Source organism: Mesorhizobium koreense, assembly GCF_031656215.1.
GTDB lineage: Bacteria > Pseudomonadota > Alphaproteobacteria > Rhizobiales > Rhizobiaceae > Mesorhizobium_L > Mesorhizobium_L koreense.
This window is the reverse complement of the sequence record NZ_CP134228.1, coordinates 57,672-517,961: the sequence shown is the minus strand read 5'-3', so window position 1 is coordinate 517,961 and position 460,290 is coordinate 57,672. Positions and strand designations below refer to the sequence as shown.

Annotated in this window: 423 protein-coding genes, 3 tRNA genes, 4 pseudogenes and 1 riboswitch (2 of these 431 running past the window's edge); of the genes and pseudogenes, 262 read left to right on the top strand and 168 right to left on the bottom strand. The window is 63.2% G+C overall.

Features of this window, described 5'->3' with window-relative positions; translation table 11 throughout:
- From ubiE to lepB, 7 genes are all read left to right on the top strand, one after another.
- A protein-coding gene (ubiE, locus tag RBH77_RS02405) for a bifunctional demethylmenaquinone methyltransferase/2-methoxy-6-polyprenyl-1,4-benzoquinol methylase UbiE (RefSeq protein ID WP_311030562.1) crosses the window boundary here: on the top strand, positions 1-384 show its final stretch. The gene continues 393 nt to the left of window position 1, outside the view; 384 of the gene's 777 nt are visible here — the last part of the coding sequence; its start codon lies beyond the left edge, outside the window; its stop codon occupies positions 382-384.
- Between the two features lie 13 nt (positions 385-397).
- A complete protein-coding gene (gene ubiB, locus RBH77_RS02400) occupies positions 398-1,972 on the top strand; it encodes a 2-polyprenylphenol 6-hydroxylase (protein WP_311030561.1) in 1,575 nt (524 codons plus the stop codon).
- A 77-nt stretch (positions 1,973-2,049) separates the two neighbouring features.
- Positions 2,050-3,267, top strand: coding sequence for a bifunctional phosphopantothenoylcysteine decarboxylase/phosphopantothenate--cysteine ligase CoaBC (coaBC, locus tag RBH77_RS02395; protein WP_311030560.1), 1,218 nt, complete (start codon positions 2,050-2,052; stop codon positions 3,265-3,267).
- Positions 3,268-3,314: 47 nt separating this feature from the next.
- A complete protein-coding gene (locus tag RBH77_RS02390) occupies positions 3,315-3,836 on the top strand; it encodes a GNAT family N-acetyltransferase (protein WP_311030559.1) in 522 nt (173 codons plus the stop codon).
- Positions 3,837-3,973: 137 nt separating this feature from the next.
- Complete coding sequence (locus RBH77_RS02385; RefSeq protein ID WP_311030558.1) at positions 3,974-4,318, top strand: YciI family protein; 345 nt, start codon at positions 3,974-3,976, stop codon at positions 4,316-4,318.
- A 13-nt stretch (positions 4,319-4,331) separates the two neighbouring features.
- Positions 4,332-5,576, top strand: a complete 1,245-nt coding sequence (locus tag RBH77_RS02380; RefSeq protein WP_311030557.1) for an RNA polymerase sigma factor — start codon at positions 4,332-4,334, stop codon at positions 5,574-5,576.
- A 61-nt stretch (positions 5,577-5,637) separates the two neighbouring features.
- On the top strand, positions 5,638-6,363 hold the full coding sequence (gene lepB / locus RBH77_RS02375; RefSeq protein WP_311030556.1) for a signal peptidase I: 726 nt from the start codon (positions 5,638-5,640) through the stop codon (positions 6,361-6,363).
- Positions 6,364-6,373: 10 nt separating this feature from the next.
- Here lepB and RBH77_RS02370 read toward each other — a convergent pair whose 3' ends face one another.
- The 4 genes from RBH77_RS02370 to RBH77_RS02355 all read right to left on the bottom strand — a co-directional run bounded on the left by RBH77_RS02370 (position 6,374) and on the right by RBH77_RS02355 (position 9,286).
- The gene (locus RBH77_RS02370) at positions 6,374-7,372 is read right to left on the bottom strand and encodes a proline racemase family protein (RefSeq protein WP_311030555.1); all 999 of its coding nucleotides are present in this window, start codon (positions 7,370-7,372) and stop codon (positions 6,374-6,376) included.
- Positions 7,373-7,382: 10 nt separating this feature from the next.
- A complete protein-coding gene (locus tag RBH77_RS02365) occupies positions 7,383-8,192 on the bottom strand; it encodes an isocitrate lyase/PEP mutase family protein (protein WP_311030554.1) in 810 nt (269 codons plus the stop codon).
- A 105-nt stretch (positions 8,193-8,297) separates the two neighbouring features.
- Positions 8,298-8,762, bottom strand: a complete 465-nt coding sequence (dut, locus tag RBH77_RS02360) for a dUTP diphosphatase (RefSeq protein ID WP_311030553.1) — start codon at positions 8,760-8,762, stop codon at positions 8,298-8,300.
- Positions 8,763-8,815: 53 nt separating this feature from the next.
- Entirely contained in the window at positions 8,816-9,286 is a 471-nt protein-coding gene (locus RBH77_RS02355) for an Lrp/AsnC family transcriptional regulator (RefSeq protein WP_311030552.1), read from the bottom strand.
- Between the two features lie 106 nt (positions 9,287-9,392).
- Between RBH77_RS02355 and RBH77_RS02350 the strand changes: the two genes are divergently transcribed.
- Positions 9,393-9,605, top strand: a complete 213-nt coding sequence (locus RBH77_RS02350) for a DUF6356 family protein (protein WP_311030551.1) — start codon at positions 9,393-9,395, stop codon at positions 9,603-9,605.
- A gap of 24 nt (positions 9,606-9,629) precedes the next feature.
- Here the strand turns inward: RBH77_RS02350 and RBH77_RS02345 are convergent, their stop codons facing one another.
- Positions 9,630-10,697, bottom strand: coding sequence for an NAD(P)/FAD-dependent oxidoreductase (locus tag RBH77_RS02345; RefSeq protein WP_311030550.1), 1,068 nt, complete (start codon positions 10,695-10,697; stop codon positions 9,630-9,632).
- Positions 10,698-10,829: 132 nt separating this feature from the next.
- Between RBH77_RS02345 and RBH77_RS02340 the strand changes: the two genes are divergently transcribed.
- Entirely contained in the window at positions 10,830-12,419 is a 1,590-nt protein-coding gene (locus RBH77_RS02340; protein ID WP_311030549.1) for a peptide chain release factor 3, read from the top strand.
- Positions 12,420-12,666: 247 nt separating this feature from the next.
- Here RBH77_RS02340 and RBH77_RS02335 read toward each other — a convergent pair whose 3' ends face one another.
- Together RBH77_RS02335 and RBH77_RS02330 are read right to left on the bottom strand one after the other, a co-directional pair.
- Positions 12,667-13,038 (bottom strand): hypothetical protein, encoded by a 372-nt coding sequence (locus tag RBH77_RS02335; RefSeq protein ID WP_311030548.1) that lies wholly within the window; start codon positions 13,036-13,038, stop codon positions 12,667-12,669.
- 132 nt (positions 13,039-13,170) lie between these two features.
- Positions 13,171-14,322, bottom strand: a complete 1,152-nt coding sequence (locus RBH77_RS02330; protein WP_311032399.1) for a fumarylacetoacetate hydrolase family protein — start codon at positions 14,320-14,322, stop codon at positions 13,171-13,173.
- Between the two features lie 211 nt (positions 14,323-14,533).
- On the opposite strand from RBH77_RS02330, the gene RBH77_RS02325 reads away from it, so the two are divergent.
- The 4 genes from RBH77_RS02325 (at position 14,534) to RBH77_RS02310 (ending at position 18,978) form a co-directional block, all read left to right on the top strand.
- Positions 14,534-15,193, top strand: coding sequence for a peroxiredoxin (locus tag RBH77_RS02325; protein ID WP_311030547.1), 660 nt, complete (start codon positions 14,534-14,536; stop codon positions 15,191-15,193).
- Between the two features lie 245 nt (positions 15,194-15,438).
- The gene (locus tag RBH77_RS02320; RefSeq protein ID WP_311030546.1) at positions 15,439-16,392 is read left to right on the top strand and encodes a TAXI family TRAP transporter solute-binding subunit; all 954 of its coding nucleotides are present in this window, start codon (positions 15,439-15,441) and stop codon (positions 16,390-16,392) included.
- A 109-nt stretch (positions 16,393-16,501) separates the two neighbouring features.
- On the top strand, positions 16,502-18,607 hold the full coding sequence (locus tag RBH77_RS02315; RefSeq protein WP_311030545.1) for a TRAP transporter permease: 2,106 nt from the start codon (positions 16,502-16,504) through the stop codon (positions 18,605-18,607).
- Positions 18,604-18,978: a DUF1850 domain-containing protein gene (locus tag RBH77_RS02310; protein ID WP_311030544.1), complete on the top strand. Its 375-nt coding sequence runs from the start codon at positions 18,604-18,606 to the stop codon at positions 18,976-18,978. Before RBH77_RS02315 ends, RBH77_RS02310 begins: the two co-directional genes overlap by 4 nt.
- Here RBH77_RS02310 and RBH77_RS02305 read toward each other — a convergent pair.
- Positions 18,960-19,127: a hypothetical protein gene (locus tag RBH77_RS02305; RefSeq protein WP_311030543.1), complete on the bottom strand. Its 168-nt coding sequence runs from the start codon at positions 19,125-19,127 to the stop codon at positions 18,960-18,962. The genes RBH77_RS02310 and RBH77_RS02305 overlap by 19 nt on opposite strands.
- Positions 19,128-19,324: 197 nt before the next feature.
- Positions 19,325-20,005 (bottom strand): ArsR/SmtB family transcription factor, encoded by a 681-nt coding sequence (locus RBH77_RS02300; RefSeq protein ID WP_311030542.1) that lies wholly within the window; start codon positions 20,003-20,005, stop codon positions 19,325-19,327.
- On the opposite strand from RBH77_RS02300, the gene RBH77_RS02295 reads away from it, so the two are divergent.
- The 6 genes and pseudogenes from RBH77_RS02295 (at position 20,000) to RBH77_RS02270 (ending at position 23,660) form a co-directional block, all read left to right on the top strand.
- The gene (locus tag RBH77_RS02295) at positions 20,000-20,296 is read left to right on the top strand and encodes a DUF1127 domain-containing protein (RefSeq protein ID WP_311030541.1); all 297 of its coding nucleotides are present in this window, start codon (positions 20,000-20,002) and stop codon (positions 20,294-20,296) included. The genes RBH77_RS02300 and RBH77_RS02295 overlap by 6 nt on opposite strands.
- Positions 20,297-20,385: 89 nt before the next feature.
- Positions 20,386-20,709: an NIPSNAP family protein gene (locus RBH77_RS02290; protein WP_311030540.1), complete on the top strand. Its 324-nt coding sequence runs from the start codon at positions 20,386-20,388 to the stop codon at positions 20,707-20,709.
- Positions 20,706-21,062, top strand: a complete 357-nt coding sequence (locus RBH77_RS02285; protein ID WP_311030539.1) for an antibiotic biosynthesis monooxygenase family protein — start codon at positions 20,706-20,708, stop codon at positions 21,060-21,062. The genes RBH77_RS02290 and RBH77_RS02285 overlap by 4 nt, the downstream gene beginning before the upstream one ends.
- Before the next feature lie 115 nt (positions 21,063-21,177).
- A pseudogene (locus RBH77_RS02280) lies at positions 21,178-21,680 on the top strand (YciE/YciF ferroxidase family protein).
- Positions 21,681-21,813: 133 nt separating this feature from the next.
- Positions 21,814-22,377 carry a TetR/AcrR family transcriptional regulator gene (locus tag RBH77_RS02275; protein WP_311030538.1) on the top strand — a complete coding sequence of 188 codons (564 nt, stop codon included), beginning with the start codon at positions 21,814-21,816 and terminating at the stop codon, positions 22,375-22,377.
- Entirely contained in the window at positions 22,374-23,660 is a 1,287-nt protein-coding gene (locus RBH77_RS02270; RefSeq protein WP_311030537.1) for an FAD-binding domain, read from the top strand. Before RBH77_RS02275 ends, RBH77_RS02270 begins: the two co-directional genes overlap by 4 nt.
- Here the strand turns inward: RBH77_RS02270 and mbfA are convergent.
- Entirely contained in the window at positions 23,567-24,550 is a 984-nt protein-coding gene (gene mbfA, locus RBH77_RS02265; protein WP_311030536.1) for an iron exporter MbfA, read from the bottom strand. The two genes, RBH77_RS02270 and mbfA, sit on opposite strands and share 94 nt — an antisense overlap.
- 152 nt (positions 24,551-24,702) lie before the next feature.
- Here mbfA and RBH77_RS02260 point away from each other — a divergent pair, with 152 nt between their 5' ends.
- Positions 24,703-25,704 carry a threonine ammonia-lyase gene (locus tag RBH77_RS02260; protein ID WP_311030535.1) on the top strand — a complete coding sequence of 334 codons (1,002 nt, stop codon included), beginning with the start codon at positions 24,703-24,705 and terminating at the stop codon, positions 25,702-25,704.
- A gap of 98 nt (positions 25,705-25,802) precedes the next feature.
- On the top strand, positions 25,803-26,117 hold the full coding sequence (locus RBH77_RS02255; RefSeq protein WP_311030534.1) for an RcnB family protein: 315 nt from the start codon (positions 25,803-25,805) through the stop codon (positions 26,115-26,117).
- A gap of 178 nt (positions 26,118-26,295) precedes the next feature.
- Here RBH77_RS02255 and RBH77_RS02250 read toward each other — a convergent pair whose 3' ends face one another.
- The 14 genes from RBH77_RS02250 to RBH77_RS02185 all read right to left on the bottom strand — a co-directional run bounded on the left by RBH77_RS02250 (position 26,296) and on the right by RBH77_RS02185 (position 39,913).
- On the bottom strand, positions 26,296-28,266 hold the full coding sequence (locus RBH77_RS02250) for a GtrA family protein (protein WP_311030533.1): 1,971 nt from the start codon (positions 28,264-28,266) through the stop codon (positions 26,296-26,298).
- A complete protein-coding gene (locus tag RBH77_RS02245) occupies positions 28,244-28,936 on the bottom strand; it encodes a class I SAM-dependent methyltransferase (protein ID WP_311030532.1) in 693 nt (230 codons plus the stop codon). Before RBH77_RS02245 ends, RBH77_RS02250 begins: the two co-directional genes overlap by 23 nt.
- 17 nt (positions 28,937-28,953) lie before the next feature.
- Positions 28,954-29,967, bottom strand: coding sequence for a glycosyltransferase family 2 protein (locus RBH77_RS02240; RefSeq protein WP_311030531.1), 1,014 nt, complete (start codon positions 29,965-29,967; stop codon positions 28,954-28,956).
- 73 nt (positions 29,968-30,040) lie between these two features.
- Positions 30,041-31,000: a type I pantothenate kinase gene (coaA, locus tag RBH77_RS02235; RefSeq protein WP_371832827.1), complete on the bottom strand. Its 960-nt coding sequence runs from the start codon at positions 30,998-31,000 to the stop codon at positions 30,041-30,043.
- Between the two features lie 23 nt (positions 31,001-31,023).
- The gene (locus tag RBH77_RS02230) at positions 31,024-31,344 is read right to left on the bottom strand and encodes a phosphoribosyl-ATP diphosphatase (RefSeq protein WP_311030529.1); all 321 of its coding nucleotides are present in this window, start codon (positions 31,342-31,344) and stop codon (positions 31,024-31,026) included.
- A gap of 19 nt (positions 31,345-31,363) precedes the next feature.
- Complete coding sequence (hisF, locus tag RBH77_RS02225; protein WP_311030528.1) at positions 31,364-32,149, bottom strand: imidazole glycerol phosphate synthase subunit HisF; 786 nt, start codon at positions 32,147-32,149, stop codon at positions 31,364-31,366.
- 127 nt (positions 32,150-32,276) lie between these two features.
- Complete coding sequence (locus RBH77_RS02220; RefSeq protein ID WP_311030527.1) at positions 32,277-32,651, bottom strand: YraN family protein; 375 nt, start codon at positions 32,649-32,651, stop codon at positions 32,277-32,279.
- Complete coding sequence (rsmI, locus tag RBH77_RS02215; RefSeq protein WP_311030526.1) at positions 32,641-33,537, bottom strand: 16S rRNA (cytidine(1402)-2'-O)-methyltransferase; 897 nt, start codon at positions 33,535-33,537, stop codon at positions 32,641-32,643. The genes RBH77_RS02220 and rsmI overlap by 11 nt, the downstream gene beginning before the upstream one ends.
- 68 nt (positions 33,538-33,605) lie before the next feature.
- Complete coding sequence (locus RBH77_RS02210; RefSeq protein ID WP_311030525.1) at positions 33,606-35,225, bottom strand: copper resistance CopC/CopD family protein; 1,620 nt, start codon at positions 35,223-35,225, stop codon at positions 33,606-33,608.
- 52 nt (positions 35,226-35,277) lie between these two features.
- Entirely contained in the window at positions 35,278-35,790 is a 513-nt protein-coding gene (locus RBH77_RS02205; protein ID WP_311030524.1) for a YcnI family copper-binding membrane protein, read from the bottom strand.
- A gap of 139 nt (positions 35,791-35,929) precedes the next feature.
- On the bottom strand, positions 35,930-36,310 hold the full coding sequence (locus RBH77_RS02200; protein WP_311030523.1) for a hypothetical protein: 381 nt from the start codon (positions 36,308-36,310) through the stop codon (positions 35,930-35,932).
- Positions 36,311-36,459: 149 nt separating this feature from the next.
- Positions 36,460-37,167, bottom strand: a complete 708-nt coding sequence (locus RBH77_RS02195; RefSeq protein ID WP_311030522.1) for a sulfite exporter TauE/SafE family protein — start codon at positions 37,165-37,167, stop codon at positions 36,460-36,462.
- Positions 37,164-38,561 carry an amidohydrolase family protein gene (locus RBH77_RS02190; protein ID WP_311030521.1) on the bottom strand — a complete coding sequence of 466 codons (1,398 nt, stop codon included), beginning with the start codon at positions 38,559-38,561 and terminating at the stop codon, positions 37,164-37,166. The genes RBH77_RS02195 and RBH77_RS02190 overlap by 4 nt, the downstream gene beginning before the upstream one ends.
- Entirely contained in the window at positions 38,558-39,913 is a 1,356-nt protein-coding gene (locus RBH77_RS02185; RefSeq protein WP_311030520.1) for a uracil-xanthine permease family protein, read from the bottom strand. Before RBH77_RS02185 ends, RBH77_RS02190 begins: the two co-directional genes overlap by 4 nt.
- Positions 39,914-40,074: 161 nt before the next feature.
- Here RBH77_RS02185 and RBH77_RS02180 point away from each other — a divergent pair, with 161 nt between their 5' ends.
- The gene (locus tag RBH77_RS02180) at positions 40,075-41,064 is read left to right on the top strand and encodes a LacI family DNA-binding transcriptional regulator (protein ID WP_311030519.1); all 990 of its coding nucleotides are present in this window, start codon (positions 40,075-40,077) and stop codon (positions 41,062-41,064) included.
- A 211-nt stretch (positions 41,065-41,275) separates the two neighbouring features.
- On the opposite strand, the gene RBH77_RS02175 is transcribed toward RBH77_RS02180, so the two are convergent.
- On the bottom strand, positions 41,276-41,782 hold the full coding sequence (locus RBH77_RS02175; RefSeq protein WP_311030518.1) for a MarR family winged helix-turn-helix transcriptional regulator: 507 nt from the start codon (positions 41,780-41,782) through the stop codon (positions 41,276-41,278).
- Positions 41,783-41,861: 79 nt separating this feature from the next.
- Here RBH77_RS02175 and RBH77_RS02170 point away from each other — a divergent pair, with 79 nt between their 5' ends.
- From RBH77_RS02170 to RBH77_RS02135, 8 genes are all read left to right on the top strand, one after another.
- The gene (locus tag RBH77_RS02170) at positions 41,862-42,758 is read left to right on the top strand and encodes an SMP-30/gluconolactonase/LRE family protein (RefSeq protein WP_311030517.1); all 897 of its coding nucleotides are present in this window, start codon (positions 41,862-41,864) and stop codon (positions 42,756-42,758) included.
- Between the two features lie 119 nt (positions 42,759-42,877).
- The gene (locus RBH77_RS02165; RefSeq protein WP_311030516.1) at positions 42,878-43,933 is read left to right on the top strand and encodes an ABC transporter substrate-binding protein; all 1,056 of its coding nucleotides are present in this window, start codon (positions 42,878-42,880) and stop codon (positions 43,931-43,933) included.
- An 11-nt stretch (positions 43,934-43,944) separates the two neighbouring features.
- Entirely contained in the window at positions 43,945-44,745 is an 801-nt protein-coding gene (locus RBH77_RS02160) for an ABC transporter ATP-binding protein (RefSeq protein ID WP_311030515.1), read from the top strand.
- The gene (locus RBH77_RS02155; RefSeq protein WP_311030514.1) at positions 44,742-45,572 is read left to right on the top strand and encodes an ABC transporter permease; all 831 of its coding nucleotides are present in this window, start codon (positions 44,742-44,744) and stop codon (positions 45,570-45,572) included. The genes RBH77_RS02160 and RBH77_RS02155 overlap by 4 nt, the downstream gene beginning before the upstream one ends.
- Before the next feature lie 160 nt (positions 45,573-45,732).
- Positions 45,733-46,767: an ABC transporter substrate-binding protein gene (locus tag RBH77_RS02150; RefSeq protein WP_311030513.1), complete on the top strand. Its 1,035-nt coding sequence runs from the start codon at positions 45,733-45,735 to the stop codon at positions 46,765-46,767.
- Positions 46,768-46,769: 2 nt separating this feature from the next.
- Positions 46,770-47,831 carry an ABC transporter ATP-binding protein gene (locus RBH77_RS02145; RefSeq protein WP_311030512.1) on the top strand — a complete coding sequence of 354 codons (1,062 nt, stop codon included), beginning with the start codon at positions 46,770-46,772 and terminating at the stop codon, positions 47,829-47,831.
- Complete coding sequence (locus RBH77_RS02140; RefSeq protein WP_311030511.1) at positions 47,831-49,555, top strand: ABC transporter permease; 1,725 nt, start codon at positions 47,831-47,833, stop codon at positions 49,553-49,555. The genes RBH77_RS02145 and RBH77_RS02140 overlap by 1 nt, the downstream gene beginning before the upstream one ends.
- A 53-nt stretch (positions 49,556-49,608) precedes the next feature.
- Positions 49,609-50,802 (top strand): CaiB/BaiF CoA transferase family protein, encoded by a 1,194-nt coding sequence (locus RBH77_RS02135; protein ID WP_311030510.1) that lies wholly within the window; start codon positions 49,609-49,611, stop codon positions 50,800-50,802.
- A 182-nt stretch (positions 50,803-50,984) separates the two neighbouring features.
- Here the strand turns inward: RBH77_RS02135 and RBH77_RS02130 are convergent, their stop codons facing one another.
- On the bottom strand, positions 50,985-51,644 hold the full coding sequence (locus tag RBH77_RS02130) for a GntR family transcriptional regulator (RefSeq protein WP_311030509.1): 660 nt from the start codon (positions 51,642-51,644) through the stop codon (positions 50,985-50,987).
- Positions 51,645-51,898: 254 nt separating this feature from the next.
- On the opposite strand from RBH77_RS02130, the gene RBH77_RS02125 reads away from it, so the two are divergent.
- The 11 genes from RBH77_RS02125 to RBH77_RS02075 are packed head-to-tail and all read left to right on the top strand — an operon-like array spanning position 51,899 to position 63,523.
- Positions 51,899-52,768, top strand: coding sequence for an isocitrate lyase/PEP mutase family protein (locus tag RBH77_RS02125; protein WP_311030508.1), 870 nt, complete (start codon positions 51,899-51,901; stop codon positions 52,766-52,768).
- A 12-nt stretch (positions 52,769-52,780) separates the two neighbouring features.
- Positions 52,781-53,461, top strand: coding sequence for an isochorismatase family protein (locus RBH77_RS02120; protein WP_311030507.1), 681 nt, complete (start codon positions 52,781-52,783; stop codon positions 53,459-53,461).
- Between the two features lie 25 nt (positions 53,462-53,486).
- A complete protein-coding gene (locus RBH77_RS02115) occupies positions 53,487-54,650 on the top strand; it encodes an ABC transporter substrate-binding protein (protein WP_311030506.1) in 1,164 nt (387 codons plus the stop codon).
- Between the two features lie 49 nt (positions 54,651-54,699).
- Entirely contained in the window at positions 54,700-55,638 is a 939-nt protein-coding gene (locus RBH77_RS02110; RefSeq protein ID WP_311030505.1) for a branched-chain amino acid ABC transporter permease, read from the top strand.
- Between the two features lie 2 nt (positions 55,639-55,640).
- Complete coding sequence (locus RBH77_RS02105; RefSeq protein ID WP_311030504.1) at positions 55,641-56,525, top strand: branched-chain amino acid ABC transporter permease; 885 nt, start codon at positions 55,641-55,643, stop codon at positions 56,523-56,525.
- Positions 56,518-57,276 carry an ABC transporter ATP-binding protein gene (locus RBH77_RS02100; protein WP_311030503.1) on the top strand — a complete coding sequence of 253 codons (759 nt, stop codon included), beginning with the start codon at positions 56,518-56,520 and terminating at the stop codon, positions 57,274-57,276. The genes RBH77_RS02105 and RBH77_RS02100 overlap by 8 nt, the downstream gene beginning before the upstream one ends.
- Before the next feature lie 4 nt (positions 57,277-57,280).
- On the top strand, positions 57,281-57,964 hold the full coding sequence (locus RBH77_RS02095; protein ID WP_311030502.1) for an ABC transporter ATP-binding protein: 684 nt from the start codon (positions 57,281-57,283) through the stop codon (positions 57,962-57,964).
- The gene (locus RBH77_RS02090; RefSeq protein ID WP_311030501.1) at positions 57,964-59,361 is read left to right on the top strand and encodes an MmgE/PrpD family protein; all 1,398 of its coding nucleotides are present in this window, start codon (positions 57,964-57,966) and stop codon (positions 59,359-59,361) included. Before RBH77_RS02095 ends, RBH77_RS02090 begins: the two co-directional genes overlap by 1 nt.
- A gap of 3 nt (positions 59,362-59,364) precedes the next feature.
- Complete coding sequence (locus RBH77_RS02085) at positions 59,365-60,738, top strand: FAD-dependent oxidoreductase (protein ID WP_311030500.1); 1,374 nt, start codon at positions 59,365-59,367, stop codon at positions 60,736-60,738.
- A complete protein-coding gene (locus tag RBH77_RS02080; RefSeq protein ID WP_311030499.1) occupies positions 60,735-62,129 on the top strand; it encodes an MmgE/PrpD family protein in 1,395 nt (464 codons plus the stop codon). Before RBH77_RS02085 ends, RBH77_RS02080 begins: the two co-directional genes overlap by 4 nt.
- Positions 62,126-63,523, top strand: coding sequence for a dihydroorotase (locus tag RBH77_RS02075; RefSeq protein WP_311030498.1), 1,398 nt, complete (start codon positions 62,126-62,128; stop codon positions 63,521-63,523). The genes RBH77_RS02080 and RBH77_RS02075 overlap by 4 nt, the downstream gene beginning before the upstream one ends.
- A gap of 133 nt (positions 63,524-63,656) precedes the next feature.
- On the opposite strand, the gene RBH77_RS02070 is transcribed toward RBH77_RS02075, so the two are convergent.
- The 4 genes from RBH77_RS02070 to RBH77_RS02055 all read right to left on the bottom strand — a co-directional run bounded on the left by RBH77_RS02070 (position 63,657) and on the right by RBH77_RS02055 (position 69,442).
- Entirely contained in the window at positions 63,657-64,451 is a 795-nt protein-coding gene (locus RBH77_RS02070) for a bestrophin-like domain (protein WP_311030497.1), read from the bottom strand.
- 166 nt (positions 64,452-64,617) lie between these two features.
- A complete protein-coding gene (locus RBH77_RS02065) occupies positions 64,618-67,761 on the bottom strand; it encodes an efflux RND transporter permease subunit (RefSeq protein ID WP_311030496.1) in 3,144 nt (1,047 codons plus the stop codon).
- Positions 67,758-68,927: an efflux RND transporter periplasmic adaptor subunit gene (locus tag RBH77_RS02060; protein ID WP_311030495.1), complete on the bottom strand. Its 1,170-nt coding sequence runs from the start codon at positions 68,925-68,927 to the stop codon at positions 67,758-67,760. The genes RBH77_RS02065 and RBH77_RS02060 overlap by 4 nt, the downstream gene beginning before the upstream one ends.
- Before the next feature lie 272 nt (positions 68,928-69,199).
- A complete protein-coding gene (locus RBH77_RS02055; protein ID WP_311030494.1) occupies positions 69,200-69,442 on the bottom strand; it encodes a cysteine rich repeat-containing protein in 243 nt (80 codons plus the stop codon).
- 377 nt (positions 69,443-69,819) lie between these two features.
- Here RBH77_RS02055 and RBH77_RS02050 point away from each other — a divergent pair, with 377 nt between their 5' ends.
- On the top strand, positions 69,820-69,981 hold the full coding sequence (locus tag RBH77_RS02050) for a cysteine rich repeat-containing protein (RefSeq protein WP_311030493.1): 162 nt from the start codon (positions 69,820-69,822) through the stop codon (positions 69,979-69,981).
- A gap of 351 nt (positions 69,982-70,332) precedes the next feature.
- Here RBH77_RS02050 and RBH77_RS02045 read toward each other — a convergent pair whose 3' ends face one another.
- From RBH77_RS02045 to RBH77_RS02030, 4 genes are read right to left on the bottom strand one after another with little or no spacing between them, the layout of a single operon-like run.
- Positions 70,333-71,070: an enoyl-CoA hydratase/isomerase family protein gene (locus RBH77_RS02045; RefSeq protein WP_311030492.1), complete on the bottom strand. Its 738-nt coding sequence runs from the start codon at positions 71,068-71,070 to the stop codon at positions 70,333-70,335.
- A gap of 17 nt (positions 71,071-71,087) precedes the next feature.
- Positions 71,088-73,226 carry an acetate--CoA ligase family protein gene (locus RBH77_RS02040; RefSeq protein ID WP_311030491.1) on the bottom strand — a complete coding sequence of 713 codons (2,139 nt, stop codon included), beginning with the start codon at positions 73,224-73,226 and terminating at the stop codon, positions 71,088-71,090.
- Positions 73,219-73,986 (bottom strand): enoyl-CoA hydratase/isomerase family protein, encoded by a 768-nt coding sequence (locus RBH77_RS02035; protein ID WP_311030490.1) that lies wholly within the window; start codon positions 73,984-73,986, stop codon positions 73,219-73,221. Before RBH77_RS02035 ends, RBH77_RS02040 begins: the two co-directional genes overlap by 8 nt.
- Entirely contained in the window at positions 73,986-74,570 is a 585-nt protein-coding gene (locus RBH77_RS02030) for a cysteine dioxygenase family protein (RefSeq protein WP_311030489.1), read from the bottom strand. Before RBH77_RS02030 ends, RBH77_RS02035 begins: the two co-directional genes overlap by 1 nt.
- A gap of 196 nt (positions 74,571-74,766) precedes the next feature.
- On the opposite strand from RBH77_RS02030, the gene RBH77_RS02025 reads away from it, so the two are divergent.
- From RBH77_RS02025 to RBH77_RS02015, 3 genes are all read left to right on the top strand, one after another.
- Positions 74,767-75,450: a cysteine hydrolase family protein gene (locus RBH77_RS02025; RefSeq protein WP_311030488.1), complete on the top strand. Its 684-nt coding sequence runs from the start codon at positions 74,767-74,769 to the stop codon at positions 75,448-75,450.
- 42 nt (positions 75,451-75,492) lie between these two features.
- Positions 75,493-77,838 carry a molybdopterin-dependent oxidoreductase gene (locus tag RBH77_RS02020; RefSeq protein WP_311030487.1) on the top strand — a complete coding sequence of 782 codons (2,346 nt, stop codon included), beginning with the start codon at positions 75,493-75,495 and terminating at the stop codon, positions 77,836-77,838.
- Between the two features lie 420 nt (positions 77,839-78,258).
- Positions 78,259-79,026: an IclR family transcriptional regulator gene (locus RBH77_RS02015; RefSeq protein WP_311030486.1), complete on the top strand. Its 768-nt coding sequence runs from the start codon at positions 78,259-78,261 to the stop codon at positions 79,024-79,026.
- A 60-nt stretch (positions 79,027-79,086) separates the two neighbouring features.
- Here RBH77_RS02015 and RBH77_RS02010 read toward each other — a convergent pair whose 3' ends face one another.
- The 4 genes from RBH77_RS02010 to RBH77_RS01995 form a co-directional block, all read right to left on the bottom strand.
- On the bottom strand, positions 79,087-79,908 hold the full coding sequence (locus RBH77_RS02010) for an ABC transporter permease (protein WP_311030485.1): 822 nt from the start codon (positions 79,906-79,908) through the stop codon (positions 79,087-79,089).
- Positions 79,909-79,910: 2 nt separating this feature from the next.
- Entirely contained in the window at positions 79,911-80,738 is an 828-nt protein-coding gene (locus tag RBH77_RS02005) for an ABC transporter ATP-binding protein (protein ID WP_311030484.1), read from the bottom strand.
- 89 nt (positions 80,739-80,827) lie between these two features.
- Positions 80,828-81,829, bottom strand: coding sequence for an ABC transporter substrate-binding protein (locus tag RBH77_RS02000; protein ID WP_311030483.1), 1,002 nt, complete (start codon positions 81,827-81,829; stop codon positions 80,828-80,830).
- A gap of 48 nt (positions 81,830-81,877) precedes the next feature.
- Complete coding sequence (locus RBH77_RS01995; RefSeq protein WP_311030482.1) at positions 81,878-83,191, bottom strand: ABC transporter substrate-binding protein; 1,314 nt, start codon at positions 83,189-83,191, stop codon at positions 81,878-81,880.
- On the opposite strand from RBH77_RS01995, the gene RBH77_RS01990 reads away from it, so the two are divergent.
- The 3 genes from RBH77_RS01990 (at position 83,143) to RBH77_RS01980 (ending at position 87,257) form a co-directional block, all read left to right on the top strand.
- Positions 83,143-84,510, top strand: coding sequence for an aminotransferase (locus tag RBH77_RS01990; protein ID WP_311030481.1), 1,368 nt, complete (start codon positions 83,143-83,145; stop codon positions 84,508-84,510). The genes RBH77_RS01995 and RBH77_RS01990 overlap by 49 nt on opposite strands.
- 75 nt (positions 84,511-84,585) lie before the next feature.
- Entirely contained in the window at positions 84,586-86,031 is a 1,446-nt protein-coding gene (locus RBH77_RS01985; RefSeq protein ID WP_371832826.1) for an NAD-dependent succinate-semialdehyde dehydrogenase, read from the top strand.
- Positions 86,028-87,257 (top strand): CaiB/BaiF CoA transferase family protein, encoded by a 1,230-nt coding sequence (locus RBH77_RS01980; RefSeq protein WP_311030480.1) that lies wholly within the window; start codon positions 86,028-86,030, stop codon positions 87,255-87,257. Before RBH77_RS01985 ends, RBH77_RS01980 begins: the two co-directional genes overlap by 4 nt.
- A 340-nt stretch (positions 87,258-87,597) precedes the next feature.
- Here RBH77_RS01980 and RBH77_RS01975 read toward each other — a convergent pair.
- The 5 genes from RBH77_RS01975 to RBH77_RS01955 form a co-directional block, all read right to left on the bottom strand.
- A tRNA-Arg gene (locus RBH77_RS01975) sits at positions 87,598-87,674 on the bottom strand.
- Between the two features lie 181 nt (positions 87,675-87,855).
- Positions 87,856-88,704: a DUF429 domain-containing protein gene (locus RBH77_RS01970; RefSeq protein ID WP_311030479.1), complete on the bottom strand. Its 849-nt coding sequence runs from the start codon at positions 88,702-88,704 to the stop codon at positions 87,856-87,858.
- Positions 88,705-91,619: 2,915 nt separating this feature from the next.
- Positions 91,620-92,606 carry an integrase gene (locus RBH77_RS01965; protein WP_311030478.1) on the bottom strand — a complete coding sequence of 329 codons (987 nt, stop codon included), beginning with the start codon at positions 92,604-92,606 and terminating at the stop codon, positions 91,620-91,622.
- Between the two features lie 195 nt (positions 92,607-92,801).
- Entirely contained in the window at positions 92,802-94,400 is a 1,599-nt protein-coding gene (locus RBH77_RS01960) for a P-loop ATPase, Sll1717 family (RefSeq protein ID WP_311030477.1), read from the bottom strand.
- An 893-nt stretch (positions 94,401-95,293) separates the two neighbouring features.
- Positions 95,294-96,415, bottom strand: coding sequence for a 5-methyltetrahydropteroyltriglutamate--homocysteine S-methyltransferase (locus tag RBH77_RS01955; protein WP_311030476.1), 1,122 nt, complete (start codon positions 96,413-96,415; stop codon positions 95,294-95,296).
- Between the two features lie 147 nt (positions 96,416-96,562).
- Between RBH77_RS01955 and RBH77_RS01950 the strand changes: the two genes are divergently transcribed.
- The 12 genes from RBH77_RS01950 (at position 96,563) to RBH77_RS01895 (ending at position 106,351) form a co-directional block, all read left to right on the top strand.
- Positions 96,563-97,249 (top strand): D-lyxose/D-mannose family sugar isomerase, encoded by a 687-nt coding sequence (locus tag RBH77_RS01950; protein ID WP_311030475.1) that lies wholly within the window; start codon positions 96,563-96,565, stop codon positions 97,247-97,249.
- A gap of 42 nt (positions 97,250-97,291) precedes the next feature.
- Positions 97,292-97,924, top strand: coding sequence for a nucleoside/nucleotide kinase family protein (locus RBH77_RS01945; protein ID WP_311030474.1), 633 nt, complete (start codon positions 97,292-97,294; stop codon positions 97,922-97,924).
- Positions 97,925-99,157: 1,233 nt separating this feature from the next.
- Complete coding sequence (gene hisB, locus RBH77_RS01940; protein ID WP_311030473.1) at positions 99,158-99,769, top strand: imidazoleglycerol-phosphate dehydratase HisB; 612 nt, start codon at positions 99,158-99,160, stop codon at positions 99,767-99,769.
- A gap of 4 nt (positions 99,770-99,773) precedes the next feature.
- Positions 99,774-100,253, top strand: coding sequence for a DUF2628 domain-containing protein (locus tag RBH77_RS01935; RefSeq protein WP_311030472.1), 480 nt, complete (start codon positions 99,774-99,776; stop codon positions 100,251-100,253).
- A 1-nt stretch (position 100,254) separates the two neighbouring features.
- Positions 100,255-100,905 (top strand): imidazole glycerol phosphate synthase subunit HisH, encoded by a 651-nt coding sequence (gene hisH / locus RBH77_RS01930; protein WP_311030471.1) that lies wholly within the window; start codon positions 100,255-100,257, stop codon positions 100,903-100,905.
- A complete protein-coding gene (locus tag RBH77_RS01925) occupies positions 100,902-101,189 on the top strand; it encodes a DUF1330 domain-containing protein (protein WP_311030470.1) in 288 nt (95 codons plus the stop codon). The genes hisH and RBH77_RS01925 overlap by 4 nt, the downstream gene beginning before the upstream one ends.
- Before the next feature lie 40 nt (positions 101,190-101,229).
- Entirely contained in the window at positions 101,230-101,961 is a 732-nt protein-coding gene (gene hisA / locus RBH77_RS01920; protein ID WP_311030469.1) for a 1-(5-phosphoribosyl)-5-[(5-phosphoribosylamino)methylideneamino]imidazole-4-carboxamide isomerase, read from the top strand.
- Positions 101,962-102,030: 69 nt separating this feature from the next.
- Positions 102,031-102,127, top strand: a riboswitch (TPP riboswitch).
- Between the two features lie 44 nt (positions 102,128-102,171).
- A complete protein-coding gene (gene thiM, locus RBH77_RS01915) occupies positions 102,172-102,999 on the top strand; it encodes a hydroxyethylthiazole kinase (RefSeq protein WP_311030468.1) in 828 nt (275 codons plus the stop codon).
- Positions 102,996-103,670, top strand: a complete 675-nt coding sequence (gene thiE, locus RBH77_RS01910; protein WP_311030467.1) for a thiamine phosphate synthase — start codon at positions 102,996-102,998, stop codon at positions 103,668-103,670. The genes thiM and thiE overlap by 4 nt, the downstream gene beginning before the upstream one ends.
- Positions 103,667-104,470: a bifunctional hydroxymethylpyrimidine kinase/phosphomethylpyrimidine kinase gene (gene thiD, locus RBH77_RS01905; RefSeq protein ID WP_311030466.1), complete on the top strand. Its 804-nt coding sequence runs from the start codon at positions 103,667-103,669 to the stop codon at positions 104,468-104,470. Before thiE ends, thiD begins: the two co-directional genes overlap by 4 nt.
- Before the next feature lie 163 nt (positions 104,471-104,633).
- A complete protein-coding gene (locus RBH77_RS01900; protein WP_311030465.1) occupies positions 104,634-105,401 on the top strand; it encodes an ABC transporter permease in 768 nt (255 codons plus the stop codon).
- Complete coding sequence (locus tag RBH77_RS01895) at positions 105,398-106,351, top strand: ABC transporter substrate-binding protein (RefSeq protein WP_311030464.1); 954 nt, start codon at positions 105,398-105,400, stop codon at positions 106,349-106,351. The genes RBH77_RS01900 and RBH77_RS01895 overlap by 4 nt, the downstream gene beginning before the upstream one ends.
- A 249-nt stretch (positions 106,352-106,600) precedes the next feature.
- Here RBH77_RS01895 and RBH77_RS01890 read toward each other — a convergent pair whose 3' ends face one another.
- Complete coding sequence (locus tag RBH77_RS01890; RefSeq protein WP_311030463.1) at positions 106,601-107,560, bottom strand: sugar-binding transcriptional regulator; 960 nt, start codon at positions 107,558-107,560, stop codon at positions 106,601-106,603.
- Between the two features lie 358 nt (positions 107,561-107,918).
- Here RBH77_RS01890 and RBH77_RS01885 point away from each other — a divergent pair, with 358 nt between their 5' ends.
- The 9 genes from RBH77_RS01885 (at position 107,919) to RBH77_RS01845 (ending at position 117,801) form a co-directional block, all read left to right on the top strand.
- Positions 107,919-109,235 carry an ABC transporter substrate-binding protein gene (locus RBH77_RS01885; protein ID WP_311030462.1) on the top strand — a complete coding sequence of 439 codons (1,317 nt, stop codon included), beginning with the start codon at positions 107,919-107,921 and terminating at the stop codon, positions 109,233-109,235.
- Positions 109,236-109,324: 89 nt separating this feature from the next.
- On the top strand, positions 109,325-110,197 hold the full coding sequence (locus tag RBH77_RS01880) for a carbohydrate ABC transporter permease (RefSeq protein ID WP_311030461.1): 873 nt from the start codon (positions 109,325-109,327) through the stop codon (positions 110,195-110,197).
- A 6-nt stretch (positions 110,198-110,203) separates the two neighbouring features.
- Complete coding sequence (locus tag RBH77_RS01875; RefSeq protein ID WP_311030460.1) at positions 110,204-111,034, top strand: carbohydrate ABC transporter permease; 831 nt, start codon at positions 110,204-110,206, stop codon at positions 111,032-111,034.
- Between the two features lie 31 nt (positions 111,035-111,065).
- The gene (locus tag RBH77_RS01870; protein WP_311030459.1) at positions 111,066-112,067 is read left to right on the top strand and encodes an ABC transporter ATP-binding protein; all 1,002 of its coding nucleotides are present in this window, start codon (positions 111,066-111,068) and stop codon (positions 112,065-112,067) included.
- Positions 112,064-112,834, top strand: a complete 771-nt coding sequence (locus RBH77_RS01865; RefSeq protein WP_311030458.1) for an L-iditol 2-dehydrogenase — start codon at positions 112,064-112,066, stop codon at positions 112,832-112,834. Before RBH77_RS01870 ends, RBH77_RS01865 begins: the two co-directional genes overlap by 4 nt.
- Positions 112,835-113,176: 342 nt before the next feature.
- Complete coding sequence (locus RBH77_RS01860) at positions 113,177-114,655, top strand: mannitol dehydrogenase family protein (protein ID WP_311030457.1); 1,479 nt, start codon at positions 113,177-113,179, stop codon at positions 114,653-114,655.
- Between the two features lie 68 nt (positions 114,656-114,723).
- Positions 114,724-115,515: an SDR family NAD(P)-dependent oxidoreductase gene (locus RBH77_RS01855; protein WP_311030456.1), complete on the top strand. Its 792-nt coding sequence runs from the start codon at positions 114,724-114,726 to the stop codon at positions 115,513-115,515.
- Between the two features lie 31 nt (positions 115,516-115,546).
- Entirely contained in the window at positions 115,547-116,224 is a 678-nt protein-coding gene (locus tag RBH77_RS01850; RefSeq protein ID WP_311030455.1) for an HAD family hydrolase, read from the top strand.
- Positions 116,224-117,801 (top strand): FGGY-family carbohydrate kinase, encoded by a 1,578-nt coding sequence (locus RBH77_RS01845; RefSeq protein ID WP_311030454.1) that lies wholly within the window; start codon positions 116,224-116,226, stop codon positions 117,799-117,801. The genes RBH77_RS01850 and RBH77_RS01845 overlap by 1 nt, the downstream gene beginning before the upstream one ends.
- Positions 117,802-117,809: 8 nt before the next feature.
- On the opposite strand, the gene hemW is transcribed toward RBH77_RS01845, so the two are convergent.
- The 4 genes from hemW to rph all read right to left on the bottom strand — a co-directional run bounded on the left by hemW (position 117,810) and on the right by rph (position 120,943).
- On the bottom strand, positions 117,810-118,958 hold the full coding sequence (gene hemW, locus RBH77_RS01840) for a radical SAM family heme chaperone HemW (RefSeq protein ID WP_311030453.1): 1,149 nt from the start codon (positions 118,956-118,958) through the stop codon (positions 117,810-117,812).
- 193 nt (positions 118,959-119,151) lie between these two features.
- On the bottom strand, positions 119,152-119,805 hold the full coding sequence (locus RBH77_RS01835) for a non-canonical purine NTP pyrophosphatase (RefSeq protein WP_311030452.1): 654 nt from the start codon (positions 119,803-119,805) through the stop codon (positions 119,152-119,154).
- The gene (locus RBH77_RS01830; RefSeq protein ID WP_311030451.1) at positions 119,806-120,216 is read right to left on the bottom strand and encodes a VOC family protein; all 411 of its coding nucleotides are present in this window, start codon (positions 120,214-120,216) and stop codon (positions 119,806-119,808) included.
- Positions 120,217-120,226: 10 nt separating this feature from the next.
- Positions 120,227-120,943: a ribonuclease PH gene (rph, locus tag RBH77_RS01825; protein ID WP_311030450.1), complete on the bottom strand. Its 717-nt coding sequence runs from the start codon at positions 120,941-120,943 to the stop codon at positions 120,227-120,229.
- 151 nt (positions 120,944-121,094) lie between these two features.
- On the opposite strand from rph, the gene hrcA reads away from it, so the two are divergent.
- The 5 genes from hrcA (at position 121,095) to RBH77_RS01800 (ending at position 124,659) form a co-directional block, all read left to right on the top strand.
- Positions 121,095-122,150, top strand: a complete 1,056-nt coding sequence (hrcA, locus tag RBH77_RS01820) for a heat-inducible transcriptional repressor HrcA (protein ID WP_311032720.1) — start codon at positions 121,095-121,097, stop codon at positions 122,148-122,150.
- 27 nt (positions 122,151-122,177) lie between these two features.
- Positions 122,178-122,480 carry a putative quinol monooxygenase gene (locus tag RBH77_RS01815; protein ID WP_311030449.1) on the top strand — a complete coding sequence of 101 codons (303 nt, stop codon included), beginning with the start codon at positions 122,178-122,180 and terminating at the stop codon, positions 122,478-122,480.
- Positions 122,481-122,618: 138 nt separating this feature from the next.
- Positions 122,619-123,218 (top strand): nucleotide exchange factor GrpE, encoded by a 600-nt coding sequence (gene grpE / locus RBH77_RS01810; protein WP_311032718.1) that lies wholly within the window; start codon positions 122,619-122,621, stop codon positions 123,216-123,218.
- 62 nt (positions 123,219-123,280) lie between these two features.
- Positions 123,281-123,913 carry a trimeric intracellular cation channel family protein gene (locus tag RBH77_RS01805; RefSeq protein WP_311030448.1) on the top strand — a complete coding sequence of 211 codons (633 nt, stop codon included), beginning with the start codon at positions 123,281-123,283 and terminating at the stop codon, positions 123,911-123,913.
- Between the two features lie 170 nt (positions 123,914-124,083).
- Complete coding sequence (locus RBH77_RS01800) at positions 124,084-124,659, top strand: outer membrane protein (RefSeq protein ID WP_311030447.1); 576 nt, start codon at positions 124,084-124,086, stop codon at positions 124,657-124,659.
- 51 nt (positions 124,660-124,710) lie between these two features.
- On the opposite strand, the gene RBH77_RS01795 is transcribed toward RBH77_RS01800, so the two are convergent.
- From RBH77_RS01795 to RBH77_RS01780, 4 genes are all read right to left on the bottom strand, one after another.
- Positions 124,711-125,193, bottom strand: coding sequence for a low affinity iron permease family protein (locus tag RBH77_RS01795; RefSeq protein ID WP_311030446.1), 483 nt, complete (start codon positions 125,191-125,193; stop codon positions 124,711-124,713).
- 30 nt (positions 125,194-125,223) lie between these two features.
- Positions 125,224-126,243 (bottom strand): adenosine kinase, encoded by a 1,020-nt coding sequence (locus RBH77_RS01790; protein ID WP_311030445.1) that lies wholly within the window; start codon positions 126,241-126,243, stop codon positions 125,224-125,226.
- A 111-nt stretch (positions 126,244-126,354) separates the two neighbouring features.
- A complete protein-coding gene (locus tag RBH77_RS01785; RefSeq protein ID WP_311030444.1) occupies positions 126,355-128,118 on the bottom strand; it encodes a hydantoinase B/oxoprolinase family protein in 1,764 nt (587 codons plus the stop codon).
- A gap of 2 nt (positions 128,119-128,120) precedes the next feature.
- A complete protein-coding gene (locus tag RBH77_RS01780) occupies positions 128,121-130,193 on the bottom strand; it encodes a hydantoinase/oxoprolinase family protein (protein WP_311030443.1) in 2,073 nt (690 codons plus the stop codon).
- Positions 130,194-130,377: 184 nt separating this feature from the next.
- Here RBH77_RS01780 and RBH77_RS01775 point away from each other — a divergent pair, with 184 nt between their 5' ends.
- Both RBH77_RS01775 and RBH77_RS01770 read left to right on the top strand, forming a co-directional pair.
- The gene (locus tag RBH77_RS01775; RefSeq protein ID WP_311030442.1) at positions 130,378-131,205 is read left to right on the top strand and encodes a ferredoxin--NADP reductase; all 828 of its coding nucleotides are present in this window, start codon (positions 130,378-130,380) and stop codon (positions 131,203-131,205) included.
- 63 nt (positions 131,206-131,268) lie between these two features.
- Positions 131,269-131,961: a response regulator gene (locus tag RBH77_RS01770; protein WP_311030441.1), complete on the top strand. Its 693-nt coding sequence runs from the start codon at positions 131,269-131,271 to the stop codon at positions 131,959-131,961.
- Between the two features lie 3 nt (positions 131,962-131,964).
- Here the strand turns inward: RBH77_RS01770 and RBH77_RS01765 are convergent, their stop codons facing one another.
- Positions 131,965-132,636: a 2-hydroxychromene-2-carboxylate isomerase gene (locus RBH77_RS01765; RefSeq protein ID WP_311030440.1), complete on the bottom strand. Its 672-nt coding sequence runs from the start codon at positions 132,634-132,636 to the stop codon at positions 131,965-131,967.
- A gap of 49 nt (positions 132,637-132,685) precedes the next feature.
- Positions 132,686-134,242, bottom strand: coding sequence for a 4-hydroxyphenylacetate 3-hydroxylase family protein (locus RBH77_RS01760; protein WP_311030439.1), 1,557 nt, complete (start codon positions 134,240-134,242; stop codon positions 132,686-132,688).
- An 88-nt stretch (positions 134,243-134,330) separates the two neighbouring features.
- Here RBH77_RS01760 and RBH77_RS01755 point away from each other — a divergent pair, with 88 nt between their 5' ends.
- From RBH77_RS01755 to mtnA, 5 genes are all read left to right on the top strand, one after another.
- On the top strand, positions 134,331-134,972 hold the full coding sequence (locus RBH77_RS01755; RefSeq protein WP_311030438.1) for a TetR/AcrR family transcriptional regulator: 642 nt from the start codon (positions 134,331-134,333) through the stop codon (positions 134,970-134,972).
- Positions 134,969-135,505 carry an isochorismatase family protein gene (locus RBH77_RS01750; protein ID WP_311030437.1) on the top strand — a complete coding sequence of 179 codons (537 nt, stop codon included), beginning with the start codon at positions 134,969-134,971 and terminating at the stop codon, positions 135,503-135,505. The genes RBH77_RS01755 and RBH77_RS01750 overlap by 4 nt, the downstream gene beginning before the upstream one ends.
- Positions 135,506-135,606: 101 nt before the next feature.
- Positions 135,607-137,658: a bifunctional aldolase/short-chain dehydrogenase gene (locus RBH77_RS01745; RefSeq protein ID WP_311030436.1), complete on the top strand. Its 2,052-nt coding sequence runs from the start codon at positions 135,607-135,609 to the stop codon at positions 137,656-137,658.
- 20 nt (positions 137,659-137,678) lie between these two features.
- Entirely contained in the window at positions 137,679-138,947 is a 1,269-nt protein-coding gene (gene mtnK / locus RBH77_RS01740; protein ID WP_311030435.1) for an S-methyl-5-thioribose kinase, read from the top strand.
- The gene (mtnA, locus tag RBH77_RS01735; protein WP_311030434.1) at positions 138,944-140,059 is read left to right on the top strand and encodes an S-methyl-5-thioribose-1-phosphate isomerase; all 1,116 of its coding nucleotides are present in this window, start codon (positions 138,944-138,946) and stop codon (positions 140,057-140,059) included. The genes mtnK and mtnA overlap by 4 nt, the downstream gene beginning before the upstream one ends.
- Before the next feature lie 246 nt (positions 140,060-140,305).
- On the opposite strand, the gene RBH77_RS01730 is transcribed toward mtnA, so the two are convergent.
- Entirely contained in the window at positions 140,306-140,887 is a 582-nt protein-coding gene (locus RBH77_RS01730) for an HdeD family acid-resistance protein (protein WP_311030433.1), read from the bottom strand.
- A 264-nt stretch (positions 140,888-141,151) separates the two neighbouring features.
- Between RBH77_RS01730 and RBH77_RS01725 the strand changes: the two genes are divergently transcribed.
- Entirely contained in the window at positions 141,152-141,379 is a 228-nt protein-coding gene (locus RBH77_RS01725) for a ribbon-helix-helix domain-containing protein (RefSeq protein ID WP_311030432.1), read from the top strand.
- 6 nt (positions 141,380-141,385) lie between these two features.
- On the opposite strand, the gene pncA is transcribed toward RBH77_RS01725, so the two are convergent.
- Complete coding sequence (pncA, locus tag RBH77_RS01720) at positions 141,386-141,982, bottom strand: bifunctional nicotinamidase/pyrazinamidase (RefSeq protein ID WP_311030431.1); 597 nt, start codon at positions 141,980-141,982, stop codon at positions 141,386-141,388.
- Between the two features lie 133 nt (positions 141,983-142,115).
- Here pncA and RBH77_RS01715 point away from each other — a divergent pair, with 133 nt between their 5' ends.
- From RBH77_RS01715 to RBH77_RS01685, 7 genes and pseudogenes are all read left to right on the top strand, one after another.
- Complete coding sequence (locus RBH77_RS01715) at positions 142,116-142,976, top strand: FAD binding domain-containing protein (protein WP_311030430.1); 861 nt, start codon at positions 142,116-142,118, stop codon at positions 142,974-142,976.
- Positions 142,973-145,948, top strand: a complete 2,976-nt coding sequence (locus RBH77_RS01710; RefSeq protein ID WP_311030429.1) for a molybdopterin-dependent oxidoreductase — start codon at positions 142,973-142,975, stop codon at positions 145,946-145,948. The genes RBH77_RS01715 and RBH77_RS01710 overlap by 4 nt, the downstream gene beginning before the upstream one ends.
- A gap of 214 nt (positions 145,949-146,162) precedes the next feature.
- Positions 146,163-147,701 carry a 6-hydroxynicotinate reductase gene (locus RBH77_RS01705; RefSeq protein WP_311030428.1) on the top strand — a complete coding sequence of 513 codons (1,539 nt, stop codon included), beginning with the start codon at positions 146,163-146,165 and terminating at the stop codon, positions 147,699-147,701.
- Positions 147,698-148,561 (top strand): annotated as a pseudogene (locus tag RBH77_RS01700) (UPF0280 family protein); the annotation flags it as partial. The gene RBH77_RS01705 and the pseudogene RBH77_RS01700, both read left to right, overlap by 4 nt.
- Positions 148,562-148,775: 214 nt before the next feature.
- Positions 148,776-149,360, top strand: a complete 585-nt coding sequence (locus tag RBH77_RS01695) for an amino acid synthesis family protein (protein ID WP_311030427.1) — start codon at positions 148,776-148,778, stop codon at positions 149,358-149,360.
- The gene (locus tag RBH77_RS01690) at positions 149,357-149,818 is read left to right on the top strand and encodes a MarR family winged helix-turn-helix transcriptional regulator (protein WP_311030426.1); all 462 of its coding nucleotides are present in this window, start codon (positions 149,357-149,359) and stop codon (positions 149,816-149,818) included. Before RBH77_RS01695 ends, RBH77_RS01690 begins: the two co-directional genes overlap by 4 nt.
- A 79-nt stretch (positions 149,819-149,897) precedes the next feature.
- Complete coding sequence (locus tag RBH77_RS01685) at positions 149,898-150,605, top strand: sulfate transporter family protein (protein ID WP_311030425.1); 708 nt, start codon at positions 149,898-149,900, stop codon at positions 150,603-150,605.
- Here RBH77_RS01685 and nth read toward each other — a convergent pair.
- Entirely contained in the window at positions 150,602-151,351 is a 750-nt protein-coding gene (gene nth, locus RBH77_RS01680; RefSeq protein ID WP_311030424.1) for an endonuclease III, read from the bottom strand. The genes RBH77_RS01685 and nth overlap by 4 nt on opposite strands.
- Positions 151,352-151,372: 21 nt before the next feature.
- Here nth and RBH77_RS01675 point away from each other — a divergent pair, with 21 nt between their 5' ends.
- The 4 genes from RBH77_RS01675 to RBH77_RS01660 all read left to right on the top strand — a co-directional run bounded on the left by RBH77_RS01675 (position 151,373) and on the right by RBH77_RS01660 (position 154,463).
- Positions 151,373-151,858, top strand: a complete 486-nt coding sequence (locus tag RBH77_RS01675) for a DUF2244 domain-containing protein (protein ID WP_311030423.1) — start codon at positions 151,373-151,375, stop codon at positions 151,856-151,858.
- A gap of 106 nt (positions 151,859-151,964) precedes the next feature.
- On the top strand, positions 151,965-152,861 hold the full coding sequence (locus RBH77_RS01670) for a methylated-DNA--[protein]-cysteine S-methyltransferase (RefSeq protein ID WP_311030422.1): 897 nt from the start codon (positions 151,965-151,967) through the stop codon (positions 152,859-152,861).
- Positions 152,862-152,931: 70 nt separating this feature from the next.
- A complete protein-coding gene (locus tag RBH77_RS01665; RefSeq protein ID WP_311030421.1) occupies positions 152,932-153,837 on the top strand; it encodes a ribokinase in 906 nt (301 codons plus the stop codon).
- Between the two features lie 11 nt (positions 153,838-153,848).
- On the top strand, positions 153,849-154,463 hold the full coding sequence (locus RBH77_RS01660) for a LysE family translocator (protein ID WP_311030420.1): 615 nt from the start codon (positions 153,849-153,851) through the stop codon (positions 154,461-154,463).
- Here RBH77_RS01660 and RBH77_RS01655 read toward each other — a convergent pair whose 3' ends face one another.
- On the bottom strand, positions 154,464-155,492 hold the full coding sequence (locus RBH77_RS01655; protein WP_311030419.1) for a LacI family DNA-binding transcriptional regulator: 1,029 nt from the start codon (positions 155,490-155,492) through the stop codon (positions 154,464-154,466).
- A gap of 284 nt (positions 155,493-155,776) precedes the next feature.
- Here RBH77_RS01655 and RBH77_RS01650 point away from each other — a divergent pair, with 284 nt between their 5' ends.
- The 8 genes from RBH77_RS01650 to ptsN all read left to right on the top strand — a co-directional run bounded on the left by RBH77_RS01650 (position 155,777) and on the right by ptsN (position 163,596).
- Complete coding sequence (locus RBH77_RS01650) at positions 155,777-156,949, top strand: ABC transporter ATP-binding protein (protein WP_311030418.1); 1,173 nt, start codon at positions 155,777-155,779, stop codon at positions 156,947-156,949.
- 55 nt (positions 156,950-157,004) lie between these two features.
- Complete coding sequence (locus tag RBH77_RS01645; protein WP_311030417.1) at positions 157,005-158,156, top strand: ABC transporter substrate-binding protein; 1,152 nt, start codon at positions 157,005-157,007, stop codon at positions 158,154-158,156.
- A gap of 56 nt (positions 158,157-158,212) precedes the next feature.
- Positions 158,213-159,040 carry an ABC transporter permease gene (locus tag RBH77_RS01640; RefSeq protein WP_311030416.1) on the top strand — a complete coding sequence of 276 codons (828 nt, stop codon included), beginning with the start codon at positions 158,213-158,215 and terminating at the stop codon, positions 159,038-159,040.
- The gene (locus tag RBH77_RS01635) at positions 159,037-159,876 is read left to right on the top strand and encodes an ABC transporter permease (protein WP_311030415.1); all 840 of its coding nucleotides are present in this window, start codon (positions 159,037-159,039) and stop codon (positions 159,874-159,876) included. Before RBH77_RS01640 ends, RBH77_RS01635 begins: the two co-directional genes overlap by 4 nt.
- A gap of 15 nt (positions 159,877-159,891) precedes the next feature.
- On the top strand, positions 159,892-160,416 hold the full coding sequence (locus RBH77_RS01630) for a 2'-5' RNA ligase family protein (protein ID WP_311030414.1): 525 nt from the start codon (positions 159,892-159,894) through the stop codon (positions 160,414-160,416).
- 195 nt (positions 160,417-160,611) lie between these two features.
- Positions 160,612-162,120: an RNA polymerase factor sigma-54 gene (gene rpoN, locus RBH77_RS01625; RefSeq protein WP_311030413.1), complete on the top strand. Its 1,509-nt coding sequence runs from the start codon at positions 160,612-160,614 to the stop codon at positions 162,118-162,120.
- A gap of 358 nt (positions 162,121-162,478) precedes the next feature.
- Positions 162,479-163,057, top strand: coding sequence for a ribosome hibernation-promoting factor, HPF/YfiA family (hpf, locus tag RBH77_RS01620; protein WP_311030412.1), 579 nt, complete (start codon positions 162,479-162,481; stop codon positions 163,055-163,057).
- Positions 163,058-163,131: 74 nt separating this feature from the next.
- Positions 163,132-163,596, top strand: a complete 465-nt coding sequence (gene ptsN, locus RBH77_RS01615; protein WP_311030411.1) for a PTS IIA-like nitrogen regulatory protein PtsN — start codon at positions 163,132-163,134, stop codon at positions 163,594-163,596.
- A gap of 70 nt (positions 163,597-163,666) precedes the next feature.
- On the opposite strand, the gene RBH77_RS01610 is transcribed toward ptsN, so the two are convergent.
- Both RBH77_RS01610 and RBH77_RS01605 read right to left on the bottom strand, forming a co-directional pair.
- Entirely contained in the window at positions 163,667-163,924 is a 258-nt protein-coding gene (locus tag RBH77_RS01610; RefSeq protein WP_311030410.1) for a BQ00720 family protein, read from the bottom strand.
- A 61-nt stretch (positions 163,925-163,985) separates the two neighbouring features.
- A complete protein-coding gene (locus RBH77_RS01605) occupies positions 163,986-164,411 on the bottom strand; it encodes an Hsp20 family protein (RefSeq protein ID WP_311030409.1) in 426 nt (141 codons plus the stop codon).
- Positions 164,412-164,528: 117 nt separating this feature from the next.
- Between RBH77_RS01605 and RBH77_RS01600 the strand changes: the two genes are divergently transcribed.
- From RBH77_RS01600 to RBH77_RS01590, 3 genes are all read left to right on the top strand, one after another.
- Positions 164,529-165,470: a nucleoside hydrolase gene (locus RBH77_RS01600; protein ID WP_311030408.1), complete on the top strand. Its 942-nt coding sequence runs from the start codon at positions 164,529-164,531 to the stop codon at positions 165,468-165,470.
- A gap of 166 nt (positions 165,471-165,636) precedes the next feature.
- Complete coding sequence (locus RBH77_RS01595; RefSeq protein WP_311030407.1) at positions 165,637-166,824, top strand: efflux RND transporter periplasmic adaptor subunit; 1,188 nt, start codon at positions 165,637-165,639, stop codon at positions 166,822-166,824.
- A gap of 7 nt (positions 166,825-166,831) precedes the next feature.
- A complete protein-coding gene (locus RBH77_RS01590; RefSeq protein ID WP_311030406.1) occupies positions 166,832-169,981 on the top strand; it encodes a multidrug efflux RND transporter permease subunit in 3,150 nt (1,049 codons plus the stop codon).
- Between the two features lie 269 nt (positions 169,982-170,250).
- Here the strand turns inward: RBH77_RS01590 and RBH77_RS01585 are convergent, their stop codons facing one another.
- The 9 genes from RBH77_RS01585 to RBH77_RS01545 form a co-directional block, all read right to left on the bottom strand.
- Complete coding sequence (locus RBH77_RS01585; protein ID WP_311030405.1) at positions 170,251-170,955, bottom strand: ABC transporter ATP-binding protein; 705 nt, start codon at positions 170,953-170,955, stop codon at positions 170,251-170,253.
- Complete coding sequence (locus RBH77_RS01580; protein ID WP_311030404.1) at positions 170,955-171,695, bottom strand: ABC transporter ATP-binding protein; 741 nt, start codon at positions 171,693-171,695, stop codon at positions 170,955-170,957. Before RBH77_RS01580 ends, RBH77_RS01585 begins: the two co-directional genes overlap by 1 nt.
- Positions 171,692-172,705, bottom strand: coding sequence for a branched-chain amino acid ABC transporter permease (locus RBH77_RS01575; RefSeq protein ID WP_311030403.1), 1,014 nt, complete (start codon positions 172,703-172,705; stop codon positions 171,692-171,694). Before RBH77_RS01575 ends, RBH77_RS01580 begins: the two co-directional genes overlap by 4 nt.
- Positions 172,702-173,574 carry a branched-chain amino acid ABC transporter permease gene (locus tag RBH77_RS01570; protein WP_311030402.1) on the bottom strand — a complete coding sequence of 291 codons (873 nt, stop codon included), beginning with the start codon at positions 173,572-173,574 and terminating at the stop codon, positions 172,702-172,704. Before RBH77_RS01570 ends, RBH77_RS01575 begins: the two co-directional genes overlap by 4 nt.
- A gap of 67 nt (positions 173,575-173,641) precedes the next feature.
- A complete protein-coding gene (locus RBH77_RS01565) occupies positions 173,642-174,901 on the bottom strand; it encodes an ABC transporter substrate-binding protein (protein WP_311030401.1) in 1,260 nt (419 codons plus the stop codon).
- Between the two features lie 205 nt (positions 174,902-175,106).
- Positions 175,107-175,889, bottom strand: a complete 783-nt coding sequence (gene lptB / locus RBH77_RS01560; protein WP_311032717.1) for an LPS export ABC transporter ATP-binding protein — start codon at positions 175,887-175,889, stop codon at positions 175,107-175,109.
- 19 nt (positions 175,890-175,908) lie between these two features.
- Positions 175,909-176,571 (bottom strand): LptA/OstA family protein, encoded by a 663-nt coding sequence (locus RBH77_RS01555; RefSeq protein ID WP_311030400.1) that lies wholly within the window; start codon positions 176,569-176,571, stop codon positions 175,909-175,911.
- On the bottom strand, positions 176,558-177,307 hold the full coding sequence (gene lptC / locus RBH77_RS01550; protein ID WP_311030399.1) for an LPS export ABC transporter periplasmic protein LptC: 750 nt from the start codon (positions 177,305-177,307) through the stop codon (positions 176,558-176,560). The genes RBH77_RS01555 and lptC overlap by 14 nt, the downstream gene beginning before the upstream one ends.
- A gap of 128 nt (positions 177,308-177,435) precedes the next feature.
- On the bottom strand, positions 177,436-177,558 hold the full coding sequence (locus RBH77_RS01545; RefSeq protein WP_311030398.1) for a hypothetical protein: 123 nt from the start codon (positions 177,556-177,558) through the stop codon (positions 177,436-177,438).
- A 24-nt stretch (positions 177,559-177,582) separates the two neighbouring features.
- On the opposite strand from RBH77_RS01545, the gene sppA reads away from it, so the two are divergent.
- From sppA to RBH77_RS01525, 4 genes are all read left to right on the top strand, one after another.
- On the top strand, positions 177,583-178,524 hold the full coding sequence (gene sppA, locus RBH77_RS01540) for a signal peptide peptidase SppA (RefSeq protein WP_311030397.1): 942 nt from the start codon (positions 177,583-177,585) through the stop codon (positions 178,522-178,524).
- Positions 178,525-178,605: 81 nt separating this feature from the next.
- Entirely contained in the window at positions 178,606-178,887 is a 282-nt protein-coding gene (locus RBH77_RS01535; protein ID WP_311030396.1) for an integration host factor subunit beta, read from the top strand.
- 179 nt (positions 178,888-179,066) lie between these two features.
- A complete protein-coding gene (locus RBH77_RS01530; RefSeq protein ID WP_311030395.1) occupies positions 179,067-179,408 on the top strand; it encodes a lipopolysaccharide assembly protein LapA domain-containing protein in 342 nt (113 codons plus the stop codon).
- A gap of 101 nt (positions 179,409-179,509) precedes the next feature.
- A complete protein-coding gene (locus tag RBH77_RS01525) occupies positions 179,510-180,055 on the top strand; it encodes a DUF1772 domain-containing protein (protein WP_311030394.1) in 546 nt (181 codons plus the stop codon).
- On the opposite strand, the gene RBH77_RS01520 is transcribed toward RBH77_RS01525, so the two are convergent.
- From RBH77_RS01520 to RBH77_RS01510, 3 genes are all read right to left on the bottom strand, one after another.
- Complete coding sequence (locus RBH77_RS01520; RefSeq protein ID WP_311032715.1) at positions 179,979-180,302, bottom strand: EVE domain-containing protein; 324 nt, start codon at positions 180,300-180,302, stop codon at positions 179,979-179,981. The genes RBH77_RS01525 and RBH77_RS01520 overlap by 77 nt on opposite strands.
- 120 nt (positions 180,303-180,422) lie before the next feature.
- Positions 180,423-180,800 carry a VOC family protein gene (locus tag RBH77_RS01515; protein WP_311030393.1) on the bottom strand — a complete coding sequence of 126 codons (378 nt, stop codon included), beginning with the start codon at positions 180,798-180,800 and terminating at the stop codon, positions 180,423-180,425.
- Positions 180,801-180,867: 67 nt separating this feature from the next.
- Positions 180,868-181,554, bottom strand: coding sequence for a helix-turn-helix transcriptional regulator (locus RBH77_RS01510; RefSeq protein WP_311030392.1), 687 nt, complete (start codon positions 181,552-181,554; stop codon positions 180,868-180,870).
- A gap of 128 nt (positions 181,555-181,682) precedes the next feature.
- Here RBH77_RS01510 and RBH77_RS01505 point away from each other — a divergent pair, with 128 nt between their 5' ends.
- The 9 genes from RBH77_RS01505 to RBH77_RS01465 all read left to right on the top strand — a co-directional run bounded on the left by RBH77_RS01505 (position 181,683) and on the right by RBH77_RS01465 (position 190,912).
- Positions 181,683-182,705: an RsmD family RNA methyltransferase gene (locus tag RBH77_RS01505; protein WP_311030391.1), complete on the top strand. Its 1,023-nt coding sequence runs from the start codon at positions 181,683-181,685 to the stop codon at positions 182,703-182,705.
- A gap of 43 nt (positions 182,706-182,748) precedes the next feature.
- Positions 182,749-183,606 (top strand): TrmH family RNA methyltransferase, encoded by an 858-nt coding sequence (locus RBH77_RS01500; RefSeq protein WP_311030390.1) that lies wholly within the window; start codon positions 182,749-182,751, stop codon positions 183,604-183,606.
- Positions 183,607-183,608: 2 nt separating this feature from the next.
- Entirely contained in the window at positions 183,609-184,109 is a 501-nt protein-coding gene (gene lspA / locus RBH77_RS01495; RefSeq protein WP_311032713.1) for a signal peptidase II, read from the top strand.
- A gap of 46 nt (positions 184,110-184,155) precedes the next feature.
- Positions 184,156-185,148: an acrylyl-CoA reductase (NADPH) gene (gene acuI, locus RBH77_RS01490; protein ID WP_311030389.1), complete on the top strand. Its 993-nt coding sequence runs from the start codon at positions 184,156-184,158 to the stop codon at positions 185,146-185,148.
- Positions 185,149-185,225: 77 nt separating this feature from the next.
- Positions 185,226-187,544 carry an ATP-binding protein gene (locus RBH77_RS01485; RefSeq protein ID WP_311030388.1) on the top strand — a complete coding sequence of 773 codons (2,319 nt, stop codon included), beginning with the start codon at positions 185,226-185,228 and terminating at the stop codon, positions 187,542-187,544.
- A 115-nt stretch (positions 187,545-187,659) separates the two neighbouring features.
- Positions 187,660-188,544: a l-ornithine N(alpha)-acyltransferase gene (gene olsB, locus RBH77_RS01480; RefSeq protein ID WP_311030387.1), complete on the top strand. Its 885-nt coding sequence runs from the start codon at positions 187,660-187,662 to the stop codon at positions 188,542-188,544.
- A gap of 172 nt (positions 188,545-188,716) precedes the next feature.
- Entirely contained in the window at positions 188,717-189,388 is a 672-nt protein-coding gene (locus RBH77_RS01475; protein WP_311030386.1) for an amino acid ABC transporter permease, read from the top strand.
- A 10-nt stretch (positions 189,389-189,398) separates the two neighbouring features.
- A complete protein-coding gene (locus RBH77_RS01470; protein WP_311030385.1) occupies positions 189,399-190,049 on the top strand; it encodes an amino acid ABC transporter permease in 651 nt (216 codons plus the stop codon).
- Positions 190,050-190,102: 53 nt separating this feature from the next.
- Positions 190,103-190,912, top strand: coding sequence for a transporter substrate-binding domain-containing protein (locus RBH77_RS01465; protein ID WP_371832906.1), 810 nt, complete (start codon positions 190,103-190,105; stop codon positions 190,910-190,912).
- Positions 190,913-191,180: 268 nt separating this feature from the next.
- Here RBH77_RS01465 and RBH77_RS01460 read toward each other — a convergent pair whose 3' ends face one another.
- On the bottom strand, positions 191,181-193,475 hold the full coding sequence (locus tag RBH77_RS01460) for an NADP-dependent malic enzyme (protein ID WP_311030383.1): 2,295 nt from the start codon (positions 193,473-193,475) through the stop codon (positions 191,181-191,183).
- Positions 193,476-193,631: 156 nt separating this feature from the next.
- Here RBH77_RS01460 and mutS point away from each other — a divergent pair, with 156 nt between their 5' ends.
- The 3 genes from mutS (at position 193,632) to murJ (ending at position 200,923) form a co-directional block, all read left to right on the top strand.
- Positions 193,632-196,388 carry a DNA mismatch repair protein MutS gene (gene mutS, locus RBH77_RS01455; RefSeq protein ID WP_311032711.1) on the top strand — a complete coding sequence of 919 codons (2,757 nt, stop codon included), beginning with the start codon at positions 193,632-193,634 and terminating at the stop codon, positions 196,386-196,388.
- A 97-nt stretch (positions 196,389-196,485) separates the two neighbouring features.
- Complete coding sequence (locus RBH77_RS01450) at positions 196,486-199,293, top strand: [protein-PII] uridylyltransferase (protein WP_311030382.1); 2,808 nt, start codon at positions 196,486-196,488, stop codon at positions 199,291-199,293.
- 82 nt (positions 199,294-199,375) lie between these two features.
- Positions 199,376-200,923 (top strand): murein biosynthesis integral membrane protein MurJ, encoded by a 1,548-nt coding sequence (gene murJ / locus RBH77_RS01445; RefSeq protein WP_311032710.1) that lies wholly within the window; start codon positions 199,376-199,378, stop codon positions 200,921-200,923.
- 15 nt (positions 200,924-200,938) lie between these two features.
- On the opposite strand, the gene RBH77_RS01440 is transcribed toward murJ, so the two are convergent.
- The 3 genes from RBH77_RS01440 to RBH77_RS01430 form a co-directional block, all read right to left on the bottom strand.
- The gene (locus tag RBH77_RS01440; protein WP_371832825.1) at positions 200,939-201,286 is read right to left on the bottom strand and encodes a cupredoxin domain-containing protein; all 348 of its coding nucleotides are present in this window, start codon (positions 201,284-201,286) and stop codon (positions 200,939-200,941) included.
- Positions 201,264-201,788: a DUF4142 domain-containing protein gene (locus RBH77_RS01435; protein WP_311030381.1), complete on the bottom strand. Its 525-nt coding sequence runs from the start codon at positions 201,786-201,788 to the stop codon at positions 201,264-201,266. The genes RBH77_RS01440 and RBH77_RS01435 overlap by 23 nt, the downstream gene beginning before the upstream one ends.
- Before the next feature lie 87 nt (positions 201,789-201,875).
- Positions 201,876-202,580: an RNA polymerase sigma factor gene (locus RBH77_RS01430; RefSeq protein ID WP_311030380.1), complete on the bottom strand. Its 705-nt coding sequence runs from the start codon at positions 202,578-202,580 to the stop codon at positions 201,876-201,878.
- A 197-nt stretch (positions 202,581-202,777) separates the two neighbouring features.
- On the opposite strand from RBH77_RS01430, the gene trpS reads away from it, so the two are divergent.
- The 3 genes from trpS to RBH77_RS01415 all read left to right on the top strand — a co-directional run bounded on the left by trpS (position 202,778) and on the right by RBH77_RS01415 (position 205,071).
- Positions 202,778-203,842 carry a tryptophan--tRNA ligase gene (gene trpS / locus RBH77_RS01425; RefSeq protein WP_311030379.1) on the top strand — a complete coding sequence of 355 codons (1,065 nt, stop codon included), beginning with the start codon at positions 202,778-202,780 and terminating at the stop codon, positions 203,840-203,842.
- A 75-nt stretch (positions 203,843-203,917) separates the two neighbouring features.
- Positions 203,918-204,409 (top strand): universal stress protein, encoded by a 492-nt coding sequence (locus RBH77_RS01420; RefSeq protein WP_311030378.1) that lies wholly within the window; start codon positions 203,918-203,920, stop codon positions 204,407-204,409.
- Positions 204,410-204,492: 83 nt separating this feature from the next.
- A complete protein-coding gene (locus RBH77_RS01415; RefSeq protein ID WP_311030377.1) occupies positions 204,493-205,071 on the top strand; it encodes a NifU family protein in 579 nt (192 codons plus the stop codon).
- A 161-nt stretch (positions 205,072-205,232) separates the two neighbouring features.
- On the opposite strand, the gene RBH77_RS01410 is transcribed toward RBH77_RS01415, so the two are convergent.
- Positions 205,233-205,847, bottom strand: coding sequence for a L,D-transpeptidase (locus tag RBH77_RS01410; protein WP_311030376.1), 615 nt, complete (start codon positions 205,845-205,847; stop codon positions 205,233-205,235).
- Between the two features lie 175 nt (positions 205,848-206,022).
- Here RBH77_RS01410 and cueR point away from each other — a divergent pair, with 175 nt between their 5' ends.
- The gene (gene cueR / locus RBH77_RS01405) at positions 206,023-206,439 is read left to right on the top strand and encodes a Cu(I)-responsive transcriptional regulator (protein WP_311030375.1); all 417 of its coding nucleotides are present in this window, start codon (positions 206,023-206,025) and stop codon (positions 206,437-206,439) included.
- Between the two features lie 41 nt (positions 206,440-206,480).
- Here the strand turns inward: cueR and RBH77_RS01400 are convergent, their stop codons facing one another.
- Complete coding sequence (locus RBH77_RS01400; protein ID WP_311030374.1) at positions 206,481-206,783, bottom strand: helix-turn-helix domain-containing protein; 303 nt, start codon at positions 206,781-206,783, stop codon at positions 206,481-206,483.
- 190 nt (positions 206,784-206,973) lie between these two features.
- On the opposite strand from RBH77_RS01400, the gene RBH77_RS01395 reads away from it, so the two are divergent.
- Both RBH77_RS01395 and RBH77_RS01390 read left to right on the top strand, forming a co-directional pair.
- Entirely contained in the window at positions 206,974-207,474 is a 501-nt protein-coding gene (locus RBH77_RS01395) for an MmcB family DNA repair protein (protein WP_311030373.1), read from the top strand.
- Positions 207,475-207,564: 90 nt separating this feature from the next.
- Positions 207,565-208,707 (top strand): AI-2E family transporter, encoded by a 1,143-nt coding sequence (locus RBH77_RS01390; RefSeq protein WP_311030372.1) that lies wholly within the window; start codon positions 207,565-207,567, stop codon positions 208,705-208,707.
- Here RBH77_RS01390 and RBH77_RS01385 read toward each other — a convergent pair whose 3' ends face one another.
- Both RBH77_RS01385 and RBH77_RS01380 read right to left on the bottom strand, forming a co-directional pair.
- Entirely contained in the window at positions 208,708-209,262 is a 555-nt protein-coding gene (locus tag RBH77_RS01385) for a gluconokinase (RefSeq protein WP_311030371.1), read from the bottom strand.
- A 39-nt stretch (positions 209,263-209,301) separates the two neighbouring features.
- Entirely contained in the window at positions 209,302-211,737 is a 2,436-nt protein-coding gene (locus RBH77_RS01380; RefSeq protein ID WP_311030370.1) for a glucan 1,4-alpha-glucosidase, read from the bottom strand.
- 135 nt (positions 211,738-211,872) lie between these two features.
- Here RBH77_RS01380 and RBH77_RS01375 point away from each other — a divergent pair, with 135 nt between their 5' ends.
- The 37 genes from RBH77_RS01375 (at position 211,873) to RBH77_RS01200 (ending at position 253,227) form a co-directional block, all read left to right on the top strand.
- Positions 211,873-213,948, top strand: coding sequence for a hydantoinase/oxoprolinase N-terminal domain-containing protein (locus tag RBH77_RS01375; protein WP_311030369.1), 2,076 nt, complete (start codon positions 211,873-211,875; stop codon positions 213,946-213,948).
- Between the two features lie 109 nt (positions 213,949-214,057).
- The gene (locus tag RBH77_RS01370; RefSeq protein ID WP_311030368.1) at positions 214,058-216,238 is read left to right on the top strand and encodes a malate synthase G; all 2,181 of its coding nucleotides are present in this window, start codon (positions 214,058-214,060) and stop codon (positions 216,236-216,238) included.
- A 202-nt stretch (positions 216,239-216,440) separates the two neighbouring features.
- Positions 216,441-217,127, top strand: a complete 687-nt coding sequence (tsaB, locus tag RBH77_RS01365) for a tRNA (adenosine(37)-N6)-threonylcarbamoyltransferase complex dimerization subunit type 1 TsaB (protein ID WP_311032706.1) — start codon at positions 216,441-216,443, stop codon at positions 217,125-217,127.
- A gap of 10 nt (positions 217,128-217,137) precedes the next feature.
- Positions 217,138-217,629, top strand: a complete 492-nt coding sequence (locus RBH77_RS01360) for a GNAT family N-acetyltransferase (RefSeq protein ID WP_311030367.1) — start codon at positions 217,138-217,140, stop codon at positions 217,627-217,629.
- 30 nt (positions 217,630-217,659) lie between these two features.
- Positions 217,660-218,508 carry a lyso-ornithine lipid O-acyltransferase gene (gene olsA, locus RBH77_RS01355; protein WP_311030366.1) on the top strand — a complete coding sequence of 283 codons (849 nt, stop codon included), beginning with the start codon at positions 217,660-217,662 and terminating at the stop codon, positions 218,506-218,508.
- Between the two features lie 9 nt (positions 218,509-218,517).
- On the top strand, positions 218,518-219,915 hold the full coding sequence (gene miaB / locus RBH77_RS01350; RefSeq protein ID WP_311030365.1) for a tRNA (N6-isopentenyl adenosine(37)-C2)-methylthiotransferase MiaB: 1,398 nt from the start codon (positions 218,518-218,520) through the stop codon (positions 219,913-219,915).
- 32 nt (positions 219,916-219,947) lie between these two features.
- Positions 219,948-220,988, top strand: coding sequence for a PhoH family protein (locus RBH77_RS01345; RefSeq protein ID WP_311030364.1), 1,041 nt, complete (start codon positions 219,948-219,950; stop codon positions 220,986-220,988).
- Entirely contained in the window at positions 220,975-221,490 is a 516-nt protein-coding gene (gene ybeY / locus RBH77_RS01340; protein WP_311030363.1) for an rRNA maturation RNase YbeY, read from the top strand. Before RBH77_RS01345 ends, ybeY begins: the two co-directional genes overlap by 14 nt.
- A 27-nt stretch (positions 221,491-221,517) precedes the next feature.
- Positions 221,518-222,579 carry a hemolysin family protein gene (locus tag RBH77_RS01335; RefSeq protein WP_311030362.1) on the top strand — a complete coding sequence of 354 codons (1,062 nt, stop codon included), beginning with the start codon at positions 221,518-221,520 and terminating at the stop codon, positions 222,577-222,579.
- A gap of 284 nt (positions 222,580-222,863) precedes the next feature.
- Positions 222,864-224,450, top strand: coding sequence for an apolipoprotein N-acyltransferase (gene lnt, locus RBH77_RS01330; RefSeq protein WP_311030361.1), 1,587 nt, complete (start codon positions 222,864-222,866; stop codon positions 224,448-224,450).
- 133 nt (positions 224,451-224,583) lie between these two features.
- The gene (locus RBH77_RS01325) at positions 224,584-224,997 is read left to right on the top strand and encodes a helix-turn-helix domain-containing protein (protein ID WP_311030360.1); all 414 of its coding nucleotides are present in this window, start codon (positions 224,584-224,586) and stop codon (positions 224,995-224,997) included.
- A gap of 163 nt (positions 224,998-225,160) precedes the next feature.
- Positions 225,161-226,411: a methionine adenosyltransferase gene (gene metK, locus RBH77_RS01320; RefSeq protein WP_311030359.1), complete on the top strand. Its 1,251-nt coding sequence runs from the start codon at positions 225,161-225,163 to the stop codon at positions 226,409-226,411.
- Between the two features lie 14 nt (positions 226,412-226,425).
- Positions 226,426-227,127, top strand: coding sequence for a tRNA (guanine(46)-N(7))-methyltransferase TrmB (gene trmB, locus RBH77_RS01315; protein WP_311030358.1), 702 nt, complete (start codon positions 226,426-226,428; stop codon positions 227,125-227,127).
- Between the two features lie 145 nt (positions 227,128-227,272).
- Positions 227,273-227,935: an FAD-binding oxidoreductase gene (locus RBH77_RS01310; protein ID WP_311030357.1), complete on the top strand. Its 663-nt coding sequence runs from the start codon at positions 227,273-227,275 to the stop codon at positions 227,933-227,935.
- A 147-nt stretch (positions 227,936-228,082) separates the two neighbouring features.
- Positions 228,083-228,715, top strand: coding sequence for a ribosome maturation factor RimP (rimP, locus tag RBH77_RS01305; RefSeq protein WP_311030356.1), 633 nt, complete (start codon positions 228,083-228,085; stop codon positions 228,713-228,715).
- A 42-nt stretch (positions 228,716-228,757) separates the two neighbouring features.
- Positions 228,758-230,371, top strand: coding sequence for a transcription termination factor NusA (nusA, locus tag RBH77_RS01300; protein WP_311030355.1), 1,614 nt, complete (start codon positions 228,758-228,760; stop codon positions 230,369-230,371).
- Positions 230,372-230,423: 52 nt separating this feature from the next.
- Positions 230,424-231,089 (top strand): RNA-binding protein, encoded by a 666-nt coding sequence (locus RBH77_RS01295; protein ID WP_311030354.1) that lies wholly within the window; start codon positions 230,424-230,426, stop codon positions 231,087-231,089.
- Positions 231,086-233,659 (top strand): translation initiation factor IF-2, encoded by a 2,574-nt coding sequence (gene infB / locus RBH77_RS01290; RefSeq protein WP_311030353.1) that lies wholly within the window; start codon positions 231,086-231,088, stop codon positions 233,657-233,659. The genes RBH77_RS01295 and infB overlap by 4 nt, the downstream gene beginning before the upstream one ends.
- 174 nt (positions 233,660-233,833) lie before the next feature.
- Complete coding sequence (locus RBH77_RS01285; protein WP_311030352.1) at positions 233,834-234,019, top strand: hypothetical protein; 186 nt, start codon at positions 233,834-233,836, stop codon at positions 234,017-234,019.
- Between the two features lie 257 nt (positions 234,020-234,276).
- On the top strand, positions 234,277-235,641 hold the full coding sequence (locus tag RBH77_RS01280; protein WP_311030351.1) for a substrate-binding protein: 1,365 nt from the start codon (positions 234,277-234,279) through the stop codon (positions 235,639-235,641).
- Positions 235,642-235,798: 157 nt separating this feature from the next.
- Complete coding sequence (locus tag RBH77_RS01275; protein ID WP_311030350.1) at positions 235,799-236,674, top strand: branched-chain amino acid ABC transporter permease; 876 nt, start codon at positions 235,799-235,801, stop codon at positions 236,672-236,674.
- Between the two features lie 13 nt (positions 236,675-236,687).
- On the top strand, positions 236,688-238,547 hold the full coding sequence (locus tag RBH77_RS01270) for a branched-chain amino acid ABC transporter ATP-binding protein/permease (protein ID WP_311030349.1): 1,860 nt from the start codon (positions 236,688-236,690) through the stop codon (positions 238,545-238,547).
- Positions 238,544-239,242, top strand: coding sequence for an ABC transporter ATP-binding protein (locus tag RBH77_RS01265; RefSeq protein WP_311030348.1), 699 nt, complete (start codon positions 238,544-238,546; stop codon positions 239,240-239,242). Before RBH77_RS01270 ends, RBH77_RS01265 begins: the two co-directional genes overlap by 4 nt.
- A gap of 969 nt (positions 239,243-240,211) precedes the next feature.
- Positions 240,212-240,409 (top strand): hypothetical protein, encoded by a 198-nt coding sequence (locus tag RBH77_RS01260; protein WP_311030347.1) that lies wholly within the window; start codon positions 240,212-240,214, stop codon positions 240,407-240,409.
- Positions 240,410-240,532: 123 nt separating this feature from the next.
- On the top strand, positions 240,533-241,822 hold the full coding sequence (murA, locus tag RBH77_RS01255; protein ID WP_311030346.1) for a UDP-N-acetylglucosamine 1-carboxyvinyltransferase: 1,290 nt from the start codon (positions 240,533-240,535) through the stop codon (positions 241,820-241,822).
- Positions 241,823-241,939: 117 nt separating this feature from the next.
- A complete protein-coding gene (locus RBH77_RS01250; RefSeq protein ID WP_311030345.1) occupies positions 241,940-242,374 on the top strand; it encodes a DUF2948 family protein in 435 nt (144 codons plus the stop codon).
- A gap of 14 nt (positions 242,375-242,388) precedes the next feature.
- Positions 242,389-243,681 (top strand): histidinol dehydrogenase, encoded by a 1,293-nt coding sequence (hisD, locus tag RBH77_RS01245; RefSeq protein WP_311030344.1) that lies wholly within the window; start codon positions 242,389-242,391, stop codon positions 243,679-243,681.
- Positions 243,682-243,693: 12 nt separating this feature from the next.
- The gene (locus tag RBH77_RS01240) at positions 243,694-244,179 is read left to right on the top strand and encodes a UPF0262 family protein (protein WP_311030343.1); all 486 of its coding nucleotides are present in this window, start codon (positions 243,694-243,696) and stop codon (positions 244,177-244,179) included.
- A 2-nt stretch (positions 244,180-244,181) separates the two neighbouring features.
- Positions 244,182-244,676 carry an arsenate-mycothiol transferase ArsC gene (locus RBH77_RS01235; protein WP_311030342.1) on the top strand — a complete coding sequence of 165 codons (495 nt, stop codon included), beginning with the start codon at positions 244,182-244,184 and terminating at the stop codon, positions 244,674-244,676.
- An 86-nt stretch (positions 244,677-244,762) separates the two neighbouring features.
- Positions 244,763-244,981, top strand: coding sequence for a translation initiation factor IF-1 (infA, locus tag RBH77_RS01230; RefSeq protein ID WP_006200926.1), 219 nt, complete (start codon positions 244,763-244,765; stop codon positions 244,979-244,981).
- A 36-nt stretch (positions 244,982-245,017) separates the two neighbouring features.
- Positions 245,018-245,647, top strand: coding sequence for a Maf-like protein (locus tag RBH77_RS01225; protein WP_311030305.1), 630 nt, complete (start codon positions 245,018-245,020; stop codon positions 245,645-245,647).
- A 150-nt stretch (positions 245,648-245,797) separates the two neighbouring features.
- Positions 245,798-246,001, top strand: coding sequence for a DNA gyrase inhibitor YacG (gene yacG / locus RBH77_RS01220; RefSeq protein ID WP_311030304.1), 204 nt, complete (start codon positions 245,798-245,800; stop codon positions 245,999-246,001).
- A gap of 263 nt (positions 246,002-246,264) precedes the next feature.
- Positions 246,265-246,340, top strand: a tRNA-Phe gene (locus RBH77_RS01215).
- A 515-nt stretch (positions 246,341-246,855) separates the two neighbouring features.
- Positions 246,856-247,242, top strand: coding sequence for a type II toxin-antitoxin system RelE/ParE family toxin (locus RBH77_RS01210; protein WP_311030303.1), 387 nt, complete (start codon positions 246,856-246,858; stop codon positions 247,240-247,242).
- A complete protein-coding gene (locus RBH77_RS23955) occupies positions 247,229-247,600 on the top strand; it encodes a helix-turn-helix domain-containing protein (protein WP_371832824.1) in 372 nt (123 codons plus the stop codon). Before RBH77_RS01210 ends, RBH77_RS23955 begins: the two co-directional genes overlap by 14 nt.
- A gap of 271 nt (positions 247,601-247,871) precedes the next feature.
- The gene (locus RBH77_RS01205) at positions 247,872-248,141 is read left to right on the top strand and encodes a hypothetical protein (protein WP_311030302.1); all 270 of its coding nucleotides are present in this window, start codon (positions 247,872-247,874) and stop codon (positions 248,139-248,141) included.
- Positions 248,142-248,643: 502 nt separating this feature from the next.
- Entirely contained in the window at positions 248,644-253,227 is a 4,584-nt protein-coding gene (locus RBH77_RS01200; protein WP_311030301.1) for an autotransporter domain-containing protein, read from the top strand.
- A gap of 55 nt (positions 253,228-253,282) precedes the next feature.
- Here RBH77_RS01200 and RBH77_RS01195 read toward each other — a convergent pair whose 3' ends face one another.
- Positions 253,283-253,918: an outer membrane protein gene (locus RBH77_RS01195; RefSeq protein WP_311030300.1), complete on the bottom strand. Its 636-nt coding sequence runs from the start codon at positions 253,916-253,918 to the stop codon at positions 253,283-253,285.
- A 310-nt stretch (positions 253,919-254,228) separates the two neighbouring features.
- Between RBH77_RS01195 and RBH77_RS01190 the strand changes: the two genes are divergently transcribed.
- The 4 genes from RBH77_RS01190 to RBH77_RS01175 are packed head-to-tail and all read left to right on the top strand — an operon-like array spanning position 254,229 to position 257,880.
- Positions 254,229-254,879 carry a CerR family C-terminal domain-containing protein gene (locus RBH77_RS01190; protein ID WP_311030298.1) on the top strand — a complete coding sequence of 217 codons (651 nt, stop codon included), beginning with the start codon at positions 254,229-254,231 and terminating at the stop codon, positions 254,877-254,879.
- A complete protein-coding gene (locus RBH77_RS01185) occupies positions 254,876-255,826 on the top strand; it encodes an HlyD family secretion protein (protein WP_311030297.1) in 951 nt (316 codons plus the stop codon). Before RBH77_RS01190 ends, RBH77_RS01185 begins: the two co-directional genes overlap by 4 nt.
- 6 nt (positions 255,827-255,832) lie before the next feature.
- Complete coding sequence (locus RBH77_RS01180; protein ID WP_311030296.1) at positions 255,833-256,753, top strand: ABC transporter ATP-binding protein; 921 nt, start codon at positions 255,833-255,835, stop codon at positions 256,751-256,753.
- A complete protein-coding gene (locus RBH77_RS01175) occupies positions 256,750-257,880 on the top strand; it encodes an ABC transporter permease (RefSeq protein WP_311030295.1) in 1,131 nt (376 codons plus the stop codon). Before RBH77_RS01180 ends, RBH77_RS01175 begins: the two co-directional genes overlap by 4 nt.
- A gap of 292 nt (positions 257,881-258,172) precedes the next feature.
- On the opposite strand, the gene RBH77_RS01170 is transcribed toward RBH77_RS01175, so the two are convergent.
- From RBH77_RS01170 to RBH77_RS01100, 16 genes are all read right to left on the bottom strand, one after another.
- The gene (locus RBH77_RS01170; RefSeq protein WP_311030294.1) at positions 258,173-258,868 is read right to left on the bottom strand and encodes an ABC transporter ATP-binding protein; all 696 of its coding nucleotides are present in this window, start codon (positions 258,866-258,868) and stop codon (positions 258,173-258,175) included.
- Complete coding sequence (locus tag RBH77_RS01165; protein ID WP_311030292.1) at positions 258,868-259,632, bottom strand: ABC transporter ATP-binding protein; 765 nt, start codon at positions 259,630-259,632, stop codon at positions 258,868-258,870. Before RBH77_RS01165 ends, RBH77_RS01170 begins: the two co-directional genes overlap by 1 nt.
- A 14-nt stretch (positions 259,633-259,646) precedes the next feature.
- Positions 259,647-260,915 (bottom strand): branched-chain amino acid ABC transporter permease, encoded by a 1,269-nt coding sequence (locus RBH77_RS01160; protein WP_311030291.1) that lies wholly within the window; start codon positions 260,913-260,915, stop codon positions 259,647-259,649.
- Positions 260,912-261,814, bottom strand: a complete 903-nt coding sequence (locus RBH77_RS01155) for a branched-chain amino acid ABC transporter permease (protein WP_371832905.1) — start codon at positions 261,812-261,814, stop codon at positions 260,912-260,914. The genes RBH77_RS01160 and RBH77_RS01155 overlap by 4 nt, the downstream gene beginning before the upstream one ends.
- A gap of 119 nt (positions 261,815-261,933) precedes the next feature.
- Entirely contained in the window at positions 261,934-263,184 is a 1,251-nt protein-coding gene (locus RBH77_RS01150; protein ID WP_311030289.1) for a branched-chain amino acid ABC transporter substrate-binding protein, read from the bottom strand.
- A gap of 126 nt (positions 263,185-263,310) precedes the next feature.
- Positions 263,311-264,252, bottom strand: coding sequence for an SDR family NAD(P)-dependent oxidoreductase (locus RBH77_RS01145; RefSeq protein ID WP_311030288.1), 942 nt, complete (start codon positions 264,250-264,252; stop codon positions 263,311-263,313).
- Positions 264,253-264,322: 70 nt separating this feature from the next.
- Positions 264,323-265,096, bottom strand: coding sequence for a TetR/AcrR family transcriptional regulator (locus RBH77_RS01140; RefSeq protein WP_311030287.1), 774 nt, complete (start codon positions 265,094-265,096; stop codon positions 264,323-264,325).
- Between the two features lie 397 nt (positions 265,097-265,493).
- Entirely contained in the window at positions 265,494-265,832 is a 339-nt protein-coding gene (locus RBH77_RS23950; RefSeq protein ID WP_371832823.1) for an SH3 domain-containing protein, read from the bottom strand.
- A 193-nt stretch (positions 265,833-266,025) separates the two neighbouring features.
- Positions 266,026-266,292: a YMGG-like glycine zipper-containing protein gene (locus RBH77_RS01135; RefSeq protein WP_311030286.1), complete on the bottom strand. Its 267-nt coding sequence runs from the start codon at positions 266,290-266,292 to the stop codon at positions 266,026-266,028.
- 89 nt (positions 266,293-266,381) lie between these two features.
- Positions 266,382-266,699 (bottom strand): hypothetical protein, encoded by a 318-nt coding sequence (locus RBH77_RS01130; RefSeq protein ID WP_311030285.1) that lies wholly within the window; start codon positions 266,697-266,699, stop codon positions 266,382-266,384.
- Between the two features lie 281 nt (positions 266,700-266,980).
- Entirely contained in the window at positions 266,981-270,151 is a 3,171-nt protein-coding gene (locus RBH77_RS01125) for an efflux RND transporter permease subunit (RefSeq protein ID WP_311030284.1), read from the bottom strand.
- The gene (locus RBH77_RS01120) at positions 270,148-271,323 is read right to left on the bottom strand and encodes an efflux RND transporter periplasmic adaptor subunit (protein WP_371832904.1); all 1,176 of its coding nucleotides are present in this window, start codon (positions 271,321-271,323) and stop codon (positions 270,148-270,150) included. Before RBH77_RS01120 ends, RBH77_RS01125 begins: the two co-directional genes overlap by 4 nt.
- Positions 271,323-271,844 carry an HdeD family acid-resistance protein gene (locus RBH77_RS01115; RefSeq protein WP_311030283.1) on the bottom strand — a complete coding sequence of 174 codons (522 nt, stop codon included), beginning with the start codon at positions 271,842-271,844 and terminating at the stop codon, positions 271,323-271,325. Before RBH77_RS01115 ends, RBH77_RS01120 begins: the two co-directional genes overlap by 1 nt.
- Before the next feature lie 218 nt (positions 271,845-272,062).
- Entirely contained in the window at positions 272,063-272,584 is a 522-nt protein-coding gene (locus RBH77_RS01110; RefSeq protein ID WP_311030282.1) for a DUF1269 domain-containing protein, read from the bottom strand.
- A gap of 245 nt (positions 272,585-272,829) precedes the next feature.
- Positions 272,830-273,426, bottom strand: coding sequence for a YbaY family lipoprotein (locus RBH77_RS01105; RefSeq protein ID WP_311030281.1), 597 nt, complete (start codon positions 273,424-273,426; stop codon positions 272,830-272,832).
- Between the two features lie 42 nt (positions 273,427-273,468).
- Positions 273,469-275,151 carry an alpha/beta hydrolase gene (locus RBH77_RS01100; protein WP_311030280.1) on the bottom strand — a complete coding sequence of 561 codons (1,683 nt, stop codon included), beginning with the start codon at positions 275,149-275,151 and terminating at the stop codon, positions 273,469-273,471.
- Positions 275,152-275,186: 35 nt separating this feature from the next.
- On the opposite strand from RBH77_RS01100, the gene RBH77_RS01095 reads away from it, so the two are divergent.
- From RBH77_RS01095 to RBH77_RS01055, 9 genes are all read left to right on the top strand, one after another.
- Positions 275,187-275,516 carry a hypothetical protein gene (locus tag RBH77_RS01095; RefSeq protein WP_311030279.1) on the top strand — a complete coding sequence of 110 codons (330 nt, stop codon included), beginning with the start codon at positions 275,187-275,189 and terminating at the stop codon, positions 275,514-275,516.
- Positions 275,517-275,776: 260 nt separating this feature from the next.
- Positions 275,777-277,348, top strand: coding sequence for an amidohydrolase (locus RBH77_RS01090; RefSeq protein ID WP_311030278.1), 1,572 nt, complete (start codon positions 275,777-275,779; stop codon positions 277,346-277,348).
- A gap of 213 nt (positions 277,349-277,561) precedes the next feature.
- Positions 277,562-278,764: a succinylglutamate desuccinylase/aspartoacylase domain-containing protein gene (locus RBH77_RS01085; RefSeq protein ID WP_311030277.1), complete on the top strand. Its 1,203-nt coding sequence runs from the start codon at positions 277,562-277,564 to the stop codon at positions 278,762-278,764.
- Between the two features lie 371 nt (positions 278,765-279,135).
- Positions 279,136-279,339, top strand: a complete 204-nt coding sequence (locus tag RBH77_RS01080; protein ID WP_311030276.1) for a hypothetical protein — start codon at positions 279,136-279,138, stop codon at positions 279,337-279,339.
- A 93-nt stretch (positions 279,340-279,432) separates the two neighbouring features.
- The gene (locus RBH77_RS01075; RefSeq protein ID WP_311030275.1) at positions 279,433-280,500 is read left to right on the top strand and encodes an AI-2E family transporter; all 1,068 of its coding nucleotides are present in this window, start codon (positions 279,433-279,435) and stop codon (positions 280,498-280,500) included.
- A gap of 47 nt (positions 280,501-280,547) precedes the next feature.
- On the top strand, positions 280,548-281,603 hold the full coding sequence (locus RBH77_RS01070) for a transporter substrate-binding domain-containing protein (RefSeq protein WP_311030274.1): 1,056 nt from the start codon (positions 280,548-280,550) through the stop codon (positions 281,601-281,603).
- A gap of 321 nt (positions 281,604-281,924) precedes the next feature.
- Entirely contained in the window at positions 281,925-283,358 is a 1,434-nt protein-coding gene (locus RBH77_RS01065) for a basic amino acid/polyamine antiporter (RefSeq protein WP_311030273.1), read from the top strand.
- Between the two features lie 13 nt (positions 283,359-283,371).
- Positions 283,372-284,631, top strand: coding sequence for an arginine deiminase (locus RBH77_RS01060; RefSeq protein ID WP_311030272.1), 1,260 nt, complete (start codon positions 283,372-283,374; stop codon positions 284,629-284,631).
- 106 nt (positions 284,632-284,737) lie between these two features.
- Positions 284,738-286,234 (top strand): Na+/H+ antiporter NhaC family protein, encoded by a 1,497-nt coding sequence (locus RBH77_RS01055; protein ID WP_311030271.1) that lies wholly within the window; start codon positions 284,738-284,740, stop codon positions 286,232-286,234.
- 151 nt (positions 286,235-286,385) lie between these two features.
- Here RBH77_RS01055 and RBH77_RS01050 read toward each other — a convergent pair whose 3' ends face one another.
- Together RBH77_RS01050 and RBH77_RS01045 are read right to left on the bottom strand one after the other, a co-directional pair.
- On the bottom strand, positions 286,386-286,706 hold the full coding sequence (locus tag RBH77_RS01050; RefSeq protein ID WP_311030270.1) for a hypothetical protein: 321 nt from the start codon (positions 286,704-286,706) through the stop codon (positions 286,386-286,388).
- A 201-nt stretch (positions 286,707-286,907) separates the two neighbouring features.
- Complete coding sequence (locus RBH77_RS01045) at positions 286,908-287,972, bottom strand: helix-turn-helix transcriptional regulator (protein WP_311030269.1); 1,065 nt, start codon at positions 287,970-287,972, stop codon at positions 286,908-286,910.
- 226 nt (positions 287,973-288,198) lie between these two features.
- On the opposite strand from RBH77_RS01045, the gene RBH77_RS01040 reads away from it, so the two are divergent.
- Positions 288,199-289,314 (top strand): helix-turn-helix transcriptional regulator, encoded by a 1,116-nt coding sequence (locus RBH77_RS01040; protein ID WP_311030268.1) that lies wholly within the window; start codon positions 288,199-288,201, stop codon positions 289,312-289,314.
- Positions 289,315-289,395: 81 nt separating this feature from the next.
- Here RBH77_RS01040 and RBH77_RS01035 read toward each other — a convergent pair whose 3' ends face one another.
- Complete coding sequence (locus RBH77_RS01035; RefSeq protein WP_311030267.1) at positions 289,396-290,172, bottom strand: SDR family NAD(P)-dependent oxidoreductase; 777 nt, start codon at positions 290,170-290,172, stop codon at positions 289,396-289,398.
- Positions 290,173-290,784: 612 nt separating this feature from the next.
- Here RBH77_RS01035 and urtA point away from each other — a divergent pair.
- The 14 genes from urtA (at position 290,785) to ureG (ending at position 302,376) form a co-directional block, all read left to right on the top strand.
- Positions 290,785-292,041 (top strand): urea ABC transporter substrate-binding protein, encoded by a 1,257-nt coding sequence (gene urtA, locus RBH77_RS01030; protein WP_311032704.1) that lies wholly within the window; start codon positions 290,785-290,787, stop codon positions 292,039-292,041.
- A gap of 100 nt (positions 292,042-292,141) precedes the next feature.
- Complete coding sequence (gene urtB / locus RBH77_RS01025; protein WP_311030266.1) at positions 292,142-293,758, top strand: urea ABC transporter permease subunit UrtB; 1,617 nt, start codon at positions 292,142-292,144, stop codon at positions 293,756-293,758.
- On the top strand, positions 293,755-294,939 hold the full coding sequence (urtC, locus tag RBH77_RS01020) for an urea ABC transporter permease subunit UrtC (protein WP_311030265.1): 1,185 nt from the start codon (positions 293,755-293,757) through the stop codon (positions 294,937-294,939). The genes urtB and urtC overlap by 4 nt, the downstream gene beginning before the upstream one ends.
- Positions 294,940-295,692 (top strand): urea ABC transporter ATP-binding protein UrtD, encoded by a 753-nt coding sequence (gene urtD, locus RBH77_RS01015; protein ID WP_311030264.1) that lies wholly within the window; start codon positions 294,940-294,942, stop codon positions 295,690-295,692. It begins immediately after the preceding gene.
- A gap of 125 nt (positions 295,693-295,817) precedes the next feature.
- Complete coding sequence (urtE, locus tag RBH77_RS01010) at positions 295,818-296,513, top strand: urea ABC transporter ATP-binding subunit UrtE (RefSeq protein WP_311030263.1); 696 nt, start codon at positions 295,818-295,820, stop codon at positions 296,511-296,513.
- The gene (locus RBH77_RS01005) at positions 296,488-297,330 is read left to right on the top strand and encodes an urease accessory protein UreD (RefSeq protein WP_311030262.1); all 843 of its coding nucleotides are present in this window, start codon (positions 296,488-296,490) and stop codon (positions 297,328-297,330) included. Before urtE ends, RBH77_RS01005 begins: the two co-directional genes overlap by 26 nt.
- A gap of 9 nt (positions 297,331-297,339) precedes the next feature.
- On the top strand, positions 297,340-297,642 hold the full coding sequence (locus RBH77_RS01000) for an urease subunit gamma (protein ID WP_311030261.1): 303 nt from the start codon (positions 297,340-297,342) through the stop codon (positions 297,640-297,642).
- A 19-nt stretch (positions 297,643-297,661) separates the two neighbouring features.
- Entirely contained in the window at positions 297,662-297,916 is a 255-nt protein-coding gene (locus RBH77_RS00995) for a DUF1272 domain-containing protein (RefSeq protein WP_311030260.1), read from the top strand.
- Positions 297,917-297,951: 35 nt separating this feature from the next.
- Positions 297,952-298,545: a HupE/UreJ family protein gene (locus RBH77_RS00990; RefSeq protein ID WP_311030259.1), complete on the top strand. Its 594-nt coding sequence runs from the start codon at positions 297,952-297,954 to the stop codon at positions 298,543-298,545.
- Between the two features lie 8 nt (positions 298,546-298,553).
- Complete coding sequence (locus tag RBH77_RS00985; protein ID WP_311030258.1) at positions 298,554-298,859, top strand: urease subunit beta; 306 nt, start codon at positions 298,554-298,556, stop codon at positions 298,857-298,859.
- Positions 298,859-300,571 carry an urease subunit alpha gene (gene ureC / locus RBH77_RS00980; protein WP_311030257.1) on the top strand — a complete coding sequence of 571 codons (1,713 nt, stop codon included), beginning with the start codon at positions 298,859-298,861 and terminating at the stop codon, positions 300,569-300,571. Before RBH77_RS00985 ends, ureC begins: the two co-directional genes overlap by 1 nt.
- A 2-nt stretch (positions 300,572-300,573) precedes the next feature.
- Complete coding sequence (locus RBH77_RS00975) at positions 300,574-301,050, top strand: urease accessory protein UreE (RefSeq protein ID WP_311030256.1); 477 nt, start codon at positions 300,574-300,576, stop codon at positions 301,048-301,050.
- Positions 301,028-301,759 carry an urease accessory protein UreF gene (locus RBH77_RS00970; protein WP_311032701.1) on the top strand — a complete coding sequence of 244 codons (732 nt, stop codon included), beginning with the start codon at positions 301,028-301,030 and terminating at the stop codon, positions 301,757-301,759. Before RBH77_RS00975 ends, RBH77_RS00970 begins: the two co-directional genes overlap by 23 nt.
- Positions 301,756-302,376 carry an urease accessory protein UreG gene (ureG, locus tag RBH77_RS00965; RefSeq protein WP_311030255.1) on the top strand — a complete coding sequence of 207 codons (621 nt, stop codon included), beginning with the start codon at positions 301,756-301,758 and terminating at the stop codon, positions 302,374-302,376. The genes RBH77_RS00970 and ureG overlap by 4 nt, the downstream gene beginning before the upstream one ends.
- Before the next feature lie 127 nt (positions 302,377-302,503).
- Here ureG and RBH77_RS00960 read toward each other — a convergent pair whose 3' ends face one another.
- The 4 genes from RBH77_RS00960 to RBH77_RS00945 all read right to left on the bottom strand — a co-directional run bounded on the left by RBH77_RS00960 (position 302,504) and on the right by RBH77_RS00945 (position 304,222).
- Positions 302,504-302,809 carry a hypothetical protein gene (locus tag RBH77_RS00960; RefSeq protein ID WP_311030254.1) on the bottom strand — a complete coding sequence of 102 codons (306 nt, stop codon included), beginning with the start codon at positions 302,807-302,809 and terminating at the stop codon, positions 302,504-302,506.
- Positions 302,810-302,917: 108 nt separating this feature from the next.
- Positions 302,918-303,085 (bottom strand): Thivi_2564 family membrane protein, encoded by a 168-nt coding sequence (locus RBH77_RS00955; protein WP_311030253.1) that lies wholly within the window; start codon positions 303,083-303,085, stop codon positions 302,918-302,920.
- A gap of 187 nt (positions 303,086-303,272) precedes the next feature.
- Complete coding sequence (locus tag RBH77_RS00950; protein ID WP_311030252.1) at positions 303,273-303,527, bottom strand: helix-turn-helix domain-containing protein; 255 nt, start codon at positions 303,525-303,527, stop codon at positions 303,273-303,275.
- A gap of 212 nt (positions 303,528-303,739) precedes the next feature.
- The gene (locus tag RBH77_RS00945) at positions 303,740-304,222 is read right to left on the bottom strand and encodes a hypothetical protein (protein ID WP_311030251.1); all 483 of its coding nucleotides are present in this window, start codon (positions 304,220-304,222) and stop codon (positions 303,740-303,742) included.
- 530 nt (positions 304,223-304,752) lie between these two features.
- On the opposite strand from RBH77_RS00945, the gene RBH77_RS00940 reads away from it, so the two are divergent.
- From RBH77_RS00940 to RBH77_RS00915, 6 genes are all read left to right on the top strand, one after another.
- Positions 304,753-306,636, top strand: coding sequence for a hypothetical protein (locus RBH77_RS00940; protein WP_311030250.1), 1,884 nt, complete (start codon positions 304,753-304,755; stop codon positions 306,634-306,636).
- Between the two features lie 109 nt (positions 306,637-306,745).
- Positions 306,746-308,863 carry a type I secretion protein gene (locus tag RBH77_RS00935; protein ID WP_311030249.1) on the top strand — a complete coding sequence of 706 codons (2,118 nt, stop codon included), beginning with the start codon at positions 306,746-306,748 and terminating at the stop codon, positions 308,861-308,863.
- A gap of 28 nt (positions 308,864-308,891) precedes the next feature.
- Positions 308,892-311,117, top strand: a complete 2,226-nt coding sequence (locus RBH77_RS00930) for a type I secretion system permease/ATPase (RefSeq protein ID WP_311030248.1) — start codon at positions 308,892-308,894, stop codon at positions 311,115-311,117.
- On the top strand, positions 311,117-312,454 hold the full coding sequence (locus RBH77_RS00925; RefSeq protein WP_311030247.1) for an HlyD family type I secretion periplasmic adaptor subunit: 1,338 nt from the start codon (positions 311,117-311,119) through the stop codon (positions 312,452-312,454). Before RBH77_RS00930 ends, RBH77_RS00925 begins: the two co-directional genes overlap by 1 nt.
- Before the next feature lie 210 nt (positions 312,455-312,664).
- Complete coding sequence (locus RBH77_RS00920; RefSeq protein WP_311030246.1) at positions 312,665-313,255, top strand: ankyrin repeat domain-containing protein; 591 nt, start codon at positions 312,665-312,667, stop codon at positions 313,253-313,255.
- A gap of 40 nt (positions 313,256-313,295) precedes the next feature.
- Positions 313,296-313,796: a YHS domain-containing (seleno)protein gene (locus RBH77_RS00915; protein ID WP_371832822.1), complete on the top strand. Its 501-nt coding sequence runs from the start codon at positions 313,296-313,298 to the stop codon at positions 313,794-313,796.
- Between the two features lie 10 nt (positions 313,797-313,806).
- On the opposite strand, the gene RBH77_RS00910 is transcribed toward RBH77_RS00915, so the two are convergent.
- A complete protein-coding gene (locus tag RBH77_RS00910) occupies positions 313,807-316,050 on the bottom strand; it encodes a tetratricopeptide repeat protein (protein WP_311032698.1) in 2,244 nt (747 codons plus the stop codon).
- A gap of 25 nt (positions 316,051-316,075) precedes the next feature.
- Positions 316,076-317,485 (bottom strand): adenylate/guanylate cyclase domain-containing protein, encoded by a 1,410-nt coding sequence (locus RBH77_RS00905; protein ID WP_311030245.1) that lies wholly within the window; start codon positions 317,483-317,485, stop codon positions 316,076-316,078.
- Between the two features lie 127 nt (positions 317,486-317,612).
- Between RBH77_RS00905 and RBH77_RS00900 the strand changes: the two genes are divergently transcribed.
- Positions 317,613-317,999: a DUF3307 domain-containing protein gene (locus RBH77_RS00900; protein WP_311030244.1), complete on the top strand. Its 387-nt coding sequence runs from the start codon at positions 317,613-317,615 to the stop codon at positions 317,997-317,999.
- 13 nt (positions 318,000-318,012) lie between these two features.
- On the opposite strand, the gene RBH77_RS00895 is transcribed toward RBH77_RS00900, so the two are convergent.
- The 3 genes from RBH77_RS00895 to RBH77_RS00885 all read right to left on the bottom strand — a co-directional run bounded on the left by RBH77_RS00895 (position 318,013) and on the right by RBH77_RS00885 (position 322,058).
- Positions 318,013-318,474 (bottom strand): cyclic nucleotide-binding domain-containing protein, encoded by a 462-nt coding sequence (locus tag RBH77_RS00895; protein ID WP_311030243.1) that lies wholly within the window; start codon positions 318,472-318,474, stop codon positions 318,013-318,015.
- A gap of 43 nt (positions 318,475-318,517) precedes the next feature.
- Entirely contained in the window at positions 318,518-321,166 is a 2,649-nt protein-coding gene (locus RBH77_RS00890; RefSeq protein ID WP_311030242.1) for an ABC transporter transmembrane domain-containing protein, read from the bottom strand.
- Positions 321,167-321,353: 187 nt separating this feature from the next.
- Positions 321,354-322,058 carry a hypothetical protein gene (locus RBH77_RS00885; RefSeq protein ID WP_311030241.1) on the bottom strand — a complete coding sequence of 235 codons (705 nt, stop codon included), beginning with the start codon at positions 322,056-322,058 and terminating at the stop codon, positions 321,354-321,356.
- A 921-nt stretch (positions 322,059-322,979) separates the two neighbouring features.
- On the opposite strand from RBH77_RS00885, the gene RBH77_RS00880 reads away from it, so the two are divergent.
- Both RBH77_RS00880 and RBH77_RS23945 read left to right on the top strand, forming a co-directional pair.
- The gene (locus RBH77_RS00880; RefSeq protein ID WP_311030240.1) at positions 322,980-325,154 is read left to right on the top strand and encodes a DEAD/DEAH box helicase; all 2,175 of its coding nucleotides are present in this window, start codon (positions 322,980-322,982) and stop codon (positions 325,152-325,154) included.
- Positions 325,132-325,782 (top strand): DUF2290 domain-containing protein, encoded by a 651-nt coding sequence (locus RBH77_RS23945; protein WP_371832821.1) that lies wholly within the window; start codon positions 325,132-325,134, stop codon positions 325,780-325,782. The genes RBH77_RS00880 and RBH77_RS23945 overlap by 23 nt, the downstream gene beginning before the upstream one ends.
- Positions 325,783-325,792: 10 nt before the next feature.
- On the opposite strand, the gene lepA is transcribed toward RBH77_RS23945, so the two are convergent.
- Positions 325,793-327,598 (bottom strand): translation elongation factor 4, encoded by a 1,806-nt coding sequence (lepA, locus tag RBH77_RS00875; protein WP_311030239.1) that lies wholly within the window; start codon positions 327,596-327,598, stop codon positions 325,793-325,795.
- A 433-nt stretch (positions 327,599-328,031) separates the two neighbouring features.
- Between lepA and rpsU the strand changes: the two genes are divergently transcribed.
- Positions 328,032-328,304 carry a 30S ribosomal protein S21 gene (gene rpsU / locus RBH77_RS00870; protein WP_311030238.1) on the top strand — a complete coding sequence of 91 codons (273 nt, stop codon included), beginning with the start codon at positions 328,032-328,034 and terminating at the stop codon, positions 328,302-328,304.
- Positions 328,305-328,337: 33 nt separating this feature from the next.
- Here the strand turns inward: rpsU and RBH77_RS00865 are convergent, their stop codons facing one another.
- The 8 genes from RBH77_RS00865 to RBH77_RS00830 form a co-directional block, all read right to left on the bottom strand.
- The gene (locus RBH77_RS00865) at positions 328,338-329,957 is read right to left on the bottom strand and encodes a glycoside hydrolase family 43 protein (protein WP_311030237.1); all 1,620 of its coding nucleotides are present in this window, start codon (positions 329,955-329,957) and stop codon (positions 328,338-328,340) included.
- A 281-nt stretch (positions 329,958-330,238) separates the two neighbouring features.
- Entirely contained in the window at positions 330,239-331,282 is a 1,044-nt protein-coding gene (gene mgrA, locus RBH77_RS00860) for an L-glyceraldehyde 3-phosphate reductase (RefSeq protein ID WP_311030236.1), read from the bottom strand.
- A 203-nt stretch (positions 331,283-331,485) separates the two neighbouring features.
- A complete protein-coding gene (locus RBH77_RS00855; RefSeq protein WP_311030235.1) occupies positions 331,486-332,625 on the bottom strand; it encodes a Gfo/Idh/MocA family protein in 1,140 nt (379 codons plus the stop codon).
- A 15-nt stretch (positions 332,626-332,640) separates the two neighbouring features.
- On the bottom strand, positions 332,641-333,387 hold the full coding sequence (locus RBH77_RS00850; RefSeq protein ID WP_311030234.1) for a sugar phosphate isomerase/epimerase family protein: 747 nt from the start codon (positions 333,385-333,387) through the stop codon (positions 332,641-332,643).
- A gap of 201 nt (positions 333,388-333,588) precedes the next feature.
- Positions 333,589-334,674: an ABC transporter ATP-binding protein gene (locus RBH77_RS00845; RefSeq protein ID WP_311030233.1), complete on the bottom strand. Its 1,086-nt coding sequence runs from the start codon at positions 334,672-334,674 to the stop codon at positions 333,589-333,591.
- Positions 334,675-334,685: 11 nt separating this feature from the next.
- Positions 334,686-335,600 carry a carbohydrate ABC transporter permease gene (locus RBH77_RS00840; RefSeq protein ID WP_311032696.1) on the bottom strand — a complete coding sequence of 305 codons (915 nt, stop codon included), beginning with the start codon at positions 335,598-335,600 and terminating at the stop codon, positions 334,686-334,688.
- 23 nt (positions 335,601-335,623) lie between these two features.
- Positions 335,624-336,517: a carbohydrate ABC transporter permease gene (locus tag RBH77_RS00835; RefSeq protein ID WP_311030232.1), complete on the bottom strand. Its 894-nt coding sequence runs from the start codon at positions 336,515-336,517 to the stop codon at positions 335,624-335,626.
- A 301-nt stretch (positions 336,518-336,818) separates the two neighbouring features.
- Positions 336,819-338,075 carry an ABC transporter substrate-binding protein gene (locus RBH77_RS00830; protein WP_311030231.1) on the bottom strand — a complete coding sequence of 419 codons (1,257 nt, stop codon included), beginning with the start codon at positions 338,073-338,075 and terminating at the stop codon, positions 336,819-336,821.
- A gap of 386 nt (positions 338,076-338,461) precedes the next feature.
- On the opposite strand from RBH77_RS00830, the gene RBH77_RS00825 reads away from it, so the two are divergent.
- Positions 338,462-339,475 carry a LacI family transcriptional regulator gene (locus tag RBH77_RS00825; protein ID WP_311030230.1) on the top strand — a complete coding sequence of 338 codons (1,014 nt, stop codon included), beginning with the start codon at positions 338,462-338,464 and terminating at the stop codon, positions 339,473-339,475.
- A 236-nt stretch (positions 339,476-339,711) separates the two neighbouring features.
- On the opposite strand, the gene gnd is transcribed toward RBH77_RS00825, so the two are convergent.
- The 4 genes from gnd to RBH77_RS00805 all read right to left on the bottom strand — a co-directional run bounded on the left by gnd (position 339,712) and on the right by RBH77_RS00805 (position 345,494).
- The gene (gnd, locus tag RBH77_RS00820; protein WP_311030229.1) at positions 339,712-341,124 is read right to left on the bottom strand and encodes an NADP-dependent phosphogluconate dehydrogenase; all 1,413 of its coding nucleotides are present in this window, start codon (positions 341,122-341,124) and stop codon (positions 339,712-339,714) included.
- 456 nt (positions 341,125-341,580) lie between these two features.
- Complete coding sequence (locus RBH77_RS00815; RefSeq protein WP_311030228.1) at positions 341,581-342,393, bottom strand: FAD binding domain-containing protein; 813 nt, start codon at positions 342,391-342,393, stop codon at positions 341,581-341,583.
- Between the two features lie 125 nt (positions 342,394-342,518).
- Positions 342,519-344,873 (bottom strand): xanthine dehydrogenase family protein molybdopterin-binding subunit, encoded by a 2,355-nt coding sequence (locus tag RBH77_RS00810; RefSeq protein ID WP_311030227.1) that lies wholly within the window; start codon positions 344,871-344,873, stop codon positions 342,519-342,521.
- A 120-nt stretch (positions 344,874-344,993) separates the two neighbouring features.
- Positions 344,994-345,494 carry a (2Fe-2S)-binding protein gene (locus tag RBH77_RS00805; RefSeq protein ID WP_311030226.1) on the bottom strand — a complete coding sequence of 167 codons (501 nt, stop codon included), beginning with the start codon at positions 345,492-345,494 and terminating at the stop codon, positions 344,994-344,996.
- 243 nt (positions 345,495-345,737) lie between these two features.
- On the opposite strand from RBH77_RS00805, the gene RBH77_RS00800 reads away from it, so the two are divergent.
- Together RBH77_RS00800 and RBH77_RS00795 are read left to right on the top strand one after the other, a co-directional pair.
- Positions 345,738-346,922, top strand: a complete 1,185-nt coding sequence (locus RBH77_RS00800; protein WP_311030225.1) for an FIST N-terminal domain-containing protein — start codon at positions 345,738-345,740, stop codon at positions 346,920-346,922.
- A 19-nt stretch (positions 346,923-346,941) separates the two neighbouring features.
- Entirely contained in the window at positions 346,942-348,282 is a 1,341-nt protein-coding gene (locus RBH77_RS00795; protein WP_311030224.1) for an ATP-binding response regulator, read from the top strand.
- 282 nt (positions 348,283-348,564) lie between these two features.
- Here the strand turns inward: RBH77_RS00795 and RBH77_RS00790 are convergent, their stop codons facing one another.
- The gene (locus RBH77_RS00790) at positions 348,565-349,404 is read right to left on the bottom strand and encodes a DUF2189 domain-containing protein (RefSeq protein ID WP_311030223.1); all 840 of its coding nucleotides are present in this window, start codon (positions 349,402-349,404) and stop codon (positions 348,565-348,567) included.
- 222 nt (positions 349,405-349,626) lie between these two features.
- Between RBH77_RS00790 and RBH77_RS00785 the strand changes: the two genes are divergently transcribed.
- Entirely contained in the window at positions 349,627-350,817 is a 1,191-nt protein-coding gene (locus RBH77_RS00785) for an MFS transporter (protein ID WP_311030222.1), read from the top strand.
- Between the two features lie 8 nt (positions 350,818-350,825).
- Here RBH77_RS00785 and RBH77_RS00780 read toward each other — a convergent pair whose 3' ends face one another.
- On the bottom strand, positions 350,826-352,553 hold the full coding sequence (locus RBH77_RS00780) for a SulP family inorganic anion transporter (protein ID WP_311030221.1): 1,728 nt from the start codon (positions 352,551-352,553) through the stop codon (positions 350,826-350,828).
- Between the two features lie 75 nt (positions 352,554-352,628).
- Positions 352,629-352,895: a helix-turn-helix domain-containing protein gene (locus RBH77_RS00775; RefSeq protein ID WP_311030220.1), complete on the bottom strand. Its 267-nt coding sequence runs from the start codon at positions 352,893-352,895 to the stop codon at positions 352,629-352,631.
- A gap of 722 nt (positions 352,896-353,617) precedes the next feature.
- Between RBH77_RS00775 and RBH77_RS00770 the strand changes: the two genes are divergently transcribed.
- A complete protein-coding gene (locus tag RBH77_RS00770) occupies positions 353,618-353,905 on the top strand; it encodes a hypothetical protein (RefSeq protein ID WP_311030219.1) in 288 nt (95 codons plus the stop codon).
- A 4-nt stretch (positions 353,906-353,909) separates the two neighbouring features.
- Here the strand turns inward: RBH77_RS00770 and hutU are convergent, their stop codons facing one another.
- The 4 genes from hutU to hutI all read right to left on the bottom strand — a co-directional run bounded on the left by hutU (position 353,910) and on the right by hutI (position 359,607).
- Positions 353,910-355,583, bottom strand: coding sequence for a urocanate hydratase (gene hutU / locus RBH77_RS00765; protein ID WP_311030218.1), 1,674 nt, complete (start codon positions 355,581-355,583; stop codon positions 353,910-353,912).
- The gene (gene hutG / locus RBH77_RS00760; protein ID WP_311030217.1) at positions 355,580-356,386 is read right to left on the bottom strand and encodes an N-formylglutamate deformylase; all 807 of its coding nucleotides are present in this window, start codon (positions 356,384-356,386) and stop codon (positions 355,580-355,582) included. The genes hutU and hutG overlap by 4 nt, the downstream gene beginning before the upstream one ends.
- A 232-nt stretch (positions 356,387-356,618) precedes the next feature.
- Complete coding sequence (gene hutH, locus RBH77_RS00755; RefSeq protein WP_311030216.1) at positions 356,619-358,154, bottom strand: histidine ammonia-lyase; 1,536 nt, start codon at positions 358,152-358,154, stop codon at positions 356,619-356,621.
- Between the two features lie 253 nt (positions 358,155-358,407).
- The gene (gene hutI / locus RBH77_RS00750; protein ID WP_311030215.1) at positions 358,408-359,607 is read right to left on the bottom strand and encodes an imidazolonepropionase; all 1,200 of its coding nucleotides are present in this window, start codon (positions 359,605-359,607) and stop codon (positions 358,408-358,410) included.
- A gap of 75 nt (positions 359,608-359,682) precedes the next feature.
- On the opposite strand from hutI, the gene RBH77_RS00745 reads away from it, so the two are divergent.
- Positions 359,683-361,050: a formimidoylglutamate deiminase gene (locus RBH77_RS00745; RefSeq protein ID WP_311030214.1), complete on the top strand. Its 1,368-nt coding sequence runs from the start codon at positions 359,683-359,685 to the stop codon at positions 361,048-361,050.
- Positions 361,020-361,748: a histidine utilization transcriptional repressor HutC gene (gene hutC, locus RBH77_RS00740; protein WP_311030213.1), complete on the top strand. Its 729-nt coding sequence runs from the start codon at positions 361,020-361,022 to the stop codon at positions 361,746-361,748. Before RBH77_RS00745 ends, hutC begins: the two co-directional genes overlap by 31 nt.
- Positions 361,749-361,763: 15 nt before the next feature.
- Here hutC and RBH77_RS00735 read toward each other — a convergent pair whose 3' ends face one another.
- The 4 genes from RBH77_RS00735 to RBH77_RS00720 all read right to left on the bottom strand — a co-directional run bounded on the left by RBH77_RS00735 (position 361,764) and on the right by RBH77_RS00720 (position 365,203).
- On the bottom strand, positions 361,764-362,378 hold the full coding sequence (locus tag RBH77_RS00735; RefSeq protein ID WP_311030212.1) for an alpha-ketoglutarate-dependent dioxygenase AlkB family protein: 615 nt from the start codon (positions 362,376-362,378) through the stop codon (positions 361,764-361,766).
- Between the two features lie 29 nt (positions 362,379-362,407).
- Complete coding sequence (gene arfB / locus RBH77_RS00730; RefSeq protein WP_311030211.1) at positions 362,408-362,845, bottom strand: alternative ribosome rescue aminoacyl-tRNA hydrolase ArfB; 438 nt, start codon at positions 362,843-362,845, stop codon at positions 362,408-362,410.
- The gene (locus RBH77_RS00725; protein ID WP_311030210.1) at positions 362,842-363,510 is read right to left on the bottom strand and encodes a nitroreductase family protein; all 669 of its coding nucleotides are present in this window, start codon (positions 363,508-363,510) and stop codon (positions 362,842-362,844) included. Before RBH77_RS00725 ends, arfB begins: the two co-directional genes overlap by 4 nt.
- Positions 363,511-363,592: 82 nt before the next feature.
- A complete protein-coding gene (locus RBH77_RS00720) occupies positions 363,593-365,203 on the bottom strand; it encodes a phosphoenolpyruvate carboxykinase (protein WP_371832820.1) in 1,611 nt (536 codons plus the stop codon).
- Between the two features lie 330 nt (positions 365,204-365,533).
- Between RBH77_RS00720 and RBH77_RS00715 the strand changes: the two genes are divergently transcribed.
- The 12 genes from RBH77_RS00715 to trxA all read left to right on the top strand — a co-directional run bounded on the left by RBH77_RS00715 (position 365,534) and on the right by trxA (position 383,132).
- Positions 365,534-366,235, top strand: a complete 702-nt coding sequence (locus RBH77_RS00715; protein WP_311030209.1) for a response regulator transcription factor — start codon at positions 365,534-365,536, stop codon at positions 366,233-366,235.
- 107 nt (positions 366,236-366,342) lie between these two features.
- Positions 366,343-368,121 (top strand): sensor histidine kinase, encoded by a 1,779-nt coding sequence (locus tag RBH77_RS00710; protein WP_311030208.1) that lies wholly within the window; start codon positions 366,343-366,345, stop codon positions 368,119-368,121.
- A 7-nt stretch (positions 368,122-368,128) separates the two neighbouring features.
- The gene (locus RBH77_RS00705; protein WP_311030207.1) at positions 368,129-368,557 is read left to right on the top strand and encodes an HPr kinase/phosphorylase; all 429 of its coding nucleotides are present in this window, start codon (positions 368,129-368,131) and stop codon (positions 368,555-368,557) included.
- A gap of 211 nt (positions 368,558-368,768) precedes the next feature.
- Complete coding sequence (locus tag RBH77_RS00700; RefSeq protein WP_311030206.1) at positions 368,769-369,170, top strand: PTS sugar transporter subunit IIA; 402 nt, start codon at positions 368,769-368,771, stop codon at positions 369,168-369,170.
- On the top strand, positions 369,167-369,469 hold the full coding sequence (locus RBH77_RS00695; RefSeq protein WP_311030205.1) for an HPr family phosphocarrier protein: 303 nt from the start codon (positions 369,167-369,169) through the stop codon (positions 369,467-369,469). The genes RBH77_RS00700 and RBH77_RS00695 overlap by 4 nt, the downstream gene beginning before the upstream one ends.
- A gap of 234 nt (positions 369,470-369,703) precedes the next feature.
- The gene (ahcY, locus tag RBH77_RS00690; RefSeq protein WP_311030204.1) at positions 369,704-371,104 is read left to right on the top strand and encodes an adenosylhomocysteinase; all 1,401 of its coding nucleotides are present in this window, start codon (positions 369,704-369,706) and stop codon (positions 371,102-371,104) included.
- A gap of 194 nt (positions 371,105-371,298) precedes the next feature.
- Positions 371,299-373,854 carry a sensor histidine kinase gene (locus RBH77_RS00685; protein WP_311030203.1) on the top strand — a complete coding sequence of 852 codons (2,556 nt, stop codon included), beginning with the start codon at positions 371,299-371,301 and terminating at the stop codon, positions 373,852-373,854.
- Between the two features lie 9 nt (positions 373,855-373,863).
- Complete coding sequence (tsaE, locus tag RBH77_RS00680; protein WP_311030202.1) at positions 373,864-375,372, top strand: tRNA (adenosine(37)-N6)-threonylcarbamoyltransferase complex ATPase subunit type 1 TsaE; 1,509 nt, start codon at positions 373,864-373,866, stop codon at positions 375,370-375,372.
- Positions 375,369-376,091 carry a nucleotidyltransferase family protein gene (locus RBH77_RS00675; protein ID WP_311030201.1) on the top strand — a complete coding sequence of 241 codons (723 nt, stop codon included), beginning with the start codon at positions 375,369-375,371 and terminating at the stop codon, positions 376,089-376,091. Before tsaE ends, RBH77_RS00675 begins: the two co-directional genes overlap by 4 nt.
- Positions 376,088-379,222: a double-strand break repair protein AddB gene (addB, locus tag RBH77_RS00670; protein WP_311030200.1), complete on the top strand. Its 3,135-nt coding sequence runs from the start codon at positions 376,088-376,090 to the stop codon at positions 379,220-379,222. The genes RBH77_RS00675 and addB overlap by 4 nt, the downstream gene beginning before the upstream one ends.
- Positions 379,219-382,740, top strand: a complete 3,522-nt coding sequence (addA, locus tag RBH77_RS00665) for a double-strand break repair helicase AddA (protein ID WP_311030199.1) — start codon at positions 379,219-379,221, stop codon at positions 382,738-382,740. Before addB ends, addA begins: the two co-directional genes overlap by 4 nt.
- 68 nt (positions 382,741-382,808) lie before the next feature.
- Positions 382,809-383,132, top strand: coding sequence for a thioredoxin (gene trxA, locus RBH77_RS00660; protein WP_311030198.1), 324 nt, complete (start codon positions 382,809-382,811; stop codon positions 383,130-383,132).
- Positions 383,133-383,201: 69 nt separating this feature from the next.
- Here trxA and RBH77_RS00655 read toward each other — a convergent pair whose 3' ends face one another.
- From RBH77_RS00655 to RBH77_RS00615, 9 genes are all read right to left on the bottom strand, one after another.
- A complete protein-coding gene (locus RBH77_RS00655) occupies positions 383,202-384,533 on the bottom strand; it encodes a bifunctional folylpolyglutamate synthase/dihydrofolate synthase (protein WP_311030197.1) in 1,332 nt (443 codons plus the stop codon).
- A gap of 41 nt (positions 384,534-384,574) precedes the next feature.
- Complete coding sequence (accD, locus tag RBH77_RS00650; protein ID WP_311030196.1) at positions 384,575-385,513, bottom strand: acetyl-CoA carboxylase, carboxyltransferase subunit beta; 939 nt, start codon at positions 385,511-385,513, stop codon at positions 384,575-384,577.
- 37 nt (positions 385,514-385,550) lie between these two features.
- Positions 385,551-386,390, bottom strand: coding sequence for a tryptophan synthase subunit alpha (trpA, locus tag RBH77_RS00645; protein ID WP_311030195.1), 840 nt, complete (start codon positions 386,388-386,390; stop codon positions 385,551-385,553).
- Positions 386,387-386,812: an arsenate reductase (glutaredoxin) gene (gene arsC / locus RBH77_RS00640; RefSeq protein WP_311030194.1), complete on the bottom strand. Its 426-nt coding sequence runs from the start codon at positions 386,810-386,812 to the stop codon at positions 386,387-386,389. Before arsC ends, trpA begins: the two co-directional genes overlap by 4 nt.
- Entirely contained in the window at positions 386,812-388,032 is a 1,221-nt protein-coding gene (gene trpB, locus RBH77_RS00635; RefSeq protein WP_311030193.1) for a tryptophan synthase subunit beta, read from the bottom strand. Before trpB ends, arsC begins: the two co-directional genes overlap by 1 nt.
- Before the next feature lie 201 nt (positions 388,033-388,233).
- Entirely contained in the window at positions 388,234-388,893 is a 660-nt protein-coding gene (locus tag RBH77_RS00630) for a phosphoribosylanthranilate isomerase (protein WP_311032693.1), read from the bottom strand.
- 45 nt (positions 388,894-388,938) lie between these two features.
- The gene (locus RBH77_RS00625) at positions 388,939-389,688 is read right to left on the bottom strand and encodes a M48 family metallopeptidase (RefSeq protein ID WP_311030192.1); all 750 of its coding nucleotides are present in this window, start codon (positions 389,686-389,688) and stop codon (positions 388,939-388,941) included.
- 100 nt (positions 389,689-389,788) lie between these two features.
- On the bottom strand, positions 389,789-390,232 hold the full coding sequence (locus tag RBH77_RS00620) for a DUF2852 domain-containing protein (protein WP_311030191.1): 444 nt from the start codon (positions 390,230-390,232) through the stop codon (positions 389,789-389,791).
- Between the two features lie 141 nt (positions 390,233-390,373).
- A complete protein-coding gene (locus RBH77_RS00615) occupies positions 390,374-391,387 on the bottom strand; it encodes a 1-aminocyclopropane-1-carboxylate deaminase (RefSeq protein WP_311030190.1) in 1,014 nt (337 codons plus the stop codon).
- A 146-nt stretch (positions 391,388-391,533) separates the two neighbouring features.
- On the opposite strand from RBH77_RS00615, the gene RBH77_RS00610 reads away from it, so the two are divergent.
- Positions 391,534-392,013: an Lrp/AsnC family transcriptional regulator gene (locus RBH77_RS00610; protein WP_311030189.1), complete on the top strand. Its 480-nt coding sequence runs from the start codon at positions 391,534-391,536 to the stop codon at positions 392,011-392,013.
- A gap of 23 nt (positions 392,014-392,036) precedes the next feature.
- Here the strand turns inward: RBH77_RS00610 and RBH77_RS00605 are convergent, their stop codons facing one another.
- Positions 392,037-392,810, bottom strand: a complete 774-nt coding sequence (locus RBH77_RS00605; protein WP_311030188.1) for an alpha/beta hydrolase — start codon at positions 392,808-392,810, stop codon at positions 392,037-392,039.
- Positions 392,811-392,964: 154 nt separating this feature from the next.
- On the opposite strand from RBH77_RS00605, the gene infC reads away from it, so the two are divergent.
- Positions 392,965-393,501: a translation initiation factor IF-3 gene (gene infC / locus RBH77_RS00600; RefSeq protein WP_311032692.1), complete on the top strand. Its 537-nt coding sequence runs from the start codon at positions 392,965-392,967 to the stop codon at positions 393,499-393,501.
- 115 nt (positions 393,502-393,616) lie between these two features.
- Positions 393,617-394,240 carry a methyltransferase family protein gene (locus RBH77_RS00595; RefSeq protein ID WP_311030187.1) on the top strand — a complete coding sequence of 208 codons (624 nt, stop codon included), beginning with the start codon at positions 393,617-393,619 and terminating at the stop codon, positions 394,238-394,240.
- Between the two features lie 57 nt (positions 394,241-394,297).
- On the opposite strand, the gene RBH77_RS00590 is transcribed toward RBH77_RS00595, so the two are convergent.
- A complete protein-coding gene (locus RBH77_RS00590; RefSeq protein ID WP_311030186.1) occupies positions 394,298-395,140 on the bottom strand; it encodes a DUF930 domain-containing protein in 843 nt (280 codons plus the stop codon).
- A gap of 327 nt (positions 395,141-395,467) precedes the next feature.
- Between RBH77_RS00590 and rpmI the strand changes: the two genes are divergently transcribed.
- The 10 genes from rpmI to RBH77_RS00540 all read left to right on the top strand — a co-directional run bounded on the left by rpmI (position 395,468) and on the right by RBH77_RS00540 (position 404,459).
- Complete coding sequence (gene rpmI / locus RBH77_RS00585; protein WP_311030185.1) at positions 395,468-395,677, top strand: 50S ribosomal protein L35; 210 nt, start codon at positions 395,468-395,470, stop codon at positions 395,675-395,677.
- A gap of 40 nt (positions 395,678-395,717) precedes the next feature.
- Positions 395,718-396,119 (top strand): 50S ribosomal protein L20, encoded by a 402-nt coding sequence (rplT, locus tag RBH77_RS00580; protein ID WP_311030184.1) that lies wholly within the window; start codon positions 395,718-395,720, stop codon positions 396,117-396,119.
- 136 nt (positions 396,120-396,255) lie between these two features.
- Complete coding sequence (gene pheS / locus RBH77_RS00575) at positions 396,256-397,353, top strand: phenylalanine--tRNA ligase subunit alpha (RefSeq protein WP_311030183.1); 1,098 nt, start codon at positions 396,256-396,258, stop codon at positions 397,351-397,353.
- A 1-nt stretch (position 397,354) separates the two neighbouring features.
- Positions 397,355-397,786, top strand: coding sequence for a GFA family protein (locus RBH77_RS00570; protein WP_311030182.1), 432 nt, complete (start codon positions 397,355-397,357; stop codon positions 397,784-397,786).
- Positions 397,783-400,188 (top strand): phenylalanine--tRNA ligase subunit beta, encoded by a 2,406-nt coding sequence (gene pheT / locus RBH77_RS00565; protein ID WP_311030181.1) that lies wholly within the window; start codon positions 397,783-397,785, stop codon positions 400,186-400,188. Before RBH77_RS00570 ends, pheT begins: the two co-directional genes overlap by 4 nt.
- Before the next feature lie 5 nt (positions 400,189-400,193).
- Positions 400,194-401,036: an aldo/keto reductase gene (locus RBH77_RS00560; RefSeq protein ID WP_311030180.1), complete on the top strand. Its 843-nt coding sequence runs from the start codon at positions 400,194-400,196 to the stop codon at positions 401,034-401,036.
- A 67-nt stretch (positions 401,037-401,103) separates the two neighbouring features.
- Complete coding sequence (locus RBH77_RS00555; RefSeq protein WP_311030179.1) at positions 401,104-401,673, top strand: cytochrome b; 570 nt, start codon at positions 401,104-401,106, stop codon at positions 401,671-401,673.
- A 100-nt stretch (positions 401,674-401,773) separates the two neighbouring features.
- Complete coding sequence (locus RBH77_RS00550) at positions 401,774-402,352, top strand: YceI family protein (RefSeq protein ID WP_311030178.1); 579 nt, start codon at positions 401,774-401,776, stop codon at positions 402,350-402,352.
- 95 nt (positions 402,353-402,447) lie between these two features.
- Positions 402,448-403,437 carry a Gfo/Idh/MocA family protein gene (locus RBH77_RS00545; protein WP_311030177.1) on the top strand — a complete coding sequence of 330 codons (990 nt, stop codon included), beginning with the start codon at positions 402,448-402,450 and terminating at the stop codon, positions 403,435-403,437.
- 107 nt (positions 403,438-403,544) lie between these two features.
- Positions 403,545-404,459: a lysylphosphatidylglycerol synthase domain-containing protein gene (locus tag RBH77_RS00540; protein WP_371832903.1), complete on the top strand. Its 915-nt coding sequence runs from the start codon at positions 403,545-403,547 to the stop codon at positions 404,457-404,459.
- A gap of 3 nt (positions 404,460-404,462) precedes the next feature.
- On the opposite strand, the gene RBH77_RS00535 is transcribed toward RBH77_RS00540, so the two are convergent.
- A complete protein-coding gene (locus tag RBH77_RS00535) occupies positions 404,463-404,816 on the bottom strand; it encodes a DUF423 domain-containing protein (protein WP_311030175.1) in 354 nt (117 codons plus the stop codon).
- Between the two features lie 260 nt (positions 404,817-405,076).
- On the opposite strand from RBH77_RS00535, the gene dnaK reads away from it, so the two are divergent.
- The 8 genes from dnaK to RBH77_RS00495 all read left to right on the top strand — a co-directional run bounded on the left by dnaK (position 405,077) and on the right by RBH77_RS00495 (position 413,081).
- Entirely contained in the window at positions 405,077-406,993 is a 1,917-nt protein-coding gene (gene dnaK, locus RBH77_RS00530; protein ID WP_311030174.1) for a molecular chaperone DnaK, read from the top strand.
- A 268-nt stretch (positions 406,994-407,261) separates the two neighbouring features.
- Complete coding sequence (gene dnaJ / locus RBH77_RS00525; RefSeq protein ID WP_311030173.1) at positions 407,262-408,392, top strand: molecular chaperone DnaJ; 1,131 nt, start codon at positions 407,262-407,264, stop codon at positions 408,390-408,392.
- Positions 408,393-408,474: 82 nt separating this feature from the next.
- A complete protein-coding gene (gene pmtA / locus RBH77_RS00520; RefSeq protein WP_311030172.1) occupies positions 408,475-409,134 on the top strand; it encodes a phospholipid N-methyltransferase PmtA in 660 nt (219 codons plus the stop codon).
- Positions 409,135-409,188: 54 nt separating this feature from the next.
- On the top strand, positions 409,189-409,779 hold the full coding sequence (locus tag RBH77_RS00515) for an NADPH-dependent FMN reductase (RefSeq protein ID WP_311030171.1): 591 nt from the start codon (positions 409,189-409,191) through the stop codon (positions 409,777-409,779).
- A complete protein-coding gene (pyrF, locus tag RBH77_RS00510; protein WP_311030170.1) occupies positions 409,776-410,480 on the top strand; it encodes an orotidine-5'-phosphate decarboxylase in 705 nt (234 codons plus the stop codon). The genes RBH77_RS00515 and pyrF overlap by 4 nt, the downstream gene beginning before the upstream one ends.
- 10 nt (positions 410,481-410,490) lie before the next feature.
- Positions 410,491-410,778 carry a DUF1330 domain-containing protein gene (locus tag RBH77_RS00505; RefSeq protein ID WP_311030169.1) on the top strand — a complete coding sequence of 96 codons (288 nt, stop codon included), beginning with the start codon at positions 410,491-410,493 and terminating at the stop codon, positions 410,776-410,778.
- Between the two features lie 218 nt (positions 410,779-410,996).
- Positions 410,997-412,271 carry a polyhydroxyalkanoate depolymerase gene (locus RBH77_RS00500; protein WP_311030168.1) on the top strand — a complete coding sequence of 425 codons (1,275 nt, stop codon included), beginning with the start codon at positions 410,997-410,999 and terminating at the stop codon, positions 412,269-412,271.
- A 186-nt stretch (positions 412,272-412,457) separates the two neighbouring features.
- Complete coding sequence (locus tag RBH77_RS00495; protein WP_311030167.1) at positions 412,458-413,081, top strand: transglutaminase-like cysteine peptidase; 624 nt, start codon at positions 412,458-412,460, stop codon at positions 413,079-413,081.
- A 103-nt stretch (positions 413,082-413,184) separates the two neighbouring features.
- Here the strand turns inward: RBH77_RS00495 and RBH77_RS00490 are convergent, their stop codons facing one another.
- From RBH77_RS00490 to gshB, 3 genes are all read right to left on the bottom strand, one after another.
- Positions 413,185-413,643, bottom strand: a complete 459-nt coding sequence (locus tag RBH77_RS00490) for a DMT family transporter (protein WP_311030166.1) — start codon at positions 413,641-413,643, stop codon at positions 413,185-413,187.
- A 161-nt stretch (positions 413,644-413,804) separates the two neighbouring features.
- Positions 413,805-415,337 (bottom strand): YifB family Mg chelatase-like AAA ATPase, encoded by a 1,533-nt coding sequence (locus RBH77_RS00485; protein WP_311030165.1) that lies wholly within the window; start codon positions 415,335-415,337, stop codon positions 413,805-413,807.
- Between the two features lie 143 nt (positions 415,338-415,480).
- A complete protein-coding gene (gene gshB, locus RBH77_RS00480; protein ID WP_311030164.1) occupies positions 415,481-416,428 on the bottom strand; it encodes a glutathione synthase in 948 nt (315 codons plus the stop codon).
- A gap of 206 nt (positions 416,429-416,634) precedes the next feature.
- Between gshB and RBH77_RS00475 the strand changes: the two genes are divergently transcribed.
- From RBH77_RS00475 to RBH77_RS00445, 7 genes are all read left to right on the top strand, one after another.
- Positions 416,635-417,879 (top strand): glycosyltransferase family 2 protein, encoded by a 1,245-nt coding sequence (locus RBH77_RS00475; protein WP_311030163.1) that lies wholly within the window; start codon positions 416,635-416,637, stop codon positions 417,877-417,879.
- Positions 417,876-418,283 carry a GtrA family protein gene (locus RBH77_RS00470; RefSeq protein ID WP_311030162.1) on the top strand — a complete coding sequence of 136 codons (408 nt, stop codon included), beginning with the start codon at positions 417,876-417,878 and terminating at the stop codon, positions 418,281-418,283. The genes RBH77_RS00475 and RBH77_RS00470 overlap by 4 nt, the downstream gene beginning before the upstream one ends.
- 87 nt (positions 418,284-418,370) lie before the next feature.
- Positions 418,371-420,185: a GtrA family protein gene (locus tag RBH77_RS00465; protein WP_311030161.1), complete on the top strand. Its 1,815-nt coding sequence runs from the start codon at positions 418,371-418,373 to the stop codon at positions 420,183-420,185.
- A gap of 143 nt (positions 420,186-420,328) precedes the next feature.
- Positions 420,329-421,669, top strand: a complete 1,341-nt coding sequence (locus RBH77_RS00460) for a putative bifunctional diguanylate cyclase/phosphodiesterase (RefSeq protein WP_311030160.1) — start codon at positions 420,329-420,331, stop codon at positions 421,667-421,669.
- A gap of 70 nt (positions 421,670-421,739) precedes the next feature.
- On the top strand, positions 421,740-422,513 hold the full coding sequence (locus RBH77_RS00455; protein WP_311030158.1) for an SDR family NAD(P)-dependent oxidoreductase: 774 nt from the start codon (positions 421,740-421,742) through the stop codon (positions 422,511-422,513).
- Positions 422,510-422,935 carry an MBL fold metallo-hydrolase gene (locus RBH77_RS00450; protein ID WP_311030157.1) on the top strand — a complete coding sequence of 142 codons (426 nt, stop codon included), beginning with the start codon at positions 422,510-422,512 and terminating at the stop codon, positions 422,933-422,935. The genes RBH77_RS00455 and RBH77_RS00450 overlap by 4 nt, the downstream gene beginning before the upstream one ends.
- A 168-nt stretch (positions 422,936-423,103) precedes the next feature.
- Entirely contained in the window at positions 423,104-424,213 is a 1,110-nt protein-coding gene (locus RBH77_RS00445; protein WP_311030156.1) for a D-alanine--D-alanine ligase family protein, read from the top strand.
- Here RBH77_RS00445 and RBH77_RS00440 read toward each other — a convergent pair.
- The 3 genes and pseudogenes from RBH77_RS00440 to RBH77_RS00430 all read right to left on the bottom strand — a co-directional run bounded on the left by RBH77_RS00440 (position 424,175) and on the right by RBH77_RS00430 (position 427,023).
- Positions 424,175-424,528, bottom strand: coding sequence for a septal ring lytic transglycosylase RlpA family protein (locus RBH77_RS00440; RefSeq protein ID WP_311030155.1), 354 nt, complete (start codon positions 424,526-424,528; stop codon positions 424,175-424,177). The genes RBH77_RS00445 and RBH77_RS00440 overlap by 39 nt on opposite strands.
- 220 nt (positions 424,529-424,748) lie before the next feature.
- Positions 424,749-425,567: pseudogene (locus RBH77_RS00435) on the bottom strand (tyrosine-type recombinase/integrase); the annotation flags it as partial.
- Positions 425,568-425,844: 277 nt separating this feature from the next.
- On the bottom strand, positions 425,845-427,023 hold the full coding sequence (locus RBH77_RS00430) for a porin (RefSeq protein ID WP_311030154.1): 1,179 nt from the start codon (positions 427,021-427,023) through the stop codon (positions 425,845-425,847).
- Between the two features lie 682 nt (positions 427,024-427,705).
- Between RBH77_RS00430 and RBH77_RS00425 the strand changes: the two genes are divergently transcribed.
- From RBH77_RS00425 to RBH77_RS00375, 11 genes are all read left to right on the top strand, one after another.
- Positions 427,706-428,002, top strand: a complete 297-nt coding sequence (locus tag RBH77_RS00425; protein ID WP_311030153.1) for a hypothetical protein — start codon at positions 427,706-427,708, stop codon at positions 428,000-428,002.
- 124 nt (positions 428,003-428,126) lie between these two features.
- Positions 428,127-429,311, top strand: coding sequence for a porin (locus RBH77_RS00420; protein ID WP_311030152.1), 1,185 nt, complete (start codon positions 428,127-428,129; stop codon positions 429,309-429,311).
- A gap of 174 nt (positions 429,312-429,485) precedes the next feature.
- Positions 429,486-430,343, top strand: coding sequence for a GntR family transcriptional regulator (locus RBH77_RS00415; protein WP_311030151.1), 858 nt, complete (start codon positions 429,486-429,488; stop codon positions 430,341-430,343).
- Positions 430,306-431,091 (top strand): ABC transporter permease, encoded by a 786-nt coding sequence (locus RBH77_RS00410; protein WP_311030150.1) that lies wholly within the window; start codon positions 430,306-430,308, stop codon positions 431,089-431,091. The genes RBH77_RS00415 and RBH77_RS00410 overlap by 38 nt, the downstream gene beginning before the upstream one ends.
- Positions 431,088-431,906, top strand: coding sequence for an ABC transporter ATP-binding protein (locus tag RBH77_RS00405; protein ID WP_311030149.1), 819 nt, complete (start codon positions 431,088-431,090; stop codon positions 431,904-431,906). Before RBH77_RS00410 ends, RBH77_RS00405 begins: the two co-directional genes overlap by 4 nt.
- Positions 431,907-431,933: 27 nt before the next feature.
- On the top strand, positions 431,934-432,926 hold the full coding sequence (locus RBH77_RS00400) for an ABC transporter substrate-binding protein (protein WP_311030148.1): 993 nt from the start codon (positions 431,934-431,936) through the stop codon (positions 432,924-432,926).
- Positions 432,927-432,954: 28 nt separating this feature from the next.
- Positions 432,955-434,604: a GMC family oxidoreductase gene (locus RBH77_RS00395; RefSeq protein WP_311030147.1), complete on the top strand. Its 1,650-nt coding sequence runs from the start codon at positions 432,955-432,957 to the stop codon at positions 434,602-434,604.
- Positions 434,605-434,607: 3 nt separating this feature from the next.
- On the top strand, positions 434,608-435,744 hold the full coding sequence (locus tag RBH77_RS00390; protein ID WP_311030146.1) for a mandelate racemase/muconate lactonizing enzyme family protein: 1,137 nt from the start codon (positions 434,608-434,610) through the stop codon (positions 435,742-435,744).
- A gap of 166 nt (positions 435,745-435,910) precedes the next feature.
- Entirely contained in the window at positions 435,911-436,819 is a 909-nt protein-coding gene (locus RBH77_RS00385) for a LysR family transcriptional regulator (protein WP_311030145.1), read from the top strand.
- A 123-nt stretch (positions 436,820-436,942) separates the two neighbouring features.
- Entirely contained in the window at positions 436,943-441,685 is a 4,743-nt protein-coding gene (locus RBH77_RS00380; RefSeq protein WP_311030144.1) for a beta strand repeat-containing protein, read from the top strand.
- A 173-nt stretch (positions 441,686-441,858) separates the two neighbouring features.
- Positions 441,859-442,128, top strand: coding sequence for a hypothetical protein (locus RBH77_RS00375; RefSeq protein ID WP_311030143.1), 270 nt, complete (start codon positions 441,859-441,861; stop codon positions 442,126-442,128).
- Positions 442,129-442,192: 64 nt separating this feature from the next.
- Here the strand turns inward: RBH77_RS00375 and RBH77_RS00370 are convergent, their stop codons facing one another.
- The 11 genes from RBH77_RS00370 to RBH77_RS00320 all read right to left on the bottom strand — a co-directional run bounded on the left by RBH77_RS00370 (position 442,193) and on the right by RBH77_RS00320 (position 451,692).
- A complete protein-coding gene (locus RBH77_RS00370) occupies positions 442,193-442,339 on the bottom strand; it encodes a hypothetical protein (RefSeq protein ID WP_311030142.1) in 147 nt (48 codons plus the stop codon).
- Between the two features lie 29 nt (positions 442,340-442,368).
- Positions 442,369-442,974, bottom strand: coding sequence for a glutathione S-transferase (locus RBH77_RS00365; RefSeq protein WP_311030141.1), 606 nt, complete (start codon positions 442,972-442,974; stop codon positions 442,369-442,371).
- Positions 442,971-444,707, bottom strand: coding sequence for an FAD-dependent oxidoreductase (locus RBH77_RS00360; protein ID WP_311030140.1), 1,737 nt, complete (start codon positions 444,705-444,707; stop codon positions 442,971-442,973). The genes RBH77_RS00365 and RBH77_RS00360 overlap by 4 nt, the downstream gene beginning before the upstream one ends.
- On the bottom strand, positions 444,707-445,450 hold the full coding sequence (locus RBH77_RS00355) for an SDR family NAD(P)-dependent oxidoreductase (RefSeq protein ID WP_311030139.1): 744 nt from the start codon (positions 445,448-445,450) through the stop codon (positions 444,707-444,709). Before RBH77_RS00355 ends, RBH77_RS00360 begins: the two co-directional genes overlap by 1 nt.
- On the bottom strand, positions 445,447-446,241 hold the full coding sequence (locus tag RBH77_RS00350; RefSeq protein ID WP_311030138.1) for an SDR family NAD(P)-dependent oxidoreductase: 795 nt from the start codon (positions 446,239-446,241) through the stop codon (positions 445,447-445,449). The genes RBH77_RS00355 and RBH77_RS00350 overlap by 4 nt, the downstream gene beginning before the upstream one ends.
- Positions 446,242-446,308: 67 nt before the next feature.
- Entirely contained in the window at positions 446,309-447,025 is a 717-nt protein-coding gene (locus tag RBH77_RS00345) for an ABC transporter ATP-binding protein (RefSeq protein WP_311030137.1), read from the bottom strand.
- Positions 447,009-447,779 carry an ABC transporter ATP-binding protein gene (locus RBH77_RS00340; RefSeq protein ID WP_311030136.1) on the bottom strand — a complete coding sequence of 257 codons (771 nt, stop codon included), beginning with the start codon at positions 447,777-447,779 and terminating at the stop codon, positions 447,009-447,011. Before RBH77_RS00340 ends, RBH77_RS00345 begins: the two co-directional genes overlap by 17 nt.
- The gene (locus RBH77_RS00335; protein WP_311030135.1) at positions 447,772-448,710 is read right to left on the bottom strand and encodes a branched-chain amino acid ABC transporter permease; all 939 of its coding nucleotides are present in this window, start codon (positions 448,708-448,710) and stop codon (positions 447,772-447,774) included. The genes RBH77_RS00340 and RBH77_RS00335 overlap by 8 nt, the downstream gene beginning before the upstream one ends.
- A 1-nt stretch (position 448,711) precedes the next feature.
- Complete coding sequence (locus RBH77_RS00330; protein WP_311030134.1) at positions 448,712-449,614, bottom strand: branched-chain amino acid ABC transporter permease; 903 nt, start codon at positions 449,612-449,614, stop codon at positions 448,712-448,714.
- A 65-nt stretch (positions 449,615-449,679) separates the two neighbouring features.
- Entirely contained in the window at positions 449,680-450,888 is a 1,209-nt protein-coding gene (locus RBH77_RS00325) for an ABC transporter substrate-binding protein (RefSeq protein WP_311030133.1), read from the bottom strand.
- 30 nt (positions 450,889-450,918) lie between these two features.
- Entirely contained in the window at positions 450,919-451,692 is a 774-nt protein-coding gene (locus RBH77_RS00320; RefSeq protein ID WP_311030132.1) for an SDR family NAD(P)-dependent oxidoreductase, read from the bottom strand.
- A gap of 152 nt (positions 451,693-451,844) precedes the next feature.
- On the opposite strand from RBH77_RS00320, the gene RBH77_RS00315 reads away from it, so the two are divergent.
- Both RBH77_RS00315 and RBH77_RS00310 read left to right on the top strand, forming a co-directional pair.
- Positions 451,845-452,567, top strand: coding sequence for a GntR family transcriptional regulator (locus RBH77_RS00315; RefSeq protein WP_311030131.1), 723 nt, complete (start codon positions 451,845-451,847; stop codon positions 452,565-452,567).
- Positions 452,568-453,078: 511 nt separating this feature from the next.
- Positions 453,079-453,711 carry a hypothetical protein gene (locus RBH77_RS00310; protein ID WP_311030130.1) on the top strand — a complete coding sequence of 211 codons (633 nt, stop codon included), beginning with the start codon at positions 453,079-453,081 and terminating at the stop codon, positions 453,709-453,711.
- 2,079 nt (positions 453,712-455,790) lie between these two features.
- Here the strand turns inward: RBH77_RS00310 and RBH77_RS00305 are convergent.
- Positions 455,791-455,866: transfer RNA gene (locus RBH77_RS00305), tRNA-Ala, on the bottom strand.
- Between the two features lie 250 nt (positions 455,867-456,116).
- Entirely contained in the window at positions 456,117-456,509 is a 393-nt protein-coding gene (locus RBH77_RS00300; RefSeq protein ID WP_311030129.1) for a TIGR02300 family protein, read from the bottom strand.
- Between the two features lie 274 nt (positions 456,510-456,783).
- On the opposite strand from RBH77_RS00300, the gene aroA reads away from it, so the two are divergent.
- Complete coding sequence (gene aroA / locus RBH77_RS00295; protein WP_311030128.1) at positions 456,784-458,136, top strand: 3-phosphoshikimate 1-carboxyvinyltransferase; 1,353 nt, start codon at positions 456,784-456,786, stop codon at positions 458,134-458,136.
- Between the two features lie 878 nt (positions 458,137-459,014).
- Here the strand turns inward: aroA and RBH77_RS00290 are convergent.
- The 4 genes and pseudogenes from RBH77_RS00290 to RBH77_RS00280 all read right to left on the bottom strand — a co-directional run.
- Positions 459,015-459,617, bottom strand: a complete 603-nt coding sequence (locus RBH77_RS00290; protein ID WP_311030127.1) for a nucleotidyltransferase family protein — start codon at positions 459,615-459,617, stop codon at positions 459,015-459,017.
- Positions 459,618-459,672: 55 nt separating this feature from the next.
- Positions 459,673-459,888, bottom strand: a complete 216-nt coding sequence (locus tag RBH77_RS00285) for a helix-turn-helix domain-containing protein (RefSeq protein ID WP_371832902.1) — start codon at positions 459,886-459,888, stop codon at positions 459,673-459,675.
- 24 nt (positions 459,889-459,912) lie between these two features.
- Positions 459,913-460,014 (bottom strand): annotated as a pseudogene (locus RBH77_RS23940) (type II toxin-antitoxin system RelE/ParE family toxin); the annotation flags it as partial.
- A gap of 155 nt (positions 460,015-460,169) precedes the next feature.
- Positions 460,170-460,290 carry the 3' end of a GNAT family acetyltransferase gene (locus tag RBH77_RS00280; protein ID WP_311030126.1) on the bottom strand. The gene runs 299 nt beyond the window's last position, so the window shows 121 of its 420 coding nt (coding positions 300-420); its start codon lies off the right edge, out of view — the gene reads right to left on this strand; it ends in the stop codon at positions 460,170-460,172.

Below are 460,290 nucleotides of genomic sequence, written 5' to 3'. Positions count from 1 at the left end.
GAGGAACTGCCTTTCGCAGACAATTCCTTCGACGCCTATACGATCGCCTTCGGCATCCGCAACGTGCCGAGGATCGACGCCGCGCTTGCCGAGGCCTACCGCGTGCTGAAGCCGGGCGGCCGCTTCCTCTGCCTCGAATTCTCCGAAGTCGAGATGCCCCTGCTCGACCGCGCCTATGAGGCATGGTCGTTCAACGCCATCCCGCGCATCGGCGGCATCGTGGCGGGCGACCCGGATTCCTATCGCTATCTGGTCGAGTCGATCCGAAAATTCCCCAATCAGGCGAATTTCGCCGCCATGATCCGCGCCGCCGGGTTCGATCGCGTCACCTGGCGCAACTATTCGGGCGGCATCGCGGCACTGCATTCGGGCTGGAAGCTTTGACGGATCGCGCCGCATGAGCACGATCGGCGCGTCGCTTCGCCTCATTCGCGCCGGCTGGGTGCTGGCGCGCGAGGGCGTGCTTGCCTCGTTGCCGGGCGACGAGCTTTCCGGCCCGCCGAAAGTCGCCTGGCGCGTGTCGAAGGCGCTGGCCCGCCGGCGCGCGACGCGCAAGCAGCGTTCGGAAAGGCTGGCCGGCGCCGTCGAGCGGCTCGGGCCGTCCTATGTCAAGCTCGGCCAGTTCCTCGCCACGCGTCCGGATGTGGTCGGCAAGGAGATGGCGCTGGATCTCGCCGGCCTGCAGGACCGCATGGCGACCTTTCCCCGCGCCGAGGCCGTCGCATCGATCGAGGCGTCGCTCGGCCGTCCCGTCGAGGATTTGTTCGAGCGCTTCGGCGAACCGGTCGCGGCGGCTTCCATCGCACAGGTTCATGAGGCCATGGTGACGAGCGGCCGCGTGCCGGGGCGCGTCGCCGTGAAGATCATCCGTCCGGGCGTGCGCCACCGCTTCCAGAACGATCTCGAAAGCTATTTCCTCGCCGCGCGCTTGCAAGAGCGCTTCATCGCTTCCTCTCGCCGGCTGCGGCCGGTCGAGGTGGCGGAGACGCTTGCCCAGACGACCCGAATGGAGATGGATTTGCGGCTGGAAGCAGCGGCCCTTTCGGAACTGGCGGAAAATACCAAGGACGATCCGGGCTTCCGCGTCCCTGCCGTCGACTGGGAGCGCACGGGACGCGACGTGCTGACGCTCGAATGGATCGACGGCGTCAAGATGTCGAATGTAGAGGTACTTGCAGCCGCCGGTCACGACCTGAAGACGTTGGCGGCGACGCTCATCCAGTCCTTCTTGCGCCATACGCTGCGCGACGGATTCTTCCATGCCGACATGCATCCGGGCAATCTGTTCGTCGAGGCGGACGGCACCATCGCCGCCGTCGATCTCGGCATCACCGGGCGGCTCGGCAAGAAGGAGCGGCGCTATCTGGCCGAGATCCTCTACGGCTTCATCGTGCGCGACTACCGCCGCGTTGCCGAAGTGCATTTCGAAGCCGGCTATGTACCCGCCAGGCATGATGTCGCTTCCTTCGCGCAGGCGATCCGCGCCATCGGCGAGCCGATACACGGCCAGTCGGCCGAAACCATCTCCATGGCGCGCCTGCTGACGCTGCTTTTCGAGGTAACCGAGCTTTTCGACATGCAGACGCGGCCGGAACTCCTGCTCCTCCAGAAGACGATGGTCGTGGTCGAGGGCGTGGCGCGCACGCTCGATCCCGCCTTCAATATGTGGAAGGCGTCGGAGCCGGTGGTCGGCGGCTGGATCCGCGACAATCTCGGCCCGAAGGCGCTCCTCATCGATGCACGCGACGGCGCCAACGCGCTCCTCTCGCTCGCCCGCCAGGCCCCCGACCTGGCCGCCCGCGCCGAGCGCCTGTCGCGCGAGATCGATGCGATGGCAGAGAACGGCCTGCGTTTCGACGCGGATACCGCCCGCGCCATCGGCAAGGCCGAGGCCCGACACACGCGCTGGGGTCGTGCCGCGCTATGGGTGATTGCGATTGTCGCCTTCGTCGCGCTTTGGCATTTCTGGTAGATCATCAGTTCCGTGCTCTGCCTTTCTTAAGCTATGAGGAGTACGCGTTCAGCGACTGAATGGAGATGAGGAAGCATATGGGCCTCTCCAGCAAGCGCATTCTGCTCATCATCGGCGGCGGCATCGCGGCCTACAAGGCGCTTGACCTGATCCGCCGGCTGTGTGAGCGCGGCGCTTCGGTGCGCGCGGTGATGACGGCGGGCGCACAGCATTTCGTCACACCGCTTTCGGTCGGCGCACTCACCGGCGGCAAGGTTTTCACCGAACTCTTCGATCGCGACGACGAGCACGATGTCGGCCATATCCGCCTGTCGCGCGAGGCTGATCTGATTGTCGTCGCACCGGCGACCGCCGATCTCATGGCGAAAATGGCAGGCGGCCATGCGGACGATCTCGCCTCGGCCGTCCTGATGGCGACCGACAAGCCCGTCCTGATCGCGCCGGCGATGAACCCTCGGATGTGGGATCATCCGGCGACGCGCCGCAACCGCGCCGTCCTTGCCGGCGACAGCATCCGTTTCGTCGGGCCGGAAAAGGGCGAGATGGCCGAAAGCGGCGAGGTCGGCGAAGGCCGCATGGCAGAGCCGCTGGCCATCGTTGCCGCGGTGGAAGAACTGCTCGACGGACGGCCGAAGCCGCTCGCGGGCAGGAAGATCGTTGTCACCTCGGGACCGACGCACGAGCCGATCGACCCGGTCCGCTATATCGCCAATCGTTCCTCCGGAAAGCAGGGCCATGCCATCGCCGCAGCACTCGCCGCGCTCGGCGCGGAGGTACGGCTCGTCTCCGGCCCGGTCTCGATCCCCGATCCGATCGGTGTCGATACGGTCCATGTGGAAAGCGCGCGCCAGATGCACGATGCGGTGATGGCAGCGCTTCCGGTGGACGCGGCTGTCATGGTCGCTGCCGTCGCCGACTGGCGCACTGCGGATACATGCGGCGAGAAGATCAAGAAGGCAGCGGGCACCGAACCGCCGACGCTGAAGATGATCGAGAATCCCGATATCCTTGCCGAGGTGGGACACTCAGCCAAGCGCCCGCGTCTTGTCGTTGGCTTTGCCGCCGAGACCCAGAACCTCCTGGAGAACGCTGGCGCTAAGCTGAAGAAGAAAGGCGCCGACCTCATCGTCGCCAACGATGTGTCGGCGGGCACCGGCGTCATGGGCGGGGATCTGAACCGCGTCCGGATCGTCTCCGCCACAGGCGTCGAGGAATGGCCGGAACTCGGCAAGACCGAGGTGGCCGAGAGGCTGGCGGCGATGGTCGCCGAACGCCTGCAGGCCGCAGGCCGTTGAGCCTTTCCGACCTTCGTTCCTGTCCATCGATTGAGACCGAGCGCCTTTTGCTGCGTACCCATCGGCTGCACGATTTCGAAATCTATGCTTCGATGTGGGCCGACGAGACGGTGACGCGTTACATCGGCGGCCAGCCGTTTTCGCGTGAAGTGGCATGGACACGCTTCCTGCGCTATGCTGGGCACTGGCCAGTGATGGGCTTCGGCTTCTGGGCGATCGAAGAGAAGGAAGCGGGCCGCTTCATTGGTGAGGCCGGTTTCCACGAATTGAGGCGCGAACTCGAGCCCGCGATCGAGGGCACGCCCGAGATGGGCTGGACGCTTGTTCCTGACGTACACGGCAAGGGCTATGCCAGCGAAGCCCTTGCCGCGATCATTCAATGGGGCGAGGACTATTTCGCTAGGCAGGACTTCGTCTGCCTGATCGACCACGGCAATCTCGCCTCGATCCGGCTGGCGCGGAAACTCGGTTTTAGCAAGGAAACCGACACCGCCTATCATGGTACGCCGCTCGGCATTTACCGGAGATTGGTAAACACGGAATCCGCTTCCTGCTTGCCGAGCCGGTAGTGTCTCCGCTTTTTTGTCAGCTTGCGCATCGGATCGGTAAATGCGCAAATTCCGATGGTTCTGTCGAAATCCGGAAGATTCGCACGTCATCGGTCTGGCTCGCGACATGACGGGCCGTGCCAACGATGGAGACGACGATGAAGTACATGCTGATGCTTTACATCGACGAAAAGGGTATGGCCGCCGCCGATGAGCCAGCCCAGACGAAGACGACCGCAGCCTACACCGCTTATACGGAGGCCATGAAAAAGGCCGGCGTCTGGCTTGGCGGTGGCCGTCTGCGACCGACCGAGACGGCGACCTTGGTGCGTCTCAAGGATGGCAGGCAGCAGGTGGTCGACGGACCCTATGCCGACACCAAGGAGCAGCTCGGCGGTTACTACATGATCGAGACGCCGGACATGGATTCGGCCCTTTCTTGGGCGGCACGCTGCCCTACGGCCGGCCACGGCACGGTCGAGGTAAGGCCGCTCTGGTATTGACCATCTGACGACAATGCGCGGCACCGAAGATGAGGCGCGAGCGACAGCCGAGGGCACTGCCCGGCGTAGCTACGGCAAGCTCGTCGCCTTTCTTTCAGCCCGCACCCGCGACGTGACCGCAGCCGAGGATGCTCTTGCCGATGCGTTTGCTTCGGCGCTCGCCCACTGGCCCGCTTCCGGTATCCCGGACAATCCGGAAGCGTGGCTTCTGGCGACGGCGCGGCGCAAGGTAATCGACGGCATTCGCAAAGAGAAGACCCGAATCAATGCGGACCCGCATCTGAAGCTGATCGCGGAGGAGGCGGGCGAAGGGGTTGAGGAGGGCGGCATTCCGGACGAGCGTTTGCGGTTGATGTTCGCCTGTGCGCATCCGGCGATCGACCCCGCCATCCGCGCGCCGCTTATCCTGCAGACCATACTCGGCTTCGATGCGGCAAGGATCGCATCGGCTTTCCTCGTCTCGCCCTCCACAATGGGACAGCGGCTGGTGCGTGCCAAGACACGCATCCGCGAGACGGGCATTCCCTTCGACATCCCCGACCGCCCCGAACTTCCCGAGCGGTTGGATGCGGTGCTTGCCGCGATCTATGCCGCATTCGCCGAGGGCTGGGCCGATCCGAACGGCACCGAGACGAGACGTCGCGAACTCGCCGGCGAGGCGATCTGGCTCGGCCGCCTGGTCGCCTCGCTGATGCCTGAAGAGCCGGAAGCGCTCGGGCTTGTTTCCCTCATGCTCTTCGCCGAGGCCCGCCGGGTTGCACGGCGCGATCCCGACGGCGGCTACGTTCCGCTGGCCGAGCAGGATGTGGCCAAATGGAACCAGGACCTGATCGGCGAGGCGGAGGAATTGTTGCTCAAGTCCTCCGTCATGCAGCGGCCGGGCCGCTATCAGGTCGAGGCGGCGATACAATCCGCTCATGTGGTCCGGCGCAGCACAGGGCAGGCGGACTGGAAGGCGATCGTCGACCTCTATGGAATACTCGCCTCGATGGTTCCCTCGCCCGTCGTGGCTGTGAATCGCGCCGTGGCGCTCGCGCAGGCAGGTCATGCCGATGGCGCGCTTGCCGTTCTGGATGAACTTGGCGACGATTCGCGCCTCGCCGACTATCAGCCCTATTGGGCCGCGCGCGCGGAAATCCTTGTCCGTGTCGGCAAAAAGATCGAGGCTGCGGCCGCTTACGATCGGGCGATCGGCCTTGAGCATGACCCTTCGGTTCGCGCTTTCCTGCAAAGAAAGCGGATGGGCATGAAACAGTAAGGGCCATCATGAAACGGCCGTATTGGGCCGCTTGTGTCGCTTTCGTTCAAGGAAGGTTTCCATGCGCCTGCTGAATCGGTTACCCGAGTGGCTCCGCTTCATACTCTCCACTGCCGTCATCATGCTGATCATGAAGACGGTGGCGTTCGGGTCGAATTTCATCCCCTCCGAAAGCATGGTGCCGACATTGCAAATCGGCGACAGGCTCGTCGTCGAGAAATGGGCCTATGGCTGGAGCCGTTACTCGCTGCCCATCGATCCGGGCTTCGACTTCCCGACGAAGAACGGCCGCATCTTCTCTCACCTGCCGAAGCGAGGCGACGTCGTCATCTTCACCAATCCGAAAACAGGGGAGACCTACATCAAGCGCGTCATCGGCCTGCCAGGCGACCGGGTCGCAATGTCGGGCGGACGCCTCGTGTTAAACGGCGTTGTGGCGCCACGCCGCGAAACCGGACACTATGCCTATCGCGATCCTTCCGGTGTCCCTGTCGCCGTAACCCGCTATGAAGAGACGATCCCCGGAGGCGGCAAGCATACGATCATCGAACGCACCGACCATGGCGTCGCCGACGACATGGCGGAAGTGACGGTGCCGCCGGACCGGCTGTTCATGATGGGCGACAACCGCGACGATTCGGCCGACAGCCGCTTTCCGGAACTCGGCTTCGTGCCGGTGGAGAACCTGCAGGGCAAAGCCGAACTCATCACCTGGTCGTTCTATGACTGTACCAAGGAGCCGGGCCTGACCTGCGCTTCACGACGCTTCTTTTCGCCGATTCGCTGAACTCTCCGGGCTACCGCACCAGAAAGCCGCGCCCCAGGACATCGTCCTCCTCCAGCGTGAACTCGGCCTTGCCGCTATAATGCGCCCGCCCGGAGACACGCGCCACGATTGCCTTATGCGAGCCGGCCGTTGTGACGCGCGAGACCGAGCCCTCGAAGCGCGAGCCGACGACACTCTCGAAAGTCCGGGTCTGTCCAGAGCCGATCTGGCCTTTCGCGTGCATGGCAGCGAGCCTGGCGGTCACGCCGGAGCCCGTCGGCGAACGGTCGACCTCGGCGTCGGCGAAGACGCAGATGTTGCGTGTGGGCTTGTCCGGCCCGCCTTCCATGCCGTCGGTCAGGATCGAGCCGTATAGGAAGGCCAGATCCTCGTGCTCGGGATGGGAAAGCGGGAACTCCGCCTTCAGCTTCTCTGTCAGAGCCGTCGCCGCCTTGACGAAGGCGGCCGCCCCGTGGCGGCCGAAGCGAAGGCCAAACTGCCTGCAATCAGCAAGTGCATAAAAGGCGCCACCATAGGCGATGTCGAATTTGATGCGGCCATAGTCCGGGAGCACGACCGACTGGTCGGTCGCGAAAAGGAAGGCCGGCACGCTCTCGAAGGAAACGGCGCCCGCCTTGCCGTTCGCCACCTCGACCGAAGCGACCACCATGCCGCAGGGACATTCGATGTTGACGGTAGTGAGCGGTTCCTCCGCCTCGACCAGCCCCTGGTCCACCGCGTAGCGGCCGAGCGCGATGACGGCATGGCCGCACATGGTGGAATAGCCCTCATTGTGCATGAAGAGCACGGCAAGGTCGGCGCCGGGCAGGTCCGGCTCGACCAGAAGCGCGCCATACATGTCGTGATGGCCGCGCGGCTCGAAGATCAGCATCTTGCGCAGATGATCGAGATTGTCCCGCACGAAGGCGCGCTTTTCGAGGATGGTGCCCTTCGGTATCGGCGGGTAGCCGTCGGTGACGATCCTGAGCGGTTCGCCGCCGGTGTGCATGTCGACGACATTGATCTTCATTCCTGTTGCCTCAGCCGCCCGGCGAAAACAGGTTCTGCAGCGTCGCGTAGGGTGTCGCGTCCCGGGCATAGTTGAACGTGCCGTGGTCGAGCATCTCGCGCGAGGCCCGTTCAATGCTGGCAAAGGCGTAGTTCGTCAGCTTCGATCCGAGAGAAATGCGGCGGGCGCCCGCCTCGTTCAATTGCGCCATGGTAAGCTGCGGAACGGCGAGCACGTTGACCGGCCGCGAAACCGACTGGCAGATCGTCCGGACCACCGTGATATCGGTAATGCCGGGCGCATAGAGCACATCCGCGCCCGCCTTCTCATAGGCTTGAAGGCGCTTGATCGTGTCGTCCAGATCGTCGCGCCCATGCAGGAAATTCTCGGCGCGCGCGGTGAAAACGAAGTCGCGCCGCAACGATTTCGCCGCCTCGGCGGCGGCCGCTACGCGTTCGACCGCCTGGTTGAAATCGTAGATGGGCTTGGTCTTGTCACCGGTCGCGTCTTCGATGGAGCAGCCGGCAAGGCCGGCCGCTTCCGCCGCGAAGATCGTTTCGGCGGCGCTATCGGCGCTATCGCCCTTGCCGTTTTCCAGATCGGCCGATACCGGTAGGTCGGTCGCGGCGACGAGCTCCCGGCAATGCGCCATCATCTGCTCGAAATCTATGCCGCCGTCGGGCAGTCCCCGCGAAAAGGCGAAGCCGGCGCTGGTCGTCGCCAGCGCCTTGAAACCGAGCGAGGCAAGAAACTTCGCCGTGCCTATATCCCAGGGATTGGGGATGATGAATGCTTCTGGGCCGCCATGCAGCTTACGGAAGAAACTGTCGTTTCTGGCCATTGGCACCTCCTTCGCCGACCCGCCTTGATTGTCGGTTCGGCTCAGTTCGGCGCGGACCCCGCCTCCTGTCAAGATGCTCCGCTTGGGCCAGGCCTGACGGCGCGGTTATTTGGTGCCGGTCGAGCCGAAACCGCCCGCTCCGCGCTCCGTCTTTGATGAAAGACTGTGTTCCTCGATCGTTGCGTGCACCACGGGTGCAATGACCATCTGCGCGATGCGCATGCCCCGGCTAATCTCGAAATCCTCGTCGCCGTGGTTGACGAGCAGCACCATCACCTCGCCGCGATAGTCGCTGTCGATGGTGCCGGGCGTGTTCAGACAGGTGATTCCGTGCTTGAGCGCCAACCCGGAGCGCGGTCTCACCTGCGCCTCGAAGCCGGCCGGAACCTCCATGATAAGCCCGGTGGGCACCAGCGCGCGCTTGGCTGGCAGGAGCAGGATCGGCCGGTCCTCGGGCACCGCTGCGCGCAGATCCATCCCCGCCGCGCCCTGCGTCTCGTAGGCGGGCAACGGCAGGCCCTCGGAGTGCGGAAGGCGGACAATGCCGAGAAGTGGAGCAAGGTCTGTCATGCGCCAGTCCTATCGCCATCGGCCGGCCGGCCGTCAATCGGCCCTGACAATTATCACCGCAATATTGCCGGCAGTTCCATCGTCTCCTTGATCTCCTCCATGACGAAAGAGGCGGAGACATCGGAAAGCGGCACCTTCGCGATCAGCCGCTGGTAAAGCCGGTCATAGGCCTTCACGTCCGGCACGCGAGCCCTGAGCACATAGTCGAGATCGCCCGACATCCGGTAGACGCCGATGATCTCGGGAATGGAGATGACGGCGTCGCGGAATTTCTTCAGCCATTCGGGCTCGTGATGCGTGGTTCGGATCAGTACGAAGACGGAGAGGCCGAATCCCAGCTTCTCGGCATCCACCAGCGCCACCCTTCCGGTGATGATGCCAGCCTCCTCCATCAATTTGACGCGTCGCCAGCAGGCATTGCGCGAAAGGTTCACCCGCTCCGAAAGCTGGTCGACGGAAAGCGTGCCGTCGCGCTGCAATTCCGCAAGGATCATGCGATCCATAGGGTCGATATCGAGCTTCATTTGGGATGTATGTCCCAAATATAAGCGTATTTCAAGGATAGTTTGGGACCCTCTCTGGCGGAGCCGGTGCTATCTTCTGTTCAACGCATTCAGGGGAACACAGAAGATGACGACGCTTGTCCGCCTCTTTCGCGACCATCCAGCTTCGGTCGATGAGACCTATCTCGAGCACATGGCCTTTGCCGGCCGCTTCTCCGGCAAGTTGTTCCTCGCCGGTTCGATGGCGCTGGTCCACGCTTTCCTGCCGTTTCTCTTCGAGCGGTCGGCGAGCGGGATCGTCCGCGAACTTTATGAGAAGACGCACGGGCGCGGCAAGTAAGCCGACTGAGGCCGGTTTCGGCCTTCAATCGAAGCGGTCGGCCCGATAGGGCGCGAGCAGCGGATCGCGGATGCTGTCGAGGATCTCCTGTGCCGCGAAGAGCCCGATCGCGGGCGCTAGAGTCACGCCCGAATGGGTGACGGCGACATACAGATTCTCAATGCCCTTCGGGCGACCGAGCGCGGGAAACCCGTCGAGCGGTGTGGGTCGAAAGCCGAGCGTATAGGAATCGTATTCCAGCGCGCCCGCTCCCTCGAGCATCGACCGCATGGTGTCGAAGAGCCTTCGTGCCGTGGCCTCCGCATTCGGGCCGGGGTCCGCGCCGCCATAGTCGGCGCCGGCAACGAGGCGGCCTTCCGCAGTCTGGCGCATATGCAGCCGATCCGCCATCACCAGCCCGTTCAAGAGCGGTGCATACGGGCGCGAATGAACGAGAAGGCCAGGTGGCGTTTTCATGGGCAGGCTAACGCCGCTGCTCGCGGCGAGATCGGCGCTTGCGCCACCGGCGGCCAGTACAATTTCGTCAGCTTCAAGGGTTCCGTCGTTTGTCTCGACGCGGGCGCGGCTTGTGCCACCCGCATGGAGGGCGATGGCTTCGCCACCGGCGATAAGCCGTGCGCCGTGCCTTTGCGCGTCGATAACGAGCATGCGTGCCGAAGCCTGCGGCTCGGCTGCGCCTTCCTCGGCGACGAGGAGTGCGAAGTCCGGGGGATCGGCAAGATTGGGCTCGATCCGTGCGACCTCGTCACGGCCCAGTTTGCGCACGCCGTAGCCCCAGGATGAATGTTCGGCCCCGAGAGTTTCGAGTTCGGAACGCGGCCGGTCCCAGCAAAGACCGCCTTGCCAGCGAACGGGCAGGTTCGGAACTTCCGCCGCCAGCCGCTTCCATTCGGCCATGGCGCGGATGCGCAGCCGGTAATAGGGCTCGGGATTGCCGAAGCTGGCATTGATCCAGCCGAAGGAACAGGGCGTCGCAACGCCGCCGGGCTCGGCCTTGTCGAGGATCGTCACCTTTGCCCCGGCCTTCGCCAGATGCCATGCAATGGACGCGCCGATGATGCCCGCGCCAATGACGATCACTTCCCTGGGCATGCCGTCTCTGCTCCGCTCCAGCCTTCCTCATGCCATCGCCGGATGCTCCTGCCAATATCCCGGCCGGATTTCTGTTCGACAGCCCTGCCCTGCGCTGGTAAAAGCCCGCGCGACAATACGGATTCCCGACACATGGCAGACGATATCCAGAAAGCGGTGGCCCGCCGTCGCACTTTCGCGATCATTTCGCACCCCGATGCCGGCAAGACGACGCTGACCGAAAAGCTATTGCTCTTCGGCGGCGCGATCCAGCTTGCCGGCGAGGTGAAAGCCAAGAAGGACCGCATGCAGACGCGCTCCGACTGGATGAAGATCGAGCGCGAGCGCGGCATTTCGGTCGTCACCTCGGTGATGACATTCGAATATGGCGAGCATGTCTTCAACCTGCTCGACACGCCCGGCCACGAGGACTTCTCCGACGACACCTACCGGACGCTGACTGCGGTCGATTCGGCCGTCATGGTCATCGATGCCGCCAAGGGCATCGAGCCGCGGACGTTGAAGCTGTTCGAGGTCTGCCGGCTGCGCGACATTCCGATCGTCACCTTCGTCAACAAGATGGACCGGGAGACGCGCGACCCCTTCGAAATCCTCGACGAGATCGAGGCCAAGCTCGCGCTCGACACGGCGCCCGTCACCTGGCCGATCGGACGCGGCAAGAGTTTTGCCGGCACTTACCACCTCGCTCAGAACGCGGTGCGCCGCGGCGACGAGGAGAAGGAGCGCACCAAGGTCAACGGACCGGATTCCAACCGCGTCGCCGGGCTTCTGCCCGAGTTCGAGCGGGAAGCCTTCATTGAGGAGTTGGAACTGGCGCGCGGGGCCTGCCGGCCCTTCGACCTGGCGTCCTTCCGCGAGGGGCATCTGACGCCGGTGTTCTTTGGATCGGCCCTGCGGAACTTCGGCGTGCGCGACCTGATCGAGGCGCTGGGCGACATCGGGCCAGCACCGCGCGACCAGGAGGCCGATACGCGCACCATACATGCCATCGAGCCTCAGATGAGCGCTTTCGTCTTCAAGATCCAGGCCAACATGGACCCGAACCACCGCGACCGCATCGCCTTCGTGCGCGTCTGCTCGGGGCGGTTGCAACGCGGCATGAAGGTCAAGCTCGTGCGCACCGGCAAGCCGATGAGCCTTTCAGCGCCGCAATTCTTCTTCGCGCGCACCCGTGTCACCGCCGACGAGGCCTATGCTGGCGATGTGGTCGGTGTACCAAACCATGGCACGCTCAGGATCGGCGACACACTGACCGAGGGGGAGGAGATCCTGTTCCGCGGCGTACCGAATTTCGCTCCGGAGATCCTGCGTCGCGTTCGCCTCGGTGACGCCATGAAGGCGAAGAAGCTGAAAGAGGCGCTGCAGCAGATGGCCGAGGAAGGCGTCGTCCAGCTCTTCTCGCCCGACGATGGTTCGCCGGCGATCGTCGGTGTCGTCGGCGCACTGCAGCTCGACGTGCTCAAGGAAAGACTTTCTGTCGAATATTCACTGCCCGTCGATTTCGAGATGGCGCGCTTCTCGGTCTGCCGTTGGATCAGCGCCGACAGCGCGGTGGAACTCGAGCGCTTCATTGACACGCACCGCGCCGATATTGCTCGCGACCTCGACGGCGACCCCGTCTTTCTCGCGCAACACGAATTCTCGCTGAACTACGAGGCCGAGCGCTGGAAGGCGATCCGTTTCGCCACCGTGAAGGACTATCAGGTGCGCGAGGCGGCTTGAGAGGATTGCAGTGCGTCCTTCGAGGCTCGCTTCGCGAGCACCTCAGGATGAGGGAGGTTGGCGCTAAGCCCTTTATCCTGAAATACAGCAAACCTCAAATAAGGCACGTCAATGGAAGCAAGACTATGAGGTTATCAACGAATACGGAGACGTAAGCATAAACCGTCCTCATCCTGAGGTGCGAGCGAAGCGAGCCTCGAAGGACGCACCGAAACACAGGCTGAACCTGCGCGGCATACACAAGCCCTTATGGCGTCAGGTCGATCGTCTCCATCGTGTGATTGACGCAGATCGAGCAGCAATTGTGGCAGATTCGGTCTTTGTCCGGGCCGACGCCAAAGGCGATGCGGTCATTGCCGTTGATCCAAGCGCCATAGCAGATGCGTTCGCCTGGTGTGCAGGAGATCGTCACTTCCTTGATGTCGCCAGGATCGAGCAAATAGACCTGATTGCCGCCCGGCCACGTCTTGTCCTCGCCATGCAACTCGATGGCGACGGACCGCGAATGTTCGTTTTGCAGCACGTAGCCCATCTCCGCCGCATATGCTGCGCCGGTTGTCAAAAGGCCAAGCACCACCGCCGGCCCGCAAAAGATGCGGGAAGCGTTGGGAATTAACATGCGATCGTCCTGTTCTTATCGTTATGTGACGCCTCTTCGGACGACGTCATCCAAAACGCAGAACGTTAAGAACATCTTTCAAGAGCTGGGCCCGCTCCAGGTCCAGCCTTCACGTCTATTCCCGACGGTCCTTCAGAGCAGGTCGCGCCTGGCTAGGTTCCTCATCAGCGCCGCAGTACCGAAATTCCAGGGCGGACATTCCGTCGCCAGCCGCACCGTATTCGTCAGCGTGCCGAGCGCGGGCGTCGATATCGACACGATATCGCCGGTCTTGTGTGTAAATCCCTCACCCGGCACGTCGCGATCCTCGACCGGCGCGAACAGCGTACCGAGATAGAGCATGAAGCCGTCGGGATATTGATGATGCCGGCCGATCGTCTGCTTAACGAGGTCGAGCGGATCGCGGCTGATCTCCTTCATCGAACTCTGGCCCTTCAGCACGAAGCTGTCCGTTCCCTCGACGGTCAGTTCAAGCTCCGCCTGGCGCACATCATCGATCCCGAAACCCTTGTCGAAGAGCCGGATGAACGGGCCGATGGCGGAAGAAGCGTTGTTGTCCTTGGCCTTGCCGAGAAGCAGCGCCGAACGGCCTTCAACGTCGCGCAGATTGACGTCGTTGCCGAGGGTGGCACCTTTCACTCGGCCCTTACTGTCGACGGCGAGCACGATCTCCGGCTCGGGATTGTTCCAGTGTGAAATCGGGTGCAGCCCGACCGGGGCGCCCCAGCCGACCGAGGACATGGGTTGTGCCTTGGAAAACACTTCGGCGTCGGGGCCGATGCCGACTTCGAGATATTGCGACCACAGCCCCTCCTCGATGAGCGCGGACTTGACCTTGACGGCCTCTTTTGACCCCGGAACCAGATTGCGCAGGCTGTCGCCGATGATTGCAGCGACGCGCTCGCGAATTTCCTGTGCCCGTGACGGGTCGCCGGCGGCGCGCTCCTCTATCACGCGCTCGATCATAGAGCGGGCGAAGGTGACGCCGCAGGCCTTGATCGCCTGCAGGTCGCATGGCGCCAGGAGCCGCAGCCTGCCATTCGTCGCCGGCTCGAGCGAGGCCGCCGCGATATCCTCGACCGACCCGAGATCTTCACCTTTTTGTCGCCGCACAAGCACCGCTGGATCGTCGGCCTCCAGAAGGTCGCGCATCGTCGGAAATTCGCGACTGGTGATGTCGACAACGCGGCCGCCGCGCACGGTCACGACCGCCGGTCCTTCCACGTCGGCTCGCCATACACGTCCAACCAGCGAGCCACCATCGGTTTTCGGCAATAGCCGCATTCCATTCATTCCCTAACTTCTCCCAAACCGGATCACTCTTCTACCGGGGACCGGAATTCGGCGAAAGACATTCCGCTTCGAGCGACGTTGTCGTGCGAATATCCTTTTCGACGGCTGCTTTTCGCTGCAAAATTCCTCGCCACAAGACTGCATTGCACTATCATGTCGGCCACGTCATATAAACCCGACCAACTTTCAGGGAGAAGCTGCCATGAGCGTCCGCATAAACGATACCGCCCCCGATTTCACCGCCGAGTCGACCGACGGCGAAATCCGTTTTCACGACTGGATCGGTGATGGCTATGCTGTACTGTTCAGCCATCCCAAGGATTTCACACCGATCTGCACGACAGAACTCGGCTACATGGCCGGGTTGAAGGATGAGTTCACCAAGCGCAACGCCAAGATCATTGGCATCTCGGTCGATCCGGTCGAAAGCCACAACAAGTGGAAATCGGACATCGAGACGGCGACCGGGCACAAGGTCAACTATCCGATGATCGGCGACAGGGACCTCAAGGTCGCCAAGCTCTACGATATGCTGCCCGCCTCCGCCGGTGACAGTTCCGAGGGCCGGACCCCAGCCGACAACCAGACGGTGCGTACCGTTTTCGTTGTCGGGCCGGACAAGAAGATCAAGCTGACACTCACTTATCCGATGACGACGGGCCGGAACTTCGAAGAGATCCTGCGCGCGCTCGATTCCATCCAGCTCACCGCCAAGTACAAGGTATCGACGCCGGCGAGTTGGAAGCCAGGCGAAGATGTGGCGCTGACAGGCGCCGTCTCCGACCAGGAAGCGAATGAGAAGTTCGGCGGCTTCAAAGCCGTCCTGCCCTATCTCCGGATGGTGAAAGCGCCGGCCGACTGAGTTTTTCCGGCATTGACTGTTTTGCCGGGCGCTTTGGCGCCCGGTTTTTTATCTCATCACCAGATCGAGAACTACGGCGGTGTCGATGGCGTCTGCGCCTTCGCATTGTAGGTTCCGCGATCGTGATTTGTGGCGACACCCGTATTGGCAGGAGCCACCCTTTTCATATAGTGGGGGTTTGGTTTCGATCGAAAAATTGCGATCTGCCATCTGAAACCAACGATTAAAGGGAGGAATCTTCAATCATGAAATTCACACATTTGCTTGCCGCAGGCGCGCTGGCGCTTTCGACCGGCTTTGCCGTCGCGCCGGCCCAGGCCGACGAATTCATCAATGTGCTGACCGGCGGCACCTCCGGCGTTTACTACCCGCTTGGCGCCGCGCTCGCCAAAATCTACGGCGAGAAGATCCCGGGTGCCCGCACGCAAGTGCAGTCAACCAAGGCTTCCGTCGAGAACCTGAACCTGCTCCAGCAGGGTCGGGGCGAGATCGCCTTCGCGCTCGGCGATTCGGTCAAGGACGCCTGGGCCGGTAACGAAGAAGCCGGATTTAAGAAGAAGCTCGACAAGCTCCGGGCAATTGCCGCCATATATCCGAACTATATCCAGATCGTCGCCTCGAAGACTTCCGGCGTCACCGATCTCGCCAGCCTCAAGGGCAAGCGTCTTTCCGTCGGCGCGCCGAAATCGGGTACGGAACTCAACGCACGCGCGATCTTCAAGGCCGCGGGCATGAGCTACGAGGATCTTGGCAAGACCGAATATCTGCCCTTCGGCGAATCCGTCGAGCTCATCAAGAACCGCCAGCTCGACGCTACGCTGCAATCGGCTGGGCTGGGTGTCGCTTCGATCAAGGACCTCTCGACCTCTATTCCGATCACGGTGGTTTCCGTGCCGAAGGAAATCGCCGAAAAGCTCGGCGCTCCGTTCCAGGCGGCCACAATTCCGGCCGGAACCTATGACGGTCAGGACAGCGACGTGCCGACGGTCGCCATTACTAACATCCTCGTCACACGTGCCGACATCTCTGACGAGGAGGCCTATCAGATGACGAAGCAACTCTTCGAGAATCTTCCCGAGATGGTGGCCGCGCACAAGGCCGCCAACGGCATCAAACTCGAGAACGCGGTCAAGGGCCTGCCGATCCCGCTCCATCCGGGCGCAGAGAAATACTATAGGGAAAAGGGTATCCTGAAATAGGAAGCCAGGGCTCCCTGAGTGAGGAGCGCGAACGATGGCCGGGGGCGACGTGAGGCGATAGCCACGTCGCCCCCGGCCCATTCAAGAAGAATATTCCAGGGGAGGAAGCATGACCGAGCCCGTCACGCCGACCGATAAGACGCCGCAGGGCGCGCCCGCAACCGTCCACGATCCGCTTGCCGAAACCTTTCCGGCAACGCGCGAGGGAAAGGTCCTGTTCGGCATCGCCATCGCGTTTTCCACATTCCAGCTCCTTACGGCGGCTGGCTTGCTCGGCCTACCGAGCCAGGTCGTTCGCTCCGTCCATGTCGGCTTCCTCATGCTGCTCGTCTTCCCGCTTTTGGCAACACTCCGCCAGGCGCGCCCGAGCATACGTGCCGCCGCCTGGGTGCTAGGCATCATCGGCATGGGGGTCGGTCTCTACCAGTTCATCGAATACGAACCGCTGATCCTGCGCGCAGGCGAGCCCTTGCCCATCGACACGGTGATCGGCGTCTTGTCGCTGGCGGTCCTTTTTATCGCCACCTATGCGCTGATGGGCCCGGCACTGCCGATTATTTGCGGCATCTTCCTCGCCTATTGCCTGTGGGGGCAATACCTGCCTTCCCCGTTCAACACGCGCGGCTATCCCTTCTGGCAGGTCATCGACCACATGAGCTTCGGCACGGAAGGCATTTACGGCATTCCGACGCTCGTCTCCGCGACTTACATCTTCCTTTTCATCCTGTTCGGCTCCTTCCTGGAGCGGGCCGGCATGATCCGGCTCTTCACCGACGTGTCGATGGGTCTGGTCGGCCACGCTCGCGGTGGCCCGGCCAAGGTGGCGGTCATCTCGTCCGGCTTCATGGGCATGATCTCAGGCTCGGGCGTTGCCAACGTCGTGACCGTTGGCCAGTTCACAATCCCGCTGATGAAACGCTTTGGCTATCGCGCCGCCTTCGCTGGCGGTGTCGAAGCGACTGCTTCGATGGGCGGGCAGATCATGCCGCCCGTCATGGGGGCGGTTGCCTTCATCATGGCCGAGACACTCGGTATCCAGTACAAGGAAGTCGTCGAGGCGGCGATTATCCCGGCCATCCTCTATTTTGCCTCCGCCTTCTGGGCAGTGCATCTGGAAGCAGGGCGCACCGGGTTGATGGGGCTTCCCCGCAACCAGCTTCCCTCGCCTCTCAATGCACTGAAGGAGCGCTGGTATCTCATCCTGCCGCTGGCGGCGCTCGTCTACCTCCTCTTTTCTGGTTTCACACCGCTCTTTGCCGGCACGATCGGCTTCGCCATGACGGCGTTGCTCATCCTCGGTGGCTCGGTGGCGCTCGGTCTGCCGAACTATGTGCTTCGGGTTATCTTCTGGGTCTTTCTGGGGCTGATCGCCGGGAGCTTCTTCAAATTCGGCATCTGGATTGTCATCGCAGCGGCGGCGGTGCTCGTGGCCGTCAACCTGTTCGTCAAGGGTGGCATGCAGACGCTACGCGACTGTCGTGATTCGCTCGCCGAGGGTGCTAAAACGGCGCTTCCAGTCGGCATCGCCTGCGCCATCGTCGGCATCATCGTCGGCACGATGACGCTCACCGGCGTAGCCAACACCTTCGGCGACTACATCGTCTCCATCGGTCGGTCGAGTCTGATCCTGTCGCTTATCCTGACGATGATCACCTGCTTGATCCTCGGCATGGGCATCCCCACGATCCCGAACTACATCATCACCTCGACCATTGCCGGCCCGGCGCTTCTCGCGCTCGGTATCCCGCTTCTGGTCAGCCATATGTTCGTCTTCTATTTCGGCATCATGGCGGATCTGACGCCGCCGGTGGCGCTGGCGTGCTTCGCCGCAGCACCTATCGCGCGCGAGAGCGGGCTGAAGATCGCTATGGAGGCGATCAAGGTCGCCGCCGCCGGCTTCGTCATCCCCTATATGGCGGTTTATACGCCGGCGCTGATGTTGCAGCCGGGCGGTGCACTCGCAGCCTCGATCGGCTTCTACCCGGCTGTTATCTATGTCGTCTTCAAGACGGCGCTCGCCATCGCACTCTGGGGCATCGCGGTGATCGGCTATTTCAAGACCCACCTCGCCTGGTGGGAGCGCATCCTCGCGACGATCGCCTCCTTCTCGCTCATCGCGGCTATCCCGATATCGGACCAGATCGGCTTCGCGCTTGCCGTGCTCTTCTTCGGCCAGCACCTCTATAGGGCACGGCAGGCGAGCCAGCCGGCATGAGCCTTTGCGTCCTCGCCGGCGGCAAGACGATTGTGCTTGCCGCCGCGGCCTTCACGCTGTCATGGACGCATTCGGTCGAGAAGATCCGGTGGACCGAGCACTGGCGGGTGACGCCGGCCGGGCTCGTCGTCGATATGGGGCGAGTCGAGGGTTCCGGTGCCGGCATGGACCCGCCGGAAGGCAGCGTGTTCAGGGATGACGGGTGGGAGTACCGGCCGAAGGTGCCGCCCTTGCCGAAGCTGGTCCTGGCGGCGTCGGGCGCGACCGTCGGCGGATGGTCGCTCTGCGTCGAGAGCCGGCCCTGCCTAACGCTTGGCGCGAAGGAAGGGCCGCCGATCTCAATCGAGCCCTGTCACGAAAAGACGGAGTGAAACGTCGCCCCGGCATCGGGCAGCAGACCGCCGCGGCGCGCGCAGGCGGGGCCGGGGCCGCGCATATAGTGGCGCTCCGGGCGATAGGTCGGAGCGATGAATTCGCGAATTGCGGCGCGGCAATGCGTCAGATGTGTCCAGAATGCCATTTCCCGTCTCCCGGTCATGTCTCGGATGTCCCGTCCGATTGAGGAAGACGATAACAGCCAAGAATGAATCAGCTGTGAACGGCATGTTAAGAACTTGCATGGATTGCGGCGATTCGACGGCAGGCCGGAGGCTTTTTCGAAGCGGCCTCGATGGGGCGCCTGTCCAAGCGTGATAAGTGACGTTCCGGAGCCGAATCTTATCCCCGCAGCAGCCGTTCGAAGCTTTGCTTTCCGGTCGGCGAGAACAGGATCGCGCGGCTTTGCGGATCGCGTCGCGCCCATCGCCGCTCCATCATCTTGTCGAGCATCGCCGCGCCGAGCGCACCGGCGAGATGCGAGCGGCGCACGCTCCAGTCGAGGCAGGCCCGGCACAGAGGCCGTCGCTGTCCGGAAAGAGAGGCGAGGTCAATGCCGAGCTCATCGAAGAACCCCCGCCCCGTCGGTCCGAGTTCGACATTATCATCTCGCAGTGCGAGGATGCGGCGCGACAGAAGGCTGTCATAAAGGGCGACTCCCTTCTCACCGGCCAGATGATCGTAGCAGATGCGTGCCTCGCGCATGACCGCGTCGCGCGGGCCGGGCCGCGCTCGTTTCGGGCCGACGCGCTCCGCGACTCCGGAGATCGTTTCCAGCATCGACGCGACGTGATGACCGGACAGCGAATAGTAGCGGTGACGACCCTGCTGCTGCAGCGTTAGCAGGCCACCCTCGACCAGTTTGGCAAGGTGCGAGCTTGCCGTCGGCATCGTCACTCCTGCCTCCAGCGCCAATTCGCTCGCCGTCAGCGCACCTCCATCCATCAGCGCCGTTAGCATGTTGGCGCGTGCGGGGTCGCCGACGAGGCTGGCGATACGGGCGATGTCCGGTTCTTCATGCATGGTTCGATCCTTATCGAAGCATTGATGTCATGCAAGTTTTATCTTCAGGGCATGAAGAGGAGTTCGAAGGCCATGGAAACCGCCGACCATCCGCGAGCCTTTGCCCGCCTGCCTCACGTTGCTTTTGTACGCCGCTACACATTGCATCGCGCAGTCCCGCTCCTCGCACTCTGGTATGAACGCCATCTACAGCGCCACGATCTTGCCTTGCTCGATGCAAGGATGCTTCGCGATCTCGGCCTTGATGCCGATGAGGCTCGCCGTGAATGCGCAAAGTCCTTCTGGAGATGATGCCTCGCTTGCGAGGCCTATTCCATCTTCACAGCTCAATGCTTCGGTCTTCATCGAAATGTCTGTGCCAACCACGAAAGGAAATGCCGATGATCACCTGTTTCATCCGCTACGAGATCGACCCGTTCCGTAAGGACGCCTTTATCGAATACGCCCGCAATTGGGGCCAGGTGATCCCGCGCTGCGGTGCCGACTTGATCGGCTATTTCACACCCCATGAGGGTTCAGCGACGACGGCCTACGGCGTCTACAATATCGGCAGCCTCGCGGAATATGAGGTCTATCGCGAGCGCCTTCTCGCCGATCCGCTCGGCCAGGAGAACTTCCGCTTCTCCCAGACGGAGAAATTCATCCGGCGCGAGGACCGGATTTTTCTCAAGCCTGTTTCGGCGCTCCACGGAGCCGATCGATGATCGCGGTCATCTTCGAGGTCGAGCCCACGGATGGCCGTGTCGACGACTATCTCGGCCGTGCCGCCGACCTGAAGCCGCTGTTGCAGACTGTGGACGGCTTTATCTCCGTCGAACGTTTCCAGAGCCTTTCCAATCCTGGAAAGCTGGTCTCGCTTTCCTTCTGGCGGGACGATGAGGCAGTTGCGGCATGGCGCAACACGGAAGAGCACCGACAAGCGCAGACGGCTGGCCGGGCGGGAATCCTTGCCGGCTATCGTTTGCGCATCGCTCATGTCGTCCGCGACTATGGCATGCGCGACCGCGCCGAGGCGCCGCGCGACAGCCGTTCCGTTCACGATCGCGGCCCCGCCTGAAATATTCGGAACAAGCACCTTGCAGAGCCGTTGGGCGCCCATGGAAGTGTAGCTTCGCGGGGCCGACTGGCCTCCATACGATCAACCCTGACGGACAAAAAGGAAGGCGACGACAATGGGACTCTTCTCCAAGGACATAAAAACCATGGATGACCTCTTCGTGCATCAGTTGCGCGACATCTATTACGCCGAGGCGCAAATCATGAAGGCGTTGCCGAAGATGATTGAAAGGCTTCCAACACGGATTTGAGGAACGGCTTCTCCGAACATCTTGAACAGACGAAAGGCCATGTGACGAGGCTTGAACAGGTCTTCGACATGCTCGATCTCGATGCCGAGGGGGTTAACTGCCCGGCGATCGACGGCATTATCGAAGAAGCGAATGAAGTTTCCGGCGAGGTTGAGGACAAACGCGTGCTGGACGCCGCGCTTATCGCCGCCGCGCAGGCGGTGGAACACTACGAGATGACGCGCTACGGCACGCTCATTGCCTGGGCAGAGGAGGCCGGCCGGGCCGATTGCGCCAGGTTGCTCAAGCAGACGCTCGAGGAAGAGCGCGTCGCCGACAGGAAACTGACGCAGATCGCGGAAAGTGAGGTCAACCTGAAGGCGGCTTGACCACCGCATCCAGTCTCCTTGTTGCAAGGCAGGTACGGAGTTTCTTCGTGCCTGCTTTTGCCGTCGGGGGGCTTCGGAGACAATTTCGGTATCGATATTGACCGATCGATCGGTCAATATTATATCCAGCTCCATGCTCCGACGCGACACCCGTTCCGCCATCATCGAAGCTGCAGTTACCGTTCTCGGCCGCGACGGCCCCGATGCCTTCAGTGCCGCGGCGCTCGCCCGCGAGGTGGGCGTCAGCAAGGCCACCCTCTTCCACCATTTCCCAACGATCGACGAGATACCTACCGCTGCCTTCGAGCGCATGATCGCCGACAGTCTCGCGATCGACATGCCGCTCGACGCATCGCTCGCCGATACGATCGAATTTCTTGGACGCGGCAGCGCGGAACTGGTGCGCACGCGGCGCGGATTCTTCCGGGCCTATTTCGTGTTGATGGCGCGGGCCATGTTCGATGACAGGCTGCGCACTCAGCTTCAGGCCTCGGGCGACGCGCTGCTCGAGCGGTTAAGCGCCCTCCTTGCGCCCAAATTGGCGCCGGGTGCGGACGCGGCAGCGTTCGCCCGGCTGGTCGCCATCCAGCTCGACGGCTCGGCCATACACCGTATGGCCTTCGGCAATGACGACGAGATCGATGCGGCGTGGAAGACCCTTGTCGATCTCGCAAGACAGGAAGGAAAGTCCCGATGAAAATCGCCATCAACGGTGCTGGCGTTGCCGGCCCGGCGCTCGCCCATTGGCTCCTGCGCTACGGCCACGAGCCCGTCCTGATCGAGAAAGCGCCTGCCTTGCGCAAAGGTGGCTATATTATCGACTTCTGGGGGGCCGGCTACGACATAGCCGGGAAGATGGGCATTTTACCCAGGCTTCTCGATCTCGGCTATCAGGTGGAAGAAGTCCGTTTCGTCGATGCACAGGGGCAAAAGTCCGGCGGCTTCTCGACGGAGGTCTTCTGGCGCATGACGGGCGACCGCTTCACCAGCCTGCAGCGGAGCGATCTCGCCGCCACGATCTACTCGACCATTGAAGGAAAAGTGGAGACAATCTTCGATGATGGCATCGCTTCAATCGAGGAGCGGCCAGATCATGTGCATGTCGGCTTCGACCATGCCTCGCCGCGCGATTTCGATCTAGTCATTGGCGCGGATGGCCTGCATTCACGCGTGCGTTCGCTTGCCTTCGGTCCGGAGAAAGAGGCGGAACGCTTCCTCGGCTATTGTGTCGCCGCGTTCGAAGTGACCGGCTATCGGCCGCGCGAGGAACTTACCTATGTCAGCCATGCGCTTCCCGGCCGCCAGGTAACGCGTTTTTCCAAGCGCGGCGACCGCACTTTGTTCATGTTCTGCTACCGGGAGAAAGCGCCGGTGCCGATTCCGGACGATGACGCCGGCCGCCGTGAGGTTCTGCGCCGCGAGTTCACCGATATGAAATGGGAAGTGCCGGCAATTCTCGCGGCGATGGAAAACGCCGAAAATATCTATCTCGACCGTGTCAGCCAGATCGAGATACCGCGTTGGACGAAAGGTCGGGTCGCATTGATCGGCGATGCCGCGGCCTGCGTGTCGCTGCTGGCGGGCGAAGGCTGCGGCCTGGCGATGACGGAGGCTTACGTGCTCGCCGGCGAGCTCGCCGGTGCCGGCAACGACCACGTGGCGGCCTTTTCCCGCTATGAGGAGCGGATGCGGCCCTTTCTTGATGCCAAGCAGGCTTCGGCGCGCAAGTTCGCCTCTTCCTTCGTGCCCGAGACCAGCTTCGGGATTGCCTTCCGCAACTGGATGATGCGTCTGATGGCCATCCCACAGGTCGCTAATTTCCTCGTCGGAGAGCTGAACGACAATATCGGCCTGCCGGAATACGAAGCGGCATACCCGGAACGGTCTCACGCATTGCCGATGAGGATGCCGGCCGCGAAGACCAGCGCGCCGCCCAGCACCACCTGGAAGGTGGCGCGCAGGAAGGGCGTTTCCATATAGCGGTTCTGGATGAAGGCGATCGCCCACAATTCGAAGAACACCACGATGGCGGCGACCGTGGTCGCCGTCCAGAAATTCGAGATGAGATAGGGCAGGGTGTGGCCGAGGCCGCCCAGCATGGTCATGATGCCGTTGGCGAGCCCCCGCTTCAGCGGCGAGCCGCGACCGGACAGCTTGCCGTCGTCATGCGCGGCTTCCGTGAAGCCCATGGAGATGCCGGCGCCGACGGAGGCTGAGAGCCCGACCAGGAAGGTCGCCCATGTGTTCTGGGTAGCGAAGGCGGCGGCGAAGATCGGCGCCAGCGTCGAGATCGAGCCGTCCATGAGGCCGGCCAGCCCCGGCTGCACATAGGTCAGGATGAATTGCTTGCGCTCCTCCTGCCGCTCTTCGGCGGCTACGCCCTCCGGCACGTGTTTCACTCCGAGCCGATGCGCCATCGAGACATGTGACTTCTCCGCTGTCGCTAGTTCGCCGAGAAGCTTGCGCGTCGAGGCGTCACCCGTTCGCTTGGCGGCTTCCAGATAGAATCGGTAGGCCTGCTCCTCCATGTCTTCGGCTTGCGTTCGCACATGGTCGATGCCGAGTGGCCGGACCAGCCAGTCGGGCCGGCGCTCATAGTAGCCGCGCACATGCTCGCGCCGGATCAGCGGGATCTTTTCGCCGAAGCGCCTGCGGTGCATCTCGATCAGCACGTCGCGGTGATGTGCCTCTTCCTCGGCCATCTCATCGAAGACCTTGGCCGATTGCGGAAAATCCTCGCGCAGGCCGTCGGCGTAGGCGCTGTAGATGCGGCCGTCATCCTCCTCGGAGGAGATGGCCAGCGCCAGGATTTCCTGCTCGCTGAGCGAAGAGAAGTCGCGGCGGCCGAAGCCGAAAAAGCGCGAGAGCATTTTTGGATCCTTAGTTTAGAATAATTCTAAACTAAGGATCAGATCTCGTATCGTCAATCGAGACGATGGCTTCCATAATGATTATTCGTTGGTAGAAATGGGCGAACCGGCGCGGCATCGGCGCGCCGCCTGCCTGTTCCGGGAGATTCAGCATGACCGTCCACGCCCAGCCCGTCCTTGCCGCAATGCCTACCATCGACGATGTACGTGCGGCGGCGCGCCGGATCGGGGGACTGGCACGGCGCACGCCGCTTCTGGAATCGTCCCGACTCAACGACAAATTCGGCGCGCGGCTGCTCTTCAAGCCGGAAGTCCTGCAGCGCACAGGCTCTTTCAAGTTCCGTGGCGCTTACAACAAGATCGCTTCGCTTACGGAAGAGGAGCGCGCTCGCGGCGTAGTCGCTTTCTCCTCGGGCAATCATGCGCAGGGTGTGGCGGCTGCCGCACAGCTTTTCGGCGCCCGAGCCGTCATCGTCATGCCGGCCGACGCCCCAGCCATCAAAGCCGACAATGTCCGCGCCATGGGTGCCGAGATCGTGCCCTACGACCGATACAGCGACGACAGGGAAGTTGTTGCCCGGCCCTACGTCGAGAAGGGCATGGCGCTTGTAAAACCTTTCGACGATCCGCTGATCGTCGCCGGCCAGGGAACGGTCGGGCTGGAGATCGCCGAGGATGCGGCGGCGATGGGCATCCGCGTTGACGCCGTCGTAACACCTTGCGGCGGCGGCGGCCTCATGGCCGGCATTGCCACCGCGATCAAGGCGCTCTCGCCGGAAACCGAGATGTGGGGAGCGGAGCCGGAGGATTTTGACGATACGCGCCGTTCCCTTGCCGCCGGCAGCCGGGTGGGAGCCGATCCGGCCGGAACCTCGATCTGCGATGCGCTGATGTCGCCGATGCCTGGCGAACTCACCTTCGCCATCAATCGCAAGCTGGCGGCCGGCATTGTGGCGGTGCCGGAAACCTCGGTGGCCGTCGCCATGCGCGATGCCGCGGCCCATCTGAAGCTCATAGTCGAGCCAGGCGGCGCGGCCGGCTTCGCTGCGCTTTCCTCCGGCGAGATCGAGTTGGCCGGCAGGACGATCGCGGTCGTGCTTTCCGGCGGCAATGTCGATATGGACCTCTTCGCCCGGTTGGTCGCTGCGATCTAACCCGCTGGATACATTACCATTCTTTAATGCCTCGTTCATGTGGCGTTCAACGGGCCGCATCTAGAAGAAGGCGTCTTCAATCAAAGGAGAGACCTCCCATGAAACGCCTTGTCCTCGCGACCGTCGCCCTTTCGCTTCTCGCCGCGCCGGCCGCCTTCGCTCAACCGCAGGACTTTCACCACAAGCGCCCGAGTCACACGCATGTCGTGAAGAAGAAAGTCGTGGTGAAGAAGACCCGCTGGCAGCGCGGCCATCGCATGCCGCATGGCCAGCACTACACGGTGGTCAAGGACTACGGCCGCTATCACCTGCGCCGGCCGCCGCACGGCCAGCATTGGGTCAAGGTCGACAACCAGTATCTGCTGGTCGGCATCACGTCAGGCATCATCGCCGCCCTGGTCAACGCGCAATAAGGTCGAAACGTAAGCTTGAAACGCGGCCCCGGTTTTCCTCCCACCGGGGCCGCGAAATGTTTGCGCCTTCATTGGCATGAACTTTCCGGCCAGCGAGCCTTCGCTACGGCGCTGCCGCCACGATTGGTATCGCTTGAACGGTCGGGTCGACGCTGCGATCCACATGGCCGGCGAAGGCTCAGCCCGACACAGGCAGATGCCGCGCAGGCCCTGCGAAAGAGGTCCTGTCCACCAGGCGGTATATTTCCACCGAGCCGCTGGAAGCGATCCGATCGTAGCGGGCGAGAATGGGAGCGAATCCGAATTTGGCGAGCATTTCCGGTACGAGTTGGCCACGTTTGTCGACGATCAAGATCTGCGGCAACCGGCGCAGTAATCGGGCCTTCTTGTCGGAAAGATACTGCGCGGCCATGGCCTCGAATCGCTTTGCCTCGACCATGTCGCCGGCGGCAACGGCCTGTCTCTCACGACGAACCGCATAAACCGCGATCCAGTCGCTGCAATAGGGCTCGATCCATTGCCCGTCGATCATCCGGGTGAAGGGATGGCCGGTCTCGATACCGCCGCCCAGCATTCCGACTGTCGGATGCTCTCCAGGGCGAAGAGCAGCGGCAACGAGGACATCGGCGGGCCTTTCGCTTGGCAGAAACCGCAGGTGACCGGCCAATATCGCCGCCAGGGCGACCGTGACAAGCCCGACCCGTGATTCGGACGCATGCTTTTCAAACAGGATAGCAACACCGATCACCAGAGCGGCCGAGCCGAACAGGATCGCGGGGTAGGCATGATAAGGCCATCCCTTGCCCTGCACGAAAAAGGGTAGCCACGCGGCAAGCGAAGCCACCATCAGGACATCCGGGAAGTCCGGTCGGTTGGTCAGCCGACGGCAGAAAGCGTAAGCGGCAATCAGAACGAAACCCGGCATGGCAAGCCACAGAAGTATTTCGGTCGGCATGCGATACGCCATGTACGTGTCGCGCAATAAGGGCATCAGCTTTGCAAAGAAGTCGGGATAGAGAAGGTAGATGAGGACGAGATAGCTGGCCGTGCCAACGCCGGAGAGCACGAACTCCGGCAGAAACAGTGTCCGCATATCGCGCCGTCGCAGTGCCAGGTAGACGGCCACCGCGATAACGACGATGGCATAGTAGGGCTTCACCATGGCAAAGACACACGCCCCGGTTGCGGCTGTCAGCCAGTGCAGTGGTCCCGGCCGGCGCGCTTCCGGCAACGCGATGCGCCAAGCCGCGAGCGCCAACAAAGGAAGCGCCAGAACGGCGCCGATCTGGTCGCGCTCGGTAAAGGAATTCCCGGAAATGAGAACGGTTATCGAAAACAGGACAAGAGAAACGATCACGGCGGACCGCCGCTTCAATATCCCGCCGCAGACGAGCATCCAGCCGGTAAGCGACGTGCCGGCGAGGCAGATAAGTATCGTATAAAGCCGGACGGCGCTTTCCGGCGCGATCCCGATGAGGTCCGCGAACTGGACCGGAAAAACATATAGCCAGATCGAGAAAGGCGGATTGGTTTCGATCACATCGCGGTAGAGCCGCTCGCCCGCGTCAATGTGTTCAATCACTGTAATCAGCCAACTGGTGTCGGGGACGGTTCCCCAGCGCCAGGCGTTGAGGGCGCAGGCGGAGGCGCCGATCAAGGCGACCGTTAAGGCGGCAAGTGCCCAGAAGAGCGAAAAGTAACTCTCGACCACCGAAGCCTCGTAATCCGCTCCGTCGTCGAATACCCATAGTCTCAGCAGCGCAAAATTGGTGGCCGGGATAACGACGCATATCGCGGCGAAAGCAGCCATGGGAGGGTAACCAAGGGCCTCGCCGCCTTTCGGGAGCAGAAAGGCGATGGCCAAGCCGACGGTGAGTGTCGTCAGGAAGCGCGGTATAGCCGCGGCATGGGAACGTTTAGAAGCGAAACTCAGTCGCCTGTGGCCGTAATAGGAAAATCCGGCGGACAGGATATAGGCGACGACGCTGGCCGTCGTTGGGGAGATGCCGGGAAGCGCGACCAAGGTGGTTGCTAGAAGGAAATAACAAAGGGTGGCCGCGATACCGACGCCTCCAAAAGTGGCAACCACGATCGAAAGCGGCCGTTTGTCCCGGTTGCCAGAAACCTCAGGCGCGGGCGAAGCAGGCATATTGTGCTCCGACGGGAAAGTTGGACATCGTCCGTTCGACCCGTCTTGCCACCCGGCCAGCGCTCGGAAGAAGACAGAAGAATTCATGCGAAATGGAGGTGAAGCCAGCAGCCGCAAGCAAGCGCCGCGTGGTCGAACTGCGAAGCAGAACCGCGTCTTCGTCGAATGGACAGCGCAGCACAGCCAGTCGCGTCACCGGATTGAGCGGGTTATGTTCTATGACGCAGGCAAGCGCGCCTGGACGCAAAATACGTCGCATCTCGGAAAAAAAACACGGCCATTCGGGCGGCGGCACATGATGCACGACACAAACAGTCATGGCGAAGTCGAACGATTCATCGGGATAGGGGAGTTGCTTGCCCGAATAGGCGCGGTAACCCACATTAGGATTATCCCGACGGGCACGCTCGATCGACTCTGCGGATACGTCGCAACCATCGACGTTTGAGAATAAATCACGGATATACGGATGCATCGTGCCGATGCCGCAACCTATGTCTAACGCGTGACGTTTCATTTCAGGCGCGAGATAGCCCTCTGATCGCAAGCGCCTTTCGATAAGGTCGGCCTTGGCCTGCATGAAGAAGTCGTGTTTCAGCCCGGAAAAGCTGATCGAATCGGCAACGACATCTTGGTAGCTCGTCCGATAGTCGTCGAAAAGTTCGGCCATGGACGGTCCCCGCTCGGTCAGCTGGCGACGTTGCGATGGCCGGTCTGGGTGCCGGTTGCCGCAACTTCGGTTTGTCGGCCTGTATCGTGAGCTACGATGTAGAGCGGACGTCGCTTTACCTCGGCATGGATGCCGCCGACATAAAGCCCGACCACTCCGGTCATGAAGAGATTGATGCCGCTGAGAAAAGACACGAGCACAACGGTGGAAGCCCAACCATCCACCATGGCGCCGCCAAGTAGTTTAAAGATAACCGCATAGATGCCGAACGATATTGCCAGAAAGCAGATCGTGAGGCCTGCCCAGAGAGCCATGCGCAGTGGTTTTTCGGAGAAGCTGAGCATGCCGTGTATGGCGAGCTTGACCATCTTCCATAGCGGGTATTTGGTCTCACCGGCCATACGTGGAGGCCGCTCGAACAAGACCTCAGCTTGCCTGAAACCGATCCAGGCGAACATTCCACGGACAAAGCGGTCGCTCTCAGGCATGGATTTGAACGCATCAAGCGCCTGACGGCTGACGAGACGAAAATCGCCAACGTCGCGCGGTATGGGGACGGTGGTCATCGCGGAGAGGACGCGGTAATAGAGATTTGCGGTCGCCCGTTTAAAGAGGGTCTCGCCTTGCCGCAGGATACGCCGGGCATAAACGACATCGAACCCTTCCTTCCATTTCGCGATCAATTCTAATACCACTTCCGGCGGGTCCTGAAGATCGGCGTCCATAACTACGACTGCCTCCCCACGTGCCGCGTTCATGCCCGCGGTAATGGCAATCTGGTGGCCGAAATTACGGGATAATTCTATAAGGCGGAGACGCGAGTCGATCCTTACGGCGCCGCGCAGGAAGATCGAGCCTGTGTCATGGCTACCATCATCCACAAAGATTGCTTCAGCCGACCCGTCAAGCTGGTCGAGCAGCTTGACGATCCTGTGGAGCAGAAGCGGCAGCATCGCCTCTTCATTGTAGACGGGAATGACCAATGAATAGCGTAGCACACGCTCGTGTGCTGCAGCATTTTGCCCCGTCATGCCTCGCTCCGCATCCTAAGTCGCGGAGACGATAACGCGACGCTGCTAACGGCTGATTAATGTTTCCTCACGCTTAAAGCTTCCTCAGCGCCACTTTTTCTATCAGGTGGTTGGCGCCCTTGCGCAGGATGAGGTCGGCGCGAGGGCGGGTCGGGAGGATGTTGTCGCGCAGGTTCTTCAGGTTGATGTTGGCCCACAGTCCCTCGGCGATGGCGCGGGCTGCATCCTCCGAAAGCTGCGAGTAGCGGTGGAAGAAATTCTCCGGCTTGCGGAAGGCCGTTTCGCGCAGGCGCATGAACCGGTCGATATACCAGCGCCGGATCAGTGCTTCCTCCGCGTCGATATAGATCGAGAAGTCGAAGAAATCCGAAACAAAGGGCACCGCCTTGCCGTCACTCGGCAGGTCGCGTGTCTGCAGGACGTTGATGCCCTCGAAGATCAATATGTCGGGGCGGTCGACGGTGACGAACTCTCCGGGCAGGACATCGTAGGTCAGATGCGAGTAGAGCGGGGCACGCACATCGCGCATGCCTGCCTTGATGGCGGAGAGGAAGCGCAAGAGCGCGCCGATATCGTAGCTCTCCGGAAAGCCCTTGCGCTCCATCAGGTTCTGCCGGCGCAGAATCTCGTTGGGCAGCAGAAAGCCGTCCGTCGTGACCAGATCGACCTTCGGACTGGACGGCCAGCGTGCCAGAAGCTCTTTCAGCACGCGCGCCGTCGTCGATTTGCCGACCGCGACGGAGCCCGCGATGCCGATGATGAAGGGCGTCTTCACAGCATCGCCCGCGCCGAAGAAGATCTTACGCTGGGCGAACAGGCGCTGGCTCGTCTCGACATGGGCGGAAAGCAACCGCGACATGGAAAGGTAGATGCGCTTGACCTCTTCAAGGTCGATCGGGTCGTTGAGCGATCGCAACCGCCGGATTTCGTCTTCCGCGAGCGTCAGCGGCGTGTCGTCGCGGAAGCCGGCCCATTCCTCTGCCGAAAAGACGCGATAGGGCGAATATCTTTCTTCGGGGGCAAGCTGATCCATGAACGCTCTCACTCCTACACGGTTCAGCCCTTGCGTGCGGCCTTTTCCTGGATGCCGGTTTGTCCAGTCCGGCGTTCGAGTTCGATCATGACGTCCGACAGCGGAACACCGGCAATCGCCAGCACCACGAGCCAATGGTAGAGGAGGTCGGCGCTCTCCGAAACGAGTGCCTTCGCATCGGTCCCGAGCGCGGCGATCACGGTCTCGATCGCCTCTTCGCCGAGCTTCTTTGACGCCCGCTCCATGCCGCCGGCGAAAAGCTTCGCCGTCCACGACTCCGGATCGCCCGACCGGGCGCGTAACGCGACGATCCTTTCGAGATCGGCGAGGGAGAAATCGCTCATGGCCGCGCAGATAGCCGCATCAGGCGGCGAAGTCGAGTCGCATCGGCAGGCCGGCCGCTGCCATGTGCCGCTTCGCCTCGGCGATCGAATAAGTGCCGAAATGGAAGATCGAGGCGGCGAGCACCGCCGAGGCATGGCCGTCACGAACGCCTTCCACCAGATGGTCGAGCGTGCCGACGCCGCCCGACGCGATAACCGGCACATGCACGGCATCGGCGACCGCGCGCGTGAGCCGGATATCGTAGCCCGATTTCGTACCGTCGCGGTCCATCGAGGTCAGCAGGATCTCGCCGGCGCCGAGGTCAACCATCCGCCGTGCGAATCCGACGGCATCGATGCCGGTGGCACGGCGTCCGCCATGGGTAAAGATCTCCCAGCGGTCTTCCTCGCCTTCGACGGACGCTTTCCTGGCGTCGATCGCAACGACAATGCACTGGTCGCCGAATTTGTCCGCCGCCTGCGCCACGAATTCCGGATCAGCGACCGCCGCGCTGTTGATCGAAACCTTGTCAGCGCCCGCCAGAAGCAGCTTGCGGATGTCGCCGACGCCGCGCACGCCTCCGCCGACCGTCAGCGGCATGAAGCACTGCTCGGCCGTGCGCGCGACCACGTCGAAGATCGTCTCGCGATTGTCGGAAGAAGCGGCGATGTCGAGGAAGCAGAGCTCGTCCGCACCTGCCGCGTCATACGCCTTCGCCGCTTCGACCGGGTCGCCGGCGTCGACCAGATCGACAAAATTGACGCCCTTGACGACACGGCCGTCCTTTACGTCGAGGCAGGGGATGACGCGGGCTTTCAAAGTCATCGGTGGGCGATCCTTGTTTCCCGTCATTTAGCGACCCCGGGCGGCGCGGACAATCCTTGGCCCAGGCAATCCAGGGCCTCGAACCGGTATTGATCGCGGAATTTTGGGTTCCGCCAGGTAGCCCCGATCAATTGCCGTGAAAGACGTTCTCGACATGGATGGGCCAGCGCCGGGGCAGCACCGCCACCATGTCGAAGCGGATGGAGAGGCGGCCGTAGTCCGGTTGGCGGGCCAGCCACAAATCGGCCGCCGCCTCGATGCGCCGTTCCGATGTTCGCGACAGCGCCTCCATCGCCTCCGTCAGTGTCTGCCGCGCCTTGACCTCGACAATCAGCACGAGGTCGCCGCGCCGCGCGATAAGGTCGATTTCGCCCAGCTTCGTCCGGTGGCGCCGGGCGAGGATGCGATAGCCCTTCAGCATAAGGGCAAGCGCCGCCAGCCGCTCACCGCGATGGCCTTTGCGATAGGCCCGGAAGCGGCGCTCGCGGGCCTCACCCGCCACTGGATCTGCCCTTCAGTTCGAGCAGGCGCCGGTAAAGCACGGGCTTCGCCTCGCCCGTCATCCGCGCGGCTTCGGCAGCGGCTTTCGAGGCCGGCATTTCCTCGGCAAGCGAGACGAGAAGCCGGTCGATATCCATGGCCTCTGCCGTCTCTGGCAGGGGCGGGCCGACACAGACCACGACCTCGCCTTTCGGCGCGACGGCATCGGCGTAATGCGCTGCAAGTTCATCGAGTGTTCCAGCCCGGCGTTCCTCGAAGGCCTTGGTCAGTTCACGCGTGACGGCTGCCGGACGCCTTGCCCCGAGCATTTCGGCCATCGCGGCAAGGCTCGCCGCCAATCGGCGCGGCGATTCAAAGAAGATGAGCGTTGCCGGCACGTTTCTGAGCACTTCCAGCCGATGACGCCGCTGCCCGTCCTTCACCGGAAGGAAGCCGGCAAACAAAAAGGAATCGGAGGGCAGGCCGGAGAGCGACAGCGCCGCCAGCACGGAGGATGCGCCGGGTATAGGAACGACGCGAATGCCTTCCTCCAGCGCCGCCGAGACCAGCCGGTAGCCGGGATCGGAGACGAGCGGCGTGCCGGCGTCGGAGACGAGCGCGACGCTGCGGCCTTCCTTCAGTGCTGCGATCAAACGTGGCCCGGCCTCCGCCTCGTTGTGCTCGTGATAGGCGATCGGCCTTTGCCTTATCCCGTATCGCTCGAGCAGCACCCGCGTCACGCGCGTGTCCTCGCAGGCGAGGATGTCGGCCGCCGCCAGCGTCTCCAGCGCGCGCAAGGTGATGTCGCCGAGATTGCCGATCGGGGTCGCTACCGGATAGAGCGCGGGCGTGAGCGGTCGTGCGGTTATAGCAGCTTCGCCGACCAGATAGGACTTGTCCCCGTTCATCTCCGCCTCACTGGGTACCCCCAGCTTTCTTCGCACGGCAGAAGCGCTCCTGCAAAGCGTCCATCCGTTCAGCGCAGCGTGATCTCCGATTTCAGCGTCACACTTTCGAAGTCCGAGATCAGGATATCGACCGAAACGTTCCACCGCCCGGCGACCGGCAAGCGTAGTCCGTCAACTCGCCATTGGCCCTGATCCAGCTTGTGTGCCTCTCGCCGGATCGGTTCGATGCCAGCAGACGGCATGGAGAAAGAAAGCGTCACTTCCTTGGCATCGAGCGGTTCGAGATCGCCGCCAACCACGAAGGCGGAGACGGAAACGGGGCCGGCGCGCCCCGGCGAGACGGTGATGCTGGCCATCGCCCGCTCTGCATGGATATGGACGGAGACGGGAGGGACGGGCGCGGCATCGGCGAGTGCACGCGGCGGTGGCGTGAAGCGCCAGAGCGCGACCGTACAGAGGATCGCCGTCACCAGCACGATCTCGCCAGCGACGGAACGGATGAAGCGCCTTTCGGCCCGCGCGTCGCCGGCAAGAGCCGGCTTCGTCAGTCGCCAGCGGTTGAAGGCGGCGAGGGCAAGCAGGAGCGCGACCAACGCCAGCTTGGCGACCAGCACGCGGCCGTACGCCGTCGAGACCAGCGCCGGGAAATGGCCGACCTGCACAATGGCGAGCGCAATCCCGGCCGCAAGGAGCGCCGCCAGAACATAGGGGATAATCACGGAAAAGCGCCTGAGCGCCGGCCCCGTCGCTTCATCCTTGCCGACGAAAAGCGCGGCGAGCGGCGCCAGCGCGCCGACCCAGAAAGCGACCGCTGTGGCATGCACGAAGACGGCCGGCCGCATCAGCCATTGCGGGTTCGCCGCCGCCGCATGACCGCTCGAAGCGAGCGCGAGGCCGACGCCGACCATCGCGAGCGCAGAGGCTGCCCGCGCCTCGCGAGGCGCGCGCGAATAGAGCGCCCAAAGAGCCGCCAGCATAGAAACCGATGCGAAGAAGGCGGTGAGCGCATAGCTGGTCGACAGTGCTGTTGCCCAGACCTTCGGTTCCGCCAGCGAGAATAGGCCGAGATCAAGCGCATCGGCACCGAGAAGGCAGAGCGAGAGCCCCGTCGCGACGAGGCCGGCAATGCTCACACCGGTGATGAAACGATGTGCCGCCTGCGCACCGCCGGCAAACCAGAAGAGGAAAAACGCGCCGCCCGCACCCACGAACAGCCCGATATAGACCAGCACCCGGCAAAGCCAGATCGCGATGCGCAGCGGCCAGTCAATCGCTTCGGTCGCTTCCGCAGTCGCTCCCGAACTCGGCATGCCGATGGAGAAGATCACCGCGCCGCCGACCGGATGCCCGTCTTCGGAAATCACACGCCAGGAAAGGACATAGCTTCCCGTACCGAGGCTGGAGGGTGCGTCGAGCACGATCCGCTTGCCATCGAGTTTCGGCTTGCCGAGCGAAACCCCGTTGCCGTTCGGCTCGATCAATTTAAGGATGAGCGGCGACACAGGCTCGTCGAACGTTAATGACAGTTCGGTGGGGACCTTCGCCAGCACGGCTCCATCCGCCGGATCGGAGGCGACGAGCGCGGCATGCGCGAATGCCTGTCCGGTGAGGAAAAATGTCAGGACGACCGTGCAGGCCAGCGCACGGGTCACCCTCTGCCGCATCGCGGATATGTGAAACTGGGTCATGGCAGGGCCGCGGATTTGGAAAGGCCGCGTGGCCGCGGCCTTTCCGCTTTCCCTACTTTTTCGGCAAAAGCTTCACACCCGGCGCCGGGTGTTCGACAGAATCCGGGTCGGCGCCCTTGGCCGGCTTCTCGATCCAGCGCGTCACGCCCTTCTCGCATTCCTGCACGACCGGGAAATAGAGCATCTCGCCGGCCTGCAGCGAGTCGGCCAGGAAGCCGCTCATGACGAACTCGTCATAATAATCGTCGGGCAGATTGCCGGTCCAGTCGATCTCTGTGATGCCTTCGCTGATCGAATGGCCATAGAATTTATAGGTCTTGTCGTACTTGCCCTTGACGATGTCGAGCTTCCACCCGGGCTTCGGCATCGGCTTCACGCCGATATAGCCTTCCGGGATCTGAACGCGAAGCTTGACGGTTGCGGAGCCCGCGCAGCCATGTGGTACGCGCAAAACGGCCTTATAGCCCGAGCCGACCCGGGCTTCTTGTTGTTCGAGCGTGACATGGGCGAAGGCGGTTGTGGCGAATAGCGTGGCGGCCGCTGCGAGAAGAATGGATTTCAGCATTTTTGTTTCCCTTGCGTGCCGGAAGGATGCGCGTTCCAGGTGCAGCCTAGCCGACGATCGATTGAACCGGCCGCCGTGAACTGCGCGGGTCGGACAAATGATTGGATGGAAGATGAAGGGGCGGGTTCCCGCCCGATGCTCAGACTAAGAGCGGAGGCGCCTGTGGAGGAGCAGACGGTGGATAGGCCGCGCGGATGACGTGCGGCGCCGATGGAAGCGGAAGAACGACCGGCATGCCGATCCGTTCGATCGAGGCCACGCAATCCGGTGCCGGTAGGAGGAAGGAGGATGAGATGCGGCAGGCATCGCAGCCGTTGCGATGCGCCTGCTTGTGATCGCTTTTTCCGGCAATATCGGTTATGCAGAGAACCGGTTGCGAGCCGTCCGGGAAGGCGTGGGCGGCAGCGAGCGTGTCGGATCGCGGCAGGACCAGGGGCTCATGGCCGAACGCTACCAGCGCCAGCGAGAAGACGCAAAGCAGGCGCACGAAGATCTGCCGGGTTGGCAAACTGAAACGCATAAGCCCCCTTCCTCTTCCTCCTTCTTAAGCTGGCCGGGGCGGCGGGTCCATGCGGCATGATGGATGGTCCGCCCAGGGATCGATCCTGGATAACCCGGTTCGCCGAGGCCCGCCGACCAGTTGTTCGTGCATCTCCTTCTGCGAGATGTTTATCGTATGATGAGGTAGGCGCCGCTTATCAGGGCAAACGACAGGACGGCGATACGCATGCCCTTGCCGCCGATCCTGCTGTGAACCACCTTGGACAGAACGGTACCGGCGATGACAAGCGGTATGAGGTAGAGCGCCGCCAACAATTGATTGGCCGTGATCTTGCCGGTGACCGCAAGCATGGCAAGCGACATCAATTCGCCCACCAGGAAGCAGAGTGCCACGGTGGCCCGTAGCGTAGGTCCGCCGGTGTGCTGGTAGAGAAGTGCCAGCGGCGGTCCGCCGATGCCGGTGGCGGTCTCCGTCACTCCGGTGAATATCCCCACACCGATAGCTGCCGGCCGGGTGGGCGTGAAAGGAGGCGCCAAAAGAGCAGCAGCGGCGGCGATGACCGTGAACCAGCCCACTGCGAGATCGAGCTGATGGACCGAGAGCGCGGCCAGGAGCCAAAGCCCCGCGAAGGTTCCTGCGAAACGTCCGACCGTGATCCATTTGGCGCCTGCCCAGTCGACCGAGGTCCGCTCGCGCCACGCGACATGCGCGTTGAGCGGCAGCATCAGGATCAGCAGCATCACCGGCAGCAGATTGGGCTGCAGCAGCCCGACGACAGGTGCCAGGATTAGCGCGAAACCGATGCCGAGTGCGCCCTGGATGAAAGCAGAGACAAAGACGCCGACCGCGAGAATTGAAAAAACCGCGATGCTCACCGATAGTGTCCCAATGCGCGAAAGGTGCTGGCGTCGGGATGGATTTTCTGGATCGGCGCGTTTGCGATGGTGTCGGTTACCGCTTCCCTGATTTCGGCCAGGAGCGACCGTGCGTCCCAGTCCACCGGCCAGCCTTGCCAGAGGCGAAGGCGGCCGTTGGTGAACACCGCGTCGATCTGATCGCGATTGCCGTAGCGTACGAGTTCCCAGACAAGGTCGTGCGATGGCGTGAATTCCGGACGGTCGAGATCGACCAGAAGGAAGTCGGCGGCAAGCCCCTGCCTGATCTCGCCGGTGACGCTGGCCAAGCCGCTTGAATCGGCGGCACCGCGGGTGGCCCGGTCCAGCCATAACCATCCGCCGCCGCAGGACGAGTCGCCGGTCGCCAGACCGATGCTGGCGCGTTGCAGCGTTTCGGCAGCATCCATCAGGCGGAACGCATCGGCCCGCGTGCCGTCGGTGCCGAGACCGAAGCGGATGCCGAGCGCCGCCATCTGCAGCGCCGGCGCGACCGCGTTTCCCTTCCAGACGCTCGCCATGGGGTTGTAGGCCACAGCCGTGTCACTGTCGCGCAGAAGGTTCAGTTCATGCGGCGTGACCAGGGTCGAGTGCGCGATCAGCACGTGGCTGCCTAGCGCGCCGATATGAGCGAGATGTTCGAGCGGACGCCGCCCCGTCGCGACCAGCGAACGTTCGACCGCGACCAGATGTTCGTTGACGTGGGTCTGGAATATCGCTCCCGCCTCCCCGGCCATCGTGGAAATCGTGCGAAGCATCGCTTCGGTCGCCGCTTCCGGGATGGAGATGGCGAGCGAGGGATGGATGAGTGGATCCTTGGCGAAGGCGGCCAGATGGTTCGCCGCCTTGGCTATTATGCTTGCTTTGTCAGGAACGATCGCCGTGCCGTGGACATCGTTGCAGATCAGGCCGACGACGCTGCGCAGGCCCGTCTCGCGAGCGGCTCGCGCCAGGGCGTCTATATGGTCGGCGGAACGCGTACCGGCGTCGACGGCGGTGGTGAAGCCGCCGCGCAGGCATTCCAGAGCCGCAAGCTTCGCCGAGAGATATACCATTCGCTCGTCCAGGCTGCCCTCGAGCGGCACCCATACACGGCGAAAGATTTCCGACGGCTCGCCGAATACCAGCGATTTGCCAAGCGACTGCGTCAAATGCGTGTGGACATCGATGAAGCCGGGCATCAGCAGGTGTCCCGGTAGGTCTACCCGCGTCAGGTTGCCATTGGAGGCGGCCACCTCTGCAACAGGGCCAATCTCGCCAAATCGGCCGCCGCGCACCACAAGCGCGACATTGGTTCGCAGCCCGTCCGGCAGCAGGACGCTGCCAGGGCAAAAGACAGCATGGCCGCAATTCTCCAGGGTATCGCGAAGGCTCATCCTTCCGCCCCGGTCGCTTCAGCGTGGCTGCTCGAGCCGGCTTCGTGCAGACCGCCGAACAGGAACGCAGCGTTGACGATGACGGCCGTGATCGTGCCAGCTGCCAGGCCATTGCCCAGCACCATCTGCGCCCAGTGTGGAAATTGGCTGTAGACACCGGGAACGAGGATCGGCAGCAGACCCATCGACAAGGCCGCGGCGAGCGTGACCATCGGGCCATGCTCGCGCAGATCGACACGCCGCAGAAGGTCGATGCCGATGACGCCGATGATGGAGAAGACGACGACCGCGGTTCCGCAGACGACAGGGCCTGGCAGCGACGCAGCCAACCGGCCGACTGGTGCGAACAATGCAATCAGCACGAGGATGGCGCCGGCCACGGCCGTCACATAGCGCGATTTGACATTGGTGGCGCGCACGATGCCGATGTTTTCGCCGCTTGTGATGATGAGCGAGGTGCCGAACAGACCACCGACCAGCGATACAAGCGCATCTCCACGGATGGTCGACGGTACGATGGCGCGTGCGTCGCCCGGTTTTCCGACGATCTCGACCGTTGCGATGGTTTGACCGGTCGCCTCGGCCATCGAGATGATGGAAAAGACGATCAGCGGGATCGCCGCTACAAGGTTGAAGGTCGGCATGCCGAACGGAAACAGGTGCGGGACGGCGACGACCGGACCGGCGAGCACGCCCGAAACATCCATATGTCCCAGGGCAAACGCGATAATAGCACCCGCAACCAGTCCGAGCATCACCGACAATCGCTGCAGCATACCCGTAAAGACGCGCGCGAAGATCACCGTCAACGCAATGGTCAGCAACGCGAGTCCGATATTGACGGGATCGGCAAAACCGGGTGTACCCGCCTTACCGGTGATCGTTCCGCCATAGATCTTGACCAGATTGACCGAGACCAGCAGCAGCATCGTCCCGACGACGATCGGGGGAAAAAATTTGAGCAGGCGGCGAAATACCGGCAGTGCGATGAAATAGAACACCGCCGTCAATATGACGGCGCCAACAGCGGTCTGGATGTCCGTCTGCTGGGCGATGGCCAGGAATATGGCGATCGGCGCCCCGCCCGGAACCATGATGAAAGGCAGGCGTGCGCCGAATCCGCCGGGGCCGAAGCTCTGCAGGATCGTACCCAGGCCGCAGACCAGAAACGTCGCGCTGATCAACGAGACGGCCAGCGCGTCGCTCAAATCGAGCGCCTTGCTGACCAGAAAAACCGCCGTTATGGGCGCGGCGGCCATCACCAGAACATGCTGTAGACCAAACAATGCCAGGCTGCGCGCCGGCAGGATTTGATCGGTCGGATCGACCGTCTCATCAACGATGCCATTCATGTCTCATTCTCCTCCCAGAGTGATGCAAAATGCTTTGTCGAGTACTATGCAAAACGTTTTGTATGGCATGTGATATCAGATTTCTCGGCGCCTTGCAAAAGGATTTGCAAAGACACACCCCATACGCTTAGTTTCAAATTGAGAGCGCGTGGAGGCTCTGGATGGGAAAGCCGACGATCATAGAACTGGCCAGGGCCGCGGGCGTTTCGCCGACGACGGTGTCGCATGCCTTCAGTGGGCACAGGCATGTCGAACCCGAAACGAAGGAGCGTATCCTCGCCCTGGCTGCCCGGATGGGCTATCACGCCAATCCGCGCGCGCAACGGTTACGAACCGGCGGAGCCAGCACCATCGCTCTGGCATCGTCGATGCCGTTTGCCGTGGCTGCGGGGCCGTCGAAGCTGGGTTTCCTGATGGAGATCGCGGCGTCCGCGGCTATGACGGCGTTGACGCGCAATCTGGCGCTCTGCCTGGTCCCGCCATTGCAGCCGGATTCCGATCTTGGCGCCATCGAGGTCGACGGCGCGATTGTCGTCGAGCCCGTCGGCGATGATCCGATCATTTCATTTTTCCGGAACCGGGGGACGCCGATCGTTTCCATCGGACGCGTACCGGGGCACCCAGATATCCCCTTCGTAGACATGCAAAGCCAAGCCACTGCGCGCGTCATGCTCGAGCATCTCTGGCAGCCTGGCAGCCGCATCGGCCTGATTACCGGCGAGCAGCGCCGCAATTCCTACCTGGAGACGGAAGCGGCGTATGAAACCTTCGCGCGACAATGCGGCTTCACTCCTTTTTCCGCCTGGATCAACGAAATCGGCGGCGAGGAGGCCGCATACGAGGTCGCCCTGGATTTGTTGGGCCGCCATCAGGATATCGATGCGATCTGCGTGCCTATCGACGCCTTTGCGACGGGCGTTCTGGCCGCCGCGCAATCCCTTGGCAGGGCCATACCCACCGACCTGCGAGTAGCGACGCGTTACGACGGCATGCGTGCCAGGCTGGCGACGCCCAGCCTGACCGCGGTCGACCTGCATCTCGACCAGGTTGCGGAAGCGGCGGTAGAGCTTCTGATCGCGACGATGGAGCATCGAGTTCCCTCCAGGGCGGCAATATCGCCCCCGGGGCTGGTTGTCCGAAATTCGTCCTGAAGTTCAGGATTCCGCCGATAGAGAGCTGAGCCTGGTAAAGGCTTCAACATTGATCCTCGACCTGCTCTTCTCCGGCTGCATGCATTGAGCCTCACCCATGTGCCTTTCGCGCTGGTCGACGACGAAACGGCTTGACGATGCCTGAGGCCATCCGGCTGGTCAGCGCTGCCCGGCACGCGATATCGGCCTCGCCACTTCTCGTAGCGGCACCTCACCTATCAGATGATCGTTGGCTGATCGTTGCGGCCGGAGCCTTTCGCGGCGATTCGGTTTCTTCCAGCATCTTGTCCGCTTCGGCCTGAAGCCGGTCGAGGCATTCGATCAGCGTATCGGCCGCGCCGTCCGGAAGGGTCGCCAGCAACCTGCGCTGGCGCCATTGCGACACGGCAAGGATCTCGTCGTGCTTCTTGCGCCCCTCCTCCGTGAGCGTGAGAAGGATACGGCGCCCGTCCCGCTCGTCGGGGGATCCGGAAACATAGCCTCTTCGCCTCAGACTTTCTGCCGAGAGGCCGACCCATCCCTTGTCGGTGGCGAGCAAGCGGCTGATCTCCCGCGCCGTCGTCGGCTCACCCGAGGCGATGATCGATAGGACGCGCCATTCCGGAAGCGTCAGCCCGAACTCGTCCCGATAACGGCGGCTGGCGTAGAGGCCGAGCGTATTCGACAGCGTCAGCACGCGGGACGACAGGAGATTGATGACAGACGCGTGTTTCTTCATGCCCGGGATTTAGCAGTTGACGGCGCGGTGGATCAAGCCATATAGTAGTGATCACATCTATATTGCATTGGGAGGAATGATGCAACCGGATGTCGTTTGCATCTCCCCCGTGCGGAACGAACTCGGCGAGTCCCTCTATTGGGATATTGGGGCGGAAGTCCTGTATTGGATCGACGCATGGAAGGCGGTTGTCCATGCCTACGAGCCGGCAACCGGTGATATGCGGCAAACGGATTTCGCCGCTGCGCTTGGCGGCCGTCCGATCGGCTCGATCGCCCGCCGCGAGGGCGGCGGAATGATCAGCGGTGTGAGGGGCGGCTTCTACCAGCTGGATCTGGAGACAGGCGAAGCGCGCCTCATCGCCGAGGCGGAAACCGACCGACCCGCCGCCAACAGGTTGAACGACGGCAAGTGCGATCGCGCCGGCCGCTTCTGGTGTGCATCGATAAACACCGATCACCATACCGCGTCGGCAGCGCTGTGGCGCCTCGATGCCGGCAGCGAACCGCTTCTGATGGAGAACGGGCTGATCGGCGGAAACGGCATCGCATGGAGCCCGGACGACCGGTCGATGTATCTTGCCGACACGCTTGCCGGGGTGGTCTGGAAATACGATTTCGACGCCGCGAGCGGCTTGATCGCCAACCGGCGCCCGTTCATTTCGGTCGGCGCCGCCGAGGGCGCTCCGGACGGCGCGACCGTCGATGCGAATGGCTGCTACTGGACAGCGCTCTTTCGCGGCGGCGCCGTAGCGCAGTTCGATCCCGACGGCAGGCTCATGCGTCGCGTCGGTTTGCCGGTATCCAACCCGACCATGTGCGCCTTCGGCGGCCCGGACCTCGACATCCTCTACATCACGTCCGCGACACGCTTTCTCGATGAAACCCAACTTGGCGCGCAACCGCTGTCCGGCCGTGTTCTCGCCATACGCGGACTCGGCGTTCGCGGCCTGCCCGAACCGAAGTTCGACCCATGAGCGGTTGGTCACGGCCGTGCCGATCCGGATGCCGGACCGCCATGAACAGGATGTCGGTCATCATGAGCGACACCATAGGCGGGCGCCGGAAGCGCCCTTTTGAAATCAGGGAGGAAATCATGAAGAGGCTAACGGAAATAATGAAGGGACGGGTCGCTGCCGGCGCGCTGGCCGCCGGCCTGTCGGCCGCATTCGCGTTTTCCACGGCAGCCGTGGCGCAAGCCGCCGACGCTTTGAATGCGACGGTCGGCTATTATCCGGGTGCGCTCATTTCGCTGCCGGCGCTGGTCGCCAAGGACCAGAAATTCTTCGAGAAGGATGGCCTCAAGGTCGAGCTGGTGCCGATCACTACCGGCCCCGCCATGACCTCGGCCGTCGCCAGCGGCAGCGTGACCTTCGTCAACAATTCCTGGGACAATCTTGTCGTCGCCGTCGACAAGGGCCTGCCGGTCCGCGGCGTCGCCGGCTCGACGGCGAAGGTCCCGTTTGCGCTGATCGCCCGCAAGGGCCTCGACCTGCCGCATTTGAAGGATGGCTATCCGGCAGTGCTGAAGGATCTCGTCGGCAAGAAATGGGGCGTGCTGGCGCTCGGCGTCTCCGTCCAGTACCTCGAACAGAAGATCCTGACCGATGCCGGATACAAGGAGAACGACGTCACCTTCCTGGCCGTCGGCCTGCCGAACACGGCGCGGCCCGCCCTGCAGCGCGGCACCGTCGACACCTATCTCAGCATCGAGCCTCTGCCTTCGATCTTCGAGGCAAAGGGAGAAGGCAAGGTCGTCGTGAACCTCGCCGCCGACGAAGGCCCCGAGATGTTCCACAATCTCGGCTACAATGGCTGGTGGGCTTCCACCACCACGATCAAGGGTAAGCCTGAAGTCGTCTCGCGATTCGTCAAGGCGATGGAGGATTCCTATTGCTGGTACAGCGATCCCGCCAATTTCGACCAGGTGGTAGCCATCATGCAGCAATATGCGCCGGTTCCCGAGCTTTCCGCCGATCAATACAAGGCGATGGTGAAACGTCTCATGCCGACCTATGGCCCGGCGATCGACAGCCGGACGATCGACACCTGGGCGCAGCTCGTCGTCGAACAGGGACAGGTCGCCAAGCCGAAGACGCGCGCCGAGGTGATCGACCCGGTCGCGCCCGAAACCTTCTCCTGCGCCAAATGAGCCGCACCTGAATGCTTGCTGACGCAAACAGAAACCTCCCCGGCTCTGATCGGCAATCCGTCGATATCACCGTCGCAGACCTTTCGGTGAATTTCGGCCAGGCCCGCAATGCTCTCTCCGGCGTGAACCTCGACGTGAAGCAAGGCGAGTTCGTCGCGCTGATCGGAGCGAGCGGCTGCGGGAAGACGACGCTGCTCAACGTCGTCGCCGGCCTCGTGCCGGCGGCAAGTGGAGCGGTGCTGGTCAGGAACGAACCGCCCGCAGCGGGCCGGCGTGACATCTGCTACATCCTGGCGCGAGACGCGCTGCTGCCCTGGCGCACCGTCCAGCGGAACGTCGAATACGGACTCGAGGTCTCGGGCGTTCCCCGCGCCGAACGCGAGAGAAGAGCGCTCGCCTATATCGAGAAGGTCGGCCTCCAGAACTACCGGGACTTCTATCCCTCGAGGCTTTCGCAGGGCATGAGGCAGCGCGCCTCGCTTGCCCGCGCCTTCGCCGTTGCCCGCGGCGTCTATCTGATGGACGAGCCGTTCAGCGCGCTTGATTCCCAGACCAAGCTCATGCTTCACGACCAGTTGCTCGACCTCTGGGAAAGCAGCGGCGCGACCGTGGTCTTCGTGACGCATGACATCGGCGAAGCCATCACTCTGGCCGACCGGGTGGTGGTGATGTCAAAGCGGGGGACAGGCGTGGCCGACGAGATCCGCATCGATATTCCGCGACCACGATCGGCAGAGGCCCTGCAGGCGGATTCTCGCTACCACGATTTCTATCGCAGGACATGGACCTCTCTGAAGGCGAGCACAGAATGAGCGATTCCGTCAGCTCGGAAGCAGACCTCGGACAGGCGACCCGCGCATCGGGCGCTGGCTCCGGTTCGGTCTTCGCAGCGCGCGCTCTTTTCCTTGTCGCGTTCCTGGCGCTGTGGGAAGGAGCTGTCGCCTGGGGGTTCGCCGATCCGGCCTTCGTTTCGTCCCCGACAAGCATCGTGAAGGCTCTGTGGAAGCTCATCGCCGACGGCAATCTCCTTCCGAACCTCCTGACGACGCTGATCGAGATCATGATCTCCTTCGTCTTGTCGGTCGTATTCGGGATCGCCTCCGCGCTCATCCTCGACCGCAGCGAATGGCTCAACCGCATCCTCTCCCCCTTCCTTACCGCCATCAACAGCATGCCTCGCATCGCGCTGGGGCCGCTGTTCATCCTCTGGTTCGGCATCGGCATCGCTTCCAAGGTCGTGCTCGCCGTTTCGCTCGGCTACTTCATCATGCTGCTCAGCACGCTCGGCGGCCTGAAGAACGTCGACCGCGACCTTCTCTTGATGTCACGGCTCTTCGGCGCTTCCGAACTCAGGCTGTTCGGCGACGTGCGCCTTCCCTGGGCTCTCCCCAGCATCTTCGCCGGGCTACGCCTGACCCTGATCTATTGCAGCGCCGGCGCGGTAATCGGCGAGATGATCGCCGCCCAGAGCGGGCTCGGCCTGCTGGTGCAATCCTTCAGCGGCCGTTTCGACGTCGCCAGCGTCATGGCGCTCATCCTCGTCGTCGCCTTCCTGGTCATGGCCCTGACTGCATTGATGGATCTCGTCGAGCGGCGCCTGCTCGAATGGAGCAAGGGCAGCACGGACGTTCCCGGATAAATTTGACGGTTGACCGGGCGTCCGGTCTAGGCATATGGTAGTGATCACATCTAATTTCGGGTAAGCGTCGCGATCGGCCTGCCGGTCGCAAACGCCCGTACCGGCCGCATATCGAAGACGGCTCTCTCCATGAAGGACGGGAGCATCGGGAGGGAAGACGATGATCAGCAGACGTACTTTGCTTTATCGGGGATTGGCGGCGGGAGCCGCTTCGCTTGTGATGCCGCGCTTCGTATTCGCCGCATCCGACTGGGACGCGACGCTGGCCAAGGCCGGCAAGGAAGGAAAGGCGAGTTACTATTCGAGCGGCATCGCCAAGACGGAAGAGCCGCTCATGGGCAAGTTCGGTTCTTCCTCCGGCATCTCGATCGATTATTCGCGGCCGGGCGGTGGCGAGATCGTGCTGCGCAAATACGAACAGGAGATTCAGGGCGGCGCCGCCTCGGCCGACATATGCGGCCTGAGCGACTACGCGCTCGGGCTTTATGCGCGGGAAAAGGGCTATACGGCCACGCCCGATCTTCCGAATGTCGCCAAATTGAGCAAGGCGTTCGCCATGACGGATTCCGGTATCTACCCCACCGGGGGCCTGGCGATGGTCATCGTCGTCAACAACAACATGATCCCGAAGGGAGAGGGGCCGACCAAATATTCGGACCTCGTCAACCCGAAATACAAGGGCCAGATCCTCTTCGGCGCGCCCGAGAACGCCGGCACCTCGACACTTTTCGTCAAAGGCATGGTCGAGCAGCATGGCTGGGATTTCGTCAAGGCATTGCGCGCCAACGAGATATCGGAGATGCGGCTACAGGCCGAAGCCATGCAGGCGGTGGCGCGCGGCGAGAAGCCGATCTGCGTCGTCGCGCAGGCCTGGGGCTTCCTCTATCAACTGCAGGGCGCGCCGACGCGCATGGTCTTCCCGGAGGATGGATCTGTGCTGGCGCGCTATTGTCTGTTCATCTCCAACAAGTCGGCGAACCCGGATGCCGCCGCTGTTCTGGCCAACTACCTGCTTTCGGCCGAGTACCAGAAGGCGCTCGCCGAGCAGAACGGCTTCTACGGCTCGAACGGCGACGCCCCGCCGCCTCCCGGCATGCCCGCCGTCGCGGAACTGAAGACCTATTCGCCGAACCTCGCTGAACTCACCGCGAAGCGCGGCGAGATCATCGACACCTGGCGCAAGATCATGGGCTGACCGTGTCGCGGGTCGAAGTCAGCAATCTGGTCAAGAGCTTTGGTTCCGTGCGCGCGGTGGACGAGGTTTCCTTCGTCGTGCCGGAAGGCGGGATCACCACGATGCTCGGCCCGTCGGGTTGTGGCAAGACGACGATCCTGCGCTGCATAGCCGGCCTCGAGACGGCAAGCGCGGGGGACATAGTCATCGGGTCGCGGAGCGTCTCGAGCGGCGGCCGCGATATCGTACCGGTCGAGGCGCGCAATCTCGGCATGGTGTTCCAGTCCTATGCGATCTGGCCGCATATGACGATCGCGCGCAATGTCGCCTACGGGCTGAGGGTGCGTCGCAAACCACGCGAGGAGATCGAACGCCGAGTGCGCTCGGCGCTCGCGCTGGTGCGCCTTTCCGACTATGCCGAGCGCTATCCCGGCCAGCTCTCCGGTGGCCAGATGCAGCGCGTCGTCTTGGCCCGCGCCTTCGCCTACGATCCCGAGCTTCTTCTGCTCGACGAGCCGCTCGCCAATCTCGATGCGCATCTGCGCGAAGAGATGCGCCAGGAACTGAAGCGCATCCAGCGCGAGACCGGGATGACCATGATCGCCGTCACCCACGATCAGTCGGAGGCGCTGGCGCTCTCCGACCAGATCATGGTGATGTCCGACGGCAAGGTGCTCCAGCGGGGACGCCCCGACGAGATATTCCGCCGCCCGGGAACGGCGCAGGTCGCCCGTTTCCTCGGCGCCACCAATGTGCTTTCGGCACGCCGCGTCGACGGTCAGCTGAAGATCGACGGGCTCGGCGCCGTGCCTGGAGCGGCCGACCAGGTCGGCGCGGCAATTGCGGCGCAGGTGCTGTTCCGGCCTTCCGACGTGAGCGTCAGACCGGCCAGTGTCGCGGGCGGCTGGCCGGGAGAAATCGTCTTTTCCCAATATCTCGGGCGCGAAGTGCAATATCTGATCCGCTGCGGCGGCCGCGAGGTCACAGCGGAAGTGCCGAGTCAAAACGACGTCTTCCCGGAGGGCGCCGCCGTCTCGCTCCAGGTCGCGCCCGGCGCGCTCTTTGTCTATCCGGAGGCAGCCTGATGGTCGTAGCGACCGGGGTCGCGCCCCTCGTCACCGGCATTGTGGCGCGGCCAAGCCGGAAGATCGGGTTGCTCCTCGTCTATGCGGCGACCATCGCGGCGTTGCTGGTGCTCACCGTGTCTCCGATGGTCTGGCTCCTGATCGGCAGCCTGAAATTGAAAGGCGGCGGCTACGGGCTGGCCAACTATTTTCAGCTGACCGGCACGTTCTCCTCGCTCACCGTGATGATGAACTCGTGGATCTTCGCCCTCGGCGCGGCTGCGGCGGCTACGGTGACGGGCGTTGTGCTTGCCGTGCTGGTGGCGCGCACCGATGTTCCCTTCAAACGCCTCGCCCGTCTCTCGGCGATCCTCGCTTTCGTTTCGCCGCCGTGGTTGACGGCGATGGCCTATGTCTACATCGCCAGTCCCAATACCGGCTTCGCCAACCAGATCCTCGACCGCATCGTAGGCGTGAAGCCCTTCGACGTGCAGTCGATGACGGGGATGATCTTCGTTACCGCGCTCTTCCTCTACGCCTTCGTCTTCCTGACGGTGGAAGCGGCGCTGACCTCGGTCGATGGCAGTTTCGAGGAAGCCGCCCGCGTCGCCGGCGCCCGGCCGTTTATGGTGGTGCGCACCGTCACGCTACCGCTGGTGACGCCGGCGATAGTCTCGTCGGCGGCTTTTTCGATCATCATTTCCTGGGGTCTCTTCGCCGTACCGGCCATCCTCGGCATGCCGGCGCGTATCTATGTCTTTTCGACCCAGCTCTATTTGTACCTCTCCTCCTTCCCGCCGCGCCTCGAACTCGCGGCGGCGATGGGCGTCACCTTCGTGGTGATCGCGATGGCGGTCGGCCTCCTGATATGGGCGGCGCGACGCCGGCGTCGCTATGGCGACAATTTCGCGGTGGTGGTCGGCAAGGGTGCGCGGGCGGCGGCCGTGCCGCTCCGCCGCTGGAGACCGGTAGCCGGCATATTCGTCCTGCTCCTTATGATCCTGTCCGTCGTCGGCCCCTATCTTGTCGTGCTGTGGATGTCGCTCAACACGAATTGGTTCGGCCAGGGCGGGCTGAGCGACCTTTCGCTGGCCAATTTCCGCTACGTGATCTTCGAATATTTCGCTTTCCGGCAGGTCACCGGCAACAGCCTGAAAGTGGCGGCGATGGAGGTCGTCATCGTGCTTCTGGTGGCGACCGCCGTCAGCTATCTCATGCGCCGTACGACGCTGCCCGGTCGGGCGCTGGTGCAGGGAGCGGCGATGTACACGCTGCTCGTGCCCTCGGTCGCCTTCGTGACCGCCGTCATGTGGGCGTGGGTCGGCTCGCCGATCGGGCTCTATGGCGGCCTTGTCCTGATCGCTATGACGCAGGCCGCGCGCACACTGCCGATCGCCACCCGGAATATCGGCGACGGCTTCGGCCAGATCGATCGCGCTCTGGAGGAAGCTGCAAGCGTCTGTGGCGCCGGTCGTCTGCGGACCATGGCGACCGTCACGTTGCCGCTCCTGAGGCCTGTGCTGATAGCCGCCTTCACGGTCGTGTTCCTGTCGGGGCTTCGCGACCTCAACACGCCGCTTTTCCTGGGCGGCGGCTCGACGAAATCCACGACGATGTCGGTCCTCATCTTCCAGTTCTGGTCGGAGGCGCGCATCGGCGAGGCTGCCGCGCTCACGATAGTGCTGCTCGCCCTTACCTTCGCGGTCTTTCTCTCATTCTCGCGCGCCTTCGGCCGCGGATATTGAGGAAGCTGTCATGAAACTTCGAAGAAGGCCGAAACAATATACGGAGAATGGGCATGAGACTTCCGCTTGAGGGCATTCGTGTCCTCGACCTTTCTTCCATTATCGCCGCGCCGGTGGCGGCGACGACGCTCGGCGATTTCGGTGCCGAAGTGATCAAGGTCGAGGACCCGGCCGAGGGCGACTTCATGCGGCGCAGCGCTCCGACGCCCGGCGGCCGCTCGCTGCAATGGGTGCAGGATGCGCGCAACAAGACCTCGATCACACTCGACCTCAGGAAGGAGGAGGCGCGCGCGATCGTGCATCGCCTGCTGCCGCATTTCGACGTCCTGGTGACGAATTTCCGTCCGCCGACCCTGCGCAAATGGGGTTTCGACCCCGACACGGTCCGCAGTCGATATCCAAGCCTGATAGCGCTCTATGTCACCGGATACGGTCTGACCGGTCCCTACGCCGACCGTGGCGCGTTCGACCGGGTGGCGAGTGCTTTCTCCGGCCTCACCTATGTCAGCGGCGATTCCGATCGACCGCCGGTACGGACCGGCTACGCCGTGATCGACTATATGGGCGCCTATGCGGGCGCGTTCGGCGTGGTCGCGGCGCTATACGACCGCGACCATCGCGGCGGCTCCGGCCAGATCATCGATCTCGCGCTCTATGAACCCGGGTTCCGAGCTTCGGAGGACGCGATGCTCGTCTATTCCGCCACCGGCAAGGTCCGCGAGCGGGTAGGTAACGTCAACCCGAAAGTGGTGCCTGCGGCCGACTACGATACAGCCGACGGCAGGCGTGTCTCGATCCACGCCGGCACCGATACTTTGCTGCGACGGTTGGCCAGGGTGATCGGCCGGCCCGGCCTGGTCGACGAGCCCGAATTTGCCGATTTCGCCTCACGCGTCGCCAATCAGGAGAGGCTCTACGCGATCATCGCCGAATGGGTGGGGAAGACGACACTGGCCGACACGATGACGGCGCTTGTCGCGGCCGATATTCCGGCATCGCCGCTGATGAGCGTCGCAGACATCGCCGCCGATCCGCATTTCCGGGAGCGCGGTACGCTGATAGACGTCGAGGATGAGGAATACGGCCATCTCACCATGGCCGCTCCAATTCCGCGCATGAGCGAGACGCCGGGGAAGGTACGCTCGCTCGGACCGGCCCTCGGATCGGGCAATCAGGCGATCTTGGGAGGCATGCTCGGAATGGACAAGGCCGAGATCGAGGCGTTGCGAAAGGCAGGAATCATCTGATCGGATGACGGACGGCTCCACGTCGTCGATACGAGAAACGATCCGGACGGCCTGCAGCGATATTGCAAGGGTAACGGTCAATTCGACTTTCGTCGAAGCTTCGGGTACCGAGGCCGCTATCAGGAACGCGGTTCCATCTCGATTTCCAGCAGCGGCAGTAACGCGAAGACCCGATGGTCGGGTCAGCCCTTCGCGGCTGCAAGCGCGTTGTAGCGGGCGTTGCGTATGTGCTTTCGCATCGCCTCTTCGCTGCGGTCCGGATCGCGGCTCTGCAGTGCGGAAAGAATTTCGTGATGTTCGCGCAACGCGGCCTGGGCACGACCGGGCCGCGCGCTGGATTTGAGGCGGTGGAGGCGAAGCTGGTAGTAGACCTCGTTAAGCAGGAGCCGCTCGATCTGTGGGCACCGCGCCGCACGTGCGATCACGAAATGAAAATCCTCGTCCGGTGATTTCTGCATATAGACCTCACCGGCAGCGAGGGCCGGTTGTTGAGCATGGCGGTCGAGAAGGCTCCGCAACTCATCGAGATCGTCATGGCCGATGTGTTCGGCAGCCAGTCGTGCGGCCATGCCTTCCAACGCTTCCCGCACGCGAAAAAGCTGCTCCAATTCCTCACGACCGAAATCGACGACGCGAACGCCGAGCCGCGGCGTACGCCTGACAAGACGGCCCTCCAGTTGGCCAAGCGCCTCGCGCAGCGGACCGCGGCTGATTCCGAGCTGTCGCGCCAGTTGGGATTCCGACAGCTTCTGGCCAGGCTCGAATTCCCCCGAGGTGATCGCCTCGATCACCTTGCCGAAAGCCTCCCTGGCCAATGACGTGCTGGCTATTGGCGTGACCATCGCTGCTCCTGCATGCTCCGGCTCTTCATATGCCCGGATTCGAGGGAAAAGCCAAATCTTTCGAGTTGTCAACAGATAGCAGAAAGTTTTTATCTAGATAAATCAATATGATATAGACGATACGCCTTCTGGGCTGGTCAGAATCGCCGTCGATAATGGCTCTCATTTGAAAACTGTTGACAGTTCTTTGTCGACTGTTAGAGTGCGCCAAGCTGGGAGCCGATGGCCTGAGCGTCGCATGGGATGGCGGTTGAATGACGTTGAGAAAGCAGTTCAGGGCGATAGTCGACCAACGCAAGGCGACAACCGTTCCCGGCGCTGCAAATGCGATGTTCGCGCGCGTGATCGAGGATCTGGGCTTTCAGGCGGTCTACGCGACCGGTGCGGGCATTGCCAACATGCATTTGGGCGCTCCCGACATCGGGCTGACTACCCTGACCGAACTCGAAAGCGCGGTGGCCGGCATGGCGGATGCGGTTTCGATCCCGATCATTGTCGACGCCGATACCGGATTCGGGAATGCGCTCAACATGAGCCGCACCGTGCGTCGTCTCGAACGCGCCGGCGCTGCCGCCATCCAGATCGAGGACCAGGTTTTTCCCAAGAAATGCGGCCATTTCTCCGGCAAGGAAGTCGTGCCGACCGAGGAGATGGTGCAGAAGATCAAGGCTGCCGCCGATGCGCGGCATGATCAGGATCTCCAGATCATCGCCCGAACGGATTCGCGCGCTATCGAGGGCCTGGATCGCGCGCTCGATCGTGCTCGTGCCTTTATCGAGGCGGGTGCGGACATGACATTCGTCGAAGCGCCGACCGATGTCGGGGAACTGGCGCGTATCGGGAGCGAACTGCCCGTCCCGCAGGTCGCCAACATCGTGTTCGGTGGCCGCACGCCGGACCCGGGTCGCGAGAAGCTGGCGGAAATGGGCTTCTCGATCGTCCTCTATGCCAATGCTGTTTTGCAGGCGGCTCTCAAGGCTTCGTACGACGTGCTTGGAGCGCTCAAGGCGGACGGATCTCTTGCTTCGGTCGCCGGCCGTCTCGCCAGCTTTGAAGAGAGGCAACGCGCGGTCGCCAAATATGAGTGGGACGCGCTCGAAGAACGCTATCGCGTCTCGAAATAGAGGACCATCGTGATGACCCGTCCCTGGGACAAGATCATATCGGAAGAAGAGCAGCGTGCCTACAATGCGGCAGGGTTCGGGCGCAGTAGCGGTCTCGGGCGCCGGCCCGCGCTCCTTATCATCGATGTGCAGTATCGAACCGTCGGTACAAGGCCGATGCCGTTCTGGCGGGCCATCGAGGAGTTCCCCACGTCCTGCGGAGAGATCGGCTGGACTGCCGTAGGCAATATTGCCAAATTACTCGATCTGTTTCGGGCTCGTGGCTGGCCGGTCCTTTATCCGTATGTCTCGCCGAAGGAGGCCTACGATGCCGGGCGTCTCGCCGACAAGGTTCCGGCCCTGATGGGCGTGGCCGCCAAGGGCTATGAATTCGTCGCCGAGGTGGCGCCGAGGGACAAGGACGTCCTGCTTCCCAAGAAGCACCCGAGCGCGTTCTTCGGCACCCCCTTGGCAAGTTATCTTATCGACCTGGGCGCGGATACGATCGTCGTCACGGGCTGCACGACCAGCGGTTGCGTGCGCGGCAGCGTCGTCGACGGATTCGCCTACAACTTCCGGATGCTCGTACCCGAGGACGCTGTCTATGACCGCTCGGCGACGTCGCATGCCGTCAATCTCTTCGACATGGCGTCGAAATACGCCGACGTCATGAACACCGAAGACGCCGTCACCGCACTGAAAGCAATCGATTGACCACTGAACTCGGGAGGATTTGAAAATGGGAAACGTGAAGACAATTCTTGGCCGGCTTGGCGCCGCGCTGGCACTTTCGGCCGGCCTTGCGCTTGCCGCGGGCCCCGCGAACGCGCAGGAAAAGACGCCGCTTCAGTTCGGTCTCGCCATGCCGTTGTCAGGCAGCCAGGCGCTCTACGGCAAAGACCAGGTCCAGGCCGCACAATGGGCGGTGAAGGATATCAACGACAAGGGCGGCGTCGACGGTCATCCCCTGAAAATGACGGTTCTTGATACCCAGGCGGATCCTCAACTCGGTATCCAGGCGGCCAACAAGCTGATTGCGGTCGAACACGTGCCTGTCTTCATTTCGGCTTGGTCGTCCGTCGTCAAGGCGATCGCGCCGGTGGCGAACGACGCCAAGGTGGTGCAGCTTTCGGTCGGCGCCAATTCACCCGATATCGCCCGGCTTGGAGACTATACCTACACGACATTCCCGCTTGCCGACGTCGACATCCGCGCGCTTGCCAAATACGAGGCGACGGATCTCGGCAAGAAGCGTGCCGCGGTCCTCTACATCAACAACGAGACGGGCACGGTCGCGGCCAAGGTCTACAAGGATGTTTTCACCGAGAATGGCGGCGAGGTCGTGGACTATGCGGGGTATGATCCGAATGCGTCGGATTGGACCGGCTTGCTGCTAAAGGTCCGGGCGGCCAATCCCGATGTCGTCCACATCCAAGGCCTGGTTGCCGACACGCCGCAGATCGTGGCCCAGATGCGCCAGCTCGGCCTCAACATGACGGTGTCGTCCTACTCCGCCATCTACAACCAGCGTTTCCTGGAACAACTGGGCTCGGCCGCCGAGGGCATCATCGCAACCTCGCTGGCGCCAGGCCTGGGCGAGCCCGCGGTCGCCGATTATGTCCAGCGGTGGAACAAGGAGATCGGCCGCGTGCCGAACGGTCTTCCCTACACGGAATATCTCTATGACGCTCCGTACCTGATCAAGGACGTATTCGCCGCCCTGCTGAAGAAGAACGAAAAGCTGACCGGCGAGAATTTCCGTCAGGCGATGCTCGACGTGGGAACTTTCAAGCTACCCCTGACGGGCACGACGACCATCAGCTCCGACCATACGGTCAACAAGCCCGTCTACCTCGTTCAGGTGAAGGACGGCAAATGGCAGCAGATCGCCGAGGTAAAATAGATCAGCACAATGTCGGCGGCTTCGGCCGCCGACTTATCCGGAGCCGGCCATGCTGACGCCCACCATCATAGCCCAGATCCTTTGGACGTCGCTTGCGACATCATCCTATTATGTCCTTTTCTCACTCGCATTCTCGCTCGTTCTCAAGATAAACGGTGCTTTCAATTTCGCTCAGGCGGCGATGATGACGGCGGCTTTCTATGCCGCCTATACGCTTGTCGGCATTTTGCACTTGCCCGGTTGGGTCGGTTTTCTCGGCGCGATCGCTGGAAGCGTTGTGCTTGCAGTCCTGACCGAACTTCTCGGATTCCGGCTGCTTCGCCGTCGCCGTGCCGAGCAACTCTTCGTCTTCATCTTCACCCTGATCCTGTCGGAATTCGTCGCGTTCCTTGCCATGCTGATTTTCGGCTCATTTCCCACCACTATCTTTTCTTCCCTTGTCTGGCCGGTCACGCTTGTCGGCCCCGTTGCCGTCAGCGGCTGGGACGTGCCCGCGCTCGCCTCGACGGTTGCGGCGGTGGCAGCCGTCTTCCTGCTGTTGCGCTTTACAAAGATCGGCCAGGCGATGACCGCCGTTTCCGACAACGCCGAACTCGCCGAACTCTATGGCATCAGACAGGCGCGCACTTTCCTGGCCGCCATGATCGCCGCCGCTCTGCTCGTAGGCCTCGGAATGTTCCTTTACGGCTCGCGCGCGCAAGTGCAGCCGAACACCGCCATCGACCTGATGATCTTCGCGATCGCCGCCACGATCATGGGCGGGATCGGCAATCTGGCCGGAACGGTCGTCATGGCCGTCGTCCTCGGCATTATCCAGAACGGCAGCGTACTTTTCATTCCCTCGCAATGGCAAGGTTTCCTGCTCTATGCCTTCCTCTTCGCGGCGATCATCTTCCTTCCGAACGGCATCCGTCTGCCGGAGCGGTACAAGATGTCGCGCCGTATCTCTACGGATGCCGTCGCCATCCAGCACAAGCCGGAGGCCTGACGTTGGATTATCTCTACACGGTCATAATCCTCGTCAGCCTTTATGTCGTGCTGTCGACGAGCTTCAATCTTGTGATCGGCTATGGCGGGCTCATCTCGATCGCTCATCCGATCTTCTATGCCATTGGCGCCTATGGTTCGGCGCTGCTTGCCAGGGATTTGGGCGTTCCGGTCATTCTTGCTCTCTTCGCGGGCGCGGCAATCGCAGCAGCCGCGTCCGTCATCCTTGCGCTTCCATCGCTGCGCGTCTCCGGCGACTATCTTCTGATTGCCAGTATCGGATTCCAGTTGGGCGTGCTGGAAATCGTCAAGAACGTTTCCTGGATGGGTGGTGCGGGCGGGCTATCCGATATTCCCGGCATTCTTCCGCCCGGCACTTCGAAGCTCGTCTTCACCATCGTGGCTGTGGTCGTGGCACTACTGGCGACGTGGTTTATCCGCCGGATCGCGCACGGTCCCTTTGGGCGCGCCCTGAGCGCCATGCGCGACGACGAACTCGCTTTTGCCGCGCTTGGCCGCAACGCTATGCTTATCAAAGTCAGCGCCTTCGCGCTCGGGAGCGCATTGGCGGGCTTTGCCGGCGCGCTCTATGCGCACTATTTCCGCTTCGTCACGCCGGAGCAATTCGGCATCTTCGCGTCGGCGGCCATGCTGACGATGGTTGTCGTCGGAGGGCTGCGCTCCACCTGGGGCCCTGTCGTCGGCGCCGTTCTGCTGCAGGCCCTGCCCCAGTTGATCACCTTCCTCGATCTGCCGACACGGTGGCTCGGCCCGCTGCAGGGGCTGCTTTTCACCGGACTGGTGCTCGTCTTCATGGTCGTCCGTCCGCAGGGTTTGATTCCCGCGGCCCCGGTATGGTCGGCCAGGCCGGAGAAGCCTCATGGCTAATGTCGTCGAGACTATCGGCCTCAAGAAAGCGTTCGGCGGGATTGTCGTCGCCGACGACATCAATCTTCAGCTTGCCTCTGGTCAGGTCGTCGGGCTGATTGGCCCCAACGGCGCCGGAAAGACGTCGCTTTTCAACCTGATGTCCGGTGTCGTCGCCCCCGACGCCGGTTCGGTGCTGCTCGATGGCAAACCGCTTGACGGCTGCAAGATGCATGCCCGCGCGCGGCGTGGCCTCAGCCGTACATGGCAGAACCTTCGTCTGTTTCCATCGTTGTCGGTGATCGACAACCTCATGGTCGCAGTCAGGGACTACAAGGGCGAAAAGCTGACGAACGTCCTTTTCGCGCCACGCGCGCTTGCAAGGTCGGAACGAGAGCATAGAGACAAGGCCCGGCAGGTGCTGGACGATACCGGGTTGGCGGCATTTGCCGACAAGGCGGCTGCTGATCTCACCTTCGGACAGAAGAAGCTTGTCGGCGTCGCCAGGGCGCTGATGAACGATGCGCGCTGTCTGTTGCTCGACGAGCCGATGGCAGGCGTCGAGGGCCAAGCCTACGAGATCATGCAGAAGGTCGTGCGCAAGGTGGCCGCGTCCGGCGTCGCCATCTGCGTGGTCGAGCACAACGTCGCCTTCATCCGCGATCTCTGTGACGAAGGCGTCTTCATGTTTGGCGGCAGGATCCTGGCGCGGGGAGAGGTTGCGACGCTGATCTCCGACCCGCATCTCACGGAACTCTATTTCGGGACCTAGGCCGATGCTGGCGATCAATCGAGTGACGGCAGGATATGGCGGCCTTACGGCGATCGAGGATATATCCTTGTCGCTGGAAGACGGTGCGCGCTTCGGCGTGTTCGGTCACAATGGCGCGGGCAAGACGACGCTTCTGCGCACTACGATTGGTGCGCACCAGCCAATTTCGGGCTCCGTCGAATTCAACGACGAGTTGATCCGGCCGGGAAATGTCGCCGAGACGGTCCGTCGCGGCCTTGCCTTCGTCCCCCAAGGCCACAATGTTTTTCCGACACTGACCGTCGAACGAAACCTTCATATCTCCGGGTTGTTCTTCGACACGAGCTTCATCGGCGAGGTCTACAAGCTTTTCCCGGTTCTCGACGAGCGGCGCAAGCAACGTGCCGGCACCATGTCCGGCGGCGAACAGCAGATGCTTGCGCTCGGCATGGCGATGATGACGCAGCCGAAATGGCTGCTTCTCGATGAACCCTCCACCGGCCTCGCGCCCGTCATCGTGCGCAACGTCATGGGTCAACTCGCGCTGATCAGCAAGGCGTTCGGGACCGGGCTCATCATCGTCGAGCAGAACGTGCCGGCCACGCTGAAGATCATCGACGGCGCAATGATCCTGAAAGCAGGCAGAAGCGTCTTTCAAGGCAGCGCAGCGGAGTTGCGCGATAAACCGGATCTCTGGGAATGGTTCTGATGAAGCCTGTCGTCGACGAAGTTCAGCGCTCCGCCTGCGCCGAGGCAACGACGCAATTGTTCGAATGGGCAAGCGGCGCCGTGCACGGAGAATTGCCTGCAGCCATGCAGCGCCGGGCGGCGTTGATCCTTGCCGACGATGTCGCAGCCATGGCTGCCGCCTCCGGCGAACCGCAGGTAAAGGAAACCCTGTTGCGTCTGGTCCGCACATCGACAGGACCTGAAGCGACCGTATTTGCGCCCGGCATCGGTCGCCTCGATCGTACCTCCGCGGCGGTCGCCAACGGCATGGCCGCGACATGGTGCGAACTCGACGAAGGCCTGCGCTCCGTTCCATGTCATGCTGGCGCCTATATTTTGCCGGCACTGCTCGCCGAAAGCGAGGCACGGAACCTGACGCTTGCCGCCATGCTTGCGCGGCTTGCTGTCGCCTACGAGGTCGTTGCCCGCATCGCCACTGCATTTCCGTTCTCCTCGATGCGGGTTCATCCGCATGCGGCGTTCGCGACGATCGGCGCCGCGTGCGGTGCGGCGCTGGCGCGCAATGCCGATCCGAAGCTGCTCGGCGCGGCGGTTACGGGCGCAGCAAGCATGACATTTGCGGGACCTTATGCGCACGCGATCGACGGAGCGCTGATACGCAATGCCTGGACATCGGCAGGGGCCTGGATCGGTCTGCAATCCGTCGATTGGGCAGAAGCCGGCATCGCTGGCGTGGCGCACGGCATGTATGACGCTTTTGTCTCCTGTCTTGGCGCCGACTACGTACCCGACGCACTGACGCGGGATCTCGGAACGGCATGGGTGGCCGGCGAGGGGTACCATAAGGTCTTCGCCTGCTGCCAATACGCCCACTCTGCGATCGAGGCGACGCTGGAGCTCAGGAACAGGCTTTCCGCCGAAGGTCGATCGCCCGATGATCTTCGCGGAATCCATGTGGAGACACACCCGCGCGGCGAAACGCTGACGACGGTCGAGCCGGCAACTGTTCTCGCCGCCAAATTCTCGATGCCCCATGCGCTCGCTGCCTCGGCGCTTCTGGGAACCGGCGGGCAGGAGGCTTTTGCCGCGAAAACGCTCGATGATCCGCGCATCACCGCCCTCCGCCGACAGGTGACGCTTGCGCCGCACCCGGATATCCGGCCCTGGCCGAACGATCGGCCGGCGCGCGTCCATTGGCGTTTTGCCGACGGCGAGGTCTGGTCGGCCGAACGAGCCAGTGCGAGGGGCGGCGCGGACCGGCCTTTCGACGAGGAGACACTGATAGCGAAAATCGAGACCAATGCCTTGGTCGTGCCTGGACTGTCGGAATTGCTTGTTTGCATAGCGCGCGACAGCGACGCGCTAGCCGGGAAAAGCTGGTCGCGATTGATCGAAGAACATCTGCGGGAGCGCTGAGAATTGAACGAGGATCTCGATGTTCTGGTTATCGGCGCCGGCGCATGCGGCTTGTGCGCGGCAATTGCTGCCCATGACCAGGGGTTGTCGACAGCCATTGTCGAAAAGATGGATCGACCCGGCGGGAACTCGGCGCTGTCGACCGGGTCTGTGCCAGCCGCCGGAAGCCGGTTTCAGCGCGAAGCCGGTATCGATGATGGTCCCGAGAACTATTGCCGCGACCTGATGGCTATCGCCGGGGAAGCCGACAATGCGGATCTCGTACGCCTGATGGCGCAGGTGTCGGCCGAGACGGTGGAATGGTTGATCGACGATGTTGGCGCACGCCTCAAGCTCGTCACCGCCTACAAGCATATCGGCCATTCCGTGCCCCGTCTGCATGCGCCCGTGTCGCGCCGGGGCATCGATCTCGTGGACGACCTCATCGCGGCTGTCGAGAAGCGAAACATCCCGATCGCGGTCGGAAACTCGGCTCGCGAGTTGATCGTGGAGGATGGAGCGGTGAGGGGCGCCGTGATCGACGCGGGTAATTCCAGTCCGTTCGATATCCGGGCTGGAAAGACCATCCTGGCGGTCAATGGCTTCGGCGCCAATCGGGATCTTGTCGCGCGCTTCTGTCCGGAAATCGCCGGCGCGCGATATTTCGGGGCCCACGGGTCCGCCGGTGAAGCAGTGCTATGGGGTAGGAAACTCGGCGCCGCCCTCGATAACATGGCGGCCTATCAGGGATACGCTGCCGTCGCGGACCCGCATGGCGGGCTCCTCTCCTGGACCACGATCGAGAAGGGCGGCATTCTTGTCGGCGCCGATGCACGCCGCTTCGGCGACGAGAGCACCGGTTATTCCGGCTATGCACGGATCGTGCTGGCGCAGGGCGATCATGCATATGCGATCTTCGATCAACGTATCTTCGACATTGCCGCGCAGGAAGAAGAATTCCGAGAACTGAGCGATTACGGCGCCTTCAAGAAGGCAGACCGTCTGCATGATCTGGCGATGGCATGCGGCCTGGAGGCCGGTACGCTGAGCGAGGAAATCGACCGCTACAATGCCTCGGCCGCCGGCAGGGAAGGCGACGCCTTCGGGCGCAAGGAATTCGGCATCGCACCGCTGCGGCCGCCCTACTATGCCTGCCGTGTCGTGCCGGGCATGTTCCACACGCAAGGCGGCTTGCGGATCGACCGGGAAGCCCGCGTCCTGCGCGGCTCCGGTGAGCCGATCCCCAATCTCTATGCCGGCGGCGGCGCCGCCGCGGGTATCAGCGGCCGTTCCGGGGCGCTTGGATACGCCTCCGGCAACGGCCTCCTGACGGCAGTCGCGCTCGGACGGATCGCCGCCCTTTCGGCAGCCCGGGCCTTGCGGGTCGACAGGCAATGAGCCTTTCCCGCGTCATCGTGGAGCGGCTGGGCCGTCTGGCCGAGAGCAACTTGCCTGAGGACGTGGCGGATGTGGCGAAGCTGCACCTTCTCGATGTTGCGGGCGTTGGATTGGCTGCGGCCGGATCGTCGGCGGGACGTCCATATCGTAATTATGCGAAGGGGCTGTCAGCCGCGGGACCATGCACCATTCTCGGTCAGGCGGGAGGATTTTCGGCCTCGGACGCTGCGTTGGTGAATGGCGGACTGATCCACAGTCTGGAATTCGACGACACGCATACCGGCTCGATCGTCCATGGCAGTTCGGTTCTTGCTTCGACGGCCATCGCCGGAGGCGAAGCCTTTCGGGCGTCGGGGAAGGCTGTACTCGGAGCCTACGCTCGCTGGTACGAGGTCTTCATTCGCATCGGTCTTGCGGCGGCGGGCTCGTTTCAGGACCGGGGATTTCAGTTGACGTCGGTGGGCGGCACATTGTGCGCAGCGGGAATCGCGGCGGAACTGGCAGGCGCCGACGAGGAGACGACGGTCGCCGCGCTGGGCATCGCGCTCAGTCAGGCGTCCGGCGTATTCGAGTTCTTGAGCAACGGCTCCACCGTCAAGTCGTTGCATCCGGGCTGGGCCGCTCATTCGGGTATCACCGCCTTTGCCTTGGCACGAGCCGGGCTGACCGGCCCCGAGACTTCGTTCGAGGGGCGGTTCGGGCTTTTCTCGGCCTTTGCCGGAGACCGGAATGCCTCCGACAGGCTTCGCGAGAATGTCGGCAGTCTCGGTCTCGACTGGCATATTCGTGATGTGGCCTTCAAGTTCCATCCATGTTGCCACTATCTGCATCCATTCATCGAGGCTGCCGGAACGCTGGCGGATGGCGGCGTTCGTGCCGAGATGATCGAAGAAATCGAATGCCGGGTTCCGGCGGGCGCTGCAGGCATCATCTGCGAGCCCTGGTCAGCCAAACAGGCGGCGAGGGATCACGCCATGCGCTGGAGCCTGCCTGCCGTCGTTGCCGCGCGATTTGTCCACGGGCAAGTCGACACAACGGTATTCGAGCGGGAGCTTTCCCCGGAGGCGCGGCAGCTTGCCGGGCGGATAATCTGGACACCGCTGCGGGAGGCGGATTTCCCGGCCCGCTTCGAAGCCGAAATCCATTGTCGCTTGCGTAGCGGCGACATGCGGAGTGCCCGCGTCGAAGATGCTTATGGCAACCGCTCCCGCCCGGCGGGTGCTAAGGCTGTCGAAGAGAAGTTTCGCAAGAATCTCTTAGCCGCCGGCGGCGACGCTGCCATTGGCCGGATCACCAGGTCGGTCCATGCCCTCGACGCAATGCCAAGCCTCGACGACTTCGGCGCCGCGTTGCGTTCCGCGGCGCCGCGCACCGAAAGGAATTTGCCATGACAGCCAAGTTCGACCTCCTGATCGCCGGCGGCGAAGCAGTTCTTCCCGGATCGGGCCGTACGTTGTGCGACATCGGCGTCGAGGGCGGCAAGATCGTCGCGATCCTGCAGCCGGACAGTGGCGCCCGCGCCGATCGCGTCATCGACGCAAAGGGTCTTGCCGTGCTCCCCGGCCTGATCGACGTGCACCTCCATCTCGGTCACGGCAAGGACATCTCGCGGCCTCGCGTCCCCGAGGACGCCAGCCAGGAGACGGCGGCAGCGGTCATGGGAGGTGTGACATGCTTTGTGCCGTACCTGATGGCCACGGAGCCGTTCGAGGACATCTTTGAAGAAGTTGTCGATGTAACCCAGGCAGGCGCACGCATCGATTTCGGCTATCATTTCATCATCTCGACGGAAGACCAGCTTGCATCCGTGCCGCGCTATGCGCGTGAATTCGGGGCGCCGACCTTCAAGATATTCATGAACAACCGCAACGGCGAAGGCTCGCGTCTCGGTCTGCCGGACATCGACGACGGCTTCCTCTACCGCCTGTGCGAAGCTGCCGCGGCCAATGGCGGCATGGTCTGCCCGCATCCGGAAAACATCGAAGTTGCACAGATGCTGCGCAAACGCGTCAAGGTGGCAGATCCCGATGGGAAAGGCGGTCTGGCGACCTGGAACGACAGCCGGCCGCCCTTCGTCGAAGCCGATGCCGTTCAACGCGCCGCGCTGCTTGCCGCCAAGGCCGGTGCTCCGCTCTATGTGGTTCATACGACTTCGAGGGAGGCGCTCGAGGCCGGGCTGCGTCAGGAATCCGCCGGCACCGCAATCTATTTTGAAACCTGCCCGCACTACCTCACGCATGACGTCACGTGGCGGGGCGGTGTCGTCGGCAAGGTCAATCCGCCCTTGCGGGAAAGATCCGATTGCGAGCGGCTTTGGCGGGGCTTGGCCAATGGCGAGATCGATACTGTCGGGACGGATCATGTCCACCGGGACCTCGGTTCGAAGGAGGCCGACATCTGGGGCGCGTCACCAGGTTGTCCGGGACTTGAGACGTTGCTGCCGGTGCTCCTGACCGACGGCTTTCATGAGCGCGGGATTCCGCTCGAACGAATCGTCGAACTGACGGCATCCAACCCGGCGCGCCTTATGGGTCTTTCCCATGTAAAAGGCTCGATCAAAATCGGCCTGGATGCGGATTTCGCGCTGGTCGACCTCAATACGCACTGGAAGCAGAAGCGTGAAAGCGTCGTTTCGAGCGCGGGCTACTCGATCTATGAGGGCAAGTCGTTTCGCGGCAAGGTCGTCCATACCGTCGTTCGCGGCGAGCAGGCCCTCGACGATGGCCGGCTTGTCGACGCGGCCATCGGCAAAGGCAGGTACGTTTCGCGTCGGCTCGAGCATTGAAACCTCGAGACAGAGATACGACGACACGATGCCGAGTGCAGAATCGGCGGAATCATACCAACTGCCGCTTTGACCGGCTCCGCGGAAACATCCCGGCTATCGCCGGAATTCGCTAGCGCCAGAACGGGGCAGTTTACCTCAGCATGTCGGTCAGGGCGAGCCGCATGGACGTGCTCGGTATGCCGAACAGGCCGCCATAAGGAATGTCGAGATCGAGAATGACGAACATGGCGCTCGTCACCGAAATGATGGCGATGCCGATGGCCACGCTGGCGAGGAGGTTGCGTGGCGCTTGCAGACCGAAGCTCAAAAAGACCAGTGTCAGCCAGAATATGAGTACGATGGCGAACGGCGCGGAGAGCGATCCGTGGACATCTTCGATCACGACCCAGCGCGCGCTGGCCACTTCCCGGTAATCAGCCGTGCAACGAGCAGCCAACGAGCGGTGCAGTGTATCGCCCGGAGCGAGTTCGCCGATCGCGATGCCGATATCGTTCATGATGGTGGCGAGCACCGGAACCTCGCCGAGGCGCGGCATCCCGGCCGCATCCGGATAGTCGACTCCTTGTGGCGGAGGCTCGTCCGGCCAGGTGCTGGCGATCACGGCGGCGGTATAGCGATGGAGCTTCACGCGCGCTTCCGCCAGTTCCGGCCCGTAGTTGCGCATGCAGGCATCGAGTTGGACGAGGCTGGCGGCATAGTGGCTGCGGTCACGGAAGGCGGAGTCATAGGAGTTGCGGACCGATGCCAGGATCAAGCTCATCACGAGTGCGGCGAAGGTGACGAGCAGAGCCGTGACGATGCGCAGGAACTCGATGGTCGGCTGATTGCGGTGCGGTTCAGGAACCAGTGACCGAAGGACGAAGCCTCCGGCGGCTCCCACGATCAACAAGGTACAAAGGATGACGGTCCACAAGACTTCGTGCATGCCGACCAACCCCAAAAATACCTGACTATTGTTAATGCGGCCGCCCGCATCTGACAAACGGGAAACGGATAGGCAGATCATGCCAGCATTGGTCGGTGCTCCCAAAACCGGTGACGCCACCAACGATTCTTCCGGACCGACGAACCGCTTTGATCCAGCCTCTCAACTATCCGGACCTGGAGGCGAGCGGCCGCTTCCCGCGTCCGGCGCGCCATTCCTCGAAACGCTGCATGATCACGAAGAAACTCGGCACGAAGATCACCGCCAGGCAGGTTGAGGCGATCATGCCCGAGAACACGGTGATGCCGATCGACTTGCGGGCGCTCGACCCGGCGCCGGTTGCCAGCACCAGCGGCACGACGCCCAGGATAAAGGCGAACGATGTCATGACGATCGGTCGGAAGCGCGCGCGGGCGGCCTCCACTGCGGATTCCATGATGCCGTTTCCGGCAAGGCGCAACTCGCGCGCCACCTCTACGATGAGGATAGCGTTCTTCGCGGAAAGTGCGAAGAGCAGGACCAGCCCGATCTGGACGTAGAGGTTGTTGGCGATGCCGACGCCAAGGAACACGGCCACCGGCCCGACGAGAGACAGGGGAACCGCGAGAATGACCGACAGCGGCGCCCACCAGCTTTCATACTGCCCGGCGAGGACGAGATAGACCAGCAGCAGGCCGAGCGCGAAGACCAGGTACATCTGACCCCCTACGAGCTTCTCCTGATAGGAGAGGGCGGTCCATTCGTATCCGATGCCATTCGGTAGTTCTCTGGCGGCGACCTGCTCCATGATGTGCATCGCCTGCCCCGAGGAGAAGCCGTTCGCCGGCACGCCGGCGATCATCGCGGACGGATAGAGGTTATAGAGGCTGATCAGCGACGAGCCTGTACTTGGCTCGACCGTCATGACGGCACCGAGCGGAACCATGTCTCCGTTCTGGTTGCGCACCGTCAGGTCTAGAATGTCCCTCGGGGACAGCCGCGAGGAGGCATCGGCCTGCGCGTAGACCTGGAAGACGCGGCCGAACTTGTTGAACTGGCCGACATAGCTGGAGCCGATATAGCCCGCCAGCGTCGAGAAGACCTGATCGGCGTTGAGCAGGTAGGCCTGGATCTTCTCGCGATTGATCTCGATGCGATACTGCGGCACGCTCGCCCGGAAGGGCGCAAAAACGCGCTGGATCGCGGTTTGGGTGCCAGCCGAGCGCACGATTGCATCGGTTGCCGCCTGCAGCCGGGCGAGGTCGAAGCTGCCGTCCTTGAGTTCCACCTGCATCGTGAAGCCGGCGGCATTGCCGATACCCTGTATCGGCGGCGGCGGCAAGACAGTGACAAGGCCGTTCCGCACGGTCGAAAGGCGATCGTTCAGGGCGTTGTAGACGCCGAGCAGGTCGCCGCCTTCGCCGCGCGCGCTCCAGGGCTTCAGCACGATATAGGCGACGCCCGCGCTGGCGAGGCTGGCATTGTTATCGAGCGCGGAAACGCCGGCGATGGTGACGACGCGGTCGACGCTCGGGACAGACGCGGCGATCTTGTTGACTTCTTGCAAGATAGCTTCGGTACGCCCGAGCGAGGCGCCGTCGGGAAGCTGGACCGCGGCGATCATATAGCCCTGGTCTTCAATCGGGATGAAGCTGGTCGGTACGCGGGAGAGGCCGTAGCCTGCGGCCACGGCGATCAGCAGAGCCAGTACGACCATCGGTCCGCTCACCTTGGTCATGGCGCCGACGAGACGGGCGTAAGCGTTTTCCGCAGCCGCATAGGCACGGTTGAAGCCGCGATAGAAGAGATTGCGTTTTTCGGGCGGCACCGCCGGCCGCAGCCACAGCGCGCATTGTGTGGGCTTGAGTGTCACCGCGTTGATGGCGCTGATGAGAGCCGTAGCCGCTATGACCAGCGCGAACTGGGCATAGATCTGGCCGGTGAGGCCAAAAAGGAAGGACGCGGGCAGGAACACCACCATCAGCACCAGTGTAATGCCGACGATCGGCGCGAAAAGCGCCTTCATCGCCGCGATCGCCGCATCATGGGCGGACATGCCCCGCTCGATGTTGTGGGCCGCCCCCTCCACCACCACGATCGCGTCGTCGACGACGATGCCGATCGCCAGAACGATGGCGAAGAGTGTGGAAAGGTTGACCGAGAAGCCGAGCGCCGCCATCGCCGCGAAGGCGCCGATGATGGTCACCGGCACGGTGGTGGCCGGCACCAGCATGGCGCGCCAGTCCTGCAGGAAGATCAGGATGACGATCAGCACCAGCACCGCCGCCTCCATCAGGGTCTTGTAGACCTCAATGACCGATTCATGCACGAAGGTCGTGGTGTCGAAGGGAACGGAATAGACGATGCCTTGCGGAAAGTGCCGCGACAGTTCCTTTATCTTGGTATCGACCTCGTGCGCGACGTCGAGCGCGTTCGCCTCCGGCGTCTGGAAGATGGCGAGGCCGGCGGCCTGCTGGCCGTTGAGATTGAATATCTGCCCATAGGTCTGGGCGCCGAGTTCGACCCGGCCAATGTCGCGCACCCTCGTAAGGCTGCCGTCGCTGCCCGTCTTCACGATCACGTCGGCGAACTGCGCCGGATCGTTCAAGCGGCTCGAAACCTCGACCGTATACTGGAAGGACTGATCGGACGGTGCCGGCGGCATGCCTGCCTGGCCGGCAGTCACCTGTTCGCTTTGCTGCTGCAGCGCCTGCACGACATCCTGAACGTTCAGCCCAAGTGCCTGCATACGGCTGGGATCGAGCCATATGCGCATGGAATACTGCCCTGCGCCGAATACGGCGACATTGCCGACGCCAGGCAGCCGTGCGATCTCGTCCCTGAGCTGGATAGTGGCGAAGTTTGACAGATAGAGGCTGTCGTAGCGATTGTCCGGTGAGGACAGCGTTACGATCTTCAGGATCGCGGTCGACCGCTTCTGGACATTGACACCCTGCACCTGGACGGGCTGGGGTAAGGATGCCATCGCCGCTGAAACGCGGTTCTGGACCAGCACCTGCGCGTTGTCGAGGTCGGTTCCGATGGCGAAGGTCACCGTCAGATTGTAGGTCCCGTCGGCAGCCGCATAGGACTGCATGTAGAGCATGTTCTCGACGCCGTTGACCTGCTGTTCGATCGGCAGTGCCACGGTGTCGATGACGGTCTGCGCGCTGGCGCCCGGATAGCGGGTCGTCACCTGCACCGTCGGCGGCACGACGTTCGGATATTGCGCGACCGGCAGGAAATAGAGCGATACCGCTCCGAGCACGACCATAAGGATGGCGATGACGTTCGCCAGGACCGGCCGCTCGATGAAGAAGCGCGAGATCATTGGGCCGCCGGGCTCGCGTCTATCTTGGTCGTCGTCGGCTCGACCTGCTCGCCCGGCACGGCGTGCATCAGGCCGGAGACGAGAACGCTGTCGCCGTCGGTGATGCCCGATTCGACGACGCGAAGCTGGCCAACCTGTTCACCGATCGTGACGGGACGTTGCTCGACGACATTATCCTTGCCGACGACCAGCAGATAGCGACCGCCCTGATCCGAGCCGAGCGCGCGGTCGGGCACCAGCAGCCGATCGGGCTCCGTGCCGAGCGGTATGCGGACGCGGACGAAATAGCCGGGCAGCAGCACACGGTCGGCGTTGGCGAGCATGGCGCGCACCGGCAACGTACCCGTCGTCGAGGCGACGGATGGCGCGGCGTAGTCGAGCGTTCCCTTGTGCGGATAGCCTTTCTCGCTTTCGAGGCCGAGTTCGACCGGGATCTTCTTCAACTCCTCCGTCGTCAGCCCGCGCTTGGCGATCTCCGTGCGGATGCGCTGCACGTCACCCTGGCTGATGCTGAATTGCGCGTAGATCGGATTCAACTGGATGACGCTCGCAAGCGTCGTCGCCCCGCCGGTGCCGACGAGTTCGCCGATCGAGACCTGGTGGGCCGTCGCGATGCCGTCGAAGGGAGCCTTCACCTCGGTATAGCCGAGATTGAGCTCAGCCTGTTTGGTGTCGACCTCGGTCTGCTTCAGTCTGGCCCGATCGGCGTCGCGCTGCGCGGCGGCGTTGTCGACATCCTGTTGTGCGGCGACGTGCTTGGCGAAAAGATCGACCTGCCGGTTGTATGTGAGTTCGGACTGTTTCGCCGCCGCCTCGGCGCCAGCCTGGGCGGCCTGCGCCTGTTGCAGCGCCAGTTGGTAGGGCTGCTGTTCGATGATGAAAAGGACGTCCCCCGACTTGACCGCGTCGCCGTCCTGGTAGTCGATCTTCTCGACGAATCCCTGGACACGTGCGACGAGCGTCGTGCTGGAGACGGCGTCGGTACTGCCCGTGGTATAAAGATAGCGCTGCACGTCCTGCTTAAGTGGCAGCGCGACGTCCACCTTTGGCGGCGGCGGCGGGATATAGTCGTTTCCCTTGTCGCACGCCGCCAGAAGCAAGGGCAAAAGCCCCGTTGCCAGGAGCGCCCCCGCAGAACGGAACGAGGGCTTCGTGATAACATACATCAGCCTGGTTCCCCTCCAGGTCTCCACGACGATGCGTGATCGCGCGAACGTTGAATAGCGGGCGAAAATGCAGGCTGCCCGTTCGCCGCCGCCCATAGTTCCGTTTATTGTCGGAACGCCGGAGGCGATGAAAATCGCCGAAGTCCATGCGCCGGACGAAAAGTCCACCTTGCTCGCATCGGCAATGCTACGCGGTCCGATTGCCGGTCCGCTTGTCTCTCCCGCAAACCAATGCTTTGCCGGGCAAACTCACTGCCTTCAGGCGCGGGCGCCTATTTCCCCATCTTGGCCTTGAGGGTCTTGAGCTCCTTGGCGCAGCCTACTGTAAGGTCGTCTTCGTGAGCCTTGAGGCACTTGAGCATCCTGCCTTCGCCCATCTGCACTCCCTTGCAGAGCCTCGCCGCATCCTTCTTACAATAATCCAATGACTGCGCATAAGCGGCCGAGCCAAATGGCAAGACCGAAAATACGCCTGCCGAAAACAAGAGTATCGTCACCATCCTCAGTGTATGCATTTCGCCTCCTCCAGGTCGCTGTTGAAACGCTGCACTGCGCTAAATGAAACGTCGCCTTCAATTGGAACCATGAAATGGATGGGCCGACCACATAGATCGTCCGGCGCTCGACAGCGTACAATGCTTCGTCGCCGCAAGGATCGGGATCAATAGTATTAATTTCGGGTCGGACTCTCCGGCAAAAGTCTCAGGGCCCTATGCATTTCGATCATCGTCTACCGGTGCGGGATGATGGAATAAGATGCGCCTACCGCGTAGATTGACACGCCGGGCGGTAAGCAATCATCTGATGCGCTCATTGGTATAGAGGGAGGAATGCCATGCGGTGGCTGTTTGGTGCCGCGATACTTTCCGCGTTGCTGATTTCGGAGACGGCGATGGCACAGACCATGGCCGAAAAGATGGCCTGCAAGGGCGACTTCCAGAAGCTCTGCCCGGGCGTCAAGCCGGGTGATGGTCGTCCGTTCGCTTGTCTCGCGGAGCAAAAAGAGAAGCTCTCGCCAGCCTGCGCCAAGGTGATCGCCGCCCACACGAAATAGACGACGATGTGGGGGTCAGCGAGAAACCCACCGGCGTGTTGTTTCCCAACTGCGGCTGACCGGTTGTGCCAGACGCAATTTTGTCAACGAATCTCGTTGGCATTTTGCTCGGAATTCTAATGTCGGATGGGATCGGAGATCTTCAATCTCACTCGAAGCGATTCGAACTTTTTACCGCCGATCGCCACCGTCATTACACTTTTCACCCACCGTCTATTTGCCGCTCTTTGCCCGAGCGTAGTACCGGCGGCCATAGCGTATCATGGGGGGCTCTCGGTAGTCTTTGGCGCGCTGCCACAAGTGATGACGAGAATTACGTTTGCGTTCGCTGAGCCACCAGAATGTATGAGATTACAGCTTTCCGGTGAATACCGGCATCCGCTTCTCGATGAAACTCGCCACGCCCTCCTTCGCGTCATCGCTTTCGCGGATCGCTTGGAGCGCGTAACGCAGTTGTGCACCGCGCTCAGCGGATCCTAGCGGTACAAGCTCGGCAGCCATTTGCTTCAACTGGGCGACGACTAGGGGCGCGCACCTTGTCAAGCGCCGTGCATAGTCCATCGCCACAGCATTTAGCTCCTCGGGAGCGACAAGCTTATTGACGAAGCCGACCTCGTAGGCCCGGCGCGCCGAAATCTCGTCGCCAAGCAGCATCATCTCCATCGCTATCTTGTGCGGGATACGGTTTGCAATTCCGGCGATCATGCCGCCCGTGAAACCGCGCTTGGCTTCCGGATAGAGGAACTTCGCACGCTCGGTCGCTACGCAGATGTCGGCCATCTGCACCATTACCACCGCGCCGCCGGTACACCAGCCGTCGACCGCGATGACGACGGGCTTGGTCACGTCGACGCCGATCCCGGGAATCGCAAGTGGAAAATTCTGCGGCCGTGACTTGATGTCGGCACCAACAGAAAAGTCATCACCCGCCGGGATAACTACCGCGACACGATCGTCACTCGACTGGAAACGCTTCCAGGCCTCGTAGAGGCCTATAGCCATCGCCTCATTGATCGCGTTTCGCTTCTCCGCCCTGTTGAGGACGATGCGGGCGATGCCGTCGCCAGATTCGTAGATTATCTCGTTCATTTCTTTTCTTTCCTGTCTCAGGCGAGCACGCCACGCGCATCAACGGCAAGCACTCCCTTGCCCGCCTCACGCACGAAGAGCGGGTTGATCTCGATATCCGTCAGCCGTCCGTCCAGGTCCGCGACCAACCATGATAGACATGCCAGCGCGTCGCAGAGTGCCTCCATGTCCGCTTTCGGCCGACCACGGTAGCCGTCGAGCAGCGGCCATAGCCTCAAGGTCCGCACCAGGTCGGCCGCCTGCCCTGGCGAGAGCGGGGCGAGAGCGATGCGGACGTCGCGAATGAGCTCGACCTGCACCCCTCCCATGCCGACGAGCACGGTCGGCCCGAACTGCGGATCCCAGCGTGCACCGACGATCATCTCTGTCGCAGCACCAGCCATCTCCTGGACAAGCAGGCCTTCCAGTTTCGCCTCCGGCGCGTGCGTGGCAACGCTTGCCATGATCCCGTCCCAGCCGGCCCGGACCGCTCCTTCGCCGCCGAGCCCAACCTTGACGCCGCCAATGTCGGATTTGTGCACGATCTCGCGCGAGACGATCTTCAGCACCACCGGCCCGCCCAGCGTTTCCGCGAATTCGACGGCCGCGTCGACATCCCTCGCCACCATCTCACGGGTGACCGGGATGCCGGCGGCGGAGAGCAGCAACTTGGCTTCCGGCTCGAGGAGCCGTCCCGGCTGCAGTGCCCGTGCTGCTTCAACGGGATGAGGCATGTCCGTTGGGCGGACCGGTACGTCCGCCCCTTCCCCGGTCGTTGCTGCTGCCGAGGCACGTAGCACCGCGATCGCTTGGTCCATGGTGTTGCAGTAGGGCCGTCCGTGGTCGCGCAGCACCTTGCGCACAGGGTCGAGCACCGAACCAGGCGTAACCACGAACATAACGGGCTTGCTGCAATGCTCCGCGGCCTGCGACCATTCGGCCGCCTTCTTTTCCAGTGCCGGCGAGGTCGCGATCGCCACCGCGATGGTGCCCACATCCGGGTCCGCGGCGAAGATCTCGATCGGCCGCACCGCGGCCTCCATCATCTTGTCTGCGGGCATGCCGCCGACATCGAGCGGATTGACGTGGCGCGTCGTGCCGAAGATCGCGCGAAGCTTGGCCACGGTCGATGCATTCGGCTCGGCGAGCCGCAGCCCCGCCGCGGAGATGCGGTCGCCGGTGATCGCGGCCGTTCCGCCCGACGGGGTCAGCGCCGCGATACCATCGGTGCGAGGCACGCCATAGGCGGCGAGGAACTCGGCTGTCTTGATCATGTTCTCCGGGTCGTCGAGCAGCACGGCCGAATGCCTCCGGCACACGGCCTCCAGCACCTCGTATGAACCCGCAAGGCTTGCCGTGTGCGACTGCGCGATCGCGGCGCCCGCAGCGGTGCGTCCCGACTTGACGATCAGCAGCGGCTTCCCCGCTGCACGGCAGCGTGATGCCGAGGCGATCAGCCTCGCGCCGTCTGTCACCCCTTCGAGATAGGCGCAGACGACCCGTGTAGCGGGATCCTCGGCAAAATAGTCGATGAAGTCACAAGCGTCGATGTCGGCCTGGTTGCCGACAGTCGCGCAGACGCTGAAGCCGCTGCCATCGTCATAGGCATGACTGAGCATAGAAGCCATCACGGAGCCGCTCTGACTCACCATCCCGATAGCGCCGCACGGCAACCTGTCGACTGCGAGGGCGACGGAAGAGGAAAGAGCAAGCTTCCTGGCGGGATTTACAAAGCCGAGGCAGTTGGGCCCGATCAGACGAACACCTGCGCGGCGCCCCGCCGCGACAAGTTCCTCCTGACGCCGAGCGCCTTCCGCCCCGGCCTCCGCGAAGTCGGAGGTGACCACGATGGCGCCACGCAAGCCGGCCGCGCCGCATTCCTCCACGGCCGAGAGCAGATGCCGGCCGGGCACAAGCAGAAGCGCAACGTCGACTGTTTTTCCGATGGCCGCGATGCTTGGAAAGCAAGGCAGGCCGAGGACTTCCGTCCGCGATGGGTTGATCGGGTAGATGCCCCCTTCGAAGCCGTGCCGGAGCAAATAGCGCAACGCGCGGCCACCGAACTTCGAGACGTCGTCCGTGGCGCCGACGAGGGCCACGCCGCGCGGCGACAATATCGTGCGCAGATCCTCGACCGTGTCGCGCTGGCCGGCGGCTCCGGACGTCATGTCATTCATATGCATTCCCCATCACGGCGGCAGATGCACGCCCGGCTTTCACACGTGCGAGGTGTGCGACGATGCGATCTTTGAGACCCGCTCGCGCGGCCGAGCGCACAAGCGCGGCGAGATCCCGATCGGCATCGCGGCCGGCAAGCAGGCTGCGCACGGATGCAAGCGTATGCCGATCCAGACGGGCCGCCGCCTGCGTCTCGGATTCGAGGACTGCTTCGAAATCGTCACATGCGATCATGGCGTTGCTCAGTCCGAGTCTCATCGATTCCTGCGCGTCGATCGTGCGCCCCGACGCCACCAGTTCCTGCGCGGACGACGCACCGACCAGCGCCGCGAGGCGTCCGGTCCCAAGCACGAGTCCAAAGCCCGCGCCTGGAAAAGAGAACTTCGCATCAGGTCCACAATAGCGTCGAGAACACGATGCGTAGAGATCAGCTCCGGCCCCTGTTGCCGTGCCTGAGGCGAAAGCAAGTGTGGCGAATGGAGCGGAATGAACTCGTGTGAGCAGCATCTCGATACGCACGAACCGGGCAAGCAGGCTGGCATCCGTCTCGTCCTCGACCGCTGTCAGGTCGAAGCCGGTGCAGAACCGGTTGCCTTGGTTGCGGAGGCAGAGAAGCGCCGCCCGACCTTCCTCGGCCGCGTCGACCACGCCATGCAGTGCCTCGACCATGGCGACCGACAATGCGTTGCCGGCAGTCGGCACTGCGAGCGTGGCAACCATGGCGCGGCCGCGCCACTCGACAGAGACTGCAGGACCCATCACGCTACCCAAAGATTGGGAAGCATGTCGTTGTGATACCCCGACACGAAGGACGAGATGCGGCCTTCGTCATCGTAGACGTGGCGGCTGATCTGGCCGATGTTGCCGCCATAGACATGGATACTGACCGATGCGCGGTCGTCGAGCGCATTGAAGACCTTGTGGATGTCGCCGACGATCGGAGACACACATGCCACCTCGCCCCTCTCGAGCCGCTCGATCCTGCCTCCCACGGGAACTCCCTCGACCAGATCGTAGCCTTGGGAAAGCTCGGCGCCGCGCAGCACACCGACGATCCCCCATGTGGTATGGTCGTGTATCGGCGTGCTCTGCCCCGGACCCCAGACGAAGCTCACCACGGAGAAGCGGCCCAGGGGATCGCAATGCAGCAGATATTGACGGTATTTGAGGGCGTTCGGTTCAGAGAAGCGCTGGGGCAGCCAATCATCGGTCGAGATCAGGTCGGCCAGCAGTTGCCGCCCGTTTTCCAGGATCATCGCCTCGTCGCCGTGGGCTTCATGAACGAGGAGCGTCATGTCGGCGATAAACCGGCGGAGCTTCAACCTCCCTTCGATCTTGACCATTTGTATTCGTCCTATTATTTAGGATGCTTTCCCACCTATTGATATTATCTACATCGGCGTGTCTGTCAATTGAGATATCGCCGATGTTTCTGGAAACCGCATGACGAACCAGTGTGGCCGCCCTCGCAAATTGACAAACCACTCCGATCTTGTTATCCAATAATTGGGATTTCGTTTCAAATAATGGGATATGGCGATGACTGAAAAGCAGACTGCGGTTTTCGGAAAGACCCCGATGTGGGACATGGTCGACTGGGAGGACCTCTACAAGCCTGAGGAGTCGGCCCTGCTCGTCATCGACCCGCAGAACGACATCCTCAAGAAGGAAGGCAACATGGATTACTATGGTATGTGGCAGGATGCGCCACGTACCATAGAAGCCATCGGCGCGCTCGTCCGTGGCGCCCGCGCCCGTAGGGTTCCGGTTTTCTGGTTCCGCTACGTGCGGCTTGCCAACGGCAAGGACGTGTTCCCGAATTCGCTGGTGTCCGCGCGGCTCAAGATGCTGCGGTCACGCATCCCGAACATCTTCGCAGACGGTTCGTGGGACATCGACATCGTCGACGAACTGAAAGAGCTGATGGAGGACGAGGACTTCATCATCGACAAGCACGCTTCCGGCTGCTTCGAGGGCACCATGCTCGAAAAATACCTGCGACAGATGGGGGTCAAGAACTTGGTCCTTTGCGGCTATCTTACGGATTTCTGTGTGGCGAGCACAGCGCGCACCGGATACGACAAGGGGTATGGAACCATTCTGGTTTCCGACGCCTGCAACACGCACAATGCCGACCTGCACAGGGCCGCTGTTGACATGCACCGCTGGTATCTCGGCCCTGTCATCTCCACGAACAAGGCCGTCTCGCTGATGGGCGGCTGAAACACCGGATTCGATCGGGCCACCACGACAAGGCACAACTGCATGACAAAACGGGCCGCGCGTGCGCTCGCGATGACGCATTGGGGTTCCTACGAGGCCGAGGTGGCCGACGGCCGCCTCCGACGCCTCAGCCCGATAGAGATCGATGCCGATCCCTCACGGATCGGCGCTTTCGATCCCGCGGTGCTGGAATCGCCGACGCGCATCCGAACCCCCATGATTCGGGAGGGCTTCTTTGCGGGCCACGGCACGTCGTATCGCCGTCGCGGCGAGGATGCGTTCGTGCCGGTCTCATGGAATGAGGCAAGCGACCTGGTAGCGGCGGAACTCACCCGCGTTCGGGACCAGCATGGCAATGCCTCCATTTTCGGTGGCTCGTACGGCTGGGCAAGTGCCGGCCGGTTCCACCATGCCCAGAGCCAACTCCATCGTTTCCTCAATGTACTCGGCGGCTACACCGGCGCGGTCAATACCTACAGCTACGCTGCGGCAGAGGTTATCCTGCCGCACGTCAATGGAGATACGTCCGGCCTGGAATACGGCCACACCTCTTGGCCTGTCATCGCGCAGAACACGGAACTCTTCGTTCTGTTCGGCGGAATCCCGCTCAAGAATTCGCAGGTGTCGGCCGGTGGCGTGGGCGCGCATCATACCCGCGCCGGGCTGAAGCTCTGCCGCGAGGCGGGGGTCGAATTCGTGAACATTGGTCCGATCGCAAGCGATGCTGCGGATTTCCTGGACGCCCGGCAACTCTGGATACGTCCGAATTCGGACACGGCGATGATGTTGGCGCTGGCATTCACCATCGTGACCGAAGGCCTGCACGCACGCGATTTTCTTGCCACGCACTGCGTGGGCTTCGATAAGGTACGGGAATATCTCCTCGGGACCGCGGACGGCCAGCCGAAGACGCCCGAATGGGCCGCGCCGCTCACCGAGATCCCTGCTGACGCCATTCGGGCACTTGCAAGGGAGATGGCAGGGAGGCGCACGATGATCAGCGTTGCCTGGTCATTGCAACGCGCCGACCATGGCGAGCAGCCCTATTGGGCGGCAATGACTCTGGCCGCCGTGCTTGGCCAGATCGGCCTTCCCGGCGGTGGCATCGGCTTCGGCTATGGCGCGACCAATCGGGTGGGCGCGGGCGCTCGCCCGTTTACCTGGAGTTCACTGCCTCAATTCGACAATCCCGTTCGCCAACGCATCCCGGTCGCCCGCATCACCGACATGCTGCTCGATCCCGGCGGTGAGGTCGACTACGACGGTACGCGGGTCTGCTTTCCCGACATCAAGTTGATCTACTGGGCGGGCGGTAACCCGTTCCACCATCACCAGGACCTCTCCCGCCTTGCCGATGCATGGCAGAAGCCGGATGCCGTCATAGTCCATGAGATGTGGTGGACCGCGACCGCACGCCATGCCGACATCGTCCTGCCCGTTGCAAGCCCGTTCGAGCGCAATGATATCGGCTGCGCGCGTGGCGAGAACCATATCGTCGCGATGCGGCAGCTCATCGAGCCGGTAGGCCAATCGCAAAGTGACTTCGAAATCTTCTCCGGAATCGCCGAAAGGCTTCAACTGCGCAGCCAGTTCCGTGGCGATCGTGACGAAATGGGCTGGTTGCGTCATCTCTATGACGGGTGTCGGACAACGGGCGCCGAGCAGGGTATCGACTTTCCTGATTTCGAGACGTTTTGGCGCGAGGGCATCTTCGAATTGCCGCGCCCGGCCGAGGAGCCCGTGTTATGGAAAGGCTTCCGCAGCGACCCGGCCGCCAACCCCCTCCCGACACCCTCTGGCCGCTTCGAACTCTACTCGGAAAGGATCGCCGGCTTCGGCTATCCGGACTGTGCCGGGCACGCCAAATGGTACGAGCCGGCGGAATGGTTGGGCTCTTCCAAAGCGGCCGAATGGCCGATCCACTTGATCTCGAATCAGCCCCAGACACGCCTGCACAGCCAATATGATCACGCCAGCGTCAGCAAAGCGGCCAAGGTGTCCGGTCGGGAACCCATCTGGATCAATCCGGTCGATGCGGCAACGAGGGGTATTGCAGACGGTGACCTGGTACGCGTCTTCAACGTGCGCGGCTCCTGCCTTGCAGGCGCTGTGGTTACCGACCGCATCCGGCCTTCGGTTGCGCAACTCGCCACCGGAGCCTGGTACGATCCGGAGACGGAGGGGCCGGAGCGCGGCATGGATCGCCACGGGAATGTCAACGTCCTCACCCGCGATGCCGGCACGTCCCGCCTCGCCCAGGGTCCGATTGCCCAAAGCCTGCTCGTCCAGATAGAGCGCTTCGACGGCGAGCCGCCGATCATGCGCGCATTCGATCCCCCTCCAATATCGGAAAGACGGGAGCCGACGAGACGCAGTCCTTCTGGCTAACGAAGCAGGATCGGATAGGTGGATGAGTAGATTCTATTTCATATGTGGCGAAGGGATCGCCTCGGATCGGGGGCGCGGGCCGATGGGCTATCGTCGGCCTGCTGGCCCGAACGCATGAGCGGTCTCCGCTCGCAAGCGAGACCTCAAACCCACCAACGGAACATTTCATTTGTCCATCCGATACCTTAGAGCAATGTCCGATCAGATTAAATCGATTCTATTTCCTCGATCGCGAGGCGCTCCGTCAGGGAAACGCCGAAGATCGTATCGATGGTACGGCAAAATCTGCCCGGGTGAATTCAAGCCAAATCCTTCGGCCTTGACCCGAAGCGTCTCTGGAACGATTCAATCAGTCGGAACTTGCTTTGGACGGCACGCCGCCGATCCCATCCTGATGCATATAGTGAGGGGAGGACACTGATGGATTCTACTTTGCTCAAGGGTCTTTCCGTTCTTGAGCGGGTGGCCATGTCTGAAGAGCCGCGCGGCGTGACCGAGTTGGCGGAAGAACTGCCGCTCACCAAGAGCAACGTGCATCGGATCCTCAAGACGCTGGAAGCCGCCGGCTACCTCACCCGGGACGAGACGACACGCCGTTACAAGTTGACCTTGAAGCTTTGGGAACTCGGCCTGAGCGTTGTTTCGAAGATGGATCTTCGCGTTCAGGCATCGCCCTGGCTCAAGGGGCTCAGCGAGACGACCCGCGAAACGGTCCATCTTTCGGTGCTCGACGGCGACGAGGTCATCTATATCGACAAAGTCGACAGCTCCGAGCCGATTCAGGCCTATTCGCATGTCGGCGGTCGCGCGCCCGCGCACTGTGTCGCAACCGGCAAGGCCCTGCTCTCCTGCCGCTCAAACGCTTTCCTCAACGACCTCGCAACCAGGCTGAAACCCTATTCGGAGCACACGATCACCGATCCGGCTCGTTTCCTGGCGGAAATGGAGCAAATCCGAAAGCAAGGTTTCGCGCTGAACCTGGGCGAGTGGCGCGAAGGCGTTTGGGGCGTGGCCGCCCTCATACGGGACGCGCGCGGCGAAGTAGCCGGCGCGGTAGGCATTTCCGGTCCGAGTTTCCGCATCAAGGAGCGCAACATCGATAACTATGTCGGCCCCGTGATGGCGGCTGCGGAAGATATCTCGTCACGGCTCGGCTATCGCAAGAACCTTCTCGTCCGTTCGACCTGATTTCCGGCGGTTCCAGGAAAGGTTCACAGCGGCACCGCCGGCTTCCTGGCCGACCCACGCCTACTCGGCCGAACCGTACTGATGCGCAAAACGGCGGATCAGCATGCGGAAGATGCGATCGGCAGCCATGCCGAGCGCACCGAGGCAGACGATAGCGACGAAGATCTTGTCTGTCGCCATCCAAAGGCGTGAATTGAAGATCAGGAAGCCGAGCCCCTTATCGGATGCCACCATCTCGGCCGACACCACCGTGGCAAAGGAGTTGCCCATCGCGAGCCGCATGCCCGTCAGTATAAAGGGAAGCGTTGCCGGCCATGTCACGTACAGGAACATCTTCAGCGGCGTCGCGCCAAGCGATGCCGCCGCTCGGAACTTGTTGGGCGCGATATTTCCGACGCCCACGATCGTGTTGATCGCGACGATGAAGACCGTGGTGTAGACGATGATCAGCACCTTCGAGATCTCGCCAATACCGAACCAGAGTACCACAGGGGTGAGCCAGGCGATGGCCGGCACATATCGGAAGAACTCTGTATACGGCTCGAAGGCGGCGCGGATGTAACGGCTCGAGCCCATGAGCAGGCCAAGCGGAATGGCGACCGCGCTCCCTATGAAGAAGCCGAGCATGATACGCTGCAGGCTTATCGCCGAATGCACGAATATCTCGCCGCTGAGAACCATCTCCCAGGCGGTCGTTAGAACGATAGAAGGGCTCGGGAAGAATGCCGGGTTGAAATAATTTGTCGCGACATACTGCCAGACGACCAGCGCGGCGAGGATCGAGCCGAAATAGATGAGCGGCATATGCGCCGCCTCCATGAAGCGGGCCAGGAAAGAAGGACCTCTCGTCGCCTGCGCTGACCGCTCGTAGAGCTGCGTCATGGCTACCCCTCCTGACTTTCGATCAGATTATTGATCTGTTCCCACATAACGCCGAAGGCTGGGCTGCCGCGATAACGCGGCCGCGGCATGTCGATCCCGACGATGCTGGCGATATGGGAGCCCGGTCCCTTGCTCATCACGCCGACGCGGTCGGCCAATAAGACGGACTCGCTGATGTCGTGCGTGATGAAGACGATGGTTTTGCCCGTCTTCTGCCATATCTCGACGAGTTCGTCCTGCAGCCGCGAGCGCGTCTGCGCGTCCACGGCACCGAACGGTTCGTCCATAAGCAGAATCTTCGGATCGTTGACCAGCACCCGGGCGATCTGCACCCGCTGCTTCATGCCGCCCGACATCTCGGTAGGATATTTTTGGCCCTGTCCGCGCAAGCCGACCAGTTCGAGGAACTGCTCCGCCTTGGCGTATCGCTCGGCCTTGCCCATGCCTCGCATCTTTAGGCCGAACGCGACGTTGTCGAGCGCGGTCAGCCAGGGAAACAGCGCGTCCTCACCCTGGAAAACCACGCCGCGATCCGCCTCCGGCTTGTCGATGACCTTGCCGTCGAGTGTAAGCCGCCCCTCCGTCGGCTTCAGGAAGCCCGCCATCAGGGTCAGCATCGAAGTCTTGCCGCAACCGCTGGGGCCGAGAAGGCAGAAGAACTCGCCATGCCTGATCTCCAGCGACGCACCCGACAGGACCAACGGTCCATCCTTGCGCTTGGCCGTCTGATAGCGCAGCCCGACATTCTGCACGTCGAGCGCTATCCTGGTGGAAGGTGCATGCCGTGGGCGAGCCGCGGTAACGGCTGCCTCGGTGTGCCCGATGGGCATTATGTTTCCGTAGGTTGTTGATATCGACATCGGCTTCCTGTCGAGGCGTTGGAAAGAAGCGGCGCGAGCGGCACCGCCTTGGCCTTGTTTTACCAGCCGGCCGCGCGCTCAGGCGCGACTGCCTGCATGATCTCCGGACGTGCTACGTCGGCAAGCGCCGGCACCGTCTTCAACAGTCCTTTCGAGAGGTTGAAATCGGCCTGTGCCTTGAAGTCCTTCTCGTAGCGCTCCTTCGGGAACTCCATCTTGTACTCGAGCTTCTCGTACTGGAAGCGCGCATTGGCCGGATCGGTCTTCAGGCGACGCGCCCCGATCTCGATCACCTCGTCCTTGTTGGCCATGATCCACTCCGAGCTCTCGATGAGGGTATGCATCGTGGCCTCGGCGCGCGGCTTGTCGGCCATCAGCGCCTCGCCCATGAACAACCAGTTGGTAACGAAGATGTTGTCGTCTGAAAGCTGGCGTAGCGTATGTGTGTCGGGCACCAGCTCAAGCACCTTGGTCGGCCAGGGTTCCCAGAACATGACCGCGTCGACATCCTTGCGCGTCAGCGCGGCGACCGCCTCCGGCGGCGAGATGTTGACAAGTTCGATCTGGTCGAGCCCTATCCCGTTGTTGTTCGCGAACTGCATGTAGAGGAATTCGAGAATCCCATCCTTGGCAAGCCCAAGCTTCTTGCCGATCAGGTCCTGCGGCTTGGTCAGTTCCTTGCCGGATATGATGGAATAGAGCTTGCCGCTGGCTGCCATCGAGGAGACGCTGTACATCTTTGCACCGCGGGATACGCGCTGCATCATCGACATATTGGTGGCCGAGCCGATGTCGCCGTTGCCGGTGACAATTGCGTCCAGCGCGACAGCACCGTTGTCGAAATGCGCGATCGACACTTCGAGGCCGTTCTTCTTCCAGAAGCCCTTTTCCTCGGCGACGATGTAGTTGATGTACCACATGTCGACGCCTATGGCCGCTGCAACCTTCTGCCCGTCCGCAAATGCCACAGGCGGAAATAGTCCGGCGGCACCCATTACCGCGCCGGCCTGCAGCAGGCGACGCCTGTTCATGCATATGTCGAATTTCTGGCCTTTCGTCATCTACTCAATCTCCAATCCGGATTTAGAATGTCGCTAGTCGTGGGGGGCCTACCAGCCCTTCGCGCGATCGGCATGTACCCCGGCCATGAACTCGGGCTTGACCACATCCTCGACCGGTGGGACCGCCTTGATGCGTCCCTTCTCAAGTGCGAATTTCGACAGCGGATCGAAGTCCTTGACGAACTTGTCTTTGTCAAAGGCCATCGTGAAGTCGAGATTCTCGTACTGAAATCGCGCGCCGTCCGGCTTGAGCTTGAAGCGCTCGGCGGCCACTGAGATGGTCTCGTCGGCATTTGCCTTCATGAATTCGGAAGCCTCGACCAGGGCATCGAGGGTCGCACCGGCCCGCGATTTGTCGCCTGCCAGCGCCTGCCCCATATAGAGCCAGTTCGTGACGTAGATGCCGTCGTCGGCCAGATTTCGCAGGCGGTGCGTGTCTGGCACCAAAGTGAGCACCTTGCTCGGCCATGGCTCCCACAGCAAGACTCCGTCCACGTCGCCGCGCGCCAGCGCGGCCACGCTTTCCGGTGGGGTGATGTTCACCAGTTCGATCTTGTCCTGCGGAAGGTTGTTGCTGGTGGCAAACTGGCGGAACAGATAGGCGGCAATGCCGTCCACCGGCAAGCCGAGTTTCTTGCCAACCAGGTCCTGAACGGTTTTGGTGCCGGTCTTCGTCACGACCGAATAGAGCTTGCCGGCAGCAGCGATCGACGAGGTCGCGTACATGCTCTTCGTCTTCTCGTAGCGAGGCAGCATTGAAAGGAGCGTCGAGGAATTGATGTCGGCGCTGCCGGTCATTACTGCGTCGAGCGCGGTGGCGCCGTTGTCAAAATTCACATAGCTGAAATCGAGCCCGCGCTTCTTAAACAACCCCTTGTAATCGGCCATCACATAGGTGGCGTAATAAAGGTCCACGCCGATTGCGGCTGTTACCTTCCCGCTTTCAGCGCGCGCGACATGTGGGATTGCCAGAGCGGCTCCCGCCACCGCCCCTGCCTTTAGCAATTGTCGCCGGCTTACCGGCGCACCCGCGAACGGATAGTGCGACATTGACGAACTCCCATTCCAACATTTGGGATTACTTCCCATCATTTGATATCGTAAATTCTGTTTTTCGGAGTTGTCAAGGGTGTTCTGCAGTGCCGGCGTAAAGCGAACGCCTTGCTTCGCACCGATCGTGCGACCCCGGCCGATTTCCCAAGCACCCTCTTGACAGACGGGTTCCGCCGCAGGCATTGTTACAAAGAATGAGACATTGTACCAGTATTTGATACAAAGATCGACATCATTGCCAAGGTGATAGGAAGAGTGAGATGAACCAGCACTTCCGGAATTCAAATAGCGAGCGGGACGTCGCGACACTCGTCCATCCCTACACGAACCTGGCCCAGCATGCCCGCACGGGCCCGCTCACGATGGTCGGCGGCGATGGGATCTATGTCATCGACGACCAGGGCCGCCGCTACCTCGAGGGCATGGCCGGGCTATGGTCGGCCTCGCTTGGCTTCAGCGAAAAGCGGTTGGCGGATGCCGCGCACCACCAGCTGAGCACCCTGCCATTCTACCATCTCTTCAATCACCGCTCGACCGAGCCGGCGATCGAGCTTGCGGAGCGCCTGCTTGCCATCGCGCCGAAGGGCCTGTCCAAGGTGCTATTCGCAAATTCGGGTTCCGAGGCGAATGACCAGGCCATGAAGCTGGTGTGGTATTACCACAATGCTATCGGCAAGCCGGAGAAGAAAAAGATCATCTCCCGCTGGCGCGGCTATCACGGAGTGACTGTCGGAGCCGGCAGCATGACCGGCTTGCCCGCCAATCATGCGCTGTTCGACCTGCCCATCAAGGGCATCCTTCATACCGACACGCCCAGCTTCTACCATTTCGGACAGCCCCACGAGACCGAAGAACAGTTCGTCGACCGCATCGTGGGCAATCTCGAGTCCCTGATCGAGAAGGAAGGCCCCGAGACGATCGCCGCCTTCATCGCCGAGCCCGTCAACGGCTCGGGCGGTGTCATCGTCCCGCCCAAGGATTACTTCGCCAAGGTGCAGGAGGTGCTGCGCAAGCACGATATCCTCTTCATCGTCGACGAAGTGATCACCGGCTTCGGGCGGACGGGCTCGATGTTCGGCTCCGAGACCTTTGACCTGAAACCCGACATTTTGACCTGCGCCAAGGCGCTGTCGGCCTCCTATCTGCCGATCTCCGCCACGATCATTTCGGAGAAAATCTGGCAGGCGATGAGCGCACAGAGCGAGAAGACCGGGGTTTTCGCCCATGGCGTCACCTACAGCGGTCATCCCGCCTGCGCTGCCGTAGCGGTCGAAACGCTGAAGATCTACGAGGAGCGCGACATCATCGGCCATGTCCGCGAGGTCGGTCCGCATTTCCAGGCGCGGCTGAAAGCCCTCAACGAACTACCCCTGGTCGGCGAGACACGCGGCGTTGGCCTGATCGGCGCCGTGGAGATTGTCGAAGACAAGGCGACGAAGAAAGCGTTCGACCCGGCCCGTGGAATTCAGCCGCAGATCGCCAAAGCGGCGCAGGACCGGGGCGTGCTGGTGCGATCCATCCGCGAGGCGATAGCGATCTGCCCGCCGCTCATCATCGTGAAAGACGAGATCGACATTATCTTCGACACCCTTGAGGCCAGCATTCTGGAGATAGCCGCCACCCTTTGAAGAGTGCGGAAGAGCCGCCTGCCGGTGCACTCGTCGGCGGAGCAGCACACGCGGAGGGCCGATAGGCATAATGAGATGGACCAGAGAGTGACTGATCAACCGACACTTTACATTGGCGGCTGGCTTGAGCCGGGCAACCGCGACATGCTGCCTGTGGAGAATCCCGCCACCAACGAGACGATCGCGCAGCTTCCCGTTGCAAGCATTGCCGATTTGGACCGGGCGCTGGAGCTTGCGGCCGCCGGCTTCGAGACCTGGCGTGCCCAGCCGGCAATGGCTCGCAGCAACATACTGCGCAAGGCCGCCCAGCTGCTGCGCGAACGACGCGATATCATTGCGGCCGCCATCACCCGCGAACAGGGCAAGCCGTTGCGCGAATCCGAGACCGAGGTCTCCAACGGCGCCGACATCACGGAATGGTTCGCCGAGGAAGGCCGCCGCGCCTATGGCCGTATTATTCCCGCCCGCCAGCCCGACACGTTCCAGGTAGCCCATGTCGAGCCCGTCGGTCCGGTGGCAGCCTTCTCGCCCTGGAACTTCCCGGTCTCTCAGGCAGTGCGCAAGATCGCCGGGTCGCTCGCAGCGGGATGCAGCATCATTATTAAGGGCCCCGAGGATACGCCGAGCGCCGTCTGTGAAACTGTTCGCTGCTTTGTAGATGCCGGCGTCGCCGTCGGTGCACTGAGCCTCGTATTCGGACGTCCGCCGGAGATTTCCTCGCACCTCATTCCTTCCCCCGTGATCCGCAAGGTCTCCTTCACGGGCTCCGTGCCGGTCGGCAAGCATCTCGCGGCCATGGCGGCGCAGCATATGAAACCCTGCACGATGGAACTCGGCGGCCATGGCCCCGCGGTGATCTTCGACGACGTCGATCCGGTGAAGGCCGCCTCCGCATTCGCCACGTTCAAGTACCGCAACGCCAGCCAGGTCTGCATCTCGCCGACCCGCTTCTTCGTACAGGGTGCCGCGCACGACGCTTTCCTCGATACGTTCGTATCCTACGCCAAAGGCCTCAAGGTCGGTCCCGGCTCTGACCCGACGACCCAGATGGGGCCGCTGGCCACGAGCCGACGACTCGATTTCCTGGAGAACCTGGTCCAGGAAGCCGTCGCTGCAGGCGCGAAGCTGCACTGCGGCGGCGCACGGATGGGCAACCGCGGCAATTACTTCGCGCCGACGGTTCTCTCCAATGTGCCGGACGAAGCTCGCGTAATGCAGGAGGAGCCGTTCGGACCGATCGCGCTCGTCAACCGCTTCTCCGATGAGGAGGAAGCCTGGCGGCGCGCGAACGCGACATCCTATGGTCTTGCAGCTTATGCCTGGACGAAGGATGCCGGCCGTGCAGCCCGGGCCGGCGCGAAACTCGAGGCCGGCATGGTCACTATCAATCATTTCGGCCTGGCTACAGCGGAAACACCATTCGGCGGTGTCAAGGACAGCGGCTATGGCCGCGAAGGTGGAAGCGAAGGGCTTGAAGCATACCTGATCACCAAGTTCGTTACGCTGCGACCGTATCAATGAACGACATTTCGAACCTGCCGCGCGGCAGCCAGGCTCGCGGTTCCGAGCAGTCTGCCCAATCCGTTAGAGACCCATTGCCCCTCACCGGGGTGACGGTCATCGAATTCTGCAGCGTGGCGGCCGGCCCGTTCTGCGGCATGCTGCTCGGCGACATGGGCGCCGAGGTCATCAAGATCGAGTCGCCCGAGGGCGACGCGCTGCGTCAATGGCCGCCTCTCCGGGGAGGTTTCAGCGAGAACTTCGCCTCACTGAATCGTAACAAGTCGTCCATTGCGCTCAACCTGAAGGACTCGGCGAGCCGCGATCTCGCCCGTCACCTCGTGCGGTCCGCAGATGTGGTGATCGAGAACAATCGCCCGGGTGTCATGCGCCGGCTGGGGCTCGATTACGAAAGCTTCGTAGGCGACCAACCGCAGCTCGTCTACTGCTCCATCTCTGCCTTCGGCCAGGAGGGGCCGCGTGCCCAGCAGGGCGGTTTCGATCTCACAATCCAGGCGATGTCGGGTATCATGAGCGTCACCGGCGAGCCCGGCGGCGGCCCGGTGAAATGCGGCGTGCCGGTTTCAGACTTCTCGGCCGGCCTCTATGCGGCCTTCGCCATCGCCAGCATGCTCGCGCGCGTACGGGCTGGTGGTGCAGGGGGCCACATCGACGTGCCGATGCTGGGCACCAGCCTCAGTATCGCCGCGCTTCAGACAAGCGAGTATTTCGGTACCGGTGCGGATCCCAAGGCGCTCGGTTCCGCCCATCCGCGCAACGCGCCTTATCAGGCCTATCGCTCCAACGACGGCCATTTCGTGATTGCGGCAGGCAATAATCGACTCTGGCATGCAGTCTGCGATACGGTCGGCATGCCAAATCTGGTCGATGATCCACGTTTCGCAACCACCAGAGACCGAGCCCTAAACCAGGCGCGGCTCGCCGAGATGCTGGCCCCCTTCTTTATACAGCACAGCACTGTTGATCTGCTCGCCATGTTCGAGGCGGTGGGCGTACCTTGCGCGCCCATCAACTCTTATTCCCAGATCCTGTCGGATCCCCATGTCGAAATGCAGGGTTGGGTGCAGCAGATGGAGATGCCGGGCGGCATGGAGACGTCCACTTTCGTTAGCCCGATTAAGATCAATGGGATCATACAGCCCGTCCGGCGCGGCCCGCCGGCGCTCGACGCCGATCGAAATGCGATCTTGCAGCGCTATAGTCAATCTACGAGCTTTGAACCCTGATATGCTGGTTGAGTGAGCGTTTCGAACGAGGCGGCACGAAGAGATTTCGGACCGCCGAAAAGACGTGGCGAGCGAAACTGAGAGCGGCGGTGCAAAAGCCGAGCTCGAACAATCGATCAATCACGCCGGAAATGGTCGAGACCTTCGCCGAAACGGCCGGCGGACGAATCCGTCTGCCAGACGGCGGTTACCATCGGGATCACCTGCGCGTTCGCACAGCGCATCGAAGTCGCCGAAGGAAGTTCGGATCATGGGATCGCGCGCTGGATTGCTGCAGGCGCTGGCCGCCGCATCAAGCGTGGAATCGGCTAAAATTGGCGTTCCCAGTTCTGTACCGGAATGGCGCACCCGACAGGATTCGAACCTGTGACCTCTGCCTTCGGAGGGCAGCACTCTATCCAGCTGAGCTACGGATGCGCTCTCGCCGGCGCCTAGAGCGCCGGGCCGGTGTCCGCTGTTTAGCGGATGAACCTGCCCGCTTCAATGAGGAATTGTAGCGGTATCCCGAGCGCAGAGATCACAGCTTCGAATCCTGTCGGGTGCGCCGAAGGAACAGCCGCATGGCCGAAGCGATAGTCCAAGTCTCTTGCGAAGAGCGCTAGGCGAGCGCCGCAGCTGTGCCTTGGTCGATTGGAACACCGTAGCGAGTGGCGGCCTCGCAAAGCCGAGAACGGACAGCAGAAGAGGCTGGAGAAATCATATAGCCGCTTTCGAGGTCGCCAATCATGACGGAGGTCGATCGTGGCGACCAAACCCAGTTATAGCCGACCAGGGCGCAGATGACGCTATCGAGCTTGTCCTGGTCGGCTTTGCGAGGCGCATGATGGCGCTGAGCCTCGCACCAACCAGCAACGTTATCGAGACCGAACGAACGAGCGTAAGCCGCCACACTTTCTAGCACGACCAGCCAGTCCGCCGCCCGGAATGTCTTCTTCCTGGCGGGATTATATCGAGGTGCTTTCAGTCGTCCATGGAAGCGATCGTCAATCGTCAGAAGGGCGAGAGCTGGGAAGACTTCGATTAGAAACAGGCCATCGACTGATCTTCGAGCGCTTTCTGGATCTTCAGTTGCACCAAGCTTCTCCTTGAAGGGCCAGATCGGTGCTTTGTCGTCAAACATCCCGATCTTAGAGCGGTTGGCCGGCTGAACTCCGCCTCCAGCCCAGGAGATTGTCGAAGCCACGACACGCTCGACAGGACGTAGACTAACCAGGTTTGCCACTATCGTAGGCTGATCGAGTGCGACAAGACAAAAACCGAAGGAATCCCGCTCTCGGTGAATAAGGGTCAGTGCCTGGTTGAAAGAGGCAAGTTGAGGCTCGACGAACGACGTGGACCCGCCATCGAAGTGGATAATGCTCACCGCACCGGGAGCTTTGGTCTTGTCTGTCCAGGCAGAGTCGAAGCCGATGATGCTCCAGCCTCTCGTGTCGGTCGGCGATCCCATTGCTGCCTCCGGACAGATTAGCAGGAATGCATAAACTTGCAGCCCAAGGCGGCTTGGTGTTTGATTACTCGAATTTAGTCGCGGGGGCGACATGTCGAGTTCGTATCTCTATCAGCTGTGTCGATTCTTAGCCGCCCATGCCGTAAAGGCCATGATTACGGCGAGGCATTCGGCTAGTCTGGTATTAGGCTGGTTCAGGGCCCTGGCTCAAAGTTCGTTCGTCTTTTTGCTGACGATGGCGGTAGCCACTGCCTCGCACGCGAAAGAGATCGCGCCATTCTGTGTATTCCGCAATCCAACAAATAGCGCACCGCCGCAACATTGATCGCAATGGCCTAGACGTTAGCCGGTTCTCTGTTTGCGGTATCTCCTGGTGATTAGAGCGAATTGAGGTGAACGGGTGGACATAGATACTGCCAAGGAAGCCCTTGGTTTGGACGGAGACATAACGGAAGAGCGCATACAAGCAGCTTGGATTCGAGCGATGAAGGCTGCGCGCGACGAGGGCATCCGCCTCGTAGCGCGGCGGGATCTCTGCTGGTCCGTCTTCCGAGTTTTGCGTTTCAAGAGAACCAGCGCGTGCTTATCTTCGTAGGCCAGAACGGCATTCGCTTTCATTGCCTCTCGCTCGACTTTCGTTACCACAGCTCTTGCCAATTTGGCGCATTTCTCGGCGACGGGGCAGGTGGCGCAGACTACAGAGTTCGGATCCACAGCCCCTGGAACCCCAAAGCACCCCGGCTCGCTTGAACTCTCATAGCGTCGCTCATCCTGATACCCTGAAGGCAACCCAACCTTGTAGGTGGACAAGTAGTCCTTCAGCTCTCTGTCCCAGGCCGCCCGAAATTTACTTACCGTTGTCGGAACAAGCTGGTTCGGTCGGGCTATGTGCTTCACGCCCCGGTCGCTGGCGAACTGCATGCAGAATTTGATGAACGGCTTGTAGGGCATGCCGAGCGCGTCGGCGCACTGTCGAGCAGAATTGACAGCGGTGAGCTCGCTGCGATGGCCCTTGCGATCGGATGGATGCGTTATATGGGCGATGTTTAGCCCCTGGACCTCCTCGGCGTCATTTTTATCCACGTCTATCCGGAACTGAGCTTGAAAGGCCGTGTGATACGCTGTCGCGAATTTTATGTTCGCTGCCATTGGGTCAAGCTCACAGTATGCAGGCCACTTGGATGCTATGAGTTCGGGCTCATTCGCGAGTGCGTCTGGCTTAAGGAAGCAGTGCGCGACGGCGAGCCGGTCGGTCCACTGTTTCAGTCGACGCTCTTCTTTTGGCGTTCTTGGGGACCGGAGGAATAACGATTTCGAGCGATCTATCTGAAAGTTATGTGGCATAAGGACACTCATGATGCTTTTGGCGGCGTTTCGACCTCTGGCAAGCAGGGCGACATTGCTGTCGCCCGAATCTCCGCCAAGAGATGACGAGAACCGACTGGCGCTCGATGCAGTGTGTTATAGCGACGAGTCCGTCGCATGCAGGAACAAGAGTGCGATTTCTGTAGATTTTTATGACCGTGCAAAACGTTCGATGGGTCGTCCTAAACCCAGAAATTGCCGTAGAACGCCATGGCGAAGCAGGGCGAATTTTCCCTTGAAAGGGCCTCTGAGATACACCGCGAGCGCTGAAGCCGTCTCTCTGTCCCACTGTCGGCAATCCCAATCGCTAACAAGTCGGCAGGTGGCGGACCGTCGAGTGGGAAAGCTTCTAAGTCTGAACGGATCTTCGGTGTGCCGTCGCAAGAATGCGCCGGAATCCGAAGGCGAACGCGGCGCAGCCGCGGATAGCCGGAGGTAATCCCCAAGGCACTGCACTTTTTTGTAGCCTCTATTCCCTCCTACAATAATTTTTCTTCTTTTGGCGCTTCGCTGGCGAGCCGGAGCTTCTGTTTGAAGAAGTGAAGCCACTCCCCAACGTCTCTTTTTCTCCATTTTTTGATTCTAACTAAATGAAGGGACACTTACCTATGGGGAGTGGCTTCACCCCTCCAATACGAAGAACTTACCCAGTCATTGAAGCCAGTTCCCAAGCTTCCGGATCGATAATTTGGCGACCAACGCGGCAAATCCTGAAGGAAACGTCATGAGAGACCGCGCCATCCGGTCGCCAAACCTCTTATCCGAATCTGCCACGGCCTCTGATCCAGTGCTACTTGCTCTTGAAGTCCTCGTTGGCGTTGCTGGCACAAAGCGACCAGGAAGGCACAGGCAAAGCAGGTCAAACAAGATGCTGCTCCCGGTAGCCATTTGCGAAAGGATAGGCGCCCCGGGAATCGCTCAGATGCACCATAACAAACCGGCGCAAGGTTTGAACGATTGTGGGAACCAAAACCAACAGTAGGGCGTGGCAGGAAGCTGGTTCATGCCGTTCACGAATTATGCAGCAGGCCAACCCTTAAAGAGCGGGGCCAGACAATTGCTTCGTCACCTCTGTCCTACCATGCGCAGCCGGCGAGGAGCTCGTTTCCGACCGTTCAAATAGCAATCCGCCGCAGGATCCAGCATTTTTCCGCTGCGATTGTCAATGATCGTCGTCCTAGGCATGACCAGACCGATAGCTATTTAGATCTGGAGCTTAAGTCTGCTCGGCTCGGCGCCCGAGCACTCAGATGCGGATCTCGAGCCCGCTCCCAAAAGCGCTCAATGCAGCCAAAATAAAGAAATTCATCGCTTGAAGTGACAACTTAATGTAAACAACAGGGAAAGTTGTGTCTGTCTCGGCCCCTTAACCTAATGCAAATACGACACACTCGAAAAACTCCTGTCAATTTGCGGTAGCCTCTGCATTGATCCTCCCACAAGGATGGGCACTCTGGATATCAAAGTCTTCCGGCGCCGTAACGCATCCCCATTGACCATCACGGGCCGTTCTAGGACTTCCATGATCTGGCGGGAATGAAATCAATACGTCAGTCGAGCCGATCGACCAGGTCAACGGCTCGTAGATGCGAATAGCGCTGAAGCATACGGAGCTCCTTGTGTCCGGAGATCGTGGCGGTCTCGATGATGTTAAGACCACGCTCTAGGAGGCGCGAGACGGCTTCATGGCGTAGATCATGAAAATGCAGATCCGGCGCACCAGCGCGCTCTCGGAGATGCCCCCAGCATTGCTGGAGTGCGCTCTTGGTCGACGGCACGACCCGCTTATCAGCTCGGAGCTGCTTGAGAGCGTCGAGAGCCGCCAGCGCGCGGCTACTGAGCGGCACGTCGCGGCTTTCACCGTTCTTCGTGAGATTCAGGTGAGCAATTCGTTTATCGCGATCGACATCGTCCCAGGTCAGCGACAGCAGCTCGCCCTGACGCATAGCCGTCTCAATGGCGAGAATGATGAGCGGGCGCATGTGAGGGCTGCGCCCGGCATCGCACGCCTCCAGAAGGCGCTTCTCTTCGTCGCCAGACAGACGACGATCACGACCACGAGGAGCCGAAGGACGTCGAACCATACGGACGGGATTCTGCGCCAGGTGCACGCCCCATTCTTTCCGCGCGATATCGATGGCGTGCGCCAACGTATTCAGCTCCCGGATGACGCTCGACGTTGCTACTGTCTGCAAGCGCTGGTCACGGTAACGAGCGACGTCGGCTGACGACAGCATCGCCAGCGTCCGGTGCGCGATGTCGCGCTTCATCAGCGCCTTTACGCGATAACCTTCGCTCGATGCGCTGCGCTTGAGCGGTGTGATCTCCTTCACGTAGCGCGCCAGGAGCTCGCGGACAGTCATGCGTTCCGCCAGGCGCGTATCAGGCAGCACTCCGCAGCGGTCGAGTTCGGCCTCCAGATTGCGCGCCCATTTCTCGGCGTCAGATTTTGCATTGAAGGACTTGGCACGCGGCGCCAATCCTTTACGTCTGACCTGGGCTTGCCATCTGCCTCTGAGTCGTCGGATCGTCGCCATGAAGCACCTCCCGAAATTGTGCCTATGACGCGTAGGACGCCCCGCGGGGGGTGCCAAGGAGGTTTCCGGGCTCAGTGTGATCGGATTGTGCCGCGAGCGTCAGGGGCGCTCTCCGGCGCTGCATCAGGTGCTACTGGTGACCAGCAGGATCAAGGACTTGCAGATGGCCCGAGTGGCGGGAGAGCGCTGCATTAATTAGGCAGCCCTGCCACTGCCCCTAATCTTTCCAAGCCTTAACTCCGGCCATAGAGCCTTATGAACGATAAGCCAAGCAGACGAATCAAAAGTGTTATCCCCACGATAGACCCAATGTTGATTGAATGATCGGGCGGCGTCATCAGGCTCTCGGGTTGATTGGCCCAACACTCCAATCCGGAAAAGATCTTCGAGTATTTTTGGGACACCATACTTGGTCTGCATCATCTTCATTGTCTGGTCGTTATCAGCCTTGTTCCGCCAACCCTGCTCAAATGTATTAAGTTTGAAATGTCGATAAAAGCCAAGAAGCCCTTTTTTTATGGCTTGCACCTCCTGGGGCGCGTATTCCACACTAAGCTCCTCCGCTTTTTCAAGCCACGCAGCAGCACTATACTTCTCAAGAATTCGCTCGATGACAGCCACGCCAAAAACCGCTTCATTGGGTTGTGCCTGGATCGCTGCATCTCCTAAGAGTAATACCAGATCGCGCGGGTTACACCATGTCATCTCAACGATAAATGATTTAGGATCAAAATCATACAAGTCTCTGTAGAAGTATTTCCCGATCACATCGTCAGTTTGTTTGATACCGTATATCCTCTCCGAAGCTCGAACCTTTTTTTGAACAAGGTTTATTATCGGCCATTCACCTCCGCTCGTTCGCGCGAACCATCGAAGTTCATGCCCCCTATCAGCAAGAATTTTGTTGATCTCGTGTGTAGGAGCGTTGAGCGCATGCAGGACCTCGGACCTCGCAGCGGCTAATAAAAATATCGGCTTCCCCTTCTCAATAAAAAATGTATTCAGCCTGTCAATCGCTATAAGTAAATCCCTTATCAAGATAACGTCACGCTTATGTGTTGCTTTTGAGGAAAATGAAAGATTAAGTTCATCAAAAAATAGATAAATACCACGCGGGCCTTCCCACCCTAAATTCTTAAGAAGTCTAAAGGCCTGGTCAATCACGAAGTTTATTGGGACTTCGCGTTCAGTTTCTGAATCCGTTCCCTTTATCGAGGCATCTAGGTATTTCGTTTTTATTTTGTATTTCCCGGCCTTAAGTGCGTCGGTTAACCACTTAAGGAGACCTTTATTTTCTTCGCCGTCGTAAAACTTCATCATAAGCTGGCAAAAAATAGTTGTATCTCTATGGCTAGTGAAGATGCTCCTGTTTTCTTCAATTATACGAGCAATCTGCCTAAGTATAAAAATTATCCATACGTCAACGGCGCTATTATTCTTGACCTCGACCATATCTTGCTCATAAACGTCTATACCAGATAGCTTCTTAATTCTTTCCCGTTCGAGATCAGAGATCTCCGTAGCAAATGAGATAAATTTGGTAATGGAGCCCTGATCGAGCGCTGATAATTGAATAAACCGCAAGAGTGCGGTTTTCCCCGCCCCCTTTACACCGTAAACGAAAAACCGCTTGCCATTAATAAAATCACCTATCGTTATTCCGGCAGGCTCAAGGAATGAAGTCTTGAAATGTTCCACGTCACGAGGGTCTCGTGTATTCACCTCATATCTTGCGTCGACATTGCCGAAGCGCAGCTTCCGCAGTGGTAGCCTATCCCGCTGAATGCCAGTCATACTTTGCCGCCCCAACCGATTCCCGCGAATTGCACAGCCTGAACTCCCAACTTTCCATTTGCAAGCAAGCAGCGATCTTTTTGAATGATATCCAGTTTTGCGCGAGATCCGCAGGGGCGACGTGGGGTATGCCGCGACCTAAGAGTCGGTTTCGAAACTCGCAGCACGGCGGGAAAACGGGTTCTGCCGACGGCCTGGTCGCTAGAAATTACCAGAGATGACGCCAACCGCTCGCTCGCCGGCGTCCCCAAACGGATTTCCGATGACTTTCGAAACGGCCTCTAAGTCGAGCCGACAAACCGACCAGCTATTAGCTAAAAGGAGAAGATCGAGCAGGTGTTCGGCACATCACTAACGTGGGGACGCCTCGACGACAGGAAATCCAGCTGTGTGGAATATGCCGCCCCATTTGAAGCCTATCAGCGTGAAAACTGGCAGGGGATAAATGCCTAGATGATCGAACATATCAAACGCTTCGAGCGTGCATTCAGCGAACCGTTGCAGCAGCTAAACCAAATGTTGAAGACGAGGTCTAGTCAGAGCTGGGTGGAGCCGGATCCCGGTCCGTAGAGGTAGCTCGCCGGAGTGGCTCGAATGTGCCTAGAGCTTCGACTGCTTAGTATCAACCTACTAGGAATTCTGGCCTGGCAAGCTGCCAATTCTCGAAGGACGTGATCCCTGCGGTCGCTTCGGAGGGCAGCACTCTATCCAGCTGAGCTACGGGTGCGCTCTCGCCGGCGCCTAGAGCGCCGGGCCGGTGTCCGCTGTTTAGCGGATGAACCTGCCCGCTTCAATGAGGAATTGTAGCGGCGGCGTTCATCAGGAGAAACAGGCTTTCCAGACAGGCGCAGCCGGATGCCGGCCGTCAGGTTCATCCGGGTGAGGACGGCTCACTATTTATCGAGACCGCCCCAGATCGCTTCCGCCGTCCTCACTACCAGATCGAGCTTCCGCTTCTGGTCGTCCTCGGTGACCTTGTTGCCTTCCTCGGTCGAGGCGAAGCCGCATTGCGGGGCGATGCCGAGCTGCCCGATATCGGCGAATTTCGACGCCTCGTCGAACTTGCGCTTCAGGTCGTCGAGTTTTTCGAGATCGCCCGTCTTTGTGGTGATGAAGCCCGGCATCACGCGTTTCTTTCCCTTGGGCAGGAGCCTGAGCGGCGCCAGCCCCCCGGCGCGGTCGGTGTCGTACTCCATGAAATAGAGGTCGATGCCGGTCTGGTTGAAGATGGCGTCGGCGGCCGGGTCGTAGCCGCCCTCGGCAACCCAGGTGGACTGGAAATTGCCGCGGCACATATGCATGGCGATCAGCATGTCGTCCGGCCGGTCGGCGATCGCGTCGTGCATCATCTTCGCGTAGCGCCCGATGAGATAGTCCGCGTCGAACCCTTCGGCCGCCTTCAGGGCGCGGATCTTCGGGTCGCACAGATAGGCGAAATAGATGTCGTCCATCTGCAGATAGCGGCAGCCGGCATCGTAGAAAGCCTTCACCGCCTTGGCATAGGTTTTGGTGATGTCGGCGAAGAGCGCTTCGGCGTCCTGATATTCCTTAGGATGGATGTCGGCCTTGGCGGTACGGAAATGGCAGACGCTTGGTCCGGGGATCGAGATCTTCGGCACCACGCCGGTGACCGATTTCAGATAGCGGAAATGGTCGAGCATGGGGTGATCGTCGGGAAAGTCGAGCTTCTCCGTGATCGTCGGGAAGATGGGCCTGAGCTTGACGCCATGGAAGGCGACGCCCGCTTCCGGATCGCGCTCGACCAGTTCCAGCCCCGTCAGGCCGCCCATGAAGTCGTAGTGCCAGAAGGAGCGGCGGTATTCCCCGTCGGTCACCGCCATCAGGCCGGCGTTCTCCTGCACCTTGACCACGTTGCGGATCGCCTCGTCCTCGACTGCCTTCAGTTCCTCTGCGCCGATGCTCTTATCCTCGAAGAAAGCCTTGCGCGCCGCCTTCACCGAAGCCGGCCTCAACAGGCTGCCGACATGATCTGCGCGAAAGGGCGGTGTGGGCATGGTCTTTCTCCTCGATGTCCGTGACATTCAACTTGCGAGCTCTTTCGTATGGTTGTCCGGGAGGCCGCGCAAGCCGCGATTGCGGTTCGCGGCTTTATGCCCGGCGGGACGGCCGCTATAGTGGCTGGATCCGGCATGGAGAAACCGATGAAGCGCTCGACCGTCAACCAGATCATCCGCGAGGCCGACGACTTCATCCGCTCCTTCGGCTATCGGCTGCCGCCTTTCGCCTATTGGCGGCCGGCGGAGATGAAAGCACGTAGCGGAGAGATCGGCGGCATCGTGGGAAGCCGCCTCGGCTGGGACATCACCGATTACGGGCGCGGCGATTTCGATCGCCTGGGCCTGTTCCTCTTCACCGTCCGCAACGGGCAGGCGGCAGACCTCGAAAAGGGGCGCGGCATGCTCTACGCCGAGAAGATCATGATCTCCCGGCGTGACCAGCTTTCGCCCATGCATCGCCACGACATCAAGGCCGAAGACATCATCAACCGCGGCGGCGGCACGCTGGCGCTGAAGCTTTATATGTCGGGACCCGACGGCTCGATCGACAAACAGGCGCAGGTCTTGGTTCCGACCGACGGCGTGGTGCGGTCGCTCGAACCGGGCGGTATCCTGCGGCTCGGCCCAGGCGAAAGCGTCACGCTGCTGCCCGGTGTCTGGCACGCTTTCTGGGCGGAGGAGAAGGACGTGCTGATCGGCGAGGTCTCGACCGTCAACGATGATTTGACGGACAATGTCTTCGCCGAGCCGGTCAGCCGCTTCTCGGAGGTGGAGGGGGACGAGGAGCCGCTCTATCTGCTTGTGTCCGACTACGAAAAATGGCTCGCCTGACATAGTTCCGTACCGGGAAGCCGTTCGTGCGAGGAGGAGATCATGTCCGAAGTCGCCAGCATCGCCGCCGCCCTGTTCCGGCATGTCCCGCATGGCAAGCGCGTACTCGTTGCCATCGCCGGCGCGCCGGGCGCCGGCAAGTCGACGCTCGCAGCGGCGCTCGCCGAAGCGTTGGGCGCCGGTGGCCACAGCGCGGTCGCCGTGCCGATGGACGGATTCCATTATGACGATGCCGTTCTCGACCGCCTTGGCCTGCGCGCGCGCAAGGGCGCGCCGGAGACGTTTGATTTCGTCGGCCTGGAAAACCTGCTTCAGAGGCTGAAGCGCGGCGATGCCGACATCGCCATCCCGCTCTTCGACCGTTCGATGGAACTTTCCCGCGCTGCCGCCGACATCGTGCCTGCGGAGACCAAGTTTATCCTCGTGGAAGGAAACTATCTCCTTCTCGACGAGGCGCCGTGGTCGAAGCTCCGTCCGCTCTTCGATTTCGCCGTCTTTCTCGACGTGCCGCGCGACGAACTCGAACGCCGGCTCCTGCAGCGCTGGGTCGAACACGGCCGCACCGACGGCCCGGCCTGGGTCGCCTCTAACGACATGCCGAATGTCGATCGCGTGCTGACGAAACGATTGTCGGCCAATCTGGTGGTACAGGCGATGGTGAGGGACGCGGCGTGAGAAGCGGCTTGCGGGAGTTTCCTTTCGCTCACGCCCGTACCGCCGCTTGCGCGGCTGGGCTCCGCGGGGGCGCGGCACATGCTGCGACGCCCGGTCGGGCGTTTGGAGGGTGCCCCCTCGTTTGAGGTTCATTGTTTGTGGCCATCCTTCTCGTCCTCCGCCCCTTCGCACCCCCCTCTGCCCTGCCGGACATCTCCCCACAAGGGGGGAGATCGGCTGTCACTACGACCGTCGCCAATCTCCAAAGCTGCAGAAGGGGTGCAAGCGGCGCGGCCGGCTGATCTCCCCCCTTGAGGGGGAGATGTCCGGCAGGACAGAGGGGGGTGCGAAGGGGCACAGGGCTATCCGCATCTATCATTACACATGCCTCATCTTCGCCACGCCCGGTTTCTCCACCGTCTGGCCATTGAAAGTCGGGAAAGACGGGCGGCCGCAGGCTCGCTCATCTAGTAAATTACGTGCGACCTTGCGGCCGTCCGTCCGGCGATTTCTGTTCCCGCCTGTTCCGCTGCTCCCCGAGCCTCACCCTGAACCTGCCGAAGGGGGTAGTCACTCCGATCAGGTTCAGTGCTCGTCCCGGGGTCTGTGTGCCTTCTACCGGCACGCAGGGGTCATAGTGCCCCCAGGGGAACCTCCAGGCGGGACCTCCCCGGCCATGATGCCACGTCAGCATCACAGCGGAGGCGCCGGCTCCTCCCCACGCAATCACCGTCATGATCGGTGTTCCCGATGGGAGGAACTGACGGGGATTATGGAGGAAGGGCGGAAGGCGTGGATAAAGGGAGAGAAGAAAAATGCGGAAAGCGCGAAGATCGGCGGCTTTCGCAGGCTGACGGGCGCGATCCTGTCCACATTTGGCGGGAGACCAACCACTTCGTCATCCCCGACACTCTCCGCTTCTTTCAGCTCACGAGGTCGGGAATGGCGGCGTTTTCATTGACTCATCCGATAATCGCCGAGGATGGGGAGCCGCCACGTTTCCGCGCCCTTCCAGAATAGGCCTCGGACAGGCCGCCTGACTGCGTTCGGGCTGCCTTCCGAGATGACGTGCGTGGTGGTTCTGCCGTCCCAGGGTCTTCCGGCCATCGCTTCGCGTTGCCTGGAAACTGGAACAACGGCTGAACGCCAGTCATCGACGTCGGTGGGGACGCGCTTTATCAACCGCAAGCTGGAATTGGTAACGCCTTGCTGGTAGAAGGCTCCCGTTTTCCGGGCACAGCAAAGGATCAAGTGATGGCTGCCGGCAAGGATGCGCGCAGGGCGGAAGCCAGCCGCGCGACGAAGGAAACCGCGATCAGCGTCGCCGTCGATCTCGACGGCGCGGGGCGTTCGGACATCGCCACCGGGATCGGCTTCTTCGACCATATGCTGGAGCAGCTTTCGCGCCATTCGCTGATCGACATGACGGTGAAGGCCAAGGGCGATTTGCACATAGACGACCACCACACGGTGGAGGATACGGGCATCGTGCTCGGCCAGGCGATCGCCAAGGCGCTCGGCGAGAGGCGCGGCATCGCCCGCTATGCCTCGATCGACCTCGCCATGGACGAGACGTTGACCAAGGCGGCGATGGACGTTTCCGGCCGCCCCTATCTTGTCTGGAACGTGGAATTCACTTCCCCCAAGATCGGCACGTTCGACACGGAGCTTGTGCGCGAATTCTTCAACGCGCTTGCGCAGCATGCCGGCATCACGCTGCATGTGTTGAACCATTACGGCGCCAACAGCCACCACATCGCCGAGACCTGCTTCAAGGCGGTGGCGCGGGCGCTGCGCGCGGCGATCGAGCACGATCCGCGGCAGGCCGGGGCGGTTCCCTCCACCAAGGGTTCCCTCAAGGGATAGGGCCATGGCGAGCTATGTGATCTTCGAACCGCCCGGCGCAGCTGAGCCGGAGCGTGCGATATTCGTCCGCGACGGCTTTCATTGGCTGGCCTTCATCGTGCCGTTCTTCTGGTTCCTGTGGCATCGGCTTTGGATCGAGGCAGGACTCGTCTTCGCCGCCATGGTCGGGCTTTCGGCGCTGGAACAGGTCGATGGAATGCAGGGCATCGTGCCGGCGATCTCGCTGCTCGTCTCGCTCGGGCTCGGCTTCGAGGCGCCGGCGCTGCGCATGGCGGCGCTCAGGCGTCGCGACTGGCGCGAATGGGGCGTGGTCGAGGCCGACGGACACGACGAGGCGGCGATCCGCTATCTCGCGGACGAGGACACGGACATGCCGGCGCCCGCGCCCTATCCTCCTTCCGCCACTCCGGCGCCCACCACGTCGCCACGCCGTTCGGGCGCGGTTCCGGCGCTCGGGCTCTTCTCCTATCCGGGTCGTCACTGACATGCGCGTCGCAATCATCGATTACGGCTCGGGCAACCTGCGCTCGGCTACGAAAGCCTTCGAGCGGGCAAGCCGCGAGGCCGGCATCGGCGCCGAAATTGAACTGACGGCTGATGCCGGGCGCGTTCGAACGGCCGATCGTATCGTGCTGCCCGGCGTCGGCGCCTATGCCGACTGCCGAGCCGGTCTCGACGCAGTGCCGGGCATGGTCGAGGCACTCGAGGAGGTGGTGACGGCGAAGGGCCGGCCCTTCCTCGGCATCTGCGTCGGCATGCAGCTGATGTCCGAGCGCGGGCTGGAAAAGACGGTGACGAGCGGTCTTGGCTGGATCGCGGGCGACGTCAAGGTGATCAAGCCTGCCGACCCGGCGCTGAAAGTGCCTCAGATCGGCTGGAACACGCTTCGGCTCAGGCGCGAACACCAGCTTTTCGCCGGGATTCCGACCGGCGAGAAAGGGTTGCACGCCTATTTCGTGCATTCCTATCACCTCGATGCGAGGGAAGAGGGCGATGTGCTGGCGCTCGCCGACTATGGCGGGCCGGTCACCGCGGCTGTGGCGCGCGACAACTTCGCCGGTACGCAGTTCCATCCCGAGAAGAGCCAGGCGCTCGGCTTGGCCCTGATCGCCAATTTTTTAAGGTGGAGACCATGAAGAAGGGCTACTGGATCGCGATGGTGTCGATCACCGATCCCGAAAGGTTCAGGAATTATGTAGGAGCCTATGACGAGGCGTTTCGGAAGTTCGGCGGCAAATTCCTGGCCTCGAGCGGCGACGCCCGGTATCCGGAGGGATTTCCGGCCGAGCGTACGGTGATCGTCGAATTCGGCTCCTATGCCGACGCCGTTGCCTGCTACCATTCGCCGGAATACAAGGCCGCGCTCGAACTGCGCCGCGCCACCGCGACCTCGCACCTGGCCATCGTCGAAGGCCTCTGATCCTGGCCCGCAGCCGACCGTTCCGGAGCCGACCCGACCCGTGATCCTTTTCCCCGCCATCGACCTCAAGGACGGAAAATGCGTGCGCCTGAAGCTCGGCGACATGGCGACCGCGACCGTCTACAATGCCGACCCCGCCGCACAGGCCCGCGCCTTCGAGGAGCAGGGCTTCAGGTGGCTGCACGTGGTCGACCTGAACGGCGCCTTCGCCGGCAAGTCGGTCAACGGCGCGGCGGTCGGGGCGATCCTGGAGGCGACGGCAAACCCGGTGCAGCTCGGCGGCGGCATCCGCACTATTGCTCAAATCGAAGATTGGCTCAGTCGCGGGCTGGCGCGCGTCATTCTCGGCACGGTCGCCGTGCGCGATCCCGAACTGGTGCGAGAGGCCTGCCGCAGATTCCCCGGAAAGATCGCGGTCGGCATCGATGCGAAGGGCGGCAATGTGGCGGTCGAGGGCTGGGCGGAAGCGTCGGAACTCGGCGTCATCGAACTGGCGAAAAAATTCGAGGGAGCTGGCGTGGCGGCAATCGTCTATACCGACATCGACCGGGACGGCGTTCTCTCCGGCATCAACTGGGATGCCACCATCGGACTGGCCGATGCGGTCTCGATCCCGGTCATCGCGTCGGGCGGGCTTGCCTCGCTCGAAGACATAAGGCGCATGACCATGCCGGACGCGAAGAAACTCGAAGGCGCGATCTCCGGCCGCGCGCTCTATGACGGCCGCATCGACCCGAAAGAGGCGCTGGCGATCCTGGGCGGCCGCGCCTGAGATGCAGCCTGCGGCGCTTCGCCGTCTCATTTGGCCATGACATTGCCGCCTTGCCGTGCCATAAGGGCGACCGAGAGACAGGGGCGTCCGTCGCGAGACGGGCTGAGATGCACCCTTCGAACCTGAACCAGATCATGCTGGCGGAGGAAGTCGCTCGGGGCATAGCCTGAAGGACACTGCCCCGTGACCGCCCCGCCGAAAGGGGCGAAGATGACAAGCGGAAATTCTACACGAGATTTTTCTCTGGGCAGCCTGCTCGATGAGATGCGGCAGGCATCCCCGCTCGTGCAGTGCATCACCAACTACGTCGCCATGAACATCGCGGCCAACGTGCTTCTGGCGGCAGGCGCGTCGCCGGCAATGGTGCACGCCGAACGGGAAGCCGGCGAGTTCGCCCAGATCGCCGGCGCGCTCACTGTCAATATCGGCACGCTGTCGCCGGATTGGGTGGCCGGTATGCGCCGCGCGGCGGACGGAGCGAACCAGGCCGGCAAGCCATGGGTGCTCGACCCGGTGGCGCATTTCGCCACCGCCTACCGGCGCGACACGGTCGCCGGCCTGCTGGCGCTGCGGCCGGCCATCATCCGCGGCAACGCTTCGGAGATCATCGCGCTTGCCGGCGGGACGAGCGCGGGGCAGGGCGTCGACAGCGGCGATACGGTCGCGAGCGCGGAAGCTTCGGCGCTGGCGCTGTCGCGCAAGACCGACGCCACGGTCGCGGTGACCGGGGCGATCGATTTCGTCACCGACGGGAAGCGCGCCGTCCGCATCGAGGGCGGCTCCGCGCTGATGCCGCGCGTCACCGCGCTCGGCTGCTCGCTGACCTGCCTTGTCGGCGCCTTCACCGCGATCCGGCCGGCCGATCCCTTCGTGGCGTCCGTCGCGGCGCTGTCGGTCTTCGCCGTCGCCGGCGAGCGCGCCGGCCGCGTCGCGGAGGGGCCGGGCTCCTTCGGTTGGAAGTTCCTCGATGCGCTGGCAGCACTCGATCCCGCAACCCTCGACCGCGAGGCGCGGCTTTTGGAGGCGGTGCCGGCATGAAAAAGCCGTTCGACCTCTCGCTCTATCTGGTGCTCGACCCCGATCTCTGCGGGCCGATGGGCATGGTCGAGACCACGCGCGCGGCGGTCGCCGGCGGCGTCACCATGGTGCAATTGCGCGACAAGCATGCCTCTACCGCCGAGATGATCGAGATGGGCAGGGTGCTGAAAGTGGTGCTCGCCGGCACCAGCGTGCCGCTTATCGTAAACGACGATGTCGAGGCGGCGATCGCGCTTCAGACGGAGGGACTGCATGTCGGGCAGGAGGATTGCGACGCGCGCTCCGCCCGCGCCCGCATCGGTCCGGATATGATCCTCGGCGTCTCGGTCGAGACGGAAGCGCTCGCCGCCGCGATTGACCCGGCGATCGTCGACTATGCCGGGGTCGGCCCTGTCTTCGCCACCCCCACCAAGCCGGATCACAAGCGGCCGGTCGGCCTCGACGGGCTCGCGCGGCTGGTTGCCGCTTCGCCGGTGCCGACCGTCGCCATCAGCGGGCTGAAGGCCGAGCATGCCGCCCCGGTGCTGGCAGCCGGAGCGGATGGCCTCGCCGTCGTCTCGGCCATCTGCGGCAAGCCCGATCCGCGCCGCGCGGCGGAGGAGATTGTGGAAGCAATTTCTGCCGCGAGGCGGCAGATGCGGCCCGGCGAGAAGGCGGAGGCAGAGCGATGATCCGCAATGTCCTTTCCATCGCCGGTTCCGACCCGTCCGGCGGCGCTGGCATCCAGGCGGATCTCAAGACGTTCGCCGCGCGCGGCGTCTACGGCATGGCCGCCATCACGGCGCTGACGGCGCAGAATACGCAAGGCGTTTCCGGCGTCGAGGCGGTGTCCCCCGGTTTCGTCGAGGACCAGATCGAAGCAATCTTCGAGGATATCCGCGTCGATGCGGTGAAGATTGGTATGATCGCCAATGCTGGCATCGCCCGCGCCGTGGCCGGCGTGCTTTCGGCTCATCCGACCGTGCCGATCGTGCTCGACCCGGTGATGGTGGCGAAGGGCGGCTCGGCGCTGCTCGCGCCCGACGCGGTTGAGGCGCTGACGACGCGGCTGTTGCCGCTTGCGACGATGCTGACGCCCAACCTGCCGGAAGCTGCCGCGCTGCTCGGCGAGCCGGTGGCGGCCGACCGCGCCGGCATGTCGGCACAGGCGACGCGGCTCCGCGCGTTCGGGCCGGCGTCGGTGCTGATCAAGGGCGGCCATCTGGAAGGCGAGGGCAGCCCCGACGTGCTGGCGACGATGGACGGTCTGGAGTGGTTCGAGGCGGAACGTATCGCGACCCCAAACACGCACGGCACCGGCTGCACGCTTTCGAGCGCGATCGCCGCTGAACTGGCGAAAGGGGCGAACGCGCGCGAAGCGGTACGGGCGGCAAAAGCCTATATAGCCGGCGCCATCGCGGCCGCTGACCAGCTCTCGGTCGGGTCCGGCCACGGGCCGGTGCATCATTTCCATGCGCTCTGGCAAGCCTGATAGATTGGGGATTACCCCCACTCCGTCCCGCTTCGCGGGCCACCTCTCCCCCTCAAAAGGGGAGAGGAAGGGTGCCCGTCGCTTCAGCCGGCGCTTCCTCTCCCCCGTCGAGCGGGGGAGAGGTGGCCGCGAAGCGGACGGAGTGGGGGTCGATGCCGGAGCATTGACCGGCGTTCACAGCGGAACCGGGTTTCTCGTTGCGCTCGCAGTACCCCTGATCGCCTGGCAGCTTGCCATCTTCGTCTTCCGCCCCGCGCCCTACATCCTTCCTTCGCCGGTTGAGGTGCTTGCCGCATTCGCGCGTCAGCCCGGCTTCTTCGGCTGGAACGGGCTCGTCACGGTGAGCGAGATCGCGCTCGGCTTCCTCTGCGGCGCCTCGTTCGGGGCGCTGGTGGCGCTGGCGATGGCGGCGCTGCCGCGCTTCGAGCGGCTCGCATGGCCGCTGCTTCTTGTCGTCCAGTCCTTTCCAGTCTTCGTCGTCGCACCGCTTCTGGTGGTTTGGTTTGGCTTCGGCATGGCCTCGAAGGTGATCATGGCCTCGATCATCATCTTCTTTCCCATCGCTTCCACCTTCGCGGATGGGCTCCGCCGCACCGATCCGGATATCCTCGACGCGGTAGCGCTGACATCCGCCACGCGCTGGCAGACGCTGCGTTACATCCGCCTGCCGCTTGCCATGCCGGCGCTGGCTTCGGGCCTACGCATCGCCGCACCGCTTGCGCCGCTCGGCGCCGTGGTGGGCGAATGGGTCGGCGCCTCGGCCGGGCTCGGCTTCGTCATGGTGCAGGCCAATGCCCGCATGCAGACCGACAGGGTCTTCGCCGCCATGGCGCTGCTCGCCGCGCTCAGCCTCATCCTCCGCTGGGCTGTCGATCGGCTCGCTCCGCTGCTCACGCCTTGGGAAGCGCAAGACAAGGACACTCCATCATGAAACCGAAATCCCTGCTTGCCGCCGCCGCTCTTGCTGCGGCGCTGTTCGCCACGCCCGCGCTCGCTGCGGATAAACTGACGGTCCTGCTCGACTGGTTCGTCAACCCCGATCATGCGCCGCTGGTGGTGGCAAAGCAAAAAGGCTTCTTCAAGCAAGAGGGGCTGGACGTCGAACTGGTGCCGCCTTCCGATCCTTCCGCTGTGCCGCGCTTGGTGGGCGCGGGGCAGGCGGATGTCGGGGTCTATTACCAGCCCAACCTCTATCTCGACCATGCCGCCGGCGTGCCCATCGTCCGCTTCGGCACGCTGGTCGAAACGCCGCTCAACAGCGTCATCGCGCTCGCCGACGGGCCGGTGAAATCGTTAGCCGACCTGAAAGGGAAATCGGTCGGCTATTCGGTGTCCGGTTTCGAGGACGCGTTGCTCGCCGAGATGCTGTCGAGCGCCGGGCTCGGGCTGAAGGACGTCAACCTCGTCAACGTCAATTTCTCGCTGTCGCCATCGCTCATTGCCGGCAAGGTCGATGCCGTCATCGGCGGCTACCGCAATTTCGAGCTCACCCAGATGCGGCTTGCCGGCCATCCCGGCCGCGCCTTCTATCCCGAGGAGCACGGCGTGCCGCCCTATGACGAGCTGATCTACATCACGCGGCCCGAACTCGCCCACGATCCCCGCCTGCCGCGCTTCCTCGCGGCGGTGGAAAAGGCGGCGCTCTGGCTGACCAATCATCCGGACGACGCCTGGCAGGCCTTCATCGCCGCCTATCCGGACCTGAACGACGCCCTGAACAAACAAGCCTGGCAGGACACGCTGCCGCGTTTCTCCAAGAGCCCGGCCGCGTTCGATGCGGAGCGCTATCGGCGTTTCGGCGATTTTTTGGTCAAGCGCGGGCTCATCAAACAGGCGCCGCCGCTGGGGGATATTTCGGTGGAGGTAGGCGCGGGGGGATGAACGCTGCTCTTGCGGGATAATCCGTCTGAAGATCGTACGAGTTTTGCCGCTTGTTAACCCCTCCCCACAAGGGGGAGGGGAATTTTGCTCCGATGCCGCTTGGCGCGAATTTCGACGATTTTAGCTAGGAGAACGATGCCAGCGCCTCCCTCCCCCTTGTGGAGAGGGGACAGGGGTGGGGGTTCGAAGCCGCGCGAATTCCATATATGATTATCCTGCCCTAGTGGGGTGACGGATGACGCGTAAATCTCACCCCTCCAGCAGCGCCGCCGCGGTCCTTTCGTCGGTGATGAGCCCGTTGACCAGCCGCCGGTTGGCGGCGGCGCGGATGCCGGGCAGCTTCCTCTCGCCCATGGCGAGCGCCACCACCAGCGACTTCTCGCGTGACGGGATCGGCGCCGACGCGACCCGGTCGTTGGTTATGCCTTCGATCATCCGCCCGTCGCGGTCGAAGGCCCAGCCGACGATCTCGCCGACCGCTCCGGCCTTCTGCAACGCCTTCAGTTCCGCTTCCGTAATGAACCCGTCCTCGTAGAGCGGCGCGTTCGGTCCGAGATCGCCGAGCCCGATGAAGGTCACGTCTGCGCGGGCGGCGAGAGCCAGCGTTGGCTGGATCATCGGCTGGGAAAGCAGCATCGCGCGCTCGTCGGGCGAGGAGACGATGACGGGGAGCGGCATCGGGAAGCTGCGCGCCTTGACCGTGTCGGCGAGCGTGAAGATGACGTTGTAGAAGGCTGCCGATCCGTCCGGCGCGATGTTGCCGGTGAGCGACACGACCTTGTGCTGCGGGCACTCCATCGCCGGAAGCTGTTCGACCGCCGCCTTCAGCGTGCGGCCGGTGCCGAGCGCCATGACGATCGGTTCGGGCGAGGAAAGCCGCCGCTCGATCTCGGCGGCGGCGGCTTCCGCGACCCCGATGGTGGTCGAGGGCGAATCCGGGTCGCTCGGTACGACTTCCGCCAGGTCGAGCGCGTAGCGCGACTTGAGACGCTGTGCCAGTTCCAGGCAATTGGCGATCGGATGATCGATACGGACCCGAACCAATCCCTCTGAAACAGCGAGCGAGACGAGCCGCTGCGCCGATTGGCGCGAAACGCCAAGCTTGGCGGCGATCTGGTCCTGCGTGTTGCCGGCGACATAATAGAGCCAGCCGGCGCGCGCCGCATCGTCGAGCCTGCTTGAATTGCCGCTTTCCTGGCGCCCGTTCATGCCCGGATTCCTGCCCCTCTCCGCTTTGCCATTGCCGATCTGCCGCCGCAAGGGCAACGGTCGAAAGATCGCTGCCCCGCTCATTCCAGCGCTTAGCCTACGGCAGAGCAAATGCTCTATTCAAGAGCGGATATTTGAAAGATGGTACGAGCGTGCAGTGCAGTGAATTACACGGAAGCTAGAAATAGAGCGCCAAAACAACGAATTATGAGGAGCTATATCAGCTTGATAGCAGCTCTACATAATCGGCCTGCCGCAGCGCAGCAACGAATGAGGGTTGACATTTGTCATTCTCATTGAATAATTGCTCATCAGAAAGGCAATTGCTCATAAATTGCGTTTGTCTGGGAGGATATCCATGAAATTGAAATCGCTCATTCTCGGCGCGTGTTCCGTTCTGGCCATGGCCGGTTTCGCGCGGGCGGAGACCACGCTCACCATCGCCACCGTCAACAATGGCGACATGATCCGCATGCAGGGCCTGACGGACGACTTCACCAAGGCGAACCCGGACATCAAGCTGAACTGGGTGACGCTGGAGGAGAACGTGCTGCGCCAGAAGGTGACGACCGACATCGCCACCAAGGGCGGGCAATACGACGTCATGACCATCGGCACCTACGAGGTGCCGATCTGGGCGAAACAGAACTGGCTCCTGCCGCTCGACAATCTCGGCTCGGATTACGACGTCGACGACCTCCTGCCGGCGATCCGCAGCGGCCTTTCGGCCGACGGCAAGCTCTATGCCGCGCCTTTCTACGGCGAGAGTTCCTACACCATGTACCGCAAGGACCTCATGGACAAGGCCGGGCTGAAGATGCCCGACAAGCCGACCTGGGACTTCATCAAGCAGGCGGCCGACAAGATGACCGACAAGGCGAACGGCGTCTACGGCATCTGCCTGCGCGGCAAAGCCGGCTGGGGCGAGAACATGGCCTTCCTGACCGCCATGTCCAATTCCTTCGGCGCGCGCTGGTTCGACGAGAAATGGCATCCGCAGTTCGACCAGCCGGAATGGAAGGACACGCTTTCGTTCTACGTTGACCTGATGAAGAACGACGGGCCTCCCGGCGCTTCCTCCAACGGCTTCAACGAGAACCTCGCGCTCTTCCAGTCTGGCAAATGCGGCATGTGGATCGACGCCACCGTCGCGGGCTCCTTCGTGACCGATCCGAAGAACTCCAAGGTTGCCAAGGATGTCGGCTTCGCGCTGGCTCCGAACAAGGAAGGCGTCGACAAGCGCGGTAACTGGTTGTGGTCCTGGGCGCTCGCTATCCCCGCCGGCACCAAGAAGGCGGAAGCGGCCGAGAAATTCGTCTCCTGGGCGACCAGCAAGCACTATCTCGACGTCGTCGCAGCCAAGGACGGCTGGGCCAATGTACCGCCCGGCACGCGCACCTCGCTCTACGAGAACCAGAAATATCTCGACGCGGCGCCCTTCGCCAAGATGACGCTGGAATCCATCAAGGCCGCCGATCCCGAGCATCCGACCGTCAAGCCCGTGCCCTATGTCGGCGTCCAGTTCGTCGCCATTCCCGAATTCCAGGGCATCGGCACGGCCGTCGGCCAGCAGTTTTCGGCGGCGCTTGCCGGCCAGATTTCGGTCGATCAGGCGCTTTCGAGCGCGCAACAACTGACGACGCGCGAGATGACAAAGGCCGGATACATCAAGTGAACCTCCCGCCTCCGGGGCTCGGCTCTATCCCAGTGGAGCCGTAGCCCCGGATTTTTTTCAACCGGTGTCATTTCCTGAGGGGAAGTGCCATGGCCACGTTGCACACCCGCGCCAGCGCCCGCCTGATGATGTCGCCGGCCGTCATCCTGCTGTTCGTCTGGATGATCGTGCCGCTGGCGATGACCCTCTATTTCTCGTTCCTGAGCTACAATCTGCTGACGCCAGGCGCGCACAACTTCATCGGCTTCCTCAACTACTCCTATTTCCTCACCGACCCGGCCTTCCTGATGGCCATCGGCAACACGCTCCTGATCGTCGTCGGCGTGCTGCTTATCACCGTCATCGGCGGCATCCTTTTGGCCCTCGTGCTTGACCAACCCTTCTGGGGGCAGGGCATCGTGCGCCTGCTCGTCATCGCGCCGTTCTTCGTCATGCCCACCGTCTCGGCGCTGGTGTGGAAGAACATGTTCATGAACCCGGTCTATGGCCTCTTTGCCTGGATCGCGCGCGGGCTGGGCATTACGCCCGTCGACTGGCTGGCCGACGTACCGCTCTTCTCCATCATCCTGATCGTTGCCTGGCAGTGGCTGCCCTTCGCGACGCTCATCCTGCTGACGGCGCTGCAGTCGCTCGACGGCGAGCAGAAGGAAGCCGCCGAGATGGACGGCGCCGGCGCCGTCTCGCGCTTCATCTATATCGTGCTGCCGCACCTTTCGCGCGCCATCACTGTCGTCATCCTCATCCAGACGATCTTCCTGCTTTCTGTCTTCGCCGAGATCCTGGTGACGACCAATGGCGGCCCCGGCATCCAGAGCACCAACCTCACCTATCTGGTCTATGCGCAGGCGTTGCTGCAGTTCGACGTCGGCGGCGCCTCGGCGGGCGGCATCATCGCCGTCGTCCTCGCCAATATCGTCGCCATCTTCCTCATCCGTCTGATCGGCAAGAACCTCGACCGGTGAACCGCCATGGCACGCGCGACAACGACCAAGAGCAAGATCACTTTCACCATCGTCGGATGGCTGTGCGGGCTGTTCCTCTTCTTCCCGATCCTGTGGACCTTCCTGACCAGCTTCAAGACGGAGGGCGACGCCATCGCCAACCCGCCTTACTTCCTGTTCTTCCACTGGACGCTGGAGAATTACGCGGAGGTGCAGGCCCGCTCGGACTATCTGCACCACTTCCTGAATTCGGTGACCATCTCGGTCGGCTCTACCATCATCGGTCTCATCATCGCGGTGCCGGCGGCATGGGCGATGGCCTTTTCGCCGACCAAGCACACCAAGGACGTCCTGATGTGGATGCTCTCCACCAAGATGATGCCGCCCGTCGGCGCGCTGATCCCGATCTACCTGATCTTCCGCGACTGGGGCCTGCTCGACAGCCGCATCGGCCTGACCGCCATCCTGATGCTGATCAACCTGCCGATCATCGTGTGGATGCTCTACACCTATTTCCGCGAGATCCCCGGCGAGATACTGGAAGCGGCGCGCATGGACGGGGCCTCGCTCGCCAAGGAGATCATCTACGTGCTGACCCCGATGGCCATCCCGGGCATCGCCTCGACGCTTCTCCTCAACATCATCCTGGCCTGGAACGAGGCGTTCTGGACGCTCAATCTCTCGACCTCCAAGGCAGCGCCGCTCACCACCTTCATCGCGTCCTATTCGAGCCCGGAGGGCCTGTTCTGGGCGAAGCTCTCGGCGGCATCGACGCTGGCGATCGCGCCCATCCTCATCATGGGCTGGTTCTCGCAGAAGCAACTCGTGCGCGGCCTCACCTTTGGCGCCGTGAAATAGGCGGCGTCAGGATCGTTCATCGGAGAAAACCATGGGCAGCATCTCTCTGAGCAGCGTCAGGAAATCCTTCGGGACGACAGATGTCATCCCCGGCATCGATCTCGACATCGAGGATGGCGAGTTCGTCGTCTTCGTCGGCCCGTCGGGCTGCGGGAAGTCGACACTGCTCCGCCTGATCGCGGGGCTCGAGGACACGACCGGGGGCAAGATCCTGATCGACGGCAGGGACGTGACCGACGCGCCGCCGGCGAAGCGCGGGCTCGCCATGGTTTTCCAATCCTACGCGCTCTATCCGCATATGAGCGTCTACAACAACATCGCCTTCCCGCTGAAGATGGACAGCCAGTCGAAGGACGTCATCGACAAGAAGGTGCGCGAGGCGGCGCGCGTGCTGAACCTGACCGACTATCTGGAACGCCGGCCCGGCCAGCTTTCCGGCGGCCAGCGCCAGCGCGTCGCCATCGGCCGCGCCATCGTGCGCCAGCCCTCCGCCTTCCTCTTCGACGAGCCGCTCTCCAATCTCGACGCGGCGCTGCGCGGCACCATGAGGATCGAGATCAGCGAACTTCACCAGCAATTGAAGACGACCATGATCTACGTCACCCACGACCAGATCGAGGCCATGACCATGGCCGACAAGATCGTGGTGCTGAACGCCGGCCGCATCGAGCAGGTCGGTTCGCCGCTGGAGCTTTATCGCACGCCGGCCAACCTCTTTGTCGCCGGTTTCATAGGCTCGCCGCGCATGAACCTGATCGAGGGCGCGGAAGCGGGAAAGATGCAGGCCAAGACCATCGGGTTCAGGCCGGAACATATCAGGCTCTCGCCGACGGAGGGTGCGTGGAGCGGCACGGTCGGCGTCACCGAGCATTTGGGCTCCGACACGCTTCTCCATATCGACGCCGACGAGCTTGGCCCGATCACGGCGCGTGCCGACGGCGAGTTCATAGTGAAAAGCGGTCAGCGCATCTTCATGACGCCGGATAGGGAGCGCATGCACCGCTTCGACGAAAAGGGACTGGCAATAAGATGAGGCTCGAAGGCAAGAGCGCGCTGATAACGGGTGCGGCGCGTGGCATCGGCCGTGCCTTCGCCGAGGCCTATGTGCGTGAGGGCGCGACGGTCGCTATAGGCGACATCAATATCGAGGCGGCTCAGAAGACGGCGGCCGAGATCGGGCCGCAAGCCTATGCGGTGAAGCTCGACGTCACCGAGCAGGCGTCCATCGACGCGGCGCTGAAGGCGATCGAGGAGAGGGCCGGCGGCATCGATATCCTCGTCAACAATGCTGCCTTGTTCGACATGGCGCCGATTGTCGAGATCACGCGCGCCAGCTACGAGAAGCTCTTCGCCGTCAATTTCTCCGGCACGCTGTTCACGCTGCAGGCGGTGGCGCGCTCGATGATCGCGCGCGGCAAGGGCGGCAAGATCATCAACATGGCGAGCCAGGCCGGCCGCCGCGGCGAGGCGCTTGTGGCGATCTACTGCGCCACCAAGGCGGCGGTGATCAGCCTGACCCAATCGGCCGGGCTCGACCTCATCAAGCACCGCATCAACGTCAACGCCATTGCGCCGGGCGTGGTCGACGGCGAGCATTGGGAAGGTGTGGACGCGCTCTTCGCGAAATACGAACACCGGCCGAAGGGCGAGAAGAAAAGGCTGGTCGGCGAGGCGGTGCCCTACGGTCGGATGGGAACGGCGGCTGATCTGACCGGCATGGCGGTCTTCCTCGCCTCGGCCGAGAGCGATTACGTCGTCGCCCAGACCTACAATGTCGACGGCGGCAACTGGATGAGCTGAGCGCGGTGGTTGGCTATCCCCCTCTCCGCCCCGTTATGCGGGACACCTCTCCTACTGGAAGGCAGGGCTGTCGCGTATGGCGGATGTCCCCCACTCCGTCCGCGGAGCCTGTTCTCGGGCTTGCCAAAGGCAAGACCCGGGGGCGGCCACCTCTCCCCCACACAAATGGGGTAGAGGAAGGGAGCCAAGCCTTGCAGCCGGTGCTTCCTCTCCCCCGTCGAGCGGGGGAGAGGTGGTTTGCGAAGCAAATCGGAGTGGGGGTCGAACTTCATAGGCGATCGCGCTGCCTTGAAAGGAGAGGGGGAAATAGGCCGTTCCGGCGGCTCGGAAGAGGTCATTCCCATGGGCATTAAACTATCATTGAAGGCTCTGGATTCGCTCCCTCCCTCCGTCGCCGCGCCGAAATACGAGCGCGCCGATCTCTCTCCCGGCATCCTGCATTTCGGCGTCGGCAATTTCCATCGCGCCCATCAGGCGGTCTATCTCGACGATCTGTTCGGCTCGCGCCGCGATCATGACTGGGCGCTGGTCGGCGCCGGCGTGCTGCCTTCCGACGAGGCGATGCGCGAGAAGCTCGGCGCGCAGGACTGGCTGACGACCGTGGTCGAGCAGGACAGCGACCATATGGCGGCGCGGGTGACGGCGCCGATGGTCAGCTTCGTAACCGCCGCCGATCCCGAGGCGCTGCTTTCCCGCCTGGCCGATCCGGCAATCCGTATCGTCTCGCTCACCATCACCGAGGGTGGCTATTTCATCGATCCGGCGTCGGGAAAATTCGATCCCGCGCATCCGGCGATCGCCGCCGACGGCGCCGACATCACCCATCCGAAGACGGTGTTCGGCTTCATCGTCGCCGGGCTGATGCGCCGCAAGGCGGCCGGCACGGCGCCCTTCACGATCATGTCCTGCGACAACATCCCCGGCAACGGCCATGTCACTTCCGATGCGATCCAGGGGCTCGCCGGGCTGGTCAATCCGGCGCTCGCCCAATGGATCGGCGCCAATGTCGCCTTTCCCAACAGCATGGTCGACCGCATCACGCCGGCCACCTCCGACCGCGAGCGTCGTTTGCTGGCGGATGAATTCGACATCGAGGACAATTGGCCGGTCTTCTGCGAGCCCTTCCGGCAATGGGTGCTGGAAGACAAATTCACCGCCGGCCGCCCGGCGCTCGAAACCGTTGGCGTGACCTTCGTGGAGGATGTCGCGCCGTGGGAACTGATGAAGATCCGCATCCTCAACGGCGGCCATGCGGCGATTGCCTATCCGGCCGGGCTGATGGACATCCATTTCGTCCACGACGCGATGGAGGAGCCGCTGGTTTCGGCCTTCCTGACCAAGGTGGAGCAGGAGGAGATCATCCCCATCGTGCCGCCGGTGCCGGATACCGACCTCAACGACTATTTCAGCCTGATCGTGGAGCGCTTCTCCAATCCGAAGATCGGCGACACGGTGCGCCGGCTTTGCCTCGACGGCTCCAACCGCCAGCCGAAATTCATCATCCCCTCGATCGCCGATCGTCTGAAGGCCGGCATGGGCGTCACCGGTCTGGCGCTGGAATCGGCGCTCTGGTGCCGCTACTGCTACGGCACGACCGATTCCGGCGCCGTCATCGAGCCGAACGACCCAGCCTGGGATCGCATGCAGAAAACGGCACGCGCGGCGAAGGACAATCCTGGCGCATGGCTCGCCATGGCCGATATCTATGGCGATGTCGGGAAATCCGAAACCTTTGCCCGGGCCTTCGCCCACAGTCTCGATACGCTCTGGGCGAAGGGCGCGCGCGAGACGCTGAAGGACTATCTGGCGGGCGCGCTTTGAAAAAGCGATAAGGACAGCGACGTCGGCCGGCTGCCGCCGGCGCGTCGTCATTCGCCAGGAGATCGGGCATGGATCTGGGCTTGAAGGGAAAGGTCGCCGCCGTCACCGGCGCCAGCGTCGGCATCGGGCTCGGCGTCGCCGAGGCCTTCGCCCGCGAAGGCGCGCATGTGGTGATGGCCGCGCGCGGGGAGGAACGGCTTGCGAAGGAAGCGGATCGCATAGCCGGCGATCATGGCGTGCGCGCGCTGCCGGTCGCTTGCGATGTGGCGACGGCCGGGGGCGCTGAGCGGCTGGCGGCAGCGGCGCGCAACACCTTCGGCGGCGCCGACATCCTCGTCAACAATGCCGGCACAGGCTCCAACGAGAGCATCATGGAGGCGCCGGACGAGAAATGGCAGGCCTATTGGGAACTGCATGTCATGGCGGCGGTGAGGCTGGCGCGTGCCTTCGTGCCGATGATGCGCGAGCGCGGCGGCGGCGCCATCCTCCACAACGCGTCCATCTGCGCCGTGCAGCCGCTCTGGTACGAGCCGATCTACAATGTGACCAAGGCCGCGCTGGTCATGTTCTCCAAGAACCTCGCCAATGAGGTGATCAAGGACAATATCCGTGTCAACACCGTCAATCCGGGGCTCATCCTGACGCCTGACTGGATCAAGACGGCCAGACAGCTCACCGCCTCGGCGGGCGGCGACTGGGAGGCCTATCTGCAGACCGTCGCCGACGAGCATGCGCCGATCAAGCGTTTCGGCACGGTCGATGAATTGGCCGATTTCTTCGTCTTCCTCTGCTCGGATCGCGCCTCCTATTCGGTCGGTTCGACCTATCATGTCGACGGCGGCATGCTGAGGACGATATGAGAGCGCCGGAAGTGCGGAAAGGCGCGGAATCTTGAAACAACCCGATCTTATCATCTTCGATTGCGACGGCGTGCTGGTCGACAGCGAGCCGATCTCGATCGCCGTGCTGCTCGACGTCATGGCGAAGGCTGGCCATGTCATGGACGAGCAGACTGCCTACAAGCTCTTTCTCGGGCGTTCGATGGCGACGACGATCGAACTTCTGCGCAACGATTTCGACTTCGTCGTCACCCCGGCCCATCTCGACCAGGCGCGGGCGACCCTCAACGACCGATTCCGCCGCGAGCTGAAGCCGATACCGGGAATCAAGAATGCGCTCGGAAAGCTTTCGGAGCCGCGCTGCATCGCCTCCTCCAGCAAGCCCGAACGCATCCGGCTGTCGCTTTCCGTCACCGGCCTGTTGGACCAATTCGAGCCGCACATATACAGTGCCTCCATGGTGGAAAGAGGCAAACCCGCCCCCGATCTTTTCCTCCATGCCGCGCGCGGCATGGGCGTCGCGCCCGACGACTGTCTCGTGATCGAGGACAGTCCGGCCGGCGTCGAGGCGGCCAAGGCGGCAGGCATGCGCGTCTTCGGCTTCACCGGCGGTTCCCACGCGCTTGCCGGCGGCTTGGCCGCGGCGCTGGCGCTTTTGGAGCCGGACGCCGTCTTCGATGACATGCGCCTTCTGCCGACTCTCGTGGCCGCTCTCGGCAAGGGGCACTGATGGCGCCTCTCGTCTGTGCCGTCGATGTCGGTACGACGAGCGCGCGCGCCGCGATCCTGGACAGCAAGGGCAGGCTACTGGGCCGCGTCGACCATGCCATCGCGATCCGCAGGGTGGGGCCTGACATAGCCGAGCACGCTTCGGAAGATATCTGGCACGCGGTCTGCCACGCCGTGCACGGCGCCCGCGCGGCGGCGGGCGCGCGCCCCGAGGAGATTGCCGGCATCGCCTTCGACGCGACCTGTTCGCTTGTCATCCGTGACGGCGAGGGGGAGCCGCTAGCGCTTTCCTCATCCGAGGGGCAGGACTGGGATACGATCGCCTGGCTCGACCATCGCGCGCAGGCGGAAGCGGCCGAATGTTCCGCGACCGGTCATGCCGTTCTGGACACCGCCAGCGGCGTCATGTCGCCGGAGATGCAGATCCCCAAGCTGATGTGGCTGAAGCGGAACCGGCCGGATATCTGGGCGAAGACGGGCCATCTCTTCGACCTCGCCGACTTCCTGACCTGGAAGGCGACCGGCGGCACGGAGCGCTCGCATTGCACGCTCGCCTGCAAGTGGACGTTCAATGCGGGCAGCGAGCCGGGCTGGAACACCGGTTTTCTGGATGCCGTCGGCCTCTCCGACCTGCTCGAGCGCGGCGGTCTGCCCGAATGGACGCGCCCTGTCGGCTCCGATCTCGGTCCGCTAACGGTCGAGGCGGCGGAAGCACTTGGCCTTACCCCACAATGCCGGGTGGCGGCGGGCATGATCGACGCCTATGCCGGGGCACTCGGCGTGCTTGGCGGATATGCGGGGAACCCGGCCGAACTTTCCGGCCGCGCCGCGCTCGTGGCGGGAACGTCGAGCTGCGTCATGCTGTTTTCGCCGGAGCCGGCGCGCTTTGCTGGCGCATGGGGACCGTATCATGGCGTTGCCCTGCCGGATCTATGGGCGAGCGAGGGCGGGCAATCGGCGACCGGCGCGCTGCTCGATCATGTCATCCGCTGGCATGGCGCCGAGCCGAACGCCGCGACGCACGGACGTATCGTGGCGCGCATCGCGGAACTGCGCGCGGCCGAAGGCGAGGAATTCGCCGCCGGCCTGCATGTGCTGCCCGATTTCCACGGCAACCGCTCGCCCCATGCCGATCCTCGCGCGCTCGGCGTGATCAGTGGGCTCGCGCTCGACACGTCCTTCGACGGCCTCTGCCGGCTCTACTGGCGCATGGCGGTGGCGATCGCGTACGGCGTACGCCAGATCGTCGAGGCGATCCGCGAAGGCGGCCATCCGGTCGAGCGCCTGCATCTGGCCGGCGGCCATTTACGTAATCAATTGCTTACTGATCTTTACACGAGTGCCATTGGCTGCACCCTCGTCGAGCCGGCGGCCGAGGACGCGATGCTTCTCGGAACCGGCATGGCCGCTGCCGCCGCGGCGGGCCTTCATCCTGGCCTTCCGGCTGCTGCCGTCGCGATGCGGCAGGGAGAAATAGAGCACCAACCGGACCCGGCCGCGTTCGCCCGCTTCGATCGCGATTATCGGATATTCCTCGAAATGCAGCGGCACCGGCAGGCGCTCGAAGCCATAGTGTAAGAGAATACTTACCTTGCCAGGTCGGCGACCAGCGCGTCGAGGACCAGCACGCCGGAAGGCGTGGCCCTGAGTCGCGAATTGCCAACCGGTTCGATCAGATCCTCGTCGCGCAAGATGGTGACGCGGTCCGAGGCGAGCGGCCGTCCGGCCAGCGCCTCGTAGCGCGCGACGTCTATGCCTTCCGCGAGCCTCAACCCCATCAGCAGGAACTCGTCGGCTTCTTCCGAGCGCGTCAGCCGCTCGCCGCCGGTGATGCCGTGTCCCTTGGCCTCGACGAGGTTCAGCCATGTCTCCGGCATCTTCTCGGCGATGGTGACGATGCGGCGGTCGTTCTCGACAAAGCGGCCATGCGCACCCGGCCCGATGCCGACATATTCGCCGTAGCGCCAGTAGATGAGATTGTGCCGGCTTTCCGCGCCCGGCCGCGCGTGGTTGGAAATCTCATAGGCGGGCAGGCCGCGTTTTTGCGTGACCTCCTGCGTGACGTGGTAGAGTTCGGCGGCATGGTCCGGATCGGGTACGGCGAATTTCCCCGCCGCATGCAGCGCGTGGAAGGGCGTGCCATCCTCGATGGTGAGCTGGTAGAGCGACAGATGGTCGGCGGCGTAGCCGATGGCTTCTTCGAGTTCGGCCGCCCAGGCTTCCGGCGTCTGGTGCGGGCGGGCGTAGATCAGGTCGAAGGACATGCGCGGGAAGATCGCGCGGGCGAGGCCGATCGCCTTCAACGCCTCGGCGACATTGTGCAGCCGCCCGAGAAAACGCAGATCCGGATCGTTGAGCGCCTGCACGCCGAGCGAGACGCGATTGACGCCGGCGGCGCGATAACCGCGGAAGCGGTCGGCCTCGACCGAGGACGGGTTGGCCTCCAGCGTCACCTCGATGCCGGCCGGCACATGCCAGTTCGCCGCCACCGCATCGAGGATCGCGCCGACAGTCTCCGGCCGCATCAGCGAGGGCGTGCCGCCGCCGAGGAAGATGCTGGAAACGGTGCGCGGCCCGGTGCGCGCGGCCGTAGTCTGCATCTCGCGGGCGAAGGCTGCGGCAAAGCGCGGTTGATCGACCGGCTGGTGCCGGACATGGCTGTTGAAGTCACAGTAAGGGCACTTGGCCGCGCAGAACGGCCAATGCACATAGACGCCGAAGCCGGGGTCGGTCATCTCTTTGCCTGCATCCGTTGCGTACCCGTCGGATCGACCCCCACTCCGATTTGCTTCGCAAACCACCTCTCCCCCGCTCGACGGGGGAGAGGAAGCGATTGCGCGGCTGCCGCCCTTTTCCTCTCCCCGGGGCAGGGGGAGAGGTGGCCCGCGAAGCGGGACGGAGTGGGGGTGCTTCTTATCGCTGGGCTGTTCATGCCGGCTCCAGCATGGCGGTGGCGAAGCGCGCGAAGGCTCGGGCACGGTGCGACAGGCCGAGGTCGCCGCGCCCGGCTTCCCAGGAATGCTTCTCGCCAGAACTCATCTCGCCGAATGTCTGCGCATGGCCATTGGGCTTGAAGACCGGATCGTAGCCGAAGCCCCGTGTGCCGCGCGGAGGCCAGACCAGCTTGCCTTCGACCTCGCCGCGAAAATATTCCGCGTGGCCGTCCGGCCATGCGAGGCACAAGACGGCGACGAAGCGTCCGCCACGCCGGGCAGGCTCGGTCGCACCCTTTTCCTGCAGCAGGTCCTCGACCTTCCGCATAGCCATTCCGAAATCGCGGCCTGATCCGCCGGCTTTTTCGGCCCAGTCGGCGGTGTAGACGCCGGGATCGCCGTCAAGCGCGTCGACCTCGAGGCCGGAATCGTCCGACAGCGCCGGAAGCCCGGTCGCGGAAGCGGCGGCAAAGGCCTTGGTATAGGCGTTTTCCTCGAATGTCGTGCCCGTCTCGGGCGGCTCGGGGAGGCCGAGCTCGCCGGCCGACGTCGCCTCCAGCCCGTAAGGCATCAGCAACTCGCGGATCTCGCGCAATTTGCCGTCATTATGGGTGGCGACGACGATCTTTTTCGAGTCGAGCTGCCGCATTCAGAGCCCCCAGATTTTCGGTTCGGCGAATTCGAGCGAATTGCCGGCCGGATCGCGGAAATAGATGGACCTGCCGCCATTCGGCCATTTGAAATCGGCCTCGACGGTGACGCCTTTCTGCTCCAGATCGCGCCGCCACGCCGCGATTTCTTCGCCGCTGGCGCGGAAGCAGAGATGGCCCGGCCCGCGCGTGCCGTGCGGCGGCACCGGCAGTCTCGCACCGGCCGGTGGCGAGACCTCCGTGGCATCGGCGTTGAAAAGCAGAAGCACGCCGTCGCCGCAGCGGAAGAACACATGCCGGCCCTCGGCCTTGGCGATGCGCGTCAGGCCGAGCGCTTCGCCATAGAATTCCTCCGCCTTGTCGAGATCGTCGACATAGAGCGCGGATTCCAGGATGGCGTCGGGAGTCATCGGTTTTCCGTCAGGCGATCGCCATCTGCTGCAGGCTGACCAGCCGTTGGATGCCCTTGCGCGCCAGCGTCATCAATTCGGCGAACTGGGCTTCCGAGAAAGGCTCGCCCTCCGCCGTGCCCTGGATTTCGACGATGCCGCCCTTGCCGGTCATGACGAAATTGGCGTCGGTGCCGGCGGACGAATCCTCCTCGTAGTCGAGGTCGAGCACCGGCTGCCCGGCATGGATGCCGCAGGAGATCGCCGCCACATGGTCCTTCAGCACCTTCTGCACGGAAACCATCTGGCGCGCCGCCATCCATTGCAGGCAGTCGTTGAGCGCCACCCAGCCGCCGGTGATGGAGGCCGTGCGCGTGCCGCCGTCGGCCTGCAGCACGTCGCAGTCGACGGTGATCTGAACCTCGCCCAGCGCCTGCAGATCGACCACGGCCCGGAGCGACCGGCCGATCAGCCGCTGGATCTCGAGCGTGCGTCCGCCCTGTTTCCCGGCCGAAGCCTCGCGGCGCATGCGCTCACCCGTCGAGCGCGGCAGCATGCCGTATTCCGCCGTTACCCAGCCGCGGCCGGAATTGCGCATCCAGCCCGGCACCTTCTCCTCCAGGCTTGCCGTGCACAGGACATGCGTGTCGCCGAACTTGACGAGGCACGAGCCCTCGGCGTGCTTGGCGATGCCGCGTTCGAAGGAAATCGCGCGCATTTCGTCGTTGTGGCGCTTGGATGGACGCATGAAAAACATTCTCCGGACAGGTTTGGCGGCTTGTAGCGCCATGGGGAGGGGGACGCAAAGGAAAAGGCCGTTTGTCCAGCATGCGTTGCGTTACCGGCACATGGCCTTATATTTTCACATGTCCAGGGAGCATCTCGTGACGAAGCCGTTGATGGACCAGAACCTGCAATTGCTCGATGCGCGCTCGCGCGACATCTTCCGCCTGATCGTCGACGCCTATCTGCGCGACGGAGAGCCGATGGGCTCGCGCAATCTGGCGCGGCTGTTGCCGCAATCCCTGTCGCCGGCGACTGTGCGCAACGTCATGAGCGATCTTGAACAACTCGGCCTCATCTACGCGCCGCATATCTCCGCCGGTCGCCTGCCGACGCAGAAGGGGCTGCGCTTCTTCGTCGACGCCTTCATGGAGATCGGCGATCTGTCGGACGAGGAAAGGCGGGTCATTGAGGCTCAGGTCAAGGCTTCGGGCAGCGGCGCCTCGCTGGAGCACGTGCTGACGGAGGCCAGCCAGATGCTTTCCGGCCTGTCGCGCGGCGCCGGCCTCGTGCTCGCCACCAAGAGCGAATCGCCGCTCAAGCATATCGAATTCATCCAGCTCGAGCCTTCCAAGGCGCTCGCCGTGCTCGTCTCGCAAAGCGGCGATGTCGAGAACCGCGTCATCGAAATTCCGGCCGGCGTCACCACCTCGCAGCTTCATGAGGCATCGAATTTCCTCAACGCGCATATACGCGGTCGTACGCTCGCCGAAGCCCGCGGCGAGATCGAGCGGCTGAAGGAGGAGACGCGCACCGCGCTCGACGTGTTGTCCCAGGAACTCGTCGAAAAGGGGCTCGCCGTATGGGCCGGAACCGAGGGCGACCTGCCGGCAAGGCTCATCGTGCGCGGCCGCGCCAATTTGCTGGAGAATGTCACGGCGCAGGCGGATATCGAGCTCTTGCGCCATCTCTTCGAGGATCTGGAGACCAAGGAAGGGCTGATCCAGCTTCTCGATCTCGCCGAGGAAGGGTCGGGCGTGCGCATCTTCATCGGTTCGGAGAACAGGCTTTTTTCGCTTTCAGGCTCGTCGCTGGTGGTCGCGCCCTATCGCGACAAGGACCAGCGCGTTGTCGGGGCGCTCGGCGTCATCGGCCCGACCCGGCTCAACTATGCGCGCATCGTGCCGATGGTGGACTATACCGCGCAGCTCATCAGCCGCATGTTCGGCTGAGTGCGGGATCTGGGAAGGAGAGCGGCATTGTTCGGGCTGATCAGCAGGATGCGGGCGCAGGCGGGCAGGCGCGGTGAGTTGATGGAAATCCTGCTCGCCAGCACCAGCTCGATGCCCGGATGCCTGAGCTATGTCGTCGCCGAGGATGCCGCCGACGCCGATGCGATCTGGATCACCGAGATTTGGGAGGACGAAGCGAGCCACAAGGCGTCGCTGTCATTGCCGGTTGTCCAGGCCGCGATCGGCAGCGCGAAGCCGATGATTGCCGGCTTCGAGGCGCAGACGCGCACGAGGCCGCTCGGCGGCGCCGGGCTGTCCGTTCTGCGTTGAGTCCTTCGCAAACTTGTTTACCCTTGATTTTGCTACCTTGAACCTCGATATCGGGCGCAACTCCCCGATCCCACGAACGATGGTAGGAAGATGAGCAACAAGCCCGGAACCGAGGATGCGCGCGAGGTCGAGCCGGACATGGAAGCCGCCGCTGCTCCCTCCGATGCAAGAGAGGAAAGTCCATATCAGGCCGATCACGAGGCCTTCATGCGGCTTGCCAAGGAAAACGAGGAACTGAAGGACCGCGCCCTCCGGATCGCGGCGGATATGGAGAATCTGCGCCGCCGCACGGCCCGCGACGTGCATGATGCGCGCGCTTACGCGATCGCCAATTTCGCCCGCGACATGCTCGGCGTCTCCGACGATCTGAACCGAGCGCTGGCGGCGATCCCGGCTGAAGCCAAGGCCTCGGGCGATGCCGGCTTCAAGACGCTGATCGAGGGCGTCGAGATGACCGAGCGCGCCATGCTGAACGCGCTCGAGCGCCATGGCGTCAAGAAACTCGAGCCGCAGGGCGAAAAATTCGACCCGAATTTCCATCAGGCGATGTTCGAGGTTCCCAATCCCGATGTGCCGGCGAACACGGTCGTGCAGGTCGTGCAGACCGGCTATGTGATCGGCGATCGCGTGCTGAGGCCCGCCATGGTCGGCGTCTCCAGGGGCGGCCCAAAGCAGGTCGCGCCGCAGCTCGCCGCCGAGCCCGGTCCGCCCGACGCCCAGTCCGAAAAGGACGCGTGAGGCGCGGAAAGCGTAGTCTTCCTCCCCTCTCCCCCATCCGCTATTGAAGGATGGGAGGCGCGATGAACCCGATCCTGTTGCTCGACTATGCCGGTGTCGCGGTCTTCGCCGCGACCGGCGCGCTTGCCGCCTCGCGCAAGGAACTCGACATCATCGGCTTCCTCTTCCTTGCCGCCGTCACCGGGATCGGCGGCGGCACGCTGCGCGACGTGCTCCTCGGCGTTCCTGTCTTCTGGGTGGCGAACCCGGCCTATACGCTCGTCTGCGCCGCTGTCGGCCTTCTGGTCTTCTTCACGGCGCATCGCGTTGAATCGCGCTACAGGCTGCTTCTCTGGCTGGATGCGGTAGGCCTTGCCGTCTATTCGGCAATGGGCGCGGCCAAGGGCTTCGCCGCGACCGGATCGCCGGTAATCGCCATCATCATGGGCGTGCTGACGGCAACCTTCGGCGGTATATTGCGCGACCTTCTCGCCGGCGAACCGTCGGTGCTGCTCAGGCCCGAGATCTACGTGACCGCCGCGCTGGCAGGCGCGGTCGTCTTCACGCTCGCTACGCTGGCGGGAGCGACGGTCCTTCTCGCGGCCGTTCTTGCCTTCTCAGCCGCCTTCCTCGTGCGCGGCGGGGCGCTGCGTTTCGGCTGGGCATTTCCGGCCTACCGCTCGCGTCCGGGCCGGCGCCCCGAAGACATTCCCTGAAACATCCGCCCCGCCCACCCGCATTGGCCGCTGTGACATCAATGTCACAGGGCTAAAGGCGATTGGGCTCGGGAACCGCAAAAACGGGAACGTTCCTCAAAGTCGCCTGTTTTGTGCTCATGGCTCGGCTGCAGCAAGGCGGCGCGGGCAGGGAATGAAGGAGCAAGTCGATGAAGAAGATTCTTTACGCCGCCGTCGCCACGCTCGCGCTTTCGGCGGGTACCGCGACTGCCGCGCTCGCCGCCGACGTGATCGCCGAGCAGCCGCCGGCCCCCGCGCCCGTCGTGGTGCCCGTGTTCTCATGGACGGGTCTCTATCTCGGCGCCAATCTCGGTTATGGCTGGGCGAATGCCGGTCCTGACGACGATAACGGTTTCGTCGGCGGCGGCCAGATCGGCTACAATTACGAGTTCGACAACCATCTCGTGCTCGGCATTGAAGGCGACATGGACGCAACCGGCTGGCAATTCGACGGCAATGATGTGGACTACACCATCACAGGCCGTGGCCGCCTCGGTTATGCGTTCGACCGCTGGATGGTCTACGGCACCGGCGGCATCGCCTATGCCAAGGCAGGCGATTTGAAGGATACGGGCTGGGTGGCCGGCGCTGGCGTCGAATGGGCCGCGACCGACCACATCATTCCGGGTATCGAGTACCTGCACTACGGCTTTCGTGATTTTGACAACACCGGCATCAATGCCGATGCCGACGTGATCCGTGCGCGGCTGAGCTTCAAGTTCTGACCGGACCGGCTCTGGTAACGGAAAGGCGCGCCGCTGGCGGCGCGCCTTTTTCTATGTCGCTCTGGCTTTCGCCTTCTTCTTCGTCGGCGCGCTCTTCTTGCTCGGCGCCGGTTTAGCCGCCTTTTCCTTCTCGGTCATTTCAGCTTTCAGTTTCATTTCGACCTCGACGTCCCGCCCATGCTCCTTGGCCGCTTTCTCGCACCGTTCGCGGAACTCGGCCACCTCCTCTTCGGTCAGGTGCTCGATGCCGATGAAGGTGTTTTCGCCGTGCCCGGCGCGGATCAGTTCGTCGAGCTTGGCCTGGATGGCGGCGCCGTCACGGTTCTGCGTGTTCTGGATGAGGAAGACCATCAGGAAGGTGATGATGGTCGTTCCCGTATTGATGATGAGCTGCCAGGTGTCGGAGAACCCGAAGACTGGCCCGCTCACAGCCCAGACGACGACGATGGCGCAGCACGCGAGGAAAGTGACGGGCATTCCCGCCGCATGGGCGACGGCGTTGGCGGTAGTCGAAAATGCCCGGTTGAAACTCATCTTCCTGCCACCTTCGGATATTTCTGATGTTCAAGCCTGACGCGTGGCACGCTCCAAATGCTTGAGCAGCCCTGCCTGTTCCGCCGCCTCGCGCAGATTCTCGCGCGGCCTCGGGCCGATCTGCCCGATGACGAGGCCAGCGGCGAGCGAGCCGAGTTCGCCGCAGAGGCGATGTTCGAGGCCCATCGTATATCCATGCAGGAAGCCGGCCGCGTAGAGGTCTCCGGCTCCTGTGGTGTCGACGACGCGCTCTACCTTCGTCGCCTCGACACTCACCGTCCTGTCGCCGGAGACGACGATCGAACCGGCGGCCGAACGGGTGACGGCGGCGAGCTTGCAATCCTTGCGGATCGCTTCCAACGCCGTCTCGAAGGAGGGCGTCTGGTAGAGCGAGGTTAGCTCGTGCTGGTTGGCGAAGACGATGTCCACCGTGCCGGAGCGCATCAGGTCCAGGAACTCGTCGCGGTAGCGGTCGACGCAGAACGGATCGGAAAGCGTCATCGCCACCTCTCCGCCGGCTTCGTGGGTGAGCTTCGCCGCCAGCCGGATCGCCTCCTTGGCGCGGGGCGGATCCCACAGATAACCCTCGAAATAGGTCACCTTCGCGTCGGTCTTCGCCGGCTCGACGTCTTCGGGCCCAAGCTCGACGCAGGCGCCGAGATAGGTGTTCATGGAGCGCTCGCCGTCCGGCGTGACGAAGATCATGGAGCGCGCCGTCGGCGGCCGGCCGGATAGCGGCACGCTGTCGAAGGCGACGCCATGGGCGCGGATATCGTGCGTGTAGAGGTCGCCGAGCTGGTCCGAGGAAACCTTGCCGAAGAAGGCGGAACGGCCGCCGAAGCTGGCGATGCCGGCCGCCGTGTTGCCGGCGCTGCCGCCCGAGGCCTCCGTCGCCGGTCCCATGCGCGAATAGAGGAGTTCCGCGCGCTCGGCGTCGATCAGGTTCATCGCGCCCTTGATGATGCCGTTTTCGACGAGGAAATCGTCATCGGCGGAAGCGATGATGTCGACAATCGCGTTGCCGATGCAAAGCACGTCGTAGGCGGCCATCCAGTTCTCCGATCAGGCTGTCATGCGGTGGTTTCAGCGAGGGTGTAGCCGCGCGCGGGCTGGATTTGCAACCCCGCGGTCGCGGCGCAGGGTAGCGCCGTCGAGGCAGGCTTATGCCTCCTCTGTCCGACAAGCGGCTGTTCGCTCTCTCAATTCGGCGGTCGCGCCTTCATCGATCGAGCCGTCCGCGATCACGACACCGAACAGCGCGACGGTCTGTTCGGCCGTGTAATAACCCATCCGGAAATCGTCGAGCACGGCCTGCGTGTCGCGCTCGAAAGGATCGCCATAGCCGCCGCCGCCCGGCGTTCCGACACGCACGCGGTCCCCGGCTTTGAGCGGGATATCCTGTTCCTTGGAGAGATGCGGCGGCACATGCGCCTTGCCGCCCTGGAAGACGGTGACGGAATTGACGCCGCCATCCGCGCCGCCGAGCACGCCCTGCGGCCCGACTCGGCCGTGATCCATCACGAAGGACGCGCGCGCCTCGCCCCTCAGCAACTCCACGTCGTAGGAGAGGCCGAAGCCGCCGCGATGCTTTCCCGCGCCGCCGGAACCCTCGCGCAGCGCGTATTCGCGGTAGAGCACCGGAAAGGCCTGCTCCATCACCTCGACCGGTGGCGATTTGGAGATGCCGATGGTCGAGCAGCCGTTGGAGAGCCCGTCATGGTCGGCATTGCCGCCATAGCCGCCGCCGGAGATCTGGTACATGACGTAATCGCGGCCGCGCGCCGGGTCGCTGCCGCCGAGCGCGAAATTGCCGCTCGAGCCGGCCGGCGCCGCCGTCACCTCTTCCGGCAATGCCTGCACAAGTGCTGCGAACACCGCCTCGGCGATACGCTGCGAAACTTCCGCTGCGCAGCCGGAGACGGGGCGGGGATATCTCGCGTCGAGGAAAGTGCCTTCCGGGCGCTTGACGATCAGTGGCTCGAAGGCGCCTGCGCTCATCGGCACGTCGGGGAAGATATGGCGCATGGCGAGATAGACCGAGGAGAGCGTCGTTGCCAGCACGCTGTTCATCGGTCCGGCGCAGGGCGGCGAGGAGCCCTCGAAATCGAACGTCAGCGTGTCGCCTGCCTTGGTGACGGCGAGCGCGATCGTCAGCGGCGCGTCGACCACCCCGTCGGAATCGACATAGGCCTTCGAGCGATAGGTGCCGTCCGTGATCCCGGCGATACGCGCGCGCATCTGCTCGGCGGCGCGCTCGCGCAATTCGCCGATCGCCTGGCTGACTGTTTCGTCTCCGTAACGGTCGAGCAGTTCCACCAGCCGGTCCTGCCCGACCATCAGCGCCGCCGCCTGCGCCTTGATGTCGCCGATTCGCTGGTCGGCGACACGGATGTTGGAGGCGATGATGCCGTGGATCTCGGGATCGAGTCGGTCCTTCTTGAAGAGCTTGACCGGCGGCAGGCGCAATCCCTCCTGCTCGACGGCGGTGGCCGAAGCGGAGAAGCCGCCCGGCACCGCGCCCCCGATATCCGGCCAGTGGCCGGTGTTCGAGAGCCAGCAGAAGATGGCGCCATTGCGATAGACCGGCATGACGAAGCGCACGTCCATCAGATGCGTGCCGCCGAGATAGGGGTCGTTGACGATATAGATGTCGCCCGGTTCCGGCGGCAGGCAGCGGCCGTCGCGGATCATCTCGATCAGTATGCGGGTAGAATATTGCATGACGCCGACGAAGACCGGCAGCCCGCCGATCCCCTGCGCGATCAGCGAGCCGTCCTCGGCCGAATAGATCCCGTCCGAGCGGTCGTTCGCCTCGGCGATGACCGGAGAGAAGGCGGCGCGCGAGAAGGTCAGGTCCATCTCGTCGCAGACCTGTTGCAGGCCGGCCTGGATGACGGTGAGGGTGATGGGATCGAGTGCAGCCATCCTCATGTCTTCCCGATCTCTATGATGATGTTGCCGTCGGCGTCGGACGTTGCGCGGTCGGCGGGTTCGATGACGGTCGTGGCGTCCATCTGTTCGAGGATGGCAGGGCCGGTGATGACGGCGTCGAGCGGCAGCTTCTCGCGGTCATAGACCGGCGTGTCGTGCCATGTCCCGTCATACCAGACCGGCCGTCTTTCGCTCAGCGCTTCTTCCAGCGTCGATGCCCGGCCCGCCGGGTCGATCAGGCTCGACAGGTCGAGTGCCGGCCTTACCCCGATGACCGACGTGTTGAGGTTGACGAGGTTGGCGCGTATTTCCGGCAGTTCCACTTTAAAGCGGGCGAAATAGGCCTTTTCGAAAAGTTCCTGGATCGTTTCGCGCGAGACGTCGGCCGATGGCAGCGGCACGTTCAGGAGATGCGTCTGTCCGATGAACTGCATGTCGGCGGAATGGACGAGACGGATATCCTCCGGCCGCACCGCTTCCTTTTCGATCAGTTCGCGCCCTTCCGCGCTTTGCCGTGCAAGCACGTCCTTCACCGCAGCTTCGTCGAGGCTCGCGACGGGCTGGTTGACCGTGTTGACGAAGTCGTGCCGGAGATCGGCGACGACGCAGCCGAGCGCGTTGGTGATGCCGGGCCGCGCCGGCACGAGCACCTTGGGAATGCCGAGTTCGCGCGCCAGCGCCGAGGCATGCAGCGGCCCGGCGCCGCCGAAGGCGAACAGTGCGAAATCGCGCGGGTCGTGCCCCTTGGCGACGGAGACCATGCGGATCGCGCCGGCCATGCGGATATTACCGATCTTCAGCACCGCGCCCGCCGCTTCCGCTCCGTCGAGCCCGAGCCGCCGGCCGAGCTTCCCGGCGAAGACCGCGCGGATGGCGTCGATATCGACCGGGCTGCCGACCGCGAGCAGCTTTTTGGCGTTGAGGCGGCCGAGGAGGAGGTTGGCGTCGGAAATGGTCGGCTCCATGCCGCCGCGGCCATAGCAGATGGGACCGGGGGAGGCCCCGGCACTCTGCGGCCCGACCCTGAGCAAGCCTGAATCGTCCACCCGCGCGATCGAGCCGCCGCCCGCGCCGACGGTGCGCACATCCACCATCGGCACGTGGATCGGCATCGCATATTCGATCTCGATCTCGTTGGAGACGGCGGCCTGTGCGTTGCGGATCAGCGCGACGTCGGTGGATGTGCCGCCCATGTCGTAGGTGACGACGTTGGGGTAGCCCGCCCGGCGCGCCGTATAGGCCGCCGCCATCACGCCGGAGGCCGGGCCGGACATGACCGTCTTGGCCGCCTCGTCGGTGACGAAGCGCGCCGAGATCATGCCGCCATTGCCGTTCATGACGAGGAAATCCCGGTGGTAGCCCCGGTTCGTGAGTTCGGCCCGGAGTTTCTCGACATAGCGCTTGAGGATCGGCTGCACCGACGCGTTGACCGAAGCGGTGACGCCACGTTCGAATTCCCGCGCCTCGGAAAGCAGCGAATGGCCGGCTGTGATGTAGTCGTTCGGCCAGCTTTCCGCTGCGATCTCGGCGGCGCGCAACTCATGCGCCGGATTGGCGTAGGAATGCAGGAAGTGGATGACGAGCGATTCGCAGCCGCCTGCCAGAAGCTTCGCCACCGCCGCGCGCACCTCGTCCTCGTCAAGCGCCTGCCGCACTTTGCCGCCGGCCTCGACGCGCTCGGTGACTTCGAGCCTGAGATCGCGCGGGATCACCGGCACGAAACGGCCGGTCATGCCATAGGGCTCGGGCCGGGTGCGCCGGCCGAGTTCGATGATGTCGCGAAAGCCCCGCGTCGTGATCATGCCGGTCTTAGCGAGCCGCCGCTCCAGCACGGCGTTGGTGGTGGTCGTCGTGCCGTGAACGATGAGGTCGACCGCTTCGACCGGGAAGCCCGTCTGGGCGAGAGCCGCGACCACGCCGAAAGCCTGGTTATCCACGGTTGTCGGCGTCTTGGCGATGAAGGCCCTGCCGCCGTCGCGCCCGTCGATCAGAAGCAGGTCGGTGAAGGTGCCACCGACATCGATGCCTGCGACCACGTTGCCCGAAACTGCTCCATTCTTCGCGTCCATCGAGAAATCCGGAATGCCCAACCTGCTGATTATACTCGACTTAGTATGGTTTTCGCCATCCGCGTCTTGACGCGATATTCATTTGTACACTAATAAATATCGCTCGCAAGACCGTAGAAGTTGATGCTGCCGACGCAGCGATCCGCCCGGCCGGGATATCCTGGCGAATTCAGGAGCGTCAGACATGCAGACCGCCGATTTCGGCCGTTCGGCCGAGGCATCCGCGAGCGCCTTTCCAATTCCCGCCAATGTGTACGCGGAAAAGGTCGTTTCGGTCACGCATTATACGGACCGGCTCTTTTCCTTCCGCGTCACGCGTCCGCAAAGCTTCCGGTTTCGCTCCGGCGAGTTCGTCATGATCGGTCTGCCGAATGCCGAGCGGCCGGTCTTCCGCGCCTATTCGATCGCCAGCCCCGCCTGGGACGACGAACTGGAATTCTTTTCCATCAAGGTACCGGACGGTCCGCTGACCTCTCACCTGCAGAAGATTGTCGCCGGCGACACGATACTCCTGCGCCAGAAAGCGACCGGCACGCTGGTGCTCGAAGCATTGACCCCTGCCAAGCGCCTCTACATGATCTCGACCGGCACCGGCATCGCGCCTTTCGCGAGCCTCATTCGGGATCCCGAGACCTACGAGAAATTCGGCCAGATCGTGCTCACCCATACCTGCCGCGATGTCGCTGAGCTCGAATACGGCGCCGCGCTTTACCGGCAGAGCGTCGAGGACCCGCTGATCGGTGAACTGACCAACGGCCGCCTGACCTATTATGCCTCGACGACCAGGGGGAAGTTTCCGCGCATGGGCCGCGTCACGACGCTGATCGAGGACGGCACGCTTTTCACGGATATCGGCGCGGAACCGTTCGACCCCGCCAACGACCGCATCATGATCTGCGGCTCGATGGCCATGCTGCACGACGTCAAGGCGCTGGTCGGGAAAGCCGGCTTCGCAGAAGGCTCGCATAGTGCCCCCGGCGATTTCGTAGTGGAGCGCGCCTTCGTCGGCTGACCCCTTCAATGTGTACTTGATGCCAAAAGACGGTCCCGCCACAATGGTGTATGGAGAGCCGTCATGTTGCGTTTCCTGATTATCGACGACCACCCGCTGTTCCGCGAAGCCCTCCAGAGCGCGCTGCAGCTTGCCTATCCGGATGCCGAGACTGTCGAGGCCCGGCTGATCGAGGAGGCGCTCAATGTCCTCGAGCAGGAACAGGATTTCGATCTCGCTTTGCTCGATCTGTCGATCCCCGGCGTCCAGGGCTTCGAAGGGCTTCTGACCATCCGCACGCGCTATCCGCGCCTGCCGGTCGTCGTCGTGTCGGGCCATGAGGACCCGCGTGTCGTCTCGGAGACGCTTTCCTACGGCGCGGCGGGCTTTATCCCGAAATCCGCGCGCAAGGACGATCTCGCCAAGGCCATCCGCGAGGTGATGGAAGGCGAAGTCTGCGTGCCGCGCAATTTCGTGGAACTACCGGATGATCCGGGGCGCGAGGATCGCGCCGAACTCGTGCGCCGTCTGGCCACGCTGACGCCGCAGCAGACCCGCGTCCTCGGCATGCTGCGCCAGGGGCTCCTCAACAAGCAGATCGCCTACGAGCTTCAGGTGGGCGAGACAACGGTGAAGGCGCATGTGTCGGAGATATTGCGCAAGCTCCACGTCTACAGCCGCACGCAGGCGGTGATCGAGGTGTCGCGGCTGGACCATGGCGAGCTTTTCCGCGACGCGGAGGAATTCGGCGGTGTCGACGGGAACAAGCAGGGTTAGGTTCTACGAGCGATTGGTATTGCGCTGGATACCGACCGGCAGCGTAGCGATGCGGGCCATCTCGCCTTTCCTGAACAGCGAGCGGTCGTTCAGATAGGCGGCAAGCATGCCGGTGGCGTCGTCACCCCAGAAGAGTTCGCCGTCAAGGTGGAAGGTCGGTACGCCGAAGACGCCGCGTCCGATCGCCTCGTCGGTCAGTTGCCGGAGTTTATCCTTCGCCGACTGCTCGCCTGCAAGCTCGATGGCCGCGCCGGAGACCATTAGATAGCGGCCGAAATCCTCTATCGCCTCGTCCGTATCCGGCGCGCGGCCCTCCACGAAGACGAAATCGAAGGCCCGCCGCACCGTTTGCAGGTCGGGGCCAAGCGCGGCGAGCATACGCAGCGCCTTCAGCGGGTTGAACGGATGACGCTCGGGCATGGTAAAGCTCAAGCCTCGCTCCGAGGCTATCCATTGTGCCAGCCGGTAGGTATGGAGCCGCTTCGGGCTGATCTCGGCCGGGCCGAGTTGCCCCCAATGGCGGAGGATGACGCCGAGAAGCACCGGCTTCGGCACGATCTTCAGCCCCTTGGGAAGGCGGTCCAGGGCGTTCAACTGAAGGAAGGCGAAGGGCGAGATGAGGTCGAAATACCAGTCGACCGTGGTTATGTCCTGATCGCCCGCATTCTCGCTCATGGTCGTTCCTGCCCCAGTCCGACAAAAAGTCTGAAGAACCGGGAGAGGTCTATTCCGCAGCCTCGGAAACCGCAAGCGTCGGCTTGGCTTCCACGCCCGGAAGGTCACGCACGGTGCATCCCGAAACGCAGCAGCGGCCGGGCTGTCTGGACACGCGCCTTCCATCGTCGAGCACGCCGCGCTCCAGAAGTGCCTCGACCAGTTCGACCTTCTCCATCACCGGATAATTGCGCCAGATTTCGCGCTTCATCGCCTCGGGCGAGCCGCCGCCATGGAGCGAGATGACCGAATACCAGCCGGCCTGATCGGAGACGGTCAAATCTTCCACCAAGCGGGCGACCTCCATGCGGCTGGCATACGGGATGTCTGCGCGGGCTCCGAGCACGGCGGCGAGCGAACCGGCGGTCTCGGGATTGTGGTCCTCCGCCGGCCCAGGCAGGGCGACGATCAGCCCGCCGGAGACGGTGTGGGCGAGCCGGTGCATGTCGTAGATCTGCGTCGCCAGCAGAAGCTTGCCGATATTGGAGAACACGACGTCCGGCATGACATTGCCGGCTGCCTCGCGCGTCGCGTGGACCGAAGCGGCGATGCCGCAGGCGTAGAAGCCCTCGACGATCTTGATCAGTTCCACCATCTCTTCGCGGATGTGGCCGTGCTTGTCGGGATCGAGGCCGTTCGCCTCGATCATCAGCGCGCCGGCGCCAATCAGGAGATCGCCGAAGCCGGCCCGCGCGCCGATGCAGGTTTGCCGGTGATGGGTTGCATAGGAAGTGGTGAGATGGCCGGCCTCCTCCGTTTCACCCGCCATGAAGACACGCTCCCACGGCACGAAGACGTCCTCGAACAGCACGACGCCGGTCGACTGGCCGTATTTGCCGGAGAATTTGGCAGCCGGCTCGCCCGGCCGTCCAGCCTTGCGCGCGACGATGGTGACGCCTTCGGCATCGACCGGCACGGCGCAACAGACGGCGAAATCGGCGTCCTCTTTCGTATGCGTGCGGCAGGGCAGGACGAGGAATTCGTGCATATAAGGCGCGCCGGTGACGATCGCCTTGGCGCCGGAGATGACGATGCCGTCCTTTCGCCGCTCCCTGATGTGGACATAGGCGTCGCGGTTTTCCTGCTGGCCGGCGCGCTTCGAGCGGTCGCCCTTGGCGTCGGTCATGGCGACGCCGAGCGTCAGGTCGCGGTCCTGCGCGTCGTGCATATAGGCGAGGAAGCGCTGGTGGTAGTCGGTCCCGTGCGCGTCGTCGGCGAGGCGCGTCGCCTGGAAGATGCCGCAGAAGGCGTCATGGGTGAGATAGCGCTGGGCGCATCCGGATATCTTGCAGGCCAGCCGCACCGCCTCGAGCTTGGCCAGAAGATCAGAGGAGTCCTGATCGACATGCACCATGCGGTTCACGACCTTGCCGGACGTATGCTGGCGCGCGGTCATCACCTCGGCATGCTCGGCGACATGGGCGAGGTCGTAGGTGACGCCGATGGCATTGATTCCCGGCCTGAGGATGGCCGAATCCGCCACGCTTTCGATGCGCTCGCCCTCGACAAAGACACGCGGCTTGTAGGCGCGAAGCGACTCGCGATAGTCGGCGGCGGTCATCAGCATGGCGCGATCTCCGATTGCCACTCACGGCTTGCGGATAAAATCGAACAGCGTTAGAAAAACGTCAAGCGAAAACTTTAACGGTGTTAGAATGGCGATTGCCAAGCTCTCGACAGCACCGCGAAGACAGGCTGCCACCGAGGCCAAGCGCGAGCGCATCCTCGATGCCGCGCGACAGATCTTCGAGGCGGACGGGCTGGAGGCGGCGTCCTTGCGGGGTATCGCGGCGGCCGCCGGCTACACGCCGGCCGCGCTATATTTCCATTTCGATTCCAAGGAAGCGCTCTATGCCGAAGTGCTTGCCACTTCGATTGCGCGGCTCGCCGAGGCGATTGGAGCCGCCGCCTCGAAGCGGGACGAACCGGCCGCAAGGCTTTCGACGGCGGCGCTTGCCTTCTTCGATTTCTATGCCGAGAATCCGCGCGACCTCGATCTCGGCTTCTATCTCTTCCGTGGCGGCATGCGTCCGAAAGGCGTCGGCCGCGAGCGCGACAAGACCTTGAATGCGGCGCTGGCGGCAGCGCTTTCCCCGATCGGCGAGGCCGCGCGCGCTTTGGGAGCCGACGAGACGGCCGCCAATCTCACCGTCGCCGACCTCTTTGCCCATGCGACGGGCCTTTTGCTCCTCGCCCATACCGGCCGCATCCGCATGTTCGGTGCCTCGGCGCGCGAATTGATGGTAGAAGCGGTCGAGAGGCGGACAGCGTTGCTCGCTAAGGGAGATGCAGGATGAGGACGCTCGACCGCGACCGTACCACGCTTCTTATCGTCGACTTCCAGCAGAGGCTGATGCCGGCGATCGACGGCGCGAGCGACGTGCTCGCCAATGCCGGAAGACTGATCGAGGCGGCGAAGAAGTTCGGCGTGCCGGTTGTCGTCACCGAGCAATATCCTAGAGGCCTCGGTCCGACCGTGCCTCAGCTTGCTGTCGAGGGCTTACCGACGCTGGCCAAGATGGATTTCGACGCCACGCGCGCCGCCGGCTTCTTCGAAATGCTGCCGAAGGACCGGCCCGACATTCTCGTCAGTGGATGCGAGGCGCATGTCTGCGTATTGCAGACGGTGCTGGGTCTTCTCGATGGTGGGCATAACGTCCATGTCGTGCGCGACGCCATCGGTTCGCGCCGTGCCGAAAGCAAGGAAACGGCCATCGAACGCATGCGCGGCCACGACGCTGGGATCGTGACGACCGAGATGGCCCTGTTCGAATGGCTGGGCACGGCCGCCGACCCGCACTTCCGTGAGATCAGCGTGCTGATAAGATAGACCTCCCTGTCATGCATATGCGGCTTGAACGAAAGGCCGCGGCCTCCTATTCCGATCCGGAAGCAAAGTCACCGCCGCGAGCCGGCGAGGGAAAGGCGAGAATGCGGAATCTGTGGAAGGACGACGAGGCGGAAGCGATCGTTTCGGCTTATGCGGCAAAGGGCGTCGGACGCGATCTGGCGCTGCGTGTCTATACGACAAGGCTGCTCGGCGGCGAGCCGAGGCTGGTCCTGCATGGCGGCGGTAACACGTCGGTCAAGCTCAGAATGGCCGATCTTGTAGGCGATGAATGGGACGTGCTCTGCGTCAAGGGCAGCGGATGGGACATGGGCGTCATCGAGCCGGCCGGCCTGCCCGCCGTCAAGCTGAAGCCGCTGCTCAAGGCGCGCGCGCTTGAAAAACTCTCCGACGAGGACATGGTGGCACTGCAGCGCGCCAACCTCATCGACCCGTCCTCGCCCAACCCTTCGGTCGAGACCTTGCTGCATGCTTTCTTGCGGCACAAATTCGTCGATCACACGCACTCCACCGCAATCCTCGGCATTGTCGACCAGCAGGACAGCGAGCCGCTCTGCCGCGAGGTCTTCGGGCCGAAGATGGGCTTCGTGCCCTATATCAAGCCAGGCTTCGATCTGGCGAAGGCGGCGGCCGACATCTACGAGCAGGATCCGCCGGTCGAGGGCCTGATCCTCGACAAGCACGGCATCTTCACCTTCGGCGACAGCGCCAGGGAAGCCTATGACCGCATGATCCATTACGTTACGGTTGCGGAACAATATATCGCTTCCAAGACCAGAACGGGCAAAAAGGCGACTTTGCCGGCAAAGCTGGCGCGGCCGGCGGAGATCGCCCCGATGTTGAGGGGCGCCGTCGCCTTCCCGCGCGGCGAAGGCCGTTTCGACCGCTTCGTCACCGATTTCCGTACCTCGCCGAAAATCGTGGATTTCCTCTCAAACGCCGACCTCGAGCGGCTGGCGGCATCCGGCGTCAGTACGCCCGACCTGTCGATCCGTATCAAGACGGGGCCAATGGTCCTCGATGTGCCGGAAGCAGGCGACGCCGCCGGCTACGCAGCGAAGGTGAAGGCGCGCGTGGCGAAATACGTTGCCGACTACACCGGCTATTTTACCACCAATAATGCCCGCGACGACGTCGCCCGCACCATGCTCGATCCGATGCCGAGGCTGGCGCTGGTGCCGGGGCTCGGCATGTTCGGCTTCGGCCGGACGCTGAAGGATGCGCGCATCGCGTCGGATATCGGCGAGATGTGGATCGAGGCGGTGGCGGGTGCCGAGGCGGTCGGCACTTTCCATCCGCTGCCCATGTCCGACCTGTTCGAACTGGAATACTGGTCACTGGAGCAGGCGAAGCTCGCCGGCAACAAGCCGAAGCCGCTCACCGGTCAGGTGCTGTTTGTCACCGGAGGCGGTGGCGCCATAGGGGCGGCGACGGCGAAGCTCTTCGCCGACACCGGCGCGCATGTGGTGGTAGCCGATCTCGATGCCGGAAGGGCCGAGGCGGCCGCGAAGGCAGCCGGTAACAATTCCATAGGGGTTGCCTGTGACGTGACCGATCCGAAATCCGTCCGCGCCGCCTTCGGCGCGGCAGTAAAGGCTTTCGGCGGTGTCGATATCGTCGTCTCGAATGCCGGCGCCGCCTTCGAAGGCAGGATCGGCGAGCTTGACGACGCGCTCTTGCGTAAGAGCTTCGAGCTCAATTTCTTCTCGCATCAGAACGTGGCGCAGAACGCGGTACGCATATTCCAGGCGCAGGGCACGAGTGGCGTGCTTCTCTTCAACACGTCGAAGCAGGCGGTCAATCCGGGTGCCAATTTCGGCGCCTACGGCCTGCCCAAGGCGGCGACTTTGTTCCTGTCGAGGCAATACGCGCTGGAATATGGCGCGATTGGCGTGCGCTCCAACGCCGTCAATGCAGACCGTATCCGCTCCGGCCTGCTCGACGACGCCATGATCGCCAGCCGTTCAAAGGCGCGTGGCGTCTCTGAGAAGGACTATATGTCGGGCAACCTATTGCACGAGGAAGTGAAGGCCGAGCATGTCGCGCAGGCCTTCCTGCATCAGGCGCTGGCGGAACGGACGACCGCCGACGTGACCACCGTCGACGGCGGGAACATCGCCGCGGCGCTGCGATAAATAAACTAGCGGGAGGTCGAATGGATAAGCCTGTATTCGAGGCACTGACGGTCGAGACGCTGCCGGGGCGACTGGCGGGCATCCCCGCGCTGAAGGAGCATGTCGGGGCCGACGGCAAAAGCTGGAAGGTGCGCGAGGTCGGCGACGGCAATCTGAACCTCGTCTTCATCGTCGAGGGCGATCGCGGCGCGGTCATCGTCAAGCAGGCGCTGCCTTATGTGCGGCTGGTCGGCGATAGTTGGCCGTTGCCTCTGAAACGCTCCTTCTTCGAATACAACGCGCTGATCCGCCAGAATGCGCGCGATCCGGGAATGGTGCCGGCGATCCATCATTTCGACGAGGCGCAGGCGCTGATCGTCATGGACTATCTCTCGCCGCATGTCATCCTGAGGCGCGCGCTGATCGAGGGTCGGCAATTGCCGGACCTCGCCTGCCACATGGGTCTCTTCATGGCGCGCACGCTCTTCCGCGGTTCCGACCTCGCCATGGATACGGCCGAGCGCAAGGCAGATCTCGCGCTCTTCGCCGGCAATGTCGAGCTTTGCGACATCACCGAAAGCCTCGTCTTCTCCGATCCCTATTTCGACGCGCCGCGCAACCGCCATACCTCGCCGGAACTGGACGGCATCGTCGCCAGGCTCCGGGCCGACCGCGACCTGAAGGTCGCCGCGCAGCACATGAAGCACCTCTTCTGCGCGAACGCGCAGACCATGGTGCATGGCGATCTGCATTCCGGCTCGATCATGGTCACCGATAAGGAGACGAAGGTGATCGACCCGGAATTCGCCTTCTACGGGCCGATGGCGCTCGATACCGGCATGTATTTCTCCAACCTCTGGATGTCGTACTTCTCCCAGCGTGGCCACGAGGAAAACGGCAGCCGCGAAACCATGCGGCAATGGCTCTTTGCCACCATAATCGAGGCGTGGGCGGTCTTCCGAGAGGAGTTCTCGCGGCTCTGGCGCGAGGAGCGCAACGGCATCCTCTACCAGCGCACGCTGTTCGAGGACCAGGGCGACTGGCTCGGTGCCGAGCAGGCGCTCGACCATTTCCTCGCCGACCTCTGGGCCGATACGCTCGGCTTCGCCGGGGTGGAGATGCACCGCCGCATCCTTGGCCTCGCGCACAATGCCGATTTCGAGACCATTGAAGACGCGGCCCTGCGTGCCAGATGCGAGACGGGTGCGCTCGAACTCGGCCGCCACCTTGCGGTCAACCGCCGGCATATCAATTCGATCGAAGAGGTCAACGCGCTCGCGGAACGGATCGGGAAGGCAAGCCACGCATGAAAGTCGGAGAACACCATTACCGCTCGATCTGGCTGAACGTGGACGGCCACGGTGTCGACATCATCGACCAGCGTTGGCTGCCGCATGAATTCCGCGTCGAGACGCTGCATACGCTGGATGCCGCAGCGGTCGCCATTCGCGACATGTGGGTACGTGGCGCGCCGCTGATCGGCGCAACGGCAGCCTATGGCATGGCGATCGAGATGCGCCGCGACGCTTCCGACGAAGCGCTCGACGCGGCATGGGAGACGCTGCACGCCACCCGCCCGACCGCCATCAATCTGCGCTGGGCGCTGGACGACATGCGCGCCGTCCTGAGGCCGCTGCCCCTTGCGGAGCGCGCCAATGCCGCCTACCGGCGCGCCGCCGAGATTTCCGACGAGGATGTCGAGATCAACCGCGCCATCGGGCGCAACGGGCTGGCGCTCATTCGCGAAATCGCCTCGCGCAAGAAGCCGGGCGAGCCGGTGAATATCCTGACCCATTGCAATGCCGGATGGGTCGCCACCGTCGATTACGGCACGGCGACCGCGCCGATCTACCTCGCCACCGAGGAGGGCGTGCCGGTCCATGTATATGTGGACGAGACGCGGCCGCGCAATCAGGGCGCGCAACTCACCGCGTGGGAACTCGGCTGCCACGGCGTGCCGCACACATTGATCGTCGACAATGCCGGCGGGCACCTGATGCAGCGCGGCATGGTCGACATGGTCATTGTCGGCACCGACCGCACGACGGCGAACGGCGATGTCTGCAACAAGATCGGCACCTATCTGAAGGCTCTTGCCGCGCAGGACAATGGCGTGCCCTTCTATGTCGGGCTCCCTTCGCCGACCATCGACTGGACGGTGCGCGACGGCTTGAAGGAAATCCCGATCGAGGAGCGCTCCGCCGACGAGGTGTCCTTCGTGCAGGGACGCGGCGAGGACGGGCGCACCACGCGCGTCAGGATATCGCCGGAGACGACGCCGGCTGCTAACCCGGCCTTCGACGTGACGCCGGCCAGGCTCGTGACAGGGCTGATAACCGAACGCGGCGTCTGCGAGGCCTCGGCGAAAGGATTGGCCACGCTCTTCCCCGAAAAGCACAATGCCGGCAACGCCCCGAGGTGAGGAAGACGCTGGATCTTTCATAGCTGCAGTGCGTCCTTCGAGGCTCGCTCCGCTCGCACCTCAGGATGAGGGAGGCTTGCGCTGGCGTCTCCGTAAGCGTGGGCAGCTAGCGAGGCTCGCTTCTACCAAAATACATCCTTGAGGTTCGCGGCGTTTCAGGACGAGGGGCTTAGCTCAAATCACCCTCATCCTGAGGTGCGAGCGGAGCGAGCCTCGAAGGACGCACCGCTGTTCAGCCACCTGACTCTATAGCCGCGCCGGCGGATGGTTGCGGGCGTCGAGCGCGGCGAAGAGCACCGAGAAGCCCGAGGTCAGGAAGGAAATCCCGACGAAGAGGCCGATCGCCCAGATCGCCGTCATCGGCAGGCCGATGATGAGCATCAGGGCCAGAGCGATGTCGATGATGCCGGAGATGACCACCAGCCAGAAACGGCCGGTGGAGGCTGTGAAGGAGCGCGCGATGGCGAAATTGAACACGCCCGACAGGATGAAGAAGGTCGCCATGATCCAGGTCAGCGTCACCGCGCCCGAAAGCGGATTGACGAGGAACATGATGCCGAGCACGGCGCAGAGCACGGAGAGCGCCAGATTGGCCCAGAAGCCCGGCGCCTCGCGGTCGCGTATCACCGAGATCACGCCGATGACGCCGCCGATCAGGAAAAGCCAGCCGAAGAAGATGGTCGTCGCCAGCGTCGCGGCGAAGGGAGCCAGGATCGCCAGGATGCCGATGATGATCTCGATGACGCCCTGGATCGTATAGGCTTTCCAATGGTCGTGCAGATGCCTGCGCAGCCTTGTCTCGACGCGCGTGGATGGGAAATCGGTCATTGTCGTCGCCTCTCGCCGGTATGGAAACCAATGCCCGCCTGATACAGCATAAACCATTACGGGGTCGGAACGAAGAGGCCTTGATGCAGGAGCTGGTTTGCCGAGGCGAGGTTCGCGGCCGTTCCGCAAGCACGGCTGGAACGCGGCACGGCTTCAGTCGTTATTCACCCATTGGAGAAGTCCATCGCACCCCCGGCCCGTGCTAGAATGGGCCTGTGGTAAGGAATACAAGGTATGCTGCGATATCGAAAGGATGTGCGCCCGATGAGTGTAGCGACCGGCGTTGATGAGGATAATGAAATCGCGGTCCGCCTCTCCGACGATCTCCTGCATGCGCTCGACCGGTTCATCGAGGAACATGACGGACGCGAAGATCGGCCGCAAGCCGTGGCCTTGGCTTTGCGTGAATGGGCGCATGCGAAAGGCTATCTACGCGAACCGGGTGATGAGGGCCTGCGGCCGGAAGACCTTTCCGCCGCCAATGACGGTTAGCCGATCTCAGGCCAGCTTCACGCCGGCCGCTTTCATGCGATCCGTCATGGCGGCGAGCGAGCCGCCGAGATCGATGGCGCGGCAGGCTTTCATTTCAACGATAGCGGTGAAGCCGGAGCGGACCGCGTCGAGCGCCGAATAGGCGACACAGAAATCGGTCGCCAGACCGGCGAACGTCACCTGCGATATGCCGCGCTCCTTAAGATAGCCGGCAAGGCCGGTCGGCGTCTTGTGGTCGTTCTCGAAGAAGGCGGAATAGGAATCGATTCTCATGCGGAACCCCTTGCGGATGACGAGTTCCGCCTTCGTCCATTCCAGGCCGGGATGGAAGGCGGCGCCTTCGCTTCCCTGCACGCAATGGTCGGGCCATAGCGTTTGCTCGCCATAGGGCATGCTCACCGTCTCGAACGGGTTCTTGCCGGGGTGTTGCGAGGCGAAGCTGGAATGGCCTTTCGGGTGCCAGTCCTGCGTCAGCACGACATGCTCGAAGCGGCCGATCATGTCGTTGACCAACGACACGATCTCGTCGCCACCGGCCACGGCGAGCGCGCCGCCCGGGCAGAAATCGTTCTGCAAATCGATGACGATCAGGGCCTCGGTCATGCGGCTCTCCTCCATGTCGGCGGGACGACCGCCAAGGTGAACCCGGAAAAGCTATCTTTGACAAGTGGCGCGACGCTGATATCATTTGCATACCAATGAATTTGCTGCCGCTATGCACGGCACGGGGAACGGAATGCTTCGCTACGCGAAACCGCATTCTCTGGAAGAGGCGCTGGCGCTGCTCGCCGAAGGGCCGTGGCGGATTTTGGCCGGCGGTACGGATTTCTATCCGGCGCTCGGCGCAAAGCCGCTCCGCGAAAACGTGCTCGATATCAACGCGCTTTCCGAGTTGCGCGGCATTTCCGACGACGGCGGCCATATCGTCATTGGCGCGCGCACACCCTGGACGGCAATCGCCCATGCCGACCTGCCGCCGGCCTTCGATGCGCTGAAAGCCGCGGCGCGCGAAGTGGGCTCGATCCAGATCCAGAATGTCGGCACCGTCGCCGGCAATCTCTGCAACGCCTCGCCGGCGGCGGACGGCGTTCCGGCTCTGATGGCGCTCGATGCGGAGGTCGAACTGCGCTCGGCGGGCACGACGCGCCGCCTGCCGCTTCAGGAATTCATCCTCGGTAATCGCAAGACCGCCATCCGGCCCGGCGAGATGGTGACCGCGATCCGCGTGCCCAGGGCTTCGACACGAGGTTCCTCCGCCTTCGTCAAACTCGGCGCCCGTCGCTACCTGGTGATCTCCATCGCCATGGCGGCCGCGCGGCTGGTGATGGGATCGGATGGGCGCATTACGGAAGCGGCCGTTGCCATCGGCTCATGCTCGGCCGTAGCGCAGCGTCTGCCGGCTTTGGAGGCCGCGCTGGCAGGCCGCGCGATGGATGCGTCACTCGCCACGGCCGTCAAGGCTGAACATCTCGTCGGCCTCGCCCCGATCGACGACGTGCGCGGCTCTCGCGAATACCGGATCGAAGCCGCGCGGGAAATCATCGCCCGCGCTTTGCTTAGTGCAGCGGGTGTTCCCGAAACGGAGCTTGCCGCATGAGCCTCGCCCGCGCCGAGATCAGCTTCGAGGTGAACGGCCGCCCGGTGACCGTCAGCGCCTCGCCGCTGGCGCGGCTTTCCTCGGTGCTGCGCGACGAACTGAAGCTGACGGGCACGAAGATCGGCTGCGACGCCGGCGATTGCGGCGCTTGCACCGTTATCGTCGATGGCGAGGTGGTCTGCGCCTGCCTGATGCCGGCCGAAGGCGTTGCCGGCGCTCATGTGCGCACGGTGGAGGGACTGGCGAACGGCCGGCTTTCCGCGCTGCAGGCTTCCTTCCTCGAACACGGCGCCGCGCAATGCGGCATCTGCACGCCAGGATTCCTCGTCGCCGCGACTGCGCTTCTTGAGAAGAATCCCCATCCGGACGAGGCGCAGGTGATGGACGCGCTCGGCGGCGTGCTCTGCCGCTGCACCGGCTACCGCAAGATCGTGAAAGCGGTGCTGGCGGTGGCAGGAAGTAATTCAGCGAAGGGATTGAAAGGCTCCTTCGAGGCACCCCCCTCTGTCCTGCCGGACATCTCCCCCTCAGGGGGGGAGATTACCCCTTCGCCTTCGCATTGCTCAAACATCATTATTGCAGAAGGAGCTTCGCCGATTGCGGTCGGCTTGATCTCCCCCCTTGAGGGGGAGATGTCCGGCAGGACAGAGGGGGGTGCGAAGGGGCTATCACATTCAAATGGAAGGCTTGTCGATCCAAAGGCTCTTGACCTGCGCCTCCCGGCCGCCGGCCATGCAGTAGGCGCATCGCCGGTCCGGCTCGACGGCGTTCCGAAAGTCTCCGGCACGGACCGTTTCGGAGCCGACGAACGACCGGCCGACGCGCTGTCGGTCCTGGTGATCCGCTCGCCGCACTGGCACGCTTCGTTCAGCTTCGGCGATCTCTGCGGCTTCGTGCGGGATCGTCCCGGCATCGTCGCCGTCTATACGGCGGCCGACATTCCCGGCCGCAATTGCTTCGGCGTCATTGCGCCTTTCGCCGACCAGCCGGCGCTGGCGGAAGGGGAGGTGCGCTTTCGCGGTGAGGCCGTGGCGCTCGTTGCCGGCGAGAAGGAGGCGGTGGCCGATCTCGATCCGGCCGATTTCCCGATCGAATGGACCGTGCTACCGCATACGCTCGAGCCCGCGGAGGCGTTGAACGGCTTTGCGCCGATCCATATCGGCCGCCAGGACAACATTCTCACCACCGGCTATGTCGAGCGCGGCGACCCGGAACAGGCGCTGGCCGAAGCCGCCTTCACCGTCATCGGCGCGGTGGATACGTCGTATGTGGAGCACGCCTATATAGAGCCGGAAGCGGGCCATGCTTTCATGGAGGGCGACACGCTGGTCATCAAGGCCTGCACGCAGGCGCCCTACATGGACCGCGCCGACACCGCCGCCGTGCTCGGCCTCGCGCCAGAGAACGTGCGCATCGTGCCGACCGCGACGGGCGGCGGATTCGGCTCGAAGCTCGACGTCTCGCTCCAGCCTCTGATCGGGTTGGTGGCGCTGAAGACGGGCCTGCCGGCCTATCTCGCCTACACGCGTTCTGAATCGATGGCTTCGACCACCAAGCGCCATCCGGGCTCGATGAAGGCGACGATCGGCGCCGATGCGGAGGGCCGGGTGACCGGCATGGTCTTCGAGGGCGACTTCAACACCGGCGCCTATGCAAGCTGGGGGCCGACCGTGGCGAACCGCGTGCCCGTCCACGCTTCCGGTCCCTATGCCGTGGCGAACTATCGCGCGATGGGCCGCGCCGTCCACACGAACGGCCCAGTCGCTGGCGCCTTTCGCGGCTTCGGCGTGCCGCAGGCGACGATCTGCCAAGAGACGCTCTATGACGAGCTTGCCGGCCGGATCGGCATGGACCGGCTGGAGTTCCGCCTGAAGAATGCATTCCGGAAGGGCTCCGTGACCGCCACCGGACAGGTGCTGGAAGCGGCCGGTATCGTCGAGTGCCTGGAAGCCTTGAAGCCGCATTGGGCGCGTGCGCTCAAGGATGCCCAGGCATTCAACGCCGCCCATCAAACGCGCAAGCGCGGCGTCGGCGTGGCCTCCTGCTGGTATGGCTGCGGCAACACGGCATTGCCCAACCCGTCCACCATCAAGATCGGCATTTCGCCTGTGGGGGAGGTCGTTCTGCATCAGGGTGCGGTCGATATCGGCCAGGGTTCCAATACGGTGATTTCGCAGATCGCCGCCGACGCGCTCGGCTTGCCGCTCGGCAAGCTGCGCCTCGTCGGCGCCGATACCTCGATCACGCCGGACGCCGGCAAAACGTCGGCCTCGCGCCAGACTTTCATTACCGGCAAGGCAGCCGAGAAGGCCGGCCGCGCGCTTCGCGAAGCGATCCTGCGCTTCGCCAACGTCTCGGAAAAGGCGGTGCTGGCGCTCAACGGCCCGACCCTGACCATGCGCGAGGGCGATGCCGTGCGCGAGATCGACCTTGGCGCGATGAAGACCGATGCCGACGGCCTCGTCTTTCGCGCGGTCGAGACCTATGACGCGCCGACCACCGCGCTCGACGCAAAAGGGCAGGGCAAGCCCTACGCCGTCTACGGCTTCGGCGCGCAGATCGCTGAGCTTGAGGTGGACATGAAGCTCGGCACGGTGAAGCTTATCAAGATCACCGCCGCGCACGATGTCGGCCGCGCCATCAACCCGCTTCTGGTCGAAGGCCAGATCGAGGGCGGCATCGCTCAAGGCATCGGCCTTGCGCTGATGGAGGAATATGTTCCGGGCCGCACGGAGAACCTGCACGATTACCTGATCCCGACCATCGGCGACGTGCCGCCCATCGAATCGATCCTGGTCGAGGTGCCGGACCCGGAAGGGCCGTTCGGGGCGAAAGGGCTCGGCGAGCATGTGCTGATTCCTACCGCGCCTGCGATCCTCAACGCCATCCGCCACGCCTCCGGGGCGAAGATCGCGAAAGTGCCGGCGACACCGTCTCGCGTGCTGGCGGCGATCAGGGAGGCGCGGCGATGATTGCCGGGGGCACCCCCCTCTGTCCTGTCGGACATCTCCCCCTCAAGGGGGGAGATTGGCTGTCGTCACCGCTTCGGCCGAATCTTCAAAGCCGTAGAAAGAAGGGAGTCGGCGGCGCGGTCGGCTTGATCTCCCCCCTTGAGGGGGAGATGTCCGGCAGGACAGAGGGGGGTGCGAAGGAACGCAAGCATATCCGTTTCGTGGAGCGGCGCTCATGAGCGAGCTTTCCGAGCGCTTCGAGACGCACGATCCGGGCGAGAAGAAGGTAGCCGAAAAGATCCGCTGCGATGCCTGCCCGGTCATGTGCTACATTGCCGAGGGCCGTACTGGCGCCTGCGACCGTTATGGCAATGTCGGCGGCAGGATCGTGCGCTGCGATCCGCTGACCATCCTGGAGCATGCCGAAGAGACTGGCGGCGCGGTGACGCCCTTCCTTGCCGAGGGCGAGGACTGGAACGGCGAACTGGTGAATAGCGGCCGCCGTTTCGTCAGCGCCATCGGGGCCGGCACCACCTATCCCGATTACAAGCCCGCACCCTTCATCGTCAGCCAGGAAATCGAGGGCGTCGATCTGGTCACCGTCGTGACCGAAGGCATATTTTCCTATTGCGGCGCCAAGGTGAAGATCGACACCGACCGGCATCTGGGCGACGAGACCGTCGCCGTGCGGGCTGAAGGCGAGGTGATCGGTCATGTTTCAACCGCCGAATACGGCTCCCAGATGCTCTCTCTCGGCGGCGTGCATCACCTGACCGGCGGCTCCAAGGCGGAAGGCCGGGCGACCTGCGACGCGCTCCTCAACCTCTGCAACAAAAAGCCGGTGGAACTGACTATCGACGGCGGTGTCAGCGTGGTCGTCGAGGCCGGCAAGGCGCCGATCATTGACGGCAAACCTGAGCATCGCATGCGTGTCGGCTGCGGTTCGGCGACCATCGGCATGTTCGCCACGCAATGGAAGGATCTTGTCGACGAGGTCGTGGTGGTGGACGATCACATCACCGGCGTCGTTTCCGAGCACCAGGCGGGCAAGGTGCTCGGCTGGCAGGACACAGGCATAAAGATCCTCGGCCGCCGCTCGACGCCTGGCCGCTATTTCAAGGTCTCCGAACCGGGTCTCGGCTGGGGCGGTACGACCATCTCCGACCCGCTGCAGATCCTCGGCGAATGGAACCCGAAGAAGGGCGCGCGCCCCGGTCTGTCGCTCTTGATGGTCTCCACGACCGGCGAGCAGTTCGCCTATTTCGAGCTCGACGACGATCTGAAGCCGGTCGAAAAGCCGTTTCCGGAACGGCTGCGCAAATCCGTCGATCTGATCGAGGACAATTGTGAGCCGGCGCTCTGCACCGTGCTCTTCGTCGGCGGCGCTGGCGGCTCGCTCCGCGCCGGGGTCACGGAGAACCCGGTCAACCTCACGCGGTCGGTCCATGGGCTGCAGACCTATGTCACGGTCGGCGGGGCGCCGGTCTATGTGTGGCCGGGCGGCGGCATCATGCTGATGGTCGACGTCATGCGGACGCCCGACAATGCCTTCGGCTACGTGCCGACGCCGGCTCTGGTGGCACCGATCGAGTTCACGCTCCGCCGCGACGATTACGAACGGCTCGGCGGCTATGTCTCCGAGATCCGCACGGTCGAGGACATCGTCGCGCACGGCGGCGAATATCTGAACTCGCGCCGCGGCGCCGGCGCGCAGGGCCTGAACCCATGGCCGCCGCTCGCCTATCTCCGCCATGCACCGAGCAGGCCGCGATGAACGGACCCGAGATCGTCTGGCTGCCGGACGGACGTCGACTGCATATGAACCATGGCCCGATCGACCTGGTCGTCGAGGCCTTCGGCGCACCGGAGGAGATCGAGGCGAGCTACCGCCAGGCAGCCCGGCGCTTCCGGACGATGCTGGGTGAACTGGTCGAAGAATTGGCGGAACTGCGCAGGCCTTCCACGACGCGGCCACGCTCTTTTGCCGGGCCGACGGCGCGCCGCATGGAGGCGGCGGCTTCGCGCTTCGCTGATACCTTCGTTACCCCGATGGCGGCGGTGGCCGGTTCGGTCGCTGACGAGATGCTGGCGGCGATGCTTGCTGGTCGCGCCCTCGACCGCGCCTATGTCAATGATGGCGGCGATATCGCCGTCCACCTCGCGCCGGGGCACTCGATGAAAGCTGCGATCGCCGGCACCGGGCATGGATTGTCCGATCAGTTGGTCATCCGCTCGGAGGATCGCGTGCGCGGCGTCGCGACGAGCGGTTGGCGCGGCCGCAGCTTTTCGCTTGGTATCGCCGACGCGGTGACCGTGCTGGCGCGGGATGCGGCGATCGCCGATGTCGCCGCGACGCTTATCGCCAACGCTGTCGACTTGCCCGGCCATCCGGCGATCCGCCGTGAGCCCGCTTGCGCCATCCAGCCGGATACCGACCTCGGCGAAAGGCCAGTGACGACGGATGTCGGCTTGCTGGCGGGCCGGGAAATCGCAGTCGCACTCGATCGCGGATTGGCCGTCGCCGAAGACTATCGCCGACGCGGGCTGATCGAGGCGGCGGCGCTATTCCTTGGCGGGCAATCGCGGGATTGCGGGAATGCCTTGCAGGAAAAGGCAGCACCCCGCCGCACCCCCCTCTGTCCTGCCGGACATCTCCCCCTCAAGGGGGGAGATCAGCTGACGTCGCGGCCCGGGCCAATCTCTAAGGCTGTAGAAATCTCCGGGATTGCGGATGGGGTGATGGCGGAGACGGCCGGTGCGATCTCCCCCCTTGAGGGGGAGATGTCCGGCAGGACAGAGGGGGGTGACGTAGGGCACCGCCTTTTCAAATCTCATACGGAGCCGCAACATGCCTGAATTCCCGATCCGCAAGATCGCTGTGCTGACCGAGGAAATCCTGCACGAAGGCGGCCCGGCGCCGGAAACGCCGCGCCGTCGCGCCGCCGCTTTGGCGTTGGTGAAGAATCCCTACGCCGGTAAATATTTCGCCGAATTGCAGCCTGGCATGGAGGACCTGAAGCCGCTCGGCCTGATGCTGACCGACAGGCTGATCGCCGCGCTCGGCGGCGGCATCGCGTTGATCGACGGCTACGGCAAGGGCGCCATCGTCGGCGCGGCAGGTGAAATAGAGCACGGCGCGCTCTGGCACGTGCCGGGCGGCTACGCCATGCGCGAACGGCTTGGCAACGCCAGGGCCATTGTTCCGTCGGCGATGAAGGTCGGCGCATTCGGCGCGTCGCTCGACGTGCCGCTCGGCCATACCAACGCCGCCTATGTGCGCAGTCATTTCGACGCCATGACCGTGTCGATGCCGGACGGCCCGCGCCCCGACGAGATCCTGTTCTGCCTGTCGATGGCCTGCGGCCCGCGCGTCCACAACCGCATGGCGGGTCTGGCTGCGGCGGACGTCAAGGGCGAGGACGGATTGAGGTGACCGCCCCCGTCGGCAAGCTGAAACTGGTCGAGGCGGAGGCTGGCGCCGACGAGGGCTACCGGCTGCATGAGCAGGTCGGCTTTATCCTGCGCAAGGCGAACCAGCGCCATATCGCCATCTTTGCGAAACATATCGGCGACCTCACCCCGCCGCAATTCGCCGCGCTCGCCAGGCTGGCGGAGATCGGCGAGGCCTCGCAGAATCAACTCGGCGCGATGGTTGCGATGGACGCGGCGACGATCAAGGGCGTCATCGACCGGCTGAAGGCGCGCGGTCTGGTGACGCTGGCCGCGCATAGCGAAGACCGGCGTCGGTTGGTCGTCAGCCTTTCCGACCAGGGGAAGGCCATGATCGAGAGGCTGTTGCCGCTCGCCGAACGGATCACCGTGGAAACGCTCGAGCCACTCAACGCACGCGAGACCGCGACTTTCCTGAAACTGCTGGCCAGGTTGGCATAGAACCGCCCTAGCTCCCTTTTCTTGCAGCGGTGCCCGTGCGCCCCTATCTGGGGCCGGACTGGCCAATCCGGATAGATGAATGATCCTCGAAGCCGCCCGCCGCGCTCTCGGCGACCTTTTCACCCCTGAATTCCGCGCGGCTTTCTTCAAGACGCTCGGGCTGACGCTCCTGCTGCTGGTGGTGGTGTGGCTCGGGCTCCAGCATCTGTTCGACGCCTATGCCCTACCGTGGATCGACGCGCTCCTGCCCGGCTTTCCAAGCTGGGCAAGCTGGCTTGGCATCATCGCGGCTATACTTGCGGCGATCGGGCTGGCGCTCGGGCTTGCGTTGCTGATCGCCCCGGTCGCGGCGATTATCGCCGGCCTGTTCCTGGACGACGTGGCCGAAATCATCGAGAAGAACGAGTATAAGCTCGACCCGCCGGGTCGTGCGGTGCCGACCATGCGGGCCGTCCTGCTGTCGGTGAAATTCCTGGCGGTCGTGATCCTGGGCAACATAGTCGCGCTGTTCCTCCTCCTGATCCCGGGCGTGAACATCGCCGCCTTCTTCCTGATCAACGGTTATCTGCTCGGTCGTGAATATTTCGAGTTTGCCGCCATGCGCTTCCGCGACGAGCCGGAGGCGAAGGCGCTGCGCCGGCGCAATTTCGGCACGGTCTTCCTCGCTGGCCTAGTCATTGCCGCCTTCCTTGCCGTGCCGGTGGTCAATCTCCTGACCCCGCTCTTCGCCGCTGCGCTGATGGTGCATCTGCACAAGCTGGTGTCGACGGAGGAGCGGCGCGCTTAATCGATCCGTACGAGCGGTGCCGGCACGTCGCTTGTCTTGACCGGCGCCTTGCAGAGATCGGCGATGATGCAGTGCTCGCATTCCGGGCGGCGCGCCTTGCAGACATAGCGGCCGTGCAGGATCAACCAGTGATGTGCGTGGCGCAGGAATTCCGGCGGGATGATTTTCAGGAAACCAGCCTCGACTTCCTCCGGCGTCTTGCCTGGCGCGAGCAGCAGCCGGTTGCCGAGCCGGAAGATATGCGTGTCGACCGCGAGCGTCGGCTCGCCGAAGACGTTGTTCAGGACCACATTCGCGGTCTTGCGGCCGACGCCCGGCAATTTGACGAGTTCTTCGCGGCTGTCCGGCACCTTGCCATGGTGATCGCGGATCAGCGCTTCGGACAACGCCAGCACGTTTTTCGCCTTGGCGCGCCACAGGCCAATCGTGCGGATATGGTTGGCTATGCCGCCTTCGCCGAGCGCAGCCATCTTTTGAGGCGTGTCGGCGATGGCGAAAAGCTTCTTTGTCGCCTTGTTGACGCCGGCATCGGTCGCCTGCGCGGAAAGCACCACCGCCACCAGCATGGTGAAGGCGTTGGTGTAGTCGAGTTCGCTTCGGGGCTCGGGCCGCTGCACGGAAAAACGGCGGAAGATCTCGTATATCTCGTCGGCCGTATAGGGGATTTTCGGCCGCTTACCGCGTCTGGCGGCGGCAGCCGCCTTTTGTTTCGCCGGTAACGCTATTTTGCTGTTCCGCTTTTGCATTCCTCCTCTATAATTATTCCCATGAGCGAGACAATCGCAGCGGACGAGCCGTTCTTCCGGGCGCTTCTGACGCCGCACCGGTCGCTCGGCCGCATTGGCTTCTTCATCCTCATGTGCGCGCTCGGCTTCGGCTGGCTGGTGACGGGCGTCATCTTCCTTCTGGACGGCGCCTGGCCTATCCTGTGTTTCTGCGGCCTTGCCATGCTCGGCATCTATACCGCCTTCCGGCTGAACTACCGCGCAGCGCGCGCCCGCGAAGAGGTCACCCTGTCGCGCACGCATCTCGATATCCGCAAGACCGCGCCTTCGGGAAAGTCCGTGGCGCACAGCTTCAATCCCTTCTGGGCGCGCTTCTCCGTCAACCGTCACAGCGAGATCGGCATCACCCGGATGGCGGTGACATCGCGCTACGAGACGGTGGCGATCGGCGGCTTCCTCAACCCGGACGATCGCGAGAGTTTCGCGACGGCCTTTTCGCGCGCATTGGCGACCGCGAAAGGGCGGTAGCACAGGCCATATTCAACCATAGCGCGCATTGCAGGAATCGGGTGGGAAATCCGGCCTTTCCCGACGATATTGCGGTCAATCGAAGTTTCAGCCCAAGGAGGCCGACATGAACGCGCAGACCGCAATCCTTCAACACGACATCACGCCGGACGGCAGCGACTACGAGGTCGTGCGCCGCTGCATCGAGAAGATCAGCCTCGACTATCGCGACCAGCCCTCGCTGGAGGTACTGGCCGAGGCTGTCGGTGACACGCCGACCGGCTTGCAGAAGCTCTTCACCCGCTGGGCGGGGCTCAGCCCCAAGGCCTTCCTGCAGGCCGTTACGCTCGACCACGCCCGCCGGCTGCTCGACCAGGGTGCGCCGCTGCTCGATGCGGCCTACGAGGTCGGCATGTCGGGACCGGGCCGCTTGCACGATCTCTTCGTCACGCACGAAGCAATGTCGCCGGGCGACTACAAGACGCGCGGCGCGGGCCTTACCATGCGCTACGGCTATCATATCTCGCCCTTCGGCGTGGCGCTTGTCATGGTAACCGAGCGCGGCCTCGCCGGCCTCGCCTTCTGCGATCCCGGCCGCGAGCGGGAAGCCTTCGCCGATATGTCGGCGCGCTGGCCGAACGCGACCTATGTCGAAGACATGGGGGCGACCTCGCCTTATGCCGGCCGCATCTTCGACCCGGCGAAATGGCGGGCGGAAGAGCCGCTTCGAGTGGTCATGATCGGTACCGATTTCCAGTTGCGTGTCTGGCAGGCGCTGCTCCGCATCCCGATGGGTCGCGCAGTGAGCTATTCCTCGATCGCAAGGGAGATCGGCGCGCCGAAGGCGTCCCGGGCGGTCGGTGCCGCGATCGGCGCTAACCCGATGTCCTTCGTGGTGCCGTGCCACCGCGCGGTCGGCAAGTCTGGAGCGCTGACCGGCTATCATTGGGGCCTGACCAGAAAGCGCGCCATCCTCGGCTGGGAAGCCGGGCAAATCACCGGGCCCAATCTTGCCGCGCATTGACGAGCGCTCTTCCAACCGGGCCTGAAAATGTTCTAGCCTCCCGGAAACCCTGTTTCCGGGAGGCTTTTTCTTGATCGCCATCACCGTCGTCGGCTCCATCAATCTGGACCTGATCGCCACCGTCGAGCGGTTGCCCGCGCCGGGCGAGACCGTCAGCGGCGGCGATTTCAGCACGGCGCCGGGCGGCAAGGGAGCCAACCAGGCGCTTGCGGCTCGCCGCGCCGACGCACAGGTGAGGATGATCGGCGCGGTCGGAAAGGACGCCTTCGCCACCGAGGCGCTATCGCTTCTGGAAGGAGGCGGCGTCGACCTCTCCCATGTCGGACGGATACATGCCCCGACCGGCACGGCGCTGATCCTGGTCGATGCGAAAGGCGAGAACGTCATCGCCGTCGTGCCCGGCGCCAACAAATCGGTCTTGCCGGGCGATCTCGCCGTCGCCGGCCTGAAGAAAGGCGAATATCTCTTGCTCCAGCAGGAAATCCCGCTTGAGACGGTGGCGGCGTCCCTGCGAACCGCGAGGGAGGCCGGTGCGGTCTCGATCCTTAACACGGCCCCCTTTCGCGCCGAGGCCGCCTCCTTCATCGGAGAAGCCGATTACGTCGTCGCCAACGAGACCGAGTTCGACCTTTATGCGGATGCGCTTTCCCTGCCCGAGGGCGACCGCACCCGCCGCATGGCGGCCTTTGCGGAGCGTACCGGCCGCACGCTGATCGTCACGCTTGGCGCCGACGGCGTTCTTGCCGCCGCGCCCGGTGAAACGCTGGCCGTGCCGGCGCTCAAGGTGACGCCGGTCGATACGGTCGGCGCTGGTGACACCTTCTGCGGCTATCTGGCGGCGTCGCTTGCCTCCGGGCTGCCGCTCGAACAGGCGCTCCGCCGCGCCACCGCCGCGGCTTCGCTCGCCTGTCTGAAAGAGGGGGCACAGCCGTCGATCCCGCTTGCGGCCGAGGTCGACCGGGCTATGAAAGGCTGAGGAGTACGGCATTGGCGATTCACACCTATCTTGCCTATCTCGTTGCCACCATCGTCATCGTCATGGTGCCGGGGCCGACGGTGACGCTGGTGGTCGCGTCCGGCATGCGCCACGGCGCCCGCGCTGCGCTCCTCAACGTCGCGGGCACGCTCGCCGGCGTGGCGATGGTCTTCGCCGTCGTCGGCATCGGGCTGGCTTCGGCGCTCGCAGCGCTCGGCAGTTGGTTCGACTATATCCGTTTCATCGGCGCGGCCTATCTCGTCTGGATCGGCCTCCAGATGCTTTTCTCGCATGGCGGGGAGGCAGAGGGCGCCGTGCCTCCGACGCCGAGGATGGGTTTCTTCGCGCAAGGGCTTCTGGTGGCGATCAGCAATCCGAAGACGCTGTTCTTCTTTGGCGCCTTCATCCCGCAATTCATCGATCCCGCAGGCAGCTATCCGCTGCAGATCGCCCTCATGGGCCTGACCGCAATGTTCTTCGGCGCGCTCTCCGACAGCACCTACGCCCTTGCCGCCGCGCGTGCAGGCCGGGCGCTGTCGGCGAAGCGTTTCCGGCTGCTGACCAGGATCGGCGGCGGCTTTCTGGTCGGCGGAGGGCTGTGGCTCGCCTTCTCGCGCGTGCGCTGATCAGGTCTTTTTTCCGCGCACCGTCTCGCGCCAGGCGAGCGGCGCTTCCAGAAGGCGGCTGGCGGGCGCCTGTTCGGCCGCCGTCTCGCCCATCGTGGCGAGATCGACCACGGCGGCGGCGAGTTCCTCGACCGGCGGAGAGAAAGTGGTCAGCCGGTAGGAAAGCCAGCTTGCCTGCTCGATATCGTCGAAGCCGATAACGCTGAGATCGTCGGGGACCGACAGGCCGAATTCGTGCCGCGCGGCATCCATGAAGCCGCAGGCGATGAGGTCGGTGACACAGAAGGCGGCGTCCGGCCGCTCGCGCCCGGCGAGGAGCGCGCGTGCGCCGGCCACGCCGGCCTCGTAACTGGTGCGGCCGTTGCGTGTCCTTGCCACCTCGATGCCGGAAGCCCGGGCAGCTTCGATGAAAGCATCTTCGCGCGCCATGAGGCTCGGCGTTCCCGCTTCCGAGGCGACGACCGCCAGCCGTTTGCAGCCGGACTTGACGAAGGTTTCGAACGCCGTCCTTCCCGCCAGCCGGTTGTCGAGCGAGAGATTGTAGGGGCCGGAAAGCCGGTCGTCGCGGTTGATCAGGATCAGGCGCTGGCCGTTGTCGAGGCAGGTCCGGATGATCGACTGCGCCGGTGTGCCCGACAGCACCACGGTGGCGTCGGCGCGGTAGTTGAGCGTCTGCCTGAGCGCATGCTCGACATTCTCGCTTGGCCCCGTCGTGTCGATCACCATCGCCACCTTGCCGGCTTCCTGAAGGTGGCGGGCGAGCGTGCGCACCATGCGCGACATGTAGGGCGTGTCGCTGTCGGCCACGACGAGGCAGACGATGCCCGTCGATTTGCGCAAGAGCCCGCGTGCCAGGTGGTTGACGTGATAGCCGAGCTTTTCCGAGGCCTGGATGACGCGCCGCCGTGTTTCTTCCGAGACGCTGGCGCCCGGCGTGAAGGTGCGCGAGACGGCCGAACGCGAAACGCCGGCGAGTTCCGCAACCTGTTTTGCGCTGGCGAAGGCTTTGCGGGTCTTGGTCGAATCCATGGGCCGGATGGGATGAGGGGATACGGTTGCAGAGGCGCCATCTTGCACCGCCGCGGCGGAACGGACAAGATCATGAATGAGCGCCGGATTGTCCCGTTTCGAATGGCCGGGACGATTGACAGGAACGGGAAAGTGCATCAGTCTTGCACAGGTGTGCAATCGCAGCCGTCAAGGTCGGTCATGGGAGGTCGGTCGAAGCGGAGTGTCAAAAATGCGATGCAAATGGCCGCTAGGAAATGGCTGCCAAGGGAGGATTCGGCGATTTCACGTCACGGGACCAGATCATGAACGCATATTCGTCGATCGCGGCGACGGGACGTGTGCGGCCGGAGGCGGCTTCGGACGCCGAATCGTTCCTCGAGGTCGATCGCGCCAGTGTTCAATACGGCAGCACGAAGGTGCTTTCCGATCTGAGCCTCGGTGTAGGGCGCGGCGAGTTCGTGGCGCTGCTCGGCTCGTCCGGCTGCGGCAAGACCACGCTCCTGCGCACCATCGCCGGCTTCATGATGCCCACTTCCGGCTCGATCCGCGTTAACGGTCGCGACGTGACCCGCCAGCCGCCGGACAAGCGCGGCATGGCTCTGGTCTTCCAGTCCTATGCGCTGTGGCCGCACATGACGGTCGCGCGCAACATCGGCTACGGCCTGAAGCTGCGCGGCAAGCCGCGTCAGGAGATCGCCGGCCGCGTCGCCGAGATACAGGCGCTGCTCGGCCTCGACGGCCTCGGCGAGCGCAAGCCGGCCGAATTGTCCGGCGGTCAGCGCCAGCGCGTGGCGCTCGGGCGCGCGCTGGCCATCAGCCCCGATATCCTCCTGCTCGACGAGCCGCTTTCCAACCTCGACGCCCGCATCCGCCTGACCGTGCGCCACGAGATCAGCGCGCTGCAGAAAAGGCTCGGCATCACCGCCATCCATGTGACGCACGACCGCGAGGAGGCGATGGTCATGGCCGACCGCATCGTCATCCTCAATGCCGGCCGCATCGCCCAGGTCGGCACGCCGCAGGAAGTCTATAACCGGCCGTCTTCGTCCTTCGTTGCGGCCTTCATGGGCGCCGAGAACGTCGTGCCGTTACTGGTCGAGGCGGGCGGCGAGCGCCTGAGGATCGCGGCCGGTCCGGTGAACCGCGCCGCCTCCATTCCGGCCGACGGCAGGCAGCTCGGCGGCCGCGTTGTCGAGGCGCGCTTCCGCTCGGAAGCGGCCGAACTGCACGCCGCGGATCATTTCCCGAAGGACCGCGCGACGGAGGATGCGCTCGTGCTCGACGGTGTCGTCGCGCAGGCGAGCTATCCGGGCGGTGTCTGGCGCCATGTCGTGAAGATCGGGGAAGCGTCGGTCGTCGTCGACGCGTCACATGCCTTTGCTAGCGGGGAGGCCGTGTCGGTGAAGGTGCCGGCCGGGGCGTTGTTCCTCTTCGATGCAACCGATTGCAAAAAAGGTGAGGAGGAGCTTCGCTGACCTTTTGCATCGTGACGCCATGCGTCATGCAATGTCTGGAACGTGGGAGAACACTATGAGGAAGATGATCTGTGGAGCCGCGATCGCGGCTGCGCTTGCGACGACCGCACTTGCGGCGACAGGGGCCATGGCGGCGGAACTGACCGTCATCACGGCCGGCGACCAGAACATGGTCGATTACGTCAATAACTATCTCGCGCCGATCTTCGAGAAGCAGAATCCGGGCGATACGGTGAAGGCCGTGGGCACCGGACCGGGCGATGCCGGTTCACAGAAGATCATCGAGCGGCTGGAGGCGCAGAAGCAGGCCAACAAGGACAGCTGGGACATCGATGTCGCCGTCGTCCACGAAAAGGCGGCCGGCGACCTCGTCAAGGACGGCCTTTTGAAGAAATACCGCGCCGACATCGACACCGGTTCGATGGTGACGCGAGCCAACGCCGACATGGCGCTTGGCACCGACGTCAAGGGCTATGTCATGCCCATGTTCAACAGCCAGACGGCAATCGCCTATAATCCGCAACTCCTGCCGAACCCGCCGAAGAGCTATGAGGAACTGGCGAAATGGGTGAAGGAGAACCCGAAGCAGTTCGGCTATAACGGCATCAAGGGCGGTATGTCCGGCGTCGCCTTCGTCGTCGGGTGGGTCTATGCCAATGCCGGCGACGCCAAGACGCTCGAGCAGGGCCCCTTCAAGAAGGACGAGAAGGCCGACTGGTCGAAGGCGCTGGCCTCGCTAAAGGACTTCAACCAGAACGTCACCTTCACGCCAGGCAATGCCGGCACGCTCGACATGCTGGCACGGGGCGAGATCGCCATGGGTCCGGTCTGGGTCGATATGTTCTACACCTGGCAGGCGAGCGGCCAGCTTCCGCCCGACCTGAAGCTGATCCTGCCTTCTCCGGGCATGCCCGGCCAGCCCATGCACTATGTCATCCCGGCAAAGGCGGAACATGCCAAGCTCGCCGAGAAGTTCATCGCGCTGGCGACCAGCCCCGAGGTGCAGGCCGACGGCATCGTGAAGAAGTTCAACTGGTATCCCGGCATCGATGCGGATCACGTCAAGCCCAAGCTCGACGAGGCGACCTGGAACAAGCTCTTCACCGACATTTCGCCGAAGGAACTGGCCGAGTACGGCAAGCCCTTCCCGATCAAGCCCTATTTCGACGGCATCCTCGAAGCCTACGAAAAGCAGGTGGCGAACTGATCGTCCTGAAACCGCCGCCCGGGATCGTCTCGGGCGGCACTTTCGTTGGATAGCCCATGCGCCGCTATTTGCCCGGCCTGCTGCTCGTTTCGCCGGCCCTTGCGATCATCGTCTTCCTGTTCCTCGTGCCGCTCGGCGGCGCGGTGACGGGTGCGTTCCAGGATCCGGACGGCGGCTTCAGCTTCGGCAATTTCTTCAAGACCTATCAACTCTACAGTACCGACATAATCTTCACGATCGTTATCGTGGCGTTGTCGGCAATTCTGACCGCGGCTTTTTCGGTGGCGATCGCCGGCTACCTGACGCTCTGCAACAGCCCGGTCGCCGTCGCCATCCTGCGTTGGCTCTACCGCTGGCCGCTCTTCATCCCGTTCATCGTTGTCGGCCAGATCCTGCGCACCTTCCTTGCCAAGAACGGGCTGATGAACAACATCTTCGTCGCGACCGGCCTCATCACGCCGCTGCATACGGTCGGCTTCCTTGACTGGCGCGGCGTCGTCATCGCCTTCGTGTGGAAGCAGACGCCTTTCGTGACGCTGCTGCTGGCCGGCGCGATGGCCTCCATCGACCGCGGCACGATCGAGGCGGCGCGCAATCTCGGCGCCTCGCGCCTGCGCATCCTGCTGGAGATCGTTCTGCCACAGGCGGCCCCGACGCTGATGGTAGGGCTGACCCTGTCCGTCGTCACCATGATGTCGGTACTCTCCGTACCGTTGATGATCGCCTCGCAGTCGCCGACCGTGATTACCGTCGACATGGCCTTCCGTATCAACGCCTATGGCGATTACGGCGTGGCGAACGCACTCGGGCTGGTGTCGCTGCTGCTGACCGGCGCCGTCGCCTGGATCTATCTGCGCCAGACCATGCGGGAGAACGTGCGATGAGCGCGGTGGCGGAGATGGCCGCGTCCACGCGCTCGGCCGGCTGGTACTGGATTCCGCGCGCGATCCTGCTTGGCCTTCTTGCCTTCATCATCTTCGGGCCGCTGGTCAACCTCGTGCTCTGGACGGTGACGGAGAAGTGGTATTTCCCGCATGCCCTGCCGCTCGAATACGGGTTTTCCTACTGGGGGCGCGTGTTCTCGCCGCGCGGCAACGCCATGGCCTCTCTCGGCACCAGCGCGCTTGTCGCCTGCCTGACCGTCTTCCTGTCGCTCGTGCTGGCGATCCCCGCCGGCTATGCGCTGGCGCGGCTGAAGCTCCCCTTCCGCAGCCTCATACTCCTGGCGCTTTTGGTACCCAACGCCTTTCCGAACCTGCCGATCTACGTCAACATCGCCCGGCTTTTTTACCAGATCGGGCTGAACGGCACGGTGCTGGGCGTAGTGCTGGTACACACCACGCACGGACTGGTCTATGCCGTCTGGATTGCCACCGCCGCGTTCGGCGCCATCGAGCCGGAGCTCGAAGAGGCGGCGCGTTCCTCCGGCGCCAGCGCGTGGCGGGCCTTTCGTGACGTGATGCTGCCGCTCGCCGCGCCTGGCCTGATGGCGAGCGCGATCTTCGTCTTCCTCGAGTCGCTCGACGAATTCACCGGCACTTTCTTCGTCGGCGCCCCGGATGTCACAACGCTGCCGCTCCTCCTTTACACATCGGCGGCGGGAGGCAACTACCAGATCGCCTCGATCACGGCTCTTATCCTGCTCGTGCCTTCCATCGCTTTCATGTTCGTGGTGGAGCGCTTCCTGCGCGCCGACGTTCTTGCCAATATCGGGAGATAGCGTGGCAGGTAGGTGATGGCTCCGGGCGTTCATTCCATATGGCTGATGCCGGCCGCCGTCGATGCGGCCGCGCTCGAACGGATGGTCGAGGATTTTTCCATTCGCTTCGACGCGCCGCGTTTCCAGCCGCACCTGACGCTGGTCGAGGATATGGAAAGAAGCGTGGGCGACCTCGCGCCGCTGGTCGAGGAGGTCGCGGCGGGAATTGGGTCCTTCACCACGCCGGTGGCCGCGATCGGCGTGAGCGCCCTCTTTTTCCGCTCCTTCTATGCACGTTTCGTCGCCGAAGGGGCCCTTCTCGAATTGAAACGCCGCGCGATCGACAAGATCCTGCCCGGCGATATCGCGGAGTTCATGCCGCATATCTCGCTCGCCTACGGCGTTGCCGAAACGCTGGAGAAGCGCGATGCCGTCGCTGAAGCCGAGAACCTGCTGCTCGGAAAGCCCGTCCGCTTCGACCGGGTCTGCGTCGTTGCATCCGGCAAGGAACTGCCGATCGAAAGCTGGGCGATCCGGGCTACCGCCGTCCTTTCGGTTTGACGTCGAATCCGGCCGAAGCGAGCCGCCCGGCCTGGCCTTGGTCCGGCCGGTCTGAATCCAGGTTGACGCTCCGGTAACGCCTGCCTGCTAAACCCCGCCTTGACAAGCAAGAGCCGGGCCAGTTTCCTTTCCGGTGGAAATAAACCTGCCGGACGGCCCGTCCGGTAACGCGCGGGAGGCTCGGGCAAGGCGATCATGGGGCTTTCGGCCAGGCTGCAATTGAAGCAGTCGCAATCGCTGGTAATGACGCCGCAACTCATGCAGTCGATCCGGCTGCTGCAGTTGAGCTATGCCGATCTGGAGCTTTTCATCGACGAGGAGATCGAGCGCAACCCGCTGATCGAGCGCGGCGCCGATGATGATCTGCCGACGGCCGCTGCCGCCGAAGATCAGAACGAGAGAGGAGCCGAAAGCGATCCCGAGCCCGAATGGAGCGCGGCTTCCATGTCGGACCGGCTCGACTCCTCGCTGGAGAACGTCTTTCCCGACGATCCCGGTGCGCGCGATCCCATTGGGCCCGACCTCGCGGCGCAGTGGAAATCAGCCCATGACGGCGGCGGTCGCGCGCTGGAAAGCGAAGGTTTCAGCCTGGAAGAGGTGGCGGCCGCCCCGGTCACGCTGCGGGATCATGTGCGCGAGCAGATCGCCTTCGCCTTTACCGATCCGGTCAAAGGCGTCATTGCCGTCGAACTGGCTGATGGGCTGGACGATGCCGGCTATCTGCGCGCCGACCTCGAAGAGATCGCCGAAAGGTTGGGCATCGACGAGGAAGCCGTCTCTGGGGCGCTCTCGACCTGCCAGACTTTCGATCCGCCCGGCATTTTCGCGCGCGATCTTGCGGAATGCCTGGCGCTCCAGCTTCGCGCGCGCGACCGCCTCGATCCGGCGATGGCGGCGCTAGTGCGCAATCTGGAGCTTCTGGCGCGCCGCGATTTTCAGACGCTGACGCGCCTGTGCGGCGTCGGCCAGGACGATCTGCTCGACATGCTGGCCGAGATCCGCGCCCTCGATCCCAAGCCCGGTATGGCTTTCACCGGCGGCACCGCCGACGTGGTCGTGCCGGACGTTCTTGTTCGCCCGGCGCCAGACGGAAGCTGGCAGGTGGAACTCAACTCCGAGACGCTTCCGCGCGTCCTGGTGGACAACGCCTATTATGCGCGGGTCAGTTCGGCGGCGAAGAATCCGGCCGAAAAGGACTTCCTGACGGAATGCCTGCAAAATGCCACCTGGCTGAAACGCAGCCTCGATCAGCGCGCCCGTACCATCCTGAAAGTGGCTTCCGAGATCGTCCGCCAGCAGGACGCTTTTCTTGTCCACGGCGTGCGCCATCTGCGCCCGCTCAACATGAAGAGCATTGCCGAGGCGATCGGCATGCATGAATCGACCGTCAGCCGCGTCGCGGCCAATAAATACATGTTGACCCCGCGTGGCGTCTTCGAATTGCGCTATTTCTTCACGCCGGCCATCGCCGGCGCGGGCGCGGGCGACGCGCATTCCTCGGAAGCGGTCCGCGATCGCATCCGGCAACTCATCGACCGGGAGGAACCGGCAGATGTGCTTTCCGACGATTCGATTGTGGATAAGCTCAGGGAAAGCGGTGTCGACATCGCCCGAAGGACGGTGGCCAAGTATCGGGAAGGAATGAACATTCCCTCTTCCGTCCAGCGCCGCCGCGAGAAAAAGGCGCTCGCCGCGCTCAGCTGATGCGCCCGGGAAGGCCGCGGGAAAGCGGCCACCGTCGGTTGACATGCTCGTTCAATCCCACTACTAGGCCGCCCGCATGAGGCGGGGGCGCCGCCGCAGGCCTTGCTTGAGGCAGGCTGCGGCACGGATTCCGCGCCACTCCGGCTACGGAACCGGCGGACTTGCGACAGCCCGGCGGACACGAGCGTTTGTTGAAAAAATCATGTTTGAAATCAAAAACTTGAAGTGCGTTTCGACGCGATGCCGCCTATGCTGCCGTGAAATCGTGGAGATGATGGCCCAACCTTGTGCGCACGGGCCATCGGTATAAACTCGACCGGGGTCTGTCGAGCATCAAAACGAAAGGGTCGGACTTCCGATGAACCTGCGCATATCTGGCAAGCAAATGGATATCGGCGATGCGTTCCGGACGCGTATCGAGGGCCGCATCGGGGAAGCCGTCGACAAATATTTCGACGGCAGCTATTCGGGACGCGTGACGGTTGAGAAATCGGGCTCGCGCTTTTCCGCCGATTGCATGATCCACCTCGACACCGGCATCGCGCTCCAGGCGGCAGGCGAGGCACAGGAGCCTACTTCCGCCTTCGATGTCGCGGCCGAGCGCATCGAGAAGCGGCTGAGGCGCTACAAGCGCCGGCTGAAATCGCACAAGGCGGCGGCCTCGGAATCCGATACGACGGCAGCTTACCGTGTCGTCGAGCCGTTGGCGGACGACGATTCGGAGATTCCGGACGATTACGCGCCGGCAGTGGTGGCCGAATCGACCGTGTCCTTGCGCGCCATGACGGTCGCTTCCGCCGTCATCGAACTCGATTCCCGCGACGACCCGGTATTTGTGTTCCGCCAGGCCGGTAGCGGCCAGGTCAACATCGTCTACCGCAGGGCGGATGGGAATATCGGCTGGATCGATCCGGCAGGAAGCCCCGGCAAGGGATAGAACAACAATCTCGCGCGCCCGGCGGGTGGCTAGCTGGCGGGGCGAAAAACGAAGTCCACAAAAGGGACGGATAAATGGATCTCAGCGATCTGATCGAGGTTTCGGCGATCATGCCGGCCCTGAAGGCGAATTCCAAGAAGCAGGCCCTGCAGCTTCTGGCGGAAAAGGCGGCGCGGATCACCGGCCTGCCCGAGCGCGAGATCTTCGATACGGTACTGAGGCGCGAAAAGCTCGGCTCGACCGGCGTCGGCAACGGCATCGCTATCCCGCACGGCAAGATTCCCGGCGTGCGCCGCATCACCGGCGTCTTTGCCCGGATGGAGCAGCCGGTCGATTTCGATTCACTCGACGATCAGCCGGTCGATCTTATCTTCCTGCTGCTTGCGCCCGAAGGCGCCGGCGCCGATCATTTGAAGGCGCTTTCGCGCATCGCGCGGGTGCTGCGCGATGGCGATACCGTTGCGAAGATCCGTGGTACCTCCGACGCCGCCGCCATCCACGCCTTCCTTTCGCAGACACCGGCCTCGCACGCGGCCTGATATCCTCTCGGGAAAACGAAACGGGCGGCCCTTGAGCCGCCCGTCCGTTATTCTCGACGATCGTCCGCCTTCAGTGGAGGCTGACGGGCGTCAAATCGTTTTCCAGTGCTCCAGCCAGCGCTCCCGCGCGGGCGTCCGTCAGCAGGATCGGTTGGCCGTTCGCCGCGAACAGTGCCCACAATCTCGTTCCCGGCTTGAGGTCGGGGATGCCTGGGAAGCTCCCCATCAATTCTTCCGCGCCGATTTCGCGCATATAAGCGATGACACCTTCGCCGAGATGGGCGAATTGCGTTTCGGTCAGGGCGTTCTTTTCCATATTTTCGGTCATGTCAGCCTCCTTTCGCGAACCGTCCTTCCTGGACCGGCCCGCATAGAGCCATCGGTGAAGATCAGTCTTTCACCGAAATGTTGATTTTCCGTACCAGGCGCTGCGGTTCGGGCCGGTCCAGATCGATGGCCAGAAGCCCGTTCTTCAGCTCCGCCGTGACGACCCGCATTCCTTCAGCCAACACGAAGGCCCGGATAAACTGGCGCGCCGCGATGCCCCGGTGCAGATACTCATGTTCGCCGTCCTCTTCCTGCCTGCCGCGGATCACGAGCTGGTTCTCTTCCGTCGTGATATCGAGATCACTTTCCTTGAAGCCGGCGACGGCGAGCGTGATCCTGAGCCGCACGGCTTCGGAATCCGGGTCCCGCAATTTCTCGATGTTGTAGGGCGGATAGCCGTCGCCCGATTTCGCCAGACGCTCCAGCGTCTTTTCCATCGTGTCGAACCCAAGCATCAGCGGGCTCGAGAAAGGCGTCATTCTGGTCATTTTCCTGTCCTCGAAGAGCGACGTGGAAACGGAAAAACCCGGATGGCATTTTTCCGTACGATGCTGATATGGTCCGCGCCGCGAACGAATTCAAGCATGGAATGGCGGAGAAAAAGCATGGCCGGGACGCGCAGGATCATCATCGATACCGACCCCGGCCAGGACGATGCGGTGGCCATTCTGCTCGCGTTGGCGAGCCCGGAGCTGGATGTGGCAGGCATCACGGTAGTCGCCGGCAATGTGCCGCTGTCCTTCACGGAGAAGAATGCGCTGAAGATCTGCGAACTGGCGGGAAAGACGGGGACAAAGGTCTATTCCGGCGCAATCAGGCCGCTGGTGCGCCCGCTGGTGACGGCCGAGCACGTCCACGGCAAGACCGGCCTCGATGGCCCCGACCTGCCCGAGCCGAAGATGAAGCTGCAGGAAAAGTACGCGGTCGATTTTCTTGTCGAGACGCTGATGCGGGAGGAGCCCGGCTCGATCACCCTCTGTGCGCTCGGACCTCTGACCAATATCGGGCTGGCGCTGATCCGCGAGCCGAAGATCGCGCCGCGTATCCGCGAGATCGTCCTGATGGGCGGAGCCTATTTCGAAGTCGGCAACATCACACCCACCGCCGAATTCAATATCTATGTTGATCCGCATGCGGCCGACGTGGTTTTTCGAGCAGGTATCCCGATCGTCATGATGCCGCTCGACGTGACGCACAAGGCGCTGACCTCGACGGCCCGCGTTGCGGCATTCCGTGCGCTCGGCAACAAGGCCGGCATCGCAGTGGCGGAGATGCTCGGCTTCTCCGAACGCTTCGACAAGGAGAAATATGCCGGCGATGGCGGCCCGCTGCACGATCCGTGCGTGATCGCCTATCTCGTCCAGCCGGAGATCTTTTCCGGGCGGAACTGCAATGTCGAGATCGAGACGAGGTCCGAGCTGACCATGGGGATGTCCGTGGTCGACTGGTGGGGCGTTACCGATCGCAAGAAGAATGCGATGGTCATGCGCGAGGTCGATCACGAGGCTTTCTTCGCACTTCTGGTCAGCCGTCTCGGCCGCCTCTGACAATATCGTGTCCGGATGGGTGGCTTTCCCTTTCGATCGGTCTGTTGTAGGTAGCGTCGGCGACGGATGAAGCGGCGGGCATTCAGGCGCCAATTCGATCGCATCGATGGGCCCCAGGGGATGGGACTGTGACGGCCCCTTGGCGCTACCTTCACCGGGTTGTTGAATGAAACTGTCAAAGCTAGTGTCAGCGGCCGTTGTCGGCCTTGCCCTTATGGGCGTTGCCGCCTGCACGGAATCGCAGAGTTCGGCCAATCCTCCGGCCACGCCGCCGCCGGCGGTCAGCGTCGTCAAGGTCAAGGCCGAGCCGGTCCCGATCGTCAACGACCTGCCCGGCCGCATCGCACCGACGCGCATCGCGGAGGTCAGGCCGCGCGTCACCGGCATCGTCGTCAAGCGGGTCTTCGAGCAAGGCAGCCTCGTCAAGGAAGGCGACGTGCTCTACCAGATCGATCCGGCGCCCTTCCGCGTCCAAGTGGAAAGCGCCCAGGCGACGTTGCAGCGGGCGCTTGCCACGCGGACCCTCGCCCACCAGCAGGCCGACCGGCAGAAGGAGCTTCGCCAGCGCAATATCTCGAGCGTGCAGGACCTCGAAACCGCGACCGCGCAACTGGCGCAAGCGGACGCCGACGTCGCCGCGGCGCGTGCCGGGCTCGACGCGGCCAAGCTCGACCTGCAATATTCAGACGTGAAGGCGCCGATCAGCGGGCGTATCGGCCGCGCACTGATCACCGAGGGCGCGCTGGTGAACGGTAACGGCTCCGAGAATCTGGCGACCATCCGGCAGCTCGATCCGGTTTATGCCGACTTCACTCAGCCTTCGTCGGAGATGCGGCGGCTGCGCAAGGCGCTGAAGGACGGGCTTTTGAAGAGCCCGGCAGACGGCCAGGCGACCGTTAGGCTGCTTTTCGACGATGGCAGCGAATATCCCCATCCGGGCCGACTGCTCTTTTCCGAATCCACCGTCGACGAGACGACAGGCCAGGTCACCATGCGCGCCGAGTTCCCCAATCCGGACGGCGACCTTCTGCCGGGCCTCTATGTCCGCGTCCTGATCGAGCAGGGGGTCGAGCAGGCGGCGCTCACCGTGCCGGTGCAGGCTGTCCAGCGCGACAGCAGCGGCAGGGCGCAGCTCTATGTCATCGGAAAGGACAACGTCGCCGAACTGCGCCCCGTGTCCGCCGGACGCACGACCGGCCAGCAAGTCGTGATCACGAAGGGGCTGAAGGATGGCGAACAGGTCGTCGTCGAAGGCTTCCAGAAGATCCATCCAGGCGCGCCCGTGAAGCCGGAGGAGTGGAAGCCGGCCGACAACACGCTTTCCGCCACCAAGAGCAAGGCCGACGCCGGTTAGAGACTAGATGCCCAGTTTCTTCATTGACCGGCCCATCTTTGCCTGGGTCGTTGCCATCTTCATCATGATCGCCGGCGCGATCTCGCTGCCGCTATTGCCGGTCTCGCAATATCCGAACGTCGCGCCGCCGACGCTGACCGTCTATACGCACTATAACGGCGCGCCGCCCGAAGACATCTACCAGAGCGTGACGCAGTTGATAGAGCAACAGCTCAACAGCGTGCCGAACCTGCTCTATTACGAATCGACCTCCGATTCCTCAGGCCTGGCGCGCATCGTCGTCACTTTCCTGCCCGGCACGAACCTCAACCAGGCGAGCGTCGATACGCAGAACGCGATCAACCGCGTCCAGGCGCGGCTGCCGGAGGAGGTTTCCCGCCAGGGCGTGCAGATTTCGCAATCCGGCAGCGGCTTCCTGATGTTCATCGGGTTGAAATCGACCGACGGCAAGACCGATGCGGTCGGCCTTGGCGATTATCTCGACCGCAACGTCGTCGGCGAGATATCGCGCCTGCCGGGTGTCGGCCAGGTGCAGCTCTTTTCGCCCAAGCGCGCCATGCGTATCTGGATGGACCCCGACAAGATGCTCGGGCTCAACCTGTCGGTCGACGATGTCATGAAGGCCATCGGCGCGCAAAACGCGCAGGTGTCGGCCGGGCGCATCGGCGCCAAGCCTAACCCGGTGAACCAGCAGATCTCGGCTACCGTTCTGGTCAAGGGCCAGCTTTCCTCGCCCGAGGATTTCGGCTCGATCGTGCTTCGTGCCAATCCGGACGGTTCGACGGTCAGGCTGCGCGACGTGGCGCGTATCGAGATCGGCGCGGAGACCTACAATTTCTCGACCCGCATCGACGGACAACCCGCCGCGGGCATCGGCGTCCAGCTCTCGCCGACCGGCAACGCGCTCGCCACTTCCAATGCGGTACGGGCCCGGATGGCCGAACTGGCGAAGTTCTTCCCGCCGGGCTACGAATACATGATCCCCTACGACACATCGCCCTTCGTGCGCGTGTCCATCGAGAAGGTGCTGCACACGTTGCTCGAAGCGATGGGGCTCGTCTTCGTGGTCATGTTCGTATTCCTGCAGAGCTTTCGCTATACCGTCATCCCGGCGCTGGTGGTGCCGGTGGCGCTACTCGGCGCCTGCGCCATCCTCTTGGCGACGGGCTCCTCAATCAACGTGCTCACCATGTTCGCCATGGTGCTCGCCATCGGCATCCTCGTCGACGATGCCATCGTGGTGGTGGAGAATGTCGAGCGCATCATGGCGCAGGAGGGTCTGCCGCCCAAGGAGGCGACGCGCAAGGCGATGTCGCAGATCACCGGCGCCATCATCGGCATCTGGCTGGTGCTGACCGCCGTCTTCGTGCCGATGGCCTTCTTCCCCGGCGCCGTCGGCGTCATCTACCGCCAGTTCAGCGTCACCATGGTCGGCTCGATCCTGTTCTCCGGTTTCATGGCGCTGTCGCTGACGCCGGCCTTGTGTGCGAGCTTCCTGAAGCCGGTGCCGGAAGGCCATCACGAGAAACGCGGCTTCTTCGGCTGGTTCAACCGCGGCTTCGCCCGCACGACGAGCGGCTATACCTCGATGGTCGGCTGGACCATCCGCCGCGCCGGACGCTTCATGATCATATACCTCGCCCTCATCATCGGGCTCGGCTATCTGTTCGTGCGCCTGCCCTCCTCCTTCCTGCCCAACGAGGACCAGGGCTTCGTGCTGGTCGATATGCAGACACCGCCCGAATCCGCCGGCAACCGCACGCAGCGCGCCGTGGAGAGTGTGGAAGCCTTCTTCGGCAAGGAGCCGGCGGTCGACCACCGCACCGTGATCGAGGGCTATTCCTTCTCCGGCGCCGGCGACAACGCCGCGCTCGCCTTCATCACCTTCAAGGACTGGAGCGTGCGCGGGTTCAAGGATTCTGCGCAGGAAATCGCCGGGCGGGCGAACGCGGCCTTTTCTCAATTGAAGGACGCCATTGCCTTCGCCCTGTCGCCGCCGCCGATCTCCGGCCTGGGCACGTCGAACGGCTTCACCTTCCGCCTGCAGGACCGCGCTGGTCTCGGCCAGGAGGCGCTTTCCGCCGCCGCCTCGCAATTGATGGCCGCCGCCGCCAAAAGCCCGATCGTGACCGGGCTGCGCATCGAGGGCCTGCCCGAAGCCGCGCAGATCAATCTGGTGATCGATCGCGAGAAAGCGAACGCGTTCGGCGTGGCATTCGGCGACATCAATTCCGCCCTCTCGGCCTATATCGGCTCGGCCTATATCAACGATTTCCCCAACGCCGGCCGTCTGCAGCGGGTAATGATCCAGGCCGGCGAAAAGGAACGCATGCAGTCGGCGGACCTGCTGAAACTCAACGTGCGCAATGCCTCGGGCGGCATGGTGCCGTTCTCCGCCTTCGCCCATATCGAATGGACGAAGGGGCCGCTGCAGGTCGTCGCCTATAATGGTTATCCGGCGGTGCGCATCAGCGGCAATGCCGGGCCCGGCTATTCCTCCGGTGAGGCCATCACGGAGATGGAGCGGCTGGCCGCCGACCTGCCGCAGGGCTTCGGCTATGAATGGACAGGGCAGTCGCTGCAGGAGATCCAGTCCGGCTCGCAAGCACCGTTCCTGATGGGCATGACGGTGCTGTTCGTGTTCCTGCTGCTCGCAGCACTTTACGAAAGCTGGTCGATCCCGCTTTCGGTCATGCTGGTGGTGCCGCTCGGCATCATCGGCGCGGTGCTGGCGGTGATGCTGCGCGGCATGTCGAACGACGTCTATTTCAAGGTCGGCCTTATCGCCATCATCGGCCTGTCGGCGAAGAACGCGATCCTCATCATCGAATTCGCCAAGGATCTGCGCGCGGGCGGCATGTCGGTCTTCGACGCCACGGTTGAGGCCTCGCGCATTCGCTTCCGCCCGATCATTATGACGTCGCTCGCCTTCTCGCTCGGCGTCACGCCGCTGGCGGTGGCGGTCGGCGCCAGCGCCGCCAGCCAGAACGCCATCGGCACCGGCGTGCTCGGGGGCATGATCACCGCGACAGTGATCGCGGTGCCCTTCGTGCCGGTCTTCTTCGTCTTCGTTCTCAGGCTCTTCGGCGGCCGCAAGGCACTGGAGGCGAAGCCTGAGGAAGAGCCGTCATTGCTGCTGGAAGCGCCGGCTGAGTGATACTCGATCCTTTGGCGATCGATAGGTGTTTCAGTGCGTCCTTCGAGGCTCGCTTCGCTCGCACCTCAGGATGAGGACGGTTGGTGCCTTGCTCCTTTGAAGATTGGCTCTTTACCCCTTACCCCTTACCTCTTCTTCTGAGACGTGGATATTTCGACGAGGTTCCGCACGCAGGACGTATCAGGAAGAGGGAAACTGGCACCAACCTTCCTCATCCTGAGGTGCGAGCGAAGCGAGCCTCGAAGGACGCACCCTGACCGCCGGACGGCCTACAGCCCCAGATAGGCCTGTCTGACCCGGTCGTCTGCGAGGAGCGCTTCTCCACTGCCGGACAGCGTCACGCGCCCATTCTCCAGCACATAGGCGTGTTTGGCGAGTTTTAGCGAGACGGCCACGTTCTGCTCGACCAGCACGCAGGTGATGCCCTCGCGGTTGAGGTCGACGATCGACTGCAGCACGTCGTGCACCAGCGCCGGCGCCAGACCCAGCGACGGCTCGTCGAACATGATGAGTTCGGGGCTGCCCATAAGGCAGCGGCCGATGGCGAGCATCTGCTGCTCGCCGCCCGAGAGGGTCCCGGCGGCCTGCGTCCTGCGCTCCGCGAGCCGGGGGAACATCTGGTAGACATGGTCGAGATTGCGTGCCTTGCCGGCGCGGGCGCGCGGCAGCATGGCTCCCGTTTCGAGGTTCTCGGTGACCGTCATGGAGGGGAATATCTGCCTTCCCTCGGCCACCTGGCCGATGCCGAGATCGCAGACCTTGTAGGTCGGCCAGCCGGCGATGTCGGTTCCCTTGAAGCGGATATGGCCGCTGGCCGGCTTCTGCATTCCGGCTATGGTGCGGATGAGCGAGGTCTTGCCGGCGCCGTTCGCTCCGACGATAGCGACGATCACGCCGGGCTCGATCGTGATCGACACGCCGTCGAGCGCCCGCGCGTCGCCGTAGAAGACGTCGATGCCGTCGACCTCCAGCATCAGGAAAGCTCCTCGGCGCCGAGATAGCAGGCGAGCACGTCCGGATTGCGCGTCACCTCCTCCGGCGTGCCCGCGGCGATCACCTTGCCGTAGTTGAGCACCACGACATGATGCGACAGCGCCATCACTGCCCGCATGACATGCTCGATCAGGACGATGGTGACGCCGGTCTCCTCGTTCAGCCGGCGGAAGGTCGCGACCATGCGATCGGTCTCGGTCGGACGCAGGCCGGCCATCACCTCGTCGAGAAGCAGGAGCTTCGGCTTCGTCGCCAACGCGCGCGCCACCTCCAGGCATTTGCGGTCGGGAAGGGTGATGCTGCCCGGCAGTGCGTTACGCTTGTCGGCGAGACCGAGCAGTTCGAGCATGTCGAGCGCGTAGCGCCGCGCCGCCGCCATGTCGTTCGTCCATGAGAGCGCGCCGACAGCGACATTGTCGGTGACCGTGATATCCTTGAACGGACGCACCACCTGGAAGGTACGGCCGACGCCGGCGCGGCAGATCTCGTCCGGTCGCTTGCCGACCAGCGAATGCCCGTCGAGAGAGACGTCGCCGCTCGTCGGTTTGAGCGCGCCGGCGATCATGTTGAAGGTCGTCGTCTTGCCGGCGCCGTTCGGGCCGATCAGCGCATGGATGGCGCCGGGCGGCACCTCGAAGGAGACGTTGTCGACGGCAGTCAGCCCGCTGAAGCGCCGCGTCAGCCCCTCGACCTTGAGTGAAGCGGAGTGGCGAGCACTCATCGTCCGCCTCCGTTCGCGCTGCGGCCGTCGAGCTTCAGGAGTCCCGCCAGCCACGGCCACACGCCGGACGGCCGGAAGAGCACGATGGCGACGACGCAAAAGCCCCAGAAGAAGGTCTTGATGCCGTCGATCTGGAGCCCCGAGGTGAGTTCGGTCAGCAGTTCGCCGAGCGGGGTGAGGATGAGCGCGCCGAGGATCGGTCCGAACAGCGTGCCCACACCTCCGACGACCGTGCCGAGGATGAGTTCGACCGAGCGTCCGGTGGCGAAGGTCGATTCGGGGAAGAGGTTGTTGTAGTAGAAGGCGTACCAGACGCCGGCGATGCCGGTCAGCGCGGACGAGATCGCCACCGCGATCATCTTATAGCGGAAGAGCGGCACGCCGGCAGCCTCCGCGGCCTCCTGGTCGTCGCGGATCGCCTGCCAGTAGAGGCCGAGCTTGCTGTTGAGCAGGAAGCGGCAGAGCACCAGCGCTCCGCCGGTCAGGATCAGGATCAGGTAGTAGAACAGGATCGGCGGGCCGCGCAGATTGAGGAAGTCGATGCTGCCGGCGTTCTTCACCGGCAGGAAGAGCCCCGCCGATCCGCCGAGCCAGGCTGAGTTGTCGACCATGATGCCGGTGAATTCGGCAAACGCGATAGTGAGCAGCGCGAAATAGACGCCGCGAATCGAGAAACGAAAACCGAGATAGCCGATGACGCAGCCCATCAGCGTGGAAAGCGCCACCGCCGCGATCACGCCGGCCCACGGGCTGACGCCGAAATGGGTGAAGAGCGCCGCGCTCGTATAGGCGCCGATGCCGACGAAAAGCGCATGGCCGAGCGACAATTGCCCGGCGAAGCCGAGCATCAGGTTCCAGGCCTGCCCGACAAAGGCGAAATAGAGCGAGATGATCAAGACGCTCAGCACATAGTCGCTGGCGAAGAAGGGGGCGACGGCCATCACAACCGCGAAAGCCGCGAGCAGCGCCAGCGCGCGCGGCGGCAACCCGTCCGTCAGCCGCGCGATCATCGCACTTCCTTGCCGAGCAGGCCCTGCGGCCGAAGCAGGAGAACGAGGATCAGGAGCCCGAAGGAAACCGCGCTTTTCATCGAGGGCTGGAAGACGAGCCCCGCCAGCGCCTCGGAGACACCGATCAGGAGGCCGCCGAGCAGCGCGCCGGGCAAGCTGCCGAGCCCGCCGATGATGACGATGATGAAGGCAAGCAGCGTATAGGACGGACCGAGATAGGGGTGCACGTCGATCAGCAGCACGAGGATCGCGCCGGCGGCACCCAGGCAGGCCGTGCCGATGCCGAAAGTGAGCGCGAAGAGGCGGCGGACGTTCAGCCCCACCACCAGCGCGCCGGTCTGGTTGTCGCCGCAGGCGCGGATCGCCTTGCCCGTATCCGTGTAGCGGAAGAATGCGAAGAGCAGGCCGGAAACGACGAGCGCGGCGATCCCGGCATAGATGCGGACCTTGTCGACCAGCAGAGGGCCGATCTGGAAGGAATCGTAGGCATAGGCGACCTGCACGCCCTGCGCGTCCGGCCCGAAGATCATCAGGCAGAGGCTGACGATCATGACCGCGATCGCCGCCATCAGGAGAAACTGCATGTAATCCGGCAGGTGCACGATGCGGCGCACGACGAGGTCCTGCAGGAGATAGCCGAAGGCGAACAGCGCCGCTGCAACGATCGGCACGCAATAGAGCGGGTCGATGCCGAGATGCCGGAACAGCATCAGCGTCGCGAACATGCCCATCACCATGATCTCGCCATGGGCAAAATTGACGATGCGGATGACACCGAAAATAACCGACAGGCCGAGCGCGGAAAGCCCGTAGATGAGGCCGGTCAGCAAACCGCTGACGGCGACGTTGAGATAAAGCTCGACGGGCACGGCCTGCTTCCGATGCGAGGTACGATTCCGCCCCGGTCGCGCCGGCCGGGGCGATGCGGGATGCGTCTCAGCGCTTGTCGTAAGGAGGCATCGGCCAGACCGCCTTGGCGACGGCCGCTTTCTCGGGCGCAACCACGACGAGCTCGCCGCCGACGTTCTGGATGGAGGCGTCGCCGACGGTGTCGTTCTGGCCCTTGGCGTTGAAGCGGATGCCTTCGCCGATCGAGACGTTGTCGGTGATGTTGGTGGAGCGCACGGCTTCCGTCAGTTCCTTGGAATTGCCCGTCCCGGCGCGCTTGTAGGCGTCGGCCGCCACCAGAAGCGCCTCGAACGTATAGACATGGTTGGTGTTCATGTTGACGTCCGGATAGGCCTTCTTCATGGCAGCCTTCAGCGTCTCGCTGAGCTTCTTCTTCGGGTCGTACCACGGCACGAAGGAGATCGGGCCGTCGGAGAGCTTGCCGAGCGTCTTGAAATACTGGTCCTCGTACCAGCCCGGCCCCATGGAGAGGATGGCTTCCGGCGTCCAGCGCTGCTTGACCAGTTCGCGGGTGAGCAGGATGGCGTCGTTCAAGCGGCTGACGACGAGAAGCGCGTCGCCTCCCGTCGCCTTGGCTTTGGCGATCTCGACGGAGAGATCTCGCGCCGCGCGGTCGTAGGCGATGGTTTCGGCCACCTTGTAGGGCATGTCGAATTTCGGCATAACCTTGCCGATGCCGCCTGCCATCGCCGAACCGAACGTGTCGTTCACATGCAGGAAGACCACCGATTTCGGCGCCGAGCCAACCTGCTTGAAGATCTCCAGCTGCTGCTTGAAGGCGTCGGTGAGGATCGTCACCGCCGTCGGGAAGTTGCGGAAAACGTATTTATAGCCCTGCTCGGTGATCTGCGGCGCCGCGGCGATGTTGATGACGAAGGGGATGCCCTTCTGCTCGGCGACCTGCGCGATCGCCGCGCTCTGGCCGGAATCGAACGCGCCGACCAGAAGCTGCGCCCCGTCACCGATCAGTTTCTCGGCCTGGGCGCGCGCGGTCTGCTCGTTCGATTCGGTATCGCCGTTCATGATCTGGAGTTCGGGCAGGCCGAGTTCCTTGAGGATCGGCGCCGCGACTTCCACGCCGCGCTGGCAGTCCTGGCCGATGCCCGCCTGCACGCCCGAGCGCGGCAGGAGCACGCCGACCTTGAGCGGGCCGCCCGCCGCACGCACGATCGAGAAGGGCGACGTGCCGGCGACGATGCCGGCCGCGCCGATGCCCGCGACCACTGTACGGCGCGTCACGCCCCCGACGGCACTGGCGGCGGCCATTTTGATATTTTTGTCAGTCATCCGTTTTCCTCCCTTCGGGAATAGCCTGGAAGCCGTCCCGTAGCCCTTGTTTCCCGCGCCGATGAGGCGCGCCGGTCCGACCGGTTCAAGCCCGGCCGGCGATGGGCGGCATTCTTAATGGGTCGCGCGGCAGCGTCAATGCGAAGGGGCGCGATCTCTGCCTTCTGGCACACCCTGACTTTCGTCGAATGCGGGACAGGACTGCCTACAGGGTAAAACCTTCGCCGAGATAGAGGCGGCGCACATCGGCATTGCCGACCACTTCGGAGGGCTCGCCATGGGTGAGCACCTTGCCGGCGTGGATGATATAGGCGCGGTCGATGAGGCCGAGCGTCTCGCGCACATTGTGGTCGGTGATGAGGACGCCGATGCCGCGGCTGGTCAGATGCCGCACGAGTTGCTGGATATCGAAGACGGCAATCGGGTCGATGCCGGCGAAAGGCTCGTCCAGAAGCATGAATTTCGGGCTGGAAGCCAATGCGCGGGCGATTTCCAGGCGCCTTCGCTCGCCGCCGGACAGCGAGATAGACGGCGCCTTGCGCAGATGGGTGATGTTGAACTCGTCGAGCAACTCGTCGAGCCGACGCTCACGCTCCTTGCGGTTCTTTTCCACGACCTCCAGGACGGCACGGATATTCGCCTCGACCGACAGGCCGCGGAAAATGGACGCTTCCTGAGGCAGGTAGCCGATGCCGAGCCGGGCACGACGGTACATGGGCAGCGTGGTCACGTCGTAGCCGTCGATGGAGATCGTGCCCTTGTCCACCGGCACCAGCCCGGTGACCATGTAGAAGCAGGTGGTCTTGCCGGCGCCGTTCGGCCCGAGCAGACCGACCGCTTCGCCGGCTCTCACCCCGATCGACACGCCGCTCACCACCTGGCGGCCTTTGTAGCTCTTGGTCAGGCCGCGCGCGATCAGCGTACCCTTCAGACGTTCAGGGTCGATGGCGGCCGTTTCGCCTTTATCGGAGAGGGCGCGCGCGGAAATCTTCGAGACCGCCGTCAAGCTAGTCAGCCGCCTTCTTCTTGTCCGGCGTCAGCAGCACCTTGACGCGGCCCTTGTCCTTGGCGCTGTTGCAGCCGTCGAGCTTGGACAGGCCGGTCTTGAGGTTGGCTGTCAGCTTGCAGCCCATGACGACGTTGTCGCCCTGCGTCAGCACCACCTCGTTGCCTTCGAGCACTAGGACCTGGCTTTGCATGTCGAACGTGCCGTGATCGCCGGTGGCGATCTGATCGTTGGACTTCACGTAGACCTTTCCGTCGACGTCGATGCTCTTGATGTTGCTGGCGCCGCCAGCCATCATATTGCCGACCGCACCATCTGTCTTCTCGCCGGCGCCGGTTTTCTGGCTGGCGTCATTCGCCTTCCCGGCATTGTCCTTCGCGCCCTTGATGTAGTGGACGACCATGCGGCCGGCCTTCATCGTCGTCGTACCCTGCACGACATTGACGTTGCCGGTGAAGATGGCCGTGCTGTCCTTGTCGTGGACCTCGAGATTGTCGCTTTCGATCTGGATCGGCTTGTCGTTTGAAAGCTTCATGCCGGAGAAGCTGTTGCTCGTCCCGGCCTCTGACCCGTTCTGCTGAGCGAGCGCGGGCCCGGCCGCAAGTACGGAGAAGCCGGCAAGGAGACTGTATGAAATCGCAAGGAGAAGGCTAGCGCGGCGCATCGGCCGCTCCATGATTGTCTCCAGTGGAGTTTTTCTTTTCCGGCATCATCGTCACCCGAACTTTCCGGTCGAAGACAAGTACCTTGCCCCGATCCTGTACAGTCATGCTATCGGCAGTGATATGCGATCCCCTTAGAGTAATATCGACCGGATCGGAAGTCTTCAAATCTCCTGTCGCGATGTTGACGAAGGCGGAACTGAGCTTGGCGACGAGGCCGTCCGTCGTCGTCACGGTCATCTCGGTCGGAACGTCGAGCGTATCCTTCTCTTTGTTATAAATGCCTTTGGGCGCGCTGACATTGGCCCAGTTGTCGTCACTGACGGGAAGCTTCGCGGTAATGTCGTCCAACTGGACGACATTCGTATTCGTCACGTCCTGCACGGCGCGCGCGGCCTTGAGCGAATAGGGGCGGTTTTCCTTGGTAAAGCCCTCCAGCCTCGGATTGGCCATCGTGAGTTTGCCGTCGCTATAGCTGGAGCCGAGGATGTCGACGGCAATCCCGCCCGGCGTCAGCAGATAGGAGTAGATCGTGAATCCGGCGGCGATGAGGATGGCAAGGCCCGGCAACAACACCTTCAACGTCCTGACGGCCGTGGAATGCCGCTTCGCCCGCCGGAACGCCTGCTCGACCGAGCGGCCGCCGGCGCTGTCCGCCGGGGGAACGGCCGGATCGGGTCGAAGGGTTCTGCGCTCAGCGTCTATCGTCGTCACCGGCTCGATCCGATCGAATTCCATCTTTCGTCGCGCGTCGGATGCCACGCGATATCCACACGCTCCGATCGTGCCCGGCCGAAGCGACCGTCCCAAGTCTGCCCTGATCCTACTATTTTTGATGCGCCTTTCTGCGAGGCGCTCGGCAATTTTCATTCCAATATGGTGATTTTGCGGTCGAACGCCAGTGTGATCTTTGCCGGAAGCACGGCCTGCATCGCGTCGTGGAAAGCGGTGGCGGCGAAGAAGCGCATGGCATAGGAATGGGGTTCCAAGCGGCAAATGCGGGAAAGAACGATATGGCTACACGGGCCGACGAACTGATCGACCGCCACCGCCTGCGGCGGAAACTGACCTTCTGGCGCGTCGTGGCGCTTGCCGTCATCGCGCTTGCGGTGGCATGGGCCGGATCGAGGTTGTACCAGGACGAATATGGCTCCCTTGCGGCCAATCATATCGCCAAGGTCAAGATCGCCGGTACGATCACCCAGGACGACGACCTCGTCGACCAGCTCGAAAAACTGCGCGATTCGCCCGCCGTGAAGGGGCTGATCCTGGAGATCAACTCGCCCGGCGGCACGACGGCGGGCGGCGAACAGCTTTACGAGGAAGTGCGCCGGGTTGCCGCCGAGAAGCCGGTTGTCGCCGAGATCACCGGTCTCGGGGCCTCGGCAGCCTATATGGTGGCCGCGGCGGCCGACCATATCGTGGCGCGCCAGACCTCCATCGTCGGCTCGATCGGCGTTCTGGTCGAATTCCCGAACGTCACCGGCCTGATGGACAAGGTCGGCGTCAAGCTGGAGGCGATCAAGTCCTCGCCGCTCAAGGCCGAGCCTTCGCCCTTCACGCCGACGACGGACGAAGCGCGCGCCATGGTCCAGAAGCTCATTTCCGACAGCTATGACTGGTTCGTCGGGCTGGTCGCCGATCGGCGGGGGCTTCCTCGCGACCAGGTGCTGAAGCTCGCGGACGGTTCTATCTTCACCGGGCGCCAGGCCGTCGCCAACAAGCTGGTGGATGAGGTCGGCGGCGAGCGCGAGGCCGTCGTCTGGCTGGCAAAGAAGGGCGTCGATCCGAACCTGAAAGTCATCGAATGGAAATCGCCGAGCGGCCGCAGTTTTCTTTTCTCGAAAGCGCTTGCCCGTCTTGTCGGGCTGCCGGAAGGAACGGCTGGCTTTTTCGAGCGGATTGGCGCCGACCGCATCTTCCTTGACGGTCTCCTGTCGGTCTGGCACCCTTGACGGCATAGCTTGAGCAATTGAAAAGCAAGCAGAATTCGATTCCGTCGAAGTCTGACTAAGCATGCCCGGGGACGCAAATCCATGATCAAATCCGAACTCGTGCAGACGATCGCCAATCGAAATCCGCATCTTTTCCTGCGGGATGTCGAGAACATTGTGAACGCCATTTTTGAAGAGATCACGCGCGCGCTGGCCGAAGGCAATCGCGTTGAATTGCGCGGTTTCGGCGCCTTTTCCGTGAAGAACCGCCCGGCGCGTACCGGCCGCAATCCGCGCACCGGCGAATCGGTCGAAGTCGAGGAGAAATGGGTCCCCTTCTTCAAGACCGGGAAGGAATTGCGCGAGCGCCTGAACGACCAGTGAGATTCCTTCGACCGTTACTTGCGGCCTGACTTGCGGCCCCAACTTGCGGCATTGCCGCACTTTCCCATTGGAACGACCGAGGTTAGAAGGAGCGGGACAGGGGTGAAAACTCCCGTAGACCGGGCGGTCGCCGTGAGATGAGGCTGCTCAGCTCGGGTTCTGACGCTACTGGGCGGTAAATGATTAAGCGGATAGTAACCATAATCGTAATTATTCCGGTGGCGATCGTGTTGATCGCTCTCGCCGTCGCCAACCGGGGCTTCGTGCCGTTCACGCTCGACCCGTTCAATCCCGGCAATCCCGGCCTGACGCTTTCGCTGCCGCTTTTCGTCTATCTTTTCCTCGCGCTTTTGCTCGGCGTCCTGATCGGGAGCGCCGCGACGTGGCTGCGTCAGGGGCGCTATCGCAAGCGCGCCCGCATGAACGCCGATGAGGCACGGACGTTGCGCGAGGAAGCGGCGCGCGCCAAGCCGCCGGTGCCGTCGACGCCGAGCCGAGCGCTCTCCGAACCGGCGAATTGATCGGATCTGTCCGCAGGGGCCGAGAATTCCGTCATGGACCGATTTTACCGCGGGCGAGCAGATCGGGAACTGTTCCGCGCCGAAAGCCGTTGAGCCGGCTGATGGAGATGCGTCGCGGACTCTTCTTGTGGTCGCTGCTTGCCGCTGTCGTCGCGGCGCTCAGCCTCGGTCCATCCTTCTCCCATGTGCTGGAGGCCGCTCCGCGCCTGACCGTCTGGCCGCCTGAACTCTGGCGTGAGACCACCGTCTTCAATCGGCAGTTCGAATTTTTCGCGATCATCGGCGCACCGCTCGATGTCGGCGTCATCATCGTCCTTGCCATCCTCACCTGGCTGTTGCGGCGGCAGCGGCGGCCCTTCCGCCTCGCACTTGCGGCAACCGTGCTCTACGCAGCGGCGCTTGCGACATGGTTCGCATGGGTGGCGCCGGCGAATGCCGTGCTGGCGACCTGGACGCAAGGGCCCGTTCCAGCGGATTTAGCTGCTATTCGTAACCGCTGGGAAACGGGCCACATGGCGGTCGCCGCCTGGAAGTTCGTAGGCTTCATCGCCCTGACCTGCGGCCTTCTGTTTATTCGCCGTGAGCCATCGGCGGATCGGCCTTGGCCTGCATTGCCTCCGCGATCAGCCGGAAATCCTCCTCGCTGATCGAAAGCAGCCCGAAGCGGAGCTTTCGACCCCAATTGGCCGCATCTGCTGCGAATTGGAGCCCGCTGAGCAGCGGCTTGATCGGCGCTTCCCGCGCCTCGGCCCGGCGGACGTTCCGGCGGAACGGCTGGAACCCATCCCCTATCCCGGCGCGATACGGCCCGCCTTCCGCCACGTTGCCGATCGCCGTGAAGGACTGCAACCCGTCCTTCACACCGGAGGTGGTCGTCGGCGAATAGTAGACGATGCCGCCGCCGGGTCGAAGGCGTCGAAGGGGAGGCCTCCTTGCCGTGGCCGAGTTGCATGAAGCCCTCGGCGCGCCCGCGCCGCACGTGTTCGGCGGAAGCGACGCCGATCCAGTACGCGGTCATTGCCGATCCTCCTCGACGGGAAAGAACACACGCAGCCGATGCCCGTCCGGGTCGAGCGCGACGAAGGTGTGGCCGAAATCCATGTCGCAGGGCCGTTGCAGGATTTCGAGGCCTTTATTCTGCCAGGTGCGGTAAACTGAGCCTACCGCCTCGCGGTCCTCGACGGCGAAAGCCAGTTCGCCGCCTCCACCGCTTGCCGTGGCTTTCGGCTCGACCGTATGGCGCGACCAGAGGCCGAACATCAGGCCGTTCGGCAGTGCGAACAGAGCGAAGGTCGGCGATGTTTCAATCGGCTCCTGACCGAGTAGGTCGCCGTAGAAAGTGGCGCTGGCGGCCGGGCTGTCGACATAAAGAAGAACGAAATTGGGATACATGGCTTCCTCCATGGTCTGCGATGGAGGCATCATGCCCGCCGGCAGTGTCAGTTTCCGGCAGCAGCCGTCAGGGCATGTCGGCCAGATCCTGCGACAGGCGCCATTCTGCCAGGAGGATAGCGTGCCGCCGCGGCGTCCGCTCATGAACCGGCGTTACGGCGGTGATGTGGTCGAGCCGGAAATGGCGGAAATCACGGCGCATCTCGCACCATGCAGCCAGCATTTCGGCCGTGTCGAAGAAGCCGACAGCGATCGGCCACACCATGCGTTCGGTCGATCGGCCCTTCTTGTCCGAATAGGAGATCTGGAGCTTCTCTTCGCGCCGAATGGCCTCCCGGATCGCCGAGAGATGACCGGATTTCCCCGAGCCTCCCGGTCCGGCGAGCAAACCGCTGGTCGCCGCGGCATCTTCCAATCCGGGCGGCAGGATAGCCTCGATCTTGCCCAGGACGTCTTCGGCGGCTCGCGCCAGTTCGTCGTCGCTCCGCTGCATGACGAAACGCAGGCCCAGGATGATCGCATCGAGTTCGTTGTCACCAAACATCAACGGCGGCAGGAAATATCCATCCCTGAGCACATAGCCGAGGCCGGCCTCGCCCTCGATGTTGGCGCCCTGTGCCTGCAGCGTGGCGATGTCGCGGTAGAGCGTGCGAAGGCCCACGCCGAGTTCATCGGCCAGGGCACGCCCGCTCACTGGCCGTCGACGCCGACGCAGGGATTGAAGAAGATTGAGTAGGCGTTGCGAACGCGACATGGTTGATTTCCGCGTAACCTGTCTTATCCGCACCGTTCCTCGCCGTACAGACCGGCTTGCCCGCCCTTGGTTGCGGACAGACTGTGGCTATGGCAGAAGCGACCGGGATTTGCCGGAGACGCCCGTAATTGAAACCTTCGCGCGACAGACGCGGCGATCATCGCTCCGAAGCTCCCGGACGTGCCGCAGTTCCGGCGCTGCGTGAAACCGGACCGTCCGCCGCTCCGCGTCCGCTTGTCCGGCGTGATGGGCCGCTGCCGCGAGAACGTTTACCGCTCATTCTCGAAGTATCGCCCAACGAGGATTACGCGCTGCTCGATTCGGGCGGCGGCGAGAAGCTGGAGCAGTACGGACCCTACCGCATCGTCCGTCCCGAAGGACAGGCGATCTGGCAAAAGGCGCTACCCGACCGTGAATGGCAGCGCGCCGACGCCATCTTCACCGGCAACACCGACGAGGAGGGCATGGGCCGCTGGCGCTTCCCGAAGACGCCGCTCGGCGAGACATGGCCGATGCGCCATGATGGGATCGACTATCTCGGCCGCTTCACCTCCTTTCGCCATGTCGGCGTCTTTCCCGAACAGGCTTCGCACTGGGACCACATGGATGGGCTGATCCGCGCCGCCGGCAGGCCGGTAAAGGTGCTGAACCTCTTCGGCTATACCGGCCTTGCCTCGCTGGTCGCGGCGCGCGCCGGGGCCGAGGTCACCCACGTCGATGCCTCGAAAAAGGCCATCGGCTGGGCGCGCGAGAACCAGGCGATCACCCGCCTCGGCGACAAGCCGATCCGCTGGATCTGCGAGGACGCGATGAAATTCGCCGAGCGCGAGGAGCGCCGGGGTAGCCGCTACGACATTATCCTCCTCGATCCGCCGGCCTATGGACGCGGGCCGAAGGGCGAGGTCTGGCAGCTTTTCGACGACCTGCCGGCGCTGGTCGACATCTGCCGCTCGATCCTGACCCCGAAGCCGCTGACGGTCGTCCTGACGGCCTATTCCATCCGAGCCTCCTTCTTCGCCATCCATGCGCTGATGCGCGATAGTTTTGCCGGAATGGGCGGATGCGTGGAATCGGGCGAACTGGTGATCCGCGAGAAATCCGCCGGACGGGCACTTTCCACCTCGCTCTTCTCGCGCTGGGTAGTCGCATGATCCCGCAAAGTGAGGGCAAGATCATGCGCAAAGGGAACGACGCATGAACGCGAAGCCCGAGACGCGCGCGCCAGGCCGCGTGAAGGAAGTCACCAGCCTTTCCAATCCGCTGATCAAGGATATCCGCGCGCTGGCGCTGAAGAAGTTCCGCGACCGCGAAAGCGCCTTCATCGCGGAGGGGCTGAAGCTCGTCATCGACGCGCTCGACCAGGGCTGGTCGATCCGCACGCTGGTCTTTGCCAAGACGGGCCTCGGCAACCCCGCCGTCGAGAAGGCCGCCGCCCGTACGGTGGCTGCCGGCGGAACCGTTCTGGAAGTCAGCGAGAAGGTGCTCGGCGCCATCACCCGCCGCGACAATCCGCAAATGGTGCTCGGCGTCTTCGCCCAGAAATTCGTGCCCCTCGCCTCGATCCGGCCTTCCGGCCAAGATGTCTGGGTGGCGCTCGACCGCGTCCGCGATCCGGGCAATCTCGGCACCATTATCCGCACGATCGATGCGGCCGGCGCCAGGGGCGTCGTCCTTGTCGGCGATTGCACCGATCCTTTTTCACTCGAGACCGTGCGCGCCACCATGGGATCGATCTTTGCGGTGCCTGTCGCGCGGGCATCCGTTGAAGCCTTTCTCGGATGGCGGCGGGATTTCCCCGGCCTCGTCGCCGGAACGCATCTCAAGGGCGCGGTGGATTACCGCTCGGTCGATTTCAGCGGCCGGCCGGTATTGCTCCTCATGGGCAACGAGCAGCAGGGTCTGCCCGACGATCTCGCCGCCGCCTGCGACCGGCTTCTGCGCATCCCGCAGGCCGGCCGTGCCGATTCGCTCAATCTTGCCGTGGCCACCGGCGTCATGCTCTTCGAAATCCGCCGCAACGCCCTCAGGATCGATCCGGAACCGGCCAAGTGAAACTGCGCTCCTTACTGCCCTATCTCCTGATCGTGGTCGCCGCCATCGGCGTCGATCAATGGGTCAAGCAGCTCGTCGAGAACGGCATGGGCCTGCACGAGCAGATCGATCTCCTGCCTTTCCTGGCGCTCTACCATGCGCGCAATACCGGCATAGCCTTTTCGCTGCTAGCGGATTTCGGGGATGTCGGCCTCATACTGGTCGCGCTTGCGGTGATCGCGGTCGTGCTGATGCTTGCCATGCGTACGAGCGACCGGCAGGTGCTGGCCCGGGCTGGCTTCGCGCTGGTCGTGGGCGGCGCGATCGGCAACCTCATCGACCGCGCGACGCTCGGCTACGTGATCGACTACATCCTCTTCCACACGCCGGTCTGGTCCTTCGCGATCTTCAACCTCGCCGACGCGTTCATCACCGTTGGCGCCGGCCTCGTGCTGTTGCAGGAGTTCGTCGATTGGCGGCGCGATCGCCACACGAGGGAGCCGGAACCGCCCTCCGGGCGTTGACGGAAGCAAGGCAACGGTCCAAGCGGTGCTGAAAACGGAGAAAAAGATGTCCGATACGTTCAAGGCCATTCTCGTCTCGCGCGACGAGGAAAAGAAACAATCGGTCTCGACCGTCGAACTCGGCGATGCCGATTTGATGGAAGGCGATGTCACCGTCGCCGTCGAAGCGACCACGGTGAACTACAAGGACGGGCTCGCCATTACCGGAAAGGCGCCGGTCGTGCGGCGCTTCCCGCTCGTCCCGGGCATCGATTTCGCCGGTACGGTGATCCAGTCGAGCCATCCGGACTGGAAGGAGGGCGATCGTGTCGTCCTCAATGGCTGGGGTGTCGGCGAAACGCACTACGGCGCCTATGCCGGCCATGCCCGCGTCAAGGGCGACTGGCTGGTGCCGCTGCCTGAGGGCTTGACTGCCCATCAGGCCATGGCCGTCGGCACGGCCGGCTACACGGCCATGCTCTGCATCCTGGCGCTGGAGCGCCACGGCATCACGCCGGCACGCGGCCCGGTCGTGGTGACGGGCGCGGCCGGTGGGGTCGGCTCGGTCGCCATCTCGATCCTTTCAAGGCTCGGCTACCATGTCGTCGCCTCGACCGGTCGGGCCGCCGAGGAAACCTATCTGCGCGACCTCGGCGCCGCGGAGATCATCGCGCGCGACGAATTGTCGGGCCCGGCAAAGCCGCTCGGCAAGGAACGCTGGGCCGGCGGTGTCGATGCGGTCGGCAGCCACACGCTCGCCAACGTATTGTCCATGACGTCCTATGGCGGTGCTGTCGCCGCCTGCGGGCTGGCGCAGGGCATGGACTTGCCGGCGAGCGTCGCCCCGTTCATCCTGCGCGGCGTCTCGCTGCTCGGCATCGATTCGGTGATGGCCCCAAAGCCCATCCGCATCGAAGCCTGGCGGCGCATCGCCTCCGACCTCGATCATACCAAGCTTGCCGCGCTTTCCACCACCATCGGCTTCGACGGCATAATCCAGGCCGCCCACGATATCGTCGAGGGTAAGGTGCGTGGCCGCATCGTGGTCGATATGGATTGAGAAGTGTCGCTTCGCTAAAATTGTAGCGAAGGCCCAAAACCTTCCCTAATCGGTGTTCCGCTATCCTCCATGGCGAGATGGCGGAACCAGGCTTTCATTCGGATACGGCGTTTGCGACGGACGGCGGCGATGCGGCCCCCGTAGCGCGTGCCGCGCCGCATGTCGTGTCCCCGCTTCCTGTGCCTATTGCCGCGCCGCGCCCGCTCGCCGGCCGCATCTCCGCCACGCCCGGATATCTGCTCTACGCGATGACCTTCATCGCCGTCATGCTTTCAGGCCTCGCCCATCTCTCGGGCTCTCCTCATTACCTCTCCGTCGCCATTCTGATGGTCGGCATCGCTTCTTTCCTGATCGGCTGGCGTACGCGCAACGAAGCGGCCAAGGTCGGCCGCATCCTCGATGGCGAGGCCGCCAGCCGCGCCGAGATCGAGACGCTCGCCGACCGCATGTGGGAATTGCAGGAAAGCGAGGAACGCTTCCGAGGCTTGATCGACGCACTCGGCGACATCGTCGTCCACCGCGACCGGGACGGCCATATCGTCTATGCCAACCGTGTGCTGGCCGATCTTGTCGGCTGCCCGCAAAAGGCGCTTTCCGGCAAGACGCTCTCCGAACTCGGGATCGAGATCGGCGTGGTGCCCGATGCCGCCTTCGCCGAAGGCGAGTGCCTGAGTTCCACCGATGTCGCCATTCGTTCCGGCGGCGAGACGCGCTGGTATTCCTGGATCGAACTCTCCGTGCGCGACAAGGCGAGCAACGCCGTCTCCCACCGCGCCATCGCGCGCGACATCACTGCCCGCAAGCGCGCGGAAAAAGCCTCCGTGGCGGCGCGCGAGCATGCCGAATTCGCCAATCTCGCCAAGTCGCGCTTCCTGGCGACCGTCAGCCACGAGATACGCACGCCCATGAACGGCATCATGGGCATGGCCAAGCTTCTGGCCGATACCCGCCTGTCGCCGGAACAGCGCACCTATGTCGGCGCCATCTCCACCTCCGCCAGCGCGCTTCTCGCGCTGATCGAGGACCTGCTCGACTTCTCTAAGATCGAAGCCGGTCGCTTCGATATCGAGCCGCAATCGGTGTCGCCGCGCGAGATCGTCGAGAATGTTTGCGAACTTCTCGCCGCCAAGGCATACGCCAAGGGGATCGGGCTCGGCTGCTATTGCGCGCCGGACGTTCCGGCGATCATCGCGGCCGATCCGAACCGCTTGCGGCAGGTACTGCTCAATCTGATCGGCAACGCGGTGAAATTCACCGATGAAGGCGGCGTGCAGGTGACGGTGGAAGCCGCCGGGACGGCGGCTTCATCCTCGATCCGCTTCACGGTGGTCGATACCGGTCCTGGAATGCGCAAGGCCGACCTGGAACGCATCTTCCAGGAATTCGAGCAGGCGGATGGCACCTCGACGCGCAGATATGGCGGCGCCGGCCTCGGCCTTGCCATTTCGAAACGCATCGTCGAGGCGATGAGCGGCCGCATCGGCGTCGATAGCGAAGCCGGTGTAGGCAGCCGGTTCCATGTCGAACTGCCGCTTGGCCGCATGACGACGCTCGGTGCCCGGTCGAAGGTGCTGGCGGGCCGCGGGATCGGCATCCTCTCGCCCAACCGGGTCGAGCCGGAACTGATCGCGCGGGCCGTCGAGGCTTGCGGCGGCTCAGCGGTCGTCGCCGACAGTGTCGCAGCACTTGCCCGCGAGGCAGAGGCCCGGAACGTGGAACTTGACTCGATTCTTGTCGATACGGCGCTGGAAGAGCCCGATGGTGGCATCCTCAAGCGGCTTCGCCACAAGCTCGGCGGGTCTTTCGAAGCCATAACGCTGATCGCTCCTTCGGATCGGGGACACCTCGCCGAATACCGCCAGGCCGGCTACGCGACTTTCCTCGCCCGCCCGGTGCGCGGCGAGACGTTGCTGCGCGTGCTGCTCGCCGCGAAATCGGCCGACCCGATCCTCAAAACGCCGGAAAAAGCCGAACCGGCCGGTACCGGTCTGCCGGAAACCGGAGAAACCGCCTTCAACGTCCTCATCGCCGAAGACAACGAGATCAACGCCATGCTGGCGCGGGCGGCACTCTCCAAGGCGGGGCATCGCGTCCGGCTCGTCACCAATGGCCGGGCGGCGGTCGACGCCGTGATCCATGCCCAGGCCGGCAGGCGTTTCGACGTAGTGCTGATGGACTTGCATATGCCGGTCATGGACGGGTTGGACGCCATCGCGCTCATCCGCAAGCACGAGGAAGAGCACGGCGCTCCGCCCGTTCCCATCATGGTTCTTTCCGCCGACGGGCAGGAGACGACACGGCATGCCGTGCTGGCCCACGGCGCTACCGGTTTCGTCTCCAAGCCGCTCGATCCGAAGGCGCTCGCGGAGGCGGTGGCCGAACAAGCCGTTGCATGAGCGGCCGAACTCCGGCATCCTTGCCGCCAAATGCGGAACTGCCACGAAACTGTCATTCTCCTGTTGCAGGGACCGGCTAAGGGCCGGTCCGGTGACCGAATCGGGAGAACCATCGATGCGGGCGATGATGCTGGAACGTAAGAATAATCCCGTATCCGGCCGGGCGCTTCCCGCAACGCAGCGCAAGGACGTGCCGGCCGGCGGCGTGCTCGGCCGCATCGGCCGGCTGGAGGTACGCCTGGCGCGGGATGCGGAGGAAATCGCCGCCGCGCAGGAGGTTCGCTTCCGCGTCTTCTACGACGAACTCGGCGCCCGCCGCGATGCGGTCACGGCGGTTGAGCGGCGCGATTCGGACCGTTTCGATTCGGTCTGCGACCATCTCCTCGTCGTCGACACGGCTATCCACGGCCCCGCAACGCAGCAGATCGTCGGCACCTATCGCCTCCTGCGCCAGGAGAGCGCGATTGCCGCCGGCGGCTTCTATTCCGACGAGGAATTCGAACTCGAGGCGCTGATCGCCCGCCATCCGGGCAGGCGCTTCCTCGAACTCGGCCGTTCCTGCGTACTGCCGGCTTACCGCTCGAAGCGCACGATCGAGCTTCTCTGGCAGGGCATCTACGCCTATGTCGGCTACTACGATATCGCTGTCATGACCGGCTGCGCCTCCTTCCACGGCACGGTGCCGGCGGCGCATGCCGAGGCGCTGTCCTTCCTTGCCCAGAATTGCCGGGCCGATCCCGAATGGGACGTGCGCGCCGTGATCTCGCGCTACCACACGATGGACCTGATGCCGCCCGAGGCTGTCCGTTCCCGCTCGGCGCTCGCCGCCATGCCGCCGCTCATCAAAGGCTATCTCAGGCTGGGCGCCCGGATCGGCGACGGCTGTGTCATCGATCGCGATTTCGGCACGACGGACGTGTTCATCATCCTGCCGATGGAATTCGTTTCCGAGCGCTACCTGAATTACTACGGCGCCGAGGCCGAGCGCTTCAACGCGTGAATTCAGGACCTGCGGCGCAAGACCCTTGACGCGGATTGAACGGCCGGCCTCTTCGGTTTTACCGCCCATTTGATTACGCCAGCCTCCCTGTCGTAGTGTGCTTCGGCATTCATGTGGGAGGTCGCCAATCGATGCCGGACACGCGAAGCCGTTTTCTGCGCGAATTGGCGCGATGAGTTATCAGTTTGATTTCCAGGATGTCTTTGCCGCCTGGCCCGAGCTTGCCTGGGGCGCGCTCCATACCCTCGTCCTGTCAGGCATTGCGATGGTCATCGGCATGGTCGTCGCCGTCGCCGGAGCACTCGGCAAGACCTCGGGTCCGAAGCCCGTCCGCATCGTCATCGACGCCTATATCGAGCTGATCCGCAATACGCCTTTCCTGATCCAGATCTTCATGATCTTCTTCGGCCTGCCTTCGCTCGGCATCCGCCTGTCGTCCAACACCGCGGCGGTGATCGCGCTGGTCGTCAATGTCAGCGCCTATGGCATCGAGATCATCCGGGCCGGCATCGAGAGTATCCACGCCGGCCAGATCGAAGCCGGCAAGGCGCTCGGGCTAAGGCCGCTCCAGATATTCCGCCTCATCGTCCTCAAGCCTGCCATCCAGGCGATCTATCCTTCGCTGACAAGCCAGTTCATCCTTCTCCTTTTGAACTCCAGCGTCTGCTCCGCCATTGCCGCGACCGAACTGACGGCGGCGGCCGGCGACATCCAGTCGCGCACCTTTCGTTCCTTCGAGGTCTATTTCGTCATCACCTGCATGTATTTCGCCATATCCGCCTTCTTCTGGGGTGTTTTCGGCTCCATCGAGAAGAACTTCCTGCGCACGCCGGGCAAACGGTAGGGGAACGGCGATGCGCGAACTCGGTTCGGGGGATCTCTTCTACATTATCGGCGCCATCCGCTGGACGCTGCTACTCTCTCTTTTTGCCTTCGCCGGCGGCGCTTTCGGCGGCGTGCTCGTTGCGCTCGCCCGAACCGGCCGTTTCCGCTGGTTGCGGCTGGTCGCGGCCGGCTTCATCAAGATTTTCCAGGGAACGCCGCTTCTGATGCAGCTTTTCCTGGCTTTCTTCGCGCCCGGCATCTTCGGGATCAGCGTCGATCCCTGGGCGGCGGCCGCGCTCGGCCTCTCGCTGCACGCCAGTGCCTTCCTCGGCGAGATATGGCGCGGCTCGATCGAGGTCGTGCCGGCGGGCCAGACCGAAGCCGCCACCGCGCTCGGCCTGCGCTATTGGCCGAGGATGGCGTTGGTCATTGCACCGCAGGCGATTCGCATTGCCATCCCGCCGACGGTCGGCTTCCTCGTGCAACTCATCAAGGGCACGTCGCTTGCCTCGATCATCGGCTTTGTCGAGCTCACGCGCGCCGCCCAGATCGTGAACAACGCCACCTTTCACCCGTTCACGATTTTCGGGATCGTGGCGCTTGCGTATTTCGCGATTTGCTGGCCACTTTCCGTATACAGCCGGCGGATGGAACGCCGGCTTGCCGTCGCCCGGCGTTAAGCTGCCGATCGCGTGGAAACGAAAACCAAAACAAGGGAGAAACGTTCATGACAATGACAATCACGCGCCGCGGCTTCGGCATGGTGGCGGCTGCCGGCCTCGCCACCGCGGCTTTCGGCATTACCGTGGCCGATGCCGCGACGCCGGACGAAATCAAGAAGAACGGCACGCTCAAGGTCGGTGTCCTGGTCGACTATCCGCCCTTCGGCGGGACCGACGCCAACCAGCAGCCAGCCGGTTATGACGCGGATGTCGCGGCCCTCATGGCGAAATCGCTCGGCGTGAAGCTTGAGCTTGTGCCGGTCACTGGCCCCAACCGCATCCCCTATCTCCTCACCAACAAGATCGACGTCCTGATCGCGACCTTCGGCATCACCGCCGAACGCGCCAAGCAGGTATTGTTCTCGAACCCTTATTCGGCCCTCACGATCTACGTGCTGGCGCCCAAGAGCCTGAAGATCACGGGGCCGGAAGACCTTAAATCCGTCTCGATCGGCGTCGCGCGTGCCTCCACCCAGGACACGGCGATCACGAAGATCGCGCCGCAGGGGACCGACATCAAGCGCTTCGATGACGATGCGACGGCATTGCAGGCGCTCATCTCAGGCCAGGTGCAGGCGCTCGGCGCCTCCAACACCATCCTTGCGCAACTGAACAAGGATTATGCGAAGATGGAGATCGAGCCCAAGATCACGTTGAAGGCTCAGGCCAACGGCATGGCGTTCCGCAAGTCCGACACCGCGTTGCACGATTACGCCAACAAGTTCATCGATGAGATCGTCAAGAACGGCGAACTTTCCAAGATCAATGAGCGCTGGTTCGGAACCAAGCTGGAGAAGCTGCCGCCGATGCCGAAGCTTTAAATCGCCCTCGCCAGGTTCGACACAGGGCTTAGGTGCGTCCTTCGAGGCTCGCTCCGCTCGCACCTCAGGATGAGGGCGGCTGATGCTGACTCCCTCATCGTGAGGCGCTCCGCGGAGCGGAGCCTGATCGATATGCCCATGCCTCAAGAAAAGAGCGCAATCCTTCAAGGAGCGGGGCACCAACCTCCCTCATACTGAGGTGCGAGTTCCTAAGCTTGTCGAAGGGGCGAGCCTCGAAGGACGCACCATACTGTCTTACCGGGGTCGCTCAGACCCCGGCATTGTAGGCGGCGATCGCCGCCATGTTGACGATGTCGCTATCCTTGGAGTTGAGCGACACGACCTGTACCGGCTTGTTGAGGCCGACGAGGAGCGGGCCGATCATGGTCGAGCCGCCCAGTTCCTGCAGCATCCGGGTCGAGATCGAGGCCGAATGGAAGGCCGGCATGACCAGCACATTGGCCGGTCCGGACAAGCGGCAGAACGGATACTGCTTGAGCAACCGGCTGTTCAGAGCCACGTCGGCGGCCATCTCGCCGTCATATTCGAAATCGACGCGTCTCTTGTCGAGGAGCTTCACTGCTTCCTGGATACGTTCGGACCGTTCGCTGAAGGGATTGCCGAAGCTTGAATGGGCGAGCATCGCCACGCGCGGCTCATAGCCCATCCGCCGCGCGAAGCCGGCCGCCTCCTCGGCGATATCGGCGATCTCTTCCGCATTCGGCATGTCGTGCACGGCGGTGTCGGCGACGAGCACGGTCCGTCCGCGGCAGAGTGCGATCGAAACGCCGATGACCCGGTGGCCGGGCTTGGCGTCGATGACACGCCGTACGTCTTCCAGAACGGTCGAATAGTTTCGGGTGAGGCCGGAGACCATGGCGTCTGCGTCGCCCAGCGCCACCATGCAGGCGGCGAAATGGTTGCGGTCGTTGTTGATGAGCCGCTGGCAGTCCCGGAACAGGAAGCCCTTGCGCTGCATGCGCTCGTAGAGGTGATCGGTATAGACCGCGTTGCGGCGCGACAGGCGCGCGTTGATGATCTCGATGCCGGGCCGGTCGAGGTCGACGCCGGCATTGGCGGCGTTCTCGCGGATGACGTCGTCGCGGCCGACAAGGATCGCCGTGCCCAGCTTCTGGTTGGCGTAGGAGATCGCCGCCCGCATCACCTGCTCTTCCTCGCCCTCGGCGAAGACGACGCGCTTCGGCTGGCGGCGCACGCGGTCGAAGATGCGTTGCAGGGTCGAAGCGATCGGGTCGCGCCGTGCCGAAAGCGCCTGCGCGTATTTGTCGAAATTGACGATCGGCCGTCCCGCCACGCCCGAATCCATCGCCGCCTTGGCCACCGCCACCGGAATGGCTGAGATGAGCCGCGGATCGAAGGGCACGGGTATGATGTAGTTCGGCCCGTATTTCGGCCGCGCTCCCTGATAGGCGGCGGCGACGTCGTCGGGCACGTCGGCGCGTGCCAGTTCGGCGAGCGCTTGTGCCGCGGCAACCTTCATGTCGTCGTTGATCGTGGTGGCGCGCACATCGAGAGCGCCCCGGAAGATGTAGGGGAAGCCGAGCACGTTGTTGACCTGGTTCGGGTAGTCCGAACGGCCGGTCGCCATGATGGCGTCCGTGCGGATGTCGGCCACTTCCTCCGGCGTGATCTCCGGATCGGGATTGGCCATGGCGAAGATGATGGGGTTCTTCGCCATCGATTCCACCATGGTGCGGGTCAGCGCGCCCTTGGCGGAAAGGCCGAAGAAGACGTCGGCGCCTTCCATCGCGTCGGCGAGACTGCGCGCGTTGGTCTTGGCGGCGTGGGCCGATTTCCACTGGTTCATGCCCTCGGTGCGGCCCTGATAGACGACGCCCTTGGTGTCGCACAGGATGATGTTCTCCGGCGAGAAGCCCATTGCCTTCAGAAGCTCGATGCAGGCGATCCCGGCCGAGCCGGCGCCGTTGCAGACGAGCTTCGCCGATTTCATGTCGCGGCCAGTGAGATCGAGCGCGTTGATGAGGCCGGCCGCCGCGATGATCGCGGTGCCGTGCTGGTCGTCGTGGAAGACGGGGATGTCGAGCAGTTCCCGCAGCCGCTGCTCGATGATGAAACATTCCGGCGCCTTGATATCCTCAAGGTTGATGCCGCCGAAAGAAGGTCCGAGATAGCGGACGCAGTTGATGAATTCGTCGGCATCCATCGTATCGACTTCGAGGTCGATCGAATCGACATCGGCGAAGCGCTTGAACAGCACCGCCTTGCCTTCCATGACCGGCTTGGAGGCGAGCGCGCCGAGATTGCCGAGGCCGAGGATCGCTGTGCCGTTCGAGATGACGGCGACGAGGTTCCCCCGGCTCGTATAGTCGAAAGCGCGGCTCGGCTCCTCGGCAATGGCCCGGACCGGAACGGCGACGCCCGGCGAATAGGCGAGCGACAGGTCGCGCTGCGTCGCCATCGGCTTGGTCGGGTTGATCTCCAGCTTGCCCGGGCGTCCGGTGGAGTGGAAATCCAGCGCCTCCTGGTCGCTGACCGATGGTCTGGCGTTGTCCGATTTGCCTTTGGTCGCCTTGGAATCCAACATTTCCTCCCGAAACCATGCTCTTCTTTTGTGGAGCACGGTTGTTAAGGCTACACTTTGCCGGGCGGAATCGCCAAGCAGGATTAGCGCACAGGATCAAAAAGCAGTTTCGCCTTGAACGACGTAACGCCCATCAACAAAGCCGCCTTCGCGGGGATGCCGGCGCCGGAGAGCGCCGGGCAGGCCGCGCCGATGCCCGCCGCCGCAGGCGGCATAACCCCGATGATGGAACAGTATATCGAGATCAAGTCGGCCAATCCTGATTCGCTGCTTTTCTACCGGATGGGCGATTTTTACGAGATGTTCTTCGAGGACGCGGAAGTGGCCTCCCGTGCACTCGGCATCGCGCTCACCAAGCGCGGCAAGCATCAGGGCCACGACATCCCGATGTGCGGTGTGCCGGTACATGCGGCCGACGATTATCTGCAGAAGCTGATCGCGCTCGGCTACCGCGTCGCGGTCTGCGAACAGATGGAAGATCCGGCCGAAGCGAAGAAGCGCGGTTCCAAATCGGTCGTGCGCCGCGACGTGATCCGTCTGGTCACGCCCGGCACGATCACCGAGGAGAAGCTGCTTGCCGCGGCCGAGACCAGCTACCTGATGGCGCTCGGCCGCGTAAAAGGCGACGGCGGAACAAGAGGCGAGGAGCGCCATGGCGCGACGGGGACCCAGGGGAGCCTGGCGCTCGCCTGGATCGACATATCGACGGGCACGTTCCGGGTGACGGAGACCGCGCCCGCGCGGCTGCTGACCGACATTTTGCGCATCGATCCGCGCGAACTGATCGTTGCCGAGCCGGTCTTCCACGACGAGGCGCTCCGTCCTGTCTTCGACACGCTCGGCCGCATCGTCAGCCCGCAGCCGGCGATCCTGTTCGATTCTTCCGGCGCCGCCGACCGCATCTCCCGTTTCTTCGACATCGCCACGCTGGACGGGCTCGGCCAGTTCTCTCGCGCGGAACTGTCGGCGATTTCTGGCGCCATCGCCTATGTGGAGAAGACGCAGAAGGCCGAGCGACCGCCGCTGACACGGCCGGAACGCGAGGCGTCTGGCGCCTCCCTCTTCATCGATCCGGCGACGCGCGCCAATCTGGAACTTTCCCGCACTTTGTCGGGTAGCCGCGACGGCAGCTTGTTGAAGGCGGTGGACCGGACGGTCACCGGGGCCGGCGCCCGCCTGCTCACCGAGCGGCTGATGTCGCCGCTCACCGATCCGGCCGCAATCGGCGCCAGGCTCGATTCGGTTTCCTTCCTGCTTGCCGAGCCGCGCTTGAGGGACGGACTTCGCGAATTGCTGAAGGGCGCGCCGGACATGCAGCGTGCACTTTCCCGGCTGGCGCTCAACAGGGGGGGACCGCGCGATCTCGGCGCGCTCGCCGTCGGGCTGGCAGCCGCCCGCGATAGCGCCGAACTGGCGAGCCGCGAGGCGCTTCCGGCCGAACTGGAGACCGTGTGCGCGGCGGTCGCCGCGTTGCCCGCGGCCTTCGCCGAACATCTGGCGGCGGCTCTCGCCGACGATCTGCCGCTGTTAAAGCGCGACGGCGGGCTGGTGCGTCCGGGCTATAGCGCCGAACTCGATGAGATGCGCGCGCTGCGCGACCAGTCGCGGCGCGTCATCGCCGCCATGGAGCGCGATCTTGCGGAAGAGACCGGTATCCGCTCGCTCAAGATCCGGCACAACAACGTGCTCGGCTACTATATCGAGGTCACCGCCAACCATAAGGAGCCGATGACGGGGTCGGACGCCGCACGCGCCCGTTTTATCCACCGCCAGACCATGGCAAGCGCCATGCGCTTCACCACGACGGAACTGGCCGATCTGGAGACGAAGATCGCCAATGCCGCCGACCGCGCGCTGTCGATCGAGCTTTCCGTCTTCGATACGCTCGTCGGCGAGGCGGTCGCCCACGCCGACGTCATCCGCGCCGGTGCCGGGGCGCTTGCCGTCTTCGACGTTTCGGCGGCGCTGGCCGCGCTTGCCGAAAGCGGGGACTATTGCCGGCCGCTTGTGGACGACAGCCTTGCCTTCGAGATTGAAGGCGGTCGCCATCCGGTGGTCGAGCAGGCGCTGCGCAGGCAGGCGGCCGACCCTTTCGTCGCCAATGATTGCGATCTTTCGCCGGCCGGTGGCGAGAAGCTGGGCGCGATCTGGCTTCTGACCGGCCCCAATATGGGCGGCAAGTCGACCTTCCTGCGCCAGAACGCGCTGATTGCCATCCTTGCGCAGGCCGGCTCATTCGTACCGGCGAAGCGCGCGCATATCGGCGTCGTCGACCGCCTCTTTTCCCGCGTGGGCGCTTCCGACGATCTGGCGCGCGGTCGTTCCACCTTCATGGTGGAGATGGTCGAGACGGCGGCGATCCTCAACCAGGCCGGCAGCCACGCGCTCGTCATCCTCGACGAAATCGGCCGCGGCACCGCCACCTTCGACGGCCTCTCCATCGCCTGGGCGGCGGTCGAATATCTGCACGAGAAGAATGGCTGCCGCGCCATCTTCGCCACGCATTTCCACGAGATGACGGCGCTTGCCGAAAAGCTGCCGCGCCTCGCTAACGTCACCATGCGTGTCAAGGAATGGGAAGGCGATGTCGTCTTCCTGCATGAGGTCGCGCGCGGCGCTGCCGACCGCTCCTACGGCGTTCAGGTGGCGCGGCTTGCCGGCCTGCCCGAGGCGGTCGTGGACCGGGCTCGCGAGGTTCTGCACCAGCTCGAAGCCGGCGAGACTTCCGGCAAGGCGGAACGGCTGGTGGACGATCTGCCGCTCTTTTCGGTGTCGGTCCGTCGCGAGCCGCCGAAACCCAAGACCGACGACGCGCTTGCGGCCGCGATCGCCGCGCTCCATCCCGACGAGATGACGCCGCGCGAGGCGCTGGACGCGATCTACAGGCTGAAGGGGCTGACGGCCGACAAATAGTCGAACAGATTGCATTGGCGTCTTGAGGCCGGCCCGTATCCATCGCCATCTTTTCGCGCTATAGACCGCGCCCGAAAAAGGACACGCCGAAGCGGACATGGCGAAAATTGCCCTGAAGCTCGAGGATCTGATCGACGGCAAGGCGCTTCGCCGTGATCTGGCGGCACTCGCCGAAAAGACCGGCGGCGACGGTTCCACGCCGGATCTGCGGCTCAGGCAGGCGGTCGCCGGTTTCATGAAGGAAAGGCTCGCCGGCAGCCGCCGAAAGGCCGAGGAGTGGCTGCTCGCCGATCGGGGCGGGACGGCCTGCGCAACGCGGCTGTCGCATATTATGGACGAGATCGTCCGCGCGCTCTACGATTTCGCCTCGGGGTATGTCTACCGTTCGAGCAACCCTTCCGCCGCCGAACGTATGGCGGTGGTGGCGGTCGGCGGCTACGGCCGCGGCACGCTGGCGCCCGGCTCCGACATCGACCTCCTGTTCCTGCTGCCCTACAAGCAGACGCCCTGGGGCGAGCAGGTCGTCGAATACATGCTCTATGTGCTCTGGGATATGGGCCTGAAAGTCGGCCACGCTACCCGCAACATCGACGAATGCGTACGGCTCGCCCGCTCGGACGTGACCATCGCGACGGCGGTGCTGGAGGCGCGCTTCATCTGGGGCGCGAAGCCGCTCTATGACGATCTGTTGCGCCGCTTCGACCGCGAGGTCGTCGAGGACACCGGGCCGGAATATGTCCAGGCCAAGCTCGCCGAACGCGATGCGCGCCATCACAAGGCCGGCGAATCACGCTATCTCGTCGAGCCGAACGTCAAGGACGGCAAGGGCGGGCTGCGTGACCTCCACACGCTCTTCTGGATCGCCAAATATTATTACCGCGTGCGCGACGGCAAGGATCTGGTCGAGAAGGGCGTTTTCACGCGCGACGAATTCCTCACCTTCCGCAAGGCGGACGATTTCCTTTGGGCCGTGCGCTGCCACATGCATTTCCTGACCGGGCGCGCCGAGGAGCGGCTTCATTTCGATATCCAACGCGATATCGCCGAGCGCCTCGGCTATACGAGCCATCCCGGCCTATCCGCCGTCGAGCGGTTCATGAAGCACTATTTCCTCGTCGCCAAGGATGTCGGCGACCTGACACGCATCTTTTGCGCCGCGCTGGAGGAGGAGCAGGCCAAGCAGGTGCCGGGGTTCAACCGGCTCTTCCTCACCTTCTCGCGTCGCAAGCGCAAGATCGCCGGCACCAGCGATTTCATCATCGACAACCATCGTATCAATATCGTCGACGATACGGTATTCGAGCGCGATCCCGTCAATCTGATACGGCTGTTCTGGCTGGCCGACCGGCACGGGCTGGAGTTTCATCCCGACGCCATGCAACTCGTCACCCGCTCGCTCGGCCTCGTCACGCGCGAGCTGAGGCGCGACGCCGAGGCCAACCGGCTCTTCATGGACGTGCTCACTTCGGAACGGAATCCCGAGCTCAATCTGAGGCGCATGAACGAGACCGGCCTGCTCGGCAGGCTCATCCCCGATTTCGGCAAGATCGTCGCGATGATGCAGTTCTCCATGTATCACCATTACACGGTGGACGAGCATCTGCTTCGCTGTATCGGCATCCTGTCCGAGATCGAGCATGGAGGGGCGGTCAAGCTGCATCCGCTGACGGATTCGCTGATGCACGGAATGAAGGCGCATCGCGAATTGCTCTATGTGGCTCTTCTCTTCCACGATATCGCCAAGGGCCGTCCCGAGGACCATTCCATCGCCGGCGCCCGCATCGCCAGTCGCGTCTGTCCGCATATGGGGCTGTCGGCCGCGGATACGGCAACCGTCGCCTGGTTGGTCGAGCAGCACCTCACCATGTCGATGACGGCGCAGACGCGCGACTTGAACGACCGCAAGACCATCGAGGATTTCGCCGCGATCGTGCAGTCGGTGGAGCGGCTGAAGATGCTGCTCATCATCACCGTCTGCGATATTCGCGGCGTCGGGCCGGGTGTATGGAACGGCTGGAAGGGGCAACTCCTGCGCACGCTCTATTTCGAGACCGAATTGCTCCTGACCGGCGGCTTCTCCGAGGCCCCGCGCGCCAAGCGGGCGGCCGAAGCGCGCGCCGAACTGGAGGCGGCCATGAACGCCTGGCCGGAAGAGGAGCGCGCGCATTATCTCGCGCTTCCCTATGACAACTATCTTCTTACCGTCGACCTGGAGAACCAGAAGCGGCATCTGGAATTCATCCGCGAGGCCGACGCAGAGAAACGGCCGCTTGCCACCATGGTCAGGCTGCACCAGTTCGAGGCGGTGACGGAGATCACGGTGCTCGCGCCCGACCATCCGCGTCTCCTTTCCGTCATCGCGGGCGCCTGCGCCGGGGCGGGTGCGAACATCGTCGACGCGCAGATCTTCACGACCTCCGACGGCCGCGCGCTCGATTCCATCCTGGTCTCGCGCGAATTCGAGCATGACGAGGACGAGGCGCGTCGCGCCCGACGCATCGGCAAGCTGATCGAGGACGTGCTATCGGGGCGCGCCTGGCTCCCCGCCATGATCGAGAGTCGCGCAAAGCCGAAGCGAGGGGCCAAGGCCTTCCGCATCGACCCGCGCGTTGATATCCGCAACGCGCTCTCCAACCGCTTCTCCGTCATCGAGGTCGAGGGGCTGGACCGGCCAGGCCTGCTTTCGGAGATCACCGGCGCGCTTTCCGACCTCTCGCTCGATATCGCGTCGGCCCATATCACGACCTTCGGCGAGAAGGTCATCGACACCTTCTACGTGACCGACCTGACCGGCCAGAAGATCGAGAACCCGACACGCCAGGAGAAGGTGCGCGCGGTTCTTCTCGAAACGCTTCGGCACGGCACACCGGCGCGTGGCGCCAAAGCAACGGCGGCCGCCGAATGAAGGGCCCACGCACCTTGTCCATGCCCGCTCTCCCGCAAACGGAATCCCTCTCTTGTCGTCCGTAAGCCTCGTCAAGAAATTCATGACCGTCGGCGGCGCCACAATGGCGAGCCGCATCCTTGGCTTCTCCCGCGAGGCGATGATGGCGGCCGTGCTCGGCGCCGGCCCCGTGGCCGACGCCTTCTACGCGGCGTTCCGCTTCCCGAACCTGTTCCGGCGGCTCTTCGCCGAGGGCGCCTTCAACGCCGCCTTCGTCCCGCTCTTCTCCAAGGAGATCGAGGCCAACGGGCCGGATGGCGCGCGGCGCTTCTCGGAAGAGGTGTTCGGCATCCTCTTCACGCTGCTCCTCGGTCTGACGGTCCTCATGGAACTCGCCATGCCGATACTGGTGCGAACGATCATCGCACCCGGCTTCTCCGGTGACAAAGTCACGCTGACGACCGCGCTGGCGGTCATCATGTTCCCCTATCTGATGTGCATGTCTCTGGCCGCCATGATGAGCGGCATCCTCAATTCGCTGCACAAATATTTCGCCGCGGCAATCGCCCCCGTTTTCCTCAACATCATCCTGATCGGCGTCCTCGCCTATGCGCTCCATAACGGCGTCGAGCGCAGGACCGCCGGCCACCTCATGGCGTGGGGCGTGCTCGCCGCCGGCATCGTCCAGCTTGGGATCGTGGCGATTGCGGTCAGGCAATCCGGCATCCATATCCGCCTGCGCTGGCCGCGCATGACGCCCGCCGTCTGGCGCCTCCTGGCGCTGGCGGTCCCCGCCGCTGTCACCGGCGGCATCACACAGATCAACCTCGTCATCGGCCAGATGATCGCGTCCTCGAAGCCGGGCGCGATCTCGGTCCTGCAATATGCCGACCGCGTCTATCAGCTTCCCCTCGGCGTCGTCGGCATCGCGGTCGGCGTCGTGCTCCTGCCGGAATTGGCGCGGGCACTGAAGTCGGGCCACATGGTCGAGGCGGCGAATCTGCAGAACCGCTCGGTCGAGTTCGCGCTTTTCCTGACCCTGCCGGCCGCCGGCGCGCTTCTCGTCATGTCGGAAGCGATCGTTCGCGTGCTTTACGAGCGCGGCGCCTTTTCGACCGACACCACCCATTCGGTCGCTGCCGCGCTCGCCATCTTCGGGCTCGGCCTGCCGGCCTTCGTGATGATCAAGGCCTTCACGCCCGGCTTCTTCGCCCGCGAGGACACGAGGACGCCGATGCGCTTCGCCGCCGTCTCCGTTGCCGTCAACGTGGCTCTCGCGCTGACACTGTTTCCGATTATCCATGAAGCGGGCATCGCCACTGCCGAGGCCACAGCCGGATGGCTGAATGCGATGATGCTTCTGGCGGCGCTTGTCCGACGTGGCCACTGGGGGCGCGACGACGGGCTCATCCGGCGCGTTCCGCGCCTCATCGTGGCGACCGCCATCATGGCCGTCGCGCTTCATTTCGGCGTGAAGGGGATGGCCTCGTGGCTGACGCCGCAATCGCCGCTCCTGACGCAGGCTTCGGCTCTGATGATTCTGATCGCGGCGGGAATGGTGATCTATTTCGGCGCCGCCTTTGCCATAGGCGGCGCCGAATTCGGCATGATCCGCCGCAACATCGAGCGTGGCCGGAAGCCCGCCGAATAATGCGGCGGCGACACATCACGGCGTGACCGTGATGTGTCCTTTCATGTTGGGGTGGAAGCGGCAGTAATATTCGACCGCTCCCGCCTTCTTCAGCACTAGGCTCTCCGATTTCTTCGGCGGGAGCATCACGTCCCAGCCGCCCTTCACGGTCGCCGTGTGCGCGAACACGTCCTTGTTCACCCATTCGACCGTGTCGCCGACCTTCGCTTTGATGTCGACCGGCGAGAAGACGAGCTTTTCGATCGTCACCGTGATGGTGTCGGCCCGTGCCGGGACGGTCGCCGCGCCGAGCATGAACGCGCCGGCGAGCGCGACAGCCCAGCGCAGCGACCGCGCCCCCCTATTTGAGCTCGGACTGGACATGCTCGGCATGCTCCTCATGGCCCTGGAATATCTTCAGGCCGGTTTCGAGCAAGTCCTTCAGTTCCGGGTTGGTGGCCGACGGGATCAGGAGGTCCTTCAGCGCCCCGTTCACCTGCTTATGATAGGCTACTTCATTGGCGACATAGGCCTTGTCGAAGGCCGAACCCTTCAGCTTGGCGAGCTTGGCGCGTTCGGCCTTCGCCGCCTTGGTCAGCGCCTCGCTGGTGGCGTTGTCCTCAGGCTTGACTTTGAGCTTCTTGACCAGCGCCAGCGCCTGCTTGTTGACGGCTTCGTGGTCGCGCAGCATGTCCTCGGCAAACGCCTTGACATCCTTGTCGTGCGCTTTCTTGAGCGCCTGTTTCGCCGCCTCGATGTCGATCTCGCCGGCGGTGTAGGCGATATGGGCAATCTGCGGATCGGTTGGTTTTTCAGCGGCCCATGCCGGCAGTCCTGCCAGGAAAAGGCACGACGCGGCGAGCACCGCGGTCGATCGAATGGCCATGGTCTTTCTCCTTCCGTGGCATCGGCCACGGCTATGTTGCTGGTAACGCCTATCTGATGCCGGCAGGGAAGAAACGTTCCCGGAAAATCATTCCCCGAAGCCGAGGCGCATCATGACCGCGCGTGTGAGCCGTTCGCAGCGGCGGCCGGCGAAGGGGAAGGCGTCCATCAATACCGGGCCGACTTCCTTTTCGATTGCGTCGCGCACGAGGCGGCGGGCGCGGAAGAGCCTTGTCTTCACCGTTTCCGCCTTGATGCCGAGGAGTTCCGCCGTCTCCTCCATGCTCAGCCCCTCGATCACGCGGGCGACGAAGACGGTGCGGTAGATCTCGGGCAGGTCGTCCGTTGCCCGCTCGACGAGGTTGAGGATCTGCCTTTGTGCCATCGTGCGCTCCGGGTCGGCCTCGCTCGAAACGAGAGGGAAGGGGATGATGTCGGCGCCGTTGCCGCCCTCGCGATGGCCTTCGGGGACTTCGGCCGCCGCCGCCCGCCGCCGCTTGCGCAGCCGGCCGAGCGCTTCGTTGATGACGATGCGCGAAAGCCAGGTGGACAGCGCTGAATCGCCGCGGAAGGTGTCGAGATGCGCGAAGGCCCGAAGATACGCCTCCTGCAGCACGTCCTCGGCCTCGCCATCGTTACGCACGATGCTGCGAGCGAGACGGTAGAGTCTCTGGTTGTAGGTCTTGATGAGCAGGCGGCAGGCGGCCGCCTCGCGCGCCCTCGCGCGCTCGACCAGCGCCATGTCCGCCCGGAAGGCCATGCCCGTCGATGCGACGCTTGCTATTTTTGCCATGACAATCTCCACACGCGTCATTGGATGATCGTGCCGACGAAAGGTTCCGAACTTAACACGAAAAACGGTGCGGCAGGATTCCTTGTTCATGCGGCATCACTCCCCTCTTGCCGTCCTCTCCGCCATGATCCATAAGCGCCCGTCCAGGAATTTCGCCGCGCGCGAAACGGCCCTCCACAAGCCACGAGGAAAATCAGATGTCCTTCAAGCCCCTTGTCTTTTCCGGTGTCCAGCCGACCGGCAACCTCCATCTCGGCAACTATCTCGGCGCCATTCGCAAATTCGTCGCCCTGCAGGAAAGCCACGACTGCATCTATTGCGTGGTCGACATGCATTCGCTGACGGCGACGCTGGTCCACGAGGATCTGCCCGACCAGACGCGCGCCATCGCGGCCGCCTTTATCGCCGCCGGCATCGATCCGAAGAAGCACATCGTCTTCAACCAGGCCCGGGTCATGCAGCATGCCGAGCTTACCTGGGTCTTCAATTGCGTGGCCCGCATGGGCTGGCTGAACCGCATGACGCAGTTCAAGGAGAAAGCCGGCAAGGATCGCGAGAACGCCTCGGTGGGGCTCTTCACCTATCCCGACCTGATGGCCGCCGACATCCTCGTCTACCGCGCCACCCACGTGCCGGTCGGCGACGACCAGAAGCAGCATCTGGAACTGACGCGCGACATCGCCCAGAAATTCAACAACGATTTCTCCAAGCGAATCGCCGACCTCGGCGTCGGCGTCGAGATGGCGGTCGGCGAGGAGAAGGTGAACGGCTTCTTCCCGCTGACCGAGCCGCTGATCGGAGGTGTCGCCACCCGTGTCATGAGCCTGCGCGACGGGTCGAAGAAGATGTCGAAATCGGACCCGTCCGACCTTTCGCGCATCAACCTGACCGACGACGCCGACATGATCGCCAAGAAGATCAAGAAAGCCAAGACCGATCCGGAGCCGCTGCCGTCGGAGATTGCCGGCCTGAAGGATCGGCCGGAAGCGGAGAATCTCGTCGGCATCTATGCCGCCCTTGCCGACACGACCAAGGAGAAGGTCGTCGCCGAATTCGCCGGCCGGCAGTTCTCGGCCTTCAAGCCGGCGCTGGCCGATCTTGCGGTCGATAAACTCGCCCCGCTTGCCTCGGAGATGCGACGCTTGATGGCGGACCCGGCCCATATCGATGGCATCCTGAAGGATGGCGGCGAACGGGCGCGCGTACTCGCCGAGGCGACGATGAAGACGGTGCGGCGCATCGTCGGGCTTCTCGATGATTGACGCGGCGCCGGTCGGCTCGCTAGCTTCGGGGGATTGCGGGCGGTGGATTGCACTGCCCGCGACGAGGGACACTTCATGGTTTCCAAACGCCTGAGTCACGAGGCGGGCCACCGCCGAAAGTTCCTGGCCGTCATCGACGAAACGCCCGAATGCGAGCGCGCGGTGGCCTATGCCGCCTATCGCGTGAAAGCGACGGGCGGCGGCCTTGTGCTGCTCTTCGTGGTCGATGCCGGCGATTTCAAGCAATGGCTAGGGGTCGAGCAGATCATGCGCGAGGAGGCGGTCGCCGCCGCCAAGGCAGCGCTCGACAAATTCGCTTCCAAGGTTCGTGAGAAGCTCGGGATCGAGCCGGAACTGGTCGTGCGTGAGGGCGCGCCGACCGAAGAGATCACCAAGCTTATCGAGGAGGACCAGGACATCTCCATCCTGGTGCTTGCGGCCGGTTCCTCGAAGGAAGGGCCGGGGCCGCTCGTCGCCTCGATCGCCGGCAAGACGGCGGCCTTCCCGGTTCCCGTCACCGTCGTGCCCCAGGATCTCTCGGACGAAGATATCGAGAGCCTTGCCTGATCGGGTCGATCAAGCTTGTAGACCGGCCGTCGCGGGCCTATTTTAGCAGCACACAGGGGTTTCCCTCGAAGGGATCGCGCGAGATGTTCATACAGACCGAATCCACGCCCAATCCGGCGACGCTGAAATTCCTGCCGGGCAAGGTCGTCATGGCCGAAGGCACCGCCGATTTCCGCGACGCCGATGCGGCGGAAGCGGCCTCTCCGCTCGCCGCGCGGCTTTTTGCCGTGCCCGGCGTCAGCGGTGTCTTCTTCGGCTATGATTTCATCGCCGTCACCGTCGAGGGCGCCGAATGGCAGCATTTGAAGCCGGCCGTGCTCGGCGCGATCATGGAGCATTTCATGGGCGGCGATCCGGTGCTGGCGCCGGCCCACAGTCATGATGCCGACGCGCATCGCGAGACGGGCGAGGAATTCTACGACAAGGAAGACGAAGAGATCGTACTGACGATCAAGGAGCTTCTGGAGACGCGCGTGCGCCCGGCGGTCGCCATGGACGGCGGCGACATCACCTTCCGCGGCTACGAGGACGGCACCGTCTTCCTTAACATGAAGGGCGCCTGCTCGGGCTGCCCGTCTTCGACGGCGACGCTCAAGCATGGCATCCAGAACCTGCTCAGCCACTTCATCCCGGAAGTGCAGCATGTCGAGCAGGTGGTCTGAGAAGCCGTTAGCAGCAGCCCGGGCCGCCAGGGATTTCAAGCGGCCTCGGAGCAACGTCTCGAATGGTTGAACCCAACAAAAAACCGGGCTTTTCGGCCCGGTTTTTTGTTGGATCGTCCCTTGTTGCCCGGACGGTTCCTCCCCCACGATAAGATCGTTGCTTACTTCACGATCACCTTGGCGCCGACATCGGCTCGGTTATAGAGGTCGATGATGTCCTGGTTCATCAGCCGGATGCAGCCGGACGATACGTTCTTGCCGATCGACCACCATTCCGGCGAGCCGTGCAGGCGGTAGCCCGTGTCTCCATGCTTGGTGAACAGATAGAGCGCCCGCGCGCCGAGCGGGTTCTTGAGGCCCGGATCCATGCCTTCACGGTATTTCGCCAGTTCCGGTTGACGCTTGATCATCGCCGAGGGCGGTGTCCAGGTCGGCCATTCGCGCTTCATGGCGACGCGCGTTGCGCCTTTCCACGTGAAGCCTTCCCGGCCGACGCCGATGCCGTAGCGCATCGCCTTGCCGTCACCCTCGATGAAGTAGAGATGATGTTCCCCGGTATCCACGATGATCGTGCCGGGCGCCTCGTCGGTGTGGAAGGAGACTTCCTGGCGGCGGTACTGTTCCGGCACCTTGTAGATGGGAATGGCCGGCAACTGATATCCGGCGTCCATCTTCGAGCCATAGGCATCCGTAAACAATGTGCCGACGCTCATGCAGCCCGACAGCGCTACTGTAAGCATGAGCCCCGCCGAGGCCAGAACCAACTTCATTTTCATTAGCTGTGCTATGCTCCCAGCCGCAATTTCGCCGCCTTTTTAGGGGGCGTTGCAAACTCTTGCCAAGCACATAAATCTCTTTGAGAGACCGCAATCGCCGCTTCCTTCCGCGGTTATTGTATTTGCGCCACACCTGCCGGGTCATTTTGGCAGGACAACCACAAGGGGAAGCCGGATGAATGTAGGCGAAGCCGCGGACAGGTCCGGGCTGCCGGCCAAGACCATCCGCTATTACGAGGATATCGGCCTAATTCGGCCGGCGCGCGCGGAAAACGGCTATCGCGACTATTCGGCGAGCGACATCCACAAGCTGGCCTTCCTGCGCCGCGCCCGCGGGCTCGGCTTTTCGATCCCTGATTGCCGTCAGTTGATGGCGCTCTACGAAGACCGCTCGCGCGCCAGCCACGACGTTCGCGAGATCGCCGCCGCCCATGTCGAGGCGATCGGCGAGAAACTGCGCGAACTGGAGCAGATGCGCGCTATCCTGCAGAAACTGATCCGGGCCTGCCACGGCGACGACCGGCCGGATTGCCCGATCCTTGAAGATATCGCGGGCGGAGCGGGTCACAAGGCCCGCGTCGCTGCCGGGTAAGCGCTGGCCGTAACGCCGGCGATGTCGGCCTGCGATCTTGCTTAGGGGACGTCGTCCTTGGCAGGCGGGCCGCCCTCGTTCTCGAGCGTCCCGATACGCTTGGTGATCGAGCGGTTGAACTTCAGCCGCACGCCGACGCCGTGCGATCCCTCTTCCGGAATGAACATGGCGCCGAGCACCTCGAGCGCCGATTGAAGCGCGGCGACTGCCGCTTCGTCCGGCACGCTTATGCTGCGTTCGAACAGTTCTATGGCGCGCGTGTCCACCCCTGAATTGGCGGCAAGCTTGTATCGGCTCACCCCGACAAGAGCGCGAGCGGCCTTGCAAAGCGGTCCGGTGATCATGGAAACCTCCGATCGCCCGAGAGTAGCATGCATGCCGTATATTGCGAGATATGACAGTGGCATCAGGTACCGTCGGTTCCGTGAAGGGTGATAAGAGCCCCGCAAAGGATAGACGGTTCTGAGTCGAATGCGGAAAAGTTACCGGCCTACAGGGGTTCAAAACGTGAACATCTGGTGGCATAGTGCAGCCATGCCTATCGTTTCCCCTATCCCTCTCAACCCTCTCGTCGACGGTCGCCAGTCCGAGCGCGCCATGGTCATCCGGCGCGGCGTCCAACGCCTGCTTGTCCAGATGGGTGCGCATGTTTTGCCGGAACTGTCGCTGGCGTCCGGCCGCCGCGCCGATCTCGTCGCCATGACGCGCAAGGGCGACATCTGGATCATCGAGATCAAATCATCGGTCGAGGATTTCCGCGTCGATCGCAAATGGCCGGAATACCGGCTCCATTCCGATCGCTTCTTCTTCGCCACGCATCCCGACGTGCCGGCCAGCATCTTCCCCGAGGAATGCGGTTTCATCCTCTCGGACGGCTACGGCGCCGAGATCCTGCGCGAGGCGCCGGAACACCGCATGCCGGGCGCGACCCGCAAGGCGCTGATGCTGCGCATCGCACGCGCCGGCGCGGCAAGGCTGACGGCCGCCGAACTGGCCGGCGTGGCGATTCCGGCCCTCGACGGCGAAAGCGAATAGCTCCCACGCTCCCCTGGAACCGGCCGCCGGGATCGCGCGTTGAAAGGCGCGGCCGATCATGGCCCGCATCCGACGAGGGGGAGTCAACCGATGGCCGTCGAGAAGCAGGCGTCCGCCGAGATTGTAGTCGCGGAGGCGGCCGGCGCCGCCATAGCTCTCTCCGAAGAGCCGAGCCGCCTCGTCCCGAGGCTCCTGATGGGCATTTTCCTCATCATGGCGGTTTATGCGCTCTATTTCGCCAAGGACTTCTTCATGCCGGTGGTCCTGGCTTTCCTCCTGACGCTGACGCTCACCCCCATCGTGCGCTTCTTTCGCAAGCGCGGCCTACCCTCGGCAATCTCCGCGACCCTTCTGGTGGTCGGCTTCGGCATCGGCATCGCGCTCCTGGGCTACATGGTCAGCGGACCCGTGGTCGAGCTGTTCGACGACGCGCCGAAAATCGGCCGGGAACTGCGCCAGCGCCTCGCCGATATCCGCGCGCCGCTCGACCGCATCGTCGAAGCCACCAAGCAGGTGGACGACGTTTCCAAGACGGCCGAGCAGCCGGGCGTGCAGCATGTCGTCGTGGAACAGCCGGGCGTCCTCACCCGTGCGGCGAACAATCTGGCATCCGTGGGGACGACGGCCGCGATCACTCTCATCCTGGCGCTTTTCCTGCTCGCGTCCGGAACGCTCTTCTATGAGAAGATCGTCCAGTCCTTCCCGCTGATGAGCGACAAGAAACGGGCGCTCAGGGTGGTTTACGACGTCGAGCGGGAGATTTCCCGCTACCTCTTGACCATCGCGCTGATCAATTGCGGGCTCGGCCTCGTCATCGGCCTTGGCCTCTGGGCGATCGGCATGCCCGATCCGCTGGTCTGGGGGGTTGCCGCCGCGCTTCTGAACTTCCTGCCCTATATCGGCGCGCTGACCGGCATCGTGACCGTCGGCGTCATATCGCTGGTCACCTTCCAGTCCTTCGGCTATGCGCTCATGGCGCCGCTCTTCTATTTCGCCGCACAGATTCTGGAGGGCCAGTTCATCACGCCGATGATCGTCGGGCGGCGGCTGGAGCTCAACTCGGTCTCGATCTTCATCGCCCTCGCCTTCTGGACATGGCTATGGGGTCCGATCGGCTCGCTGATCGCCGTGCCGCTGCTTGTGGTGGTCAAGGTGTTCTGCGACCATTTCGATGGGTTGCAGCATCTCGGCAATTTCCTATCCGCGCAGCAGGCCGCCGAGGAAGACGAATAGTCAGGCCTTCATCCTTGCGTCCGATTCCCGCTCGAAAAAAGCTTGCGCGGCAGGCACCAGAAGCGAAACATCCGCCGTCCCGTCGAGCGTGATGCCTACCTCGTCGGCTTCGAGCGGCTGCAGGTCGGCGAACTGGCTGTCGACCAGACTGGCCGGCATGAAATGACCCTTGCGGCCGGAAATGCGGTCCCTGGCCGTTTCCTTGTCGATGGCGAGATGCACGAAGACCACGCGTGAGCAATGGCGTCTCAGCCGGTCGCGATAGATGCGTTTCAGCGCCGAGCAGGCAGCCACCGCACTCCCGCCTTCGGCCGCGATCTCGGCAAGCTTCCCGCCGATCGCATCGAGCCAGCCCGCCCGGTGCGCGTCGTCGAGCGGCTGGCCGCTCGACATCAGCGCGATGTTCTCCGGCGGATGGAAGCTGTCGCCTTCGAGGAAATCCGCGCCGATGGCCTCGGCCAGCTTTTCGCCGACGAAGGTCTTGCCGCAGCCGCTCACCCCCATCACCACCACGATGGGTCTTCCCTCTCCCCGCCCGGTTTCTTCCTCGCTCATTGTACCCGCTCTCCGCTCGAACGCTCGTCCGTCGCGCCGTCAGGGCGCCTGTTCGATCCGGACGGAAAAGTTCGTGTTCTCCCAGTGCCCGGCTTCGGACCAGAAGAAGGTAAAGTCAACCGTCGCGCCCGCCGACAGCCCGCCGGCCGGCAGGTCGGCAACATGAAGGCCGAAGACGTTCGGCCTTGTTTCCGTGTCATCGACGGTTGCCCAGCCGTCAACGCTCCAACGGATCTTCGCCGGCGCCATCACCTCGATGCGCAGCTTCTTGCCGGCCGGCATGGAGCGGATCTTGTTGTTGAAGCGCCACGATCGGTAGGGCGACACGGTCTTCTTCTCGATATAGCGCTTTCTCGTATGCGGCGGCATATCGAATACGGCCCCGTCGCGTAGCGAACGCAAAAGCTTGATGTGCTCGGCATGCGCCCACACCAACGGCATGGCGCTACCGGCGGGCTTGCCGTGGAAAAGCTCGCGCCCGGGCATGTCCGCCCCATCCCATATCTGCTCCGGGATCAGCCCGCCGGGGCCAGAGGAGGCTTCCATGGTTGCCAGAAGCTTGCGCGCCGCGTCCTTGCGTCCGGCCGCCAGTTCGTAATGCGCGCGCTCGCCGGCCAGCAGCGGCCATGAGCGTCCGACGCCGATGCCGTTGAAGGGTGAGCCGTCCTCATGCTCGCCATAGCCGTCCTCGTTGTAGCGGCGCCAGAGCGGCCCCTGCGGCAGGTCGCGGCGCAGATAGGCGTCGATAACCTTGACCGTGTTGACGATGCGCGGGTCGTCGGCGGCGCGCAGGCCGAAACGCACCAGCGCCAGCGCGTCGGGGCTGACGATCTGCCACTCCGCCCGTTGCGTGTCGGCGGGCGGGCGGTTCTTGATCGGCACGAAGCCGTCTTTCGGGTTCGCGGCATCGGCCGTATCCGGCGCGCTGACCCGGACGTAATAGCCATCGACCTCGAGATCCGAACAGGTCTGCGTGCCGCTTGCATAGAGCCAGCGCTCGATCTGCTCGTTCCAGCAATCCGCGATCTCGCGCGCGAACGGCGCCGCTTCGGCGTGACCGCAGCGTTCGAGCAGATCAGCCGCCGCCAGAAGTCCGGCGATCTCCGCCGCCAGCGTGAAGGGCGTGTAGCCGGCGTCTTCTTCCCAGCGGTCCTGTCCCGTCACCGGGCCGTTCCTGAGAATGAAGGTCGCGGCTTTGAGGATCATCTCGGCGAAGCCTTCGAGCGCGTCCTGCGTCAGATGCCCTTCGCGGTAGAGCGCGTCGACCAGCAGGATCGGCAGCGCCGTCTCGTCCATCTGGATGCCGCCCCAATAGGCGGTTCCGTCGAGCCAGGCGTTTTGCGGCCAGTGGCCGTCCGCCTCCTGGATCGTGCGCAGGTAGGACAGGATCGCCAGCGCGTCGTCCGCCGCTCCGGCCGCGAGGAAACCGCCCGCCGTTTCCACCAGGTCGCGCGGCCATACGAGGTGGTAGCCGCCGAGGTCCTCGTCGCCCTTCGAGAAGCCCCAGGGGATGGAAAGGCTCGCCACCGCGGGGCCGGGAAAGCCGAGCGGCCGGTGGGCGGCGAGCACGGCCGTGCTGACGCGGTAGCTGTTCAGCCCGGCCTTCTCCTTGCGGTCACCCCCGTTCTTCCGGTCAAGTGCAAGCAAACCGTTCTGCCAACCCCGCCAGCTTTTCACATAAGGTTCGGCGGCGGCCGCGAAGCCGGTCTGCAGTGAGGCGAGCGCATTGTAGCCCGCCTCTTCCGGCGATGGGCCGAAACCGAGGACCAGAAGCATCTTGCCGCCATTTTCGGCGGAAAAGCCGATCTCGCCGGTCAGCGCCACATTGCCGTTTTCCGCACGCCTGTATTGCGGGTCGAGCCGGCCGCCGTGCTTGAGCTGCTGCCAGCCGTCGGAGACGCCGACATAGCCGGCCGAGCACGCCTGCCACGGCGCCGATGAGGCGAGCGCCAGCGACATTCCGTCGCTGCCCGAGGCGAACAGCATGCGTGTGCCCTTGTAGTCCCCGACCCAGCCGGTGTTGCCCATGCCGGCATTGACGAGATGCGGCGCCAGAAGCGCGTAGACGCGATAGTCCGACAATGAGCCCGCCTGCGGCGTGAAGATCGTCTCCTGGAGCAATGCCGGCCGCACCGGGTCGACCACGATGCGCTTCTCGATCCGGTAGCTTCCGTCACGGGCCGTATTGACGAGCCGGTAGGCCGGAACCCCGTCCTCCAAAGGCTCGATCCAATGGTCGGTATCGCGCTTTTCCTCGGAAAACGTGCCGTTTGCCCCGGTCACGATCAGCCCGAGATCGCGTGTGCAGGCCATGTCGACGCGCGGGTAATAGACCTCGTTCAGGATGCCGTGGCTGACGGTGAACCAGACTTCGCAGGCCGGCGACACCGCCGTTCCGACCCCGCTCTTTGCGCTCGACGTCCAGCGTGCCGCGATGCCCGGCGCGCCGGGCGCCATCTCCTGAATAGCCGCCATGAATCGGTTCTCCCGCCTTTTCGTATGGCATCGGTCGGGGGCGTTGCAACCCTGAGGGCGGGGTCTGGACCATCGCTCCGCCCTTGTGGCGCGACCGTTTTGCGCTAAAGGGGTGCTTTCCGGTCAGGCTTTCAGATGCACGCCCCCAATCCGCCCCGTTCCGATCCGCCGGCTCCCGGCGCCACCTTCCATAGCCCCGTCTCTCTCGGCCCGGTCTTCCTGGGCATCGATACCGGCGGCACCTATACCGATGCCGCGCTCTGGCGCGACGGCGCGTCGGGCGGCACGGTGCTTGCCAAGGCCAAGGCGCTGACGACGAGGCACGATCTTGCCGTCGGCATTTCCGGTGCGGTCGACGCGGTGCTGAAGAACGCCGCCATCGATCCGGCCGCGATCAAGCTCGTTTCCATGTCGACGACGCTCGCCACCAACGCGCTGGTTGAGGGGCAGGGCGGGCGGGCCGCGTTGATCATGATCGGTTTCGGTGAGGCCGAACTTGCACGCGCCGGGCTCGGCCAGGCGCTCGCCTCCGATCCAGTCATCTTCTGCCCGGGCGGGCACGATGTCCACGGCAACGCTACCGAACTCGATCTTTCCCCGCTTGAGAAGGCACTCCCGGAATTGGCCGAGACCGTGTCGGGCTTTGCGATCTGCGCCTGTTTCGCCACGCGCAATCCCGAGCACGAACTTGCCGTCCGCGACATGATCCGCGCGCGGACCGGCCTGCCTGTCACCGCCAGCCATGAGCTGTCGGCCAAACTCGGCGGGCCGCGCCGCGCGCTCACCACGCTCCTCAACGCCCGGCTGATCGCCATGATCGACCGTCTCGTCGAGGCGACGGAAGGCTTCCTGGCAGCACGCAACATCGACGCTCCGCTGATGGTGGTGCGCGGCGACGGCGCGCTGGTTTCCGCTTCCTTCGCCCGCCAGCGACCGATCGAAACCATCCTGTCCGGTCCGGCCGCCAGCATCGTCGGCGCCCGCCACATGACCGGCCTCGACAATGCCGTCGTTTCGGACATCGGCGGCACGACGACCGATGTCGCCGTGCTCGACCATGGCCGGCCACGCCTCGACCCGGAAGGCGCGATGGTCGGCGGCTTCCGCACCATGGTCGAGGCCGTCGCCATGCGCACTTTCGGCCTCGGCGGCGATTCGGAAGTGTCGCTCGACGAGCGCGTACTGGTGCCGCGCCTGAAGCTCGGCCCTCGCCGTCTTGTGCCGCTGGCGCTCGCCGGCATGGTGCATGGAAAGGCGATCCACGCCGAACTGGAGCGGCAGTTGCGCGCCGCCCATACGAGCCGCCTCGACGGCCGCTTCGCGTTGCGCACCGGTGTGCCGGAAAGGCTTGCCGCCGGGCTCACCCGCAACGAAGCGCGGCTCTACGGGGAAGTCGGCGCTGAGCCGAGGTCGCTCGACCTGCTCCTCACTTCGAACGCGCAAGGCGCTACGCTGAACAGGCTTGTCGCGCGGGGCCTAGTGCATGTCGTCGGCTTCACGCCGTCCGACGCCGCCCATGTGCTCGGCAAGCAGGCGAACTGGGACAACACCGCCGCGCGTCTCGGCGCCGAGCTGTTCGCCCGCAGGCGCGACGCGCGCGGGCTCTTGATCGCCGATTCACCGGAAGCGCTTTCCGAATGGGTCCTGCAGGCGGTCACGCGCCGTTCTGCCGAATGCGTGCTGGAAACCTCCTTTGCCGAAGACGGGCTGGACGGCGGCGCCGCCGTCGAGCACGCACTGGTGCAGCGTGCGGTGGAAACGCGGCCGGGGATCGTCGGCCTTTCCGTCTCGCTCGACCGGCCGGTGATCGGGCTCGGTGCTTCCGCGCCGCTCCACTATGCCGGCCTGCCGCCGATCATCGGCAATGAATGCATCGTGCCGGCGGACGCCGACGTAGCCAATGCGTTGGGCGCCGTGGTCGGGCAGGTGCGGGTCACGTCGGAGGCCCTTGTCAGCCAGCCCGAGGAAGGCGTCTTCCGGCTCTCCTGCGGCGAGGTCATGGTCGATTTCGACGAGGAGGAGCCGGCGATCGCGGCAGCGGAAAAAGAGGTCCGCGCCATCGCCGCCGCCCGCGCGCTGGAAGCCGGCACCGATAATGCCGAGATCGATGTCGCGACCGAGTTCCATGTCTCGACCGTGGAGGGAAGGCGCATGTTCGTCGAGGCGCGCATCGTGGCGACCGCCTCCGGACGCCCGCGCATCGCGGCCTGAGTGCCGGGCCCCTGCCGCCGTTGAACTTCCGAGGAATTGACCCTTTCGCGCCGTCATGGTTGAAGCCATCCGCATGTATGCGCCCGCATTTACCGCCAGGAGAAACGATATGACCGAACGCGTCGGGATCGACGGATTGCAAATTGCCCGGCCGCTCCATGATTTCGTCGTCGACGAGGCTATCCCCGGCACCGGCGTCGATCCGGCCCGCTTCTGGAAGGAATTTTCAGACATCGTCCAAGCTCTGGCGCCGAAGAACCGGGCGCTGCTCGCTCGTCGCGACGAGTTGCAGGCGAAGATCGACGCCTGGCACAAGGAGCATGGCGCGCCTTCCGATCTTGCCGCCTACAGGAAATTCCTCTCCGAAATCGGCTATCTTCTGCCCGAAGGTCCGGACTTTGCAGTGACCACGGAGAACGTCGATCCTGAGATCGCCATCGTTGCGGGTCCGCAGCTCGTCGTGCCGGTGATGAATGCGCGCTATGCGCTGAACGCCGCCAACGCCCGCTGGGGCTCGCTCTACGACGCGCTCTACGGCACCGACGCGATCCCCGAGACGGACGGAGCGGGAAAGGGCAAGGGCTACAATCCGAAGCGCGGCGGGAAGGTGATCGCCTGGGCGCGTGATTTCCTCGACGGGAGCGCGCCGCTCGACGGCGCGAGTTGGAAAGAAGCCGAGGGCCTTTCGATCGCCGGCGGCGCGCTTCGGGTGAAGACGGCTTCCGGCGAGAAGGGTCTGGCGGACAAGGCGCAGTTCGCCGGCTATACGGGCCAGCCTTCCGCGCCGTCGACGGTCCTTTTGAAGCGCCACGGCCTCCATGTCGAAATCGTCATCGACCACAATCATCCGATCGGCAAGACCGACAAGGCCGGCATTGCCGATATGATCCTGGAATCGGCGATGACCACCATCCAGGACTGTGAGGATTCGGTCGCCGCCGTCGATGCCGAGGACAAGGTCGTCGCCTATGGCAACTGGCTCGGCCTGATGAAAGGCGATCTGGTCGAGAGCTTCGACAAGGGCGGGAAGACCGTAACGCGTCGCCTCAATGCCGATCGCGAATATGTCGCGCCGGACGGCTCGAACCTCGTGCTTCCCGGCCGCTCGCTGATGCTGGTGAGGAACGTCGGCCACCTGATGACCAATCCGGCGATCCTCGACCGCGACGGCAACGAAGTGCCGGAAGGCATCATGGACGCCATGATGACGGCCCTGATCGCTCTGCACGATATCGGACCCAAGGGGAAACGCGCCAATTCCCGCGCCGGCTCCATGTATATCGTCAAGCCGAAGATGCACGGCCCCGACGAGGTCGCCTTCGCGGTGGAACTCTTCGGCCGCGTGGAAAAGGCGCTCGGCATGGCGCCGAACACCATGAAGATGGGCATCATGGACGAGGAGCGCCGTACCACGGTCAACCTCAAGGAATGCATCCGTGCGGCGAGCGAGCGCGTCGTCTTCATCAATACCGGCTTCCTCGACCGAACCGGCGACGAGATCCATACCTCGATGGAGGCCGGTCCGATGATCCGCAAGGGCGATATGAAGAAGGCGGCCTGGATCGGCGCCTATGAGGCGTGGAACGTCGATATCGGGCTGGAATGCGGCCTTTCCGGCCACGCCCAGATCGGCAAGGGCATGTGGGCGATGCCCGACCTGATGGCGGCGATGCTGGAGGAGAAGATTGCCCATCCGAAGGCCGGCGCCAACACCGCCTGGGTGCCGTCGCCGACCGCCGCGACGCTGCACGCGACGCACTATCACAAGGTCGATGTGCACGCCGTGCAGGAAAAGCTGAAGGGCCGGCCGCGCGCGAAGCTCGACGATATCCTCTCCGTACCGGTTGTCGTGCGTCCGAACTGGACGCCGGAAGAGATCCAGAAGGAGCTCGACAACAACGCGCAAGGCATTCTCGGCTATGTCGTGCGCTGGATCGACCAGGGCGTCGGCTGCTCCAAGGTTCCGGACATCAACGATGTCGGGCTGATGGAGGATCGCGCGACGCTCCGCATCTCCTCGCAGCACATCGCCAACTGGCTGCGTCATGGCGTCTGCACCGAAGAGCAGGTCATGGCGACGATGAAGCGCATGGCCGCCGTCGTCGACCGCCAGAACGAAGGCGATCCGCTCTATCGGCCGATGGCGGCGGATTTCGACGGCTCCATCGCCTTCCAGGCCGCCTGCGACCTCGTCTTCAAGGGCCGCACGCAGCCGAGCGGCTACACCGAGCCGATCCTGCACGCGCGCCGGCTGGAACTGAAGGCGAGGGAGGGAAGCAGCGCTTCCTGAGGTTCTTGGCGTTTCCCGACACCCCCCTCTGTCTTGCCGGACATCTCCCCCTCAAGGGGGGAGATCGGATGGCATCATTGCTTCGGCCAATCTTCGACGGTGCGGAAGAAGAGACAATCGTGGCGGCCGCCCTGATCTCCCCACTTGAGGGGGAGATGTCCGGCAGGACAGAGGGGGGTGCGAAGGGGCGTCGACATTGGCCATGATCCTCCTCGCCATCGACACCGCCGCCAGTCTCTGCGCCGCCTCTGTCCATGACAGCGAAGCCGGTACGGAGCTTAGCCGCGAGGCGCTCGACATCGGCAAGGGCCATGCCGAGCGCCTGATCGGCGTCATCGAAAGCGTGCTCGGACAGGCCGGCCTCGCCTATGCCGACCTCGATCGCATCGGCGTTTCCATCGGCCCGGGGTCGTTCACCGGCGTGCGCGTCGGCGTGGCGACCGCGCGCGGGCTGGCGCTGGCCCTCGGCATTCCTGCCGTTGGCGTCAACACGCTGGAAGCGCTCGCCGCCGAGGCGCATGTCGACTTTCCCGACAAGCCCATCCTTGCCGCTATCGATGGCAGGCGCGGCGATCTCTACTGCGCGGTCTATGCGCCCGACGGTGTTGTCCTTTTCGAACCGTCCGCCATCTCGGTCGCCGATGCGGTTTTGCTCGCCCGCCACCACGACGCGGCTCTCGCCGGCAACGGAGGCGATGCGATACTGGCCGCCGCAGGCAACCATCCGCCGCTCGATACCGGCCTGCGCAAGGCCACCGCCGATATAAGCTTCTACGCCCGCTTCGCCGCCGCTAGTAAGGCGACGAACGAAAAACCGAAGCCGCTCTACCTGCGCGGCGCCGACGCCAGGCCGCAATCCGGCTTCGCGCTGGCGCGGGCCGGATCGTAGCGAGGCGTCGATGCGTATCCCTTTCATTCGTAGCGGTCGCGACTACGCTGTCGAACCGCTTCGTGTGGATGACAGCGCCACGCTCGCCCGCATCCACCGCGAGGATTTCGTACCGTCCTGGGATGAGGGCGATTTCGAGAGCATGCTCGGCGAGGACGTCATGTTCGGCTACAAGACCGTGGAGGTCGGCAGGGCCCGGTCCGGAGCAACCGGCTTCGTCCTGGCGCGTAACATCTCGGGCGAGGCGGAGATCATTACCATCGCCGTCGCGCGCGCCCATCGCCGCAAAGGGCTCGGCAGGCTCCTGATGGACGCGGTGCTGCGCGAATTGCACGGCGCCCGCGCCGAGGCGCTGTTCCTCGAAGTAGACGAGGGCAACGCGGCGGCGGTCGCGCTCTATCGGCAACTCGGCTTCCGCGAGGTCGGCAAGCGCTCGGCCTACTACCATTCCGCCGCCGGCACGCCGAGCAACGCCCTTGTCATGCGCCGCGATCTTAGGTAGCGCCACTTCGAACAAGGGCATCGGCACCATATGATCGGCTGGCTTCGTGTCGTCATCGGGCTTTTTCTGATCGTGGTCGCCACGTTGCTGGTCGCCATCTTCCAGCCGATCGCGCTGAAGACCGGGTTCTGGCACGAGAAATACATTCCCCGCTGGTGGCACCGCTTCGCCACCCGGGTGCTTGGCATGCGCATCCACCTGACGGGCGGCATGGCGAGCGTGCGGCCGCTCCTTCTTGCGCCGAACCATGTGTCCTGGCTCGATATCATTGCGCTCGGCGCGGTCGCCGACGTCTATTTCGTCGCTAAGGCCGATATGGCGAACTGGCCGGCCATCGGCTGGCTCTGCACGCTGCAACGCACCGTCTTCGTGGAGCGCGAACGCCGGGGCCGCTCCGGCGAGCAGGCGAACGAGATCGGCACGCGAATTGCGGCCGGCGATCCGATGGTGCTTTTCGCGGAAGGCACGACATCGGACGGCAATCTCCTCAAGCCCTTCAACAGCACGCTTTTCGGCGCGGCGAAGATGGCGCTGGAAGCGGCGCCGGAAGGCAAGGTCTTCATCCAGCCCGTGGCGATCGCCTATACGCGGCTGCACGGCATGCCGCTCGGCCGCGACAAGCGCGGTCATGTCGCCTGGATCGGCGATCAGGACCTCCTGCCGCATGTGGTGGCGCTGTTGCGCGGCGGCGCGCTCGATGCCGAGATCCGCTTCGGCGAGCCGGTCGAGTTCAATGCTGCCAGCAAGCGCAAGGAAGCGGCGCGACGGATCGAGGACGATGTGCGCTCGATGTTCGTGTCGGCGATCCGCGATCCGCTGCCCTCGAAACCAAGGCGCGTCGAAGGAAAAGACCTGTCGCAGGCCGAGGAAAGGCGCTAAAAGCCAGCGATGGATTCCAAACTTATCGAGCAGGAAGCAGCGGACGTGCCGCCGGCGCCCAAGAAGGTCTTCGTCAAGACTTATGGCTGCCAGATGAACGTCTACGATTCCCAGCGGATGACCGATGCGCTGGCGGCGGAAGGCTATGTCGCCTCGCAAACGGCCGAGGACGCCGACCTCGTGCTGCTCAATACCTGCCATATCCGTGAGAAGGCCGCCGAGAAGGTCTATTCGGAGCTCGGTCGTCTGCGCAAACTGAAGGAAGACCGCGCCTCCGCCGGCGGCGAGATGCTGATCGGTGTCGCCGGCTGCGTCGCGCAGGCCGAGGGCGGCGAGATCATCCGCCGTGCGAAGGCCGTCGATCTGGTGATTGGGCCGCAGACCTACCACCGCCTGCCGGATGCGATCCGGCGCGTGCGCGGCGGCGAAAAGGTCGTCGAGACCGACTATGCCATCGAGGATAAGTTCGAGCACCTGCCCGCCGCGAAGCCCGCAATCGTCAGGAGCCGCGGCGTCACCGCCTTCCTCACCGTGCAGGAAGGCTGCGACAAGTTCTGCACCTTCTGCGTCGTACCCTATACGCGCGGTTCGGAGACCTCGCGCTCCGTCGCGCAGATCGTGGCCGAAGCCGAGGGGCTTGCGCGGGCGGGCGTGCGCGAAGTGACGCTGCTCGGCCAGAACGTCAATGCCTGGCACGGCGAGGGGCCTGCCAAAGCGGGCAAGACCGAGGAATGGGGCCTCGGGCGGCTGCTTTCCCGCCTCGCCGAAATCCCGGGCATCGAGCGGCTGCGCTATACGACCAGCCATCCGCGCGACATGGACGACGAACTGATCGCGGCGCATCGCGACCTCGATACGCTGATGCCCTATCTTCATCTACCCGTGCAGGCCGGGTCGGACCGTATCCTGAAGGCCATGAACCGCCGCCATACCGCCGACGACTACCGCCGCCTGATCGACCGCATCCGCTCTGCCCGTTCCGACATCGCCATGTCGGGCGATTTCATCGTCGGCTTTCCGGGCGAGACGGACGAGGATTTCGCCGAAACACTGAAGATCGTCCGCGACATCGGCTACGCGCAGGCCTTCTCGTTCAAATATTCGCCGCGCCCCGGCACGCCGGGCGCCGATCTCGACGGACAGGTGCCAGAGCCGGTGAAGGACTGCCGCTTGCAGGAATTGCAGGCGCTCCTTGCCTCGCAGCAGAAGGCTTTCGCGGCCGGGCTCGTCGGCGGCGACATGGGTGTGCTTCTGGAGAAAGAGGGGCGGTACGAGGGCCAGCTTGTCGGCCGCTCGCCCTGGCTCCAACCCGTCGTCATCGATGATGCGGCGGGTGAAATCGGTGACATAATCAAGGTGCGAATCACGCATGCCAACGCCAACAGCCTGTCGGCAAGGGCAGCTTGAAAAAGGTCGGTTGAAACGATGAGGACACGCGTTTGAGCGCCGCGACGGAACTGAAAAAGCCCCAGGGAGGGGCTTCGGACAAGGCGCACATCGTACTGACCTTCGACAACAACAAACTGGCCGGCGCTCTCTACGGCCAGTTCGACGAGAACCTCGCCCGCATCGAGCAGAAGCTCGGCGTCGATATCCGCTCTCGTGGCAACCAGCTTGCCATCGTCGGCGAGCAGGGTGCGGCGGAACAGGCGCGTCGTGCGCTCGACTATCTCTACGGCCTTCTCCAGAAGGGCGCGGAGCTGACGCCGTCGGAAGTGGATGGGGCGGTGCGCATGGCCATCGCGGCCGACGACCAGCTCACGCTCCCGACGATGGAGCGCAAGGGCAAGCTCGCCGCCGCCCAGATCGGCACACGCAAGCGCACCATCTATGCCCGTTCCGCCAACCAGGACGCCTATATGCGGGCGCTGGAACGCTCGGAGATGGTCTTCGGCATCGGTCCGGCCGGTACTGGCAAGACCTATATCGCTGTCGCCTATGCCGCGATGCTGCTCGAGCGCGGCATGGTCGAACACATCGTCCTGTCGCGGCCGGCGGTCGAGGCCGGCGAAAGGCTCGGCTTCCTGCCCGGCGACATGAAGGAGAAGGTCGATCCGTATCTGAGGCCGCTTTACGACGCGCTCTACGACATGATGCCCGCCGACAAGGTGGAGCGTGCCATCGCCGCAGGCGTCATCGAGATCGCGCCGCTTGCCTTCATGCGCGGCCGTACGCTCGCCAATTCGGTCGTCATCCTGGACGAGGCGCAGAACACCACGCCGATGCAGATGAAGATGTTCCTGACGAGGTTGGGCGAGAAGGGACGCATGATCGTCACCGGCGATCCGACCCAGATCGATCTGCCGCCCAATACGAAATCGGGCCTGGTCGAGGCGCTGCGCATCCTCGACGGCGTGCCCGGCATCGTTACCGTTCGCTTCAACGAGACCGACGTGGTGCGCCATCCGCTGGTGGCCGAGATCGTCGCCGCCTATGACCGCGACGCCACCGGCCGCAATCGCAGCGATGCCGCCCGCTGATACGGAACAGTCGGGCGACGGCCCGCGCGGCACGATCGCCGTCGATCTCTCGATGGAGGCCGGCGAATGGCCGCCCGAGCGGGTACTGTCGCGGCTTGCCGCGACGGCGCTCAAGGCTGCCGTCGAGGAACTCGAACTGCCGGTGGCAGACGGCACGGAGATCAGTATCGTCTTCACCGACGATGCCCATATCCGAGCCCTCAACAGGGAATGGCGGGAGAAGGACAAGGCGACCAACGTGCTGTCTTTTCCGGCCATGCCGGTCAGGCCCGGCGTCGCCCTGCCGCCGGTCCTCGGCGACATCGTGCTTGCCGCCGAAACGATCCGCCGCGAGGCGGGACTGGAAGAAAAGCCCTTCGAGCACCATTTGATCCACCTTATGGTGCATGGCTTCCTGCATATTGTCGGCTACGATCACGAGACCGACGCGGAAGCCGAGGAGATGGAAGCCGCGGAGCGCCGGATACTGGCGAGACTTGCCATCCCCGATCCCTATGGATAAACACCGGCATCGATCTGCCGGACCGATATGAACGAGACAGAACATAGCGCCGTAGCCGCCGAAAGGCCCGGCGGAGAAGAAAGTCCCTCAGCGGACAAGGCCGAAGGCCAGAGTACGGCCGAACCCCGAAGGCCGGAGCGCGTTCCTTTTCTGGAGCGGCTGCGGCGGCTTTTCCCGCATCGCAACGGCTCCAGCCTGCGCGAGGATCTTGCCGACGCGCTTGCCGAAAGCGCACCCGGCGAAGCCTTCTCGCCCGGCGAGCGTGCGATGCTCAACAACATCCTGCGCCTGCGCGAGGTGCGCGTCGAGGACGTGATGGTGCCGCGCGCCGACATCAAGGCGGTGGAACTGTCCACCACGCTCGGTAATCTGCTCTCGCTTTTCGAGGATTCCGGCCATTCGCGCATGCCGGTCTATGGCGATACGCTCGACGATCCGCGCGGCATGGTCCATATCCGCGATGTGGTCGCCCATGTCACCAAGGCGGCTCGGCAGAAGAGGCCGCGCGGCCGCAAGGCTGCCGCCGCTTCCGGAACGCTGGATCTCGGCAATGTCGATCTGACGCGGACGATCGGCGACATCGGTCTCTTGAGGCCTGTCCTCTTCGTGCCGCCTTCCATGCTTGCCTCCGACCTCATGACCCGTATGCAGGCCGCCCGCATCCAGATGGCGCTGGTCATCGACGAATATGGCGGCACCGACGGCCTGGCCTCGCTGGAGGACATCGTCGAGATGGTCGTCGGCGACATCGAGGACGAGCACGACGACGACGAGCCGATGATCGTCAAGACCGGCGAGGGCGTCTTCGTCGTCGACGCAAAGGCCGAGATCGACGAGGTCGCCGAGATGATCGGCGATGCCTTCAAGCCGGGCGAACACGGCGAGTATGTCGACACGATCGGCGGCATGATCTTCAACACGCTGGGACGTATCCCTGCGCGCGGCGAGGTGGTGCAGCCCATCCCCGGCTTCGAATTCCATGTGCTCGACGCCGATCCGCGCCGCGTCAAGCGCGTCAGGATCGTACAGACGCGCACCGTTCCCGAACGCCGCCGCCGCTCTGCCTTACCGGCCGGAGAGGATAAGTAAGGCTTCCGGCTTTTCCCGGCGTAGTCGCATCGGACCAATGTCCGCCACTCCGTCGCGCTTCGCGCGCCACCTCCTCCCCCACATTCGTGGGGTAGAGGAAGAGAGCCGAGCCTTGCGGCCAGCATTTCCTCTACCCCGTTGATCGGGAGAGGTGGCCGCGAAGCGGACAGAGTGGGGGGCGACTTCATGTCAGCCCGCCGTCCCTTATTCCCCCTATGCTCCGCATACTCTCCGCCGGGATGATAGTGTAACGCCCGTCAGGTGATTCGCGACGGGCGGGACGGATGGAGCGCCTTGCAGGCAGGATAATGTTGCTCGGGGGCTGGCGCCGTTCGGCGGTCGCCTTTCTTGCCGGCGCTTTCGCTGTTCTCGCCCAGGCGCCCTTCGATTTCTTCGCCGCCTGCTTTGTCTCCTTTCCCGTTCTCGTCTGGCTGCTCGACGGTATCTCGGGAGAGCCGGGCGCGGGCGTCCTGAGGCGTTTTTCGCCGGCGTTCGGCACGGGCTGGTGGTTCGGTTTCGGCTATTTCATTGCCGGCCTCTGGTGGATCGGCAACGCCGTCCTGGTCGACGGCGAGGGCTTCGAATGGGCGCTTCCCTTCGCCGTAATTGCGCTGCCGGCTGTGCTCGCGGTCTTCTACGGGCTGGCGGCGGTTCTGGCGAGGCTGCTGTGGACCGACGACATCGGCCGTATAGCGGCAACCGCCTTCGCTTTCGGCGTCGCCGAATGGCTGCGCGCCACCCTCTTCACGGGCTTTCCATGGAATGCGATCGGCTATGCCGCGATGCCCGTGCCGCTCCTCATGCAGTCGGTCTCGATGGCCGGTCTGTTCGGGATGAGCGTGCTCGCGGTTTTCGTTTTCTCGATGCCTGCGCTCTTCGCCGGCCGCCGGCATCGCACGGTCGGCGTGGTATTGGCGGTGGCGCTTGTCGCCGCCGATCTCGGCTACGGCTTTTTCTGCCTGTCGATGCCTGCCCCCGCTTCGGCCAAGAGCCTTCGCGTGCGCATCGTGCAGCCGGCGATCGACCAGACGGAGAAATGGGACAAGACGGTCCGCGACCGCATCTTCAAGCATCTGATCGACCTGACGCGGTCGCCCCCGGCGAAGGGCGCAAGCAAGCCGGACGTGATCGTATGGCCGGAAACCGCCGTGCCCTTCCTCTTTACCGAGCGCCCGGACGCACTGGCGAAGCTTGGCGAAATACTCGACAAGGGGCAATTGCTTTTGACCGGCGCGGTCCGCGTGGAAGGCGGCGCGGGCGCCGCGCCCCGCTTCTACAATTCCATCCTTGCCATCGACGGCTCCGGCGAGATCGTTGACGCGGTGGACAAGCTGCACCTTGTCCCCTTCGGCGAATATGTTCCCTTCCAGGCTCTGCTAGGCCGGCTCGGCGTCGACAAGCTGGTCGAGTTGCCCGGGCAGTTCTCGGCAGGATCGGAACGCCATCCGATCATTCTGCCGAACGGCGCCGGTGCGCTGCCCTTCATCTGCTACGAGATCATCTTTCCGGGCGAGGGGGGCCGTGAGGCGGCGCGCTCCGACCTGATCGTCAACGTCACCAACGACGCGTGGTTCGGCAACACGCCGGGCCCCTATCAGCATTTTCGCCAGGCCGAGATACGTGCCGTCGAACTGGGCCTGCCGCTGATCCGCGCCGCCAACAATGGTATTTCGGCCGTTGTCGATGCGCATGGCCGTATCCTGGATGCACTCGCGATCAACGCCGTCGGTGTGCTTGACGTCGATTTCCGGCTGGATCGCGGCGGCAATCCGCGTGTCGGAACACCCTCGAAAAACGGTTTCCTCATCATAATTCTATTTGGCCTGGCTGCGGCGGCCATGAAATTGACAAGCCACCGGCGTTTCAATTGACAGGTGGTATATTAGAATTTCATAGTGTGCCGCCCTAGTGCCGACACTGGGAACCAACGGCAGGGCAGGCTGTAAGCCAAGCGTTCAGCACATCGATAACAGAAATAATGCCGTCCAAGGCGGTGAGGGACGAATGATAGACAACAAGAAGAAGCCTAACCCGATCGACATACATGTCGGCAGCCGGGTACGACTGCGGCGCAACATGCTGGGCATGAGCCAGGAAAAACTGGGGGAGAAACTGGGCATCACTTTTCAGCAGGTTCAGAAATACGAGAAGGGAACGAACAGGGTCGGCGCAAGCCGGCTTCAGGCCATCGCCTCTATACTCGACGCGCCCGTTTCGTTCTTTTTCGAGGATGCGCCGGGCCAGGGCTCTGGCCAGGCCGGGGGCTTTTCGGAGGACAACGGGGCCTCTTACGTTGTCGATTTCATAAGCAGTTCTGAAGGGTTGCAGCTCAATCGCGCCTTCGTCCGGATCACCGATCCCAAGGTCCGCAGGAAAATCATCGACCTGGTCCGGACGCTGGCGCCGGAAGAGGAATAGCGTTCCGCCGGCAGGATGCGCGCTGCTACGCCTCTGGCCTCTCTTTTGCCCATGGGTAGGCCTAAAACGCGACTTGACGCACGCGACCCCGGCTCGCTAACAGGGGCGCGCTGAAAGTCGCGCTCGCCCGCTGGCGCGACCGGTTTTCCAAAGGGGTTCACCCATGTCGCGCAGGGAATACTACTTCACCAGCGAATCCGTTTCCGAAGGCCATCCGGACAAGGTTTGCGACCGCATCTCCGACGAGATCGTGGATTTGATCTACCGCGAAGCCAGGAAGGCCGGGATGGATCCGTGGGACGTACGCGTCGCCTGCGAGACCATGGCCACTACCAACCGTGTCATCATCGGCGGCGAACTCAGAGTGCCGCCCTCGCTGATGAAGAAGGACAAGCATGGCCGGGAGATCATCAATCCGGCCAAGTTCAAGTCCGCCGCGCGCAAGGCGATCAAGGCGATCGGCTACGAGCAGGACGGCTTCCACTGGAAGACGGCGAAGATAGAGGTTCTCCTCCACGGCCAGTCCGCCGATATCGCGCAGGGCGTGGACAAGTCGGCCAACAGCAATTCCGAAGGCGCCGGCGACCAGGGCATCATGTTCGGTTATGCCTGCCGCGAGACGGCCGACCTCATGCCGGCCCCGATCTATTACAGCCACAAGATCCTCGAACTCCTGGCCGCCGCGCGCCACAACAACAAGGGCGAGGCCGCAAAGCTCGGCCCCGATGCCAAGAGCCAGGTGACCGTTCGCTACGAGGACGGCGTGCCGGCCGAGGTCACCCAGATCGTGCTCTCGACGCAGCACCTCGATGCCTCCTGGAATTCCGCCAAGGTGCGCGAGGTCGTCGAGCCCTATATCCGCGAGGCGCTCTCGGACGTCCGCATCGCGCCCGACTGCAAATGGTATGTCAACCCGACCGGCAAGTTCGTGATCGGCGGCCCCGACGGTGACGCTGGCCTGACCGGCCGCAAGATCATCGTCGATACCTATGGCGGTGCCGCGCCGCATGGCGGCGGCGCCTTTTCGGGCAAGGACACGACCAAGGTGGACCGCTCGGCGGCCTATGCCGCGCGCTATCTTGCCAAGAACGTCGTCGCCGCCCGTCTTGCCGAGCGCTGCACGATCCAGCTTGCCTACGCCATCGGCGTCGCCCAGCCGCTTTCGATCTATGTCGACCTGCACGGTACCGGCAAGGTGCCGGAAGCGGTGGTGGAAAAGGCCTTGCGCGAGGTCATGGATCTGTCGCCGTCTGGCATCCGTCGCCATCTGGACCTCAACAAGCCGATCTACGCCAAGACGACCGCCTACGGCCATTTCGGCCGCAAGCCCGGCCGTGACGGCTCGTTCTCCTGGGAGAAGACGGATCTCGTCGCCGCCCTCAAGGAAGCCATAAAGCAGCGCGAAGCGGCCTGAGTCCCGTCGATCGCATGCCGGCGGGGGAGTGCCGCAAGAGGTCGACCGAAGCCTTTTTCGGCCGTCGGCACGGAAAGGCGCTAAGTCCGCGCCAGGCGACCGCGCTCGAGCGGTTGTTGCCGCGCTATCGGCTGGACCTTGCCCTGCCTGCGCCGGCGGATTTGTCGATCCTGTTCGGATGCGGCGCAACCGACATCCGGCTGGAGATAGGCTTCGGGGGCGGCGAGCACCTCCTCCATGAAGCCACGCGCCAGCCGGAGAGCGGCTTCATCGGCGTCGAGCCCTTCGTCAACGGCACGGCCAAGCTGATGATCGGGCTCGAGCGCCAGCCGCTCGACAATCTGCGGGTTTACGACGACGACGCGACGCGCCTGCTCGACTGGCTGCCCGCCGCCTCGCTCGCCTCCATCGATCTTCTTTATCCGGACCCTTGGCCGAAGAAGCGCCACTGGAAGCGCCGCTTCGTCAGCCCCGCCAATCTCGACCGCTTCGCCCGCGTGCTGAGGCCGGGCGGCGAATTCCGCTTCGCTTCCGATATCGAGAGTTATGTCAACTGGACACTGCTCCATTGCCGCGCGCACCCGGCCTTCGAATGGCTGGTTGGAGCGGCGACGGACTGGCAGGACGCTTTCGAGGCCTGGCCGGGAACGCGCTACGAGGCGAAGGCGTTGCGGGAAGGGCGGCGGCCGGCCTATCTCACTTTCATGCGCCTTTGACGGGCCGGCGCCCGGGTCGTAGGCTCGTCCCGGTGCCGGGAACCAAATCCACCCCGGCGCATCCAATCGGGATAGAGCGTGTCGCCCGAAAGTGGACGCCGGTTTCGGGACAGAGACATGTGTAGATGAGCAAGGAGGGCAGTAGATGGTCCATAAGGTCCGTATCCTCGACGCGGAGAACGTCACGCACAATGTTCGCCGCTTCCGCTTCGAGAAGCCGTCCGGCTATACCTTCACGCCCGGACAGGCGACCGACGTCTCGATCGACAAGGATGGCTGGCGGGAGAAGAAGAGCCCCTTCACCTTTACCAGCCTGCCGCATGACGATCATCTGGAATTCACCATCAAGATCTATTCCGATCATGACGGCGTCACCAACCAGCTCGGCGGCATGGGGGCGGGCGACCATCTCCTGATCCGCGATCCCTGGGGAACGATCCAGTACAAGGGCAAGGGCACCTTCATCGCCGGCGGCGCCGGCATCACGCCCTTCATCGCCATCCTGCGCGATCTGGCCGACAAGGGAACGGTCGAAGGAAACCGGCTCCTGTTCGCCAACAGGACCGACAAGGACATCATCCTGCGCGAGACATGGGAGAAGATGCCCGGCCTCGACCACCTCTTTGTCACCAGCGATGGAAGCGGCGGCTTCCCCTCCGGCCGGATCGGCAAGGAGTTCCTGAAAAAGCACGTGAACGACTTTTCCCAGCACTTCTATGTCTGCGGCCCCGACGCGATGGTGGCCGACCTCATGGCCGCGTTGAAGGAGCTGGGCGCGAAGCCCGACGCGCTGGTCTTCGAGAAATAGGGGCGCCGGCCCCGATTGGAGCCGCTTCGGTCTTGCAAATCCTCCGCCAATCGACTATTTGAGATCTAAATTCTTGGTCGGTTTGACGAAGAGTGGGTCCACCCGGTCCCGCTCTTTTTTGTTAATACGGCGGATGACGGAGACCGAATGACCGAAGCCGGAAAGGGCGACGACCGCATCGTTCGCGAGAGTGGCACCGACGCGCGCATCGCGCTGATCGTCGAGCCTGTCCTCGCGGCGGACGGATATCGCCTCGTGCGCGTCCGGCTTTCCGGCCAGAACGGCCTGACGCTCCAGATCATGGCCGAGCGGGAAGATGGTACGATGACGGTCGAGGATTGCGAGGCGGTCAGCCGCCTCCTGTCGCCGGTCCTCGACGTCGAGGACCCGATCGACAAGGCCTATCACCTCGAGATTTCCTCGCCGGGTATCGACCGCCCGCTGGTGCGCAAATCGGATTTCGCCGACGCCGTCGGCCGGCTGGTCAAGGTCGAGACCTCCATCCAGGTCGCCGGCCGCAAGCGGTTCCGCGGGCGCATCGTCGCGACGGATGACGCTGGTTTCACGGTCGAGACAGACAAGCCGGCGATCGGCGAGGATTTCAGGACCACACTTCCCTTCGAGGCGATCGCCGAGGCGCGGCTGGTGCTGACCGACGATCTGATCCGCGATGCGCTGAGGAAAGACAAGATACTCCGCGAGGGGCGTGACGAACAGGACGACGGGCATGACGACCCGCAGGGCGAGGAAGCCGTGCCGAACGGACAGGACAGGATTTGACGTCCGGCCGGACACGGCCGAGGCAATATTAGGAGAAATGAAATGGCAGTCAGTGCGAACAGGCTGGAGCTTCTTCAGATCGCCGACGCTGTGGCGCGCGAGAAGTCGATCGAGAAGCAGATCGTGATCGACGCGATGGCGGATGCGATCCAGAAGGCGGCGCGCTCCCGCTATGGACAGGAAACCAACATCCGCGCCGACATCAATCCGAACACCGGCGAGATGAAGCTGCAGCGCCTGATGGAAGTCGTGGAGGATGTCGAGGATTTCGGCCGCCAGATCGCGTTGAAGGACGCGCGGACGAGGAACCCCGACGCGCAGGTCGGCGACTTCATCGCCGAGCAGCTTCCGCCGATGGATTTCGGCCGCATCGCCGCCCAGTCGGCCAAGCAGGTCATCGTCCAGAAGGTGCGCGAGGCCGAGCGCGACCGCCAGTACGACGAATACAAGGATCGGGTCGGCGATATCGTCAACGGCACGGTGAAGCGCGTCGAATACGGCAACGTCATCGTCGATCTCGGCCGTGGCGAGGCGATCGTCCGTCGCGACGAGCTGATCCCGCGCGAGAACTTCAAGTACGGCGACCGCGTGCGCGCCTATGTCTACGACGTGCGTCGCGAGCAGCGCGGCCCGCAGATCTTCCTGTCGCGCACCCATCCGCAATTCATGGCGAAGCTGTTCACCATGGAGGTGCCGGAAATCTATGACGGCATCATCGAGATCAAGTCGGTCGCTCGCGATCCGGGCAGCCGCGCCAAGATCGCCGTCATCTCGCGCGACTCGTCCATCGATCCGGTCGGCGCCTGCGTCGGCATGCGCGGCTCCAGGGTCCAGGCGGTGGTCGGCGAATTGCAGGGCGAGAAGATCGACATCATCCCGTGGTCGCAGGACGCCGCCGCCTTCATCGTCAACGCGCTGCAGCCGGCGGAAGTCGCCAAGGTGGTGCTCGACGAAGATGCGGAACGCATTGAAGTCGTGGTGCCGGACGACCAATTGTCTCTTGCCATCGGCCGTCGCGGCCAGAATGTCCGCCTCGCCTCGCAACTCACCGGCTGGGATATCGACATCCTGACCGAGGAAGAGGAATCGCAGCGCCGCCAGAAGGAATTCGTGGAGCGCTCGAACCTCTTCATGGAGGCGCTCAATGTCGACGAGATGGTCGGCCAGGTGCTGGCCTCCGAAGGCTTCACCAGCGTCGAGGAAGTCGCCTATGTCGAGTCCGACGAGATTTCCTCGATCGACGGTTTCGACGAGGACACCGCTTCCGAAATCCAGGCGCGCGCCCGCGAATACCTGGAACGCATCGAGGCCGAGCACGACGCCAAGCGCAAGGAACTCGGCGTCGCCGACGAATTGCGAGAGATACCGGGCATCACGACGGCCATGATGGTCACGCTCGGCGAGGACGGCGTGAAGACGGTCGAGGATTTCGCCGGCTACGCGGTCGACGACCTCACCGGCTGGAAGGAACGCAAGGACGGCGAGACCAAGATGTTTCCAGGTGTGCTTGCCGATTTCGGCACGACGCGTGCTGAGGCCGAGCAGATGGTGCTTGCCGCGCGCCTCAAGGCGGGCTGGATCACCGAGGCCGACCTTGCGGCCGAGGAAGAGGAAGATGGCGAGCCCGGCGAGAACGCCGAGCTGGCTGGCGCCTGAGCCATGCCACGCCGGGTCTGGAGCGAACGGGTAGTTGGAACCGTTGGAACCCATGAACGAGCGCACATGCATCGTGACGCGCCAAGCGGGCGAGGCCGACAGCCTCATCCGCTTCGTTCGCGGGCCTGACGGATCGGTCGTTCCAGATCTCAAGCGGAATTTGCCGGGGCGCGGCTGCTGGGTGACGGCCGACCGCGCCCATGTCGACCGCGCGGCGGCGAAGAACCTCTTTGCCCGCGCGCTCAAGGCCGACGTGACGGTCGGCCCCGATTTCGGCGAGACGGTGGACGGCCTCATTGCCCGCGCAGCACTTGGTGCGCTCGGGCTGGCGCGCAAGGCCGGCTCGGTCGTCCTCGGCGCGGTCAAGGTCGAGGATGCGGTGCGCAAGGGGTCAGCGCTTCTCGTGCTGCATGCCAATGAAGCGTCCGAAGACGGCGTGCGCAGAATTGCGTCCGCCCGCCGCGCGACCGTTCATGCCGGCGGCCCCGGCATACCCGCCTATAAACTCTTTTCCGAGGCGGATTTGGGTTTGGCATTTGGGGGCACAAATGTGATACATGCTGCCGTGCTCGCGGACGGAGCGGGCCGGTCGGCGCTGAAGCGCGTGGTGGCGCTCGACCGTTTCCGGGGCGGCTTCCCGGAAGAGAATCTTGAAATTGCGGCAGTGGCGGATGTGATCGGCGCCGCGGATAGTGCGGCCGCAGAGGATGTGGAATGAGTGATATCAAATCGAGTGACGACAAGACCTTGAGCGTCAGCACGAAGAAGACGCTGACCCTGAAGCGGCCCGGCATGGAGCAGGGCACCGTGCGGCAGAATTTCTCGCACGGACGCACCAAGTCCGTCGTCGTCGAGACGAAGAAGCGGAAGTTCTCGATGCCGGGCGAGCGCGCCGAGCAGCCGGTCGCGCTCAAGCCGCGCGCGCCGCAACCCGCTCCGCAACCGGCGCCGCCGGCGAGGCCGGCAGCGCCGGAGCAGCCGGTTCGCCCGACGGCGGCCCCGTCCGAGCGGTCCGGCGTCGTACTCAACGAATTGTCGCGCGACGAGATGGAGGCACGCCGCCGGGCCCTGGAGGATTCCAAGGTCCGCGAGGTCGATGAGCGCCGCCGCGCCCAGGATGACGCCAAGCGCCGGTCGGAAGAAGAGGAACGTCGCCGCCAGGAGCGCGAGGAATCGGCGCGCCGCCAGGCGGAGGAAGAGGCGAGGCTCAAGGCCGAGGCCGAGGCGCGCCGTCGCGCCGAGGAAGAAGCGCGTCGCCGCGCCCCGACCGATGCCGCCGGCGTTGCCGAGGAGATCGAGGAAGAGACGCGCAGCCGTGGCGGAGCCGCGGTGCGGCGCGGCCCCGTCAAGCCCGAAATCGCGCGTCCCGCGCGGCCGACGAAGGGCGAGGAGGATCGCCGTCGCGGCGGCAAGCTGACGCTGAATGCCGCCCTCTCGGATGAGGATGCGCGCAGCCGCTCGCTGTCGTCGATGCGCCGGCGTCAGGAGAAGTTCAAGCGGGCGCTTCATCAGGAACCGCGCGAGAAGATTTCCCGCGAGGTGGTGTTGCCGGAGACGATCACCATCCAGGAACTGGCAAGCCGCATGGCCGAACGCGCCGTCGACGTGGTCAAGTTCTTCATGAAGCAGGGCCAGATCATGAAGCCGGGCGACGTCATCGACGCCGACACGGCGGAACTGGTGGCAAACGAATTCGGCCACACGGTCAAGCGCGTGATGGAATCGGATGTCGAGGAAGGCCTCTTCAACGTCCAGGACGATCCGGAACTTCTGGAGCCGCGGCCGCCCGTCGTGACCATCATGGGCCATGTCGACCACGGCAAGACATCGCTTCTGGACGCCATCCGCGATGCCCACGTGCAGGTCGGCGAGGCCGGCGGCATCACCCAGCATATCGGCGCCTACCAGGTCGAGAAGAACGGCCAGAAGATCACCTTCATCGACACGCCCGGCCACGCGGCCTTCACGGCCATGCGCGCCCGCGGCGCCCAGGCGACCGACATCGCCGTGCTGGTGGTGGCGGCCGACGACAGCGTCATGCCGCAGACGATCGAATCCATCAATCACGCCAAGGCGGCCGGCGTTCCGATCATCGTGGCGATCAACAAGATCGACAAGCCGGAGGCGGATCCGCAGAAGGTGCGCACCCAACTCCTCCAGCACGAGGTCTTTGTCGAATCCATGGGCGGCGAGGTGCTCGACGTCGAGGTCTCGGCCGTCAAGCGCACCAATCTCGACAAGCTTCTGGAAGCGATCCTTCTCCAGGCTGAGCTTCTCGACCTGAAGGCCGATCCGGAACGCACCGCAGAGGGCGTCGTGATCGAGGCCAAGCTCGACAAGGGCCGCGGTCCGGTGGCGACCATGCTGGTGCAGACCGGCACGCTCTTGACCGGCGACATCGTCGTCGCCGGCAGCGAATGGGGGCGTGTGCGCGCGCTGATCAACGATCGCGGCGAGCATCTGGACGAAGCGCCGCCTTCCACGCCGGTCGAGGTGCTCGGCCTGCAAGGCACGCCGCAGGCCGGCGATCGCTTCGCCGTCATCACAAACGAGGGGCGTGCGAGAGAGATCACCGAATACCGGCAGCGCGTCGCCCGCGAGAAGGCGGTCGCCCGCCAGTCCGGCCAGCGCGGCTCGCTCGAGCAGATGATGTCGCAATTGCAGACGGCGGGCCTGAAGGAGTTCCCGCTGGTCATCAAGGGCGACGTGCAGGGCTCGATCGAGGCGATCGTCACGGCACTGGACAAGCTCGGCACCGACGAGGTGCGCGCACGGATCGTCCATTCCGGCGCCGGCGCGATCACGGAAAGCGACGTGTCGCTCGCCGAAACCTCGGGCGCGGCCATCATCGGCTTCAACGTCCGCGCCAACAAGCAGGCGCGTGAAGCCGCCGAGCAGGCGGGCATCGAGATCCGCTACTACAACATCATCTACAATCTCGTGGATGACGTGAAGGCGGCGATGTCGGGCCTGCTCTCGCCGGAGCGCCGCGAGACCTTCCTCGGCAATGCCGAGATCCTGGAGGTGTTCAACATCACCAAGGTCGGCAAGGTCGCAGGCTGCCGCGTCACCGAAGGCAAGGTGGAGCGCGGCGCGGGCGTGCGCCTGATCCGCGACAACGTGGTCATCCACGAAGGCACGCTGAAGACGCTGAAGCGCTTCAAGGACGAGGTCGCCGAGGTGCCGGCCGGCCAGGAATGCGGCATGGCCTTCCAGAATTACGAGGACATCCGCCAGGGCGACGTCATCGAATGCTACCGCGTCGAGATGGTGAGCCGCACGCTCTGAGCCGCTTCTGCGGCGATCGAAATACGAAGGCGGCGCCCGGCCCCGGGTGCCGCCTTTTCGCTGTTTTCCACCGACCGTGAAACTTCGAATAAAATGCGCCCGGACCCATTAAGCGAACCGCCATCCGAATCGGCCATAAGATTCCCTGCGGCGGGCGAATCTTTGGTGAGGACGATGCAGAGCGATTTTGCCGCCGTGCGTGAACTCCTGGAATGCGCCTATAACCGGCTGACGGGGGCCGATCCGGCCAGCCAGAAAATAAGAGAGGCCGTGGACACGCTGATCGAAGAGGCGGCGATCGCCGAGTGCCAGCGCTCGCCGATGGTCGTCATCCCGTTCCCGAAGACACGGCGCGGCTGACCGCAAACCTGCCCGGTCCGGCGCCTGCCTCGACCGCATATTCCTGGCCGCTTCCCGTCTATGACAAACGAAAGTTGCATTGACGCGGCGATTTTCAGTCGGCCTATACTCCCCACCGATGACCTGGTCGCCTCTGGCTGCAACGGCTCGAGGAGTCGGCGTTTACCTGGCGGTGGGGCGGAACAGCGGGGACGCGGTCATATCGGGGTCACGGCCAGAAACTGGAACTACAGAACCTAAATCCATGGGAGGAATTCATGGCAGAATTCAAATCAGGCAATAAGGGCATGGGCGGCGTTTCGCGTCGGCACGTGCTGCAACTCGGCGCGGGCGTCGCCTCGGCGGCGTTCATCCCCGGCCTCGGCACCATCGGCTGGGCTTACGCCGACGACAAGCCGGCGATCGGCACCTGGCCGGCCGGCTCGCAGGGCGACACGGTCTATCTCGGCGCGGCCGTTCCGCTGACCGGTACGTACGCGGCGCAGGGCGCGGACGAACTCAAGGGATGGGAACTCGCCGTCGACCATATCAATGAGGGCCACGAACTGATGAAGAAGTTCGCGCCCAAGATCGACAAGGGCCTCCTCGGCAAGAAGGTGAAGCTTCTCTCGGCCGATTCGGGCGCGAAGCCCAACAATGCGGTGCAGGCCGAGCAGACCTTCATCAACCAGAACAAGATCATCCTGATGACCGGCTCGACCTCGTCGGCTGTCGCGGTGGCGCTCAACAAATTCGCCCAGCGCGAGAAGATCCTGTACGTGGCCGGCATCTCCGGTTCCAACGACACCACCGGCAAGGACTGCGTGCGCTACGGCTTCCGCCAGAATTTCTTCGGCCAGACCGCCGCCGCCGCGATCGGTCCGGTTCTCGTGAAGCAGTTCGGCAAGAACCGGAAGGCGGCGTTCATGACGCCGGACTACACCTACGGCCACACCGTCACCAAGTCGGTGAACGATTATTTGAAGGAGCATGCCGGCTGGGAGATGGTCACCAACCAGGTGTCGCCGCTCGGCACGCAGGACTTCAGCCAGTATCTCACCAACATCGCCAATTCCGGCGCCGAGTTCCTCGTCAACGTCAACTGGGGTCGCGACGCCGTGCTCTCCACGCAGCAGGCGAAGCAGTTCGGCCTTCTGCCCAAGATGACGCTCGTCATCCCTTACCAGATTCCGTTCCTTGCCAAGGAAGTCGGGGCGGAAATCACCGAGGGCGTGTTCGCGGCGACCGATTTCTGGTGGACGCTGGAGGACAAATATCCGCTGGCCAAGATGTTCGTGGATGCGTTCCAGAAGAAATACGGCTACCGGCCGGAATGGGGCGCCGAAAACAGCTATGTCAGCTTCGCCCAGTGGGCGCGGATGGTTTCGGAGGCGGGCAGCTTCTACCCGCCCGACATCATCAAGCAGTATGAGAAGGGCGAGACCATCCCCTCCCTCATCGGCGACGTCCACTACCGGCCCGAAGACCACCAGTGCATCCGTCCGGTCGTCATCGTTCGCGGCAAGGCCAAGAAGGACATGAAGAACGACGAGGACTTCTGGGAAGTTCTCGAAGTGGTGCCGGGTGAGGGCCTGATGCAGAAGCCTGACGAGTTCGGCTGCAAGCTCGGCGATTATACCTGATCGTGCCTGCCCCTCCGGCCTCGGCCTGAGGGGCGCTTCGCCGGCGTGCCGGCACACCTGACGCAATCACGCATGTTCCCGGCGGGCGGCCGGGAGCATGCAACTTCGATATCGGCATCGAAATGTTCGAATCGATCCACGATTAGGGCGGGACGACGTGGTCAACTGGGCGAATTTCATATCGCAATGTTTCAACGGGCTGGTGCTCGGCGCGCTTCTCGCGGTGATCTCCTCGGGCCTGACGATCATCTACGGTACGCTGGGCGTGCTCAACCTGGCGCATGGCGCCATGTTCATGCTCGGCGGCTATGCCGGCTGGCTGGCCTACACCTATTCCGGCTCTTTCATCGTGGCGCTGGCCGCAGGCTCGCTGTTCGTGATGCTGGTCGGCGTGGTGACCGAGCGGCTGATCATCCGCCATTTCTATTCACGGCCGCCTGAAGACCAGCTTCTCGTCACCTTCGGCCTCGGCATCGTCTTCGTCGAAGGCGTGCGCTTCTTCTTCGGCAGCCTGTCGAAGACGACGCCGCCGCCGGCGATATTCCAGGGCATCACCGATCTCGGCTTCATGTTCTACCCGACCTATCGGCTTGCCGCGCTCGGCATCGTCGCTATCGCGCTTCTGGTGCTCTACTACGTACTCTACAAGACCCGCATCGGCATGATCGTGCGCGCCGGCATCGAGGATTCGGTGATGGTCGATTCGCTCGGTATCGATGTCTACAAGGTCTTCATGCTGGTGTTCGGCATCGGTGCCATGGCGGCGGGCTTTGCCGGCATCGTCAACGCGCCGGTCGTCTCCATCGCGCCCGATGTCGGCGAAGCGATCCTGGTGCAGACTTTCGTGGTGGTCGTCATCGGCGGTGTGGGCTCCTTCCCCGGCGCCATCATTGGCGGCCTCATCGCCGGCGAGATCATCTCCATCACCTCGATGTTCAATCCCGCCTATTCCTATGTCATGCTGTTCGTGGCGATGACGCTTGTGCTGGTGCTTCGTCCTCACGGACTGCTCGGCACGGCGGGCCGCGAGTAAACGCGGCTATCCGATGCTCAGACAACGCCCCTTCCTCGTCGAAATCCTGACTGCGATCGCGCTGATCGCGGCGCCTTTCGTGCTGCCCTATCTGGGCTTCACGCCGACCACGATCAACCGCATCCTCATATGGGGCCTGCTCGGGATCGGCTTCGATCTCCTGTTCGGCTATACCGGCCTGCTCTCTTTCGGCCAGTCCGCCTTCTTCGGCACGGGCGGCATGTTCGCGGCCTATATGCTGACGGAGACCCCGCTCGAGAATACGATAGTCGCCCTGATCCTCGGCACGATCGTAGCAGGCGTCGTCGGCTATCTGGTCGGCCTGATCGCGCTCAGGCGCACCGGCATCTACTTCGCCATGATCACCGTGGCGATCGCCGAAGTGTTCTTCTTCGTCGAGTTCAACCCGCTGGCGGAATATACGGGCGGAGAAAACGGCCTGCCGGGAGTGCCGACCCCGAACCTGGAACTCGGTTTCACGACGATCCAGTTCGACTCGAACTGGTCGATGTATGTCTTCTTCGCGTTCTGGTATTTCGTCGGGCTGGTCATCGCGCTCAGGATCGTGCGCTCGCCCGTCGGACTTCTGCTGCGCGCCATTCGCGACAATCCGCTGCGCGCCGAGGCGCTCGGCCACAACATCCACGGCTACAAACTCGCCGTCTTCGTCATCGCGGCCATGTACACCGGTTTCGCCGGCGGCCTGCTCGGTATGCTGCAGGGCTTCATGCCGCCGGACGCCTTCATGTTCGCGACTTCGGGCGAGATCGTCATACAGACCGCGATCGGCGGCGCTGGCACCTTGTTCGGACCGCTGCTCGGCGCGGCGGCCTGGCTTTACATGAGCGATTTCTTCCAGACGACGCTCGATCTCGGCGCTACCTGGAAGCTCGTTCTCGGTATCGTGTTCGTGCTGCTCGTCTGCTTCCTGCGACGCGGCCTCGTCGGTGCCATCGTCGATCTTTATCACCTGGCGACGCGCGAGAAGGATGGTGCGGAGAAGGCCGAGCCGGCGCCCGCGCCCGCGGCGGTTGTGCCTCCCTCGCCCGCACCTGTGAGGGCGGCGCCCGAGCCGGCGTTGGCAAGGCATAGCCCGACCGGCGGCAAGTCCGGCCAGATCCTGCAGGCAACCGGCCTCACCAAGCGGTACGGCGGCGTGGTCGCCAACAGCGATATCGACTTCACGGTCGATCACGGCGAGATGCGCGGCATCATCGGGCCGAACGGGGCGGGCAAGAGCACCTTCTTCAAGATGCTCACCTGTGAGGTGCCGCCGACCTCGGGCAAGATCGTGTTCGAGGGGCGTGACATCACCAGCATGGGCGTCAATGACGTCTGCCAGCTCGGCCTCACCAAGAGCTATCAGATCAACCAGCTTTTCGAACGGCTGACGGTACGCGAGAACCTGGCGATCGCCGCGCTCGGCGAATTGAGGGGCAGGTTCAAGCTCGACCTGTTCAGGAGCCTGTCGGGCGTTCCGGGCCTCGACCAGCAGGTCGCGAAGACGGCGTCTCTCGTCAATTTGAATGCGCGGCTGAATACGCCGGTCTCCGAGCTCGCCTATGGCGAGAAGCGGCGGCTGGAGGTCGGATTGGCGCTGGCGACTTCGCCGAGCCTCCTCCTGCTCGACGAGCCGCTCGCCGGCATGAGCCCGCAGGAGCGCGTCGAGACGGTGGCGCTCCTGAAATCGATCGCGCAGGGCCGCACGATGATCATCATCGATCACGACATGGACTCGCTCTTCGAACTGGTCGAGAAAGTCACCGTGCTGCAGGAAGGCAGCGTGCTCGTCGAGGGCACGCCCGAAGAGATCAAGACAAACGCGAAGGTTCAGGAAGCCTATCTCGGCGGCGTTCAGGGAGAGATGGCATGAGCCTGCTCGAAGTCAGCGGCCTGAACAGCTACTACGGCGACAGCCACATCCTGTTCGACGTTTCGCTGCGTGTTGAGAAGCATGAGGTCGTGGCGCTTCTCGGCCGCAACGGCGCCGGCAAGTCGACGACGCTGAAGAGCCTGATGGGCGTGGTGACGCCCAAGGCCGGCAGCGTCAAGCTCGACGGCGAGGAACTGGCGGGGAAGAAGGCGCACTCGATCGCGCGGCGCGGCATGCAACTCGTGCACGAGGACCGCCGCATCTTCGGTAGCCTCGATGTAGAGGAGAACATCATCCTTGCCGGGCTGACCGCCGACAACAAATGGCCGCTCGAGCGCATCTACACCATGTTCCCGCGCCTGAAGCAGCGGCGCACGAGCCGCGGCACCGATCTTTCCGGCGGCGAGCAGCAGATGCTGGCGATCGCGCGGGCGTTGGTGCGCGACCCGAAGATCGTCCTGCTCGACGAGCCGTTCGAGGGGCTGGCCCCCGTCATCGTGCAGGATCTCGTGCGTGCGTGCCACGATCTGGCGCAGGCCGGCCAGACCATCGTGCTGGTCGAGCAGAACCTCGCCGCCACGCTGGCGCTGGCCGACCGCGTCTACATCATCAACAACGGCCATATCGCCCATGAAGGCCCCGCCGCCGAGTTGAAGAAACAGCCGGATCTCCTCCAGCGCTATCTCGGCGTATAGCGTCGGCGTTCGCGGTTCCGCTTTTCAGATAGTGCACAGCGACGGCCGAAGGGCGGAGGCGGCAAACCACCACGCACGTCATCCCGGAAGGTAGCCCGAACGTAGTGAGGGCGGCCTGTCCGAGGCCCATTCCGTAACTGCGCGCAAACGTGACGGCTCCCCATCCTCGGCGATTGTCGGAGGGGCCAATGACACGCCGTCATTCCCAATCTCGTGAGCGACTGAAAGGAGCGGAGAGTGTCGGGAATCCAGGCCCGAGCGATGGTGCCGCGAGCCGGAGGGTTCGGAATGGACAGGACTTCTTCATCACTGGTGTTCGTCCGTAAGGCCACAGCATGGATTCCCGACACTCTCCGCTCCTTTCAGTCGCTCACGAGGCCGGGAATGACGGAGGGAGGGGCCTCCCGCCAAAACATGGACAGATTTACGCCTGTCAGCCTGCGGAAGCCGCTGATCTCCGGCATTCCGCATTTTTCTTCTGTCGTTTCTCTCCACGCCTCCTGCCCTTCCTCCATAATCGTTGCCGGTTCCTCCCATCGGGAACACCGATCATGACGGTGATTGCGTGGGGAGGAGCCGGCGCCTCCGCCGTGATGCTGACGTGGCATCACGGCCGGGGAGGTCCCGCCTGGAGGTTCCCCTGGGGGCACTATGACCCCTGCGTGCCGGTAGAAGGCACACAGACCCCGGGACGAGCGCTGGATCTGATCGGAGTGACTACCCTTCGGCAGGTTCAGGGCGAGGCTCGGGGAGCAGCGGAACAGGCGGGAACAGAAATCGCCGGCGGGGCGCGCGTGTCGCGCCACCTGTTTCAATTCGGAAGGCACGGCCTCGCGCCCCGCTTCCCGACTGAGCAATGGCCAGGGCCGGAAGGCAGCGTGGCGAGGATGAGGCGTAGTCACGGAAATACTGCCAACCGGGGTATTCTGTGTTAGACGAAACCGGCATTCGTTCGCGGAAGGGCGGAAATTGAAGGAGAGCGGAAAGGCCGCCGGTAAGGGCTCCGATCGCAAGGCGCGGCTGGCGGAGGAACTGCGTGCGAACCTCCAGCGGCGCAAGGCGCAGGCGCGCTCGCGCCGCGCAGGCGAGGCCGATCGCAGGCCGGAGGGCATCGCCGCGGCGCAGGTGTCTGACGCGTCGGTGCACAAAAAGGACGAAATCGGCTAGGATAAGGGCCGAAGGGGATTCGCGTACGGGGCATTCGCTGACCGTCTTTCCTTGAACAGCCATCCGCGATCGTCTAGATCGCCCTCCCGCAATGCCCGCACCGGGCGCATCACGGAATTTCTCATGGATCGCATCAGGATCGCCGGCGGCAGAGAGCTCAACGGCACTATTCCCATCTCCGGCGCCAAGAACGCAGCGCTGCCTCTGATGATCGCGTCGCTCCTCACCGACGACACGCTGACGCTCGAAAACGTGCCGCATCTGGCCGATGTCGAGCAGCTTATCCGCATCCTCGGCAACCATGGCGTCGACTATTCGGTGAACGGCAGGCGCGAACATCAAAACGGCGGCTATTCGCGTACCATCCATTTCACCGCGCGCCAGATCGTCGATACGACCGCGCCCTATGAACTGGTCTCGAAGATGCGCGCCAGTTTCTGGGTCATCGGGCCGCTTCTCGCCCGCATGGGCGAGGCGCGTGTTTCGCTGCCCGGCGGCTGCTCGATCGGCACGCGCCCGGTCGATCTTTTCATCGACGGGCTCTCCGCTCTGGGCGCGGAGATCGACATCGAAGGCGGCTATATCGTAGCGCGCGCGCCGAAGGGGCTTGTCGGAGCGCGCTATGCCTTTCCCAAGGTCTCGGTCGGCGCCACCCATGTCATGCTGATGGCGGCCGCGCTCGCCAGGGGTGAGACCGTCATCGAGAACGCCGCCTGCGAGCCGGAAATCGTCAATCTCGCCGAGTGCCTCAACAAGATGGGCGCCCGCATCGAGGGCGCCGGCACGCCGACGGTGAGGATCGACGGCGTCACCTCGCTTTCCGGCGCGCGCCATCGCATCATCCCCGACCGCATCGAGACCGGCACCTATGCCATGGCGGTTGCCATGACGGGCGGCGATGTCATGCTGGAAGGCGCCGAGCCGGAGCTCCTGAAAAGCGCGCTCGACACGCTGGAGCAGACGGGCGTGGAGATCGTGCCGCTGAACTCGGGAATCCGGGTCAGGCGGAACGGCGCCGGCATCCGGCCGGTCGACGTGACGACCGCGCCCTTTCCCGGCTTCCCGACCGATCTGCAGGCGCAGTTCATGGCCCTGATGACCATGGCCAAGGGCAAATCGCGCATCACGGAGACCATCTTCGAGAACCGCTTCATGCATGTGCAGGAACTGGCGCGGCTCGGCGCCCATATCGGCCTGGCCGGCCAGACGGCGATCGTGGAGGGCGTATCCGGGCTCAAGGGCGCGCAGGTGATGGCAACCGACCTGCGCGCGTCGGTCTCGCTCGTCATCGCCGGGCTTGCGGCGGAAGGGGAAACGACGGTCAACCGCGTCTACCATCTCGATCGCGGCTTCGAGCGGCTGGAAGAGAAGCTTTCCGGCTGCGGCGCGAAGATCGAACGCATCTCCGGATAGCGGCAAGGGGCGGGGCACTCGCAATGCGGTTGCGCGACCTTCCCGTTACGCATAACACAGGCCTGTACCGGCATGATTGTCATGCCGAAGTTGAACGCACCGGCCCGGGCGGAATCCATGGACCAGCTCAAGCTTGCCGCTCTTGACGAAGAAGACCTGAAGGTCATCTCCGCGCATGTGCAGGATGCGCTGATGCAGATCGGCGACATCGACTACAGCCCGGCGCGGAAATGGTTCCTGGTGCCGATGAACCGCTTCGTGCGCGACGGCAAACGCAGCCTTTTCCGGCGCAAGTACGAAAGACGGCGCAGCGTTCTTCATTTCGAGCATGTGCTTTCGGTCAGGAGCACCGGCATCGACCGCGAGAATATCAAGGACGTGCTGTCGCTTCTCGCCATCCGCTTCATCCCGGGCGACGCGCCGGCCGGCACGATCGAACTCGTCTTCGCCGGCGAGGCGACCATCCGGCTCGACGTCGAATTCATCGAGGCGCGGCTTGCCGATCTCGGGGCCGCCTGGGAAACCTCGTCCCGCCCCGCGCATTTCGCCTGAACCGGCAGCACGACATGGCCCGCACGCTCGACCATAAAAGCCCGGATTTCGAAGCCGAATTCGCCGCCCTTCTCGCCGCCAAGCGCGAGGTCTCGGAGGATGTCGACGCCGCCGTGCGCGAGATCATCCGGCGCGTGCGTGATGAGGGTGACGCTGCGCTGTTCGACTATTCAAGGAAATTCGACAGGCTCGACCTTGAACGCACGCCGCTCCTTGTCGGTGAGGACGAGATCGACGCGGCCATGGCCTCGGCCGACTCGGCGACCGTGGATGCCTTGAAGATCGCGCATGGGCGCATCCGGGCGCATCATGAGCGGCAGAAGCCGAAGGACGACCGCTATACCGATCCGATCGGCGTCGAGCTCGGCTCGCGCTGGACGGCGATCCAGTCGGTCGGGCTCTACGTTCCGGGCGGAACGGCGAGCTATCCGAGTTCGGTGCTGATGAATGCCGTGCCGGCGCGTGTCGCGGGCGTGGAGAGGATCGCGATGGCCGTGCCCGCTCCCGGCGGTGCGCTCAACCCGTTGGTGCTGGTTGCAGCACGCATCGCCGGAGTTTTTGAAATCTACCGGATGGGCGGTGCGCAGGCCGTCGCGGCGCTCGCTTACGGCACGCAATCGGTGGCGCCGGTCGCCAAGATCGTCGGCCCCGGCAACGCTTATGTGGCCGCCGCCAAGCGGCAGGTCTTCGGCACGGTCGGCATCGACATGATCGCCGGGCCTTCCGAAGTGCTGGTCGTCGCCGACGCGGAGAACGACCCGGACTGGATCGCCGCCGATCTTTTGGCGCAGGCCGAGCACGACACGGCGGCGCAATCCGTTCTGATCTGCGATAACGAGGATTTCGGCAAGGCGGTCGCCCGATGTGTTGAAAGCCAGCTTAAGCACCTGCCCCGAAGGGAAATAGCCGAGGCGAGCTGGCGCGATTTCGGCGCGATTGTCGTCATGGAAAAGCTGGGCGACGCGATACCGCTGATCGACCGCATCGCCGCCGAGCACCTCGAACTGGCGATGCGCGACCCGGAACCTTTCCTGGCGAGGATCCGCAACGCCGGTGCGGTTTTCATCGGGCGGCACACGCCCGAAGTGATCGGCGATTATGTCGGCGGCTCCAACCATGTGTTGCCGACGGCGCGCTCGGCGCGCTTTTCCTCGGGGCTCTCCGTGCTCGATTTCGTCAAGCGCACCTCGATCCTGAAGCTCGGCCCGGAGCAACTGCGTGAACTCGCTCCGGCGGCGATCAAGCTTGCAGAGGCGGAGGGGCTGGGGGCGCATGCGCGTTCGGTCGCGATCCGGCTGAACGGATAGGCCGTTGCCGCCATGTCCGACAGGCCGTCCGCCAATGACCGACTGACCGACGTGGAACTCGACGCGTCGATCGGGCGCTCCACGCCCGACGTCGAGCATGAGCGCGCCGTCGCCATCTTCGACCTCGTCGAGGAGAACAGCTTCCATCCGGTCGCCGACGAGGGCGAAGGGCCTTATCGGTTGAAGCTTTCGCTGGTGGACGCCAAGCTGATGTTCGCCGTCTCGCGCGAGGATGGCGAGCCGGTCGTCACCCACATCCTTTCGCTGACGCCGTTCCGGCGCATCGTGAAGGACTATTTCCTGATCTGCGAGAGCTATTACGCGGCGATCCGCTCTTCCACGCCGAGCCAGATCGAGGCGATCGACATGGGCAGGCGCGGCATGCACAACGAGGGTTCGCAGACTTTGCGCGACCGTCTCGCGGGCAAGATCGAGGTCGATTTCGACACCGCGCGCCGGCTCTTCACGCTGGTTTGCGTGCTGCATTGGCGCGGCTGAACTTGACGGCGGTTGCCTCCCCACCCCCCGCAGCCACGGAACACGCCGTTTCCGGTTTGCCGCGTTCGATCCTGTTCCTGTGCGGCCAGAATGCCATCCGCTCGCCGATGGCGGAATTGCTGGCCAGGCGCGTGCTGCCCGCCTCGACCTTCGTTGCATCGGCGGGGGTGCGGACCGGAGAGCGCGATCCGTTCGTCGACGCCGTGCTGGCCGAGGCCGGCCTGTCGCTCGGCAACCGCCACCCCCGCTCGCTCGACGAACTGGAAGACGACTATTTCGACCTGATCGTGACGCTGGCGCCGGAAGCCCATCACAGGGCGCTGGAGATGACGCGCTCGATGGCTATCGATGTCGAATACTGGCCGACCGCCGACCCGACGACGGCGACCGGCACGCGCGAGCAGATCCTTTCAGCGTATCGCGACGTTCGCGAGCGGCTGGCACGGCGCATCGCCGAACGTTTCGCCCCGCTCGCGGCTTCTCCGCCTCGGGAATAAGTTTGTTCACAAAGCCCTCCTGATCATATAGGTTCCGCGCCAAATCCGGCTCGCCGCCGGGTTCGCAATCCAGCAAAAGGTTTCGAATGCCGAAGGAAGAAGTCCTCGAATTTCCGGGCGTGGTCACCGAACTCCTGCCCAATGCCATGTTTCGCGTGAAGCTTGAAAACGAGCACGAAATCATTGCCCACACGGCCGGCCGCATGCGCAAGAACCGTATCCGCGTGCTGACCGGCGACAAGGTTCTGGTCGAGATGACGCCTTACGACCTGACCAAGGGCCGGATCACCTACCGCTTCAAGTAATCGCCGCGGGCTGAAAGCCCCTCCGACAGGATCGCCATGAGCGCATTGCAGAAGCTGGTGCTTGCCTCCGGATCGCCGCGGCGGATCGAGCTCTTGCAGCAAGCCGGCATCGAGCCGGACCGCGTCATGCCCACCGGCATCGACGAGACGCCGGCGCGCGGTGAGCATCCACGCTCGCTCGCCAAGCGGCTGTCACGCACCAAGGCGGAGCGAGCCGCTGCCTCGCTCCATAAGGAAGCGGGCGGCGAGGGGTCTTTCGTGCTGGCCGCCGATACGGTGGTGGCGGTCGGGCGCCGCGTCCTGCCCAAGGCGGAAATCGCCGAGGAGGCGTCGAATTGCCTGAAGCTGATCTCCGGCCGTTCGCATCGCGTGTTCACCGGCATCTGCCTCGTTTCGCCTTCCGGCAAGGTGCGCCAGCGGCTGGTGGAGACTCGCGTCCGCTTCAAGCGCCTGACGCGCGAGGAGATAGACCTCTATGTCGCCTCGGGCGAATGGCGCGGCAAGGCTGGCGCCTATGCCATCCAGGGCCTGGCCGGCAGCCTAGTCGTCAAGATCGTCGGTTCCTACACGAATGTGGTCGGCCTGCCGCTTTACGAGACCGTCTCGCTCCTGACGGCGGAGGGCTACCATGTCCATGCCAATTGGGCGGCCGCCGCAACGGTATGAGCGGCTTTCCCCGATGGCGCGCAATGAATCCATGCCGCCGTCGCATCGGTATCCGCTGGGGCGGGCTTGATCCATTCACCCTCGAACCCAGATAGAACCAGGTCCGGCAGCCACCCATGCGCCGGCTCCCGATCGAGAATGGGAACTGAAATGACCGATATCGACACCGGCAAGGTGACGCCGCTGAGACCGAGACGGCCCTGTCCCGAATGCGGCAAACCTTCGGCGCGCGAGCACTATCCGTTCTGCTCGAAGCGTTGCAAGGATGTCGACCTGAACCGCTGGCTGTCGGGACGTTATGTGATCCCTGGACGGGACGAGGAAGACGAGGCGAGCGGCGGCCAGCCGGAATAGGTAGGGTCTCGGCTCGGCAACACCCTCTGCTACGAATAAACGGCACTGAAACAGCGGCGGGAAGCGGCATTTCCCGCCCGTGCCACGGCCGCCGATCTCGCATCTGCCGGCCCCACCGCCTGCCGTCCGGCCACATGGCAGGATCGCCCATGCATTCTGCGCCTGGGCGCTGGACAGGCCGGATTCTCGTGCTATAACCCACGCGCTTCCGGGGAGCTTCGGCTTCCCTGATCGTTCTGGCCGCGCGCCGCGACGGACCGGATGCCCAGGTAGCTCAGTTGGTAGAGCAGCGGACTGAAAATCCGCGTGTCGGTGGTTCGATTCCGCCCCTGGGCACCAGCAACCTTAAGTTGTATAAATTTGTAAAAATTCTCCAATAAAATCAATAGCTTGATGGATTAGGTTTTTCTAATGCAACCTGATTTCACCGAATATTTGCGGTGTTTATGACGGTATCTTCGATTGACTGCTGCCACGATACCGTCATAGACACAGAAAACTGATTTAATTCAATATATTGATTCCATTACATAATCTGGAGCTACAGCCGGCGGGAGCGACATCTACGTTTCCCACCGCTGCCTTTATCGGTAGGCAAACCGCGCCGCATGGCTTGAAGGCCTCCGTTGACGGTCAAACAGAGCGAACGCCTTCACCAGCTTTGGTGGTGCGCTCGATCATCTCGTCGGCCGAGCATGAGCCGGATATTGGCAGAAGACCTGTTGACGGAATATGCCAAATATGGCATACCCTTTGTGCGGAGGCGCGGGGACGTGTATCTATTATCCCCTTTTTAATTAGCTTGGGAGGAGTTGAAATGAAAGCTCAAACAATATTTAGGATTGGGAGGACAAATGTCCAAGCCGGTATTTTTTATTGGATCAAGTAAAGAAGATATTAAGGATTTTCCAGAAGAAGTAAGGAAAGAGATTGGATTTTCTCTTTATCTGGCGGAGTCAGGTGATAGGGCCATTAATGCTGTACCGTTGGCTGGATTCGGGAACTCAATGGTCCCGGAAATCGTTGTTAGCCATCAGTGTGACGCATATCGTGCAGTCTACACCGTTCAATTCAAACATGCGGTCTATGTCCTGCATGCGTTTATGAAAAAGTCAAAGAAGGGCATCGCAACGCCGAAACGTGAAATGGATTTGGTGAGGCAGCGTCTGAAAGCTGCTGAGGCTCATCATCGAGCCAATTTCGGTCAGAAGGAAAAGAGGACACTCAATGTCAGTAATTAGGAGCGATAATGACCAGATCGTCCAAAGCTCCGGGGATATTTTTGCCGATCTGGATGTTAAACTCAACCCGGAGGACATTATTCGAATTGAAATCGCACGCGAAATCACGCGGGTGATTCAGAGCCGGAAATATACCCAGGTCGAAGTTGCTCGAAGACTTGGGACAAATCAAGCACGAGTTTCGGATATCACAAGAGGTAGGCTTGATCGTTTCACAGCTGATCGTTTGCTGCGATATTTGCTTGCGCTTGGCGTTAATTTGGATGTTCACACGTCAGATGCGTCCGGGTCAAATGTCCGGTGTGAACCGCAAGGTACTGTCCGATTTCATCGGACCCTGGCGGCCGCCTGTGGCTAAATTTTTTGCCGCATAAGATTGCCGTTCACATCCATAGCGCTCCGCACATGTCCTTCCTCGCGCATTGAGCGGAGCGCTTTGGTGGTGTGCTTCGTGAGATCGGACAAATACTTCCTGTCTCGCGCATCTTCGCCGCGAATTAGGCCGGCGATCTCGCTGGTTATGTTGCGGCTGGGCAGCGAACGGCCTGTCCCCTTCCTGTAGCTCGCGATAGGTCGCCTTGAACGGCTTTCGCTTCCTGTAGAGATGCAAGACCCCGTGGAGGATGGCATTGGCGTCATCACTGATCGCTTGGCTGTTTATCAAGCGGCAGCAATTCTTTTCCCTTGGAGCGCGAGGCCAGCCGTACGACGAGGGCAAACTATCGATCGGAGAAATCGCATTGTTGGTTGATATCCCTCCTCGTCATATTGCGCTCGCCATAAGCGATATCGATTGCTTTCCAAAGATTGACTGGGACGAAACCTCGTGCCTGTGGATCGTGATATGGTCGTCGATCCCGCAAGCCATGCTCGCTATATCGATCAGTAAAAGCGGTTGAGCTTATAGTCAAATAAGCAATCTTAAGTTGTTTTTGATGACGGTGTTTTAAGCGGTATCTGGCCGGCATTCTTCGTAATATACGTTTGATTTCAATATCTTAGTGTGAATCGGCATTCCGCCCCTGGGCACCATTCAAGCGGCCGATTTCATGTCACATATGTTGCAAGTGAAAAATGGCTGATTTCCGCCGTTTTTTCTTACCTCGGCTACTCGACGCGACATGGAATGCAACATGGATCGCTTGACGCCCTGTTTCACCGGCACGGCTTGGGGGTGTTCCCAAGCCAAGCTTCATTCTACCGAGCAGCCCTCCCTAGCCACGCAACTTTTGCTTGCGCCGGCCGTCGTCAAACGCGTACTTTGTGTATCGTAACGCGATATAGGGGGCACGCTGGCGATCCGATCGTCGGTGCGGAAGCGGGATGCGGGCGGGTATTTTTCCGAGGATAGCTGGGCGGACGGAGACGGCTGTACAATCGGGACGCATATTGTGCAGGTCCATGACGGAAGTTTCGAACCGCCGACATAATCCGGCGCTGCTTGCCCTGTTGTGTTCCACCGCGCTCACGGTAGGGTCATACGCGCCGTCGGCATGGGGAGCCACTTGCACGATCAACGACCTGACCTATTTCTGTATCGAGGGCGTCACAGGGTCGGCCGGCAACGGCGCTACGGGAGTGACGGACGGAACCGGTAACGGCACGTCGGGCGGCGCTGGTGGCGCTGGCGGCGACGGCGGCAGCGCCTTACCCGGTATCCCGATCTTTACGATTGACTCGGTTACGGCCGCGATCGGCGGCACTGGCGGCGTGGGCGGCAGCGCCAATGGCGGTGCCGGCGGCAACGGCGCCAACGGTGTAGCCGGTGCAAACGCCGCAGCCGGCTCTGGCGATGACGGTGGTGCCGGCGGTGATGGTGGAAACGGCGGACAGGGAGGAGCCGGCGGGCTGGCGGGCGCCGGCGGTGTCGGCGGCGCGGCGATCACCGGCAGCGGGTTCACCCTGCAAAATGCCGGGGCCATTGTCGGCGGCCTGGGTGGCTCGGGCGGCGACGCCAGTGGCGGCAGCGGCGGTGCCGCAGGCAACGGCGGCGCCGGCGGCAATGGTGCTTCGGGTGGCACCGGGGTCTCGGGCGGGGCGGGCGGGCGTGGTGGCGACGGCGGCAATCTGGGCGTCGGGGGATCTTCCGGAACGGCGGGCGTGGGCGGCGCCGGCGGGAACGCGGTGAACGGCAGCAACGGGACCGTGATCAACACCGGCACGATTGCCGGCGGCGACGGAGGGGCCGGCGGCAGTGCCTCCGCGGGCCTCCAGAATACCAGCGGGGGAAATGGCGGCGCCGGCGGCAATGGCGGTGCCGGCACCGGCGGCTCCTCCGGCGGAGCCGGTAGAACTGGTGGGGCTGGCGGGGTTGGCGGCAACGCCGGCACGATTGGCGCTGGTGGCGTTGGCGGCGACGGCGGTAATGGCGGCGACGGCGGCTTGGGCGCGTCCGGAGGAGCTACAGGGATAGCTGGTGCAGGCGGGACAGGTGGCGCAGGTGGCGCAGGTGGCGCAGGCGGTAACGGAGGAAGCGTCGCTGGCGACGGTGGATCGGGCGGCCTGGGTGGCCATGGCGGTACGGGTGGAACGGGCGGCGCTGACGGCGTGGGCCCAGCTGGGGGGACCGGCGGCGACGGAGGGGGCGGCGGTTTTGGCGGGGCCGGAGGAAATGCCGCCAACGGCAAGGGTGGAGCAGGTGGAAACGGCGGAGAAGGTGGCGGCGGCGGCGGTGGTGGGTTCACTATTTACAATGGTGCGGGTGGATCGGGCGGCCATGGTGGCTATGGCGGTACGGGCGGTGCAGGCTCAGGTGTTGCCGGCGCTGGCGGCGCTTTTGGCGCTCCCGGGTTTCCTGGCTATCCGTATGGCTTTGTGGGTTTCGGCGGTTCGGGCGGTACCGGCGGCGTTGGCGGCGGCGACCCTTACACTCCCGGCATTCCGGGTGGTTCGGCCGGCACGCCCGGTGCGGGCGGTGCCGGCGGCGTCGGCATTATCGGGTCGAATCTCACCGTCATCAATTCCGGCACGATTTCCGGTGGATTGAACGGTAGTGGCCCGATGCGGGCAAACGCCATCACCTTCACCGGCGGCACCAACCGGCTGGAACTGCAGGCCGGGTCGACGATCGTCGGCGATGTCGATGCGACGACGGGCACCAGCAATGTACTGACGCTCGGCGGGGCGGCTGACAGCAGTTTCGATGTCTCGAAGGTCGGTGCCACCCAGCAATATCAAGGGTTCGCCAGCTTCGAGAAGATGGGGACGAGCGACTGGACGCTGACGGGCGCTACCACGGCGCTGACGCCGTGGACGCTGAAGCAGGGCACATTGTCGGTATCCTCGGATGCCAGTCTCGGCGCCGCTTCCGGCGGGCTGACCTTCGACGGAGGCACACTGTTGACCTCGACGCCCGTGGGCGTGCCGAATTTCGTGACCGGCCGGGCCGTCACGCTGCTGGCCGGCGGCGGCACGATCGAAACAGACCGGAATACCTCCTTCGACGGCGATATCGGCGGCATTGGCGGCCTGACCAAGACCGGCACCCTTACGTTGTTTCTTGGCGGGACCAGCACCTATCTTGGCCCTACCAATGTGAATGAGGGTTCTCTGTCGGCAATCTCCGGAGGGGTATTTTCGGCGGCGAGCGCCTTCACCGTCGCGGCGGGCGCCAACATTGAACTCAACGGCCTCGACCAGAGCATCGGTTCGCTGGCCGGCGCCGGAACGGCAACGAACAGCAACGCTGCGGCGGCCACGCTGACGACCGGTTCCGATAACACCGACACCACGTTCAGCGGAACCATCACCGATGCTTTCGCCGGCCCCTTGTCGCTCGTCAAGGTCGGTTCGGGCACCCAGGTCTTCACTGGCGCCAATAGCTATACCGGCGGCACCACCATCTCGGGCGGCGCCTTGCAGATCGGCAATCTCGCTGCGACAGGCTCGATCACCGGTGCCGTAACCGTGGATGCGGGCGGCAAGCTTTGGGTCGTCAATGGGGACACGAGTGGGATCACCAGCATCGCGAACTCCGGCACGACAGCCTTCTTTGCCGGCACCAGCGCCGGCAACGCCGCGATTTCCAATCTCGGCACGTTGAACTTCGTCGGGATCGCTACGGGCGGCAATGCCGCGATCACCAACGGTGCTGCCGGCATCGTTGATTTCAGCCTCGCGGGCGGCAGTCCCACGGCCGGCTCCATCGCCGGCGGCGGCCACTTCTATCTCGGCGGCAACGAAATTACCGTCGGTGGCAATGGCACCTCGACCACCGTCAGCGGCATCATCTCCGACGGTAACCCCGGAGGGGGTGGTGGCGCCGGCGGTTCGCTGGTCAAAACCGGCACCGGCATGCTGACGTTGAACGGTATCAACACCTATACGGGGCTGACGACGGTGAACGCCGGCAAGCTGGTTGTCGGCGACGACACACATGCGACTGCGAGCCTTATCGGCGGCGTCCTGGTCAACAGTGGCGGCACGCTGGGTGGCATCGGCACCGTCGGCTCGACCACCATCATGGCTGGCGGTATCCATGCACCAGGTAACTCACCGGGAACGCAGACGATCGATGGCGACTACATCAATCACGGCACGCTGGCGATCGACGTCACGCCCACCCTGTCCGACAAGGTGATAGTGAACGGCGCCGTTGATATCAGCGGGGCTAGCCTCTCGCTGCTCCTGTCGCCGACCTCGGCAGCCGATTGGAACATCAACAACGGTCCCTACACCATCATCGCCAACGACGGCACCGATGCCGTGACGGGAACGTTCGTTAGCCCTGCCACGAAGAATCTCCTCTTTCTGGATGAGACGCTCGACTACGCCGGCGGCGACGGCAACGACGTGACGCTGGACCTGACACGCAACAATGTCGATTTCGCCGATGTCGGTAGGACTCGCAATCAGAAAGCCACGGCAGGCGGCATCGACAGCCTCGGTTCGGGCAACATGTTGTGGAACACGATTGCCCTGCAAAGCGACGAAGACGCAACCCGCGCCGCCTTCGACGCGCTTTCGGGCGAGATATATGCCTCGACGAAGTTGGCGCTGATCGAGGACAGCCATTTCATGCGCGATGCGGTGAACGACCGCATCCGTGCAGCCTTCGATGGTGTCGGCGCGTCCTCCATGCCGGTGCTGGCCTATGGCGAGGCGGGCGCCGACAATGGTGCCACGGCGGCGATCGGCAAGATCACCGCGCCGGCCGACACCGACCGCCTCGCCGCCTGGGGATCTGTCTTCGGCTCATGGGGCAGCTTCGACGGCAACGGCAATGCTGCCGAACTCTCCCGCTCCGTGGGCGGCTTCTTCACCGGTATCGACGGGCTGGTCGCGGAGAACGTGCGGCTCGGCATCATGACCGGCTACAGCCATGACAGCTTCCATGTGGATGGTCGCTCTTCCTCCGGCTCGAGCGACAATTACCATCTCGGCCTCTACGCCGGCGCCAGGTGGAATGCGCTGCGCCTGACGGGCGGCCTTGCCTATACCTGGCACGATATCGAGACGGGCCGTTCGGTCGCCTTTCCCGGCTTCAGCGACAGCCTGACGGGAGATTATAGCGCCGGTACCTTCCAGGCCTTCGGCGAGGCCGGCTACAAGATCGGTATAGGCGCCGCCTCCTTCGAACCCTTTGCCAACCTTGCTTATGTCAGCCTGCACACGGACGGCTTCACCGAGAAGGGTGGGGCGGCAGCGCTCCATGTCCATGGCGAGACCACCGAAACGACCTTCACCACGCTTGGCATCCATCTCGCCTCCGCCTTAGACATCGGCGGCATGAAGGCGAAGGCGCGCGGCACGTTCGGCTGGCGCCATGCCTTCGGCGATATAACGCCGCTCTCCACCCAGGTCTTTGCCGGCGGCGATGCCTTCACTGTGGCCGGCGTGCCGCTCGCTAAGGACGCCGCTGTCCTCGAAGCCGGGCTCGATTTCGCCGTCAATGACAATGCCACCTTCGGCATCTCCTATTCCGGGCAATTCGGCAGCGGTGCACGCGATAACGGCGCAAAAGCCGATCTCAGAGTCAGGTTCTGAAGCGCAAAATAAGCCCGCCGGCCGAAGCCAGCGGGGCTAAATCAGAACGGCGAAGTCAAAACTTGTAGTTCAGGCCCACGCGAATGCTGTCATCCAGCCATCGCCCGCGACTAATGTCGCTAGTGCTCCCAAAATAGGTATCTTTACCCAGATCGACATGCAGGTATTCAAGTTTGGCGGTCAGATGATCGGTGAAGGCATATTCCACGCCCGTGCCTGCTCCCCATCCGAAGGCAGTGTGGCTCTCGGAAATACCAGGGACCCCACCTGCGGCCGGAGATGAAAGCTTGACCTTGCCAAAGGCTGCACCGCCGGTGACGTAGGGCATGAATGGACCGAAGGCATAGCCCACACGTGGGCGAACCGTTCCAAGCCAACTCACTTTCGAATTACAATCGAAAGCAGGGTTTGGGCATGACGTGCCGCCGCTGGCATCCAGCCAAGACGCATCGCCCTCGATGCCGAGAACCAGATTGTTCGGGAACTGCCAATTGTAGCCGATCGTGCCGCCGATACCGCCCCCGTTAGCGCGATGATCGGCATTCGTACCATTATCGAAGCGCCAATCGGTGTGGCCCCCGTTGTAGCTGCCCACTACACCAAGATAGGCGCCGGACCAACTGAAGGAGGCAACGGGCACCGCTGCCACCGTATCCGCGGACCACGCTGGCGTCGAAGCCACGAGGAGCATTGCTGTTCCGGCAAATAGAGAAGTTCTCATGCAAAGCCCCCGCTGAAGTATCAGCAGCAATAAGCCTACCTTTGCCCTCAAACAATCGCGGCGCGCAAAAGCCGATCGGGACCGAGGTAGGCCAGCGCGGGATCACGGTCGAATGTGGACGATCCAGCCATAGGCACTGTAGAGCGCGACGGCGCGCCCAGGACAACACATCCGCATCCGCCGTTAAGTCGATAACTCCAAATGACAGGGAACACCGTCGATTTTGAATCTTGAATTTGATCAATCGATTGATTAAATTACCGTCATGGATAGGAAAACGATGACCGGGTCGGCCGAGCAGACCCGCCAGGCGCTCATCGGCGCCGGATTGAAGCTTTTCGGTGAAAACGGCTTCGCCGGTACGTCGACGCGGCAGCTCGCGGCGGCGGCGAACGCGAATATCGGCTCCATCGCCTATCATTTCGGCTCCAAGGAAGGTCTGCGCGCCGCCTGTGCAGGCTTCATCGTAGAGACGATAAAGGACATGGCGAGCCAGGCGCTTGACGCAACCGACCCGTCGGTCGCCGATCCGGAAGCGGCGAGCCGGCAGCTTTCGGCGGCGCTCGAACGCATGGTCGCCTTCGTGGTCGTCAGCCCCGAGGCGGGGGCCATCGTGCAGTTCATCCTGCGCGAACTTTCGCAACCGACCGCTGCGCTCGACATCATCTATGAAGGCGTCTTCGAGCCGACCCATCGGCGTCTCTGTCAGATCTGGGCAGCGGCGACCGGCGAGGACGCCGACAGCGAGCGCACCAGGATCGCAGTCTTCACCATGATCGGCCAGATCGTGTATTTCCGCATCGGCCGCATCGCCGTCATGCGACGCATGGGCTGGAGCGATATCGGCACGCGCGAGGCGGCGGCCATCGTCGCCGTCGCCAGGGATAACCTCGCCGCCATGCTGGTTTCCCGGAAAGGCGAACGGCCATGAGCCTGCTCTGTGCGCTTCCCTTTGCCGCGTCGCTCTTTTCGGCCTGCGCCGCCCCGGCGCCGCTCGCGGTCGGCTATGTCGAGGGCGAATATGCCCTTCTCGCGCCAGTCGAAGTGGCCGAGGTGAAGAACGTGTCGGTCCGGCGTGGCGACCACGTAGCCGCCGGCGCAACCCTCGCCGCGCTGGAAGACAGCGATGCCAAAATCGCCGTGGCGCAAGCGCAAGCGGCGCTGGCCGAAGCGGACGCGCAACTCGCCAACCTCCAGATCGGCAAGCGCCCGGAAGAGATAGCGGTGCTGAAAGCGGCTGTCGATATGGCCAGGGCTCAGCAGGCGGATGCGCAACGCAAGGTCGATCGGTTGAGCGATCTCTATCAAAAGGGAACGGCGACGCAGGCCGATTTCGATACCGCCGAGACGACGCTGAAGACGGCGGTAGCTCAGGTCGAGCAGGCCGAGGCCAACCTCGCGGTAGGCAAGCTGCCGGCGCGGCCCGAGGAGATCAAGGCGGCCGAAAACCAGGTCGCGCAAGCCAACGCCTCGCTCGACCAGGCCCGTTGGCGTCTGGCGAAGCGCGTCATCACGGCGCCTGCGGCGGGCCGCATCAACGACATCATCCGTAACCCGGGGGATGTGGCCGGGCCGCAGGCGCCGGTGATCTCGATGCTGCCGGACGGAGCGGTCAAGCTGACCCTCTATCTGCCGGAACGGGCTTTCTCCTCGGTCAAGGTAGGCACCATGCTCGATGTCCATTGCGATGGCTGCAAGCCGGGACTGCAGGCGCGCGTGAGCTATGTGTCGCCCGATCCGGAATTCACGCCGCCGGTCATCTATTCGCTCGAGACGAGGCAGAAGCTCGTCTACCTGATCGAAGCCAAGCCCGTTGGCGACAAGACCCGATTGCAGCCTGGCCAGATCGTCGACGTGGGAATGGCGGGCAGCGAATAGGGCGCCATGACCAACACCATCGAAGTCCACGACCTCGTCAAGCGTTTCGGCACGAAGACCGTCGTCGACCATGTGAGCATGAATGTCGCAAAAGGCGAGATTGTCGGCTTCCTCGGGCCGAACGGCTCGGGCAAGACGACGACGATCCGTATCATGTGCGGACTGCTGACGCCGGACGAAGGCGGCGGGCGGGTACTCGGCTACGATCTTGCGACCGAGAGCCTCAAGATCAAGAACGAAGTCGGCTACATGACACAGCGCTTCTCTTTCTACGAAGACTTGACCATCGCCGAAAACCTCGCCTTCGTGGCAAGGCTCTATCAGCTGAAGCCGGTGGACGGGCACGTGGCACGGACGCTGGAGGACCTCGGCCTGACAAGCCGGAAGAACCAGCTCGCCGGCACGCTTTCGGGTGGCTGGAAGCAGCGGCTGGCGCTTGCTGCCTGCATCATGCATTCGCCGAAGCTCCTGCTTCTCGACGAGCCGACGGCTGGTGTCGACCCGAAAGCCAGGCGGGAATTCTGGGACGAGATCCACAGGCTCGCCCTTGGCGGGCTGACCGTGCTCGTCTCCACGCACTACATGGACGAGGCGGAACGCTGCCATCGCATCAGCTACATTTCCTACGGCAAGATGCTCGCTTCCGGCACGGTGGCGGAGGTGGTGCGCGATGCCGGGCTGACGACCTTCGTCGTCCGCGGCCCGCGTCTCGACCGAATCGAAGAGGCGCTCGCCGGCAAGCCCGGCATCGACCAGGTGGCGCCTTTCGGCGCGACGCTGCATGTCGTCGGCGCCGACAGGGCCGCGATGGAGAAGACGCTCGGCTCGCTGAAGAACGAACAGGACATCACGATCGAGCCTGGCGAAACCAGCCTGGAGGATGTCTTCATCCAGTTCATGGGCAAGGCGAAGGACAATATGGGATGACCTTCTCCTTCACCCGGCTCGGCGCGCTGCTCACGAAGGAGTTCATCCAGATGCGGCGCGACCGCATCACCTTCGCCATGATGCTTGTCGTGCCGCTGGTCCAACTCGTTCTGTTCGGCTACGCCATCAACAACGACCCGAAAGGGTTGCCGGCGGCGCTGGTCGCCACCAGCCAGGACCACTATACGCGCGCCATGGTCACGGCCCTCGTCAACACGGGCTATTACCGCTTCGACCATGTGGTGCGAACCGCCGGCGAGGCTGACGATCTGATGGCAAGGGGCAAGGTTTCCTTCATCGTGACCATTCCCGCCGACTTCGCTCGGCGGGTCGACCGGCAGGACCATCCGCAAATCTTGGTCGAGGCGGACGCCACCGACCCGGCGGCGGCGAGCGGCGCGATCTCGACGCTCGGCACGGTGGCATCCCAGGCGCTCCTGCGCGAAGAGGGCGCCCAGGCCATGGCCAAGCAGGATGCCGCCAGGGCGCTCGATGTCGTCGTGCACCGGCGCTATAATCCGGAAGGCATTTCGCAATACAACATCGTGCCCGGCCTGCTCGGCGTCATACTGCAGATGACCATGACGATGATGACCTCGATCGCGCTGACACGCGAAATCGAGCGCGGCACGATGGAGAATCTGCTGGCGATGCCGGCAAGCCCGTTCGAGATCATGCTCGGCAAGATCCTGCCCTATCTCGTCGTCGGGGCCGTGCAGGTCTTCGTCATCCTCGCCGCTTCCAAAGTGCTGTTCGGAATCCCTTTCGTCGGCAGCCTGACGCTCCTCCTCTTCGCTGTGACCGCCTTCGTGGCGGCGCTCGTTCTGCTCGGCTACACCATATCGACCGTGGCGCGTACGCAGATGCAGGCGCTACAGCTCACCGTCTTCTTCTTCCTGCCGTCGATCCTGCTTTCGGGGTTCATGTTCCCCTATCGCGGCATGCCCGTATGGGCGCAATGGTTCGGCGAGATATTCCCGCTCACCCATTTCATCCGGATCGTTCGCGCCGTCATGCTGAAGGGCGCCAATCTGGACGAAATCGGCTTCGAGGCGTCGATGCTCGGCGTCTTCATTGTTGCTTACGCGGGCGCGGCGCTCCTGCGATTCCGGCGGACGCTGGATTAGATGCGAGCTTTCGGTAGGTAGCCGATGCTTGCAGCAATTCGGGATTGTTGCATCAGTAATTCGGCGTCGCCGATAGTAGTGGGCATCGGTGCGGCCCTCCCGTTGAGCTTCGGGCGCTGCAAAGCTCCAGATGGCTCGTTGGGGCGAAGGTGCGCGCTTTCCTGGACGTGGTCGCAATAAGAGGACATCAACGAACCGGCAGCCTCAAGGCTCGGATTTCAAAAGCAGACCCTCAGTCTCGCGCGCGCGCTCGAACCCTTCGATTGTTCTCGAGGATCACTGCATCTGCCCATCAGACCTCCAGCCATTCGCGCCGCAGTTCCGAATTTTCCATCAGTTCGTCGGGCGTGCCTTCGAATACGATACGGCCATGACCCATCACATAGACCCGGTGCGAAACACGCAGCGCAATGACAAGCCGCTGCTCGACCAGCAGGATGGAAATGCCGCGTTTGGCGATCTCTTGCAGAAGCTCGCCAATGCGCTCCACCATTTGCGGAGAAAGCCCTTCGGTCGGCTCGTCGATCATGATCAGATCCGGATCGCCCATTAGCGTTCGGCAGATGGTCAGCATCTGCTGCTCGCCGCCGGAAAGGGCCCCGCCGGGTGCATCGGCGCGCTCGCGCAATTGAGGAAACAGCCGCCAGGTTTCCTCTATACTCCACCGCTCGGCCCTGCGGCCGGGCTTTTCGCCGAGAAGCAGGTTCTGCACGACCGTCAGGCCCGGAAAGATGGCCCGTTCCTCGGGAACATAGCCGATGCCCAGGCGGGCGATGTCGTGCGGCTTGCGCCCTGCGATCTGCCGTCCCTTGAATGTGACCTCGCCTTCCGGACGAGGATCGCCCATGATCGCCTTCAGCGTCGTCGACCGGCCAACGCCGTTGCGCCCCAGAATGCTGACGATCTCGTTGTCGCCGATGTCCAGATCGACGCCCTGCAGGATATGGCTTTTGCCGTAGTAGGCATGGAGGCCACGGACGCTCAGCATCAGGCCACCTCGGTGCCGAGATAGGCCTGCTGCACTTCGGCGTTGGCCTTGATGCGCGCGGGCGCGTCGGATGCGATGACCTGGCCGTAGACAAGCACGGAGATGCGGTCGGCAAGGTCGAAGACGACGCCCATGTCGTGCTCGATCATCAGTAATGTCCGGTTTTCGCTTACCTTGCGGATCAACGACACCACGCGATCGGTTTCGGCGCGGCTCATGCCTGCCGTTGGCTCGTCGAAAAGGAGCACGTCGGCATCCCCGGCGATGGTCAGCCCGATCTCGAGCGCCCGCTGCTCGGCGTAGGTGAGCGTGCCCGCCGGCGCGCGCCAGCGGTCGAGCAGACCGATCTCCGTCAGGATCGCCTCGGTGCGCTGGCGGGCGTCGGCGAGCCGTTCGATACTTCGCCAGAAGGAATATCTGTAGCCCATCGCCCACAGGGTTGCGCAGCGTACGTTTTCCCAGACGCTGAGGCGCGGGAAGATGTTGGTGACCTGGAAGCTGCGCGAAAGCCCGCGGCGGTTGATCAGTTGCGGCGCCATGCCGCCGATCTCCTCGCCGCGCAGACGGATAGAACCGCTGCTCGGCCGATAATAGCCGCTGACCAGGTGGAAGAGCGTCGACTTGCCGGCGCCGTTGGGCCCGATCACCGCATGACGCTCGCCCACACGCACCGCAAGGTCGACGCCGCGAATGATCTCCATCACGCCGAACCGCTTGCGCAGGCCATCGAGTTGAAGTGCGGGCGCGTCGGTGGAGTGCGTCATCGGCGAAGATCCTCCTACAGGGCTTCGCCATAGATCTGGCCTACCTTGCGCGCGCCGAGCAGGAACAGCCATCCCCCGCCTGCGAACAGAACGATCGCGATCAGCCAGGGCAATGGCGAGCGGGCGTCCATGTTCATATAGAGGAAGATCATGGCCGAGCCTCTCACGGATAGCCTGTAGGTCATCTCGACCATCAGGCTGAACCCCGCCAGTGCCACGAGCGCCGGTAGGATCGCGAGAAGATAAGAGGGCGCGACGCGGTGGAAACGGCCGATACGGATCAGCGGCTCTTGTGCCATCAGGATGCCGGCTATGCCGTTCGGCGCAAACATCACGATGGCAATGAAAAACAGCCCGAAATAGAGCTGCCAGACGGGCGTGATATCACTCAGCGTGAACTGGAGATAGGTGACGAGGATGGCGCCGATAATGGGGCCGGTGAAATTGCCGATGCCGCCGATATAGGTCATCAGGATGACGGCGCCTGATTCCGCTGCCCCCATCTGCATGGAGTTCATGATCTCGAAATTGATCGCGGCAAGCCCGCCTGCGACGCCGGCGAAAAGGCCGGAGAGGCTGAAAGAGACGAAGCGGACGGTTTGGGTATTGTAGCCGATGAAGGAAACCCTCTGGGGATTCTCGCGCACGGCGTTGCAGATGCGGCCAAAGGGCGTTCGGGTGATGGCGTACATCGCCGCCATCGATACGAAACACCAGGCACCGATCAGGTAGTAGACTTCGATCTGGGGTCCGAACGTAATGCCGAAAGGCTGGATGAGATCGGTACGGTCGGTGCTGATGCCTTCCTCGCCACCGAAGAAAGTGCGCAGGATGAGGGCGCTGGAGGCGACCAGTTCACCGATGCCGAGCGTGATCATGGCGAAGGCCGTGCCGGCGCGGCGGGTCGCGATCGCGCCGAGGACTATGCCGAAGACGAGCCCCGCGAGGCCGCCGACCAACGGGAAGACCATCAGCGGCATCGGCACCTCGCCGCCGGCCAGCCAGTTCATGAGATTGACGGTGAAGAAGCCGCCAATACCGAAGAAGACGGCGTGACCGAAGGAAAGCAAGCCTGTCTGCCCGAGCAGCATATTGTATGACAGCGCGAAGATGATCATCGTGCCCATGACGCTCATCATGGAAAGCGCGAGGCCGGAGTCGAAGATATGCGGCAAGGCGACGATCACCGCGGCAACCACGATCCACGTGCCGTAGCCGGCCATGAAGGATCTGCGGCCGGTCGAAGGCTGGGCGGACACCGGGATTTCTGCGGTCCCGCTCATGTCTCGCGTGTTCCCATCAGGCCGCGCGGCCTGAAGATCAGGATCAGCACCAGAAGCAGATAGGGAAGGATGGGGGCCACCTGCGCTACCGTTACGTTCCAGATATCGCTTAGATAGGTCGCGAGCGTACCGGCAAAGGTATACCCGCCGAACAGGCCGGCGAGCGAGGCGTTGGAGGCGACGGCAAAGGTCTGCAAAAGGCCGATCAGGAGGGAGGCGACAAAGGCGCCGCCGAGCGAGCCGAGGCCGCCGACGACCACCACGACAAACAGTATCGGACCGAGCAGGCCGGCCATGTTCGACTGTGTGACCAGAGCCGGGCCGGCAATGACGCCGGCCACCGCCGCGAGCGCCACACCGACGCCGAAGACAAGCATGAAGACGCGATCGACGTTGTGGCCGAGCATCGACACCATGCCCGGATGGCTGAGTGCCGCCTGGACGACCAGGCCGATACGCGTGCGCTTGATCACGACCAGCAGCACCAGAAAGATGGTCACCGAAATCAGGAGTTCGAACAGCTTGAACGCCGGATATTCGGTCGCGAACACGGTGAAGGCGGTGAAATTCAGTGACGGCGGCACTTCGTAGTCCACCGGCAACTTGCCCCATACCATCTCGACGACCTGCTGGATGACGTAGGTGAGCCCGAAGGTGAAGAGTAGTTCCGCGACATGGCCGTGGCGATGGACGTGGCGCAGGCCGTAGCGCTCCACTGCCATGCCGATCAGGCCGACAAGGATCGGTGCGATGATCAGGCCGGGCCAGAAGCCGATACGTCGACTGATCTCGAAGCCGAAAAAGGCGCCGAGCATGTAGAAGCCGGCATGGGCAAAGTTGAGCACGCCCATCATCGAGAAAATGACGGTCAGGCCGCTGGCCATGAGGAACAGCAGCATCCCATAAAGAATACCGTTCAAGGTCGAGATGAAGACGATCTCAAACAAGGTTCACTCCACCCGCGTCGCTTGGCCCAACGGAGCCGCGCCGGAAACATACCCCAGTGCGGTCCTTATCGCTATTTGGGGCGCTTCATCTTGCAGGTGGTTTCGGTGATCGTATCCTTGACGGGAACCTGCGCGACTTCCTTCCAGCCCCAGCCGGTATTCTCCTCGTCGAACTCGGCCTTGGTGTCGACCGGCTGGAGGGTGGAGATGTAGAGCGGCTGGAAGAACTGGTGGTCGTCAGCCCGCATGAAACCCTCCTCGCCGCTTGAGAAGGTCTTGTACTTCATGCCCTCGAGCTTCGGCGCGAATTTTGCCGGGTCGGAAGATTTGGCTTCCTTGATCGCCTTGAACAGCATCCCCGTCATGTTGAAGATGCGCGGAAAATAGACCGGCTCCTTCGGATAGGCCTTGATATAGGCTTTGATCACGTCCTTGGCTGGAGCATAATCGATATTGTTGATACCTTCGGTGATCTGGAACACTTGGCCGGAGAGGCTCGCCTGCTTGACGGCCGTCGGGCCGCCCGCACCGCCGGCATAGAAGGTGTACCACTTGACCTTGAGGCCGGCATCGCCCGCTGCCTTGATCAGGAGCGCGAGGTCCTGTCCCCAGTTTCCCGTGACGACGGTGTCCGCCCCAGACGCCTTTATCTTGGCGACGTAGGGAGAGAAGTCGGTGACCTTGACCAGCGGATGGAATTCGTTGCCGACGATCTCGACGTCGGGACGTTTCTCCTTCAGCATCTTGACCGTCGTTTCGGCGACCGAGTGGCCAAAGGAATAGTCCTGGTCGATCAGGTAGACCTTTTTGACGTCCTTTTGTGCTTTCAGATAGTTTGTGAGCGCTTCCAGCTTGATGTTGACGGCGGCGTCCCAGGCGAAATGCCAATAGCTGCATTTCTCGTTCGTCAGGACGGGGTCGATCGCCGCATAGTTCAACTGAACCACGTTGTGGTCCGGATTGCGCCTGTTGTATTTCCGCAGAAAGTCCTCGATCGCGACCGCCACAGACGAGCCGTTACCCTGGACGATGATCCGGATCCCTTGGTCGATCGCTTTCTGGACCTGGACGAGACTTGTCTGCGGATTGACCTGGTTGTCGAAGGGGACGATCTCGAGCTTCTGGCCATCGACTCCTCCCTTGGCGTTTATCCTTTCGGCAATGAACCTGAGCTGGTTCAGGCCGAGCTGACCGATGCTGGCGCCGCCGCCCGAAAGTGGATCGACATAGGCGAGCTTGAGCGTGCCCTCCGCCGAAAGAGCCGGCATGACGGACAGGCCAAGCATGGACAGCGCGGCCGCTGCCAAAGCAAATTTCTTCATAGATCTCCTCCAAATTGCTGGGCTTGTTCTTTTCGATGAACGGCCCGGTTCCCTGCTGATGACGCCTGCTGTCGGCGCCAGATATCCCTGCCTCCATTTCTCAGGGACACCTTTTTGACGTCTGATCTAAGAGCTGGATCTTCCTCCGTGGCTGGTTGTCGACAAATGTTCATTGCGAAGGGTGCCTCCTGTCGCAGACGACATTGAAGCCGCGCTTGCCAGTTCGCGCTCGGCCTGTGTGAAACCGTAAGCCGGCACCACCTCCGCCGAGCGGTCGCCGATCTCATCCCAAGATGCGGCCACTGCATCGGCGGCATGGTCGCCACCCCCGATCCAGACACCCTGCGTCAAGGTCACGTTGGCGCGCGCGAAATGACCCGCGCCGGCGCAGAGGACGGCACGCGTTGGCGCCTCGTCGCCGACCAGTGCCAGAAGGCCCGGGCTCACCAGTTCGGGCGCCAGTTTTTCGAGCGCATCCGGCGGGAGTATTTCGTCCGTCATCTGCGTGGCCGCGGTCGGCGCCAGGCAGTTCACGCGGATACCGTACTTGGCGCCTTCCAGCGCGAGCGTCTGCATGAGACCGACCAGCGCCATCTTGGCCGCGCCATAGTTCGCCTGGCCGAAATTGCCGTAGAGTCCCGACGAGGAGGTTGTCATGACGATGCGGCCATGCGCCTGCCGACGCATGATCTCCCAGACGGCCTTCGAGCAGATGACCGCGCCCATGAGATGCACGTCGACGACAAGACGAAAATCCGCCAGATCCATCTTGGCGAAGCTCTTGTCGTGCAGGATCCCGGCGTTGTTGACGAGGATGTCGATGCGGCCCCATTCCGCCATCGCGCGCTCGACCATCGCGGCGACCCCTGTTTCGTCTGTCACCGAACTGGCGACGCCGATGGCTTCCCCGCCCTCGGCATTGATCTCGCAGGCCACCCGGCTGGCAGCCTCGGCATCAAGGTCGTTCACGACGATCCTGGCGCCGTGGCGCGCGAGCTCCAGCGCATGACAGCGGCCCAAACCTCCGCCAGCACCGGTGATGATCGCGGTCCGATCCCGCAGTTTCATCTCCGCCCTTCTCTTTGGGATGGTCGTCATTAAATTCACTCACTAGTGAATGAACATTTTATGGTGCAAGTCAATTCCTATCCGCCTTCCGGCGCTGGCAGATCGCCTGAAATCCGGCCGTCATGAAGATCGCCATGCGATCCTTGACGGCGGCGTAGTCGTCGGATTTGCACAAGCCGGCCGAGAGCTTGTCGATGCGTCCGGTTCGCGCCAGCGTCAGCATCAGCGCGCCCGTTACGAAGTGATAGCCCCAGAAGATGTCCTCTTCCGCACTGTCGGGGAGCGCTCGTTTCAACAGGCCGACCAGACGCAAGACGACCGGATCGAAATTCTCGTCCATCATCTGCGCTCCCCATTCAGGCGTGTTGGCGACCTGGGCGCTCAAGGCGCCGTAATTCCGCCAGCCCTCGCCGCCTTGGATATAGAGATCGAGGTCGGTATCGAGGAATGCGCGCAATGCTCCTTCGACCGTCGGCTTACCGCCGGTCGCCTTGTCGTACTCATCCAGCACACGCATGCGCCGCCTGCTCGTCACGACCGCCCGGCGCGCGAAGACTGCATCGAACAGCTTTCGCTTGTCGTCGAAATAGTAGTTTATGAGGGTGTGATGCACGCCGATGCGCTTGGCGACGTCCTTAAGCGTCACGCCGTAAAGCCCGTGGCGCGAAAAAAGATACTCGGCCGTATCGAGGATCTGCTCTATCATCTCGGCCCTGCGCTCGGCCTTGATCGAAACCTTGCGCCTTGGCTTCTTCTCTGCGGATAAGCCTGAACCCTCTTCTGCCTCTGCACTGCGTCGGTCCGGCAGCACCTTGGCAGGGCTTGGGTTGAAGTCCGCCGTCATTCTGTATGTCCCATCGCCGCCAATTGTCGGTCGGGTATTGGTGAGCCGGAGGGAAGGATATGTCAACGTTCACTCGCGTGAGCGTGAATACTGATTTGTCAGATCGACGACGCGCCGGAACCGGGAGACGCACCTGCGCCAAAGCGGGACCGCTAATTGCGCGTTGCGGGGGAAAATGGGTGGGCTGAACCTTTACACGGCGAGACAGCGATAGCGGCACATGACCTCGTGTCGACCATAAAGAGTGCCACCAGCACCCGTGAAAGGTCAGTCATTTCCCCACCCTCATCGGAACCGATAAAAAGCGCGGAGACAAGCCTTCTTCTTCGACCCCAGTAGCAAGCGAGATTCTCTCGCGTTTCGACCAACGTCATCGAGTTGATGTCGCGCCGGAGTTCTAGCGGCTGAGACAAATCTGCCCGCGCTGACCATAAAAGCAGATTCCGCTAGGGCGATTGGAACCGCCTCTCACACGATCCAGGTAGCGCGAGCTGACCCACCCATCCCGTGTTCTGCGGGACTGAACATGGCACCAGCGGCGGGACGATGCGCAGCGTGTCACGTTGACCCTTTCACCGGCTCGTAACCGGCCGACGGTTCGGTGTTGAACACCGGGGCCCGCACGAACAGTCACATTGGCAACTGCGACGGCTCGTGCGGCTTCAGCCGGCAAGGTGACTACGAAAAGCGTGGCAAAGATAAACGCGACCAACGCACTCAATCGCCTGACGTTCATTGTTGTCCTCCTGGGGCATGGACTTCATCGATCCAGGGTGGCCAAAGTACCCGACCTGACTTGCATCAGAGAATGGCCGATCACCCGCGGGCCAAGCACTGGTCCGCGCGTTTTCCGAACGCGACATCTTGACCATCTCCAGCTCGGCAGTCGAAGCGATGTACGCCAGTGTCGGCGCTTCTCCGCCCCGTATTTACCTTCTTCTGCATCGTGCCTCGAATACGCGGCCAGTGCGATCTTGGTACAGACAATAGCCAGGATGTTCGGCCGCCTTGCCGATCAAGGCTCCGACGACTGCACCCGCGGCGCCCCCTACAAAGGCATTTCTCGCATTACTGCCACCGCCTGCCGCCATCCCTACCGCAGCGCCGCCTGCCGTACCAAGAGCGGCGCCTTTTTCCATAGACGTGCAGGCCGCCAAAGTTGCGGTGACTGCAATCACAAAAGCCAATTTCTTCATTGGTGTTTTCCTTTCAATCACCGGATGAATACTAAGCCTTCTTAGGTTCCACCGGATGTTTCACTGCAGAGTGACAAGTGGTCTTTTATTTATTCTCCCTTCAGGAGTACTTTGATAAAGCCAGCGAACAGGATCAGGACTAGGCCACCGACCAGCCCTGCTATCATGGCTCCGACTACCATGGTCGCGGTCAGGCCATTCGCATGATGACCGATGAAGCGGCCGACGCCCGGAATGCGTACAGACGGCCATGTGAAGAGCAGGCCGCCGATACCGCCGATCACACCATCGGTGTAACGGCCCCAGCTGAAGCTGTGGACTGAGCGTCCGAGAGCGATCGCTGTGGTCGCACCGAAGATGAATTCGATGATCATCACCACGCCAGCTATTTGGCCAGAAACGGCCATTGGATCTTTCTCCCCATTGCGGTGCTTACACTCAAGCTTGCGAATACCGCGACGGGCGTAAGCGCCACTCATGAATAACGACAAGTCGTTCTTGTCGGGTACTTAGGCGCACCCTATCCACGCTACCTGTGAAACCAAATGGCCAGGAATCCGGCAGGTAGGCTCTGCGTCTCATCGTGCGACATCTCTCGACAAGGAGATGCGGAGATCAGTTGTGGGGTTCCAAGCTAGTACCTTGCGAGAAGCGCGCAGCGGTCTGAACCACCTGCCGCCATCCCATCTCAGTGCCTCGTTGCCGGGGGCATAGCCGCCTCGCGGGGATGGTGTTCTTTTGCATCGGATTGCGGGGAGCACCATGCCACGCCCCTCTCAATGACCGCAAATAGGACAGGGATAATGAAAAGGCCGATCGTCGTTGCGGCGACCATTCCGCCGAAGATCGCGACGCCGACGGCTTGACGCGCGCCGGCCCCGGCCCCGGTCGAGAGGGCCAGCGGCAGAATCCCGAAGATAAAAGACACCGCAGTCATCATGACCGCTCTGAAACGTTGCTCGGCGCCAAGTCGGGCGGCCTCTGCAGCCGACTTGCCTTCCTCGTAACGCTCCTTTGCGAATTCAACGATGAGTATAGCGTTCTTCGACGCGAGCCCGATCAGGAGCACGATCGCGATTTGTACGTAGAGGCTGTTCTGCAAACCGAAAAGAGCCAGCGCCGCGGTTGCGCCGAACAGGGCGGCGCCGAGTGAGAGAATGACGGCTACGGGCAGTGTCCAGCTTTCATACTGCGCCACCAGGAACAGGTAGGCGAACAGAAAGGCCAATGCGAAGACTATCGCCTCCGTTCCACTGCTTTGCCGTTCCTGGAACGAGAGCCCGGACCATTCATATCCGTATCCCGCAGGCAGCACCTGGGCGGCCGCACGCTCGATGGCATTCATCGCCGCTCCGGAACTGCCGCCGGGCGCGGCCTGCGCGTTGATCTGTGCGGCTACCGAGAGATTGTAGCGTGAGATAACAAAGGGGGCGAGCACGGTCGTCGTTGAAACCACGGTCCGGAGCGGCACCATCGCGCCGGAGCGGCTGCGCACATGGAGGTTGAGAAGATCGTCCGCATTCGAGCGGTGCTCGGCATCAGCCTGGAGGTTGACCTGGAAGACGCGGCCTTCGAGCGTGAAATCGTTGACGTAGCGCGAGCCGAAGCTTGCGGCGATGGTGGAGTAGATGCCGGCGACGCTCACGCCGAGCGCTTCGGCGCGTGTGCGATCGACATTGACGAATATCTGCGGGACATCGGCGCTGAAGGTGGTCGCTGCTCCGCCAACTTCGGGCTGCCGATTGATGTCGGCGACGAAGGCGCGCACGACCTGCGCGATCTCTTCCGGTTGCTGTCCGCGCAGCGCCTGAAGCCTCAGGTCGAGACCGCCGACCGCGCCGATGCCGGAAATGGCAGGAGGCGCGAAAACTGCGATGTTGGCGCCCGGTATGGTCGAGAACTGTACCCGCAGTTTCGAAAGAATAGCATTGATCTGCAGCTGCGGTGTTTCCCGCTCGTCCCACGGGTCCAGCGCTGCCACCACCATGGCTCCATTCGGCGCACCCGTTCCCTGGAGAATGCTGAAGCCGGCGATGGCGATGACGTTCGCGACACCGGGGGTCGTCGACAGGGTCTTCTGGACTTCGTCCAGGACCGCCTGTGTGCGGTCGAGCGACGCCGCGTTCGGCAGTTGGATATCGAGAAACAGCGCGCCCTGATCCTCGTCCGGTATAAAGGTCGAGGGCAGCCGCGTGAAAAGCATGTAAGCGCCGATAAAACAGACGGCGAGCGCGGCCAGCGGTATGGGCCAGAAGCGCACCAGGAAGCCGACCGCCCGGCCATAGCCGTCGCGGGAGGCCGAAACGGCCCGCGTGAACCAGCCCAGAGGGCCGCGCCTGTGGCCTGCCTTCCCCCGTTTCAGCAGGATCGCGCTGAGGGCCGGGCTGAACGTCAACGCGACAAACGAGGAAAGGACGAGCGCGGCCGACAGCGTCACCGCGAACTGCCGGTAGAGTTCGCCGCTGATACCGGAGAGAAACGCCGTCGGCGTGACCACCGCGAGTAGCACCAAGGTCGTGGAGATGATCGGCCCGGTGATCTGCCTCATCGCCGCACGCGTCGCGCCCACTGTATCGATGTCGGGATCGTCTTCCATGACATGCTTGACGTTTTCGACGACCAGGATCGCGTCGTCCACGACCAGCCCGATCGCAAGCACCAGGGCCAGAAGCGAAATCAGATTGATCGAATAGCCGAATGCCAGGAGCGCCGCCATGGCCCCGAGCATCGAGACAGGTATGGCGAGTGCTGAAACCAGGGTCGCGCGCCAGTCCTGCAGGAAAAGAAACGTAATCAAGACGACAATGGCGAACGCCTCGCCGAGGATTTGCACGATCAGCGACAGGCTGGTCCGCACGAAATTCGTCGCGTCGTAGACGACCTCGTATTGAAGGCCCGGCGGGAAGCTCGAGGCAAGGCGCTGAAGCTCCGCGCGCACGGCATTTGCCGTCTGGATCGCGTTGGCGCCGGGCGCCTGATTTATTTGCAGCATTGCCGTTTCGTGGCCTGCGAAACTCGCGCGCGAGGCATAGCTTCGGGCGCCGAGCTCGATGCGCGCAATATCGCGCAGGCGCACGATCGCCCCGGCATCGCCGGTACGCACGACGATGTTGCCGAATTCTTCCGGGCTCCTTAATCTTCCCTCGGCCACCAGCGTATATTGCAGTTCCGTGCCTTCGCGCGTCGGCGGTGCTCCAGCCTGGCCGAGCGAGGCCTGGATATTCTGTCTCTGGATCGCTGCGGCGACGTCGTCGGCGGTGATGCCGAGCGCATCCATGCGCACAGGGTTCATCCAGATGCGCATGGAATACTCGGAAGCGCCCACGACGGAAGCGCCGCCGACGCCTTTCACACGCGAGACCGCGTCCACGACGGTGGTTGCGGTGAAATTGGTGATCTCAAGCGGGTCTAGCCGGTTGTCCGGCGAGTAGAAGGCTATCGCGAGAATGAAATCAGGCGATCGCGAGCGCACCGAAACGCCTTGCTGGGACACCGCGGCCGGCAACTGCGAAATTGCCAACTGCGCCCTGTTCTGCACATTGATCTGCGCGATGTCGGGATCGGTGCCTACCGCGAAGGTGACGGAAAGCGAATACTGTCCGTTGTTCGAGCTCGTCGATGACATGTACATCATGTTGTCGACGCCATTGATCGCTGTTTCCAGCGGGCCGCCGACAACGTCGGCTATCACCTGTGCGCTCGCGCCGGGATAGGTCGCCGACACCGTGACGGTGGGTGGGGTGATTTGCGGATATTGCTGGACTGGCAGGGCAAAAATGGCGATCGCGCCGGCGATCGAAATCACGATCGCAATGACGATCGCGAGCCGTGTTCTGGTGATGAACAGATTGGAGATCATGATCCGTTACCGACCGGCTGGCCTTCGCTGGGCGCTACGGTCATGCCGTCGGTGAGACGCTGCGTTCCCTGGACGACCACCTGCTCGCCGCCGGTCAGACCCGACGTGACCGCCCAGCCGCTGCCGACACGGGGGCCGGTGGCGATGCGCCGCTGCGAGACGGTATTGTCCTTTGCGAGCAGGAAGACAAATCGCCCCTCGCGGTCTTGCAGGACCGCTGTCTGCGGGATGATCGGCATATCAGGCGTGTCTTTTTCCCGGACTCCGAGCTTAACGAACTGTCCCGGAATGAGGATGTGATGCGGGTTCGGAAAGATCGCTCGGGCGGTCACGGTTCCGGTTTGTGGGTCAACCTCGTGCTCGACGAATTCGAGCCGCCCCGGCTCTTCGTATTCGCTGTCATTGGCAAGGCGTAGTGACAGGCTGAGAGTGTCGGGGTCGATACTTTTGCCGCTCGCCTGTTTCTGGCGGACCGTTATCAGTTCTCCCTCGGTCACAGAAAAGGCCACACGGACCGGGTCGAGGCTGACAATGCGCGCCAGCGGCCCGGAATCGGGTCCGACCAGATTGCCCGCGGTGAACGCCGCCCGTCCTATGCTGCCTGAGATCGGCGCGGTGATGCGGGCATAGGAGAGGTTGAGCTTAGCGGTGCTCAGCGCAGCCTGTGCGACTTCGACGTCGGCAACGGAGATGTCGAAAGCCGCCTGAGAATCGTCGACCACCGCCTGAGAGACCGTATTTCGGGCAAGCAGGCTCCGGTTGCGTGAAAGCGTCCGTTCGGCGGATTTTCGCGTCGCTTCCGCACGCGCCACCTGAGCGTGCGCGGAAGCGACCGAAGCGTTGAGCTGATCCGGTTCAATTTCAAACAGCGTATCTCCGGCTTTGACCTCCTGACCGTCCTTAAAAGCTACGGATTGCAGAAAACCGGCGACGCGCGCCCTGAGGTCCACGGACCTGATCGCCTCCACACGCGCCGTAAAATGCATGGAAGCGTCTACAGGCTTGACCTCGACCTTTTCGATGACGACGGCAGGGGCCGGGCCGGCCGCCTGCTGGGCGAACGAAACGGTTGTGATGCAAACCACTGAGGCCGCCAGGCAGGCAATGGTGACTTGCCGTGCCGGGAATGCCCGCCAGCGGATCAGGACGGCAAGGATCTGGCGATATGTCATCATCGTCGGCCTCTACGAACGGTAAGCGCGATAGCGATGTAGGCTGCGCCCGCAACGAGAAGAGCTATGCCGGCTATCGTTCCCGGCGGGTATGCGGTCGTGTAGGGGAGCTTGAGTGCGAGCGCGGCGCTGGCGGTCAGCGAAACCAGGCCCGATACTGCGAACCAGTACCAGCCGTCTTGCTTGCGTACCCGAAGGGCGAGGGCGATTTGCAAAATGCCCTGAACGAGAAAGACCAACGCTATCAGGAGGGTGATTGCCAAGGCGCCTTTCAGCGGATTGAAATAGATCAGGATGCCCCCGACCAGCTCGACGGCGCCGGTCAGTTCCTGCCAGATGAAACCCCTCCACTCCTTGACCTGCAAAGACTGAACCATTTTCACGGCGCCCGCTATCGAAAGGGCAATGCCAAAAATGGTTCCTGCAGCGAACGTGGAAATTTCAGGAAGCACCACCGCGAGCGTTCCGGCCAACGCCAGAATGATCCCCAATGCAAGGAACCCGCGCCATTTCAGCTCCATTACGCTTGTCATCTTCCCCCGCCCCTAGAGTTGCGAAAGAAGGCGATCACAATGGCGAGAACGTCGCCCGGCCGAAGGCCGGGATACCGACAGCGTACTGCAGGTGCACCCGCGGCACCGCAAAACACTTCTACCGCGAGTATTGACGGCATGTTTGCCGGATACATCCGCGCCGTTCTCCTTGCCTATAGAGTCCGGACCCCAGATCTGCTGCGGGCCTATGGCGAAGGTGTCGAACCACTCGTCGTCTCCGCGGACGCCCGTTGGAGAGCGTCGCGCAGAACTTGCTCCTTTGTCTCGTCGAGCGAGGTCTTGAGGACCACGCCTCCGAAATCCTGAATCCGCTTCAGGACCTTGTCCGAGGTCATCTCCTGAACGAGCAGGAAGAGCGCACCGTTGCCCGGTTCTATGCTGGCAGACAGGTCTCTCATGAAAGCGTCGTTTATGCCGACATCGGTCAACGCGCCGCCGAGCGCACCTGATGCGCTCCCGAGGGCAACACCTACGAGCGGGTTCAGGAAGAGAACGCCGATCAACAGTCCCCAGAAACCGCCGGATACGGCGCCGGCCGATGTCGTGTTGATCAGCTGGTTCAGCTTTATTTTGCCCGTGTCGGTTTTGGTGGCGATGACCGCGTCGCCGAGTTTGATCACGTATTCCTTCTGCAGTCCGAGCAGAGTCTGACGCACTTCTTCTGCCTTCGATTCGGTCGGGTAAACGATCACTATCAGGTCTGACATGGGGGGCTCCTGTCGACGTAAGATTATCTTGTCACGGAGTCCGTACGTTACGGCGTCTATTGCATGAAGAAATCTGCGAGGAATCCAACTGTTGTGCCGCCCGTCTCTTTTGCAATCGAACGGTGGTGGATTTCGACGAAGGCCCTCGACGCTTTTGGATGCGGCAGCGGCTCGTAACCGAGCCCATCGACAGGCAGCAACGCGATATCTTTCGGCCCGACCGAGACGATCGAACCGTGACGAGTTTAGCCGCCCATCAGGTGGCCGAATTTCATTGCAGACCCTTCGATCTCGACATCGCCGCGAAATGTGTTGCAGCCGCCGTTGCCATTCACCGTACCGTTGGCACCGAAGGATAATGTTGATTTGACCGTCGAGTCGAGGCTCTTGCCGCCCAGTGTCGTAACCCTCCATTCCGTGCCTGCCAGCGGGATGGTTGCTGCAACACCGGCACCCTTGTCGGCAGCTTGGACCAGGAAGAGTGAAACCGGCTCGCCGATCTTGCCCGGATCGACCGGAATCGGTTCTGGGGTCGAAAACCATGCGGTACCGCCGACCTCGATATGAGCCCGCATCGCATAAGCCTTTCCTTTGGAAAGCTTGTTTGCGCCGACAATCACGTCGAAGGCGATCGGCACTTGCCCGGACGGCGCCACTGTCACCGAACCAAGCACGGCTTTTGGCTCTGCCAAATCTATGAATTCGACATGCAATGCCGCATCCGGAGGGAGAGCTATCCGCTCACGATAGAAGGCGCTGCCGGACAATCTGATGTCCGCTGCGTGGACGGCAGGCGATGCCAGCAGGCAGATGACCAAAACGATCGCTTGCGACAATTTCATTGCAGCTCTCCTGGTTTTGGATGACCGACGACAGACTGAGGACTAACCGCCGACAGACATTGCATCGCGCTTGCCAAACAGGGCTTTGAGCCGGGCGACGTCATCGGCCGTGATGCCCGGCGGATCGGTTACGGCCATCCACGCATCGATATAGTGCTGCGACGCAAATACATGGCCGTAGCCCACCGGCGACGTGGTTGCTATCATCATATCGACCGCAAGTTGCAGCATCGTAACAAGCGGATACCAGCGGATCTCCTTCGACACGTCGGGTCCACGCGGCTCTTTCATCCAGTCGGGCTCTCGATAAAGCGTAGCAGCGTCGAAGAAGGTTATCGGATCGCTGGCATATTGAAGGTAGACGATCCGGATCGGCCCCCACTTTGCATTCGGGATGTCCAGAGCATCTTTCTGACTGGTGAACCGGAAGATCGAGCTGTCCCGGAAACGAGGGAGCCATTCGGGTGATCCGGGATTGCGGCCATCGGTGACCGATCTCCAGGTGCGGCTCGGGAAGGGCGGCCCGCTCCAGAGGGCCCCTTGAAACGGATCGGCTATAACATCGTAGAGGTTAGCGGACATCTCCGAATTCATCGCGCCGAGACTCAAGCCATGGAGGTAGAGTTTTGGGCGCCTGTCATGTGGGAGCGATGACCAATAGGTATAGACCTCCCGGAACAGGGCCTTGCCTGCCTCTGCGCCGTAATCCGGTTCGACCAGAAGGGAAAGCCAACTGGCGAAGTAGGAGTATTGCATCGCGACGCTCGCGGTATCGCCTCTGTGAAGATATTCGACGGTGTCCAGGGCAGCCGGATCGACCATCCCTGTACCCGTAGGCACGACGACGATCAGGATCGACCTGTCGAATGCACCGGTGCGCTTCAGCTCCTGCAATGCCAGTTTCGCGCGTTCATCCACGGTATCGGCCGCATTCATTCCGACATATACGCGGATCGGCTCCAGGGCTTTTTGCCCGAAAAACGCGCCTATCTCCGCGCCTGTCGGGCCGGAACTGACAAACCGGCGACCCTGCCTGCCCAGCCCCTGCCACGACAGCAGAGAAGCCGGGCTTCCCGTCTTCATCGGTTGCGTCGGCCTGGCAAGGTTGTCCTCGACGAGCGCGTCGAGCTCCTGGAACGAGGAGTCCAGAATTCGAAGCGAGAGCCTGAAAACTACTCCTTCCGCAACTGACCAGAACAGCGCGACCGCCAGCATACCCCCGACGAGAAGTGAAACTCGCCTCGGAACGAAATAGCCAAGCCATCTTGAGAAAACGAAGAAAGTGTATCTGAAAAGACGACCCAGCGCCAAAAGGACGGTGAAAATGACTATAGCGATGGCGCCTGCGCTCAAAGGGCTTGCCGTATTCAGTGGGGCGAGGCCCATCAGGGTGCGGATCGAATTCTGCCATTCCAGAGTCTTCCAAAGGAAGATTGCAGCGATCCCGAAGCACACAGCGAAGGCTGCAATTCTCGTTGCTTGCAGCGCTCGTCCCCGCAGTTGAGGCAGTTCGAGGTAGACCCATAGCCAATAGGCAAGGACGCCGATGCCATACCCCAGAGCTGCTGAGAGCCCGGAAAGCACGCCTTGGATGAGATAGGACCGCGGTATCAGGCTGGGCGTCAGGGAAGCCGCGAAAGACAACGTCCCGATCATCACCCCTACCGTAAGGAGCGAAGCCGTCAGCTTTGCCAAGATTAGGCGCAATCCCGAAGTTCCCAGCATTCGTCATTGTCGGGTAGCCGGCATGTATATTGTGTATGACCCAAAGCGTCGCCCCGAACCGTCAGGCTGGAGGAGCACGCCAGGAACCAAACAAATCACCTTCTGACACGATGCAGGTCGACAACCCGGCCATTACGCGCGTTAACTGCAATTTCGAATCGGTGGTCGCCATACCGGGCGCTACAGACGAAAGACCGCGCGCGGCAATCCACGCACCAAATATGCCGGAAACCACGGCTTCGCAGGGCGCGCTTGCCATCCCGACATGTAATGGCGCGGCCGTTGTTGAGGCTGGTTCCGACATTCAAGTCAACCGTAGCGGCCTGCGCGAAAGTGGGCATAGCCGCCTGCGCCGCGAAGCCTAGAGCCAGACCAAGGCAAGCAAGCAAAAGACGGCGCATCGAGGTTCTCCCTATCAGGCCTCTCTACAAGATGAGGTCGTCACCGGTCGGCTTGTCAAGCAACCGCAGAGCCCCTTTGAAAACTCCGGGACGCGTGGCCAAGGTTTTGGATTCTATGCTCATGACTCCGCTGCATCGAAGGTTAGGTTTCCCGTACTGCCGTCTTCGGGTGGATGCCCACGCCGGTCAGGCCAGGATTATCGACGCATCATTAGGAGGCTCGCATGTGGGACGAATCCATCGGCTTCTTCGACCGTACTACCGATTTCTCCCGCAGAGCACTGCTCGTCGGTTCGGTCGCGTCGACGGCTGCCTGGATGATTGCGCCTTCCTTTGTCCGCGCCCAGGACATGGCTGTCGCCGGTTCCGCCAAATCGGCACACGACGCCGTGCAATCGGTTCGAGATGCCATCTTGCGGATTTCGCACGAAGTCTGGAAAAATCCGGAGCTGTCATTGCATGAAGAAATCTCCGCCGGAATCCACCTGCGAGAATTGCGCGAGGCCGGCTTCACCATCGTCAGCACCGGAACCTCCGGTATTCCCACGGCTTTCGTCGCCGAATGGACACAGGGCAAAGGCGGCCCCAAGATAGGCTTCCTGCCCGAATATGATGCACTTCCAGGTTTGGGCAACGCTGCCGAACCCCGTCAGACACCCGGTCCCACCGGGATTGAGGTCGGACATGGCTGCGGCCACAACATGCTGGGTGCAGGCTGTACCGGCGCGGCCTTTGCGCTGAAGAAAATGATGATCGACGGTGGTCATCCGGGCACGGTCCGCGTCTATGGCTGTGCCGCCGAGGAAACCGAAGGCGCCAAGGTCTACATGGCGCGTGACGGTTTGTTCGACGATCTGGATGCCTGCCTTGCCTGGCATCCGGGCCCCATGAACGCCACCGGCTTGCTGCGGACTGCGGCGGTCAACATGCTGCGCATCCGCTACACAGGCCGCACCGCCCATGCCGGCGTCGATCCGTGGGAAGGGCGCAGCGCGCTGAAGGGGGCCGAACTTTTCGGTACCGGTATCCAGTTCATGCGCGAGCATCTGAAGCCAACCACGCGCCTGCACTATACGTACACGGACGGCGGCGGAGCCCCCAATGTGGTCCCTGGCACCGCCGAGATATTGATAATGGTCCGGGATCAGGATCGAGCCGAGGTCAACACCGTCACCGGATGGGTCAAGGATGTTGCCGCAGGTTCGGCCATCTCTACCCAGACAGAAGTGGCAGTCGACCTTTTCTTCGGTATGCACGACCTTTTGCCCAACGAAACGCTGGTCGGCAGGATCCACGCCCACATGTCGGCGCTGGCACTGGAATGGACGGACGAAGAACAGGAATTCGCCAAGGGCTGCCAGCGCGAAATGGGCCTGCCCGAGGCCGGCATCATGCCGGCCATCATGCCGCCCCTACCCGAGATAACGACCGGCGGCAGCACGGATGTCGGCGATGTCAGCTACAACACGCCGACAGCGCTGTTCGCTTTGGCGACCATGCCGATCGGCGTCGGGCTCCACACATGGCCTGTGACGGCTTGCGGCGGCATGAGCATCGGCGACAAAAGCTCCCTCTATTCGGCGATCGTGATGGCCGGCGTCGGCTACGATCTCATAACCGACGCCAAGCTGCGGGCCGCCGCCAAGGCTGATTTCGACCGCCGCAAGGAGGGGAGAACTTATGTATCGCCTCTGCCCGAGGGCAAGCTGCGTCCCGAAGGCATCCCACAGCATCTGCTGCTACGCGATGGCCACGATGAACTCGGCGTCGAATTCAGCGAGAATGCCCGTTTGTAGTACCGTTGCGTAAAACTCCCGCTTGCGCCCTGTGCTGCAAGAACTTCGGATGCGACTGATCGCGCTCGCCTTCGAATTTGGGATATTCCGCCCACGTTCTGGATTCCATGCTCATGACTGTTCTGCGCCGTGAGTTAAATTCACTGGCAATGTGATCTTAAGCGTGGGTGCCAACACAATTGTCATACTCGCTTATATCGGGAGGCGCTTTCGATGCCTGACGAACCCAAGGTAGGCCTTGCCCGGCGTGATTTCATGATCGCGTCGCTTGCCACGGTCGGCGCTTCGGTTGCCCTGGGCGCCGTTTCCACCAACGCAGTTGCCCAGGAACCCGCAGCATCCCCCTCCGATCCGGCAACACGTGGAACAATCTATGTTGGAGATGTGATTAACGGGAAGAAAGTCGTCAGTGCGCTCGACGTCAACGACCTTGAGCCCGGGGAAAAGCATTTTTTGTATTTTCGGGGCGTTGAGATGCCCGCCGGACAATACTGGTATGTGTCCGTGACGGTCGCCAAGGGGGCGAAGCCGGGCAAGCGCGTCGTCTTGACCAGCGGCGTGCATGGCGACGAGATGAGTTCCATACATACCGTCCAGACGGTGATGAGCCAGCTCGATCCGGCTGAGATGTCCGGCACGGTGATGGCGGTCACCGACGTGTCCCGTCCGGCCCTGGAAAGCATGCAACGCCGCTGGCCGAACCAAGGCCGGGGCATCGATCTGATCGATATGAACAGGGAGTGGCCTGGGAACGAGAACGGCTTTACTGCACCGAGCCGCCATGCCGGGCTGCTGTTCAACCGGCTGCTGCGGCCGAACGCCGACGCCGCGATCGATTTCCATACCGGGACAACCGGGTTCGCTGTCACCGCATTCAACATCGGCGAGACGGACAGGCCCGAGGTCAAGGCAATGTTGGACCTCTATCCCGTCGGCCAGATACTCGACATGCCGAAACAGGCCTATCCCACTGTCCTGCACAACGCATTCTTGGACGCGGGCATTCCGGCCTTTTGCCCGGAGATCGGCGCTGCGCGCGTGCTGGACCCAGAGATGATCGCGCTATTCGTAGAAGGCACGATGAACGTTCTCAAGCATCACGGCATCGTTGCCGGACCGATGGGCCGTACCGGCAAGGACGTGACCGTTTTTGTTGGCAACAGCGCGTTCCCGATCCTCGCCACCACGGGCGGTCTCGTCGAGCATCTGGTCAAACTCAGTGACAAGGTCGAAGCCGGACAGAGAGTAGCCATCCAGCGCAATAGCTTCGGCGAGGTGGTTGCAGAATACGCAAGCAGTGTGGCCGGAGAAGTAACAGGACAACGCTGCGATGCAATGGCGGAGCCCGGCAATCCCTTGGTATTTATCCTTTTCCACAAGCCTGCGCCGGGAGGCGCGGAGATCTATCCCGAATGAGTAGAGCCGTGTGAATACGCGGATGATCGTTGCCAGGTTCAGGATGATTGGAAGTCTACACGCAAGGGGCTGCGCACGGCAGCAAGTTGGCCGTTGTCCGTGTAAATGACCAAAGGACTCCCGCTTCCACGCGTCTGCTCCACGTCGGCTTCCGCCACGACCAGGCATCGAGGCTTTTATGGCCGTCACGCCATGATTTTCGGTGGCTGGCAGTTTAGCGATGGTGTGGTCGGCTGTTTCAGGCGTATCGATTATAATAACCGCCGCGATCCGTAGAAAGTATTCTGGAATCAAGGATTTCACTCGGTAGGCCTGATCATCAGCGAAGATGTTAAGCGTTCAAAATTTTGTTTGGTCTGATGGAGATCGAAATGACCGGAGATTCACAGTCTTTGCTGGTCAATAAAGTGACCGCCCTCGTCCTTGTCGTTATCGGATTTCTCCTTCTGGCATCCGGCTATCGATATGGATCGTCATCCAGCCTGGTGGGCGGGTGCCTCATGCTGGCCATTGGCGTCATTCTCCTAATTCTGACGATCATCCGCAGGAACAAGTCGAACTCCGCCGCCGACTGATTGGTGAGCTTGGCACCAATTGGTCGCTCCTGGTCCGCTGTGTAAGCCCCACGAGCGAGCGTAAAGGCGATATCAAGGTGACTGCCGGCGCTGATGACGACTGAGCGAACCATTATTGTCCCGGTTAGCATCCTGGTCGCGATCTCGGTCGCGGTCGGGCTCTATTTTTCGGCCGTCATCATTGCGCCGATCGCCGGTGCGTTGTTCATTATCGCAATCGTTTGGCCGATACAGAGCAGGCTCCAGCGGCATCTGCCCCAACTCGCGGCATTGGCTATCGTGGTCACGCTGACCGTGGCTGTTTTCGCTGTCTTTGGCTCGATTGTTGCTTGGGGCTTTGGGCGGATCGGCCGGTCCTTGCTCGCCGACGCGCCTCGGTTCCAAATGCTCTATGACCAGGCCGCCAACTGGTTGGAAATTCATGGCATTGCAGTGACCGGCCTCTGGGCCGAGCATTTCGACATGCGCTGGCTCGTGCGAGCTTTGCAAGGTGTGTCGTCGCGGTTGAACACCATGGTCTCGTTCTGGGCGGTGGTTCTTGTCTATGTCCTTCTCGGGCTGCTGGAGATTGGCCCCGTTACGCGCAGGATCAGTGCTGCTCTCGATGGGGGCACCGCACGCGTCCTCATTAAGGGTGGCAGCCTCACGGCCGCAAAGCTGCGCAGGTATATGCTCATCCGGACAATCATGAGCATTACGACGGGAGGAATGGTTTACGCACTCGCCACGGCGCTTGGCCTTCAGCTTGCCGCCGAATGGGGCGTCATTGCCTTCACATTGAACTTTATCCCCTTCGTTGGCCCGTTCATCGCCACGGTGCTGCCGACACTTTACGCGCTGGCGCAGTTCGAATCTCTTCAATCCGCGTTCGTCGTTTTCGCCGGTCTCAATCTTATCCAGTTTGTGATCGGCAGTTACGTCGAACCACGCGTGGCGGGAAAGGCTTTGGCCATCTCGCCCTTCTTCGTGCTGTTCTCGGTGTTTCTGTGGAGCTTCCTCTGGGGCTTGTTTGGTGCCTTTATCGGCGTCCCGATCGCCATCGCCGGACTTACGTTTTGTGCCCAGTCGCGCTCGGCTCGATGGCTGGCGGTGCTGTTAGGCGCATCCGACAACGATGGGCCGGAGGCGCTGTCTGCGAAGGCTGGCGCAACGGACATGTAAGGCACCGAAGGTAGGGTTTTATGGCGAAGAATGCTCTCTACCTGGTCATGCTGTGGCTTCTGCTATCAGTGACCGGTTCCTTCGCACAGGGGCTGCCCAATACCAAACAACCGGTCAGGGTCGGGCTCTATGTGAGCCCACCATTTGTCATCCAGGAGAAGGACCATTTCACCGGGATGGCGGTCGATCTTTGGAAGGCGCTTGCAGAGGCGCAAGGACTTCAAAGCCAATACCAACCGTTCCCGACAGTCCGCGCCCTGATCGACGCTACCGCGAACGGCGAGGTCGATGTTGCCGTCACCAATCTCACCATTACGCAAGGTCGGGCGCAACGGATCGATTTCACTTATCCATGGTTCGACGCTGGACTGAGGATAATGATCAACGAACATCAGGGCACGGGGTTCCTGGAAGTCGTATCGGGGTTGCGGGAATCGGGATTCCTTCGCGCCTATGCATGGATCGCCTTTGTGGTCGCAGCCGCCACCCTGTTGCTGACTCTTTTCGACCGACGGTTTGATCCCAACTTTCCGAGCCGATGGCGTGACGGGGCAGCGGAGAGCTTCTTCTCGGTCATGTCGATTGCTGCAGGCAAATCAACGGGCCGAAGGAATATCTTCGGGTGGATCGGACGAGTATGGCAAGGCTTGTGGCTGATATGCGGGATTGCCGTGCTTGCGTTCGTCACCTCGTCCGTGACGAGCGTGATGACCACGCTTTCGCTGACCAACCAGATCAACAGCCTTGCCGATCTACCCGGCAAGGCTGTCGGTGTATTCGCCGGAAGCGTGTCCGAGGAATTTGCCCGTGGCTCCGGGCTCGACGTCTATTCGTTCCCGAATATCGACGAGGCCGTGGCGGCTTTGCGCGACGGCGACATCGCAGCGATCGTCGGTGACGCTCCGGTGCTGGAATATTATTCCCATAGCCACCCCGAACAACGGGTCAACGTGGTCGGAGGTATTTTCGAGCCCGACAAATATGGTTTCGGGCTTCCGCTGAACAGCCCCGCGACAAGGCGGCTGACGGTTGAACTCATTGGCGCTCACGAGCGCGGTCTCGTGGAACAGTTGCACGACAAATATTTTGGCAATTCGCCATAACTGGATGTTGACGGCGGACGACGTCGTCTTGGCAGCAGATAAAGACACCAGATGTGACGCCGCCCGGCTCACCAGGCGTCAACGTTCATAAAAGCCACATCGCGATCAGGCGCCAGCCGGAGTTGACAGCCCTCGAACGGCTCCACCGCGCTTGAGTCCTGTCCCGAAATTCGGATCCGACATACGCAGAGCCGATATTGGGACCAGGAGAAAAGTTGCGGGATTCTGCGCCGGTCACGGGCCGACTAGAGGAGGATTATAGTTCTCTGGCAGCCCCGGTGAGCGGCTGCCGAAAGTCGACCTAGTGCTGAAGGGGACACCATGGCTTCGGGAGCGACGCAGAAACTTTCCCTGTCTGCACTGACGGCAATGGTCGTCGGGTCCATGGTGGGAGCCGGCATTTTCAATCTGCCCGGAAGGTTCGGCGCGGCGACGGGTCCCTTCGGCGCGATCATCGCCTGGGCGATTGCGGGCACCGGAATGTACATGCTGGCCCGCGTGTTTCAGTTCCTGGCCGAGAAGCGACCGGATATCGACTCAGGCGTCTTTGCCTATGCCAAGGCCGGTTTCGGCAATTACATGGGCTTCCTGTCCGCCTTCGGCTACTGGCTCGGTAGCTGCCTCGGCAACGTCTTCTACTGGGTGCTGATCGGCTCGACGCTGGGCCGCTTCTTTCCCGATATCTTCGGGGACGGCAGCAGCGCCACCGCTATCATAGTGTCGCTGATCGGCATCTGGGCCTTCCATTTCATGATCCTGCGCGGCGTCGAGCAGGCGACCTTCATCAACACCGTCGTGACGATCGCCAAGATCGTGCCGATCCTGGCCTTCGTCCTGCTCCTGATCTTCGCCTTCAATTTCGGACAGTTCGGCGAGAATTTCTTCGGTGGCGCGGATATGCCGGCGAAAACCCTGATCGCCCAGGTGCGCGACACCATGCTGATCACGGTCTTCGTCTTCCTCGGCATAGAGGGCGCCAGCGTCTATTCCCGCTTTGCCAAGCAGCGCTCCGATGTCGGCACGGCGACGATTCTCGGTTTCGTGGGTGTCACCGGCCTGATGGTGGCTGTCACGCTTCTGCCCTACGGGGCGCTGCCGCAATCGGGCATCGCCGCCGTCCAGCAGCCGTCGATGGCAAGCGTCCTGGAAGCGGTGGTCGGCCACTGGGGCGCGGTCTTCATCTCCATCGGCGTTCTGGTCTCGGTGCTCGGCGCCTATCTTGCCTGGTCGCTGATCTGCGCCGAAGTCCTGTTCGCCGCCGCCAAGTCCGAGGACATGCCGAAGCTGTTCGCCGCGCAAAACGGCAACCGGGTGCCCGCCAACGCACTGTGGCTGACCAATATCGTCGTGTCGCTCTTCGTGATCTCGACCTACTGGTCGCGGGATGCATTCAACTTCATGCTCGACATGACGAGCGTTACCGCACTGCTGCCCTACCTGCTCGTGGCCGGCTACGGCATCCTGCTCGCCCGCAGCGGCATGGGCTACGAGAAGACTCCCGGCGAGCGCGGCCGCGACCAGGTCTTTGCCTGGATCGCGGCGATCTACACGATCTTCATGTTCATGGCCGCCGGGCTCAAATACGTGCTGCTCGTCGCGGTCCTCTTCGTGCCCGGAACCATCCTCTACGTCTGGGCGCGGCGCGAGCAGAAACTGCAGTTGTTCACGTCCGTCGAGCTCATCGTCTTCGCCGTCACGCTCCTAGCCGGCCTGGTCGGGGCCTATGGGCTGCTGACGGGCATCATCACACCTTGAACAGGATCAGGTCATGACAAACGAAACCCCATCTGGCGACACTCCATTCGGCGTTCATTCCGAGGTCGGGCAGCTTCGCAAGGTGATGGTCTGCGCGCCAGGGCATGCCCACCATCGCCTGACGCCGTCGAATTGCGACGATCTTCTGTTCGACGACGTCTTGTGGGTCGACAACGCCAAGCGTGACCATTTCGACTTCATGACTAAGATGCGCGACCGTGGCGTCGATGTCGTCGAGATGCACAACATGCTGGCCGAGACCATGGCCATACCGGAAGCCAAGGCGTGGGTGCTCGATAACCAGATCGTTCCGGACCAGGTCGGGCTCGGCCTTGTCGGCGAGATCCGCAGCTATCTGGACGGCCTGTCCAACCGGGCGCTCGCCGAAACGCTGATCGGTGGTCTTTCGACCTACGAGTTTCCCGAGACGATCGGTGGCGAGACGCTGGCGCTGATCCGCGATGCGGCAGGTGTTACCGAATATCTGCTGCCGCCGTTGCCGAACACGCTCTACACCCGCGACACCACCTGCTGGATCTATGGCGGCGTCACGCTGAACGCGCTTTTCTGGCCGGCGCGTCATGAGGAAACGATCCTCGCCACTGCGATCTATAAATTCCACCCAGACTTTGCCGGCAAGGTCAACGTCTGGTGGGGCGATCCGCTCAAGGACCACGGCCTGGCGACGTTCGAAGGCGGCGACGTCATGCCGATCGGCAAAGGCAATGTGCTGATCGGCATGAGCGAGCGGACGTCGCGCCAGGCGATCAGTCAGGTCGCGCAGGCGCTGTTCGACAAGGGCGCGGCCGAACGCGTCATCGTCGCGGCGATGCCAAAGCTGCGCGCGGCGATGCATCTCGACACGGTGTTCACCTTCGCCGACCGCGACTGCGTGCTCCTCTACCCTGACATCGTCGATGGCATCAAAGCCTTTTCCTATCGTCCGGATGGCAAGGGCGGCGTCGAGTTGCACAAGGACAAGGGCTCCTTTGTCGACACGGTGCGCGATTCACTGGGATTGAAGAAGATGCGTGTCGTGCAGACCGGCGGTAACGACTACATGCGCGAACGCACGCAGTGGGACAGCGGCGCCAATCTGGTCTGCGCCTCGCCGGGCGTGGTTTTCGCCTACGACCGCAACACCTACACAAACACGCTGCTGCGCAAGGAAGGCATCGAGGTCGTTACGATCACCGGCGCTGAGCTCGGCCGCGGCCGCGGCGGCGGCCATTGCATGACCTGCCCGATCATCCGCGACGCCGTCGACTACTGACGCCGATTCGGCGCCGCAGGAGATTTCGACCGCGTCCCGTCCGGCGGTTCGGCGGGACGGGCGCGGTTCGGCAACAGACCTGCGGCCTGGCGTGCTGCGCCGGACAATGAAGGACATTCAGTTGGCCGAGCAAGCTCCTTCTTCCCGTCCTGTCAGGGAACCTTCGTTTTTCGACGCGCTGGTCCCGCTTGTCGTTCTTGCGACGCTCGTTGCCGGCGCCCTCTCGCTTTTCGGCCTGGATGCAACGGCAGGACCGTTGCAGGTCGCCATAATCCTCTCGGGCATGGTTACGGCGGGTATCGTCCTGAAGAACGGTCATAGCTGGGAGGAGGTCGCCGAAGTCGGGCGCAAAGGCGTCTCGTCGGTCGTAAGCGCTATCTTCATTTTGCTTGCGGTCGGCGCCCTGATCGGTACCTGGAACATGTCCGGCACTATCCCGACACTGGTGTATTACGGCATCCAGATCATCAGCCCCGATTGGTTCTACGTAGCTTCCGCATTGATCTGCGGCGGCATCGCCATGGGAATCGGAAGTTCCTGGACAACGGCCGGAACCGTGGGCGTCGGTCTCGTGGGGTTGGCAACATTGTCGGGCGTATCGCCTGCCATCACCGCCGGCGCCGTGATTTCGGGAGCCTATCTCGGCGACAAACTCTCCCCATTGTCCGAAACCACCATCCTGACCGCTCAAATCACCGGCAACAACATTTATAAGCATCTTCGCGCGCAGGCCTGGACATCGATTCCCGCATTCGTAATCGCTGTGTTCGTTTTTTTGGGGCTCGGTCTGGCGGATGGCGCACAAGGCGTCGGCGACGCGGTCATCGCGTCCGAATTGACGTCGCTGGACCAGCTGTTCTGGATAACCCCCATCAATCTGGTTCCCTTGGTGTTCCTGGTCGCCCTCTCCGTCCTGAGGGTTCCTCCGTCCATGGCTATCATGGCTTCGGCACTGGTGGCGGGCTTGATGGCATGCTTCGTTCAACCCGAGGCGGTGCTTCGCTTCATCGACGACCCGGCACTCGGCTCGCCGGCCGTCTTCATCAAAGGTGTCTGGCAAGCGATAGCCAGCGGCTATCATGCGAACTCCGGCATTCCAGTGGTCGACACCCTGCTATCGCGAGGAGGCATGGACAGCATGCTGCTCACGATCTGGCTCATCATCGGGGCGCTTGCATTCGGCACGCTTCTGGATGAATTCGGCTTGCTGTCCAAACTCGTCATGCCGGTCCTGCTGCGCGCCAGAACGACCGGCCGTCTGGTCGGCACGGTGGTTGGAACGGCCTTTGGCCTCAACGTCATCGCCGGGGATCAGTATATAGCACTCGTGCTTCCGGCACGGATTTTCCGCATGGAGTTCGAAAAGCGCGGGCTTGCGACAACGAACCTATCGCGGTCGGTCGCCGATGCTGGCACCGTCACCTCGCCGCTGGTTCCATGGAATTCATGCGGGGCGTATATGGCCGCCGTGCTGGGGGTGCCAACCCTGCTTTATCTGCCGTTCTGCATCTTCAATATCGCCAGCCCGCTGCTGACTCTCTTCTATGGATTCAGCGGCATCAGGATCGAACGGGCGGAACCGGCGGCCATCCCGGCACGATAGCTGTTTATGATCAACTTATTCGATGAAGTATATTCCACGCAATTCAGGCGGGAGACGACCATGATCCGGTATGGTGCTCCCTTTAAGTGGGAATGTTCCTGCCGGAGCTCGACCCGACATTACCCGATTTTCCTTGCAGCGAGACCATTGCTCAACCGCCGGTGCATGCGGACGGCACGGCCCGGCCAATGCCCCACGATAGGCGCCCCTGTACGATGGTCAGCGTCTGCTTGCCGTTCGAATAGGTCGTCCCTTCTGTCCCCAGGGAGGGTAGATCGACGGCGGTCGCGCCGTTAACGGATACCGAAGCGCGATCGCCGAGGAGACGCACTGCTAGACGAGTGCCGTCCTGGCATGTGTATTTGCTGACCGGATACGGGTTGCCCGCGCCGATCGACGCGCCAGACGCGGGATACTCGAAGTTTGCAAGCATCAGGGCGCTGATTGCCGCGACCGAGAGATTTCTCAACATGTTAGTCCTCCAAAGCACGGCGCCGGACGCTGCGGCCTTGCTGTCCAGCCACGCGATAGGCCGTTGCGCACTGCCTTCCTCGATAAATCACGACTGGAGGCTATGGAGCCGAAGCCACAATCGTATCGAGGACAACATCCCTCTATTTCGCTGCTGCCAAGAGGCGCATCGCACGATCTTCATAAGTTCCGGGCCGACCCCTCAGGCCGCGAGCGTGCGTAGCATTTCACCAAGGCTTTGCCCTTCAAAATGCTGTTTAGACGGTTCCTTGGGCAAAACATGTCCGTTGCCGTCCCATCCCATCATTCGCGCTTCCTTGGGAGACATGCCGAACTCATGTTTGAATGACCGGCTGAATGCGGAAGGGTCGACAAAGCCCCAATGCTCGGCAATTTGGCCAACCGGACGCATATCCGTGTTGTCCGAGAGCGCATCGCGCGCCTGCAACATCCGCTGCCGCCGGATATAAGAGTATATTCCGCCGGTCGGCTCGAAAAGGCGGTAGAGTCGAGACCGCGACACGCGGAGATCCCGGCATATGCTTTCCGGGGACAAGTCTCTATCCAGGAGCCTGCGGCCGATCAGAACGCGCGCACGCTCCAAGAGCGTCATGTCGATTGGATTGCGCGCGTTCACGAGCCGCTCCATTGATGGAGCCATGCAAGCTGCGAGGAGGCTTCGGGTTGCTTCCACGACGGTTGGCAATTCTGTAATCCGCAACTCGGATAGGGAACGGTTGAGCAACAGAAGGTAGTCAGCGAGGATCGAACCGATGCCACCATCGAACTGGGCATTCGCCATCTGGTCGAGTACCGGTGTCAGGCCGAGGGTATCGCGCGGAACGAACAGGACCACGTAACCCTCGGCGCTCGTTTCGAACTCGAACGGTTTTGCCAGGCAATGCAGACTCGGCGAGGCGGCCGGCCGTTCGTCCCGTTTACCGGAATGGATGAACTGGAAGGGAAGCATCAGATACCAATGATCGACCTTCGGCCGCTTCAAGTGTCTCCAGCGATGCGTGACGCTGGCGCCTGGATACTTTATGTAAGTGAAGATCATTGTGTTGAGATCCCACACCACTTGGCGTGCGGGAAATGAGGGAGAGCGGCTACTGATGAGTTGCCCATCCGCAGCGTCCCGATGCGCTTCTCGAAACACATCGAACTGATCACGTGCCGGAAATTCGAGAGTGGAAAAATCAATCGAACACGGCAGTTTATCACTGAGGTGTCGCGTCTGGATTGTGGGATTGAATGAATGGTTCATTAACAATCACCGGCGAAACAGGCCATAAAAATTGATATTTGGCCGTGAGAGCGTAAAATTGTTTTACACAGTGAATGCAGTTCTAATCATGCGCAACCGGGCCGTGAAATCTCGATATAGCTAGATGACAGAATGCGTAGCTGAAGCCTGACGGTGAGCGCAGTAGCGGGCTAGTGGGCGTGGGGGCAGTGGTAGCAGCCAGGACCGTTCCCGGAGGGGATCACGCATGCCCAGTTTCCTCGACCTCGATTTCAGAAGTGTCATGGCGGAGCTCCGGAGTCGGAACTACGTGGCCAGTCGCGAAGCTTTGGGCGCGGCCCGGGTAACTTTCCGGGCAAACGAGCATGGCTATCGGCGGATAGACGACCACTCGTTCCTACACGTCATGAATTTCGAAGCCAGAGAATCATTCAGCCTAACCCAGGCCCGGACGGATCTCGTCTGCTTCCAGATATTGATCGCCGGATCCTATAGTCGCTCCGTCGTCGATCGCATCGAATTGGTGACTCCAAATGCTGTTCTGGTATCCAATTGCCCTCAATCGACATCCGATGTCCAGGCGGGCATGAAGCTGCGAGGCGTCCTTATTGTCATTGAGAGGCAGCACCTTCTTGACCACTTCAAGTTGAACGTCGACAAAATTCCAGCAGCCTATCGTCCCATATTTCTGAAGAAAACGGGCGTCAGCGTGTGCTTGAGATTGCCGCCGACCGTAGTCGTAATGGAGGCTGTGGACCAGTTGTTGTCATGCAAATTCGGCGAACCTCTGCGCAGCATTTACACGCAGCTGAAGGCGACCGAGATCATTTGCGAAATCGTCGCCCAGATAAACGCGCTGCACGTAAGAGGGCAACTTCATAAGCATGGCTTCCATAAGAAGCCGCTTGCTGTCGCGACCGCAGCCGCCATTTACAGGCGAGAGGTGTCCAACCCGCCGACGATCGAGCAGTTGGCTGCTCGTGTCGGGCTCAACCGAAACGACCTTACAGCGGGTTTTCGTGACCTCTTCGGCAAGACGCCCCATGCGTACGGCAATATGCTCCGCATGGAACAGGCTCAGAACCTGCTCAATTGCGGAGAACTCTCGATCAGCGAGATCGCGAGGCAGGTGGGTTACGACGCCTATTCAGGTTTTGCCCGCGCCTTTCATTCACATTTCGGCCGGTCACCGTCGCTTGCGAATGGCGATCCTCCTGTTGGGACGCCCGACGGCATAACACCGGCTGCCATATCCAGCAGGCGGCTCAAACAAGCGCTTCCCGACCCGCCTCCGGCATGCGAGGAACCACCTGCTCACTCCATCCCCAAAACGTTCGACCATGGCGATACGACCAGGAAGTAGCGTTGGCACGCGTGGCGTTATGTCATGAAGAAAACGGCCGTTTCAATATGGCGAAGTCCAAGGGCCCAGAAACTGCGCTTATCACGGGAACCAGCGGTCATCTACAGGTAGTGTCACTCCGTTCAGGCATGCTGCGGCATCTGAACAAAGGAACCTCGCCAAGTGGCCCAACCGGTCCCTGCGCGGTCCATGAGGCTGATTTCCCTCGTAAGGCAATCTCGCGCCGGCTTCCGCCAGTTCTATCTGATCCATGGTGGCGATGGCCCCTGTCAATTTTTCCAGGCGATCTACAATCAATAAATCAGGGCAGATGGCATTGCAGGTGATGCCGGACGCTGCAGTCTCCAACGCGATAAATTTCGTAAGGCCTACGACGCCATGTGCGGTGGCGACATAAGCGGCTCGATTTGCCGTAGCTACAGGCCCATGCATCGAAGCGACATTGATTATCCGGCCCCAATCCCGTTCGAACATCTGCGGCAGGACGGCTCGCGTGGTGAAGAAAACAGCCGTCAAGTTCCTCGCAATCGTGGAGTTCCATTGTTCAACAGGGAATTCGTTCTCCGCCGCAACATGTTGTACTCCGACGTTGTTGATCAGGATGTCGACACGCCCGAGCATGTGGTTCACGTCATTGATTAGCATTTCCGAGCCACATGGCTCGGAAACGTCTGCCGGGCTGAATGCCACGCGTATGCCATAAGTATTGGAAATGTCCTCCCGCAATATTTCTGCCGCCATCGAATCATCCGAACCGTTGATGGCCAAGTCCACGCCGCCGGCTGCAAGCCTGCATGCGATTCCAAGCCCGGCCCCGTGCGTCGATCTCGTGACAACGGCCACTTTACCTTTTAACACGAAACGCTCCCGGTGGCCGCTGATGTCGCCAGTGGCAAGTCCACGGTCAGTTCCAGCTCATAGCTTTGTCGAGCCTATCGAGTTCCAGCGCGATTGGCATGACCGGGAATCTCAAGATTGATCCGCCAGTCCCACCCATGATTTTTTGTGTTCGATGCCGGCAACAGTGACAGCGCCGCCCGCACCTAAATTTCCTGGCCACCCCGGCCGTTATTCGTGCCGTATACCAAGGGCACTCCTTCTACATGGCGCTTGTCCGTTGGATCATTACATGTTGCGCAAGGTTTTCCGGCTTCCCAGCGACGTTGCCAGCCTTCAAATCACGCAGCGCCGTTCGGCTCGACGCGTTATGTTGCTTATTTTATATGCACATAGAAAATCTGATTAATTATCAGACATTTTCGCGCTGAGAGCTCAATTCATAAGCATCGAAGAATGATAGATCAATTCAGGCCGATCTTGATAAGATACTAAATTCAAAGGCTTTTCCAGTTCTCCAGCGGTTTGGCACGCGCTTTGCTTTTTGTGCAATGCACAAGATCGAAAGGGAGTGCGCGCATGAACCGGATTCTCCGTGGACGCGGCAAATTGCTCGCTACAGCCGTTGCCCTAATGACGCTGAGTTTCCCGGGCTGGACCATGGCCCAGGACGGTACCATCAAAGTCGGCATCCTTCACTCGCTCTCGGGGACGATGGCGATTTCCGAGACGACGCTGAAGGACGACATGCTGATGCTCATCGACGAGCAGAACAAGAAGGGCGGCTTGCTCGGCAAGAAGCTGGAAGCGGTCGTCGTCGATCCGGCTTCCAACTGGCCTCTTTTCGCCGAGAAGGCCCGTGAACTGATCTCCAAGGACAAGGTGTCGGCCGTGTTCGGTTGCTGGACTTCGGTCAGCCGTAAATCCGTGCTGCCGGTCTTCAAGGAGCTCGACAGCATTCTCTTCTACCCGGTGCAATATGAGGGCGAGGAGAGAGAAAGGAACGTCTTCTATACGGGTGCGGCTCCGAACCAGCAGGCGATTCCCGCCGTCGACTATCTGATGAGCGCCGATGGCGGCTCGGTGAAGCGCTGGGTGCTCGAGGGCACTGACTACGTCTACCCGCGCACCACAAACAAGATCCTCGAAGCCTATCTGAAGGCGAAGGGCGTGCCCGCCGAAGATATCATGGTCAACTATACGCCGTTCGGCTTCTCCGACTGGCAGACCGAAGTCTCCAGGATCAAAGGTTTTGGCTCAGCCGGCAAGAAGACTGCCGTGATATCGACTGTCAACGGCGACGCCAACGTGCCCTTCTACAAGGAACTCGGCAACCAGGGCGTCAAGGCCGAGGACATCCCGGTCATGGCCTTCTCGGTCGGCGAGGAGGAGCTATCCGGCATGGACACCAAGCCGCTGGTCGGCCATCTCGCCGCCTGGAACTATTTCGAGAGCGTCGATACGCCGGCGAACAAGGCCTTCATCGAAGAGTGGCACAAGTTCATCAAGAACGACAAGCGCACCACCAATGACCCGATGGAAGCGCATTACATCGGCTTCAACATGTGGATCAAGGCCGTCGAGAAGGCCGGCACGACCGATCCGGACAAGGTCATCGACGCCATGGTTGGTGTCACCGTGCCGAACCTGACGGGTGGCTACGCCACCATGATGCCGAACCACCACATCACCAAGCCGGTGCTGATCGGCGAGATCCAGGACGACGGCCAGTTCGAGACCGTCTGGCAGACCGCGGGAACTGTGCCGGGCGATGAATGGTCGGACTACCTGCCGGGCTCCAAGGACCTGATCTCCGATTGGCGCAAGCCGATGTCCTGCGGCAATTTCAACGTCAAGACCGGCAAGTGCGGCGGCGAGGGGACCAACTGAGCGGATCATCGACCGTTTGACCGCGGTGCTTCCGGGCCGGCTCTTCCTCCTGCCGGCCCGGGAGCCAGAACCCGGAACTCATAAAAAGATCGAACCTTCGATGTTTCTTCTCCGAAGCGCCGTCTTTCTCCTTGCCATGCTGGTGGCCGCGCCGACGGTCGCCCGTGCCGACCAGGCGGCAGTCCGCGCGGCTGTAGCCAAATTCGGCCAGACCAAGAGCTTCTCGGACGTCGAGAAGGTGGTGAAGGAGGTCGCGGCGACGGGCGATCCCGCCGTTGCCCGGGCGCTTAACGCACTTTCCGACGGAAATCTCTATGTGCGGCAGCCCGGCGGCGCAGTCTTCATCGTCAAGGAAAAGCCCGATAGTTTCGGCCTTTTCGATCCGTTGACGGGCAAGGCCGAAGGTTCGGCCGCCAAGGAAGCGATGACGAAGGTGAAGGTGAAGAACAGCCTTCGCCGCCTCATAGGCGACGCGGTCGGCAACCTGACCCTCGCCGCCAAGGATCCCTCCGTAAGGCTGGCCGCAGCGACTACCATGCTGAACAGCCCCGACCCATCCACGATAGAGGCACTGGATGCGGCGATCGCCAAGGAGACGAACGCCTCCGTCAAGCGGCGCATGGAAGCGGCACGGGCCTCCGCCGTTCTGGTTTCCGACAAGAGTGACGCCGAGAAGGAAGCCGCGATCGACCTCCTCGGGGCGCGCGGCGACCGCGACACGCTCTCCTTGCTCCTCTCCTATGAGGCCACTGCAAAAGGGGGGCTGAAGGGAAAAGCGGCGGCTGCGATTTCCAATATCCGCGACGTGCTCGCCTGGTGGAGCATCGCGCAGAACGTCTGGTACGGCATCTCGCTCGGTTCCGTGCTGCTGCTCGCGGCGATCGGCCTCGCCATCACCTTCGGCGTTATGGGGGTGATCAATATGGCGCATGGCGAAATGGTGATGCTCGGCGCCTACACGACCTTCGTTGTACAGGAAATCATCCGCTCGTCTTGCCCGAGCCTCCTCGACTGGTCGCTGGCTATAGCGCTGCCGCTTGCCTTCCTGGTCGCCGGTGTCATCGGCTTGGTCATCGAACGCGGCATCATCCGCTTCCTTTATGGCCGCCCGCTCGAAACCCTGCTGGCGACCTGGGGCGTATCGCTCATCCTCCAACAGGCGGTGCGGTCGATCTTCGGCCCGAACAATCGCGACGTCGGTAATCCGTCATGGATGTCCGGCGAGTTCGATGTCGGGCAACTGGCAATCACCTGGAACCGGCTGTGGATCATGCTCTTCGCGCTCGTGGTGTTCGCCGTGCTTCTCCATGTCTTCAACCGCACATCCTGGGGACTGCATATGCGCGCGGTGACGCAGAACCGCCGCATGGCGTCCTCCATGGGCATCCGTACGTCCTGGGTCGATGCGCTTACCTTCGCGCTCGGCTCCGGCATTGCCGGCATCGCCGGCGTCGCGCTTTCCCAGATCGACAATGTCTCGCCCAATCTCGGCCAGAGCTACATTGTCGACAGTTTCATGGTCGTGGTGTTCGGTGGCGTCGGCAATCTGTGGGGAACGCTGGTCGGCGCCTTCTCGCTCGGCATCCTCAACAAGTTCCTCGAACCCTATGCCGGCGCGGTACTGGCGAAGATTCTGATCCTCGTCCTGATCATCCTCTTCATCCAGAAGCGTCCGCGTGGCCTGTTCGCACTCAAGGGCCGGGCGGTGGAAGCATGATGACGCGCGGCGCCTTCGCCGACGGCTTTACCTGGCACGTTGCACTTGCTGTACTGGCACTGGCGGTGTCGGCCATCATCGTGCCGATGCTCAACCTCGCCGTCCCGCCGGGCAGTGCTCTGCATATCCCGACCTATGTCGTCACGCTTTTCGGCAAGTACCTGACCTATGCGCTTCTGGCGCTCGCCCTCGATCTGGTGTGGGGCTATTGCGGCATCCTTTCGCTTGGTCACGGCGCCTTCTTCGCGCTCGGCGGCTACGCGATGGGCATGTACCTGATGCGGCAGATCGGCTCGAGGGGCGTCTACGGAAACCCGATCCTGCCCGACTTCATGGTCTTCCTGAACTGGAAGGAATTGCCCTGGTTCTGGTACGGCTTCAACCATTTCTGGGTCGCCGCCATCATGGTGATGCTGGTGCCGGGGCTGCTGGCCTTCGTCTTCGGCTGGTTCGCGTTCAGGAGCCGTGTCACCGGCGTCTACCTATCGATCATAACCCAGGCGATGACCTACGCGCTGCTGCTCGCTTTCTTCCGGAACGACATGGGCTTCGGCGGCAACAACGGCCTTACCGATTTCAAGGATATGCTCGGCTTCGACATCCAGTCGGGCGAGACCCGCGCTGCACTGTTCGCCGCAAGCGCGCTGACCCTGGCGCTGGCGATCGTCCTCGTCGCCTTCTTCGTGAAGTCGAAATACGGGAAGCTCATGATTGCGGTGCGCGATGCGGAAAGCCGCACGCGCTTCCTCGGCTGGCGGCCGGAGAACGTCAAGCTCTTCGCTTTCACCGCATCCGCCGTGATGGCGGGGATTGCCGGCGCGCTCTACATGCCCCAGGTCGGCATCATCAATCCGAGCGAATTCGCACCGGCCAATTCCATCGAGATCGTGATCTGGACGGCGGTTGGCGGCCGCGCCACCCTCGTCGGCCCGATCATCGGGGCGCTGGTCGTCAACTGGGGCAAGAGCTGGTTCACCGGCGCCTTTCCCGAATTCTGGCTTTTCGCGCTGGGCGGTCTGTTCATCCTGGTCACGCTTTTCCTGCCGAAAGGTATCGTCGGCACGCTCGTCGACGGCTGGTCCGCGCTGCGCGCGCGACGCATCTCGGCCGCTGCCGAGAAGGGAATCGAACCCGACAACTTTCCCGAGGATAGCGGACTGACGGCGGAGGCTGCGGAGTAGATGATGTCGGACGCAACAAAGCCCATCCTTTACCTCGATGGCGTCTCTGTCTCCTTTGACGGCTTCCGCGCCGTCAACAATTTGTCGCTGGTGCTGGAAAAGGGCGAGATGCGCGCCATCATCGGCCCGAACGGCGCCGGCAAGACGACCATGATGGACATCATCACCGGGAAGACGAAGCCGGACGAGGGGGAAGTCTTCTTCGACGGCGATGTCGATCTCACCCGCCACGACGAGGCCGAAATCGCCATGCTCGGCATCGGCCGCAAGTTCCAGAAGCCGACCGTCTTCGAGAGCCACACGGCCGAGGACAATCTGCTGCTCGCGCTGAAAGGGAAACGCAGCGTGGTCAAGGCCTTGTTCGAAGGGCGCTCGGCCCGGCAGGCGGAGCGCATCGGGGAGATCCTCGCCATGGTTCGATTGACGGAACGGCGGCAAGACCTAGCAGCCGATCTTTCGCACGGGCAAAAGCAATGGCTGGAGATAGGTATGCTGCTCGCGCAGGACCCGAAACTTCTCCTGGTCGACGAGCCGGTCGCCGGCATGACCGATGCGGAGACGGAAGAGACAGCGCGGCTGCTCAAGGCAATCGCCGAGACGCATTCCGTCATCGTCGTCGAGCACGACATGCATTTCGTGCGCGAACTGGGTGTCAAGGTCACCTGCCTGCACGAAGGCTCGGTACTGTCAGAGGGCACGCTCGATTTCGTTTCCGCCGACCAACGTGTCGTCGAAGTCTATCTGGGGCGCTGACCATGCCAGACAAACCGTTCGCACCTGCACCATTTTCGCGAACCCCCTCTGGCGCGCCGGAAGACACGCCACCCCCGGCCCTGGCGCCGGGGGCGCGGGGGGACCACGCGGCGGGGAGCCGCCCCATGCTTGAGGTCGAACACGCAACGCTCCATTACGGCGCGGCTGTCGCCTTGCGCGACGTTTCACTGAAGGCGGAAAAGGGCAGGATCACCTGTGTGCTCGGCCGTAATGGCGTGGGCAAGACCAGTTTGATGAGAGCGATCGTCGGCCATCTGAGGCTGACGTCGGGCCAGGTTGCCTTCGAGGGGAAGGCGCTCGGCCGGAGCGCGGCGTACGATCGCGCCCGGTCGGGCATCGCATTCGTGCCGCAGGGCCGGGAAATCTTTCCCTTGCTCAGCGTGCGCGAGAATCTGGAGACCGGCATGACGCCACTGAAGCGCGCGCAGCGGTCCATCCCGGATCACGTGTTCGAACTGTTTCCGGTGCTGAAGGACATGCTCGGTCGTCGCGGCGGCGATCTGTCCGGCGGCCAGCAGCAGCAACTCGCCATCGGCCGCGCGCTGGTCATGCGCCCGAAGCTTCTGGTGCTGGACGAGCCGACGGAAGGCATCCAGCCTTCCATCATCAAGGATATCGGCCGGGCCATCACCTATCTGCGCGATACGGCGGGCCTGACCATCCTTCTGGTGGAACAATATCTGGATTTTGCAAGAGAGCTTGCCGATTCCGTGGCAATCATGGATCGTGGCCGGATCGTCTTCACCGGAGAGGCTGACAGCCTGGATGAACCGGATGTTCGTCGACACCTCATGCTCTGAGAGCGTCCGGCGTCCCCCGCCGAAACCACAGCGCGCCAGCGGAAAGGTGCGCATGGTTTTCCGGCGGCGGGACGGCGTAACGCATCTCTTCCGGCTGCATCAGGACGGGTCGGCAAAGGTCCGTTTTCCGCGCGCGACCAACGGTATCCCCGAAGCGGTCCTCATCAATACCGCCGGTGGCATGACCGGCGGCGACGTGTTCGGCACTGAATTTGAATTACTGGAGGGCGCGCGGGCTACGCTCACGACACAGGCCTGCGAACGTATATACAAATCGACGGGCGCGCTGGTGAGCGTCACGAACCGTATTGAGGTCGGGGCGGGTGCTCGGCTTGACTGGCTGCCGCAGGAGACGATCCTTTTCAATGGCGGACGCATGACCCGGCGGCTGGAAGCCGATCTTGCTGACGACGCCGAACTGCTCATCTCCGAAGCGACCGTTTTTGGCCGTGCAGCCATGGGCGAAACCATTCAATCCGGCACGTTTCGCGATCGCTGGCGCATTAGCCGCGACGGAAAACTTATCTTTGCCGACGAGCTTCGCTTCGAGGGTAATATTGCCTGCCAGTTGATGCGGCCTGCCATTCTGGCCGGTAATGCCGCCATGGCCACGGTGCTGCTGGTTGCATCTGAATGCGAGCAATTCCTTGAACCCGTTCGCGAAATTATCGGAAACGCCGGCGGCGCCAGCGCCTGGGGCGGTAAGCTACTTGTTCGGCTCGCCGCCGCAGATGGCTTCTCGCTCCGGCGCGTGCTCATCCCCTTACTGGCTGAGTTTTCGATGGGCCGGTCACTCCCCAAAGTCTGGCAGCTCTGAAGGGAAAAGATGAACCTCACCCCGCGGGAAAAAGACAAATTGCTCATCGCCATGGCGGCAATGGTGGCGCGCCGGCGGCTGGAGCGCGGCGTCAAGCTCAACCATCCGGAGGCGATCGCGCTCATCAGCGACTTCATCGTCGAGGGCGCCCGCGACGGGCGCTCCGTGGCCGAATTGATGGAAGAAGGTGCGCATGTAATCGGCCGTGAGCAGGTGATGGAGGGCGTCGCCGAAATGATTCCCGACGTGCAGGTGGAAGCGACTTTTCCAGATGGCACCAAGCTTGTGACCGTGCACGAACCAATTCGTTAGAAGCGCCAGGGAGGAAGAAATGCTGGAACTGAGACCCGGTTGCGAGTGCTGCGACAAGGACCTGCCGCCCGATGCCACGGATGCGATGATCTGCACGTTCGAATGCACCTTCTGCGCCGATTGCGCGGAGCATGTGCTGAAAGGTGTGTGCCCCAATTGCGGAGGCAATTTCTCGCCGCGTCCGATTCGGCCAGCGGCCAAGCTGGCGAAATATCCGCCATCCACCCGACGCGTCTTCAAGCCGGATGGTTGCGGCGGCCGCGACGCCGCCTGAATACCGAAGCCGCTCCCGCAGAGAAGGACCTTCCGATGACCACCGATTCGCTCAAGAAATTGGCGCTGGCCGCGCTGCTGCTGCCCGCTGCGACGCTGCCCGCCTACGCCCATGTCGGCGTCGGCCCGACATCATCTTTCCCGGCCGGCTTCATGCATCCGCTTTCCGGGCTCGACCATCTGACGGTGATGATAGCGGTGGGCCTCTGGGCGGCACTCAAGGGCGGCAAGGCGATCTGGGCCTGGCCGGCTGCTTTCGTCGGCGTCATGCTCGGCGGCGCGGCTCTCGGCATGGCGCACATCCCCGTGCCGTTCGTCGAGCCGGGCATCCTCGCCTCGGTCGTCGCGCTCGGGCTGCTGGTGGCGCTCGCAGTAGACCTGCCGGTCTCGGCGGGCATAGCGATCATAGGCGTCTTCGCGCTGCTCCATGGCCATGCACACGGGACGGAGGTGCCGGAAAACGCTGCCGGGCTGGATTACATGGCCGGCTTCGCGCTCGCCACCGCTATGCTCCATCTGGTCGGCATCGCCGCCGGCCTTGCTTCCGGGCTGAAATACCGTGCTCTGACGCGCGCGGCGGGAGCCGCCTGCGCGGCGATCGGCGTCGGCCTCGTCTTCGGCGCATTCTGAGGCTCCGCATGATACCCGGCGAGATCATTACGGCGGAAGGCGAGATCGAACTCAACGCCGACAGGGAAGCGATCGTGCTGACGGTCGCCAATCGCGGCGACCGTCCGGTGCAGGTCGGCTCGCACTATCATTTCTTCGAGGTCAACCGCGCGCTCGACTTCGACCGCGCGGCGGCGCGCGGGATGCGGCTCGACATTGCTGCCGGGACGGCGGTGCGCTTCGAGCCCGGCCAAAAGCGGGAAGTGCGGCTGGTACCCTATGGCGGGAGCCGCCATGTCTATGGCTTCAACGGCAGGGTAATGGGGAAGCTCTGATGGCGGCGAGGATAGCGCGCTCTTCCTATGCACAGATGTACGGGCCGACGGTCGGCGACCGGGTCCGGCTCGCTGACACGGAACTCTTCATCGAAGTCGAGAAGGACTTCACCATCTATGGCGAGGAGGTGAAGTTCGGCGGCGGCAAGGTCATCCGCGACGGCATGGGGCAGAGCCAGGCCGCGCGGAGCGAAGGGGCGGTCGATACCGTCATCACCAATGCGCTGATCGTCGACCATTGGGGCATCGTCAAGGCCGATGTCGGCCTCAAGGGCGGGCAGATCACCGCCATCGGCAAGGCCGGCAACCCCGACACTCAAGCCGGCGTCGATATCGTCATCGGCCCCGGCACCGAGATCGTCGCCGGGGAAGGCCGGATCCTCACGGCCGGCGGCATCGACGCGCATATCCATTTCATCTGTCCGCAGCAGATCGAGGAGGCGCTGATGTCGGGCGTCACTACGATGCTGGGCGGCGGCACCGGCCCCGCGCATGGCACGCTGGCGACCACCTGCACGCCGGGTCCCTGGCATCTCGGCCGGATGATCCGCTCCTTCGACGGCTTCCCGATCAATCTCGGCCTCTCCGGCAAGGGCAACGCCTCGCGTCCCGAGGCGTTGGTCGAGATGATCAAGGGCGGCGCCTGTGCGCTCAAGCTTCATGAGGACTGGGGCACGACGCCGGCCGCTATCGACTGCTGCCTTTCCGTCGCGGACGAACACGACGTGCAGGTGATGATCCACACCGATACGCTGAACGAAAGCGGCTTCGTCGAAGACACGATCGCCGCCTTCAAGGACCGCACCATCCACGCCTTCCACACCGAGGGCGCTGGTGGCGGGCACGCACCCGATATCATCAGGGTTTGCGGCTTGCCGAACGTCATCCCGTCCTCGACCAACCCGACACGCCCCTATACGGCGAACACGGTCACCGAGCACCTCGACATGCTGATGGTCTGTCATCATCTGTCGCCGTCGATCCCCGAGGACATCGCCTTTGCCGAAAGCCGCATCCGCAAGGAGACCATCGCTGCGGAGGACATACTGCACGACATTGGAGCCTTCTCCATCATCTCCTCCGACAGCCAGGCCATGGGCCGCGTCGGCGAGGTGCTGATCCGCACCTGGCAGACCGCGCACAAGATGAAGGTGCAGCGCGGACGGCTGCCGGAGGAGAAGGGCGACAACGACAATCTGCGCGTGCGCCGCTACATTGCCAAATACACGATCAATCCCGCCATCGCGCAGGGGATTTCGTGCCATGTCGGCTCGGTTGAAGCCGGCAAGCGCGCCGATCTCGTCCTCTGGTCGCCCGCTTTCTTCGGGATCAAGCCGGACATGGTCATTGTCGGCGGCTCGATCGCGGCCGCGCCGATGGGCGATCCGAACGCCTCCATACCGACGCCGCAGCCGGTGCACTACCGGCCGATGTTCGGCGCCTACGGCAAGGCGATCACCGGCTCGTCGGTGACATTCGTATCGAAAGCGGCGCTGGCGGACGGGCTGAAGGAAAGACTTGGCGTCGAGAAGACAATGCTTGCCGTGGAGAATACGCGCGGCGGCATCTCGAAAGCCTCCATGGTCCTCAACGACACGACGCCCCACATCGATGTCGATCCCGAGACCTATGAGGTACGGGCCGACGGCGAATTATTGACCTGCGAACCCGCGACCGTGCTGCCCATGGCGCAGCGCTATTTTCTGTTCTGATCATGCTGCGCGCGATTTCCCATAGCCACCGAAGTGTCGCGGAGCCGTTCGGTACCTTGACGCTGGATTCAAGCGACCGCCACCTTCGCCGCAAGCTGATGACCACGGACCAGGGTATCCAGGTCATGGTAGACCTGCCGGAACCGGTGCTGCTTGCCGACGGCGACGCGCTGGTCCTGGAGGACGGACGTAGCGTCAGGATCGTTGCCGCGGAGGAGGAACTGTATCAGGTCGAGCCGGGAACGATCCCGTTGCGGCATCTCGCCTGGCACATCGGTAATCGCCATCTCGCCGCCCAGATCGACGAGGCGCGCATCCTGATCCGCCGCGATCATGTCATCCGCGCGATGCTCGAAGGGCTCGGCGCGACAGTGACGGAGGTAATCGAGCAGTTCCAGCCGGTGCATGGCGCCTATCACGGCCACGACCATGGACATACGCACGTGCATGGATTGCATGGACATCATCACCGTGACTGAGATGGCGGATCGCACGCTTCTGCGCCTGATGACGTGGCTGTCACCAGCCTTTCCGGTTGGGGCATTCTCGTATAGCCACGGCATCGAACGGGCGATCGAGGAAGGGCTGATCGGCGATCGTCCGACGTTAGTCGCATGGCTTCGCGAACTGCTCGACCGCGGCTCCGCCTGGAACGACGCCGTCCTGCTTGCCGAAAGCTGGCGGCAAGCGAAATCGGGCGATGTCGAAATGGTCGCCGAATTAGCCGAAGCCATGGCCGGTTCGAAGGAACGGCACATGGAGACCATGCTGCAAGGCGAGGCGTTCCTGAAGGCCCTATCGGCGTGGGCTGGGGAAGAGGACGGAACCCAGGCCAGGCATCCGTCCTCTCCGCCCGGAAACGGGGAACGGCTGAACGTGGTCTTGGCCGGAATGCCCTATCCGGTTGCGGTGGGCGGCGCAGCGGCGCGTCACGGCATCGCGCTGGAACCGGCGCTCATCGCCTATCTTCACGCCTTCGTCTCCAACATTGTGCAGGCCACGGTACGGCTCGTCCCACTCGGCCAGAGCGACGGCGTCGCGGCGCTGGCGGAACTCGAAGAGATCGTGCTGACAGCGGCGGGGCGGGCGGCGGCCTCGGCGCTGGACGATCTCGGTTCCGCCGCCTTCATGTCGGAGATCATGTCCATGCGGCACGAAACGCAATATTCGAGGGTATTCCGCTCATGAGTTCGCCCAACGGACCCTTGCGTGTCGGCATCGGCGGCCCTGTCGGCGTTGGGAAGACGACGCTGACCGAGATGCTATGCAAGGCGATGCGCGACCGTTATTCGGTCGCGGTCGTCACTAACGACATCTTCACCAAGGAAGACCAGCTGATCCTCAACCGGGTCCAGGCGTTGCCGGAGGAACGCATCCTGGGTGTGGAGACCGGCGGCTGCCCGCACACGGCGATTCGCGAGGATGCCTCGATCAATCTCGCTGCGATAGCTGAGATGCGCCGGCGCTTCCCGGATCTGGATCTGGTCTTCATCGAGTCGGGCGGCGACAATCTCGCCGCCACCTTCTCGCCCGACCTCGCCGACCTCACCATCTACATGATCGACGTCGCCGCCGGCGAGAAGATCCCGCGCAAGGGCGGCCCCGGCATCACCCGTTCGGATCTGCTCGTCATCAACAAGATGGATCTCGCCCCTTACGTCGGCGCCGACCTTGAGATCATGCGGGCCGACACGCTGCATCAGCGCGGCACGAGGCCATTCGTCTTTACCGACATGCGCCGACGTCAAGGGCTGGAACAGATTGTCGGCTTCATCGAAAAAAATGGCGACCTGAACACTGATTAAGCGGGCACATTGCAACCGGCGACCGCTCCTGGCAATACGGCTCAATAGGCATCACACACCCGAACCGCGATAGATTTTCAGTGATGAAATGATCGCTTTTGGCCTGCCTCCTGCCTGACTGGGCGCCTTACGGCTGAACGGGTTTGATAGAGCCTACCGTTACCGGGATATCCGTCGGTATCCCCAGGGTATCGGTAGCCCACATGCGCATTTCGGGCGGTGCATTCCCAGACTTCAGTATCGAAACCGCGAGCGTCGAAATATCGGCGGGGGGTTTGATGTTGGCGGCTGCGTAGGCGAAATATCCGGCCGCGAACGCACATCCGATCGAGATGATTGATGGGCCGTATGCGATTGCCGCACCGACAATCAGACGCCAGCGTCGAAGCGGAATGGGCCGCGGAAGTTCTTCCTCGTCGTCAAGGTCAGTCATCCCCCGCCCCATGTAGAGCACCCATGCTTAATCATGGTCTACATTGGTTAAAATGCAGATAAATTCGCCAAACGGAGATTTGGTAGAGTGGAAAGAGTTCCGCGCCGCTTAAAAGACGGCAAGGTACTTCAACAGCGACACGATGCCGATGATGATGACGATGATCTGCACGATCTGACGCATCCGGCCGTCGATAGGCAGCCGCTGAACGAGATAGAGGACCAGGACGATTACGAGAAATGTGATCAGAATGCCGATGATGACGCCGGATGCCATGGACCCTCTCCAGTGGTGAAATCGCAGTCATAAACTCATAGGCTGCGGGATAGGTTCCAATGTTCGTCCGCCCTGTGCCTCGGCCCTTTTCTCAAACCAGGCCGCAATCCTCCCTGAGAGGCGATTGTTGTCTTTAGAAATTCCCCGTCTGCCTTGCTCGAACGGGTGCTACGAGGCCGCAATATCGTCAGGCAGCGTCGGGGATGTCCGAAATCTCATCGAACATGCCTTCGGGCAACCCGAGAGCCCGAGCGAGACGGTCCCTGTAGCCTTTTTCAAAACGGTGCCCCGCTTCGATTTTCTCGATTTCCTCGGCGGTGAGGCCGCTGGTCACGGCAATGTCTTCCACCGTATATCCGAGGTGTTCCCGGTAAGCCCGGATTACGGGAGTTCCATTTGAGATTGCAGTCAAAACTGCCTCGGGCAGCGCGAAAGATGTCATAATGCCTCCGGATGTAGAGGTCGGCCGAGCTCAAAACTCGATACAAGCGGCGGCCGAGATTGAAACAGGATGCCGAAAAGCCCGAATGGGCGGCACCCGAAACGCGGTCACTCTCGAAACGGCGAGAGGCGCTTCGACAATATGGCGATTACCGGTGCTTCGATCAAGCACCCTGGTGGCGAGTCTTTCCGCCGGACATCCCGCCAGGGTTTCTACTGCGGAAAGCCGTTGGCGCGCACCACGTTCCAGATTTCCTTGTTCACCTCGGCGATGTTCTCGATGCAATCGGAAATCCTTATGATTTCCGCATCGTCCATCGCCTCCACCTTCCCGTATTTTATCGTTTCCTTGCCGTCGAATATGCGCATCTGATGCGTGTGGGAGATCTCGCCCTTGCTGTCGAATGAATAGATGCAATGATTGTATTTGTTGCGCAGCTTGGATTGCTCGTTGAGCCGTCCCAGAAGCGGCAGGATTTCCGCTCTTTGTTTTTTCGGCGTCTTCGCCATTTTCGCGAGTCGCTCGACGAGATCGATCCTGGCGCGTGTGGTGTTGAGCGTCAGGAAGATGACGATGGCGGTCTCCTTGTCCACCCTTGCCAGGCCCGCGATGAGGTGGATGAGCAGGCTCTCGGTATTCGTCCAGGTGTAGTTCAAACGTCCGATCAGAAGCAGAATCCGTTGAAACTCGTCCATCGCCGGTCTCCGCGCGCGCCGCTCGATGGCTTTATCATGTGCTGAATGCCTCCGTCCTGTGCAATCACGCTCGATCGCCGCTCGTTCTGTCTGGTCCGATAGGACATCCGCTTCCTTCCTTGGTGGTATAGCTTCGCCCGATTGGCCGTGAAGGCGGCGAACCGTTGTCGGCAGGGTGGTAGATTTGAACAATTTGATGGCGTGAACTAGCCCCAACGCGCAGCTAGGCGCGCGCACTCTCCGGTCACAGACTGCCCGCGCCTCGAAAGTCAGGGGCACGGCCTATTCCCGATTTCAGCGTGGACCGGTCCGAACGTTTGTTCGGCCCGCATCCTCAGCTTTGCTGGAAGGTTGGATGTCGGCCGTTTTCAGTGGGGACATTTCGTTTCCGGAGCGTTCCGGTCTGTATCAGTCGAGTTATTTCGAGTGCCGGAAATCGGATGTCCCATGTGCAACCGCCGATGCAGCCAAGGCCTCTTGTGAGATGAATGGGGTCACGCTGGGTCGGCCTTCACCATGAGGTAAGAACGATGGCTCCCAAAAACACCAACTTCTTCCCGTTCGATCCCAGTCAGGATCAGAGCCAGGACCAAGGTCAAGACCAAGATCAGGGTCAAGGTCAGGACCAGGGCCAGGATCAGGACCAGGGTCAATATCAGTCCAGCCATTCCAACAACGAGAATGAGAACGGCAACGGCAATGGCAACGGAAACCTCAACCTGAATGGCAATGCCAGTCTCAATCTGAACGGCAACGGCAATCTGAACGCCAACCTGAACAAGGCTATCAACGAGAGCACCAACACCAATACGAGCACCAACACGAATACGAACCACAACACCAGCGACACGCATGTGAATGTCGATGTGGGGCTCGATCTCTCCGGTTATCGGCCGAGCGACGACGATTTCGCCGACATCAAGCTCGACAAGGGCGCCCAGATCGACAAGCTTCTGGTCAATCATGACGGCCAGATCTTCTACAATCCGGGCGACGGCGCTTCGTTCAACGATTTCCTGAACGGCTCGCTCAACGGCGAAGGCAATGATACCGCCGTTTCGTTGGCCCAGGTCAACAACCTGAGCGACGACGATTCGATCGGAAGCGCGTCCGTGTCGAACACCGGTACCTTCGAGCAGAACGGCAACGCCAGTGGCGGAGCAGCCTCGTCGGGCGACGGCATAACCGCCGGTGGTGGCGGTGCCGGCGGCGGCGGTCATGGTTCGGCCGGCGGCGGCGATGGCGGCGACGGCCTGAATGTCGGCGGCTTCGGCTTCGGTGGCGACGCGCTCGGCGCGGCGCGCGGCGGTGACACGACCGGTGGTGCCGGCGCGGCCGGCGGCGCGGGAACGGGTCTGGGATTGGGACTCGGTCTTGGCGTCGGTCTCGGCGTTGGTGAAGCTGCCGGCGCTGAAGGCGGAAACGCCAATGGCGGCGATTCCAATGGCAATGGCGGTTCGGGCTCGGGTTCGGGCGCGTCGACGGCCAGCACCGGCGATACGGGTGATGCCGATTCCGGAAATGGCGGTGACGCGGCGGGTCTTGGTCTCGGCGCGGCCGGCAGCGGCGACGGTGGCAATGGCAATAGCGGCGATGCCGGTGACGGCGGCGGCCTTGGTCTCGGCGTGGGCGCCGGGCAGGGTGGCGATGGCGGCGGTGCTTCCAGCAATGGCGGCGACGCGGCCGGCCTTGGCCTCGGCCTGCTCGGGATCGGTGTCGGCGTCGCGGGTGACGCCGCGAATGCGGCCGGCGGAGCCGGTGGCGCTGGGTCCGGCGCAGGCGCGGGCAATGGCACAGGCACCGGCGGAGATAGCGGCAACGCTTCCGGCGGCGATAGTGGAGACGCTGCAGGGCTCGGCCTGGGTGCCGGCCTCGGTGGCGATAGCGGTAACGCCAATTCGGGCCACAGCGGCGATGCCTATTCGCTCGGTCTCGGCACCGGCCTTGGCGGCGACAGCGGTGACGGCGGAGCCGGCGGTACTGGCGGTGACGGAGGCGATGCGCTCGGCCTCGGCCTCGGCGCCGGGCAAGGTGCGGGCTCGGGCATCGGCGCGGGCGTCGGTGGTGCTGGCGGCTTTGGCGGCTTCGCCTGGGGCGGCGATACGATCGTCGTACCCGTTGCCGGCGACGGAACCGGTGGCGCTGCAAACGGCGGCAATGGCGGCTTTGGCGGCGCCGGCGGCATCGTGACGAACGGAGCCGGCGGTGACGGCGGAGCCGGCGGCACGTGGGGATCCAACAATGGCCACGACAGCTATGTGAACGGCCTGTCGGAAGCCCACGCCGATGCGTCCATCGACACCAGCGCCTTCAACCAAAGCATCGTCATGGGCGCCAACCTGATGGAAAACCTGCTCGACCAGACGATCGTCGGCGGGAACTACGACAGCATGAACAACGGCGACGATTCCTGATTGCGTCGCATGCTGGAATGGCGGCTACGCGGGATATCCCGCGTAGCTGTCGGCCTACCGGTCCTCCGGACGTGACGCTGGGGGATACAACACGCGGAGGGACGGTTCTGTGCATCTGGACAGGATCAGCGAAGCCATCGCCCATTTCATAGGGCTATTCCAGATAACAGCCGAACAGGCGCGGCTGCGCGACGACTATCTCGAATTCAAGGCTCTGCAGGCGGCACTGGATCAGACGCCGCCAGACGATCATGCCCAAATAACCTTCCAGACGCCCTATGATTTCGACGACCCGGATCCAGGCCTGCGCTACGTGCCTGCCGGACCGGCGATCGTGACACTGGCCGCGCTCAGCGACGTGAGCTATGTCCCGATGGCGGTCCCGGTGAATGCCGAAGTGCAGCCCGTGATCTACCCCGGTTACCTAGCGCCGCATTTCTTTCATTTAGCCTATTCGGGCAGCCCGCTATTCGAACTCCAGCCTCCCGGCTCGGTGGCGGTACAAATCGCGCAGATCAACAATCTTTCGGACAACGACTTCGTGAATATCGGCGCACGTGGCGTCGACTTCCATCCGATCGGCATACCGGACCTTACGCTCGACACGCTGCTGCACGACGCGCTGCACTTCCTTCCGATCGAACCGCCCTCGTTCGGCTCCGCCGCGGATATCGGCTCGTTCGTCACCGACACGGCAGCTTCGTTGAACGCTTTCGCGGAGGCGGCAGGGGCCGCATCGGAGAATTCGACGCCAGACGGTTCCCGACCCGATCCTGCCAGCACTGCCGAGGCCGATGGGGTCACCGTCGATGTGCATGTTTCCGTCGCGGCCGATCCGCTTGCCGGCGAGACTTACGTCAACGGCCAGATAGTGTCAGAAGCGCCGAAGCTGGACGACAAGCTTCCAGCAGCGTCGCCGCTCGCCCCCGATCCGGCGGTCATCTCCGATGGCGGCAACGCTGCGACCGGCAATTTTGGATCTGTCGCCGTCGGTGGAACGATCCACGGGCAAGGCACCCTGTCAGGCGCTGCTTCGGTGGACCTCGGCACCGGCGGCAATGCCCTGGTCAATTCCGCGACGGTGATCAACGACACGCTCGAAGGCGGTGTGTTCGCCGTGGCCGGTAATCATTTCTCGCTGGATGCCATCATTCAGATCAATGCCTGGAGTGATTCCGACTCGATCGGTGCGAGCCTCAACGGCTGGAATAGCGCCTCGGGCCAGATCTCCACATCGGCGTTCAACATCGCTCAGATGGAGCGCATCGATGCGGGAAACGGATCGAACTCCGATGCTCATGCCCCGACCGGATTTCCGCAAGCCTGGGTGGTCACGGAGATAACGGGCGATTTCGTCTCGCTCAACTGGATACAGCAGCTCAATTTCATCACCGACAACGACACGAGCGTCGTTTCCTCCTCCTACGGGGTGACGACGCAGGTCGGCATGGGCGAAAACCAGAGCTTCAACCACCTCTCCGTCGCCGATCTCGGCCGGAATTACGATCTCGTGCTGATCGGCGGAAACTATTATGACGCGAACATCATCTCGCAGACGAATGTGCTCCTCGATGACGATATCGCTGGCGCCGTGGCCGGGTTCCATAGCTCCGGCCAGGGTTCGGTGTCGACCGGCGACAATCTGCTCTGGAACAACGCCAACATCACGTCGATCGGCCAGGGAGAGACGGGCGCGATGCCGAACGGCTTCCTGCACGCGATCCATGACTTCCAGGACGGCGACAAGACGCTTTCCTCCGATGTTTTGAACGACAGCGCGTTCCTGGGTCTGCCCGGCCTGAGGGTCCTCTACATCTCGGGCAGTATCTATGATCTTCAATATGTTCAGCAGACCAACGTGCTTGGCGATGCGGACCAGATCGCTCTGGCGATGAACTCCCTGCACCCGGCGAATGACGGCAACTGGACGATCACGACCGGTTCTAATGCGTTGGTCAATTCGGCTCAGATCGTGGACGTCGACCCGACAAGCAAGATCTATGTTGGCGGCGACCACTACTCGGACGAACTGCTGGTCCAGACCGACATCATCCGCACCGACCACTTGGCGCAAATCCAGGACGCCGATCATCTGGTGAACGAGGCAGTGGCCTTCCTCAGCGACGACATGGCCAATCCGGACCATCAGGACCCGGTTTCACATCTGAAGTCGCCCCTCGATGTCCATCCGGGGCACAGCGACATCATGCAATCCATAATTTCCTGACGGCCACAATCCTGCGATCGGTAAGGCAATGAACGAGCGTGTGAACGGTTCTTCGGGAATAAAGGCGTCGCCCTTCGATATCGAAACCGGCAATGCCCGGGCGGCTGCCCCGGACGGCTCGCCCCCTCGGGAGAATCTCGACCAGAGGTTCTCGACCTTCATGGAGGAGATAGACCAGGCCGTCTCCGAACTGAGGAGATCGACGGTACGTCCGATCTGGTTTCGGCCGGCGAACGACGATGCGGGCTCGCCGGCCGCGTCTGGTCAAAATGATTTCGACCACAAGCGGGTGGAAACGAAGGACACGGGCAACGGCAAGCACGGGGACAAGAACGGAGAAATCGGGCCGGACCGGCGCTTTCGGTCGCGAACGAAGAAGGACACTCCCGCCGGCAGCCTCAAAACGATGGATGCCGACAGTGGTCCGATCAAGGCCGAGGAACGTCTTTCCGCTTCGATGGCACGGCCAAGGCGGGAGCGCCAGGCAAAAGACGATGGCACCGGCGATGTGTTCCACCGGCGCCTCGGTCCGATCAACCTCGCCGACAATCTGAAGGCCGGGATACACGCCGTCCGGCGCAATCTCATCGTCGTGATGGCCTTTACGATCGCGACCAACGTCCTCGTCCTGGCCATTCCGGTCTATCTCTTCCAGATATCCGATCGCGTGCTCACCAGCCGGTCGATCGACACGCTGGTCATGCTGACGATACTGATCGCGGGCGCGGTCATCCTCAACGCCGTGCTCGACGCTATCCGCCGCTTCATCCTGATGCGCACGGCGGTCGAGGTTGCGGCGCAGCTTGGAGCGCCCATCCTGGGCGCCGCGGCGCGCGCCTCGCTTCATAGCAACGGACGCGAATATCAGACACTCGGCGACCTGCAGCAATTGCGGTCGTTCCTGGTGTCGGGCACGCTTCTTTCATTCCTCGACGCGCCGCTGACGCCGCTGTTCATGCTGGCGGTGTTCCTGGTCCATCCCCACCTGGGTTACATAGCGGTGGTCGCGGCGCTCCTGCTTCTGGTGATCGCGTTCATCAACCAGAGGATGACGGCGGCTTCGTTCCACGAGGCCAACAATTTCCAGAGCCGGGCAAATCTGCATCTCGATTCCATGTCGCGCAATTCGCAGATCATCAACGCGCTGGCGATGATCCCGGAGGCGGTGAAGATCTGGGGGCAGGACACCGCGGGGTCGTTGAAGGCACAGGTGCTCGCGCAGGATCGTAACGTCATTTCCGCTTCGATCTCGAAAGCAGTGCGTATGCTCGCGCAGGTCGCCATGCTGGGTTGGGGCGCCTATCTGTCGCTGGAAGGCCAATTGACGGGCGGCATGGTGATCGCCGCCTCGATCATTGCCGGCCGCGCGCTCGCTCCCGTGGAAGGCGCCATCGAGGGCTGGCACCAGTTCATCAATACCCGTTCCGCCTATGAGCGGATCTCGGCACTGCTCAAATCGTCTCCGCTGAATTTCGAGCGGCTGAGATTGCCGCGGCCACAAGGGCGGCTCGACGTGGAACGGCTGCTCTTCGTGCCGCAGGGCACCAAGCGGGTCGTATTGAACGGTATATCGTTCACGCTCTCGCCCGGCGAATCCCTTGCTGTCATCGGCGATTCGGGAGCGGGCAAGACGACGCTCGGCAAGATGCTGGTCGGCTCGATCCTTCCGACCTCCGGCAACGTGCGGCTCGACCTGATGGATTTGCGCAATTGGGACCAGCGTCAGTTCGGCGAGAATATTGGCTATCTGCCGCAGGACGTGCAGCTCTTTCCCGGCACTATCAAGGCGAATATCGGCCGCATGCGCGACGATGCCAGCGACGAGGACGTCTACAAGGCCGCCATGCTGGCCGACGTCCACGAACTGATTTCGACCTTCGCTCAAGGGTACGAGACCATGGTCGCCGCCGACGGTTCGCCCTTGTCGGGCGGCCAGAAGCAGCGGATCGCGCTCGCTCGCGCCTTTTTCGGCAATCCGCGCATGGTCGTCCTGGACGAGCCCAATTCCAATCTCGACGGTTCCGGTGACGCGGCACTTCTCAGGGCGCTTGAGCACGCGAAACAGGAGAAGATCACCGTCATCACTATTACCCAACGGTCGTCGCTCCTGAATTGTGTCGACAAGATCTTGCTCCTGTCGAACGGCACCGTTTCGATGTTCGGTGTGCGCCAGGATGTGCTGAAGGCGCTCGCCCCCCTGAATGCCGCGAACGGGCGTCCCGCCGTGGCCGGCCAGACCGCTGAGGTCGCGTGATGGCTACGAGCATCGCCGACGTTCACGACATCGACTGGTATGGCCAGGTGCCGCGCTCGATCCACAAGCATGCGCTGGTCGGACTGGTTCTGGTGCTGCTGGCATTCGGTGGCTTCGGCACTTGGGCGGCGACGGCGCCGCTCGCGGCTGCGGTCATCTCCGCAGGCAGCTTCGTCGCAACCGGCGAGAACAAGGTGATCCAGCATCTGGAAGGCGGGATCATCCAGGAAATACTGGTCAACGAAGGCGATCATGTCACCGCGGGTCAGCCCCTTATCCGGCTTGACGGAATTGCCGCTCAGGTAAAGCAGCGGCAGCTCTTCCTGCGCCAGGCGCGCCTTGAGGCGAATGTCGCACGGCTCGAAGCGCAGGTTGCCAACAAGCCCGAGATCGATTTCCCCCGCATCATCACCGACAACAGGAACGACAACGATATCGGTTCGATCGTCGATGGACAGGTCGCAAGCTTCCGGTCCGCGCAAAACCGTATGGAGAGCGAGATCGGGCTCCTCAGGCAGAACATGGAATCGCTGAAGTTCCGTGCGGCGGGCTTCCAAAAGCAGAGCGCTTCCATGACCGAGCAGCTTACCTTCCTGAAGGAAGAATATACCGGCAAGCTAAAGCTCCTCGGGCAAGGGCTCATCCGCAAACCGGAGGTCAACGCCATCCAGCGCGCCATCGCCGACGCAGAGGGCCAGATCGGCCGGTTGGACGCGGAAGTATCCGAGACCGATGCCCAGATCGAGAAATTCCGACAGCAGATCAGCCAGACAATTACCGAACTCAACCAGAAGGCGCTCGACGAGGTGCAGAGCAGCCAGGGCGAACTCGATGCCGTACGGGAAGAAGCTCGCCAGGCGAAGAACGTCATGCGGCGCTCGACCATAAACGCGCCGGTTTCCGGCACTGTCGTCAGGATGTACTACCACACTTCCGGCGGTGTCATCGAAAGCGGCAAGAAGATCCTGGAGATCCTGCCCGCCGACGTCCCGCTCATCATCGAGACCCAGGTCCAGCGCAAGGATATCGACGCGGTGAAGCCGGGCCAGAAGGCGACGATCCGGCTGGTCGCGCTCAACCGGCGCACCACCCCGGTGCTTTACGGGGACGTATACTACGTCTCGGCCGACGCCTTGTCGGACGCCACGATCCCGAACACGGAAGTCTATCTCGCGCGTGTCCGGCTGCCGGCGAGCGAGCTTGCCCGTATCCCGGGGTTCACCGCGACGCCCGGCATGCCGGTCGAGGTGATGATAGAAACGGCGGAGCGCACCTTCCTCGACTATCTGACCAAGCCAATTCGCGAAAGCATGTCGCGCGCGTTCACGGAACGATAGGCGAATGAGCGCAACTGCCGCGGACAAAGTTGCGAAGCTGCAGATCCGGCATCGCCCTCTACCTAATCGGGGTAGCCCGCACGCTACCCAGTTCGGCTGGCCTACGTGGCTCGGACCGCGTCATTCTTTCCGGCCCTGCGGGTTCGTGATAGAATATCTCCAGGATTTTTCCGCCCGTGGATACCAGCGGTGGGGGCGGAGCAGTTCCTTATGAGAAATCTTTGGGCTTCCGCTGTCGTGCTCCTCCTTGGGCTGGGCGCAGCCTTCGCGGCGCCGCTGCCTGATGCGGTCAGGAGCGGGAATCTCGACCAGGTCAGGCAGACGCTGGATGGCGGCGCCAGCATCGCGGAGCCCGATGATGCGGGCGACCCGCCGCTCGTCATCGCCGCGCTGGCCGGCAATTCGGATATCGTTGCCCTGCTTCTTCAACGCGGCGCCGATGTCGGCGTTCGCAACAAGCACGGGCTGACCGCCCTTCACGCCGCGGCTTATGCGGGCAAGCTGGATATCGTGAAGCTGCTCGTCGCCAAGGGGGCGGCGGTCAACGACACGCGTAACTTCTACAAGATGTCGCCGCTGCATGCGGCCGCCGAGGAAGACCGTGCCGATGTCGTTGCCTTCCTGCTGGCGAATGGAGCCGATATCGAGGCGAAGGAACGGAACGGTTACACGCCGCTCTCGCAGGCCGGCTGGCGCGGTTATTGGGACGCGGCCGGGTTGCTTATGAAAGCGGGAGCCGTGTGCCAGGGGCCGGAGATCGTCGGCGAACGGTTCTACAAGGAATGCCTGAAACGGAAATGATGCAATCCCGTCCAGATCGCGCCGGAAGATGGAGAAATTCATGAAGACCCATGCTTGGAGAACAGGAATGGCGGGCGGCGCGGCCATGATCCTGATGCTGGTGGCGGGTGGTTCGGTGGCGGCCGAAGAGGCGGTCAACACGGGTTATTTCGGTGACGTCGCGATCAAGGGCTACGACGCCGTCGCCTATTTCACTGAGCACAAGGCCGTGAAGGGCTCGGAAAAGTTCACCTATCATTGGCTGGGCGCAAACTGGCATTTCGAAAGCGCGGAAAACCGAGAGCTTTTCAGGCGCGAACCGGTCAAATACGCGCCGCAATATGGCGGATATTGCGCTGACGGCGTCTCCGCGGGGACGATCACGACGAATATCGACCCCAAGGCGTGGCGCATCATAGATGGCAAGCTCTACCTGAGTTATGACCCGGGCGCGGCCGACGGCCTGGAGAAGAATCACTCCAAGGTGGTCAACTCACAAAAATACTGGCCGGAGGTCAAACGGACGCTGATGTCCGCCGACGCCAAGAAGGACTGGCAATAGAGAGGCTTTACTACTTGTCCTTCTCCAGTGAGAAGAATTTGAGCGCCTGCGGCGTGACGTGAACATATTGTGCGCCGCTCTTCTGGTCCGTCGTGCGGTAGACATATCCGCAGGCGAGACGGTCCATGAAATAGCCTTCGAACTTTTCGCAGAGGCGATCGCCCTGGACCTCCACGGTCCCGGTGATGTTGGTATTGGCGCTACGATAGGCACTATTGCCGGATTTGTCGAAATACTGGACGAAAGCCACCCCGTTCTTGTGCTGCCCGACCCAGGTCTTGTCGCTGATCAGGACCTGGAGTTCCGCGTTGCCGAGCCGGTCCTTGTCGCGTCCCTCGAAGCCGAATGGCCATTCCGGAATGCCGGCAACATGCAGGGCGCTCAAATGATAGCGGCGGTCGTCCTCGCGCCAGTAGTCATAGAGGTAGCTGTAGTAGGTCAGGTTGGTTTCAGGAAACAGCCTCAGCAACGCCGTTGCCTGTGTCCGCGCGTGCGGCTCATCCCCTTGCCGGGCATAGGCGGCGGCCAGATATTCGCGCGCCGGCTCGACATTGGGCAATCTTTCGACCGCCGCTTTCAGAAGAGGCACCGCCTCTCCGTTCTCGCGCGCCATGTAGTAGACCACGCCGGCCAGCAGTCGGAAATTCGGCGGTGGCGACGGATTGAGCCTGAGCGCCTTACGTATCGCGATCACGGCCTCTTCGGCGCTTCCGGTCTGGACGAGCACCAGCGCCAGATTTGCGACGGCTTCGGAATCGTTTGGCTGGATGAGCACGGCCCGGTTGGCGGAATCGATCGCTTCCGCTGACCGGCCGTCGACGAGCTGGAGCAGGGCGAGCACGGTTCGGGCGCGCGCGTTGTCGGGATTGAGCGCCAATGCCCGGCCGGCCGCGTCATAGGCGATCTTCCGTGCGACCGCGGCGGACCAGATCAGATTATAGTCGTTGCGAAGCACGTCGATCGCGACGCGCGCGATCCCGGCATAGGCGTCGGCGAAGCGTGGATCGAGATCGATCGCTTTTTGATAGAAGGAGAGCGTCTGGCGGTAGGATTCGACGTCGCTGTAGAGAAATCCCTCGTGCTCGGCCCGCAGATAGTAATCATAGGCTTCGAGATTGTCGGTCGGGATTTGCGCCAGTTGACTGCGCTCCTTCTCGTTGATGGTCACGGAGAGCGTGGAAATGATGTTGCCGACGATATCGTCGCGAACCGCAAAGATATCCGCGTAATCCCGGTCGTAGCGCTGGGTCCACACGGATAGGCCGCGCAATGCATCGACCAGCTTGACGCCGACCTTCAGGCGAGAGCCGTCCTTTTGCAGCATTCCCTCGAGAACGTAGTTCACGCCGAGTTCCGCCGCGACGTCCTGGATTCTTGCCGTCGTGTCGCCGAGTGCGAAAACCGAATGGCGGGCGATCACGAACAGGTCCGAGACCTTCGAGAGATCGGTTATGAGATCGTCAGTCAGGCCTTCCGCCAGGCGATCCCGGTCCGCATCGCCGCTTACGTTGATGAAGGGCAGAACGGCTATCGAAGGCTTGTCCGGCAACGCATGGGCGAACCTTTCCATATCCGCTTGCGCGGGTGGCGCACGCTCCGATGGCCGTAACAGCCATATCGCGGTTCCGGCCAACACGGCGATCAGCACCGCGGTCGCGCCAACGGCCACCAGGATCCGGCGCGGCAAACGCGCTTCCGGCTTGCGTGCCGCGATCGGGGTGAGGAGGGACAGTGCCTTCTCGTCGAGCCCGACCCGATAGACGTTGAGCGGCGCGGCGATGTTCTTGACCCGTCTTTCGCCGACCGCCTCGAAAGTGAGGTCGAGCTTGCCCCTGGCCTGGTCGCAAGCGTGCGCGGAAAGATAGATCCCGCCCGGTTCGGCAAGCTCCTCCAGGCGCGTGGCGATGTTTACGCCATCGCCGTAAATGTCCTCCTCATCGAGGACGATATCGCCGATATTGATCCCGATCCGGTAGAGGATTCGTTTTGCTTCGGGCAATTCCGTATTCTCGATGCCGATCGCAAGCTGCACTTCGACCGCGAAGGAAATCGAATCGACGATGCTGGCGAATTCCATCAGCGCGCCGTCGCCTGTCAGCTTGACGATCCGGCCGCGATATTGCGCGGCTTTGGGATTGAGGATTTCTCTTCTGTGCCGGCGGAACGCAGCCAGCGTGTCCTGCTCGTTCGTGCCCACTAGGCGCGAATAGCCGACCATGTCGAGGGCGAGAACCGCGGAGAGCCGACGTTTTATGCTCAATCTCCTCGGCACGAATCGGTCATGGGATGGCGTAAAGCGGCATCTCGCTTGCCACGCCGCGCAGCATCGCGCCTTTCGACACGGGCGTGACCTTCGCCTGATCCAGCACTTCGGCGGCGCGCGCATCCGAGATCACCGCGTTGGTGGCGAAGATCGATTGCGACGTGGCGAGACCCTGGACACGAGAGGCTATATTCACGGTTTGGCCGAAATAATCCTGCCGTTCGTTCATCGATACGGCGATGCACGGTCCCTCGTGTATGCCGATCTTCAGAAGCAGGTCCTCGCGGCCGCGTTCCGCGTTCAAATCGCGCATGGCCTTGCGCATCTTGAGCGCTGCGGCCACCGCCCTGTCCGGTGCCGGGAACGTCGCCATCACGGCGTCCCCGATCGTCTTCACGACGGCTCCGGCTTCCGCCGCGACGATGTCGGTCAAAACGCGGAAATGCGCGCGCACGATGTCGAAGGCGGCAAGGTCGCCGACACGCTCATATAGCTCGGTGGAACCGCGCAGATCGGTGAACAGGAAGGTAAGGCTGGTTATCTTGAGGCGCTGGTCGATCTCAATAATGTCTGTCCGATAAAGGTCGCGAAACGTCTGATTGGTCAAAAGGCGTTTGGCCGTCAGGAACGGCCGGCGCTTTCTCAAGATCCGGTGCAGTTCCTCCCCTGCGATGAAGACGGAAGGCAGGGCGCGGTGGTCGGTTCGGTTCTCGAAAGTGACCCGCAGGGGCCCCGGATGCATCTCCAGCGCCTGATTATGCAGATGTTCACGGTCGATGATGACGGAGAGCGCCTGGCGTTCACGCGTCGGCTCTCCCTTGACGTCGAGAAACTGCACCGAATGCGTCATCGGTTCGAAGACGACGACAAATTCTTCGGGAAGCTGGATCGAGAGGATGGCCTTTTCGCCGGGTGGGAGTTCCACTGTTTCCACGATGAAATTCTCGACCATGGAAGTGTAGCCTTCCTCTGGAAGATCGACGCCGGAACTCCAGTAGACCTGCCGGAAATACTCCAGCGGCGGCAATTCCTCCGGGTTGTGGGCAGCGATCCGCCTGATACGGGGGCTTACCGTGAAGGTTACCTCGACCATTTCGTCGAGGGTCGGTTCATAGCCGGCGGCGCAAAGCGAGCAGACATATTCCTCCTGTCGCATCGTCTTGAGCGTCGTGTTGGTGTCGAGGACGCCACCGCAGCCGGGACAAAGGACGTTCCAGGAAATGTCGAACAGGCCGATCGATGCTGCGTGAAGGAACGCGGCGATAGTCTTTTCCTGGTCGAAGCCGTTTCTTTCCGCGAAGGCAAGGGCGTTGATCCGGCAGAGATGGCGGTCCAGCCCCTCGTCGATCAGCCGTCCGATTGCAACAGCCACCTTTTCATCCGCGGATTGCCGCAGGATGGCGATCAGGTCTGCTGTTTCGCTCATGCGCCGTCTCCGAACCGGACGAACAGGCACGGCAGAGAGATTATACCTCCCCAGCATTGCTGTCATCACAGGCGCCGCGTTCCGTGCTAGCTATTTCGTATCTCGACCAAAATACTTATGATGCCTCATGGAGACGTTCACGCTTTTTGTCCTCGTGGGGCTGCAGGCAAAGCATTTCGTTGCCGACTATCTCTTGCAGCCGCGCTGGATGATCGCGGGCAAGGCCAGTTTCGCCAGGCCGGGAGGATATGCCCATGCCGCGATCCACGCGCTCGGATCGTTCCTCGTATTGGTGCCTGCCGGCGTTTCCGCAGCCATGATCGCTGGCTTGATCATCGCGGAAGCCGTCGCGCATTACATGATCGACTATGCGAAGGCGCGGTGGTCGCTGGCGCGTCCGTTCGATCCCGCGAGGAAATCGTACTGGGCCGCGCATGGCGCGGATCAATTTATGCATCAACTCACCTACGCGCTGATGCTCTTCCTGGCGATGCGTGACGTAGGAGCGGCTTGAGCCGATCCGCTGTTCAGCCTCCGTTGCGTGCTTCCAGCGCCGCGACCAGATCGCTCGTCGTATCGGCGACGCGCCGCGCCAGGACACGGATGATCTGCAAGGCGACCCCGGGATATTCCGCGATCAGGTTCAGAAAACTCTCCTTGGGTATCCGAAGCGCGACCAGATCGCCCTTCGCCCGCACGGTGGCGGTGCGGGGAATGTCGCATAGCGCGGAAATCTCGCCGAAAAGAGCATGCTGGGGCAGATGCGCCACCCTGACCTCATGCCCGTTCCTTTCGGTCAGCACGTCCGCCGACCCTTCCAGGATGAAATAGGCATCTCCGTCCGTGGAACCCTGACGGAACACGGCCTCGCCATCCTCGAAGCCCAATTTCTCGGACGAATAGGCAAGAAGCTTGAGCTTGCCGGTTTCGATCGAGGAGAAGAACGGAACGCTCCGCAGAAGCGTCACTTCCTGGTCGAGCGATGTCATGTTGCACTCCGTTTGGAACGGTCTGGGAACATAGGGCGATCCATCAGGCTTTGACGAGCTTGGCGAAGTCGGGAAGTGCTTCCAGAAGTTTCTCTGGCGCGTCATCCGCGACGATGCGGCCATGCCGCAACATAAGCACGCGGTCGAACAGGATCGCATGCGCGGGATCGGCTGGCGCGCACAAAATGCCGAGCCTGCCTCCGTTCGAATTTTCTGCCTGGGATAGTATGGCCTGGAGTATCTTGCGCTGTTCTTCGCCGGGCAACGTCGCCAGCGGGCGATTGAGGATCAGGAAATCCGGCTTTTTCATCAATGCGCGCGCCAGCCGGAGCTTCTGCCTCTGTGCTTCCGACAGGCCGCGTCCGCCAACTCCGGCATGGAAAGCGAGACCGGCTTCGAAAGGAAGGCTGGAAATGTCCAGTTCCTCCATGACCGCCGCCACCATTGCCTTGATGCGCGCCCGTCCGCCGACCAGATTGGTTTCAATCCTGCCGAAGAGGATATTGTCCGCGATCGTCAGCGACGGGTTGTATACGTAGAGATCGTTGAAGCTGATCTTTTGGTCGGGATCGCCCTCGAGCATCTTTCTGAGGCGCAGCCGGGCCTCCACGACCCTTTCCTTGATCTCGTCGTTGAGAAGGCCGAACCGGTCGCGCGGCTCGATGTAATCCATCGATAGGGAGACGAGGGTTTCCTCATCCTCGCCGGACATCGTGCCGGTGCCGGCCTGCTCGATGCGGCCGAGGATTGTCCGAAGTTTTTCGATCTGTTCAGGCGTCGGTCCCGTCGCGTGGCCGAAGAGCGCGCTTGTCGACGGCAGGTCGGCGAACATCTCGACGAAGGTTTTCGCGACGTCGGTTCCGAGCGCGGCCAGCAGGCTCCACAGCCCGGTCTCGCCGAGCAGGCTCCTGACCATGGGATTGCGGGCAAGGACCGGGGGTGCAAAAGCCGGATCGATCGGCATGCCGAACAGGATGTTTTCCGCGACCGAGGACTGCATATTGTAGTGGCTGCGATCGAAAGGCTCTACCAGATTTTCCAACCCCGCCGCGGCAAGTTTCTCGCGCAGCAAGACACGCGCCTTGTCGATCGACGGCTGGATCCGGCCGATGGCATTGGGGTGGAGATGGCTGGCGAGCCCGATGTCCCGGATGTCGCCGATGAGCCCCGTCATAGCCGTCACCGATTGCATATGGCTCGCCATGTCCGTTCCGATGCGCCGGCGGTCGATCCAGTCCGCCGAAGGGTCGAACTCGGAATTGCCGGAGCGCCTTGCTTCCAGCAATCCCTGCGCGACGGAGGCGTTGCCGGCAGGGGGCTCCGAGGAAGACATTTGCCGGTTGCGCAGGACCTCGACCAGAAGATCCGCCACGGTCCCGACCGGAAAATAGGCCGCGCCGTCCGCGTAGCCGATGGCCCGTCCGGTGACGGCCTCCGAGAGATCCTTCATATCGGCGCCGTCGAGCAGGACCCGGCCTGAGGACGGGCTGGCGAGACGGGCGGCGATCTCGAGCAGCATCGAGCCCCCCTCGGGCGGTTCGGCCAGCAAAGCTACCCTTTCCCTTGCTCCGACCTGGATGGTGACGCCTCCCAGATGCGCCGCAGTGCCGGGCTCCTGACAGGCGACGTTGTGGAATTCGAAGCCGTTCTCGATCCGCCTGAAATCATCGTCGGCGGCCTGCAAGCGCGCCGGCATCAAATCGTCGCGGCTGAATTCCTCGATCGCATGGGCATAGCGGATCTGCGCCATCAGCCGCTGCTGGTCCCAGTCGATCAGCCCTTTGACCGGCGTCGGCAGGTCCTTGTAGGCGGCGATGGACGCCACCAGGCCGCCCAGGTCGAGCCGCCCGGTGATCACGAAATACCCGCCGATCAGATAGAAGAGGACCGACAGCAACTGCATCAGGAGATTGTTCAGGAACTTGACCGCGAACTTGCGCTTGAAGAGTTCCAGGCGGATGAAGAAGATCGTGCCGAGGCGGCTGGAAAAGTCCGCGCGCACGAAATTCGACGTGTCGTTCAGGTGAACGTCGTCCATGCCCTGCAGGACCTCGCCGATCCGCCCGGCCATTTCGCGCGCCGTAATCTGCCGATCCCGGCCGAGTTCGAGCAGCCGGCGCCGCAGGCGCGGAATGACCCAGACCTGGATGCCGATGACGGCAAGTGTCAGGAACCCGAAGAAGAATGACTGCAGGAAGAGGAAGATCAGCGCCGTGATGGCCTGCCCGGCGAGGAACAGCGGCGCCGAATAGGAATCGCCTATGAAGTCGGAAAGCGGGTCGACCTCGTCCTTGATGATGCCGGCTATCTCGGAAGGCTTTGCCTGCCTTGCGTGGAAAACCGGGAATCGCAGCACGCGATCCATCATCTCGTAGCGGAGACGGCGCAGGACGCGCTCGCCGGTGATCCCCTTGTAGGTGTTGATGTAGAGCTTGAACCAGCCGTTCAGCACGAGGAGCGCCGTATAGACGAAACAGAGCGCGAGAAGGAGCGGCAGGCGCGTCAGCTCGAAGCCCGGAAAGAGAATGACGGGTTTCCCGGCCAGGCTTTCGGCGAAGGGCAGGGTGAGACGCAGGAATACGTGCGTGTCGGCGGGAGAATGGAATCCCTTGCCCTGGATCGGCAGGTTGATGATCTGCTTGGGCAGATCGAGGGAATAGAAATAAAGCGGCATGGACACGAGAATGACCACGAAAATCCATGCCTGGAGGCTCCTGGTGTGCGCCCAGATATATTTTAGAAGGCTCTTCTCCATGGCACCCGTGGGCGAAGTTGCCGATAAGCCTTACGCTATTTTGTGCCAACTCCTCCGTCCATGAAATTCGAAGAGCGCGGATTTCTCGTTCGTGCGGAACTATCGCCTCAAACGCCGCCGCCGCTCAGGCGCCTTCTTCCGCGGCAGCGCTTGCCATGCGCATTTTCCTGTCCTCGAACATGGCCATGAGCGCCGCGTGCACTTCCTCTTCCGGCAGATGGGTGAGGCCGATATGGTCTACCGCCGCCCACGGCTCCCCCAGCCTTGCCGTCAGCCGCGCCTCGACCAGCGCGTCGAGCCGGTCGATCAGCCGCTCGACCGTCGGGCGCAAAATGTCCACGCGCCCCGCGCTGTGCACGCAGGGCGGCCATGCCGGCCCCGGATAGAAGCACCATTCCCGGCCCCGTCGCTCGCCCGTGCAGGCCGCCGCGCGGTTGCAACTCGGCCGTTCGCAGCGCGACGGGATGCCGAGCATGCCGATGAGAAGCCGCGCCAAGCCGAGCGTCACGCCCGAGGCGCGGACATGGCTCTCGTGCGCAAGCGCGCAAGCTTCATTCTGTGCCGTGCTCAGGCCGAGGACGCGGGCCGCGCCGGCATAGGGCAACGCCGGCCAGGGGTCGTCCGCCGGCAAGAAGAGCTGCGTGAGCGGCGCCCGGACGGCGCTCGCCGGAACGGAGAGGAAGTCGTCGGCCCACATCTGCCAGGCGGCCTCCTGCGGCACATAGATATGTTCCAGCACCTGCGCGCGGTGAATATCGTCGGCGCCGATCGGCCGCTCGCGCCAGTCCTTCCCGTCATTCGCTCCATCGCGCTTCTTGCCATGCTTCATCGGTGATTCTCCTTTCGCTTCGCGCTCATGCGGCATGCTCCGTTTCGCCCTTCGACACCCCCCTCTGTCCTGCCGGACATCTCCCCCTCAAGGGGGGAGATCAGCCGTCACCGCGGCTCGGACCAATCTCTGAAGCTACAGAAAAGGAGAGCGGACAGGGCGGCCGGCTAATCTCCACCCTTGAGGGGGAGATGTCCGGCAGGACAGGGGGGTGCTGTCCCGCAAGCCCCTCGGCGTTCATCATGCCGCACCTCATACCCGCCACGCTGCCCTTCGGCCCTGGCCATTGAAAAGTCCGGGAAGACGGGCGGCCGAAAGCTCGCTCATCTAAAGTTTATGTGCGACCTCGCGGCCGCCCGTCCGGCGATTTCTGTTCCCGCCTGTTCCGCTGCTCCCCGCCTTTCCCGTGGCTTTGCCGCTGCGACTGTTGCAACGGCTTCGCCCGCGATCGGGGCGGGGTCTGTGTGCCTCTTTCCGGCACGCAGGGGTCATAGTGCCCCCAGGGGAACCTCTCGGCAGGACCTCCCCGGCCACACGGCTGCGTCAGCCGCGCAACGGAGGCGCCGGTCCCTTCCCGCCAAACCGCCGTCGCGACCGAGCGTCCCGGCGAAAGGGACCGAAGCAGGATAAGGGAGGTCGGGAGGGGCGTGGATAAGATTTTTGTGGAAGGCGGGTCGCCCAATCTTTCTTTGGGGAAGAGGAAAGGCTTTCAATATCTTAGCCATAGGCAAAGCGGAGGCTACATGTTGGAAATCGCGAGCGAAGGGGCTGCTTTTTGCAACGTTCCAACTCGGCTAACACGCCGTACTGGCTCGCTTCGCGGTATTCCAGAGCCGCCAAGTCGTCACATTGCCTTGCCGTGTCAACTGGAGCACATTTGACTGATCGGCTCCCTTTTGCAATGTGTGTGAGAGGGACTGAATGCCTGCAAATTTTGCTGCCGCTGGCTGGTATCATATGGTCGATGTTGTCTACGGAAACGAAACACTCAGCGCCACCCACCGATCACTTCGTGATGCAGTGATACAGTTGGACCACGACGGCACTTTCTTTATCGGTTATCCCATTCTTACAACTGCGAACGGCGCCTTCCAGATTGATGCGCTTCTCGTCTCAAGACAGACAGGCTTGGTTGCGTTCGATCTCTCCAGTCTGAATGCAACTTACGATAACGGCATTCCTGCCGAGGTTTTGGATCATCAGGATCAGATATTTTCGGCCATCGCCGCCAAACTCACCGAAGATGGGCGTTTGGTACGTCGGCGAGAAATCCGAATCCCAATCAATATAGTAACGATATCTGAAGACTATGATGGAGGTGAGGAAGGCTCCTTTGTAAGCACCACGGTACATGTTGCCCAACTCGTGGATGATTTCAAGGAAATCTCGGAGGACGATTACAGAATTCTAAACTCTGTAATCGAACGCACCGCAACACTCAGGCCAAGAAAACAACGCACATCGGTAAGTAAGCCTAATTCCAAAGGGAGCCAAATAAAGTTAATAGATAGTAAAATAGCCAATTTAGATGCAGCACAAAAAAGAGCTGCAATTGAGTTTCCAGATGGCCCACAGCGGATTCGTGGCCTAGCCGGCAGTGGCAAAACCATAGTTCTCGCTATGAAAGCATCATACTTACATCTAAAAAACCCTAACTGGCGTGTAGCGCTAACCTTTTATACTCGTTCCTTGTACCAGCAGCTTATTGGATTGGCACGTCGGTTCTCTTTTGAATTTGTGAAAGATGAGCCCGACTGGGAGAAACTTACTATATTACACGCATGGGGAAGCTCTTATACGACAGGAATTTATGCCGAAATTGCCATGCGGGTAGGTGCTCCTGTCCGAAATTATCAATACGCCCGTGAGAAATTTCGGTACGGAGCGGAATTTGAAGGCATCATCGATGAACTTTACGATTTTGTTATGGAGCATAAGGAGCGCGTCAGCCCAATTTATGACGTTGTTCTAATTGATGAAGCACAGGATCTTCCTCAGAAGTTTTTTGAACTAATTTTCTTATTCACGAAACCCCCGCATAGAATTGTGTATGCCTATGACGAACTTCAAACATTGAACGAAACTGAAATGCCATCTCCTCAGGATTTATTTGGCAGAAAGCAAAATAATAGGCCGCGAGTCACCCTTACCAATAGTGACGATAGGCCAAAGCAAGATATTGTCCTTCCTGTATGCTATCGCAATAACCAATGGGCTCTTACAACAGCGCATGGTCTAGGCTTCGGTCTCAAGCGAGGGCGGGGACTCGTTCAGATGTTTGAGCGACCTGCTACTTGGACTGATATCGGTTACGAGGTAGTGGGCGGGCGTCTCGATCTTGGAAGGGCTGTAGAACTTCGCCGAGCTGCTAGCGCAACTCCCACCTTTTTTGCAGAAATTCTTTCTGAAAGTGATGCGGTAAAATTCTCCGTCTTTGACAACGAAGCCGAAGAGTACCAAGCTTTGGCAAGAGCCATCAGGCACAATCTTGATCAAGATGAATTAGAGCCCGATGATATACTGATTGTCGTAAGCGAAATAAGAAAAATTCGTTCAAAGGGCGGTGCGATTATGAGGGCGCTCGCCAAAGAGAAGATCGTTTCACATGTCGTGGGCGTTACACAATCGACTGACGAAATATTTTCTAAATCATCAGTTGCAGTTACGCATATACATCGTGCGAAAGGCAACGAAGCCCCAATGGTCTACGTCGTTGGTGCAGACTATTGTTTTGAAGGGTTCAACATTGGCACTCTCCGCAACGTGTTATTTACGGCTATCACCCGGTCGAAAGCTTGGGTGAGAGTGTCGGGGTGCGGGACGCAAATGGCTGGGTTGATAGAAGAGTTTAGCGGCATTCGGGCGGATGAGTACGTGCTTGATTTCAAATATCCCACGAAAAAGGAACTTGGACGTATTAAGACTAGATACCGTGATATGTCGGATGTCGAAGCGAAAAATATTGAGGCGGACCTAGAAGTCTTAAGTCGTGTCTTACCGCTCATTGAAAGTGGTCGTGTTTCCCTTTCGGATTTGCCCCCACATGTGGCGGCGGCGCTGAGGCATTTGGTAAATGACGCCGGCGACTCTGAGTGACTTTATAGGCCGGCTTTTTGAGATCGGCTTTATTTCACAATCCAATGCCGTTACGACTTATCCGTCCGGTGAAGGAGTATTGGTCGAAGTAGGCGACACATCGCAACCGTCATCTTTTAGCCCGATCTACGAGAACTCGCTCGCACATTACATAGATATGTTCAATGAGGGGAAGTACTCACTTATCATTTTTGACGGATCATTGATATCAATAAAGTACATTGTAAGTAAAAACGGGAAAAGGATTAGCTGGCACAGATTCGTATATTTCCCCGCTATTGTGAAGATAGATGTTGCGGCAGGCGACGGACCGGCCGATTTGCCCCCGCCGGATAATTATGTCCGCGTCCCTAGACAGGCGCTACTTCGCTTTGAATATGCACCTGACGACGCAAGGGTGGATCACCCAGCATCCCATTTGCACTTAAATTCAGCTACGTGCAGAATGCCGATGACATCCAGGTTAGGAGTGCCGGAATTTTTACATTTTATAATTGACAATTTCTATCCGAGTTTCCGTGAGAAATATCAGAAAGTATTGCCGTCAAAAATGCAATATAGAGATGATCTGTCGATAGATGATCATCGGCGGTTTAGGGTGGCAGCTCCGAATTTGGAAAATCTATAGGTTTAGTTTCTCAATCCCCCATCTTCAGCGCTTCGATGAACGCCGCCTGCGGAATATCCACTTTCCCGAACTGGCGCATGCGCTTTTTGCCTTCCTTCTGCTTTTCCAGAAGCTTGCGTTTGCGCGTCACGTCGCCGCCGTAGCATTTGGCGGTCACGTCCTTCCTTAGCGCTGAGATCGTCTCGCGAGCGATGACGCTGCCGCCGATCGCCGCCTGCAGCGGGATCTTAAACATGTGCTTGGGAATCAGCTCCTTCAGCTTCTCCACAAGCGCGCGGCCGCGCTTTTCCGCCGCCGAGCGGTGCACCATCATGGAGAGCGCGTCGACCGGCTCGCCGTTCACCAGAACCGACATCTTGACGAGGTTGCCCTCGCGATAGTCGGTCAAATGGTAGTCGAAGCTGGCATAGCCCTTGGAGATGGATTTCAGCCGGTCGTAGAAGTCGAACACGACCTCGTTCAGCGGCAAATCGTAGGTCAGCATGGCGCGCTTGCCCACATAGGAAAGATCGTGCTGGACGCCGCGCCGGTCCTGGCAGAGCTTCAATATGCCGCCGAGATAGTCGTCGGGGGTGAGGATCGTGGCGCGTATCCACGGCTCCTCGATCGATGCGACCTTCACCGGGTCGGGCATGTCGGCCGGGTTGTGCAGTTCCTTCTCCGTACCGTCGGTCAGGTGCAGCTTGTACACGACCGAGGGCGCGGTCGCGATCAGGTCGAGGTCGAATTCGCGCTCCAGCCGCTCCTGGATGATCTCCAGATGTAAGAGGCCGAGGAAGCCGCAGCGGAAGCCGAAGCCGAGCGCGGCCGAGGTCTCCATCTCGAAGGAGAAGGAGGCGTCGTTGAGGCGCAGCTTGCCCATCGCCGCGCGCAGATCCTCGAAATCGGCGGCGTCGACCGGGAAGAGGCCGCAGAAGACCACCGGCTGCGCCGGCTTGAAGCCTGGCAGCATGGTTCCGGTCGGGCGGCGGTCCTCGGTGATCGTGTCGCCGACGCGCGTGTCGGCGACTTCCTTGATCGAGGCGGTGATGAAGCCGAGTTCGCCGGGGCCGAGCTCGTCCACCTGCACCATCTTCGGCGTGAACACGCCGACGCGCTCGACCGGGTATTTGGCGCCGGTGCCCATCATGCGGATGGTCTGGCCCTTCTTCAGCACGCCGTCGACCACCCGCACCAAGACGATGACGCCGAGATAGGGGTCGTACCAGCTGTCGACCAGCATGGCCTTGAGCGGGGCGGCCGCGTCTCCCGTCTTCGGCGCGGGGAGCTGGTGGACGATGGCTTCCAGCACGTCCTCGACGCCGAGGCCGGTCTTGGCCGAGATCATCACTGCCTGGGAGGCGTCGATGCCGATCACCTCCTCGACCTGTTCCTTGACGCGCTCGGGCTCGGCGGCGGGCAGGTCCACCTTGTTCAGCACCACGACGATCTCGTGGTCGTTCTCGATCGCCTGGTAGACATTGGCGAGCGTCTGCGCCTCGACGCCCTGGCTGGCGTCGACCACGAGCAGCGAGCCCTCGCAGGCGGCGAGCGACCGCGACACCTCATAGGCAAAATCGACATGGCCGGGCGTGTCGATGAGGTTCAGGACGTATTCCTCGCCGTTCCTGGCCTTGTAGTGCAGGCGCACGGTCTGCGCCTTGATGGTGATGCCGCGCTCGCGCTCGATATCCATCGAATCGAGCACCTGCTCCTTCATCTCGCGCAGGTCGAGCCCGCCCGTCATCTGGATCAGCCGGTCGGCGAGCGTCGACTTGCCGTGGTCGATATGGGCGACGATGGCGAAGTTGCGGATGTGGTCGAGCGGTGTCGTCATGGCCGCGCGTATAGAGATTTCGGCCCGCGCTGGGAAGCGGGAATTCCGCCGCGGATCGCGTGGCGCAGGGGAACCTCCACCCCTGTCCCCTCCCCACAAGTGGGCCAAGGGGGAAGGGAGACGCCGACATGATGTCCCGGGCTACAATGATCGACGTTTGCGCCATGCGACGCTGGGCCGAGTTCCCCTCCTCCTTGTGGGGAGGGGTTAGGGTGGGGGTAAACGGCCGCGCCAATTCCACATGCAATCGCCCTGCACGGGGGGTGGGCATGGGCGGCGAAAGGTGTTAATGCCGCTTCGTCGTCAAGACACCCCGATATGCGGCCGCCGCTCTGGCCGTGCCGCCGGCGCCGCCCTATATGTGGCGCATCATCATAAAACCGCCTGCGCCGCCTCGCGGCGTATCACGTTACTCGAACGTCAGGATGATTCATTGCAGGTACTCGTACGCGATAACAATGTCGAACAGGCCCTGAGGGTCCTCAAGAAGAAGATGCAGCGCGAAGGCGTGTTCCGCGAGATGCGCGCCCGCCGTTCCTATGAGAAGCCGTCGGAGCGCCGCGCCCGCGAGAAGGCCGAGGCCATTCGCCGTTCGCGCAAGGCCGCCCGCAAGCAGGCGCAGCGCGAAGGGCTGCTCCCGGCTCCGAAGAAGAAGCTGCGCACAGTCCCCGGACGCCCCGCCGCGCCTTCCTCCCACTCGGCCTGAGCTTCCGACCAGGGCGGCAACCTCGCCGCCCCGCTATTCTTTTGCCTTATAGCTGAAACGGTCGAAATCGGCCGGCTGCCCGGAGCCTGAAATATCGAAGGCCGCCATGCCGACGAACGCGCCGGTGAACGAGCCGTGCTCGCCTCGGCCCGCCTCGTCGGAGATCAGGCTGGCGTCGAGCACGGGGCCGATGGCCTGCCAATCGGCGCCTCGTTCCCGGGTCCGCCAGTAGAATCGCAGCGCGGCGTCCTGCACCTCCATGGCAAGCTCGACCGGCCCTTCCGCCGGCAGCGCGACCGGCTCGGAGAGCGGGAAGGTGAGCCGCCCGTCCGGCCAGTCGCCGGGGCAGCTCATGATGGTGAGCACGCGACCGTGCCGCGCGTCATGCGTCACGGCGAGGAAGTGGAATTTGTGCCGGTTGTAGTAGTGGATGAGGCCGGCCGCCTGCTGGAAATTCTCCGGCCGGAAGTCGATGCGCGTCTCGGCGCGGAAGGAAAAATGCTCCTGCCGCCGCGCCACCAGCGCCTGCTCGAACCAGCTTCCGATGGATTCCCGCGCGAAGAGACGCAGGTGTCCCGGCCGCGCCGTCAGCGAGAAAATGCGCTTCGGATAGGGCGTTCGCAGCCACTGGAAGTCGAGCGGCAGCGCCGTCTCGTCGAACGCATAGTCCACGCGCGCCGGGCCGGGTATATGCGCCGCGTCGTCCGGCGCGGGCACCTCGACCGACGGCACCGGCCCGCCATCGGCGAGCCTCAGCCAGCCGTCCTTTCCCCATACGCATTTCTGGATCGCCGTCTCGCGCCCGAGCGGCGAGCGCCGCGTGCCCGGCAGCGGCCGCGAGGTCAGATGCGTGTGATAGAACGCGCCCTCCGGCGTCTCCACGATCTGGCCGTGGCCGGCGCGCTGCAGCGGTGCGTCGGGCGCATCCTTCGAGGTGATGACGTGGGTATCGGGGTGCAGTTCATAAGGCCCGTCGATCGCCCGTGAACGCGCCATGGTGACGGCGTGGTCGTAGCCGGTGCCGCCTTCGGCCGTGGTGAGATAGTACCAGCCGTGACGCCTGAAGAGGTGCGGTCCCTCGACCAGCCCGTGCGCGCTGCCGCGGAAGATGTTCTTCGCCTTGCCGACAAGCCGGCCGGCCTTGGCATCGTATTCCTGCAGCAATATGCCGGCGAAGGACGGATGCTTCGGATGGCCGCCGATGCCGTTCGAGACATGGTTCCAGAGCATGTTGAGGAACCATTTCCGCCCGTCATCGTCGTGGAAGAGCGACGGGTCGAAGCCGCTCGAATTGACGTAGACGGGGTCCGACCAGGGGCCGGTCACCGAAGGCGCGGTGGTGATGTAGTTGTGCGCGTCCTTGAAGTTGCCGTCATAGCGCTTGACGTCGGTATAGACGAGCCAGAAGAGCCCGCCGGCGTAAGACAGGCACGGCGCCCAGATGCCGCAGGAATCCGGATTGCCGCGCATGTCGAGCAGGCTCGCCCGGTCGAGCGGCCGGGCGGCGAGCCGCCAGTTAGCGAGATCGGTCGAGTGGTGGATCTGGACGCCCGGATACCATTCGAAGGTCGAGGTCGCGATATAGTAGTCCCGCCCGACCCGGCAGATCGACGGATCGGGATTGAAACCGGGCAGGATAGGGTTCCGGATCATGGGCAAAGTCTCATGGGTGTGAAAAGCCGTGCGTCCTTCGAGGCTCGCCCCGCAAGGGCATGGCTTCGTTCTCTCGATGCAGTGCGGGCTCGCGCCCCAGGATGAGGAAGGTGGGAGCCGGGTCGGCCAATCAATCGCCGGGATAGTGCTCCTGCCCTTTGGCCTATAGCTGCCGGGGCCATGGCTCCCACCTCCCTCATCCTGAGGTGCGAGCCCGCACTGCGGCCGTGGAATCGCACCCGGTGTGTTGGTGGGCGAGCCTCGAAGGACGCACCATCCTGCTATCGCGCCGGCCCCTTCCGCTCCGCCGACGCCGCCCAGATGTTGATGTCGCCCTCGCGCGCGTATTGGTCGATCTCCTTCAGCTCGGCTTGTGAGAATTCGAGATTCTTCAGCGCGCCGACGCTGTCCTCGATCTGCTGCGGCCGGCTGGCGCCGATCAGCGCGGAGGTGACATGGCCGCCACGCAGCACCCAGGCGAGCGCCATCTGCGCGAGCGTCTGGCCGCGCTTTTCGGCGATGCCGTTGAGTGCCTTGATATTGGCGATGGTCTTCTCGTTGATGAAGGATTTCCGGAGCGACTTGCCTTGGGCGGCGCGGCTGTCCTCGGGGATGCCGTTCAGGTACTTGTTGCTCAACATGCCTTGTGCGAGCGGCGAGAACACGATCGAGCCGATGCCAAGCCCTTCCAGCGTGTCGAGCAGCCCGTCTTCCTCCACCCAGCGGTTGATCATGGAATAGCTCGGCTGGTGGATGAGGCAGGGCGTGCCAAGCTGGCGCAGGATGGCGGCGGCTTCCTGCGTGCGCTGCGAATTATAGGACGAGATGCCGGCATAGAGCGCGCGGCCGGAGCGCACCGCGTGGTCGAGCGCCATCATCGTCTCTTCCAGTGGTGTCTCCGGGTCGAAGCGGTGCGAATAGAAGATATCGACATAGTCGAGCCCCATCCGCTTCAGGCTCTGGTCGAGGCTGGCGATCAGGTATTTGCGGCTGCCCCATTCGCCGTAGGGTCCGGGCCACATATTGTAGCCCGCCTTCGAGGAGATGATCAGCTCGTCGCGATAACCGGCGAAGTCGGTGCGCAGGATTTCTCCGAACGCTTCTTCAGCCGAGCCGGGCGGCGGGCCGTAATTGTTGGCGAGATCGAAATGGGTGATGCCGAGGTCGAAAGCCGTCCTGCATAGCGCCCGCTTGGTCTGGTGCGGCGTGTCGCCGCCGAAATTGTGCCACAGGCCGAGCGAGATCGCCGGCAGCTTCAGCCCGGAGCGGCCGCAGCGGTTGTAGCGCATGTTCTGGTAGCGGTTTTCGGCGGGGGTGTAGGGCATGGGGAGTTCCTTGCATTGTAGGGCAAGACCCCCACTCCGCCTCGCTTCGCTCGGCACCTCTCCCCCTCAAAAGGGGAGAGGAAAGCCGGCCGCACCGTTGGCGCCGTTTCCTCTCCCCCGTCGAGCGGGGGAGAGGTGGTCAGCGTAGCTGATCGGAGTGGGGGTCGAATTTCATAGGCGACTATCCTTGCCAAAAGGCAGGTTCAGCGCTTTGCAAGCAGCCCCTTCGCGGCCTTGATGTCAAGCGCCGCCGGTCGCTCGCATGTCGTCTGCATGGGCACGAATTTTCCGGTCTCGCCCGATTTCAATATCCCGGTCATCACCTCGATGGCGTGCAGCGCCGCTTCCATGGAACAACGGTGCGGCCGTCCCTCGGCGATGGCGAGCGCCATATCGGCCAATCCCGCCGCGCGGTAATTGGCAAGCGGCCCGCGCGGCGAATCCTGGTTCGGCACGGCGAAGGGATGGTCCCAGCGCGGCAGCTTCTTCACCGGCTTGTCACGCTTCGAGATCGCCACCTGGCCGCCGAAGAAGTTCGGGTCGGGCACATAGAGCGTGCCTTCCTCGCCATAGAGCTCCATCGGCGCGTGATTGTGCAGCCACACGTCCCAGCTCGCGTTGAAGGTGACGACGGCGCCGCTCTTGAATTCGAGCAGCGCATGGATGGTCGTCGGCGTCTCGACCGTGATCTTCTGGCCGGCGCGGGGCTTCGACGTGATGATGCGTTCGCGCGCCGGAATGGCGGTCAGCGCCGCCACGCCCTTCACGGGCCCGATCAACTGGACGAGGTTCGAGATGTAATACGGGCCGAGATCGAGGATCGGACCGCCGCCCGCCTTGAAGAAGAAATCGGGGTTCGGGTGCCAGTGCTCCATGCCGTGGCTCATGACATGACAGGTGCCGCTGGTGATCCTGCCGACCTTGCCTTCGTCGATCAGATGGCGTGCCAACTGGTGCGCGCCGCCGAGGAAGGTATCGGGCGCGGAGCCGACGCGAAGCCCGTGCTTTTCGGCGCGCCGCTTCAGGTCGAGCCCTTCCTTTACCGAGAGCACGAAAGGCTTTTCCGAATAGACGTGCTTGCCGGCATCAAGGATCGCTTTCAACACCAGATAATGCGCCGCCGGTATGGTGAGATTGACGATGATGTCGATCGCGGGATCGACGAGGATCTCCGCGACTGTTTCGGCGCGTAGCGAAAATTCCTTCGCCCGCGCCTTCGCCGCCTTCATGTCGATGTCGGCACAGGCGCGCATCTCGATGCCGCGGAAGAGCGGCGCGTGCCGCATATAGGCCGCCGAGATGTTGCCGCAGCCGATGACTCCGACGCCCAGTTTCCTAGCCATGTCGATAATATCTCCTCAGAGCCTGTTCGCGGCTTCGATCGAACGGCGCGCGAAGCGCCCGACATCGCTCGGCTTGTCGTGCTCCATGATGAACACCTTGGCCGGCGTCTTGCCGGTGAGCGCCTTCATGATCGTCTTCCAGTCGATGGTGCCGTGGCCGACATCGGCCCAGCCATCCTCGTCGGCGTTCCCGCCTTTCGGCGCAATGTCCTTGACATGGACGGCGGTGATGCGGGAGCCGTAGCGGTCGATCCATTCGAGTGGATCGGCCCCGCCGCGCACCACCCAGGCGACGTCTATCTCCCAGCCGATTTCCGGCGCGGCTTCCAGGATCGCATTCATCGGCATCGAGCCGTCCGGCAGCTTCTCGAATTCGAAATTGTGGTTGTGCCAGCCGAAATCGAAGCCGGCCTTTTTCGCCGCTGCGCCGGCCTTCGCCAGACGTTTGCCGAAAGCCGTCCAGCCGGCCCTGTCCTTCGGCCGCTGGTCCGGCATCAGGAAGGGGCAGATGATGTCGGTCACGCCGAGCGTCTTCGCGATGTCCCCGGCCTTGGCGAAATCGCTTTCCAGCATGTCGATGCCGAAATGGCCGGTCGGCATGGAAAGGCCATTGGCGTCCATCTTCTTCCGGAAAGCGGGCGGATCGTCATAGACGCCGCCGAAGCCTTCGACCTGCCTGTAGCCGGCGTCGGCAACCATTTCGAGGATGCCATCCCATGGTTGGAAATTGCGTGCGCTGTATAGCTGGAATGACCAGTTCATCTGCTTTTCCTATCGTGTGTTTGCAAGGATGAAATGCCCCCACTCCGTCCGCTTCGCGGCCACCTCTCCCCCACATCCGTGGGGTAGAGGAAGGGAGCCAGGCCTCGCGGCCAGCGCTTCCTCTCCCCCGTCGATCGGGGGAGAGGTGGCCGCGAAGTGGACGGAGTGGGGGTTCGAGCCTCATATACGATCGCCCTGCCGTCACAGCCGTTCGCCCGTTTCCGCGTCGAAGACGGAGGCCGCCGCCGGCTGGAAATGGACGTTTATTTTTTCGCCTGTCTTGTGTGTTTCGTCGGGTCCGACGCGGACCGACACCTGTTCGGTGCCGATCGTACCCCACAGAAGGCTGTCGGCGCCCATCGGCTCGACCAGCGTGAGCTTGAGCGGCAGGGCCGCCGCGCCTTGCGCATGCGCGTCGAAATGGATCTGCTCGGGCCGGATACCGAGAACGACCTTCCGGCCGGAGGTGGACTTTTCCGCAAACGGGTAGCCCGAAAGCGGGATCGCCGTGCCGTCTTGCGTGCGCAAGACCGGCGCGCTGTCGGCGACGAGTTCGCCGGAGATGAAATTCATGGCTGGCGAGCCGACGAAGCCGGCGACGAAGCGGTTCACCGGCCGCTGGTAGATTTCCTTAGGCGTCGCGAGTTGCTGGATGACGCCCTGATGCATGACGGCGACGCGGTCGGCGAGCGTCAGCGCCTCGATCTGGTCGTGGGTGACGTAGATCATGGTCGAGCCGAGCGTCATGTGCAGCTTCTTCAGTTCGACACGCAGTTCGGTCCTGAGCTTGGCATCGAGGTTCGACAGCGGCTCGTCGAAGAGGAAGACGCCCGCCTCCCGCACCAGCGCCCGGCCGATCGCGACGCGCTGGCGCTGGCCGCCCGAAAGCTCCGCCGGGCGGCGCTTCAGAAGCGGCTCGATCTGCAGGAGTTCGGCGGTGCGGGCGACGCGGCGGGCGATCTCGTCCTTCGCGACGCCGGCCACCCTGAGGCCGAAGGTGAGGTTGCCTTCCGCCGTCATGCGCGGATAGAGCGCGTAGGACTGGAAGACCATGCCGATGCCGCGATCCTTGGGCTCTTCCCAGGTGACGTTCTTGCCGCCGATCCAGACCTGCCCGGCGTCGATGTCGAGCAGGCCGGCAACGGCGTTCAAGAGCGTGGACTTGCCGCAGCCCGACGGCCCGAGCAGCACGATGAATTCGCCTTCCGCGACCTCAAGGTCGAGGTCGCGCAGCACGCTGAGGCTGCCGAAGGAGACGCCAAGCTTGCGGATCGAGACGCTTGCCATTCTTTTCCTTTTCAGCCCTTCACCGCGCCGGCGGCGATGCCGCGCACGAACCAGCGCCCGGAGATGAAGTAGATTGCGAGCGGCACCGCCGCGGTCAGGATCGTGGCGGCCATGTTGACGTTGTATTCCCTGACGCCGGTGGTGGTGTTGACGATGTTGTTCAACTGCACGGTCATCGGCCAGTTCGGCCGGCCCGAGAAGATGATGCCGAACAGGAAGTCGTTCCAGATGCCCGTCACCTGGATGATGATGGCGACGATCGTGATCGGCACCGACATCGGCACCATGACGTAGAAGAAGGTCTTCCAGAAGCCGGCGCCGTCCACGCGCGCCGCCTTGAACAGTTCGATGGGCAGGCCGGCGTAGAAATTGCGGTAGAGCAGCGTCAGGATCGGCATGCCGAAGATGGTGTGGACGATGATGATGCAGGTCATCGTCGAGTAGATGCCCATGATGCGGAAGCCGATGATGAGCGGATAGATGACCACCTGGTAGGGCACGAAGGCGCCGAAGAGCAGGATGCCGAAAAGCAGGTTGGCGCCCTTGTAGCGCCAGAAGGAGAGCGCGTAGCCGTTGATCGAGCCGATCAGGATCGACAGGATGACGCTCGGCACGGTGATCTTGACGGAGTTCATGAAACCGGGGCTCAGCCCGAAGCAGTCGCGCCCGGTGCAGGCGTGCAGCCAGGCGTCCGTCCATGGCTTGAAGCTTAGTTCCGCCGGCAGGTTGAAGAGGTGACCGAGGCGGATTTCCGGCATCGTCTTCAGCGACGTCACCACCATGATGTAGAGCGGGATGAGGAAGAACAGCGCCGAGACGATGAGGAAGGCATAGATGCCGATGCGGGCTGGCGACAAGCGTGGCGGCTTCGGCCCTTCTGCCTCCCGATGGGCACTCTCGCGCGTCTTGGCACCGATCGGCCGCATATCGGCGCTGCTTGCGGCCATGCTCATGCGTCCGCCTCCGCGCGCAACCTGCGTCGCCAGCCGACGATACCGACGATCGACAGGAGCACGATGATCGGCACCAGCATCATGGTAGCGGCGGCCATGCCCTGGCCGACATTCTGGCTCGAGGTGATCATGTCGATGACGTAGACGGCCGGCATGTTGGTGGAGATGCCCGGGCCGCCGCCGGTCATGGCGATGATGAGGTCGTAGACGCGCACCACGTTCACACATTGCAGCACGAAGGCGGTGACGAGCGCGCCGCGCATCATCGGCAGCGCGATGAAGAGATAGGTGCGCCAAGGCGGGATGCCGTCGACCTTGGCCGCTTTCATGACCTCTGAATCGATGCCGCGCAGGCCGGCCAGCATGATCGCCATCGAGACGCCGCTGCCCTGCCAGATGCCGGCGACGACGAGGCCGTAGATCGCGGTGTTGACATCGACCAGCGGGGCGAAGTGGAAGCTCGTCCAGCCCCAATGGTGCATCGCGGATTGCAGGCCGAGATTGGGATCGAGCGCCCATTGCCAGACCAGCCCGGTCACGATCAGCGACATGGCGAAGGGATAGAGGAAGACGGACCGCAGCAGATCCTCGCCGCGTACGTTCTGGTCCATGAAGACGGCGAGCAGGAAGCCGAAGACCATGTTACCGCCGATGGTGAGCAGCCCGTAGATCCAGATGTTGGAGACGGAGACCAACCAGCGGTCGCTCGCCCACAGGCGGTAATATTGCTTGAGCCCGACGAAGTCGTAGGCGGGGAAGAGTTTCGAGCTCGTGAACGACCAGAAGAAGGTGAAGGCGATGCCGATGACGAAGACGCCGACCGCGACGAGGATCATCGGGACCGTGCCGATGACCGCGCTGTAGTTGAAGCGTCGCCTGGTTCGAGCCATCGGGCCTTCCCTGTTCGCCTTGCTAGTCGGTTGGATTTGCGAGCCTTCGGATGGGGTTACCCTCCAAGGCAGGTCCATCGCATAGGAGGACATTTCCCCCACTCCGTCCGCTTCGCGGCCACCTCTCCCCCACTTCGTAGGGGAGAGGAAGGGTGTCCGACGTTGCGGCCGGCGCTTCCTCTACCCCGTCGAGCGGGGGAGAGGTGGCTCGCGAAGCGAGACGGAGTGGGGGTCGATCTTCATAAGCGCTTGCCCTCTCGGGTACGTCCGGCCGACGTTCAGCCGGACGACGCTCTCGCTATCAGTCCGAGTTCTTGATGATGTCGGCGAACTTCTTCTGCGCAGCCTCGGCCGTCATGGAATCGTCGGCCCAGTATTGCGTGATGAGCGAGTTGAGCTGGTTCGACGTATCCTCGGTGATGAACCGCTGCACGCCGGTGGCGATGCGCTTGGGATCGTCGACTGCCTTCAAGGCTTTCTGCATGCAGGGGTCCGCCGTCGCCATGTCCACGTCGCCGCGCACGGGCATGGAGCCCTTGGCGTTGTTGAACGCGACCTGCACCTTCGGGCTGATCAGGAGCGCGGCAAGGCGCTTCTGCGCCGCTTCCTTGTCGGGGTCCTTCTGCTTCGGGAAGACGACCACGTCGCCGTCTGTGCTGACGATGGGGTTGTCCTCGTCGAGGCCGATCATGCAGCCGAAATCCTTCACGCCCGTCATGCCGGCCGCCGCGAATTCGCCGCGTGCCCAGTCGCCCATGATCTGCAGCCCGGCCTTGCCGGTGATCACGAGATTGGTGGTGTCGTTCCAGTTGCGGTTGGCGTAGCCGTTATCGGTAAACGGCTTCAATTCCTTGAGTTCCGTGAGCGCCTGTTTCACGCCGTCGCTGTTGACGATGTCGACATCCTTCTTGCCGTACATCTGCTCCATCTTGGGAATGCCGATCTTGTAGAGCAGGATCTGGTCGAAGGCGCCCTTGATCTGCCAGCCATTGCCGTCACCGCCGATGGCGAAGGGAATGATGCCGGCCTCCTTCAGCTTCGGCGCGTCCTTGACGAACTCGTCGAAGTTCTTCGGGTGAGACAATTTCGCCGCATCGAACGCCTTGTAGGAATACCAGCCCCAGGGCCAGGAATGGATGTTGACCGGCACGCAGTACCAGTGCCCGTCCACCAGGCAGGCATTGGCGATCTTCTTCGGCCGGATCACCTCGGCCCAATGGCCTTCCTTGGCGACGTCGTCGAGCTGCAGGAGCAGATTGTTCTTGATCAGCTCTTCATATTCGCGGCCCGGGTTGAACTGCGCGGCCCCCGGAGGATCGCCGCCGAGCACGCGCTGCATGACGGTCGCGCGCGCCGTCTGGCCGAGCGCGATGGCGCTGTCGACCCATTTGTCGCCCTTGCCGTCATTGTCGAAGGCCTTAGCGAATTCGGCGACCGCCCGCGATTCGCCCTTCGAGGTCCACCAATGGATGACCTCGAGGTCGGTGGCGTTGGCGGGCGCGGAAAACTGAAAGGCAGTCGCGGCCGCAAGCGCCGCGATCATGAGCTTGTAACGCATCACTCTCCTCCCGATCTGAAACGTTGCAGATCGAAGGCTAAGCGAAGTGGAACTCTTAGGCAACGCCCGAATCGCCTTTCGCCGCGATTTTTTTCTCGTCTCGAAAAAATGTGATTGTGCGGTCACCATGCCGCCGTCAGCGATCAAATCGTTGCTGCGATGCGATAATCCGTGCTGATAAGCAGGCTAACCTACTGAATCTGCTGATTCCGCGCCTGCACAGGGTGCACGCGGCCGGTCGGCATATTTGGGGCGGCATGCCGGTGCGACTTGATCCAGAACGGCGCTATTGTTTTCATCTGAAACGTTGCAGATTATTGTCTTTTCCGACCGCACTTGCTCATAAATATGCTATCGGCGGCATCGGAATGGACGGGAAGACAAGCATGGACACGCCCGCCGGCGAGCGGCCGACGCTGAAGACGATCGCCTTCATGACCGGGCTCGGCATCACCACCGTCTCGCGCGCGCTGAAGGATGCGCCGGAGATCGGCGAGGAGACGCGCAAGCGCGTGCAACTCGTCGCGCGGCAGGTCGGCTACCGGCCGAACCGCGCCGGCGTCAGGCTCAGGACCGGCAAGACCAATGTCATCAGCCTGATCCTGAATACCGAACAGGAGGTCACCGGCTTCAGTTCCGACATGATCTACGGCATCTCGGAGGTGCTGGCCGACACGCCCTACCATCTGATCGTCACGCCCTATTCGCGCCGCAACGACCCGATGGAGCCGGTGCGCTACGTGGTGGAGACCGGCTCGGCCGACGGCATCATCATCTCGCGCACGGAGCCCGACGATCCGCGCGTGAAATACATGCTGGAATACGGCTTCCCGTTTGCCGCGCATGGGCGCACGCATATGGGGCTGGAGCATCCCTGGCACGATTTCGACAATTTCGCTTATGCGCGTGATGCGGTCCGCGCGCTTATCACGGCCGGCCGCAGGAAGCTGGCGCTGCTCGGCCCCGCGCCGACCCTTTCCTACCACTACCACATGCGCGACGGCTTCCACGAAGGCGTGTTCGAGGCCGGCGCCAGCGAAGTGCCGTTCAACGGCGCAACCCTCGACACCGCTATCGGCGACATCAAGGCGAGGACGGTCGAATTGATGCGCCGGCCGAACAGACCGGACGGCATCGTCAGCGGCTCGGGCGGCGCCGCCTTTGCTATTGTCGCGGGCATCGAGGAGGCCGGATTGAAGCTCGGCCGCGACGTCGATCTCGTCTCCAAGCAGTCGTCACGCCTGCTGCACTGGTTCCGCCGCGAGATCTTCACCGTGGACGAGGATATCAAGCTCGCCGGGCGCGAACTCTCCTCGGCCGTCCTGAAACGGATCGGGGGTGCCGACGTCAAATCGCTGCAGAGTTTGAGTGTTCCGGACAAGCCGGCGAGAGAGGGATGAGCGGGCAGCGTGTCGCTGCAGAAATCAGTGGGTGTCGATTGTCCAGTGAGCCTGTTGATGGCCGATGGTGCGTCCTTCGAGGCTCGCTGCGCTCGCACCTCAGGATGAGGACGGTCGGTGCTGCGCTTTGTCTAACGGCGTTGTTCGGTTCAACTCGATTAAGGCCGTAGAGCACCAACGTCCCTCATCCTGAGGTGCGAGCGCAGCGAGCCTCGAAGGACGCACCCAAACCAAAACTATCCGTGGCCGCCCCACGGGCCATGCTGCTCGCCCTTCATGTCGATGCGCTCGAAGCCGTGGGCGCCGAAGAAATCGCGCTGGCCCTGGATGAGGTTGGCGGTGCCGCGGCCCTGCCGGTAGGCGTCGAAATAGGCGAGCGCCGAGGAGAGCGCCGGCACCGGCAATCCGGCTTCGGCCGCCCAGGCGACGGTGCGGCGCAGCGACGGATGCGCCTCGGCCATCATCTTCACGAAGCTCGGCGCGACCAGAAGGTTCGTCACCGGGCCGGCCTTGTAGGCTTCGGCGATCGTGTCGAGGAACTGCGAGCGGATGATGCAGCCGGCCCGCCAGATCTTGGCGATGGTCGGCATGGGCAGCTTCCACTTGAATTCGCGTGAGGCGGCTTCCATCACCGCGAACCCCTGCGCGTAGGCGGCGATCTTGCCCGCGAAGAGCGCCAGTTCAAGGTCGCCGGCCGGTAGCGGCTTCTGCTCGGGGAGGCTGACCTTGCGCTTGTAGAGCTTCTCGGCGGCTTCGCGCTCGTCCTTCATCGCAGACAGGCTGCGCGCCGCCACCGCCGCCTCGATCGCGGTTGCCGGCACGCCCATTTGCTGCGCCTCGATGGCCGACCAGCGGCCGGTGCCCTTCTGTCCGGCACGGTCGAGGATAAGGTCGACCATCGGCTTGCCGGTCTTCGGGTCGGTTGTGTCCAGCACCGAGGCCGTGATCTCGATCAGGTAGGAATTCAGCCGGCCCTCGTTCCATTTGGCGAAGATCTTGGCGATGTCCTTCGGCTTCATCTTCAACCCGTCGCGGAAGATGCCGTAGATCTCCGCGATCATCTGCATGTCGCCATATTCGATGCCGTTATGGATGGTCTTGACGAAATGGCCAGCGCCGCCCGCGCCGAGCCAGGCGCAGCAGGGTTCGCCGTCGAATTTCGCGGCGATCGCATTCAGGATGCCCTTGACGCGGCCATAGGCCTTCTTGTCGCCGCCGGGCATGATCGACGGGCCGTGACGCGCACCCTCCTCACCGCCGGAGACGCCCATGCCGATGAAGGAGAGGCCGGAGCCTTCCAGATCGCCGAAGCGGCGCATCGTGTCGTGGAAATTGGCGTTGCCGGCGTCGATGACGATGTCGCCTTCCGACAGGAACGGCCGCAGCTTGGTGATCTCCTCGTCCACCGCCTGTCCGGCGGAGACCATCAGGATGATGGGGCGCGGTGGCCGGATCGCCTTCACCAGCCCTTCGAGCCGCGTGCAGGGCACGATGCGCTCGCGCAACTCGCCGGCATTTTCGAAGAACGCGCCTGTCTTGGAGGTTGTGCGGTTGTAGACGGCGATCGCGTAGCCCTTCTCGGCGATGTTGAGGGCGAGGTTCGAGCCCATGACCCCAAGGCCGATGAGGCCGATTTCCGCTTGCGCCATATTCCCATCCCAAACAATTGTCTCGGCGCCGCCACCCCTGCGGGCACCTGGATGTGGGGATGATGGACACCGTCAAGCCCTGCCGTCAACCGGCGCAATCGCAAGGCAGGCATGCAATGAGGGCGGGAGCGGGCGCGTCGGCTACACCTTTCGTAGAAGGCCGCCGGGCAGTTGGCAGCCTCCCCTTTGGGGGTCGGTGGATTTGTGAAGCCGCCACCCACACCCTTAATCCCTCTCACAAGGGCGGGATAGTCGCATATGGCTGGATTACCCCCACTCCGTCGCGCTTCGCGCGCCACCTCTCCCCCAGATTCGTGGGGTAGAGGAAAGGTGCCCAGCCTTGCTGCCGGCGTTTCCTCTCCCCCGTCGAACGGGGGAGAGGTGGTCGGCGCAGCCGATCGGAGTGGGGGTCGAACTTCAATATCCGAAGCCCTTCCAGGAAGGGCGGACGTCCTCTTACCCGTTCGCCTTCGCCACCGCGCGTTTCGCCATCACCACGACGAGCGCGGCGCGATAATCGGAGGAGGCGTGGATGTCGGACATCAGCTTCTTCGAGGGGACGGTTACGCCTTCAAGCGCGGAGGCGTCGAACTTCTTCGACAGCGCCGCCTCGATCTCCTTCGAGCGGAAGACGCCGTCTTCCCCGGCACCTGTCACCGCGGCGCGCACATCGTCCTTACCGTTGGCCTTGCCCTTGGCGACGAAGACACCGGTCATGGCGTAGCGCGAGGCCGGGTTACGGAATTTTTCGTATCCGGCCTTGGCGGGCGCTGAAAACTTCACTGCCGTGACGATCTCGCCGTCTTTCAGTGCTGTCTCGAACAGGCCGGTGAAGAATTTCGCCGCCGCGATCTCGCGCTTGTTGGTGACCACCGTCGCGTCGAGCGCCAGAAGGGCTGCCGGATAATCCGCCGCCGGATCGTTGTTGGCGATCGAGCCTCCGATCGTGCCCCTGTGGCGCACGGCCGGGTCGCCGATATGGGCGGCGAGATCCGAGACTGCCGGGCAGACGGCCCTGAGCTTCTCGTTTGCGGCCACTTCGGCGTGGGTGGTGCCGGCGCCGATGGTGACGTTCTTGCCGGATACCTTGATGCCTTTCAGGTCGGCGATGCGGCCGAGATCGACGAGGTCGCTCGGCGCGGCGAGCCTTGTCTTCATGGCCGGCAGGAGCGTCATGCCGCCGGAGAGGAATTTTACGTCATCGCCCTTTTTGGCGAGCTTGACGGCGTCGGCGACGGATGAGGCGCGGTGGTAGTTGACGGAATACATTGTGATTTTCTCCCTTCGGGCGAGAGCGAATAGTGAGTAGCGAATAGCGAGTAGGGATTTCTACCTTCGATCGCTTTCGCTCAATCTCCCCTATTCGCCACCCCCTATTCGCTATTCGCTCTTGTTCAATGCCTTGTCGCTGCCTTCAGTGCCGACCACACCTTCAAGGGCGTCGCCGGCATCGTCATCTCGTTGTCGCCGATCGCGTCGGTGATGGCGTTGATCACCGCCGGCGGTGAGCCGATGGCGCCGGCCTCGCCGCAGCCCTTCATGCCGAGTGGATTGCCGGGGCAGGGCGTGTTCGAGGTCGATACCTTGAAGGACGGCAGATCGTCGGCGCGCGGCATGGTGTAATCCATGTAGCTCGCGGTGACGAGCTGGCCCGAAGTCTCGTCGTAGCGGCAACCTTCGAGCAGCGCCTGGCCGACGCCCTGGGCGATGCCGCCATGGACCTGGCCCTCGACGATCATCGGATTGATGATGTTGCCGAAATCATCGGCGGCGACGAACTGGACGATCTCGGTCACGCCCGTATCGGGATCGATCTCGACCTCGCAGATGTAGCAGCCGGCCGGGAAGGTGAAGTTCGACGGATCGTAGAAGGCTGTCTCCTTCAGGCCGGGCTCCATACCGTCCGGAAGGTTGTGCGCGGTGTAGGAGGCGAGCGCCACCTGGAACCAGGGCAGGCTCTTGTCGGTGCCGGCCACCTTCAGTTCGCCGTTCTCGATGACGATGTCGGCCTCGTCGGCTTCCATCAGATGCGCGGCGATTTTCTTGGCCTTGGCCTCGACCTTGTCGATCGCCTTGGAAATGGCGCTCATGCCGACCGCGCCGGAGCGCGAGCCGTAGGTGCCCATGCCCATCTGCACCTTGTCGGTGTCGCCATGGACGATGGAAACGCTGTCGATCGGGACGCCGAGGCGCTGGTTGACCAATTGCGCAAAGGTCGTCTCGTGGCCCTGGCCGTGGCTGTGCGAGCCGGTCAGGACCTCGATCGTGCCGACGGCGTTGACGCGGACCTCGGCCGATTCCCAAAGCCCGACGCCGGCGCCGAGCGAGCCGACCGCCTTCGACGGCGCAATGCCGCAGGCCTCGATGTAGCAGGAGAAGCCGATGCCCCTCAGCTTGCCGCGCTTCTTCGCCGCCTCGCGGCGCTTCGGGAAGCCGGCATAGTCGGCCTCCTTCATCGCCGCATTGAGGGAGGCGCTGAAATCGCCGGTGTCATAGTTCATGATGACCGGCGTCTGATGCGGGAACTGCGTGATGAAGTTGATGCGGCGGAACTCGGCCGGACTCATGCCGATTTCGCGCGCCGCCGTCTCCATCGTGCGCTCGATCAGGTAGCACGCCTCGGGCCGGCCGGCGCCGCGATAGGCGTCCACCGGCGCGGTGTTGGTGTAGACCGTGCGCACGTTGCAATGGATGGCCGGGATGTCGTACTGGCCCGACAGGAGCGTCGCGTAGAGGTAGGTCGGCACCGAGGAAGAGAAGAGCGACATGTAGGCGCCGAGATTGGCGATCGTGTCGACCTTGAGCGCGGTGACCTTGTTGTTCTTGTCGAGCGCCAGCTGAACTTCGGAGACATGGTCGCGGCCATGCGCGTCGCACAGGAAGCTTTCCGTGCGATCGGCCACCCATTTGACCGGCACGCCGGCGCGCTTTGAAGCCCACAGGCAGATGATCTCTTCCGGGTAGATGTAGATCTTGGAGCCGAAGCCGCCGCCGACATCCGGCGCGATGACGCGTAACTTGTTTTCCGGCGCGACATTGTAGAACGCGCTCATGACGAGGCGCGCCACATGCGGGTTCTGGCTGGTGGTCCAGCAGGTGTAGTGATCCTCGGCCTTGTTGTAGTGGCCAAGCGCGGCGCGCGGCTCCATAGCGTTCGGGATGAGCCGGTTGTTGACGATATGGATCTTCGTCACATGCGCCGCCTTGGCGATCGCCTCGTCCACCGCCTTGGCGTCGCCGATATCCCAGTCGAAGATCAGGTTGTTTTCGGCCTCGGGATGAAGCTGCGGCGCGCCCTTCTTCAGCGCCTGCACGGCGTCGGTGACGGCCTTCTTCTCCTTGTAGGTAACCTCGACCGCTTCGGCGGCGTCGCGCGCCTGGCCCTTGGTCTCGGCCACGACGATCGCTACCGCGTCGCCGACATAGCGCACCCGGTCGACCGCCAGCGGCGACCACGCACCCATCTTCATCGGCGAGCCGTCCTTGGAATGGATCATCCAGCCGCAGATCAGGTTGCCGATGCCGTCGGCCTTGAGCTGCTTGCCGGTGAGCACGGCGATGACGCCCGGCATGGCCTCGGCCGCCTTCACGTCGATCTTCTTCAAATCGGCATGCGCGTAGGGGCTGCGCACGAACGCCGCGTGCTTCATGCCCGGAACGACCATGTCGTCGACATAGCTGCCGGCGCCGGTGATGAAACGCCTGTCTTCCTTGCGCGCAACGCGTGCGCCGATACCTTCGATACCCATGTGAGTGCTCCTCCAGAACTGTCAGAAGCGAATAGGGAGTGGCGAATAGCGAGTAGGGAAAAGAGCGACTGCGACCGGGATCGAGACCGTATTCGCTATTCGCTACTCCCTATTCGTTCTTCAAGCCGCCTTCTTCGCCTTGCCCTTCGATCCCTTCGCCATCGTCTTCGATGCGGCGAGCACCGATTTGACGATGTTGTGATAGCCCGTGCAGCGGCAGATATTGCCCTCGAGTTCGTGGCGCACCGTCGCCTCGTCGAGCCCTTCGGGGTGGCGCGCGATCATGTCCACCGTGGTCATGATCATGCCCGGCGTGCAGAAGCCGCACTGCAGCCCGTGATTCTCCTTGAAGGCGGCCTGAACCGGATGCAGGTCCCCGCCATTCGCCAGCCCCTCGATCGTGGTGACCTCCGAGCCCGAGGCCTGCACGGCGAGCATGGTGCAGGACTTCACCGCCTTGCCGTCGACATGCACGACGCAGGCGCCGCACTGCGAGGTGTCGCAGCCGACATGCGTGCCGGTGAGGCCGAGATTCTCGCGCAGGAAATGTACCAGCAGCGTCCGGTCCTCGACCGAGCCCGATACTTTCCGGCCATTCACTACAAGCGATACGTCCGACATGTGTCCTCCCCAAATTTCGGGCCTGATTTCCGGATGCGCCGATCCCGGATCGGGACGCCTCCGCATATTAGCGATTGCCGCGACCGGCCGAAACTACCACGACAATGCAGTCCGGCATGAACACGTCATATTGTACTTTCGACCGAAGATGGCTTCCGACGCAAGTTGCCAAACGCGAAATTGCCGGCGATGATGGAAAATACCCGGTCGAGGAGGGCCGGTCGTCAGGGAGATGGTCACGTGGTGACCGAGCGTACCCAATATGATTGCGGCATCGTCGCGCTCACCGCGCCCGGCATCGGCGCCGACGGGTTCGCGCGAATGGTCGCCGAGGAGGCCGAAAGGCACGGCGCGGGCTTCGCCTTCATCTTCCATTCGCCGTCGCTCTTCACTTCGAAAGCCATCGAGGCGGCGATGCGCAAGCACGCGCCGGGCCTTGCGCATGCCGGCTGCACGACGGCCGGCGAGATAACGCCCGAAGGGATCGGCGACGGGGAGGCGCTGGCGCTGCTCCTGCCGGCGGCGCATTTCACCGTCCGTTCGGCGCTGATCGAGGACATATCGACGTCGGGCATGCATATCGTCGCGGACGAGGTGGAGCGACTCATTCGCGAACTGGACGATTGCGGCGACGGCGGGCCGGGCCGCCGACGCTTCGCCATGTGCCTGATCGACGGCATGTCGTTTGCCGAGGAGGCGGTGACCGCCGCCATCCATTGGGCGCTGGACGCCATTCCGCTCGTCGGCGGCTCGGCCGGCGACGATCTGAAATGGCAAAAGCCGGTGCTTTTCCACAACGGCGCTGTCTGCTCCGACAGCGCCATCATCTTCCTCGTCGCGACCGATATCCCCTTCAGCATCTTCAAGACCGATAATTTCATCCCGACCGACGCCAAGTTCGTCGTCACCGCGTCCGAGGCGGACCGGCGCGTCGTATCGGAATTCAACGCCCGGCCGGCGGCGATCGAATATGCCGAGGCGCTCGGCAAGGATGCCGGCTCGCTGTCGCAGATGAGCTTCGCCTCTTCCCCCGTGGTGGTGCGCGTCGGCGGCGAATATTTCTGCCGCGCCATCCGCGGTGTCGGCGAGGACGGGTCGCTGGCCTTCGCCTGCGCCATCGACGACGGTGTCGTGCTGACGCTCGCCGAGGCGCGCGGCATGGTCGAATCGACGCGCACCGCGCTTGACGGTCTCGACCGGCGGCTGGACGGTATCGACATGGTGCTCGGCTTCGACTGCTGCTATCGCCGTGTGGATGCTGCCAACCGTCAGATCATGCGCCCGATGGCCGAGCTTTACCGCAAATACAATGTCGTCGGCTTCGGCACCTATGGCGAGCAATACCAGTCCATGCACCTGAACCAGACGCTGACCGGCATCGCCTTCGGGAAGCGGCGTCCGGCGGCGCGCGCCGAGGCCGCCGAGTAGGTCGTAGTGACGAACTGACATGGCTCTGAACGATATTGCCGATATCGAGCGCCTCAGGCGGATCAACGAGGCGCTGATCGGCCGTGTCGAGCGCTCGATGGACCAGCAGGCCAACGCCTTTTCGCTGTTCCAGACGGCGATCAATCTCGAAAGCCGCATCCGCGAGCGCACCGACGAATTGCGCTCGACGCTGCGCCGCCTGGAGCAATCCAACCACGAACTCGCCCTGGCCAAGGAAGCCGCCGAACAGGCCAATCTGTCGAAGACGCGCTTTCTTGCCGCCGCGAGCCACGACGTGCTGCAACCGCTCAACGCCGCCCATCTGTCGATCTCGGCGCTGACCGATCTGCAGACCACGGGAGACGGACGCCGGCTTGCCGCCCAGGTCTCGCGCGCGCTGGAGACGATGGAGGACGTGCTTCGCACCCTTCTCGACATCTCCAAGCTCGATGCAGGCGTTGTGCGGCCGGAAATCTCCGATGTCGAGTTGCAGTCGCTCTTCCGCTCGCTGATGTCGGACTTCGCGCCGCTTGCCGCGAAGAAGGGATTGGAGTTGCGCTTCCGCACGACCGATGCGGTCATCCGCACCGACCGAATGCTCTACCGCCGCGTGCTGCAAAACATCATCTCCAACGCGCTCCGCTATACGGTCAAGGGCGGCGTCATCGTCGGCGTGCGGCGCAAGGCCGGCCGGATCGTGGTCGCCGTCGCCGATACCGGCATCGGCATCCCGCAGGAACAGTACGAGGCGGTCTATGAGGAATTTCAGCGCGGTCGCAATGCCGGCGAGGCGGAGCGGTCGAGCGGCGGGCTCGGCCTGGGGCTGGCCATCGTCAGGCGCCTGATCTCGGCGCTCGGACACGATATCTCGTTCACGTCCAGGCTTGGCAAGGGCACGGTCTTCCAGGTGGCCGCCTTGCCGGCGGCGGCGCGCGCCGCCCGCCTCGCCCTGCCGATACGTGCCCTCGAGACGCCCCGCTTCTACGGGCTCTACGGTGTTCGCGTCCTGCTCGTGGAAAACGACGTGGCCGTTCTGGAGGCGATGGCGGCGCTGCTCGAGCGCTGGCATTGTTCGATCCGCGTTGCCTCGTCTACCGGCGAGGCGCTTCAGTGCCTGGGCGACACGGACTGGGTGCCGGACCTCATCATCGCGGACCAGCATCTGGACGACGGCGACCTCGGCTCGATCACCATCGGGGAGGCCCGGCAATATCTGAACCGCGCCGTGCCCGCCCTGATCATCACCGCCGACCCGTCCGACGCACTGTCGATCGCGGCGCGCCAGTCAGGCATCGAATTGATGCACAAGCCGGTGAAGCCTGCCGAACTCCGTGCGCTGATGGCGCATCTGCTGGCGTGATGGGACGGAGAGTGACCCTCGCCTGCGAGGTTCAACGATCGCATATGAGTTCGACCCCCACTCCGATTTGCTTCGCAAACCACCTCTCCCCCGCTCGACGGGGGAGAGGAAGCGCCGGCCGCAAGGCTCTACTCCCTTCCTCTACCCCACGAAAGTGGGGGAGAGGTGGCCCGCGAAGCGGGACGGAGTGGGGGTTGTACTGCCCATGCTCCCAAGAAACGTTTGGAGCGGATCGCCTTTTCCCCTCGGCGATCCGCCCCGGCCGGTCCTCCGCTCGGAAGGCTATTTCCTTGGCATCTTCGAACGCGCCCGTCGTATCGGCACCGAGCTAGGCTCCACGACCTTGCGGTAAAGATGCCACGTCGCATGGCCGAGGATCGGTACGACAACCGCAAGCCCTGCGAAAACCGGGATCGAGCCGACGACCAGCGCCGCCGCGACGATCAGGCCCCAAACCGCCATCGGTCCCGGGTTGGCGGTGACCGCGCGGAAGGATGTCGTCACCGCTTCATAGGCGCCGGCGTCGCGGTCGAGCAGGAGCGGGAAGGCGATGACGGTGGTGGCAAGCACGATCACCGCGAAGACGAAGCCGGCGATGTTGCCCCAGACGATCACCATCCATCCCTGATGCGTGGTGAAGAGGTCGCGGAAGAAGCTGCCGATCGAGGCGGGAACCTGGTCGCCGAACTGCCAGACGTAGATCGCCTTGGCGACGAGCAGCCATGCCACGAACAGGCAGAGCAGGTAGATGCCCATCGCTACGATGGACGGGATCGACGGAGCATGCCGCACTTCGAGCGCATGTTTCCAGGACATGTCCATGCCGAGTTCCCGCCTGCGGCTGATTTCATACAGACCGACGCCCGCCAATGGTCCGATCAACGCGAAGCCCGACATCAGCGGAAAGAGCATCGGCAGCGCGTTGTGCCCGGAGGTCCAGGCCGCGAGAACGACACCGACCAGCGGATAGATCAGGCACAGGAAAACATAGTGCGACGGCTTCGTCATGAAATCGTCGAGCCCGCGCCTGAGCGCGTCGGTGAGATCGGCGTAACCGATCCGGCGCACAGCGAGTTCGACCGATCTTTCGCCTGCCCCGGCAATCACATGAAAGTTCGACATGACCATTGCTCCCTGTCGGGTTCGGAGCGGTCGCCGCCTCGCGAAACTGTCGTTGCCTGGTCACGCGGGGCGCGACCGTATAGGAAGGCTACACTATTCGCGGCGTTTTGTCGCGGTTTCGACGCCGGCCCCCAACAAATGTGAACGGCGGCCTTGTCTGCCGATCGTCTCCCGCCCAGGAACGATGTTCCGCTCCTGGACCCTGCCCAAGGAATTCCCCGCTTGATCCTGCGCCGCACCGTCTTCTTCCTCGGCATGTCGCAACTCGTCTGCTGGGGTACGGCCTATTATTTGATCGGTGGTTTCGGCCGGGTCATCGGAGACGATCTGGGCTGGAGCCGCGATCTCGTCTATGGCGGCTTTTCGCTTGCGCTCCTCGTCATGGGTTTCGCTTCGCCGCTCGCCGGCCGTCTGATCGACCGGCATGGGGGTCGCAAGGTCATGGCGACAGGATCGGTGCTGATCGCGCTCGGCTGCGCCGGCGTCGCGCTCTCCCACGGCGTGGTCCTTTATTATGCGAGCTGGATCGTCCTCGGCCTCGCCATGCGCCTCACCCTTTATGACGCGGCCTTCGCCACGCTGGCGCGCATCGGCGGGCCTTCAGCCAGAAAGCCGATGGCGCAGGTGACACTGTTCGGCGGGCTCGCCTCGACCGTGTTCTGGCCCTTCGGCCATATGCTGACGGAGCTTTTCGGATGGCGGGCCGCGCTCTTCATCTATGCCGGGGTTGCGCTCCTGACGCTGCCGCTTCATCTGGCCATCCCCGTCAGCCGCTATGGCGATGCCGCGCCCGCCGCGATGCCGGCGCCGTCTCTTCCCGCCGAACGGCCGCCGCTTGCGGTCTCCCCGCGCGACCGCTTTGCCGCCGGAGCCCTCTACGCGCTTATTACGACGGCGGTGAACTTCCTCAATTCCGGCATGTCGGCGCATATGATCAACATCCTCGCCGGGCTCGGGCTGGCAGCCGGCGCCGCGGTCTGGATCTCGACCTTGCGCGGCATCGCGCAGTCGGCGGCGCGGCTTGGCGAAGTGATGTTCGGTGCGCGGCTCGACGCGTTCCATCTCAACATGCTGGCGGCCGCGCTTCTGCCTTTCGCCTTCGTCGCCGGCATGGCGGGTGGCGTCTTCGTGCCCGCCGCCCTTGCCTTTGCCTTCGTCTATGGCGCCGGCAACGGCCTCACCACCATCACGCGGGGCACGCTTCCTCTCGCGCTTTTCGACCGCAACACCTACGGCCTCGTCGTTGGCCGCCTCCTGATGCCGAGCTTCATCGTCTCGGCCGCCTCGCCCCTCGTCTATGCGAGTATCATCGAGCGTTTCGGCAGCCAGGCCGCGCTCGTCCTGTCGGCCGTCGTCGCGTTACTGGCGCTGGCCGCGGCAATCATGCTCCATCTGCGCTTCCTGAAAAGATAGCAGCCGCATCAGGCCGCGGCCGCGAGCTCCGCTGCCTTGCGGCGGATATGATCGAGGACGCTTGCGACGCTGGCGCCGTAGCGCGCATGCGGCTGGCGCACGCCGTGGCTCAGGAGCATGCGGCGGACCTGTGGCGACGCGCCGGCGATATAGAAGCGTACGCCGGCGCGCGACGCCTTGCGTGCGGCGCCTTCGATGACGTTGGCCGCTGTCGAATCGAGGAACGGCACCTTCGAGCAGTCGAGCACGAAATTCCGGTGCTTGTCGGCGATGCGGTCGAAGACGGAGCCCACCGCCTCCGCCGCGCCGAAGAAGAAGGCGCCGGAGATGCGGTAGACGACCGTGTCGGGATCGCTCGCTTCGGCGGCGTCGTAGCGCTTGCGGTCGCCGTTGGTCGTATCGGGCAGATCCTCGATCGCGGGCGGCGCGTGCGCCTCCACGGCGACGGCGTGTGCCATACGGTTGATGAAGAGAAGCGCGCCGAGCGCGAAGCCGACCACGATGCCGGTGGTGAGGTCGCGGAAGACGACGAGCGCGAAGGTGACGAGCAGCACAAGCGCGTCGCCGCGCGAGGAGCGGATGAGCGCCGCGAAGGCTGGCCGCTCCACCATGTTCCAGGCGACCACCGCAAGCACGCCGGCGAGTGCGGCAAGCGGCACGTAGACGGCGAGCGGCGCGGCGACCGCCATGAACAGGAGCACGAACATCGAGTGGAAGAAGCCGGAAAGCGGGCCGTGCGCGCCGGCCCGGATATTGGTCGCGGTGCGCGCGATAAGGCCGGTGACGCAGATGCCGCCGAAGAGCGGCGAGACCACGTTGGCAAGACCCTGCGCGACCAGTTCGCAATTGGAACGGTGGCGGCGTCCGGTCATGCCGTCGGCGACCACGGCCGACAGGAGCGATTCGATGGCGCCGAGGAGGGCAAAGGAGATCGCGTCCGGTAAAAGCGTCAGCATCTTGTCCAGGCTGAATACGGGAAGCGTCGGCTCCGGCAGGCTGCGCGGGATGCCGCCGAAGCGGCTGCCGATCGTTTCCACCGGCAGGCCGAACGCGGCGACGGCGAGCGAAGCCACGGCAACGGCGATCAGGAAGGCCGGCCAGGCGGGGCGCAGGCGCTTGACCGCGACGATCGTGCCGATCGTCAGCACTGCGACCAGCACCGCGGCCGGGTTTGTCGTGCCGGCCGCCTTGCCGAGCACGATCATCTTGTCGAGGAAATCGCCCGGTTCCTTGCCGGCGAGCGTCAGGCCGAAGAGGTCGTGCAACTGGCTGGCGAGGATGATGACCGCGATGCCCGCCGTGAAGCCGACGGTGACGGGGTAGGGGATAAATTTCACATAGGTGCCGAGCCTCAGGTAGCCGGCCGCGATCAGCATGGCGCCTGCCATCATGGTGGCGAGGAAGAGGCCTTCTATCCCGTGCCGGTCGACGGTCGCGGCGACGAGCACGATGAAAGCGCCGGCCGGTCCGCCGACCTGGAAACGGCTGCCGCCGAAGAGCGCGATGATGGTGCCGCCGATGATCGCCGTGTAGAGGCCGCGTTCGGGCGTCACATGCGAGGCGATGGCGATCGCCATGGAGAGCGGCAGCGCCACGATCGCCACGGTCAGCCCGGCGATGATGTCGGCGCGCAGATGCGCCGGCCGGTAGCCTTCCTTGAGGACGGTGATGAGTTTCGGCGTGTAGAGTTCCCAGAAGCCCGGCGCTTGGCGGCGCGGGCGAGATGCGGCGTCCATATCGACAACCCGGCGGCGCGGCCCGGCGCGTCGTGGAAAAGCCCGTCTCGCCGGCCCGTGGGCGCCGGCGGCCTTTCAGCGGGCTGATCCGTCCGGCGGTGTCTTCAGCCTGACCCCGCGGCCGCCGCCGTCGCTCGTCTGGTTGTCGCCGATGAGCGTCACGCCGGCCTCCTCGAGCGCCTGGATCACCTTGACCAGCGTATCCACCACACCGCGCACGACGCCGTCTGAGGCTTCCATGCGCTGCACGGTGGGCAGCGAGACGCCGGCGCGTTCGGCAAGCGTCTTCTGGTCCATCCCGATCAGCGCGCGCGCGGCGCGCATCTGCGCTGCCGTGATCATGCCGACAAGCCCGTTGAAAGTGCAGTATGCACGTATAAACCCCTTATCATGATGTTTCAAGTATCATTATTGGTATAAAATCACTAATCCCGCATTGGCGGCTGCCAGCATAAGCTCCGAAGTTATGGGGACGACGGCGACTATGGCAAGGCCGGTCGCTTCCAAGCCGTTCATCGCCTCACCTGGCTGCACCGTAAAGCGGATGCGTTACCGTTGCATTCCGGTAACATATGTGTCCGACCGGTAACAGTTGGTGGAAGATCGATTGTATGGACGCGAAACGCTCATAAAAGCGATGGACGGGAATCAGCGGCTTTGGCAGCATTATGGTTAATGGAGACGGCGGCGACAGAGCATCGGGGACGGGCTGCAAAGGGGCTTCGGCCTACGGGGGTGCTGCCTCCAGACGAAGGAGATCGGACCGCGGTCTCCGACGTGATCCGTCCAGGCGAAAGCCGGTAGACGGCCAGGACAGAGGCCAGTGGTTCGGCGGGGCTGACTTTCAGGGACCACTGGCCCGCGTCAGGCAAACGCAGGCATGCCTGCTTTCTCGATCCCCTGCTTTCTCGATTTACCGAATGCGTCATCCGTGGCCGGTTCCGTTTGGCCGAGCCTGTCGCCCGAACCGGTCGATGGAGCTTCGATCATGCAACACATGGGTCGAAACTCAGCCCCGCCACTATTAGATAGTGCCGGAAACGGCATCGATGGAGGCAGCGTGGATGACGAGGATGCTTGTGTCAGGCCTCGCGGCGCTGGTTGCGCTATGCGCGCCGGCTTCGGCGTTCGAGTTGGCGCAGGACCTGACCTGCGATCAGGCAATCGCCTATTATGAGAAGAACCACGTCATCTACGTCCTCACCCATGACGTGATCGCGGTGCCCATCCGTGTCGGCGTCCCCGCCAAGGATGCCGACAAGCTGCAATGCCCCGATCAGGGGCAGCACCCGCACGGCTATACCGTCGAGACGAAGGACCGTTGGCGCTGCATTATCGCCGTGACGTGTTGACGAGTCAGTTGCCGAGGATGGCCGGCAGCCTCAGCCCCTTTTCCTTCGCGCATTCGATTGCCGTCTCGTAACCGGCATCCGCATGGCGCATGACGCCGGTGGCTGGGTCGTTCCACAGCACGCGCTCGAGCCGCTTCGCCGCTTCCGGCGTGCCGTCGGCGCAGATCACCATTCCGGCGTGCTGCGAAAAGCCCATGCCGACGCCGCCGCCATGGTGCAGCGACACCCATGTCGCGCCCGAGGCGCAATTGAGCAGCGCGTTGAGGAGGGGCCAGTCCGACACGGCGTCCGACCCGTCCTTCATCGCCTCGGTCTCACGGTTGGGCGAGGCGACGGAGCCGGAATCGAGATGGTCGCGGCCGATGACGACCGGCGCCTTCAACTCGCCCTTCGCCACCATCTCGTTGAAGGCGAGGCCGAGCCGGTGGCGGTCGCCGAGGCCCACCCAGCAGATGCGCGCCGGCAGGCCCTGGAAAGCGATGCGCTCCCTTGCCATGTCGAGCCAATTGTGCAGATGCGTATTGCCCGGCGTCAGTTCCTTGACCTTGGCGTCGGTGCGGAAGATGTCCTCCGGGTCGCCCGAAAGGGCGGCCCAACGGAAGGGGCCGATGCCGCGGCAGAAGAGCGGGCGGATATAGGCGGGAACGAAGCCTGGAAAGGCGAACGCGTTGTCGAAGCCCTCGTCCTTGGCGACCTGGCGGATATTGTTGCCGTAGTCGAGCGTCGGCACGCCGTCGTTCCAGAAGCCGACCATGGCCTCCACATGCTCGCGCATGGATTGGCGGGCTGCCTTTTCCACCGCCTTCGGATCGCTCTCGCGTTTTTCGCGCCATTCCCCGAGCGACCAGCCCTTCGGCAGATAGCCGTTGAGCGGATCGTGCGCAGAGGTCTGGTCGGTCAGGATGTCCGGCCTGACGCCGCGCCGGTGAAGTTCCGGCACGATCTCGGCGGCGTTGCCGACAAGCCCGACCGACTTCGCTTCGCCGGCCTTCGTCCAACGCTCGATCATGGCGAGTGCCTCGTCGAGCGTATCCGCACGCTCGTCGACATAGCGGGTGCGGAGCCTGAAATCGATGCGGTCGGGGTCGCATTCGATGGCGAGGCAGGAGGCACCGGCCATGATGGCGGCAAGCGGCTGCGCCCCGCCCATGCCGCCCAGGCCCGCGGTCAGGATCCATTTCCCCTTGAGATCGCCGTTATAGTGCTGGCGGCCGGCCTCCACGAAGGTCTCGTAGGTGCCCTGCACGATGCCCTGCGTGCCGATATAGATCCACGACCCGGCCGTCATCTGGCCGTACATCATCAGGCCCTTGCGATCGAGCTCGTTGAAATGGTCCCAGTCGGCCCAGTGCGGCACGAGGTTGGAATTGGCGATCAGCACGCGCGGCGCGTCGGCGTGGGTGCGGAAGACGCCGACCGGCTTGCCCGACTGGACGAGCAGCGTCTCGTCCTCCTTCAGCGTCTTCAGCGTCGCCACGATGGCGTCGAAATCGTTCCAGGTGCGCGCGGCGCGGCCGATGCCGCCATAGACGACGAGCTCGTTCGGGTTTTCCGCCACGCCCGGATCGAGATTGTTCATCAGCATCCTGAGCGGCGCTTCCGTTTGCCAGGAAAGCGCGTTGAGTTCCGGGCCGCGCGGCGCATGGATCTCGCGGATGTTGTGACGGGGATTGGTCATGACCAGACTCCGGATTTCATCGAAAGGGCGATTTCCTCGAGGCGCTTCAGGATGGCGCCGAGATGGACGCGCAGCCTTTCGGCCTTGGTCTCGTCATAGGCGAAGGGCGGTTCTTCGGTCGCGAGATGGGTGGACTGCGCCAGTTCCATCTGCACGGCATGGACGCCATCCTGCGGCCTTCCATAGTGCCGCGTCGTCCAGCCGCCGCGGAAGCGGCCGTTGAGGATCGACGTATAGCCCTTCGCCGAGCGGCAGATGTCGACCACGGCCTCCTCGAGTTCCGGTGCGCAGGTCCTGCCGTTGTCGGTGCCGATGTTGAAGTCGGGCAGGATGCCGTCGAACAGGAACGGGCATTTTGAGCGGATCGAGTGGCAATCGTAGAGCACGGCGATGCCGTGGATAGATTTCACGCGCTCGATTTCGGCTGCAAGCGCCGCATGGTAGGGCGCATGGAACAGCGCCTTGCGCCGTTCGATCTCCTTCCCGTCCGGTTCCTTCGACCAGAGCGGCTGGTCGTCGAAATCGGTGAGCGGCACAAGCCCCGTCGTGTTCTGCCCCGGATAGAGGCTGGCGCCCGACGGGTCGCGGTTAGCGTCGATGCAATAGCGATGGAAGGTCGCGCGGACTGTCGTCACCTCCGGCAGCAGGCCGGCATAGAGGCGGTGGATGTGCCAGTCCGTATCGCGCAGCTTGCGGCCTTCCTCGTTGAGGTCGGCCCATATGTCCGGCGGCACCTCCGTACCGGTATGCGGGAAGCCGAGGATGACGGGCGAGGTGCCGCGGGTGATTTCAAAGGGGGTCATTGAGGGACTCCGAACGATAGGCCATGCCCCCTTTTGCGAGGCGATTGTGTGAAAACACCCCCACCCCTAGCCCCTCCCCACAAGGGGGAGGGAGACTTTGCTCCGACGCTGAGTGGCGCAAACTTCGACGATTTTAGCCAGGAACGCGGTGCCGGCGTCTCCCTCCCCCTTGTGGGGAGGGGACAGGGGTGGGGGTAAACGGCCGTGCCGTTTCCATCTGCTATAAGTATCATCATCCCTCCAGCCCAGGCAAAATGCCCGCCGAAACGCTGTCGCAGAGCGCCCCCGAACGCACCAATTCACCAGCGGCCGCGAGGTCGCCCGCCATATAGCGGTCCACCTCCAGCGCCGGGACGGCGTTGCGGACCGCCTGATGCGCCTTCTGCAATTCGCCGCTGGTCTTGAGCGGCGCCCGAAAGTCGATGCCCTGCGCCGCCGTGACCGCCTCGATGCCGATGATCGCGGCGAGGTTTTCGGCCATGTCGAGAAGCCGGCGCGCGCCGTGGCAGGCCATGGACACATGGTCCTCCTGGTTGGCGGAGGTCGGCGTGGAATCGATCGAGGCCGGATGCGCGCGCTGCTTGTTCTCGCTCATCAGCGCGGCGGAAGTGACCTCGGCGATCATCAGGCCGGAATTGAGCCCCGGCTTCTTCGCCAGGAAGGCCGGCAAGCCGAAGGAGAGCGCCGGATCGACCAGAAGCGCGATGCGTCTTTGGGCAATGGCCCCGATCTCGCAGATGGCGAGCGCGATCTGGTCGGCCGCGAACGCCACAGGCTCGGCGTGGAAATTGCCGCCGGAGACGACCGAGCCGTCGGAGAGCACAAGCGGATTGTCGGTCACGGCATTGGCTTCAAGCGTGAGCGTGCGTGCACACTGGCGCAATATGTCGAGTGCTGCACCGTCCACCTGCGGCTGGCAGCGTATGCAATAAGGGTCCTGCACGCGCTCGTCGCCGAGCCGGTGGCTTTCGCGGATTTCCGAGCCGTCGAGCAAACGCCACAGCGCCGCCGCCGTGTCGATCTGGCCCTGATGGCCGCGCAGTGCGTGGATTTCGGGATGGAATGGCGCGGAGGAGCCCATCGCGGCATCGGTCGAGAGCGCGCCGGTGACCAGCGCCGCGTTTGCCGCGCGATGCGTCTCGAAAAGCCCGGCAAGCGCCAGCGCGGTCGAGACCTGCGTGCCGTTGATCAGCGCAAGCCCTTCCTTGGCGGCGAGCACGACCGGCTTCAGCCCGGCTTTTTCGAGTGCCGCCCGCGCGGCCATCCTTTCGCCGGCCAGATATGCCTTGCCTTCGCCGATCATCGCGGCGGTCATGTGGGCAAGCGGCGCGAGGTCACCCGAAGCCCCGACCGAGCCCTTTTCCGGGATGACCGGCACAACGCCTTTTTCCAGCATCGCTTCGATCAGCGACACCGTCTCCATGCGCACGCCCGACGCGCCGCGCCCGAGCGACATCAGCTTCAACGCCATGACGAGACGCACGATCTGAGGCTTCAGCGGCTGGCCGACGCCGCAGCAATGCGAGAGGATGAGGTTGCGCTGGAGGGTGGCCACGTCCGCCGCCGGGATGCGTACGCTGGCAAGCTTCCCGAAGCCGGTGTTGATGCCGTAGACGGCGTCGGCCCCGCCGGCGATCTCCGCGATGCGGGCGGCGGCGGCCTCGATGCGCGGATGCGAGGCGGAGGCGAGGCGGACAGGTTCGGACCCTCGATAGATGCGCTCCAGCGTTTCAAGCGTGATGGCACCGGGATGGAGAGTGAGGGTCATGGGCGCGACTCCATCTCATGGATCGCGCCCGAGGCTTTGAATGTCTTGCGGCCGAAATCACCCCCCTCTGCCCTGCCGGACATCTCCCCCTCAAGGGGGGAGATTACGGCGGCCGCTCGGCTCGGCTCCCATCCTGCAGTGCTGGTGATTGGTGAGAGCAAAGATGAAGGCCTGATCTCCCCCCTTGAGGGGGAGATGTCCGGCAGGACAGAGGGGGGTGCGAAGCGGCGCGGCGCTGAGCGAATTATCTCCATCATCCCACGATCACCTTGTTCAGCGCATTGAACCCGATCCGATACGCCAGTTCGGCCGGATGTCCGACGTCCCACACCGCAAGCTCGGCGCGTTTGCCGACCTCGATCGTCCCGACTTCTTCCGCCAGCCCGAGCGCTCGCGCGGCATTGCGGGTCACGCCGGCAAGCGCCTCCTCGGGCGCGAGGCGGAAGAGCGTCGAGGCCATGTTCATGGTCAGAAGGAGCGAGGCGAGCGGTGAGGAGCCGGGATTGCAGTCGGTGGCGATGGCGATCGGCACGCCCGCCGAGCGCAGCGCATCGACCGGCGGCGCCTGCTTTTCACGCAGGAAATAGAAGGCTCCGGGAAGCAGGACCGCGACGGTCCCGTTTTTCGCCATGGCCTCGGCGTCAGCTTCGTCCAGATATTCGAGATGGTCGGCCGACAGCGCGCGATAGGAGGCTGCGAGTGCAGCCCCACCCAGATTGGAAAGCTGCTCGGCGTGGAGCTTGACCGGGATGCCAAGCGCCTTCGCGCGTTCGAAGACGCGCGCGATCTGCGCTGGCGAAAAGGCGATGCCCTCGCAGAACCCGTCGACGGCATCGACCAGCCCTTCGGCCTGCGCGGCATCGAGGCCCGGCAGCACCACCTCGTCGATATAGGCGTCGGCGCGGCCCTTGTATTCCGCAGGGACGGCATGCGCGGCAAGGTAGCTCGTCTTCACTCGCACCTTGCGCAATTCGCCGAGCCGTCGCGCGGCGCGCAGCATCTTCAATTCGTCCTCGATCGTCAGTCCGTAGCCCGACTTGATCTCGATCGTCCCGACCCCTTCGGCCATCAGCGCATCGAGCCGGGGAAGGGCGGCTTCGACCAGTTCATCCTCGGAGAGCGCCCGCGTCGCCGTGACTGTCGAGACGATGCCGCCGCCGGCGCGCGCGATCTCCTCATAAGTCGCGCCTTGAAGCCGCATCTCGAATTCCTTCGCCCGGTTGCCGCCGAAGACGAGATGCGTGTGGCAGTCGATCAGGGCAGGCGTCACGAGCCGGTTGCCGCAATCCTCAACGGTGGTGCCGCGCCAATCGGCCGGCACCGCATCGGCCTTGCCGACCCAGGCGATGCGGCCGTCCTCGATCCCGATCGCGCCATCCGCGACGAGGCCGTAAGCGGTCCCACCCGGCTGCATCGTGGCGATGTTCGTGGCTTTGACGATTTTTCTGTTCATGGTGCCTGAGGCGGTTCACATGTCTCGATTTGATGCTATTATGTCTAGACAAAATAAGTCAACACGGAAATGGCCATGCGGACGATATTCGCGGCGACGGCGCTCCTCGAGGATGGCTGGGCGAAAGATGTCCTTGTCGGGATCGACGATGATGGCCGCGTCGCTTCGGTCGCGAAGGACGTTAAGGCCGCGCCCGGCAGCATGCATGTCGAGACGCTGCTGCCGGCCGCCTGCAACCTGCACAGCCACACCTTCCAGCGCGCCATGGCTGGCCTGACCGAACGGCGCGGCCCCTCCGAGCGCGATAGTTTCTGGACGTGGCGCGAGGTGATGTACCGCTTTCTCGACCTTCTCTCGCCGGAGGATATCGAGGCCGTCGCCGCCTTCGCCTTCATGGAGATGCAGGAAGCCGGCTTCGCGGCAGTGGCGGAGTTCCATTACCTCCACAACCGGCCGGGCGGCGGCGCCTATGACGATCCCGGCGAACTGTCCGTTCGGATCGCCGCGGCGCAAGCCTCGACCGGCATCGGCCTCACGCTTTTACCGGTCTATTACGCGCAAGGCGGCGTCGACGGCCGCCCGCTTGCCGGCGGCCAGCTTCGCTTCGGCAACAGACTCGACGGATTCGCGGCGGAGATGGAGCGGGCGGGCGAGATCGTCAAAGGCCTTTCCCCCGACACCGGCCTCGGCGTCGCGCCGCACTCGCTGCGCGCCGTCGGTCCAGCCGATCTGGAAGCGCTGACCGGCATGCTGCCCGACGCGCCCTTCCATATGCACATTGCCGAGCAGGAGGGCGAGGTGGAGGAGGCGCTGGCCGAGCTTGGCGCGCGGCCGGTCGAATGGCTGCTTGCCAACATGCCTGTGGACAAGCGCTGGTGCCTCATCCACTGTACCCATATGGAGCCGCGCGAGACCGAGGCGTTGGCGCGGAGCGGCGCGGTTGCCGGCCTCTGTCCGGTCACGGAAGCCAATCTCGGCGACGGCATATTCGACGGCGCCCGCTTCCTTGCGTCCGGCGGATCGATAGGCGTCGGCTCCGACTCCAACATCCGCATCACCCTCAACGAGGAACTGCGCCAGTTCGAATATTCGCAGCGCCTGCGCGACCATGCTCGCGTCGTGCTGGCCGGCGCCGGCCAGTCGGCCGGCCGCGTCCTCTACGGCAAAGCGCTTGCCGGAGGCGCACAGGCGCTGGGCCGCCAGTCGGGCCGCATCGCGCCGGGGCTGTGGGCCGATCTGGTCGCGTTGCAAAGGGGCGAGGGGTTGATGCTCGCAAAACAGCCCGATCTGCCGCTCGACAACTGGATATTCTGCGGTGACGGCAAGGTTTCGGACCTCTGGTCGGCCGGCCGCCATAGGGTGGCGGAGGGCCGCCATGTCCGCCGCGAGGAAATCGCCCGGCGTTATCACGAATGCCTGACGGCGATCGCCGCGAAGCTATGAGCAACGGCAAGCGCCTCTCCTATCGCGACATTAGCGAGGATATCCTGAAACGCATCGCCAAGCGCGTCTGGGAGCCAGGCGCGCTGATCCCCGGCGAGCAGGCGCTTGCCGCCGAATTCGGCTGTTCGCGGGCGACGGTCAACCGCGCGCTGCAGGATCTCGCCCGCGCCGGCATCCTCGAGCGGCGGCGCAAGGCCGGCACGCGGGTCTCGCTCAATCCGGTGCGCGAGGCGCGCTTCGTCATCCCCTTGGTGCGGCAGGAGATCGAGGCGAAGGGCGCGGAATACCGCTATCGGCTGCTGGGCTGCGAGACCGACAAGGCGGGCGAGGCGGTGGCCGACCGGCTCGGGCTGGAGAAGTCCGCGCGCATGCTGCATGTCCGCTGCCTGCATCTCGCCGACGGCGCGCCCTACCAATACGAGGATCGCTGGATCAATCCTGACGCCGTGCCGGATGTCCGCGATGCACCGTTCGATACCGTCAGCCCGAACGAGTGGCTGGTGACGAACGCGCCCTTCTCGCGTGCTGAATTCATTTTCCGGGCGGCCCGCGCCGGCGCGGAGGAAGCCGCGCTGCTCGGCCTGCCGGAGGGCGAGGCGGTCTTCGTCGCGGAGCGGCTGACATGGCTCGCCGACAAGCCGGTCACCTTCGTGCGCATGGTTCACCCGCCCAGCCATCGCATCGTGACGGAGTTGTAGATCAAGGCCCCAGGATCAGGGCAACGTCACCCTTCTCAGCGTCAGGTTGATGCGTCCGCCCTTCTTCAGGAGTGTCGAAGTCTCGGGACAGACGCGGTCGACGCCATGGAAGGCGAGCCTCCCTTCGCGGCCGAGGACAACGACATCGCCGCTCGAAAGACGGACGGAAACGGTGGGGTCGCTCCGCTTTGTCCCGCCGACCCGAAAAAGACAGCTGTCGCCGAGCGAGACCGAGAGGACGGGTGCGGAAAATTCCTTCTCGTCGCGATCCTGATGCAGGCCCATCCGGGCGCTGTCGGAATAGAAATTGACGAGGCAGGCCTGCGGCGGATGCGGATAGTCGGCGAGCTCCCGCCACAGTGCCATCAGCCGCTCCGGAATCGGCGGCCATGGATCGCCGGTCACGGGATGCTGCGCCTGATAGCGGTAGCCGCCGTCGCGGTCGGTCACCCAGCCCAGTTCGCCGCAATTGGTCATGCGCACGCTCATGGGCTTGCCGCTCTTCGGCATGGTCGGGACGTAAAGCGGTGCAGCTTCGACCACCCCGCGGATGTCCTCGACGAGCGCCTCCTGCGTCATGCGGTCGAGATGCTCCGGCAGGTACTGGACGCCTTCCGTCAGCATGGGCATGTAGAATTCTCCCTGCGCGCGGTCGGCCTCTAGTCCTCTGAAACGCGGCCGCGCATCTTCTTGATCGTCGAGCGGCCAGCCTTCGCCTTCAGCCTTCTCTCGACCGACCCTTTCGTCGGCCGCGTTTTCTTGCGCGGCGGTGGCGGCGGCTCGGCCGCCTTGGCAACCAGCGCTACCAGACGATCGCGCGCATCCTGCCGGTTCCGCTCCTGCGTGCGGAAGCGCGAAGCCTCGATGACGATCACGCCGTCCTTGGTGGCGCGCTGGCCGGCAAGCCTTATCGTCCGGTCGCGCACCTCTTCCGGCAACCCGGCCGCACGGCGCGTGTCGAAGCGAAGCTGCACCGCCGTCGCCACCTTGTTGACGTTCTGGCCGCCGGGGCCGGAAGCGCGGATGAACGCCTCTTCCAGATCGTCTTCGTCGATGAAGACGTTCGACGCCACCCGAATCCGGCGATCCTCCGTCATTCCTTCCAGACGATCAGCTCGTCCGCCCCCTTGCGCCGGATGTCCGGCACCTCGGCGGTTTCGGCCGGATAGCCGGCGACGAGCAGGATCACCGCCTTTTCGTGCTCGGGGCGGCCGCAGATCTCGTTCAGGAAACCCATCGGCGAGGGCGTATGGGTGAGCGCGGCGAGCCCGGCATTGTGCAGGCTGGCGATCAGCAGCCCGGTGGCGATGCCGACCGATTCCGGCACGTAATAGTGCTTGCGCCGCGAGCCGTCCTCCTTCAGCCCGTAGCGCTGCGCGAAGATGACGATCAGCCATGGCGCGATCTCGAGGAAGGGCTTTTCGGCGTCCGTGCCGAGCGGCGCCAGCGCCTCCAGCCATTCCTCCGGCGCGCCGCCCTCATAGAAGGCGCGCTCCTCCGCTTCCGCTGCGGCGCGGATGCGCTCCTTGATCGCCTGGTCGCCGATGCAGACGAAGGTCCAGGGCTGCTGATTGGCGCCGGAAGGCGCGGTCGCGGCCGTCATCACCGCCTGCTCGATCAGTTCGCGCGGCACCGGCCGATCGGAAAAATCGCGCACGGTACGCCGCCGCGTCATCAACGCGCGGAAATCCCGCGCCCGGCCGAGCATGTCGCTCTCCGGTATCCCGGCGAAGGCGAGCGGTATGGTTTTCAGGGCGGCCATGCTGTTCTCCTCTTGCGAAGAGCAGATGCACTGCCCAGCCGAAAAAGAAAAGCCCCGGCGCGGGCCGGGGCTGATGGGAAGCCTACTCCGCCGCTTCCTGAACGCGCGGCGCGGCGTCGGCCACGGTCGCGTCGACATGGTCCTCGAACTTGGCGAAATTGTCGACGAACATGCCGACAAGCCGTTTCGCCTGGCGGTCGTAGGCCGCCTTATCAGCCCATGTGGCGCGCGGGTCGAGGATGCTGGGCTCGACCCCCGGCGCCGAGACCGGCACAGCGAAGCCGAAATTCGGATCGGTGCGGAATTCCGCCCCGGCGAGCGAGCCGTCGAGGGCGGCGGCAAGCAGCGCGCGCGTCGCCCTGATCGGCATGCGTTTGCCGGTGCCGTAGGCGCCGCCGGTCCAGCCGGTGTTCACCAGCCAGCAATCGACGCCGTGCTCGGCGATCAGGCTGCGCAGCAGATTGCCGTATTCGGATGGGTGCCTGGGCATGAAGGGCGCGCCGAAACAGGTGGAGAAGGTAGCTTCCGGCTCCGTCACGCCCTTCTCTGTGCCCGCCACCTTGGCCGTGTAGCCTGAAAGGAAGTGATACATCGCTTGCGCCGGCGTCAGCTTGGCGATCGGCGGCAGCACGCCGAAGGCGTCGGCGGTCAGCATGATGACGTTCTTCGGATGCGGCGCTTTGCCGGTGGCACTGGCATTGGCGATGAAATGCAGCGGATAGGCCGAGCGCGTGTTCTCGGTGAGCGAGCCGTCGTCGAGGTCGGGCACCCTATCCTCGTCGAGCACGACGTTTTCCAGAACCGTTCCGAAGCGCCTCGTCGTGGCGTAGATCTCGGGCTCGGCCTCCGGCGAAAGACGGATGGTCTTGGCGTAGCAGCCGCCCTCGAAGTTGAAGACGCCGTCCGGCCCCCAGCCATGCTCGTCGTCGCCGATGAGGGTGCGGGACGGGTCGGCGGAAAGCGTCGTCTTGCCGGTGCCGGAAAGCCCGAAGAAGATCGCCGCGTCGCCATTGGCGCCTTCATTGGCCGAACAATGCATCGGCATGACGGATTTCTCCGGCAGCAGGTAGTTGAGCGCGGTGAAGACCGATTTCTTCATCTCGCCGGCATAGGACGTGCCGCCGATCAGCACGATCATGCGGGTCAGGTCGACCGCGATCACGGTTTGCGTGCGGCAGCCGTGCCGCGCCGGATCGGCCTTGAAGGACGGCAGGTCGATGATGGTCATCTGGGGCTCGAAGGCGGCGAGCGCACTTTGCTCGGGCCGGATCAGCAGATTGCGGATGAAGAGCGAGTGCCAGGCGAGTTCGTTGACGACGCGGACCTTGAGCCGATGCGTCTCGTCGGCGCCGCCGACGAGGTCCTGCACGAAGAGTTCCTTGCCCGCTGCATGCGCCTTGAAGTCCGCCAAAAGCGTCTCGAAATGTTCCGGCGACATAGGGCTGTTGTTGCCCCACCAGACATGGCCTTCCGTGTTGGCGTCGCGGACGACGAATTTGTCCTTAGCCGAGCGGCCAGTATGCTGGCCGGTCACCGCGACGAGAGCGCCATGGGCACTCAATTGCGCTTCTCCGCGCTGTAGCGCTTCCTCGTAAAGCGCTGCTTCCGTCAGATTGTAATAGGCTGCTTTGGCCGCCGCGAGGCCGATTTCCTCGATGCCGCAGGCCGGATTTCTTTTGCCGAACTCTTTCACTTTCTCACCGTCGAAAAGATAGGTTGGGTAAAAGCCCGCCCGCCTAAGGCATTCAGGCCGCGAATGATGCGATAAATAGGGCAGATACAGAAAAGACTAGCGATATCAAATCATTAATCGGTTTAAAAATTCAAAGGTATATTTAAATCGTTTGTATGTCGGGTATGGTTACCGCAATCGAACTAGTCTGATTACCCCTTTGGGGGTTCCGATCCATGACCGGTCGTGCGATATGCGGGGTCGCCGCGCCACATTTTGTACCTAATTTGTCCCTCAAAGGCGGGTTTCCGCCGAACGAAGGGACGCTCGCAGATGAGGGAGCCGCTCGATATGTCCACAATCGCGCTGGTCGACGACGACCGCAATATCCTGACGTCCGTATCCATTGCGCTCGAGTCGGAAGGGTATCGCGTCGAAACCTACACCGACGGCGCCTCGGCACTCGAGGGGCTCTCGGCGCGGCCGCCGAACCTTGCCATCCTCGACATCAAGATGCCGCGCATGGACGGCATGGAACTCCTGCGGCGGCTGCGCCAGAAGAGCGACCTTCCGGTCATCTTCCTGACCTCCAAGGACGACGAGATCGACGAGCTTTTCGGCCTCAAGATGGGCGCCGACGATTTCATCCGCAAACCCTTCTCGCAGCGGCTTCTGGTCGAGCGTGTCCGTGCGGTCCTGAGGCGCGCCAGCGCGCGGGAGGCCGCCGCCAAATCGCCGAACGCGCAGAGCCGTTCGCTCGAGCGCGGCCAGCTCGTCATGGACCAGGAGCGCCACACCTGCACCTGGAAGGGGCAGCCGGTGACGCTGACGGTCACCGAATTCCTCATCCTCCATTCGCTTGCCCAGCGTCCGGGCGTGGTGAAGAGCCGCGATGCGCTGATGGATTCTGCTTATGACGAGCAGGTCTATGTCGATGATCGCACCATCGACAGCCACATCAAGCGGCTGCGCAAGAAGTTCAAGGTCGTCGACAATGATTTCGACATGATCGAGACGCTTTACGGCGTCGGTTATCGTTTCCGCGAGGCGTGACCGGCGGGGCCGCCATGCCGCGGAAAGCCGCATGCGGCTCGATGTCTTCGAATATGCCGCGAACCTGTCGCGTTCCCATCTGGCCCCTGTTGCTCTAAAATCCGGCCATGGTGGCAGAAACCGGCGATATCCCGCTCACCGAACGGGCCGCTCCGAAAAAGCGGAAGGCGGCGGGATTCTTCGCGCGGCTGCGCAAGCGGCTGAACTGGGTGCTCGGCCACTATCTGTTTTCAAGCCTGACGCGGCGCATCCTGTTTCTCAACATGGCGGCGCTGATCGTGCTCGTCGTCGGCATCCTCTATCTCAACCAGTTCCGCGACGGGCTGATCGACGCGCGTGAGGAAAGCCTGATGACGCAGGGCGAGATCATAGCCGGCGCCATCGCCTCTTCCGCCACCGTGGAGACGGATGCGATCCGCATCGATCCGGAGAAGCTCCTGGAATTGCAGGCCGGCCAGAGCATCGAGCCGGGTTCCGACCAGCTCGACAATCTGGATTTCCCGATCAATCCGGAGATCGTCGCCCCTCTGCTCAGACGGCTGATTTCGCCGACGCGGACCCGCGCGCGCATCTACGACCGCGACGCCAATCTCCTGCTGGATTCGCAGCGGCTTTATTCGAGGGGGCAGATCCTGCGCTACGATCTGCCGCCGATCGAGGAGGAAGAGCCGAACCTGTTCGAGCGGCTGGAGAAGAGCATCATCGGTCTTTTCCGCCGGCGCGACCTGCCCGTCTACCATGAGCAGCCGGGCGGCAACGGTTCCGCCTATCCCGAGGTGATGACGGCGCTGACCGGCAGCCCCGCCACCGTGGTCAGGGTGAGCGAGAAGGGTGATCTGATCGTTTCGGTGGCGGTGCCCGTCCAGCGCTTCCGGGCCGTTCTCGGCGTGCTGATGCTCTCCACTCAGGGCGGCGACATCGACAACATCGTCACCTCGGAGCGCCGCGCCATCTTCCGCGTCTTCGGCGTGGCCGCGCTGGTCACCGCGATCCTGTCGCTGCTCCTGGCCTCCACCATCGCCAATCCGCTGCGGCGCCTTTCCGCGGCCGCCGTTCGCGTCAAGCGCGGCGTGAAAAGCCGCGAGGAGATTCCGGATTTCTCCTCGAGACAGGACGAGATCGGCAATCTGTCGGTCGCGCTGCGTGAGATGACGAATGCGCTCTACGCCCGCATCGAGGCGATCGAGAGCTTCGCCGCCGATGTCAGTCACGAACTGAAGAACCCGCTGACCTCGCTGCGTAGCGCCGTCGAGACCTTGCCGATCGCCAAGACCGAGGAATCGCGCAAGCGGCTTCTGGACGTCATCCAGCACGATGTGCGCCGACTCGACCGCCTGATCACCGACATCTCGGATGCCTCGCGCCTCGACGCGGAACTCGCGCGCGAATATTCCGGCCGCGTCGACCTGAAGAAACTGATCGGCGACCTTGTGATGGCGGCGCGCGAAGTGCGCAAGAACCGCCGGCAGGTGACGGTGGAATTCAACGTGGAGAAGCCGCCGCACGGAGAAAAGGATTACGTTGTCCAGGGCCACGATCTGAGGATCGGGCAGGTCGTCACCAACCTGATCGAAAACGCCCGCTCCTTCGTGCCGGAGGAGGGCGGCCGCATCGTCGTGACGCTCTCGCGCTCTCCTCGCCACGCCATCGTGACGGTCGAGGACAACGGTCCAGGCATCCGCGCCGAACGCATCGACCGGATTTTCGAGCGTTTCTATACCGACCGCCCCTCGAACGAGGCCTTCGGCCAGAATTCGGGCCTCGGCCTGTCGATCAGCCGGCAGATCATGGAGGCGCATGGCGGCACGCTCGACGCGGAGAACATCGTCGGCACCAAGCCGGGCGATATCCGTGGCGCACGCTTCATCATGACGCTGCCGGCCTGAGAATCCCATGAATTTTCATGGCACGGCGTTCATACTCGGTGACAAGGGCGTGCTCGTCCGGGGGCGCTCGGGTACCGGCAAGACGACGCTCGCCCTTTCCCTGATCGAGATGTGCCGGGCCCGAAACAGGTTCGCCAGGCTCGTGGCTGACGACCAGGTTCTCCTTCAGGCGCATGGCGGCCGGCTCGTCTGCACCGTCCCGGAAAATATTGCCGGATTGGCGGAATTCCGCGGGATAGGCCCCGGTCGAACGGCGTTCGAGCCGAAGATGATCGTCGACCTGGTCGTCAACCTCGTGGAGCGTGACGCAGCGCCGCGTTATTCCAGCGGGGCGATTGTCGTCCTGGAAGGCTGCCGCATTCCCTGTCTTGAACTGCCCAAGCATGAAATCGCCGGGCCCGGCCTCGCGATCCTGCAAAAACTGGCGGATGGATAATGCCGTTACGTCAACTTGCCGAGGCGGATGGAATTCCGGCCGATTCCCGCGCCGGCGGCATAAAGCTGCGGCAAAATGGTTGCATTCGTTCAAGATTGGGGCTTGTAAACGGAAGGCGCATTGACAAGATGGCGCACTTGCCGTTTGGCCCTGTCAGGGTTGCGGTCGATACGAAGCACCCGAAATGGGGCATGCCGGGAGCCAGCACTGCATGATCGGTATCGTGCTCGTTACGCACGGTCGTTTGGCCGATGAGTTCCGCAATGCCGTCGAGCACGTCGTCGGCGCGCAGCAGCAGTTCGGGACCGTTTCCATCGGCGCCGAAGACGACATGGAGCAGCGACGACGGGACATCGTCGACGAAGTGAAACGCTGCGATACGGGCTCCGGCGTCATCATCCTGACCGACATGTTCGGCGGCACGCCCTCCAACCTCGCCATCTCGGTCATGGATTCGGGCCGCGTGGAGGTGATCGCCGGCGTCAACCTGCCGATGCTGATCAAGCTTTCCAGCATCCGTGTCAACAACGACATGGCCACCGCGCTGGAAGAGGCCCAGGCGGCGGGCCGCAAATATATCAACGTCGCCAGCAAGTTCCTGAGCGGAAAATGACGGGCGAGGCCGGCGATCTCAAGGACGGCGCGGTCACCCGCGAATTTGCGATCGTCAACCAGCGCGGCCTGCATGCCCGCGCTTCCGCCAAATTCGTGCAGGTCGTCGGCGGCTACGACGCCGAGGTGACGGTGGAGAAGGACGGCAACAAGGTCGGCGGCACCTCGATCATGGGCCTGATGATGCTTGCCGCGAGCCCCGGATGCTGCATCCGCGTCACCGCCACGGGGAGGGACGCCACCACCGTGATGGATGCGCTGGCGGAATTGATCGAAAGCCGCTTCGGCGAAGAGATCTGAGAAACCAACCGTGAGGCCGGGCTGCAACCGGCGTCCGACTGCGCTCCTGTGCCTTTCGCCTGAGCCTGACTGCTTTTATGGGACCTCCATCTATTCCTGCTGCGATATGCAGAGATAAAGATTTCCTTATATCCTATTGTCGCAACCGGCCCGATCTGGTACGCAGACCGCCGAATATTGACCCCCTGCCGCTTCCGGCGGGGCTTTCCCTGTCTGCGAATAGGAGATTTCAGGATGGCGCGCGCCAAGGATTATTTCGTTAAGGATATCGCTCTCGCCGATTGGGGCCGCAAGGAGATCGAGATCGCCGAGACCGAGATGCCGGGCCTGATGGCCTGTCGCGGGGAATTCGGCGAGACCAAGCCGCTGAAGGGCGCGCGCATCTCCGGCTCGCTCCACATGACCATCCAGACGGCCGTTCTGATCGAGACGCTGAAGGCGCTCGGCGCCGATGTGCGCTGGGCCTCCTGCAATATCTTCTCCACGCAGGATCATGCCGCCGCGGCGATCGCGGAGAGCGGCACGCCGGTCTTCGCCGTCAAGGGCGAGACGCTTCCGGAATACTGGTCCTACACCGACCGCATCTTCCAGTGGGAGGATGGCCAGCCAACCAACATGATCCTCGACGACGGCGGCGATGCCACCATGTACATCCTGATCGGCTCGCGTGCCGAAGCCGGCGAGGACGTCCTGTCCAAGCCGGGCAGCGAGGAAGAGGAGGTCCTCTTCGCCCAGATCAAGAAGCGCATGGCCGAGACGCCGGGCTTCTTCACCAGGACCCGCGATGCCATCCGCGGCGTGACCGAGGAGACGACGACGGGCGTCAACCGGCTCTACCAGCTCCAGAAGCGCGGCCTGCTCGCCTTCCCCGCCATCAACGTCAATGACAGCGTCACCAAGTCGAAATTCGACAACAAATACGGCTGCAAGGAATCGCTCGTCGACGGCATCCGCCGCGCCACCGACGTCATGATGGCCGGCAAGGTTGCCGTCGTCTGCGGCTACGGTGATGTCGGCAAGGGTTCGGCGGCGTCGCTGCGCGGCGCCGGCGCTCGCGTCAGGGTCACCGAGGCCGACCCCATCTGCGCGCTTCAGGCGGCGATGGACGGGTTCGAGGTGGTCACGCTCGATGATGCCGCGCCGACCGCCGATATCATCATCAGCGCCACCGGCAACAAGGATGTCGTCACCCTCGACCATATGCGCGCGATGAAGGACATGGTCATCGTCGGCAATATCGGGCACTTCGACAACGAGATCCAGGTGGCGGCGCTGCGCAACCTGAAATGGACCAACATCAAGCCGCAGGTCGACATGATCGAATTCGCCGACGGCAAGCGCATGATCCTTCTGTCGGAAGGGCGCCTGCTCAATCTCGGCAATGCGACCGGCCATCCGAGCTTTGTCATGTCCGCCTCCTTCACCAACCAGGTGCTTGCCCAGATCGAGCTGTGGACCAAGGCCGGCAGCTACAAGAAGGAGGTCTACGTCCTGCCGAAGCATCTGGACGAGAAGGTCGCACGGCTGCATCTCGACAAGCTAGCCGTGCATCTTACCGAGCTTTCCGCCGAGCAGGCCGCCTATATCGGCGTCACGCCGCAGGGCCCGTTTAAGCCGGAACACTACAGATACTGATTCTGCGTAAAAATAATACTAGATGTTGATGCCGGGCGGTTGACATTTCGCCCGGCATTATTTTTGTCGCCGTCCTTCTTCACGCCGATTCGCCTCGGGGCTATTCTCGACTGATTCGCGATGCGCCTGTGACGGGGAACAGGCGTGCGTTTGCGGGCGGTCTTGGATTTTCAGGCGGCGGAGAGGAACAAGGCATGCCAGGGGAATGCCCGCCATTGGCGGGAGAAGCCGGCGTCGGCAGCCGGAGCGATTCCGAAGGGGTGGTGCGGTCCCATCGGCGGTTTCGGCCGTGGGCCGGCACGGTCGTTTCGGCCGCTGCCTTGTCATTCGCCGCGGCAGGCGGCGCTTTGGCGCAAACCTCGGGCGACAATCCTTCCGTACTCTTGAGAATGATCCCCGCCAGCACGGTCGACGTCATCCAGGTGGCCGTCGTCCTCGGCATCATGGGCTCCGCCTTCCTTTCCGCGATCTGGCTGATCCGGGAGCGGGCGCGCATCGCCGAGGAGAACCAGACGCTGCGCGGCAGGATCGCGGAATTGAACGCCTTGCTCCAGAGGAGCGAAGCCCTTCTCAACCTGAAGGATCAGCGTATCGTCGCATGGGGCGGCGCGGCGAAGAAACCCGACCTGATCGGCGCACTGCCGGGCAATTCGGGCGCACCAGAGGAGCGGAGTGCCTTTCTGGCCTTCGGCCGCTGGCTCGCTCCCCGCTCCGCGACGCGGTTGGAAAACGCGATCGCAGAGTTGCGCGAAGCATCGACCCCGTTCGACCTCGTCGTCGAGACGCAGGGCGGCACGCTGCTCGAAGTCCGCGGACGCCGGCCTGGCAGCCACGTCATCGTCCGCTTCAACTCGCTGTCCCAGGCGCAGGCCGAGCACGCGCGGCTGAAGCTCGACCATCAGCAATTGCTGGCTGACCACGAGACCTTCATAGGCCTGGTCGAAGCCCTGCCGATGCCGCTTTGGCTGCGTGCGCCGGACGGCAAGCTCAAATGGGTCAATCGCGCCTATGCCGAAACCGTCGAAGCGTCCGATCCGGCTGCCGCCATCCAGGAAGGCCGCGAGATGCTCGGTACCCAGGCGCGCGAGACCATGCATTTGAACCATCTTGCCCATCCCGTTTTCGCGCAGACGCTTTCGGCCGTCGTCCGTGGCGACCGCAAGCTGTTCGCCGTCACCGAATATGCCGGAAAGGCGGGCGCGGCTGGACTTGCCGCCGACCGCAGCGAGATCGAGGCGGTCCGCGCTGAATACGAGCACACGCTCCGTGGCCATTCCGATACGCTGGACCAGCTTACGACAGCCGTCGCCATCTTCGACACGGAACAGAAGCTGCGTTTCTTCAACCAGGCCTTTCAGAAATTGTGGGGCCTCGACGCTTCCTTCCTGAACAGCGCCCCCGACAATGCCTTCCTGCTCGATCGCCTGCGTGCCGAAGGCAAGCTCGCCGAGCAGCCGGAATGGCGCCGCTGGAAGGAAACCATCCTGGCCGCTTACCGCTCGGTGGAATCATCCGAGCATTGGTGGCATCTGCCGGACGGCCGAACGATACGCGTCGTCGCCAATCCGCAGCCCAAGGGCGGCGTCACCTGGATCTTCGAGAACCTGACCGAGCGCATCGATCTGGAGAGCCGCTACAACACGGCGATCCGCGTCCAAGGCGAAACGCTCGACAATCTCGCCGAGGGCGTCGCCGTCTTCGGACCCGACGGCAAGGTCAGGCTTTCCAATCCCGCCTTCTCGCGGCTCTGGGGCCTGCCTGACGATTTCGTCACGCAAAAGACGCATATTTCCGAGATCAGGAAGCGCTGCGAGGCCATGGCGCAGGCGAGCCCGTGGGGCGATTTCGTCGCGCTGGCGACCGGCTTCGACGATGAGAGGCGTGACCGGCACGGCCAGTCCGAACTCACAAACGGCACGATCCTGAGCTACGCCGTTATCCATCTGCCCAACGGGCAGGTTATGATGACCTTCGTGGATGTGACCGATACGGTGAATGTAGAGCGCGCTTTGAAGGACAAGAACGAGGCGCTCGAGAAGGCGGACCAGTTGAAGAACGACTTCGTCCAGCACGTGAACTACGAATTGCGCTCGCCGCTGACCAACATCATCGGCTTCACCGAGCTTTTGACGCAGGGCTCCACCGGGCCGCTCAATCCCCGCCAGCGGGATTATGTCGATCATATCTCCTCTTCGTCTTCGGTCCTGCTGACGATCGTCAACGACATTCTCGATCTGGCAACGGTCGATGCCGGGATCATGGAACTCGATATCGCCGAAGTGCCCGTGCGCCGCATCGTGGAGGATGCCGCCGAGTTGATCGGGGGGCGGCTGCGCGAACATGCGATCAGGCTGAAGATCGACACGCACGGCGCGCCGGCGAGCTTCCATGCCGACGGCAACCGCGTTCGCCAGATCCTGTTCAACCTGCTCGCCAACGCCGCGAACTATGCGCCCGAGAAAAGCACCATCGAGCTTTCCTGCCGCAAGGAAGGCGAGGCGATCGTCTTTTCGGTGCATGACGACGGACCCGGCATCGCGCCGGAGATCGTCGACAGCGTCTTCAGCCGTTTCGAACCGCGACCGAACGGCGGGCGCAGGCGCGGTGCCGGTCTCGGCCTTTCCATTGTGAAAAGCTTCGTCGAGTTGCATAACGGGACGGTTGGGATCGATTCCCGGCCGGGACAGGGGACGACGGTGACATGCCGCTTTCCGCTCGTGCCCGAAAGCTTCCGCACGGCGGCGGAATAAGCGTTCGGGATGAGCGCAAGAAGCCTGCAACGCCATCTTGCAGACGAAAGCCGGACGGTGCTGCTCGGCGAGGACATAGCCGCCGTCCTGAAGCCGGGCGATGTGCTTGCGCTCGAAGGTGATCTCGGCGCCGGTAAGACGACGCTCGCCCGCGCCATCATCCGCGCGCTCGTCGGCGACCAGTCTCTGGAAGTGCCGAGCCCGACCTTCACGCTCGTCCAGTCCTACGACGCCCGTATCCCGGTGAGGCATTTCGATCTCTACCGGCTTTCCGATCCGGGCGAACTCCTCGAACTCGGCTTCGACGAAGCGCGCGAGGAAGGGATCGTCCTGGTTGAATGGCCGGAGCGCGCAGGCGGCCTGATCGGGGACGATGTGATCCGCATCCGGCTGGATGAAGAAGGCGAGGGCCGCGTCGCCGACATCGCCGCGCCGCCGGAAGCGCTGGCGCGGATCGGCCGCTCTCTCGTCATCGGCGATTTCATCGAGAAGACGGACTGGGCGGGTGGGCACCGCGCCTTCCTGCTCGGCGACGCCTCGACGCGCGCATACGAAACCGTGACGGCCGAGGGCAAGCCGCGCGTCATCCTGATGAACGCGCCGCAGCGGCCCGACGGGCCGCCGGTGCGCGACGGCAAGCCCTACAGCCGGATCGCGCATCTGGCGGAGAACGTGAAGCCCTTCGTGGCGATCGACAATGCGCTGCGCGGTCAGGGGATCGCGGCGCCCGAGATTTTCGCGCGGGATATAAGACAGGGAATCCTGCTGATCGAGGATCTGGGTTCCGAAGGCGTGATCGACGGGGCCGGCCGGCCGATCGCCGAACGCTATATCGCGGCCGCCGAGCTTTTGGCTCGGCTCCATGCGGTGGACTGGCCGCACGAATGCGAGATCGTGCCGGGCTCCCGCTACCGCATCCCCGATTACGACCACGGCGCGATGACGATCGAGGTCGAACTTTACGTCGATTGGTATCTGCCTGAGATGACGGGAACTCCGGATGCCCACATCCGCGACCGCTTCGCGCGGCAGTGGAATGCGGTCTTCGACCGGCTGAAGAGGGCGGAAAAGAGCCTCGTCCTGCGTGATTTCCATTCACCCAACCTGATCTGGCGCGGTGACAGGAAAGGCCACGACCGTCTCGGCATCATAGACTTCCAGGACGCACTGATCGGGCCTTCCGCCTATGATGTCGCGTCGCTTGCGATGGATGCGCGTGTCACCGTCGAGCCGGTGCTGGAGCGTGCGATCCTCGACGCCTATTGCCGGGCGCGCAGCGCCGCCGGCGCATTCGACCGGGCCGCCTTCGAGGAGGCTTATGCAATCATGGCTGCGCAACGCAATTCCAAGATCCTCGGTATTTTCGTCCGCCTGAACAACCGCGACGGCAAGCCCCAATATATGAAGCACCTGCCGCGCATCCGCGACTACATGGCGCGCGCGCTTCGCCACGAGGCGCTGGCGCCGGTGCGCGAATTCTACGCCGGGATCGACGTGCTGGCTCCGGCTGTCGGATGAGTACGACCCCCTTGAAAGCCATGGTGCTTGCCGCCGGCCTCGGCACACGGATGCGGCCGCTGACGGAGAAGACGCCGAAGCCGCTTATCGAGGTGGGCGGCAAACCCCTCATTGATTGGGGGCTGGACAGCCTGGAACGCGCCGGCGTCTCCGAGGCGATCGTCAACATCCATCACCTGCCGGACCAGATGCGCGCGCATCTGGCGAAACGGGCCGTGCCGTGCATCGTCATCTCGGACGAGACGGACCAGCTGCTCGAATCCGGCGGCGGCATCGTCAGGGCGCTGCCGCTTCTGGGCCGGGAGCCCTTCTTCGTCCTCAACGCCGACACCTTCTGGGTAGATGACGGCGCGCCCAGTCTTTCCGGCCTCGCCCTTGCATGGGACGGCGCGCGGATGGATATTCTGCTGATGCTGGCGGAGATGGGCAAGGCGACGGGACATTCAGGCAGGAGCGATTTCCTGTTCGGCGCGGACGGCAGGCTGGCGCGCTCGAAAGGCGATCCGGCCGGTCTCATCTATGCCGGGGCGGCGATCGTCCATCCGCGCATCTTCGCCGGGGCGGAAGCCGAACCGCATTCGCTGAACCGCTATTTCGACCTGGCCGCCGCCGAAGGCCGGCTCTTCGGCTGGCGCATGCGCGGCCGCTGGATCACGGTCGGCACGCCGGAGGCTATTCCGGCGTCCGAAGCGGCGGTCGTCGCCGCCAGCGTGTCGTGACGCGCGAAAGAGCGCCGTGCGTCCTTTCCATCCCGCCCGGCGCACCGTTCCTGCCGACGCTGGCCGATGCGCTGACCGCAGGCGAACTGGTGTCCGGCTTCCGCGCCGACGGCGATCCGCTCGCGCTTTCCGCTGTCACTATCTACCTGCCGACCCGTCGCGCTGCGCGCGCGCTGCGCTCGCTCTTCGTGGAGAGATCGCCCGGCGGCTCGGCCATCCTGCCGACGATCCGTGCGCTCGGCGAATTCGACGAGGAGCTTGCGCTGCTCGACCCGACCGGCGCGGCCGCGCTCGATATCGCCCCGCCGATCGCCGATCTGGATCGCGTGCTGGCGCTGGCGCCCCTGGTGCAGGCATGGAAAAGCCGGCTGCCGGCGCATGTGGCAGCACTCTTCGAGGAGAAGGTCGTGGTGCCGGCCTCGGCCGCCGACGCGCTCTGGCTGTCGCGCGACCTCGCTCGTCTGATCGACGAGATGGAGACGGCGGGCGCCGACTGGACGAGGCTTGCCGGGCTGGTCGACAGCGACCTTGCGGATTGGTGGCAGCTCACGCTGGATTTCCTGCAGATTGTCACGGAGTACTGGCCGAAGGCGCTGGCCGAGCGGCAGCGTTCCAATCCGGCCGCGCACCGCAACGCCATGATCCGCGCCGAGGCCGAGCGGCTGAAGCGGAGCGGCGGCGACGGTCCCATCATCGCAGCGGGATCGACCGGTACCATTCCAGCCACCGCCGAACTGCTTGCGACCATCGCGCGGCTTCCCAATGGCGCGGTGGTGCTGCCGGGGCTCGACAAACGGTTGGACGAGGAGACGTGGGCGCTCCTCGGCGAGCCTTCCGCCTCGCCCTCAGTCTATGGCCATCCGCAATTCGGCCTGAAGCGTCTGATCGGGGCGATCGGCGCCAGCCGCGACGATATTCCCGAAATCGGTACGCCGTCCGCGCCGCTCGCCGCCCGAGCGGCCGTGCTTTCCGAGGCCCTGCGCCCGGCGGAATCGACGGAAGCATGGGCGGCCAACCGCGCTACGGTCGAACGGGCCGTCGGCGCCGGCGCGCTGGCGGATATGGCGCTGATCGAGGCGCCTAACGAGCGCGACGAGGCACTGTCGATCGCCTATGCGCTGCGCAAGGCGGTGGCCGAGCCCGGCCATCGCGCCGCGCTGGTCACGACGGACCGTGCGCTCGCCCGCAGGGTCGCGACCGAACTCCTTCGCTTCAACATCAAGGCTGACGATTCCGCCGGCCGCCCGCTCGACCAGACGCCACCCGCCGTGCTTTTGTCGCTGATGGTCGAGGCGGCGATGCGGCCGGGCGACCCGGTCGCGATCCTCTCCTTCCTGAAGCAGCCGCTCCTGTTGCTCGGCATGGAGCGTGCAATCGTGCGCCGCGCGGCGGAAACTGTCGAACTGGTGGCCTTGCGCGGCGGCACCGGCCGTCCCGACATTGCCGGATTGGCCGATGAATTCGAGGCGCGGCTCGCCCGCCTTTCCGGCGATCCGCATACGCCCGCTTGGTTCGGCCGCATCCGCCCCGCCGATATCGAGGAGGCCCGGCAAGTTCTGGCTGCGCTCGATGCCGCGCTTGAGCCGCTCGCCGCGTTGCGCACCCGCGATATGCTGACCGTAGAGGCGGTGGCTCGGGCCATGATCGAGGCGCTGGAGGCGGTCGGCCGCGACGCATCGGGCGGCCTCGGCATGCTCTACCACGGCGAGGCCGGCGAGCGGCTGGCCGACCGTCTGCGCGAGCTTGCCGCCGCAAGCTCTCAGCTTACCTTCGGCCCGCGCGAATGGCCGGACATCCTCGCCGCACTTCTCGCCGGCCAGATGGTGAAGCCACGTCAGGGCACGGACCGCGCCGTGGCGATCTGGGGCGCGCTGGAAGGCCGGCTCCAGAGCGTCGATACGCTGGTCTGCGGCGGTCTGAACGAAGGAAGCTGGCCCGGCCGCGCCGATCCGGACGGCTTCATGTCGCGTGTGATGAAGACCGGCATCGACCTCGACCCGCCCGAGCGGCGCATCGGCCAGGCCGCGCATGATTTCATGATGGCGGCCGGCGCCCCGAAGCTTGTCCTGACCCGCGCTGCACGGGCCGGCGACGCGCCGTCGGTCCCATCGCGCTGGCTGCAGCGCCTGACCGCCTGCGCCGGCGAGAAGCCGGCGAAGGCGATGCGCGCGCGGGGCGCGGAGCTCCTGGCAGCGGCCCGACATCACGCCGGCGACGCCCCGGAAAGTATGCCCTTCGCACCTCGTCCGAGGCCGACGCCGCCATTGGCCGCGCGGCCGCCTCACTTCTCCGTCACCGAGATCGAGACGCTGCGCCGCGACCCCTACGCCATCTATGCGCGGAAGATCCTGAAGCTCGATCCGCTCGATCCGCTGCTGCGCGACCCGAGCGCCGCCGAGCGCGGTTCGCTCTTCCACGAGATCCTGCACCGCTTCACGGCATTCGGGTGTGACGCAGATGCGCCCGATGCACTCGACGGATTGTTCGCCATCGCCCGCCAATGCTTCGACGAGGAGGCGCTTCCGGCCGATGTCGACGCGGTCTGGTGGCCGCGTTTCAGGATGATGGCGCCGCGCCTCATCGAATGGGAGAGGAGCCACCGCGCCGGCGCAACCAGGCGATTGGCCGAGGCTATCGCTTCGCGCATCGATGTCGGCGCGACCGGCGTCACGCTTTCCGGCCGCGCCGATCGTATCGATGTCAGGCCGAGCAATCTTGCCGATATCCTCGACTACAAGACTGGCTCCTCGCCATCGAAAGTGCAGGCACATACGCTGGTCGCGCCGCAGCTCGCGCTGGAGGGCGCGCTTCTGATGCGCGGCGCCTTTCGCGATCTGGGTCCGCTCGAGCCGGCCGGGCTCGCCTATGTCCGGCTCAAAGCGACTGGTGACGTCGCGGAAGAATCCATCCTGGCGGCCAACCGCAACACCAAGCTCGCCCGCGACCTTTCCGAGGAGGCGTGGCAAAGGCTGGAACGCCTGCTTTTCTTCTATCGCAACGAGGCGAATGGTTATCTGTCCCGGGCGCTGCCGTTTCGCGAAGGCGACACCAGCGGCGCCTACGACCATCTGGCGCGCGTGCAGGAATGGTCCGCCGCCGGCGAGGAAGGTGACGGAGAGGGCGGCGAATGAAGCGCCCGCTGGTTATCCCGCCCGACACACTCCAACAGCAGGCGCTCGCCTCCGATCCGGAGAATTCCGCCTGGGTCTCCGCCCATGCCGGTTCCGGCAAGACGCATGTGCTGGCGCAGCGCGTCATCCGCCTCCTGCTCGACGGGGCCGAACCCGGAAAGATCCTCTGCCTGACCTACACCAAGGCCGCCGCCGCCAACATGTCGAACCGCGTCTTCGCCGAGCTTGGCGCGTGGACCGCGCTTGCCGACGAGGAACTGGCCGAAGCAATCCGCAAGGTGGAGAGCCGGTCGCCGGGCCGGTCGCGCCTTCTCCGTGCCCGCCGGCTCTTCGCCGCCGCGCTGGAGACGCCGGGCGGGCTGAAGATCCAGACTATCCACGCCTTCTGCGAGGCGATCCTGCACCGCTTCCCGCTCGAAGCGAACATCGCCGGCCACTTCGAGATGCTGGATTCGCAGATGGAATCGGCGCTGGTCGCCGAAGCGAGGCGTGATCTGCTGACCGGTATCGGCTCGGGGGAGGATGCAGGCCTCGCCGCAGCTTTCGAGGCGGTGTTGTCGATCGGCGGCGAAAGCGGGCTCGACCAACTGTTGAGCGAGATCGTCGCCCGCCGTGACGATCTGCGCGCCTTCATCGATGAAATCGGCTGCGGCGCCTCCGATGCGCTCTTCGCGGAGTTCGGCTTCAAGCCCGGAGACACGCCCGACCGTGTCATCGCGGTCGTGTGGCCGGACGCCTATTTCGACATGGCGCTGGCAAAGGCAATCGAGGCGCGAGCCATGGCCGCCGGCAAGATCACGGCGGCAAACTTTGCTGCCGAACTGAAGGCGCTATGTGAGCAAGCCGACCCACGAAGCCGCTTCGACGAGCTTTGCCGCTGCTTTCTTACGAGGGGCAAGCATGGGCTGAAGCCGAAAAGCACCCGGAACATCATGGCGAAGGGCGTGGCCGAGCATTTCCCCGGCTTCGTCGATGAATTCGCCCGCTTCGCCGGCGCGCTCCTCGAACTTTCCGACCGCTTGGCGCTTCTCAGGATGCTGGAAGCCACGCGCGCCGCCCTCGTTATCGCCGATGTGCTTATCGGCCGCTACGAGCGGCTGAAAGCGGCGCGCGGCTTCCTGGACTTCAACGATCTGATCCGCCGCACCGTGCATCTTCTGGCCAGGAGCGACGTCGGTCCCTGGGTGCAGTACAAGCTCGACCGGGGCATCGACCATATCCTGATCGACGAGGCGCAGGACACGAGCCCCGAGCAATGGCAGGTCGTGCGGAAGATGGCGGCGGAATTCTTCGCCGGCCTGAGCGCCCGCGATAATGTCCGCCGCACCATCTTCGCGGTCGGTGACGAGAAGCAGTCGATCTATTCCTTCCAAGGCGCCGACCCGGAAGCCTTTGCTCTGAACGGCTATGCGTTCCGCCGGCAGGTACTCGACGGCGAAGGCCGCTTCGAGCAGGTGCGGCTGCAGCGTTCATTCCGCTCGACCGAGGACGTCCTTCTGGCGGTCGATCGCGTCTTCGCCTCAGTCGAGGCGCGCCAGGGGCTGACGCGCGACGAGGAGGACATTGTCCACACCACGATCCGCGCCGGCGAGCCGGGCTATGTCGAGATATGGCCGCTGATCGAGCCGACCGCGGTCACCGAGCCGGACGACTGGACCGAGGCCATCGACCATGCCTCCGCGCCGTCGGTCACGCTTGCCGAACAGATCGCCGCGACCGTGCGGCAATGGATCGACACGGGCGAGACGATCGAGGGCAAGGGCAGGCGGCTGAGACCGGGCGACGTGCTGGTGCTGGTGCGCAAGCGCGACCGTTTCGTCAATGCGCTGTCGCGTGCCCTGAAGGAGAAGGGCATAGCGGTCGCCGGTGCCGACCGGCTGAGCCTGCCCGGCCATATCGCCGTGCAGGACTTGGTCGCGCTCGGCCGCGTCGCGCTGCAGCCGGGTGACGACCTCTCCCTCGCCGCGCTTCTGAAAAGCCCGGTCTTCGGCCTGACGGAACAAGAACTGTTTGCGCTTGCGTGGAACAGGGGCGAGCGATCGCTGCTCTTGGTGCTGCGCGCACGCGCTGAGAGCGATCCCAAGCTGGCAGGAATCGTCAAGAAACTCGATAACTGGCGCAACGAGGCGGCCTTCAAGCCCGTCTTTGAGTTCTATGCGGGCGTGCTCGCGCGTGACGGCGTCCGCTCGGCGATGATCGCCAGGCTTGGCCCGGCCGCCGGCGAAATCCTCGACGAGTTCCTGTCCTTCTGCCTAGCGGTGGAGCGCACCGGCCTGCCGGGGCTGGAATCCTTCCTCGCCACGCTCGAAAGCGCCGGCCCTGACATCAAGCGCGAGATGGACCAGGTGCGCGACGAGGTGCGTATCATGACTGTGCACTCGGCCAAGGGGCTGGAGGCGCCGGTGGTCTTCCTCGTCGACGGCGGCAGCCGGCCCTTTTCGGACTCGCACCTGCCGCGCCTCATCCCCTACACGGCGCAGAACGGCGGCTGGGAGGGGAGGGGATTCCTGTGGCGCGCCTCCTCCGACCTCGCCAACGGCGTCTCGCAGATGGTCAACGCGGCGCTGAGGGAAAAGGCCGAGGAGGAATATCGCCGGCTCCTCTATGTCGGCATGACGCGGGCGGAGGACAGGTTGATCGTCTGCGGCTATCGCGGCAAGATGAAGCCGCATGACGGCATCTGGCACAATCTGGTGAACGCTGCGCTTGCCGGGGCGCCGGAAAGCAGCATCCGCCGCCATCCGGCCGCCGATACGGACGTGATCCGCCACCAGGCGAGCGGCGCGAGGATCGCCGCGCCAGAACCGGCGTCGGAGCCGGAGGATAAATCGCCATCTCCCGTCTTCGGGAAACTACCGGATCTGCCGAAAGGCTTCGGCGAAGAGCTTCCGCGTCCGCTTTCGCCGTCAGGCGCGTCGCTCCTGATTGGCGAGACGGATGAGCCGGAATTGCCGGCGACCGCCGCTTCCGCGCTCGACAAGGAGGCGGCGCCCGCCTTCGCAATCGAGCGTGGCCTTGCAATGCACCGGCTGCTCCAGACCCTGCCGGATTTGCCCGAGGCCGATCGCGAGGCGGCCGCGCGCCGCTATCTGGCAAGGATTGGTGCAGGCTGGCGGGAAGAGGATCGCGAGCGTGCATGGGCTTCTGTCGCGTCCATTCTGGGTAGTGCCCGCTTCGCGCCCATCTTCGCGCCTGGCTCTCGCGCCGAGGTTTCGATCATGGGCACGCTCGATATACGCGCCCGCCCGCGCGCCATCTCGGGCAAGATCGACCGGCTTGCAATATCGGAGAAGGAGGTGCTGTTGGTCGACTACAAGACCGACCGCCAGCCACCCGCGCATGCGGCAGACGTGCCGGAAGCCTATCTCTTGCAACTTGCGCTCTACCGGGCGCTGCTCCAGCCGCTCTACCCGGGGCGTCCGGTAGTGGCTGCGCTGCTCTTCACCGAAACACCCCGCCTCGTCCCGCTGCCGGCCGAGGCGATGGACAGCGCCCTTGCTCGACTCACGCGAGCGTGACAAAAGACCGCTTGAACGCGCCTCCCGCCGCACCCACATAGCCGGCGACAACTTCAAAGGAATTTGAAATGGCTACCCAAAAGGTCGACAAGAACAATTTCCAGGCAGACGTGCTCCAGTCGTCCGAGCCGGTCGTCGTGGACTTCTGGGCGGAATGGTGCGGCCCCTGCAAGATGATCGCGCCGTCGCTGGAAGAGATCGCCGTCGAGCTCGACGGCAAGGTGAAGATCGCCAAGCTCAACATCGACGAGAACCCCGAGCTTGCCGCCCAGTTCGGTGTGCGCTCCATCCCCACGCTGATGATCTTCAAGGGCGGCGAAGTCGCCGACATGAAGGTCGGCGCGCTTCCCAAGACCGCGCTTTCCTCCTGGATCGGCGGCGCCGTCAACTGATTTCGGCATATATTTGCGACAAAGGCCCGGTGCGATCGCCGGGCCTTTCGTTTGCCGGCCACCTTATGGTCAGGCCGGCGGCGTGCCGTTATCGGCGAGCACTTCGCCTGCGAGATAGAGCGAGCCGCTGATGAGGATACGCGGCGGCGTCTCGTTGTCGTCCCATGTGTCGCGCAGCAGCTTCAGCGCATTCTCGACCGAAGCGACGGGTTCTGCCGACAGGCCGGCCTCGGTTGCCCGGATGGCCAGTTCGTCCGCCGGCACGCCGGCCTCGCTCATCCTGACCGGAACCGTGAACACGTGCCGCGCCATACCCTCGAAGGCACGGAAATAGCCGGTCTGGTCCTTGGTGTTGATCATGCCCGTTACGAGAAAGAGCGGCCGTGCCAGCCGCTCCTCCTGCGCCGCCATCGCCTCGGCGATGACCGTGCCCGCGCCGGGATTGTGGCCGCCGTCGAGCCAGAGTTCCGCCCCCTCGGGGGCAAGCTCCGTCAGCCGCCCGCTTGCAAGCCGTTGAAGCCGCCCCGGCCATTCCACGGCGCCCATGGCGAAGGCCGCGGCCTCGGGCGGAACGTTGAAGCCGGCCGCCCTGGCCGCCGCGATCGCGGCGGCCGCATTCGCGAATTGATGACGTCCCGGCAGCCTCGGCCGCGGCAGGTCGAGCAGGCCGGTTTCGTCCTGATAGACCATGTGGCCGTTCTCCTCGAAGGCGAGGAAATCCTGGCCGTAGACATGGAGCGGAGAGCCGAGCCGCTCCGCCGTTTCGACCAGAACGGTCCGCGCGGCCTCGAATTCCTGAGCGCCGACCACGACGGGCGCATCTTTCTTGATGATGCCGGCTTTTTCCGCCGCGATCAGTTCGACACGGTCGCCGAGATAGGCCTGGTGGTCGAGCGAGATCGGCATGATGACCGAGACGGCCGGCTGCCTGATGACGTTGGTGGCGTCGAACCGCCCGCCTAGCCCGACCTCGACGATGGCCGCGTCGGCCGGGTGCTCGGAGAAGAGCACGAACATCACCGCCGTCAGGATCTCGAAGACGGTGATCGTCTCGCCACGGTTGGCTTCCGCCACGCGTTGGATGGCGTCGGCGAATATATCGTCGGCGACGAAGCGCCCGCCGCCCGTCGCGGCCATCCGGTAGCGTTCGCACCAATGGACGAGATGCGGCGACGTGTGCACATGCACACGGTAGCCCGCGGCCTCCAGAAGTGCGCGCGAAAAGGCCGCCGCCGATCCCTTGCCGTTGGTGCCGGCGATGTGGATCACCGGCGGTATCCTGTCCTGCGGATTGCCCAATCTGTCGAGCAGCCGGCTGACACGTCCAAGCGAAAGGTCGAAACCTTTCGGGTGCAGCGTCATCAGCCGCTCGATTTCGATCTCGGCGGTTCGAGTCGCCATCTTATTGTCGTTCCTGAAAATCGGCGAGAGAAGCTGGGACCCTAAGCCTGTGCTCCGGCTTGCGTTTCGGGCCGCTGCGCTGGAGCAGGCGCTTCTTCCACCACTTCCGGGATGTCCGTTGCCTCGCTTTCGGGCAGCTTCAGCATCATCTTGAGAAGGCGTGCAATGGTGGGCCTGAGTTCCTTGCGCGAGACGATCATGTCGACCATGCCGTGCTTCATCAGATATTCGGAGCGCTGGAAGCCTTCCGGCAGCTTTTCCCGCAGTGTCTGCTCGATGACGCGCGGTCCCGCGAAGCCGATCAGCGCGCCGGGCTCAGCGATATGGATGTCGCCCAGCATCGCATAGGAGGCGGTGACGCCGCCCGTCGTCGGGTTGGTCAGCACCACGATATAGGGCAGGCCGGCCTCTTTCAGCCGGTCGACGGCGACCGTGGTGCGTGGAAGCTGCATGAGGGATAGCGTGCCTTCCTGCATGCGCGCGCCGCCGGATGCAGCGAACAGCACGAGCGGCCGCTCGCGTTTCACCGCTGTTTCGAAACCCTTGATGATCGCCTCGCCGGCCGCCATGCCGAGCGAGCCGCCCATGAAGGCGAAATCCTGCACGGTCGCGACGATCGGCAGCCCTTCGACCTCGCCGAGCGCGGTGAGGATCGCATCATCCATCCCGGTCTTGGCGCGGGCCTCCTTCAGCCGGTCGACATAGCGCTTCTCGTCGCGGAATTTCAGCGGATCGAGCGTGACTTTGGGATTTTCGAGTGTCTCGAACTTGCCCTCGTCGAAGAAATATTTGAGCCGTTCGCGCGCCGAAATGCGCATGTGGTGGCCGGAACCCGGGATGACGTACTGGTTCTCTTCCAGTTCCTTGTGGAAGATCATCTCGCCGGTCTCCGGATCCTTGATCCAGAGGTTTTCCGGCATGTCGCGCCGGCCGAGCATCGAATTCAGCTTCGGGCGAACGTAGTTGGTGATCCAGTTCATTGGTCTCTTTCTCGCTCGAAAGGCGAATGTGGGCGCTTTATTCGGCTGCCGCAAGGCGCGCGGAGCGAACGCCCTGCGCCAGCCCGTTGACGAGCGTGGCGACAGCCTCCGCCGGATCGGCCGTGCGACCGCCCTTGCCGTCGAGCACGTTGGCGACGGCGTTGACGATCGCCGTGCCGACGACGACGCCGTCGGCCGAAGCCCCTATGGCGCGCGCCTGTTCGGCCGTTTTTACGCCGAAGCCGACGCAGACCGGCAGTTCTGTATGCGCCTTGATGCGGCGGACCGCCGCCGATACCTTGCTTGTATCCGGCAGCGCCGATCCGGTGATGCCTGTCATCGACACGTAATAGACGAAACCCGACGTGTTCTGCAGCACGCGCGGCAGGCGCTTGTCGTCGGTGGTCGGCGTGGCCAGCCGGATGAAATTGACGCCGGCCTTGAGCGCCGGCAGGCAGAGTTCCGCATCCATCTCCGGCGGCAGGTCGACGACGATCAGCCCGTCGATGCCGGCCGCGCGCGCGTCATCGAGGAAACGCTGGACGCCGTAGATGTAGATCGGGTTATAGTAGCCCATCATGACGATCGGGGTCTCGTCATCCGCCTTGCGGAATTCGCGCGCCATGGCAAGCGTCTTCACCAGCGTCTGCCCGCCCTTGAGCGCTCGCAGTCCCGCCGCCTGGATCGCTGGGCCGTCGGCCATCGGGTCGGAAAAGGGCATGCCGAGTTCGATGATGTCGGCGCCGGCCCTCGGCAGCGCCTTCATGATCGCAAGCGAGGTATCGTAGTCCGGGTCGCCGCCCATGAAATAGGTGACGAGCGCCGGCCGGCCCTCCTGCTTGAGTTTCGCCATGCGGCGGTCGATGCGGGTGGTCATGCGTCTTTTCCATGTGCGGCGAAGTTTATGATTTCGCCGTCTTCCTTCGTGAAACTCTCCGGCAGTGATCCGGGTGGCAACAGAGCGGCAACTTCTTCCGAAGGCCGACATAAACGGGCACCGAAATCCGTTACCACGATCGGCCGATTCATCAGGATGGGATAGCGGACGACAAAATCGATGAGTTCATCGTCGCTCAACGCCGGATCGTCGAGACCGAGCTGATCATAAGGCGTACCCTTGCGCCGCAGGAGTTCGCGCACAGGCTGGCCGGTCTTGCCGAACAGGGCCTTGATCTGGTCGCGAGACAGCGGCGTGGCGAGATAGTTCACGATCGTCGGCTCCATGCCGGCATTCCGGATCATGGCGAGGACATTGCGGGACGTCCCGCATGCAGGGTTATGATAGATGGTGACCGTCATCAGATCTCCATACCCATCATGCTGGCCACTGTGTGTACATCTTTGTCGCCGCGGCCGGACAGGTTGACGATGACGATCTCGTCCTTCTTCATCTTGGGCGCGATCTTCATGGCGTGCGCGATGGCGTGCGCGGATTCCAGCGCCGGGATGATACCCTCCACCTTGGTCGTCACCTGGAAGGCTTCCAGCGCCTCGCCGTCGAGGATCGGCACATATTCGACGCGACCGGAATCGCGCAGCCAGGAGTGCTCCGGCCCGACGCCCGGATAGTCGAGCCCGGCCGAGATCGAATGGCCGTCCTTGATCTGCCCGTCTTCGTTCTGGAGCAGATAGGTACGGTTGCCGTGGAGCACCCCGGGTTTGCCGGCGTTCATCGAGGCGCAATGCTCGTCGCCGTCGAGCCCATGCCCGCCGGCCTCGATGCCGATGATCTTCACCTCGCGGTCGTCGAGGAAGGGATGGAAAAGCCCGATGGCATTGGAGCCGCCGCCGACCGCCGCGATGATGACATCCGGCAGCCGCCCTTCCTGTTCGAGGATTTGCGCGCGTGCCTCCGTGCCGATCACCGACTGGAACTCGCGTACCATTTCCGGATAGGGATGCGGTCCCGCCGCCGTGCCGATCAGGTAATAGGTGTCCTCGACATTGGTCACCCAGTCCCGAAGGGCTTCGTTCATGGCGTCTTTCAGCGTGCCGTGGCCGGCCGAGACCGGCTTGACCTCAGCGCCGAGCAGCTTCATGCGGAAGACGTTCGGCTTCTGCCGCTCGACGTCGGTCGCGCCCATATAGACGACGCAGGGCAGGCCGAAGCGCGCCGAGACGGTGGCCGAGGCGACGCCATGCTGGCCGGCGCCGGTCTCCGCGATGATGCGCTTCTTGCCCATACGCCTGGCGAGCAGGATCTGGCCGAGGCAATTGTTGATCTTGTGCGAGCCGGTATGGTTCAGATCCTCGCGCTTGAAATAGATTTTCGCCCCGCCGAGATGCCTCGTCAGGCCCTCTGCGAAATAGAGTTTCGAGGGCCGCCCGGCGTAGAAGGTCGAAAGCCCCTCGAGTTCCGCCTTGAAGGCAGGGTCGTTCCTGGCGGCGTTCCACTCATGCTCGAGGTCCAGGATGAGCGGCATCAGCGTCTCGGCTACGAAACGGCCGCCGAAAATGCCGAACATGCCCTGCTCGTCGGGTCCGGTGCGGAAGGAATTGGGTGACGCCGGCTTGCTCACGGCCGATCTCCTTGGATGGTACCTGGAGAAAGATGGCTTGGAACCGAATTGCCATCTTTCTCTAAGATTTTGTTTTGGAGCATGATCTTATCCAAAAAGTCTGCAACTTTTTGGGATCATGCCCTAGCGTGGCTTTCGCGCCCTTGCCCTTTGGCCGACGCATAAGCCGTTCCCGAGCCAAAAGTAAACCGCTTCGAGGCTTCAAGCAGCCCGGTTTTTCCGCGCACCGGCAACCGCCCGGAAGAACGCCTCGATCAGGCGGACATCCTTGACGCCGGGCGCGCTTTCGACACCGGAGGATATGTCGATGCCCGAAGGCTGCGCGATCGCAAGCGCCTCGGTGATGTTGGAAGCATTCAAACCGCCGGAAAGCATGTAGGGGATCGCCGGATCGACCCCTGACAAAAGCCGCCAGTCGAATGCAAGGCCGTTGCCACCCGGAAGCTCCGCACCTTTCGGCGGCTTCGCGTCGAAGAGCAGACGGTCGGCGATGCCTGCATAGTCGGCGATGCGGTCAAGGTCGGATCTTTCGCGGATGGAAAGTGCCTTCATGACGGAAAGGCCATAGCGCGCTTTGAGTTCCGTCACGCGGGCGGGGCTCTCGGAACCGTGCAATTGCAGCACGTCAGGCGCGACGGCATTCACGATCCCGTCGAGCGCCGCGTCGTCGGCATCGACGGTGACGGCGACCGCCTTCGCCTTGCCGTCGGCGAGCCTGCGCAACCGACCGGCTTCGGCCGGCTCGATATTGCGCGGGCTTTTCGGGAAGAAGATGAAGCCGACATGGCTCGCGCCACCGGCGAGCGCCGCCGCCAGCGCCTCTTCCGTCCTGAGGCCGCAGATCTTGATGTCCATGGGCAGGAAATGCCACTTCTGCCGGAAAGAGTCGAGGGGTTCCGCCGTTCTCTACCCAAACCCGATCGCCTGAAGCGCGCTGCCGTTGCGTTTCAGCCAGGCGCGGCAGCGGTCGGTGTCGGGGCAGAGTTCGCGGCACAGCTTCCAGAATTTCGGCCCGTGGTTCATCTCCCTCAGATGCGCCACCTCATGCGCCACCAGATAGTCGATGACCGCCGGCGGCGCCATCATGATGCGCCAGGAAAAAGAGAGATTGCCGGCCGAGGAGCAGGAGCCCCAGCGGCTTGTCGTGTCCTTGAAGCGGATGGATTTGGCCCGGCGCCCGGCATTCGCCGTGTGCTTGTCGACCAGCGCCCCGATATCGCGCTTTGCTTCCCGCTTCAGGTAATCGGCGATGCGGCGGGTGAGGAACCGCCGGTCGCCGTGGACGATCAGAAGCGGCCCGTCATCGCCTATCGCGGTTTCGACGGTACCGCGCGAGAGTTCGTGCACGATCAGATGCGGCACGCCGCGGATCGGGATTTTCACGCCGGGACGGAGCATCGGCCGGTCGGGAAGTTTCGCGAGCCGCGCCTCCAGCCAACCCTGATGCCGGTCGAGGAAACGGTCGATCTCGGCCATGCGCATGCCGGGCGGCACGGTGACGCGCAGGCCCTGCCCGCCGGCGTCGATCCGGAGCGTCAGCCGCCTGGCGCGATCGTTCTCGACGATCCTGAGCGGCAGGCTGCGGCCAGCGACCTCGTGCGTGCGCTCCAGCGGCGCGGCAGGGCGGGTTGGCGATTTTCTCAGGAGGCTGAACATCGGCAGGAGAATAGATGATTCTCGGCTTTGCTGAGAGGTGGAATCGAAAACGGCGCCGGGGAGGACCCGACGCCGCTTTGCTTGATTATCGTCCGGTTGCTCAGGCCGTACCCGGCTCAGTGCCGGAGGCGTCCGGCGTCTGGCGGTCGCGCGCCTTGCGCTCGCGCTCGGCCATGAAGCGGTCGAATTCATCCTGGTCCTTGGCGCGGCGAAGCTCGCGCGCATATTCGTCGAATTCGTCCCGCATCTCGTCGAGCTTGCGGCGCTCCTCGGCGAGGCGCTCGAGTTCCTTCTCGCGCCAGTCGTCGAAGGCCACGTTGCCGGTACGGGCAAAGCCGCTGCGCCTCGCATGCCGGCCGCGGCAGCCACCGAAGACGCTGTCGCGAGTGCGGCTGACATCGCGCTTGAACCCGTCGAGCCGGTCGCCCCAGATGATATAGGCAATCATGGCCAGCCCCAGCGGCCAGAACACCATGAAGCCGATGATCATCAGCGCGATGGTCGCCGGCGTCCAGGCAGGGCGGATCATTGCGGTTGCGTTCATATCTCCCGTTCCTTTGTTGCGGGGCAGCCAACCCGATGACTGCCTTGAAATCGAAATGGTTACGGTCGGAAAGCCTTTCAAGGCGACGCGACCGAAAACCGGATAAGCAACTGAAACGGAAACGGAAAATCGGTATGCCTGTTAGCCGTTGCGATAGATGTAGCTGTAGCCGTTGATCGCGGGCACGCCGCCGAGATGCGCGTAAAGCACTTTCGAACCGGCAGGGAAGAAGCCCTTGCGGGTGAGGTCGATCAAGCCCTGCATCGATTTCCCCTCATAGACCGGATCGGTCATCATGCCCTCGGTGCGCGCGGCAAGCCGGATCGCCTCGTTGGTCTCCTCCGACGGAACGCCGTAGCAGGGATAGGCGTAGTCCTCCTTGAGCACGATATCTTCCTCGGTGATGGCGCGGCCGAGCCCGACGAATTCGGCGGTGTTGCGCGCGATGTCGAGCACCTGCGCCTTCGTCTGTGCCGGCGTCGCCGAGGCGTCGATGCCGATGACGTTGCGGGAGCGGCTATCCTTGGCGAAACCGACTACCATGCCGCCATGGGTGGAGCCGGTGACGGTGCACACGACGATGTAATCGAAGGTAAAGCCGAGTTCCGCCTCCTGCGTCCGCACCTCCTCGGCAAAGCCGACATAGCCGAGCCCGCCGAATTTGTGGACCGACGCGCCGGCCGGGATCGGGTAGGGCTTGCCGCCTTTTGCCTTGACGTCCTCCAGCGCCCGTTCCCAGCTTTCACGGATGCCGATGTCGAAACCTTCTTCGACGAGTTCGATCTCGGCACCCATCACGCGACTCATGAGTATGTTGCCCACGCGGTCATAGACGGCGTCCGGAAAGGGCACCCAGCTTTCCTGCACCAGCCGGCACTTCATGCCGATCTTCGCCGCCACCGCCGCAACCTGCCGCGTGTGGTTGGACTGCACGCCGCCGATGGTGACGAGTGTATCGGCCCCGGCCGCGATGGCGTCGGGCACGATGTATTCGAGCTTGCGGATCTTGTTGCCGCCGAAGGCGAGTCCCGAATTGCAGTCATCGCGCTTGGCGAAGATGTCGACCGTGCCGCCGAGCGCCGCCGAGAGGCGGGGAAGATGCTGGATCGGCGTCGGACCGAAAGTGAGCGGATAGCGTTCAAATTTGTCGAGCATCGGTGAGCGGTTCCCTGTGGATTTTCGATGTGGCCGACATTACAGGAGAGCGCGTGGAATGTGCTCTCATAGATGGCGCCATTATTTTCCAGATCATTTGACACAGGCTTGGAAACCGAATGAAACCGATACAAAACCCTCCTAAGATGGAAGTTTCTTCCGGGAGCTGGGATCTTGATCGCATCGACATGAAGCTGATGCGGCTTCTGCAGCAAGACGGTCGCCTCACCAATGCGGATCTGGCCAAGAAGGCAGGTATCAGCGCGGCGACCTGCCACCGGCGCACGCAGCGGCTTTTCGAGGAAGGGTTCATCCGTTCGGTGCGCGCCGAAATCGAGCCCGGCCGTGTCGATCGTGGCGCACTTGTCATGGTGGGCGTCGTGCTCGACCGCTCGACGCCGGAAAGCTTCTCGGCATTCGAACAGGCGGCGCGAAAGCTCTCCTTCGTGCTCGACTGCCATCTCGTGGCCGGCGATTTCGACTATTTCCTCAAGATCAGGCTGCGCGACATGTCGGAGTTCAACCGCCTGCACGGCGAACAGTTGATCGCGCTTCCGGGCATTCGCCAGACGCGCACCTTCTTCGTCATCAAGGAAGTCGTGGACAACGCGCCGCTCGATTTTTGAGGGGCGGCGTCGAGCAAAAGGCCTTATCCGACCTGCCCCACCATGCCTTCCACGGTGCGCACCAGCATGTCGAGGTCCTGCGGCCGCGACAGGCGGTGGTCGCCGTCGCGCACCAGCGACAGCGTCACGTCGTCGGCCGGCAGGTGGTCGAGCAGTTTGAGCGCGTGGGCATAGGGCACGTCCGGGTCCGCCATGCCCTGCAGCACATGGATCGGGCAATGCGTGTCGATGATGCCTTCGAGCACGCGGTTCGTCCGCCCGTCCTCGATCAGCGCGCGCGTATAGATGTTCGGTTCGGGTGAGTATTCCGAATGTTCCTCGACGAAACCTTTCGTTTCGAGGTCCTTGCGCAGTTCGTCCGTCAGTTGCGGCTCGATCAGTTCGATCGTGAAATCCGGCGCCGGCGCGATCAGCACGAGGCCGGCGACACGGTCGCCTTCGCCCGTCTTTCTGAGTTCCTGGATCATCCTAAGCGCGATCCAACCGCCCATCGAGGAGCCGACCAGGATCTGCCTTCCATGCGTGAAGGCACGAAAGACGGCGAGGCTTTCGCCAAGCCAGCGCGAGATCGTGCCGTCCTCGAAGCGGCCGCCGCTTTCGCCGTGACCGGAATAATCGTGGCGGGTGAATTCATGGCCGGAAGACGCAGCCCACGCGTCGAGCGTTTCGGCCTTGGTGCCGACCATGTCGGACCGGTAGCCGCCGAGCCAGACGAGGCCCGGCGCCTTTCCGTCGCGATGGCGCACCGCGATCGATGCATCGGAGACTTCGATCAGCGACGGTTGCGCGGCGGCCATGATGCTTCCCGGTTTCCCTGGCCAATCCCTGTTTGGCGGCGGCGTGATTCTTTCATTCGGCTGTGCTATTGACAGATTCCGCACGGTAACGACATAGGCGAAGTATGCCGCGCGGCCACAATTCGCGTGAAAACAGTTCAAGGAGAACACGACCATTCGCCGACCATTCAAATCGACAGCCCCCGTCAAGGAAGGCCCGCGTTCGAACAGGGATATCAAGGTCCCGAGAGTCCAGCTCATCGACGTCGAAGGAAACAATCTGGGGCCTACGTCCATCGATGACGCTATCCGCATGGCCGAAGAGGCCGGTCTCGATCTCGTCGAGATAGCACCCAATTCCGAGCCGCCCGTTGCCAAGATCACCGATCTCGGCAAGCTCAAATATCAGAGCCAGAAGAAAGCCGCCGAGGCGCGCAAGCGCCAGAAGACCATCGAGATCAAGGAGATCAAGATGCGTCCCAACATCGACACCCACGATTACGAGGTGAAGATGAGGGCGGTGCGCCGCTTCTTCGACGAGGGCGACAAGGTGAAGCTGACCTTGCGTTTCCGCGGCCGCGAGATGGCGCATCTGGAACTCGGCATGCAGCTGCTCAACCGCGTCCGCGAGGAGGTCGAGCCGATCGCCAAGGTCGAGGCCGAGCCGAAGCTGGAAGGCCGCCAGATGATGATGGTGCTGTCGCCGCGCTGACGGCGCGGCGGGCAGGCCAAGGCGGCTTGCCGGATGGGGATAGGTGGGCCGCCTCAAATCCGCTTCTTTTCCGGTGTCCCTCCCACGGGCGCAACACGAAGGGCAGGGCGCTTTCATGTCGACCGCTTCCGCCAAATCCCTTTCCGGCTATCAGTACGCACGCCGCGTGGTGCTGTTCCTTCTGTTGCTTGTCGCCTTTGGCGCCCTGCTCTTTGTCGGTTCCTATCCGGAGCGCGGCGAATTCCATGAATTCGTCGAAGCCTTCGGCGTCAGCCTGATCGGGGTCGCCATCGTCGGCAGGCTATGGTGCACGCTTTATATCGGCGGACGGAAATCGGCCGAGATCGTCTCCGACGGTCCCTATTCCATCGTCCGCAACCCGCTTTACGTCTTCTCGGCGATCGGAGCCGCCGGTGCCGGCGCGCAGACCGGCAGCGTCGTCGTGGCGCTGATCTTCGGCATCGTGACGGCGCTCGCCTTCATCATCGTTGCGCGGCGCGAGGAGACTTTCCTGCACGAGAAATTCGGCGCCGCCTTCGACAGCTATTGCGCCCGTGTACCGCGCATACTGCCGAAATTCTCCCTCTACCGGGATTCCGCCACCATCGTCGTGACCCCGAAGCGGCTCTACACGACCTTCTTCGACAGTCTCGTATTCTTCACCGCCATGCCGGTCTTCGAGTTCGTCGAGCATTTGCAGATTCACGGCATACTGCCGGTCCTGTTGCGTTTGCCGTAGCAGAGCAGTCGACCCAGGCGGTGACCGAACCGGTCCGGGATTGGAAGAAGCGCGGCACTATTGCGTCGGCAGCCCTCGGCGCGCCCATTCGCTCGGCGGGATCGGCCCGCCCACATGGAAAGCAAAGGACTGGACCTTGGTCGCTTCCTTGTCGAGCACGCAGCGGTAGCTCAGGTCGTACCACTCGCCGTGGATGCGGAAGGCCGCCCTTTGGATATCCATGACCGTTCCGCTCGTCAGCCGGTAGGCAGGCAGCAAATCCGGAAAATAGGGAGGCGAGGCGTTGAGCAATTGGTCGCGCAACTCCGTAACGCATAGCCAGCCGCCCCGCTCGTCGCGTGGCATGTTGTGCATCGCCGTCGTCGCTCTCGGGTCGTCCGTGGCCGCTCGGGAAAACAGCTTCTTCGCCTCCTGAAGCTTCACCCTGTCCAGCGTCTTGCGGGCCTTGGAAGCTTTCTCGGGCGCGGCGGGCTGCATATCCGCATTCCCGGCGCTCGTCGCAGTCAGGATCTGCGCTGCCGAAGGGGTTTTCTTGCCGGGATCGTCACGCGCGGCGGATGCTTTCGCCGGATCCTCCGGGCTGTCGCCGTCCGTGGACTTGCGCGGACCGGCGTCCTTCTCGCCGAATTGGAAGACGGGCCGGAGCGTGGGTATGGGTCTCGGTCGGGCGGCGCCATTTTCCGCTGGAGGCGGCGTTTCGGCCGTCGTCTTGTCCGGCTTTTGGGGCGGTTGCTTCTCCGCCGGCGGCGCAGGCGGGGCCTTCTTGGGTGTCTCCGGCTTGGGCGGCGGCACGAGATCGACGGATATCGCCTGGTCTTCCTGCGGGTGCGGGAGCGATATCGGCAGCCCGAATATCAGGAGCGCAATGGCGAGCGAATGCACAGCAAGCGAAGCAGGCAATGCCCACCTGCGCGTCCAATGCGGATCCCGGCTGTCTTCGCTCATCGTTACGGGTGTGGAGCAGAATCTTGCGGCAATTTCGACCGAATTTAGGAGTGCCGACCCTAACGTTTCAATCGCTGGCGGGACAATGCCGCTCGCGCTGCGTCGACGAGGTCCCGGCCTGTTGCGCTTTTTCTTTCGCGCGGCTATAAGGCCGCCGTTCTGGAACCGTCCGGCAGGGCATGCCGTGGCGGTTCGTAATGCTTTTCGGGCCATGCTCCTCTCGGATCGTGATTGGGCCGAAGCGAATAAGCGCCATCGTGCGCATCTAAGAAGGAAAGCAAAATGCCCAAGATGAAGACCAAATCGGCCGCCAAGAAGCGGTTCAAGATCACCGGCACCGGCAAGGTGCTGTCGGCTGCCGCCGGCAAGCGCCACGGCATGATCAAGCGCTCGAACAAGTTCATTCGCGATGCTCGCGGCACCATGGTTCTTGCCGAACCTGATGCCAAGAAGGTCATCAAGAATTTTCTTCCCAACGGTGGCGGCCTCTGAGCCAAGCCGAAGAACCGAGCGTTTTTAAGGAGATCATGACATGGCACGCGTCAAAAGGGGCGTAACCGCCCACGCCAGGCACAAGAAGGTTCTGAAGGCCGCCAAGGGCTTTTACGGCCGCCGCAAGAATACCATCCGCATCGCCAAACAGGCGGTGGAGAAGTCGCTGCAATACGCCTATCGCGACCGCAAGGTCCGCAAGCGCAATTTCCGCGCGCTGTGGATCCAGCGCATCAACGCGGCGGTGCGTGAGCACGGCCTGACCTATGGCCGCTTCATCGACGGGCTGAACAAGGCCGGCATCGAGATCGACCGCAAGGTGCTTTCCGACATGGCGATCCACGAGCCGCAGGCTTTCGCCGCGCTGGTCGCGAAGTCGAAGGCGTCGCTTGAATATCTGAAAGATACCACGCCGAACGCTTTTGAAAGCGCTGTAGCCTAAGGCCACCGCGCTTCCCAAGCTTTTGAATTTGTGATTTGGGAAACCCGCGCTGGCAGGGCTGGCGCGGGTTTTTCTTTGCCGCCGACAGGACCAAATGGCGCCGCCATTGATGGCGCCCAACCGAAGAGAGTTCGCCGTGAACGCCGCCGCTGGAAATCTTGAAGCTCTGGAAAGCGCATTGGTTGCCGAGATCGCCGCCGCCGGCGATGAAGCGGCCATCGAGGCCGTGCGTGTCTCGGCCCTTGGCAAGAAGGGGTCGGTTTCCGAACTTCTGAAGACGCTCGGCTCCATGAGCGCCGAGGAGCGGCAGGTCCAGGGTCCGGCGATCAACGGGCTGAAAACCCGCGTGACAGATGCACTGGCTGCCCGCCGCGCCGAATTGCGTGACGCCGCCGTCACCGCACGGCTTGCCGCGGAGAAGGTCGATGTGACCCTGCCCGTGCGGCAATCGCCGGCCGAACGCGGACGCATCCATCCGATCAGCCAGGTTATCGACGAGATCGCCGCCATCTTCGGCGATCTCGGCTTCTCGATCGCCGAGGGGCCGGACATCGAGACGGACTATTACAATTTCACCGCGCTGAATTTTCCGGAAGGCCATCCGGCGCGCGAGATGCACGACACCTTCTTCTTCAATCCGGACGAGAAGGGCGAACGCAAACTTCTGAGGACGCACACTTCTCCCGTTCAGATCCATACTATGGAGGCCCAGAAGCCGCCGATCCGCATCGTCATCCCCGGCAAGACATACCGGCAGGATTCCGACGCAACCCATTCGCCGATGTTCCATCAGCTCGAAGGGCTGGTGGTCGACAAGACGGCGACGGTGGCCAACATGAAGTGGGTGCTGGAGGAGTTCTGCAAGGCCTTCTTCGAGGTGCCGTCGGTCGGCATGCGCTTCCGCCCGAGCTATTTCCCCTTCACCGAGCCAAGCCTGGAGGTCGATATCCAGTGCGATCGCTCGCGGCCGGGCGAGGTGCGCTTCGGCGAGGGCAACGACTGGATGGAGATCCTCGGCTGCGGCATGGTGCATTCGAATGTGCTGCGCTTCGGCGGGCTCGACCCGGACGAATATCAGGGCTTCGCCTGGGGCATGGGCATCGACCGCATCGCCATGCTGAAATACGGCATGCCGGATCTGCGCGCCTTCTTCGACGCCGACGTGCGCTGGCTCTCGCATTACGGTTTCCGCCCGCTCGACATTCCGACGCTCTTCGGAGGGCTGAGCAGCTAGAATGATGGAGGCCGAACTCCACAAAGGCTCCTGCCGCTGCGGCGCGGTGCGCTTCGAGGCGTCCGCCGAGCCGCATCATGTCAGCTATTGCCATTGCGCCGACTGCCGCAAGGCGACCGGCGCGCCGGTTTCCGCCTTTGTCGGCTTCCACGAGAACGAGGTGGAGTTTTCCGGCAAGGGGCCGAAGACCTTCCAGAACGGGCCGGTGACGCGGGGCTTCTGCGGCATTTGCGGCTCACCGCTCTACTATGTCGATGCCCGCCTGCCGGGAGAAATTTATTTCATGCTCGGCGCGATGGAGCAGCCGGCCTACTTCAAGCCGACCCTTCATGCCTATGTGCACGAGCAGCTTCCTTTCGTCCACATGCCGGACGGCCTCCCACGGCACCTGAAATCCAGCGTGCCGCGCCCTGATAACGGAACGGTAAAATGAAATTCACGCTCTCCTGGTTGAAGGACCATCTCGACACCGATGCGACGCTCGAAGAGATCACCGAGCGGCTGACCATGATCGGGCTCGAGGTCGAGCATGTCGACGACAAGGCCGCGCTGAAGCCCTTCGTCATCGCGAAAGTGCTGACTGCCGTGCAGCATCCCGACGCCGACCGCCTGCGCGTGCTGACCGTGGACATTGGTGCGGGCGATCCCATCCAGGTCGTGTGCGGCGCGCCCAACGCGCGTGCGGGCCTGGTCGGCGCCTTCGCGGCGCCGGGCACCTATGTGCCGGGTATCGACACCACGCTCTCGGTCGGCAAGATCAGGGGCGTCGAGAGCCGTGGCATGATGTGCTCCGAGCGCGAGCTTCAGCTTTCCGACGAGCATACCGGCATCATCGACCTGCCGGCCGATGCGCCGGTCGGCACAAGCTTCGCCGGATACGCCCATCTCGACGATCCCGCCATCGAGATCAATCTGACGCCGAACCGGCCGGACTGCACCAGCATCCACGGCATCGCCCGCGACCTCGCCGCCGCAGGGCTCGGCCGACTGAAGGGCGGCGCGATCGAACCGGTGCCGGGCAGCGGCGCGTGTCCGGTCAGGGTCACGATAGAGGCGCCGGACCTGTGCCCCGGCTTCGCGCTCAGGCTGGTTCGCGGCGTCAAGAACGGCCCCTCGCCGAAATGGATGCAGCAGCGCCTGATCGCGATCGGCCTGCGTCCGATCAACGCGCTGGTCGACATCACCAACTACGTAACCTTCGATCGCGGCAGGCCGCTGCATGTCTTCGACGCGGCCAAGGTCAAGGGGAATCTCGTCGTTCGCCGCGCGCGCCAAGGCGAGAAAGTGCTGGCGCTCGACGGCCGCGAATACGAGTTGACGCCGCAGATGTGCGCTATCGCCGACGACAGCAGCGTCGAATCCATCGCCGGCGTCATGGGCGGCGAGCATTCAGGCTGCGACGAGAATACGAAAGACGTGCTGATCGAATCCGCGCTCTGGGATCCCATGGCGACCGCCCGCACGGGCCGCGATCTCGGCATCATCACCGATGCGCGCTACCGCTTCGAGCGCGGTGTCGATCCGGAATTCATGGTGCCCGGCATCGAGCTTGCGACCCGCATGGTAATGGAGCTTTGCGGCGGGAGCCCGAGCGATAGGGAAGTGGTCGGCTATGCCGGGCCGCCGACGAAGGTCGTGAGCTTCCCCGTCGCGGAGGTGAAGCGGCTGACCGGCCTCGACGTATCGGCAGAAGAGAGCCTGTCGATCCTCGACCGGCTGGGCTTCAAGGCGCGCGGCAAGGGCAATGTCGTCGATATCGACGTGCCCTCCTGGCGGCCCGATGTCGATGGCAAGGCCGATCTCGTCGAGGAGGTCATGCGCATCCATGGCGTGAACAGGATCCCGTTCACGCCGATGGTGAGCCATGATGCAGTCAACGGCCGTATCCTGACCACGCTCCAGGTGCGCACCCGCGAGGCGCGCCGGGCGCTCGCCGTACGCGGCATGATGGAGGCCGTCACATGGTCCTTCATTCCCGCGAAGCACGCGGCGCTCTTCGGCGGTGGCAAGCCTGAACTCAAGCTCGCCAACCCGATCGCCGCCGACATGTCCGACATGCGTCCCTCGTTGCTGCCGGGGCTGCTCGCCGCCGCGCAGCGCAACGCCGATCGCGGTTTTGCCGATGTCGCCCTGTTCGAGGTCTCCGGCAGCTACGAGGGCGATACGCCCGATAAGCAGCGGCGCGCGGCGGCCGGTCTGAGGCGCGGCACGGCCAAGCTCGAGGGCTCGGGCCGCAACTGGTCCGGCAATGCCGGCCCGGTTGGCGTCTTCGATGCCAAGGCCGACGCACTTGCCGCGCTCGAAGCCGCCGGTGCGCCGGTCGACAAGCTGCAGGTCGAGGCGGGCGGGCCGGAATGGTATCATCCCGGCCGCTCCGGCACGATCAAGCTCGGACCGAAGAACGTGCTCGGCACCTTCGGCGAGTTCCACCCGAAGGCGCTGGAGGTGCTCGACGTCGACGGTCCGGTCTGCGGCTTCGAAGTCTTCATCGATGCCGTGCCGGAGCCGAAGCAGAAGGCGACCCGCACCAAGCCGCGCCTCGACCTTTCCGCCTTCCAGGCCGTGAAGCGCGACTTCGCCTTCGTGGTGGACCGCGCGGTGGATGCCGGCACCCTCGTGCGTGCGGCCGCCGCCGCTGACCGCAAGCTGGTCACAGGCATTTCGGTCTTCGACGTGTTCGAGGGCGCCTCGATCGGCGAAGGGAAGAAGTCGATCGCCATCGAGGTCGCCATCCAGCCGGTCGAACGGACGCTCACCGACGAGGATTTCGAGGCGCTCGCCGGTCGCATTGTCGAAAATGTGAAGAAGCAGACCGGCGGCGTTCTGCGCGGATGACCGGGATGGCCGACATGCGCATGGTCGACCTGCCCTCCGGCGAACAGGTGCCGGCGCTTGGCCAGGGCACCTGGCATATGGGCGAGAACCAGCGTCGGCGAGCGGACGAAGTCGCCGCATTGAAGCTCGGTATCGATCTCGGGATGACCCTGATCGACACGGCCGAGATGTATGCCTCGGGCGGCGCGGAGGAGGTGACGCGCGCGGCGATCGCAGGCCGCCGCAAAGAGGTATTCCTCGTCAGCAAGGTCCTGCCTTCCAATGCCTCGCGCGCCGGCATGATCCGCTCCTGCGAAGCGAGCCTCCGCCGCCTCGGCACCGACCGCATGGATCTCTATCTGCTCCATTGGCGTGGCGGCATCCCGCTCGCGGAGACCGTCGCGGCGTTCGAGGAACTGAAGCGCGCCGGCAAGATCCGCCATTGGGGCGTCAGCAATTTCGATACAAACGACATGGAGGAATTGCTCCGCGTGGGCGGTGGCGCCGCGGTACAGACCAATCAGATCCTCTACAACCTCTCCAGCCGCGGCATCGAATACGATCTGGTCCCGTGGTCGAACGAGCGCGGCATTCCGCTCATGGCTTATTCGCCGATAAACCAGGGGAGCCTGGGCAGGGAGCGCAGCCTGCAAGCCGTCGCCGAGAGACATGGCGTAACCACGACGCAGATCGCGCTCGCCTGGGTCCTGCGGCAGAAAGGCGTCATCGCCATTCCGAAGGCGGTCGAGCCCGATCACGTGCGTGAGAACAGGGCGGCGCTGGACATCGAACTGGACGAGGCCGACCTTGCCGAACTCGACCGCGCTTTTCCGCCACCAAGGCGCAAGGAGCCGCTGGCGATGATCTGACGGCTTGACTGCTTTTGCATGCCGGAAGAATTTCATTTTTTTTGGTACTCGCCGGTTGAATAGCCGCATGCTGCTGAATACCGAACGAAGCTATGGATGGATCGCGATCGTCCTGCACTGGACGATCGCGATCCTCATCGTCGGCCAGTGGACTCTGGGCAAGGTGATGAAGAACATCGCCGACCAGCGGCTCTCCTTCGACCTCATCCAGTGGCACAAATCCTTCGGTTTTTTCATTCTGGGGCTGGCCGTCCTGCGGCTCGCCTGGCGTCTGGTCAATCCGCGCCCGGCCCTGCCTGTTGAAATGGGCGGCCTGGAGCGACAGGCCGCCAACTGGACCCATCGCGCACTCTACGCGCTGATGTTCGTCATGCCGTTCACAGGCTGGGCGATCGCCTCGACAACGGTGCTCGATATTCCAACCTTCGCTTTCTACCTCTTTGTCATCCCGGATATGCCTATGGCGAAGTCGGATGCGGCCGAAGCGCTGTGGACATCGGTGCATCAGGCTCTCGGCTGGCTGCTGCTGGTGCTCGTGGTGCTGCATGTGGCGGCGGCGCTGCGCCACCATTTCCTGCTTCGCGACGGCGTTCTGTTGCGCATGCTGAAGCCGGACGCGTCATCGAAGGCGCAATGACGGGGATGTGCCAATGACGGGGATGTGATTGCGGGCCGCTTGGATCGTGATGGCGCTTGGGTCCATTATTTCGTCCGGGCGGCAACGGAAGCCGGGAACCATGATTTTCAGGAACGTGACGCTGGCGGCGGTCCTGCTGGCCAGCCTGTCTGCCCCGTCATGGGCGGCGGCGGTCGATCTGAAAGACGCTGCCGGCCGTTATGCGATCACACCCGTCGGCTCCAGCCTCGCCTTCGCCGTCGACAGCGTTGCCGGGAAGGGCATCAGCGGAAAGTTCGCGCAATATAGCGGTTTGATCGTCATTGACGGCGATATCGGGCGCTCCTCTGTTCGCATCACCATCATCCCCGCAAGCGTCGAGACCGGGCAGGACCGTGTCGACACGTTCCTTAAATCGAACGCGGTGTTCGACGTGGCAAACGAGCACGCGATCAGCTTCCGCTCGTCCAATGTCCGCCGGACAGGAGAAAGCTCCGCTATTATCACCGGTACACTGACGGCGCGCGGCCGCAGCAGGCCGGCAACTTTCCTGGCGGAACTCGAAGGCCTGAGCAGAGGGTCGATCAGCTTCCATGTCACTGGGAAGGTGCTGCGCTCGCCTTATGGTATGGATGCTGGCACGCCGATCTATTCCAATGTCGTGCAATTCGACATGATGCTGAAAGCGCGCCGGAAATAGCCGGCCGTTTGCCGGTGTCGGCTCTTTTATCTCATGTTCCCATCGCCCTGCCGCTGTTTTATAGCAGCGCCTTTGGCGCATAAGGAGACGGGATCATGTTTCGTTGGGGTGTTCTTTCGACGGCGAGGATCGGCCGCGACCATGTGATTCCAGCTTTGCAGGACGCGGGGAATGGCGTCGTGACGGCGATCGCCAGCCGCGATCTTGCCAAGGCGCGGGCGCTTGCCCACCGCTTCGGCGCACCGCACGCCTTCGGATCCTATGAGGAGATGCTGGCTTCCGATGTCATTGACGGGGTCTATATCCCGCTGCCGACTTCGGAGCATGTGGAGTGGGCGATAAAGGCCACCGATGCCGGCAAGCACGTGCTGGTAGAGAAGCCGCTGGCGCTGAAGGCGGAGGACATCGCCCCGGTCATTGCCGCGCGCGACCGGAACAGGGTACTCGTCTCAGAGGCCTTGATGGTCACCTACCACCCGCAATGGCTGAAGGTGCGGGAACTGATCGCGGACGGGGCTGTCGGCCGACTGCGCCATGTGCAGGGCGCCTTCTCCTATTACAATGTCGACGCCTCGAACATGCGCAACAAGCCCGAGCTTGGCGGCGGCGGCCTACCCGATATCGGTGTCTATCCGACGGTGGCGACGCGCTTTGCGACCGGCAGGGAACCGGTCAGGCTGCAGGCGACGATCGAGCGCGATCCGAAATTCGGCACCGACATCTATGCGAGCGTCAAGGCCGAGTTCGAAGGTTTCGACCTGACCTTCTATTGCGCGACCCAGATGGCGGCGCGGCAGGTCATGGTCTTCCATGGCGACAAGGGCTTCATCGAGGTGTCCGCGCCCTTCAACGCGGGGCTCTACGATCACCACCGCATCGAACTGCACAACAGGGACCACACGGAGGCGGCTGTCTTCCGCTTTCCCGATACGCGCCAGTACCGGCTGGAGGCAGAGAGCTTCGCCCGCGCCGCGCAAGGTGAGGACGTACCGGTCTTCACGCTGGAGGATTCGGTCAGGAACCAGAAGGTCATCGATGCCATCTACAGCGCTGCCGAGACGGACGGATGGGTTCCTGTCGGGTAGTGCGGCCAATCATCCCGACGACGCCGTAGCGATAATATCGGTTTGCCCAACCCGACCTCTTATGCAAAAGCGATTCTGAACAAGGAAGAGGATCGCTGAGCAGGAAAATCTGGCCGGTGGTCGGGCTCGGCGCGGTGGCGCTGTCGGTCTGGCTGCTTTACCACGAATTGCGCGGGATCTCGTTCGAGGATCTGGGCGACAGCTTCGCAGCAATCAGCGCGCGTAGCTGGGCGCTGGCCTGTGCCGCGACGCTTGGCGCCTACGCGGCGTTGGCCGGCTACGACCGCATCGCGCTGATGCATCTCGGACGCAAGGTCAGCCCGCTCTTCGTAGCCCTGACCTCGTTCACCGCCTATGCGCTGGCGCATAATATTGGTGCCTCGGTCTTTTCGGGCGCGGTCGTCCGCTATCGCGCCTATTCGTCGAGAGGGCTGACGGCGGCCGAGGTCGGCGTCCTCGTCGCGTTCTGCTCTTTCACCTTCGCGCTGGGCACGCTGCTTTTGACCGGGCTCGTGCTCCTCCTCAAGCCGGAGATACTGGAGCGCTTCGTCGACGTGCTTCCTATAGAAGCTTCGGCGACCACTGGTATCGTGCTGCTGGCTTTGGTCGCGCTCTATGTCGTGGGGAGTTGGCTGCATCTGAGGCCGCTCAGGCTCGGCCGCTTCGAACTGCAATATCCGCGCCTGCCGATCGTGGCGCGCCAGTTGCTGATCGGCCCGGTGGAACTCGCCGCCGCGGCGGCCATCGTCTACTTCGCGCTGCCTGCTGAAGGGAACCCCGGCTATCTAGTCGTGCTCGGCATCTTCATGATCTCGTTCTCGATCGCGCTTATCAGCCACGCGCCGGGCGGCCTCGGCGTCTTGGAACTCGCCTTCATCAACGGGCTCACAGACATGAGCGAGGCCGACGTGCTGGCGGCGCTGATCGTCTTTCGCCTGCTTTACCTGATCGTGCCCTTCATCCTGTCGCTGTTCATGATCCTGATCTTCGAGCGGCAGCAATACGGGCGTGGGGATGGTTGAGCGCTAACCTCCCCGGCCTTGGCGCTTCGTGAAAGCCGAAGCTGCGATGACGAGCCAGCCGAGGATCATCATCGTACCGCCGGTGGGCGCGGCCATCGAGAAAAGCCGGTAGCCGGAAAAATCGCGCATCGCCAGATCGCCGCAGAAGACCAGCAGCCCGGCGAGCAGGATCGCGCCGCCCGCCGTCAAGACGCGCCCGCGACCGAAGAAACCGATCGCGAGGAGGGCGGGCGCATGCATGAGGAGGAAAGACGCGGCGATGCCGATGTCGTGCCCGCCCCCATGCGCGGCCGCCGCCGAAAGCGCTACACCGGCCGCACCTGCAAGTCCGCCAGCGAAGATGAAGAACCTGCCCATCGCTGAATCGCCTCGTTTCCGAATCTGCCGCTGTCATATGCGCGCCGGCTGCAAAGGGGAATGTGGCCGTTTGCCGGGCTTCCCGCTGCAATTCATCGGGTGAAGCCGCTTGCACGCTTTTGTGCCGGTTCTTATATACGCCGCGACACCGGCCGCTATGGGTGCATGCCCATGGCGGACGGAATTTCTTGTGAACAGGGGCCGTCATCGGAACGCCTTTAACGGGTCCACCGGCGGCCTGCTTAGCGGAGAGAAATCAAATGGCAAAAGTAATCGGCATCGACCTCGGAACGACCAATTCCTGCGTCGCCGTCATGGACGGCAAGGACGCCAAAGTTATCGAGAACGCGGAGGGCGCGCGCACGACGCCGTCGATCGTCGCGTTCACGGATTCGGACGAACGCCTCGTCGGCCAGCCGGCCAAGCGCCAGGCCGTCACCAACCCCGAGGGCACCGTTTTCGCTGTGAAGCGTTTGATCGGCCGTCGTTTTGACGATCCGGTGACCGACAAGGACAAGAAGCTTGTCCCCTATCATATCGTCAAGGCCGACAATGGCGACGCCTGGGTCGAGGCGTCCGGCAAGAAATATTCCCCCTCGCAGATTTCGGCCTTCATCCTCCAGAAGATGAAGGAGACGGCTGAGAGCTATCTCGGCGAGAAGGTCGAGAAGGCCGTCATCACCGTTCCCGCCTATTTCAACGACGCCCAGCGCCAGGCGACCAAGGATGCCGGCAAGATCGCGGGCCTCGAGGTGTTGCGCATCATCAACGAGCCGACCGCGGCCGCGCTCGCCTATGGCCTCGACAAGAAGAAGGCCGGCACCATCGCCGTCTACGACCTTGGCGGCGGCACCTTCGATATCTCGATCCTCGAGATCGGCGACGGCGTGTTCGAGGTGAAGTCGACCAATGGCGACACCTTCCTCGGCGGCGAGGATTTCGACATGCGTCTGGTCGGCTACCTGGCCGACGAGTTCAAGAAGGAACAGGGCATCGATCTGAAGAACGACAAGCTGGCGCTCCAGCGGCTGAAGGAAGCCGCCGAGAAGGCCAAGATCGAGCTGTCGTCCGCGGCCCAGACCGAAATCAACCTGCCCTTCATCACTGCCGACCAGTCGGGTCCGAAGCACCTGACGATGAAGCTCACCCGCGCCAAGTTCGAGCAGTTGGTGGACGATCTCGTCCAGCGTACGATCGAGCCGTGCAAGGCCGCGCTCAAGGATGCCGGCGTCAAGGCTGGCGAGATCGACGAGGTCGTGCTCGTCGGCGGTCAGACCCGCATGCCGAAGGTCCAGGAAGTGGTGAAGAACTTCTTCGGCAAGGAGCCGCACAAGGGCGTCAATCCGGACGAGGTCGTGGCGCTCGGCGCGGCGATCCAGGCCGGCGTGCTGCAGGGCGACGTCAAGGATGTTCTGCTTCTCGACGTGACGCCGCTGTCGCTCGGCATCGAGACGCTGGGTGGTGTGTTCACGCGCCTCATCGAGCGTAATACGACGATCCCGACCAAGAAGTCGCAGACCTTCTCCACCGCCGAGGATTCGCAGTCGGCCGTGACGATCCGCGTCTTCCAGGGCGAGCGCGAAATGGCGGCCGACAACAAGCTGCTCGGCCAGTTCGATCTGGTCGGCATCCCGCCGGCCCCGCGCGGCGTGCCGCAGATCGAGGTCACTTTCGACATCGACGCCAACGGCATCGTCAACGTCTCGGCCAAGGACAAGGGCACCGGCAAGGAACACCAGATCCGCATCCAGGCATCCGGGGGCCTGAGCGACGTCGACATCGAGAAGATGGTCAAGGACGCCGAGGCCAATGCCGACGCCGACAAGAAGCGGCGCGCGCTGGTCGAGGCCAGGAACCAGGCCGAAGCGCTCGCCCATTCGTCGGAGAAGTCGCTCAAGGATTATGGCGACAAGGTTTCCGCCGATGACCGCAAGGCCATCGAGGACGCCATCGCCGGCCTGAAGTCCGCCGCCGAAGGCGAAGACGTCGACGACATCACGGCCAAGACGCAGACGCTGGCCGAAGTGTCGATGAAACTCGGCCAGGCCATGTACGAAGCCCAGCAGGCCGAAGCGGCGAACGCCGACGCCGAGGCGGATGCCAAGGCTTCCGGCGACGACGTGGTCGACGCCGACTTCGAAGAGATCAACGACGACGAGAACAAGAAGTCGGCCTGATCGCCCGAAGGAACGTAAATCGAGAGCCCGGCCCGCGCCGGGCTCTTTTCACATGGCGGGAGTGCGTAGCCTGATTTCCCATTGTTTCGGCCACAGGATCGTGGACATCATGCGTCGACCAGGGGAAATCCACCGGCAACCACCAAAAATAACTCCGCAAATGTCTGCAATTATGGCATTTCGACTCCCGGCTTACTAAATCGGGGCTAAACGCCGGAGCGAGAACCGAAACAGGCGCCGGCAGCGATGAGGAAGCGGGCAATACCAAATGCAGGCTGACTTTTACGAAACACTCGGCGTTTCCAAAGGATGCGGCGAGAAGGAACTGAAAGCGGCCTTTCGCAAGCTCGCCATGCAGTTCCACCCGGACCGCAATCCGGGCGACGAGGCCTGCGAGCACAAGTTCAAGGAAATCAACCAGGCCTACGAGGTCCTGAAGGACCCGCAGAAGCGCGCCGCATATGACCGTTTCGGCCATGCCGCGTTCGAGAATGGCGGCATGGGTCGCGGCGCGGCGAACGGCTTCGCGGCAGGCGGCTTTGCCGATATCTTCGAGGACATCTTCGGCGAGATGATGGGCGGGCGCCAGCGCCGCTCCTCGGGCGGCCGCGAGCGCGGCGCCGATTTGCGCTACAATATGGAGATATCGCTGGAGGAAGCCTATTCCGGCAAGACTGCGCAGATTCGTGTGCCGACCTCGGTGCAATGTTCCGAATGTTCGGGTTCGGGCGCCAAGCCCGGCACGCAGCCTTCTACCTGTCCGCTCTGTTCGGGCTCGGGCCGCGTCCGCGCCGCCCAGGGCTTCTTCTCGATCGAACGCACCTGCCCGCAATGCCAGGGGCGCGGCCAGACGATCAAGGACCCCTGCCCGAAATGCGCCGGCAACGGCCGCGTGACGGAGGAGCGTTCGCTTTCGGTCAACATTCCGGCCGGCATCGAGGACGGCACGCGTATCCGGCTTGCCGGCGAAGGCGAAGCGGGCGTGCGGGGCGGTCCCTCCGGCGATCTCTACATCTTCCTGTCGGTCAAGCCGCACGAATTCTTCCAGCGTGACGGCGCGGACCTTTATTGCCGTGTCCCCATCTCGATGACGACGGCGGCGCTCGGCGGTTCCTTCGAGGTCGCCACGCTCGATGGCACGCAGACGCGGGTCAAGGTTCCCGAGGGCACGGAGCATGACCGCCAGTTCCGCCTGAAGGGCAAGGGCATGCCGGTGCTGCGCCAGTCGCAGATGGGCGATCTCTATATCCAGGTCGCGGTCGAGACGCCGCAGAACCTGAGCCGGCGCCAGCGCGAGCTGCTCGAGGAGTTCGAACAGCTCTCCTCCAAGGAGAACAGCCCCCAGTCCAGCGGTTTCTTCAGCCGCATGAAGGATTTTTTCGAATCTTTCAGTGAATAGAAAAAACGGGGCATCGTCCTGATTTCGACATATATTATATGGATTGCGGCGCGGGGCTGTTGAGTCGCGAAGGGATGCGCATATGACGGTGGGAAGCGGCCTGCGGCAGATCGCCGGCAAGTTCGATGATGAGTTGCGGTTCTTCAAGGGGTGGCTCGACAAGCCGAAGGCGGTCGGCGCCATCATGCCGACCAGTTCGATCACCGCGCGCCGTATGGCCTCTGTGATCGACCCGTCTTCCGGCCTTCCCGTCCTCGAACTCGGCCCTGGTACGGGCGTCATCACCCGCGCGATCCTCGAACGCGGCATTCCCCCGGAAAACCTCTATACGGTCGAATATTCCGAGGATTTCGTCGATTTCCTCAAGATGGAGTTCCCCGATGTGAACGTTATCCAGGGGGATGCCTTCGATCTCGACAAGACGCTGGGCGCCTTCCGCGACCTGAAGTTCGATGCCGTGGTTTCCGGTGTACCGCTTCTGAATTTCCCGGTGGCCCGGCGCATTGCCTATATCGAGGGCATTCTGGACCGGCTTCCGGAGGGCCGGCCGATCGTGCAGCTTACCTACGGGCCGCTGTCGCCGGTGCCGCCGGGACGCGGAAACTACGTTGTTTCGCATCTGGATTTCGTCCTCCGTAATGTCCCGCCGACCCAGCTTTGGGTCTATCGGCGCGGCGTGGCTCCGGCGCGGCACAGGAAGTTTCCCGGCTTTCCCCATCGTCGCGTGAAGGCGAGGAATTGATTCGCTGAGCGTATTGCTTATACCGGCCGCGTTGACGTTCGCGGACGGATAGCGATGGTTCCCAAGATACTGGTCTTCGCCGGCTCGATCCGCACCGGCGCCTTTTCCGTCCGGACGGCCGACGCGGCAATGAAGGAACTGGCGCTTCAGGGCGCCGACATCACCCGTATTTCGCTCGCGGACTATCCTCTGCCGATCATGGATCAGGATCTGGAGCGCGAGAAAGGCGTCCCGGAAAGCGCCATGCGGCTCGGCCGCATGATCGCCGCGCATGACGGCGTGCTGATCGCCAGCCCCGAATATAATTCCTCGATCCCGCCGCTTCTCAAGAACAGCCTCGATTGGGTGAGCCGCATTCGCCGCGACAACGGGCGCGCTTTCGCGCCGCTTTCCGGCAAGGCCTTCGGCCTCTGCTCCTCTTCCGACGGCGGCTTCGGCGGCGCCCGCGGCCTCTACCATCTGCGCTCGGTGCTGATGGCCTGCCGCGCCGAGATCGTCACGCCGCAATGCTCGGTCCCGCGCGCCAGCGAGGCCTTCGACGAGGAGGGCGGCTTCCGCGACGAGCGCCTCCGCCAATCCATGGAAACCGTGTGCCGGACGCTGATCGAGCGCGCGCTGATGCTGTCAACGAGGGTGGAACCATGAACGCTGCCGTGCCTGTCATGAAGGAAAAGCTGATCGTGGGGCTCGACGTATCGACCGTCGCCGAGGCGGAGGAAATCGTGCGCGAACTGGATGGAGCGGCCGGCTTCTACAAGATCGGCTACCAGCTTGCCTTCGCCGGTGGGCTCGACTTCGCCCGCGAACTGGCGAGCGGCGGCACGAAGGTCTTCCTCGACATGAAACTGCTCGACATCGACAACACGGTCGCCAAAGGGGTGGAGTCGATCGCGAGCATGGGTATGTCGATGCTGACCGTGCACGCCTATCCGCGCGTCATGCGCGCCGCGGCGGAGGCAGCGAAAGGCTCGGGCCTGACGATCCTCGCCGTTAGCGTGCTGACCTCCATGGACGCGCGCGACATGGAAGAGGCCGGCTATCGCGACGATCCGGCCGCGCTGGTGGTGCGCCGCGCCGGGCAGGCGCGCGAGGCGGGCGTAGGCGGCATCGTCTGCTCGGCGGCGGAGGTTAAAGCCGTGCGCGGCATCGTCGGCGCCGACATGGCGGTGGTGACGCCGGGCATCCGCCCGGCCGGCGCCGCCCATGGCGACCAGAAGCGCGTCACGACACCGGCCGACGCCATCCGCGCCGGCGCAAGCCACCTTGTCGTCGCCCGCCCGATCCTCGGCGCGGTTGACAGGAGAAAGGCCGCGCTTTCTATTCTCGCCGAGATGCAGAACGCCTGAAGGAGTGAAGATGGCCAAGGGATATTGGATCGCGCGCGTCGATGTCCGCGACCCGGAGCGCTACAAGGATTATGTTGCGACCGCGAAACCCGCTTTCGAGAAATACGGCGCTAATTTCCTCGTGCGCGGCGGGGCGCATGAGGCGATGGAAGGCAAGGCGCGTGCGCGCAACGTCGTGATCGAGTTCCCCACCATCCAGGCGGCGAGGGATTGCTACAACTCGCCCGAGTATCAGGCAGCCAAGGCGATCCGCGTTACCGTTGCCGATGCCGAGATGGTTCTGGTCGAAGGCGCCTGATTCGCCGCGGCGCATGAAAAAACAGCGCCGGACGACCGAAAACCGGCGCTGACGCAGCGGAATAAGGTTCCGTTAACCATAATTCATCCACATATTCGCCAAAAGTCACGGTGCGTCACGTATTGCGCTGCAGCGAAACGCTGCTAGTTTTGTATGCACAGCAACATTAGCCCGGACCGGCATGGCTCTTTCAGGCCGGCCTCGGAGACGGGACTTTAATGTTTTATCAGCTCTATGAAATGAATCACGCGGCCCTGCAGCCGTTTCGTGTATACGCCGACGCCGTCCGCTTCTTCTATTCCAATCCGCTGAACCCGCTGTCGAAGACAATGTGGGGCCGTTCGGTAGCCGCCACTGCCGAGCTTTTCGAGCGCACGACGCGCCGTTACGGCAAGCCGGAATTCGGCATCGCCTCGACGGAAATCGACGGCAAGGAGGTTCCCGTCGTCGAAAAGACCGTCTGGTCGCGGCCCTTCTGCAACCTTATGCATTTCGAGAAGCACGGCGCCCGCCGTCCGGCCGAGCCGAAGCTTCTGATGGTCGCGCCTATTTCCGGCCATTACGCGACGCTCCTGCGCGGCACGGTCGAGGCCATGATGCCTCATGCCGATGTCTACATCACCGACTGGGCCGACGCGCGCATGGTGCCGCTTGCCAAGGGGCATTTCGACCTCGACGATTATATCGAATACGTCATCGAGATGCTGCATGCGCTGGGCGAGGGCACGCATGTGATGGCGGTCTGCCAGCCTTCCGTGCCGGTCTTCGCGGCGTCGGCGCTGATGGAGGCGCGCGGCGACCGTTTCGCTCCGGCCTCCATGGTTCTGATGGGTGGGCCGATCGACACGCGCTCCAACCCGACTGCGGTCAACCAGCTTGCCGAGGCCCACGGCATCGAATGGTTCCGCGACAATGTAGTCATGCAGGTGCCGTGGCCGCATCCGGGCTTCATGCGCGAGGTCTATCCGGGCTTCCTCCAGCTTTCCGGCTTCATGAGCATGAATCTTGACCGGCACATCATCGCCCACAAGGACTTCTTCATGCATCTGGTGAAGGACGACGGCGATTCGGCCGAGAAGCACCGCGAGTTCTACGACGAATATCTGGCGGTGATGGATCTGACGGCTGAATTCTACCTGCAGACGGTCGAGACCGTCTTCATCGAGCACCATTTGCCGCTCGGTAAGATGATGCACCGGGCCGAACCGGTTGATCCGGCGGCGATCCGCAACGTTGCGCTCCTGACCGTCGAGGGCGAGAACGACGACATCTCCGGCCTCGGGCAGACCAAGGCCGCGCATCGGCTGGCGCCCAATATTCCCGACAGCATGCGCGAGCACTACATGCAGAAGAAGGTCGGCCACTACGGCGTCTTCAACGGCTCCCGCTTCCGGGCCGAGATCGTGCCGCGCATCGTCGATTTCATAAATGCCAATAGCGGTCGCAAGCGTGCGGCTTCCGGACCGAGGCTGGTGAGTTCCTCCTCGCGTTGAGGTGCCTGGCCAACGCATGTCTCCAAAAAACCCGGCGCCGGGCCGTAGCGTCCTGGCGCCATGCTTGCATTTTTACCACGCCCGCTAACCAATAATCGAGCTAGCCTAAAAGCTTGATTGACTCCGGCCAGCCCGCGCACTTAACGTTTCATTAAGAAATAAAAAGTGGCGGCGGGAATGGTTCCGATGAAAACCGGGAAGGTCGGAGGAAGTGCGGTGCTGCGCAGCGCCGTTCTGGTCGGCATCCTCGCGATGGGCTGGGGCGCGAACGACGCGGTGGCCAGCGCCTATATGGCGACGGGCGGGCTGACCTCACAGCCTATCGGCCATTACGAATTCTGCAAGGTCAATCCCGGCGAATGCAACATCCACCCACGCGATTTGCGGCCGGCTCACCTGACCAAGGCCGCCTGGAACGCGATCGTCGACGTCAACGATCACGTCAACAGCGCCGTGAAGCCGATGAGCGACCTCGATGTCTATGGCAAGGACGAGGTCTGGGCCTATCCCGACAGGGGCGTCGGCGATTGCGAGGACTATGTCCTGGAAAAGCGCCGCGACCTTGCCCGCGTCGGCTTTTCGCTGGCCGATCTGCTCATCACCGTCGTGCGCAAGCCGGATGGCGAGGGGCATGCCGTACTGACCGTGCGCACCGACAAGGGCGATTTCATCCTGGACAATCTGAGCCAGGAGGTGAAGCTGTGGACGCGCACGCCCTACCGCTACCTGAAGCGCCAGGCCGAGGACAACACCGGCCATTGGGTAAGCATCCGCTCCGGCGACAGCATGCTGGTCAGCGCGGTGAAGTAGCCGGCGTCGGTGTTTCCGCGATCGTCCTCTGTCGCGTTAAGCTCCGTGGCGCCACTCCGGTGAATTTGGGTGGCGACGGAAATCGGCCCGTTATCGGCCGACGCTATGATCCCAGCCAGCTTTGCGCCTGGGTCATCGCCGCGCCCGCGACGACCAGCAGTATTCCCACCGCCCTGGTCCAACTGATCGGCTGCGCGTCTAGGCCGAATGCGCCGAACTGATCGAGGATCGCCGAGCCGACGACCTGCCCCAGTACGATGCAGGTGAAGAAGGCGGCCACGCCCAGCTTCGGCGCAGCCATGATGCCTCCGAGGACAAAGAGCGCCCCGGCCGCCCCGCCGATAAGAACCCACCACGGCAGCGAGGCAAGCTTTGACCAGCTTATGGGCACGCGGCCGAACGCCGTCCAAGCGACGACGATCATCGCAAGGCTGATGACGATCGAGCAGGTGGCGGCCGCCAGCGGACTTCCCAGCCTGACCGCCATCTGGGCATTGATGGCCGGTTGCATGGAAATGATCGCGCCGAGGCCGAGCGCGGTGAGAAGATAAAGGACGGTCATGCGCAAAATCTTTCGTGATTGCCGGTTGCCGCGCCCTTGATACGACAAGGCGGCGGCATGGCGCATCCCGTTTCCTGCCCGAACCGCCTGTCTCGTACCGGGTCGGTCGAAATCCGGTTCCGCCGAGCCACGAAAACCCGGCGCGGTCGACGCTTCAAAGCCTATGCCGCTTGCGCCAGCCTCTCGCCCGGTACGCGGTACGAGATCGCCTCCGCCAGATGGATGCGTCCGACCTTCGCCTCGCCGTCGAGATCGGCGAGTGTGCGCGCGACACGTAGCACGCGGTGATAGGCGCGCGCGGAGAAGCCGAGTTTTTCACTCGCATCATAGAGCAGCGCTGCGCCCGCCGCGTCCGGCGCCGCGATCTCCTCGATCAGCTTCGTCGCGCAATGCGCGTTGGTCATGGCGCCGGCCGGACCGAGCGCGGCGAAACGCTCCGTCTGAATGGTGCGCGCTCGTGCGACACGTTCCGCAACCGCGCTCGACGGCTCCGACTTCGCTGGCCGGATGAGGTCGCTCGCGGAGATAGCGGGCACGTCGACCCTGAGGTCGATGCGGTCGAGCAGTGGACCTGAGATGCGCGCCTGATAGTCGCTCTGGCAGCGCGGTCCGCGCGCGCAGCGATAGCCGGGCTCTCCCGCCATCCCGCATCGGCACGGATTCATTGCGGCAATAAGCTGGATGCGCGCCGGATAGGTGACACGGTGGTTGGCCCGGGCGATGACGCATTCGCCCGATTCAAGCGGCTGGCGCAGCGAATCGAGCACCTGGGGCGTGAATTCCGGCAGTTCGTCGAGGAACAGCACGCCGTTATGCGCCAGCGAGACCTCGCCCGGCCGCACCCTCAAGCCTCCGCCAACCATTGCCGCCATGGAGGCGGAATGATGCGGCGAGCGGAACGGCCGCCGGTCGGAAAGCTGGCCGCCGGCCAGTTCGCCCGCCATCGACGCGATCATGGAGATTTCGAGCAGCTCGCGCGCTGAGAGCGGCGGCAGGATCGACGGCAGGCGCTGGGCCAGCATCGATTTGCCGGCGCCGGGCGGCCCGACCATCAGCAAATTGTGCCCGCCGGCTGCCGCCACCTCCAGGGCTCGCTTGGCGCTCTCTTGCCCCTTGATGTCGGCCAGATCGGGTAACGCCCCTGCCGCGGGCCGGATGCGCGCCTCCGGCCGCTTCAGCACCTGCGTGCCGCGGAAATGGTTGGCGATGGCGATCAGGCTGCGTGGCGCCAGAATGTCGATCTCCTCGCCCGCCCAGGCCGCTTCCGATCCCGAACCGTGCGGACAGATCAGTCCCTTGCCGTCGGCGTTGGCGCCCATCGCGGCTGGCAGGGCGCCGGCCACCGGCGTGATCGTCCCGTCCAGAGAAAGCTCGCCCAGCACGACATATTCCGCCAGCGCGTCGCCCGGCACGGCGCCGAGCGCCGCCATCAGGCCGAGCGCGATCGGAAGGTCGTAATGACTGCCTTCCTTGGGCAGATCGGCCGGCGCCAGGTTGACCGTTACCTTCTTCGCCGGCATCGACAGGCCGGACGCATGCAGCGCCGCCTGTACCCGCTCGCGGCTTTCCGCCACCGCCTTGTCCGGCAGGCCGACGATCTGCATTCCCACCTTGCCGGGCGCGACCATCACCTGCACGTCGACGGGGACGGCCTCAATGCCCTGGAAGGCGACCGTGCGCACCCGCGAAACCATGTTGCCCCTCCGTGTCCCTTTCACGGGGCAGACAAGCACGGATCGCGATCAGGTGCAAGAACAATCAGGGAACAAATAATCGTAAAAGCTGTAATCCGGTTGTTGCCGGTTGTGGAAAAGAACAAAGGCGGTCGCGACCGCCGTCAGCGCGTGCCGCGTTTCTCCTCCACCGCGTTCCAGAACAGAGCGGCTATATCCGCCCCGCCGAAGCGCTTCACCTCGCGGATGCCGGTCGGCGAGGTGACGTTGATCTCCGTCAGGTAGTCGCCGATCACATCGATGCCGACGAGAAGAAAGCCGCGTTCCTTCAGCGCCGGGCCGATCCGCGCGCAGATTTCGCGCTCGCGCTCCGTCATCCCGATCGGCTCGGCGCGCCCGCCGACATGCATGTTGGAGCGCGAATCGTGCTCCGCCGGGATGCGGTTGATGGCGCCGACCGGCTCGCCGTCGACGAGGATGATGCGCTTGTCGCCGGCGCGCACCTCCTTCAGGTAGCGCTGCACGATATAGGCCTCGCGGAACATCTGGCCGAACATTTCGAGCAGGGAGGCGAGGTTGCGGTCGGCTTCGAGCAGATGGAACACGCCGGCGCCGCCATTGCCGTAGAGCGGCTTGATGATGATGTCGCCATGCTCGCGGCGGAAGGCCGCCACCTCGAGCGGGTCCTTGGTGATCAGCGTCTCCGGCATCAGGTCGGGGAATTCGGTGACGAATATCTTCTCCGGGCTGTTTCTCACCCAGGCCGGATCGTTGACCACCAGCGTCGCCGGATGGATGCGCTCCAGGATATGCGTCGTGGTGATGTAGTTCATGTCGAAGGGCGGGTCCTGCCTGAGCAGTACCACGTCCATCTCCGAGAGGTCCGTCCGAACAGGCTCGCCGAGCTCGTAGTGCTTCTCCGCCCTGTCCACGACGGTAAGCGCCTCCACCCGCGCAAAGACCTTGCCGCCCAGCATGGAAAGGCGATCCGGCGTGTAGTGGAAGAGCCGGTGGCCGCGGCGCTCAGCTTCCAGCGCCAGCGCGAAGGTCGTATCGCCGACGATGTGGATGGTGGACACGTGGTCCATCTGGATTGCGACGCTGAGTGGCATGATCGGGCTTTCCTCAATTTGTCAGGCCGAATGCTCTACATAATTTCGAGACTGTCTGCCAATCGTCGCTTTGTGCGGGATGCATCCAAGGTCGGATTCGTTACCGTTCTCCCGATCGGATCATCAGAATCTTAAGCCTTTTCGGTCAAATTCGTCGCCGGTGCGGGCGGGACCGGCACCGCTGTGGAGCGTGGACCGGAACTGAGATGAACGCCGTCTTCCCCTTGCGCGAAAGCCTGCAGGACGAAATCGAGCTGACAATCCTGATGCCCTGCCTCAACGAGGCGGAGACGATCGCGGTTTGCGTGACCAAGGCGCTTGCCTTTCTGGCCGGATACGGGATTTCGGGTGAAGTGCTCATCGCCGACAATGGCAGCACGGACGGTTCGCAGAAGATTGCCGCCGATCTCGGCGCCCGCGTCATCGCGGTGTCGGACAAGGGCTATGGTGCTGCGCTGCGCGGCGGGATCGCCAGGGCGAGAGGCCGCTACATCATCATGGGCGACGCCGACGACAGCTACGATTTCTCCGCGCTGGAAGCTTTCGTCGACCGGTTGCGCGCCGGCGCCGACCTTGTCATGGGCAACCGCTTCAAGGGCGGGATCGAACGCGATGCCATGCCGGCTCTGCATCGTTATCTTGGAAACCCGGTGCTGAGTTGGCTCGGGCGGCTCCTGTTCAGGATCGACGCAGGCGATTTCCATTGTGGTTTGCGCGGGTTCAACGCCGTGTCCATCCGCTCGCTCGATCTGCACACGACAGGCATGGAATTCGCCAGCGAGATGGTTGTCCGTAGCGCGCTTCAGGGCCTGCGCATCGAGGAGGTGCCGACAACGCTCAAGCCGGATGGGCGCAGCCGCCCGCCGCACCTGCGGACATGGAGGGATGGCTGGCGGCATCTCAAATTCCTGCTGATGCACAATCCGAAATGGCTGTTCTTCATTCCGGGCATGGCGCTGTTCGGCGTCGGCTTCGTGCTCGCGTCCTTGCTTCTGTTCGGGCCGTTGGACATCGTCGATAATCTCTCGCTCGACCTCAATACCTTCATGGCGGCCTGTTTCATGATGGTTTCGGGCGTGCAACTCGTGACGGTCGGCCTGCTCTCCCGATATTATGCGCATATCACCGGCTTCCTGCCGGCAACCAGCCGGTCGGACTGGCTGATCCGCAATATCAGTACGGACCGTCTGGCGCTCGGCGCCGGGATCATCTTCGGCGGCGGCGGGCTTTTCTTCGGCTACGCCCTGGCGCGTTGGGCGCAACTCGGCTTCGGGCCGCTGAACGAACCGGAGATTCCCCGTATCGTGATACTCGGCCTCAGCCTGATCGTCATTGGCCTCCAGCTCTTCTTTTCGGCGTTCCTGCTCGGCGTGCTCGAGATCCCGGTTTCCAGCCGCCGGATCGGAGCGGCGCCGGGCAGGACAAGCCTTCAGCCGGCAAAGGTCGAATGAAACAGCGTCGGGGGCTTTTCGGAGGCCTGACGGCGCTGCGTTTCCTGGTCGTGGGGGTGAGCGCGGCCGGCCTGCTCTTTTTCCTGTCCTGGCTTTTTGTCTCCAGCGGAATGCCGCCCTTTGCCGGGAGCGCGCTCGCATATGCGATCGCATTTGTCGCCGCTTATTCGGCGCAGCGAAACTGGACCTTTGGCGGTGGTCATGATCATGGCCATGCGTTGCCCCGCTATTTCGTGCTCCAGGCAGGTTGCGCGCTTGCTTCGGGTCTGATTGCCCATATCGCGGTGGCCGGCTTCCACGCCTCACCTTTCGTCATGTCGGCGTTGACGGTCCTTGGCGCCAGCGCCGTAAGCTATGCAGGATCCATCCTGTGGGTCTTCCCCGAGACCGGCCGCGCCCGTTGAACGAAGCTCCTCCGGGCGTGGCTTTACCGTTTGTTGAAAAGGCGCCGCTAAGCTCGGCCGGCCGGGTGAGCGATGGGGCAGGACCACATGTCTGATTGGCATATTGCGGCTGCGTTGCGCAGGCGCGGCTGGGCTGATTGGCAGCAGGACATCGGCCTGTCGCTGCTTGTCGCCGCCGCGGTCGTCCTCGTGCATGCCGTGCAGGGCTTTCCCCGCATTTTCGGCCCGAATGCCGACAATGACAGCCTGATGCGTATGGTCGAGGTCCTCGACTTCCTGTCGGGGCAGGGCTGGTATGATCTCCATCAATATCGCATGGGGCCGGAAGGCGGCTTCCTTATGCACTGGTCGCGCTTCGTCGACGCGCCGATCGCCGCGCTTCTTTTGCTGGCAAAGGCCGTCACCGGCAGCATGGAACGTGCCGAGACAATCGTCGAGATCGTCTATCCCGCTCTGTTGATGACGGTGGCGCTGTTTCTTCTCCTGCGCCTGGTACGACGCCTCGGAAATGCCGAGGCCATGCTTCCGGCGGTCGTCATCGGCGCACTGGCGCTCTATAACCTGCCGCTGTTCCAGGGCGCTTCGCTTGACCATCACAACGTCCAGCTTATCCTCGTCCTCGCGGCAATCCTTTTCCTGATGTCCGGTGGCGGACGCCGGCTGGCTGGTTTCGGCGCCGGCGTGGCGGCGGCGCTGTCGCTGGTGGTCGGAATGGAGACGGCGCCTTATGTGGCGCTCGCGGGTGTGGTCGCGGCAATCGCCTTTCTCTTTCAAGGCGATGCGGAGCAATCGCCGGCTGCCGGCTTTGGCGCCGGCTTCGCCATCGTTTCGCTTCTGTCTTTCCTGGCCACCGTTCCCGTATCGCTTTGGGGCGCGCCTCGCTGCGACGCCTTCACGTTGCCGCAGATGTCGATTGCCGCGCTTGCGGGCGGTGGCCTGTTCGCGGCCGCTTCCGTTCCAGCCTGCCGCGCAAGCTTCGGAGGCAGGTTCTTGTCGTTGTCGATCCTGGCGGCGGCGGTAGCGGCGCTCGTCTTTTTCGCCTTCCCTGAATGCATCGCCGCGCCCTATGCCGGTCTCGACCCGAAGCTCAAGGCTTATTGGCTCGACGCGGTCGCGGAAGCCCAATCCATCCGGCAGGTGCTCGTGGCCCAACCGGCAATGGCTGCGGCCTATTACTGCACGCCTCTTCTCGCCGCATTCGTTCTCGGATTACGGCTTTGCAAGAGTGGGCTGGGCCGGGAAGAACTGGTCTTCGGAGCCTTTCTCATCATGGCGATCCTTGTCAGTTTCTGGCAGGTCCGGGGCGTGTTCTTTTCGATACCGCTTTCCGTCGTGCCGTTGGCTGCCTGGGTGGGCGACTGGCGGGCACGCATCGGCGATCGTCCGGCCAAAGGCGATGCGGTAAGGCTTTTGGCGGTGTGGCTGGTGTCCTTCAACGTTGTCTGGAGTACGGCCGCTCAATCCGCCGCACATCTGTTCGCTCCCGACAAGGCGCCCGACCGTGGTTCGTCGAAAGCGTCATGCGTCTCGCGGAGTGACTACGCCGCGCTCTCCGCGCTGCCGCACGCGACGGTGCTCGCCGTCTCCAATCTCGGCGCTCAGATCCTGCGCTATACGCCACAGCGCGTGCTGGCAGGTCCTTACCACCGCAATGTCGAAGGCGATCTGGCAACGCTGAATGCCTTTACCGGAACGGACGCCGAAGCCCGTGACATCGTGCGCCGCTACGGCGTCACCGTGGTGGCAAGCTGTCCCGGCAACGACGAAACCGAGAGCCTGGCGAAGCGGGCGCCCGATGGCCTGGTGGCTCGCCTGGCGAAAGGGGAGGTCCCGGCCTGGCTGGTCCCGCTTCCTTCCACCGCGGATCAGCCGCTGAAGCTCTTCCATGTCGTCCAGCGGTGATGCCGCGCAAATCCGAGGCCGATCCCATCCGTGACCGTCGATTGCACATGTGTGCAAGATAGCGCGAAGGAGAGAGACTTTGCACACTTTTCCTAAACGCTTTGCTGTCAGGGTCCGCGCCGGGATGAACGGGCGGGAATGAAATGCGGACTGCGATCGGAAACGGATACGACCGGCGAGAGACGGACCTCGCCTTCACCGATCCGCTGACTGGCCTCGGCAACGAGCGGCGCTTTTTCGGCAAGATCGAGAGGCTGATCGGCGACCGCGCCGATGATCCGGCGCCCTTCGCCATCGGCATCATCGATCTCGACGGCTTCAAGCCGATCAACGACCTGTTCGGCCGCGGCGCAGGCGACGAGATCCTGCTGCAGGTGGCCATGCGGCTGCGCGCAGCGATGGACCAGCACTCGACGGTTGCCCGCGTCGGGCCGGACGAATTCGCCTTTCTCTATCCGATGGTGTTCAGCGAGGACGCTGTCGAGGAAAAAGCGCGCATGCTGATCGAAGTGCTCTCCGCGCCCTACGATCTCGGCGAGCGTACCGCGCGCCTTTCGGCGTCGGTCGGCTGCTCGCTGTTCTATTCGGGCGAGGAGACGACGGAGCTTCTGGTCGACAAGGCCGAGACCGCGCTCTACCACGCCAAGCAGTCGGGGCGGGGGCGTGTCGTCGTCTATACCCACGAGATGGAAGAGGCGGCAAAGCGCGTCACCCGCATCGAGCAGGCGCTCAGGCGCGCTGTTTCCCATGGCGAGGTCGAGCCCTATTTCCAGCCGATTGTCGATATCAGGACACGCAAGACGATCGGCTTCGAGGCGCTGGCGCGCTGGACCGACCGCGATCTGGGCTTCGTCCCACCGGGCGTCTTCATCCCCATCGCCGAGGAGCGCGGCATCATCGGGCCGCTTTCCCAGCTCGTGCTGCGCAAGGCGACGGAGGCTGCGCGCAAATGGCCGTCCGACCTCTTCCTGTCCTTCAACCTCTCGCCTTCCCAACTCGTCGACCAGAATACCGGCTTGCATATCCTCGCCATTCTCGATCGTATGGGCTTCGATCCGCGCCGTCTCGAGATCGAGATCACCGAGACCGGCCTGATGACCGATCCCGCTTCCGCCGAGAAAATCGTCAAGGATCTGAAATCGGTCGGCATTCGCGTCTCGCTCGATGATTTCGGCACCGGCCAGTCCAGTCTCGGACGGCTGCGCGAGTTCAATTTCGACAAGCTCAAGATCGATCGGAGCTTCGTCTCCTCCGTCCTCGACGACAAGCCTTCCGAGCACATCATCCGCGCCATCCTTGCCATGTGCGAGGGGCTCGGCATGGAGGTGGTCGCCGAGGGGATCGAGGAGGAGGGGCAGGCGGAACGCCTCATGCAGTTCGGCTGCGGCGGCGGCCAGGGCTATCTCTTCGGCAAGCCGGCGAATGCAGGCTCCACCCTTGACTATCTGCGGGCCGCCGGCGACCTTCCGCTAGTTCCGGCCTGAGCGTTTCTCCCGTCCCGTCAGGGTGTCTGCGACCGGATCGGATCAGGATACCGAAAAGGCCGATGCCGGAATGACCGCTCCCACCACCGCGCGTTTCCCCGATCTCGAAGGCGCTTCGGTACTGATCACCGGCGGCGGTTCGGGTATCGGCGCCGCGCTGACCGAAGGCTTTGTGCGGCAGGGTGCGAACGTCGCCTTCATCGACATCGCCGAGAAGCCGAGCGAGGCATTGTGCGCGCGGCTGGAACGTGATGCCGGCCGGCGCCCGCTTTTCATCCACGCCGATTTGAGCGACATCGAGGCGCTGCGCATGGCCGTGGACGAGGCCGCCTCCGCCCATGGCCCTGTAACGGTTCTCGTCAACAACGCCGCGCTCGACGACCGTCACGAGATCGCGGAGGTCACCGCGGAATTCTGGGACCACAATCAGGCGATCAATCTGAGGCCGCATTTCTTTACCGTGCAGGCCGTCGCCGAAGGCATGAAGAAGGTCGGTCGCGGCGCGATCGTCAATTTCACCTCCACGTCCTTCATGATCAACCATGGCGGCATGCCCTCCTACACCGCCGCCAAGGCCGGCGTGATCGGACTTACCAAGGGCCTTGCGGGCGCGCTTGGGCCGCATGGCATCCGCGTCAACGCGGTGGCGCCGGGCTGGGTCATCACCGAGCGCCAGAAAGCGCTATGGGTGACGCCCGAGACGCTAAAGGGTCATATAGATCGGCAATGCCTGAAGGAGGCGATGCAGCCGCACGACATGGTCGGCCCCTGCCTCTTCCTCGCCTCAGACGCCGCCGCCATGCTGACGGCGCAGACCATCATCGTCGACGGCGGCGTGATGTGACGCACTCGCAGGCTGTCTCATGGCGGTCGCTTGAATGCGGTGTCAGGGGTCTCGTCGTCGAACAGGTCGTGCCCTGCGTGAAGCGGCTTTCCGAGGTGGCGCTGCTGCCCGGCGAACGGAGTTATTTCTACCTTCTGGAGGATACTGACCGCGACTGCCTGATCGACGGCGGCTGGGGGTTCTGCTCTTCGCTCGATGGCCTGCGCACCGATCCGGAGAAACCGCTGGTGGCGATCGCCACGCACAGCCATTTCGATCATATCGGCATGCTTCATCTTGCCGGCGAGCGCTATGGCCATCCGGCCGAGGCGGCAATTTTTATGCGGCCGGATCCGGCAGCCACGCAGGCCCTGCCCTATCTGTCGGGACGACCGGTCCTGCGCGGCGGCCGGCCTGCTGTTTCCGGCGGATACGATCCATGACGGCCATATCCATGACGACATTCCGGGCGCCGACCGCGAAGCCCTGTTTCTGTCGCACCGGCGTCTTGGCCAGGTCGATTTCCAACTAGCTTTGCCCGGCCATGGTGCAATTCTCTCTCGTTCGGCGTTCCTCGATCGGATCGACCGACACCGACGAGAGAGTTCCCGATGACGCCGAAGACAATTGGCCGGCCCACGCTGATCCTCGTTCATGAGAGCGAGGCCGCGTGTCGTCGAAGGCTTGCGGCCGCAGGCTTCGTCGAGCCGTGCATTTCGGAAATCACCTCCTATCTGGCGCAATCGACGGACATGGAGCCGGAGTTCGGAATGCTTGAGCGAGCCTGCGCGGAGCGTGGCGTCGCCTTCCGGCCTATCGCGCTCGACGACGCTCCGGCCTCGTTTCAGGATTGCGATCCGGCGACGACGCTCGTGTGGACGCTGACCGACGGCATCGCCTATTTCCGGGGCGGCGCGGCCCCGGCGCTTGCCCGCCTTTACGGCTTGCCGACCATTGGGGCGGACGATTCCGTCTCCGCGCTCTGCCAGGACAAGTTTCGTGCCGGAAGCGTGATGCGGGCGCTCGGGCTGCCGGCGCCGGCGGCCGGGCTTGCACGCGGCGGCGAGTGGATCGTTCCTCCGCCCGCTTCGGCCAGCGGCTATTTCGTCAAGCCGAACCGACTCGGCGCCAAGATCGGCATCTGGGAGGATTCCCGCTGCGCCTCGCCCGCAGGGGCGCTGGAACTCTCCCGCCGCATCCACGCCCATTACCGGGACGACGCGATCGTGCAGCCTTATGTCGACGGCCGCAACGTCCGTGCAAGCTTCCTCTCCGTGGAACCGCGAGCCGGCATGGAACGGCTTGGGATCTGCTTCGTCGATTCCGGCTCGGACTTCCAGACCATGGCCGACAGCATGGCGCTTTATGGCGAGACCGGAACCAGGGCGAGGGAAGAGGGAAGCCGTTCCGAACCTCGGCTGCATGCCGTCTGCGGCGTACAGCCTCGCGCCGACCGCGCCATACGTGACATCGCCGCGCGGCTCATCGGCGGTCTCGGTCTTGCGGACGTATTCTCCATGGACCTGCGCGTCGAGGCGGACGATATCGTCCACCTCATCGAATTCGAAGTATGCCCCGGCCTGCCCTGCTTCGACTTCCGCGCCTATTGCCTCGAGAACTGGGGACTGGAACTCGCCGAAGCAATGGCCGCGACGGCGGCCAACCGGCTCATCCGCGATCCGTCACTCAGCGCTGGCGAAGCACACCGAAGTATGCCCTGAATGGACGAAGCCGAGCTTGCGGGCGGCGGCCCTTGAGAGGTCGAGGACGCGTCCTCGCACGAATGGACCGCGGTCGTTGATCCTGACCATGACGACCTTGCCATTGCGGCGGTTGGTTACGCGCACCCTTGTGCCGAAGGGCAGCGTGCGGTGGGCGGCGGTCATGGCGGCCGGGTTCATACGTTCCCCCGACGCCGTGCGGCTGTGAAGCGCATACCAAGAGGCGCGGCCGCATTGCGCGGCGGCGGGGACGGTCGCGGCGCCCGAAGCGATCCCGATCGCGACGGCGGCCGCGAGAGCCGATGCAGATTTCATTCCTTGCTTGCGCCCTGTTTTCGTATGCCAAGCCGCCTAAGGGCGAAATGGGGCGGCAAATGTGACGATCACGCGTCGGTTCCAGGGCAGGGGAACACGCTTTGAATCGGTAGATTACATTTGTGAGGGCACCAAGGCGCCGGCTCCAATCTGGCAGCATTAGCAGGTCTTCGGGCAAGCCCGAGGATGATGGGAGCGTATTGCCGCCGGTCGCTGCGGGTTATCGCTGTTCCAGCACGGAAACGCAGACGTCGAGGTCGTGGGTCGCGAGATGTGCGTAGCGCATCGTCATCTGCAGGGTTTGATGCCCCAGCCACATCTGCACGCGCCTTATATCTATGCCGCCGCGAACCAGGCGCGAGGCACAAGTGTGGCGAAGGCAGTGGGGAACGACCTGGCTCTCCGCGCCGAGGCCGGCCTGTGCCCTGGCGTCATGCCAGGCCTGGCGGAATTTGGCCTGGCTGATCCCCAGGAAGGGACCGCCGGCCCGTCCCATGGCCTGCGAGACCGCCTCGAGGGCCCGGCCCGTCAACGGAACGGATCGGCTCCTTCCCGACTTGGTAAGCCAGAAAGTAACCCTGCCGTCGTGGATATCGCCCCAGCGCAGGCCGATTGCCTCTCCGAGCCTGGCCCCGCTATCGACGAGAAAGACGCAGAGGCGGTAGTAATCCTCCGAGTAGGCACGGATGGCGGAAAAAAGGCGGTCTTCCTCGTCAAATTCAAGGAATCTTATCCGCCCCTGGGTTTCCTTCTGGCGTGTGAATTCGGGCAGGCTGATTACGTCACCCATCTTATGCGCCTTCCGCAGCAGCTTACTCAGTGCGGCCATCTTTCGGTTGATGGTCGCATTGCTGTTGTGGCGCCGGCGCAAGGTCCCGATCAGGCCATCAAGCATCTGCTGATCGAAGGTGTCGAACCGCTTTCCCGCGAAAATCTCGTCGATTTCACCGAGAAAGGATCGCACATTGTCCTTGTGCCTTCCTTTTTCCCAGAGGAGGTCGGAATAGCGGCCTGCCAGTTCGCCAATTGTAAAGACCTCGGCGGATTGAACCGGATCTTCAAGCAGGGCTAATGCTGAATAGCTCATATTTCGGGTGGCCAGTTAGAGCCGCAGACGCCGAATGAACGTACGTCTTTCCCCGTCAAGCCCGATACCGGCCATCCCCCAACCCCTCCCCGACCCCTCGAGAGCCCGAGAAAGGCAGAAAAAACTGCCGAATACAACCCCGCTTGGAAGGTCGGGTCTCTCGATTCGACCCGGCCCGCCGAAATAGTAAGAAACGGCCGGCGGAATTTCCGCCGGCCGTCTCGTTTTCTTAGAAGTAGCGCGTGAAGCGCAGGTAACCGGACACGGTGCCGTCGAAATGATCGGCCTTCGTGTAGACGATTTCCGGACGAACCTCGAAGTTCTTGACCGGGGTCCACACGGCCGACACTTCAGCCGCCCAGGACGCTGAGTCATCGATTTTGTCCTTGGTCCCGACAGCGTAGACATCGCTGAAGTACTGGCCGGACACGATCAAGCCGAGGGTCGGGGTCGCCTGGTAGAGGAACGAGGCGAGGACCGAGTACTCAGGCTGGCCACCGCCAAACCAAGTATTCGTGAGCGGCGAACCCGGGCCGTAGTTGCTGTCGGCGCTGTTGTAATAGCCGACGAGCTTGAAGGCCGAGCCCGGCATGGACGGTACATTGAGCAACAAGCCGGCGGACAGAGCAATCGCGCTCTTGTTGCCGTCGTCGAGAGCACCGTTCCCGCCATTGCGGTCATGGTCGTAGGCCGCCACGAGATCAACCGCGCCCCAGGCCGCGCCGTAGCCGATGCGACCGACGACGTCAGGCATGTAGCTGTATTCGTCGGCCGGATCTTCCAGCGAGATCACCCCGTAGAGGCCGGTCTTGCCGCCGAACTCGTAGCGGATCGAGGACCGCTCCTGGTAGCCATAGTAGAGGCCGCCCCAGGAGAAGGAGCCGTAGTTCAGCGCCGAGTTGTTGAACTGGTAGAACCACGCGCTCTCGCCGTAGCCGGCGATGAACCCGCCGAGCTGCACCCAGGCCTGGTCGATGGCGACGCCGCCGTCGGATGCACCCCCCGTTTTGCCAGCCGACGGATTCCAGTCGGCCTGGAGACGCATCCAGCCGCGCAGCGTGCCCCACTCGGTCTCCGAACGTGCATCGAAGTTGATGCGGACACGGCTGCCGGTGTTCCAGCCGTCATTATTGTAGCCCGGAGTTTTTGCGCTTGGGCCGAAATAGTAACCCTGCGAGTCATTGTCGTTTTTCTGGCTGGTGGCACCGACCTGGAACCAGACATAGCCGTTGATGGACAGGCAGGTTTCGGTGCCCGGGATATAGAAGAAGCCGGCGCCGTAGGCGTCGCACACCCTCACGTAATCCACGGGTTCCGGTTCAGGGGCCATCACCGCGTCCGCGGCGCGTGCGCCGGAGACAGCGAGGAGGGCCGCTGCGGAGCCGAGGATAAGGCTCTTGATTTTCATTTTCTGACCTCCAGTCAGAATCGTCAATTTTCAGCGGCCGGCTGCTCCCGGAAAACTGCCGAAACGTGGAAAAATCGGCAGCTACCATTCCTCCAACTCATTCTTTCCATTCACTATTTAGATTTTCTTCGCCTCTTTTTCTCCACGCCCTCGGCCCCCGCCGCATAATCGCTGCCAGTCTCTCCTGCGGAAACGCGTGTCGCGACGGCGGGAATGCGGCGAGGGCCCGGCGTATCCGGCGAAGTGGTCGACGGGCCGTGGAGTGCCGGCGGATCTGTCCGGAGTCCCGAACGTCTCCACCCTTTGGGTCGGCGGCCTCCCCTGGTGATCAACGGGGGGTCGATTGCCCATGTAAGCGGTAGCGGGGGAGTATGGCGCCGTATGACGCGACGGCCTGCGGAAACCCCCGGCGAATGCCGGCCGGTCCGATGCTAACGGGATGGATGGGCCCAGGTCAGTGCGCGCCGGACGGGCGACCGCAAGGTCGCACATACTATTAGATGAGCGAGCTTACGGTCGCCCATCTTCCCGAATGTGCAATGACAGGGCCGCAAGGCAGCGTGGTGGAGCTGAAGCATGCGCGATGACAAGACGGATAGCTTTGCGGGGCAGAGGGGCTGCCGGGTGCAGGGCGGAGAAATATGTATAAAGAACAATGGCTTCCAAACGAGACACATCCCAAATGCCCGACCGGGCGTCGCGGCTTATGCCGCGCCCCCGCGAAGCCGATGCGCGCAAGCAGCCTACGGACGTGAGCGAAAAGAGACCTTCCCCCGAGCGAAAGAAACAGCTCCGAATCAAAGCCGGCCGCCGTTTCGCCCTGTTTCCCGGCTTGCAAGGGCTTTCAGTGCCTCAAACTTTAACGAATGGTTTCCAGCGTGGCGAAAACGTGGCCATTCTGCAACAGGGTGGCACGATAGAGCTCTACCTTTTGTGCGAAAAGGCCGATCCCGATTGCGCGGCGTGCGCTCTTGCGTAATGTCATGTCTGGAGAAGGGGCGCGCAGGCGTGTCTTTTTCGGCATTGGGGATGGGGCAGGGAACGCTGTCCTTCAGCATAAAGTACCCAGACCCGCTTTTTAACTTTTGACTGGAGGTCAGAAAATGAAAATCAAGAGCCTTATCCTCGGCTCCGCAGCGGCCCTCCTCGCTGTCTCCGGCGCACGCGCCGCGGACGCGGTGATGGCCCCTGAACCGGAACCCGTGGATTACGTGAGGGTGTGCGACGCCTACGGCGCCGGCTTCTTCTATATCCCGGGCACCGAAACCTGCCTGTCCATCAATGGCTATGTCTGGTTCCAGGTCGGCGCCACCAGTCGCCAGGATGCCAACGACACGCCGGGCTACTACTACAATGACGATCACGATTTCGGTCCGTTTGCCGCCCACACGGGTTGGCAGACCGGCTCGCGCGTTCGCATCAACTTCGATGCGCGTTCGGAGACCGAGTGGGGCACGCTGCGCGGCTGGATGCGCCTGCAGGCGTCCTGGGACCAGCAGTCGAAGTTCGGTGACGGCCCTGTCGGCATCGACCAGGCCTTCGTCCAGCTCGGCGGGTTCGCAGCCGGCTACGGCGAGAGCGCGTGGTTCTACCAGTTCAACAACTCGACGCTGAACTACGGCTCCTTCTCTTGGGGCGGTCTCTACTACGGCTACACGGAGCGGGCTCAGATCCGTTACGAGTTCGGCGGCAAGACCGGCCTCTACGGCGCGATCTCGCTGGAAGACCCGAAGGACGAGCTCAACTACATGCCGAACGTCGTCGGCCGTATCGGCTACGGCGCGGCTTGGGGCGCGGTTGCTTTGACGGGTGCCTACGATCACGATCGCACAGGTCTCGCGGTCGGTGGCGACGCCGGCTGGGCGCTGTCGGGTTCGGCTCTGTTCAACATCCCGTCGATGCCCGGATCTGCCCTCAAGATCATCGGCTACTACAACGGCTCGGATAGCGAATACGGCCCGGGCGGCCCGCTCAACGGCTACACTCTGACCAATGCCGCCTTCCCGGGTGGCGTCGATCTCGGCCAGCCCGAGTGGTCGGTCCTCGCCTCGTTCCTCTACCAGGCGACCCCGGACCTCGGCTTGATCGTGTCGGGTCAGTACTTCGGCGATGCTTACATTGCCGGCGGCGACGACACCGTAAACGGCACGTCGGCTTGGGCGGCGGAAGTGTCGGCCGTCTGGACCCCGGTCAAGAACTTCGAGGTTCGTCCGGAAATCGTCTACACGAAGGCCGAGCACCTCGACGGAACCGTGTCGGGCTTCCTGCGCTTCACGCGTTACTTCTGATCGGATCCTTCCGAATGGACGAAAACCCGGCGGGCAACCGCCGGGTTTTTGCATTTAAGGGGTCGAGCCCGCTTCACCGGCTTCCCGCCCTCAAGGTTGCAAACGGCACAGGTTCGGTAGTTCGAGCAATGCTCGAGCTTGCGCCATGTCATAAAGTCCGTATATAGGAACTTTATGACATTCGATCCGGATATCTTCAGGCGCAGCCGCACGCCTATCTATCTGCAGATCGCCAAGCTCCTGCGCCAACGGATCGAGCAAGGCGAATGGAAGATCCGCGACCAGCTGCCGACGCTGGAGGCGCTGATGAGCACCTACGGCGTCGCACGCTCGACGCTCCGCGAGGCGCTGGCACAGCTCGAGGCCGAAGGCCTCATCCGCCGTGGCCGCGGGACGGGCACCTTCGTCACCAAGGACCTGTCGAGCCAGCGCTGGTTCAAGCTTCCGATCAATTGGCCGGATATGCTGGAATCGGTCGCCAACCTGCGGGTCAGCCCTCTTTCCGTGCCTGACGGGGAACGTGTCGACCGCCCGCCGGTCGATTTCGTCAGCGGCGAACCGGCCCCGTCCTACGTGCACCTGAGGCGCGTCCACTATCGGCACGACATCGCCTACTGCCTGATCGACGTTCATCTCGATGCCGATCTTTTCCGCACGGACCCGGAAGGGTTCACGACCACACCGGTGCTGAGCCGGCTCGCGGCGCGGCCCGGTCTTCGCATCTCGATCGCGCGGCAGGTGATCTGGGTTTCGGTGTCGGACGAAAGGACAGCTTCCTGCCTCGGCATCGGAGTTGGGGACCCGGTCGTCGAGATAAGACGCGCGTTGGCGGACGGCGACAACCGCATCATCTACTACGCCCACATCCGCTACCCGGCCGAGCTCGTCCGACTCGAGGTCGATCTCCTCGGCGCGGGTGCGGGACCTGGAGTGGGCTTCAGGCAGGAGGACGGACGCGTCGTGGCCAACGACAGGCGCGCAGGGAGGAAACCGGATGGTAGTGCGAAACAGCGCCGCGCGCTACGCCGCTAGCATCGGGCTGACGATCGCGCCCTTCGCCGCGCTCGTGGCCCTGTGGTGGCTGCTCAGGCTGACGGGGTTGATCAATCCCAACCTTTTGCCTTCGCCGCTGCAAGTGGCGCAGACTTTCTGGTCGACATTGACCGACAGCAACCTCCTCACCAACATCACCATGTCGGTGGTACGCGTGCTGGGCGGCTTGCTGCTTGGCACCGCAGCGGCCGTCCCGGTCGGTTTCCTGATCGGCTGGTACCGTCCGGTGGGCCGGCTGCTCGACCCACTCATCAATTTCTTCCGCGCACTGCCGCCGATCGCGCTGATTCCGCTGGTGATCGTTTATCTCGGCATCGGCGAGATCGCCAAGATCGCCATCCTCTTCTATGCCTCCTTCTTCGCGGCCGTCATCGTCATGTATGAGGGCATGTCGGCGATCAGTCCGATCTATGTCCGCGTGGCTCGTACGCTCGGTGCCACCGATTTCGAGATTTTCGCGCGCGTGATGGTGCCGTTGACCGTGCCCCATATGCTGGTCGCGCTGCGCGTCGCGCTCGGGGTGTGCTGGGCGACGCTGGTCGCGGCCGAACTGGTGGCGGCGCAGGAGGGGCTGGGCGCCATGATCCAGAACGCCTCGGCCTTCTTCGAGCTCAACACGATCTATCTCGGCATCATCTGCATCGGCGCGCTGGCACTTCTCATGGATACGATCCTGCGTCGCCTCACCGCGCGCATCGTCGGATGGCAGGAGAAGATCGAACGATGAGCGCGAACGTGCAGGCCCAGGAACGCCTGAGTTTCGAGAACATCTCGATGCAGTTCCCCACCGATCGCGGTCCGCTGGAGGTGGTGCAGGACCTGTCGCTCTCGATCCGCGCCGGCGAATTCGTTTCGCTCGTCGGCCCGTCCGGTTGCGGCAAGACGACGTTGATGAACATGGCCGCGGGGTTTTTGAATCCGACCCGCGGGTCGGTCACGCTGGATGGCGGGGCGATTACGGGGCCGGGGCCGGACCGCGGCGTCATGTTCCAGGAATATGGCGTCTTCCCCTGGTTGACGGTCGAGGAGAACGTTGCCTTCGGCCTAAAGCTCAAGGCCAACCGCAAGCCGGTCAAGGAGCGTGCGGAGATCGTTGAGCGTTATCTCCGGCTGATGCGGCTGTGGGACTTCCGCCGGGCCTATCCGAAGACGCTTTCGGGCGGCATGCGGCAGCGCCTCGCGTTGGCGCGCGCCTATGCAGTCAATCCCGAACTGCTTCTGATGGACGAGCCCTTCGGCGCACTCGACGCGCAGACGCGCAGCGCCATGCACGATTTGCTTCTCGATATCCTCGGCACCGAAGGCAAGACGGTGATGCTCATTACCCACTCGGTCGAAGAGGCGGTCTATCTGTCCAACCGGGTGGTGGTCATCTCCGCGCGTCCGTCCCGTGTGCGCAGCATCGTCGAGGTGCCTTTTCCCTATCCGCGTCATCACTCACTTCAGGAGACCCCCGAATTCAACGAGTTGCGGGCTCGCGTCCATGAACTGGTCATGCGCGAATACGCGGCGCAGGAAGCGCAGCGGACGACCGAAGACTGAAACACCATCAAACCAAGGGAGGAAAAGATGGACCGTCGAGATTTTATGAAGCTTTCTGGTGCGCTCGCCCTGACAGGCGCCGTTCCGGCGCGAGGGTTTGCCGCATCGAGCAAGGTCAAGGTCGGCTATCTGCATACGCTCGCCGTGGACGGGCAGATGTGGCTCGCCGAATCAAAGGGCCTGTGGAAGAAATACGGGCTGGATATGGAGTTCGTCCAGTTCCAGACCGGGCTCGAACTGTTCCAGGCGATGACGGGCGGCTCGATCGACGTTCTCTCGACCGGCGCGGTTGTCTCCAACTTCCCGGCGCGCGGCCAGGGCAAGGTCTTCCTCATTAACGATGTGGAGTTCGCGACGGCGCAGCTCTGGGTACATCCCGACATGGGCGTGAAGACTTTCGCCGACCTCAAGGGTAAGAAGATCTCGACCACGCTCGGCACAACCGCCCATGTCTTCCTCGACACGGCCTTGAAGGCCAACAAGATCGACCCGAGCGAGGTGACGCTGGTCAACCAGCGCATGCCAGATGCGGTCACCGCCTTCATCTCCAAGGCCGTGGAAGCCGTCGCGCTCTGGGTGCCGTTCAACGAGTCGGTGAAGAAGAAGTCGCCCAATGCCGTCAAGCTCGTCGATGCTTCGGCTTATTATCCGCAAGCCGCGATCGTCGATGGCTGGGCCGCGCGCAACGATTTCTTCGATTCCAACAAGGACGTGCTGAAGAACATCATCAAGGCCTGGGCGGAGGCGAACGATTATCTGGTCGCCAGTCCGGACGAGGCGCTCGCTACCTTGCAGAAGGAGCGTTATCCGAACGTATCGCTGCCGGATCTCAAGGATCAGTTCGGAGCGGAGAAGGTCTTTACCTCCGCGGAATGGCGCAAGAAGTATGAGGACGGCACGGTGACGGGCTGGCTGCAGCAGGTCACCGATTTCTTCACCACCTTCGCCAAGATCCCGAATCCCGTGCCGGCCTCGAAATATTTCGACACGTCGCTCTACCTCGAGACCATCAAGGACTGAGGGCGCAGGATATGCAGGCGAGAGGCGCATGATGGTTGACCGGTCGGAATACGACTATGTGATCGTCGGCGCCGGATCCGCGGGGTGTGTACTGGCGAACCGTCTCTCGGCGGATCCATCGACACGCGTGCTCGTGCTGGAGGCTGGTGGCTGGGACCGGAATTTCTGGGTCCGGCTGCCGGTCGGCTATTTTCGCACGATCTACGATCAGCGCTTCTCGCGCATCTTCCCAACCGCGCCAAGTCCACATGCCGGAGGGCGGTCGATCCTGTGGCCGCGCGGCCGCATCATCGGCGGCTCGAGTTCCATCAACGGCCTGCTTTATATACGCGGCCAGCACAAGGACTACGACGATTGGGCCGCGGCCGGGGCGACGGGCTGGGACTATCGCTCCGTCCTTCCGGTGTTCAAGCGCTCCGAGAATTATGAGGGCGGAGAGAACGCATACCATGGCGGCAAAGGCGAACTTGGCGTCTCCGAGTTGCGCAACGACCACCCCTATTGCCGTGCCTGGCTGGAGGCAGGGCAGCAGGCCGGTTTCCCCTACAATCCCGACATGAACGGCGCCAGCGAATACGGCGTCGGGTCCTACCAACTCACCATCCGCGACGGTTGGCGCCAGAGCGCCGCCGTCGCTTTCCTGCGGCCGGCGCTGGGCCGCAAGAACCTGACCGTCATCACGCACGCGCAGGTTTCGCGCGTGATCTTCGAGCGTGGACGCGCCGTCTCGGTGGAATGGATCGAAGCCAATGCCCGCTCAAGCGTTCATCGCGTTCGTGCGACGCGCGAGATCATCCTCGCCGCGGGCACGCTGCAGTCGCCGCAAATCCTGCAACTCTCAGGCGTCGGACCGGCGGAGCATCTCGGCCGCCAGGGCATCGATGTGATGGTCGACGCACCGGAAGTGGGCGAAAATCTCAAGGATCACTACCAGGCGCGCACCATCGTGCGACTGAAGCGGCGCATGTCGCTCAACGATGACGTCCGCAGTCCGTTGAAGCTCGCCGGTATGGGCGCGCGGTGGCTCTTCAGCAGTTCCGGTCCGCTGACTGTGGGTGCCGGCCAGGTCGGCGGTTTCGTCCCGACGAAGCACGCCAGGGGTAGCCGCGCCGACATGCAATTCAACGTCATGCCGCTTTCGGTCGACAAGCCGGGCGAGCCGCTGCATCGATATTCGGGGTTCACGGCTTCCGCCTGTCAGTGTCGTCCCTCTTCGAAAGGCCGCATCTCCATCCGCTCGACCGATCCTTTCGCCGACCCTCTGATCGAACCGAACTATCTCGCCGAAGAGTTGGACCGGAAAACGCTTGTCGCCGGCCTGCGCATTCTGAGAGACATCTATGCCCAGTCTGCCTTCCGTGATCTGATCGACGGCGAGGTGCTGCCCGGTGCAAGCCGCCAGACGGACACCGAGCTGCTCGAATTCGCGGCCAATGGGGGCGGCACGGTCTTCCATCCGGTCGGCACCTGCCGCATGGGTTCCGATGCGCGATCGGTCGTCGATCCACTGCTCAAGGTGCGTGGAGTCGAAGGGCTCAGGGTGATCGATGCTTCGGTGATGCCGGACATGGTGTCGGCCAACACGAACGCCGCCTCGATCATGATCGGTGAGAAGGGCGCGGCCCTGGTTCTGGGCACTGATCAGACCACGCCGGCACCCTCGATAGTGAGGGCCTGACGCTTGGATACGCCCGAGGATCTGCCTGAACTGCGCCTCGCCCGGGTCGAGGCGATGGTCTTCAGGGTGCCGATATCGACGCCGGTCGTAACCTCCTTCGGCACGATGACGGACCGCCCCGCGGTGGTCGTCCGGATCGAGGATACCGACGGCGCAGTCGGCTGGGGCGAGGTCTGGTGCAATTTCCCGAATGTCGGCGCGGAACATCGCGCCCGTATGCTGGAGAACTATGTCGCGCCGCTATTGCTGACGCGGCCCTGGCCCGACCCGATTGCCGCGTTCTTCGAGCTTACGAACCGCCTCCACGTGCTCGGCCTGCAATGCGGCGAACCAGGTACCATCGCGCAGATCATCGCCGGCGCCGATATCGCACTTTGGGATCTCGCCGGAAAGCGGGCTGGGCAGCCCCTGTGGAAGCTGCTTGGCGGCGGTCCCGCCATCCGGCCCTATGCGTCCGGCATCAACCCCACCAATGCGGAAAGGCTGGCTGCCGCGAAGCTGGAGGAAGGCTACCGAGCGTTCAAGCTGAAGATAGGCTTCGGCGCCGAACGCGACCTCGCCAATCTTACGGCACTTCGAAAATTGCTCGGCCCGGAGATGCCGCTGATGGCCGACGTGAACCAGGCATGGGATCCGGCAACGGCATTTTCCATGCTGCCGCGACTTCGGGAATACAATCTTGAATGGCTGGAGGAGCCGGTGCCCGCCGATACGCCGTGGCGGGTCTGGCAAGAGCTCGCGGCGAAGGCCGGCATGCCGCTCGCCGCCGGCGAGAACTTGCGCGGCGAAGCGGCCTTCGAGGAGGCCCTGTCGGCGAAGGCGATCGGCGTCTTCCAGCCCGATCTTGGAAAATGGGGCGGCTTCAGCGGCTGCGTGCCTCTGGGAAGACAGGTAAAGGCGGCCGGCTATCTCTTCTGCCCGCACTGGTTGGGCGGCGGCATCGGGCTCGCCGCGTCGATGCATTTAAAGGCAGCGATCGGAGGGCCCGGTTACCTCGAAGTCGATGCCAACGAGAACCCGCTGCGCGAAGCGCTGGGTGGCCCTCTTCCCGATGTCGTTGCCGGCATGAGTACGCTGTCCGACCGGCCCGGTCTCGGAGTGGATCCAGATGTAAAGGGACTCCGATCTTTCCAGAGGTAGCGACCTTGCGATTTGTCGATGTGCCGTCGCATCTTGGGCAACCTGAACTTGTTTTCTGCAAGTGCAACCCGGCAAGATGTCCGGTCGCCGACCATGCTGGCGACGCGTCCATCGATGCGCTAGCATTCCGATCGATCCCGGTGCGGGCCGATCAGGGGTGCTTGTCATGGAAATGCACCAGATACGTTACTTCCTCAAAGCTGGGGAGACGTTGAATTTCACGCGCGCCGCCGAGCAGTGCGGCGTCAGCGCGCCCTCGCTCAGCCGTGGGATACACCAGTTGGAGGAAGAACTGGGCGGGCAACTCTTCCGGCGCGAGCGTCACCTGACGCACCTGACCGACCTTGGGCGGCTGATGCTCGAGCATTTTACCGTCATGGACCGCGCCGCCGATGCGGCCAAACGCGAGGCCAGGCACTATGCCAAGCTCGCCGGTTCACGGCTCAAGCTCGGCATATTCGCATCGATCGGCGCCGATGTACTGACCGGCTATCTGACGACCTTGCGGAGTGAGGCGCCCGAACTCGAATTGCACATCTGGGAAGCCAATTGCGAAGAACTGGAAGTCGCGCTGCTCGGCGGCGAGGTGGACATCGCGCTGACCAGTTCGCCCGAATTGGACGAGCGAATCCGTATGACGCCGCTGTTCCGGGAGGCATTCTTTATCTCTTTTGCTCCCGGTCATCGCTTCGGCCAGATGAACGCGGTGCCGATGCGTGAACTCGAGGGCGAGGATTACGTCAAGCGCCTGCATTGCGAATTCCCGTCGAACCTGGCGCGGCTCGGCGTCGCCAAGCCCTACGACGCCGTCAATGTCCGCTATGTCGGCGAGCGCGAGGACTGGATCCAGTCTCTGGTTCGCGCCGGTCTCGGCTGCGCGGTTATGCCGGAGAACCTGCCGCTTTTGCCTGGTCTCGAAATGCGCAGGCTGGTCGAGCCGGAAGTGTTCCGGCAGATCAGCCTGGCAACGGTCGCCGGCAGGCCGCACAGCCCGCCGGTCGCGGCGGCCGTTGCGGCCGCGCGGCGCTATCGATGGCCGGCCGGAAGCGCCGGCCGGAGCCGGGTCACCGCTTGAGGCATTACCCGCCAGCGTTGCGTGGAAGCTAACAGCTCGTTAGCTAAACAGGGCTGTTCCGGGGCGCCGGAAAATCTCATTCTCCCCCTTCATGCAACCAGGGGTGCAAGGGCGGCAGGGAGAATGTCGAGAATTGCCAAGCGAGCGGAAGCTGGTCTTTTCGCCACGGTTTCCTCCTATGCCTTTGCGACGGCGTTCCTGGGGGCAGGTGGACTGGCGCTCGCCCCCGCCGCGATCCTCGGCACGACGAAGCCAGCTTACGCAGACAAATGCTTAGTCGCCTTCGATCTCGGGGGGGATTCATACGACGGCGCCACCGACGACGACGGTGGGAGTAGTTTGTATGGACCCAATACCGCTTGCGGCGAAAATGCTTCCGCGACCGGCAACAATTCCACCAATGCCGCCTATGGACTTAACTCCAACGCAAATGGGGACAATTCACGAAACACCGCCATCGGGCACAGGGCCAACGCGTCCGGAACCAGCAGCACGAACGGTGCGTTCGGCGCCTACTCCGATGCCAACGGCGATGCCAGCATCAATACCGCCGTCGGGTACAACTCCTCCGCCAGCGGCAATAGCAGCGCCAATGTCGCCGTCGGCGATCAGAACGCTGCCGACGGTGACCTAAGCCACAACGTCGCGGTCGGGGTAGAGGCCATTTCCTTTGGTAACGGCAGCACCAATATCGCGACGGGTTATTACGCGGACGCCAGCGGCATCAGCAGTAGCAACGTTGCCACTGGCAACGATGCCGATGCGGGAGGCGATCAGAGCAACAACATCGCGACGGGAACCAAAGCCAACGCCTTCGGCGAAAACAGCAACAATATCGCCACCGGCAACAACGCCGATGCCGACGGCTATTACGGCACCAACATCGCCACCGGCCTCAACGCCGATGCCTTCGGCGATTTCAGCAACAATATCGCCACGGGCCAGGGTGCCAATGCTGTCGGCAGCGGCAGCGCCAACGCCGCCAGCGGCTACAATGCGACGGCGGGCGGCGACGGCGCCGCCAACGCTGCCTATGGCTACACCGCCAATGCCACTGGTATCGGCAGCAACAATCTGGCGCTCGGCTCCCTCGCCAACGCCAGCGGCGCATCAGGCGCCAACATAGCGACCGGCCTGTCCGCCGATGCCAGCGGCGCATCAAGCGCCAATATCGCGACCGGATCGGGCGCGAACGCCAGCGGCTACAGCAGCAACAACACAGCCACCGGAACCAATGCGCAAGCTGACGGCGATTACGGCGTCAACATCGCCAGCGGCGATAATGCGACGGCGGGTGGCGGTGGCGCCGCCAACGCTGCCTATGGCTATACCGCCAATGCCAGCGGCACCGGTAGCAACAATCTGGCGCTCGGCTCGCTTGGCAATGCCAGCGGCGCATCAGGCGCCAACGTCGCGACTGGCCTGTCCGCCGACGCCAGCGGCGATCTGAGCAGCAATATCGCGACCGGATCGGGCGCGAACGCCAGCGGCTACAGCAGCAACAACACCGCCACGGGAACCAACGCGGACGCCGGCGGCGACTACGGCGTCAACATCGCCACCGGCGATAGCGCAACGGCAGGAGGCGGCGGCGGCGCCAACGCTGCCTTTGGCTATACCGCCAATGCCAGCGGTATCGGCAGCAACAATCTGGCGCTAGGCTCCCTCGGCAATGCCAGCGGCGCATCAAGCGCCAACATCGCGACCGGATCGGGCGCGAACGCCAGCGGCTACAGCAGCAACAACACCGCCACGGGAACCAACGCGGACGCCGGCGGCGACTACGGCGTCAACATCGCCACCGGCGATAATGCGACGGCGAGGGGCGGCGGCGCCGCCAACGCTGCCTATGGCTACACGGCCAATGCCGGCGGTATCGGCAGCAACAATCTGGCGCTCGGCTCCCTCAGCAACGCCAGCGGCGCATCAAGCGCCAACATAGCGCTTGGGCTTTCGGCCTTTTCGGCCGGCGACTACCTCGCCAACATCGCCATCGGGCACAATGCGGCGGCAGGCGGCACCTCCGCCAACGCGCTCGGTAACGCCAATGCGCTCGCCATCGGCGATGGGGCGCAGGCCGGTGCGACCGCGAGCGGACAAGTCGATGCCACGGCCGTCGGCCAGGGTGCGCTTGCTAACGCGACCCGCGCTTCCGCCTTCGGCCAGGGCGCGGTTGCGTCAAGCACAAACACGGTCGCCGTCGGCCAAGGGGCCGCCGCATCCAGCGGGCAGGCGACCGCCGTCGGCGAGGCGAGCCAGGCGACAGGAACGGCAAGCAGCGCCTTTGGGCAAAACAGCCGCGCCTTCGGTGACCTCTCGATTGCGTCGGGTGCGGGCAGCCTCGTCGACACGGCCGCCGCCGGCAGTTCCGCTTATGGCGTAAACGCGACGGTGCGCGCCTTCAACGTGCACTCGACCGCGGTAGGCGCCGACGCGGTCGCGGGGTTAGCAGGGCTGACAGCACCGACCGTAGGATTTTCGACCAATGCTTCCGCCTTTGGTGATGGGGCACAAGCGATTGAGCGTTTCACCACCGCGGTCGGCGCCTTCTCTTTGGCTTCGGGACAGGCCTCGACAGCCGTCGGGCATCAGGCCACCGCCACGGGAAGCGGGTCTTCGGCATTTGGCGTAGCGAGCCGGGCGAGCGGCGACGACAGTTTCGCGGCGGGGCTGCTCGCGACGGCCGCCGGCGCGAATTCCGTCGTCATCGGCCCGGGCGCGGCTGACAATGGCGTCGCCAACTCGGTCGTACTCGGCCCGGGCGCCGCCATCACCGCGGGACTGGCGGGCACCAATATCGCACTCGGCGAAGGCACCGTCGCCGCTCGCGGCGCGATGACGGACTATGCCGCATACGGTATCGCCGCGCCGCAGAGCTCCGCCGGCGAGCTGGCGCTCGGCAACCGGCAGATCACCGGGCTCGCGGCAGGCATCCAGGCCAATGACGCGGTAAACCTCGAACAGCTCCAGGGCGCCATCGCCGCCATCCCCGGCGCCGCCTCCTATTTCATCTCCGACAATCCGGGCGGCGCCATGCTGCCGGTCTCCTCCGGCGCAAGCGCTTCGGCGGGCGGCTATGACGCGCAGGCCACTGGAGCGAACGCCACGGCGATCGGCAACGGGGCGCTTGCCGGCGGCACCGTGATGAACGGCCTTGCCAATGCCGGTACGACTGCGCTGGGCCAGGGCGCGCAGGCCGGCGCGGCGGCCGCCGGACAGGTGAACGCCACGGCGGTCGGGCAGGGTGCCATGGCCGATGCTGCCAACGCCTCGGCATTCGGTGAGGGGGCAGAGGCGAGCGCGGCGAATTCGGTGGCGCTCGGGCAAGGGTCGGTCGCAGATACGGCCGACACGGTTTCGGTGGGAGCGGTTGGCAGCGAACGCCGGATTGTGAATGTCGCCGATGGCGCGATCGCCGCCACAAGCACCGACGCCGTCAACGGAAGCCAGTTCTTCACCTTGCAGCAGCAAATCACGAGCGGCGGCATCGGCCTCGTCCAGCAAGCCGGGGCCGGCCAGCCGATTACCGTGGGAGCGGCCACCGATGGCGCGGCGGTCGATTTCGCCGGCGCCGACGGCGCGCGAGTGCTGACGGGCGTCAGGGCCGGGACTTTGACCGCCGCCAGCACCGACGCCGTCAATGGCAGCCAATTGCTCTCCGCCAACCAGCGCATCGCGATGGCCTTCGGCGGCGGGGCCGGTGTAAATTCCAGCGGTCAATTGACGGCGCCGAGTTACGCCGTGCAGGGCGGCACCTATAACAATGTGGGGAATGCGCTAGGCGCCCTCGACGGCCAGGTGACCAGCAACACCACGAACATTGCCGCGCTTTCGACCCAGATCAACAACGGCAGCGTCGGTCTTGTGCAACAGGATCCGACCACGCGCACGCTCACTGTCGGCGCGACGACCGACGGTAACGTCGTCGACGTTTCCGGAACGGCCGGCAACCGGCAGGTAGCGGGCGTGGCGGCCGGTGCGCTGGCGGCGACCAGCACCGAAGCGGTGAACGGCAGCCAGTTGTTCGCTACCAATCAGGCGGTGGCGGCGAACACAACCGATATCGCCAGCCTCACCAGCACCGTCATGGGCATCCAGACGGGGAGTTCGACATACGTCAAGGTCAACAGCACCGCCGCACCGGCGACCGCATCGGGCACTGAGTCGATCGCCGTCGGCGGCAATGCGTTGGCCAGCGCCAGCGGCGCCGTCGCGGTCGGCATGGACGCTTCTTCCACCGGAACCAACGCCATCGCGATTGGCATGGGCGCCTCGGCTACGGGTTCGGTCGCTGTCGGCGCAAGCGCGCAGGCGGGAGGCGGTGGCGCCGCGTATGGCGACTATTCCGTGGCCACAGCCGAGGACAGTACGGCGCTCGGCCCGAATGCGAGCGCGACCGGAACGGGTTCCGTGGCGGTCGGCCATCATGCGAGTGCGACCGCTTCGAACGCGGTGGCGATCGGCGAAGATTCCGTCGCGGACGAGGCGAATACGGTCTCGGTCGGCTCCTCGTCGAACCAGCGGCGCATCACCAATGTCGCGCCGGGCGTCAACCCGACCGATGCGGCGAATGTGGGGCAACTCGACAGCGTGGCGTCCGGCCTGCAGACCCAGGTGAACGAGAACAGGCGCGAGGCACGCTCCGGCATAGCGCTGGCGCTGGCGGCTTCCTCGCTCCAATACGACCAGCGGCCGGGAAAGGCATCCGTGGCTGCCGCGTTCGGCAATTTCAAGGGCCAATCGGGATTCGCCGTCGGGTTCGGCTATGCCGCGACCGACCGCTTCCGGCTCAATGCGTCGTTCGAGGCATCGCCCGGGATAGACGATTACGGCGTCTCCGCCGGCGCCTCATGGACATTGAATTGAGCATATCGATGGAGAGCTTCATGCATCGGTTCCATGGCAGTCGGAAGGTTCGTCAATTCAACCGCGGGCTCGTCGCGGGCATAGGCCGCTGTGTCGTTGTGTCCGCGGCTTTCCTGGCCTCTCCGGCAATCGGTTTCGCGGGTCCGCCGGTTCCATGGTCGAAGCTTCCCCGCATGGAGCTCGAACGCCAGTTTGCCGGCCCCTTGCAGGATACGATCATCCAGCGATGGCGCGATCCGGCCGACGGCACGGTCTGCTACATCTATCTGCCGATCACGGCGCAGCACTCGTCGCCGACGGAATCGGGCTATGTGCAGTATGGCCCCAATATCATCGGCACGATGAGTTGCCTCAAAGCGGAATCGCCACCGGCAAGGCCCGCCCAAGCGCCGGCCGAAAAGAAAAAGGAACGGACCCACGCCGGCGCAGCAGATCACCGGTGAAGCCGTTTTCCCATCGTCCGAACCTCGCGATCTCCCGCCGCTTCAAAGACGACACCCCGCCCGCTCAGGCATGCATCATCGTGAGCGCGATATCGCGATAGATCTGGCTGGAGGCGACGAATTCGTCGACAGGGACGAACTCGTCGGGCTTATGCGCCACGCCGAGCGAACCCGGGCCGACAACAACGCCCTGCGCGCCGATCGTTGTCACTGGTTATGCGGAAAGCTCCGCATTGGAACTCACCCCAGCACGGTCGCCCGCATTGAGGGCCGTTCTGCAAACGTCTTGTACCACCCGGCGAGTTCCTGGCGTCCGGCGCGCCAGTCGAGTTCGGCGAAGCGCAGGTCCAGATAGCTCAGGGCGCAGGCGATGGTGATCGTGCCGATATCGACCCGGTCGGCGAGGCTTCCCGCCCTGGTCGAGAAGGCGGCCAGCGCCGAGCGCACTTTGTCGAGTTGGGCATCCCTCCAGCCGCTCCACGATTTCTCCTCGGGCCGGGCAACCGTTTCATAACGCGCTAGAAGCGCGGCGCCGAGAAGGCCGTCGCCAAGTGCCTGCTCGGTGAGGCTCTGCCAGCGTGCAGCGCCGGCGGCAGGGAACAACCCCCCGCCGGCCAGCGTATCGAGGTATTCGCAGACGACCCGGCTGTCATAGAGCACCGCGCCCTCGTCGGTGAAGAAGGTCGGCACCTGCCCGAGGGGATTGTGGCCGACGATCTCGGGATCGCGGTTCACGGGATGAGCGGCGCTCGACAAATTCTCGACGCGGTCCGCCAGCCCGACCTCGTGGGCGACGACCAGCACCTTGCGGACGAAGGGTGATGTAGGCGAGTAATAGAGTTTCATTGACGGAACGACTTCCTTTTTGTCTGTGCGGGCGGCGGCTCTGCGCCGCTCAGGGTTCGGCCGGCAATGTAGCCGAAGGTGAGCGCGGGGCCCAGCGTGATCCCGGCCGCCGGATAGGTGCCGGCCATCACCGAGTTCATGTCGTTGCCGACCGCGAAGAGGCCGGGAACGGGATGGCCGTCGCTGTCGAGAACTCTCGCATGGGCGTCGGTCCTGAGCCCTGTCGCGGTGCCGATATCGCCGGGATAGACGCGAACGGCATGAAAGGGCGGTGTGTCGATCGGCCCGAGGCAGGGGTTGGGCTTGTGCGCGGGGTCGCCCAGGTAACGGTTGTAGGCGTTGCCGCCCTTTTTGAATTCCGGGTCTTCACCGGTCCTGGCGTATTCGTTCATGCGCGCGATGGTCTCCGAAAGCGCATCGGCGGGCACACCAAGCTTGCCCGCCAGCTCGCGGATGGATCGGGCTTCGACCAGATAGCCGGCCTTGATGAAGGTCCGCAGGGAACGCGGTCCCGGACGTACCAGGCCGAGCCCGTATTTCCGCAGGAACCGCCGGTCGCAGATGAGGAAGGCCGGTATCGTGGACACGGACTCGTGGGACCGGTGCATGCCCTCCACGAAGTCGTGGTAGGAGGCGGATTCGTTGACGAAACGGCGGCCAGCCGCATTGACGGCGACGAGTCCCGGTTTCTGCCTGTCGAGGATGAGGTGGGGAAACCGTATTTCCCGGCCGTCGTCGAGTTTCATCACCGACACCGGCGCCCAGAAGGCCGGGCCTGCATTGTCTTCCGTAAGCGCCCCGCCCGCCGCAAGTGCCAGGCGTACACCGTCTCCGGCATTGCCCTCGGGCGACATCGAGAAATGGTTCTCGGCATGAGGGATGGTCTGGCGTGCCAGTGCTTTGTCGCGCGGGAACCCGCCTGTGGCGAGTACGACGCCGCGGCGCGCCGCTATCAGCCGTGGCCGACCGTCGATCGTCACCCGCACGCCGGTGACGGCGCTGTCCTCGATGAGGATCTCCTCCACGGCGGCATGCCGGCGCAGATCGATCTTTGCATCGAGCGCCGATTTGAGCAGCCGGCCGGCGAGCGCGTTGCCCATGAGCAGCCGCGTGCCGCGCCTGTAGCGCAGCCGGTCCATTGCATATCGGGCGAGCAACGAGACGGCATGCGCAAAATTGCCGAACGATTGAGTGACACCCAGGAGCCTGTCGATGTCGGTGCGGTTCACCATCATGCCGCCGAAGGCGAGGAAGGAATCGTAGGGCGGGCGCAGCAAGTCGAACTTGTCGCCCAACTTACGACCGTCGAAGGGGGCGGGATCGAGCGTGCGCCCGCCCATCGACGCGCCGGCAAGGTCGGCCTGGTAGTCCGGGGAATGGGCACGGGCAGCAAATTGCAGAGCGGTCTCACGCTCCATGAAGGCGACCATTTCCGGCCCGTTGTCGAGATAGGCTTCGACAAGATCGGTACGCAGGCGGTTGCCGATCACTGCGCGCAGATAGGTCATCACCGCCTCGCGGCTGTCGGTCTGCCCGACCCCAGCGGCAAGATGATTGCCGGGTACCCACATGGCGCCACCGGAGACAGCGGTGCTGCCTCCGAAGCGGTCGGTCTTCTCGAGGACCAAAACGTCGAGACCGACATGCCGCGCGACCAGCGCTGCCGTCATGCCGCCGGCGCCCGATCCCGCGACCACCACGTCGAAGGTTTCGTCGAACTCGTTTGCCGCCATCAGAGCCCCATGCCTCCACCCAGCGACTTGCCCCCGTCGACAAGCAGCACCTGTCCGGTGATGAAGTCCGTCCGGGGCGCCGCGAGGAAGGAGACGGCGTTGGCAATGTCTTCAGGACGCCCGGCCTTGCCCGTCGGCTGTAACGCGAGTTGCGCCGCCAGCCGCTCCGGCGTCAGAGCCTTGAGGAGAGGCGTGTCGATCAGACCGGGCGCCACGGCGTTGACCAGGATGCCGCGCGGCGCAAGCTCCATCGCCATAGCGCGTGTCAGGCCGACCACCGCCGCCTTGGACGCTACATAATGGGCGTGGTTGCGCGCGCCGAGAAAGGCGCGGGATGCGATATTGACGATTTTGGAGCCCGCTTCCATACGTCTGGCCGCCGTTTGGGAGAGCGAGAACAAGGCCACCAGGTTGATCTCGTAAGCACGGCGAAAATCTTCCGGATCGAGATCGAAGAAGCCTTTTTCATTGAAAATGCCGGCATTGTTGACGATCGCCGCGAAAGGCTGGTTCCGCTCGATCAGATCGGTGACGGCCTCGCGATCCGTCAGGTCGAGCCTGGCGGCTTCAAGGACGAATTCCCGGTCGCACGCTTCGGCCGCCGCTTCGGACAAGGCCTGCTCGTCGCGATCGGCGACGATTACCCGGAATCCGTCGCGCGCGAGCCTTAGCGCGATGGCACGGCCGATACCGCGCCCTCCGCCCGTGACGAGGGCGAGAGGTTGGCCGATGGGTGAGTTCATGACTTGGTTCCCGGATGCTGAAAGGTTTCGCGCAAGGCAAGATCGCCGCCGCTTCTGTGCGTGAGGAAGCCGGCGGTCAGGCCGCCGTCGACCTCAAGCACCGCCCCGTTCACATAGGCGGCTTCGTCGGAAAGCAGGAAGGCGATTGCCGCTGCGACTTCCTCCGGCCGGGCCAGCCGGCCGAGCGGTGTGCGGTCGAGCATCACGTCGTCCACGAAAGCCGGCGGTAAGCCGTTGCGTATCATCGGCGTGTCGACCCCATTGGGCGCGACGGCGTTTACGCGCACGCCGCGCGCGCCCCATTCCACCGCGAGCGTCTTGGTGAGGCCGACGATGCCCCATTTGGAGGCGGCGTAGTTGGCTCGGCCGGGCTGCCCGCCCTTGGCGGTAACCGATGCGAGCATGACGATCGCCCCGTGGCCGCGATCGAGCATGCGCCGTCCGACCTCACGGCAGATGCGGAAGACCGACGACAGATTGATGTCGATGACGCGGTCCCAGACAGCGTCGTCCATGCGCTCGGCCGGCATGGCCTGCGCCACGCCGGCGGAAGGGACGAGACCGTCGATCGGGCCAAGAGCGATTTCCGCAGAATCGACGAAGGCTTTCACCGCGGCCGTATCCCGCACGTCGAGGGGGGAAGCGAAGATGGCGGCGTCTTCCTCGGCGAGAGCGGCGGCCGTCGCCTTGACTCCGTCACCGTCCATGTCGGCAAGAGCAAGTGCTGCGCCTCTTGCAGCAAGATAATGCGCCGTCGCACGGCCGATGCCGCGCGCGGCGCCCGTGATCAAGATCCCTCGCCCGGCAAATGGACGGGCGTGATCCGGACGGGAGGCCGTGTTCATCGGATCCGTGCCCTCAATTGCCCAGATAGGTCTTGCGCACCGTGTCATCGGCGCGAAGCTGTTCGGAGGGTCCCTCGATGGCGATCTCGCCGTTCTCCAATATGTAGGCGTAGGAGGAAACGGCGAGCGCCACCGATGCGTTTTGCTCGACGAGAAGGATCGTCAATCGCTCCTCGCGGTTGAGGCGCCTGACGATATCGAAGATCTGCTGGACGAGGCGGGGTGAGAGGCCGAGCGAAGGCTCGTCCAGGAGGACGAGGCGAGGACGGGCCATCAGCGCCCTGGCGATAAGAAGCATCTGCTGTTCGCCTCCGGACAGAGTTCCGGCTTTCTGGCGAAGCCTCTCCCTCAGGACCGGAAAATACTCGAGGACCCGTTCGAAATCGCTCGCGGCCGCATTGGCGTCGGTGCGGCGGTAGGCCCCCATCAGGAGATTTTCCCGTACGCTCATGTCGTGGAAGATTTCGCGGCCCTCGGGTACCTGGACGACACCATGACCGACGACCTTGTGCGGCGCCCAGCGTTCGATCGCCGTGCCGTCGAAGAGAACGGAGCCCACCGTAACCGGCACAAGGCGGGAGACGACGTTCAGCGTCGTGGTCTTGCCGGCGCCGTTGGCACCGAGAAGCGACACGATCTCGCCTTCGGGTACGCTGAGCGAAACGCCGGACAGCGCCTGTATCCGGCCGTAGCTGGCCGAGATGCTGCGCAGTTCAAGCAGCGGCGCCATCGGTCGCCTCCCTGCCAAGGTAGGCTTCCACGACGGCGGGGTCAGACCGCACCGCCGCCGGCCGGCCTTCGGCGATCTTGGTGCCGAAGTTGAGGACGGTGATGGTGTCGGATATCGACATGACCAGTTGCATCACGTGCTCGACGAGGAGGATGGTGATGCCGTCCTTGCGCGCAAGCTCCGACAGCATGGTATCGAGCGCGCCGATCTCGCGGTTGCGAAGACCGGCGGCGGGCTCGTCGAGGAGCAGCAGCCGCGGCCGGATCGCAAGTGCGCGGGCGATCTCGAGAAGCTTCTGGCGCCCGAAGTCGAGGCTTGCGGCCGGTACGTCCCTGAAATCGGTGAGGCCGACCCTGTCGAGAAGAGCTTCCGCGTGCGCGGCAGCCCCCCTGGGCCGGGCCGCGAGCATGTCTCGGATGCTGCCGCCGCAATGCACGTGGCTGCCGATGAGGACGTTCTCCAGGACGCTCAACGTGCCGAAGAGCTCCAAATTTTGGAAGGTACGGGCAATACCCAGGCCGGCGCGCGTGCTTGCACCGGCGGCTGTCACATCGCGTCCCTCGAAGGCGACACGGCCGGCCGTCGGCCGATAAAGGCCCGAGATGGCGTTGAAAGTGGTGGATTTGCCGGCGCCGTTCGGACCGATCAGGGCATGGATCGCGCCGCGTTCCACCTTCAGGCTGAAATCGTTGACGGCGACGAGCCCGCCGAAGCGCATGGTGAGACCGTCCACGGCGAGTATGGGGTCAGCCATGGCGGTTGCCCCCGAGCTTCGCCGCGGCTGCCGCGAACAGGCCGCGCGGCGCATACATCATGAAAACCATGAGGATGAGGCCGTAGATGATCTCCTGGAATTGCGGAGCCTGGCGCAGGAGTTCGGAGACGAGGCCGAAGAAGATGGCGCCGCTCACCGCACCGAAGATCGAGCCGAGGCCGCCTACGACGATCATGGTGAGCACCAGGATCGTCGTCTGGAAGCCGAGACTATCGGGATGGATGAAGGTGGAGAACGTGGCGAACATCCCTCCCGCCACGCCGGCAAGCACCGCCGACAGCGCGAAAGCAGTCACTTTCGTCCGTCGCACCGGAACGCCCATGGCCATGGCCGCGATCTCGGAATCGCGCACCGCGCGGAACGACCGGCCGAGCCTGGAGCGTGATATGACGAGCGTGACGGCCGCCATCAGCACCGCGAGGGCAGCGACGAACGGATAGGCCTCCTTGTCGTTCACGATGGCGATGCCGAAGAAGGTGGCTGGGCTGATCGAAAGTCCGTTCGGGCCACCGGTCACGACTGTCCAGTTGAGGAATACCCACTGCATCGCCTCGCCGAAGGCGAAGGTGGCAAGCGCCAGATAGATGTCGCGCATGCGCAGGGCGGCGGCTCCCAGCACCACCCCTATGACGCCGGCGACCAGGCCACCCGCAAGTACGGGCAACGGAAAGGGAAGGGCATAGGCATTGCCGACAAGCGCGGCCGTATAGATGCCGATGCCGTAGAAGGCGGCATGCGCCAGCGCGAACTGCCCGGTCTCGCCGATAACGATATGAAGGCCCAGGCAAAGGACCACGAAAACGAGCAGCAGATTGGCGATGTAGACGATGTAGCCCGAGCCGAAGAGCGGCACGGCGGCAAGCACCGCCAGGCAGACGAGAACGAGAAGCGCGGCGACGGGCCTGCTCATCTCAGACCTTCTTCATCTGGACACGTCCGCCGAAAAGGCCCTGCGGACGCAGCACGAGGACGATCATGATCGCCACGAAGGGCGCGAGCACGATGGCGTTCGAGGAAATGAACAGTCCGACGAGGTTCTCGACGATCCCGATGACGAAACCGCCGACCACGGCGCCGGGAAGGCTGGTGAATCCGCCGACGATCGCCGCCGCGAAGCCGAGGATCACGATGTGGCCCATGTCGGCGGTCATCAAAAGCTTCGGCGCGATCAGGATAGCCGCGATGGCGGAGATCGCGCCGGAAAAGCCCCAGACCATCATCTTCATCCTGTTGAGATCGACACCGACCAGCGCCGCGGCGCGCTCGTTCATGCCCATCGCGCGCATGGCGCGGCCGAGCTTTGTGAAGTTGAACATCAGGAAGAAGGCGATCATGACTGCGACGGCGGTGCCGAAGATCACCAGATCGAGGATGGTGACGGAGGCCTGGCCGATCATGACGGACTGGGTGGACACCATCGACGGAAAGGTGCGGGGCGTATCGCCGAACCCGGTGTTCCGGACTATTCCCTTGAGGAAATACGACAGTCCGAGCGTCGCGATGACCAGATTGATCGGACTTCCCTTTGAGCGCCAGACCCTATCGAGGACGACGCGCTGGAAGAAGGCCGCCCCGAGGAACAGGAGTATGACCGTTGCGGGAATAGCCACAGCCTGCGGCACGGCTTCGAACACGACGAGAAAAAGAGCGAGGTAGCCGCCTGCCATATAGAGCTCCCCCTGCGCGAAGTTCGGCACCTCGGAGGTCTTGAAGATGATCACCAGGGCAAGCGCTATCAGCGCATAGATGCTGCCGACGACGAGGCCGGAGGCGATACCCTGCTGCAGAAACAGGAGAACGATATCGAGCGTCATGGCAGGTCACCATCACCTTGGGAAAGTGCGCGCCGGACAGGCTCCGGCCCGGCGCGCTTTGGCCGTCAGCCCTTGTACTGCCAGAGGTTGGTGTAGACGCCGGGAATGCGCGTCGTGGTCTTGCCGTCGAATTTCATGTAGATCGTGGATTCCTGGCCGGCGCGATCCGTCGGGCCGAATTCGATGGGCCCCGCCATGACCTTCGTGTCCACCTTCAGGGTCTTCAGGACTTCGACGACCTTCTCCCGGGTAAGGTCCTTGCCGGCGGCCTTCAGCGCTTCGACCACCGTCATCGCCGAAGCCACGCCATAGGGCATGTAGGCCTGCGGGTGGTCGGGCTTGGCGGCCAGCTCGGGATACGCCTTCTTGTACATGTCGTAGACCCACTGGAGCTTCGGCCCTCCGGGAACGTCGGCCAGGACTTCCTGCGTGTAGAAGTTCTTCAGAGCGTCTGGCCCTCCCACATTGTCGACAAGCTGGCCGAGATTGGCCGTCCCGGTGACGGTCAGCACGATCGGCTTGTCGAAACCGAGTTCGCGGGCCTTCTTGATGATCAGCGCGGCCGGTCGTGCGTAGGTGAGAAGCACCAGCGCGTCCGGATTGGCGGCCTTCAGCTTCAGCATCGGCGCCGTGACATCGGTGATCGTGGGATTGATCGATTCCACCGCCAGTTCCGTGCCGGTCTTCTCAGCCATGAATTTCGCGGCTTCGAGGTTCCAGCTTCCGTAGGCGTCGTCATGATTGACGTAGGCGATCTTTTTCGCCTTCAGCTGCTCCGCGGCGAACTGGATCACCGAGCCACCCGCTGCGTGCTGCGATATGGAGAAGGCGCCGTAGATATAATCGGTCGGCGGATAAAGCGCTCCGTCTCCGGATGCATTGAGCATCAACATCGGGATCTTGTTGCGGACCACATAGTCCTTGGCCGCCATGGTCGCCGCTGAGCAGGAACCGCCATTCAGCAGGAAGACATTGTCCTGCTCAACGAGCTTCTTCACCGCCGCGACGAGGTCGTTGGCGTTGCAGCGCGTGTCTTCGACGGTGTATTCGATCTTGCGGCCGTTGATGCCGCCATCGGCATTCACCTTGTCGTAGTACATCTTGGCGGCGTTCACGACGTCGAAGCCATAGGCCATCGCCGGGCCCGAGAGCGGGGCGAAGATGCCGATCTTCACCGACGTGTCGGTGACGCCCGGGTCCTGGGCCATTGCCGGCCCCGTGGCGAGAGCGAGGCTCGCCAATGCGCCGACGACGATTGCATTCCATTTCGACATTTCATTTCCTCCCTTGGATTGCCGACGAGATCACTGCATCCGGTAGCCGCCATTGACGTCGATGACCGTGCCGGTCAGGTAACCGGCTCCTGGAGAGACCAGGAAGCGCACGGCCTGCGCGACGTCTTCCGGCTGACCGATACGGCCGAGCGGAATGCTCGCGGCCACCGGATCGTCATTGGCGGGATCGAGTGAAAGGCGCAGCATCGGCGCATCGATGATGCCCGGAGCCACCGAATTCACGCTGACTTGCTTTTCCGCCAGTTCGCGCGCGAGCGCCTTCGTGAAGCCGAGAACGGCCGCCTTGCTGGCGATGTAGGCTGCGCTGGAGCGGAAGCCGCCGAGCTGCGCCGCCACCGACGAGATAGTGACGATGCGAGGATGCGTCGCCGCGTCCGGAACCTCGCGCGCATATTCGCGGCAGCAGAGGAACACGCCGCGGGAATTGACCGCCTGGGTATGCTCCCAGTCCTCGAGCGGTGTTTCGGCGATCGGCTTGCGGCTTCCGTCAGGTCTCAAAAGCAGGATGCCCGCCGCTGTGACGAGCACGGACACCGGACCCAAGGCGGTCCGTACTTCCCTGAACAGGCTGGTTACGGAAACCTCGTCCGAGACGTCCGCCGCGTAGCCGACATGACCCTCGCCGCCAAGCCCCGCGGCCACGGCACTCGCGCGTTCGATGTTGCGGTCGACCACGGCGACACGCAGTCCGTCGGCGGCGAGCGCCTCGCAGATGGCGCGGCCGATGCCACCGGTCCCGCCGGTAACGATGGCAATGCGCCGGTCCGGCTGATGGTTCACCACGACGCCCTTCCTCCGGGGCCTGCATCCACCATCCACTTCCTTGTGGGCAGATCCAGGATTGGATAAAATTATGTTGCCTCAACATCATCTACGGCCGAGAATGTCAAGACGGATGCGTCATTGGGTTTAATATTTTATCCAGAAAGAGCTGTATGAAGCCGTCCACCACCTCTCGCGATGTCGCCGATGCGCTTCGGGAGCGCATCCTTGTCGGTCAGATCGCGCCGGGAACAAAACTTCACCAGACGCCGCTGTCCGATGAAATGGGCTTTTCGCGAACCCCAGTCCGCGAAGCGCTGGCAAACCTGACGAAGGAGGGGCTTCTCGAATATAGGCCCAACCGGGGCTACTCCGTGCGCGCCTTCTCGCTGGCGGAGGTGGTCGCAGCCTTCGAGGTCCGCGCCAGGCTGGAGGCGCTTGCATGCAGCCTGTGCGCGCGCCGGGGACTATCCAAGGCCACGCTTGACCGATTGTGGGGATACGTACGAAGCGGCGACGAGATCCTCGCCAGCGGACGGCTCGACCCGGCCGATCTCGTGCCCTACCGCAAGATGAATGTGGAATTCCACGACACGATCATCGGTGCCTCGGAGAATCATTGGTTACGCGAATTCGTACGTCAGACACACAACGTGCCGCTGGCCTCCGACCGGATCATCCTCTGGAACGATTATCACATCATCAAGCGTTCACACGACGACCACCGGCGCATAACCGAAGCGATCGCAGAGCGGGACGCAGCGCGCGCCGACTATCTGATGACCGAGCATGTCACCTTTGCCGGGCAGGTGCTCCGAAACCATCTTTCCGAAGTGAGCGAGGGTCAACGGCTTTTTCCTGACGGCGTACCGCGAGACGAAACGGATAAGCCATGAACGAAAACTTGTCGCGACTAATCGGCCTTGCATCCGCGGCTTTGAAGAAGTTTCGGCATTGCGTTGGGTCGAAGGAACAGCAGGTGTCGCCGAGGGCGTCGCAAAGGGCCTCGAAGGTTCCGGCTCTACCTGCGGCTGCGCTTTTTCTCCGCTCTCCCGGAGTCAAGGCTTTGTACCGGTCATCGCGGCAAAACCTTGAAACCAAGGATTCTTGGCGATTTCAACGGCTTATAAGGAAGCTGGTGGACCGAAACGGAGCAATCTCGAACCATCGTGACGAGCTTTTCGGCGAGCTTAAGGGATGGGCAGTCCTTCTCGAAGCGCTCTCCGTCCATCTATGGTCCCTTGATGAAGAAACAGGCGAATCCTGAACTCCGATCAGACTTGAAGACAAGGTGAATTTGGTGGGTGAAGCGGAATAGAAGCGAGAACTCTGAAAACATGTGGGATAGGGATGCGTAATACTGAGCAAGCCGCATAATATCCGCATTGACGGACAAGGGGGTTGAAAATGGGTGAATTGATAGGAATGGCAATCGATCTGCAGTTGATCATTGCTGCGGGTTATTTGGGATATCGAATCTCTATGGCTGGGACGGGTGACGTCGACCGCACCGAGGATGTGATATTCAAAGTCTTGGTTTTTGGACTTGTAGGGCGCCTTGCGGCTGAAGCAGTTCGATGGCTGACGTTTTCCCTCTGCCCAGATTTGTTCACTATCGGTCTTCCGGTCGCCGTCCTGAAGGGAGCGGTCGTGATCGCAGCTGCGGTTGGAATTGCTCTGTATTGGAGGGGATGGGGCAGCGATTTAGTGTCCCGCTGCATGAAGAGGATGCAGGTCTACGAAGATGACCATCAGCCATCAGCATGGCGTTCAATAACCAACGCAAAAAGGACGTGGGATTATGCGCAGGTCCATTTGACGGACGGGCGAATACTTGAGGCGGATTTTGCACAAGTGCCGAACGATGTGCCGGTCAACAAAATTACGCTAAACGAAGACGGAGTTGCGCTGTATGTCACCAAAGTTATCCGCGCCGATGACACGGAACTGCTATTTGAGAAACCGAACAGTGTCGGCGCCTCAATCATATCGTACATTCCGCGTACTCAGATATCGCAGATCGATATTCGCTGGAGATAACCTAACGACGTGGCTTGTCGGGCGGCGTTGCGCCTGATCCCGTTGTTTCTGGCCGTGTCGCCGGTTTTGCGGAATCCTGTTCGCCTCCCGGCCGAGACGTGACAACAGTGGGCCTCGCCGCTGTTGTCGTCGTCGTTTGTGTAGGACGGCGGCCGACCGATTTCTTTGTCATCTGGTGCCCTCACCATCATTTTGCGTGGCGCCGAACTGAACAACGGGAACTGCGTCAGCACGGCTACGATCGGCTTCCGATGCCCACACACACCATTGGCTTACAGGGATATCGTTTTGGCTACGATCCATGCATCCGCCCGCGAGGAGGTTACCGAAAACATAGTCGAATGAATTGGGGGTCTGCGGTCGATCAAATCGTAGCAATGCCCTGTCCGGCGCCAAATACAGGACGCGCTCCGTGCGTTCAGCGTAGCCGCTCGACGGGAAACTATCGTCACCATAAACAGGTTCGATCAGCCATTCCGTTCCATACGAGACACACGGAATCCGTCCGTCCGTAATTAGATATGAAGGCCGATCAACAGACGGAGACCGTAGTATTCCTAAGAGGAACTGTCCCCCGTCGCGCACTTCCAAAGTGACGCAGATCGCATACTCTCCGCGAAGGGGCATGCGATAAAGCTCGCCAGGTTGCGTGTCAGATACCGACTTATGATTTAACTTGGACAGAAGAACTGCCATCATCCCCTCCGCTAAAACCCGCATGCAAAATGCGCGGCACCGCGGCGAGCGTCAACCCTTGACTCCTTACGGAATATGTTCCCTTTCTGTTCCTTATGCCGGAGCAATATTATCCGAAGCGCAAAGGAGCGTTTACGCTGTCGCACGCCAGCCAACACGGCGCGCTTATTCGCGTGACGTGCAAGCGCCATAACAATACCCGCTACTATCGGCCCGGTGATCTCCTGCAGCTATTTGGCGACGTGCCGGTTGACGATTTAGAATACCGGATGCGCTGCGAACAATGCGAGCCAGGCAGCCGGCCGGAGGTAGAGCCGGCCTATCCGTCGATAGCGGAATTAGAGGCCATGACGGTGCGCAGATTGGACGGCGTGCGATGGGTGCGGCGCATAACGTGGCGCGATGAGAAGGGCATATAGTAGAGGCGTGGCGCGCGTGAGCGGGTGCTAACGGTTGCGGCTGTTGCCGCGGGGCGTTGGCTTGGTATTATCGCGGCTGGCATAAAGTTGTGGGGGCGGGTATGACCGTAATTGAACGGTGCGGCCGGATTTTCCAATTTATCTTCGGGGGCGTTTTTGTCCTCGCTGGTCTTGCTATCATCGGCTTGCAGATTTTCGCCTATCTGTATGACGGGAAATGGGTGCCGCTCTCTGTGGTAGGACTCGCGAGCCAGTTCGCATCGTCTCCATGGCTAGCGGACCCACATACCTGGGTCGGTGTTCACAAAATACTAGAATTTATCCCAGCGTCATTTTCCCTAATGGCGATCGGCATATTTATCTGGTGTGCCGAATAAAGCACCAGCCCGCTTCCTGAAAGGGAGGCGGGTTCCTTCATTATCGCGCACTATCCTAATGCTCTGAAGATAATCGCGCCGGCACCAACGGAGAAAAGAAAAGCCAGCAGCCGGAATGTTTGGCTCACTAGCGGAGCCATGGACGCGTCGGGAAGTATAGCCGATAACACCGCGACGCCGATTGTACCCACCCCGCAAAAAGCGGTGAGAATAAGGCTAGCGAGAAGAATTGGATCGTTCATTTTATGTCCTCGAATGCCGAGGACATATTCCGCCAAGGAACTGCCCTCGACCGCGTGGGTCGATTCCAGTTCCTCAGCTCGCCACCTGCTTGCCCTGGGCGCCATATCGCCTACAGAGCAAGGCTAACCGAAGAAAATGCTGCAAACTCCTTATTTGGGATGATGCGGAGCAGGCTTCCTTTCACCCCACCGACCTGAAGCCGGCTCTGGAACTCTGGGCGCAATATGAGACTGAACGGGACGATTTGCAAGCTCCGCGATGGCGCTTCTCACAACCTTCTGGCTACAATGTGGCTACAAAATTTATAGCCAGTTTCCAGATTACTGCTAACTTATTGAATTTATTGGTGGAGCCAATCGGAATCGAACCGACGACCTCTTGAATGCCATTCAAGCGCTCTCCCAACTGAGCTATGGCCCCACTCGGCCGAGCCGCGTTTCGGCCCGGCGGACAGAAGCGCGGGATGGGGCCCGCGCCATATGAAGGCGGCTTCTAAACCGGCGGTCCGGCGAGATCAAGCCCCGGCCGCCGGCTTTTCTCCCGCGATGTCGCGCGGGCCGCCCGCTTGAAGCGCATCGCGATCTTTCGGATACGCTCTTCGCGCCTTAGCTTCTTGGTTTCGCGCATGTCTTCACCCCGAAAGCTGTTCCGGCTTTCGGGGAGACATGCCTCAGCTTTCCTCGTCGTCTCCGCCGACGCCGATGATGTCGGAAACATCGTCGTCGTCCTCTTCCTCTTCCTCCAGGAAGGTATCGTCGTCCTCGTCGCCGAGGTCGACCTCTTCGTCGTCGTCACCGAGATCGACGGTGTCGTCGGACTTGCCGGACGCCTCCTCGTCGGCCTCCTCGAGCGAGACGGTCTCGGTATCGGCCTCCTCCTCGTCGAGCTCCTTGGTTTCCACCTCTTCCTCCTCCTCGACGGCATTGTCGCTTTCCGTCTCGAAATAGGAGCGCGGATAGCTCTTGCCGGTATAGGGGGAAACGATCGGATCCTTGTTCAGGTCGTAGAATTTGCGCCCGGTTTCCGGGTCGATGCGTTTTGTGCCAAGTTCAGGTTTCGCCACGGTTCTGCCTCGTCGTCTCTGGTGCGCTTAGCGGTCGCGCCGGCCGCCCGCAGACGGGTTGGGGACGGCAACAGGGTTTCTGAAAAGTCCGGTCCCCATATCCACATCGGGCGGCTGTGTCAAAGCCTATCGAACGAAGCGCCGACAGCGGGCGGAACCGGGCGGATTTGAGGGTGAAACCCGATTGTGATCGAGGGGTGACCGCTAGCCGAAGCCGTGTTAGGGAACCGCGCCCGCAAGGGATGCCGCAACCCGGAAAAACACCGCCACCGCCATGACCCATCAAGCGCCGCCGCGCCCTGCCGTCTCGCGCCGTTCCGCCGGCCTTTCCGGACATGTCCGGGTGCCTGGCGACAAGTCGATCTCGCACCGCTCCTTCATGTTCGGCGGCCTTGCTGCGGGCGAGACGCGCATCAGCGGCTTGCTCGAAGGCGAGGATGTCATGCGCACCGGCGAGGCGATGAAGGCAATGGGCGCTGTCATCGGCAAGGAAGGCGACGAATGGGTGATCCGCGGCACCGGCAACGGCGCGTTGCTGGAGCCGATCGCGCCGCTCGATTTCGGCAATGCCGGCACGGGCTCGCGGCTGACGATGGGCCTCGTCGGTGCCTATGACATGGAGACGACGTTCATCGGCGACGCCTCGCTGTCGAAGCGCCCCATGGGCCGCGTGCTGGATCCGCTCAGACAGATGGGCGTGCAGGTCGTGAAGGCGGCCGAAGGCGACCGCATGCCGATCACGCTGCACGGCCCAAAGGCGACCGCGCCGATCGTCTATCGCGTCCCGATGGCGTCCGCCCAGGTCAAGTCGGCCGTCCTGCTCGCGGGCTTGAACACGCCGGGCGTCACCACGGTCGTCGAGCCGGTGATGACGCGCGATCACACCGAAAAGATGCTTCGGGGCTTCGGCGCCGAACTGGAAATAGAGACCGATCAGGAAGGCGCGCGGCATATCCGCCTCCAGGGCCAGGGTAAACTCACCGGCCGCGCCATCGTCGTGCCGGGCGACCCGTCTTCCGCCGCCTTTCCGCTTGTTGCGGCGCTCATCGTGCCGGGCTCCGACATTATTATAGAGAACGTGCTGATGAACCCGACCCGCACTGGCCTCATTACCACGCTTCTCGAAATGGGCGCTTCGATCGAGTTCCTGAACGGTCGCGACGCCGGCGGCGAGGATGTCGCCGATCTCCGCGTCATGCATTCCGAGCTTCGCGGCGTGACCGTGCCGGCCGAGCGTGCGCCCTCCATGATCGACGAATATCCGGTGCTGGCTATGGCGGCCGCCTTCGCCGAGGGCCAGACGCTGATGCAGGGGCTCGACGAATTGCGCGTCAAGGAAAGCGACCGCCTCGCCGCCGTGGCGCGCGGACTGGAAGGCAACGGCGTCGACTGCACGGAAGGTAAGGACTTTTTGGCCGTGCGCGGCCGTCCCGGCGGCAAGGGCCTCGGCGGCTCGGGTGGGGAGAGGGCGGTAGCCACCCATCTCGACCACCGTATCGCCATGAGCTTCCTCGTGCTCGGCCTGGCGGCCGAAAAGCCGGTGACCGTCGATGACGCCAACATGATCGCGACCTCCTTTCCGGAATTCATGGGGCTGATGCGAGATTTGGGCGCGGAGATCGGGTAGGGGCATTTCCTCAAAGCCGGAGAGGCTTCCGCCCCTTCGCACCCCCCTCTGTCCTGCCGGACATCGCCCCCTCAAGGGGGGAGATCAGCCGGCCGTGCCGCTTACACCCTTTCCTTCAGCTTTGAAGGTTTGCGGAAGCGGTGATGCCAGCCAATCTCCCCCCTTGAGGGGGAGATGTCCGGCAGGACAGAGGGGGGTGCGAAGGGGCTGTGATCTTTCCGTATCTATCATTGCACACGCTCCGTCCTCGCCACGCTGCCCTTCGGCCCTGGCCATTGTCAAAGAACGGACCTTCAGGAACGAAGGTCGGGAAAGACGGGCGGCCGCAGGCTCGCTCATCTAGTAAATTACGTGCGACCTTGCGGCCGCCCGTCCGGCGATTTCTGTTCCCGCCTGTTCCGCTGCTCCCCGAGCCTCACCCTGAACCTGCCGAAGGGTAGTCACTCCGAACAGGTTCAGCGCTCGTCCCGGGGTCTGTGTACCTTCTACCGGCACGCAGGGGTCATAGTGCCCCCAGGGGAACCTCCAGACGGAACCTCCCCGGCCATGATGTCGCGTCGGCATCAAGGCGGAGGCGCCGGCTCCTCCCCACGCAATCACCGTCATGATCGGTGTTCCCGATGGGAGGAACTGACGGGGATTATGAAGGAAGGGCGGGAGGCGTGAAGAAATCCGGTTTGCGAAAAGTCCGAAGGCGGCCAAAGTGGCTGTTTTGAAAGCGGATTTTCTGACGGCAATGGCTCTGTGGCCGAATTTCGTCCACGGTATAAGCAGCAGTCCTTTTCATATTTGCTCAATAGCTGGCGTCAGCGATGGCGGCCGCCATCAACCTTGGGCGGAAAACGCCCGTTCAGGTTATCGTAAAGTCTGTCGCGTGCTTAGAATTTTGCAGCTGACTTCTGCGACGGATCGGCATCCCACTCGATGATCGTAAGATTCGGCCATATCTTGATCCATCGCGAGATTTTCGCCTCGTAGATTTCGCGCCTGATCTGCTTCTTGTTTGGTCTGACGACGGCCCTAAGCAGATCATCGACACCGAAAGGAGCACTCAGTCGCAGACCGTGGGGTGATTTCCGTAGGCCGATTGCGGTTGCTGTTGTTGGAAACGTCGTGATGGCATCAACTGTCGAGGTGTAGGGGGTAATCGCAGAGCCGAATTTGGCCGCGTACCACAGGTGTACGCGAGCTTCGTTTTTCACGTCGATCCATACCGGCAGATGCGAAAAAGCCTTTCTGATTCTAGCCGCATGTCGCGCCTCGGTGCCTTGGGAAAGATCGTGCGGCTCAAAATAGACGATATCGACATCGGAAATCCCGTAGGCCAACGGCAGGTTGAAAACATGGTTCCAAACGGTTTGAGCGAGAGAACCAGCGACCAACCAGCAATCGGGCAGTTCGAGTTTTTCCCAGTCTTCAATGATCGGAGCGAGAAGAGGGCTTTCCAACAAGATGGAGTGAAGGCTTTCGTACTGGCTCAACGGTACCTTCCCTCTCGTATCGCAAATGTCCCGATTTTCGTGACACACCTTGGGATTACGCTGTCTCTCTTACCCGGATTTCAATATCCAGATGCGCGGCGGCAGCGATGTTGACGAGCGCGTCAAGCGAGAACTTGGCGAGCTTGCCGCGCAGCAGATCATTGGTGCGGGGTCGCGTCAGACCGAGCCGCCTAGCGGCTTCCTCCTGAGAAATGTCCCAACGCTGAACCGCCTTACGAATCTCGTAGAGCAGCGCCGAGCGCGCTTTCAAGTTTGCGGCCTCCTGTTGCGTGTCAGCCAGGTCGAGATCTTTCTTTGATGTGGCCTGTGTCTTCTTCTGGAACGCATGAAGCACCAAAACGCGGTCTTCCAATACCGCCAGATAGATGATGCAGAAGCCATTCAATCGCCTTCATGGACATAATGTATCAGTATTGATACATTTGGCCAGAGAGAAAATCGATCGTAAAAGTCAGGATTTTAGCGGCAGAAAGGCAAGAATGCGTCGCAAGCGATCGCTCGTTGACGTACCACGATAGCCAGTTTGGGAAGTTAAATCGGAAGAAGCTTACTCATGCTGATCCGTGGCTCGATCCGGTAGCCTGATCTTTCGTAGAACTGGACCGTATCGGAGTTTGACTCAACGACCTGCAGATTGACCTTGGCGCAGCCG

Coding starts and splice junctions, on each gene's coding strand:
- ubiB (WP_311030561.1), top strand. CDS start 398: ATGAGCACGATCGGCGCGTCGCTTCGCCTCATTCGCGCCGGCTGGGTG.
- coaBC (WP_311030560.1), top strand. CDS start 2,050: ATGGGCCTCTCCAGCAAGCGCATTCTGCTCATCATCGGCGGCGGCATC.
- RBH77_RS02385 (WP_311030558.1), top strand. CDS start 3,974: ATGAAGTACATGCTGATGCTTTACATCGACGAAAAGGGTATGGCCGCC.
- RBH77_RS02380 (WP_311030557.1), top strand. CDS start 4,332: ATGCGCGGCACCGAAGATGAGGCGCGAGCGACAGCCGAGGGCACTGCC.
- lepB (WP_311030556.1), top strand. CDS start 5,638: ATGCGCCTGCTGAATCGGTTACCCGAGTGGCTCCGCTTCATACTCTCC.
- RBH77_RS02370 (WP_311030555.1), bottom strand. CDS start 7,372: ATGAAGATCAATGTCGTCGACATGCACACCGGCGGCGAACCGCTCAGG.
- RBH77_RS02365 (WP_311030554.1), bottom strand. CDS start 8,192: ATGGCCAGAAACGACAGTTTCTTCCGTAAGCTGCATGGCGGCCCAGAA.
- dut (WP_311030553.1), bottom strand. CDS start 8,762: ATGACAGACCTTGCTCCACTTCTCGGCATTGTCCGCCTTCCGCACTCC.
- RBH77_RS02355 (WP_311030552.1), bottom strand. CDS start 9,286: ATGAAGCTCGATATCGACCCTATGGATCGCATGATCCTTGCGGAATTG.
- RBH77_RS02350 (WP_311030551.1), top strand. CDS start 9,393: ATGACGACGCTTGTCCGCCTCTTTCGCGACCATCCAGCTTCGGTCGAT.
- RBH77_RS02345 (WP_311030550.1), bottom strand. CDS start 10,697: ATGCCCAGGGAAGTGATCGTCATTGGCGCGGGCATCATCGGCGCGTCC.
- RBH77_RS02340 (WP_311030549.1), top strand. CDS start 10,830: ATGGCAGACGATATCCAGAAAGCGGTGGCCCGCCGTCGCACTTTCGCG.
- RBH77_RS02335 (WP_311030548.1), bottom strand. CDS start 13,038: ATGTTAATTCCCAACGCTTCCCGCATCTTTTGCGGGCCGGCGGTGGTG.
- RBH77_RS02330 (WP_311032399.1), bottom strand. CDS start 14,322: ATGCGGCTATTGCCGAAAACCGATGGTGGCTCGCTGGTTGGACGTGTA.
- RBH77_RS02325 (WP_311030547.1), top strand. CDS start 14,534: ATGAGCGTCCGCATAAACGATACCGCCCCCGATTTCACCGCCGAGTCG.
- RBH77_RS02320 (WP_311030546.1), top strand. CDS start 15,439: ATGAAATTCACACATTTGCTTGCCGCAGGCGCGCTGGCGCTTTCGACC.
- RBH77_RS02315 (WP_311030545.1), top strand. CDS start 16,502: ATGACCGAGCCCGTCACGCCGACCGATAAGACGCCGCAGGGCGCGCCC.
- RBH77_RS02310 (WP_311030544.1), top strand. CDS start 18,604: ATGAGCCTTTGCGTCCTCGCCGGCGGCAAGACGATTGTGCTTGCCGCC.
- RBH77_RS02305 (WP_311030543.1), bottom strand. CDS start 19,127: ATGGCATTCTGGACACATCTGACGCATTGCCGCGCCGCAATTCGCGAA.
- RBH77_RS02295 (WP_311030541.1), top strand. CDS start 20,000: ATGCATGGTTCGATCCTTATCGAAGCATTGATGTCATGCAAGTTTTAT.
- RBH77_RS02300 (WP_311030542.1), bottom strand. CDS start 20,005: ATGCATGAAGAACCGGACATCGCCCGTATCGCCAGCCTCGTCGGCGAC.
- RBH77_RS02290 (WP_311030540.1), top strand. CDS start 20,386: ATGATCACCTGTTTCATCCGCTACGAGATCGACCCGTTCCGTAAGGAC.
- RBH77_RS02285 (WP_311030539.1), top strand. CDS start 20,706: ATGATCGCGGTCATCTTCGAGGTCGAGCCCACGGATGGCCGTGTCGAC.
- RBH77_RS02275 (WP_311030538.1), top strand. CDS start 21,814: ATGCTCCGACGCGACACCCGTTCCGCCATCATCGAAGCTGCAGTTACC.
- RBH77_RS02270 (WP_311030537.1), top strand. CDS start 22,374: ATGAAAATCGCCATCAACGGTGCTGGCGTTGCCGGCCCGGCGCTCGCC.
- mbfA (WP_311030536.1), bottom strand. CDS start 24,550: ATGCTCTCGCGCTTTTTCGGCTTCGGCCGCCGCGACTTCTCTTCGCTC.
- RBH77_RS02260 (WP_311030535.1), top strand. CDS start 24,703: ATGACCGTCCACGCCCAGCCCGTCCTTGCCGCAATGCCTACCATCGAC.
- RBH77_RS02255 (WP_311030534.1), top strand. CDS start 25,803: ATGAAACGCCTTGTCCTCGCGACCGTCGCCCTTTCGCTTCTCGCCGCG.
- RBH77_RS02250 (WP_311030533.1), bottom strand. CDS start 28,266: ATGCCTGCTTCGCCCGCGCCTGAGGTTTCTGGCAACCGGGACAAACGG.
- RBH77_RS02245 (WP_311030532.1), bottom strand. CDS start 28,936: ATGGCCGAACTTTTCGACGACTATCGGACGAGCTACCAAGATGTCGTT.
- RBH77_RS02240 (WP_311030531.1), bottom strand. CDS start 29,967: ATGACGGGGCAAAATGCTGCAGCACACGAGCGTGTGCTACGCTATTCA.
- coaA (WP_371832827.1), bottom strand. CDS start 31,000: ATGGATCAGCTTGCCCCCGAAGAAAGATATTCGCCCTATCGCGTCTTT.
- RBH77_RS02230 (WP_311030529.1), bottom strand. CDS start 31,344: ATGAGCGATTTCTCCCTCGCCGATCTCGAAAGGATCGTCGCGTTACGC.
- hisF (WP_311030528.1), bottom strand. CDS start 32,149: ATGACTTTGAAAGCCCGCGTCATCCCCTGCCTCGACGTAAAGGACGGC.
- rsmI (WP_311030526.1), bottom strand. CDS start 33,537: ATGAACGGGGACAAGTCCTATCTGGTCGGCGAAGCTGCTATAACCGCA.
- RBH77_RS02210 (WP_311030525.1), bottom strand. CDS start 35,225: ATGACCCAGTTTCACATATCCGCGATGCGGCAGAGGGTGACCCGTGCG.
- RBH77_RS02205 (WP_311030524.1), bottom strand. CDS start 35,790: ATGCTGAAATCCATTCTTCTCGCAGCGGCCGCCACGCTATTCGCCACA.
- RBH77_RS02200 (WP_311030523.1), bottom strand. CDS start 36,310: ATGCGTTTCAGTTTGCCAACCCGGCAGATCTTCGTGCGCCTGCTTTGC.
- RBH77_RS02190 (WP_311030521.1), bottom strand. CDS start 38,561: ATGAGCCTTCGCGATACCCTGGAGAATTGCGGCCATGCTGTCTTTTGC.
- RBH77_RS02185 (WP_311030520.1), bottom strand. CDS start 39,913: ATGAATGGCATCGTTGATGAGACGGTCGATCCGACCGATCAAATCCTG.
- RBH77_RS02180 (WP_311030519.1), top strand. CDS start 40,075: ATGGGAAAGCCGACGATCATAGAACTGGCCAGGGCCGCGGGCGTTTCG.
- RBH77_RS02175 (WP_311030518.1), bottom strand. CDS start 41,782: ATGAAGAAACACGCGTCTGTCATCAATCTCCTGTCGTCCCGCGTGCTG.
- RBH77_RS02170 (WP_311030517.1), top strand. CDS start 41,862: ATGCAACCGGATGTCGTTTGCATCTCCCCCGTGCGGAACGAACTCGGC.
- RBH77_RS02165 (WP_311030516.1), top strand. CDS start 42,878: ATGAAGAGGCTAACGGAAATAATGAAGGGACGGGTCGCTGCCGGCGCG.
- RBH77_RS02160 (WP_311030515.1), top strand. CDS start 43,945: ATGCTTGCTGACGCAAACAGAAACCTCCCCGGCTCTGATCGGCAATCC.
- RBH77_RS02155 (WP_311030514.1), top strand. CDS start 44,742: ATGAGCGATTCCGTCAGCTCGGAAGCAGACCTCGGACAGGCGACCCGC.
- RBH77_RS02150 (WP_311030513.1), top strand. CDS start 45,733: ATGATCAGCAGACGTACTTTGCTTTATCGGGGATTGGCGGCGGGAGCC.
- RBH77_RS02140 (WP_311030511.1), top strand. CDS start 47,831: ATGGTCGTAGCGACCGGGGTCGCGCCCCTCGTCACCGGCATTGTGGCG.
- RBH77_RS02135 (WP_311030510.1), top strand. CDS start 49,609: ATGAGACTTCCGCTTGAGGGCATTCGTGTCCTCGACCTTTCTTCCATT.
- RBH77_RS02130 (WP_311030509.1), bottom strand. CDS start 51,644: ATGGTCACGCCAATAGCCAGCACGTCATTGGCCAGGGAGGCTTTCGGC.
- RBH77_RS02125 (WP_311030508.1), top strand. CDS start 51,899: ATGACGTTGAGAAAGCAGTTCAGGGCGATAGTCGACCAACGCAAGGCG.
- RBH77_RS02120 (WP_311030507.1), top strand. CDS start 52,781: ATGACCCGTCCCTGGGACAAGATCATATCGGAAGAAGAGCAGCGTGCC.
- RBH77_RS02115 (WP_311030506.1), top strand. CDS start 53,487: ATGGGAAACGTGAAGACAATTCTTGGCCGGCTTGGCGCCGCGCTGGCA.
- RBH77_RS02110 (WP_311030505.1), top strand. CDS start 54,700: ATGCTGACGCCCACCATCATAGCCCAGATCCTTTGGACGTCGCTTGCG.
- RBH77_RS02100 (WP_311030503.1), top strand. CDS start 56,518: ATGGCTAATGTCGTCGAGACTATCGGCCTCAAGAAAGCGTTCGGCGGG.
- RBH77_RS02095 (WP_311030502.1), top strand. CDS start 57,281: ATGCTGGCGATCAATCGAGTGACGGCAGGATATGGCGGCCTTACGGCG.
- RBH77_RS02090 (WP_311030501.1), top strand. CDS start 57,964: ATGAAGCCTGTCGTCGACGAAGTTCAGCGCTCCGCCTGCGCCGAGGCA.
- RBH77_RS02080 (WP_311030499.1), top strand. CDS start 60,735: ATGAGCCTTTCCCGCGTCATCGTGGAGCGGCTGGGCCGTCTGGCCGAG.
- RBH77_RS02075 (WP_311030498.1), top strand. CDS start 62,126: ATGACAGCCAAGTTCGACCTCCTGATCGCCGGCGGCGAAGCAGTTCTT.
- RBH77_RS02070 (WP_311030497.1), bottom strand. CDS start 64,451: ATGCACGAAGTCTTGTGGACCGTCATCCTTTGTACCTTGTTGATCGTG.
- RBH77_RS02065 (WP_311030496.1), bottom strand. CDS start 67,761: ATGATCTCGCGCTTCTTCATCGAGCGGCCGGTCCTGGCGAACGTCATC.
- RBH77_RS02060 (WP_311030495.1), bottom strand. CDS start 68,927: ATGTATGTTATCACGAAGCCCTCGTTCCGTTCTGCGGGGGCGCTCCTG.
- RBH77_RS02055 (WP_311030494.1), bottom strand. CDS start 69,442: ATGCATACACTGAGGATGGTGACGATACTCTTGTTTTCGGCAGGCGTA.
- RBH77_RS02050 (WP_311030493.1), top strand. CDS start 69,820: ATGGCACAGACCATGGCCGAAAAGATGGCCTGCAAGGGCGACTTCCAG.
- RBH77_RS02045 (WP_311030492.1), bottom strand. CDS start 71,070: ATGAACGAGATAATCTACGAATCTGGCGACGGCATCGCCCGCATCGTC.
- RBH77_RS02040 (WP_311030491.1), bottom strand. CDS start 73,226: ATGAATGACATGACGTCCGGAGCCGCCGGCCAGCGCGACACGGTCGAG.
- RBH77_RS02035 (WP_311030490.1), bottom strand. CDS start 73,986: ATGGGTCCTGCAGTCTCTGTCGAGTGGCGCGGCCGCGCCATGGTTGCC.
- RBH77_RS02030 (WP_311030489.1), bottom strand. CDS start 74,570: ATGGTCAAGATCGAAGGGAGGTTGAAGCTCCGCCGGTTTATCGCCGAC.
- RBH77_RS02025 (WP_311030488.1), top strand. CDS start 74,767: ATGACTGAAAAGCAGACTGCGGTTTTCGGAAAGACCCCGATGTGGGAC.
- RBH77_RS02020 (WP_311030487.1), top strand. CDS start 75,493: ATGACAAAACGGGCCGCGCGTGCGCTCGCGATGACGCATTGGGGTTCC.
- RBH77_RS02015 (WP_311030486.1), top strand. CDS start 78,259: ATGGATTCTACTTTGCTCAAGGGTCTTTCCGTTCTTGAGCGGGTGGCC.
- RBH77_RS02010 (WP_311030485.1), bottom strand. CDS start 79,908: ATGACGCAGCTCTACGAGCGGTCAGCGCAGGCGACGAGAGGTCCTTCT.
- RBH77_RS02005 (WP_311030484.1), bottom strand. CDS start 80,738: ATGCCCATCGGGCACACCGAGGCAGCCGTTACCGCGGCTCGCCCACGG.
- RBH77_RS02000 (WP_311030483.1), bottom strand. CDS start 81,829: ATGACGAAAGGCCAGAAATTCGACATATGCATGAACAGGCGTCGCCTG.
- RBH77_RS01990 (WP_311030481.1), top strand. CDS start 83,143: ATGAACCAGCACTTCCGGAATTCAAATAGCGAGCGGGACGTCGCGACA.
- RBH77_RS01985 (WP_371832826.1), top strand. CDS start 84,586: ATGGACCAGAGAGTGACTGATCAACCGACACTTTACATTGGCGGCTGG.
- RBH77_RS01980 (WP_311030480.1), top strand. CDS start 86,028: ATGAACGACATTTCGAACCTGCCGCGCGGCAGCCAGGCTCGCGGTTCC.
- RBH77_RS01970 (WP_311030479.1), bottom strand. CDS start 88,704: ATGGGATCGCCGACCGACACGAGAGGCTGGAGCATCATCGGCTTCGAC.
- RBH77_RS01965 (WP_311030478.1), bottom strand. CDS start 92,606: ATGGCGACGATCCGACGACTCAGAGGCAGATGGCAAGCCCAGGTCAGA.
- RBH77_RS01960 (WP_311030477.1), bottom strand. CDS start 94,400: ATGACTGGCATTCAGCGGGATAGGCTACCACTGCGGAAGCTGCGCTTC.
- RBH77_RS01955 (WP_311030476.1), bottom strand. CDS start 96,415: ATGCCCACACCGCCCTTTCGCGCAGATCATGTCGGCAGCCTGTTGAGG.
- RBH77_RS01950 (WP_311030475.1), top strand. CDS start 96,563: ATGAAGCGCTCGACCGTCAACCAGATCATCCGCGAGGCCGACGACTTC.
- RBH77_RS01945 (WP_311030474.1), top strand. CDS start 97,292: ATGTCCGAAGTCGCCAGCATCGCCGCCGCCCTGTTCCGGCATGTCCCG.
- hisB (WP_311030473.1), top strand. CDS start 99,158: ATGGCTGCCGGCAAGGATGCGCGCAGGGCGGAAGCCAGCCGCGCGACG.
- RBH77_RS01935 (WP_311030472.1), top strand. CDS start 99,774: ATGGCGAGCTATGTGATCTTCGAACCGCCCGGCGCAGCTGAGCCGGAG.
- hisH (WP_311030471.1), top strand. CDS start 100,255: ATGCGCGTCGCAATCATCGATTACGGCTCGGGCAACCTGCGCTCGGCT.
- RBH77_RS01925 (WP_311030470.1), top strand. CDS start 100,902: ATGAAGAAGGGCTACTGGATCGCGATGGTGTCGATCACCGATCCCGAA.
- thiM (WP_311030468.1), top strand. CDS start 102,172: ATGACAAGCGGAAATTCTACACGAGATTTTTCTCTGGGCAGCCTGCTC.
- thiE (WP_311030467.1), top strand. CDS start 102,996: ATGAAAAAGCCGTTCGACCTCTCGCTCTATCTGGTGCTCGACCCCGAT.
- thiD (WP_311030466.1), top strand. CDS start 103,667: ATGATCCGCAATGTCCTTTCCATCGCCGGTTCCGACCCGTCCGGCGGC.
- RBH77_RS01895 (WP_311030464.1), top strand. CDS start 105,398: ATGAAACCGAAATCCCTGCTTGCCGCCGCCGCTCTTGCTGCGGCGCTG.
- RBH77_RS01890 (WP_311030463.1), bottom strand. CDS start 107,560: ATGAACGGGCGCCAGGAAAGCGGCAATTCAAGCAGGCTCGACGATGCG.
- RBH77_RS01885 (WP_311030462.1), top strand. CDS start 107,919: ATGAAATTGAAATCGCTCATTCTCGGCGCGTGTTCCGTTCTGGCCATG.
- RBH77_RS01880 (WP_311030461.1), top strand. CDS start 109,325: ATGGCCACGTTGCACACCCGCGCCAGCGCCCGCCTGATGATGTCGCCG.
- RBH77_RS01875 (WP_311030460.1), top strand. CDS start 110,204: ATGGCACGCGCGACAACGACCAAGAGCAAGATCACTTTCACCATCGTC.
- RBH77_RS01870 (WP_311030459.1), top strand. CDS start 111,066: ATGGGCAGCATCTCTCTGAGCAGCGTCAGGAAATCCTTCGGGACGACA.
- RBH77_RS01865 (WP_311030458.1), top strand. CDS start 112,064: ATGAGGCTCGAAGGCAAGAGCGCGCTGATAACGGGTGCGGCGCGTGGC.
- RBH77_RS01860 (WP_311030457.1), top strand. CDS start 113,177: ATGGGCATTAAACTATCATTGAAGGCTCTGGATTCGCTCCCTCCCTCC.
- RBH77_RS01855 (WP_311030456.1), top strand. CDS start 114,724: ATGGATCTGGGCTTGAAGGGAAAGGTCGCCGCCGTCACCGGCGCCAGC.
- RBH77_RS01845 (WP_311030454.1), top strand. CDS start 116,224: ATGGCGCCTCTCGTCTGTGCCGTCGATGTCGGTACGACGAGCGCGCGC.
- hemW (WP_311030453.1), bottom strand. CDS start 118,958: ATGACCGACCCCGGCTTCGGCGTCTATGTGCATTGGCCGTTCTGCGCG.
- RBH77_RS01835 (WP_311030452.1), bottom strand. CDS start 119,805: ATGCGGCAGCTCGACTCGAAAAAGATCGTCGTCGCCACCCATAATGAC.
- RBH77_RS01830 (WP_311030451.1), bottom strand. CDS start 120,216: ATGACTCCCGACGCCATCCTGGAATCCGCGCTCTATGTCGACGATCTC.
- rph (WP_311030450.1), bottom strand. CDS start 120,943: ATGCGTCCATCCAAGCGCCACAACGACGAAATGCGCGCGATTTCCTTC.
- hrcA (WP_311032720.1), top strand. CDS start 121,095: ATGGACCAGAACCTGCAATTGCTCGATGCGCGCTCGCGCGACATCTTC.
- grpE (WP_311032718.1), top strand. CDS start 122,619: ATGGAAGCCGCCGCTGCTCCCTCCGATGCAAGAGAGGAAAGTCCATAT.
- RBH77_RS01805 (WP_311030448.1), top strand. CDS start 123,281: ATGAACCCGATCCTGTTGCTCGACTATGCCGGTGTCGCGGTCTTCGCC.
- RBH77_RS01800 (WP_311030447.1), top strand. CDS start 124,084: ATGAAGAAGATTCTTTACGCCGCCGTCGCCACGCTCGCGCTTTCGGCG.
- RBH77_RS01795 (WP_311030446.1), bottom strand. CDS start 125,193: ATGAGTTTCAACCGGGCATTTTCGACTACCGCCAACGCCGTCGCCCAT.
- RBH77_RS01790 (WP_311030445.1), bottom strand. CDS start 126,243: ATGGCCGCCTACGACGTGCTTTGCATCGGCAACGCGATTGTCGACATC.
- RBH77_RS01785 (WP_311030444.1), bottom strand. CDS start 128,118: ATGGCTGCACTCGATCCCATCACCCTCACCGTCATCCAGGCCGGCCTG.
- RBH77_RS01780 (WP_311030443.1), bottom strand. CDS start 130,193: ATGGACGCGAAGAATGGAGCAGTTTCGGGCAACGTGGTCGCAGGCATC.
- RBH77_RS01775 (WP_311030442.1), top strand. CDS start 130,378: ATGCAGACCGCCGATTTCGGCCGTTCGGCCGAGGCATCCGCGAGCGCC.
- RBH77_RS01770 (WP_311030441.1), top strand. CDS start 131,269: ATGTTGCGTTTCCTGATTATCGACGACCACCCGCTGTTCCGCGAAGCC.
- RBH77_RS01765 (WP_311030440.1), bottom strand. CDS start 132,636: ATGAGCGAGAATGCGGGCGATCAGGACATAACCACGGTCGACTGGTAT.
- RBH77_RS01760 (WP_311030439.1), bottom strand. CDS start 134,242: ATGCTGATGACCGCCGCCGACTATCGCGAGTCGCTTCGCGCCTACAAG.
- RBH77_RS01755 (WP_311030438.1), top strand. CDS start 134,331: ATGGCGATTGCCAAGCTCTCGACAGCACCGCGAAGACAGGCTGCCACC.
- RBH77_RS01750 (WP_311030437.1), top strand. CDS start 134,969: ATGAGGACGCTCGACCGCGACCGTACCACGCTTCTTATCGTCGACTTC.
- RBH77_RS01745 (WP_311030436.1), top strand. CDS start 135,607: ATGCGGAATCTGTGGAAGGACGACGAGGCGGAAGCGATCGTTTCGGCT.
- mtnK (WP_311030435.1), top strand. CDS start 137,679: ATGGATAAGCCTGTATTCGAGGCACTGACGGTCGAGACGCTGCCGGGG.
- mtnA (WP_311030434.1), top strand. CDS start 138,944: ATGAAAGTCGGAGAACACCATTACCGCTCGATCTGGCTGAACGTGGAC.
- RBH77_RS01730 (WP_311030433.1), bottom strand. CDS start 140,887: ATGACCGATTTCCCATCCACGCGCGTCGAGACAAGGCTGCGCAGGCAT.
- RBH77_RS01725 (WP_311030432.1), top strand. CDS start 141,152: ATGAGTGTAGCGACCGGCGTTGATGAGGATAATGAAATCGCGGTCCGC.
- pncA (WP_311030431.1), bottom strand. CDS start 141,982: ATGACCGAGGCCCTGATCGTCATCGATTTGCAGAACGATTTCTGCCCG.
- RBH77_RS01715 (WP_311030430.1), top strand. CDS start 142,116: ATGCTTCGCTACGCGAAACCGCATTCTCTGGAAGAGGCGCTGGCGCTG.
- RBH77_RS01710 (WP_311030429.1), top strand. CDS start 142,973: ATGAGCCTCGCCCGCGCCGAGATCAGCTTCGAGGTGAACGGCCGCCCG.
- RBH77_RS01705 (WP_311030428.1), top strand. CDS start 146,163: ATGAGCGAGCTTTCCGAGCGCTTCGAGACGCACGATCCGGGCGAGAAG.
- RBH77_RS01695 (WP_311030427.1), top strand. CDS start 148,776: ATGCCTGAATTCCCGATCCGCAAGATCGCTGTGCTGACCGAGGAAATC.
- RBH77_RS01685 (WP_311030425.1), top strand. CDS start 149,898: ATGATCCTCGAAGCCGCCCGCCGCGCTCTCGGCGACCTTTTCACCCCT.
- nth (WP_311030424.1), bottom strand. CDS start 151,351: ATGCAAAAGCGGAACAGCAAAATAGCGTTACCGGCGAAACAAAAGGCG.
- RBH77_RS01675 (WP_311030423.1), top strand. CDS start 151,373: ATGAGCGAGACAATCGCAGCGGACGAGCCGTTCTTCCGGGCGCTTCTG.
- RBH77_RS01670 (WP_311030422.1), top strand. CDS start 151,965: ATGAACGCGCAGACCGCAATCCTTCAACACGACATCACGCCGGACGGC.
- RBH77_RS01655 (WP_311030419.1), bottom strand. CDS start 155,492: ATGGATTCGACCAAGACCCGCAAAGCCTTCGCCAGCGCAAAACAGGTT.
- RBH77_RS01650 (WP_311030418.1), top strand. CDS start 155,777: ATGAACGCATATTCGTCGATCGCGGCGACGGGACGTGTGCGGCCGGAG.
- RBH77_RS01645 (WP_311030417.1), top strand. CDS start 157,005: ATGAGGAAGATGATCTGTGGAGCCGCGATCGCGGCTGCGCTTGCGACG.
- RBH77_RS01640 (WP_311030416.1), top strand. CDS start 158,213: ATGCGCCGCTATTTGCCCGGCCTGCTGCTCGTTTCGCCGGCCCTTGCG.
- RBH77_RS01635 (WP_311030415.1), top strand. CDS start 159,037: ATGAGCGCGGTGGCGGAGATGGCCGCGTCCACGCGCTCGGCCGGCTGG.
- RBH77_RS01630 (WP_311030414.1), top strand. CDS start 159,892: ATGGCTCCGGGCGTTCATTCCATATGGCTGATGCCGGCCGCCGTCGAT.
- rpoN (WP_311030413.1), top strand. CDS start 160,612: ATGGGGCTTTCGGCCAGGCTGCAATTGAAGCAGTCGCAATCGCTGGTA.
- hpf (WP_311030412.1), top strand. CDS start 162,479: ATGAACCTGCGCATATCTGGCAAGCAAATGGATATCGGCGATGCGTTC.
- ptsN (WP_311030411.1), top strand. CDS start 163,132: ATGGATCTCAGCGATCTGATCGAGGTTTCGGCGATCATGCCGGCCCTG.
- RBH77_RS01610 (WP_311030410.1), bottom strand. CDS start 163,924: ATGACCGAAAATATGGAAAAGAACGCCCTGACCGAAACGCAATTCGCC.
- RBH77_RS01605 (WP_311030409.1), bottom strand. CDS start 164,411: ATGACCAGAATGACGCCTTTCTCGAGCCCGCTGATGCTTGGGTTCGAC.
- RBH77_RS01600 (WP_311030408.1), top strand. CDS start 164,529: ATGGCCGGGACGCGCAGGATCATCATCGATACCGACCCCGGCCAGGAC.
- RBH77_RS01595 (WP_311030407.1), top strand. CDS start 165,637: ATGAAACTGTCAAAGCTAGTGTCAGCGGCCGTTGTCGGCCTTGCCCTT.
- RBH77_RS01590 (WP_311030406.1), top strand. CDS start 166,832: ATGCCCAGTTTCTTCATTGACCGGCCCATCTTTGCCTGGGTCGTTGCC.
- RBH77_RS01585 (WP_311030405.1), bottom strand. CDS start 170,955: ATGCTGGAGGTCGACGGCATCGACGTCTTCTACGGCGACGCGCGGGCG.
- RBH77_RS01580 (WP_311030404.1), bottom strand. CDS start 171,695: ATGAGTGCTCGCCACTCCGCTTCACTCAAGGTCGAGGGGCTGACGCGG.
- RBH77_RS01575 (WP_311030403.1), bottom strand. CDS start 172,705: ATGATCGCGCGGCTGACGGACGGGTTGCCGCCGCGCGCGCTGGCGCTG.
- RBH77_RS01565 (WP_311030401.1), bottom strand. CDS start 174,901: ATGACTGACAAAAATATCAAAATGGCCGCCGCCAGTGCCGTCGGGGGC.
- RBH77_RS01555 (WP_311030400.1), bottom strand. CDS start 176,571: ATGCGCCGCGCTAGCCTTCTCCTTGCGATTTCATACAGTCTCCTTGCC.
- lptC (WP_311030399.1), bottom strand. CDS start 177,307: ATGGAATTCGATCGGATCGAGCCGGTGACGACGATAGACGCTGAGCGC.
- sppA (WP_311030397.1), top strand. CDS start 177,583: ATGGCTACACGGGCCGACGAACTGATCGACCGCCACCGCCTGCGGCGG.
- RBH77_RS01535 (WP_311030396.1), top strand. CDS start 178,606: ATGATCAAATCCGAACTCGTGCAGACGATCGCCAATCGAAATCCGCAT.
- RBH77_RS01530 (WP_311030395.1), top strand. CDS start 179,067: ATGATTAAGCGGATAGTAACCATAATCGTAATTATTCCGGTGGCGATC.
- RBH77_RS01525 (WP_311030394.1), top strand. CDS start 179,510: ATGGAGATGCGTCGCGGACTCTTCTTGTGGTCGCTGCTTGCCGCTGTC.
- RBH77_RS01515 (WP_311030393.1), bottom strand. CDS start 180,800: ATGTATCCCAATTTCGTTCTTCTTTATGTCGACAGCCCGGCCGCCAGC.
- RBH77_RS01510 (WP_311030392.1), bottom strand. CDS start 181,554: ATGTCGCGTTCGCAACGCCTACTCAATCTTCTTCAATCCCTGCGTCGG.
- RBH77_RS01500 (WP_311030390.1), top strand. CDS start 182,749: ATGAACGCGAAGCCCGAGACGCGCGCGCCAGGCCGCGTGAAGGAAGTC.
- acuI (WP_311030389.1), top strand. CDS start 184,156: ATGTCCGATACGTTCAAGGCCATTCTCGTCTCGCGCGACGAGGAAAAG.
- RBH77_RS01485 (WP_311030388.1), top strand. CDS start 185,226: ATGGCGGAACCAGGCTTTCATTCGGATACGGCGTTTGCGACGGACGGC.
- olsB (WP_311030387.1), top strand. CDS start 187,660: ATGCGGGCGATGATGCTGGAACGTAAGAATAATCCCGTATCCGGCCGG.
- RBH77_RS01475 (WP_311030386.1), top strand. CDS start 188,717: ATGAGTTATCAGTTTGATTTCCAGGATGTCTTTGCCGCCTGGCCCGAG.
- RBH77_RS01470 (WP_311030385.1), top strand. CDS start 189,399: ATGCGCGAACTCGGTTCGGGGGATCTCTTCTACATTATCGGCGCCATC.
- RBH77_RS01465 (WP_371832906.1), top strand. CDS start 190,103: ATGACAATCACGCGCCGCGGCTTCGGCATGGTGGCGGCTGCCGGCCTC.
- mutS (WP_311032711.1), top strand. CDS start 193,632: ATGCCGGCGCCGGAGAGCGCCGGGCAGGCCGCGCCGATGCCCGCCGCC.
- RBH77_RS01450 (WP_311030382.1), top strand. CDS start 196,486: ATGGCGAAAATTGCCCTGAAGCTCGAGGATCTGATCGACGGCAAGGCG.
- murJ (WP_311032710.1), top strand. CDS start 199,376: ATGACCGTCGGCGGCGCCACAATGGCGAGCCGCATCCTTGGCTTCTCC.
- RBH77_RS01440 (WP_371832825.1), bottom strand. CDS start 201,286: ATGTCCAGTCCGAGCTCAAATAGGGGGGCGCGGTCGCTGCGCTGGGCT.
- RBH77_RS01435 (WP_311030381.1), bottom strand. CDS start 201,788: ATGGCCATTCGATCGACCGCGGTGCTCGCCGCGTCGTGCCTTTTCCTG.
- RBH77_RS01430 (WP_311030380.1), bottom strand. CDS start 202,580: ATGGCAAAAATAGCAAGCGTCGCATCGACGGGCATGGCCTTCCGGGCG.
- trpS (WP_311030379.1), top strand. CDS start 202,778: ATGTCCTTCAAGCCCCTTGTCTTTTCCGGTGTCCAGCCGACCGGCAAC.
- RBH77_RS01420 (WP_311030378.1), top strand. CDS start 203,918: ATGGTTTCCAAACGCCTGAGTCACGAGGCGGGCCACCGCCGAAAGTTC.
- RBH77_RS01415 (WP_311030377.1), top strand. CDS start 204,493: ATGTTCATACAGACCGAATCCACGCCCAATCCGGCGACGCTGAAATTC.
- RBH77_RS01410 (WP_311030376.1), bottom strand. CDS start 205,847: ATGAAAATGAAGTTGGTTCTGGCCTCGGCGGGGCTCATGCTTACAGTA.
- cueR (WP_311030375.1), top strand. CDS start 206,023: ATGAATGTAGGCGAAGCCGCGGACAGGTCCGGGCTGCCGGCCAAGACC.
- RBH77_RS01400 (WP_311030374.1), bottom strand. CDS start 206,783: ATGATCACCGGACCGCTTTGCAAGGCCGCTCGCGCTCTTGTCGGGGTG.
- RBH77_RS01395 (WP_311030373.1), top strand. CDS start 206,974: ATGCCTATCGTTTCCCCTATCCCTCTCAACCCTCTCGTCGACGGTCGC.
- RBH77_RS01390 (WP_311030372.1), top strand. CDS start 207,565: ATGGCCGTCGAGAAGCAGGCGTCCGCCGAGATTGTAGTCGCGGAGGCG.
- RBH77_RS01385 (WP_311030371.1), bottom strand. CDS start 209,262: ATGAGCGAGGAAGAAACCGGGCGGGGAGAGGGAAGACCCATCGTGGTG.
- RBH77_RS01380 (WP_311030370.1), bottom strand. CDS start 211,737: ATGGCGGCTATTCAGGAGATGGCGCCCGGCGCGCCGGGCATCGCGGCA.
- RBH77_RS01375 (WP_311030369.1), top strand. CDS start 211,873: ATGCACGCCCCCAATCCGCCCCGTTCCGATCCGCCGGCTCCCGGCGCC.
- RBH77_RS01370 (WP_311030368.1), top strand. CDS start 214,058: ATGACCGAACGCGTCGGGATCGACGGATTGCAAATTGCCCGGCCGCTC.
- tsaB (WP_311032706.1), top strand. CDS start 216,441: ATGATCCTCCTCGCCATCGACACCGCCGCCAGTCTCTGCGCCGCCTCT.
- RBH77_RS01360 (WP_311030367.1), top strand. CDS start 217,138: ATGCGTATCCCTTTCATTCGTAGCGGTCGCGACTACGCTGTCGAACCG.
- olsA (WP_311030366.1), top strand. CDS start 217,660: ATGATCGGCTGGCTTCGTGTCGTCATCGGGCTTTTTCTGATCGTGGTC.
- miaB (WP_311030365.1), top strand. CDS start 218,518: ATGGATTCCAAACTTATCGAGCAGGAAGCAGCGGACGTGCCGCCGGCG.
- ybeY (WP_311030363.1), top strand. CDS start 220,975: ATGCCGCCCGCTGATACGGAACAGTCGGGCGACGGCCCGCGCGGCACG.
- RBH77_RS01335 (WP_311030362.1), top strand. CDS start 221,518: ATGAACGAGACAGAACATAGCGCCGTAGCCGCCGAAAGGCCCGGCGGA.
- lnt (WP_311030361.1), top strand. CDS start 222,864: ATGGAGCGCCTTGCAGGCAGGATAATGTTGCTCGGGGGCTGGCGCCGT.
- RBH77_RS01325 (WP_311030360.1), top strand. CDS start 224,584: ATGATAGACAACAAGAAGAAGCCTAACCCGATCGACATACATGTCGGC.
- metK (WP_311030359.1), top strand. CDS start 225,161: ATGTCGCGCAGGGAATACTACTTCACCAGCGAATCCGTTTCCGAAGGC.
- trmB (WP_311030358.1), top strand. CDS start 226,426: ATGCCGGCGGGGGAGTGCCGCAAGAGGTCGACCGAAGCCTTTTTCGGC.
- RBH77_RS01310 (WP_311030357.1), top strand. CDS start 227,273: ATGGTCCATAAGGTCCGTATCCTCGACGCGGAGAACGTCACGCACAAT.
- rimP (WP_311030356.1), top strand. CDS start 228,083: ATGACCGAAGCCGGAAAGGGCGACGACCGCATCGTTCGCGAGAGTGGC.
- nusA (WP_311030355.1), top strand. CDS start 228,758: ATGGCAGTCAGTGCGAACAGGCTGGAGCTTCTTCAGATCGCCGACGCT.
- RBH77_RS01295 (WP_311030354.1), top strand. CDS start 230,424: ATGAACGAGCGCACATGCATCGTGACGCGCCAAGCGGGCGAGGCCGAC.
- infB (WP_311030353.1), top strand. CDS start 231,086: ATGAGTGATATCAAATCGAGTGACGACAAGACCTTGAGCGTCAGCACG.
- RBH77_RS01285 (WP_311030352.1), top strand. CDS start 233,834: ATGCAGAGCGATTTTGCCGCCGTGCGTGAACTCCTGGAATGCGCCTAT.
- RBH77_RS01280 (WP_311030351.1), top strand. CDS start 234,277: ATGGCAGAATTCAAATCAGGCAATAAGGGCATGGGCGGCGTTTCGCGT.
- RBH77_RS01270 (WP_311030349.1), top strand. CDS start 236,688: ATGCTCAGACAACGCCCCTTCCTCGTCGAAATCCTGACTGCGATCGCG.
- RBH77_RS01265 (WP_311030348.1), top strand. CDS start 238,544: ATGAGCCTGCTCGAAGTCAGCGGCCTGAACAGCTACTACGGCGACAGC.
- murA (WP_311030346.1), top strand. CDS start 240,533: ATGGATCGCATCAGGATCGCCGGCGGCAGAGAGCTCAACGGCACTATT.
- RBH77_RS01250 (WP_311030345.1), top strand. CDS start 241,940: ATGGACCAGCTCAAGCTTGCCGCTCTTGACGAAGAAGACCTGAAGGTC.
- hisD (WP_311030344.1), top strand. CDS start 242,389: ATGGCCCGCACGCTCGACCATAAAAGCCCGGATTTCGAAGCCGAATTC.
- RBH77_RS01240 (WP_311030343.1), top strand. CDS start 243,694: ATGTCCGACAGGCCGTCCGCCAATGACCGACTGACCGACGTGGAACTC.
- infA (WP_006200926.1), top strand. CDS start 244,763: ATGCCGAAGGAAGAAGTCCTCGAATTTCCGGGCGTGGTCACCGAACTC.
- RBH77_RS01225 (WP_311030305.1), top strand. CDS start 245,018: ATGAGCGCATTGCAGAAGCTGGTGCTTGCCTCCGGATCGCCGCGGCGG.
- yacG (WP_311030304.1), top strand. CDS start 245,798: ATGACCGATATCGACACCGGCAAGGTGACGCCGCTGAGACCGAGACGG.
- RBH77_RS01210 (WP_311030303.1), top strand. CDS start 246,856: ATGTCCAAGCCGGTATTTTTTATTGGATCAAGTAAAGAAGATATTAAG.
- RBH77_RS23955 (WP_371832824.1), top strand. CDS start 247,229: ATGTCAGTAATTAGGAGCGATAATGACCAGATCGTCCAAAGCTCCGGG.
- RBH77_RS01200 (WP_311030301.1), top strand. CDS start 248,644: ATGACGGAAGTTTCGAACCGCCGACATAATCCGGCGCTGCTTGCCCTG.
- RBH77_RS01195 (WP_311030300.1), bottom strand. CDS start 253,918: ATGCTCCTCGTGGCTTCGACGCCAGCGTGGTCCGCGGATACGGTGGCA.
- RBH77_RS01190 (WP_311030298.1), top strand. CDS start 254,229: ATGACCGGGTCGGCCGAGCAGACCCGCCAGGCGCTCATCGGCGCCGGA.
- RBH77_RS01185 (WP_311030297.1), top strand. CDS start 254,876: ATGAGCCTGCTCTGTGCGCTTCCCTTTGCCGCGTCGCTCTTTTCGGCC.
- RBH77_RS01180 (WP_311030296.1), top strand. CDS start 255,833: ATGACCAACACCATCGAAGTCCACGACCTCGTCAAGCGTTTCGGCACG.
- RBH77_RS01175 (WP_311030295.1), top strand. CDS start 256,750: ATGACCTTCTCCTTCACCCGGCTCGGCGCGCTGCTCACGAAGGAGTTC.
- RBH77_RS01170 (WP_311030294.1), bottom strand. CDS start 258,868: ATGCTGAGCGTCCGTGGCCTCCATGCCTACTACGGCAAAAGCCATATC.
- RBH77_RS01165 (WP_311030292.1), bottom strand. CDS start 259,632: ATGACGCACTCCACCGACGCGCCCGCACTTCAACTCGATGGCCTGCGC.
- RBH77_RS01160 (WP_311030291.1), bottom strand. CDS start 260,915: ATGAGCGGGACCGCAGAAATCCCGGTGTCCGCCCAGCCTTCGACCGGC.
- RBH77_RS01155 (WP_371832905.1), bottom strand. CDS start 261,814: ATGCTGCTGTTCCTCATGGCCAGCGGCCTGACCGTCATTTTCTCGATG.
- RBH77_RS01150 (WP_311030289.1), bottom strand. CDS start 263,184: ATGAAGAAATTTGCTTTGGCAGCGGCCGCGCTGTCCATGCTTGGCCTG.
- RBH77_RS01145 (WP_311030288.1), bottom strand. CDS start 264,252: ATGAAACTGCGGGATCGGACCGCGATCATCACCGGTGCTGGCGGAGGT.
- RBH77_RS01140 (WP_311030287.1), bottom strand. CDS start 265,096: ATGACGGCGGACTTCAACCCAAGCCCTGCCAAGGTGCTGCCGGACCGA.
- RBH77_RS23950 (WP_371832823.1), bottom strand. CDS start 265,832: ATGAACGTCAGGCGATTGAGTGCGTTGGTCGCGTTTATCTTTGCCACG.
- RBH77_RS01135 (WP_311030286.1), bottom strand. CDS start 266,292: ATGAAGAAATTGGCTTTTGTGATTGCAGTCACCGCAACTTTGGCGGCC.
- RBH77_RS01130 (WP_311030285.1), bottom strand. CDS start 266,699: ATGGCCGTTTCTGGCCAAATAGCTGGCGTGGTGATGATCATCGAATTC.
- RBH77_RS01125 (WP_311030284.1), bottom strand. CDS start 270,151: ATGATCTCCAATCTGTTCATCACCAGAACACGGCTCGCGATCGTCATT.
- RBH77_RS01120 (WP_371832904.1), bottom strand. CDS start 271,323: ATGACATATCGCCAGATCCTTGCCGTCCTGATCCGCTGGCGGGCATTC.
- RBH77_RS01115 (WP_311030283.1), bottom strand. CDS start 271,844: ATGGAGCTGAAATGGCGCGGGTTCCTTGCATTGGGGATCATTCTGGCG.
- RBH77_RS01110 (WP_311030282.1), bottom strand. CDS start 272,584: ATGTCAGACCTGATAGTGATCGTTTACCCGACCGAATCGAAGGCAGAA.
- RBH77_RS01105 (WP_311030281.1), bottom strand. CDS start 273,426: ATGAAATTGTCGCAAGCGATCGTTTTGGTCATCTGCCTGCTGGCATCG.
- RBH77_RS01100 (WP_311030280.1), bottom strand. CDS start 275,151: ATGCTGGGAACTTCGGGATTGCGCCTAATCTTGGCAAAGCTGACGGCT.
- RBH77_RS01095 (WP_311030279.1), top strand. CDS start 275,187: ATGACCCAAAGCGTCGCCCCGAACCGTCAGGCTGGAGGAGCACGCCAG.
- RBH77_RS01090 (WP_311030278.1), top strand. CDS start 275,777: ATGTGGGACGAATCCATCGGCTTCTTCGACCGTACTACCGATTTCTCC.
- RBH77_RS01085 (WP_311030277.1), top strand. CDS start 277,562: ATGCCTGACGAACCCAAGGTAGGCCTTGCCCGGCGTGATTTCATGATC.
- RBH77_RS01080 (WP_311030276.1), top strand. CDS start 279,136: ATGACCGGAGATTCACAGTCTTTGCTGGTCAATAAAGTGACCGCCCTC.
- RBH77_RS01075 (WP_311030275.1), top strand. CDS start 279,433: ATGACGACTGAGCGAACCATTATTGTCCCGGTTAGCATCCTGGTCGCG.
- RBH77_RS01070 (WP_311030274.1), top strand. CDS start 280,548: ATGCTGTGGCTTCTGCTATCAGTGACCGGTTCCTTCGCACAGGGGCTG.
- RBH77_RS01065 (WP_311030273.1), top strand. CDS start 281,925: ATGGCTTCGGGAGCGACGCAGAAACTTTCCCTGTCTGCACTGACGGCA.
- RBH77_RS01060 (WP_311030272.1), top strand. CDS start 283,372: ATGACAAACGAAACCCCATCTGGCGACACTCCATTCGGCGTTCATTCC.
- RBH77_RS01055 (WP_311030271.1), top strand. CDS start 284,738: ATGAAGGACATTCAGTTGGCCGAGCAAGCTCCTTCTTCCCGTCCTGTC.
- RBH77_RS01050 (WP_311030270.1), bottom strand. CDS start 286,706: ATGTTGAGAAATCTCTCGGTCGCGGCAATCAGCGCCCTGATGCTTGCA.
- RBH77_RS01045 (WP_311030269.1), bottom strand. CDS start 287,972: ATGAACCATTCATTCAATCCCACAATCCAGACGCGACACCTCAGTGAT.
- RBH77_RS01040 (WP_311030268.1), top strand. CDS start 288,199: ATGCCCAGTTTCCTCGACCTCGATTTCAGAAGTGTCATGGCGGAGCTC.
- urtA (WP_311032704.1), top strand. CDS start 290,785: ATGACGCTGAGTTTCCCGGGCTGGACCATGGCCCAGGACGGTACCATC.
- urtB (WP_311030266.1), top strand. CDS start 292,142: ATGTTTCTTCTCCGAAGCGCCGTCTTTCTCCTTGCCATGCTGGTGGCC.
- urtC (WP_311030265.1), top strand. CDS start 293,755: ATGATGACGCGCGGCGCCTTCGCCGACGGCTTTACCTGGCACGTTGCA.
- urtD (WP_311030264.1), top strand. CDS start 294,940: ATGATGTCGGACGCAACAAAGCCCATCCTTTACCTCGATGGCGTCTCT.
- urtE (WP_311030263.1), top strand. CDS start 295,818: ATGCTTGAGGTCGAACACGCAACGCTCCATTACGGCGCGGCTGTCGCC.
- RBH77_RS01005 (WP_311030262.1), top strand. CDS start 296,488: ATGTTCGTCGACACCTCATGCTCTGAGAGCGTCCGGCGTCCCCCGCCG.
- RBH77_RS01000 (WP_311030261.1), top strand. CDS start 297,340: ATGAACCTCACCCCGCGGGAAAAAGACAAATTGCTCATCGCCATGGCG.
- RBH77_RS00995 (WP_311030260.1), top strand. CDS start 297,662: ATGCTGGAACTGAGACCCGGTTGCGAGTGCTGCGACAAGGACCTGCCG.
- RBH77_RS00990 (WP_311030259.1), top strand. CDS start 297,952: ATGACCACCGATTCGCTCAAGAAATTGGCGCTGGCCGCGCTGCTGCTG.
- RBH77_RS00985 (WP_311030258.1), top strand. CDS start 298,554: ATGATACCCGGCGAGATCATTACGGCGGAAGGCGAGATCGAACTCAAC.
- ureC (WP_311030257.1), top strand. CDS start 298,859: ATGGCGGCGAGGATAGCGCGCTCTTCCTATGCACAGATGTACGGGCCG.
- RBH77_RS00975 (WP_311030256.1), top strand. CDS start 300,574: ATGCTGCGCGCGATTTCCCATAGCCACCGAAGTGTCGCGGAGCCGTTC.
- RBH77_RS00970 (WP_311032701.1), top strand. CDS start 301,028: ATGGACATCATCACCGTGACTGAGATGGCGGATCGCACGCTTCTGCGC.
- ureG (WP_311030255.1), top strand. CDS start 301,756: ATGAGTTCGCCCAACGGACCCTTGCGTGTCGGCATCGGCGGCCCTGTC.
- RBH77_RS00960 (WP_311030254.1), bottom strand. CDS start 302,809: ATGACTGACCTTGACGACGAGGAAGAACTTCCGCGGCCCATTCCGCTT.
- RBH77_RS00955 (WP_311030253.1), bottom strand. CDS start 303,085: ATGGCATCCGGCGTCATCATCGGCATTCTGATCACATTTCTCGTAATC.
- RBH77_RS00950 (WP_311030252.1), bottom strand. CDS start 303,527: ATGACATCTTTCGCGCTGCCCGAGGCAGTTTTGACTGCAATCTCAAAT.
- RBH77_RS00945 (WP_311030251.1), bottom strand. CDS start 304,222: ATGGACGAGTTTCAACGGATTCTGCTTCTGATCGGACGTTTGAACTAC.
- RBH77_RS00940 (WP_311030250.1), top strand. CDS start 304,753: ATGGCTCCCAAAAACACCAACTTCTTCCCGTTCGATCCCAGTCAGGAT.
- RBH77_RS00930 (WP_311030248.1), top strand. CDS start 308,892: ATGAACGAGCGTGTGAACGGTTCTTCGGGAATAAAGGCGTCGCCCTTC.
- RBH77_RS00925 (WP_311030247.1), top strand. CDS start 311,117: ATGGCTACGAGCATCGCCGACGTTCACGACATCGACTGGTATGGCCAG.
- RBH77_RS00920 (WP_311030246.1), top strand. CDS start 312,665: ATGAGAAATCTTTGGGCTTCCGCTGTCGTGCTCCTCCTTGGGCTGGGC.
- RBH77_RS00915 (WP_371832822.1), top strand. CDS start 313,296: ATGAAGACCCATGCTTGGAGAACAGGAATGGCGGGCGGCGCGGCCATG.
- RBH77_RS00905 (WP_311030245.1), bottom strand. CDS start 317,485: ATGAGCGAAACAGCAGACCTGATCGCCATCCTGCGGCAATCCGCGGAT.
- RBH77_RS00900 (WP_311030244.1), top strand. CDS start 317,613: ATGGAGACGTTCACGCTTTTTGTCCTCGTGGGGCTGCAGGCAAAGCAT.
- RBH77_RS00895 (WP_311030243.1), bottom strand. CDS start 318,474: ATGACATCGCTCGACCAGGAAGTGACGCTTCTGCGGAGCGTTCCGTTC.
- RBH77_RS00885 (WP_311030241.1), bottom strand. CDS start 322,058: ATGAAGCATGGCAAGAAGCGCGATGGAGCGAATGACGGGAAGGACTGG.
- RBH77_RS00880 (WP_311030240.1), top strand. CDS start 322,980: ATGCCTGCAAATTTTGCTGCCGCTGGCTGGTATCATATGGTCGATGTT.
- RBH77_RS23945 (WP_371832821.1), top strand. CDS start 325,132: ATGACGCCGGCGACTCTGAGTGACTTTATAGGCCGGCTTTTTGAGATC.
- lepA (WP_311030239.1), bottom strand. CDS start 327,598: ATGACGACACCGCTCGACCACATCCGCAACTTCGCCATCGTCGCCCAT.
- RBH77_RS00865 (WP_311030237.1), bottom strand. CDS start 329,957: ATGATCCGGAACCCTATCCTGCCCGGTTTCAATCCCGATCCGTCGATC.
- mgrA (WP_311030236.1), bottom strand. CDS start 331,282: ATGCCCTACACCCCCGCCGAAAACCGCTACCAGAACATGCGCTACAAC.
- RBH77_RS00855 (WP_311030235.1), bottom strand. CDS start 332,625: ATGGCTAGGAAACTGGGCGTCGGAGTCATCGGCTGCGGCAACATCTCG.
- RBH77_RS00850 (WP_311030234.1), bottom strand. CDS start 333,387: ATGAACTGGTCATTCCAGCTATACAGCGCACGCAATTTCCAACCATGG.
- RBH77_RS00845 (WP_311030233.1), bottom strand. CDS start 334,674: ATGGCAAGCGTCTCGATCCGCAAGCTTGGCGTCTCCTTCGGCAGCCTC.
- RBH77_RS00840 (WP_311032696.1), bottom strand. CDS start 335,600: ATGCGGCCGATCGGTGCCAAGACGCGCGAGAGTGCCCATCGGGAGGCA.
- RBH77_RS00835 (WP_311030232.1), bottom strand. CDS start 336,517: ATGGCTCGAACCAGGCGACGCTTCAACTACAGCGCGGTCATCGGCACG.
- RBH77_RS00830 (WP_311030231.1), bottom strand. CDS start 338,075: ATGCGTTACAAGCTCATGATCGCGGCGCTTGCGGCCGCGACTGCCTTT.
- RBH77_RS00825 (WP_311030230.1), top strand. CDS start 338,462: ATGGACACGCCCGCCGGCGAGCGGCCGACGCTGAAGACGATCGCCTTC.
- gnd (WP_311030229.1), bottom strand. CDS start 341,124: ATGGCGCAAGCGGAAATCGGCCTCATCGGCCTTGGGGTCATGGGCTCG.
- RBH77_RS00815 (WP_311030228.1), bottom strand. CDS start 342,393: ATGTATTCCGTCAACTACCACCGCGCCTCATCCGTCGCCGACGCCGTC.
- RBH77_RS00810 (WP_311030227.1), bottom strand. CDS start 344,873: ATGGGTATCGAAGGTATCGGCGCACGCGTTGCGCGCAAGGAAGACAGG.
- RBH77_RS00805 (WP_311030226.1), bottom strand. CDS start 345,494: ATGTCGGACGTATCGCTTGTAGTGAATGGCCGGAAAGTATCGGGCTCG.
- RBH77_RS00795 (WP_311030224.1), top strand. CDS start 346,942: ATGGCTCTGAACGATATTGCCGATATCGAGCGCCTCAGGCGGATCAAC.
- RBH77_RS00790 (WP_311030223.1), bottom strand. CDS start 349,404: ATGTCGAACTTTCATGTGATTGCCGGGGCAGGCGAAAGATCGGTCGAA.
- RBH77_RS00780 (WP_311030221.1), bottom strand. CDS start 352,553: ATGGACGCCGCATCTCGCCCGCGCCGCCAAGCGCCGGGCTTCTGGGAA.
- RBH77_RS00775 (WP_311030220.1), bottom strand. CDS start 352,895: ATGATCACGGCAGCGCAGATGCGCGCCGCGCGCGCGCTGATCGGGATG.
- RBH77_RS00770 (WP_311030219.1), top strand. CDS start 353,618: ATGACGAGGATGCTTGTGTCAGGCCTCGCGGCGCTGGTTGCGCTATGC.
- hutU (WP_311030218.1), bottom strand. CDS start 355,583: ATGACCAATCCCCGTCACAACATCCGCGAGATCCATGCGCCGCGCGGC.
- hutG (WP_311030217.1), bottom strand. CDS start 356,386: ATGACCCCCTTTGAAATCACCCGCGGCACCTCGCCCGTCATCCTCGGC.
- hutH (WP_311030216.1), bottom strand. CDS start 358,154: ATGACCCTCACTCTCCATCCCGGTGCCATCACGCTTGAAACGCTGGAG.
- hutI (WP_311030215.1), bottom strand. CDS start 359,607: ATGAACAGAAAAATCGTCAAAGCCACGAACATCGCCACGATGCAGCCG.
- RBH77_RS00745 (WP_311030214.1), top strand. CDS start 359,683: ATGCGGACGATATTCGCGGCGACGGCGCTCCTCGAGGATGGCTGGGCG.
- hutC (WP_311030213.1), top strand. CDS start 361,020: ATGCCTGACGGCGATCGCCGCGAAGCTATGAGCAACGGCAAGCGCCTC.
- RBH77_RS00735 (WP_311030212.1), bottom strand. CDS start 362,378: ATGCCCATGCTGACGGAAGGCGTCCAGTACCTGCCGGAGCATCTCGAC.
- arfB (WP_311030211.1), bottom strand. CDS start 362,845: ATGACGGAGGATCGCCGGATTCGGGTGGCGTCGAACGTCTTCATCGAC.
- RBH77_RS00725 (WP_311030210.1), bottom strand. CDS start 363,510: ATGGCCGCCCTGAAAACCATACCGCTCGCCTTCGCCGGGATACCGGAG.
- RBH77_RS00715 (WP_311030209.1), top strand. CDS start 365,534: ATGTCCACAATCGCGCTGGTCGACGACGACCGCAATATCCTGACGTCC.
- RBH77_RS00710 (WP_311030208.1), top strand. CDS start 366,343: ATGGTGGCAGAAACCGGCGATATCCCGCTCACCGAACGGGCCGCTCCG.
- RBH77_RS00705 (WP_311030207.1), top strand. CDS start 368,129: ATGAATTTTCATGGCACGGCGTTCATACTCGGTGACAAGGGCGTGCTC.
- RBH77_RS00700 (WP_311030206.1), top strand. CDS start 368,769: ATGATCGGTATCGTGCTCGTTACGCACGGTCGTTTGGCCGATGAGTTC.
- RBH77_RS00695 (WP_311030205.1), top strand. CDS start 369,167: ATGACGGGCGAGGCCGGCGATCTCAAGGACGGCGCGGTCACCCGCGAA.
- ahcY (WP_311030204.1), top strand. CDS start 369,704: ATGGCGCGCGCCAAGGATTATTTCGTTAAGGATATCGCTCTCGCCGAT.
- RBH77_RS00685 (WP_311030203.1), top strand. CDS start 371,299: ATGCCAGGGGAATGCCCGCCATTGGCGGGAGAAGCCGGCGTCGGCAGC.
- tsaE (WP_311030202.1), top strand. CDS start 373,864: ATGAGCGCAAGAAGCCTGCAACGCCATCTTGCAGACGAAAGCCGGACG.
- RBH77_RS00675 (WP_311030201.1), top strand. CDS start 375,369: ATGAGTACGACCCCCTTGAAAGCCATGGTGCTTGCCGCCGGCCTCGGC.
- addA (WP_311030199.1), top strand. CDS start 379,219: ATGAAGCGCCCGCTGGTTATCCCGCCCGACACACTCCAACAGCAGGCG.
- trxA (WP_311030198.1), top strand. CDS start 382,809: ATGGCTACCCAAAAGGTCGACAAGAACAATTTCCAGGCAGACGTGCTC.
- RBH77_RS00655 (WP_311030197.1), bottom strand. CDS start 384,533: ATGGCGACTCGAACCGCCGAGATCGAAATCGAGCGGCTGATGACGCTG.
- accD (WP_311030196.1), bottom strand. CDS start 385,513: ATGAACTGGATCACCAACTACGTTCGCCCGAAGCTGAATTCGATGCTC.
- trpA (WP_311030195.1), bottom strand. CDS start 386,390: ATGACCACCCGCATCGACCGCCGCATGGCGAAACTCAAGCAGGAGGGC.
- arsC (WP_311030194.1), bottom strand. CDS start 386,812: ATGACGGTCACCATCTATCATAACCCTGCATGCGGGACGTCCCGCAAT.
- RBH77_RS00625 (WP_311030192.1), bottom strand. CDS start 389,688: ATGTTCAGCCTCCTGAGAAAATCGCCAACCCGCCCTGCCGCGCCGCTG.
- RBH77_RS00620 (WP_311030191.1), bottom strand. CDS start 390,232: ATGAACGCAACCGCAATGATCCGCCCTGCCTGGACGCCGGCGACCATC.
- RBH77_RS00615 (WP_311030190.1), bottom strand. CDS start 391,387: ATGCTCGACAAATTTGAACGCTATCCGCTCACTTTCGGTCCGACGCCG.
- RBH77_RS00610 (WP_311030189.1), top strand. CDS start 391,534: ATGGAAGTTTCTTCCGGGAGCTGGGATCTTGATCGCATCGACATGAAG.
- RBH77_RS00605 (WP_311030188.1), bottom strand. CDS start 392,810: ATGGCCGCCGCGCAACCGTCGCTGATCGAAGTCTCCGATGCATCGATC.
- RBH77_RS00595 (WP_311030187.1), top strand. CDS start 393,617: ATGTCGACCGCTTCCGCCAAATCCCTTTCCGGCTATCAGTACGCACGC.
- rpmI (WP_311030185.1), top strand. CDS start 395,468: ATGCCCAAGATGAAGACCAAATCGGCCGCCAAGAAGCGGTTCAAGATC.
- rplT (WP_311030184.1), top strand. CDS start 395,718: ATGGCACGCGTCAAAAGGGGCGTAACCGCCCACGCCAGGCACAAGAAG.
- RBH77_RS00570 (WP_311030182.1), top strand. CDS start 397,355: ATGATGGAGGCCGAACTCCACAAAGGCTCCTGCCGCTGCGGCGCGGTG.
- pheT (WP_311030181.1), top strand. CDS start 397,783: ATGAAATTCACGCTCTCCTGGTTGAAGGACCATCTCGACACCGATGCG.
- RBH77_RS00560 (WP_311030180.1), top strand. CDS start 400,194: ATGGCCGACATGCGCATGGTCGACCTGCCCTCCGGCGAACAGGTGCCG.
- RBH77_RS00555 (WP_311030179.1), top strand. CDS start 401,104: ATGCTGCTGAATACCGAACGAAGCTATGGATGGATCGCGATCGTCCTG.
- RBH77_RS00550 (WP_311030178.1), top strand. CDS start 401,774: ATGATTTTCAGGAACGTGACGCTGGCGGCGGTCCTGCTGGCCAGCCTG.
- RBH77_RS00545 (WP_311030177.1), top strand. CDS start 402,448: ATGTTTCGTTGGGGTGTTCTTTCGACGGCGAGGATCGGCCGCGACCAT.
- RBH77_RS00535 (WP_311030175.1), bottom strand. CDS start 404,816: ATGGGCAGGTTCTTCATCTTCGCTGGCGGACTTGCAGGTGCGGCCGGT.
- dnaK (WP_311030174.1), top strand. CDS start 405,077: ATGGCAAAAGTAATCGGCATCGACCTCGGAACGACCAATTCCTGCGTC.
- dnaJ (WP_311030173.1), top strand. CDS start 407,262: ATGCAGGCTGACTTTTACGAAACACTCGGCGTTTCCAAAGGATGCGGC.
- pmtA (WP_311030172.1), top strand. CDS start 408,475: ATGACGGTGGGAAGCGGCCTGCGGCAGATCGCCGGCAAGTTCGATGAT.
- RBH77_RS00515 (WP_311030171.1), top strand. CDS start 409,189: ATGGTTCCCAAGATACTGGTCTTCGCCGGCTCGATCCGCACCGGCGCC.
- pyrF (WP_311030170.1), top strand. CDS start 409,776: ATGAACGCTGCCGTGCCTGTCATGAAGGAAAAGCTGATCGTGGGGCTC.
- RBH77_RS00505 (WP_311030169.1), top strand. CDS start 410,491: ATGGCCAAGGGATATTGGATCGCGCGCGTCGATGTCCGCGACCCGGAG.
- RBH77_RS00500 (WP_311030168.1), top strand. CDS start 410,997: ATGTTTTATCAGCTCTATGAAATGAATCACGCGGCCCTGCAGCCGTTT.
- RBH77_RS00495 (WP_311030167.1), top strand. CDS start 412,458: ATGAAAACCGGGAAGGTCGGAGGAAGTGCGGTGCTGCGCAGCGCCGTT.
- RBH77_RS00490 (WP_311030166.1), bottom strand. CDS start 413,643: ATGACCGTCCTTTATCTTCTCACCGCGCTCGGCCTCGGCGCGATCATT.
- RBH77_RS00485 (WP_311030165.1), bottom strand. CDS start 415,337: ATGGTTTCGCGGGTGCGCACGGTCGCCTTCCAGGGCATTGAGGCCGTC.
- gshB (WP_311030164.1), bottom strand. CDS start 416,428: ATGCCACTCAGCGTCGCAATCCAGATGGACCACGTGTCCACCATCCAC.
- RBH77_RS00475 (WP_311030163.1), top strand. CDS start 416,635: ATGAACGCCGTCTTCCCCTTGCGCGAAAGCCTGCAGGACGAAATCGAG.
- RBH77_RS00470 (WP_311030162.1), top strand. CDS start 417,876: ATGAAACAGCGTCGGGGGCTTTTCGGAGGCCTGACGGCGCTGCGTTTC.
- RBH77_RS00465 (WP_311030161.1), top strand. CDS start 418,371: ATGTCTGATTGGCATATTGCGGCTGCGTTGCGCAGGCGCGGCTGGGCT.
- RBH77_RS00460 (WP_311030160.1), top strand. CDS start 420,329: ATGCGGACTGCGATCGGAAACGGATACGACCGGCGAGAGACGGACCTC.
- RBH77_RS00455 (WP_311030158.1), top strand. CDS start 421,740: ATGACCGCTCCCACCACCGCGCGTTTCCCCGATCTCGAAGGCGCTTCG.
- RBH77_RS00445 (WP_311030156.1), top strand. CDS start 423,104: ATGACGCCGAAGACAATTGGCCGGCCCACGCTGATCCTCGTTCATGAG.
- RBH77_RS00440 (WP_311030155.1), bottom strand. CDS start 424,528: ATGAAATCTGCATCGGCTCTCGCGGCCGCCGTCGCGATCGGGATCGCT.
- RBH77_RS00430 (WP_311030154.1), bottom strand. CDS start 427,023: ATGAAAATCAAGAGCCTTATCCTCGGCTCCGCAGCGGCCCTCCTCGCT.
- RBH77_RS00425 (WP_311030153.1), top strand. CDS start 427,706: ATGCCCGACCGGGCGTCGCGGCTTATGCCGCGCCCCCGCGAAGCCGAT.
- RBH77_RS00420 (WP_311030152.1), top strand. CDS start 428,127: ATGAAAATCAAGAGCCTTATCCTCGGCTCCGCAGCGGCCCTCCTCGCT.
- RBH77_RS00415 (WP_311030151.1), top strand. CDS start 429,486: ATGACATTCGATCCGGATATCTTCAGGCGCAGCCGCACGCCTATCTAT.
- RBH77_RS00410 (WP_311030150.1), top strand. CDS start 430,306: ATGGTAGTGCGAAACAGCGCCGCGCGCTACGCCGCTAGCATCGGGCTG.
- RBH77_RS00405 (WP_311030149.1), top strand. CDS start 431,088: ATGAGCGCGAACGTGCAGGCCCAGGAACGCCTGAGTTTCGAGAACATC.
- RBH77_RS00400 (WP_311030148.1), top strand. CDS start 431,934: ATGGACCGTCGAGATTTTATGAAGCTTTCTGGTGCGCTCGCCCTGACA.
- RBH77_RS00395 (WP_311030147.1), top strand. CDS start 432,955: ATGATGGTTGACCGGTCGGAATACGACTATGTGATCGTCGGCGCCGGA.
- RBH77_RS00385 (WP_311030145.1), top strand. CDS start 435,911: ATGGAAATGCACCAGATACGTTACTTCCTCAAAGCTGGGGAGACGTTG.
- RBH77_RS00380 (WP_311030144.1), top strand. CDS start 436,943: ATGTCGAGAATTGCCAAGCGAGCGGAAGCTGGTCTTTTCGCCACGGTT.
- RBH77_RS00375 (WP_311030143.1), top strand. CDS start 441,859: ATGGAGCTCGAACGCCAGTTTGCCGGCCCCTTGCAGGATACGATCATC.
- RBH77_RS00365 (WP_311030141.1), bottom strand. CDS start 442,974: ATGAAACTCTATTACTCGCCTACATCACCCTTCGTCCGCAAGGTGCTG.
- RBH77_RS00360 (WP_311030140.1), bottom strand. CDS start 444,707: ATGGCGGCAAACGAGTTCGACGAAACCTTCGACGTGGTGGTCGCGGGA.
- RBH77_RS00355 (WP_311030139.1), bottom strand. CDS start 445,450: ATGAACTCACCCATCGGCCAACCTCTCGCCCTCGTCACGGGCGGAGGG.
- RBH77_RS00345 (WP_311030137.1), bottom strand. CDS start 447,025: ATGGCGCCGCTGCTTGAACTGCGCAGCATCTCGGCCAGCTACGGCCGG.
- RBH77_RS00340 (WP_311030136.1), bottom strand. CDS start 447,779: ATGGCTGACCCCATACTCGCCGTGGACGGTCTCACCATGCGCTTCGGC.
- RBH77_RS00335 (WP_311030135.1), bottom strand. CDS start 448,710: ATGAGCAGGCCCGTCGCCGCGCTTCTCGTTCTCGTCTGCCTGGCGGTG.
- RBH77_RS00330 (WP_311030134.1), bottom strand. CDS start 449,614: ATGACGCTCGATATCGTTCTCCTGTTTCTGCAGCAGGGTATCGCCTCC.
- RBH77_RS00325 (WP_311030133.1), bottom strand. CDS start 450,888: ATGTCGAAATGGAATGCAATCGTCGTCGGCGCATTGGCGAGCCTCGCT.
- RBH77_RS00315 (WP_311030131.1), top strand. CDS start 451,845: ATGAAGCCGTCCACCACCTCTCGCGATGTCGCCGATGCGCTTCGGGAG.
- RBH77_RS00310 (WP_311030130.1), top strand. CDS start 453,079: ATGGGTGAATTGATAGGAATGGCAATCGATCTGCAGTTGATCATTGCT.
- aroA (WP_311030128.1), top strand. CDS start 456,784: ATGACCCATCAAGCGCCGCCGCGCCCTGCCGTCTCGCGCCGTTCCGCC.